Annotated in this window: 376 protein-coding genes, 7 tRNA genes and 1 riboswitch (1 of these 384 running past the window's edge); of the genes, 211 read left to right on the forward strand and 172 right to left on the reverse strand. The window is 56.7% G+C overall.

The features are described 5' to 3' along the window. Nucleotides 1-201: the final stretch of a Do family serine endopeptidase gene (locus tag ACR0EV_RS02805; RefSeq protein ID WP_480799004.1), read on the forward strand. It extends 1,236 nt beyond the left edge of the window; 201 of the gene's 1,437 nt are visible here — the last part of the coding sequence; its start codon lies beyond the left edge, outside the window; it ends in the stop codon at nucleotides 199-201. A gap of 218 nt (nucleotides 202-419) precedes the next feature. Here the strand turns inward: ACR0EV_RS02805 and ACR0EV_RS02810 are convergent, their stop codons facing one another. From ACR0EV_RS02810 to ACR0EV_RS02830, 5 genes are all read right to left on the reverse strand, one after another. Continuing rightward, entirely contained in the window at nucleotides 420-1,088 is a 669-nt protein-coding gene (locus ACR0EV_RS02810; protein ID WP_480798696.1) for a Crp/Fnr family transcriptional regulator, read from the reverse strand. Nucleotides 1,089-1,203: 115 nt separating this feature from the next. Then, a complete protein-coding gene (locus ACR0EV_RS02815; RefSeq protein ID WP_480798697.1) occupies nucleotides 1,204-1,809 on the reverse strand; it encodes an inner membrane-spanning protein YciB in 606 nt (201 codons plus the stop codon). A 16-nt stretch (nucleotides 1,810-1,825) separates the two neighbouring features. Continuing rightward, nucleotides 1,826-2,728 carry an EamA family transporter gene (locus ACR0EV_RS02820; protein WP_480798698.1) on the reverse strand — a complete coding sequence of 301 codons (903 nt, stop codon included), beginning with the start codon at nucleotides 2,726-2,728 and terminating at the stop codon, nucleotides 1,826-1,828. An 87-nt stretch (nucleotides 2,729-2,815) separates the two neighbouring features. Further along, entirely contained in the window at nucleotides 2,816-3,958 is a 1,143-nt protein-coding gene (ftsY, locus tag ACR0EV_RS02825; RefSeq protein ID WP_480798699.1) for a signal recognition particle-docking protein FtsY, read from the reverse strand. Between the two features lie 58 nt (nucleotides 3,959-4,016). Then, complete coding sequence (locus ACR0EV_RS02830; RefSeq protein WP_480798700.1) at nucleotides 4,017-4,655, reverse strand: lysoplasmalogenase; 639 nt, start codon at nucleotides 4,653-4,655, stop codon at nucleotides 4,017-4,019. A 140-nt stretch (nucleotides 4,656-4,795) separates the two neighbouring features. Here ACR0EV_RS02830 and ACR0EV_RS02835 point away from each other — a divergent pair, with 140 nt between their 5' ends. Next, nucleotides 4,796-5,191 (forward strand): hypothetical protein, encoded by a 396-nt coding sequence (locus ACR0EV_RS02835; RefSeq protein ID WP_480798701.1) that lies wholly within the window; start codon nucleotides 4,796-4,798, stop codon nucleotides 5,189-5,191. Nucleotides 5,192-5,260: 69 nt separating this feature from the next. On the opposite strand, the gene xseA is transcribed toward ACR0EV_RS02835, so the two are convergent. Then, entirely contained in the window at nucleotides 5,261-6,745 is a 1,485-nt protein-coding gene (gene xseA / locus ACR0EV_RS02840; RefSeq protein ID WP_480798702.1) for an exodeoxyribonuclease VII large subunit, read from the reverse strand. A 75-nt stretch (nucleotides 6,746-6,820) separates the two neighbouring features. Here xseA and purD point away from each other — a divergent pair, with 75 nt between their 5' ends. Then, nucleotides 6,821-8,089: a phosphoribosylamine--glycine ligase gene (purD, locus tag ACR0EV_RS02845; RefSeq protein WP_480798703.1), complete on the forward strand. Its 1,269-nt coding sequence runs from the start codon at nucleotides 6,821-6,823 to the stop codon at nucleotides 8,087-8,089. Nucleotides 8,090-8,162: 73 nt separating this feature from the next. Here the strand turns inward: purD and ACR0EV_RS02850 are convergent, their stop codons facing one another. Both ACR0EV_RS02850 and ACR0EV_RS02855 read right to left on the reverse strand, forming a co-directional pair. Continuing rightward, on the reverse strand, nucleotides 8,163-8,924 hold the full coding sequence (locus ACR0EV_RS02850) for an FG-GAP repeat domain-containing protein (RefSeq protein ID WP_480798704.1): 762 nt from the start codon (nucleotides 8,922-8,924) through the stop codon (nucleotides 8,163-8,165). Further along, the gene (locus ACR0EV_RS02855) at nucleotides 8,924-9,247 is read right to left on the reverse strand and encodes a 2Fe-2S iron-sulfur cluster-binding protein (RefSeq protein WP_170715918.1); all 324 of its coding nucleotides are present in this window, start codon (nucleotides 9,245-9,247) and stop codon (nucleotides 8,924-8,926) included. The genes ACR0EV_RS02850 and ACR0EV_RS02855 overlap by 1 nt, the downstream gene beginning before the upstream one ends. A gap of 126 nt (nucleotides 9,248-9,373) precedes the next feature. Between ACR0EV_RS02855 and ACR0EV_RS02860 the strand changes: the two genes are divergently transcribed. Together ACR0EV_RS02860 and ACR0EV_RS02865 are read left to right on the forward strand one after the other, a co-directional pair. Continuing rightward, entirely contained in the window at nucleotides 9,374-9,748 is a 375-nt protein-coding gene (locus ACR0EV_RS02860; RefSeq protein WP_480798705.1) for an OB-fold nucleic acid binding domain-containing protein, read from the forward strand. Between the two features lie 85 nt (nucleotides 9,749-9,833). Next, nucleotides 9,834-10,862: a VOC family protein gene (locus tag ACR0EV_RS02865; RefSeq protein ID WP_480798706.1), complete on the forward strand. Its 1,029-nt coding sequence runs from the start codon at nucleotides 9,834-9,836 to the stop codon at nucleotides 10,860-10,862. 817 nt (nucleotides 10,863-11,679) lie between these two features. On the opposite strand, the gene ACR0EV_RS02870 is transcribed toward ACR0EV_RS02865, so the two are convergent. Then, nucleotides 11,680-12,369, reverse strand: coding sequence for a glutathione S-transferase N-terminal domain-containing protein (locus ACR0EV_RS02870; RefSeq protein WP_480798707.1), 690 nt, complete (start codon nucleotides 12,367-12,369; stop codon nucleotides 11,680-11,682). Between the two features lie 23 nt (nucleotides 12,370-12,392). Beyond that, nucleotides 12,393-13,328: an alpha/beta hydrolase gene (locus tag ACR0EV_RS02875; RefSeq protein WP_480798708.1), complete on the reverse strand. Its 936-nt coding sequence runs from the start codon at nucleotides 13,326-13,328 to the stop codon at nucleotides 12,393-12,395. A 137-nt stretch (nucleotides 13,329-13,465) separates the two neighbouring features. Then, nucleotides 13,466-13,543: riboswitch (SAM riboswitch) on the forward strand. Nucleotides 13,544-13,604: 61 nt separating this feature from the next. Here ACR0EV_RS02875 and metZ point away from each other — a divergent pair. Beyond that, nucleotides 13,605-14,795 carry an O-succinylhomoserine sulfhydrylase gene (gene metZ, locus ACR0EV_RS02880; RefSeq protein ID WP_480799005.1) on the forward strand — a complete coding sequence of 397 codons (1,191 nt, stop codon included), beginning with the start codon at nucleotides 13,605-13,607 and terminating at the stop codon, nucleotides 14,793-14,795. Between the two features lie 255 nt (nucleotides 14,796-15,050). Beyond that, nucleotides 15,051-16,154, forward strand: a complete 1,104-nt coding sequence (folE2, locus tag ACR0EV_RS02885; protein ID WP_480798709.1) for a GTP cyclohydrolase FolE2 — start codon at nucleotides 15,051-15,053, stop codon at nucleotides 16,152-16,154. Between the two features lie 340 nt (nucleotides 16,155-16,494). Here folE2 and ACR0EV_RS02890 read toward each other — a convergent pair whose 3' ends face one another. Then, the gene (locus tag ACR0EV_RS02890; RefSeq protein WP_480798710.1) at nucleotides 16,495-17,268 is read right to left on the reverse strand and encodes a hypothetical protein; all 774 of its coding nucleotides are present in this window, start codon (nucleotides 17,266-17,268) and stop codon (nucleotides 16,495-16,497) included. Between ACR0EV_RS02890 and ACR0EV_RS02895 the strand changes: the two genes are divergently transcribed. Then, on the forward strand, nucleotides 17,267-18,715 hold the full coding sequence (locus ACR0EV_RS02895; RefSeq protein ID WP_480798711.1) for a TrkH family potassium uptake protein: 1,449 nt from the start codon (nucleotides 17,267-17,269) through the stop codon (nucleotides 18,713-18,715). The genes ACR0EV_RS02890 and ACR0EV_RS02895 overlap by 2 nt on opposite strands. Beyond that, complete coding sequence (locus tag ACR0EV_RS02900) at nucleotides 18,715-20,289, forward strand: thiamine pyrophosphate-binding protein (RefSeq protein ID WP_480798712.1); 1,575 nt, start codon at nucleotides 18,715-18,717, stop codon at nucleotides 20,287-20,289. Before ACR0EV_RS02895 ends, ACR0EV_RS02900 begins: the two co-directional genes overlap by 1 nt. A gap of 52 nt (nucleotides 20,290-20,341) precedes the next feature. On the opposite strand, the gene ACR0EV_RS02905 is transcribed toward ACR0EV_RS02900, so the two are convergent. Beyond that, nucleotides 20,342-22,072: a serine protease gene (locus ACR0EV_RS02905; RefSeq protein ID WP_480798713.1), complete on the reverse strand. Its 1,731-nt coding sequence runs from the start codon at nucleotides 22,070-22,072 to the stop codon at nucleotides 20,342-20,344. Nucleotides 22,073-22,278: 206 nt separating this feature from the next. On the opposite strand from ACR0EV_RS02905, the gene ACR0EV_RS02910 reads away from it, so the two are divergent. After that, entirely contained in the window at nucleotides 22,279-23,208 is a 930-nt protein-coding gene (locus ACR0EV_RS02910) for a glycine--tRNA ligase subunit alpha (RefSeq protein WP_480798714.1), read from the forward strand. A gap of 8 nt (nucleotides 23,209-23,216) precedes the next feature. Here ACR0EV_RS02910 and ACR0EV_RS02915 read toward each other — a convergent pair whose 3' ends face one another. Further along, nucleotides 23,217-23,849 carry a MarC family protein gene (locus ACR0EV_RS02915; protein WP_480798715.1) on the reverse strand — a complete coding sequence of 211 codons (633 nt, stop codon included), beginning with the start codon at nucleotides 23,847-23,849 and terminating at the stop codon, nucleotides 23,217-23,219. 91 nt (nucleotides 23,850-23,940) lie between these two features. Here ACR0EV_RS02915 and ACR0EV_RS02920 point away from each other — a divergent pair, with 91 nt between their 5' ends. The 9 genes from ACR0EV_RS02920 to glmM all read left to right on the forward strand — a co-directional run bounded on the left by ACR0EV_RS02920 (nucleotide 23,941) and on the right by glmM (nucleotide 36,217). Next, nucleotides 23,941-24,465 carry a DUF6446 family protein gene (locus ACR0EV_RS02920; protein ID WP_480798716.1) on the forward strand — a complete coding sequence of 175 codons (525 nt, stop codon included), beginning with the start codon at nucleotides 23,941-23,943 and terminating at the stop codon, nucleotides 24,463-24,465. Between the two features lie 10 nt (nucleotides 24,466-24,475). Then, nucleotides 24,476-25,684, forward strand: a complete 1,209-nt coding sequence (gene gltS / locus ACR0EV_RS02925; protein ID WP_480798717.1) for a sodium/glutamate symporter — start codon at nucleotides 24,476-24,478, stop codon at nucleotides 25,682-25,684. Nucleotides 25,685-25,693: 9 nt separating this feature from the next. Next, entirely contained in the window at nucleotides 25,694-27,919 is a 2,226-nt protein-coding gene (gene glyS, locus ACR0EV_RS02930) for a glycine--tRNA ligase subunit beta (RefSeq protein WP_480798718.1), read from the forward strand. A gap of 90 nt (nucleotides 27,920-28,009) precedes the next feature. Beyond that, entirely contained in the window at nucleotides 28,010-30,550 is a 2,541-nt protein-coding gene (locus tag ACR0EV_RS02935) for a putative PEP-binding protein (protein ID WP_480798719.1), read from the forward strand. Nucleotides 30,551-30,737: 187 nt separating this feature from the next. After that, on the forward strand, nucleotides 30,738-31,376 hold the full coding sequence (locus ACR0EV_RS02940) for a cell wall hydrolase (RefSeq protein ID WP_480798720.1): 639 nt from the start codon (nucleotides 30,738-30,740) through the stop codon (nucleotides 31,374-31,376). Between the two features lie 73 nt (nucleotides 31,377-31,449). Further along, entirely contained in the window at nucleotides 31,450-32,823 is a 1,374-nt protein-coding gene (locus ACR0EV_RS02945) for a multicopper oxidase family protein (protein ID WP_480798721.1), read from the forward strand. A gap of 101 nt (nucleotides 32,824-32,924) precedes the next feature. After that, entirely contained in the window at nucleotides 32,925-33,845 is a 921-nt protein-coding gene (locus tag ACR0EV_RS02950; RefSeq protein WP_480798722.1) for a dihydroneopterin aldolase, read from the forward strand. Then, nucleotides 33,842-34,840, forward strand: a complete 999-nt coding sequence (folP, locus tag ACR0EV_RS02955) for a dihydropteroate synthase (RefSeq protein ID WP_480798723.1) — start codon at nucleotides 33,842-33,844, stop codon at nucleotides 34,838-34,840. Before ACR0EV_RS02950 ends, folP begins: the two co-directional genes overlap by 4 nt. A gap of 33 nt (nucleotides 34,841-34,873) precedes the next feature. Further along, complete coding sequence (glmM, locus tag ACR0EV_RS02960) at nucleotides 34,874-36,217, forward strand: phosphoglucosamine mutase (protein ID WP_480798724.1); 1,344 nt, start codon at nucleotides 34,874-34,876, stop codon at nucleotides 36,215-36,217. Here glmM and ACR0EV_RS02965 read toward each other — a convergent pair. Together ACR0EV_RS02965 and ilvC are read right to left on the reverse strand one after the other, a co-directional pair. Further along, the gene (locus ACR0EV_RS02965) at nucleotides 36,214-37,116 is read right to left on the reverse strand and encodes a DMT family transporter (RefSeq protein ID WP_480798725.1); all 903 of its coding nucleotides are present in this window, start codon (nucleotides 37,114-37,116) and stop codon (nucleotides 36,214-36,216) included. The two genes, glmM and ACR0EV_RS02965, sit on opposite strands and share 4 nt — an antisense overlap. Before the next feature lie 136 nt (nucleotides 37,117-37,252). After that, nucleotides 37,253-38,275: a ketol-acid reductoisomerase gene (gene ilvC, locus ACR0EV_RS02970; protein WP_039534886.1), complete on the reverse strand. Its 1,023-nt coding sequence runs from the start codon at nucleotides 38,273-38,275 to the stop codon at nucleotides 37,253-37,255. Between the two features lie 131 nt (nucleotides 38,276-38,406). Between ilvC and ACR0EV_RS02975 the strand changes: the two genes are divergently transcribed. Both ACR0EV_RS02975 and ACR0EV_RS02980 read left to right on the forward strand, forming a co-directional pair. Continuing rightward, the gene (locus ACR0EV_RS02975; protein WP_480798726.1) at nucleotides 38,407-38,862 is read left to right on the forward strand and encodes an Lrp/AsnC family transcriptional regulator; all 456 of its coding nucleotides are present in this window, start codon (nucleotides 38,407-38,409) and stop codon (nucleotides 38,860-38,862) included. Then, nucleotides 38,859-39,317 (forward strand): Lrp/AsnC family transcriptional regulator, encoded by a 459-nt coding sequence (locus ACR0EV_RS02980; protein WP_480798727.1) that lies wholly within the window; start codon nucleotides 38,859-38,861, stop codon nucleotides 39,315-39,317. Before ACR0EV_RS02975 ends, ACR0EV_RS02980 begins: the two co-directional genes overlap by 4 nt. A gap of 6 nt (nucleotides 39,318-39,323) precedes the next feature. On the opposite strand, the gene ACR0EV_RS02985 is transcribed toward ACR0EV_RS02980, so the two are convergent. Continuing rightward, nucleotides 39,324-40,025, reverse strand: coding sequence for a GntR family transcriptional regulator (locus ACR0EV_RS02985; protein WP_480798728.1), 702 nt, complete (start codon nucleotides 40,023-40,025; stop codon nucleotides 39,324-39,326). Nucleotides 40,026-40,259: 234 nt separating this feature from the next. Here ACR0EV_RS02985 and ACR0EV_RS02990 point away from each other — a divergent pair, with 234 nt between their 5' ends. Continuing rightward, a complete protein-coding gene (locus tag ACR0EV_RS02990; RefSeq protein ID WP_480798729.1) occupies nucleotides 40,260-41,387 on the forward strand; it encodes an aminotransferase class V-fold PLP-dependent enzyme in 1,128 nt (375 codons plus the stop codon). 12 nt (nucleotides 41,388-41,399) lie between these two features. Here ACR0EV_RS02990 and ACR0EV_RS02995 read toward each other — a convergent pair whose 3' ends face one another. The 3 genes from ACR0EV_RS02995 to ACR0EV_RS03005 all read right to left on the reverse strand — a co-directional run bounded on the left by ACR0EV_RS02995 (nucleotide 41,400) and on the right by ACR0EV_RS03005 (nucleotide 43,649). Then, a complete protein-coding gene (locus ACR0EV_RS02995) occupies nucleotides 41,400-42,596 on the reverse strand; it encodes a UbiH/UbiF family hydroxylase (RefSeq protein ID WP_480798730.1) in 1,197 nt (398 codons plus the stop codon). A 74-nt stretch (nucleotides 42,597-42,670) separates the two neighbouring features. Next, complete coding sequence (locus tag ACR0EV_RS03000) at nucleotides 42,671-42,919, reverse strand: hypothetical protein (RefSeq protein ID WP_480798731.1); 249 nt, start codon at nucleotides 42,917-42,919, stop codon at nucleotides 42,671-42,673. A gap of 85 nt (nucleotides 42,920-43,004) precedes the next feature. Beyond that, a complete protein-coding gene (locus ACR0EV_RS03005; protein ID WP_480798732.1) occupies nucleotides 43,005-43,649 on the reverse strand; it encodes a pyrimidine 5'-nucleotidase in 645 nt (214 codons plus the stop codon). A 100-nt stretch (nucleotides 43,650-43,749) separates the two neighbouring features. On the opposite strand from ACR0EV_RS03005, the gene ACR0EV_RS03010 reads away from it, so the two are divergent. Then, nucleotides 43,750-44,397, forward strand: a complete 648-nt coding sequence (locus tag ACR0EV_RS03010) for a GntR family transcriptional regulator (RefSeq protein ID WP_171089400.1) — start codon at nucleotides 43,750-43,752, stop codon at nucleotides 44,395-44,397. Between the two features lie 3 nt (nucleotides 44,398-44,400). Here the strand turns inward: ACR0EV_RS03010 and ACR0EV_RS03015 are convergent, their stop codons facing one another. Next, nucleotides 44,401-46,278 carry a glycosyltransferase gene (locus tag ACR0EV_RS03015; protein ID WP_480798733.1) on the reverse strand — a complete coding sequence of 626 codons (1,878 nt, stop codon included), beginning with the start codon at nucleotides 46,276-46,278 and terminating at the stop codon, nucleotides 44,401-44,403. Between the two features lie 82 nt (nucleotides 46,279-46,360). Further along, the gene (gene carA / locus ACR0EV_RS03020) at nucleotides 46,361-47,527 is read right to left on the reverse strand and encodes a glutamine-hydrolyzing carbamoyl-phosphate synthase small subunit (RefSeq protein ID WP_480798734.1); all 1,167 of its coding nucleotides are present in this window, start codon (nucleotides 47,525-47,527) and stop codon (nucleotides 46,361-46,363) included. A 183-nt stretch (nucleotides 47,528-47,710) separates the two neighbouring features. Between carA and ACR0EV_RS03025 the strand changes: the two genes are divergently transcribed. After that, a complete protein-coding gene (locus tag ACR0EV_RS03025) occupies nucleotides 47,711-48,196 on the forward strand; it encodes a GatB/YqeY domain-containing protein (RefSeq protein ID WP_480798735.1) in 486 nt (161 codons plus the stop codon). 21 nt (nucleotides 48,197-48,217) lie between these two features. Here the strand turns inward: ACR0EV_RS03025 and ACR0EV_RS03030 are convergent, their stop codons facing one another. From ACR0EV_RS03030 to ctaD, 3 genes are all read right to left on the reverse strand, one after another. Further along, nucleotides 48,218-48,709 (reverse strand): DUF2244 domain-containing protein, encoded by a 492-nt coding sequence (locus ACR0EV_RS03030; protein WP_480798736.1) that lies wholly within the window; start codon nucleotides 48,707-48,709, stop codon nucleotides 48,218-48,220. A gap of 44 nt (nucleotides 48,710-48,753) precedes the next feature. Beyond that, the gene (locus tag ACR0EV_RS03035) at nucleotides 48,754-49,353 is read right to left on the reverse strand and encodes a DsbA family protein (protein ID WP_480798737.1); all 600 of its coding nucleotides are present in this window, start codon (nucleotides 49,351-49,353) and stop codon (nucleotides 48,754-48,756) included. Nucleotides 49,354-49,475: 122 nt separating this feature from the next. Further along, on the reverse strand, nucleotides 49,476-51,134 hold the full coding sequence (gene ctaD, locus ACR0EV_RS03040) for a cytochrome c oxidase subunit I (protein ID WP_171089416.1): 1,659 nt from the start codon (nucleotides 51,132-51,134) through the stop codon (nucleotides 49,476-49,478). Nucleotides 51,135-51,440: 306 nt separating this feature from the next. On the opposite strand from ctaD, the gene ACR0EV_RS03045 reads away from it, so the two are divergent. Continuing rightward, entirely contained in the window at nucleotides 51,441-51,857 is a 417-nt protein-coding gene (locus ACR0EV_RS03045) for an HIT family protein (RefSeq protein ID WP_480798738.1), read from the forward strand. Between the two features lie 392 nt (nucleotides 51,858-52,249). Here ACR0EV_RS03045 and lipB read toward each other — a convergent pair whose 3' ends face one another. Continuing rightward, a complete protein-coding gene (gene lipB / locus ACR0EV_RS03050) occupies nucleotides 52,250-52,906 on the reverse strand; it encodes a lipoyl(octanoyl) transferase LipB (RefSeq protein ID WP_480798739.1) in 657 nt (218 codons plus the stop codon). Between the two features lie 39 nt (nucleotides 52,907-52,945). After that, entirely contained in the window at nucleotides 52,946-53,605 is a 660-nt protein-coding gene (locus ACR0EV_RS03055; RefSeq protein WP_480798740.1) for a DsbA family oxidoreductase, read from the reverse strand. A 141-nt stretch (nucleotides 53,606-53,746) separates the two neighbouring features. On the opposite strand from ACR0EV_RS03055, the gene ACR0EV_RS03060 reads away from it, so the two are divergent. From ACR0EV_RS03060 to ACR0EV_RS03080, 5 genes are all read left to right on the forward strand, one after another. After that, nucleotides 53,747-53,833 (forward strand) — tRNA-Leu (locus tag ACR0EV_RS03060). A 222-nt stretch (nucleotides 53,834-54,055) separates the two neighbouring features. After that, the gene (locus tag ACR0EV_RS03065) at nucleotides 54,056-55,930 is read left to right on the forward strand and encodes a glycosyltransferase family 2 protein (RefSeq protein WP_480798741.1); all 1,875 of its coding nucleotides are present in this window, start codon (nucleotides 54,056-54,058) and stop codon (nucleotides 55,928-55,930) included. 108 nt (nucleotides 55,931-56,038) lie between these two features. After that, nucleotides 56,039-56,710, forward strand: a complete 672-nt coding sequence (locus ACR0EV_RS03070; protein WP_480798742.1) for a class I SAM-dependent methyltransferase — start codon at nucleotides 56,039-56,041, stop codon at nucleotides 56,708-56,710. 22 nt (nucleotides 56,711-56,732) lie between these two features. Further along, nucleotides 56,733-57,785, forward strand: coding sequence for a glycosyltransferase family 2 protein (locus tag ACR0EV_RS03075; protein WP_480798743.1), 1,053 nt, complete (start codon nucleotides 56,733-56,735; stop codon nucleotides 57,783-57,785). Between the two features lie 26 nt (nucleotides 57,786-57,811). Next, entirely contained in the window at nucleotides 57,812-59,713 is a 1,902-nt protein-coding gene (locus ACR0EV_RS03080; protein WP_480798744.1) for an ATP-grasp fold amidoligase family protein, read from the forward strand. Between the two features lie 44 nt (nucleotides 59,714-59,757). On the opposite strand, the gene ACR0EV_RS03085 is transcribed toward ACR0EV_RS03080, so the two are convergent. Beyond that, on the reverse strand, nucleotides 59,758-60,060 hold the full coding sequence (locus ACR0EV_RS03085; protein ID WP_480798745.1) for a DUF6476 family protein: 303 nt from the start codon (nucleotides 60,058-60,060) through the stop codon (nucleotides 59,758-59,760). Between ACR0EV_RS03085 and ACR0EV_RS03090 the strand changes: the two genes are divergently transcribed. Beyond that, nucleotides 60,059-61,096 carry an RluA family pseudouridine synthase gene (locus tag ACR0EV_RS03090; RefSeq protein ID WP_480798746.1) on the forward strand — a complete coding sequence of 346 codons (1,038 nt, stop codon included), beginning with the start codon at nucleotides 60,059-60,061 and terminating at the stop codon, nucleotides 61,094-61,096. The two genes, ACR0EV_RS03085 and ACR0EV_RS03090, sit on opposite strands and share 2 nt — an antisense overlap. A gap of 142 nt (nucleotides 61,097-61,238) precedes the next feature. Further along, complete coding sequence (gene rpoH / locus ACR0EV_RS03095; RefSeq protein WP_171089435.1) at nucleotides 61,239-62,135, forward strand: RNA polymerase sigma factor RpoH; 897 nt, start codon at nucleotides 61,239-61,241, stop codon at nucleotides 62,133-62,135. A gap of 45 nt (nucleotides 62,136-62,180) precedes the next feature. On the opposite strand, the gene ACR0EV_RS03100 is transcribed toward rpoH, so the two are convergent. After that, entirely contained in the window at nucleotides 62,181-63,269 is a 1,089-nt protein-coding gene (locus ACR0EV_RS03100) for a fasciclin domain-containing protein (protein ID WP_480798747.1), read from the reverse strand. Nucleotides 63,270-63,521: 252 nt separating this feature from the next. Here ACR0EV_RS03100 and ACR0EV_RS03105 point away from each other — a divergent pair, with 252 nt between their 5' ends. From ACR0EV_RS03105 to ACR0EV_RS03115, 3 genes are read left to right on the forward strand one after another with little or no spacing between them, the layout of a single operon-like run. Continuing rightward, nucleotides 63,522-64,496: a Gfo/Idh/MocA family protein gene (locus tag ACR0EV_RS03105; protein ID WP_480798748.1), complete on the forward strand. Its 975-nt coding sequence runs from the start codon at nucleotides 63,522-63,524 to the stop codon at nucleotides 64,494-64,496. Between the two features lie 58 nt (nucleotides 64,497-64,554). Next, entirely contained in the window at nucleotides 64,555-64,824 is a 270-nt protein-coding gene (locus tag ACR0EV_RS03110; RefSeq protein WP_480798749.1) for a DksA/TraR family C4-type zinc finger protein, read from the forward strand. A 13-nt stretch (nucleotides 64,825-64,837) separates the two neighbouring features. Next, a complete protein-coding gene (locus ACR0EV_RS03115) occupies nucleotides 64,838-65,716 on the forward strand; it encodes a DMT family transporter (RefSeq protein WP_480798750.1) in 879 nt (292 codons plus the stop codon). A gap of 10 nt (nucleotides 65,717-65,726) precedes the next feature. Here the strand turns inward: ACR0EV_RS03115 and ACR0EV_RS03120 are convergent, their stop codons facing one another. The 4 genes from ACR0EV_RS03120 to ACR0EV_RS03135 all read right to left on the reverse strand — a co-directional run bounded on the left by ACR0EV_RS03120 (nucleotide 65,727) and on the right by ACR0EV_RS03135 (nucleotide 69,377). Continuing rightward, nucleotides 65,727-66,209 carry a GNAT family N-acetyltransferase gene (locus ACR0EV_RS03120; RefSeq protein ID WP_480798751.1) on the reverse strand — a complete coding sequence of 161 codons (483 nt, stop codon included), beginning with the start codon at nucleotides 66,207-66,209 and terminating at the stop codon, nucleotides 65,727-65,729. Then, nucleotides 66,206-68,026, reverse strand: coding sequence for a M3 family oligoendopeptidase (locus ACR0EV_RS03125; protein WP_480798752.1), 1,821 nt, complete (start codon nucleotides 68,024-68,026; stop codon nucleotides 66,206-66,208). The genes ACR0EV_RS03120 and ACR0EV_RS03125 overlap by 4 nt, the downstream gene beginning before the upstream one ends. A gap of 110 nt (nucleotides 68,027-68,136) precedes the next feature. Continuing rightward, nucleotides 68,137-69,087 carry an alpha/beta fold hydrolase gene (locus ACR0EV_RS03130; protein ID WP_480798753.1) on the reverse strand — a complete coding sequence of 317 codons (951 nt, stop codon included), beginning with the start codon at nucleotides 69,085-69,087 and terminating at the stop codon, nucleotides 68,137-68,139. Beyond that, nucleotides 69,087-69,377: an SCP2 sterol-binding domain-containing protein gene (locus ACR0EV_RS03135; RefSeq protein ID WP_171089449.1), complete on the reverse strand. Its 291-nt coding sequence runs from the start codon at nucleotides 69,375-69,377 to the stop codon at nucleotides 69,087-69,089. The genes ACR0EV_RS03130 and ACR0EV_RS03135 overlap by 1 nt, the downstream gene beginning before the upstream one ends. A 30-nt stretch (nucleotides 69,378-69,407) precedes the next feature. On the opposite strand from ACR0EV_RS03135, the gene ACR0EV_RS03140 reads away from it, so the two are divergent. From ACR0EV_RS03140 to ACR0EV_RS03165, 6 genes are all read left to right on the forward strand, one after another. Further along, nucleotides 69,408-70,016 (forward strand): tetratricopeptide repeat protein, encoded by a 609-nt coding sequence (locus ACR0EV_RS03140; RefSeq protein ID WP_480798754.1) that lies wholly within the window; start codon nucleotides 69,408-69,410, stop codon nucleotides 70,014-70,016. 18 nt (nucleotides 70,017-70,034) lie between these two features. Further along, a complete protein-coding gene (locus ACR0EV_RS03145) occupies nucleotides 70,035-72,851 on the forward strand; it encodes a helicase-related protein (RefSeq protein WP_480798755.1) in 2,817 nt (938 codons plus the stop codon). A 6-nt stretch (nucleotides 72,852-72,857) separates the two neighbouring features. Further along, nucleotides 72,858-73,223, forward strand: a complete 366-nt coding sequence (locus ACR0EV_RS03150; protein WP_480798756.1) for an RNA-binding S4 domain-containing protein — start codon at nucleotides 72,858-72,860, stop codon at nucleotides 73,221-73,223. Nucleotides 73,224-73,289: 66 nt separating this feature from the next. Further along, nucleotides 73,290-73,628, forward strand: coding sequence for a ferredoxin FdxA (gene fdxA / locus ACR0EV_RS03155; protein ID WP_170503422.1), 339 nt, complete (start codon nucleotides 73,290-73,292; stop codon nucleotides 73,626-73,628). A gap of 283 nt (nucleotides 73,629-73,911) precedes the next feature. After that, a complete protein-coding gene (locus ACR0EV_RS03160; RefSeq protein ID WP_171089457.1) occupies nucleotides 73,912-74,421 on the forward strand; it encodes a CarD family transcriptional regulator in 510 nt (169 codons plus the stop codon). A 114-nt stretch (nucleotides 74,422-74,535) separates the two neighbouring features. Further along, nucleotides 74,536-75,297: an ion channel gene (locus tag ACR0EV_RS03165; protein WP_171089459.1), complete on the forward strand. Its 762-nt coding sequence runs from the start codon at nucleotides 74,536-74,538 to the stop codon at nucleotides 75,295-75,297. Here the strand turns inward: ACR0EV_RS03165 and cobS are convergent. Further along, a complete protein-coding gene (gene cobS, locus ACR0EV_RS03170; RefSeq protein WP_480798757.1) occupies nucleotides 75,294-76,058 on the reverse strand; it encodes an adenosylcobinamide-GDP ribazoletransferase in 765 nt (254 codons plus the stop codon). The two genes, ACR0EV_RS03165 and cobS, sit on opposite strands and share 4 nt — an antisense overlap. 78 nt (nucleotides 76,059-76,136) lie before the next feature. Here cobS and cobT point away from each other — a divergent pair, with 78 nt between their 5' ends. After that, the gene (gene cobT, locus ACR0EV_RS03175) at nucleotides 76,137-77,147 is read left to right on the forward strand and encodes a nicotinate-nucleotide--dimethylbenzimidazole phosphoribosyltransferase (RefSeq protein WP_480798758.1); all 1,011 of its coding nucleotides are present in this window, start codon (nucleotides 76,137-76,139) and stop codon (nucleotides 77,145-77,147) included. 30 nt (nucleotides 77,148-77,177) lie between these two features. Here the strand turns inward: cobT and ACR0EV_RS03180 are convergent, their stop codons facing one another. Both ACR0EV_RS03180 and ACR0EV_RS03185 read right to left on the reverse strand, forming a co-directional pair. Then, entirely contained in the window at nucleotides 77,178-79,058 is a 1,881-nt protein-coding gene (locus ACR0EV_RS03180; protein WP_480798759.1) for a monovalent cation:proton antiporter-2 (CPA2) family protein, read from the reverse strand. Nucleotides 79,059-79,078: 20 nt separating this feature from the next. Then, complete coding sequence (locus ACR0EV_RS03185) at nucleotides 79,079-79,534, reverse strand: Lrp/AsnC ligand binding domain-containing protein (RefSeq protein WP_171091132.1); 456 nt, start codon at nucleotides 79,532-79,534, stop codon at nucleotides 79,079-79,081. A 147-nt stretch (nucleotides 79,535-79,681) separates the two neighbouring features. Between ACR0EV_RS03185 and hppD the strand changes: the two genes are divergently transcribed. Continuing rightward, entirely contained in the window at nucleotides 79,682-80,779 is a 1,098-nt protein-coding gene (gene hppD, locus ACR0EV_RS03190) for a 4-hydroxyphenylpyruvate dioxygenase (RefSeq protein WP_480798760.1), read from the forward strand. Between the two features lie 55 nt (nucleotides 80,780-80,834). Here hppD and ACR0EV_RS03195 read toward each other — a convergent pair whose 3' ends face one another. After that, nucleotides 80,835-82,841, reverse strand: a complete 2,007-nt coding sequence (locus ACR0EV_RS03195) for a hypothetical protein (protein ID WP_480798761.1) — start codon at nucleotides 82,839-82,841, stop codon at nucleotides 80,835-80,837. Between the two features lie 200 nt (nucleotides 82,842-83,041). On the opposite strand from ACR0EV_RS03195, the gene ACR0EV_RS03200 reads away from it, so the two are divergent. Beyond that, entirely contained in the window at nucleotides 83,042-83,746 is a 705-nt protein-coding gene (locus ACR0EV_RS03200; RefSeq protein ID WP_480798762.1) for an SIMPL domain-containing protein, read from the forward strand. A gap of 2 nt (nucleotides 83,747-83,748) precedes the next feature. Here the strand turns inward: ACR0EV_RS03200 and ACR0EV_RS03205 are convergent, their stop codons facing one another. From ACR0EV_RS03205 to ACR0EV_RS03215, 3 genes are all read right to left on the reverse strand, one after another. After that, nucleotides 83,749-84,459, reverse strand: coding sequence for a GNAT family N-acetyltransferase (locus ACR0EV_RS03205; RefSeq protein ID WP_480798763.1), 711 nt, complete (start codon nucleotides 84,457-84,459; stop codon nucleotides 83,749-83,751). 2 nt (nucleotides 84,460-84,461) lie between these two features. Continuing rightward, a complete protein-coding gene (locus tag ACR0EV_RS03210) occupies nucleotides 84,462-85,754 on the reverse strand; it encodes an O-acetylhomoserine aminocarboxypropyltransferase/cysteine synthase family protein (protein ID WP_480798764.1) in 1,293 nt (430 codons plus the stop codon). A gap of 72 nt (nucleotides 85,755-85,826) precedes the next feature. Further along, a complete protein-coding gene (locus ACR0EV_RS03215; RefSeq protein WP_480798765.1) occupies nucleotides 85,827-86,822 on the reverse strand; it encodes a hypothetical protein in 996 nt (331 codons plus the stop codon). Nucleotides 86,823-86,965: 143 nt separating this feature from the next. On the opposite strand from ACR0EV_RS03215, the gene ACR0EV_RS03220 reads away from it, so the two are divergent. The 4 genes from ACR0EV_RS03220 to preA all read left to right on the forward strand — a co-directional run bounded on the left by ACR0EV_RS03220 (nucleotide 86,966) and on the right by preA (nucleotide 91,295). Continuing rightward, nucleotides 86,966-87,598, forward strand: a complete 633-nt coding sequence (locus tag ACR0EV_RS03220; RefSeq protein ID WP_480798766.1) for a cupin domain-containing protein — start codon at nucleotides 86,966-86,968, stop codon at nucleotides 87,596-87,598. Between the two features lie 156 nt (nucleotides 87,599-87,754). Then, a complete protein-coding gene (locus tag ACR0EV_RS03225; protein ID WP_480798767.1) occupies nucleotides 87,755-89,089 on the forward strand; it encodes an NAD(P)-dependent oxidoreductase in 1,335 nt (444 codons plus the stop codon). A 46-nt stretch (nucleotides 89,090-89,135) separates the two neighbouring features. Further along, nucleotides 89,136-89,972: a methyltransferase domain-containing protein gene (locus tag ACR0EV_RS03230; protein ID WP_480798768.1), complete on the forward strand. Its 837-nt coding sequence runs from the start codon at nucleotides 89,136-89,138 to the stop codon at nucleotides 89,970-89,972. A gap of 18 nt (nucleotides 89,973-89,990) precedes the next feature. After that, a complete protein-coding gene (gene preA, locus ACR0EV_RS03235; protein WP_480798769.1) occupies nucleotides 89,991-91,295 on the forward strand; it encodes an NAD-dependent dihydropyrimidine dehydrogenase subunit PreA in 1,305 nt (434 codons plus the stop codon). 48 nt (nucleotides 91,296-91,343) lie between these two features. On the opposite strand, the gene ACR0EV_RS03240 is transcribed toward preA, so the two are convergent. Continuing rightward, nucleotides 91,344-91,952 (reverse strand): TetR family transcriptional regulator C-terminal domain-containing protein, encoded by a 609-nt coding sequence (locus tag ACR0EV_RS03240; protein ID WP_480798770.1) that lies wholly within the window; start codon nucleotides 91,950-91,952, stop codon nucleotides 91,344-91,346. A gap of 171 nt (nucleotides 91,953-92,123) precedes the next feature. Here ACR0EV_RS03240 and ACR0EV_RS03245 point away from each other — a divergent pair, with 171 nt between their 5' ends. The 10 genes from ACR0EV_RS03245 (at nucleotide 92,124) to ACR0EV_RS03290 (ending at nucleotide 101,457) form a co-directional block, all read left to right on the forward strand. Continuing rightward, nucleotides 92,124-93,374: a Zn-dependent hydrolase gene (locus tag ACR0EV_RS03245; protein WP_480798771.1), complete on the forward strand. Its 1,251-nt coding sequence runs from the start codon at nucleotides 92,124-92,126 to the stop codon at nucleotides 93,372-93,374. 92 nt (nucleotides 93,375-93,466) lie between these two features. Beyond that, complete coding sequence (gene hydA, locus ACR0EV_RS03250; protein WP_480798772.1) at nucleotides 93,467-94,921, forward strand: dihydropyrimidinase; 1,455 nt, start codon at nucleotides 93,467-93,469, stop codon at nucleotides 94,919-94,921. A gap of 55 nt (nucleotides 94,922-94,976) precedes the next feature. Then, entirely contained in the window at nucleotides 94,977-95,774 is a 798-nt protein-coding gene (locus ACR0EV_RS03255; RefSeq protein ID WP_480798773.1) for an ABC transporter ATP-binding protein, read from the forward strand. After that, the gene (locus ACR0EV_RS03260) at nucleotides 95,764-96,207 is read left to right on the forward strand and encodes a GNAT family N-acetyltransferase (protein WP_480798774.1); all 444 of its coding nucleotides are present in this window, start codon (nucleotides 95,764-95,766) and stop codon (nucleotides 96,205-96,207) included. Before ACR0EV_RS03255 ends, ACR0EV_RS03260 begins: the two co-directional genes overlap by 11 nt. Next, nucleotides 96,204-97,136 (forward strand): ABC transporter permease, encoded by a 933-nt coding sequence (locus ACR0EV_RS03265; RefSeq protein ID WP_480798775.1) that lies wholly within the window; start codon nucleotides 96,204-96,206, stop codon nucleotides 97,134-97,136. The genes ACR0EV_RS03260 and ACR0EV_RS03265 overlap by 4 nt, the downstream gene beginning before the upstream one ends. Continuing rightward, a complete protein-coding gene (locus ACR0EV_RS03270) occupies nucleotides 97,133-97,978 on the forward strand; it encodes an ABC transporter permease (protein ID WP_480798776.1) in 846 nt (281 codons plus the stop codon). The genes ACR0EV_RS03265 and ACR0EV_RS03270 overlap by 4 nt, the downstream gene beginning before the upstream one ends. Before the next feature lie 54 nt (nucleotides 97,979-98,032). Continuing rightward, complete coding sequence (locus ACR0EV_RS03275) at nucleotides 98,033-99,022, forward strand: ABC transporter substrate-binding protein (protein WP_171182799.1); 990 nt, start codon at nucleotides 98,033-98,035, stop codon at nucleotides 99,020-99,022. Between the two features lie 157 nt (nucleotides 99,023-99,179). Further along, on the forward strand, nucleotides 99,180-99,893 hold the full coding sequence (locus tag ACR0EV_RS03280; protein WP_171182801.1) for an ABC transporter permease: 714 nt from the start codon (nucleotides 99,180-99,182) through the stop codon (nucleotides 99,891-99,893). Further along, nucleotides 99,886-100,620: an ATP-binding cassette domain-containing protein gene (locus ACR0EV_RS03285; protein ID WP_480798777.1), complete on the forward strand. Its 735-nt coding sequence runs from the start codon at nucleotides 99,886-99,888 to the stop codon at nucleotides 100,618-100,620. The genes ACR0EV_RS03280 and ACR0EV_RS03285 overlap by 8 nt, the downstream gene beginning before the upstream one ends. Nucleotides 100,621-100,641: 21 nt before the next feature. Further along, nucleotides 100,642-101,457 (forward strand): ABC transporter substrate-binding protein, encoded by an 816-nt coding sequence (locus ACR0EV_RS03290; protein ID WP_480798778.1) that lies wholly within the window; start codon nucleotides 100,642-100,644, stop codon nucleotides 101,455-101,457. 64 nt (nucleotides 101,458-101,521) lie between these two features. Here ACR0EV_RS03290 and ACR0EV_RS03295 read toward each other — a convergent pair whose 3' ends face one another. The 10 genes from ACR0EV_RS03295 to ACR0EV_RS03340 form a co-directional block, all read right to left on the reverse strand. Next, nucleotides 101,522-102,394 (reverse strand): substrate-binding domain-containing protein, encoded by an 873-nt coding sequence (locus ACR0EV_RS03295; RefSeq protein WP_480798779.1) that lies wholly within the window; start codon nucleotides 102,392-102,394, stop codon nucleotides 101,522-101,524. Next, nucleotides 102,395-102,520 carry a hypothetical protein gene (locus ACR0EV_RS03300; RefSeq protein WP_256367925.1) on the reverse strand — a complete coding sequence of 42 codons (126 nt, stop codon included), beginning with the start codon at nucleotides 102,518-102,520 and terminating at the stop codon, nucleotides 102,395-102,397. It lies immediately after the preceding gene. A 13-nt stretch (nucleotides 102,521-102,533) separates the two neighbouring features. Then, nucleotides 102,534-103,796, reverse strand: a complete 1,263-nt coding sequence (locus ACR0EV_RS03305) for a c-type cytochrome (protein WP_480798780.1) — start codon at nucleotides 103,794-103,796, stop codon at nucleotides 102,534-102,536. Next, nucleotides 103,797-105,005, reverse strand: coding sequence for a formate dehydrogenase subunit gamma (locus ACR0EV_RS03310; RefSeq protein ID WP_171089506.1), 1,209 nt, complete (start codon nucleotides 105,003-105,005; stop codon nucleotides 103,797-103,799). Nucleotides 105,006-105,080: 75 nt separating this feature from the next. Beyond that, nucleotides 105,081-105,677: a formate dehydrogenase FDH3 subunit beta gene (gene fdh3B, locus ACR0EV_RS03315; RefSeq protein ID WP_039530246.1), complete on the reverse strand. Its 597-nt coding sequence runs from the start codon at nucleotides 105,675-105,677 to the stop codon at nucleotides 105,081-105,083. A gap of 16 nt (nucleotides 105,678-105,693) precedes the next feature. Further along, the gene (locus ACR0EV_RS03320; RefSeq protein ID WP_480798781.1) at nucleotides 105,694-108,588 is read right to left on the reverse strand and encodes a formate dehydrogenase subunit alpha; all 2,895 of its coding nucleotides are present in this window, start codon (nucleotides 108,586-108,588) and stop codon (nucleotides 105,694-105,696) included. A 133-nt stretch (nucleotides 108,589-108,721) separates the two neighbouring features. Further along, nucleotides 108,722-108,910, reverse strand: a complete 189-nt coding sequence (locus ACR0EV_RS03325; RefSeq protein WP_170376587.1) for a ubiquinol-cytochrome c reductase iron-sulfur subunit N-terminal domain-containing protein — start codon at nucleotides 108,908-108,910, stop codon at nucleotides 108,722-108,724. A gap of 58 nt (nucleotides 108,911-108,968) precedes the next feature. Beyond that, nucleotides 108,969-109,580, reverse strand: a complete 612-nt coding sequence (locus tag ACR0EV_RS03330) for a TorD/DmsD family molecular chaperone (RefSeq protein ID WP_480798782.1) — start codon at nucleotides 109,578-109,580, stop codon at nucleotides 108,969-108,971. A gap of 3 nt (nucleotides 109,581-109,583) precedes the next feature. After that, nucleotides 109,584-110,180 (reverse strand): DUF3306 domain-containing protein, encoded by a 597-nt coding sequence (locus ACR0EV_RS03335; protein WP_480798783.1) that lies wholly within the window; start codon nucleotides 110,178-110,180, stop codon nucleotides 109,584-109,586. Beyond that, nucleotides 110,177-110,731 carry a DUF3305 domain-containing protein gene (locus tag ACR0EV_RS03340; protein ID WP_480798784.1) on the reverse strand — a complete coding sequence of 185 codons (555 nt, stop codon included), beginning with the start codon at nucleotides 110,729-110,731 and terminating at the stop codon, nucleotides 110,177-110,179. The genes ACR0EV_RS03335 and ACR0EV_RS03340 overlap by 4 nt, the downstream gene beginning before the upstream one ends. A 263-nt stretch (nucleotides 110,732-110,994) precedes the next feature. Here ACR0EV_RS03340 and ACR0EV_RS03345 point away from each other — a divergent pair, with 263 nt between their 5' ends. Beyond that, nucleotides 110,995-112,947, forward strand: a complete 1,953-nt coding sequence (locus ACR0EV_RS03345; RefSeq protein ID WP_480798785.1) for a 4Fe-4S binding protein — start codon at nucleotides 110,995-110,997, stop codon at nucleotides 112,945-112,947. Here the strand turns inward: ACR0EV_RS03345 and ACR0EV_RS03350 are convergent. Next, complete coding sequence (locus ACR0EV_RS03350; protein WP_480798786.1) at nucleotides 112,941-113,669, reverse strand: hypothetical protein; 729 nt, start codon at nucleotides 113,667-113,669, stop codon at nucleotides 112,941-112,943. The genes ACR0EV_RS03345 and ACR0EV_RS03350 overlap by 7 nt on opposite strands. On the opposite strand from ACR0EV_RS03350, the gene ACR0EV_RS03355 reads away from it, so the two are divergent. The 4 genes from ACR0EV_RS03355 to ACR0EV_RS03370 are packed head-to-tail and all read left to right on the forward strand — an operon-like array spanning nucleotide 113,668 to nucleotide 116,034. After that, nucleotides 113,668-113,805 carry a hypothetical protein gene (locus ACR0EV_RS03355; RefSeq protein WP_480798787.1) on the forward strand — a complete coding sequence of 46 codons (138 nt, stop codon included), beginning with the start codon at nucleotides 113,668-113,670 and terminating at the stop codon, nucleotides 113,803-113,805. The two genes, ACR0EV_RS03350 and ACR0EV_RS03355, sit on opposite strands and share 2 nt — an antisense overlap. Then, a complete protein-coding gene (locus tag ACR0EV_RS03360; RefSeq protein ID WP_480798788.1) occupies nucleotides 113,802-114,863 on the forward strand; it encodes an Mrp/NBP35 family ATP-binding protein in 1,062 nt (353 codons plus the stop codon). The genes ACR0EV_RS03355 and ACR0EV_RS03360 overlap by 4 nt, the downstream gene beginning before the upstream one ends. Then, entirely contained in the window at nucleotides 114,860-115,552 is a 693-nt protein-coding gene (locus ACR0EV_RS03365) for a biotin/lipoate--protein ligase family protein (protein ID WP_480798789.1), read from the forward strand. The genes ACR0EV_RS03360 and ACR0EV_RS03365 overlap by 4 nt, the downstream gene beginning before the upstream one ends. 2 nt (nucleotides 115,553-115,554) lie before the next feature. Further along, nucleotides 115,555-116,034, forward strand: coding sequence for a DUF6505 family protein (locus ACR0EV_RS03370; protein ID WP_480799006.1), 480 nt, complete (start codon nucleotides 115,555-115,557; stop codon nucleotides 116,032-116,034). Here the strand turns inward: ACR0EV_RS03370 and ACR0EV_RS03375 are convergent. The 8 genes from ACR0EV_RS03375 to acs form a co-directional block, all read right to left on the reverse strand. Next, nucleotides 116,031-116,531, reverse strand: a complete 501-nt coding sequence (locus ACR0EV_RS03375; RefSeq protein ID WP_480798790.1) for a flavin reductase family protein — start codon at nucleotides 116,529-116,531, stop codon at nucleotides 116,031-116,033. The two genes, ACR0EV_RS03370 and ACR0EV_RS03375, sit on opposite strands and share 4 nt — an antisense overlap. An 88-nt stretch (nucleotides 116,532-116,619) precedes the next feature. Then, entirely contained in the window at nucleotides 116,620-118,032 is a 1,413-nt protein-coding gene (locus ACR0EV_RS03380; RefSeq protein WP_480798791.1) for a 3'-5' exonuclease, read from the reverse strand. A 2-nt stretch (nucleotides 118,033-118,034) separates the two neighbouring features. Further along, the gene (locus ACR0EV_RS03385; protein WP_171234094.1) at nucleotides 118,035-118,553 is read right to left on the reverse strand and encodes a hypothetical protein; all 519 of its coding nucleotides are present in this window, start codon (nucleotides 118,551-118,553) and stop codon (nucleotides 118,035-118,037) included. Nucleotides 118,554-118,577: 24 nt separating this feature from the next. After that, entirely contained in the window at nucleotides 118,578-120,401 is a 1,824-nt protein-coding gene (locus tag ACR0EV_RS03390) for a putative nucleotidyltransferase substrate binding domain-containing protein (RefSeq protein ID WP_480798792.1), read from the reverse strand. A gap of 108 nt (nucleotides 120,402-120,509) precedes the next feature. Then, complete coding sequence (locus ACR0EV_RS03395; RefSeq protein WP_171089537.1) at nucleotides 120,510-122,294, reverse strand: sodium:solute symporter family protein; 1,785 nt, start codon at nucleotides 122,292-122,294, stop codon at nucleotides 120,510-120,512. A gap of 15 nt (nucleotides 122,295-122,309) precedes the next feature. Further along, complete coding sequence (locus tag ACR0EV_RS03400; RefSeq protein ID WP_171174533.1) at nucleotides 122,310-122,594, reverse strand: DUF4212 domain-containing protein; 285 nt, start codon at nucleotides 122,592-122,594, stop codon at nucleotides 122,310-122,312. A gap of 179 nt (nucleotides 122,595-122,773) precedes the next feature. Beyond that, nucleotides 122,774-123,457, reverse strand: coding sequence for an adenylate kinase (locus tag ACR0EV_RS03405; RefSeq protein ID WP_480798793.1), 684 nt, complete (start codon nucleotides 123,455-123,457; stop codon nucleotides 122,774-122,776). Between the two features lie 7 nt (nucleotides 123,458-123,464). Further along, nucleotides 123,465-125,429: an acetate--CoA ligase gene (gene acs, locus ACR0EV_RS03410; protein ID WP_480798794.1), complete on the reverse strand. Its 1,965-nt coding sequence runs from the start codon at nucleotides 125,427-125,429 to the stop codon at nucleotides 123,465-123,467. Nucleotides 125,430-125,835: 406 nt separating this feature from the next. Between acs and dctP the strand changes: the two genes are divergently transcribed. From dctP to ACR0EV_RS03425, 3 genes are all read left to right on the forward strand, one after another. Next, nucleotides 125,836-126,852, forward strand: coding sequence for a TRAP transporter substrate-binding protein DctP (gene dctP / locus ACR0EV_RS03415; RefSeq protein ID WP_475195930.1), 1,017 nt, complete (start codon nucleotides 125,836-125,838; stop codon nucleotides 126,850-126,852). A gap of 62 nt (nucleotides 126,853-126,914) precedes the next feature. Beyond that, nucleotides 126,915-127,544, forward strand: coding sequence for a TRAP transporter small permease (locus tag ACR0EV_RS03420; protein WP_480798795.1), 630 nt, complete (start codon nucleotides 126,915-126,917; stop codon nucleotides 127,542-127,544). 3 nt (nucleotides 127,545-127,547) lie between these two features. Next, nucleotides 127,548-128,951: a TRAP transporter large permease gene (locus tag ACR0EV_RS03425; RefSeq protein ID WP_480798796.1), complete on the forward strand. Its 1,404-nt coding sequence runs from the start codon at nucleotides 127,548-127,550 to the stop codon at nucleotides 128,949-128,951. Between the two features lie 137 nt (nucleotides 128,952-129,088). Here ACR0EV_RS03425 and ACR0EV_RS03430 read toward each other — a convergent pair whose 3' ends face one another. Together ACR0EV_RS03430 and rocF are read right to left on the reverse strand one after the other, a co-directional pair. After that, a complete protein-coding gene (locus ACR0EV_RS03430; protein WP_480798797.1) occupies nucleotides 129,089-130,132 on the reverse strand; it encodes an ornithine cyclodeaminase in 1,044 nt (347 codons plus the stop codon). Then, nucleotides 130,132-131,052: an arginase gene (gene rocF, locus ACR0EV_RS03435; RefSeq protein WP_480798798.1), complete on the reverse strand. Its 921-nt coding sequence runs from the start codon at nucleotides 131,050-131,052 to the stop codon at nucleotides 130,132-130,134. Before rocF ends, ACR0EV_RS03430 begins: the two co-directional genes overlap by 1 nt. Before the next feature lie 86 nt (nucleotides 131,053-131,138). Between rocF and ACR0EV_RS03440 the strand changes: the two genes are divergently transcribed. Continuing rightward, the gene (locus ACR0EV_RS03440) at nucleotides 131,139-131,567 is read left to right on the forward strand and encodes an Lrp/AsnC family transcriptional regulator (protein ID WP_171089554.1); all 429 of its coding nucleotides are present in this window, start codon (nucleotides 131,139-131,141) and stop codon (nucleotides 131,565-131,567) included. A 100-nt stretch (nucleotides 131,568-131,667) separates the two neighbouring features. Next, a complete protein-coding gene (mprF, locus tag ACR0EV_RS03445; RefSeq protein WP_480798799.1) occupies nucleotides 131,668-134,277 on the forward strand; it encodes a bifunctional lysylphosphatidylglycerol flippase/synthetase MprF in 2,610 nt (869 codons plus the stop codon). A gap of 2 nt (nucleotides 134,278-134,279) precedes the next feature. Here mprF and ACR0EV_RS03450 read toward each other — a convergent pair whose 3' ends face one another. The 4 genes from ACR0EV_RS03450 to ACR0EV_RS03465 all read right to left on the reverse strand — a co-directional run bounded on the left by ACR0EV_RS03450 (nucleotide 134,280) and on the right by ACR0EV_RS03465 (nucleotide 138,339). Beyond that, nucleotides 134,280-135,830, reverse strand: coding sequence for an efflux transporter outer membrane subunit (locus ACR0EV_RS03450; protein WP_480798800.1), 1,551 nt, complete (start codon nucleotides 135,828-135,830; stop codon nucleotides 134,280-134,282). Between the two features lie 11 nt (nucleotides 135,831-135,841). Continuing rightward, complete coding sequence (locus ACR0EV_RS03455) at nucleotides 135,842-136,987, reverse strand: HlyD family secretion protein (RefSeq protein ID WP_480798801.1); 1,146 nt, start codon at nucleotides 136,985-136,987, stop codon at nucleotides 135,842-135,844. A 21-nt stretch (nucleotides 136,988-137,008) separates the two neighbouring features. Further along, nucleotides 137,009-137,371, reverse strand: a complete 363-nt coding sequence (locus ACR0EV_RS03460; protein WP_480798802.1) for a DUF3302 domain-containing protein — start codon at nucleotides 137,369-137,371, stop codon at nucleotides 137,009-137,011. A gap of 206 nt (nucleotides 137,372-137,577) precedes the next feature. Continuing rightward, nucleotides 137,578-138,339 (reverse strand): DeoR/GlpR family DNA-binding transcription regulator, encoded by a 762-nt coding sequence (locus ACR0EV_RS03465; protein WP_480798803.1) that lies wholly within the window; start codon nucleotides 138,337-138,339, stop codon nucleotides 137,578-137,580. A 179-nt stretch (nucleotides 138,340-138,518) separates the two neighbouring features. On the opposite strand from ACR0EV_RS03465, the gene glpD reads away from it, so the two are divergent. Beyond that, a complete protein-coding gene (gene glpD / locus ACR0EV_RS03470; protein ID WP_480798804.1) occupies nucleotides 138,519-140,096 on the forward strand; it encodes a glycerol-3-phosphate dehydrogenase in 1,578 nt (525 codons plus the stop codon). A 197-nt stretch (nucleotides 140,097-140,293) separates the two neighbouring features. Next, complete coding sequence (locus ACR0EV_RS03475) at nucleotides 140,294-140,839, forward strand: DUF2087 domain-containing protein (protein WP_480798805.1); 546 nt, start codon at nucleotides 140,294-140,296, stop codon at nucleotides 140,837-140,839. A 36-nt stretch (nucleotides 140,840-140,875) separates the two neighbouring features. Here the strand turns inward: ACR0EV_RS03475 and ACR0EV_RS03480 are convergent, their stop codons facing one another. The 3 genes from ACR0EV_RS03480 to ACR0EV_RS03490 form a co-directional block, all read right to left on the reverse strand. Then, a complete protein-coding gene (locus ACR0EV_RS03480; RefSeq protein WP_480798806.1) occupies nucleotides 140,876-144,013 on the reverse strand; it encodes an efflux RND transporter permease subunit in 3,138 nt (1,045 codons plus the stop codon). Nucleotides 144,014-144,016: 3 nt separating this feature from the next. Next, nucleotides 144,017-145,174, reverse strand: coding sequence for an efflux RND transporter periplasmic adaptor subunit (locus ACR0EV_RS03485; RefSeq protein WP_480798807.1), 1,158 nt, complete (start codon nucleotides 145,172-145,174; stop codon nucleotides 144,017-144,019). A 248-nt stretch (nucleotides 145,175-145,422) separates the two neighbouring features. Further along, the gene (locus ACR0EV_RS03490) at nucleotides 145,423-147,255 is read right to left on the reverse strand and encodes a methionine--tRNA ligase (RefSeq protein ID WP_480798808.1); all 1,833 of its coding nucleotides are present in this window, start codon (nucleotides 147,253-147,255) and stop codon (nucleotides 145,423-145,425) included. A 216-nt stretch (nucleotides 147,256-147,471) separates the two neighbouring features. Here ACR0EV_RS03490 and ACR0EV_RS03495 point away from each other — a divergent pair, with 216 nt between their 5' ends. Together ACR0EV_RS03495 and ACR0EV_RS03500 are read left to right on the forward strand one after the other, a co-directional pair. Continuing rightward, on the forward strand, nucleotides 147,472-148,227 hold the full coding sequence (locus tag ACR0EV_RS03495) for an OB-fold-containig protein (protein ID WP_480798809.1): 756 nt from the start codon (nucleotides 147,472-147,474) through the stop codon (nucleotides 148,225-148,227). Nucleotides 148,228-148,261: 34 nt separating this feature from the next. Continuing rightward, nucleotides 148,262-149,935, forward strand: a complete 1,674-nt coding sequence (locus tag ACR0EV_RS03500) for a flotillin family protein (RefSeq protein WP_480798810.1) — start codon at nucleotides 148,262-148,264, stop codon at nucleotides 149,933-149,935. Nucleotides 149,936-149,978: 43 nt separating this feature from the next. On the opposite strand, the gene ACR0EV_RS03505 is transcribed toward ACR0EV_RS03500, so the two are convergent. The 7 genes from ACR0EV_RS03505 to ACR0EV_RS03535 all read right to left on the reverse strand — a co-directional run bounded on the left by ACR0EV_RS03505 (nucleotide 149,979) and on the right by ACR0EV_RS03535 (nucleotide 156,101). Continuing rightward, entirely contained in the window at nucleotides 149,979-151,199 is a 1,221-nt protein-coding gene (locus tag ACR0EV_RS03505) for an MFS transporter (protein ID WP_480798811.1), read from the reverse strand. A gap of 80 nt (nucleotides 151,200-151,279) precedes the next feature. Further along, nucleotides 151,280-151,876: a YceI family protein gene (locus ACR0EV_RS03510; protein WP_480798812.1), complete on the reverse strand. Its 597-nt coding sequence runs from the start codon at nucleotides 151,874-151,876 to the stop codon at nucleotides 151,280-151,282. A gap of 61 nt (nucleotides 151,877-151,937) precedes the next feature. Continuing rightward, nucleotides 151,938-152,558 carry an ImuA family protein gene (locus ACR0EV_RS03515; protein ID WP_480798813.1) on the reverse strand — a complete coding sequence of 207 codons (621 nt, stop codon included), beginning with the start codon at nucleotides 152,556-152,558 and terminating at the stop codon, nucleotides 151,938-151,940. A gap of 59 nt (nucleotides 152,559-152,617) precedes the next feature. Next, a complete protein-coding gene (locus tag ACR0EV_RS03520; protein ID WP_171182865.1) occupies nucleotides 152,618-153,199 on the reverse strand; it encodes a retropepsin-like aspartic protease family protein in 582 nt (193 codons plus the stop codon). A gap of 42 nt (nucleotides 153,200-153,241) precedes the next feature. After that, entirely contained in the window at nucleotides 153,242-153,862 is a 621-nt protein-coding gene (locus ACR0EV_RS03525) for a MarC family protein (RefSeq protein ID WP_171089588.1), read from the reverse strand. Continuing rightward, nucleotides 153,859-154,251, reverse strand: a complete 393-nt coding sequence (locus ACR0EV_RS03530; RefSeq protein ID WP_171668082.1) for an ACT domain-containing protein — start codon at nucleotides 154,249-154,251, stop codon at nucleotides 153,859-153,861. Before ACR0EV_RS03530 ends, ACR0EV_RS03525 begins: the two co-directional genes overlap by 4 nt. After that, nucleotides 154,248-156,101, reverse strand: coding sequence for an ABC-F family ATP-binding cassette domain-containing protein (locus ACR0EV_RS03535; protein WP_480798814.1), 1,854 nt, complete (start codon nucleotides 156,099-156,101; stop codon nucleotides 154,248-154,250). Before ACR0EV_RS03535 ends, ACR0EV_RS03530 begins: the two co-directional genes overlap by 4 nt. Before the next feature lie 107 nt (nucleotides 156,102-156,208). Between ACR0EV_RS03535 and ACR0EV_RS03540 the strand changes: the two genes are divergently transcribed. Further along, on the forward strand, nucleotides 156,209-157,411 hold the full coding sequence (locus tag ACR0EV_RS03540) for a multidrug effflux MFS transporter (protein WP_480798815.1): 1,203 nt from the start codon (nucleotides 156,209-156,211) through the stop codon (nucleotides 157,409-157,411). 115 nt (nucleotides 157,412-157,526) lie between these two features. Further along, nucleotides 157,527-157,949 carry a nucleoside-diphosphate kinase gene (gene ndk, locus ACR0EV_RS03545; RefSeq protein ID WP_068334875.1) on the forward strand — a complete coding sequence of 141 codons (423 nt, stop codon included), beginning with the start codon at nucleotides 157,527-157,529 and terminating at the stop codon, nucleotides 157,947-157,949. Nucleotides 157,950-158,003: 54 nt separating this feature from the next. Here the strand turns inward: ndk and ACR0EV_RS03550 are convergent, their stop codons facing one another. Then, entirely contained in the window at nucleotides 158,004-158,351 is a 348-nt protein-coding gene (locus ACR0EV_RS03550) for a TfoX/Sxy family protein (protein WP_480798816.1), read from the reverse strand. A 122-nt stretch (nucleotides 158,352-158,473) separates the two neighbouring features. Here ACR0EV_RS03550 and ACR0EV_RS03555 point away from each other — a divergent pair, with 122 nt between their 5' ends. From ACR0EV_RS03555 to ACR0EV_RS03565, 3 genes are read left to right on the forward strand one after another with little or no spacing between them, the layout of a single operon-like run. Beyond that, on the forward strand, nucleotides 158,474-160,039 hold the full coding sequence (locus tag ACR0EV_RS03555; protein WP_480798817.1) for a CHAD domain-containing protein: 1,566 nt from the start codon (nucleotides 158,474-158,476) through the stop codon (nucleotides 160,037-160,039). A 3-nt stretch (nucleotides 160,040-160,042) separates the two neighbouring features. Then, nucleotides 160,043-160,798: a ParA family protein gene (locus tag ACR0EV_RS03560; protein ID WP_480798818.1), complete on the forward strand. Its 756-nt coding sequence runs from the start codon at nucleotides 160,043-160,045 to the stop codon at nucleotides 160,796-160,798. Further along, the gene (locus tag ACR0EV_RS03565; RefSeq protein WP_480798819.1) at nucleotides 160,795-161,262 is read left to right on the forward strand and encodes a CYTH domain-containing protein; all 468 of its coding nucleotides are present in this window, start codon (nucleotides 160,795-160,797) and stop codon (nucleotides 161,260-161,262) included. Before ACR0EV_RS03560 ends, ACR0EV_RS03565 begins: the two co-directional genes overlap by 4 nt. Here ACR0EV_RS03565 and ACR0EV_RS03570 read toward each other — a convergent pair. The 5 genes from ACR0EV_RS03570 to ACR0EV_RS03590 all read right to left on the reverse strand — a co-directional run bounded on the left by ACR0EV_RS03570 (nucleotide 161,259) and on the right by ACR0EV_RS03590 (nucleotide 168,715). Continuing rightward, nucleotides 161,259-162,629 carry a sensor histidine kinase gene (locus ACR0EV_RS03570; protein ID WP_480798820.1) on the reverse strand — a complete coding sequence of 457 codons (1,371 nt, stop codon included), beginning with the start codon at nucleotides 162,627-162,629 and terminating at the stop codon, nucleotides 161,259-161,261. The two genes, ACR0EV_RS03565 and ACR0EV_RS03570, sit on opposite strands and share 4 nt — an antisense overlap. Continuing rightward, entirely contained in the window at nucleotides 162,622-163,302 is a 681-nt protein-coding gene (locus tag ACR0EV_RS03575; protein ID WP_480798821.1) for a response regulator transcription factor, read from the reverse strand. The genes ACR0EV_RS03570 and ACR0EV_RS03575 overlap by 8 nt, the downstream gene beginning before the upstream one ends. 179 nt (nucleotides 163,303-163,481) lie before the next feature. Beyond that, nucleotides 163,482-164,918 (reverse strand): DegQ family serine endoprotease, encoded by a 1,437-nt coding sequence (locus ACR0EV_RS03580; protein ID WP_480798822.1) that lies wholly within the window; start codon nucleotides 164,916-164,918, stop codon nucleotides 163,482-163,484. Between the two features lie 745 nt (nucleotides 164,919-165,663). Continuing rightward, entirely contained in the window at nucleotides 165,664-166,266 is a 603-nt protein-coding gene (locus tag ACR0EV_RS03585) for a nucleotidyltransferase family protein (protein ID WP_480798823.1), read from the reverse strand. A gap of 31 nt (nucleotides 166,267-166,297) precedes the next feature. After that, nucleotides 166,298-168,715 (reverse strand): GcvT family protein, encoded by a 2,418-nt coding sequence (locus tag ACR0EV_RS03590; RefSeq protein WP_480798824.1) that lies wholly within the window; start codon nucleotides 168,713-168,715, stop codon nucleotides 166,298-166,300. A 192-nt stretch (nucleotides 168,716-168,907) separates the two neighbouring features. Here ACR0EV_RS03590 and ACR0EV_RS03595 point away from each other — a divergent pair, with 192 nt between their 5' ends. Then, the gene (locus ACR0EV_RS03595) at nucleotides 168,908-170,476 is read left to right on the forward strand and encodes an ABC transporter substrate-binding protein (RefSeq protein ID WP_480798825.1); all 1,569 of its coding nucleotides are present in this window, start codon (nucleotides 168,908-168,910) and stop codon (nucleotides 170,474-170,476) included. 52 nt (nucleotides 170,477-170,528) lie between these two features. Here the strand turns inward: ACR0EV_RS03595 and ACR0EV_RS03600 are convergent, their stop codons facing one another. The 4 genes from ACR0EV_RS03600 to ACR0EV_RS03615 all read right to left on the reverse strand — a co-directional run bounded on the left by ACR0EV_RS03600 (nucleotide 170,529) and on the right by ACR0EV_RS03615 (nucleotide 174,517). Further along, entirely contained in the window at nucleotides 170,529-171,836 is a 1,308-nt protein-coding gene (locus tag ACR0EV_RS03600; RefSeq protein WP_480798826.1) for an HlyC/CorC family transporter, read from the reverse strand. A gap of 68 nt (nucleotides 171,837-171,904) precedes the next feature. Beyond that, on the reverse strand, nucleotides 171,905-172,855 hold the full coding sequence (locus tag ACR0EV_RS03605; RefSeq protein ID WP_480798827.1) for a site-specific tyrosine recombinase XerD: 951 nt from the start codon (nucleotides 172,853-172,855) through the stop codon (nucleotides 171,905-171,907). Nucleotides 172,856-172,857: 2 nt separating this feature from the next. Next, a complete protein-coding gene (locus tag ACR0EV_RS03610; RefSeq protein WP_480798828.1) occupies nucleotides 172,858-174,378 on the reverse strand; it encodes a hypothetical protein in 1,521 nt (506 codons plus the stop codon). Beyond that, nucleotides 174,368-174,517 (reverse strand): hypothetical protein, encoded by a 150-nt coding sequence (locus tag ACR0EV_RS03615; RefSeq protein ID WP_171089619.1) that lies wholly within the window; start codon nucleotides 174,515-174,517, stop codon nucleotides 174,368-174,370. Before ACR0EV_RS03615 ends, ACR0EV_RS03610 begins: the two co-directional genes overlap by 11 nt. Before the next feature lie 79 nt (nucleotides 174,518-174,596). On the opposite strand from ACR0EV_RS03615, the gene ACR0EV_RS03620 reads away from it, so the two are divergent. Both ACR0EV_RS03620 and aroB read left to right on the forward strand, forming a co-directional pair. Then, entirely contained in the window at nucleotides 174,597-175,184 is a 588-nt protein-coding gene (locus ACR0EV_RS03620; protein ID WP_480798829.1) for a shikimate kinase, read from the forward strand. Then, entirely contained in the window at nucleotides 175,184-176,296 is a 1,113-nt protein-coding gene (gene aroB / locus ACR0EV_RS03625) for a 3-dehydroquinate synthase (protein WP_480798830.1), read from the forward strand. The genes ACR0EV_RS03620 and aroB overlap by 1 nt, the downstream gene beginning before the upstream one ends. A gap of 9 nt (nucleotides 176,297-176,305) precedes the next feature. Here aroB and ACR0EV_RS03630 read toward each other — a convergent pair whose 3' ends face one another. Further along, nucleotides 176,306-177,376 carry a site-2 protease family protein gene (locus ACR0EV_RS03630; protein ID WP_480798831.1) on the reverse strand — a complete coding sequence of 357 codons (1,071 nt, stop codon included), beginning with the start codon at nucleotides 177,374-177,376 and terminating at the stop codon, nucleotides 176,306-176,308. 18 nt (nucleotides 177,377-177,394) lie between these two features. Further along, nucleotides 177,395-177,883, reverse strand: coding sequence for a single-stranded DNA-binding protein (ssb, locus tag ACR0EV_RS03635; protein ID WP_171174437.1), 489 nt, complete (start codon nucleotides 177,881-177,883; stop codon nucleotides 177,395-177,397). Between the two features lie 203 nt (nucleotides 177,884-178,086). Between ssb and ACR0EV_RS03640 the strand changes: the two genes are divergently transcribed. The 3 genes from ACR0EV_RS03640 (at nucleotide 178,087) to ACR0EV_RS03650 (ending at nucleotide 180,840) form a co-directional block, all read left to right on the forward strand. Next, a complete protein-coding gene (locus ACR0EV_RS03640; protein WP_480798832.1) occupies nucleotides 178,087-178,665 on the forward strand; it encodes a lytic transglycosylase domain-containing protein in 579 nt (192 codons plus the stop codon). Nucleotides 178,666-178,761: 96 nt separating this feature from the next. Continuing rightward, nucleotides 178,762-179,724, forward strand: a complete 963-nt coding sequence (locus ACR0EV_RS03645) for a LuxR C-terminal-related transcriptional regulator (RefSeq protein ID WP_480798833.1) — start codon at nucleotides 178,762-178,764, stop codon at nucleotides 179,722-179,724. Nucleotides 179,725-179,853: 129 nt separating this feature from the next. Then, on the forward strand, nucleotides 179,854-180,840 hold the full coding sequence (locus ACR0EV_RS03650; protein WP_480798834.1) for an MBL fold metallo-hydrolase: 987 nt from the start codon (nucleotides 179,854-179,856) through the stop codon (nucleotides 180,838-180,840). 121 nt (nucleotides 180,841-180,961) lie between these two features. Here the strand turns inward: ACR0EV_RS03650 and ACR0EV_RS03655 are convergent, their stop codons facing one another. The 5 genes from ACR0EV_RS03655 to miaA form a co-directional block, all read right to left on the reverse strand. Next, nucleotides 180,962-183,049: a dipeptide ABC transporter ATP-binding protein gene (locus tag ACR0EV_RS03655; RefSeq protein WP_480798835.1), complete on the reverse strand. Its 2,088-nt coding sequence runs from the start codon at nucleotides 183,047-183,049 to the stop codon at nucleotides 180,962-180,964. A 91-nt stretch (nucleotides 183,050-183,140) separates the two neighbouring features. After that, nucleotides 183,141-184,604 carry an ABC transporter permease gene (locus ACR0EV_RS03660; RefSeq protein ID WP_480798836.1) on the reverse strand — a complete coding sequence of 488 codons (1,464 nt, stop codon included), beginning with the start codon at nucleotides 184,602-184,604 and terminating at the stop codon, nucleotides 183,141-183,143. A gap of 13 nt (nucleotides 184,605-184,617) precedes the next feature. Continuing rightward, a complete protein-coding gene (locus tag ACR0EV_RS03665) occupies nucleotides 184,618-185,664 on the reverse strand; it encodes an ABC transporter permease (RefSeq protein WP_480798837.1) in 1,047 nt (348 codons plus the stop codon). 134 nt (nucleotides 185,665-185,798) lie between these two features. Further along, nucleotides 185,799-187,469, reverse strand: a complete 1,671-nt coding sequence (locus ACR0EV_RS03670) for an ABC transporter substrate-binding protein (protein ID WP_480798838.1) — start codon at nucleotides 187,467-187,469, stop codon at nucleotides 185,799-185,801. 342 nt (nucleotides 187,470-187,811) lie between these two features. Beyond that, nucleotides 187,812-188,705 carry a tRNA (adenosine(37)-N6)-dimethylallyltransferase MiaA gene (miaA, locus tag ACR0EV_RS03675; protein ID WP_480798839.1) on the reverse strand — a complete coding sequence of 298 codons (894 nt, stop codon included), beginning with the start codon at nucleotides 188,703-188,705 and terminating at the stop codon, nucleotides 187,812-187,814. Nucleotides 188,706-188,802: 97 nt separating this feature from the next. On the opposite strand from miaA, the gene pyrH reads away from it, so the two are divergent. From pyrH to ACR0EV_RS03730, 11 genes are all read left to right on the forward strand, one after another. Continuing rightward, a complete protein-coding gene (pyrH, locus tag ACR0EV_RS03680; RefSeq protein WP_480798840.1) occupies nucleotides 188,803-189,555 on the forward strand; it encodes a UMP kinase in 753 nt (250 codons plus the stop codon). A 250-nt stretch (nucleotides 189,556-189,805) separates the two neighbouring features. Next, complete coding sequence (locus ACR0EV_RS03685; protein ID WP_480798841.1) at nucleotides 189,806-191,032, forward strand: aminotransferase class V-fold PLP-dependent enzyme; 1,227 nt, start codon at nucleotides 189,806-189,808, stop codon at nucleotides 191,030-191,032. A gap of 48 nt (nucleotides 191,033-191,080) precedes the next feature. Then, on the forward strand, nucleotides 191,081-192,505 hold the full coding sequence (locus ACR0EV_RS03690; protein WP_480798842.1) for a cryptochrome/photolyase family protein: 1,425 nt from the start codon (nucleotides 191,081-191,083) through the stop codon (nucleotides 192,503-192,505). 69 nt (nucleotides 192,506-192,574) lie between these two features. After that, complete coding sequence (locus ACR0EV_RS03695) at nucleotides 192,575-193,783, forward strand: class I SAM-dependent methyltransferase (protein ID WP_480798843.1); 1,209 nt, start codon at nucleotides 192,575-192,577, stop codon at nucleotides 193,781-193,783. A 15-nt stretch (nucleotides 193,784-193,798) separates the two neighbouring features. Further along, entirely contained in the window at nucleotides 193,799-194,239 is a 441-nt protein-coding gene (locus tag ACR0EV_RS03700) for a TrgA family protein (protein WP_480798844.1), read from the forward strand. A 36-nt stretch (nucleotides 194,240-194,275) separates the two neighbouring features. Then, a complete protein-coding gene (locus tag ACR0EV_RS03705; protein ID WP_480799007.1) occupies nucleotides 194,276-195,382 on the forward strand; it encodes an NUDIX domain-containing protein in 1,107 nt (368 codons plus the stop codon). 68 nt (nucleotides 195,383-195,450) lie between these two features. Continuing rightward, nucleotides 195,451-196,485 carry a cysteine synthase A gene (locus ACR0EV_RS03710; RefSeq protein ID WP_480798845.1) on the forward strand — a complete coding sequence of 345 codons (1,035 nt, stop codon included), beginning with the start codon at nucleotides 195,451-195,453 and terminating at the stop codon, nucleotides 196,483-196,485. After that, nucleotides 196,485-198,920: a DUF3772 domain-containing protein gene (locus ACR0EV_RS03715; RefSeq protein ID WP_480798846.1), complete on the forward strand. Its 2,436-nt coding sequence runs from the start codon at nucleotides 196,485-196,487 to the stop codon at nucleotides 198,918-198,920. The genes ACR0EV_RS03710 and ACR0EV_RS03715 overlap by 1 nt, the downstream gene beginning before the upstream one ends. 146 nt (nucleotides 198,921-199,066) lie before the next feature. Then, nucleotides 199,067-199,156 (forward strand) — tRNA-Ser (locus tag ACR0EV_RS03720). 307 nt (nucleotides 199,157-199,463) lie between these two features. After that, nucleotides 199,464-199,832 carry a group I truncated hemoglobin gene (locus ACR0EV_RS03725; RefSeq protein WP_480798847.1) on the forward strand — a complete coding sequence of 123 codons (369 nt, stop codon included), beginning with the start codon at nucleotides 199,464-199,466 and terminating at the stop codon, nucleotides 199,830-199,832. Beyond that, the gene (locus ACR0EV_RS03730) at nucleotides 199,829-200,887 is read left to right on the forward strand and encodes an adenylate/guanylate cyclase domain-containing protein (RefSeq protein ID WP_480798848.1); all 1,059 of its coding nucleotides are present in this window, start codon (nucleotides 199,829-199,831) and stop codon (nucleotides 200,885-200,887) included. Before ACR0EV_RS03725 ends, ACR0EV_RS03730 begins: the two co-directional genes overlap by 4 nt. 6 nt (nucleotides 200,888-200,893) lie before the next feature. Here ACR0EV_RS03730 and ACR0EV_RS03735 read toward each other — a convergent pair whose 3' ends face one another. The 9 genes from ACR0EV_RS03735 to guaA all read right to left on the reverse strand — a co-directional run bounded on the left by ACR0EV_RS03735 (nucleotide 200,894) and on the right by guaA (nucleotide 210,310). After that, entirely contained in the window at nucleotides 200,894-201,508 is a 615-nt protein-coding gene (locus ACR0EV_RS03735) for a TetR/AcrR family transcriptional regulator (RefSeq protein ID WP_171089665.1), read from the reverse strand. A 104-nt stretch (nucleotides 201,509-201,612) separates the two neighbouring features. Then, complete coding sequence (gene ppk2, locus ACR0EV_RS03740; RefSeq protein ID WP_480798849.1) at nucleotides 201,613-202,482, reverse strand: polyphosphate kinase 2; 870 nt, start codon at nucleotides 202,480-202,482, stop codon at nucleotides 201,613-201,615. Nucleotides 202,483-202,531: 49 nt separating this feature from the next. Further along, nucleotides 202,532-203,485 (reverse strand): alpha/beta fold hydrolase, encoded by a 954-nt coding sequence (locus ACR0EV_RS03745; RefSeq protein ID WP_480798850.1) that lies wholly within the window; start codon nucleotides 203,483-203,485, stop codon nucleotides 202,532-202,534. Then, nucleotides 203,475-204,392: a homoserine O-acetyltransferase MetA gene (gene metA / locus ACR0EV_RS03750; RefSeq protein ID WP_480798851.1), complete on the reverse strand. Its 918-nt coding sequence runs from the start codon at nucleotides 204,390-204,392 to the stop codon at nucleotides 203,475-203,477. The genes ACR0EV_RS03745 and metA overlap by 11 nt, the downstream gene beginning before the upstream one ends. 36 nt (nucleotides 204,393-204,428) lie before the next feature. Continuing rightward, nucleotides 204,429-205,301, reverse strand: a complete 873-nt coding sequence (locus tag ACR0EV_RS03755) for an ATPase (RefSeq protein ID WP_480798852.1) — start codon at nucleotides 205,299-205,301, stop codon at nucleotides 204,429-204,431. Nucleotides 205,302-205,349: 48 nt separating this feature from the next. After that, the gene (locus tag ACR0EV_RS03760) at nucleotides 205,350-206,246 is read right to left on the reverse strand and encodes a DMT family transporter (protein WP_480798853.1); all 897 of its coding nucleotides are present in this window, start codon (nucleotides 206,244-206,246) and stop codon (nucleotides 205,350-205,352) included. Nucleotides 206,247-206,346: 100 nt separating this feature from the next. Further along, nucleotides 206,347-207,510 (reverse strand): OmpP1/FadL family transporter, encoded by a 1,164-nt coding sequence (locus tag ACR0EV_RS03765; protein WP_480798854.1) that lies wholly within the window; start codon nucleotides 207,508-207,510, stop codon nucleotides 206,347-206,349. A gap of 127 nt (nucleotides 207,511-207,637) precedes the next feature. Beyond that, the gene (locus tag ACR0EV_RS03770) at nucleotides 207,638-208,543 is read right to left on the reverse strand and encodes a DMT family transporter (protein WP_480798855.1); all 906 of its coding nucleotides are present in this window, start codon (nucleotides 208,541-208,543) and stop codon (nucleotides 207,638-207,640) included. Nucleotides 208,544-208,750: 207 nt separating this feature from the next. Beyond that, a complete protein-coding gene (guaA, locus tag ACR0EV_RS03775; protein WP_480798856.1) occupies nucleotides 208,751-210,310 on the reverse strand; it encodes a glutamine-hydrolyzing GMP synthase in 1,560 nt (519 codons plus the stop codon). Nucleotides 210,311-210,469: 159 nt separating this feature from the next. On the opposite strand from guaA, the gene ACR0EV_RS03780 reads away from it, so the two are divergent. Beyond that, nucleotides 210,470-211,165, forward strand: a complete 696-nt coding sequence (locus tag ACR0EV_RS03780; RefSeq protein WP_480798857.1) for an MgtC/SapB family protein — start codon at nucleotides 210,470-210,472, stop codon at nucleotides 211,163-211,165. Nucleotides 211,166-211,302: 137 nt separating this feature from the next. Next, entirely contained in the window at nucleotides 211,303-212,847 is a 1,545-nt protein-coding gene (locus ACR0EV_RS03785; protein WP_480798858.1) for a trimethylamine methyltransferase family protein, read from the forward strand. Here ACR0EV_RS03785 and ACR0EV_RS03790 read toward each other — a convergent pair whose 3' ends face one another. Continuing rightward, complete coding sequence (locus ACR0EV_RS03790; protein WP_480798859.1) at nucleotides 212,848-213,147, reverse strand: DUF6477 family protein; 300 nt, start codon at nucleotides 213,145-213,147, stop codon at nucleotides 212,848-212,850. A gap of 240 nt (nucleotides 213,148-213,387) precedes the next feature. Between ACR0EV_RS03790 and ACR0EV_RS03795 the strand changes: the two genes are divergently transcribed. Beyond that, the gene (locus ACR0EV_RS03795; RefSeq protein WP_480799008.1) at nucleotides 213,388-214,470 is read left to right on the forward strand and encodes a DUF6456 domain-containing protein; all 1,083 of its coding nucleotides are present in this window, start codon (nucleotides 213,388-213,390) and stop codon (nucleotides 214,468-214,470) included. Nucleotides 214,471-214,525: 55 nt separating this feature from the next. On the opposite strand, the gene ACR0EV_RS03800 is transcribed toward ACR0EV_RS03795, so the two are convergent. After that, complete coding sequence (locus tag ACR0EV_RS03800) at nucleotides 214,526-215,074, reverse strand: redoxin family protein (protein WP_480798860.1); 549 nt, start codon at nucleotides 215,072-215,074, stop codon at nucleotides 214,526-214,528. Nucleotides 215,075-215,333: 259 nt separating this feature from the next. On the opposite strand from ACR0EV_RS03800, the gene lipA reads away from it, so the two are divergent. Continuing rightward, nucleotides 215,334-216,284, forward strand: coding sequence for a lipoyl synthase (lipA, locus tag ACR0EV_RS03805; RefSeq protein ID WP_480798861.1), 951 nt, complete (start codon nucleotides 215,334-215,336; stop codon nucleotides 216,282-216,284). Then, the gene (locus tag ACR0EV_RS03810; RefSeq protein WP_480798862.1) at nucleotides 216,281-217,423 is read left to right on the forward strand and encodes an amidohydrolase; all 1,143 of its coding nucleotides are present in this window, start codon (nucleotides 216,281-216,283) and stop codon (nucleotides 217,421-217,423) included. The genes lipA and ACR0EV_RS03810 overlap by 4 nt, the downstream gene beginning before the upstream one ends. A 21-nt stretch (nucleotides 217,424-217,444) precedes the next feature. Here ACR0EV_RS03810 and hpt read toward each other — a convergent pair whose 3' ends face one another. Beyond that, nucleotides 217,445-217,987 carry a hypoxanthine phosphoribosyltransferase gene (hpt, locus tag ACR0EV_RS03815; protein ID WP_480798863.1) on the reverse strand — a complete coding sequence of 181 codons (543 nt, stop codon included), beginning with the start codon at nucleotides 217,985-217,987 and terminating at the stop codon, nucleotides 217,445-217,447. Nucleotides 217,988-218,059: 72 nt separating this feature from the next. Here hpt and ACR0EV_RS03820 point away from each other — a divergent pair, with 72 nt between their 5' ends. Then, entirely contained in the window at nucleotides 218,060-218,506 is a 447-nt protein-coding gene (locus tag ACR0EV_RS03820) for a type II toxin-antitoxin system RatA family toxin (protein WP_171183625.1), read from the forward strand. Nucleotides 218,507-218,543: 37 nt separating this feature from the next. Further along, nucleotides 218,544-219,836, forward strand: a complete 1,293-nt coding sequence (locus ACR0EV_RS03825) for an MmgE/PrpD family protein (RefSeq protein WP_480798864.1) — start codon at nucleotides 218,544-218,546, stop codon at nucleotides 219,834-219,836. On the opposite strand, the gene pyrC is transcribed toward ACR0EV_RS03825, so the two are convergent. After that, nucleotides 219,833-220,870, reverse strand: coding sequence for a dihydroorotase (pyrC, locus tag ACR0EV_RS03830; RefSeq protein ID WP_480798865.1), 1,038 nt, complete (start codon nucleotides 220,868-220,870; stop codon nucleotides 219,833-219,835). The two genes, ACR0EV_RS03825 and pyrC, sit on opposite strands and share 4 nt — an antisense overlap. Nucleotides 220,871-221,031: 161 nt before the next feature. Between pyrC and ACR0EV_RS03835 the strand changes: the two genes are divergently transcribed. Both ACR0EV_RS03835 and ACR0EV_RS03840 read left to right on the forward strand, forming a co-directional pair. Further along, the gene (locus ACR0EV_RS03835) at nucleotides 221,032-221,940 is read left to right on the forward strand and encodes an AAA family ATPase (protein ID WP_480798866.1); all 909 of its coding nucleotides are present in this window, start codon (nucleotides 221,032-221,034) and stop codon (nucleotides 221,938-221,940) included. A 58-nt stretch (nucleotides 221,941-221,998) separates the two neighbouring features. Then, nucleotides 221,999-223,258, forward strand: coding sequence for a vWA domain-containing protein (locus tag ACR0EV_RS03840; RefSeq protein ID WP_480798867.1), 1,260 nt, complete (start codon nucleotides 221,999-222,001; stop codon nucleotides 223,256-223,258). Between the two features lie 4 nt (nucleotides 223,259-223,262). Here ACR0EV_RS03840 and ACR0EV_RS03845 read toward each other — a convergent pair whose 3' ends face one another. Beyond that, nucleotides 223,263-223,763, reverse strand: coding sequence for a hypothetical protein (locus ACR0EV_RS03845; RefSeq protein WP_480798868.1), 501 nt, complete (start codon nucleotides 223,761-223,763; stop codon nucleotides 223,263-223,265). 228 nt (nucleotides 223,764-223,991) lie between these two features. On the opposite strand from ACR0EV_RS03845, the gene ACR0EV_RS03850 reads away from it, so the two are divergent. Continuing rightward, entirely contained in the window at nucleotides 223,992-224,960 is a 969-nt protein-coding gene (locus tag ACR0EV_RS03850; protein ID WP_480798869.1) for an XdhC family protein, read from the forward strand. Continuing rightward, nucleotides 224,957-225,958: a molybdopterin-binding protein gene (locus ACR0EV_RS03855; RefSeq protein WP_480798870.1), complete on the forward strand. Its 1,002-nt coding sequence runs from the start codon at nucleotides 224,957-224,959 to the stop codon at nucleotides 225,956-225,958. The genes ACR0EV_RS03850 and ACR0EV_RS03855 overlap by 4 nt, the downstream gene beginning before the upstream one ends. Before the next feature lie 37 nt (nucleotides 225,959-225,995). Here ACR0EV_RS03855 and ACR0EV_RS03860 read toward each other — a convergent pair whose 3' ends face one another. Next, nucleotides 225,996-226,880 carry a MurR/RpiR family transcriptional regulator gene (locus tag ACR0EV_RS03860; RefSeq protein WP_480798871.1) on the reverse strand — a complete coding sequence of 295 codons (885 nt, stop codon included), beginning with the start codon at nucleotides 226,878-226,880 and terminating at the stop codon, nucleotides 225,996-225,998. 103 nt (nucleotides 226,881-226,983) lie between these two features. Between ACR0EV_RS03860 and ACR0EV_RS03865 the strand changes: the two genes are divergently transcribed. Both ACR0EV_RS03865 and ACR0EV_RS03870 read left to right on the forward strand, forming a co-directional pair. Continuing rightward, nucleotides 226,984-227,757 (forward strand): beta-keto acid cleavage family enzyme, encoded by a 774-nt coding sequence (locus tag ACR0EV_RS03865; RefSeq protein WP_480798872.1) that lies wholly within the window; start codon nucleotides 226,984-226,986, stop codon nucleotides 227,755-227,757. Further along, a complete protein-coding gene (locus ACR0EV_RS03870) occupies nucleotides 227,754-229,070 on the forward strand; it encodes an aspartate aminotransferase family protein (protein WP_480798873.1) in 1,317 nt (438 codons plus the stop codon). Before ACR0EV_RS03865 ends, ACR0EV_RS03870 begins: the two co-directional genes overlap by 4 nt. Before the next feature lie 68 nt (nucleotides 229,071-229,138). On the opposite strand, the gene infC is transcribed toward ACR0EV_RS03870, so the two are convergent. From infC to cobA, 7 genes are all read right to left on the reverse strand, one after another. After that, entirely contained in the window at nucleotides 229,139-229,729 is a 591-nt protein-coding gene (gene infC, locus ACR0EV_RS03875) for a translation initiation factor IF-3 (RefSeq protein WP_480656813.1), read from the reverse strand. 115 nt (nucleotides 229,730-229,844) lie between these two features. Next, the gene (locus ACR0EV_RS03880; RefSeq protein WP_480798874.1) at nucleotides 229,845-230,678 is read right to left on the reverse strand and encodes a ferredoxin--NADP reductase; all 834 of its coding nucleotides are present in this window, start codon (nucleotides 230,676-230,678) and stop codon (nucleotides 229,845-229,847) included. A 106-nt stretch (nucleotides 230,679-230,784) separates the two neighbouring features. After that, nucleotides 230,785-231,192 (reverse strand): DUF934 domain-containing protein, encoded by a 408-nt coding sequence (locus tag ACR0EV_RS03885; protein WP_480798875.1) that lies wholly within the window; start codon nucleotides 231,190-231,192, stop codon nucleotides 230,785-230,787. Beyond that, complete coding sequence (locus ACR0EV_RS03890) at nucleotides 231,189-231,950, reverse strand: phosphoadenylyl-sulfate reductase (protein WP_480798876.1); 762 nt, start codon at nucleotides 231,948-231,950, stop codon at nucleotides 231,189-231,191. The genes ACR0EV_RS03885 and ACR0EV_RS03890 overlap by 4 nt, the downstream gene beginning before the upstream one ends. Continuing rightward, the gene (locus tag ACR0EV_RS03895) at nucleotides 231,940-233,604 is read right to left on the reverse strand and encodes a nitrite/sulfite reductase (RefSeq protein WP_480798877.1); all 1,665 of its coding nucleotides are present in this window, start codon (nucleotides 233,602-233,604) and stop codon (nucleotides 231,940-231,942) included. Before ACR0EV_RS03895 ends, ACR0EV_RS03890 begins: the two co-directional genes overlap by 11 nt. 66 nt (nucleotides 233,605-233,670) lie before the next feature. Next, nucleotides 233,671-233,985, reverse strand: coding sequence for a DUF2849 domain-containing protein (locus ACR0EV_RS03900; protein WP_171089731.1), 315 nt, complete (start codon nucleotides 233,983-233,985; stop codon nucleotides 233,671-233,673). After that, a complete protein-coding gene (gene cobA / locus ACR0EV_RS03905; RefSeq protein ID WP_480798878.1) occupies nucleotides 233,985-234,761 on the reverse strand; it encodes a uroporphyrinogen-III C-methyltransferase in 777 nt (258 codons plus the stop codon). Before cobA ends, ACR0EV_RS03900 begins: the two co-directional genes overlap by 1 nt. A gap of 144 nt (nucleotides 234,762-234,905) precedes the next feature. Between cobA and ACR0EV_RS03910 the strand changes: the two genes are divergently transcribed. Then, nucleotides 234,906-235,388, forward strand: coding sequence for an Lrp/AsnC family transcriptional regulator (locus tag ACR0EV_RS03910; protein WP_480798879.1), 483 nt, complete (start codon nucleotides 234,906-234,908; stop codon nucleotides 235,386-235,388). A gap of 34 nt (nucleotides 235,389-235,422) precedes the next feature. Here ACR0EV_RS03910 and ACR0EV_RS03915 read toward each other — a convergent pair whose 3' ends face one another. Then, a complete protein-coding gene (locus ACR0EV_RS03915; protein WP_480798880.1) occupies nucleotides 235,423-236,604 on the reverse strand; it encodes a cytochrome P450 in 1,182 nt (393 codons plus the stop codon). On the opposite strand from ACR0EV_RS03915, the gene ACR0EV_RS03920 reads away from it, so the two are divergent. The 7 genes from ACR0EV_RS03920 to ACR0EV_RS03950 all read left to right on the forward strand — a co-directional run bounded on the left by ACR0EV_RS03920 (nucleotide 236,603) and on the right by ACR0EV_RS03950 (nucleotide 244,049). Next, a complete protein-coding gene (locus tag ACR0EV_RS03920) occupies nucleotides 236,603-238,384 on the forward strand; it encodes a sensor histidine kinase (RefSeq protein ID WP_480798881.1) in 1,782 nt (593 codons plus the stop codon). The two genes, ACR0EV_RS03915 and ACR0EV_RS03920, sit on opposite strands and share 2 nt — an antisense overlap. Next, complete coding sequence (locus tag ACR0EV_RS03925; protein ID WP_480798882.1) at nucleotides 238,381-239,610, forward strand: sigma-54-dependent transcriptional regulator; 1,230 nt, start codon at nucleotides 238,381-238,383, stop codon at nucleotides 239,608-239,610. Before ACR0EV_RS03920 ends, ACR0EV_RS03925 begins: the two co-directional genes overlap by 4 nt. 292 nt (nucleotides 239,611-239,902) lie before the next feature. Continuing rightward, on the forward strand, nucleotides 239,903-240,904 hold the full coding sequence (locus ACR0EV_RS03930; protein ID WP_475195493.1) for a DctP family TRAP transporter solute-binding subunit: 1,002 nt from the start codon (nucleotides 239,903-239,905) through the stop codon (nucleotides 240,902-240,904). Between the two features lie 116 nt (nucleotides 240,905-241,020). Further along, nucleotides 241,021-241,698 (forward strand): TRAP transporter small permease, encoded by a 678-nt coding sequence (locus ACR0EV_RS03935; protein ID WP_171089745.1) that lies wholly within the window; start codon nucleotides 241,021-241,023, stop codon nucleotides 241,696-241,698. Next, nucleotides 241,698-243,074: a TRAP transporter large permease gene (locus tag ACR0EV_RS03940; RefSeq protein WP_480798883.1), complete on the forward strand. Its 1,377-nt coding sequence runs from the start codon at nucleotides 241,698-241,700 to the stop codon at nucleotides 243,072-243,074. The genes ACR0EV_RS03935 and ACR0EV_RS03940 overlap by 1 nt, the downstream gene beginning before the upstream one ends. 151 nt (nucleotides 243,075-243,225) lie before the next feature. Then, nucleotides 243,226-243,537, forward strand: coding sequence for a DMT family transporter (locus tag ACR0EV_RS03945; RefSeq protein WP_171668136.1), 312 nt, complete (start codon nucleotides 243,226-243,228; stop codon nucleotides 243,535-243,537). Nucleotides 243,538-243,602: 65 nt separating this feature from the next. After that, complete coding sequence (locus ACR0EV_RS03950) at nucleotides 243,603-244,049, forward strand: nucleoside deaminase (RefSeq protein WP_171089751.1); 447 nt, start codon at nucleotides 243,603-243,605, stop codon at nucleotides 244,047-244,049. 9 nt (nucleotides 244,050-244,058) lie between these two features. Here ACR0EV_RS03950 and tpiA read toward each other — a convergent pair whose 3' ends face one another. Beyond that, the gene (gene tpiA / locus ACR0EV_RS03955; protein WP_171089753.1) at nucleotides 244,059-244,808 is read right to left on the reverse strand and encodes a triose-phosphate isomerase; all 750 of its coding nucleotides are present in this window, start codon (nucleotides 244,806-244,808) and stop codon (nucleotides 244,059-244,061) included. 110 nt (nucleotides 244,809-244,918) lie between these two features. Beyond that, nucleotides 244,919-245,284: a HesB/IscA family protein gene (locus ACR0EV_RS03960; protein ID WP_171089755.1), complete on the reverse strand. Its 366-nt coding sequence runs from the start codon at nucleotides 245,282-245,284 to the stop codon at nucleotides 244,919-244,921. Between the two features lie 216 nt (nucleotides 245,285-245,500). On the opposite strand from ACR0EV_RS03960, the gene ACR0EV_RS03965 reads away from it, so the two are divergent. Beyond that, a complete protein-coding gene (locus ACR0EV_RS03965; RefSeq protein ID WP_480798884.1) occupies nucleotides 245,501-245,842 on the forward strand; it encodes a hypothetical protein in 342 nt (113 codons plus the stop codon). 40 nt (nucleotides 245,843-245,882) lie between these two features. Here the strand turns inward: ACR0EV_RS03965 and ACR0EV_RS03970 are convergent, their stop codons facing one another. From ACR0EV_RS03970 to ACR0EV_RS03980, 3 genes are all read right to left on the reverse strand, one after another. After that, the gene (locus tag ACR0EV_RS03970) at nucleotides 245,883-246,245 is read right to left on the reverse strand and encodes an SUF system Fe-S cluster assembly protein (protein ID WP_171089759.1); all 363 of its coding nucleotides are present in this window, start codon (nucleotides 246,243-246,245) and stop codon (nucleotides 245,883-245,885) included. A 94-nt stretch (nucleotides 246,246-246,339) separates the two neighbouring features. Continuing rightward, complete coding sequence (locus tag ACR0EV_RS03975) at nucleotides 246,340-246,618, reverse strand: NfeD family protein (protein ID WP_480798885.1); 279 nt, start codon at nucleotides 246,616-246,618, stop codon at nucleotides 246,340-246,342. Then, a complete protein-coding gene (locus ACR0EV_RS03980; RefSeq protein WP_480798886.1) occupies nucleotides 246,618-247,508 on the reverse strand; it encodes an SPFH domain-containing protein in 891 nt (296 codons plus the stop codon). Before ACR0EV_RS03980 ends, ACR0EV_RS03975 begins: the two co-directional genes overlap by 1 nt. Before the next feature lie 175 nt (nucleotides 247,509-247,683). Between ACR0EV_RS03980 and ACR0EV_RS03985 the strand changes: the two genes are divergently transcribed. The 3 genes from ACR0EV_RS03985 (at nucleotide 247,684) to lon (ending at nucleotide 252,411) form a co-directional block, all read left to right on the forward strand. Then, nucleotides 247,684-248,595, forward strand: a complete 912-nt coding sequence (locus ACR0EV_RS03985; protein WP_480798887.1) for a nucleoside hydrolase — start codon at nucleotides 247,684-247,686, stop codon at nucleotides 248,593-248,595. 63 nt (nucleotides 248,596-248,658) lie between these two features. Further along, nucleotides 248,659-249,789, forward strand: coding sequence for a tRNA guanosine(34) transglycosylase Tgt (gene tgt / locus ACR0EV_RS03990; protein WP_480798888.1), 1,131 nt, complete (start codon nucleotides 248,659-248,661; stop codon nucleotides 249,787-249,789). Between the two features lie 213 nt (nucleotides 249,790-250,002). After that, nucleotides 250,003-252,411, forward strand: a complete 2,409-nt coding sequence (gene lon, locus ACR0EV_RS03995; RefSeq protein ID WP_480798889.1) for an endopeptidase La — start codon at nucleotides 250,003-250,005, stop codon at nucleotides 252,409-252,411. Between the two features lie 49 nt (nucleotides 252,412-252,460). Here lon and ACR0EV_RS04000 read toward each other — a convergent pair whose 3' ends face one another. Both ACR0EV_RS04000 and ACR0EV_RS04005 read right to left on the reverse strand, forming a co-directional pair. Continuing rightward, nucleotides 252,461-254,047: an APC family permease gene (locus ACR0EV_RS04000; protein ID WP_480798890.1), complete on the reverse strand. Its 1,587-nt coding sequence runs from the start codon at nucleotides 254,045-254,047 to the stop codon at nucleotides 252,461-252,463. Nucleotides 254,048-254,158: 111 nt separating this feature from the next. Further along, nucleotides 254,159-254,233 (reverse strand) — tRNA-Val (locus tag ACR0EV_RS04005). Nucleotides 254,234-254,413: 180 nt separating this feature from the next. On the opposite strand from ACR0EV_RS04005, the gene ACR0EV_RS04010 reads away from it, so the two are divergent. The 3 genes from ACR0EV_RS04010 (at nucleotide 254,414) to uvrA (ending at nucleotide 257,648) form a co-directional block, all read left to right on the forward strand. Further along, a tRNA-Asp gene (locus ACR0EV_RS04010) sits at nucleotides 254,414-254,490 on the forward strand. Between the two features lie 45 nt (nucleotides 254,491-254,535). Continuing rightward, nucleotides 254,536-254,612, forward strand: a tRNA-Asp gene (locus ACR0EV_RS04015). 177 nt (nucleotides 254,613-254,789) lie between these two features. Then, a complete protein-coding gene (uvrA, locus tag ACR0EV_RS04020) occupies nucleotides 254,790-257,648 on the forward strand; it encodes an excinuclease ABC subunit UvrA (RefSeq protein ID WP_480798891.1) in 2,859 nt (952 codons plus the stop codon). Nucleotides 257,649-257,664: 16 nt separating this feature from the next. Here uvrA and ACR0EV_RS04025 read toward each other — a convergent pair whose 3' ends face one another. The 5 genes from ACR0EV_RS04025 to ACR0EV_RS04045 all read right to left on the reverse strand — a co-directional run bounded on the left by ACR0EV_RS04025 (nucleotide 257,665) and on the right by ACR0EV_RS04045 (nucleotide 262,379). After that, nucleotides 257,665-257,988 (reverse strand): hypothetical protein, encoded by a 324-nt coding sequence (locus tag ACR0EV_RS04025; RefSeq protein WP_480798892.1) that lies wholly within the window; start codon nucleotides 257,986-257,988, stop codon nucleotides 257,665-257,667. Nucleotides 257,989-258,094: 106 nt separating this feature from the next. After that, nucleotides 258,095-258,967 carry a 3-hydroxyisobutyrate dehydrogenase gene (gene mmsB, locus ACR0EV_RS04030; protein ID WP_480799009.1) on the reverse strand — a complete coding sequence of 291 codons (873 nt, stop codon included), beginning with the start codon at nucleotides 258,965-258,967 and terminating at the stop codon, nucleotides 258,095-258,097. Nucleotides 258,968-258,970: 3 nt separating this feature from the next. Beyond that, nucleotides 258,971-260,011, reverse strand: a complete 1,041-nt coding sequence (locus tag ACR0EV_RS04035) for an enoyl-CoA hydratase/isomerase family protein (RefSeq protein ID WP_480798893.1) — start codon at nucleotides 260,009-260,011, stop codon at nucleotides 258,971-258,973. Nucleotides 260,012-260,018: 7 nt separating this feature from the next. Beyond that, a complete protein-coding gene (locus ACR0EV_RS04040) occupies nucleotides 260,019-261,161 on the reverse strand; it encodes an acyl-CoA dehydrogenase family protein (RefSeq protein WP_480798894.1) in 1,143 nt (380 codons plus the stop codon). A gap of 102 nt (nucleotides 261,162-261,263) precedes the next feature. Continuing rightward, nucleotides 261,264-262,379, reverse strand: a complete 1,116-nt coding sequence (locus tag ACR0EV_RS04045; RefSeq protein WP_480798895.1) for a carboxylate-amine ligase — start codon at nucleotides 262,377-262,379, stop codon at nucleotides 261,264-261,266. 137 nt (nucleotides 262,380-262,516) lie between these two features. On the opposite strand from ACR0EV_RS04045, the gene ACR0EV_RS04050 reads away from it, so the two are divergent. Next, complete coding sequence (locus ACR0EV_RS04050) at nucleotides 262,517-263,368, forward strand: class I SAM-dependent methyltransferase (RefSeq protein WP_480798896.1); 852 nt, start codon at nucleotides 262,517-262,519, stop codon at nucleotides 263,366-263,368. Between the two features lie 71 nt (nucleotides 263,369-263,439). Then, nucleotides 263,440-263,916 (forward strand): fasciclin domain-containing protein, encoded by a 477-nt coding sequence (locus ACR0EV_RS04055; RefSeq protein ID WP_171105223.1) that lies wholly within the window; start codon nucleotides 263,440-263,442, stop codon nucleotides 263,914-263,916. Between the two features lie 66 nt (nucleotides 263,917-263,982). Here ACR0EV_RS04055 and ACR0EV_RS04060 read toward each other — a convergent pair whose 3' ends face one another. Beyond that, complete coding sequence (locus tag ACR0EV_RS04060) at nucleotides 263,983-264,567, reverse strand: L,D-transpeptidase (RefSeq protein WP_480799010.1); 585 nt, start codon at nucleotides 264,565-264,567, stop codon at nucleotides 263,983-263,985. A gap of 205 nt (nucleotides 264,568-264,772) precedes the next feature. Continuing rightward, nucleotides 264,773-266,272 carry a CoA-acylating methylmalonate-semialdehyde dehydrogenase gene (locus ACR0EV_RS04065; RefSeq protein ID WP_480798897.1) on the reverse strand — a complete coding sequence of 500 codons (1,500 nt, stop codon included), beginning with the start codon at nucleotides 266,270-266,272 and terminating at the stop codon, nucleotides 264,773-264,775. 104 nt (nucleotides 266,273-266,376) lie between these two features. On the opposite strand from ACR0EV_RS04065, the gene ACR0EV_RS04070 reads away from it, so the two are divergent. The 3 genes from ACR0EV_RS04070 (at nucleotide 266,377) to coaD (ending at nucleotide 268,355) form a co-directional block, all read left to right on the forward strand. After that, nucleotides 266,377-267,279, forward strand: coding sequence for a LysR family transcriptional regulator (locus ACR0EV_RS04070; protein WP_480798898.1), 903 nt, complete (start codon nucleotides 266,377-266,379; stop codon nucleotides 267,277-267,279). 61 nt (nucleotides 267,280-267,340) lie between these two features. Next, complete coding sequence (locus ACR0EV_RS04075; protein WP_171089793.1) at nucleotides 267,341-267,778, forward strand: CBS domain-containing protein; 438 nt, start codon at nucleotides 267,341-267,343, stop codon at nucleotides 267,776-267,778. An 85-nt stretch (nucleotides 267,779-267,863) separates the two neighbouring features. Continuing rightward, complete coding sequence (gene coaD, locus ACR0EV_RS04080) at nucleotides 267,864-268,355, forward strand: pantetheine-phosphate adenylyltransferase (protein WP_171089795.1); 492 nt, start codon at nucleotides 267,864-267,866, stop codon at nucleotides 268,353-268,355. On the opposite strand, the gene gap (ACR0EV_RS04085) is transcribed toward coaD, so the two are convergent. From gap (ACR0EV_RS04085) to gap (ACR0EV_RS04095), 3 genes are all read right to left on the reverse strand, one after another. Beyond that, the gene (gene gap / locus ACR0EV_RS04085) at nucleotides 268,347-269,351 is read right to left on the reverse strand and encodes a type I glyceraldehyde-3-phosphate dehydrogenase (RefSeq protein ID WP_480798899.1); all 1,005 of its coding nucleotides are present in this window, start codon (nucleotides 269,349-269,351) and stop codon (nucleotides 268,347-268,349) included. The two genes, coaD and gap (ACR0EV_RS04085), sit on opposite strands and share 9 nt — an antisense overlap. 82 nt (nucleotides 269,352-269,433) lie before the next feature. Beyond that, on the reverse strand, nucleotides 269,434-269,577 hold the full coding sequence (locus tag ACR0EV_RS04090) for a hypothetical protein (RefSeq protein WP_171089800.1): 144 nt from the start codon (nucleotides 269,575-269,577) through the stop codon (nucleotides 269,434-269,436). 71 nt (nucleotides 269,578-269,648) lie between these two features. After that, the gene (gap, locus tag ACR0EV_RS04095; protein WP_480798900.1) at nucleotides 269,649-270,650 is read right to left on the reverse strand and encodes a type I glyceraldehyde-3-phosphate dehydrogenase; all 1,002 of its coding nucleotides are present in this window, start codon (nucleotides 270,648-270,650) and stop codon (nucleotides 269,649-269,651) included. Nucleotides 270,651-270,831: 181 nt separating this feature from the next. Between gap (ACR0EV_RS04095) and ACR0EV_RS04100 the strand changes: the two genes are divergently transcribed. Together ACR0EV_RS04100 and ACR0EV_RS04105 are read left to right on the forward strand one after the other, a co-directional pair. Beyond that, nucleotides 270,832-271,803 (forward strand): DUF808 domain-containing protein, encoded by a 972-nt coding sequence (locus tag ACR0EV_RS04100; RefSeq protein ID WP_480798901.1) that lies wholly within the window; start codon nucleotides 270,832-270,834, stop codon nucleotides 271,801-271,803. Between the two features lie 89 nt (nucleotides 271,804-271,892). Further along, nucleotides 271,893-272,693 carry a thioesterase family protein gene (locus ACR0EV_RS04105; protein WP_480798902.1) on the forward strand — a complete coding sequence of 267 codons (801 nt, stop codon included), beginning with the start codon at nucleotides 271,893-271,895 and terminating at the stop codon, nucleotides 272,691-272,693. Between the two features lie 49 nt (nucleotides 272,694-272,742). Here ACR0EV_RS04105 and tkt read toward each other — a convergent pair whose 3' ends face one another. Then, entirely contained in the window at nucleotides 272,743-274,764 is a 2,022-nt protein-coding gene (gene tkt / locus ACR0EV_RS04110) for a transketolase (RefSeq protein ID WP_480798903.1), read from the reverse strand. A 236-nt stretch (nucleotides 274,765-275,000) separates the two neighbouring features. Here tkt and ACR0EV_RS04115 point away from each other — a divergent pair, with 236 nt between their 5' ends. Genes ACR0EV_RS04115 through ACR0EV_RS04125 form a run of 3 tightly spaced genes read left to right on the forward strand, consistent with a single transcriptional unit; the run spans nucleotide 275,001 to nucleotide 276,594 of the window. Continuing rightward, nucleotides 275,001-275,855: a hypothetical protein gene (locus tag ACR0EV_RS04115; RefSeq protein WP_480798904.1), complete on the forward strand. Its 855-nt coding sequence runs from the start codon at nucleotides 275,001-275,003 to the stop codon at nucleotides 275,853-275,855. Then, complete coding sequence (locus tag ACR0EV_RS04120; protein WP_480798905.1) at nucleotides 275,855-276,247, forward strand: cell division protein ZapA; 393 nt, start codon at nucleotides 275,855-275,857, stop codon at nucleotides 276,245-276,247. The genes ACR0EV_RS04115 and ACR0EV_RS04120 overlap by 1 nt, the downstream gene beginning before the upstream one ends. Then, on the forward strand, nucleotides 276,247-276,594 hold the full coding sequence (locus ACR0EV_RS04125) for an MliC family protein (protein ID WP_480798906.1): 348 nt from the start codon (nucleotides 276,247-276,249) through the stop codon (nucleotides 276,592-276,594). Before ACR0EV_RS04120 ends, ACR0EV_RS04125 begins: the two co-directional genes overlap by 1 nt. 6 nt (nucleotides 276,595-276,600) lie before the next feature. Here the strand turns inward: ACR0EV_RS04125 and grxD are convergent, their stop codons facing one another. The 5 genes from grxD to ACR0EV_RS04150 form a co-directional block, all read right to left on the reverse strand. Next, complete coding sequence (gene grxD / locus ACR0EV_RS04130; protein WP_171089818.1) at nucleotides 276,601-276,963, reverse strand: Grx4 family monothiol glutaredoxin; 363 nt, start codon at nucleotides 276,961-276,963, stop codon at nucleotides 276,601-276,603. A gap of 249 nt (nucleotides 276,964-277,212) precedes the next feature. Then, entirely contained in the window at nucleotides 277,213-277,449 is a 237-nt protein-coding gene (locus tag ACR0EV_RS04135; protein ID WP_039530494.1) for a BolA/IbaG family iron-sulfur metabolism protein, read from the reverse strand. A 144-nt stretch (nucleotides 277,450-277,593) separates the two neighbouring features. Next, nucleotides 277,594-279,753: a phosphoribosylformylglycinamidine synthase subunit PurL gene (purL, locus tag ACR0EV_RS04140; protein ID WP_480798907.1), complete on the reverse strand. Its 2,160-nt coding sequence runs from the start codon at nucleotides 279,751-279,753 to the stop codon at nucleotides 277,594-277,596. 179 nt (nucleotides 279,754-279,932) lie between these two features. Beyond that, nucleotides 279,933-282,188 (reverse strand): mechanosensitive ion channel family protein, encoded by a 2,256-nt coding sequence (locus ACR0EV_RS04145; protein ID WP_480798908.1) that lies wholly within the window; start codon nucleotides 282,186-282,188, stop codon nucleotides 279,933-279,935. 282 nt (nucleotides 282,189-282,470) lie between these two features. Continuing rightward, entirely contained in the window at nucleotides 282,471-283,379 is a 909-nt protein-coding gene (locus ACR0EV_RS04150) for a LysR family transcriptional regulator (RefSeq protein ID WP_480798909.1), read from the reverse strand. Between the two features lie 169 nt (nucleotides 283,380-283,548). Between ACR0EV_RS04150 and ACR0EV_RS04155 the strand changes: the two genes are divergently transcribed. The 10 genes from ACR0EV_RS04155 to ACR0EV_RS04200 all read left to right on the forward strand — a co-directional run bounded on the left by ACR0EV_RS04155 (nucleotide 283,549) and on the right by ACR0EV_RS04200 (nucleotide 294,994). Next, entirely contained in the window at nucleotides 283,549-286,968 is a 3,420-nt protein-coding gene (locus tag ACR0EV_RS04155; RefSeq protein ID WP_480798910.1) for an indolepyruvate ferredoxin oxidoreductase family protein, read from the forward strand. A 78-nt stretch (nucleotides 286,969-287,046) separates the two neighbouring features. Further along, the gene (locus ACR0EV_RS04160) at nucleotides 287,047-287,925 is read left to right on the forward strand and encodes a lysophospholipid acyltransferase family protein (RefSeq protein ID WP_480798911.1); all 879 of its coding nucleotides are present in this window, start codon (nucleotides 287,047-287,049) and stop codon (nucleotides 287,923-287,925) included. 8 nt (nucleotides 287,926-287,933) lie between these two features. Then, nucleotides 287,934-288,743, forward strand: a complete 810-nt coding sequence (locus ACR0EV_RS04165; protein WP_480798912.1) for a glutamate racemase — start codon at nucleotides 287,934-287,936, stop codon at nucleotides 288,741-288,743. 94 nt (nucleotides 288,744-288,837) lie between these two features. After that, nucleotides 288,838-289,866 carry an N-acetyl-gamma-glutamyl-phosphate reductase gene (gene argC, locus ACR0EV_RS04170; RefSeq protein WP_480798913.1) on the forward strand — a complete coding sequence of 343 codons (1,029 nt, stop codon included), beginning with the start codon at nucleotides 288,838-288,840 and terminating at the stop codon, nucleotides 289,864-289,866. A gap of 7 nt (nucleotides 289,867-289,873) precedes the next feature. Continuing rightward, nucleotides 289,874-290,320, forward strand: a complete 447-nt coding sequence (gene ccmE, locus ACR0EV_RS04175; RefSeq protein WP_171089834.1) for a cytochrome c maturation protein CcmE — start codon at nucleotides 289,874-289,876, stop codon at nucleotides 290,318-290,320. A 149-nt stretch (nucleotides 290,321-290,469) separates the two neighbouring features. Continuing rightward, nucleotides 290,470-291,081 carry a holin-associated N-acetylmuramidase gene (locus tag ACR0EV_RS04180; RefSeq protein WP_480798914.1) on the forward strand — a complete coding sequence of 204 codons (612 nt, stop codon included), beginning with the start codon at nucleotides 290,470-290,472 and terminating at the stop codon, nucleotides 291,079-291,081. Next, entirely contained in the window at nucleotides 291,072-291,650 is a 579-nt protein-coding gene (locus tag ACR0EV_RS04185; protein ID WP_480798915.1) for a holin family protein, read from the forward strand. Before ACR0EV_RS04180 ends, ACR0EV_RS04185 begins: the two co-directional genes overlap by 10 nt. A 75-nt stretch (nucleotides 291,651-291,725) precedes the next feature. After that, on the forward strand, nucleotides 291,726-293,690 hold the full coding sequence (locus ACR0EV_RS04190; RefSeq protein ID WP_480798916.1) for a heme lyase CcmF/NrfE family subunit: 1,965 nt from the start codon (nucleotides 291,726-291,728) through the stop codon (nucleotides 293,688-293,690). After that, nucleotides 293,687-294,142, forward strand: coding sequence for a cytochrome c-type biogenesis protein (locus tag ACR0EV_RS04195; protein ID WP_480798917.1), 456 nt, complete (start codon nucleotides 293,687-293,689; stop codon nucleotides 294,140-294,142). The genes ACR0EV_RS04190 and ACR0EV_RS04195 overlap by 4 nt, the downstream gene beginning before the upstream one ends. Nucleotides 294,143-294,217: 75 nt before the next feature. Then, nucleotides 294,218-294,994 (forward strand): enoyl-CoA hydratase-related protein, encoded by a 777-nt coding sequence (locus tag ACR0EV_RS04200; protein WP_480798918.1) that lies wholly within the window; start codon nucleotides 294,218-294,220, stop codon nucleotides 294,992-294,994. Between the two features lie 10 nt (nucleotides 294,995-295,004). Here ACR0EV_RS04200 and bmt read toward each other — a convergent pair whose 3' ends face one another. Beyond that, entirely contained in the window at nucleotides 295,005-296,018 is a 1,014-nt protein-coding gene (bmt, locus tag ACR0EV_RS04205; protein ID WP_480798919.1) for a betaine--homocysteine S-methyltransferase, read from the reverse strand. A gap of 121 nt (nucleotides 296,019-296,139) precedes the next feature. Continuing rightward, complete coding sequence (locus ACR0EV_RS04210; protein ID WP_480798920.1) at nucleotides 296,140-296,457, reverse strand: DUF1476 domain-containing protein; 318 nt, start codon at nucleotides 296,455-296,457, stop codon at nucleotides 296,140-296,142. Between the two features lie 187 nt (nucleotides 296,458-296,644). On the opposite strand from ACR0EV_RS04210, the gene purC reads away from it, so the two are divergent. The 7 genes from purC (at nucleotide 296,645) to ACR0EV_RS04245 (ending at nucleotide 306,159) form a co-directional block, all read left to right on the forward strand. After that, on the forward strand, nucleotides 296,645-297,400 hold the full coding sequence (gene purC, locus ACR0EV_RS04215) for a phosphoribosylaminoimidazolesuccinocarboxamide synthase (RefSeq protein ID WP_171089849.1): 756 nt from the start codon (nucleotides 296,645-296,647) through the stop codon (nucleotides 297,398-297,400). 236 nt (nucleotides 297,401-297,636) lie between these two features. After that, on the forward strand, nucleotides 297,637-297,867 hold the full coding sequence (gene purS / locus ACR0EV_RS04220) for a phosphoribosylformylglycinamidine synthase subunit PurS (RefSeq protein ID WP_117872765.1): 231 nt from the start codon (nucleotides 297,637-297,639) through the stop codon (nucleotides 297,865-297,867). Nucleotides 297,868-297,871: 4 nt separating this feature from the next. After that, a complete protein-coding gene (locus ACR0EV_RS04225; RefSeq protein WP_480798921.1) occupies nucleotides 297,872-298,915 on the forward strand; it encodes a zinc-dependent alcohol dehydrogenase family protein in 1,044 nt (347 codons plus the stop codon). Between the two features lie 11 nt (nucleotides 298,916-298,926). Further along, a complete protein-coding gene (gene purQ / locus ACR0EV_RS04230; protein ID WP_480798922.1) occupies nucleotides 298,927-299,595 on the forward strand; it encodes a phosphoribosylformylglycinamidine synthase subunit PurQ in 669 nt (222 codons plus the stop codon). A 69-nt stretch (nucleotides 299,596-299,664) separates the two neighbouring features. Beyond that, entirely contained in the window at nucleotides 299,665-301,410 is a 1,746-nt protein-coding gene (locus ACR0EV_RS04235) for a sensor histidine kinase (protein ID WP_480798923.1), read from the forward strand. Nucleotides 301,411-301,422: 12 nt separating this feature from the next. Then, nucleotides 301,423-302,757 carry a sigma-54-dependent transcriptional regulator gene (locus tag ACR0EV_RS04240; RefSeq protein WP_050603452.1) on the forward strand — a complete coding sequence of 445 codons (1,335 nt, stop codon included), beginning with the start codon at nucleotides 301,423-301,425 and terminating at the stop codon, nucleotides 302,755-302,757. A gap of 498 nt (nucleotides 302,758-303,255) precedes the next feature. Continuing rightward, entirely contained in the window at nucleotides 303,256-306,159 is a 2,904-nt protein-coding gene (locus tag ACR0EV_RS04245; RefSeq protein WP_480798924.1) for an Rne/Rng family ribonuclease, read from the forward strand. A 43-nt stretch (nucleotides 306,160-306,202) separates the two neighbouring features. On the opposite strand, the gene ACR0EV_RS04250 is transcribed toward ACR0EV_RS04245, so the two are convergent. After that, on the reverse strand, nucleotides 306,203-306,436 hold the full coding sequence (locus tag ACR0EV_RS04250) for a sulfurtransferase TusA family protein (RefSeq protein WP_480799011.1): 234 nt from the start codon (nucleotides 306,434-306,436) through the stop codon (nucleotides 306,203-306,205). Nucleotides 306,437-306,542: 106 nt separating this feature from the next. On the opposite strand from ACR0EV_RS04250, the gene ACR0EV_RS04255 reads away from it, so the two are divergent. The 4 genes from ACR0EV_RS04255 to ACR0EV_RS04270 all read left to right on the forward strand — a co-directional run bounded on the left by ACR0EV_RS04255 (nucleotide 306,543) and on the right by ACR0EV_RS04270 (nucleotide 310,873). Further along, nucleotides 306,543-307,295: a cytochrome c biogenesis CcdA family protein gene (locus ACR0EV_RS04255; protein WP_171089861.1), complete on the forward strand. Its 753-nt coding sequence runs from the start codon at nucleotides 306,543-306,545 to the stop codon at nucleotides 307,293-307,295. 62 nt (nucleotides 307,296-307,357) lie between these two features. Then, nucleotides 307,358-308,572 (forward strand): hypothetical protein, encoded by a 1,215-nt coding sequence (locus tag ACR0EV_RS04260; protein ID WP_480798925.1) that lies wholly within the window; start codon nucleotides 307,358-307,360, stop codon nucleotides 308,570-308,572. Further along, on the forward strand, nucleotides 308,569-309,918 hold the full coding sequence (locus tag ACR0EV_RS04265) for a cytochrome P450 (RefSeq protein ID WP_480798926.1): 1,350 nt from the start codon (nucleotides 308,569-308,571) through the stop codon (nucleotides 309,916-309,918). The genes ACR0EV_RS04260 and ACR0EV_RS04265 overlap by 4 nt, the downstream gene beginning before the upstream one ends. A gap of 73 nt (nucleotides 309,919-309,991) precedes the next feature. After that, nucleotides 309,992-310,873 (forward strand): fructose bisphosphate aldolase, encoded by an 882-nt coding sequence (locus tag ACR0EV_RS04270; RefSeq protein ID WP_480798927.1) that lies wholly within the window; start codon nucleotides 309,992-309,994, stop codon nucleotides 310,871-310,873. Between the two features lie 161 nt (nucleotides 310,874-311,034). On the opposite strand, the gene ACR0EV_RS04275 is transcribed toward ACR0EV_RS04270, so the two are convergent. Next, the gene (locus ACR0EV_RS04275) at nucleotides 311,035-311,382 is read right to left on the reverse strand and encodes a hypothetical protein (RefSeq protein WP_480798928.1); all 348 of its coding nucleotides are present in this window, start codon (nucleotides 311,380-311,382) and stop codon (nucleotides 311,035-311,037) included. A gap of 397 nt (nucleotides 311,383-311,779) precedes the next feature. Between ACR0EV_RS04275 and ACR0EV_RS04280 the strand changes: the two genes are divergently transcribed. The 3 genes from ACR0EV_RS04280 (at nucleotide 311,780) to ACR0EV_RS04290 (ending at nucleotide 316,166) form a co-directional block, all read left to right on the forward strand. Beyond that, complete coding sequence (locus ACR0EV_RS04280; RefSeq protein ID WP_171089876.1) at nucleotides 311,780-312,748, forward strand: TAXI family TRAP transporter solute-binding subunit; 969 nt, start codon at nucleotides 311,780-311,782, stop codon at nucleotides 312,746-312,748. A 98-nt stretch (nucleotides 312,749-312,846) separates the two neighbouring features. Next, nucleotides 312,847-315,738: a TRAP transporter permease gene (locus ACR0EV_RS04285; protein ID WP_480798929.1), complete on the forward strand. Its 2,892-nt coding sequence runs from the start codon at nucleotides 312,847-312,849 to the stop codon at nucleotides 315,736-315,738. After that, nucleotides 315,735-316,166, forward strand: a complete 432-nt coding sequence (locus tag ACR0EV_RS04290; protein ID WP_480798930.1) for a universal stress protein — start codon at nucleotides 315,735-315,737, stop codon at nucleotides 316,164-316,166. Before ACR0EV_RS04285 ends, ACR0EV_RS04290 begins: the two co-directional genes overlap by 4 nt. A 23-nt stretch (nucleotides 316,167-316,189) precedes the next feature. On the opposite strand, the gene ACR0EV_RS04295 is transcribed toward ACR0EV_RS04290, so the two are convergent. From ACR0EV_RS04295 to ACR0EV_RS04305, 3 genes are read right to left on the reverse strand one after another with little or no spacing between them, the layout of a single operon-like run. Further along, nucleotides 316,190-317,230, reverse strand: a complete 1,041-nt coding sequence (locus tag ACR0EV_RS04295; RefSeq protein WP_480798931.1) for a lipocalin-like domain-containing protein — start codon at nucleotides 317,228-317,230, stop codon at nucleotides 316,190-316,192. After that, the gene (locus ACR0EV_RS04300) at nucleotides 317,220-319,634 is read right to left on the reverse strand and encodes an FtsX-like permease family protein (protein ID WP_480798932.1); all 2,415 of its coding nucleotides are present in this window, start codon (nucleotides 319,632-319,634) and stop codon (nucleotides 317,220-317,222) included. Before ACR0EV_RS04300 ends, ACR0EV_RS04295 begins: the two co-directional genes overlap by 11 nt. Further along, nucleotides 319,631-320,278, reverse strand: a complete 648-nt coding sequence (locus tag ACR0EV_RS04305) for an ABC transporter ATP-binding protein (RefSeq protein ID WP_480798933.1) — start codon at nucleotides 320,276-320,278, stop codon at nucleotides 319,631-319,633. Before ACR0EV_RS04305 ends, ACR0EV_RS04300 begins: the two co-directional genes overlap by 4 nt. A 176-nt stretch (nucleotides 320,279-320,454) precedes the next feature. On the opposite strand from ACR0EV_RS04305, the gene ACR0EV_RS04310 reads away from it, so the two are divergent. Beyond that, nucleotides 320,455-320,889, forward strand: a complete 435-nt coding sequence (locus ACR0EV_RS04310) for an ion channel (RefSeq protein WP_171089889.1) — start codon at nucleotides 320,455-320,457, stop codon at nucleotides 320,887-320,889. On the opposite strand, the gene cls is transcribed toward ACR0EV_RS04310, so the two are convergent. From cls to ACR0EV_RS04325, 3 genes are all read right to left on the reverse strand, one after another. Then, entirely contained in the window at nucleotides 320,886-322,298 is a 1,413-nt protein-coding gene (cls, locus tag ACR0EV_RS04315; RefSeq protein WP_480798934.1) for a cardiolipin synthase, read from the reverse strand. The two genes, ACR0EV_RS04310 and cls, sit on opposite strands and share 4 nt — an antisense overlap. A gap of 22 nt (nucleotides 322,299-322,320) precedes the next feature. Further along, complete coding sequence (locus ACR0EV_RS04320; RefSeq protein ID WP_480798935.1) at nucleotides 322,321-323,295, reverse strand: HAD family hydrolase; 975 nt, start codon at nucleotides 323,293-323,295, stop codon at nucleotides 322,321-322,323. Nucleotides 323,296-323,361: 66 nt separating this feature from the next. Next, nucleotides 323,362-324,972: an arylsulfatase gene (locus tag ACR0EV_RS04325; protein ID WP_480798936.1), complete on the reverse strand. Its 1,611-nt coding sequence runs from the start codon at nucleotides 324,970-324,972 to the stop codon at nucleotides 323,362-323,364. A gap of 209 nt (nucleotides 324,973-325,181) precedes the next feature. On the opposite strand from ACR0EV_RS04325, the gene ACR0EV_RS04330 reads away from it, so the two are divergent. Then, the gene (locus ACR0EV_RS04330; RefSeq protein ID WP_480798937.1) at nucleotides 325,182-325,850 is read left to right on the forward strand and encodes a Crp/Fnr family transcriptional regulator; all 669 of its coding nucleotides are present in this window, start codon (nucleotides 325,182-325,184) and stop codon (nucleotides 325,848-325,850) included. A 13-nt stretch (nucleotides 325,851-325,863) separates the two neighbouring features. Here the strand turns inward: ACR0EV_RS04330 and ACR0EV_RS04335 are convergent, their stop codons facing one another. Together ACR0EV_RS04335 and ACR0EV_RS04340 are read right to left on the reverse strand one after the other, a co-directional pair. Then, nucleotides 325,864-326,973, reverse strand: coding sequence for an acetoin utilization protein AcuC (locus tag ACR0EV_RS04335; protein ID WP_480798938.1), 1,110 nt, complete (start codon nucleotides 326,971-326,973; stop codon nucleotides 325,864-325,866). 3 nt (nucleotides 326,974-326,976) lie between these two features. Then, complete coding sequence (locus ACR0EV_RS04340; RefSeq protein WP_480798939.1) at nucleotides 326,977-328,062, reverse strand: AI-2E family transporter; 1,086 nt, start codon at nucleotides 328,060-328,062, stop codon at nucleotides 326,977-326,979. 170 nt (nucleotides 328,063-328,232) lie between these two features. Here ACR0EV_RS04340 and ACR0EV_RS04345 point away from each other — a divergent pair, with 170 nt between their 5' ends. From ACR0EV_RS04345 to ACR0EV_RS04355, 3 genes are all read left to right on the forward strand, one after another. Then, complete coding sequence (locus tag ACR0EV_RS04345; protein WP_480798940.1) at nucleotides 328,233-329,099, forward strand: YihY/virulence factor BrkB family protein; 867 nt, start codon at nucleotides 328,233-328,235, stop codon at nucleotides 329,097-329,099. Continuing rightward, the gene (locus ACR0EV_RS04350; RefSeq protein ID WP_480798941.1) at nucleotides 329,096-330,991 is read left to right on the forward strand and encodes a multiheme c-type cytochrome; all 1,896 of its coding nucleotides are present in this window, start codon (nucleotides 329,096-329,098) and stop codon (nucleotides 330,989-330,991) included. The genes ACR0EV_RS04345 and ACR0EV_RS04350 overlap by 4 nt, the downstream gene beginning before the upstream one ends. Before the next feature lie 87 nt (nucleotides 330,992-331,078). Beyond that, nucleotides 331,079-331,270: a hypothetical protein gene (locus ACR0EV_RS04355; protein WP_480798942.1), complete on the forward strand. Its 192-nt coding sequence runs from the start codon at nucleotides 331,079-331,081 to the stop codon at nucleotides 331,268-331,270. Here the strand turns inward: ACR0EV_RS04355 and ACR0EV_RS04360 are convergent. Both ACR0EV_RS04360 and ACR0EV_RS04365 read right to left on the reverse strand, forming a co-directional pair. After that, complete coding sequence (locus tag ACR0EV_RS04360) at nucleotides 331,267-331,989, reverse strand: RlmE family RNA methyltransferase (RefSeq protein WP_480798943.1); 723 nt, start codon at nucleotides 331,987-331,989, stop codon at nucleotides 331,267-331,269. The two genes, ACR0EV_RS04355 and ACR0EV_RS04360, sit on opposite strands and share 4 nt — an antisense overlap. Then, the gene (locus ACR0EV_RS04365; RefSeq protein ID WP_171183104.1) at nucleotides 331,989-333,101 is read right to left on the reverse strand and encodes a Ppx/GppA phosphatase family protein; all 1,113 of its coding nucleotides are present in this window, start codon (nucleotides 333,099-333,101) and stop codon (nucleotides 331,989-331,991) included. The genes ACR0EV_RS04360 and ACR0EV_RS04365 overlap by 1 nt, the downstream gene beginning before the upstream one ends. Nucleotides 333,102-333,282: 181 nt before the next feature. Here ACR0EV_RS04365 and ACR0EV_RS04370 point away from each other — a divergent pair, with 181 nt between their 5' ends. The 6 genes from ACR0EV_RS04370 (at nucleotide 333,283) to ACR0EV_RS04395 (ending at nucleotide 338,830) form a co-directional block, all read left to right on the forward strand. Next, on the forward strand, nucleotides 333,283-335,169 hold the full coding sequence (locus ACR0EV_RS04370) for a PhoX family protein (protein WP_480798944.1): 1,887 nt from the start codon (nucleotides 333,283-333,285) through the stop codon (nucleotides 335,167-335,169). Nucleotides 335,170-335,417: 248 nt separating this feature from the next. Then, nucleotides 335,418-335,714 carry a virulence factor gene (locus ACR0EV_RS04375; RefSeq protein WP_480798945.1) on the forward strand — a complete coding sequence of 99 codons (297 nt, stop codon included), beginning with the start codon at nucleotides 335,418-335,420 and terminating at the stop codon, nucleotides 335,712-335,714. A 25-nt stretch (nucleotides 335,715-335,739) separates the two neighbouring features. After that, on the forward strand, nucleotides 335,740-336,666 hold the full coding sequence (locus ACR0EV_RS04380; protein WP_480798946.1) for a methylenetetrahydrofolate reductase: 927 nt from the start codon (nucleotides 335,740-335,742) through the stop codon (nucleotides 336,664-336,666). A gap of 9 nt (nucleotides 336,667-336,675) precedes the next feature. Then, nucleotides 336,676-337,737: a methyltetrahydrofolate cobalamin methyltransferase gene (locus tag ACR0EV_RS04385; protein WP_171089932.1), complete on the forward strand. Its 1,062-nt coding sequence runs from the start codon at nucleotides 336,676-336,678 to the stop codon at nucleotides 337,735-337,737. A gap of 121 nt (nucleotides 337,738-337,858) precedes the next feature. Further along, nucleotides 337,859-338,686 carry a polyphosphate kinase 2 family protein gene (locus ACR0EV_RS04390; protein ID WP_480798947.1) on the forward strand — a complete coding sequence of 276 codons (828 nt, stop codon included), beginning with the start codon at nucleotides 337,859-337,861 and terminating at the stop codon, nucleotides 338,684-338,686. 70 nt (nucleotides 338,687-338,756) lie between these two features. Then, nucleotides 338,757-338,830, forward strand: a tRNA-Gly gene (locus tag ACR0EV_RS04395). A 28-nt stretch (nucleotides 338,831-338,858) separates the two neighbouring features. Here the strand turns inward: ACR0EV_RS04395 and ACR0EV_RS04400 are convergent. Continuing rightward, nucleotides 338,859-339,881 (reverse strand): LacI family DNA-binding transcriptional regulator, encoded by a 1,023-nt coding sequence (locus ACR0EV_RS04400; protein WP_480798948.1) that lies wholly within the window; start codon nucleotides 339,879-339,881, stop codon nucleotides 338,859-338,861. 136 nt (nucleotides 339,882-340,017) lie between these two features. Between ACR0EV_RS04400 and ACR0EV_RS04405 the strand changes: the two genes are divergently transcribed. The 8 genes from ACR0EV_RS04405 to ACR0EV_RS04440 all read left to right on the forward strand — a co-directional run bounded on the left by ACR0EV_RS04405 (nucleotide 340,018) and on the right by ACR0EV_RS04440 (nucleotide 346,824). After that, the gene (locus ACR0EV_RS04405) at nucleotides 340,018-340,203 is read left to right on the forward strand and encodes a hypothetical protein (RefSeq protein WP_050602530.1); all 186 of its coding nucleotides are present in this window, start codon (nucleotides 340,018-340,020) and stop codon (nucleotides 340,201-340,203) included. Nucleotides 340,204-340,226: 23 nt separating this feature from the next. Beyond that, nucleotides 340,227-341,372, forward strand: coding sequence for a TRAP transporter substrate-binding protein (locus tag ACR0EV_RS04410; protein WP_171183142.1), 1,146 nt, complete (start codon nucleotides 340,227-340,229; stop codon nucleotides 341,370-341,372). A 111-nt stretch (nucleotides 341,373-341,483) separates the two neighbouring features. Next, a complete protein-coding gene (locus ACR0EV_RS04415) occupies nucleotides 341,484-341,996 on the forward strand; it encodes a TRAP transporter small permease (RefSeq protein ID WP_171089940.1) in 513 nt (170 codons plus the stop codon). Between the two features lie 11 nt (nucleotides 341,997-342,007). After that, nucleotides 342,008-343,336: a TRAP transporter large permease gene (locus ACR0EV_RS04420; RefSeq protein WP_480798949.1), complete on the forward strand. Its 1,329-nt coding sequence runs from the start codon at nucleotides 342,008-342,010 to the stop codon at nucleotides 343,334-343,336. 12 nt (nucleotides 343,337-343,348) lie between these two features. Beyond that, nucleotides 343,349-344,656: a histidinol dehydrogenase gene (gene hisD / locus ACR0EV_RS04425; protein WP_480798950.1), complete on the forward strand. Its 1,308-nt coding sequence runs from the start codon at nucleotides 343,349-343,351 to the stop codon at nucleotides 344,654-344,656. Next, nucleotides 344,649-345,410, forward strand: a complete 762-nt coding sequence (locus ACR0EV_RS04430) for an SDR family NAD(P)-dependent oxidoreductase (RefSeq protein ID WP_480798951.1) — start codon at nucleotides 344,649-344,651, stop codon at nucleotides 345,408-345,410. Before hisD ends, ACR0EV_RS04430 begins: the two co-directional genes overlap by 8 nt. Next, entirely contained in the window at nucleotides 345,407-346,387 is a 981-nt protein-coding gene (locus ACR0EV_RS04435; protein ID WP_480798952.1) for a zinc-dependent alcohol dehydrogenase, read from the forward strand. The genes ACR0EV_RS04430 and ACR0EV_RS04435 overlap by 4 nt, the downstream gene beginning before the upstream one ends. A gap of 23 nt (nucleotides 346,388-346,410) precedes the next feature. Further along, nucleotides 346,411-346,824: a universal stress protein gene (locus ACR0EV_RS04440; protein WP_480798953.1), complete on the forward strand. Its 414-nt coding sequence runs from the start codon at nucleotides 346,411-346,413 to the stop codon at nucleotides 346,822-346,824. Nucleotides 346,825-346,905: 81 nt separating this feature from the next. Here ACR0EV_RS04440 and ACR0EV_RS04445 read toward each other — a convergent pair whose 3' ends face one another. Further along, nucleotides 346,906-348,954, reverse strand: coding sequence for an ASKHA domain-containing protein (locus ACR0EV_RS04445; protein ID WP_480799012.1), 2,049 nt, complete (start codon nucleotides 348,952-348,954; stop codon nucleotides 346,906-346,908). A 206-nt stretch (nucleotides 348,955-349,160) separates the two neighbouring features. Between ACR0EV_RS04445 and guaB the strand changes: the two genes are divergently transcribed. The 3 genes from guaB to ACR0EV_RS04460 all read left to right on the forward strand — a co-directional run bounded on the left by guaB (nucleotide 349,161) and on the right by ACR0EV_RS04460 (nucleotide 354,243). Further along, the gene (guaB, locus tag ACR0EV_RS04450; protein ID WP_171183152.1) at nucleotides 349,161-350,609 is read left to right on the forward strand and encodes an IMP dehydrogenase; all 1,449 of its coding nucleotides are present in this window, start codon (nucleotides 349,161-349,163) and stop codon (nucleotides 350,607-350,609) included. Between the two features lie 74 nt (nucleotides 350,610-350,683). Then, nucleotides 350,684-351,841, forward strand: a complete 1,158-nt coding sequence (locus ACR0EV_RS04455) for an RsmB/NOP family class I SAM-dependent RNA methyltransferase (protein WP_480798954.1) — start codon at nucleotides 350,684-350,686, stop codon at nucleotides 351,839-351,841. A 110-nt stretch (nucleotides 351,842-351,951) separates the two neighbouring features. After that, on the forward strand, nucleotides 351,952-354,243 hold the full coding sequence (locus ACR0EV_RS04460) for an ATP-binding protein (RefSeq protein ID WP_480798955.1): 2,292 nt from the start codon (nucleotides 351,952-351,954) through the stop codon (nucleotides 354,241-354,243). Here ACR0EV_RS04460 and ACR0EV_RS04465 read toward each other — a convergent pair whose 3' ends face one another. Next, nucleotides 354,244-354,837, reverse strand: a complete 594-nt coding sequence (locus ACR0EV_RS04465; RefSeq protein WP_480798956.1) for a sulfotransferase family protein — start codon at nucleotides 354,835-354,837, stop codon at nucleotides 354,244-354,246. Nucleotides 354,838-355,029: 192 nt separating this feature from the next. On the opposite strand from ACR0EV_RS04465, the gene recA reads away from it, so the two are divergent. From recA to ACR0EV_RS04485, 4 genes are all read left to right on the forward strand, one after another. Next, a complete protein-coding gene (recA, locus tag ACR0EV_RS04470) occupies nucleotides 355,030-356,097 on the forward strand; it encodes a recombinase RecA (protein WP_480798957.1) in 1,068 nt (355 codons plus the stop codon). 177 nt (nucleotides 356,098-356,274) lie between these two features. Beyond that, complete coding sequence (gene alaS, locus ACR0EV_RS04475) at nucleotides 356,275-358,947, forward strand: alanine--tRNA ligase (RefSeq protein WP_480798958.1); 2,673 nt, start codon at nucleotides 356,275-356,277, stop codon at nucleotides 358,945-358,947. A gap of 1 nt (nucleotide 358,948) precedes the next feature. Next, nucleotides 358,949-359,236 carry a DUF1330 domain-containing protein gene (locus tag ACR0EV_RS04480; RefSeq protein WP_480798959.1) on the forward strand — a complete coding sequence of 96 codons (288 nt, stop codon included), beginning with the start codon at nucleotides 358,949-358,951 and terminating at the stop codon, nucleotides 359,234-359,236. Nucleotides 359,237-359,511: 275 nt separating this feature from the next. Continuing rightward, nucleotides 359,512-360,195, forward strand: a complete 684-nt coding sequence (locus ACR0EV_RS04485) for a transglutaminase-like cysteine peptidase (RefSeq protein WP_480798960.1) — start codon at nucleotides 359,512-359,514, stop codon at nucleotides 360,193-360,195. A gap of 162 nt (nucleotides 360,196-360,357) precedes the next feature. Here the strand turns inward: ACR0EV_RS04485 and ACR0EV_RS04490 are convergent, their stop codons facing one another. From ACR0EV_RS04490 to ACR0EV_RS04500, 3 genes are all read right to left on the reverse strand, one after another. Then, the gene (locus ACR0EV_RS04490) at nucleotides 360,358-360,978 is read right to left on the reverse strand and encodes a hypothetical protein (protein ID WP_480798961.1); all 621 of its coding nucleotides are present in this window, start codon (nucleotides 360,976-360,978) and stop codon (nucleotides 360,358-360,360) included. A gap of 300 nt (nucleotides 360,979-361,278) precedes the next feature. Further along, nucleotides 361,279-363,096 (reverse strand): translational GTPase TypA, encoded by a 1,818-nt coding sequence (gene typA, locus ACR0EV_RS04495; RefSeq protein ID WP_480798962.1) that lies wholly within the window; start codon nucleotides 363,094-363,096, stop codon nucleotides 361,279-361,281. A gap of 76 nt (nucleotides 363,097-363,172) precedes the next feature. After that, complete coding sequence (locus ACR0EV_RS04500) at nucleotides 363,173-363,508, reverse strand: DMT family transporter (RefSeq protein WP_480798963.1); 336 nt, start codon at nucleotides 363,506-363,508, stop codon at nucleotides 363,173-363,175. A 175-nt stretch (nucleotides 363,509-363,683) separates the two neighbouring features. Here ACR0EV_RS04500 and ACR0EV_RS04505 point away from each other — a divergent pair, with 175 nt between their 5' ends. After that, nucleotides 363,684-363,818 carry a hypothetical protein gene (locus tag ACR0EV_RS04505; protein ID WP_480798964.1) on the forward strand — a complete coding sequence of 45 codons (135 nt, stop codon included), beginning with the start codon at nucleotides 363,684-363,686 and terminating at the stop codon, nucleotides 363,816-363,818. A gap of 52 nt (nucleotides 363,819-363,870) precedes the next feature. On the opposite strand, the gene ACR0EV_RS04510 is transcribed toward ACR0EV_RS04505, so the two are convergent. Genes ACR0EV_RS04510 through ACR0EV_RS04520 form a run of 3 tightly spaced genes read right to left on the reverse strand, consistent with a single transcriptional unit; the run spans nucleotide 363,871 to nucleotide 365,935 of the window. Next, complete coding sequence (locus ACR0EV_RS04510; protein WP_480798965.1) at nucleotides 363,871-365,040, reverse strand: HD domain-containing protein; 1,170 nt, start codon at nucleotides 365,038-365,040, stop codon at nucleotides 363,871-363,873. After that, nucleotides 365,037-365,282, reverse strand: a complete 246-nt coding sequence (locus tag ACR0EV_RS04515; RefSeq protein WP_171089973.1) for a hypothetical protein — start codon at nucleotides 365,280-365,282, stop codon at nucleotides 365,037-365,039. The genes ACR0EV_RS04510 and ACR0EV_RS04515 overlap by 4 nt, the downstream gene beginning before the upstream one ends. Then, nucleotides 365,282-365,935 carry an alpha/beta hydrolase gene (locus ACR0EV_RS04520; RefSeq protein WP_170324952.1) on the reverse strand — a complete coding sequence of 218 codons (654 nt, stop codon included), beginning with the start codon at nucleotides 365,933-365,935 and terminating at the stop codon, nucleotides 365,282-365,284. Before ACR0EV_RS04520 ends, ACR0EV_RS04515 begins: the two co-directional genes overlap by 1 nt. A gap of 179 nt (nucleotides 365,936-366,114) precedes the next feature. Between ACR0EV_RS04520 and iscR the strand changes: the two genes are divergently transcribed. From iscR to ACR0EV_RS04575, 11 genes are all read left to right on the forward strand, one after another. Further along, nucleotides 366,115-366,573, forward strand: coding sequence for a Fe-S cluster assembly transcriptional regulator IscR (gene iscR, locus ACR0EV_RS04525; RefSeq protein ID WP_171089975.1), 459 nt, complete (start codon nucleotides 366,115-366,117; stop codon nucleotides 366,571-366,573). A gap of 51 nt (nucleotides 366,574-366,624) precedes the next feature. Next, nucleotides 366,625-367,668: a cysteine desulfurase family protein gene (locus ACR0EV_RS04530; RefSeq protein ID WP_480798966.1), complete on the forward strand. Its 1,044-nt coding sequence runs from the start codon at nucleotides 366,625-366,627 to the stop codon at nucleotides 367,666-367,668. An 18-nt stretch (nucleotides 367,669-367,686) separates the two neighbouring features. Then, nucleotides 367,687-369,207, forward strand: a complete 1,521-nt coding sequence (gene sufB / locus ACR0EV_RS04535) for a Fe-S cluster assembly protein SufB (protein WP_171089979.1) — start codon at nucleotides 367,687-367,689, stop codon at nucleotides 369,205-369,207. Beyond that, nucleotides 369,207-369,410, forward strand: a complete 204-nt coding sequence (locus tag ACR0EV_RS04540; RefSeq protein WP_480798967.1) for a hypothetical protein — start codon at nucleotides 369,207-369,209, stop codon at nucleotides 369,408-369,410. The genes sufB and ACR0EV_RS04540 overlap by 1 nt, the downstream gene beginning before the upstream one ends. Before the next feature lie 49 nt (nucleotides 369,411-369,459). After that, nucleotides 369,460-370,215 carry a Fe-S cluster assembly ATPase SufC gene (gene sufC, locus ACR0EV_RS04545; RefSeq protein WP_480798968.1) on the forward strand — a complete coding sequence of 252 codons (756 nt, stop codon included), beginning with the start codon at nucleotides 369,460-369,462 and terminating at the stop codon, nucleotides 370,213-370,215. Continuing rightward, nucleotides 370,215-371,495 (forward strand): Fe-S cluster assembly protein SufD, encoded by a 1,281-nt coding sequence (sufD, locus tag ACR0EV_RS04550; RefSeq protein WP_480798969.1) that lies wholly within the window; start codon nucleotides 370,215-370,217, stop codon nucleotides 371,493-371,495. The genes sufC and sufD overlap by 1 nt, the downstream gene beginning before the upstream one ends. Next, nucleotides 371,495-371,980, forward strand: a complete 486-nt coding sequence (locus ACR0EV_RS04555; RefSeq protein WP_171089983.1) for a YIP1 family protein — start codon at nucleotides 371,495-371,497, stop codon at nucleotides 371,978-371,980. Before sufD ends, ACR0EV_RS04555 begins: the two co-directional genes overlap by 1 nt. Beyond that, nucleotides 371,977-372,543, forward strand: a complete 567-nt coding sequence (locus ACR0EV_RS04560) for a YIP1 family protein (protein WP_480798970.1) — start codon at nucleotides 371,977-371,979, stop codon at nucleotides 372,541-372,543. The genes ACR0EV_RS04555 and ACR0EV_RS04560 overlap by 4 nt, the downstream gene beginning before the upstream one ends. Nucleotides 372,544-372,554: 11 nt before the next feature. After that, the gene (locus ACR0EV_RS04565; protein WP_480798971.1) at nucleotides 372,555-373,775 is read left to right on the forward strand and encodes a cysteine desulfurase; all 1,221 of its coding nucleotides are present in this window, start codon (nucleotides 372,555-372,557) and stop codon (nucleotides 373,773-373,775) included. A gap of 77 nt (nucleotides 373,776-373,852) precedes the next feature. Next, nucleotides 373,853-373,929 (forward strand) — tRNA-Arg (locus ACR0EV_RS04570). Nucleotides 373,930-374,145: 216 nt separating this feature from the next. Then, nucleotides 374,146-375,177, forward strand: coding sequence for a hypothetical protein (locus tag ACR0EV_RS04575; RefSeq protein ID WP_480798972.1), 1,032 nt, complete (start codon nucleotides 374,146-374,148; stop codon nucleotides 375,175-375,177). Nucleotides 375,178-375,422: 245 nt separating this feature from the next. Here the strand turns inward: ACR0EV_RS04575 and mepK are convergent, their stop codons facing one another. Then, on the reverse strand, nucleotides 375,423-375,992 hold the full coding sequence (gene mepK / locus ACR0EV_RS04580; protein ID WP_480798973.1) for a peptidoglycan L,D-endopeptidase MepK: 570 nt from the start codon (nucleotides 375,990-375,992) through the stop codon (nucleotides 375,423-375,425). Between the two features lie 355 nt (nucleotides 375,993-376,347). On the opposite strand from mepK, the gene ACR0EV_RS04585 reads away from it, so the two are divergent. From ACR0EV_RS04585 to ACR0EV_RS04600, 4 genes are read left to right on the forward strand one after another with little or no spacing between them, the layout of a single operon-like run. Further along, nucleotides 376,348-377,955, forward strand: a complete 1,608-nt coding sequence (locus tag ACR0EV_RS04585) for a L,D-transpeptidase family protein (protein WP_480798974.1) — start codon at nucleotides 376,348-376,350, stop codon at nucleotides 377,953-377,955. 34 nt (nucleotides 377,956-377,989) lie between these two features. Further along, on the forward strand, nucleotides 377,990-379,081 hold the full coding sequence (gene lpxD / locus ACR0EV_RS04590) for a UDP-3-O-(3-hydroxymyristoyl)glucosamine N-acyltransferase (protein ID WP_480798975.1): 1,092 nt from the start codon (nucleotides 377,990-377,992) through the stop codon (nucleotides 379,079-379,081). Between the two features lie 32 nt (nucleotides 379,082-379,113). Then, nucleotides 379,114-379,371, forward strand: coding sequence for an acyl carrier protein (locus ACR0EV_RS04595; RefSeq protein WP_480798976.1), 258 nt, complete (start codon nucleotides 379,114-379,116; stop codon nucleotides 379,369-379,371). Nucleotides 379,372-379,380: 9 nt separating this feature from the next. Continuing rightward, a complete protein-coding gene (locus ACR0EV_RS04600) occupies nucleotides 379,381-380,589 on the forward strand; it encodes a beta-ketoacyl-[acyl-carrier-protein] synthase family protein (RefSeq protein WP_480798977.1) in 1,209 nt (402 codons plus the stop codon). Nucleotides 380,590-380,651: 62 nt separating this feature from the next. Here the strand turns inward: ACR0EV_RS04600 and ACR0EV_RS04605 are convergent, their stop codons facing one another. Further along, complete coding sequence (locus tag ACR0EV_RS04605; RefSeq protein ID WP_480798978.1) at nucleotides 380,652-381,260, reverse strand: invasion associated locus B family protein; 609 nt, start codon at nucleotides 381,258-381,260, stop codon at nucleotides 380,652-380,654. 447 nt (nucleotides 381,261-381,707) lie between these two features. Between ACR0EV_RS04605 and ACR0EV_RS04610 the strand changes: the two genes are divergently transcribed. After that, nucleotides 381,708-383,255 (forward strand): helicase HerA-like domain-containing protein, encoded by a 1,548-nt coding sequence (locus ACR0EV_RS04610; protein ID WP_480798979.1) that lies wholly within the window; start codon nucleotides 381,708-381,710, stop codon nucleotides 383,253-383,255. Nucleotides 383,256-383,288: 33 nt separating this feature from the next. On the opposite strand, the gene ACR0EV_RS04615 is transcribed toward ACR0EV_RS04610, so the two are convergent. The 7 genes from ACR0EV_RS04615 to ACR0EV_RS04645 form a co-directional block, all read right to left on the reverse strand. Then, entirely contained in the window at nucleotides 383,289-383,543 is a 255-nt protein-coding gene (locus ACR0EV_RS04615) for a hypothetical protein (protein ID WP_480798980.1), read from the reverse strand. Nucleotides 383,544-383,724: 181 nt separating this feature from the next. After that, complete coding sequence (locus ACR0EV_RS04620; protein ID WP_480798981.1) at nucleotides 383,725-385,038, reverse strand: branched-chain amino acid ABC transporter permease; 1,314 nt, start codon at nucleotides 385,036-385,038, stop codon at nucleotides 383,725-383,727. Then, on the reverse strand, nucleotides 385,035-386,045 hold the full coding sequence (locus ACR0EV_RS04625) for a branched-chain amino acid ABC transporter permease (protein WP_171668223.1): 1,011 nt from the start codon (nucleotides 386,043-386,045) through the stop codon (nucleotides 385,035-385,037). The genes ACR0EV_RS04620 and ACR0EV_RS04625 overlap by 4 nt, the downstream gene beginning before the upstream one ends. Then, entirely contained in the window at nucleotides 386,045-386,506 is a 462-nt protein-coding gene (locus ACR0EV_RS04630; RefSeq protein WP_480798982.1) for a hypothetical protein, read from the reverse strand. Before ACR0EV_RS04630 ends, ACR0EV_RS04625 begins: the two co-directional genes overlap by 1 nt. Nucleotides 386,507-386,508: 2 nt before the next feature. Beyond that, a complete protein-coding gene (locus ACR0EV_RS04635) occupies nucleotides 386,509-387,342 on the reverse strand; it encodes an ABC transporter ATP-binding protein (protein ID WP_480798983.1) in 834 nt (277 codons plus the stop codon). Next, on the reverse strand, nucleotides 387,339-388,127 hold the full coding sequence (locus tag ACR0EV_RS04640; RefSeq protein ID WP_171174031.1) for an ABC transporter ATP-binding protein: 789 nt from the start codon (nucleotides 388,125-388,127) through the stop codon (nucleotides 387,339-387,341). The genes ACR0EV_RS04635 and ACR0EV_RS04640 overlap by 4 nt, the downstream gene beginning before the upstream one ends. A 106-nt stretch (nucleotides 388,128-388,233) precedes the next feature. Beyond that, complete coding sequence (locus tag ACR0EV_RS04645) at nucleotides 388,234-389,415, reverse strand: ABC transporter substrate-binding protein (RefSeq protein WP_480798984.1); 1,182 nt, start codon at nucleotides 389,413-389,415, stop codon at nucleotides 388,234-388,236. A 155-nt stretch (nucleotides 389,416-389,570) separates the two neighbouring features. Between ACR0EV_RS04645 and ACR0EV_RS04650 the strand changes: the two genes are divergently transcribed. Continuing rightward, complete coding sequence (locus tag ACR0EV_RS04650; RefSeq protein ID WP_480798985.1) at nucleotides 389,571-390,662, forward strand: PQQ-dependent sugar dehydrogenase; 1,092 nt, start codon at nucleotides 389,571-389,573, stop codon at nucleotides 390,660-390,662. A gap of 2 nt (nucleotides 390,663-390,664) precedes the next feature. Here the strand turns inward: ACR0EV_RS04650 and ACR0EV_RS04655 are convergent, their stop codons facing one another. Further along, complete coding sequence (locus tag ACR0EV_RS04655) at nucleotides 390,665-391,669, reverse strand: GlxA family transcriptional regulator (protein WP_480798986.1); 1,005 nt, start codon at nucleotides 391,667-391,669, stop codon at nucleotides 390,665-390,667. Between the two features lie 169 nt (nucleotides 391,670-391,838). Between ACR0EV_RS04655 and ACR0EV_RS04660 the strand changes: the two genes are divergently transcribed. Next, nucleotides 391,839-393,209 (forward strand): class II 3-deoxy-7-phosphoheptulonate synthase, encoded by a 1,371-nt coding sequence (locus tag ACR0EV_RS04660; RefSeq protein ID WP_480798987.1) that lies wholly within the window; start codon nucleotides 391,839-391,841, stop codon nucleotides 393,207-393,209. A gap of 61 nt (nucleotides 393,210-393,270) precedes the next feature. Here the strand turns inward: ACR0EV_RS04660 and ACR0EV_RS04665 are convergent, their stop codons facing one another. Beyond that, complete coding sequence (locus ACR0EV_RS04665; RefSeq protein ID WP_480798988.1) at nucleotides 393,271-393,945, reverse strand: PAS domain-containing protein; 675 nt, start codon at nucleotides 393,943-393,945, stop codon at nucleotides 393,271-393,273. Nucleotides 393,946-394,188: 243 nt separating this feature from the next. Here ACR0EV_RS04665 and ACR0EV_RS04670 point away from each other — a divergent pair, with 243 nt between their 5' ends. The 10 genes from ACR0EV_RS04670 (at nucleotide 394,189) to phoB (ending at nucleotide 403,701) form a co-directional block, all read left to right on the forward strand. Beyond that, nucleotides 394,189-395,079, forward strand: coding sequence for a YicC/YloC family endoribonuclease (locus tag ACR0EV_RS04670; protein ID WP_480798989.1), 891 nt, complete (start codon nucleotides 394,189-394,191; stop codon nucleotides 395,077-395,079). Nucleotides 395,080-395,096: 17 nt separating this feature from the next. After that, entirely contained in the window at nucleotides 395,097-395,738 is a 642-nt protein-coding gene (gmk, locus tag ACR0EV_RS04675) for a guanylate kinase (RefSeq protein ID WP_480798990.1), read from the forward strand. Continuing rightward, on the forward strand, nucleotides 395,735-396,259 hold the full coding sequence (locus ACR0EV_RS04680) for a gamma carbonic anhydrase family protein (protein ID WP_171183206.1): 525 nt from the start codon (nucleotides 395,735-395,737) through the stop codon (nucleotides 396,257-396,259). The genes gmk and ACR0EV_RS04680 overlap by 4 nt, the downstream gene beginning before the upstream one ends. Before the next feature lie 28 nt (nucleotides 396,260-396,287). Beyond that, nucleotides 396,288-397,334, forward strand: coding sequence for a sensor histidine kinase (locus ACR0EV_RS04685; RefSeq protein WP_480798991.1), 1,047 nt, complete (start codon nucleotides 396,288-396,290; stop codon nucleotides 397,332-397,334). 193 nt (nucleotides 397,335-397,527) lie between these two features. Beyond that, complete coding sequence (locus ACR0EV_RS04690; RefSeq protein ID WP_480798992.1) at nucleotides 397,528-398,568, forward strand: substrate-binding domain-containing protein; 1,041 nt, start codon at nucleotides 397,528-397,530, stop codon at nucleotides 398,566-398,568. 93 nt (nucleotides 398,569-398,661) lie between these two features. After that, nucleotides 398,662-400,134: a phosphate ABC transporter permease subunit PstC gene (pstC, locus tag ACR0EV_RS04695; protein ID WP_480798993.1), complete on the forward strand. Its 1,473-nt coding sequence runs from the start codon at nucleotides 398,662-398,664 to the stop codon at nucleotides 400,132-400,134. Further along, complete coding sequence (pstA, locus tag ACR0EV_RS04700) at nucleotides 400,131-401,462, forward strand: phosphate ABC transporter permease PstA (RefSeq protein ID WP_480798994.1); 1,332 nt, start codon at nucleotides 400,131-400,133, stop codon at nucleotides 401,460-401,462. Before pstC ends, pstA begins: the two co-directional genes overlap by 4 nt. Before the next feature lie 12 nt (nucleotides 401,463-401,474). Beyond that, a complete protein-coding gene (pstB, locus tag ACR0EV_RS04705) occupies nucleotides 401,475-402,272 on the forward strand; it encodes a phosphate ABC transporter ATP-binding protein PstB (RefSeq protein ID WP_171090042.1) in 798 nt (265 codons plus the stop codon). A 25-nt stretch (nucleotides 402,273-402,297) separates the two neighbouring features. Then, on the forward strand, nucleotides 402,298-402,999 hold the full coding sequence (gene phoU / locus ACR0EV_RS04710; RefSeq protein ID WP_480799013.1) for a phosphate signaling complex protein PhoU: 702 nt from the start codon (nucleotides 402,298-402,300) through the stop codon (nucleotides 402,997-402,999). Nucleotides 403,000-403,011: 12 nt separating this feature from the next. After that, entirely contained in the window at nucleotides 403,012-403,701 is a 690-nt protein-coding gene (gene phoB / locus ACR0EV_RS04715) for a phosphate regulon transcriptional regulator PhoB (RefSeq protein ID WP_171090046.1), read from the forward strand. The last annotated feature ends 216 nt before the right edge of the window (nucleotides 403,702-403,917 follow it).

The raw sequence follows: 403,917 nt of genomic DNA on the forward strand, positions 1-403,917 counted from the left end.
GTCGATCAGGCGTCCGAAGCTTATGCCAAAGGGTTGCGGGCCGGTGATCTGATCACCGAAGCGGGACAGCAAAAGGTAGAGACCATCGGTGATCTGGAAGAGCGAATGGAAGAATCGCGCGAAGCCGGCAGGAAATCCCTGCTGCTCTTGGTGCGCAGGGGCGGAGATCCACGATTTGTGGCGCTAAGCCTGGAAGAATAAACCAAAGAGGCCGGGACAATATCCCGGCCTTTTCTTTGCTTGACTGATTAAGGGGCAGGGTATTTGCAAAAAATGAGCCATACGCAGAAATTGCGTATGGCTCAGATACAGGGAGAGGTCAGTGGACAGATATCGGGGATGATTCTCTGACCTCCTACGGTAACAAGTCCACCTTAGGTTATGTTTGGAAACAGGTCTGTGAAGCAGGTCACACCTGTTCAGATCAGGTCGGACTCTGCAAGTTCCCGCAAGGCTGTGAAGTCCTGGATCAGCAATCCCCCGCGGGACGCTTCCACGACGTTGTCTCTTTTCCAGCCCGAGATTGTCTTGGACACAGCTTCGCGCGTCGCCCCGACAAATTCAGCCAGTTCGCTTTGCGATAGCGTAATGCGCTCGGACGGGTTGTCCTGTAAACCTGACAGGTGTAGCAGCCTTCGCGCCAGACGAATGGGCATGGGCAAAAAGACCTGCTCGTTCAACTGAGATCCCATGTACCGCATCCGCAATCCGGCCAGCCGGATTAAATCCTCTGCAAGATCAGGGTGGTGTCGGATCTGTTTCAAGACGTCATTGCGGCGCACACGCAGAACGCGCGAGGCTTCGGCAGCAGCTATGGTGGCGGTGCGTGGGCCATTGTCAAACAGGGCGATTTCGCCAAAGACCTCGCCGGGTCGCATCAGGGTCAGGGTCAGCTTGCGTCCGCTCATGGCCAGAAAGGACACTTCCAGCGTTCCGTCCAATATGGCGTAAAGCGCGTCGCCCTCGTCGCCTTGTTCAAAAAGTGTTTCGCCTTGGGTCAGGGAAATTTCGGTCGCTTGAGCCGAAAGCATTTCTCTGAGCCCGTCGGAGGCTTCGGACAGGAAGCCGCTGTTGGGAAAGGCCGTCATGTATGCACCGATCTTGGGCAAGGTGAGTGTGTGGGTGGTGATACAACTTCACATAGCTCGGCGCATTATCCAAGAATTTTGTTTGTTTTGGCAGACCTGGCTAACGCAACGGGACTTATTTCTGTTCCGGATCCTCCATGTAGCGCTGCAACATGCTGAATTGCAGCATCAAAAAGGCCATCAGCGCTATGGGAAAGCCAAAGGTCTCGATCTTGACCCACATGTCCGTCGACATTGTGCGCCAGACAAATTCGTTGGCGGCGGCCAGAATAGCAAAACAGGCGCACAAGCGGCGTGTCAGGATCATCCAGCCTTCGTGTTTCATCGGAAGCAGCTCTTCCAGAACATAGGCCAGGTAAGATTTCTTCTGCATCAGGCCAATGCCCAGGATCAAAGCAAACAGACCATAGACCAGCGTGGTTTTCATCTTGAAGAACCGCTCGTCATTGAACCAGGCGGTGAGGCCACCGAAGAAAAGGACCATGAAAGCAGTGAATATCTGCATTCGGCTGAGTTTTCCGGTCAGATACCACAGTATACCCATCGCGCCGAGCATCAGCGGAACAAAAATGATCGTTGCAACGATAAAGCCGGAATACTCGATGCCACCGATCAGAAAACTGTCGTCACGCAAACGCAGGTAGATGAAGAAGAAGGCCAAAGGGGGCCCAAGTTCCAGCACCTGTTTCAAAAACGGGTTGATGTCTTTTTTGGCTGTCATCTGTACGTCCTGCTGTTTACCCGCCCATTTCAACGATTACAGCGCCGAGTGCAATCAATGCCATAAGGGCAATGCGTCGGGGCCCTACAGTTTCCTTTAGCACAAGCCAACCGATGAGGGCCGCAAAGACCGTTGAGGTTTCGCGAAGAACGGCGGCCTCACCCACTTTGTCCAATCGGGTTGCCATCATAATCGCGCCAAATGACAGAGGTGCAATAATCCCACCAGCCAGACCGCGCAGCATGAGGGGGCCGACAGCAGGGCGGTTGATCATGGCGCGCCACCTGAGGAAAGAGTAGATCGGCATGGCAGCGCCATCGATCATGAAAAACCAGGCTAGAAATGTAAAAGGGTCGGCAGTGGCGCGGATGCCGTAGGCGTCATAGGTGGTGTACAGGGCCACAAAAAGGCCCGTGATGATCGCCAGAGTGAGCGCGATGCCCAGAGTGTCCCGATTGGTTTCCAGATACCGAAAATTATACGCAGCCAACCCGAAGATACCAGCCAGAAGGGTCGCAACGCCCAACCATTGAACGGCAGAAAAGGTTTCTCCGAATAGAAGATAAGCCCCGATCACTGTAAAAAGTGGCCCAGTTCCGCGCACAACCGGATAGACCACTGTGTAGGAGCCCTTGGTATATGCCATCGCCTGAAGCGTCTTGTACGCGATGTGAATCAGCCAGACGAGCGCGAAGATCGGCCACATATGCGGTTCGGGCCAGGGCACAACAAAAAGGGCGAAAGGTGCGGCCATGAGGCAGTAACTGGCATCAATGGCCCCACGAGACAGCCACGGATCATGGCGCCCCTTTTGCAGAGCCCCAAACACGGCATGAAGAAAAGCCGCCATCAGGGCCAACCCGAGAGCAAGTTGGTGGCCCGCTTCCGTCCCTTCCAATGAGATCAGCCAGTTGCTCAAAGATGCCAACCTTTTGCTGGGCGGTGAGGCTGGGGGTTTTCCACCCCCAGACCCCCGAAGGTATTTTTAGCCAGATGAAGGGGCGGATCAGCCTTTGTCGAGACCGGTCAGGGCGGCGGCAAACTCTTCGGGATCGAAGGGGGCGAGGTCGTCGATCTGTTCGCCCACACCAATGGCGTGGATGGGCAGGCCGAATTTGTCCGCCAAAGCGACCAGAACGCCGCCTTTTGCTGTACCGTCCAGTTTGGTCATGACAAGACCCGAGACGTCTGCCAGCTTGCGGAACGTCTCTACCTGGCTCAAGGCGTTCTGTCCTGTGGTGGCGTCGAGGACCAGCAAAGTGTTGTGCGGGGCCGTGTCGTCGACTTTGCGGATGACGCGGACGATCTTGGCCAGCTCTTCCATCAGGTCGGCACGGTTTTGCAAACGGCCAGCGGTGTCGATCATCAGCAGATCGGCGCCCTCTGCCTGCGCGCGAGTCAGGGCATCAAAGGCAAGGCTGGCAGGGTCCGAGCCTTCCGGCGCGGTCAGCACCGGAACCCCGGCGCGGTCGCCCCAGACTTGCAATTGTTCAACGGCCGCGGCGCGGAACGTGTCACCGGCGGCAATGACAACTTTCTTGCCTGCCTCTTTGAACTGGCTTGCGAGTTTGCCGATTGTGGTGGTCTTGCCCGAGCCGTTGACCCCGACGACCAGCACCACTTGCGGGCGTTTGGGATAGATGGGCAGAGGTTTGGCCACGGGCTCCATCACGCGGGCGACCTCTTGCGCCAATAGTTGCTTGATTTCCCGGGTTGAGAGTTTGCGGCCAAAGCGCCCCTCGGCCATGTTCGAGGTGACGCGCAAGGCTGTGTCGACGCCCATGTCAGAGGCAATCAGAAGCTCTTCGAGCTGCTCCAGCATGTCATCATCCAAGGTGCGGCGCATCTCCGTAGTGCCACCGCCGCGATTGAACAGGCGGTTCAAGATACCCTTCGATTCAGGGACTTCGGGAGGAGGAGCGGCCGGAGTTGGATCGGCGGGGACAGGGGCGGGCGGTTCAGCCGGTTGCGGTGCCGGGGCAGGATCTGGGATTTCCGGGACCGGTTGCGGTTCGGGCTGTGGTTCGGGGATCACCGGGTCAGGCGCGGCCGTTTCCTCGCCGCCATCTTCGACGATGGCTTCCAGCCCCTCTTCCAGACGAGAGGAGGATTTGAACAGCTTGTCCTTTAGCTTTGAGAAAAACGCCATGTAGTGTCTCCGCAGGTGTTCCCTTCACCTAATGCGGATTTGCGGCAGTTGCAAAGGGTCACGCGAACGCAAGGACAAAGCCAAGCTGTGCGCCCCAGTAAAGAGGCCAGACCAGATAGGGCGTTGCCTTGAGGGCCGGGTGGTTCGGTGGAAGCAGAAACTTTTCGGTCGCAAGAACCAGATCGGACGCGATGAAGGCGATGGCGGCAGGAAAGGCCCAGCGCAAAGCACCCGCATCCGGTAGTGCTAGAACAGTGATACCCATTCCAAGGATGATGGGGATATAGGCCAACACAGGCCCTTTCAGATCACCAGCGCGGGGCGTAAGAACCGTTGCCATGATGATACCCAGAATGACCAGAGACCACACCGTTGCAGGTGCGTTCCAGATCAGATCAGCGTTACTGGTCGGATAAGTCAGGAACAGCACGATATAGGCCAGATGTCCGCCGGCAAAGGCGGCGATGCCTGCCATGAACGTGGCATCCGTTTCGCGCGACAACAATGCGTCGCCTGTCGCACATAAGGCAAGCGCAACAACAAGTAACCATGGCCCGCCTTGCACAAGGGCTGCGACGGCCAAAGCGGCAACCGAGGTGGTCTTGAATACCGTGCGCAAGGCTGAGGCCGGGCGCGCTGTCATGGGCAGATAGACAAGGGCGCAGCCAAGTGCGATCAAGAATAGTAAGTTGGTCATGGATGCTCCCGGCTGTTCGCAACCGATCTCAGCGGGTGCAGGGTTTGAAATCAACCGCTTACGTAAAGTTAAGTTTCGTGTGAGGTCCCTTGTTAAAACGGTGATTGGCGTCGACGTTAAGCTTCTGGCAGAGTGCGCGTATGCTTAGGTATTGGATGATTCTCGCAAGTTTTGCCGCGCAGACCGTTTCGGCCCAGACGCCATTATCTGGCTCGGAGTTCGACAGATACACGCAAGGTAAAACCCTGTTCTACGGGTTCGAGGGGCAAGTTTACGGGGTCGAACGGTATTTACCGAACCGGCGTGTGATCTGGTCTTTTCTGGATGGCAATTGCAAAGAAGGTGTCTGGTATCAGCGGGACGAGCAGATCTGCTTTGTCTATGAAGACAGGCTTGACCCTCAATGCTGGGTTTTTACGCAATCCGGCGGCGGCCTGGTTGCGCAGTTCGAAGGCAACCCAGAGGCGACTGAGCTTTATGAGGCCGAAGAACTAGGCGAGGAAATGGTGTGTTACGGGCCAGAGGTTGGCGTGTGATCAGGGTAAGCGGACTACTTTCAGCCGTTAAATTCGATGATGTTGTAAGCCCAAAATGGTCGGTCTCCCTTAGAACAGTGATCCCTGATCAGGGGCGTCCGGTTTGGGTTTCTTGGGCGTCGGTTTTGCGGCTGCGCCAGTGCTGAGAATGCCATCGGCGAACTCGATCTCAAGTGCCGCATGTTTGGCCGCCTGGGCTTTGGTTGTGATCACGCCACCCTCCGCGCGGACGACCGCATATCCCCGTTCTAAAGTGGCTTTGTAACTGAGCGTTTCGCGCAAGCGGTCGGTGGCCTCAAGTTTTTGCTGAAGGCGTTCAAGCCGCGTGGTCTGAGCGGTGTTTATTCGATCACCCAGACGGGCAAGGCTCTGCCGCTGCTGGTCGATCTCGCGTTCAATAGGTCGCAGGGACAGGCGCGAAGACAGGTTGCGCAGCGATTCCCGGCGCGTCGTTACTAAACTACGCAAGGTCGAGGGGCGCAGATGGGCGGACAGTTCGACGACTTGCAGACGGCGGTTTTGTACGCCATGGGTCAAGGCGGGTGTCAGGCGATCTGCAATCAAATCAAGGCGTTGGCGTGGGGTGTTCAACAAGCTGTCCGGGCGCGGCAAAGCGCGGGACAGATCGCGCAGCCTTTGCGTTCGGCGTTGAACTGCATCCGTTGCCGCACGGGACAACCGCGCACCTTGCTCTCCGGTCCAGGCAAGCAGCTCCATTCGGACGGGCACGGCAAGCTCTGCTGCGGCAGTTGGCGTGGGCGCGCGGCGATCCGAGACAAAGTCGATCAGCGTTGTGTCGGTTTCATGCCCGACGGCTGAAATCAGAGGAATATCCGAAGCAGCGGCGGCGCGGGCGACGACCTCTTCGTTAAAGCCCCAGAGATCCTCAATGGACCCGCCGCCACGCGCCACGATGATCAGGTCGGGGCGGGGCAAGGCTCCGCCCGGCGTCAATTGATTGAACCCTTCGACAGCGCGGGCCACTTCGGGCGCACAGTTCGCACCTTGAACGGCTACGGGCCAGATCAGCACCTTGCGCGGAAACCGATCCCTTAGTCGGTGAAGAATATCGCGGATCACGGCACCCGAAGGCGATGTCACCACACCAATGATCTGCGGTAGGTAGGGCAGCGGTTTCTTGCGCTCAGGCGCAAATAGACCCTCGGCCTCAAGCTGTTTCTTGCGCTTTTCCAACAAGGCCATCAGCGCGCCTTGACCGGCGACGGACACCTTATCGACATTCAGATTATATTTCGATTGCGCCCCAAACGCGGTCAGGCGGCCTGTGACGACAACCTCCAACCCTTCTTCCGGCACAACGGACAGGCCGGAAATCTGCCCTTTCCAAGTGGTACAGGCCAGAACGTTCCGGTCATCCTTAATGTCATAGTACAAATGCCCCGAACGCGCTTTGAATACGCGCCCGACCTCGCCCCGCACACGGATTCGCCCGAAGGAGCCTTCGAGCGCCCGTTTCACCTCTCCTGAGATCTCAGAAACGGTGTATTCGGGGGTATTTTGGCCCGGAATCGGGTCATCAAGCAGATCGGACATTTCAGCGCCTTGTTTCGAATGCCGGGCCAGCTTAGAACGCCGCGCAGGCAAGGCCAAGCAGATCGGAGAGCATTCATGAACATCCTCATTCTCGGCAGCGGCGGGCGCGAACACAGCCTCGCCTGGGCGGTGTTGCAAAACCCAAAATGCGACCGTCTGATCGTGGCTCCGGGCAATGCCGGAATCGCTCAGATCGCGGATTGTGCCGCGCTGGATATCGAGAATGGCGGGGCCGTTGTCAGCTTTGCCGAAGAAAACGCGATTGATTTCGTGATTGTTGGGCCCGAGGCACCTTTGGCGGCTGGCGTGGCTGATCGCTTGCGCGAGGCCGGAGTTCTGGTTTTTGGTCCCTCCGCCGAGGCGGCGAAGCTGGAAGCGTCGAAAAGCTTCACCAAGGAAATCTGCGACGCGGCCAACGCGCCCACAGCAGCGTATGCCCGGTTCACCGAAGCTGATCCTGCCAAGGCCTATATCCGCGAGCAAGGCGCGCCGATTGTGGTTAAGGCTGACGGTCTGGCCGCGGGCAAAGGCGTGATCGTTGCGATGGATGAAGAGACTGCGTTGGACGCGATTGACGACATGTTCGGTGGCGTTTTTGGCGGTGCCGGCGCGGAAGTTGTCATTGAAGAATTCATGGACGGCGAGGAAGCCTCGCTTTTTGTTCTGTGTGATGGTGAGGACATTCTCTCAGTCGGGACAGCTCAGGACCACAAACGGGTTGGCGAGGGCGATACCGGATTGAACACGGGCGGCATGGGCGCGTATTCTCCGGCACCGGTGTTGAGCGAAGAGGTGGAGGCGCGCGCGATGGAAGAGATTGTGCGTCCGACCATTGCCGAGATGCAGCGCCGGGGTACGCCGTTTCAAGGTGTCCTTTACGCTGGGTTGATGATCAAGGACGGTCAGCCGCGCCTGGTGGAATACAATGTGCGTTTTGGCGATCCTGAATGTCAGGTGCTGATGATGCGCCTTGGTGCGCAGGCGATGGATTTGATGCATGCCGCTGCTGAGGGGCGGCTGGGCGAAATGCGAGTGAACTGGGCGGATGATCACGCGATGACGGTTGTGATGGCGGCTAAGGGCTATCCAGGTTCCTATGAAAAGGGTTCAGTCATCAAGGGGTTGAACGCGTTGCCCGAGGATAGCAGCAACATGGTGTTTCATGCGGGGACCAAGGCTGTTGAGGGTCAGGTGCAGGCTGCCGGCGGACGTGTTTTGAACGTCACCGCACGTGGGGAAACGCTGCAAGAGGCGCGGGACCGGGCGTATCAGATGGTTGATGGGGTGGAATGGCCCGAAGGATTTTACCGGCACGATATCGGGTGGCGTGCTTTGGATGGTTGATCGGGCAGGGGGCTTTGCCCCCTCGGCCTGCGGCCTCACCCCCAAGGTATTTTTAGCCAGATGAAGAGGCGGATCAGCAGTTCAAGGCTTGGGCGAGGCTGTTGGGGCCTTTGAATGGGCCGAGATCGGTTTTGGTCCAGTCATTGTTGTAGGAAACGCTGACGATCCGTGACCAGTCGGCGCTGGCTACGATCAGCTCTGGGCGGTCGCCGCAGGTGCGCAGGCCGCCTGAGATAAAATCCTCACCGATCTTGTGGTTGGTCAGACCGGGTATCGAAGCGATCTCGGCCAGGGTGTTGTCTTTGTAGCGCCAGACGCGCAGTGTTTTGGCAAGGTGCGGGCGGTCGATATAGGCGATTTCGATATGGCCGTCACCGTCCAGGTCGGCTGCGCCAATTGGGGCGAGCCAGCGAAAGCGGGTGCCGATATGAGGTGTGGCGGCGATTTTAGTGCCGCTTGCATTGTATATGGCAAGCTGTGCGCCTTGTTGATCCTGAGATTCGACGACAATCGCTTCGAGAGTTTCGTCTGCATCAATATCGATAAGCCGTGGCGCGAGATCTTCGAAGACGCGATCCAGTGGCAGGCGAACAGTTACGGTTTTTGGATTTGATTGGGCACTTTGAACATTTAGTTCCAATGCACCGTATTCAACGTTGTCGCCTAAAACCCCATGCGCATAGCGTGTGGTGGGTTCTGTAAATTTGGCCGCTTTAATTTGATCTGCGGCAATTGCTGTGCCCAAGGCCGATCCCCAAAGGCACAGTGCTGTCAGCGCGCCGCGTACCCGGCCGTTCCAAAGGCGAGCGGGCAGGCGCGGCGCTGCGGAAAGCATCAGATCTGCTTTTCAGGCATCTGTACGACCAGACCGTCCAGCGCGTCGGTGACCTTGATCTGGCAGGTCAGGCGCGAGCGGGCCGGGTCGGGCTCATAGGCAAAGTCCAGCATGTCTTCTTCCATGTCATCTTTGCCCGGGATCTTTTCGACCCAGTCGGGGTGGACATAGACATGGCAGGTCGAGCAGGCGCAGGCGCCGCCGCAGTCGGCCTCGATGCCGGGAATGTTGTTGTCACGGGCCCCTTCCATGACGGTCAGTCCGTTGGCGACCTCGACAGTGTGTTCGGTACCGCCGTGCTCGACATAGGTGATCTTTGCCATTGCGTGCGTCTTCCTTTTACGATGTTCGAATCTTCCTTAGTGAAGGCATTTAGGTCTTTCCAGCCTCATTTGCGACTCATCGCGCCGTGTCTGGACTTTCCTTGTGTTTGTTCTATCTTTGTTCTCATGCTTGTTGCTCCTGTTCGCACTGTTACGCCAAACCAGGGCTGGCCACGCCCGCCATCCTGTTTGCCGTCAAACCAATTGACGGCACCGCCCGAGGGTGCGCGGGTGGCCGTGGCCGGGCTTGTGATCCTGCGGCAGAGGCCGGGGACAGCCAAGGGGGTGATCTTTCTGACGCTTGAGGATGAGACCGGGATCGTGAATGTGGTGGTATGGCGCAAGATCTACGAGCAATTCCGCCGCGCGGTGATTTCAGGGCGTTTGCTGAAGGTGACGGGCCGGATGCAGCGGGCGCATTCGGTGACTCATGTGATCGCGGAAGAGATCGAAGATATCTCGGGTATGTTGGATGTGCTGGTGCGGGGGGAAGGGCATTAAAGCAATCTGTGTATAGTGCGGCCTCTGGACAGGGCGCTGCCCCGGTCATAGCTCGGATAGGTATTGAAACGAGTAAGAGGGCGCGATGGCAAACGGACATTTTCTGTGGACGGACCTGTCCACCTACGACATGCGCACAGCCAGAGCGGACTATGCCGAATTATTCACTTGGTCATTTGGCAAAGAACATGCCTATGACTTTGCCACCATCGGCGGTCAGGAGGTTGCGGCAATCTTCCCGATGCCGGATCGTTTGGCGAAAATGAACATGCCGTCATTTTGGATGTCGTACATCCATGTCGATGATCTGGACGCGAAGGTCGAACAAGCTCGGGCACACGAGGGGGTAATCATCGAAGTTGAGCCCCAGCCCTTCAGTGAAGCGGCCCGTATCGCGTTGGTTCGGGATCCATCCGGCGCGGGCTTCACGATGTACGAAGGACCTGACATCCAGACCGGAGCGACGGGCGCTGGTAAGGTCATAGGCCGCTTTCACCACGTTCCTGACATAGCGCTGATCGCGCCATTCTATGCGGACCTGTTCGGGTGGCACTTTGAGAAAAGCTCGGCAAGCCCATGGCCGCGTTATGATATACGCCATCCCGACGAAACAATTGTTGCCTGGGCCGAAGAGGTGCCCGAGGAGATTCGTGGAAAGTTTCGTTATTGGATGCCGTGTTTTGGCGTCAAATCGGTCGGCGATACCCTACGGCAAATCGAGGCGCGGTCTGGGAAGCACCACAATGACCTGCCGGAGGGCCGCGTATTGGTATCAGACCGGCAAGGGGCTCATTTCATGATACAGGCCGTGGGTCCAAACGGTGGGGTGGTTGACGAAAGCTCGGATACAAGCGCCAAAAGCACATCAGTTGGAGTGGCCTGGAAGTCGCTAATCGCGTTGGTTTGCGTATGGCTTGCCGTGATCATGGACTTACAGGTGTTTTGGGGCGTGCTGTTCCTGATCTGGACATGGTTGGCATTAAGATCCGGGCGCGCCGATTTTGTTGAGCCGATTGATCGGGCGACTCGACCTTTGATATTCTGGCTTATCACCGGAACGTGGATAGTACTGAGCTCTTGGGTGATCATTGCGTCGGTTTTCGGTGGCTGGTGATCATGTGTGAAGGAAACTAAGCGTCAGATGCAAATCAGACGTTTTTTCAGCCGCTTGGTGTCCGGTTCTGCCTTTGCATAGACGGCGCCAAAGACATGTTTGCGCCTGCCAATAATGAGCAAAAGGCGCTTTTCCGCCAATCTGGCAACTGTTGGTCGACTCTCCGACATGGGTTGGGTATTTGCCCATGTCTCTTTGCGTCAGCCGAGGCCCGGGATGGACTTGGTTGCGCATCACTCAACGTCTTCTCAGAGTCATTCGGGATGCCAAACGTCACACAATACGGGCCCTTCGAAAAAAACGTCGTTCAGGATGAAGATAAAATATCCGACCGTCTTGCAGAGCTATCAGACCTCAGTCGGTCAAAAGGGTATGTACATGCCGCAAGAATGATTGAGGAAGCTCAGAAAGCTTACGCTTTCGAGAGCCGACATCTTGCAGCCGCCGAAGCGTATCGTTCCGAGTTACTGAACCTAACCGGTTTCGAGACGCCGCGGTCGCCGGAAACCTCGGATTTGAAGCAACGAGGGGTTCCGAATTTTCGGTCGAGGCGGTCCAGAAAATCGGAAAGCTTCCGTTCCGATGTTGCCCAGCGATCAGTTGAACCGCAGGGGCAAAGAGCTTTTGTCCTGACAGCCGGGATGCGTGTTGAAAGCAGGAAGGTTACAGCACTGCGTGGTCAGCAATGGACAGGCAAACCGATGCGCTTTCCTGCAGAGCCAGAATTCAAGTTTCGCTGACGCATTGCGCCGCGGCCAGAGGGTTTGCGCCAAACAACAAACATCACCAAGAGATCATGCGCTTGCTATGATTGAGGTTATCGTTTGAACAAAACCCCTTGCGACTGCTTGTCCCTGTGATCCCCACGCAATTCGGCGTGTAATGCGCGACCGGCTTGAACGCCAGGGCGGGCGCTGACCGTTTCAAGCCAACGGGCGAAATGCGGGGTATTGTCCAGTACATGCTGCTGACCTTCCCACAGGCTGGCCCAACCCCAGATCGACATATCTGCGATGGAGTAGAAATCGCCTGCAACGTATTCGTTGTTGGCCAGTCTGCGATCCAGCACGCCGTAAAGGCGGGCGACCTCGGTGCGATAGCGGTCCTTTGCATAAGGCAGGTCCTGTGGCGGATCCAGTTGGGGGGCGTATTTCAAAAAGTGATGCGCCTGACCGGCCATGGGTCCGACGCCGCCCATCTGCCACATCAGCCATTCTTCGACCGCAATCCGGTCACGCTCGGTCTTGCCATAGAACCGCCCGGTCTTGCGGGCCAGATACATCAGGATCGCACCGCTTTCGAACACGGAAACGGGTGCACCATCAGGGCCATCGGGATCAACGATGGCAGGCATCCGGTTGTTGGGGGCGATCTTCAGGAACTCGGGGTCGAACTGATCTCCCTTGCCGATATTGATCAGGTGAGTCCTGTAGGGTAACTCCATCTCTTCCAGGGCGATGGACACTTTCCAACCGTTAGGCGTGGGCCAGAAATACAGATCGATCATGGTCTCTCCTCAGGTTGAAGAGATCATGAGGCTTTCTGGGCAAACGGCAAGAGGGCTTGCGGCCGTGGCAAGGCAAAAAGTCGTGACCATCGACGATGTGGTCGTAGTGGGACACCGCGGCGCAACACGGGCAGGCTCAGTTTGTTTGGGTCTCGTAGCAAAGCATTATATACCCTCAGAATGCCGGGTCGGGTGTAGCTGGACCAATGGCAAATGCAGCTTTCCGGTGCAGTGATAGGAGAGATTAGCTTGGACAGATGATCCAGCGTTGCCAGGCAATCGATTTGCAAGGTGACTGCGTTCGCTGCCTGAAGCCCGTTTCCGATACTGCGATCTCCTTTACTGGGTGGCTGGATCAACAACTCGTACAACGCGTCGAAAAGGTCGTTTTCGCGGCTGATGATGTTGATGAACTCGGCGCGCTGACCCGCAGCACTCGCAAGTGCCTGAATAGCCCGGCTTTGGTATGCTGCACCTGTCATTGAGATGATCCGGCTAAATGCTCCGGGTTCAACGTGATGCAGTGCCTCCAGGACCAGTTCCGTGCCCATTGAGTGGCCCAGGAAATGGATCGGGCGGGATGGGTTCAGGCGGTGCAATTCAGTTATAACCTCGGCCAGCACGCGCCCGGACTCTACGGCACGGCGATGGGCTCGCCAAAGGGGCCCACTTGCGTCCCATCCGAAAGCAATGGCCAAACCCTCGTCTGTGAACCCGGCCCCAAAACCCAATTGCTGCGGCCAGCTTGGGCTATACTTGGGCATGACCCTTGGCTGTAAAGACAATATATGTCGGTGTGGGCAGGCGTTTACATCGTCGGGGCGGTACTTGTAACCGTGCGTCATGACAATGATTGGACCGTCCGTATCGCTGATTTGCCGCAGGGCCTCTGTAACGGGGCGGGCGCTGCTGTGTAGATGAGCGTGGCCGTCTATTGCGTTGATCCTGATAACTGGCATTCACTGCGCCTCACACAAGATGTTGTGGTGCTGCTCTCTCATGGCACTATGACGTTTCGGTGAATGCATGGTTACAGAACCGTGACGATGCACCTGCCGGGGTTGACGAATTTGCAAGTGCGGCGTAAGGGCAACATCACAGACCACGTGGCGATTTGTTACCGGATTGCGGGCCACGTTAAACAACACCGCTAAAAGGTCAGGATGAAAGACCCCTTTCGCTTGGCCGCGTCTGGGGTTTTTTGTTTGCCTCTGCCCGAGGCTGAAAGGATTGAGATGAGCGAGAACTGGAACAAACGCACCCAAGCCGTCCACAGTGGCATCCGCCGCAGCCAATACAACGAAGTGAGCGAGGCGATTTTCCTGACGCAGGGCTTCGTTTACGAAAACGCAGAACAGGCCGAAGCCCGGTTTCTGGAATGCGGACCTGACGAGTTCATCTATGCCCGCTATGGCAACCCGACAGTGTCCATGTTCGAACAGCGTATCGCAGCGTTGGAAGGGGCCGAAGACGCCTTTGCAACGGCATCGGGTATGGCCGCTGTCAACGGTGCGTTGACCTCGATGCTGAAGGCAGGCGATCACATCGTCTCCGCCAAAGCCTTGTTTGGATCCTGTTTGTATATCGTCGAAAACATCCTGACCCGTTTTGGTGTGGATGTAACCTTTGTTGACGGTACTGATCTTGAGCAATGGAAGGCTGCAATCCGGCCCGACACCAAAGCGGTGTTCTTCGAATCCATGTCGAACCCGACGCTGGAAGTGATCGATATCGCGTCTGTGGCAGAACTGGCTCATGCTGTTGGTGCCCTGGTTGTGGTGGACAACGTGTTCTCGACCCCGGTGTTTTCACGCGCGATCGAGCAGGGTGCAGATGTTGTAATCTATTCGGCGACCAAGCACATTGACGGCCAAGGCCGCGCGCTGGGCGGTGTGATCATCGGCACGCGGGACTTCATCCGCGGAACGGTCGAGCCTTACCTGAAGCATACCGGCGGCGCGCTGAGCCCGTTCAACGCCTGGGTTATGCTGAAAGGTCTGGAAACCATGGCTCTGCGGGTCAATGCGCAGGCTGAAAGCGCGCAAAAGATCGCAGAAGCAATGGAAGGGCACCCGGCGCTTGAGCGTACTTTGTATCCCGGCCTGAAAACCCACGCGCAGAACGCGCTGGTGCAGACGCAGCTTGGCGGCAAGGGTGGTACAGTTTTTTCTCTGGACATCAAAGGCGGCAAGGATGCGGCCTTTGCGTTCCTGAATGCGATGACGATCCCGGTGATTTCCAACAATCTGGGCGATGCCAAATCCATCGCAACGCACCCGGCCACGACAACGCACCAACGTCTGAGCGATGCTCAGAAGGACGAGTTGGGTATCACACCCGGCCTCATTCGTTTCTCTGTTGGTCTGGAAGACGCTGATGACCTGCTGTCCGATATCCGGCAGGCTTTGGAGGCCTCGCAAAAATAACCTGCCGCGTCCCGGGCGTCTCTACCTTGCCGGGGCGTGACTTAACGTCAGACTACGGCGTGATTATGTGTCCATACGGATCGCCTTTTGCGCTGTTTCCTGCTGATTGCACCAGCAAAAGGCGCAAATCGTTGCGAATTGACGGTTTTGCGCCGCTTTTTTCGATCCGGACTGCTATTGCCCACGTATCGGGGTAGACTGGAAAATGAACATCAGTCGTATATAGTCCGACGATCAATCGAGGAACCGCAGCCGATGAACGTTCACCCGCGCGACATTGATGAAACTCCGGATCGGGAAAAGGCCGTCGAGGCCCTTAAGGTTCTCCGGCAATGGGCTCAATCGGCGTCTGCATCCGAGATCAGCCAATTGGACCCGGCTGTGGCCAGACTGGTGCCAGGGTTGACGTCGGTGAATTACCCGTCTCTTTCTCGCGAGTATCCTGAGGATTTTGCTGTCGATGCCGCGTATCGCGCGTCACTGCCAGATTTGCAGAATGGCCCGTCCAGCCTGATCCGTGGGGCCAAGCAGCAAATCCAGCATGTGGGCATTTCGAACTTCCGCCTGCCGATCCGTTTCCATCGGAAAGAGGGCGATGATCTGACGCTTGAGACGTCTATCACAGGTACCGTCAGTCTGGAGGCCGAGAAAAAGGGCATCAACATGTCCCGGATCATGCGGTCGTTTTACAAACATGCAGAACGTACGTTCAGCTTCGAGGTCATGGAAGCGGCGCTTGATGACTACATGACAGATCTGGACAGTTTCGATGCCCGGATTCAGATGCGGTTTTCTTACCCGGACAAGGTAAAGAGCCTGCGCTCGGGTCTTGAGGGCTATCAGTATTACGACATTGCCCTGGAACTGGTCGAGCAAAACGGTGTGCGCCAAAAGATCATGCATCTGGACTATGTTTATTCGTCGACTTGCCCCTGCTCCCTTGAACTGAGCGAACATGCGCGCTCTGTGCGCGGGCAGCTTGCGACGCCACACTCCCAGCGGTCAGTCGCGCGCATTTCTGTTGTGGTGGATTGTGATGCGGATTGTTTGTGGTTCGAAGATCTGATCGCGCTGTGCCGTCGTGCTGTACCGACCGAGACGCAGGTCATGGTCAAACGTGAGGACGAACAGGCTTTTGCCGAGCTGAACGCAGCAAACCCCATTTTTGTCGAAGACGCTGCACGCCTGTTCTGTGCGGAACTGTTGGCGGATCACCACGTGGGCGATTTCCGCGTTTTAGCCAGCCATCAAGAAAGCTTGCACAGCCATGACGCTGTATCGATTCTGACAGAGGGCCCGACCTTTGAGGCTCCCAGCTTGGACCCCAGATTGTTCACAACATTGTTTCATGTCGGGTAAGAACCCCCGCGTAAACGTCTAGAATTTAATCAGAGATTGCGAAGGTCAGCGCCCTTTCGCCGCAATGCAGCAAAAATGCTGCATTTGCTTGGTGATTCCTGTATGTTTGTGTCGAATGCAGCAGCCGCGTGCCTGCCAACGGATTGGTGTGCGGCCCCGAAAGGAAGCCGAGACGTGAGACGCCTTGGACTGCAAGACCTCAACTACCGCCCGATCCATCGGCGCGGGCAGGGCACCTTACCCCAAAAACTCGGGCTGCATCGTTTTTACAGGAGAAAGATGTAATGAATCCGATTACCCAACCGTTGGAGCTTCAGGCTGCGGCGTTTCGATTGGCGGGCTATGCCATGGTCAACCAAATGAAGATCATGCAAATTGTGGCTCGTTCAGCGTTCGAATTGCCGATGGCACCTGTACAAGCACTGCATGCGGCCGCATCAGCCCCGGCACCGGTTGCTGAGAAGCCAGTCAGAAAACCGATAATCAAGGCCAAACCTGCTGCCTCGCATGTGAAAAAACCGGCGGCCAAGAAAGCCACGGTTGCGAAAAAACCGGTGAAGAAAGGTGTTGCGGCTGCGCCCAAACCAAAACCGGTTGAGTTTTCTGCCAAGCCGCGCGCTGCTGCTGTGGCGAAGGTTGAGCCAGCTGTAAAAGCCAAGCCCGCGCCGAAACCAGCCCCGCAAGCCAAAACGGCAGTAAAACCAGCCGCACCCGTTGCCAAGCCCGCAAAACCGGTGACACGAAAGGCGGCCCCTGCCGCGTCTTCTACCGTCAAAGCAGCTCCGGCGAATAAGTCTCCCGCCCAGGCCGCCGCCCCTGCAACAAAGACCAAGACACCTGCAGCCCAGCCCAAAACGACTACACCGCTGGAAAAAGCTGTGTCGACTCGCGCGAAACCAGCGCCCCGCACACGCAAGGTGGCTTCTCCTAAACCTGCGCCGTCTGCGACCCAGTCAAAGCCAGCGGCGACAGCAGAGCAGCCCAAACCGCAGGCGCGCAGAACCCGTGCGCCGTCCAAACCTCCGGCGATGCCCGGGGCAGGTACGAAATCCGACGCGTAACCCGGATCATCTGCTTGACACGGTCGGGTTGGCGCGCCAACGCTGCGCGTCATGATGGATCTTCGCCCGGTCGGATATGTGATTGGCTTGCTGGTCGCCATTCTTGGGGCGACCATGCTGTTTCCTATGCTCGCCGACATGATCGAGGGGCGGGGGGAATGGCATGTGTTCCTGGAAAGCGCGATCATTACGATGCTGACCGGGTCAGTCCTTGCGATGAGCTGCTCCAACGGCGTGGGCGAGGGGCTGACCATCCGGCAGACCTTCTTGCTGACAACCGGCGTTTGGGTTGCCTTGCCCATATTTGGTGCAATTCCGTTTCTGTTTGGTGAAACGGAACTGCGCTTTGTCGATGCCTATTTCGAGGCCATGTCCGGGCTTACGACAACAGGCTCAACTGTCATAACCGGGCTGGACTCGCTGCCACAGGGGCTTTTGCTGTGGCGCGGTATTCTGCAGTGGTTGGGCGGCATCGGTATCATCGTGGTCGCGATGGTGTTCCTGCCGGAATTGCGGGTGGGTGGTATGCAAATCTTCCGCTCGGAAGGGTTCGAAACCATGGGGAAAATCCTTCCGCGCGCGCAAGAGATCGCAGGTCAGATTTCCCTGATCTACGTGTTCCTGACTGTGGTGTGTGCGCTGGTCTACGCCGCGTTCGGGATGAGCTTTTTTGATGCGACTGTTCATTCGATGACCACCATCGCGACGGGTGGGTTTGCCAATTATGACGCGTCATTTGCGACATTCTCGGGTCCGGTGGAATATGCGGCTGCGGTGTTCATGATCCTGGCGGCTCTACCCTTCGTGCGGTATGTCCAGCTTGCCAATGGTTACACTTCCTCATTGTGGGAGGACAGCCAGATCCGCGCCTTTATCGCGACCGTTCTGGTGTTGGTCGTGATCATGACTGTCTTTCTCACATCAGTCTTCCCGCATCATTGGGAACAAGCTTTCCGCGAATCCTTGTTCAACATCACCTCGATCATCTCGGGCACCGGGTACGCCAGTGTCGATTACATGGGGTGGGGCAGCTTTCCGGTCATGTTGTTCTTCTTGATCGGGCTGATTGGCGGCTGCGCTGGATCCACTGCATGTTCGATCAAGATCTTCCGATATCAACTGCTGCTGGCGTCGATCAAAACTCAGATCAAGCGGATCCGGTCCCCGCATGGTGTTTTTGTACCGCTTTATGACGGACGACCCGTAGGGCGCGATGTCCTGACCTCGGTCATGAGCTTTTTCATGTTCTTCGTTCTGTCGATGGGCGTGTTGTCTTGGGCACTGGCGCTGACGGGGCTGGACTTCATCACGTCCGTGTCCGGGGCAGCAACCGCATTGGCTAATGTCGGCCCCGGTCTGGGCAGCCAGATTGGGCCCGCAGGCAATTTCGCGGGCCTCAATGATACGGCCAAGTGGCTGCTGACAATCGGAATGCTGGTTGGGCGGCTCGAACTTCTGGCCGTTTACGCGATCTTCACCGTTCAATTCTGGAGAAACTGATGAAAAGACCCCTTGGCGCGCAAATTTCGCATATGCTCAAGGATCGTGGCGTGGATGTGATCTTTGGCATTCCGGGCGTCCATAATCAGGAAATGTATCGCGGTATCGAAGAGGCGGGCATTACCCATGTTTTAGCGCGGCATGAGCAAGGGGCAGGGTTCATGGCAGATGGCTACGCGCGCGCCACGGGCCAGCCGGGTGTTGCCTATGTCATCACCGGGCCCGGTTTGTGCAACATCATGACGCCGATTGGTCAGGCCTACAGCGATTCCGTCCCAATGCTGGTGTTGTCCTCCTGTCTTGATGAAACGCAGGCAATGCGTGGTCAGTTGCATCAGATGAACGATCAGCGTGCCGCCGCCGGGACGGTTGCAGATTGGTCGGCACAAGCCGATTCCGCCGCAGCAGCCTATGGGCTGGTGGAACGTGCTTTTGAAGAGTTCGAGCTATCGCGACCACGGCCCAAACACATTCAGGTGCCAATTGCGCAGTTGGAGGCGGACGCTGAACCCGCGCCATTTCCAAATCAGGCAGCGCTGCGCACCAAGGCTTTGCCGCCTGATGTGTCATCCGTTGTTTCGATGCTGAATCTTTCAAACAGGCCTCTGTTCATTCTCGGCGGGGGCTGCAAGTCCAACGATTGGCGGCAGATTCTGACGCAGCTGGGGGCAGCATGTTTCACCACATATGCTGGGCGTGGGATGCCGGGCGCGAACTACCCGCTGGATTTCGGATCCATGCTGCCGCGCCCTGGAAGCGCCGAAATCATAGCCTCGGCAGACCTGGTGATTGCTGTTGGCGCTGAGCTGGGCGAAGTTGATTTGTGGCGGCATGAGCTTGGACACAAAGCGACACTGATCCGTGTGGATCTGGACCCCGAAGTACTGTCTGATCGCCACCGGGCTGCAATCAAGCTTCAAACAGACACCCAAAGCTTTGCCCGCGCTTTGTGGCACGCGACTGCTGACATGAAACCCGCGACTGGATGGTCGACCGAGGAGGTCGCCTTTGCGCGAGCCCGCTGGCACGCCGAGGTAGATGCCGAGCGGCCCGGAATTGTGCCGGTTGCGGACGCGCTGCGCGAAGCCATGCCAGCAGATACAATGATCTATTCGGACATGACGCAGTTCGCCTATGTCGCGAAAGAGGTTTGGGAAATGGCCTATCCGCATCACTGGCATCACCCTACGGGGTTCGGCACTCTTGGCTATGGGTTACCTGCCGGAATTGGTGGCGCAGTGGCGCGACGTGGAAAGCCAACAGCAGTTATCGCCGGTGATTATGGGTTTCATTACACGATGCAGGAACTGGGTGTTGCGGTTGAGTTGGGTTTGTCCTTGCCGATCATCCTGTGGGACAATGGTAAGCTGAAAGAGATTGAAGACAGCATGGTGCGCAGCCAGATCGCACCGAATGCCGTGGTTGCCCGAAACCCGGATTTCTGCAAATTGGCCGAGGCTTTCGGAGCCTTGTCGGCGGCACCTTCGACATTGGCAGAAATGCAGAGCGTTACCCGCGCCGCCTTCGACGCACCGGTCCCGACACTTATCCATGTGACGCCAGACATTCTGTAAAAAAAGCGCCGCGTGGGTGCGCGGCGCTTTAGAGTTTTAAGGTGGATGCGGTTTATTCCCAGCAGTGCACCAGAACCGTCATGCCAGTTGCTCGACGGCTCAATTCATTGGGCGAAATCTGTGTCGTTTCCTCGCCCGACAGACCGGACACGCCAGCCTGAGCCAGAATTTCTGTCAGCCGCTCTCCTGTGGCTGCCAGACTGACAGACGCGGGCAGACTGCGTCCTTCAGATGCGGGCGCCAGCAACATGCCCACCACATTACCGCTGTCATTAAACACCGGACCACCGGCATCACCGGGCAGCGCGCTCAGCGCCAGACGTTTGACACCTGCTTCACCGTTCAAGCCGCGGACATCGGCAACTTGCCCAAATGTCAGCGTTGGTGCGCCCAATGCGCCCTGATAAGAGAAGCCTGAAACCGCGATGTCGGATTGAAGGCGCGGCAAAGCCGGGCTGAATGCAGCCACGCTCATGGGCGCCAACGCTTTGGCCGGGCGCAGAACCGCAACGCCTACTTCGTCATCTGCCACGGCAAGCTGCACCTCTTGATCGCCATCCAGAGTGATACGGGCGCAATTTTCAACAGCTTCCGAAACCGTCAGAACGGTTCCCTTGTCATCGGCAAAGAAACCCGAGCGCGACAGGCGGGGCTTGCGGACCTGAAGGCCGGAGACAAGGTCAATGCTCTGCTCTGCGTTTGAACCAGCTGTGGCATCAAGCACCGTGTCGGTGGTGTCAAAACTGGACGCCATAGCCGCCAAAACCCGCATACGGCGTGCTTCATCCCCTTCGGGCCACACCAGGGTAAACCCCTTGATCTTACCATCGGTCAGACGTGCCTGTGTGAATGACACTACGCCATTGCCGCGTCCTTCAAGGGTGAAGCGATCTCCGCGCAGTTCACGCGAACCATTCAGGGGAACAATCTCCAGCGACTGCATCACCTCATACAGGGCACGCAGCGTGCGCTTGTCGCCGTCCTGGCTGATCAACAGCACCTTGGCGTTCAAATCGGATGCGCTGTTGAAATGGGCAAAGGGGGCCTCGTACCGGTCAAAGCTGACAGCACCCAGCGGCAGGTCCATTGTGATCCCGGCCGCGTCATCGCTGTGCCGGGCCATGCCGACACTTGTCAGCGGCGCGTTATAGTCGTCCATCAGGGCTTTGCGTTGTGCCGTGGTCAGAACGCCGGTTGCTTCAAATCCGTTAAAGCGCTGCCAATCGCCCATCGAGCGGCGCGTTCCCTGACCAAAGGCCCCGTCAATGGTCGAGTTATAGAACCCCGCCGCCTGCAACGCCGTTTGCAGGTTTCTGCGTTCCTGCGCGGTCAGCAGACGTTCGGATTGCAAGGCTTGTGCCCGAGTTTCATCCGCGTTCTGAGAGGGCGCGATTGTCAACGCGTTTTCGGCCTGAGCAACCGGTGCCGCGACGGTGCCACGATTCAGCACGTTTGCCCCAACGGGCCAGAACTGTTGCCCCAACCCACTGGAAAAGGCGATGAAGCTGTCGCGGGGTATTTGACCCTCGGACCGATAGACCCGCAGCACTTGTTGCGCATCCGAGCGCGCATATGGGCCGACCACAATCGCATACCAGCCACCGTTTAATCTGAAACCGTTCACGTCAGGCAACGTATTCGCATAAGCCTGCGCCCGTTCCTGCGCCTCTTGCAGCGTTGGCTGTGCTTCGATCTGAACCCAGACGCCCGGGTCTTGCTGAGCGGATGCGGCGCGCAGGCCGACCACAAGAAATAAAAGAATTGCTGAAAATACGCGTGTCATTGTCTGCCCGTGTTCTGCGGTGTTTGAGCTTTGGCGCAGATTACGCGATTTCCAATGCTAAATACCATGCCGCTGATAAGGGGAATTTGCGGTGTGGCCGCGCAGATACAGCCATGGAGCAAAGCCCCGTTGACGCCATTCGGCCCCTTGCATAGGAAGGGCCAAACCGACCGGAACCGGGCGCGAAAGCGCCAAGAGGGAATGCCATGACCGAACCGAACAGCGCACCGCGTTCATTTCAGGAGATTATCCTGCGGCTTCAGACCTATTGGGCCTCGAAAGGCTGCGCGATTTTGCAGCCCTATGACATGGAGGTCGGGGCAGGGACATTCCATCCTGCGACCACTCTGCGGGCGTTGGGATCCAAAGCATGGGCCGCGGCTTATGTTCAGCCGTCGCGCCGCCCGACGGATGGGCGCTATGGCGAAAACCCAAACCGTTTGCAGCATTACTATCAGTATCAGGTGCTGATCAAACCCAGCCCGCCCGATCTGCAGGAGCTTTATCTGGGCAGCCTCGAGGCCATCGGCATCGATATGGAGCTTCATGACATCCGGTTTGTCGAGGATGACTGGGAAAGCCCCACCCTGGGCGCTTGGGGGCTGGGTTGGGAAGTCTGGTGTGATGGCATGGAAGTCAGCCAGTTCACCTATTTCCAACAGGTCGGTGGGCATGATTGCGCGCCTGTCTCGGGCGAGCTGACCTATGGTTTGGAACGTCTGGCGATGTATGTGCTGGGTGTCGACCATGTGATGGACATGCCATTCAATGACCCGCAATCCCCCAGCCCGCTGACATACGGCGACATCTTCAAGCAAACTGAAGAGGAATACGCCCGCTGGAACTTTGACGTCGCCAATACCGAGGTTTTGCTGCGCCATTTCGAAGAGGCCGAGGCCGAATGCGCCGCAATTCTGGCGCAAGAGCACGATGATCCTAAAACCGGCAAGCGCATTGTCATGGCGCACCCGGCTTATGATCAATGCATCAAAGCCAGCCACATCTTTAACTTGCTGGATGCGCGCGGGGTGATTTCGGTGACTGAAAGACAAGCTTACATTGGCCGGGTGCGGGCGCTGGCAAAGCAATGCGCGGATGCGTTTGTTCAGACCGAGGCGGCCGGGTTCCAAGCCTGATGGGCCAATCAGGCCAGCCCCGGCAGCAGAGCTTTGAGGCCATCCGCGATCATACTGATCGCGATGGCCGACAAGATCATACCCATAAAGCGGCTCATGATCACACGCGCGTTGCCCGACAGACGTTCGGCCAGCCAAGCTGCATTCCAGAAGGTGATCAGCAAAAGGGCAACGACACCCAAGAAAACGCCAGCGAACACAATTGCTTCAAAGGGCTTTTTCACGTGATGCGCGTACAGGATCAAAGTCGTAATTGTTCCGGGGCCGACAAGAATGGGAAAGGCCAGAGGGTAAAAGGCGACGGTTTCAGCTGTGTGGTATTCTTGTTTCTCGTCTTCGGTTCCGTGATGCGACGTACTCTCGTTGCCGTTGAGCATGTTGAAACCGATCATCAGAACGACCAGACCGCCGGCGACCCGCAAGTGATCAACCGTTATGCCAAACAAGCCAAGCGCCTGACTGCCGATGGCAGCAAACGCTCCACCCAGGATCAGGCAGTAGAGGGATGTTTTGATCGCAACATTGCGCTGATCAGAGGCGGACAGGTTCTGCGTGACGCTCAGAAATACCGGCAGGTTTGTCACCGGATTCATGATGGCAAAAAGTGCGCCAAAAAATCCAACGGCAAGGGTGGTATCCATACTGTTCGCCTCGGGTCGTTCTGTTCTGCGCTGAAATGTGGCCTATTTCTGAAAGACTTGAAAGTCCTTGCATGAAGGGAAGCATCGAAAGATGACTGGTAAAATTCTGGCGATCATTCTGCTTTTGTCCGCAGCCCTTGCAGGCGCTGGCATGTATTACTTGCAGGTCTACGGGTATTATTACGATGTCGAGCCCAATCCGGGTGAGGACGTTGTCTTGCTGGCTGACGCAGCGCAGCCCCCAGTCGTTATTCCTTATTCTTCGTTTCAGGCCATAGACGCAGACAGCTCTCCGATCCGATACCGCGCCTGTTTTGAAACCGATGTCGCGCTGGAGGAGTTGCAGGCCACTTATCTGCCAGCAGAAGAGGCAACACCACTGACCGCACCGGGCTGGTTTGACTGTTATGATGCGGTGGGCCTGGCTGACGACCTGAAATCCGGCAAGGCCCAGGCCTTTATTGGCCAGAAAAATGTGCATTACGGCGTTGATCGCATCGTGGCTGTCACCCAAGACGGCAAAGGCTTTATCTGGCACGTTCTGAACAATTGTGGCGAAAAGGCCTATGACGGTACGGTGGTCGGAGAGGAGTGCCCCCCGCGCCCCGAGAACTGAGGAACTTGCCTTGGCCGACGCAGTAACAATCCCGGATTTCATCACGGCGACCTTGGGCTTTGCTGTTTATCTGCTGGGCGCGCAGATCAACAGCAAGGTCGCGATGCTGCGGCAATTCAATATTCCTGAGCCCGTCACAGGTGGGCTTCTGGCATCGCTTGTCGTTCTGGCCCTGTATCTGGTGTTCAACCTTGAACTGTCCTTCGAACTGAACACCCGCGATTCCCTGCTGGTTCTGTTTTTTGCCGGGATCGGCCTGAATGCGCGGTTTTCTGATTTGATTGCGGGCGGTAAGCCTTTACTTATTCTACTGATTTTGACACTCGTGACGATCATTGCGCAGAACGTGATCGGAGCGGCAGGCGCGTCGTTGTTTGGCTATCCTGCGCAAGCCGGCGTTCTGTTCGGATCTGCTGCCCTGATCGGCGGGCACGGGACCGCGATTGCATGGGCGCCAGAGGTTGCAACGGCAACCGGTTTGGACGGCGCGACCGAACTGGGCGTTGCTGTTGCCACGTTGGGCCTTGTTCTGGCGGCTTTGGTCGGTGGTCCAATTGCGCGCCTGTTGGTTGAATCGCGCGATCTGACACCTGATCGACCTGATGAGGAGCACACTGTCGGGCTGCCCGACGATGAGCCAAAGCTTTCGGGCATCGACCATATCTCGATCATGCGTGTTCTGCTGCATCTGAATCTTGCGGTCATTTTTGGCTATGTTCTGGGCGAGGCTATTGCCGCTGCTGGGCTGAAACTGCCCTTATTCGTGCCCTGCCTATTGATGGGCATCGTGATTTCCAACCTGAGAACGGCCTTGGTGCCGTTCGCTCCACCTGTTGCACGGACGCCCTCGCTGGCCTTGATCTCGGAATTTGCGTTGGGTGCGTTTCTGGCGATGTCCCTGATGAGTCTTCAGCTTTGGACAATTGCCGAATTGGGGATGGCGATAGCGGTGATCATGTCGGCACAGACGCTTTTCACAGTGGCGTTTGTGATCTGGGTGCTGTTTCCGCTTATGGGTTCAAACTACCGCGCGGCGGTGCTGGCTGCGGGTTTTGGGGGCTTTGCCTTGGGGGCCACACCCACCGCTATTGCAAATATGACCGCCGTGACCAAGCGATATGGTCCATCGCCTATTGCCTTTATTGTGCTCCCCCTTGTATCCGCCTTCTTTGTGGATATCGCAAATGCCATCGTCATTCAGACGATCGTCAATTTCTAAGGACCAACAATGCCTGACCTGCTGATCGAACTGTTTTCCGAGGAGATCCCCGCGCGCATGCAGACCCGCGCCGGTGAGGACCTGAAAAAGCGGATCACCGATGGTTTGGTCGAGGCCGGTCTGACCTATGCCGGGGCCGCCGCCCTGACCACGCCGCGCCGCCTGACGCTGGCGGTCGAAGGGCTGCTGGCGGAAAGCCCCACAATTCGTGAAGAGCGCAAAGGTCCCAAGGTCGGCGCGCCAGACAAAGCCATCGAAGGGTTCCTGCGTGGCGCTGGCCTGACCCGCGACCAGCTGGAAGAGCGCGACACACCCAAAGGTGCGGTATACTTTGCCACCGTCGAAAAGGCAGGGCGCCCGGCGGCTGATATTGTGGCTGAGGTGCTGGAAGCCGCCATCCGCAACTTCCCCTGGCCCAAATCCATGCGGTGGGGCAGTGGTGCCATGCGTTGGGTTCGTCCGTTGCATTCTATCCTGTGCATCCTGAATGATGAGGCAGGCGCGCAGGTCGTGCCGCTTGAGGTCGAGGGCATAGCGTCCGGGGACACGACCGCTGGCCACCGCTTCATGGCGCCGAACCGGTTTTCGGTATCGTCGTTTGAAGATTACGCTGCCCAATTGAAACGCGCATTTGTCGTGCTGTCGCCCGACGAGCGGGCCGAGCATATCTGGAACGACGCCCAGAACATGGCCTTTGCCGCCGGTCTGGAAGTGGTGGAAGACAAGGGCCTTCTGGCAGAAGTCGCCGGGCTGGTCGAATGGCCCGTGGTGCTGATGGGGCAGATCGACGAGGAATTCCTCGAATTGCCGCCCGAGGTGCTGCAAACCTCAATGAAGGAACACCAGAAGTTCTTTTCCGTAAAGAACCCCAAAACGGGCCGGATCGAACGGTTCATCACCGTGGCCAACCGCGAAACCGCTGACAATGGTGCGACCATTCTGGCGGGGAACCAGAAGGTGCTGTCGGCCCGCCTGGCCGATGCCAAATTCTTCTGGGAGAATGACCTGCGTGTCGCAAAATCGGACATCGCCCAATGGACCCGCGCGCTGGAGAATGTGACCTTCCACAACAAGCTGGGCACCCAGGCCGAGCGCATCGACCGTATCGCCGCGCTGGCCCGCGAACTGGCCGCTGTGACTGGTGCGGATGCGGATCAGGCCGAGAAAGCCGCGCGACTGGCCAAGGCGGATCTGAGTTCCGAGATGGTTTATGAGTTCCCTGAACTTCAGGGTCTCATGGGGCGCTACTATATCGAAGCAGCAGGCGAGGACGCCGCCGTGGCCGCCGTGGCGCAAGACCACTACTCGCCGCTGGGGCCGTCGGATGACGTGCCGACCGCACCGCTTTCGGTGACCGTGGCGCTGGCCGACAAGCTGGACACGCTGACCGGGTTCTGGGCGATTGATGAGAAGCCGACCGGGTCGAAAGACCCGTTTGCCCTGCGCCGCGCGGCGCTGGGTGTTGTCCGGTTGGTTTTGGATAACGATTTGAGAGTTGGCCTAACCTCTCGAACGATTGAGCGTCATTTGCTCGCTACTCTTATCGCAGTCAAAGGCAGCGAAGTGCGCGCGAAAGGCGATGCTATCGGTCAAAGTGGGATAGCAGAATACCTATCCAAAGATCAGTTAAAGGAACTGGTTTACGCCGTCGTAGACAGCGATGGGACGTCAAATGAAGAACAGCTTTTGGCTCGACTGGACAAAGACAAGCTAAATCTCCTCTCCTTCTTCCACGACCGCCTCAAGGTCTTCCTCCGGGACGAGGGTATCCGCCACGACATCATCGACGCCTGCATCGCGATGGACGGCAATGACGACCTCAACCTGCTGGTCAAACGCGCTCGTGCTCTGAACGCTGTGATCGCGACCGAGGATGGCGAGAACCTTGTGCAGGGCTTCAAGCGTGCCAACAACATCCTGACGCAGGCCGAAGAGAAGGACGGCGTCGAATACTCCTACGGTGCGGATGTGAAATTCGCCGAGACAGACAGCGAAAAGGCGCTGTTTGCGGCCTTGGATCAGGCGCAGGCGCAGATTGATCCGGCGCTCAAGGCTGAAGATTTCCCGACCGCTATGGCCGCCATGGCAAGCTTGCGCGGGCCGGTGGATGCGTTCTTTGAGGATGTGCAGGTCAACACCGACAATGACATCCTGCGCCGCAACCGCCTGAACCTGCTCAGCCAGATCCGTCAGGTCTGTTCCAGCGTGGCTGATCTGACCAAGATTGAGGGTTAAATCTCTGGGCGCGCGGCAAATGCGCGCCCAGAACGCCCTTGCGCGAAAGGCGCAAGCGCTTATGCTGCACACAAACCAAAAGGTGCTGCAGTGCAGAATAATCCGCATACCACGCTCATAACCTCCAACGCGCCGGTCACGGCCCACACCCATGGTGGGCGGGCCAAGTGCCTGCAACGGCTGGTCCGTCTTGAATTGCCGGTGCCGCGAACGGTCGCGCTGTCTTTTGACTCTGTGCACCAGATTGCCGAAGGCGAGATCCCGAACCTGGTCGCCATCCTCGAACAGTTTGACCCGGCAACATTGCTATGTGTTCGGCCCAGTTCCGAGGACCCGGATTGGGGCGGACCCGGCGCAGTTCTGAACATCGGCATGAACGACGCGCGTTATGTGGACCTGTCGGAAAATATGGGGGCCGAAGCGGCGGCAGCGCTGTATCTGAGATTTGTGCAAAGCTATGCAATCCACGTGGCACGCCTGGATCCTGATGTGTTTGACGACATCGAACTGGACGGAAGCGAGGGCCTGCGCCTTTCGTTGCGGGCCTATGAAGATGAAACCGACGAAGCCTTTCCGCAAGATCGCGGAGAGCAGTTGATCGGTGTTTTGCGTTCGATGGCACGCGCATGGGATGGAACCTCGGCGCGTTTGTTGCGGCAGGCCAAGGGGGCACCGGCGGATGCCGGGCTGGGGCTGGTCATTCAGGAAATGATCCCCGGTGTCGGGCAGGGCGAATGTGGCTCAGGTGTTTTGCAACTGGTCGATTCCACAACCGGGATGCAGCAGATCACCGGTCGTTATCTGAGCCAAAGTCAGGGCCGGGATGCATTGGGCGAAGATGTTGCCGCGCTGTTTCTGGAAAAAGACCCGCGCGGCCCTTCGCTTGAGGAAGTTGCGCCCGAAGCCTTTGTTGAACTCAAGGAACAAGCCGCGTTGATGCGCGCAAAACTGCGCGAAGAAATGCAGGTCGAATTCGTTATTCAGAACGGTGACGTGCACATCCTGGATGGCGTGCGGGTTCAGCGCAGCGCCCGTGCGGCTATGCGGATCGCAGTGCGTCTGGCCGAGGACGGGATAATCCCACCGCAAGAAGCGGTCATGCGTATGGACCCCCATGCGTTGAACGAATTGCTGCACCGTCAGGTGCACCCAGATGCCAGGCGTGATGTGCTGACGACGGCCATTGGGGCCAGCCCCGGTGCTTCGACCGGCAAGATCGTGTTCACTTCGGCTGAGGCGCAGGCAAGTGCTGCGCGTGGAGAAGCCTGTGTTCTGGTGCGTCGCGAAACCTCGCCCGAGGACGTGCGTGGAATGCACGCGGCTGTGGCGGTTCTGACGGAAAAAGGCGGAATGACCAGCCACGCAGCGGTGATCGGGCGCGGACTTGGGTTGCCCTGTATCGTCGGTGCGTCTGACATTCGGTTTCAGACCAAGAAGAAGATGCTGACAGCACCGGATGGTCGCGTCTTTAAAACCGGCGATGTTCTGACCATCGATGGCAGCTCGGGCCAGGTTCTGGCGGGGCAGCCTGCAATGCTCGAGGCTGCGCTGGACGACTGTTTTCAGACGCTGATGGCCTGGGCCGATGCAGAGCGTGACATTGATATTCGTGCCAATGCTGACACACCCGCCGATGCGCAGACTGCCCGGAACTTCGAAGCGCAGGGTATTGGTCTGTGCCGCACTGAGCATATGTTTTTTGATCCCGGCCGTCTGATCGTTATGCGCGAAATGATCTTTGCGCAAACCTCGTCCGGTCGCGCCGCGGTGCTGGAACGACTGTTGCCGATGCAACGCGAAGATTTCGTGCAACTCTTCCGGATCATGGAAGGTAAGCCGGTCTGTATTCGTTTGTTCGACCCACCGCTGCACGAATTTCTGCCCACGACCCGCAGCGGGCAAAGAGAATTGGCCGAAGCACTTGATTTGCCTGTCTCGGATGTTGAACGCCGGGTGGCTGCGATGAGCGAGTATAACCCGATGCTGGGTCTGCGCGGGGTGCGTTTGGGCGTAACCGTGCCTGAAATCTACGACATGCAGGCGCGTGCGATTTTCGAAGCCACGTTGGAGGCTCGCAAGAACGGTGCAGCGGTTGTGCCCGAGGTCATGATTCCTTTGGTGTCAGCAAAGCGCGAGGTTGAGCTGGTCAAATCCCGCATCGACTCGGTCGCAGCGGCCGTCGCATCCGAACAGGGGCAGGATTTCGACTATCGGCTGGGGGTGATGGTTGAAACCCCGCGTGCATGTTTGCGGGCAGAAGAGATCGCCCCGCAAACGGCATTTATGAGTTTTGGTACAAATGACCTGACCCAGATGACTTATGGCCTGTCGCGGGATGATGCCGGTCGTTTCATGTCAGCCTATGTGCGGCAGGGTGTCTTCGGTGAGGACCCGTTTCATGTCCTTGACCCGGACGGGGTGGGGGAATTGCTGAAGCTGGGGGCAGAACGCGGACGCACTGCAAAACCGGACGTGACCTTGTCTGTGTGTGGCGAACATGGCGGAAACCCCGAATCAATCGCGATTTGTCGTGATCTGGGGTTTGACTACGTGTCGTGCTCTCCGTTCCGGGTTCCGGTCGCTCGGCTGGCTGCCGCTCAACTGGCGATTTCGTCCAGACTTGGGGGTTGACAGAGCACGATATCCCAAGGATTAGTGGGTTATCTGATCACTCGTGTGCGAATTAATTTTTCGCGACGGGCGGATTTTCACTTGCTTTTTCCGAAAGACTGGACCTTTGCGCTCGATTGCGCTAGATGCCTCGTCGCGCCCGCCGGGGGAGGGTATGGCGCGAGAAGTGCCTGTGCGAGGTTATCTGATGCTACGTTATATACTGGCTGCTGCCACTTTGGCGGCAACCATGCTGCCAAGTGCGTCCTTCGCCGAGAGGGAAGCAACTGAAACCGCAAAGCAAGAGCTTGTGGCCCGTAACGAATTGCCGGGTCAGAGCTTTCGTGACTACTTCAAGTTGTTCCAGCCGCGTAAAGCCGCGCCTGTCGAAGTGAGCTATTCCAAGGATTGGCTTGACCAGCAACCGAAAGCAACTGGTGACGAGAACTGGAAGTGCCTGTCTGAGGCACTGTACTTCGAAGCACGTGGCGAAAGTGTGCGCGGACAGTTCGCTGTGGCCGAAGTTATTTTGAACCGGGTCAAAAGCAGCCGCTTTCCGGATTCACTTTGCGGCGTGATCCGTCAAGGTACGGGTAAAAAATACCAGTGCCAGTTCACATACACATGCGATGGCCGCAAGGAAGTCATCCATGAAAAGAAAGCCTATGAGCGCGTTTCGAAAGTGGCCCGTGCGGCGATTGACGGTATAGCCAAAGAGTTGACGGAAGGGGCGACCCATTATCACACCACTGCGGTGCGTCCGTCCTGGTCGCGCGTCTACAAGCAGACTGCCCGGATTGGTGTGCATATCTTCTATCGCCACAACTATCGGACAGCGAGCAACTGATTGACGCACCTGCGCTGGAAGCTTGATGGCGCGGGGAAAGTTGCAGTCTATATTACGGGCCAGGAGGCCCGTAATGCTTTTTACACGAAGACACATTCTGAAAACGGCTGCTGCAGCCGCGATGCTGCCGTTAGCGGCACGGGCCGCTTTCCCTTCGCTCGAAGCGCGCGAAGCCCGGCAACGTGTTGCGCCCGACGGTTTTCCTGACACGACAGTGTGGAGTTTCGATGGCTCTGTTCCCGGAACCACCATAAGGGTCGGGCAGGGCACGCGTGTTCAGCGCAAGCTAGTGAATCGGCTTCCCCAACCGACCTCGGTTCATTGGCACGGAATCCGCATAGAAAACGCCATGGATGGCGTCCCCGGTCTGACGCAAGATGTGGTCGAAAAGGGAAACTCTTTTGACTACGACTTCGTCGCCCCTGATGCAGGGACGTATTGGTATCATGCGCATAACAGGTCAATGGAACAGGTTGCGCGGGGCCTTTACGGGCCGCTGATCGTGGAAGAGGCACAAACGCCAGATGTCGATCAGGACCTGATTCTGATGCTGGATGATTGGCGGTTAGACCCGGAAACGGCGCAGATAACTGACGATTTCGACAACGGCCATGACCTGAGCCACGCTGGTCGGCTCGGCAATATCGTCACCGTAAACGGGTCGTTTGATCCAGCGTTTTCTTTGAAAAGGCATGAACGTCTTCGACTGCGATTGATCAATGCCTCTAACGCCCGGATCTATGATCTGGATCTCGACGGTCTTTCAGGTTGGATCGTTGCCTTGGATGGGATGCCGCTGGAAACTCCGCTGGAACTGACAGGATCGTTCCCACTGGCACCTGCACAACGTGCGGATCTGTTTGTCGACGTCGTCACCGAGGGCGATACCGCAAGTCTCGTCAGTGTTGAACGGGATGGTGCCTTTGGTCTGGCACGTTTCGACGTTACAGGCGATGCCGCAAAGGTACAAAGGCAGAGCATGTCAGCATTACCGCCTAATCCTTTGCCGGAAATCAAGAATATTGAAGATGCACCTTTGCATAGAATGGTTTTGCAGGGTGGCGCGATGCGATGGTTGGAAAGCGCGCGGCTCGGCGAAACCGAGTTGTCTGGCCGTGAGCTGGCACAGTTGGGTAAATTCTGGGCGTTGAACGGTCGCGCAGAACGCCCCAACGATCCATTTTTGGATGCCGCAGTCGGCAGTCTGCATCGGGTTGAGTTCTTGAATGAAACAGCCTTTCCGCACGCGATGCATTTGCATGGGCATCACTTCCGCTTGGTTCTGGATGACGGTTCCCTTGGCCCATGGCGTGACACCGTTCTGGTGGGGCGGGGGCAGACTCGCCAGATTGCGTTGGTTGCGGACAATCCGGGCAACTGGCTGTTGCATTGCCATATGCTGGGACATGCCGCATCCGGGATGATGAGTTGGTTTAGGGTCGCCTGACGCCGCAATCGGCGGTTGGAATGGCGCTTGTATGAGTGCTATAGGCGCGGGCAAAGCCTATAGTAGGCAATCTTTGCAACGAGCCCGAAAAGACCTGACCCATGAGTTCTGAAATCCGCCTGGCATTCGCACACCCCTCTGAGAGGTCCGAGGCGACCTCTCCCCGAGGACCGCTGGATCGCATTTCGCTGCGCGATCACATCGTTGAAGTCGAAATCGGTGCCTTTCAGGCCGAACGGGGCACAACCCAACGGATTTGCTTTAACATCGTGGTCGAGGTGCGCCCGCTCACCGCCGATATTGACGACGACGTGGACCGCATTCTGTCCTATGACCGCGTCACCGAAGCAATAGCCTTTGAATTAGCGGCAGAACGTTTGAACCTGCTTGAGACGCTGGCGGAACGTGTGGCGGAACGCATTTTGCTTGAGCCTCAGGCCGTAAGGGTCTTTGTTCGCATAGAAAAACTGGATCGCGGTCCGGGGGCTTTGGGCGTCGAAATCGTGCGCGGGAAGGACTCGGTCCATCATGAAGTGGTCGAAGAGGAACGCCCCCATCCGCGCCTTGTGTACCTGTCGAACGAAGCCATTTCTTCGGACAATCTAACCGGTTGGATCGACCAGTTGGAGAACCGCCAGCGCCCGTTGATCCTGTGCGTCGGGGCGTCGGACCTGGCCGCGCCGCAAACCGGCCACGCGATGACGCAGCGACGTATCGATTTGCTGGCCATTGAACAGAATGCATGGGTTCTGGCGGCACGAGATCACCGCTGCGTGGTGGTTTCGACCCGGACGGAACTGGATTGGGCGATGAAGAACGGACAGATTTGCGTCTGGGCCCCGTCCAAGATTGTATTGGATGCGGTTGACGGTCCTTCTGCTGCGCCATCAGATGCTGTGGCCCTTGCGGCCTGGTTCGCAGCGACCTTTGAAGCCAGTGAGATGATGGTGATCGGCGGCGCATTGCCGAAAGAACCCAAAACGCCATTGCGCGCAGTTGCCGTGGATCAGGCCCAGCTGTGAGCATCTATTTCAGACCTCTGGTTCAGCATGGCCCTATATGTCCTACAGGTGCCGAGCCGTTGGCGGATCAACCGCTTTGGTTCACCCATGTTGAAGCCTTGCGGCGCGGGGCGGACCCTGAGGTTATTGCAGTGTCCGAGGTTCCGTCTGACCATCTGGGCCGTTTGACCCAAGCGCGGGCAGACATTGCGGGTCTGGACATGCAGGTGCCGCATGTCATGGGCATTCTGAATACCACGCCTGACAGTTTCTCGGATGGGGGTGTCCACAGCTCGGCTGAGACTGCCCGTGCGGCAGCCGCTGAAATGGTCGCTCATGGGGCTTCCATTCTGGATATTGGTGGGGAATCTACGCGCCCCGGCGCTGATTTTGTGCCAGATGACATAGAAATCGCCCGCACCCGTCCTGTGATTGAGGCGATCCGGGCGGAAACGAATGCTCTGATTTCGATCGACACTCGCAAGGCCACTGTGGCCAAAGCTGCCTGCAATGCCGGGGCCGGGTTGGTGAACGATGTTTCAGGCTTTACCTTTGATCCCGATCTGGCACCGTTTTGTGCAGCGCAGGGCGCCCCGGTTTGTGTCATGCACATGCAGGGCGACCCGGCCACGATGCAGGACAATCCGCAATACAACAACGTCTTGCTGGATGTTTATGACTTTCTGGAGAACCAGATTGCACTTCTAGAGGGCCTTGGCCTCAGCCGTGATCTGATCATTGTTGATCCCGGGATTGGCTTCGGCAAGACTGAGGATCACAATCTGACCCTCCTGCGCAATCTCAGCCTGTTTCACGGTTTGGGCTGCCCGATCCTGCTGGGTGTGTCGCGCAAAGGGTTCATCGGCTCTATTGGGAAAGAGCCATGCAAAACGGCGCGCGCACCGGGATCAATTGCCGTGGCTCTGGCTGGATTGTCTCAGGGTGTGCAAATCATTCGCGTTCATGACGTGGCTGAAACCGCTCAGGCCTTGCGCCTATGGGCCGCTGTCCGGTAATCCGGTTTCACGACAAATCACGGAGTGACATTTATGCGCAAGCTGTTCGGAACCGACGGAGTGCGGGGCACCGCCAACACGCATCCGATGACGGCGGAAATGGCCTTGCGCATCGGGGCTGCGGTCGGGCGTTACTTTCGTCGTGACACGACAGGTGTGCACCGGGTTGTCATTGGTAAAGATACACGTCTGTCCGGTTATATGCTGGAAAATGCGCTGACCGCGGGCTTGACCTCGACGGGTATGAACGTTCTGCTGTTGGGCCCCGTACCAACGCCTGCCGTTGGTCTTATGACGCGGTCCATGCGCGCCGATCTTGGGGTTATGATCTCGGCCAGTCACAACCCGGCTGAAGACAACGGCATCAAATTTTTCGGGCCCGATGGTTACAAACTGTCGGATCAGGCCGAGATCGAGATTGAAAGGCTGATCGACGAAGGAGTCCAGCCCGCTCAGGCACAAAATATCGGCCGCGCGCGACGCGTCGACGATGCACGGTTCCGCTATGGTGAGCGTGTGAAATCGTCCTTGCCGCGTGACGTGAGTCTGGATGGTTTAAAAGTGGTCATCGATTGCGCAAACGGCGCGGCCCACCGCACTGCGCCTGAGGTTTTGTGGGAACTGGGCGCTGATGTCATTCCGGTCGGCGTTTCGCCCAACGGGAAGAATATCAACCTCAACTGTGGATCAACAAAACCGCAATTGGCCGCAGAAACGGTTGTGGCCCACGGTGCAGACGTTGGCATTTGTCTGGATGGCGATGCGGACCGGGTGGTTGTGGTTGACGAAACCGGTCAGGTGGCCGACGGCGATCAGCTTATGGCGTTGCTTGCGACGGCATGGAAGAGGTCGGATCAGTTGAAGGGCGATGCTCTGGTGGCGACGGTAATGTCCAATTTGGGGCTAGAACGCCATCTGTCAGGGCAAGGGTTGCGTCTGGAGCGCACAGCTGTTGGCGACCGCTATGTGGTCGAGCGGATGCGGGAAGGTGGGTTCAACTTGGGTGGTGAACAATCCGGCCATATCGTGATGAGCGACTATGCCACCACTGGTGATGGGCTTATGGCGGGTCTGCATTTTCTGGCGGAAATGGTCTTGTCGGGGCGCAAGGCGTCCGATCTTTCGAAACAGTTCGAAACGGTGCCGCAGTTGCTGAAAAACGTGCGTTACAACAGCGGGCAAACTCCGCTGGAGGTTCAAAGCGTTCAGGCCGCCATCGCGGATGCCGAAGCGCGGCTGAACGGGCAGGGCCGGTTGCTGATCCGCAAATCCGGGACCGAACCGTTGATCCGCGTCATGGCCGAGTGCGAAGACGATGGGTTGCTGACCCAAGTTGTAGACAGCATCGTGGCTGAGGTTGAAGCTGCCGCTGGCTAGTGTCCGAACAAAACCTTGCGCAGGCTGAACCATTGGCTGATTGCCATGCCAGTCAGGATAAGGCCAAGGGCGATGTAAAAGCGCAGGGGCAGGGCCTCGGACAGGATCCATGCGCCGAACACCATCGACCAAATCGGTACTTGATAATTCACCAATGTCAGGAAAACCGATCCGGCGCTGCGGGTGATCGAAACGCGCAAAAGGGTGGCAAAAGCGGTTGGGACCAGTCCCAACACAATCAAGGCGATTGTCGGGCGTGGTCCTTGCCACGTCGGCAGGCCTTCGGTGAGCAGCATGATGGGTAAAAGAATCACGGCCCCGACCACCAGTGTCAAAGCCGCCAGGACCACGGGATCGACCGGGGGGCAGCGCCGGGTCATCACAGAAGAACTGGCGTAGCACAGTGCCGCAGTAATACAGGCCAATTGTGCCAACGGTTCCGCCCCTTGACCCAATTTTGCAAGGCCAGGACCGATCAAGACCAATGCACCTGAGAACCCAAGGCACACCCCCAGAAAACGACGCAGGTTCAGCGGTTCATCCGAGAAGAAATGCGCAAGCGGCAGCACCATCAGTGGAATGGCTGCCATGGACAGCCCAGCAAAAGCCGAGGGTACAAATTGCTGTCCCCAACTCAGCAACATGAATGGAACGGCTGTGGACAGGACACCGATCAGCACAATTGAAGTGCTAAGCGCTGGTGTCAGAACCGGCAACTTGCGACCGGTCGCCCACATCAAAAGCAGCAGGGTCACAGCGCCCAGCGTCGTCCGAGAGGTCGCAACTGTGATCGGGCCGTAGCCTTCAAGCGCCATGGCAACGACCATAAATGTCGCGCCCCAGATGAGGCCCAGCGTGAAAACGCCGCTCCAGTCCTGTTTTGTAGGCTGTGGCACCATTGGTCTGTCCTGCCGGGGGCTGTGCGAAACCGAGAAAAAGGTTAATCTGACCGGGTGTTTATGAGCCGCGCCGCTTTTTTGTGCAAACGAAAAAGGGCGACCACCGGGGCCGCCCTTATGCTGACAGAGGTCAGACTTAGTTCTTTTCTTTGTCGACCATTTTGCCGGCCGAAATCCACGGCATCATGCCGCGCAGTTTCGCACCGGTTTCTTCGATCATGTGTTCGTCATTGGCGCGGCGCGACGCTTTTATGGTCGGCTGGCCCACGGCGTTTTCCAGCATGAAGTCGCGAACGAATTTACCCTGCTGGATGTCGTTCAGAACCTCTTTCATGCGGGCTTTGGTTTCGTCGTATTTCAGGATACGCGGACCGGTGACATACTGGCCGTATTCGGCAGTGTTCGAGATCGAGTAATCCATGTTGGCGATGCCGCCTTCGTAGATCAGGTCAACGATCAGCTTCACTTCGTGCAGACACTCGAAATAGGCCATTTCCGGCGCGTAACCGGCCTCGACCAGCGTTTCAAAGCCGCAACGGATCAGTTCGACCAGACCGCCGCACAGAACCGCCTGCTCGCCGAACAGGTCGGTTTCGCATTCTTCACGGAAGTTGGTTTCGATGATGCCCGAGCGACCGCCGCCAATGGCCGAGCAGTAGGACAGACCGATTTCCAGCGCTTTGCCGGTTGCGTCATTGTCAACGGCGACCAGGCAGGGCACGCCGCCGCCTTTGGTGTATTCGCCACGTACGGTGTGACCGGGGCCTTTGGGCGCCATCATGATGACGTCGACACCTTCTTTCGGCTCGATCAGGCCGAAATGGACGTTCAGGCCGTGAGCGAATGCAATTGCAGCGCCCGGCTTGATATTGTCGTGGACGTATTTCTTGTAGGTTTCAGCCTGTAGCTCGTCGGGCATGGTGAACATGATGACGTCACACCAGGCCGCTGCTTCGGCGATGCCCATAACTTCCAGACCTTCAGCTTCGGCTTTCTTGGCCGAAGGCGAGCCTTCGCGCAGGGCGATGACGAGGTTCTTAGCGCCCGAGTCGCGCAGGTTGAGCGCGTGGGCGTGACCTTGCGAGCCATAGCCCAGGATGGCCACTTTTTTGTCTTTGATCAGGTTGATATCGCAATCGCGATCGTAATAGACGCGCATTTCGCCGGTCCTTTCAGGTTAGATTGCGGCGGTTTTACATGCCTAATCGTATATTGGCGATAGCGATGGACTTGAGTATTTGCGAAAAAGGTGAAGAATAATTCGCGAAGAGCGAGAAAAGTAAAAAAATCATGCTTGATGACATTGATCGGCGCATCCTGCGCCATTTTCAGGCCGCGCCAAGCCTGACAACAGCGGAATTGGCTGATCTGTGCCGGATCAGCGCTGGTGTCTGTTGGCGACGGATCGAAAAGATGCAGGCGGCCGGGATTATCGAAGGGCAAGAGGCCGTGATTGACTGGACCGCCATGGGTTATGCCGTTGAGGTGTCGCTTCGGATCACGCTGGACAAGACACAGGCGCGGGCCTTTGACGAGTTTACCGAGGCCGCGCGCGAAGTGGCCGAAGTGGTCGAGATTCAGACCTTTCTGGGGCGTGTGGATGTACGCCTTTCGGTTATTGCCAAGGACATGAGCCACTACCAACAGCTGTATCGCGACCGGATTCTGACCTTGCCCCATATCGCCGACATCGAAGCGCTGATGCATATCGCGCGGGTCAAACGGGATGAGGTGCTCCCGGTATGATCGAGTTGGATGAAATTGACCGCCGCTTGCTCCGTGCTCTGCAGCAGGACGCGACACAAAGTGCGGGTGCGTTAGGGCGCAGGTTTGGATTGTCGCAACCCGCCACCTGGCGGCGTATTCGCCGGTTAGAAGAAGCAGGGATCATCAAGGGGCGGCGTTTGCGTCTGAACGCCGAGGCACTGGGGTTTGGGGTAACAGTTTTTCTGGGTGTGAAACTCGGGCGAAAAGGTCAGATCAGTCTTGAGGATTTTGAACGCGCCGTAAGTGCCATTCCCGAGGTGCAGACAGTCGAGCATGTTCTGGGCTTATATGACTATCGTCTGCGTGTCGTCGCACGGGACCTATCTGATTTCGAACGCGTGTTGCGGCGCCGGATCATGACCTTGCCCGGCGCAGGGGATGTTGAGGCAAACGTTTTGCTGAGCGAAGAACGTCTGCCTGGACCGCTTGGTTGATAAGCTTCAGTATTTCGTACGGATGCAGTATCCAGGATGGTGCGTCATGCGTGCGAAAGTCAGAGGCTTATCTTCTTTCCATGTAGTACGTTCCATCTGAATCATGGAGGTGCCCGTTGTGGTGCCCATAAACTCTGCTAGCTTTGCATCGGCTGAGATTGCGCAAAATGCGATTTCGGCCTCGGTGAATGGCGCTGCGTTTAGCAGCCATTCGTGGGGTCCGTGCTCGCTCAGGTCTGCGGTTTCCACATCCGGCACAGCGTCGATATTGATCCAGCGCTCTTCCAACTGAAACGGTCGGTTGTCCGCGTAATGCATACAAATGACATGCAGAACACGCATGTCATTAGGCATATCCAATTGCGAAGACAGCCAGCCGGGGCTTTCCACAAGGTTTCGCTCGACCAGAGCATACCGATAGGTTGCGTTTTGGCTTTCAACCATTTGACGGGCCAGAGAAAACTCAAGCTTGGCATGTTTGCTGGGTTCTTTCTTGACCCGCGTTCCGCTTTTGCGCTTTCGCTCAACAAAACCCTGTTCGGCCAATTCCCTCAAGGCGCGATTGACAGTGGCACGTGCGCAATTGAACTCTTCTGCCAATTGCGTTTCGGTTGGTAAAAGCGATCCTTGTGGCCAGACGCGGCTTTCAATACGCCGTTTAACTTCGTCTCGAACGGACTGGAAGCTTATCCGCTTTTGTATAGTCACGGGTAGAATTATCCCTTCAAGTATAAAGTGTGTGCATCTGTTCAGAAGCAAGCAGAAGTGTAAAGGGGAAGGTGACACTACTTGGCGTCATTTATGGGTGTTTCAGCATGATCTGGCGCAGCATTTGCAAATTTATGCTGCATGCCGTTGCGTCACTTTTTTTGTCGCGAAAGTGCTTTACGGAGACAGGCAAAGAGATCAGGTTCTCGAAAACGTTTTTGGAAAGGATGAGGAATGCCAGCGCTATTGGATACCGTTGACCCGAACGGGCTTGAAGAGTTTTCGGTGGTGTTCACCGATCGTTCGCTGAACCACATGTCGCAGAAATTCCAACTGGTCATGCGCGACATTTCGGGCATGTTGAAAGATGTGTATAACGCTGAAGGCGTCGCGGTCATTCCGGGCGGTGGCACCTATGCCATGGAGGCCGTCGCCCGTCAGTTTGCGCGGGGGGCGGATGTTTTGGTGGTTCGGAACGGGTGGTTCTCGTACCGGTGGAGCCAGATCATCGAAAGCGGATCCCTGACGCAAAGCGCTACAGTTATGAAGGCCCGTCAGACGGGCAATTCCAGCCCGTCGCCCTTTGCACCGGCCCCCATTGAAGAGGTCGTTGAAGCCATTCGGTCGCAAAAACCGGGCGTCGTGTTTGCTCCGCATGTTGAAACATCGGCGGGTGTGATTTTGCCCGACGATTATGTGACCGCTTTGGCAGATGCCGCGCATGAGGTTGGTGCGCTGATGGTGTTGGATTGTATCGCATCAGGCTGCGCCTGGGTGGATATGAAGGCGACAGGCGTCGATGTTCTGATTTCTGCCCCGCAGAAAGGGTGGAGCGCATCGCCTTGTGCGGGTCTCGTCATGTTGTCCAAACGGGCCGAAGCTCGTTTACAGGAAACAGACTCCGACAGTTTTGCGGTGGATTTGAAAAAGTGGCGTCAGATCATGCAGGCGTATGAAAATGGCGGTCATGCTTATCACGCAACGATGCCGACCGACGCGTTGTTGGCCTTCCGCGATACCATGGCAGAGACCAAAGATTACGGGTTCGAGAAACTGCGTGAGGCGCAATGGGCACTGGGTGACGGTGTGCGGTCCATGTTGAAGGACAAAGGCATCGTTTCAGTAGCTGCAGATGGTTTTGGCGCGCCCGGCGTTGTCGTCAGCTATACTTCGGACCCCGACATTCAGAACGGCAAGAAATTTGCTGCGCTTGGAATGCAGATTGCCGCTGGCGTGCCCCTGCAATGTGATGAGCCCGAAGGGTTCAGCACCTTCCGTCTGGGTCTGTTCGGGCTGGACAAGCTCTACGATGTGGATGGCACCATCGCGCGTCTGAAACGTGTATTGGATCAGGTTCTGTAGACCTACCGGGCCTTAGCGAACGCCAAGGCCCATCTGCATCAATGTCTTGCGTACGGGCGGCAGGGAATAGAGCGCGCTCAACCCCATGGCCCGTGCATCGCGCAACGGGCGCGCCTCGATCATCGAGGCGCGGTTCAACAGGTCGATGCCCTTGACGCGCATTTCGACCTCGGTATGGCGGGCCTTGTGATAAGCATCCAGCATCTGAGCATCGCCCAAGCCCTCGGTGCGGGCCTGTGCCAGATCCAGCAGGCAGCGCAGATCACCCAAAGACATGTTCAACCCCTGAGCGCCAATCGGCGGCACCACATGCGCCGCCTCAGCCATCAAGGCGATGCGTTCACCAGCCAGCCGTTCGGCAGACTGACTGATGATCGGCCAGATCGTCCGACGCGACGCCAGCTTCAAAGGGCCGAACAATCCGCAGGACCGCTCGGTCATTGCGGCTTCAAAGGCTTCAGGTTCCAGGTTCAGAAGGTCGATGGCCTTCGGACCACGCTCCATCCAGACAATGGCTGAGGATGGCTGTCCCTGCCAATCGGGTAAGGGGACCAGCGTGAACGGCCCACCGGATCTGTGAATTTCAGTCGAGACGTTCTCGTGTGGAATGGGGTGGGTCACTGCAAAAGCCAGCGCTTTTTGCCCGTACCGTGTTGTCTGAACCGATATTCCTGCGGCTTCGCGCATGGGTGAATTGCGGCCATCGGCTGCGAGAACCAGTTTACACCGGACGCGACTGCCATCGCTCAGCCCAACGCGGGCTTCGGCTGTCCGGGTGAACAGGCTGGTTGTAGCTGTGCCGGGGCGGAAATCGACATTGGGAAGGTCTGCCAGTCGCGCCACCATTTCCCGGCGCAGAAGCCAGTTGGGCAGGTTCCAGCCAAAGGGATGATCGGAAATGTCGGCGGCATTGAAATCGCGCACAACGCGCGGTTCGGGCACGTCTCCGCCTGCGTCTACGATACGCATGATTTGCAAAGGCGCTGCGTGGGCGTCCAGACGCGCCCAAAGCCCGCACTGTTCCAGCAATCCGTGCGCGGGCTGCAGAAAGGCAGTGGTGCGGAGGTCCGATCCGTCCACATCCCGCTCAGTGATCGGAGGGGTCGGGTCCACGCAGACCACGTCAAACCCTGCGGCTCCAAATGCCGCCGCTGCGGTCAGGCCGGCGATGCCACCGCCGGAAATCAGGATGTCACAGCTGTCAGTCATGGCGCCTCTCATTGGTTTGGGCAGAACCTAGTTCGGTTCCACACCAAGCGCCAAGTGACATCCTGTCCCGTGTCTCAGCCCCGTGAAATCAGAATGAGAATCAGGAACATCACCGGCACCATCATCAGGGCAGGAATGAAGAGACCGGGCAGGCCGAACAACATGATGGAACAGCCCCACATGCTGAATATCGCACCGGCGGTGTAATACAGATCTTCGGCCTTGCCATTGACCGCATCGCGGGCCAGCCACCCGAATACAGGGATTGCAAAGAAAAGGCGCTGCCAAATCGGCAGGCGGCCGGTCATCTCGATCGCGGTCATTGAGGTCTCCATCTGTTCGTCGCTGATGTGCATATAGGGACGAGGATGCAGGTGCAGAATGTGCGGATCGTCGCAGTGTGACAGCCTATCGCAGGCGGGCCAGAAACGCCGTCAAATCGTCTGTGTAATGGTGGATGTGATCGGCGTCATGTGGGTCGGGCGCCACGTGCACAGTACGCATTCCCATCTCGTGCGGAGCCGCCAGATTGCGCGGATCATCCTCGAACATGGCGGCTTCTTCAGCACGAATCCCATCCTGCGCAAAGATCGCCTCGAAGGCCGCTTTTTCGGGTTTCGGCCGATATCCTGCATGTTCCACGCCATAGATTGCATCGAACAGTCCGGAAAGTCCGCGTGCCTCAAGCACCCGTTCCGCGTAAGGAGCGCTGCCGTTGGTATAGACGATACGCCGCCCGGGCAGGGCGCGTATGTGGTCGGCCAACGCCGCATCCGGGTCCATATGGCTCATGTCTACCTGATGAACGGCGTGCAGATACGGGTCCGGGTCCAGATCATGTTCGGCCATCAATCCGGCAAGGGTGGTGCCGTATTCGCGCCAGTAATGTGCCCGTAAACGGTCCGCTTCGGCCTGATCCACACCTATGGCCCGCATGACATAATCCGTCATCAGCACCTCGATCTGATCGAACAGACGCATGTGTGGCGGGTATAGGGTGTTGTCCAGATCGAACACCCATTGAGTGACATGAGAAAAAGCCGGTTTGACCATAAGCTGGGTGTAGGGCGCGGGCGCGATGTTTTCAATGCTCTACTTGATCGTTCCCCCTTTGGACGGATAGACAGGTCCGAACGAGGAGATAATGAACCCCATGAGCCAAACCCGATCCCCAACCAAGGATGCCTATAGCCTGATACTCGAAGCTATTGATGTGGGTGTCTATAAACCCGGTGATCGTCTGGTGGAAAGCGAGCTGGCCGAACGGTTCGGGGTGTCACGCACGCCGATCCGCGAAGCGTTGCAGCGGCTCGAGACACAGTCTTTGCTGGAACGGGACGGGCGGTCGCTGATCGTGGCGTCGCTGGACCACAACCAGATGGCAGAGCTTTATATCGTACGTCGGGAACTGGAGGGGTTGGCTGCGAGCCTTGCGGCCAAACACGCGACCGAAGAAGAGATCAAAGTTCTGCAAGAGATGGTTATCGAAGATGACAAGCTGGTTGATGACCCATCAGCCTTGTCGCGTGCGAACCGACGCTTCCACGAACAGATTCATCTGGCATCTCATAACCGCTATCTGGTGCAGCAACTTGATCTTGTGCACCGGACAATGGCTCTGATGGCAACGACCTCACTGGCGGTGCAGGGGCGTGGCGAGATCGCCCAAAGTGAGCATAAAGGTATTGTCGAAGCCATAGCCGCAAGGGACGAAGAGGCAGCCGCGCGGGCACTGAAGGATCATATCTCGATCGCGTTCATGACGCGTCTGAAGCAGGACGCAAGCCTGCGCGACAAGTAATTATCACGCGGGCGGCTGATCTTCGCTGGCCTGCCCGTGTTGGGTTTTGTCCCAGAAATATGGGTTCGTCACCAGTTCCCATAAGGCTTTGTAAGCGGCAATGACTCCTAACGGATAGTAAAGGGCCATGGTTGGTACCCAAGGCAACAAAAACCGCCTCTTGCGCGCCAGGACGGCAAGACATCCAACGCAAAAACTCAGCGCTTCAGTTGTCAAAAACAAAAATACAAGTGCCGTAGCTACCTGTTGTGGAACAACTTGCGCCATTGGATTGACCAAACCCAGCGTCGACAGCCAGAACAGCCACAACACAGGGGCCAGTAAGAATTGCCCCAACGTGCCCAGAAAAAACGCCTGAAACCCTAAGAACTGCGCGGCACCCAGATCGCGCAGAAGCTTCTGTGGGGATCGCATGTGCACAAGATACGTCACCATGAAACCCTTGAGCCAGCGCGAACGTTGTTTCACCCAAGGCCAGGCGCGAAAATTTGCTTCTTCATAAGTCGTGGTGTCCACCAGTTCTGTTCGGTACCCGGCCCGGCAAAGCCGCACGCCAAGATCGGCATCCTCAGTCACGTTATGGGCATCCCAGCCACCCAATTCCAACAGCTTGTCTCGACGGAAAAAAAAGGTGGTCCCACCCAGCGGGACGACAAGCCCCAAGCGCGCAATGCCCGGCAGGATGACGCGAAACCAACTGTTGTATTCGATCGTGAAGCAGCGTGCGCGCCAGTTTGTACGCGGGTTGTAGTAATCGAGGCTGCCCTGAAGACACACGACTTGCGGTGCGGACTGCGTGAAATGCGCGACCACCCGTTCGATCTGATCCGGTTGTGGCGCGTCTTCGGCATCCCAGACACCCACATAGTCGCCTCGGCAAAAGTCTAAGGCATAATTCATGGCACGCGGTTTGGTGGTCAGCCCGCCCAATTCGGGTACCTCGACGATCCGCACCCAACTGGGAAGATCCACTTGCGCCAGAGTTGCGCGTGTGACTTCGTCTTTTTCTTCCAGAACCAAGATGACGTCCATAAGCGCCTTGGGGTAGGTCAGTCGTTTCAGCCGTTGAACAAGCGCATCGGCAATCTCTCGTTCCTTGTACAGTGGGACCATGATGGAGACGCATGGCTGTCGTAGCGGGATGGCTGCACGCGAAGCTTCAGGTTTTTTTTGAAAAGAATGGCTCAGATAGGCCAAAGCCCCAGCGACGCGAAGAACAGTGAACAGAATCAAGGTTCCTACGGCCGCGGTGAGCAGAACCGCCAACGCAAACAGCGGGAAAGTTGCGAACAATACAGCAATACCAAGCGCTGCCAGGCTTGGCGCAACGCGCGAGCCGACCGTCCAGTTGCGGCAACTTTGTTCGGCGTCGACCCGTGTCTCAGCAGCTTCGGCCAATGGGCGCGAAAACTGCTCAGCTATTTTTCGGTCGATCTGATCAGAGGCGGCCAGAACCGGGATGATCGTATAGTCGCAATCCTGCATGTCGTGTGTGACAAGTGGAAACCGATCCGGGCGCGCAGTCGCAACTAGCAGAAGTGGGCCAACGCGCATCCACGGAATAACGTTGTGGTTCAACCAAAAACCTACCGGTTTCAAGTCGCTCAGCCCCGGCATGGGCGGGATCTGTTCCAAGTCCGCAATCTGCCAACCGGACTGAACGGACAAGGCGTGCAGGACGTCTTGTCGGGTGGCAAACCCTTCACCCACCAAAATTTCGCCCAAAGGCGCGTTTTGCTGGGATTGCAAATGCAAGGCGTGGTCAAGTTCCGACTGTGTCAGAGTTCCGCCTTCTACCAGACAGGTGCCCAGCGGTTTTCGAAATCCGGGGGCTGGGATTGGAGACGCGGTTGTGAAATTTTGGAGATTAAGTTCAACCATAAAAAGAACCCTGGCACAGTTACCCGTGCTCAGGGTTGTTCAATCAAGGTTAACGTGCCGTTAACACTGAAAAGTTTGAGCGCTATGCGCTTTGCTTTTTCTTTTCCATGGCGTCGGCGAAGCGCTCAAACAGATAGAAACTGTCCTGAGGTCCGGGGGACGCTTCCGGGTGATACTGCACCGAATATACAGGCCGGTCGGTCATGCGGATTCCACAGTTCGAACCGTCAAACAAAGACCGGTGGGTCTCTACAACGCCGTCTGGCAGGGACTGAGCATCAACTGCAAAGCCGTGGTTCATCGATGTGATCTCAACTTTGCCGGTGTCCAGATCCTTGACCGGGTGGTTTGCGCCGTGGTGGCCGTGGTTCATCTTGACCGTCTGGCCGCCCAAGGCCAGCGCTAGCATCTGGTGGCCAAGGCAGATACCGAAAACAGGCAGATCTGTGGTGTCCAGAATCTCTTTGATCATCGGAACAGCGTATTCCCCGGTCGCCGCTGGGTCGCCGGGACCGTTCGATAAAAACACACCATCTGGTTGATGGGCCAGCACTTCGGCCGCAGTGGCCGTTGCAGGCAGCACCGTAACATCGCATCCCGCCGACGCAAGGCAGCGCAGAATGTTGCGTTTCGCGCCGTAGTCGACGGCCACAACCTTGTGCGCAGGGGCTTCCTGCCGCTTGTACCCGTCAGGCCAAGCCCAACGCATTTCATCCCAGCGATAGCTTTGTGCACAGGTTACGTCTTTGGCCAGGTCCATGCCCTCCAGACCGGCAAATCCACGAGCGGCTGCCACCAGCGCTTCTATGTCAAAGTTGCCTTCGGGGTCATGAGCCAGAGCGACATGCGGCGCGCCTTGCTGGCGGATGGCACGCGTCAGGCGACGGGTATCGACGCCGCCGATGGCGATGCGACCGCGACGGGCCAGCCAGCCTTTAAGCTCTTCGGCCGAACGCCAGTTCGAAGGCTCGGTCGGGTCCCATTTGACGACCATTCCTGCAGCAACCGGATCATTGGTTTCGTCATCTTCAGGGTTCACGCCGACATTGCCGATATGCGGGAAGGTGAATGTCACGATCTGACCGGCATAAGACGGGTCGGTCATGATTTCCTGATACCCGGTCATGGCTGTGTTAAAGCACAACTCGGCCACTGTTTGTCCGGTGGCACCAAAGCCTATGCCGTAAAACAATGTCCCATCGGCCAATGCCAGACATGCGGTGGGCTTGGACGGGGCGTTCTGGGCCATGGCGCGACTCTCCTGCAAGGTAAACCGGCGCATACCTAAGGGGGTTGGGCGCTTGGGTCAAGTCTGTTCAAATTTTTGGCTATTGTTGTTTTTCAATGACTTAGGGGTATTCACTCCCTGTTGTGTCAGGCTTTTTGTTTAGATATGGTCGGGGTTCCGTTGTCATGGGGATGGACAAACCAAATGGACATGCGATCACGGGTGAATGCCGCCCTGAAGCAAGCAATGAAGGACAAAGCAGCCGAGCGTCTGTCGACGTTGCGGTTGATCAACGCGGCCATCAAGGACCGCGATATCGCGGCGCGCGCCTTGGACAACGAAGAGGTCAAGGGCTGCGGCGATGTTGAGGTGCTTGAAATCCTTGGTAAAATGACCAAGCAACGCAAAGAAAGCGCGCGTGCCTATGAAGAAGGCGGTCGTTTGGATCTGGCCGAACGCGAGATGCAGGAAGTTGCGGTCATCGAGGAATTTCTGCCCAAGCAGCTGGATGATGACGAGGTGTCAAAGGCGATTCAGACTGCGATCACCGCAACCGGGGCCGGCTCCATCCGAGACATGGGCAAGGTCATGGGCGAGTTGAAAACTCGTTACACCGGACAGATGGATTTTGGCAAAGTTGGCCCGATGGTCAAAGATCACCTTTGCGCGGCATCAAACGGCAACTGCTAAGACAACAAAATGAACGATGACCTACTGCGCGACCGGTTCGCGCAGTCTTGTGTTCAGTTCGTCATAAAGTGTTATCCGTTCTTCTTCAGATAAGAAGGCCCCGATCTCGACCTCGCGCCCATCACCGATAAGGGTGACATAATGGGGGACGGGTCCACCTTTCTCGTGCATTTCCGGCCTTGCCCAAAAGCGATTGCAAGACCATTCCTGTTGGTCTTTGCCTGGAGTGTAATGGACCAGATGCGCTTGTGTGTCAGACAGCGTAAGAACCTCGAAAACACTGCGTGCGCGATAGTTGGTCTGAATGGCCAACCAAAGGCCAAACACCGTGATCAGAAGAAAGGGCAACAGCCCCCACAGAACCACGGACCCCAGCATGGCCAGCAATGGGATCAGGCCAAACAGGAACACCGAAAGTATAGTGATCATCGCACCGCGCGGAGGCAGTGAGTTGTGCGGCCACAGGCGCAGCTCTTGTTCCGTTTCGGATGTCTGATTCCATGTATACGGCATATCGCGAACATAGCGCAGGGCGTTCTTGTGTCGATGGCTTTTGATCAGATGACGTGCCCGACACGCGCCCAGGAAAGGGCATCGTCCAATCGGTCATCTCCCCAGAATACTTCTTGCCGGACAACAAAGCTCGGAGCGCCAAAAACGCCCAGTTTTTCGGCCGTTTCCGTTTCAGCCTCAAGCGCTGCAATAACTTCAGCGCTGCGGGCTCGTCCTAGCGCCAGACGCGGGTCTTGCTGGCAGCGCAACAAGGCCTCAGACAAGGCACCTTCGCTTCCGGCTTCGATACCTTCCTCGAACCAGATGCGATACAAGGCCTGGGTAAAGGATTTGCCCCATCCTTCTTTCATTCCCAGCACAGCAAGTTGGTTGGCCAAAGCCAGGTCAGAGACCGGGTAAGGCGCGGGCAGTTTGGCATGAATGTGGTACTTGGCGCAGCGCCGTTCTATATCGCGCCACATATAGGCTGATTTCACGGGCTTACCTGCAAAGGGAATGTTCTGCTGGGCCGACATGACCGTGCGCACATTGAAGGGTCGCCAGTTTACAGTGGCGTCGTGTTCGGCGCACCACTCATCCAGACGCATCACTGTCAGGAAGCTGTAAGTGCTGCCGATGGAATACCAAAAGTCGATTTCAGGCATAGACGACCCTCCGGCTGTCATGCCTGCATATGATACCCGATTTTGCAGCAATTGGCGAACGTTAGGCACGCAAAAAGAAAAACCCCGCCACTTGGGCGGGGTTTCTTTGGATCATGTTGGGATCAGTGCGCGTGGCCCTTGTCCCAGTCTTCCTGCTTGGGCAGCTGCTCGAACGTGTGTTCGGGCGGCGGCGAAGGCAGGGTCCATTCCAGTGTGTCGGCGTATTCGTTCCACGGGTTCGGACGCGTCTCTTTCGCGCCACGGAACAGGGCATAGAAGACGATGCCAAAGAACAGCAGGAACGAGGCGAATGAGATGAACGCACCAATCGACGATACGAAGTTCCACTGGGCGAATGCCTCGGGGTAGTCGATGTAGCGGCGCGGCATGCCTTGACGGCCCAGGAAGTGCTGCGGGAAGAAGGTCAGGTTGGCGCCAATGAAGAACATCCAGAAGTGAACCTTACCCCAGAACTCGGAATACTGACGGCCTGTCATCTTCGAGAAGTAGAAGTATACGCCAGCGAAGATCGCAAAGACCGCACCCAAGCTCATCACATAGTGGAAGTGTGCCACCACGTAGTACGTGTCGTGATAGGCACGGTCGACACCAGCCTGCGACAGAACCACACCGGTCACACCACCAACGGTGAACAGGAACAGGAAGCCGAAGGCAAACAGCATCGGAGTTTTGAACTCGATGGAACCGCCCCACATGGTCGCAATCCACGAGAAGACCTTAACACCTGTGGGAACCGCAATGACCATCGTGGCCAGCATGAAGTAGGCCTGCTGACGCAGCGACATGCCAACGGTGTACATGTGGTGTGCCCACACGACGAAGCCCAGAACACCAATCGCGATGATCGCCCAGACCATTGGCAGGTAGCCGAAGATCGGCTTGCGCGCGAAGGTCGCGATCACGTGGCTGATGATGCCAAAGCCGGGCAGGATCACGATGTACACTTCCGGGTGGCCGAAGAACCACAGGATGTGCTGATACAGGATCGGATCGCCACCACCGGCCGGGTCAAAGAAGGTGAAACCAAAGTTGCGGTCCATCAGCAGCATGGTGATCGCGCCCGCCAGAACCGGCAGCGAAAGCAGAATCAGCCACGAGGTAACGAAGATCGACCAGCTGAACAGCGGCACCTTGAACAGGGTCATGCCCGGGGCACGCATGTTCAGGAAGGTGGTGATCATGTTGATCGCGCCGAGGATCGAGGAGGCGCCCGATACGTGCACGGCGAAGATCGCAAGGTCCATGGACATGCCGCCCTCGGTCGTGGACAGCGGCGGATACAAAACCCAGCCAACGCCCGAACCAAGCTGGTCGTTACCACCGGGGCTGAGCAGCGAGGCCACACCCAGCGACGTACCGGCGACATAAAGCCAGAAGGACAGGTTATTCATCCGTGGGAACGCCATATCCGGCGCGCCAATCTGCAACGGCATGAAATAGTTGCCAAATCCGCCGAACAAGGCGGGAATGACCACGAAGAACATCATCAGAACACCGTGATAGGTGATCATAACGTTCCAAAGATGCCCGTTGGGGGTACATGGGTCGGCCATGAAGCCTTCCAGACACATGTACTGAACGCCCGGGTGCATCAGCTCGAGCCGCATGTAAACGGTCATCGCCACCGAGATCAGACCGGCCAGGGCCGAAACGATCAGGTACAAAATCCCGATGTCCTTGTGGTTGGTCGACATGAACCAGCGCTGGAAAAAGCTGCGCTCGTCTTCATGGTCGTGACCATGAATGGCTGCGTCTGCCATTATAGGTGCCTCCTGTTGCAACTACACCGCGCAGCCAGACCTCTCCGGCGCGCGGGATTCCTGCTGGTTTTAGAATGCGAAGAGGGCACCTTCAATGGCCGAGTTTGATCTGGATCAAGATTAATTGTCGCGGGCAGGGGGCTGCCGCGCGATTTTCAGGCCTCGAACGGCATCTATCTGGGGATACTCGCCCGGTTTTCAAGCCATACGCACCGGGTTGAAACAGGCGCTTGGCAGATATCCGCCTTGACCGTCATGAACTGGCGTCTCAGAACTACGCCAACACCAGCAATCCGGAGACTGAATATGGCTGACTACGATCCAGACAACATCTTTGCCAAAATCCTGCGCAACGAAATCCCCTCGACCCGCGTGTATGAGGATGACGAGACTCTGGCGTTTATGGACATCATGCCGCGATCCGATGGTCATTTGCTTGTGATTCCGAAAACCCCTTGTCGCAATGTACTGGATGCCACGCCCGAACAACTGGCGGCCGTGATGAATACCGTTCAGAAAATGGCGCAGGCCGCCAAGGCGGCATTTGATGCGGATGGTGTGACGATCCAACAGTTCAATGAAGTGGCAGGTGGGCAAGAGGTCTTCCACCTTCATTTTCACGTTCTGCCGCGTCACGAAGGCGTGTCGATGCGCCTGCCGGGCAACATGGGCGATTTCGATCAGATCGCGCAGCACGCTGAGAAGATCAAAGCTGCTTTATAAAGCTGGGCTTCAGTTTTACGCCCGCGCCGGATTTTTTGACCAACACTCCATTATGGGGCGCGGAAGCCAGTCGTCTATCATGTAAGGGAAAGAGAATTGCCGTTCCGATTTGGGGTCGGAACGGCAGACTCGTAACCAAACACTTCTCGGATTTCGAGGGCGAGCCCTGGATCACCGGTTAACATACCACTCACTCTTGATTGGCAGTTTCATACTACTCGTTAACGCGCCCTTTGTATCTAAAAGAGTTAAATATTAGCTAAAGAAACTGATAAAGCCGGAGCATTGAGGGTTAATTGCGTAAGGCTTCGGAAACAGAGCCATTCGCCTGAGCGTATTGTTTTGATACCTGCGCGCTAACACCGATTCGCTTCGCAGCTCGACGGGTTTGTTCACAGTTCTTTCGGGCCAAAGACTTCTGTAAATGTCTTCTCCAGCGCCGCATCAAGATCGGCCATAGTCACAGGAAGTCCCAGGTCGACCAGAGAGGTCACGCCATACTCAGTTATGCCACACGGCACGATGCCAGAGAAATGCTCCAGATCCGGTTCCACGTTGACCGAGATGCCGTGAAAACTGACCCATTTGCGCAGGCGCAGGCCTATGGCGGCGATCTTGTCTTCCGCAGGCTTGCCGGTCACTGTCAGCGGCTTGTCATCGCGGCGGACCCAAACACCAACGCGCCCGTCGCGAATCTCGCCGTGTACATTGAATTCAGCCAGCGCCGAGATCACCCAGGTCTCCAACTGCTTCACAAACTGGCGCACATCGCGTCCACGCTTGTTGAGATCAAGCATGACATAGGCCACACGCTGACCGGGTCCGTGATACGTGTATTCGCCGCCGCGCTTGCTTTCATAAACCGGAAACCGGTCAGGTTCGGTCAGATCCTCGATCTTGGCTGAGGTGCCTGCGGTATAAAGGGGTGGATGCTCCAGCAGCCAAACGCATTCTTCAGCGTCGCCACGCGCGATCTTGGCGACGCGGGTCTCCATGAAGGCCACGGCGTCGTCATAGCTGGTCAGACCATCGGTGATTTTCCATTCCATGCCGGCCTCATATCCGCCCATAGCGGTCAGGGGAAGGGGTCAGGCGGCCTCGGACAGGCATCGTTGCAAGACTTGCGCATAGGTTTCGGTCCCTTGCGCCCCAGTCAGCAGGTATTTTCCGCAAAACACCATGGACGGTACGCCGGAAATACCCCGGCTGGTCCAGAATTGCTGTTTCTCGCGAACGGGGCCCGTGTGTTGGCCACTCTCAAGCGCTTGCCGTGCAGCTTCAGCATCAAGCCCGACTGATCGAACGGCATCCAGCAAGACTTCAGTGTCCGAGACGTCCTTCTGCTGGGCAAAATACGCATCAAACAGGGCAAGCTTCAGCGGGTGTTGTCGACCTTGCCCTTCCGCCCAATCCAGCAACTGATGTGCGTCAAAAGTATTCACCATCCGGCTGTCGTCGCTGAAGTTGAAAGTAAACCCCAGCTCTGCGCCAATCGAAGTGAGCCTGTCCCGCGCTTGCTGGCTTTGTTCAGCGGTGGTTCCGTATTTCTCCATGATATGCTCGCGCAGATTTTGACCTTCGGGCGGCATGTTCGGGTTCAACTCGAACGGATGCCAACGCAACCGGGCCAAAACACCCTGTTGCTGCAAGGCCGTGTCCAATTGCTTGAAACCAACAATGCACCAAGGGCACACGACGTCAGAAACAATGTCGATCTGAACAATCGGGAGGTTCTCGGATGAGGTCATTTGCGGTTCCTGTCAGATCGGATGCGTTGTGATCAACCTGCTAAATAAGTCCTTCGCAGAGTAATTTAAACCAGAGCGTTTTTGCCTCTTCACATCGCACGCGCCAACGTCTATACGCCGCTCTACCAAGTCACTGGCAGTGCGGTCGTGGCGGAATTGGTAGACGCGCAGCGTTGAGGTCGCTGTGGGGTAACTCCCGTGGAAGTTCGAGTCTTCTCGACCGCACCAAATCATACCTTAATCCTCCGGCACGCTCATTTTCGCAAGCTGCTAGGCACGTGCGCTTCGGACACGGTTATGATGTCTGAAAGGGCAACAAGCTGCTGCCCACTTGCATTGCCAATCCACGGCCCGTAACACAGCCCTGTTCAGGGATGCGAGCTATGCCCTTTCTGGGATGCGCATTTCCTGCACCTCTGAATGCCGGGGCCATGATTGCGGGATGCGTTGATGAGACTAGTCATATCCACGATGAAAGATGAAGGCCCTTTCATTCTTGAGTGGATTGCCTATTACCAATCGATCGGTTTCACGCATTTCATCGTTAACTCGAACGACTGCTCGGATGGCACGGATGCGATCCTCAAACGGTGTGAAGAGCTTGGTTTTCTGGCGCATATCGACAATCCGGGACCGTGGAAACACGGGCCGCAAGCTTCGGCTTATGCCAACGCAATGAAGCATCCCTGGTCGTCCGAGGCCGAGTGGATTCTGGTGTGTGATGTCGATGAATTCTTCGATATTCGCGTCGGCGAAGGCACGCTGGATGACCTTTTCCGAACGTTGCCACACGCAGATGGTTTTGCGGCGCTTTGGCAGATGTTTGGGCACAACGGGATTGTCGAGTTCGAAGACAAATTCGTTATTGAGCAGTTCACGCGAGCAGGTGAGATGGGCATGGTCATGCCGCAGAATTTGCGCGCGTTCAAATCTCTGATCCGCAACAATGGCTCTTATCGTTTGGTCAACACGCATCGACCGCGCGGTCCGATCAAGGGTAAAGTTGAAAACTTCGCTTGGGTCGATGGTGACGGCGATCCGCTGCCACCTGCAATGCGTCGGCGTGGCTGGGCGTTTACAACAACTGGTGCGGCCTTTGGGACTTCATTGTTTCGTATGAACCACTATGCCGTCAGGTCCATTGAAAGCTATCTGATGAAGCGGCTTCGCGGGGATGTGAACACAACGGCGTTTCATCCAAAGATGGAAGCGACCGGGCAGGCCTATTGGCATATGCATTGCTTCAATGATGTCGAAGAACGGTCAGTCCTGTCCAAGTTGGACCGTTTGCGTCACGCGCATAAACGCCTGTGTCAGGATGAAGTCTTGCGCAACCTTCACAAACAGGCCGTTGAGTTTCATAAGTCCCGGATAGCCACAGTTCGCCAAACCGACGCCGCCAAGAGCTTTATTCGGAGGTATCAGAATTTTCGCAGTGGCCAGAACTTGAAAGCCTTGGATTTGGGGGTTCTGGAAGAAGCCAACACTTCGTTCGATGTGGAAGTGTACAAAGACCCCGAAGTCAGTTTTGCGCAGGTCGCGAAATGGAACCGGATCGGGCAAATGGCGATAATCTCGAACAATAAGACGCTGAATTACCCGTGGTTTGTTCGGCTTGATGCCCTGGACACGCCTATGGACTGTAAACAGGCAAAGGCGGAACACGACAAGATCACTGACCCGAAACAGGTCGATCTGCCGTTTGATCCCAGAGACCCCAGTTTTTTGCCGCAAACACCTAAGGAAGTTGAAAGAACGGCAAAGCAGCGCAAGAAATTCCTGAAGTCGATCAGCGGAAAGAAATCCTGGGTCCTGATCGGGCAGGTTGAACCAGAAATCGTCCAGGAAATACTGGATTTGGGGACTGTTGCGCAATTGACTGTAATTGCGCCTTGGGGCTTGTCTTGGAACGGGTTTGCCTGCCCGGACACGACCCAAGATGAGGGCGCGCAGGCGCTTGACCGCGCGTTCTATGCGTTTCTCGAGTATTTCCGCGAGCCCATTCTGTCGGGAAAGTTGCGTGTGTACAGGGCGATGCCTGCCTTGATGTTGAAACTGTTCAAAGATCAAAGCATTGGCGTCGTCGTCATTCGTGGCGTTCGCGCCGAACGCGTTATGCTTCAATTGCTGAGACGGATCGACAGGGTGCTTGCGCCGGGCGGCAGCATCGCCTTCACGTCTTACAGGCGTGGCAAAGGTTCTTATTCGGGTATGTCTGCTGCGATAAACAGGTTCCTGGCGGGCAATGCCGGGTCCTATAGAATAACCAGCTTAGAGCCACCGTGGCTTGGGATCGACAAATTGCCACCGCTTGACAAAGAATAACCCAAGCTTCTGGCTCTTGGGCTGTTGGCGTGGTAGCGATCTTGAAAAGAATAATGCGGGTCGGGTGCCATATGCTTGCGCCTGCTTCGAAAACAGAACGAGGTTGAGATGGCAAACGAACCCCAGATCATTGGTGCTGCGCCCGGGCGTAAGGAAAAGCCGCAGGCCGACAAGGCAACCAAGCGCAAGAACACCAAAGATGCAATCCGCCGCACGTTTCTGTCGCGGCTCCCAAAAGGCGGTGTCGCCGTTGAGATTGGTGTATGGCAAGGAGAGTTCTCGCCGACCATTCTCAAACTGATTGAACCCAGTCAGCTGTTTCTTATCGATCCTTGGAAACACATCGGGGAAGAGACGCACACAACTGCTTTTGTCGGTCGGACCGAAGATGAAAAGATGGAGGCCATCTTTCAGAAAGTGGTCAAGTCGTTCGAAAAAGAGATTGAAGAGGGCAAGGTCGGTATCATTCGGGATTTCTCGGTGCCTGCGCTTGAACTTTTTGATGACGAAAGCATCTCGTTTGCCTATGTCGATGGCGACCATTCTTATGAAGGCGTGACTGCCGATCTGGCGGCACTGTTTCCCAAGATCAAGCCTGGCGGGATCATGGCCTTTGATGACTACCACCGTCGTGGCTGGTGGGGTGATGGCGTGATCCGGGCGGTGAATGAGTTTCTTGGCAAGCACCCACGCGCGTTGCGTATCCGGGCAATTGCCGGTGCTCAGATTGCCATAGAAAAGATTGTTCCGCAGGATGACAGCAAAGGGCGGGCCAGTTAAGCGGCGAGATTGAGTGGCAGCTATGGTTAAGCCTGAAAAAATCCTCATTACCGCGATGAAAAACGAGGGGCCCTATATTCTGGAATGGGTCGCCCATCACAAGGTTTTGGGGTTCGAACGGATTATTGTCTATACAAATGACTGTACGGACGGCACAAACCAGATACTTCGTCGCTTGCAGGACTTGGGACATGTCGAGTTTCACAAAAACCGCGTTGGAACAGGTGGGATTCACCGATCCGCTCTCAGACAGGCGCGTCGCCTACCGGTCGTGAAAGAAGCCAAGTGGATCTACGTGGGCGATGCGGACGAGTTTCTGAACATTCACGTCGGCAATAACAAGCTGGACGACCTGATCGAAGCGACACCGGGTGTCGATGTCATCTCGATCCCATGGAAGATTTTTTCCAACAGCGGTCGGCATGTGATGCGTGATGCGCCTGTGACGCAGCAGTTCTTCGACGGCGAGTTGGACTATGAACAGGGCGGGGCAGGGCGTCGTTTTGTGAAATCCATGTTCCGGCAAGGTGAAGTTTATTTGCGCTATGGCCTTCACAACCCACATCCCCGGGCCGAGTATCAGGCGGCGGTTTTCCGTTCCGTGCCAGGAGGGCATGCGAAGGAGCCCGCGCCTTTTGGCAACCACGTCTCGCCACCCTTTGGCTTTGAAATCGCGCAAATAAACCACTATGCGGTTCGGTCTACACAGGCTTACCTGGCCAAACGCAGCAGGGGCAGGGCAAACCATTCATCTCAGACACTTGGTACGGACTACTGGGATCGCTGGAACCGCGGCGGTGCAACGGATGAGACAATCCTGCGATACAAGGATGAGGTTGACGCGGTGTTGGAGGAGTTTCGAGCAGATGACCGGCTCAAACGATTGCACAGAAAGTCCTTCCGCTGGCACAAGTCGCTGATCAACGATCTTCTGAAACAGCCGGATTATAACGAACTGTACCAGAAACTGCTGGCCAAACCAGCGGTGGAGTTTGTCAAAAAAGACCGCATTGTGCGGGAGCGTCTTTCGGCTGAACCCACCCCTGCGTCCGGCGAGCAGCGGCCAGAGTCCTAACAGATCACCCCTCGGAGAAAAAAACTATGGCTGCGGATCGCTCTCTTCCGACGATTGGGATGCTCTGGATGGAAGGCCGTCTGAGTTTTCTGGAACAAATGTGCATGTTGTCCTTTATCGAACAGGGTCACAGGCTGGTTTTGTTTCACTATGGACAAGTCGAAAACGTGCCGTCTGGCGTTGAGTTGGTATCGGCCAACGAAGTGCATGAGCCGCAACAGTTCATCATGAACAACCAGTTCAAAACGCCGGTTCCGCAATCTGACATCTTCAGATTGCAGTTGATGAAGAAGACGGATTTCCTTTGGTGTGATACGGATGTGGTGGCGCTTTCTCCGATCCCAAGGGCAGATCATATCTTTGGTTACTTCAACAGGGACACGATCTGTAATGCCGTGATGCGGCTGCCCTCTGACAGTCCGGCACTGGACGCGTATGTTGAGTACAGCAATGATCCTTACCCGATCCGTCCCTGGGTCGAAGGCGATGAACGGGCAGAGCTTGAGCGGATGAAGCGCGCCGGCGAGTTGCCGCATGCTTCGGATCAGGAGCACAGCGTTTACGGACCGGGTGTCATGACATGGTATCTGCGCCAACATGACGAACTGAAACATGCCAGTCCAATCTCGGTGTTTTATCCGTTGCCGTTCCGTCAGGCCGGGCAAGCCAACGATATTCACGTCCGAGAGTTCAGAGAGACATACATCAAGGACGACACTCTCGCGGTGCACCTGTGGGGGCGCCGGATGCGCTGGTGGATCGCCAACGGAATCAAACGGCATTCTTTCCTGGACAGACGTTTGCGGAACCTGGGCATCCGAGCAAGTGATGCGCCCCTTCCGCGCCATGGCAGAAAGGGGCCCAAACCGATCGAATTTCCGGCCGACCTTCCTGCGTTGCGGCCAACAACAGACGACATCCAAAAAGCCACAGGCGGCGCAATGTCTACGGCCCTGCTGTCAGACAGGGAAGACTATCTGAAAGTCGCGCAGGCAGAGCTGGACAGGATCCAGGCTAACAATCTCTATGGCGTGAACAATCCGCCCCCTCCGGGCCGTTTGCGTGGCTGGGATCACTACGGCAGTGAGGCCGCGCGGCTGAATGCACTTGCCTTGTCGCTGTTCAACTATGCCGAAAGCCACCGTCGTCTGCCTGATCTCCTTGCACCGAAAACCTTTTCGGAAAAGCTGTTGATAATGAAGTTGTTCGGCGCTGTTCCGGACGCGGTTGTCGCAGAACAAGACAAAGCTTTGGAACATGTGCCGGACCGTCTGACTGTGCCAAGGTGTGTATGGCGCTCACACTCACCGACCCTTCCCGAGGCGCTTTCTGGTGAGCCTGGAGGATACAGCCTGAAAGGCTCGGCCAGCGTAACGCACAGAATTGGTGTGTCGCTTCCGCTAGACGACGCTGAGCGCGACGCGGCAGACAATCAGATGGCCGCGTGGCACAAAACCAAAACGCCGGAAGGGTTCTGGACCGGGGACTGGTGGCGCGTTACCCGGCAGCCCAGCTATTGTCTTGAGGAAGACCTGACAGCCGGTGAACCAACAGTCACCGACTGGCAGTTCTGGGTGATCGCAGGCTGTGTTCATTTGGTACAGGTTGACCGTGACCGGGGGCGCGGACGCATTCAGATGCTGCACGACCGAGACTATACATTCCTTTCAGAAGAGTTGTTTTTCCCCACCAGTTCGGACTCAGAGCCGCGGCCCGCGCAATTCGACGAGATGGTCCGGATCGCAGAAACTCTGGCGCAGGACGTCGAATTTGCCAGAGTAGATTTGAGCTTGGTGGGGGAAAGGATCTGCCTGCGCGAGGTCACTCTGTCCCCGATTGCTGGAAAACAGAAGATACGTTCAGATGCACTGGATGAGCGGTTGGGCGCGGTTTGGGTCGGTACGTCTTTGTTCCCAAACGAAAATTAGTCTGCACGCCAGAACTGGTGTGCGGGCGAGGTGTTCGCCCTTGCTTACTCGACCGCAATTTCCTGACGCAGCTTACCGGTTGTTTTGTCAAAGATCAGAACACGGTTGTCATCCGTGACAACCGCGTACCAGTTGGAACCGATGGTCAGCGCCTGGGCCTTTGCACCGCCTGGTAACTCGATCTGATCCGGAAGGGTGGGGGTACGGTCCGATAGGCGGATGACAATCAGGGCGAATGTCACTAGAACCCCGCCAATCATCACCGCGGTCAACAACATGACCATCCGCCGCAGCAATCGCAGCTGCGGTGTTTCCTGCGGTTCTTGGGGTTCGGAAGGGACAGTCATGGGCACCCGCCAGATTGAGTTTCAGATCGCGGCTGATCCGCCGTCACGCCTTGATAAGGCGCTTTCAAGGGATGTGCCAGATGGTGAAAACCTGTCGCGCACCCGGCTCGCGCGCCTGATCGAAGAGGGTGCGGTTCAGATCGACGGGCGCGAGGCGCGTGACCCCAAGGCAAAAGTCGCGGAAGGGGCACAAATTACCATAATCGTGGCCGAGGCCGAGGACAGCCATATCGGCCCCGAAGACATCCCGCTTGAGGTCGTCTTTGAAGATGCGGATGTGATCGTGGTGAACAAACCCGCAGGCATGGTCGTGCATCCCGCGCCGGGTTCGCCCAGCGGTACATTGGTAAACGCGTTGCTGCACCATTGCGGGGATGATCTGTCAGGTGTTGGTGGGGTCAAGCGCCCGGGCATCGTGCATCGTATCGACAAGGAAACCAGTGGTCTTCTGGTGGTTGCCAAATCGGATGCAGCGCATCACGGTCTGGCTGCGCAGTTTGCCGATCACAGCGTCGAGCGGTATTACCGCGCTGTGTGTTACGGGGTGCCGGACGCCAACGATCCACGTTTGCGCGGTGTCAAAGGGGTCAGTTTCGAGCCCGGCAACATCATGCGTGTGACCACGCAGCTTGCGCGGCACAAGACCGACCGTCAGAGGCAGGCCGTTCTGTTCCATGGGGGTCGCCACGCAGTAACGCGTGCCCGGGTTGTCGAAAGCTATGGAACACCTGCGGGGCTGGCCTTGATCGAATGCTGGCTGGAAACCGGGCGCACCCATCAAATCCGGGTCCATTTGGCCCATGCAGGGCATGGGCTGGTCGGAGACCCGGTTTACGGCGGCAAGCGCAAGCTGTCTGCCAAGGCGTTTTCAGTTTCGGCCGCCGAATCTGTCCGCGATTTCCCGCGTCAGGCCCTTCATGCTGCGGTTTTGGGGTTCGAACATCCCGTGACGGGCGACAACCTTCGGTTCGAAGCCGACCTTCCGCAGGACATGGAAACCCTGATTGCAGGCCTGCGCACACCCCTGTCACAATAAGCAAAGTCCCGTGAGAAAGAGTTTCTTATCTTCCCTTAACAGAAGATTAATTTCAGACTGATAACAGCACCTCTTGAATAGGCAGGGTTCCTTACCCATATCCTATGTTAAAGACTTAAACATTTGTCGGAGGGACATCATAATGGCAAATTACGCAAATCTCCCCGCACCGACGCCCGAGGGCGGCCTGAATCGCTATATGCAGGAAATTCGCAAGTTTCCTCTGCTTGAGCCGGAAGAAGAATACATGCTGGCCAAGCGCTGGGTCGAAGAGCAGGACACTGAAGCCGCACATAAGATGGTGACATCTCACCTGCGCCTGGCGGCCAAAATCGCCATGGGCTATCGCGGCTACGGACTGCCACAGGCCGAAGTTATTTCCGAGGCGAATGTCGGCCTGATGCAGGCGGTGAAGCGGTTTGATCCTGAAAAAGGCTTCCGTCTTGCGACCTATGCCATGTGGTGGATCCGCGCCTCGATTCAGGAATATATCCTGCGGTCGTGGTCATTGGTGAAGCTGGGTACAACCTCGGCTCAGAAAAAGCTGTTCTTCAACCTGCGCAAGGCCAAGGCCCGTATCGGCGCGTTGGAGGAAGGCGACCTGCGTCCTGAAAACGTCAAGCAGATCGCCAATGATCTGGGCGTGACCGAAGAAGAAGTCATCAGCATGAACCGCCGTATGTCCGGTGGGGATGCCTCGCTGAACGCGACCGTGGGGTCCGAAGGCGAAGGCACGATGCAATGGCAAGATTGGCTGGAAGATGAAGATGCCGATCAGGCGGGCGACTATGAGGCGCGCGATGAACTGGAAGCACGCCGCGAGTTGCTGACTGCTGCTCTGGATGTGCTGAACGATCGGGAAAAGGACATTCTGACTCAGCGCCGCTTGATGGATCAGCCTGTGACTCTGGAAGAGCTGAGCACGCAGTACAACGTCAGCCGCGAACGTATCCGTCAGATCGAGGTGCGGGCGTTTGAGAAGCTGCAAAAGAAGATGCGGGATCTTGCCCGTGAAAAAGGCATGCTGGCGACCAGCTGACAGTAACACCAGCCCGCGATTTCTGCGGGCTGGTCTTTTTTTGATTCACACGAAAACAAAGTCGTCTTCGGACAGTTGCCCGGGACGAACCCCTGTAAGAACGATGGTGTCGCCGTCGTCTAATTCAATTGTTGTTCGGAAGAAACCGCCCGAGATATCGTCTTCGATGTCTTCAAAGCTGGTAATCCCTTCATATCCGGACAGATCAATCGTGTCTCTGCCAGCGCGAAAATCGACAATCCAGTCGTCTCCATCACCGTTTTCGATCACGAACGTATCTCTGCCGCGCCCGCCGAACAGGATGTCATTACCGGCGCCTCCGTCAATCAAGTCAGCACCGCGACCACCGTAAATACTGTCGTTACCATCGTCGCCGCGCAAAATATCCTTGCCGCGACCTCCGAATATGATGTCGTTCCCGTCGCCACCCAAGGCTACGTCATTTCCGGAACCGGCATTGATGATGTCGCGACCTCCGCCACCATGGATGAAATCCTGTCCTCTTCCCGTGAAGATGAACTCATCAGTGTCGTCGCCAATTACGAAGTCTGTGTTTTCCTGACCCAAGATGCTTGAAACTGATACTGGCAAAAGAACACCGTCCAACACGTGGATGATCCCATTTGATGCGTCCACGTCAAAAGCCACGAGGTTTGGATCAGCGATGGCCTCATCCGCGTCACCCAGACTCGGTGGGTTAGATTCGAGGTTCAGTTCAAGCGATGAGCCAAGCAGAGTTTCAATCTCAGCGCCGCTGCCAAGTGATACAACTGCATCTTTGGTGAATTCACCATCAACCACGTGATAAAGAAGGATATCGGTCAACAGAGGTATCGGGTCTCCGCCACCCAGAAGCGTGAGTGCTTTGATCACAAAGCTCAGTGAGCCGGCCTCGTCAGAGCCCGTGTAGCCAAGGGCTTGGGCCAAAGCAATGAAGGCCGAGTCTTTTGGCGCGAAAACAGTCAAATCAACCTCGGAGCTATCCAATGTGCTGGCGAGGCCTGCTGCGATAACGGCTTCACGCAAAATGTCGAAATCGTCTGAGTTGTCGTCAAAAGTTCCTGGTTCGCCACTGTTCAAGACGATTCCGGTTATGGTTTGCTGATCCTCGGTCGTCGTCTGCATATCCATCATTTTTGGTTCACTCCCACCCAATTGGTTGCTTCTGATCACAGAAAGCGCTGAGCATTTTATGCCGCACACCTGTTGATAAAGTTGCTACGAGGGAGACAGCGAAACGGATCAAGAAAATTGAATGAGTAGCGGCCGCTCACCATGTATGTTACGGGAAAGGCGGATTTAATTTCGGCAAGTGATGCAAGGCTCAAGTCGCCGGTGCGCGAAGTAAGCGGGCGGTGTGACGCCAACACCAAAGGAAATAAGCTGATGGAACAACCTGTTCAGTTTGGCGTATTGGGGGCCGCGAAATTCGCGCGTGAGCATATGGCTCCGGCAATACACGCGGCCAATGGTGCTCGTTTGGCTGCGTTGGCAACATCTGACGCAGCGAAGGCAGACCCATTTCTGTCCTTTTGCCCGGACCTCAGCGTATTGAACAGCTACGAGGTTTTGTTGTCAGATCCTGGCATCGACGCGGTTTACATCCCTTTGCCGAACCACATGCATGTCGAGTGGAGCCTTAGGGCAATGGACGCCGGAAAACACGTACTGTGCGAAAAACCCATGACCATGAAGGCCGCTGAGTTTGACCAACTGATCGCCAAGCGCGACCAGACCGGGGTGCTTGCGGCCGAAGCCTATATGATCGTGCATCATCCCCAGTGGCAGCTGGCACGTGATCTGATCGCGGATGGTGCCATCGGGAATTTGGTGCATGTGACCGGCGCGTTCAGTTTTGACAATCGGGCGGACACGGGGAACATCCGCAACCGGGCCGAAACGGGCGGCGGCGGATTGCGGGACATTGGTGTCTACGTCATCGGTGGCGCGCGCTTTGCCACTGGAGCAGAGCCCATAGCAGTACAATCTGCGATCCGTTGGCAGAACGACATAGACACCTTTACCGAAATCCGTGCCCAATTCCCTGGCTTTACCTATTCGGCTTACGTGTCCATCCGAATGCACCCACATCAGGAAATGGTGTTTCATGGCGAGGGCGGTCTGATCCGTCTGACAACGCCTTTCAATGCGCGTGTGTTTGGCGAGGCACGGGTAGAGCTGCACCGCCCGGGTCTGGAAGTTCAAGTCACCAGGTTCCCAGGTGCAAACCATTACAAGCTACAGGTGGAAGCGTTCTGCCGGTCGATCCGGGACGGTGCGGATTATCCCTGCCCACTAGAGTTTTCGCGCGGCACGCAAGAGGTGATTGACCGTGTATTTGAAGACGCGGTGTCGCTGTAACTTGCTCAGAGGCTAGCGGCTCGGCTATCCTGTCGTTCCATGTTGCAGGAGGAATCCCATGGCCGGTGGCTGGGCACGCGACGGAGCGGTAAGCGAACAGATCGAAGCTTCGATTTCGGACGAGCTGGCGCGAATGCAAGCGCAGAAGCGCCCCGTTGGCGAAAGCCTGACCCATTGCGCGGAGTGCGAAGAGCCGATTCCTGAAAAGCGACGCGCTGCGCTGCCGGGCGTGAAACTTTGCCTTGATTGCCAACAAGAGCGGGACGGAGCGTTTAAAGCACGAGGCGGAATGAACCGCCGGGGTTCTAAAGACAGCCAGCTAAAGTGAGTGGGGCTCAGTGATGCTCGGCACCAAACTGATGCAAAACGGTCTGGTCCTGGGGTTTCTGGCGGCGTTCCTTTGGGGCACGCACAGTGTCATCGTGCGCTATCTCACAAGTGATCTGGGCGGATTGCAGATAGCTGTCACACGCCTGTTTATCGCCGCTCTGGCGATTTATTGCATGTTGCAGGTGATGCGAGTTTCTGTGTCGATTCAACTGGGCGATTGGAATTTCCGTCTGGCGGTACTGGCGACTGTGGTCAACTATATCCTGTTCCATATCGGCCTCGAGCACACAGGCGCGGCAAATGCGATGGTGCTCGAAAATACCGCGCCGTTCTTTGTTCTGGTATTCCTTTATTTCTTTGCAGATACGAAGGTGACGCGCATAGACGTCGTGGCAACAGCACTCGCAATTTTTGGCGTTTTCTTAACTGTTTACCGGGATTTTCAGGGTGGCGGCGAACCTTTGTTCGGCGATCTTCTGGAAATCGGTGCGGGCCTCAGCTGGGCCGTGTTTCTAGTTTCCAGCAGCCGCGCAATGCGCAGTTCGAAAACGACGGGAGAGAGGTTGAATTTCCTGTTCGGTATTTTCCTTTGCTCAGGCGTACTGCTGATACCGATGGCCGCCTTTTCATTGCAAATACCAACGGCCAACGACGTTTTGTTTTTGATCTTGTTAGGCGTTCTGCCAACCGCGTTGGCCTACTACCTATGGTACGAGGCCGCCGCGCGGGTTTCGACATTGACTGCGACGTTGCTTTTTGCAGCTTCGGTCGTGTTTACTTTTGTCAATTCGGCCTTGTTTTTGGGTGCGACAATCACGCCGCTCGCCATCGTGGGGGCGGCGCTGATCGTAGGGGCTATCTTTCTGACATCAATGAAGAAAGCGGAATAGGTGTTCGTCGCTACACTGCCGTTGCTGATAAGGGCAGGGACATTATGTATTGGGGCCCGGCCTCGCCATGAGGCCAGATATCTCCTGTCTCTTCGAAACCAGCGCGACGATACACAGAGACGGCAACGGGATTTTCGAGGTTTACGGTCAAAAACAAAGCGTTCGCCTTCGGATACAACTTAGGCAGGTATGTCCTCAACTCGCGCATGGCCGCGGTTCCATGCCCTTGGCCCTGAACGCTATGGTCGAGGATAACAGCCCTTAATCCAAGATCGGTTTGAGAGGCAAAAGGATAGTCTTGCCAGTAAAAGCGATCGATTTTGAACAGGCCCACAGGGCGTTGGTACAGCGTTATTTGATGGAGATCGAACCGTTCGGCAGGCTCGGCCAAAGCTTCTTCTACAGTACCCGCGAACTTAAGCTGATCGGGCCGCAGCTTGATACCCGCGACCCGGTCTGCCTCATTGCGGTTCAAAGGTTGAAGTGCAATCACCCCTCCATCGCTTCCAGCTCATCAATAAAGCCTGAGATCATCGACAGGCCTTTGTCCCAGAATTTCGGATCGCTGGCGTCAAGGCCGAACGGGGCCAGAAGCTCTTTGTGATGTTTGGACCCACCGGCGCGCAACATTTCGAAATACTTGTCTTCGAAGCCGTCTGCGCCGCTTTCGTAAACCGAATACAGCGCGTTCACGAGGCCATCGCCGAAGGCATAGGCATAAACGTAGAAGGGTGAATGGACGAAATGCGGGATATAGGCCCAGAACGTCTCGTAGCCTTCCATGAATTCAAACGCGGGGCCGAGGCTTTCGGCCTGAACGCTCATCCACAGGGCGTTGATATCATCCGGGGTCAGTTCGCCTTCGCGACGGGCCGCATGCAGCTTGCATTCGAAGTCGTAGAAGGCGATCTGGCGGACCACTGTGTTGATCATGTCCTCGACCTTACCGGCCAGCAGGACTTTGCGTTGCTCTTGGGTTTCGGCTTGTTCCAGCATTTTGCGGAAGGTCAGCATTTCGCCAAAGACAGACGCTGTTTCAGCAAGTGTCAGCGGGGTCGAGGACAGCATCTCACCCTGATCGGCGGCCAGCACCTGATGCACGCCGTGGCCCAGTTCATGCGCCAGGGTCATCACGTCGCGCGGTTTGCCCAGATAATTGAGCATCACATAGGGGTGGACATCAGTAACAGTCGGGTGGGCAAAAGCACCCGGCGCTTTGCCGGGTTTCACCGCCGCATCGATCCAGCCCTTTGAGAAGAAGGGCGATGCGATCTCTCCCATGCGTGGATCGAAGGCATTGTATGCGTCCATCACGGTCTTTTCGGCTTCGTCCCAATTGACAACGCGCGTGTCTTCCATGGGCAGCGGAGCGTTACGGTCCCAGACCTGCATCACGTCCAGACCAAGCCATTTGCGCTTTAGCTCGTAATACCGGTGGCTCAGCTTGGGGTAGGCGGCCACAACTGCCTCGCGCAGCGCCTCGACCACTTCGGGCTCAACATCGTTCGACAGGTGACGCCCGGTTTGGGCGCTGGGCATGTTACGCCAGCGGTCGACAATTTCCTTTTCCTTGGCCTGTGTGTTGTGAACACGGGCAAAGGTCTTGATGTTGTCCTGAAACACCGATGCCAGTTCCCGCGCAGCTGCTTCACGCTTGGCGCGGTCCTGCTCGGTCAACAGGTTCAGGGTGCCTTCGATGTTCAGCTCTTCGCCATTAACGTTGAAGGTCAGTCCGGCGATGGTTTCATCAAACAAACGTTCCCACGCATCGCCGACAACGCCCAAGTCGTGCAGGAACTTTTCCAGCTCATCGGACAGTTGATAGGGCTTCATCGCACGGATTCGGCGGAAAACGGGCTCATAACGAGCCAGATCGGCATTGGCGTCGAAATGCGCCTTGAGCACATCGTCGTCGATACGGTTGAGTTCCAGCGTGAAAAACACAAGCGGCGTCGTGAAGATCGTGATTTTTTCCTGCATGTCCGACAGGAATTTTGCACGCTCGGCATCCGTGGTCAGTTGGTAATAGCGCAGGCCGGCAAAGGACATGATGCGGCCGGCAATGGAATTGATCTTTTCGTTGCGCAACACACAGGCCAGCAGGTCGTCTGAGTCCAGATCGGCCAGTTTGCCTTCGTAGTCTGCGGCAAAGGCGGCGCATTCGCCTTCAAGCCAGTCCAAATCGCGCTCAAGCTCGGGTGCGTCTTCCGAGCCGTAGAGATCGCTCAGATCCCATTCCGGTAGGTCACCAAGGTTGTCGGCACCGCCCATTGCGTTTGCGTCTCGGACAGGAAAGGGAAGGTCGCGCATGGATCACCTTTTGTAGATAGCTTTTGCAAACATCTAGGGCTGGCGCGCGCGGATCACAAGCGGCCAGTCCAACAAGATGCCTGACAGAAGCAGGGTTTTCAGATCGCAGCTTAGCTGGTTCGATTTGACAGAAAATGCTCTGCCAGCTGATCCAGAACCGGCCCGCGTACATCAGGGGCCTCCATCAGCACTTCGTGTTCGCCGTCCGGGATTTCTACGAGTGTGCCGTTTGGCCAGTTCTTCATGCGCTCGCGTATGGCCTTGCGGTCGACGATCTGTTCGTGGCTGCCAAGGAAGGTCAGCCCAGGTGTGTCGGGTGCGGGCTGCTCCATCAGCCAGGCGCACTCGTCCAGCGACTCGCGCAACCAAAGGTTCGAGGGCGCTCCAAGCGCCAGTTCAGGATGGGCCTTCAGCTGATCCTGCATCATCCGAAACATCGCCGGATCGCGGGTCAGCATATTGCCTTCGAAAGGTTGCGACAGAACATAGCTTTCCAGCGTTGTGGTCGGAGGCGTTTTTTCGCCAAGGCCAAGCGCTGTGCCCCAATAGGCCGTTACGCGGCTGAGGGGTTTCATAACCGGGGTAAAGAAAATACCCCACATCGGACCGGTGAAGGCACAGGCGGCAAAGCACTTTTGCTCAATCACGGCGCGCAACCCAATGGCACCTCCCATTGAGTGCCCGATCACGTACCAGGGCTTTGGCAGATCCAGCACTCGGGCAAGATCAAGCGTGGCCTGAACGTCGCGCTGATAATCCGTAAATTGATCGACATGTCCGACACGAGGGTCGTCCAGCAAGCGATCTGCCAGGCCCTGACCCCGCCAATCAACGGCAAGCATGGCAAAACCGCGTTGGATGAACGCGGCAGCGGTGCTTCCGTATTTTTCGATGTATTCGGTTCGACCGGGAAACATCAGCACGGTGCCCTGCGCGTCGCCCTCGGGCAGCCAGTGGCCAACACGGATTCGAATCTGGTCCGAGGTCATTACCCAGTGGGCGTTCCCACCGGCGGGACCGCCGGCCACGTCTTCAAAGAAAGGGGCCGGCGTCAATTCCATCAGGCCAACACCGAGGCAAGCTTCATCGCAACACCCATGTCGCCGTCAATGGTCAGTTTGCCGGACATGAACGCACCGGTGGGGTTCAGTTCACCACTGAGGATTTGTTCGAACGTGTCGGCGTCGGCGCTCATGGTGACATCAGCGTCATCGTCGCTGACACGGGCACCGTCAGAATCCAGAACGATTGCGCCCAGATCGGCGATTGCAAACTTGGCCGAAGCATCAAACGCGCCGCCTTCCAATTTTTCATTCAGCGCGGCTGCTGCCTTTTCAAGAATCTCGCTCATGCTTTTCCTCATTTTGTTAGTGCGCCGTGAATGGACATCCCCGGTCGCAACGCTACACTGACTATTGTTATGAGCATTGCAATCCACAATCTCAAAGGTACCGTTGCGGCACTTGCCGTTCTAGTCACGTTTTCCACCAGTTGCCTAGCGCAACAGGCGGATTTGCGCGATGAAGACGCGCTGCTGCAGCAACTTGCCCAATCGACACCCGAACAGGCAATGGCCCTGGACAGGCAGTTGCAAGCCTTGTGGGCGCAATCCGGCTCAGCTTCGGCAGACTTGCTGTTGGAACGGGGCCGTGAAGCGCTTGAAGACGGTGACATCGACGCCGCACTGGATCACCTGACAGCGTTGACAGATCACGCGCCCGACTTCGCAGAAGGCTGGCATGTACGCGCCTCGGCGTTTTTTGGGATCGAACGGTTTGGCATGGCAGCCGCCGACCTTGAACACGTACTGACCCTCAACCCCAACCACTACGAAGCGATTTATGGGCTGGGTTTGATCTTTGAAATCGTTGGAGAGCCTGAGAAAGCGTATGATGCTTATTCGCGGGCCTTGGCTATACATCCCCACCACGAAGAAGTAACCAATGCAGTGAATCGACTGAAGCCTCAGGTTGAAGGCGCAGCGCTGTAAGGTCCGGGGCAGGGGGCAATGGTGAGCGGGTCATCCCGAGTAGTGGCCGTATTGGGCCCGACAAACACAGGCAAAACCCATTACGCAATCGAACGGATGCTGGGGTACCGCACCGGCGTGATTGGCCTGCCGCTGCGGCTGTTGGCGCGCGAGGTCTATGACAAGATTGTCGCCATTCGCGGCCCATCGGTTGTGGCCTTGGTCACGGGTGAAGAGCGCATCGTGCCACCGCGCACCCAATATTGGGTTTGCACGGTCGAGGCGATGCCAGAAGGCATGGGGGCAGATTTTGTTGCGATCGACGAAATCCAACTCTGTGCCGATCCCGAACGCGGCCATGTCTTTACCGACCGTCTGCTGCGGTCCCGTGGCACGAATGAGACGCTTTTCCTAGGCTCCGACACCATGCGCGGCCCCATCGCGGCGCTGGTTCCCGAGGCACAGTTCGTAAGACGCGAACGGATGTCTCAACTGGTTTATTCCGGGTCCAAGAAAATCAGCCGGATGCCCACGCGCAGCGCCATCGTCGGATTTTCGGTCGACAGTGTTTATGCCATTGCCGAGTTGCTGCGGCGTCAAAAGGGCGGGGCAGCCGTTGTCATGGGCGCGCTCAGCCCGCGTACGAGAAATGCCCAAGTCGACCTCTATCAGAATGGTGAGGTCGACTATCTGGTGGCCACCGACGCCATCGGGATGGGGCTGAACCTGGATGTGAACCACGTCGCGTTTTCATCCCTCACCAAATTTGACGGCCGCCGGATGCGCCCGCTTGCCCCGAACGAACTGGCGCAGATTGCGGGCCGGGCTGGTCGCGGGATGTCTGATGGCACCTTTGGCGTGACGGGCGAGGCTCCGCCGCTGGATGAAGGCGTGGCGCAGGCCATCATGGACAGCCGCTTTACGCCGATGAAAAAGCTGAACTGGCGGAATGCCGCCTTGCGTTTCGGCTCCATCGACGCACTGATCACTTCGCTTGAGGTCAGCCCAAATGACGAGCATCTGACCAAAGCACGCCCTGCGGACGACCTGAATGCGCTGAAATCCTTGTCACAAGTGACCGAGGTCGTTGCCCGCGCCAGCGACCCGCAATCCATCCGTTTATTGTGGGACGTGTGCCGAATCCCCGATTTTCGCGGCATCAGCCACGCAGAACACGCCAGCTTGCTCGAGGTGATCTACGGCCACCTGCACGAGCGCGGATCGATCCCGGATGACTTCATGGCGCGACAGATCCGTCGGATCGACCAGACCCATGGGGACATAGATGCGCTGTCCAAAAGGTTGGCATATATTCGCACTTGGACATATGTTGCGCAACGAAACGGCTGGGTGCGTGACGAATCGCATTGGCGTGATGAGACGCGCATTGTAGAAGACAGACTGTCAGATGCCTTACATGAGCGTCTGACTCAAAGATTTGTGGACCGGCGTACATCTGTTTTGCTGCGCCGGCTCAAACAGAAGGAGGCCCTTTTGGCCGAAGTAAATGACAAGGGTGAAGTGACCGTCGAAGGCGAATTCGTCGGTCGTTTGGAAGGGTTCCGGTTTACCCCGGACAAAAGCGCGCAAGGAACCGAGGCGAAAGCTTTGAAATCGGCTTCCCTGCAAGCACTCGCGCCGCAATTCCATCTGCGTGCCGATCGCTTCTATAATGCGCCCGATACCGAAATTGATTTCACGGATCAGGGTGGCCTGATGTGGGGCGAACACGCCGTCGGCAAACTTGTCGCCGGGGCAGAGCCTCTCAAGCCGATGGTCGAGGTTTTTGTGGATGAAGCGGCAGGGCCGGATGTAGAACAGAAAGTGCAGCGCCGGTTGCAGCACTTCATCGACCGCAAAGTCGCTGCGCTGTTCGAGCCGCTGCTCAACCTGTCGCGCGACGAGGAACTGACTGGCCTGGCAAAAGGGTTCGCGTTCCGCATGGTCGAAGCGCTGGGCGTTCTGCCGCGCGCGCAGGTCGCGCAAGAGGTCAAGGATCTGGATCAGGACGCGCGTGGTGCCCTGCGCAAGCATGGCATCCGGTTTGGCCAGTTCACGATCTTCATGCCGCTGCTGCTGAAACCCGCACCTACGCGTCTGCGACTGGTGCTGTGGGCGTTGTCCAGCGGTTTGCAGGAATTCCCCGAAGCGCCGCCTCCGGGTCTGGTCACTGTGCCCGTCGCCAAGGACGCGCCGCAGGGCTATGACACCATGTGCGGTTACCGTGATGCGGGTGAGCGTTCGATCCGGATCGACATGCTGGAACGTCTGGCCGACATGCTGCGTGCTGAAGACAGCCGGGGAGGGTTCGAAGCCAAGCCGGATATGCTTTCGATCACCGGCATGACGCTTGAGCAATTCGCGGACCTGATGCAGGGCCTTGGCTACAAGGCCGAGCGTGGCGAACGTGAAAAGGTCAAACCGATCCCGGTGGAGCAGCCAGCCTCAGAAGCGTCTGATCAAGCTGCCCCCGAAGAATCCGCCGCGCCAGAGGCCGCACAGGAAGAGGTCGTCGCACCCGCCGAGGTGCCAGCCGAGACTACGGCAAGCACCGAGGCGGCAGCCGAGGCACCAGCGCCTGATGCCGCACCGGATGAGCCTGAGGCCGAAGTTTTCTATACTTTCACTTGGGGTCGCCAACGCCAGCAAAACCGTGGCCCGCGCCGCGAGCAGGGGCAGGGCAAAGGAAAACCACGCGGTAAACCTCAGGACGGTCGCGGCAAGCCGCATGGCAAGAAGGGTGGCAAACCTCAGGGCGCCAAGTCCTTCTCGTCACGGCCTCCGAAAAAGGAAAAAGCCATTGATCCCGATAACCCGTTCGCTGCGGCGCTTATGGGTTTGAAGGACGGCAACTGATGTAAGATGGCCGAGGCCAAACTGCGGATCGACAAGTGGTTGTGGCAGGCGCGGTTCTTCAAGACCCGCAGCCTTGCCGCCAAGCAGGTCAGCAGCGGCCATGTCAGATTGAACGGAAATCGGGTGCTGAAGCCGGCGCAGGCTGTAGGCCCCGGTGATGTTCTAACCTTTCCGCAAGGGCGAATAGTGCGTGTCGTGCGTATCGAAAAACTCGGGGATCGCCGGGGTCCGGCCCCCGAGGCGCAAACGCTGTATTTCGATATGACGGAAAAGCAGGACGCATCACCCAAGAATCCGGGTTTTGAGGGAAAAGGTCGTCCGACCAAGAAAGATCGGCGCGCTCTTGATCTTTCTCGCACAGAAGATCGCTGATCCCATCTTGAAGAGTAGGCCAGACTGAATTAGCTAGTCGCACAAACCGCAAACGGGAATCCGCTCATGACCTATGTTGTCACCGAAAACTGTATCGCCTGCAAATACACCGACTGTGTCGAAGTGTGCCCGGTGGACTGTTTCTACGAAGGTGAAAACGCTTTGGTCATTCATCCGGACGAATGCATCGACTGTGGCGTTTGCGAACCGGAATGCCCGGCCGACGCAATCCGCCCCGATACTGAGCCGGGAATGGAACAGTGGGTCGAGTTCAATCGCAAGTTCTCGGAACAGTGGCCGGTGATTGTGACCAAGAAAGACCCGCTTCCTGAGGCTGAAGAGCGCGACGGTGAAGAGGGTAAAATGGAGAAGTATTTCTCTGAGGCCCCCGGCGAAGGCGGTTAAGCGATTCGCTGCTAAAGCCTAGCGTCTGACACGAAGTTCACGAAGTAACCTGTTGAAGGTGCGTGTAATTCCAAAAATTCCCGTAGGGTAAACTTTCGGGTGTCATATTTTTGTGGTATACTCGCTTCCTGTATGATGACCGAGATTGGGATGCACTCCGAAAGTATGCTCACTTTGGAGTTCTGAATTTGTGACAGAAACGCCGCCTGACGGGGCTGAGACAGTCCCCGCATGTGGTGCTTTTGTTGTCTGTGTCCCGGTCCGCAAGCAAGGAAAAAACTGAATGACAAAGTCGAAAAAGCTTGAGTTCCGCCCAAACGACTATGTTGTCTATCCCGCCCATGGCGTGGGTCAGATCATCTCGATCGAGGAGCAGGAAGTTGCGGGCTTTTCGCTCGAACTGTTTGTCATCTCATTTGAGAAAGACAAAATGACATTGCGCGTGCCGACCAACAAAGCAACCGAATCCGGTTTGCGGTCGCTGAGCTCGCCCGATGTTATCAGTCAGGCGATGAAGACACTGAAGGGCAAGGCCAAGGTCAAACGCGCCATGTGGTCCCGCCGTGCCCAGGAATATGAACAGAAAATCAACTCGGGCGATCTGATCTCGATTGCTGAAGTTGTCCGCGACTTGCATCGCACCGACGATCAGCGCGAGCAGAGCTATTCCGAGCGTCAGCTTTATGAAGCCGCGCTAGAGCGTCTGACCCGAGAGGTCGCAGCCGTGTCCGGTGCTGGCGAAGTTTCGGCCGCGAAGCAGGTGGACGAAGTCCTGACCTCGCGCGCAGCTTGATCGTGCCAAAGAACTGCCTGAGGCCGCTCCAATCGGGGCGGCCTTTTTCGTGGCTTGGTGATTTGTGCAACTGCCGTTAATTTCACTTTAGATGCAGCACGATACAGGGCGGATATGAAGCAAACGGTGAAATACCTGTATATCGGGCATGACCCGATTTCGGTCTGGTTTCGCTACGGCCTGATCCTGTTCGACATTGTGTCGATCATCTTCTTCGTCGCCACCGCTCATTTTCCTCACGGGCCGGGTGTCACGGTCGCAAGCCTGCTGATTGGCTTTCTGATTTTGCTGGATTTCTCAGCGCGGCTTTGGATCGCCAAGGACCGTTGGAAGTTGTTGCGCCAGATATACACGCTGGCGGATATCGTTGTTATCGTATCCCTGGTGCTTGATCCGTTCCTGACGGGCAACCTTGCGTTTTTGCGGATCTTGCGCGCCTTGCGGTTGATCCATTCCTACCACTTGCTGCGGGACTTACGACGCGACAGCAATTTCTTCCGCACCCACGAAGACGCGGTGATCGCTGCCATTAACCTCATGGTTTTTGTCTTTGCAACTTCGACCGCCGTTCTGGTGTTTTTTATTCCCGCAGATTCGCAAACGCCCTATATCGACGCGCTCTATTTCACCATGGCGACTCTGACGACCACCGGGTTTGGCGATATCACCTTGCCCACGCCAGGCGGTAAGCTGTTTTCGGTCTTCATCATGGTGGTGGGCGTAGCTCTCTTTGTCCGGCTGGCTCAAGCAATCTTCATGCCTCAGAAAGTCCGTCACAAATGCCCAAGCTGCGGTTTGTTCCGGCATGATCCTGATGCCGTGCATTGCAAGCACTGTGGTGCCACTTTGCGGATCGAAACCGGAGGTGCGTCTTAAATCAAAGCGACGCAGGTCAGCAGAAAGGTAATTTCGGAGACCAATTGAGTGGCACCCAAAATGTCACCTGTCTGACCACCTATCTTTGCCTTGGCGATAAGGGCTGTGATTGCTGTGCTGGCTGCTGCAAATACCACAGCAATGACAGCGCCTGCGCCCAGAAAGAGAAGGGCGAGTGCTGCGGCCAACCCCAGGGCTGCTAAGACGGATGTCACTCCGGGCGTGCCGACTGAACGGCTCAGGCCAGACTTGCGCGCTTGTGGTAATCCGGTCATCACCACAGGCATCAACGCCCGAGATACGATGCAGGCGGACAGGATCGCCCCAAACGCTCCGGCGGTCAGCAAGGCAGAGATGGCCGAGATCCGAACCAGTTGAGACAGGATCAAGGCAAGTACGCCGTAAGTCCCGATATGGCTGTCCTTCATGATCTCCAGACGCCGTTCGCGGGTAAATCCACCCCAGAGGCCATCGAACATGTCGGCAAGGCCGTCCTCGTGCATAGCGCCGGTTGTGGCGATCAGTGCGGCCATCAGCAGACCGGCAGACGCCATGACAGGCAGCCCCAATGCAAGCGCGCTCCACCCCACAAGGCAGGCAAGCCCTCCGACGATCAGACCCACAAAGGGAAAAGCCCAGACCGACTGAGCTTGCCGTGAGAAAACCGGATCAGGCAAACGCGGCACGGGCAGGCGGGTGAGAAGCACCAGCGCCAGCGGAATATCCATCAGGGAAAAGAGTTTCGTGTCGTTTTTATGCACGCCCGTGCCTTTCGGGGTCTTGTTGGATTCAGTGCTTCGGTTAAACACACAGGACCACTCTGATGCAATGAGGCTTTCATGCTGCCTGAACTGAATGATTTGAACGCGTTCCGCGCTGCACTGTCGGCGGCTCCGGGCCCGGATGCCGCTGCGGCGCAAGGCGCGAGCGAGCGTAACGGACACCTGACCAAACCCCCCGGTGCACTTGGCCGGCTTGAGGACTTGGCGATCTGGTATGCGGGATGGCGCGGGGATGCGCGTCCGCAGATATCAGCCCCGCAGGTCATCGTCTTTGCCGGAAACCACGGTGTCACCGCGCAGGGCGTATCGGCCTTCCCGCCGGAAGTCACCGTGCAGATGGTTATGAACTTTGAACATGGCGGCGCGGCGATCAATCAACTGGCCAAGGCGGCGGGCGCAACAATGAATGTGCACGCGTTGGATCTGGACAAGCCGACAGCGGATTTCACGCAAGCTCCGGCAATGAGTGAAGATGAATTGCTGAGCGCCTTGCGCACCGGCTGGCAGGCCGTTGATCCGCAGGCCGATCTGCTGGTTGTGGGTGAGATGGGTATCGGCAACACAACCCCGGCTGCGGCCATCGCCTGCGCGCTGTTTGGCGGGGATGCAGAGGATTGGACCGGTCGCGGGACCGGCGTGGATGACGCAGGTCTAGCCAACAAAACCCGCGTTGTGGCTGAGGGTGTGGCGAAACATTCCTCAGAGGACGGCCTTGAGGTTCTGCGCTGCCTGGGAGGGCGCGAGATCGCCGCGATGGCCGGGGCGATTGCCGCCGCGCGCGTGCTGCGCATTCCGGTTATTCTGGACGGTTTCATTTGTACTGCTGCCGCAGCTTGCCTTTGGAAACTGTCAGACAACGCATTGGATCATGCGATTGCAGGGCACCAAAGCGCGGAAGCGGCGCATGGGGCCGTATTGTCAAAGCTTGGCAAGGACCCGTTGCTGAGCCTTGGTCTGCGTCTGGGCGAAGGCTCTGGCGGGGCGCTGGCGATCAATATTCTCAAAAGTGCTGTGGCGTGCCATTCTGGTATGGCAACATTCGCCGAAGCGGGCGTATCCGACGGCTAAGGTCTTGCCTGACCCAGGGTTTGATCTGGGTCAGGCAGATTTCTTTGCGTGCTCTTCCGCCAATTCAAGCAATGCGGTTTCCAGATCTTTTTCCAGCTTCTGAGCGCGCTCGATGTACTTCTTGTTCTCGGCTGTTGGCATTCCGGGAACCCAGAGCTCGGCCAGATCACGGACTGACGTCCGGTCGTGGTGATAAAAGGTCTGTTCGGCCTGCGCGGCCTCGTATTCACTCAGCCCAATATTCTCCAGAACATAACGCCCTGCGCGAAGCGAGCTGTCGAACAGTTCGCGGACAATGTCGTTGGCCCCCGCCTGATACAGCTCGTACACGTGGGTCCGGTCGCGGGCTCGGGCGATAATGTGCAGGTCGGGGCGCTGCCGTCTGGCATACCCAACCAGCCGCGTCACTTGCTTGTGGTCGTCCATTGCCGCCACAAGAACCGACGCTTTTTCCAACCCTGCAGCGCGTAGCAATTCGGGGCGCGTTGGGTCGCCCAAAAAGCCTTTAACCCCAAACCTGCGCATCAATTGAACGGTTTCAATGTCGTGGTCCAGAACCACTGTTTTGAAACCGCTGGCGCGTACCAGCCGGTTCACGATCTGACCAAACCGTCCGATGCCCGCAATGATTACAGGGCCTTTCTCGTCAATTTCATCGGGTTCGGGTTCTTTGGCGGTGTCGCCTATTTTCCGGGACAGAAGATCATAGATGATAAACAGAAGGGGGGTGATCAGCATGGTCAGCGCAATGATCATCAGCAGTTTCTGTGACAGATCGGGCGGTATGACGTTCTGTTGCGTGGAAAACGCCAGCAGTACAAATCCAAATTCACCGGCCTGCGCCAGCCCAAGCGTGAACAGCCAATGGTCGCGCCCTCGCAGTTTAAAGGCTTTGCCGACCAGAAACAGGATGATCCCTTTTGCAAGGATCACAAGAAGTGCCAAGCCAATCAGGTCCAGCGGGTCATTGAAGAAATAGCCAACGTCGATCCCGGCCCCTACCGTGATAAAGAACAGCCCAAGGAACAGCCCTTTGAACGGTTCAAGGTCGCTTTCCATTTCATGGCGAAACTCTGAGCTGGCCAGCACGACACCCGCCAAAAACGCGCCCAGAGCGGGGGACAGTCCAACAAGCGTCATCAGGAAAGAAATACCGACGACAATCATAAGCGCAAGAGCGGTGTACATCTCGCGCAGGCGCGTCGCGTGGATAAACCGAAAGAGTGGGCGGGTGAGATAGACACCTGCCAGAATAACGAAGGCAATTGCGCCGATTGTGACCAGAGTAACGGCCCAACCCGGCAAACCTTCGACCAGAGAGAGGCTGTGATGGCCCGCAGCATGCAGGTCACCTGCACCCCGATCAATCGATCCGTCAGCTTCGATATGAGGCATCGCGGGCAAAGCCAGTAGCGGCAATAGCGCCAGGATCGGAATGACTGCGATGTCTTGTGTCAAAAGCACCGAAAACGTGGCTCGCCCACCATTTGTCTGCATAAGCCCCTTTTCTGACAGGGTCTGAAGGACGATCGCAGTTGATGACAGCGAAAGGGTCAATCCGACCGCCAATGCGACGGACCACGGGTGGTTTGCGTACATGGCCACTGCAGCAATTGCGGCCGTTGATAGCAAAACCTGAAGGCCGCCCAGGCCCAACAACCGATCACGCATGTCCCAAAGGGCACGAGGTTCCAGCTCCAGCCCGATCAGGAACAACATCATCACAACGCCAAACTCGGCGACGTGTTGAAGGTTCTCTGTCTCAGCACCGACCAACCCAAGGACCGGCCCTATGATAATCCCGGCGGCCAAATAGCCCAGTACCGATCCCAGCCCCAACCTTGCGGACAAGGGTACTGCGATTACAGCCGCAGCCAGATAGATCGAAGCCTGATATAGAAAATCGTCCATTTGTCTCCTCGTGAGCCCGTTCAGGTGGGCAGGGGGGCGTCGCGTTTCAGTTGGTCCATGACTATCTGGCTTTGGACACGGGCAACAGCAGGATGCGGCAGGATGACCTGATGGAGCAAGCTGTTGAGGGCGGAAAGATCGTCGCAATAGACATGCAGCAGGTAATCTGCCTCTCCTGTCATCGTCCATGCGCTTGTAATCTCGGGGCGGGTATCGACCATGCGGGCAAAGCTTTGGGATTGTTCGGGGCCATGTGTACCCAGATGAACCTGAACAAATCCTTGTACCTGCAACCCAAGTTTCAGGGGATCGAGCCGGGCGGCATAGCCGGTGATATAGCCTTCAGCCTCAAGCCGTTGTCGGCGTCGCCCTGCCTGGCTGGGTGAAAGGTTCAGCATCTCACCAAGTTGATGCGCGGTCAGATGCGCGTCCTTTTGCAGGGCAGATAGAAGACGTTTGTCAGTAGCATCCAGCACGTGCGGAAGAATCCCGGAATCTTTGCAATTCATGCGCGTTTTGCGCGCCTACTCTAAGTTTACACGAAAACAATGCGCAGAAACAGCGTTTGAAAAGTCATATTTTTGAATCAGCAATAAATTTCCTGTCTTCAAAGGAGACGCGCCATGGGTCCTTTCCCGCACAACGCCCCGAAATCAGTGATCAGTGAAGAAAACCCCGCCGGGACCGACGGGTTTGAATTTGTTGAATTTGCTCATCCCGAACCGCAGGAACTGCGCGATCTGTTTGCCAAGATGGGGTTCGATCTGGTGGCCCGGCACAAGGACAAGCCGCTGGTCGAACTCTGGCAGCAAGGGGATGTCACCTATATCCTGAATGCCGATCCTGACAGCTTTGCGGATAAGTTCGTCGCCGAGCACGGCCCATGCGCCCCCGCGATGGGGTGGCGTGTTGTCGATGCGCAGAAAGCGTATGAACACGCTGTGTCGAAAGGGGCCGAACCTTATGATGCAGATGACAAAACGCTGGACGTTCCTGCGATTAAAGGCATAGGCGGGTCGCTGATCTATTTCATCGATCAGTATTACGATACATCGCCTTACAATCAGGAGTTCGAGTGGATCAAGGAATCCAAGCCGCGTGGCGAAGGGTTCTACTACCTCGATCACCTGACCCACAATGTCTACAAGGGTAACATGGACAAGTGGTTCAAGTTCTACGGTGACTTGTTCAATTTCCGTGAAATTCGTTTCTTCGACATTCAGGGCAAGTTCACAGGTCTGTTCAGCCGCGCATTGACGTCGCCCTGTGGTCGTATCCGGATTCCGATCAACGAAGACCGGGGTGAGACTGGGCAGATCGTGTCGTACCTCAAGAAGTACAAGGGCGAAGGGATTCAACATATCGCTGTGGGCAGCGAGGATATCTATGCCTCAACCGACGCCATTGCTGAGAATGGTTTGAAATTCATGCCCGGCCCGAACCGCGCCTATTACGAGATGTCGAAAGATCGCGTAACCGATCATGACGAGCCATTGGATCACATGATGAAGCACGGCATTCTGATCGATGGTGAGGGTGTCGTGGACGGTGGCGAAACACGCATTCTGCTTCAGATCTTCTCAAAAACCGTGATCGGCCCGATCTTCTTTGAATTCATCCAGCGCAAAGGGGATGACGGTTTTGGTGAGGGCAATTTCCAGGCCCTGTTCGAATCTATCGAACGCGAGCAGATCGAAAGCGGCGAAATCTCTGCTGCCTGATACATCCAAAGTAGACGCGCCGGGGGATGACCTCCGGCGTCTTTTCCTAAAGCGATTAGCTACGCGGCATTGAAAGCGTCACGTTGCGGCCCTTTTTCTGATAGCGCAGTTCGCTGTCACTGATGGCGATGACTTTGCCGCCGTCAATGCGATCCCCGACTTTCAGTTTCTTGTAACGACCGCTGGGTAGGCGCACCAAGGCGCGACGATTGGCAGGCGTGCCATAGACCCCGATCAGGTTCAGCTTACGCAGATTGATGGCGTTGTCGATTGTCGCCTGTCGGGCCACCGACGCGGTTGACGGAATCTTGGGTGCAACGGCCTTGGGCTGAAATGATCCCGCGTCGTCAGAGTTCTCAGCCAGGGCCGCTGTTGATGCCAGGGTGGACGGTTTCGCAACCGTCGGTCTTGCAATTACCAGTCCAGCCGGTCGCGCTTTGGGGCGGGGGACGCGCATAATGTCCAACTCGGCGACAGGGACTTCGACCTCTTCTGGGGCTTCCAGGCCTGCAGGGCGCGCTTTCGGTCTCTTGCCTGCCAACTCCTCCAACGATTGGCCGCCAAGCTGCTGACGTTCAAACGTCTCTTCAAGATTGTCCGGGCGCGGTCTGGGGCGTAGCCCCGCCAGCCTTTGATCGGCCTCTTCAACAACAGGTTCTTCCTCGAACCGAAGAGGAGCTTGCGGTGGCACCTTGGATGGACGACCCAAATAGACTGTGATGCCTTCGGGGTTCAAAGCACCGTCAGACGTCGCGACAACAAGGCCCCGATCATTCAGATCGAACCGCGTGCTTGCAGCACTTGGCAATCCCTCTTGGCTGAACGGCGCGTCCGTGTCGAAGCTTGATGCAGGCGGTAATGCCACAGCATCATTGGACAGATCAGATTTGTCGATTGACGTCAGATACAGGTCTTCCGGCTCAACAACTTCAGGTTCTTGCGGGGGTGCGGGAGGCGTTACGTCAACTCCTGTTTCCGCAAGGATCTCCTTTGGAGCTTCCGGGTCCTGAGCAATCGGCTCAACCGGTGTTGGCGCGACTTTGAGCGCCTCAAGGATTGCCGCATCCGTGGGCGATAGCTCGGGCTGCTCTTGGGCCTCGTCAACTTGTGGCTCCGGGGACGGGCTTTGTTGGGGATCGACGACTGCTACCTCGGGCGTCGTATCAACGACGGGCTCCGGCTCCGATACAGCCGACTCAACTGGGTTTGGCTGAGCCTGTTCGGTCTGTTCCTCGGCCTGCTCTAAAGCCGGTTCGGCGAGGGTGCTCTGCTCGGGCTCAATTGTCGCAACCTCGGGCAACGGATCAGTAGGGGCCTCGGTCTGCGGCTCTGATACGTCCGGAGCAATCGGATTCAGCGCGGCTTGCTCCGGCGATTCAGAGGGGCCAGAGGCCAGCCACACGCCAAATACCCCACCAAGCAAAACCACAGCGGCAAAAGCTGGAATTGCAAAGCGCCTTGAGGCGAGTTGAGCCTTGGAAAGTGCGACCGGCGATACGTCCGGCGCGCGGAACGTATCCGGTGCCGCTGTACCCGCTATAGCATGAGCGGGCAGGTCAGGAGCGTCATCCTCTTGGGGCGGAGCCGTTTCAATAATCTCCGAGGGTTGAGTCGCAACTAACGGCTCAGGTTGATCGGGTTGCTCTGCAAAAACAGGTTCTCGCGGGAAAGCGCTTGCATCTTCTTCCGTGGTGAACACTGTCGGCACAAAACCATGACCCACGGCGAAGGTCCGCGCTTCGGCCAATGTTTCTTTGGCGACGGCAGCGACATGGGTTGTGCTGCCGATGGTTTGGCTGTCGTAGCTGAGGTCGGACAGAGCGTACGGGGTCGCATCGGCCAGCGCCGCCTCAATCCGCGCTGTCAGGTCTGCAGCAGGCAGGTCTTCTGTTTCGACGTCCAGAAAGCGCACCTGATCAGGTGGCAGTACGATCTTGCAGCTCAGGTCATTTTCCAGCGCAAATGCTTTTTCCCGCAATGCTTGCATTTGCTCGGGCAAATCCTGCGCGTCCAATGGAATCGTGCCGACAGCATACCAATCGCCCTCCGATTGGTGGTGCAAGAAAATTCCGGTTGTAGAAAAAGACAGCGCAAAGGCGGGTTTCATAATCCGGAGGAACCATAATTGTCAGCGTCAATGCAAACGACTTTGTGTTCGCAGACCGACAATAAAGCAGGAACCCGCCGAGGGAAAGAAAAAGGCTGGGTCTGCTCTTGCATGGCAATGGGGCGACAACCCATCTTGAGACAGAGTAAATTGGAGTGATAACCTTGAAGACAATCGTTTTTCTGGCTGCGATGATGGCAGCAACGGCCGCAGGCGCAGCCCATGCGGAAGAACGTCGCATTACCGTGGACGCCACCGGAATGGTGCAAGTTGCGCCTGACATCGCGACGATCACGCTGGGTGTAACCAACGAAAACGCTGAGGCCGGAGCGGCTATGCAGGCGACGTCGGAGGCGGTTGCCAAAGTCCTGGCGCGGTTGTCCGATATGGGCATTGAAGACCGGGATGTTCAGACCCGTGATTTGTCACTGTCACCGGTTTGGTCGGGGCGACACGGGCAGAACGGTGAAAAGCCCGAGATCACAGGATTCACCGCATCGAACCGTGTGTTTGTACGTGTCCGCGATCTGACACAGTTGGGAACGATCATGGATGCGGTTATTCAGGATGGTGCCAATGACTTTGGCGGGCTGAGCTTTAGCGTGCAGGATTCGAAACCGCTTGAGGCGCAGGCCCGTGCGCAAGCTGTCGGAGAAGCCATCGCCAAGGCCGAACAATTGGCGCAGGCGGCCGGTGTTACGCTTGGCCCGGTCCAGACAATCTCGGAACGTGTTGCCGGTGTCCGCCCGATGGCCGAAATGCGCGCCGTGAGCATGGCTGATGCGGGCGGGGTTCCGGTCGCGGGCGGAGAGGTTTCAGTTTCAGTCAGCGTCTCGATGGAATTCGAGATTTCGGACTAAGATCATGCTTTTGCTCGGGCCATCAGTGGTTTGCGTTGTTGGCCCGCTGCATCGAAATTGTCCGGCGAAAGCCAGGTTTCGAACGCATCCCGAATGCGCGGCCATTCGGTATCAATGATTGAATACCACGCAGTGTCACGGTTGCGCCGTTTGTAGTGAGTCGCCTGTCGAAACACACCTTCAAAGGTGAAGCCCAGCCGCTCTGCCGCGCTGCACGATGGTGCATTCAGCGCATCGCATTTCCATTCATAGCGGCGATAGCCCAATTCGTCGAACACGCGTTTCATCATCAGATACATGACTTCGGTGGATTGCGGCTTGCGCTGCAACAGGGGCGAGAAATGGATGTGCCCGACTTCGATCGAGCCGGCAGCGGGCTCGATCCTCAGGTATGAGGCCATGCCGATCGGTACGTCATTGCCGTCCAGTACAGTATGGAACATCGGATCCGCGTCCATACAAGTTGCGCGGGCCCAATCTTCGAACGCAGGCTCGTTGTCGAACGGGCCGTAGGGCAGATACGTCCAGTTGCGACCATCCCTGTCATTGGCAAACGCTCGGAAAAGTCCGGGCGCGTGCCTGTTCACGTCCAAAGGCACGACTGAACAATACCGACCCTCCATCGGAGTATAGGGCGGAGTCGGGCGCGGAAAGTCACCCGTCACCGGCCGACCAATGGGTTGGCCCAGGTCGTTTGTGTCGTGCCCAGCCATGGTCAGGCGCTGGCCTTGGCCAAGGCCTGATCCAGATCGGCGATCAAATCGTTTGCGTCTTCGATCCCGATGGACACGCGCACAACACCCGGTCCTGCACCTGCGGCTTCTTGTTGTTCTGGGGTCAACTGCCGGTGGGTGGTCGAGGCCGAGTGGATGATCAGCGAGCGTGCATCGCCCAGATTGGCCACGTGACTGAAGATTTCCAGCGCGTTGACCAGTTTGATGCAGGCGTCATAGCCACCTTTGACGGCAAAGGTGAACAGCGCACCGGCACCGCGTTTGTATTGCGACTTGACCCGGTCGTGATAGGGCGACGACGGCAGACCCGCATAGGTCACGTAATCCACGCGGTCATCCGCTTCCAGCCAGGCCGCGATCTTCTGTGCGTTCTCAACGTGACGCTCCATCCGCAGCGACAGGGTTTCGATCCCCATCAGCGTATAATGCGCGGCTTGCGGGTTCATGGTCATTCCCAAATCACGCAGACCGATGGCGATGCCGTGGAAGGTGAAGGCCAGCGGGCCGAAAGTCTCGTGGAATTTCAAGCCGTGATAGGCGGGCTCGGGTTCGCTGAGCGAGGGGAACTTGTCATTTGCTGACCAGTCGAATTTACCGGAATCCACGATGCAGCCGCCGGTGACTGTACCGTTGCCTGTCAGATACTTGGTGGTCGAGTGCACAACCAGCGTCGCACCGTGTTCAATGGGGCGGCACAGATACGGGGTGGCCGAAGTGTTGTCGACGATCAGCGGAATACCCGCTGCATCAGCAACGTCCGCCAAGGCACGGATATCAGTGACATAACCGCCTGGGTTGGCAATGGATTCACAGAACACAGCACGGGTGTTTTCGTCGATTGCGTCCTTCACCGCGTCCATATCGTCGGTATCGACAAACTTGGCCGACCAGCCAAAGCGTTTGATGGTCTGGCTGAATTGCGTGACCGTTCCACCGTACAAACGGTTCGAGGCGACGACATTGCAGCCCGGTCCCATTAAGGGGAACAGCGCCATGATCTGCGCCGCGTGACCGGACGAACAGCAAACAGCGCCAACGCCGCCTTCAAGCGTCGCGACACGTTCCTGTAGAACGGCGACGGTTGGGTTGGTCAGGCGAGAATAGATGAAGCCCACTTCTTGCAGATTGAACAGGGCCGCCGCGTGATCAGCATCGCGGAACACATAAGCTGTGGTCTGATAGATGGGTGTCTGGCGCGCTCCGGTCGCCGGGTCGGGGCGGGCGCCCGCGTGAATCTGCAACGTGTCAAAACCGTAGGTAGGGCCGTCAGACATCCTGAAAATCTCCTGTTGGAATTTGTCTTGCCGAATCTGTAGGCCATTGCAGGCCAGCGCACAACGATCCTGTCAGCGCAGCCAAAGCCCTTTGCTTTTGATCGTGTTTCGAATGGCCTGTTCGCGCCGCGGCAGGTTGTTCTGATCAAACAAGGCACGGATTTTTGCGCCTTTACCCTGCAGGACCAGCTTTTTCAGCGGATCATATTGCTTGAGCACCTTTTTGACCTTGTTCGGTGCCACAACGGTTTCCAGAACGTCGACCACATGGCTGCTTTCACGGGCGTAGAGCAGCGGGAACAGGCGGTAGTGACAACTGACAGAGCCGTCGAGCAAACCATCGGGCAGCGCGTCCCGACCTCCTCCCAACGAATGTATCACAAGCGGAAGAGCGGCTTGATCCAGCCATGGATCTAGGTTCTGGCCGGTCAGTTCGGGAATATGCGCGTCTCGGATCGTTCTGGCATAATCCAGATAGCGTTCGCCAAAAACCCTGGGGCATTTGTAAAAGAAATAGCCCGCGTTGAAATACAGATACCGGCGCCAGTAATCATGCGGTTGGCTGGTATCCAGCGAGCTTTCGAAATCCAGCCCGAACCGCTGGTACAACGCGCGCCATATGCCATCAAAACCAGGGCCGTAGAGCGTAGGCTTTGGCCATGTCCCCTCAACCTTCAGCGACGCGCCGGGGCGGTCGAAATCAAAAGGTACGCGTGCGATGTCCCCGGTGATCAGTGTGTCGGTGTCAAAGAACACAAACGGCTCGCCCTCTGGCAATGCCAGCAGAGCCTCGATCTTGTTGCCGTAGGGATAGCTTTCACCAAAGACATGCGAGTCGAAAGGTAGGATTTCGACGTTCAGTTGTTGCAACGCCTTCAGAACATCTTCGTCCTGAATGCTGGGGTTTTGATTCCAACGTGGTCCCGGGTTGGGCGTGGCGACAAACAGCCTGCCTTCAAATTGCGGTGAGCTGTGACGCAACGATGCGGCAAACAATAGGGCCTCGTATTGCAGGCGATTGTTTTGCCCGACGACGGCGATGTTAAATTTCTGTGGATTTGCCTGCATCTGCGCCTGTTCCCGATAGGTGCGCGACCCCGCACCCTTCGTCCCGGAGTACAACACGTGGCCCAAGCCGTCAAAAGCCGAAAATTTGCAATTCCAGCATAAGATCCCATTTCTATCACGGTCGTTAGATGAAAGGGGTGAACATGCGGATCAACGCGGATTTCACGAAACGGGTTGCGGTTCATTTCGACGAAACAGACTGGGTTGCGTCCCCCGCCGCCGGGGTCGAGCGGAAAATGCTGGATCGCATCGGCGACGAGGTTGCCCGCGCCACAACAATTGTCCGCTTTGCACCCGGCAGTGCGTTTTCTGCACATACGCATGATGGTGGAGAGGAGTATCTGGTTCTTGACGGTGTATTCCAGGATGAAACAGGGGATTTTCCTGTTGGAAGCTACGTGCGCAACCCGCCAACGTCGTCTCATACCCCGTCGGCAGCCGAAGGGGCGACCATACTGGTCAAGCTCCACCAGTTCGACCCACAAGACCGGACAGAGGTGCACAAGTCTGTAAATGGTGAGGCTGATCTGCATTTGTTCAAAGACGATCATGAAGACGTTTGCGTGCAAAGCTGGGCTGCCGGGGACAAGATCGAACTGGATGCAGGCGAGGGGATGGAGGTTTTTGTCATCGCCGGTGGCTTTTCCGAGGGCGGCGAAAACTTTGCCAAATGGGACTGGTTGCGCCTGCCGCCAGGTACCCGCACGCAAGCGATTGCAGGGCCAGATGGCGCACGGGTTTGGACCAAGTCCGGCCATCTTGGCGGAATGATCTGAGGGTCTTCGCCTTAAAATTATGCAAAACCACAGAAAACCGGGTCTTTTGGCCCGGTTTTTCAATTTTTTGACCATTTGATAAATTTTACCAATTGATAAAATATTTTTTTGTGGCAAGCTGAGGTCATAACAAACATATCTACAGGGAGTAGAGTGATGGCACAGGGCCAGATGGCACCCGGCATCGTTGCTGGGCGGCTTTCCAGCGATGAGCTGACCTCGAATTTCACCGATCTGCATCCGCCACTGGCCCCGCATGAGGCCGCCGTTGCCGCAGACCGTTGCTATTTCTGCTATGACGCACCATGCGTGACCGCGTGTCCGACGGATATCGATATTCCGTTGTTCATACGCCAGATTCAGGCGGGACAGCCACAATCGGCAGGGCGGACCATTCTGGAACAGAATATTCTGGGCGGCATGTGCGCTCGGGTCTGTCCGACCGAAACCCTCTGCGAAGAAGCCTGTGTGCGCGAAGCTGCAGAAGGCAAGCCGGTTGAGATCGGACGCCTGCAGCGTTTTGCGACCGATGACATCATGGCCTCTGGCGCGCACCCGTTCGAAAGGGCGGCGCCTACGGGCAAGACTGTCGCTGTTGTTGGGGCAGGACCTGCCGGTTTGGCCTGCGCGCACCGTCTGGCCATGTTAGGCCATGACGTCGTGATCCATGAAAGCAAGCCCAAGCCGGGCGGCCTGAACGAATATGGGATCGCCGCTTACAAATCGACCAACGATTTTGCACAGGCCGAGGTAGACTGGCTGCTGAAAATCGGCGGGATCGCGATCGAAACCGGATCGGTGCTGGGTGACAGTATCTCGCTGGATGGTCTGCTTGAGAATTATGACGCCGTATTCCTGTCCATCGGCCTGGCTGGGGTGAACGCCCTGCGCGCTGGGGGTGTCGACAAGGATGGCGTGCGTGCTGCTGTTGATTTCATCTCGGACGTGCGGCAGGCAGACGATCTTGCAAACCTGCCCGTTGGTCGCAACGTCGTCGTCATTGGTGGCGGCATGACGGCTGTGGACGCTGCTGTGAAGTCCAAGTTGCTGGGCGCGGAACACGTTACAATTGCCTACCGCCGCGGCCGCGGCGCCATGGGGGCAAGCCGCTATGAACAGGATTTGGCTGCCTCGCACGGCGTTCGGATCCTGACCAACGTTCAACCGGTGGCCGTGCATGGAAACGGAACTGCTGCCGAGATCGAACTGGAATATACCTCCAGCAAGAACGGTCAGCTTACAGGCACCGGAGAGACGATCCGCCTGCCAGCTGATCAGGTGCTCAAAGCCATCGGTCAGACGCTGGACGGCGCACCCGAAGGGCTGACGCTGGACGGCAACAAGATTGCTGTCAGTGGGGCCGGGCGCACCTCAATGTCGGGTGTCTGGGCTGGTGGAGACTGTGCGGCAGGTGGCGAAGACCTGACCGTAACCGCAGTAGCCGAAGGCCGGGATGCGGCGATGGACATCCACGCAACGCTCGTTTCGTGATAGGGTGGGGTATTCACCCCATTCCTTTCGCTGCTGAGGTATTCTCATGTCCCAGATCGAACAAGCTGTTGCTCAACACTACACCACCGGTGCCCTGACCGAACGCGTCCGCGCGGCGCTAGAAGCCAGCGGCATTGACCCGGATGCAGCCACTGTTGCTGATCTGAAGGCAGGGGACGAGTTCCACACGGGCGGCGTTTTGGCGACCGATAACCTGTTTGCGCAACTCGCGCCGACCCATGCAACCCGTGTTCTGGATGTGGGATGCGGTATAGGTGGCACCTCGCGTTATATCGTGGATCGTTATGACTCGATGGTAACCGGGGTCGATCTGACGCCTGAATTTGTGGAAACGGCCACCGCGTTGAGCGATCTGGTCGGGCATTCCGAGAAGGTCAGTTTTCATGTGGGCAGTGCACTGGACATGCCTGTGCCAGATGCGGGATTTGACCTTGCTGTCATGATGCATGTGGGCATGAACATCGAGGATAAAGCCGGACTGTTTGCGGAAGTGTCGCGGGCGCTGGCCACGGGCGGAACCTTTGCTCTGTTCGATGTCATGGGCGGAGACGTGGATGAGCCTCTGGCATTTCCGCTTCCATGGTCCACGTTGCCAGAGACGTCCTTCGTTCACGCACCGGATGTGTACAAAGATGCCGCGGCAGCGGTGGGGCTGGAGCTTGAGACTGAAACGGACCGCACCGATTTTGCGATTCAGTTCTTCGAGGATGTCTTTGCCAAGATAGCTGAAAGCGGCCCCGCGCCACTGGGGATTCACCTGATGATGGGCGAGACGGCGCCCGAGAAATTCCAAAACTACGTCACAAACCTAAAGGCCGGGCGCATTCGCCCGACCGAAATGATATTCAAGAAATCCGGCTGAGCCGGGAAGGGAGAAGCCATGGCCGATCTGACGACTAACTTTCTGGGCATTTCCAGCCCCAATCCCTATTGGCTGGCCTCTGCGCCGCCCACTGACAAAGAATACAACGTCCGCCGCGCCTTCGAGGCCGGATGGGGCGGTGTGGTTTGGAAAACGCTGGGGTCCGAGGGCCCTCCGGTCGTGAACGTGAACGGCCCGCGCTACGGCGCGATTTACGGCGCGGATCGGCGGTTGCTTGGCCTGAACAACATCGAGTTGATCACGGACCGGCCATTGGAGGTGAACCTCGAGGAAATGGCGCGGGTCAAGGCCGATTACCCGGATCGCGCCCTGATCGCTTCGATCATGGTGCCGTGTGAGGAGGAGGCGTGGAAGGCCATCCTGCCGCGCGTTGCCGAAACCGGCGCGGATGGGATCGAACTAAACTTTGGTTGCCCGCACGGGATGAGCGAGCGCGGTATGGGCTCGGCCGTTGGGCAGGTGCCGGAATACATCGAAATGGTGACGCGGTGGTGTAAGCAGTACTACGACCGCCCGGTCATAGTGAAACTGACGCCCAACATCACCGATATCCGCAAACCTGCAGCTGCGGCAAAGAACGGCGGCGCGGATGCGGTGTCGCTGATCAACACGATCAACTCGATCACTAGCGTCAATCTGGACACGTTCAGCCCCGAACCCTCAATCGACGGCAAGGGCAGCCATGGTGGTTATTGTGGTCCCGCAGTGAAACCGATTGCCCTGTCGATGGTGTCCGAGATCGCACGGGCCGAGGCAACGCATGGTCTGCCGATTTCCGGTATTGGCGGCGTCACCACATGGCGCGACGCGGCCGAGTTCATCTCATTGGGTTGTGGCACGGTGCAGGTTTGCACCGCTGCAATGACCTATGGCTTCAAGATCATCGACGAACTGACCGCCGGTCTGTCCGAATGGATGGATGAAAAAGGATACAGCAGCATCGACGAAGTAATCGGTCGTGCCGTACCCAACGTCACCGACTGGCAGTATCTGAACCTGAACTACATCGCCAAGGCTAAGATCGATCAGGATCAGTGCATCAAATGTGGCCGCTGCTATGCGGCGTGTGAAGACACCAGCCACCAGGCGATCTCGATGTCGGACGACCGCGTGTTCGAAGTGATCGATGAAGAATGCGTGGCGTGCAACCTGTGCGTCGACGTGTGCCCGGTTGAAGACTGTATCTCGATGGTGCCGATGGCACCGGGTGAGGTCGATCCGCGCACAGGTAAAGAGGTGCAGCCGACCTATGCCAACTGGACGACGCATCCGAACAATCCGATGGCCAAGGCCGCCGAATGAACCAAGGATTGAAGATCATCAAGGGGCCGTTTTTGCGGCCCCTTTTTTTCAAGGGGTCAGAAGCTTTCGGTACAAGGTGTCCACAAAGGGGTCGGCCCCTTCAAACGGATCCTCTTCGCCCAAAATGGCACGCACCTGGACGTCGAAATCGGCGTAATGCTGCGTCAGCGCCCAGATCGAAAACATCAAGTGATAGGGGTGCACCCGCGCGATTTTGCCCTGATCCATCCAGCGTGTCAGGATCAAGGTTTTTTCGTCGACCAGTTCCTTGAGATCCTTGGACAACGCCTCGTGGATACGTGGCGCGCCCTGTACCAGTTCATTGGCAAAAAGACGGCTTTCGCGTGGTAACTCCTGACTCATTTGCAACTTGCGCCGAATGTAGGCCAGGATTTCCTCCATCGGATCGCCGTCCTCGTCCAGATCGTGCAAGGGGGCCAGCCAGGTTTCCAGAAGGCCGGACAGCAGTTCGGTGTGAATCGCCTCTTTCGACGGGAAATAGTACAGCAGGTTTGGTTTGCTCAGTCCGGCCTCGGCGGCAATCTGATCTACGGTCGCTCCGCGAAACCCGTGGGCTGAAAACACGTTCAGGGCGGCCTCGAGGATCGCAGCACGGTTCTTTTTCTGAATGCGAGTCGGTGCGCGGTCTTTCGGCATGTTTTCAGCGTGTCTCTTTTTTCGACTATAGGCGCGGAATTCAGTGAAAATTCAAGCTGTGCCGCGCAATTTCTTGACTGATCTCGAACCCGTGATAGCGTGAGTTTGACCAGATGGTCAAATCAAGACACCAAAAGCGAGCCAAATCGCAAGCAAACAGGGAAGATGAACATGGCAGCTCCGGCGCAGAATCTCAGGATCAATGGCGACAGGTTGTGGGACAGCCTGATGGAGATGGCCAAGATCGGGCCTGGTGTTGCCGGTGGCAACAACCGCCAAACTCTGACCGACGAAGACGCAGAAGGCCGTGCCCTGTTCCAGAAATGGTGCGAAGAAGCGGGCTGTTCCATGGGTTTGGATCAGATGGGCAACATGTTTGCACACCGCGAAGGGACGGACCCAGACGCGCTGCCGGTCTATGTCGGTTCGCATCTGGATACGCAGCCGACCGGCGGGAAGTATGACGGTGTCTTGGGTGTTTTGGGAGGGCTGGAGATCATCCGGACCCTCAATGATCTTGGGATCAAAACGAAACATCCCATTGTGGCGACCAACTGGACCAATGAAGAAGGCACGCGATACGCACCCGCAATGCTGTCGTCAGGGGTGTTTGCGGGAATGCACACGCAGGATTGGGCGTATGAGCGCGAGGATGCCGAGGGCAAGAAGTTCGGAGATGAACTGAACCGCATCGGCTGGCGCGGCGATGAAGAAGTCGGCGCGCGGAATATGCACGCCTTTTTTGAACTGCATATCGAACAGGGCCCGATACTGGAGGCTGAAGGTAAGGATATTGGCGTTGTCACACACGGGCAGGGGCTGAGCTGGACCCAGATCACCGTGACCGGCAAGGATGCCCATACCGGTTCAACCCCGATGCCGATGCGTAAGAACGCTGGTCTAGCAATGGCACGCATTCTTGAAAAAGTGGACGAGATCGCCTGGTCACATGCACCTCACGCGGTAGGAGCGGCTGGTCATATCGATGTGTATCCGAACTCACGCAATGTGGTTCCGGGCAAGGTGGTGTTCACGGTCGATTTCCGCTCGCCTGAGTTGGATGTGATCACGGACATGGAAAACCGTCTGCGGGTGGCGGCCGAAGACATTGTGGAAGACATGGGCTTGCAGATCGAATTCGAAAAAGTCGGTGGGTTCGATCCGGTGAAATTCGATGATAGTTGTGTGTCCGCCGTACGCAACGCGGCCGAGCGGTTGGGGTATTCGCATACGGATATCATTTCGGGCGCGGGGCATGACGCCTGTTGGATCAACCGTGTGGCACCAACTGCGATGATCATGTGCCCATGTGTGGATGGTTTGAGCCACAATGAGGCTGAAGAGATCAGCAAGGACTGGGCGGCAGCCGGGGCGGATGTCCTGTTGCACGCGGTCGTCGAGACGGCTGAGATCGTGGAATAGGGGGCTCTGCCCCCGTCGCCCGATGGGCGACTCCCCCGAGGTATTTTTGGCCAGATGAAGCAAGCGGCGCAGACCGCATCAGGGAGTTTGAAATGAGCACTGTTATCAAGAACGGAACCGTCGTCACTGCGGATTTGTCGTACAAAGCGGACGTGCTGGTCGAAGGTGGTGTGATCACCGAGATTGGGATGGATCTGAAGGGTGACAAAGAGTTGGACGCCACCGGCTGCTATGTGATGCCGGGCGGAATCGACCCGCATACTCACTTGGAGATGCCCTTTATGGGCACCTATTCCAGCGACGATTTCGAAAGCGGCACCCGCGCGGCTTTGGCCGGTGGCACCACAATGGTGGTGGATTTTGCGTTACCCAACCCGGGTGAAAGCCTGCTGGATGCGTTGAAGCGCTGGGACAACAAATCGACGCGGGCCAATTGTGACTATTCGTTCCACATGGCGGTCACCTGGTGGGGCGAGCAGGTGTTCGACGACATCAAAACTGTCATCGAGACGCGGGGCATCAATACGTTCAAGCACTTCATGGCCTACAAAGGCGCGCTGATGGTGAATGATGATGAGCTGTTTGCGTCATTCAAGCGTCTGGCCGAACTGGGTGGAACCGCAATGGTCCATGCCGAAAACGGCGACGTCGTGGCCGAGTTGAGCGCCAAGCTGTTGGCTGAAGGCAATACCGGGCCAGAGGCGCACGCCTATTCCCGTCCGCCGCAGGTTGAGGGTGAGGCGACGAACCGGGCCATCATGATTGCTGATATGGCAGGCGTTCCGCTGTATGTGGTGCACACGTCTTGCGAAGAGGCGCATGAAGCCATTCGTCGCGCCAAGATGCAGGGCAAGCGAGTGTGGGGTGAGCCCTTGATCCAGCACCTGACCCTGGATGAAAGCGAGTATTTCCACCACGATTGGGAGCATGCGGCGCGGCGGGTCATGAGCCCTCCGTTCCGGAACAAGCAGCATCAGGACAGCCTGTGGAACGGTTTGCAATCTGGAACGCTGAGCGTTGTGGCGACGGACCATTGTGCGTTTACGACTGAGCAAAAGCGCTATGGCGTTGGGGATTTCACCAAGATTCCGAACGGGACCGGAGGGTTGGAAGACCGAATGCCCATGCTGTGGACCTATGGTGTGAATACGGGGCGACTGACGCCGAACGAATTTGTCGCTGTCACATCAACAAACATCGCCAAGATATTGAATTGCTACCCTAAAAAGGGTGCGGTTCTGGTCGGCGCTGATGCTGATCTGGTGGTTTGGGATCCAAACAAAGCCAAGGTAATCTCGGCTGAGACGCAGCAGTCATCGATCGACTACAACGTTTTTGAGGGCAAAGAAGTGCGCGGGTTGCCGCGGTTCACGCTGACCCGTGGTGCGGTCGCGGTGCATGATGGTGAGATCAGAACTCAGGAAGGGCACGGAAAGTTCGTGCCGCGCGAGGCCAATACGCATGTGCACAAGGCGCTGAGCACCTGGAAAGAACTGACCGCGCCGAGACCGGTTGAACGGACGGGTATCCCGGCAACCGGGGTTTGATCAGTTTGGGCTGCTGCGCAGGCAGCCCTGACACCACTCTTTTCAAGGCAATAGAATGAATACTGCAAGCACGACCCAGCCCGTCATCGAGGCAAGGCAGCTGGACCTGACGTTCCAGACCAACGATGGGCCCGTTCACGCACTGAAGGACGTGAACCTGACAATCGACAAGGGTGATTTTGTCAGCTTCATCGGACCTTCTGGTTGCGGCAAAACTACATTTCTACGCTGTATCGCTGCGTTGGAAACCCCGACAGGTGGAACGCTGACGGTGAACGGGATGACCCCGGATGAGGCGCGACGGAACCGGGCCTATGGGTATGTGTTTCAAGCGGCGGGTCTGTATCCTTGGCGGACCATTGCAAAGAACATCAAGCTGCCGCTTGAGATCATGGGGTATTCGGCTGCTGAGCAGGCAGAGCAGGTTAAGAACGTCCTGAAACTGGTTGATCTTGAAGGGTTTGGCGGCAAGTTCCCCTGGCAACTATCAGGCGGCATGCAGCAGCGGGCCAGCATTGCACGGGCCCTTGCCTTCGATGCTGATATCCTGCTGATGGATGAACCCTTTGGCGCCTTGGACGAAATCGTACGCGATCACCTGAACGAACAGCTTCTGGCGCTTTGGGCGCGGACCGAGAAGACGATTGGGTTTGTGACCCATTCGATCCCTGAAGCCGTATACCTGAGCACCAAAATCGTGGTGATGAGCCCAAGGCCCGGCCGGATCACCGATGTGATTGACAGCCCGCTGCCCAAGGAACGGCCATTGGACATTCGGGATACGCCGGAGTTCATAGAAGTTGCCCACCGTGTACGCGATGGCTTGAGAGCAGGGCATTCTTATGAAGACTGAAGTGAACGCAGATCAAATCCGGCGCGCTGTGCCTGATGACGTGACAGCCTGCGCCACGGTCGTCCACAACTGGGCAAGGCAAACGGATTGGATGCCCGAAGAACTGTCTGTGGAAGAACTCTCGACCATGATCGGTGATGCGTTCGACAGCCGTGAGATCTGGGTCGCTGGTGATCCGGTCGACTGCTACATGTCGGTTGATCCCGCGCTCAATAAAATCGGAGCGTTGTATTGTGGCCGGACGGGACAAGGCATTGGCAAGCGCTTTGTCGACAAAGCAAAAGAGGGCAGAGATTTTCTCTGGCTGACAACGCACAGACCCAACATCGCTGCACAACGCTTTTATCGCCGCGAAGGGTTTGAGGTAACTGCCGAAGAGCCCCCTGTGCCTCCGGATACCCTGCCTGTCTTTCGGATGGAGTGGCGCGCATGAAGCAGTTCTTATCTGTCATGACTGTGTTGATTGCCATCGCCGTGCTTTGGTACCTGGCGGTTGCGCCGATGAACATCCGTGTCTCGCTAGATCAGGCTGAACGCGCCGGAGAAACGGTAACGCCCGAAACATCGCGGGATCGTCAGCAGGTGTCCGTCTGGGTTCTGATGGCGCAAAACCCGTCGCAAATCCACCGCGGCTATGATCTGGATCGCCCACGTTTGCCGACGCCTGTGCAGGTGGGGCAGGAGTTGTGGAAAACAACCGGCGAGATGGTGATGAAAGGCCGGGCGATGTCGAAACGGTCCTTGATCTACCACGGCTGGATTACACTTCAATCCACGCTTTGGGGTTTTGTTCTGGGAACAGCTGTTGGCATTCTGGGGGCCGTGGCTATCGTTTACTCTCGTGTGGTGGATATGAGCTTGATGCCCTGGGCAATCATCAGTCAGACCGTGCCAATCGTGGCGCTGGCCCCCATGATCATTGTGCTAAGCTCGCAGTTGGGGATCGAAGGGCGTGGGGTGCCGAAGGCGATTATCTCGGCTTATCTGTGCTATTTCCCAGTGCTGGTTGGGATGGTCAAAGGCCTACGGTCTCCGGCTGTATCGCAGCTCGATCTGCTCAAGACCTACAACGCGACCGGGCTGCAGGCGTTTCTGAAGCTGCGCCTGCCGTCTTCGGTGCCGTACCTCTTTACCTCGCTGAAGGTCGGCATAGCAGCAGCATTGGTTGGAACAATTGTGGGTGAGCTGCCAACAGGCGCGATCTCGGGGCTGGGAGCCCGGATACTGATCGGGGATCAGTTTGGCACACCACTGGCCATTTGGGCGGCGTTGTTTGCGGCGGCCATTCTGGCGGGCATCTTGGTGACTTTGCTGGATGTTCTTCAAAGGGTCACCCTTAAACGCATGGGGATGACCGCATGAGCTGGCTTGTCTTTGCACTGATTTTCTGGGCCGGCGCATGGGCGTTGAATGCTTGGTTAGCGCGTTCGATCTATCGCGACTCCAAAGGTGTGCGCGTCTTTGTGCCCGTATTGTTTGGTGTAACGCTGCTGATCTTGTGGGAAGGGGCAGTACGTGGCCTGAATGTCTCGCCTGTCATCCTTCCGCCGCCTTCGATGGTCGCGCAAACCTTTGCGAATTCGACGGATATTCTGTGGCAGGACTTCAAGCAGACCGTGTTCAAAGGTGCCTTTACCGGTTTTGCCATCGGCAGTGCTGCCGCGTTCCTGACTGCCGTCTTGATTGACCGATCCGTCTTCTTGACCCGGGGGTTGTTGCCCATCGGCAATTTTGTGGCTGCATTGCCCATCGTGGGCATCGCCCCCATTTTGGTCAGCTGGTTCGGGTTCGATTGGCAATCCAAGGCGGCAGTTGTCGTTGTGATGGTATTCTTCCCGATCCTTGTGAACACCGTGCAGGGCCTGCGCGAAGCAGATGCCATGCAGCGCGACCTGATGCGCACCTATGCGGCCAGCTACACTCAAACACTTATCAAACTGCGCCTGCCAGCTGCGATGCCATTTATCTTCAACGGCCTCAAGATCGCCACGACGCTGGCGCTCATCGGGGCTATCGTGGCCGAGTATTTCGGATCGCCTACACGCGGTATGGGGTTCAGAATCTCGACCGGCGTGGGCAGCTTGTCGATTGACCTCGTCTGGGCAGAAATCGCGGTGGCGGCATTGGCCGGAACCGTGTTCTATTCCATCGTGGCAGGGCTCGAAAAGGTGGTAACCTTCTGGCACCCTTCCCAACGCGGATAACAAAATTCAACAGACCCCGAAAACGGGGCAAACACGCAACTAGGAGACTTGAAGATGAAAAAGCTACTCAGCGGGGCGGTTGCCGCCTTTAGCCTGACCGCCAGCGCAGCGCTGGCCGCCGATGAGGTGACCTTGCAACTCAAATGGGTCACGCAGGCGCAGTTCGCAGGCTACTATGTGGCGAAGGACAAGGGGTTTTATGAGGAAGAGGGTCTGGACGTGACCATCCTTCCGGGTGGTCCTGACATCGCGCCTACTCAGGTGATCGCCGGCGGTGGGGCCGATGTCACAGTCGAGTGGATGCCTGCCGCGCTGGCCGCGCGCGAAAAGGGCCTGCCGCTGGTCAATATTGCCCAACCGTTCAAAAGCTCGGGGATGATGCTGACCTGCTGGAAAGATGCCGGGATCGCTTCGCCCGAAGATCTGAAGAACCGCACGCTGGGTGTTTGGTTTTTTGGCAATGAATTCCCGTTCATGAGCTGGATGAGCAGCTTGGGCATCGATACCGGCGGCAAAAGCGAGAACGGTGTAGAGGTCCTGAAACAGGGCTTCAACGTCGACCCGCTGCTACAGCGTCAGGCCGATTGCATCAGCACCATGACCTATAACGAATACTGGCAGGTGATTGACGCTGGCGTCAGCCCGGATGAGCTGGTGACGTTCAAATACGAAGATCAGGGCGTCGCGACACTGGAAGATGGTCTGTATGTTCTGGAAGAAAACCTGGGCGATGCAGCTTTTGTGGACAAGATGGAACGGTTTGTTCGCGCTTCGATGAAGGGTTGGAAATACGCCGAGGAAAACCCGGATGAAGCGGCCGATATTGTTTTGGAAAACGACGCCACCGGCGCGCAGACCGAAGAACATCAGCAGCGTATGATGGGTGAAATCGCGAAACTGACGGCGGGATCGAATGGCGCGCTGGACCCGGCGGATTTCGAACGCACCGTCAATACACTGCTGGCGGGCGGATCGGATCCGGTCATTACCAAACAACCTGACGGTGCCTGGACGCATCAGATTACCGACGCAGCGCTGAACTAACGCAAGTCGTCAGCTCAAGGCTTTCAGCGCGGCCCCAATTGGGGCCGCGTTTCTCATTTCAGATGCCGGATTTGTGTCTGTACTCGATGGAAAAACAGAGTAGTATTTACCTGTAAATGAACGCATTTCATACGAAATGCACGCTTTCGGGAATAAAATGCAGGGATTTGCATCAGAATTCAGCTCAGCCATCGCTCTGATCTTTCAAGGAGACTCAGAGCTTTGGGCAATTGTGCTTCTGTCCCTGAAAGTTTCCATGTTTGCGGTGCTGATTTCAGCGCTGATTGGTATGCCGGTTGGGGCCGCTTTGGCCGTGGCCCGGTTTCCCGGGCGGCGGGTTCTGATCGTTTTGATGAATGCTCTGATGGGGTTTCCGCCGGTGGTCGTGGGGTTGCTGGTTTACCTTATGCTGTCGCGCTCAGGGCCTCTGGGCGTTCTGGAACTGTTGTATACGCCAACTGCTATGATCATCGCTCAGGTGGTTCTGGTTACCCCGATCGTTGCGGCCTTGACCCGACAGGTGATCGAGATGCTGGCTGAGGAGTATTCCGAGCAGCTTCGATCCCTTGGTGTGTCACGGCTGGCATCTGTTCCTGTTTTGTTGTGGGATGCGCGATTGGCTTTGGTCACAGCTTTGCTGGCTGGATTTGGACGCGCCATTGCCGAAGTGGGGGCGGTGATCATCGTCGGTGGCAACATCAATCATGTGACGCGCGTGATGACAACGACCATCGCGCTGGAAACCTCGAAAGGAAATCTGGCACTTGCGTTGGCGTTGGGCGCGATCCTGATCGGGATTGCTGTGGCCGTGAATGCAATGGTCAGCGCTGTTAGCCTGCGAGCCGAGCAGGAGGGGTTACGCCATGCGTGATGTCATCTGCGAAATAGTGAACCGCATTGAGGTTGAAGACCTTCAGATCCGCAACAAGGGCCGCGCGTTGCTGGATGTGCCTTCGTTGGTTCTGGATGGCCCGGGCCCAACCCTTATACTTGGCCCAAACGGTGCGGGCAAAAGCCTTTTGCTGCGCTGTCTGCATGGTCTGATCGCGCCCGACCATGGGCGTGTGGTGCAGGATGGACAACCGCTGAGCGCTGCACAAAAGGCGCGTCAGGCTATGGTGTTCCAGCACCCGGTTTTGCTGCGCCGTTCTGTCTCTGGCAATCTGGACTTTGTTCTAAAACGTCAGGGTCTGGGGCGGGCGGTCCGAAAGGCCCGTATCGCTGAGTTGCTGGTTGAAGGTGGGCTTGACGGCAAGGCGCGTCAGCCTGCGCGGTCGTTGTCGGGTGGCGAGGCACAAAGGCTTGCGGTCCTGCGTGCGCTGGCGCTGGAGCCAGACACGCTGTTTCTGGACGAGCCCACCAGCGCGCTTGACCCGGCTGCAACGCAGATGATCGAACGGATGGTGCTACGCGCCTCGGCGCGGGGGGTGCGGATCGTGATGGTGACACATGACATCGGGCAGGCGCGACGGTTGGCATCGGATGTGGTCATGATGCAGGGCGGGCATGTGGTAGAGCATGGCGCTGCAAAACAGGTGTTGGACTCACCGGAAAGCGACGCATCGCGCCGCTATCTGGCCGGCGGGTTGGTTACTTAAAAAGAAAAATCGGAGAAAATGATGTTCCGGGCAGTTATACGGGCAGCAGCAGTGGCTCTTGGCTTAACGGCGGGGTCGGTTTCGGCGGAAACACCGTTCATAGTGGTGCAATCGACGACCTCGACACAAAACTCTGGACTGCTGGAGCATATTTTACCGTGGTTCGAAGCCGAATCCGGCATAGACGTGCGTGTCGTCGCGGTGGGAACAGGTCAGGCTATTCGCAATGCGATCAACGGGGACGGAGACGTGCTGCTGGTCCATTCCAAGCCGGCGGAAGAGAAGTTTGTTGCCGATGGCTGGGGCGTTGAACGCAAAGACCTGATGTACAACGATTTTGTTCTGGTTGGCCCGAATTCTGATCCGGCCGGAATTCGTGGCGGCACGGATATTCTGGCTGCTCTGACTGAGATCGCAGAGGTTGAAGCGCCCTTCGTATCGCGTGGAGACGACAGCGGAACGCATAAGGCTGAGATGGGCCACTGGTCGGATGCTGGCGTTGATCCTACGGGCGCCTCGGGAACGTGGTATCGCGAAACCGGCTCGGGCATGGGCGCAACCTTAAGCGTGGCCAGCGGAATGGACGCCTATACGCTGACAGACCGGGCCACGTGGTTGTCCTTTGGCAACCGAGGCAATCTTGAAGTATTGGTGGAGGGCGATCCGCGCCTGTTCAATCAATACGGTGTTATCCTTGTGAACCCGGAAAAGCACCAACATGTGCGGGCGGCATCCGGTCAACGCTTTATCGACTGGTTGACGGGTCCGGACGGGCAAGAGGCGATCGCGTCCTTCAGGCTGGAGGGACAGCAGGTGTTTTTCCCCAATGCCCAATAAGTTGGCCTGCGGCCAACCCCTGCGGGGCGAGTATTTCTGAAAAGATGAAGCGGTGAGCTGGGGATCAACCGCTGGCTCCATTGTGGTGGATCGTACCGAGGCCCGACAGGTTATAACCGCCAAATTCGCGGGCCCGTTGTGTGAAATGATCCGAGCGCAGCAGCGTCATCAGTTTTTGCATCGGCGGATCGAAAAACGATCTGCGCCAGATTGCCAGATCCAGCCGCTCGGAATGGGTGGGGGCAAAGCCAAGGTTGTACAGCCCGGCCAAGGCACCCAGTCCAAAGCCAGCCTCGGCCTTTTGATCGTGCAGCGCTATGGCAAGTTCTTCTTCGGTGCGGGCGCAACCGGGGAAAACGTCCAAGTCTTCGCGATTTAGCCCATGTGCCTCAAGTTGCGCCTCAAACAGGCGCTGGCTGGCTGCACTGTCCTGACGCAGGATGACGCGTCTGGATCTGAGGTCTTGGAACGATTTGATGTCCGATATGCCCGGAGCAAGCAGTAATCCCCGTTCTCGCCGTGCGATTTCAAACAGGATCACCGGGGCTTCACCCAATGCGTCGCGCAGGGATTTGATGTTGAACCCATCGTCTTCGTGGATGTGCAATACCGCGGCTTGCGCGCTGCGCTCGCTCAGCCGTGTCAAACCGTCGAAAGAACCATCATAGTACGTTGCCAGCCCCGATCCGCTTTCACGCAATGCCCAGTCCAGCAAAGGATCATGGCTGCCTGCAACAATCGGGGGCAGGGGCGGTTCAGCCACCTGCGGACCGGACCGCGAGGCGTTGAGCCAGGCGATGATTTCGGTCCTTGGGAACAGCAGCTTGCCCATGGCGCGCACGCAGGGCACCTCGCCCGAAGAGGCAAGATCATAGGCTTTCCGCTCGCCAATGCGCAGCAGATCGGCCAGTTCTCGGGTGGTCAGGTATTGAGACATTCAGTCGAGGCGCACCGCTGGACCCGACGTGGTATCAGCAGCACTGAACCCGAACCGATCCAGTGTGGACGGGGCTGCGACTGTAATCACGACCATCGCGGCAACTGCGGCAAAAAAGGCTTTCATAGTCTCCTCCGGTTCAGTTCTGGTCGTCCGTCGCGCGGCGCAGAAAGGCGATCAGGTCGTCCCGATCCTGCTGTTCTGCAATTCGTTGCATCGGCATCTTCGATCCCGGAATGTAATGATCCGGCCCCTCATCGAAAAGGGCATTTATTGTCTGTTCATTCCAAACAATATCAGAGTCTTGCAGCGTATCCGAGTATAAATATTCGGGCATGGTCCCGGCGCGTCGCCCAAAGATACCGTGCAGCGTCGGCCCAGCTCGGCGTTCGCTGTCGGGTGTTAGGCTATGGCAGATCGAGCATTTGCGGGCGAATTGGCGCTCTCCGTTTTCCATTTCGTCGGGATCTTTCAGAAAACTAGGCTCGGACGAGGCCATTTGCTGTTGATCCGACAGGTCACCCACGGGCCAGCTGTACATGGCCGCGTCTATGCCACCGGCGTGGATGTTCTGACCATCATCCGAAAATGACAGCGCCCAGACCGGTCCACGCAGCGTTGCGCGAAAATCCTGCGTGATGCGCCATTCGGTAGTGTCGATCATCATGATATAGCCTTCACCGTCGCCGACAGCCAAAAGGCTTCTGTCCGGGCTGAGTGCAAGGGCCAGGATCGGGCGGCGATCCAGAGTAAAGTCGCGTTCTTCACCGGTTGTCAGATCGAGGATTCGCGTCACCCCGTCCACCGCGCCATAGGCGATCCAGTTGTCCTGCGCATTAAAGATCAATTCGTTGATGCCAAAGCCGTGTTCAACCAGCCGGTCCGTTTCTTCGCCGGTTGCGACATCCCACACGCGTAAGGACCCATCGACGCCAGCAGAAAAAAGCTGTGACCCATCCGGTGAAAAAGTGACCGCATTCACGCCGCTGCCCGTGGGGCCGAACAACTCGGGTGTACTGCCATCAATGGGCCAAATACCGATTGTGCCGTCCCAACTGGCCGTTGCGACATGCGTTTTGGACGCGGCTACGGAAACGATCTTGCCTCTGTGCTGACCGACAATCTCTCCGCCCGGCCAACGGCGCAGGGTAAAATCATCTCCGGCGGAATAGATGGCTGTACCGTTGAACACGACCGCGTTCACGGCGGCTTCGTGTCCTTCTAGCCATTGGGGTGTCTGGTCCGACCATAGCCCGACAGAATTGTCGAAACTGGCTGTTGCGATCCGACCGTCTGGCGCGGTGGCAATTCCCATGATCGGCCCGCCATGGCCTTTGAGCGTGAAGAACTCCGCCCATGCGGGCAGGGGGGTCAACGCACAGGCAAGGATCAGCCAGCGCATCTATTCGGCGGGTGAGGCCGCTGCCTTGCCAGCCTCTTTTTCCTGCACCTCTTCCAGCCACAACGAGTGGTGTTCGCGCGCCCATTGTTCTTCGACTTCGCCCGAACCCATGGCGTCAAACGCGCCCTCCATCCCGACTGAGCCGAGGTAGATATGCGCGATAATGATGGCGATGAAGACATAAGCGACCATCACGTGCCAGACTTGGGCATATTGCATCTCTTCCTGAGGCGACATTTGCACGGGCAGGTTCAGACCAAGCGCTTGTGGAATGCCGGTGGCATTGGCAACCGAGAAGGTCTTGGCGAACATCGGCAATTCAAACGGAAACAACAGCGAAAGGCCGGACAGGCTGATCGAGACGCCCAGCAATATGCAGGCCCAAAAGATGATCTTTTGCCCTGCGTTGAACTTCTTGGCGGGCGGGTGGCTGTTTTTGCTGAACAAGCCTCCTCCGGCTGCCAGCCATTTCAGGTCGGTGCGGTTGGGGATGTTATGGGCAATCCAGTTCACCGTGATGATGATCAGCCCCAACATGAAGGCCCATGCCAGATTGTTGTGCAGCCATTTGCAGCCTTGCGCGATGGTTGCGAAACCCTCCTTGCCGAAAATCGGGATCAGGAAGTCGCGGCCATAGAGCGTCAGCAGGCCGGTAATTGCGAGAACGATGAAAGACCCGGCGAACAGCCAATGACCGAAGCGTTCAAAACTGGTGAAGCGCAGGACGGTACGGCCGGTCTTTTCTCCGTCGATGCGAATCTTGCCTCGGATCAGGAAAAACAGAACGATGATGGCCAGCATTCCTGCGATGATGTAACCGCCATATTCGCGTAACGGCCCTGTGCGGAATTCCCACCACCACATGCCGCCATCTTGGATCAGTACACTGTCAGCAGGTCCGCGCGAGGATACGGTCACGTCGGCCGAGCCAAAGCGCAACGCGCGATACACGTCACTGTCCGACGATACGCCGCTGGGTCCAAACTGGCCCAGCAGACCTTCGACATTGCCCTGGCCGGTGTTTTCCGAGCGAAAACTGTTATCGACTTTCTCTCCACGCTGACGCGCGAGAATATCCTCAAGCGTGGTCGCACCACCGGTCGAGGCGCGTTCATTCGTGGTGGCGGGTGCCTCAGCCTCGTTGGTTTGCGCGACGGTGGCCTGTGCCAGCCCAATGGTGAACAGCAATGCGATGAGTAAGCGGAACATCTGAACCTCGGTCAAAATCCCTGATCAGGCGACCCACGGATGCGGGTCGCCTGTTTGGTTCATGAAAATGCGGTCTTAGCCGTCTTTCTGGTCGTAGGCGGTGCCCCAACCCCACGCGCCCGAGCCGAACCCACGCGCAACGACGCGCTCGCGGTAGATGGCCGAGACCACGTCGCCGTCACCGGCGAGCAGGGCCTTGGTGGAACACATCTCGGCGCAGATGGGCAGTTTGCCCTCGGCGATCCGGTTGCGACCATATTTGGCGAACTCTGCGGTCGAGTGCGTTTCCTCGGGGCCGCCGGCGCAGAAGGTACATTTGTCCATCTTGCCGCGCGATCCGAAGTTGCCCGCCTGCGGGTATTGCGGCGCGCCGAACGGGCACGCGTAGAAGCAATAACCACAGCCAATGCACAGGTCCTTGGAGTGCAGGACGACCCCTTCTTCGTTCTGGTAGAAGCAGTCGACCGGGCACACCGCCATGCAGGGCGCATCCGAACAATGCATACAGGCCACCGAAATCGAGCGTTCACCCGGGTCACCGTCATTGATCGTCACCACCCTGCGGCGGTTCACGCCCCACGGCACCTCGTGTTCGTTCTTACACGCGGTGACGCAGGCATTGCACTCGATGCAGCGTTCGGCGTCGCAGAGAAACTTTGCTCTTGCTGCCATGTTCTCTTCTCCTCCCTTACGCTGACCAGATTTTGCAGAGAGTCGCTTTGGTCTCTTGCATCTGGGTCACGGAATCATAGCCATAGGTCTGGGCGGTGTTGGTACTTTCACCCAGCACATAGGGATCGGCGCCTTTCGGGTATTTCTCCCTCAGGTCTTCACCCTGGAAATGGCCACCAAAGTGGAACGGCATGAAGGCCACGCCGGCACCGACCCTGTTGGTCAGCATCGCCATCACCTTGACCTTGCCACCCTCAGGACCTTCGACCCAGACCTGTGATCCGTCACGAATACCAAGGTTGTTGGCATCGCGCGGATTGATCTCGACGAACATGTCCTGCTGAAGCTCGGCCAGCCACGGGTTGGACCGTGTCTCATCGCCGCCGCCTTCATATTCGACTAGACGACCTGACGTGAGGATTATCGGGTAATCCTTTGAAAAGTCGTTCTTTTGGATCGAAGCATAAAGGGTGGGTAGGCGATATGCTTGCCGGTCTTCGTAGGTCGGATAGTCCTCCACCAAATCGCGCCGGTTGGTATAGAGCGGCTCGCGGTGCAGTGGGATCGGATCCGGGAAGGTCCAGACAACCGCGCGGGCTTTGGCGTTCCCGAAGGGCGCACAGCCATGCTCGATCGCGACCCGCTGGATGCCGCCGGACAGGTCGGTTTTCCAGTTGGTCTCTGGTCCTGCAACGGCGTCGATGGCCGCGCGTTCCTCAGCCGTCAGATCACCGTCCCAGCCAAGATCCATCAGCATTTGCATCGTGAATTCAGGGTATCCATCCTGAATTTCCGATCCAACGCTATAGACCCCTTCGGCCAGCAGGTTATCGCCATCGCGTTCCACGCCAAAGCGCGCGCGGAAGGTCAGGCCACCCTCGGCCACCGGTTTGGACATGTCATAGAGGTTTGGTGTTCCCGTATGACCCATCTCCGGTGTACCCCAGCACGGCCAGGGCAGACCGTAGTATTCGCCGTCGTTGGGTCCACCAATGGCTTGCAGCGTGGTTCTGTCGAACGTGTGCTGGTTGGCCATATGGCTTTTCAGACGCTCTGGCGATTGACCGGTATATCCAATGGTCCAGAGACCCGCGTTGAACTCACGTGTGATGCTTTCAACATTGGGGGTTTCCGGGTCGTCCATCTCGATATTGCGGAACAGGCGATCCGCCCAGCCGAACTTGTTGGCGAACTTGGCCATGATGACCTCGTCCGGCAGGCTTTCGAACAGCGGTTCTACCACCTTGTCGCGCCATTGCAGCGACCGGTTCGAGGCCGTGACCGAGCCACGGGTTTCGAACTGCGTACAGGCAGGCAACAGGTAGACGCCATCGGTACGGTCATGCAGCACGGCCGAGACTGTGGGATACGGGTCGATCACGACCAGCATGTCCAGCTTCTCCATCGCCGTCTTCATTTCCGTCATCCGGGTCTGAGAGTTGGGCGCGTGGCCCCACAGAACCATGGCGCGGACATTGTTGTCCTGATCCATGTTGGCCGGGTCTTCCAGAACACCGTCGATCCAGCGGGAGACCGGGATGCCGCGCTCATTCTGAAGCGGTTTATCCTTGCCTTCCTTGTCTTTGATCGTGGCGAACTGGCCTGCCAGCCAATCGGGATCTTCACCCCAGACACGGGCCCAGTGACCCCAGGCACCTTTCGACAGGCCGTAATAGCCGGGCAGGGTGTGGGATAGAACACCAAGGTCCGTTGCGCCCTGCACGTTGTCATGGCCACGGAAGATGTTGGTGCCACCGCCCGATGTGCCCATGTTGCCCAAAGCAAGCTGGAGCACGCAGTAGGCGCGTGTGTTGTTGTTGCCGTTGGTGTGCTGCGTACCACCCATACACCAGATCACGGTGCCGGGGCGGTTGTTAACCATGGTCCGGGCAACGCGCTTGAGCTGCGAGCCGGGCACGCCGGTTACACGCTCGGTCTCTTCCGGGTTCCAGTTGGCAACTTCGGTACGAATCTGGTCCATCCCCCAGACACGGGTGCGGATGAACTCTTTGTCCTCCCAACCGTTGTCGAAGATGTGCCACAGGATACCCCAGATCAGCGCAACGTCTGTGCCGGGACGGAACCGCACATATTCATCCGCATGCGCCGCGGTGCGCGTAAAGCGCGGGTCGCAGACGATCAGCGGGGCGTTGTTCTGCTCTTTCGCGCGCAGAACGTGCAGCAGCGAGACGGGGTGCGCCTCGGCCGGGTTGCCGCCGATGATGAAGATGGCCCGAGAGTTATGGATGTCGTTATACGAATTGGTCATGGCGCCGTAGCCCCATGTGTTCGCAACACCCGCAACAGTGGTTGAGTGGCAGATGCGGGCCTGATGGTCCACGTTGTTCGTGCCCCAGTAGGCAGCGAACTTGCGGAACAGATAGGCCTGTTCGTTATTGTGCTTGGCGGATCCCAGCCAGTACACGCTGTCCGGCCCGGATTCCTGACGGATGTTCATCATGCCGTCGCCGATCTCGTTGATCGCCTCTTCCCAGCTGATGCGCTTCCACTCGCCGCCTTCCTTTTTCATCGGATATTTCAGGCGACGTTCGCCATGGGCGTGCTCGCGGACCGAGGCCCCCTTGGCGCAGTGCGCACCCAGGTTGAACGGGCTGTCCCAGCCGGGTTCTTGCCCGACCCAGACACCGTTCTGAACTTCGGCCACGACAGTACAGCCGACTGAACAGTGGGTGCATACGGATTTGATGTTTTCAACGGCGGTGTTTGCCGCTGTTTGGGCGCTGGCTGGCGTCACGGTTCCACCCGTAGCGCTGATCGCGGCAAGGCCGCCGATCGTCAGGCCCGAGCCACGCAGGAATGCGCGGCGATCGACGGTTTTCTCGCCGACCTGGGACAGGATACTTGTCCGCTGGGGGCGTCTCGCAACCCCGTTGGTCTTTTTCCTAAGCATTTCTTTCCTCCCTTGCTGGCCATGAGGATCACGGCTGGCTTGGTAACTGCGAAACCGACGTCAGGGCCAATCGCAACCGTCAGTCGGGTAAGTGACATCGTCCGGCTGGTGCGCCGGGCGCAGTCGAGGCGGCTTAGAAGCGCGCGCTTTCCAGATAGGCGCGGGTATGCGCTGTATCTTGCATGCGGGTCTCGTCCGTGGGCAGCTCGGCTGCTTCGGCTTGACCGCTCAGGCTGGCGGCGGCGACGGCAGCAGGCGCTGCGGTTCCGGCCAGTTTCAGGAAGTCGCGGCGGGTTGCGCCTTCTTCCTTGGTCTTGCTCATGGGCTTCTCCTCTCCCATTTGCGATTTAGCGCTCATTCAGGCGCTGGCGAGTGGCGGGTTATGCCGCCGTCATTCGGAAGGCCTCGCGTTCGATTTCCATGAACACCCGACCGGCGGTGCCGACCGAGGCATAGAGAACCGACGCTTCGGCGGCTTCCAAATCCGAATAGAAATGTGCGGCCCAGGGGCCGATATGTTTGTTCCAGAACGTTTTTTGGTCTTCGAGTGTGGCGGGTGAGCCAAAGCGGCCGACGATCATGCCTGCCATCATCTCCATCAGTGAAGCGATGTTGTCTTCGGGCTCGAATACATTCTGCGCCCGTGTGATCCCACGTACAGCCATGTCATTGCGCAATTGCGCCAAAGGTTTTTCGTTCAGGAACCCGGTCAGGTAGAAGCTGCCGTAGGGCAGCAGCTCACCACGCCCCAGTCCGATGAACAACGCATTGAACTCACGTTCGGCGGCGGTCGGTTTGGTGACTTTGGCGACACGTGCCATAGCTTGAATGGCTTGGCCCAGGTCGGTGTCATCTCCGCTAAGGCCCGCCATCTGGTCCAAAAGCAACTGATCCGGCGGACCCGCCAAAAGCAGGCCCAGAAAATTGTAGAAATCCGCGCGCAGCCGATCCTCGGCTGAGATATCCATGTTTTGCGCGTTACTTGCGGTCATTCGTTATCCTTCGAATTCAAATCTCATGCGGCGAGGGGCCGGGGGCATTTCGATTTCGTCCTCAATTTCGGGTTCTGCTTCTAACTCAGCCACCACCACCTCGTGGTCAGAGGGAGTGTCATTTGGGGCAGGCGCGTCTGTCGCCGGATCAGCGGTAGGCTCATCTTCCACGGCGATCTCATCCTCAAGGGGGGCTTCAGCCGCCGCCAGCGCTTCGACATGGGCCAGCATACCTTTGCCAACCTGATACGCGGTCTGGAGGTTCTCTATCACACAGGCCGCGTCTGTGTAGTCTTCACCATAATCGACCAGCCCGTCGACGTTGGCTAAAACAGGGTTTAGTCGCCACAAGCGCCGCAAGGCACGGCGGCGCAGTCGGTCTGGTACAGCTTTGGCCATGAAACCCGATACGTCGTCTCCCGGTTGCAACGTATCGGGGTCCGGCAGATCAAACTCGGCCAACAGCTCAGCATCGCTTTTTTCCTCAAGCTCCGCGTGTTGTGCGGCGATGGCCAGTTCTTCAGCCGCGATGACTTCAGCCTCGGCTTCAGCCTGTACGGCCGCCTTGCGTCGGGACCAGAAGTCGCGGGCCTGGGTCATTGCACAACCCTCCGCGGTGCGCGGTAGACATCAGAGGTTTGCCTGATACGTGGGTCGCCTTTGCCGTCCTCTACCAGATCGGTACGCTTTTTGTCCCGCCGACGCTTGATGAACACCTCGTCTTTATGATGCTGAAGGGTGAAATCCCGCACCCAAGCAATCAAGCCTTCGGTCATGGGGATTTTCTCGACAATTTCCTCGCCGGTATCGGCATAGTCCTGCCCTTCGAACGGTGAGGCAGTTATGAGAACCGCGTTCAAGGGAACGTCGCCCTTTAATTCGTCGCGCAACACCAGATAGAGAGAGGGCAGACCGTCAGACAGGTTCACCATGTAGGCTTCGGTCTCATCCGCCCAAAGGGTCAGGGGCAGGGTGGCTGCATGGTATTCAACCGCATCGCCTTCACGACGCAATTCCTGCCAATCAGCAGGGCCGGCGCCGGGCAATACGGCGACTGCACGCCAATTCCAACGGGCCCAACGCGTGACCCCGGGCGTTTTGCGTACGATGACGCCAACCGGCATTTCGATCTGGCTTGCGGCCTCGGCCACTGGCTCCTCCCCGAAAGGCGCTCCCCTGCCTTTACATGAACACTATGGTACACAATTTGTGTGTGTGCCAAGCCTGCGCCCTAAGACTTTGGTCGTAGGTTTGGGTCGCAACTGCGTGATTGAGGCCAAAAACACTTTTGTTTCCTTTGATTTTAGGTCCGAATGCAGGCTGGTAAACGGTTCGCGACAAGGGGTTGAAGTTGCCGTGCCCTGCGTACAGCCTAAGCTTCATGGGATCAGGAGAGCATCCTGCGGGAGGAAAAATGGGCACCAAAATACTGCTATGCGACTGCGCTGGAACTCAGGTTTTGGATCCCGACCGGATCGAAAGCGCCTGTGGTGTCAGCTGTTCCAAGATACACACGGCGCTTTGCACAACCCAATTGCAATCCGCTGTCGACTTGATGCAGGAGGGAGAGACCGTGATCGCCTGCCTGCAGGAACAAGAGGTCTTCCAGTCTCTGGCAGAAGATCTGAATTTTGAAATGCCCGGCTTCTTTGACCTGCGCGACCGTGCGGGCTGGTCCGATCAGGGTGCAGATGCAACGCCCAAAATGGCTGCATTGGCCGCTGAGGCGATGTTACCGCAACCCGTGACGCCCAGCGTTGATGTCATAAGCGAAGGGACTTGTTTCATCATTGGTCCCGGTGCTGTGAGTTTTGATGTGGCTGAAAGGTTGGCCGGAACCTTGGCCGTGACTGTCTTGGCGACAGATCAGGCAGAGCCAATGTCGCGCGCGTTTGATGTGATACGTGGGCAGGTGAAATCAGTATCCGGGGCGCTGGGCGGTTTTTCACTTCGTCTGGATGCATTGCAGCAGGTTGAACCAGGTGGGCGAGGCGCTTTCAACTGGACTGAACCGAAAGATGGGGCGCAATCCACGTGTGACATTATCCTGGACCTTTCGGGTGGCACGCCGTTTGTACAGGCCCCGGCCAAGCGTGAAGGGTACCTGCGAGCCGATCCAAAAGACGCGGTGGCTGTCGAACGTTTGGCCTTTGAGGCCGCGCAGCTTGTCGGGACATTCGAAAAACCCTTGTACGTGCGGTTGGAAGAAACCCTCTGCGCCCATTCACGGGCGGAACAGGTGGGCTGTTCAAACTGTCTGGATGTCTGCCCAACCGGTGCAATAACCCCGGCGGGTGAACATGTGAGCATAGACCCGATGGTTTGCGCCGGTTGTGGCGCATGCGCCGCCTTGTGCCCTTCGACGGCTATTACCTACGAGGATCCGACCGTGTCGGCGCTGCTGTCTCGGATGCACATCCTGGCGCGCACCTATCGCCGTGCGGGTGGGGCCGCGCCCCGGTTGCTTGTCCATGATGCGCATGGGGCCGAGATGATCCGGCTGGCAGCGCGTTTTGGACGTGGATTGCCTTCGGATGTTATCCCGCTGGAATTAAATGTAATATCAGGTTTTGGTCACGCCGAGATGCTCGCTGCATTGGCGCATGGATTTGCCCGTGTCGACGTGTTGCTTGCACCGACGACAGAGCGTGACGCATTGGACCGTGAGATTGCGTTGGCACATGCCATTGCCGGGCCCGATGGAATTGGTCTGATTGATGAGGCTGATCCGGACGCCATGTCTGATCTGCTCTATGGCCAAGACGTGCCGCAGCCTTTGGCTGATCCGGTACTTCCGTTGGGCAACCGGCGGCAGATCGCACGATTGGCCGCGCAGGCGCTAAATCCGCAGGCCGAAGCTCCATTGCCTCTGCCCGATAACGCGCCTTACGGGGCAGTGGCGGTCGACACGGACAGTTGCACCCTGTGCCTCAGTTGTGTGTCGCTCTGTCCGTCGGGGGCTTTGATCGACAACCCGGACAAACCGCAACTCAACTTCCAGCAAGATGCCTGCCTACAATGTGGGATGTGCAAGACGATCTGCCCTGAGGAAGCGATCACTCTGGTCCCTCAACTGGATCTGAGCGATGCGGCTCTGTCCCAGCAGGTGCTCAACGAAGAAGAACCGTTTGCCTGTGTCGAATGCGGCGCCTTGTTTGGGGTGAAATCTACGGTCGAGCGGATCATGGAAAAGCTTTCTGGTACACACCCGATGTTTGCCAGTTCGGATCAGGCGCGGATGATCCAGATGTGTGACAATTGCAGGGTGAAAGTGCAGTTCCAACAGCAGGACAATCCGTTCCAGTCAAAGCCCAAGCCACGGGTTGTCACGACCGACGACTATTACTCAGACAGAAAGGATCATTGAAGCTGCAGCGGAGCCCCCAAATCTGCGGCTTTCATCCGCGAGACAAACGCAAGGATTGCGTCCAGATCGCCCAAGGTCATCTCAACGGGATGGATCGGAGAGGGGCGCTCGGGGTCAAAAGGCGGCGTTAGCCCGTCAATCTGTGTGAACGCGGGGTGGGGGTTGAGCGCAAAAAACGCCTCAAACCGTTCAGACCAATCCGGCATTGCGCGCAAGACGGCAAAGGAGGGGGTCGAACCCAGCCCGTTCATTCGGTTCTTGGGTCCAATCACATGACACCGTCCGCAATGGGTCATCGACAGTTCTTCGCCCAGCACGGTGTCGCCTTCGACGGCTTCGTCTGCCTGAGTGACCTGTAGATCGAAGTCGACGGTAAAGGCACCTCCTTGAGAGGGCGCAAAACTCTCGACGGTGCGTTTGCCGATATCCGAGAGCAGCCAGTCGCGAAACCGGGCCTGACGCTTTTCGTCTTCAATGCTCAGGTGATACACCACCCCGTCACGGGCAAAGACGGGATCACCCGGCGGTGCGGAATTAAGCATCATTACACCCGCATCGTCCGCAATAACGCGTATCCCGGTCTTGAGAGAGAAGCGAGGAAGAATATGTTGCAACAGACCCGAGTCTTTCACCTCGGCCGGGGCCGCAAGGCCAATCGCCTCCTGAGACAAGGAGGGGGTGGCAGAGAACGTCAGGCTCAGGCACAAGAGGACAAAGCGCATGGCTCAGCCTAACGGGGCGGGGCGCGGTGCGTCAAATAAACTGAAAAAGACGGAGACACATGCAATGAGCGGCGACCAGACAATGGTGATACGCACGGCCCTGTCAGTAGGGCATATCGAAGGAAACAAGGCATGAGTGTTCGTGACGCGGTTCTGGCGAACCTGAAAGAGATCACCGACCCGGTATCCGGGCAGGATATTGTCAGCGCAGGTATCGTGCGCGCGCTGAACGTTGAAGGCGACACAGTGCGCTTTGTGCTTGAGATCGACCCGAAGCACGCTGAAAAGATGGAGCCTGTGCGGGCGACGGCAGAGAAAGCCGCGCAGATGGTTGACGGTGTGGCCAATGTATCGGCGATGATGACCGCGCATTCCGACAAGGCACCGCCGGATCTGAAACCGAAACCCAAACCATCGCAGACCGGGCCGCAGGCCGTTCCCGGTGTAGACAGGATCATTGCCGTTGCTTCGGGCAAAGGCGGCGTCGGCAAGTCCACTGTCTCGGCGAACCTCGCCTGTGCGTTGGCGGCTGAAGGACGGCGCGTAGGTCTGCTGGACGCGGATGTTTACGGCCCCTCACAGCCCCGGATGCTGGGTGTGTCCGGTCGCCCGGCCAGCCCTGATGGCAAGACCATCCTGCCGCTGCGCAATCATGGCGTGACCATGATGTCCATGGGGCTGATGACAAACGAAGGTCAGGCCGTGGTGTGGCGGGGTCCGATGTTGATGGGTGCGCTGCAACAGATGATGGGACAGGTGCAGTGGGGCGCGTTGGACGTTTTGATCGTCGACCTTCCGCCCGGCACCGGGGATGTGCAGTTGACGCTGAGCCAGAAGTTCCAGGTGGACGGTGCCATAGTGGTATCGACCCCGCAGGACGTGGCCCTTATCGACGCCCGCAAGGGGATCGATATGTTCAACCAACTCAAAACCCCGATCGTGGGCATGATCGAAAACATGTCGACCCATATCTGCTCCAACTGTGGGCACGAAGAGCATGTGTTTGGTCATGGCGGTGTTGCGTCCGAGGCGGAATCGCTGGGTGTACCGCTGCTGGGTGAAATCCCGCTGCATCTGGACATCCGCGTGGCCGCTGACGGAGGCGCGCCCATCGTGGTCAGCAAACCCGACAGTCCGCAGGCCGAATCGTTCCGCAAAATCGCACGCGACCTGATCTCAAACGGTTTCGCATGACCCTGCCGGTCTTTCCCCCTTTGTTGACGGGTCACCCGGTTCAGGGTGGGGAAGACCCGTTCGACCGCGCGCAGGCTATGGCCGCGCTGGGGTGCGATGCAGGAACCGTCGTTTACAACATTCAGGCCGACCGCCTGCGTGTTGCCATCGTCTTTGCGCCTGAAGTGCCGCTTCAGGACGCAATGGCGATGTTGCCGCTGTGTGCTGTGGGATTTCAGAATGCGCTGGGCGCTCTGGCCCCGCCAGAGGTTGCCGTGCATCTGGGTTGGGACGGTTTGATTTGCGTGAACGGTGCGAAATGCGGGATGTTCCGGGTTGCTGCGTCGAGCACATCGTCCGATCAGGAGCCTGACTGGCTGATCGTTGGTTGGGAGTTGGCGCTGTTGCAAACCAGCGAAGCACCGGGCGCAACACCGGATGTCACCGCGCTTTATGAAGAGGGGTGTGCTGATGTTTCCGCAACCCAGTTGGTAGAAAGCTGGTCGCGTCATACGTTGACTTGGCTGAACCGCTGGCAGGAAGATGGCAACGCACCGCTGCATGCCGAATGGATGGGCTTGCTGCGCGGTGTCGGTGCTCCACTTGACGATGGCGGAGTTTTTCTGGGCACTGACGAGCGGTTTGGAATGCTGATCCGGGATGGGTCTGATACACGCCTGCGTCCCCTGACCGACATTTTGGAGAACTGATGATGAAACTGGCCCGCGCTATCCATTTCGACGAAAGCGATATGAACGTGTTTCATTCTCCGGCGCGAACCGGGGAATGGTGTGTGTCAGGCGGGTTCGAGTTTTCAAACTGGAGCGACGCCGATCTTGAGGGCAAGGCACGGCAGGCTTTCGCAAATGGCTGGTTGGGTCTGGAAACCTTCGGTCGTGTGACGTTTATAGCGGTGACGCAGATCGAACCAGCGGAGAAAGATCAGATCACCCGCTACCTGGCCGAACACTTCGTGCAATTCTACGGCGCGCCTTCGGTCGAGGCGGCAATGGGCGTCGCACAATCCGAAGTCGATCACATGTCTGACCTGTGCCAAGACCATGCCGCCAATACGCTGCTGACTGTGGCCCGTGAGTTGAGCGAATCTGGTGTGCACGAGAGCTATCGTGTCATCACGCCCCAAGATGCCCAGCTCGAGGCGCTGGCCGTGCATGGATCTCTGGATGACTAGATCAGATCGACAAATCCGCCGAACTGGCCGCGTTTGAAGATCAAGCCTTTGCCGGTGCGGTACATAACCTGCTCCACTTGACCGACAATAATCAAATGATCGCCAGCGTCGTGCCGCGCGTGCAGACGGCAATCAAACCGCGCCAAACACTGGGCCAGTTGCGGGCGCCCGGTCTCGTCCTCGTTCCAATCTGCATGTGAGAAGTCCGTACCGTCACGCGCAAATCGCAGCGCCTGCTCTTGTTGATCCTGTGCCATCACATGAATCGAATAGTGTTCGCAGTTGCTGAAAGCGTCGAAACGGAACGATTCCTTGGCCAGACACCACAACACCAGCGGTGGGTCCAAAGAGACCGAAGCAAAAGAATTCACGGTGATCGCGCGCGGTCCACCTTCGGTTTGCGTGGTGATCACGGTGACGCCGGTGCCAAAGCATCCCAATGCCTCGCGAAATGCGGGGCTTTGATCCGGGGTCGGTATGAAAGTTTTTTCCGTCATTGCGCGCGTCTTCCTTGGCCGCGCATCAGGTGCCACGCGTGGCTCGGATTGTCCATGAAAAGCTGACTGTTGCTTGCAATTTAAACTGTCAGTTCAGGTCTTCCAGCAAACGCCCGTGTTTTCGGGTTTCGATTATGACTTCGCCAAAGGTGGTCAGGCCACGCGCCTGTAGGATCGGCAGCATCTTGATCAGTGCTTCAGCTGTAGCTACCGCATCGCCAAGCGCCGTGTGACGCAGGGCTTCCGGAATGGTGATTTCCAACCGTTCGCAGAGTGCATCCAGCGTGTGCGTGTCGCTGGCACCAAACAGCACGGCAGACAGTAGAACGGTGTCGAGGATCGGGTGATCCCACTCAACTTCCATGCGCTGAGCGTGGCGTCGCAGAAAAGCCATGTCAAAAGGTGCGTTATGCGCCACGATCACAGCGTCGCGGGCGAACTGATGAAATACGCGCCCGGCCTCAGTGATGTCTGGAGCACCCTGAACCATACGGTCACTGACTTTGTGCACCTTGGTTGATGCAGGTGGTATCGGAATGCCCGGATTGACCAGCATGTCCAGGTGCTCGCCCTGAACTATCCTGCCGTTCAGTACGCGCACCGCGCCGATCTGTACGATTTCATCCTTGTGCGGCAACAGCCCGGTTGTCTCGGTATCGAAGACCACGAAACACAGGTCAGACAATGTGCGGTTTTCGAACGCATCGTCCCCAGGTGTGTCGAGAAGTTCGAAATCGTAAACCAGCGGGCGCGCCTCGTCAGGTGACATTTGGGCGGCGCTGTCTTCGAAGACCAACATATAACCGGGCGCGTCCCCAAGAGGTTTCATCCGGGCGGAGTAGGTCTGACGACCATCCACACTGGATAGGGTGCAATAAACGTCCTTGCCGGTTTTGCACAGTTTGGCATAGGCATCCGTGAGGCCCGTGGTTTCGAGGTATTCAAAAAGAGATGCATTCAGACGCGGATGTGCGATTTGGGCTAAAACCTCGGCAGCCTGACCGTCATACAGCACAATCTGGTGTTTTGGGCTGGCCAGCAACATCGCGACCGGAATCTCGGTCAACAGGGCGGTAAGGCGTTGTTTCTCAGCCGCCAGATGCGCGGTTTCAGAGGCTACGGCTTCGGCAGTGCGCATCGCATTTGACGCCACCTGTTCCGCCAGTCCCGCTGCTGCCGGGGCCAGATCGCCAAGATAGCGCGCCGCTTGCATGTCCAGATCCGTGCTGACCCCGGCATGCGCGCGTGCCCGCAATTGAGCCGAAAGGCGTTCGATCGGCTTGGCAACATTGTCGTCGAACAACAGCCATACGCCAGCAATCAAAGCCAACAATCCAAACGCGATAAGGATTTCTGCAAAGATGAAGTCGCTCAAAAGCCCGGGATTGTCCGCTCGGGCATAGGTGATCCAAAGGGCGACTGCGCTGATCGCGATCCCTCCGAGTGCCAGAAGGCAAAAAAACAGAAAAATCCTGAGCCGCAGGCTCAATTTGGTGAGCATGATCAGACCCCGCAGGTGGTCTCGATAATTGGATCGTTGGCTTCGGCTGAAATCCAGTCCGCGTTAATCAAACGCCCGTCATCAGCGAATTCCGCACCGTCTGCTAGATTGGCACGGCTATTTTCAACACAGTTGACGGCCACCGGCACTTTTGAAACTGGAGCCCAACGGCCAAAGAAATATAGGTCGACAAGTCTTTGATCTGGAACGTTTTCATTGCTGCGAACCGATATCGTATCAATGGCGGCAAAACGATCTACGAAGGGTACCGCGTATGTCCAGGGGCGATAGAAAGCACGGCTTTCGACCTCTTGCACGATGGCCATTTCATCCGGCAGTTGATCGCGGGTGCGGTCGTACCAGGAATATTCGCTTGCAATGGTCATGCCGATCATGCCCAGACCTGCCGCAACCGGGGTGGTCCATTTCGGCAAGCGCCCACCGGTCAGCTTGTTCAGCACAAGCACGACGCCCGCAAATGCGAAGCCCGCAAAGATAGTGCCGATCAATTCCAGAAACATGTGGTCTCTCCGTTCTTGGGGGTCTTAGCCCAGCATACCCTTACCGTGACCAACCGCCGACTGCATTGTTTTTACCACAACAAACGCATCGCGTAGATGACTTCGCTCAAAGTCCGAGAGTTCGGACGGCGGCAGATAATTGTCGGGTTTTTCGCCTGATTTGACCAGCCGAACCTGATGTTCCAGCCGGGTTTCAGCGATCAGGTCGTAAGCGTCCAGCAGATCCCGAGCGCCAGACGGGCTAAGGACACCGCTGGCCTCGGCCGCTTTCAGGCGGGCCCGTGTGTTGGCTTCGGTCAACTCGCCCTGCAATGCGTAAATCCGTGCCAGATCAACGATCGGGACGACCCCGTTGTGTTTAAGGTCCAACGTGTTGCGATGTTCGCCCGAGCGGATCGTGGCAAATCCGCGTAACAGCCCCAGCGGAGGCGTATGTTTCAGCGAGTTCGAAATCATATGCGCGACGAAAATGGAATTTGCGTTTGCTGCCGCCAACGTGTCCGCCTGCAGGTCCGAGAACAACTCAAACGCCCCTCCAATGGGGCGCAGGTCGAACATGACCGACGCCAGCATTTGCGCTTCGGGGCTTGGCTTGGCGATCCAGCCCTTGAAATAGTCGCGCCAGACGCGCACCGGCTGACACCAACGCGGATTGGTCGCCATCATGTCGCCGGGACAGTAGAAATACCCGCAAACGTCCAACCCGTCCGAGACGAATTTGGCCAGTTGGGTGAAATAGGCCATGTCTGCGTCGGTCACGCTGTCATCCAGCATCAGACAATTGTCCTGATCCGATACGCCCGTTTGTTCCTGCCGGCCTTGAGACCCACAAGCAAGCCACAGGTAGCGCACCGGTGCCGGGCCGAGCTTCGCTTCGGCGAGTGCCAGCAGGCGGCGCGTGACCGTATCCGCGATATCGGTGATCAGGCGGGTGACAATTTCGTGCCGGTTTCCGCCAGCAACCAGTTGTACAAGAAGCTGCGGGATCTCTTCGGTCACGCGGGCCATTTCTTCGGCGGTGTCAGCCTGCGCGATACGGCGTACCAACTCTGCCGAGTTCACCGCCTGATAGTGGGTCAGATCGGTCTGGGTCACGATCCCAACCAGCCGACCACCTTCGGAAATCGGGATATGGCCAATGCCGCGCTCCATCATGATGTGCAGCACATCCGACCCGATATCGCTGGGCGACAGGGTCACAGGATTTCGCGTCATGATTTCGGAAATGGGCGTAGAGGCGGGCAGGCCGTCTGCAACGTACTTGCCCGAGATATCCCGCAGGGTCGCAATGCCCTGCAAGCTGTCTCCGTCCGTGATGCAGAGCGACGAGATATGTTTGTCACGCATGATCCGCGCGGCATCCTGAACCGACGTGTCAGCGGGGCAGGTAGCCGGATTATGTGCCATCAGCACGTCAATCGAACTGGTGGCCAGGCTTTGCGGACCACTGCGGTCGCCACGTGTGCGATCAAAGAACTTTGCCACCACATCATGGTTGTCGATCAAACTCCGCACAAGATCCGGTGGCAGAACCATCAGGACCGACGGTGTATGCGCGCGGGCTTTGGTGGCGGCCTTGCCGTCTTTCAGAAGACCCCTCTCGCCGAAGGAGTTGCGCAATCCAAGGTGAGAAACGATAGCACCGTTCTCATCGGTAATTTCAACCTGCCCTTCATAGATCACGAACACCCCGGGCAACTTGTGGCCCAACTCATAGACCGAGGCGTCTTCCTCAACTTCCCAGACCTCGATCTGTTTGACGATCTGATCCAGGGCGTCGGCAGGCAACGCGTCATAGGGGTGAACGGATTTCAGAAACCGGGCAATTTCATCATGGGACAGGGGCATGGTTTGTCTCCGGTGTTCTGGTTAAAAAATCCCGCCCAGTGGTGTGCCGGGCGGGAACAGTGGATCGAAAGACGCGGTCGAAGGCAAGAACCAACGACCGCATCAAGCTCATTTGTTCTGAGCTGCGCCCGCACCACGGGGAATGCGTACGCTTTCGACCAGATCCTTGATCTCCTGCGGAGTCTCTTTGGTCATGCCTGCAACAACGTAGGCAGTCGCAAAGTTGATCATCGCACCGATTGCGCCGAACGAGGTCGACTTGATCGGACCCAGCAGCGGGTCAGCATCGGTGAACGAGTTGGTGCCCGGAATGAACAACCAGCCCTTATGCAGGAAGATGTAGACCAGGGTCACAACCAGACCAGCCAGCATACCTGCAACCGCGCCGGTGTTGTTGATGCGGGTCGAGAAGATCCCCATCATCAGCGCCGGGAAGATCGAGGCTGCCGCCAGACCGAATGCCAGGGCCACGGTTTGCGCCGCAAATCCGGGTGGGTTCAGACCCAGGTAGGTTGCGACAACGATGGCTACGGCCATTGCGATACGTGCAGCCAGCAGTTCACCCTTTTCAGAGATTTGCGGGTTGATCGCACCTTTGACAAGGTCGTGGGACACAGCCGACGAGATCGCCAGCAACAGGCCCGCAGCGGTTGACAGAGCAGCCGCAAGACCACCTGCCGCGACCAGACCGATCACCCAACCCGGCAGGTTGGCGATTTCGGGGTTGGCCAGAACCAGGATGTCACGGTTGAACTTGGTCAGCTCGTTTCCAACCCAGCCCTTTTCTTCCGCGATTGCGGTCATGGCTTCGGACTTGTCGTTGTAGTACTGGATCTTGCCGTCGCCGTTCTTGTCTTCCCAATCCAGAAGACCGGTTTTCTGCCAGGTTTTCATCCAGTCATAGCGCGGATCGGTGTCGATTTCCTCGACCGAGACAGCGCCACCGTCGATGCCACCATTGGGCCACATCATGTCGGTGATGTTCAGACGCGCCATTGCGCCAACCGCAGGGGCGGTCAGGTACAGCAGGGCGATGAAGACTAGAGTCCAGCCAGCCGACCAACGTGCGTCAGACACTTTCGGCACGGTGAAGAAGCGCATGATCACGTGCGGCAGACCGGCGGTACCGATCATCAGCGACAGCGTGAACAGAACCATGTTCAGCGTGTTCGAATGGTGTGCTGTGTACTCGTTGAAGCCCAGCTCGGTCACGATTGCGTCCAGCTTGGTCAGCAGGGGCTCACCGCTGGCGGTGTCACCAAACAGACCCAGAGCAGGGATCGGCGTGCCGGTCAGCTGCAGCGAGATGAAGATCGCCGGGATGGTGTAGGCTGTGATCAGCACGCAGTACTGAGCAACCTGGGTGTAGGTAACACCTTTCATCCCGCCAAACACCGCATATGCGAAGACCACACAAGCACCGATCAGCAGACCGGATGTGTTGGATACCTCCAGGAAGCGGCCAAAGGCCACGCCCACACCGGTCATCTGACCGATCACGTAAGTCACCGAAGCAACGATCAGACAGATCACCGCAACAACACGCGCGGTCTGGCTGTAGAAACGATCACCGATGAATTCCGAGACGGTGTATTTGCCGAACTTACGCAGGTAAGGCGCAAGCAGCAGAGCCAGCAGCACGTAACCACCGGTCCAACCCATCAGGAAGGTCGAGTTGTCATAGCCGGTAAAGGCAATCAGGCCCGCCATCGAGATGAACGAGGCCGCCGACATCCAGTCCGCCGCTGTCGCCATACCGTTGGTGACCGGGTGAACGCCGCGACCGGCGGCGTAGAATTCTGATGTGGACCCCGCGCGGGCCCAGATCGCGATGCCGATGTATAGCGCGAATGATGCGCCAACAAACAGCAGGTTGATGGTAAACTGATCCATTGTCCCCGCTCTCCCTTATTCTTCGTCTACGCCGAATTCGGCGTCTAGCTTGTTCATGCGCCAGGCGTAGTTGAAGATCAGCACCAGAAAGACCAGGATCGATCCCTGTTGTGCGAACCAAAAGCCCAGATCGGTTCCGCCGACGGCGATCCCCGACAGCAACGGACGCAGCAGAATGCCGAATCCAAACGACACCAGCGCCCAGATCGCGAGGCTGATGTAAATGAGGCGCAGGTTTGCTTGCCAATAGCCCTTATCGGCTTCGGACGCCTGCGCGGAGTTTGTTGAATGATCCGCCATTGCGGGTTCCTCCTTCGCTTCCTCGTTGGGCGGCCCGTGCCCAAATCCTCCAGTAACGCGGACCGCTTCTCGATGTTACCAAACGCCCCGTGACGCCCGGCAAAACTTCTCTGTTCCGCCAAGGCGGTTCATTGAAGTATTCCTTTAAGGATCAAGGCCTTGCGGCCAATCTCCTCCCCTTACTTCATCGCGCCGCTGACGATATCCTCCAGGTCGCGGGCGATGTCTTCAATCTTGCCCATGGCATTGGTGCGTTGCAGCACGCCATGGCTTTCGTAATAGGTGATCAGCGGCGCGGTCTGTGCGTGATAGGCTGCCAACCGTGACGCCACGGTTTCGGCATTGTCATCCGCGCGACGCTTGAATTCAGTGTGACCACATTTGTCGCATTTGCCGTCTTCCGCAGGCTTCTTGAACGTGTCGTGATAGCCTTCGCCGCAGCCGGCGCAGGTGTAGCGACCCGAGATGCGGATCACCATTTCGGCGTCTTCGACCTCAAGACTGATCGCGGCGTTGATCTTCTGATTGTTCGACGCGAGCAGTTCGTCCAGCGCTTCGGCCTGAACCGTTGTGCGCGGAAAGCCGTCCAGAATAACGCCCTTGGCGCAATCTGGCTGGGCCATGCGGTCACGCAGGATGGCGATGACGATGTCGTCACTGACCAGATCGCCTGCTTCCATGACGGCTTTGGCGGCAAGACCTGCTTCAGTTCCGGCCGCAACGGCCTCGCGCAGCAGGTCGCCGGTGCTGAGCTGAACCAGCCCGAACTTTTCTTCCAGCATTCGCGCCTGTGTGCCCTTCCCGGCGCCCGGAGGGCCGAGAAGGATCAGAACGGCGGGTGTGGTGATCGTGGCAGCGTCCATCACATCCTCACTTGTTTGCGCGGTTTTCGATCAGGTCTTCGACAACCGACGGATCGGCCAGCGTCGACGTGTCACCCAAGCTGCCAAAGTCATTCTCGGCAATCTTGCGCAGGATACGGCGCATGATCTTGCCCGAGCGGGTCTTGGGCAGGCCAGGGGCCCACTGGATCACATCCGGCGAAGCAATCGGGCCGATCTCGGTCCGGACCCATGTGCGCAGCTCTTTCAACAGCTCGTCCGAAGGCTCGCGGTCATTCATCAAGGTGACGTAGCAATAGATGCCTTGTCCTTTGATTTCATGTGGATAGCCCACAACAGCAGCCTCAGCGACAGCGGCATGCGCCACCAGAGCGCTTTCTACTTCGGCCGTGCCCATACGGTGGCCGGACACGTTGATCACGTCATCCACGCGGCCTGTGATCCAGTAATCGCCATCTTCATCACGGCGACAACCGTCACCTGTGAAGTAGTAGCCTTTGTAATCCGAGAAATAGGTCTTCTCGAACCGCTCATGATCACCCCAGACGGTGCGCATCTGACCGGGCCAGCTGTCTTTGATGCACAGAACACCTTCGACGCCGTTGCCTTCGATCTCAACACCCGACTGCGGGTCCAGCACCACCGGTTCAATGCCAAAGAACGGTTTCATGGCCGAACCCGGCTTCATGGCGTGAGCACCGGGCAGGGGGGTCATCAAGTGACCTCCGGTTTCGGTTTGCCACCATGTATCCACGATTGGGCATTTACCCTTGCCGACAACATCGTTGTACCAGTTCCAGGCTTCGGGGTTGATCGGTTCACCCACGGTACCCAGTGTGCGCAGATCGCTGAGGTCACATTTTTCGACAAACTCGTTGCCCTGACCCATCAGGGCACGGATCGCCGTTGGTGCGGTGTAAAACTGATTGACCTTGTGCTTTTCACAAACCTGCCAGAAGCGCGAGGCATCCGGGAAGGTCGGAACGCCTTCGAACATCACCGTAGTCGCACCGTTGGCCAGCGGGCCATAGACGATATAGCTGTGGCCCGTGACCCAACCTACGTCCGCCGTGCACCAGTATACATCGCCTTCGTGGTAATCGAAGGTGATCTCATGCGTCATTGAGGCATAGACCAGATAGCCGCCAGTGGTGTGCACAACGCCTTTGGGCTGTCCGGTAGAACCGGAAGTATAAAGAATGAACAGGGGATCTTCGGCGTTCATCTCGGCGGGTGCGCAGTAGTCGTCCGCCTCAAGCGCCATTTCATTGTAGTCGTAATCGCGCCCGTCGATCCATGTGGTCTGACCACCGGTTCGCTTGACCACCAGGCACTTCACCGAGTCTTTGCAGTGCAGCAGCGCTGCGTCAGCGTTCGACTTCAATGGCGTCTTGCGTCCACCGCGTGGCGCTTCGTCGGCAGTGATAACGACTTTGGCGTCGCACCCGTTGACCCGGGCGGCCAGAGCATCGGGCGAGAAGCCTGCGAATACGATTGAATGAATGGCCCCGATCCGCGCGCATGCCAGCATGGCATAGGCGGCTTCGGGGATCATCGGCAGATAGATGACAACACGGTCGCCCTTCCGAACTCCCAGCGATTCCAGGATATTGGCCATCCGGCAGGTGCGGCGGTGCAGTTCAGCGTAGGTGATATGCTGCGCCGGATCGTTTGGATCGTCCGGCTCCCAGATGATCGCGGTTTGGTCGCCACGGGTCTTTAGGTGACGGTCCAGACAGTTGGCCGAGACGTTCAGTGTGCCATCGGCGTACCAGTTGATCTTGACCGAACCGAAGTCGTAGTTGACGTCCTTTACCGTTGAGAAGGGTTTGATCCAGTCGACGCGCTTGCCTTGCTCGCCCCAGAACGTGTCTGGGTCACTGATCGAGGCTGCGTACATGTCGGCATATTTTGCGGCATCGACATGCGCACGGGCGACGGTTTCTGCGGATGGCGGATATGTCTTGGCATCTGCCTGGGCAGCGGTAGTCATCGTTGAGGCTCCTCCCTCTGGACTGGATTACGTTGGGACGATCTTGCCCGATTGTTTAGCAAAGTCGATCCCGTTCCTCCCCAATCGAAGTATTACCGGGATCAGAAAATAAATAAATAAATTGCCGTAATCTTTGGATTTGTTTGTAAAGAAATTTTTATGAATTTTTCATATTTGTAAATATACGGGCGGATGTTTGTAAAAATACATATGAAACAGGGTGTTGCTTGTAACAACTACTTTCGGTTGTTTTACGCTGATACACCGAAGTCCGACCTTGCCTGTTGCAATTCTCAACGTCCGCACAGAGCACATACGCAATCCTCAGGGTTGGCACATCTGAATGTTGGCGCTAGCTTCTTTTGCAAGCGTTTCGGGAAGAGGCGCGTCAAAGGGAGAGAAAATCATGAATAAGATGTTGAGCGGTGCCGCCGTTGCCGCCCTGAGCTTTGCGTTTGTTAGCGAAGCTGCCGCGACCGAGTGGAACGCTTCTGTCTGGGGCAAGCGCCGCGCGTTCACTGAACATGTCGAAAAGCTCGCGGAACTGGTCAATGAGAAGACCGGCGGGGACTTCACGATCAACGTCAGCTACGGAGGCTTGTCCAAGCCACGTGAAAATCTGGACGGCATCGAAATCGGGGCGTTCGAGATGGCTCAGTTCTGCGCTGGCTATCACCGCGACAAAAACCGGGCGATCACTGTGCTGGAACTGCCGTTCCTTGGTGTGAACAACCTTGAAGAAGAGGTCGCCGTCAGCCACGCGGTGTACGACCATCCAGCAGTAAAGGATGAGATGGCGCAGTGGAATGCCCGCATAATTATGACTTCACCTATGCCCCAGTATAATATCGTGGGCACGGGCGAACCTCGTGATCAGTTGGCGGAATTTGATGGAATGCGGGTTCGTGCAACCGGTGGTTTGGGTCAGGCCTTTGAGGCTGTGGGCGGTGTGCCGACTTCGGTTCCCGCGACCGAAGCCTTCAACGCGATGGAATCGGGTGTTGTGGACACGGTGGCCTTCGCCCAACACGCGCATCTGTCTTTCGGTACCATCAATGAGGCCGATTGGTGGACGGCCAACCTGAACCCCGGCACGGTGAACTGTCCTGTGGTTGTGAATATAGACGCCTACGAAGCGCTGCCTGCCGAGCATCGCGAAGCGCTGGACAGCTCGATTGACGAGGCGATCGATCACTACCTGGCAAACTACGGCGGTCTGCTTGAACAGTGGGACAGCGTCCTTGAGGAAAAGGGCGTGCAGAAGGTCATGATCGACGACGCCGTGATCGAAGAGTTCCGCACCAAAGCCGCAGATCCGATCCGCGAGAAATGGATTGCAGATATGTCGGATCAGGGGCTGCCGGCTCAGGATCTGTATGATCTGGTTCAATCCACACTGCAGCAGCAGCGCGGCGGTAACTGATCCTTTGGGCCGGGTGCCCCGTCGGGTGCCCGGTCTCTCTCAAATAACAAGGAACGACCGGAATGGCAGGACAGGCCACGGTGCTGGAAGACGGAAGCCGTCTGAGCCAGCTGGACCGGCATTTGTTGAAGCTCGAGCGCTTTCTTGCATTGATCAGCGGTCTGGCGGTTTTTGGCCTGATGGTACTGGCCGTGGTTTCCGTCAGCGGGCGCAACGCAATGAACGCGCCGTTGCCCGGTTATGTCGACTGGATCGAACAGGCGATGCCTTTGATTGCTTTTCTGGGCATCTCATTTGTGCAGCGCGACGGCGGGCATATCCGCATGGATATTGTCATCTCGCGGCTTAACGGCCGGGCCTTGTGGCTGTTCGAGCTGATCTCGGTGCTCCTGATCCTCGTTCTAATGCTTGCTTTGGTGTGGGGCAGCTGGTCCCATTTCGACAGATCCTTTGACTTTGGTGCGCCGCTCTGGAGCCGGGACAGTTCCATCGACATCGGTATTCCCCTATGGCCTGCCAAGCTGCTGGCACCCGTCGCCTTTTCAGTGCTGTGCGCGCGGCTGGTGCTTCAGGTGTGGGGCTATGGGCGTGCATTTGTGCTGGGGCTCGAGACCCCTGTGGCGGTGCCGCTCCTTCAGGACGCTGCGGCCCAAGCGGCGGCAGAGGCCGAGCAGTTCGAAGGGCAGGACTAGAGCATGGACACGATTGATATTGGCCTGTGGGTCACAGGTGGTCTGCTCGTTCTGGTCGTTGCCGGTATGCGCGTGGCCTTTGCAGCCGGGCTTGCAGGTTTAGTTGGGTTGGTTTGGATTTTCTGGGCCAAATTTGGATATGACCCGGACCGCTTTGGCAAAGCTTTAACGGTTGCGGTCAAGACCGCGGGGCAGGTACCGCATTCCAAGGTCGCAGCCCATACACTCAGCCTGATCCCGACCTTCATCCTGATTGGCTATCTTGCCTACTACGCGGGTCTGACGCGCGCCTTGTTCGAAGCTGCCAAACGCTGGGTGGCCTGGGTTCCGGGCGGGCTTGCCGTGTCTACGATTTTTGCAACGGCAGGTTTTGCCGCTGTGTCCGGGGCGTCAGTCGCTACGTCGGCCGTTTTTGCCCGCATCGCAATCCCTGAGATGTTGAAAGTGGGCTACAACAAACGCTTTGCAGCGGGTGTTGTCGCTGCGGGTGGCACACTGGCCTCTCTCATCCCGCCCTCGGCCATATTGGTGATCTACGCCATCATAGTCGAGCAGGACGTGGGCAAGCTGCTGTTGGCCGGGTTCATCCCGGGTGCGTTTTCCGCAATCATCTATGGTATGCTGATTGTCGGGATTGCAGTGATCTTCAAAACCGTCGGCCCGCCTGTCACAGGCTTTACCTGGAAAGAGCGCTTCGCAGCATTACCCGGTGCTATTCCGATTGTGGCTGTGATCCTGATTATCATCTGCTTTGTTTACAACCCGTTCGGAGACAAAGCCTGGGGCACGCCCACAGAAGGTGGCGCGATCGGGGCCTTCATTGTGTTCTGTTTCGCCCTGTTTCACGGAATGCGCTGGAAGGAATTCAAATCCGCGCTTTTGGAAACTGCCAAACTGACGGCGATGATCTTTTCGATCATCTGGGGTGTTTTGATCTACGTGCGGTTTCTGGGCTTCGCAGATCTTCCCGGCGCGTTTTCTGATTGGATCACCGGGCTTGAGATGTCGCCGATGATGATCCTGATCTGCATCCTTCTGGCCTATGCAGTACTGGGCATGTTCATGGACGCGATTGGGATGCTGCTGCTTACATTGCCCGTCGTCTATCCAGCGGTCATGGCCCTGAACGGAGGTGAAACTGTGAGCGCAGCCGAGAGCGCCTTTGGCATGTCTGGCCCGATGTGCGCCATCTGGTTTGGTATTTTGGTGGTCAAGATGGCCGAGTTCTGCCTGATCACGCCGCCCATTGGGCTGAACTGCTTTGTTGTGGCCGGGGTGCGGCCGGACCTGAGCGTTCAGGACGTGTTCAAAGGCGTGACACCGTTCTTCATCGCCGATGCGATGACCATCGCAATGCTTGTGGCATTCCCGGGGATTGTGCTCTATCTGCCGTCGCTTGCGGGTTAGCAGGGAAGCGAGGCTCTGCCTCGCGCTCCGAGGTATTTATGGCCAGATGAAGCAAGGGATCCAATCTTCATCTGGCTGAAAATACCTCGGGGGAGGCGCGCGCAGCGCGGCGGGGGCAGAGCCCCCATGACCGTGCCTTACCCGGCGCGCATCAGCATTCCGAACAGATCGCGCGGATCATCGGGATCGGCCAGCATATCCAACGGCTCGAAGAAATGTGTGCCTTCAATCACTTGTTTCACATAGCGCAGGGCTGAGAAATCTTCGATCGCGAAACCTACGCTGTCGAACAAAGTAATCTGACGATCATCGACGCGCCCTTTGGCGGCACCGGTGATGACCTGCCACATCTCGGTAACCGGGTGATCCGCGTCCAGCGCCTGAATTTCACCCTCGATCCTGGTCTGCTCGGGATATTCGACAAAAATATCTGAGCGAAGCAGGATGTCGCGATGCAGTTCTGTTTTGCCCGGACAGTCGCCACCGATTGCGTTGATGTGAACACCGGGACCAACCATGTTATCGGTCAGAATCGTCGCGTATTTCTTGTCCGCGGTGCAGGTGGTGATGATCTGGGCGCCCTCGATGGCTTCTTCCGGCGTCGTGCAGGGAGCAACAGTCAAACCCTTGCCCTGCAGGTTTTTCGCACATTTTGCGGTTGCGTTTAGGTCAGTGTCGTAAAGCCGGACGGTACTGATCCCGCACATGGCTTTGAAGGCCAGACACTGGAATTCAGACTGTGCGCCATTGCCGATCATGGCCATCGTAGTAGCGTTTGCCGGGGCAAGATAGCGCCCCACCAGCGCCGATGTTGCGGCTGTGCGCAGGGCGGTCAGCAGCGTCATTTCGGTCAGCAGTGTTGGATAGCCAGTATAGACATCCGCCAACAGGCCAAAGGCCGTGACTGTTTGCAAACCTTCTGAGGTATTCTTGGGATGGCCATTCACGTATTTGAAGCCGTAAGCCTCACCATCTGAAGTTGGCATCAACTCGATCACACCATGCGGTGAATGCGCCGGAATACGTGGGGTTTTGTCAAAACTCTCCCATCGTTTGAAATCGGCTTCGATCTGTGCGGCGATCTGCGTGATCATCTGCTCGACGCCGATGTGATGAACCAATCGCATCATGTTGTCGACGGATACAAACGGCACGAGGGCTTTGTCAGAAGGTTGGGTCATCAGAAACTCCGGGTGGGGCGATCAAAGATGCGGCGGCCCATAAGCGAGGCGGCCAGATCGACCATTAGTTTTGCGGTGCGACCGCGTTCATCCAGAAACGGGTTCAATTCAACAAGATCCAAGGAGCTGACCAGCCCGCTTTCATGCAGCAATTCCATCGCCAAATGAGCTTCGCGCTCGGTCGCCCCGCCAGGAACCGTAGTGCCAACGGCAGGCGCTATGGCTGGATCGAGGAAGTCAACATCCAGCGACACATGCAGCAAGGCATTTTCGGCGCGCACGCGGTCGAGAAAGGCCAACAGAGGTGCCTTTATCCCATGCTCATCAATACTGCGCATGTCGGCCAGCATGGCGTGGTCCTGCTCGAGCGCTGAACGTTCAGCTGGATCGACAGAGCGAAGGCCAATCATTCCAACGCGGTCCGTTGGGACCGTGGCAGACAGGGGCGGGAAGGCATCAAAACCCGGTCTGCCCGTAAAATAAGCCACAGGCGTTCCGTGCAGGTTGCCGCTGCCTGTGCTGTCTGGTGTGTGAAAGTCGCTGTGAGCGTCCAACCACAGCACAAACAAAGGCCGTTCGACCTGCGCCGCATATGCGGCCATCCCGGCGACGGTGCCCATGGACAATGCATGATCGCCGCCCATGAAAATAGGCACGCCCTGACGAGCGGCAGCCTGCGCCGCCGCGCTGAGAGCGCTGGTCCAGCCCACACATTCGGGCAAAGAAAAGAGGTGAGGGTGGTCGGTCAAGCCTGTCTCTTCCGGGGTCACGTCACCCTGGTCCTGAACGGAATGGCCAAGATCGGTCAAAGCCTCTTGCAGCCCGGCCACACGATAAGCGTCGGGACCCATCCGGCATCCTTGACGGCGTTTTCCGGCGTCCATGGGGACGCCCACCAAAATAATAGTTTTCATGTCCATATGCTCATTTAGGCTGGCAGAGTGTCTTGCGTGAAGGCAGCAAAATGCTCAAAATGGGTCAAGAAAGTCCTTAATGAGAAAATAATATGGACGATTTGGATAATCGATTGCTCAATGCGTTGCAACGTGACGCGCGTGCCAGCCTGTCTGAGCTGTCAGAAACGCTGGGCGTGACGCGCACAACGGTGCGCAGCAGGTTGCAACGGCTGAAGCAGTCCGGTGAAATTGTTGGCTTCACCGTTCTGACCCGAAGGGATTTGGCGCAAAGCCCGGTGCGTGGATTGATGATGCTGGAGATTGAAGGGCGCGGGACAGAGCGTGTCATGGCGCGGATAGCGGCGCTGCGGCAAGTTACGGCGGTGCATTCAACAAATGGCAGTTGGGATTTGATCGCCGAGATCTCTGCCGAAACCCTGGCCGAACTAGATGAAGTTCTGTTTCAAATCCGCCGCTTCGACGGCATCACACGATCCGAGACGAATCTGTTGCTGTCCACGCGAAAGGGGCGGCTCTAGTGCTTTGAGATCAAAACAATTTGTGCCAGAGTTTCTGGGCAAAAGATATCAAAGCAATCGCTAGGTCGATTGGATTTGCTAACAGGCAGGGACGTACAGCATGACCACTTCGCAGAAAACTGACGAACCGCTGGCCGTGCAATGGGCGGAACGAATTACAGCAATTCTTGAAAAACCCTGGCTGCGCATCGCGATACCCATTGTCATAACCGGTATCGCCCTGACCGTTTTGCACGAGTTGTCGGCGCATGTGAAATGGTCTGATGTACAAGGCGATATCGCGGCGACGTCCTGGAAACTGATGTTCATTGCGCTGTGCTGGACGGCGTTCAGTTTCTTGTCCTTGTCACTTTATGATGTGTTTGCCGTGCAAAGCGTAGCTGAGGGCGAAGTGCCCTTGCCGGTGGCCGGAATGGCTGGGGCGAGTGGTTACGCCGTATCAAATTGCTTGGGTTTTTCTTACATAACCGGCACTGCGATCCGTTATCGGATCTATGCGTCGCTTGGTCTGGATCTGGGGCGCGTGGCCGGGGTGATTGCGACCTCGTGGGTCGCGTTCTGGATGGGGTTGGTTTTAATTCTGGGTCTACTGTTGACCTTTCATCCTGATGGAATTTCCAAGGTGGTGCCGGTCAGCACAACGGTGGAAACCGCCATAGGGCTGAGTTTGCTGGGGGCGCTGGTTTTCGTCTTCATTTGGTTGTCCAGCGGTGGCAGACGGTTTTCATTGGCAGGTGTGGGATTCAACTTGCCGGGCGGAAAACTCGCTAGTCTTTTGACGCTGGCGGCGATCGGTGATCTGTTTGGCGCGTCTATGGTGCTGTATGTCCTGATGCCGGATGATCTGGGCGTTGGCTACCCGTATTTCTTCACGATTTACATCGCGGCCATTGCTGTGGGCATCCTCAGCCATGCACCGGGTGGGATCGGTGTGTTCGAGGCAACGCTGATCGCTGGGCTGGGCGCGTCAGGACGGTCGGATGTTATTGCAGCGTTGTTGCTGTACCGGGTGACTTACACTTTCATTCCGTTTGCAGTGGCCAGCCTGTCGATTGCTGTGGCGTCGGCACTGACACAACGCCACCGGATCAGCGGGGCTGCAACCTGGGTGTACCGCGCGATCCGACCAATGGTGCCGATTGTTGCGGCCGGTGTCGCAGCGGTGGCCGGTGTGATCCTGCTGGTGTCAGGAGCGCTGCCTGCAGGGTCACAGAACCTTGGTGTTTTAAAAGATGTTCTGCCGCTGTCCTTTGTCGAGGCCTCGCATCTGGTAGGCAGCGCCATTGGTGTTCTGCTTTTACTGGTTTCGCGCGGCTTGTTCCGCAAGCTCTACCGTGCGTGGGTGGTGGCGATGTTGTTGATGGCGGCGGGCTTCTTCGCCTCGCTTGCCAAGGGTTTGGACACGCACGAAGCGGTGTCGATGTTGGGAACAATAGGTGTTTTGGCCCTGTTCCGTGGAGCGTTTTACAGGGTCAGCGGCGCTTCGATTTTCCGCCTGAACATCCCATGGCTGATCAGTGTTGTTGTGTTGCTGGCGGTCATTTTCTGGATAGGGCTGTTCGCGTATTCCCACGTGGAATACCAAAACGCTTTGTGGTGGGAGTTTGCCTGGAATGGCGACGCTTCGAGGTTCTTACGCTCGAGTCTTGTTGTGGCTGTGATAGTGGGCATTGTGGCCGTGAACTCTCTGTTCGGACGCGAAATTCCAATACCACAACGCACCGAAATCCCCGAGGTTGTCGAACGGTTGGTGATGGAGAGCGAGGATACCGAGTCCCAGATTTCGCTGACAGGCGACAAGCAATTCCTGATCTCACCGGATGAAACGGCCTTCATTGCTTATGCTGATACAGGCAACGCGGTGATCTCAAAAGGAGAGCCAGTAGGGGATGAGGTCGCAGGCCGCCAATTGATTTGGCAGCTTCGGGAAATGGCGGATCGTGAAGGAAAGCTGTGTGCGTTCTATAGTGTTTCGACCAAGTATTTGCCGACCTTCCTGGATCTGGGTCTATCGATCCTGAAAATAGGCGAGGTAGCGCGGGTGCCGTTGCAAGATTTCTCGCTGGACGGAAAGTCGCGCAAACGGTTCCGGCAAGCCAAGAACAGGGCCGAGCGGGAAGGCTATGTGTTCGAGATTATCCCAAAGGAAAAACTGGCACCGGTTTTGCCAGAATTGCGCGAAATTTCAGATCATTGGCTGGAGCAAAAGGCCGGTGCCGAAAAAGGATTTGCGCTTGGTGGATTTGACGATCAGTACCTGTCTTATTTCGACCATGCGGTATTGCGCGATGGAAACACAGGCAAGATCAAGGCCTTTGCCAACCTGTTTCAGGGCGGCAACAAATCCGAGCTGTCGCTGGACCTGATGCGCTATGAGCCGGACAGCCCCAGCTTTGTGATGGACGCGCTGTTTGCCGAGATGATGGTTTGGGGTTCGGAACAGGGCTTTCACTGGTTCTCGCTGGGGGCTGCGCCGTTTTCGGGCATCGAAAACCGGCAACATGCCTCGCTTTGGAACCGGATAGGCGGGTTCGTCTATGAGCATGGCGAACAGTTTTATCATTTCGAGGGCTTACGCAGCTTCAAGCAGAAGTTCGACCCGGAATGGAGCCCGAATTATCTGGCCAGCCCCGGCGGGTTGGCCGCGCCGCGTATCTTGTATGAGGTCAACATCCTGATCTCGGGCGGGCTGCGCGGGCTGACAAAGTAGGATCAGTTCAGGCTGGCACCGGTTGGGGTTTTCTGCAGCAGATCGCCCCAATCGGTACGATAGGCCATTTCGGCCAACACGGTCTCGGGCAGAAACTCCTGATTTTGACGGATTTGCCAACCGCCGCCCAACCCTTTGTAAACCGCGACCAGATTGCTGGACACTTGCTGACGCGCTTCGATCAGATTGGCTTGTGAGCGCAGAAGAGCGGTTTGCGTGTTCAGGATACGCGAATAGCTGGCAATGCCGTCCGTGTATTGGCTGACCGCAATCTCAGCCGCCTTGCGCGAGGCGTCGACGCTTTGCTGATAGAACCCAACCTGTTTACGTGCCTGAGCATAAGCGACCATGGCGCTTTCAACCTCGGAATACGCGGTCAGAACGGTATTCTGGTAATTGGCGATCAGCGCTTGATAGGCGGCATCTTGTGCGCGGACATTGTTCTTGATGCGGCCATAGTTCAGCACGTTCCAGACGACGCCAGCGCTGGCGAGACCTGTGGTGCTGTTGCCGCTGAACAGGTCGCGCCCGCCCGAAGCCTGTAGGCCAATCGAGCCGGACAGCACGAATTGCGGATACAGATCCGCCATCGCGATACCAACTTGCGCGGATTGCGTTGCTGCAGCCAGCTCCGCGGCCCGCACATCCGGGCGGCGGCGCAGAAGTTCGGCGGGTACACCCACAGCCACATTTGTCCGCGCGGACGGGATGCGGCCCGAGTTCCCCAACAGGCTGGTCATCCGGGACGGCGTGACACCCAGCAGCACGGCCAGGGCATTCTTGGTTTGTTGCAAGTCACTTTCCAACTCGGGCACCAAGGCTTTGGTGTTGTTGAGCAGGGCGGTGGACTCCTGCACGTCCAATTCGGTGGTGACACCGTTATTGAAACGCAACTGGGTCAGATCTGCAGATTCCTGCTGCAACTTGATGTTATCGCGGGCGACCGCCAAAGATTCCTGTAACGCGCGGATATTGACGTACAAAGCAGCCACATCCCCGGTCAGTGTCACCAAAGCGTCGTCGTAGTTGGCCACCTGAAGTGCCAGATTAGACCGCGCGGCTTGCACCCCGCGCCGCTGTGCGCCCCAGACGTCCAGCTCCCACTGGGCATCGAAGCCGACTTGCGAGGTCGAAAATTCCGTATCCAGCGGAATGATGCGGTTGATATCGGCAATGGGTCCAAGATTGTCGCTGATCTGCCGTCGTTGCAACGACCCGCCAATGGCCTGCGATTGCGGATAAAGTTCGCCGAACGCGATGCCCAACTGCGCACGGGCCTGCAACACACGCGCACCGGCGACTTGAAGGGTCAGGTTTTGCGCATAAGCTTCGGCAATCAGCCTGTTGAGAGTCGGGTCATTGAACGTCTCCCACCATTTCACCACGGGTGCGCTGCGCGATGTCAGGCCGCTTTGGCCGGTGCTGGGGTTGTTGACCTCGATCCATTGCTTCACGACCGGAGAGTTCGGGCGCACGAAATCCGGCCCCACGGGCGCGCAGGCCGCGAGGGTTGCGGCGCAAATGGCAGTTCCTAGCAACCGGCGGAGTGTCATGTTACGCATCCTCAGATATCCAGCGGTCGGATGAAGTTGGCAAAGGAATAGAGGCGAATGTTGATACGCCTCAGGAACTCAAAGCTTTTTCCCTGGCCGGTATAGATCGCAACGGCGGCATGGCCGCCCGCTGGGAAAGTGTGCCCCTCGGGTAAATCGACATTGATCTGCACCGCAATTCGACCTGGCAGCTTGGGCAATTCGAAGCCGGGCAGACGTCCCGAAGGAAGGTATTGCCCCTGCCGGGTCGCCCACCAGATTGCCTCGACCTTGCCGGTCAGAATTTCACCGGGATAAAGATCTAGTGCTACCTCAACCTCTTGACCCGGCTCGACAAATTTGAGGTTCTGTTGACGGAAGGTGGCTAGGATATAGGGGTTGTCCTCGGTTACGAAACTGGCAATCGCGCCCAGGCGGACGTCACCGACAACCAGGCCGGGACGCGCCTGTTGCGAGACGATCATCCCGTTTTCAGGTGCGTAGATGGTGGTGTTTTCCAGAAAATACTCAGCCTCGGAAAGTTGCGCCTGCGCTTGGAGAATGCCGGTGTTCACACCGTCAATCTGCGACTCCAGCGCCAGCTGAGCCTTGTTCAAATTGGCCTCGGCCTGTTTTACGCCGGCTTGATCTTCGGCCACTTGTTCGTTCCAACGGTCCAGCTCGTCCTGCCGTGCGCCACCGGCCGGGACCAGGTTTTCATACCGGGCCTGTTCGGTTATTGCATAGGCCAGTTGGGCATTCGCCCGCTCAACAGCTTCGGTTTTGGCGATGACATCCTGTTCCAGAATTTTGGCGTTTTGCTCGGCCGCGACCAGTTGCGCCTTGGCATTGTCGACTGCCAGAGAAAACACAGTGTCATCGAAGCGATAAAGCGGGTCACCCTTGGTCACTTGAGTGTTCGGCTCAACCAGTACCTCGGTCAAAATCGTGGGCTGCGTCAGTTTGGGCACGATCTGTATCGTTGAACGCACTACATGGCTGTCTGCCGAAAAGGGCTGAAAGAAGCGCAAAGCCACAAGAAAGATCAGCAGCAGGTGTGCACCCACCCAGAACGAGACGATGCCCCAGGCAATGTTGAATTTCAGCAATTCCAGCTTGAAGAAAATGAGCCAGACAAAAATGATGTAAAAAAGAGTGATGCCAAGGGCGACGAACATGGGTCTTGCTTTCCTTCGGCCTTAGCCTTGCTGGGTGTCGTCTGTGTCCAGACGATCCTGATATTCCGGCTTTACCTCACCGCCCAGACGTTTGATTTCATCGCGAATGGCGTCTTTCTCTTCGTCCGGACCACGGCGCATGTCGACGGTGACACCATCGTGGAACGCCCACATAAAGGCGTGGACCCAGGGCACGACAGCCAGAAACCCCATCCATCCCATAATCTTGACGGCTTCGGCGTGGGGATGATTGCGTTTGATCGCGATCCGTCCCGGAAGTCCCATGAGGAACAAAAACACCGCCATCACCGCCGCAAGCAGCAGGATCAATGCTACAAATGTCAGGTAGTCGTAATAGCCCAAAGGCTGGCCCAATAGTCCCATGTTGCCTCCTGCCGGGGTGCGGGTCCCGCTGGTTGTTTTCTGGGGGTTGGTCGGCGCGTTTTGTCACCGGGCTTGGCAAAAATAACCTAACTCGGGTGTATCACCGCCCAGGTTCCCCATCCCTGCAATGATCACTTTGAGGCGATACTGTCAGGCCATTACTCGTCTGGCAAGAACAGGCAGGAAAAAGACACGGATAAATTACGTCAATCGGCAATGTGCAGCGCCGTTTTCCAGTCTGCGCATTTTTGACCTAGCTCGTCGGGCAGGTGCTTATCTGTATAGAAACTGTCGATCTCGCTGAGCGAGGCAATCCGAGCCGGAGCAGAGCGTTGGAATTTTGATTGATCAGCGACCAAACAGGTGCGACGCGCCTGAGCGATAATGGTTTGGCTGACCTGAACCTCCTGAAAATCGAAATCCAGCAGATCGCCATCGCTATCCAGGGCCGAGCATCCAATAATGGCCAGATCGAATTTGAATTGCCGGATCGTCGACACAGTCAAGTTTCCGATCAACCCGCCGTCAGCCCGTCGAAGCACGCCACTGGCCATCACGATTTCGCAGTCCGGGTTTTCAATCAGGATGCTGGCGACGTTCAAATTGTTCGTCACAACCATCAGGTTCTTGTGGTTCAGCAATTGCCGGGCCACAGCCTCGGTTGAGGTGCCGATATTCATGAAGATCGACGCCCCATCCGGAATATCTTCGGCGCAGGCTTTCGCGATGCGGGTTTTAGCATCTGCATTCAGGGCACGGCGGTCTTCATAACCGATATTAGAGACACCAGACCGCAAGACCGCGCCGCCGTGGACTCGGTCAAGCTTGCCCGCATCCGCAAGTTCCGTCAGATCGCGCCGGATCGTTTGTACGGTAACGCCAAATCGTTCGGCCAGCCCCTCAACCGTGACGCGCCCCTCAGAGCTGGCGATATCCAGAATATCGGATTGGCGAAAGGAAAGAGACATGGGGTGGGTCCAAGGTAATGCGCCCTTTCGTTTTTGTTCTTTTAGGTGAATTTGGCAAGAAGCGCTGCGAGATTTTCATACCAGCGTTGCAAAAAGAAAATAAACGAACATAAACGTTGACCATACGAAGAACATTCTGGCTAATGCGCCTGATCATGCCTGGCGGGGAATCATTGGACATGCAGTCGACAAACGACCAGATCAACGACCTTTTCATCATTGGCGGTGGCATCAATGGCTGCGGTATTGCCCGAGACGCCGCTGGGCGGGGCCTTTCAGTGGCGCTGGCGGAAATGAACGATCTGGCATCGGCCACATCTTCGGCCTCGACCAAACTATTTCACGGCGGGTTGCGGTATCTGGAATATTTTGAAATCCGTCTGGTGCGCGAAGCGCTGATCGAGCGCGAAACTCTACTGCGGGCCATGCCGCATATCAGCTGGCCGATGCGCTTTGTGTTGCCATATCACAAAGATATGCGGTTTGACTCCGAGACGCCAACATCGCGCTTGCTCAGCACAGTGATGCCGTGGATGCGGGGGCGGCGTCCGGCATGGCTGATCCGGTTGGGTTTGTTCCTGTACGACAATCTGGGCGGGCGCAAAATTCTGCCCGGAACCACGTCTCTGAACTTGCGCTCGACGCCGGAAGGGGAGCCTCTGCAGGATAAGTTCGAGACAGCCTATGAGTATTCAGATTGTTGGATCGAGGATTCCCGGCTGGTGGTTCTGAACGCGCGGGATGCTGAGGCGCGTGGTGCACAGATCATGGTGCGGACCGAGGTGATCTCGGCCGAACGGGTGGGCGATATGTGGGAAGTGACAGTACGGGATCGCGACAGCGACCAGACCCGTGTGGTAAAGGCGAAAATGCTGATCAACGCGGGCGGTCCGTGGGTTGGCGACATCATCCAGACGAAAATCCGCGTGAACTCGCGCGAGGGTGTTCGGTTGGTACGTGGCAGCCACATCGTGACACCCAAATTGTACGATCACGACAAGTGTTACTTCTTTCAGGGCGAAGATGGCCGCATCATCTTTGCCATTCCATATGAGCAGGATTTCACCCTGATCGGCACCACCGATCAGGATCATTCGGACCCGTCCACCAAGCCGGTTTGTACCGAGGCTGAGCAGGAGTATCTCTGCGCCTTCGCGTCGAAATACTTCAAACGCACTGTCACTCGTGATGATGTTGTATGGACCTATTCCGGTGTGCGCCCGCTGTACGACGATGGGGCCAGCAGCGCCACTGCGGCGACGCGGGATTATACGCTGAAGGTCGATGCGCAGGGTGGGGCGCCCGTCTTAAACGTGTTCGGCGGCAAGATTACCACCTACCGCAGGCTTGCTGAAAGCGCGCTGGAGAGGGTGGCCGAGTTCTTTCCGGACCTGCCCGGTCCCTGGACAGCAGGTGTCGCTTTGCCCGGAGGCGACTTTCCAGTAGATGCCGTCGACACCCTGAAAAGCGACCTTCTGGCAGAATTCTCGTTCCTTACCGCAGCCTGGGCCGCACGCTTGATCCGCGCATACGGCACTGAGGCGCGTGATGTTCTGGGCGGTGCAAAACAGGCCGCTGATCTGGGCGAAGACTTTGGCGCAACCTTGACCGCGCAGGAGGTCGCTTGGCTGATGGACAAGGAATATGCGCGCACCGCTGATGACATTGTCTGGCGGCGCAACAAGCTGGGTCTTCGTCTGAACAAGGATCAGATCGCGCGGATCGATGATTGGATGGCCGAGCGCCGCGCCGCGTGACAGAGGTTGCAAGCCTCTTGGCGGTGGACTCCTGTTGTGTTAGCCCTTGGAGACGGTCGGCAGACACCGAGGCGCCGCTGCTCTGGTTCAGAGTGCTAAACCTGCCTGTGAGACATGATTGACATTGCAACACGCAGGGCGTTGCGTCGTCAGGTCAGCGGCCAACGAATGCGCAGAACGCCCGATGTGGATGTGTGATGAGCAAAACGCCAGTCCCCTTACATCTTGATGATCTGACCCCGTTCGTTCGGACCTTGTCCAACCAACTGGGAGACGCCAGTCCCTCGCACCTGACGCTGATGAACATGGTTGCGCGCGCAGCCGGGTTTCAGAATGTGCAACATATGCGGGCCGACAGTGCGGCCAGCCGCAGGCTGCAGAATCGGTCGGATCCACCGGCACCCAATGCTCGGTTGGTTGAACGCACGCTTCATCTGTTCGACACAGAGGGCAGGTTGAGGCAGTGGCCTTCGAAGCGTTCGGTGCAAACCCTTTCGCTTTGGGCGCTCTGGGCTGCTGTACCGTCAGGCAGGACATTGCATGAGGCTCAGGTTAACGCGTGCCTCAATGCAGAGCATTGTTTTGACGATCCGGCAACTTTGCGCCGTACGATGATTTCCTGCGGGTTGCTGACGCGGCGCAAGGACGGATCAGAGTATCGCAGGGTTGAACAAGAACCACCCGTCGATGCCAAACAGGTGATCCACGATATCGCCAGACGACGGCGTGAAAGATCGCAGTAAGAAAAAAGCCCCGCGGTTGCTGCGGGGCTTTTTGGATCATGCGGCGGTCTCGGACGGGCCGGGATCGTTCTTGCTGCCTTTCAACCATTCTCGCGTGCTCTGCATCAACGCGTAGAGCACTGGCACCACGATGACACCGATCACGGTTGCAGCCAGCATACCGCCAAACACGGCAACACCAATCGCCTTCTGACTTGCGGCACCCGCGCCGTTTGCAGCCAACAGGGGAACAACACCCAACAGAAAAGACAAGGCTGTCATCATCACGGCGCGGAACCGCTGGAAAGCAGCCTCTGCTGCGGCATCTTTGATCGACAAACCTTTGGCGCGTTGCTCCATCGCAAATTCAACGATCAGAATACCGTTTTTCGATGCCAGCCCCACAAGCATGATCATCCCGATCTGCGTGTAGAGGTTGATGTCGCTGCCCACAATCGCCACGGCTGCCACGGCCCCGAACAGGGCCACAACAACAGAAAGAAGGATCGAAACAGGCATCGACCAGCTTTCGTATTGCCCGACCAGGAACAGGTATCCAAACAAGATCGCAAGCCCAAGGATGATGATCACCAAACTGCCCGAGGCCAGCTGTTGCTGCGCCGTGCCGGTCCATTCGAACGCATAGCCGGGGGGCAGGGCGGTTGCGGATTCTTCCGTCATCACCGTGATGGCGTCACCACTTGACAGACCCGGCGCTGGCACTGCCGTCACCGTGGCCGAGCGGAACAGGTTGTGGCGTTTGAGCAGAACCGGACCAAGCACGTTTTCCACATCAATCAGCGTACCCAGCGGAACCATATCGCCTTTTTGCGACCGGACATACAGGTTGGCAATGTCTTCGACATTGTCCCGATAGGAACCATCTGCCTGAATCATCACGCGATAAACGCGACCAAACAGGTTGAAGTCGTTGACATAGTAGGACCCCAACTGTGCCTGCATCGTTTGGAAAACCTCGGCCACCGAAACATCCAGAGTCTTGGCTTTTTCTCGATCAAGATCGACAAAAAGCTGTGGAACGTTGGCGCGGAACGTCGTGTAGGCCTGCGCAATCTCGGGCCGCTGGTTCGCAGCGTAAACGAATGACCCCACGGCTGAGGCCAGATCCTGTGGTGAGCCACCACCCGTTTGCTGCACTTCCATCTCGACGCCAGCCGACATGCCCAAACCTTGAATGGGCGGGGGATTGAAGGCCACGATCGAGGCCGCGGATTCGGCGTTGGCGATCGCAAGGACCTTGGCCAGGATTGCATCGGCGCTCAGGTCTTCTTCCTGACGCTCCGCCCAGTTATCGAGGTTCACAAATATCGCGGCACCGTTGGTGGTTGTGCCGTTCAAAAGCGAGAACCCGTTGACCAGAACTGTGCTGGCGACTCCGGGGATTTCTCGTATCTGATCGTCCAGACGCGCCGTCACGGTTTCAGTCCGTTCTAGAGTCGCGGCGTCAGGCAGTTGAACGTCAACAAAGAGATAGCCGTTGTCTTCAAGCGGGATGAACCCGGCCGATGTGTTCGACATGATCGTGCCGGTGCCCAGACCCAGACCGACTACGATGGCCAGCGCGATGGCAGGAAACACCAGCAGCTTACGCACAATGGCGACATAGCCGTTTCGCATCGTACCGATAAACCCTTCGAACACCGCCAGCAGCCCTTTGGGCGGGCCTGAACGTTCCCGCAGAACCAGACCGCACAGGGCAGGCGATAGCGTCAGCGCGTTGATGGATGAAATCACAACTGCGGTCGAAATGGTGACAGCAAACTGCGAATACAGTCGCCCCGAGATGCCCGGCATGAAGGTAACAGGCACAAACACGGCCAGCAGAACCAGCGTGGTTGCAATGACCGGGCCGGTGATTTGGCCCATCGCCTTGCGGGTTGCTTCGGCGGGGGGCAGCCCTTCGTCTGCGATGATACGTTCAACGTTCTCGACCACAACGATAGCGTCATCCACCACAATACCGATGGCCAGGACCAGCGCGAACAGCGAAATCGTGTTCAGCGACATGCCAAAGGCCAGAAGGAATGCAAATGTCCCGATCAGCGACACGGGGATGGCGACCGCAGGGATGACCGTCGCACGCCAACTGCCAAGGAAAATAAACACAACCGAGATCACAAGGATGAATGTCAGGATCAGAGTCGAGACGACGTCGTTCAGGGATGCCTCGACAAAGTCGGTGGTGTTGAACGGCACTTCATATTCCACGTCTGTCGGGAACGCGCGGGACAAGCGTTCCAACTCTGCCTGCACGCGCTCGGACACCGCCAACGCGTTTGCACCGGGTGCTTGGTAGATGCCAATCACCGTGGCCGGAACTGCCTGAAAAAAGCCTGAGGCCGAATAGAACTGCGCCCCAAGCTCCGTCCGGGCGATGTCCTTGACGCGCACGATAGCGCCGTCAGCTCCGGTACGGATGACAATGTCCGCGAATTCATCCGCCGACGTCAGGCGACCCTTGGACTTGATTGTATATTGAAACGTTTGCCCTTCAGGGACCGGAGGAGAGCCGATTGAGCCCGCAGACACTTCGATGTTTTGCTCACGGATCGCGTTGATGACGTCACCTGGTGTGATGGACAGGGCTGCCATCTTGTCCGGGTCCATCCAGATCCGCATGGCGTATTCAAGGTTGGTCAGGACGTCCGCCTTACCCACGCCCTGCACACGCGCCAGCGCGTCACGCAGGTTGATTGAGGCATAGTTTGACAAAAATACGCTGTCATAGGTGCCATTGGGCGAGGTCAGCGTGACCAGCATCAGCATGTTGGTCGAGGATTTCTGCGTGACCACACCCGAAGACGTCACCTCGGTTGGCAACGAAGACATGGCCTGCGCAACGCGGTTCTGAACGTTCACCGAAGCGATATCAGGGTCAGTGCCGACCTCGAAAGTGACGTTCAGCGAGTAAGATCCGTTGTCCGAAGACGTGGACGTCATGTAGATCATGTCGTCCACACCGTTGACCTGCGCTTCGATTGGTGCAGCGACGGTATTTTCAACGGTTTCGGCGTTGGCGCCGGTGTAGGTGGTTGTAACGCTGACGACCGGTGGCGTAATATCGGGGAACTGCGCGACAGGCAGAACCATATAGCCGATGCCGCCCATGATGGTCAGCACCAACGAAATGACAAGCGCCAGCTTTGGCCGGCTGATGAACAGGGCTGAGAACATCAGTTATTCTCCCGGCTGCTCAGAGGCCACGACCGCGTCAACGGCCACGCCGGGGCGGACCCGCTGCAGGCCCTCGACAATCACACTTTCGCCTTCACGCAAACCGTCGGTCACGATGATCGCGGTGCCAACCGTGTCGCCGGTGGTGATGTAGCGTTGCTCGACCATCTGTTGGTCGTTGACCACCAGAACAAATTCACCCCGCTGATCGCGTTGCAGCGCGGCCTGAGGCACCAGTACCTGCAAGGTGGGTTCCAGCGCTTCGATCTGAACGTTCACAAAGGCACCATCCAGGATCAGACGATCGGTATTGTCGAATTGCGCCCGGACGGTGATAGCGCCTGTTAACGGATCGATGCGGTTGTCGACAAACACGATCCGGCCAACCTCATCCAATTCGGTGCCATTGGGCAGAATGACATGCACATTGGGGCTCTGCGAGCTTTCCGCCAATGAAGCGGAACTTTCGCCGTAGGTTTGCAAAACCGATGTAAACAGCTTTTCGTTCAGCGAAAAGTTCACGTAGATCGGCGTTTCACTCACGATATTGACCAGCGGTGGGTTAGTTGGCCCCACAACGTCACCCACGCTGGTGGTGATGCTGCCGATACGCCCATCGAACGGCGCGTGGATTTGCGTATAGCTCAGGTCCAGTTCAGCCTGCTGGATCGCTGCGTTTGCGGCTTTGACTTCGGCCTCAGCCACCAGTTCGTTGGCGCGGGCAATGTCGCGTTCCGATTCTGGTGTGGCGTCGCGCTTATACAGCTCTTCTTTCCGGGCCAGATCGACCTTGGCCAGTTCCAGATTTGCCTCGGCCCGGTTCAGATCGGCCTTGCGGGCTTCAAGCGTGGCCTCATACAGATCGGGCTCAATCGTGAACAGAAGATCACCTTCCTTGACGGTTGCGCCGTCCTCGACCTCGCGGCTGTTGAGAAACCCATTCACACGGGCGACAATGTCGACGTTGTTGATCGCTTCGGCGCGGCCGATAAAGGTGGCTTCGTCGGTAATCTCTTCAGTGTAAGCTGCCGAAATCGACACTTTCGGAGGCGCGCTTTCTTCCTGGGCGGCGAGTGGAGACGCCAATCCCACAGACAACAGCACAAACGCTGCGGCCAATGGCCTGCTGGTCCGGGTGGAAGAAAAAAGTGCTGGGGACATGGCGAAAGCCTCGTGCGTGACGGTAAGAAATAATGCCGGGCGCACCGCGTAGGAGGCCCGAGTCGGAAGAGCTTAATGTCAGGATGACTTTTTTGCGGTAGTTTCTCAAGCGCGATGAATCCGGAACCGGCCAGAGTCAGCGCAGAATATTTCAGCGCTTTGGCTGGTTTAGAAGTTTGCTTTGCTTTTACCGGAAAGAAAAACGGGGGCCATATAAGCCCCCGAAGATTGATTGCATTGAAAGAGGGTCAGGTGCGTGTGCCTGCAAATTTTTCCTGCCAGTCTTCGCGTTGTTCATCTGTGATTTTCGCGAATAGAACATCCGGTACAGTAAATGCGTGACCAGCGGGCAGGGCGTCCAATGCCGCGGCCACGTCTTCGGGCCAGCCCGTGTCCAGTGTGTTCATGGCGCTAAGCATACGGGCCGCGGTGTCAGGTACGAACGGTGCGCTGAGCACAGCGTAAAGACGGATCAGGTTCAAACCCAGACGCACCTGAGCGGCGGCCTGTTCAGGATTTTCCTTGAAGGTCGACCATGGGGCCGCTGCTTGAAGGTATTCATTGCCCGCCACCCAGATCGCCCGTAGCTCCTGCGCGGATTTGCGAACTTCCATCGCTTCCATATGGCCTTCATAGGCGCGGACGCGGCGAGTCAACTCGTCGATCAGGGCGTTTTCGCGTTCCCCGTAGCTGCCGCCCTCAGGCACAGCTTCGCCAAACTTCGAGCGGCAGAACTTGGTTATCCGGCTGACAAAGTTACCTAAAACATCGGCAAGGTCCTTGTTCACCGATTGCTGGAAGTTTTCCCAAGTGAACTCACTGTCGCTGCTTTCAGGCGCATGGCTCAGCAGCCACCAGCGCCAATAATCGGCGGGCAGGATCTCAAGCGCCTGATCCATGAACACACCGCGCCCCTGGCTGGTCGAGAACTGGCCGCCATCATAGTTCAGGTAGTTGAAAGACTTGATATAATCGACCAGCTTCCAGCGCTCGGACGATCCGGTGTCTTCATTGTGCGAATTTGTGCCCAGGATGGTGGCTGGGAAGGACAGGGTGTGGAAGGGCACGTTGTCTTTGCCCATGAATTGCACATAGCGTACGTCATCCGCGCCCTTGTCGGTGCGCCACCAGCGCTCCCAATCGGCATCGGTTCTGCCGCCGGCATCCGCCCATTCCTTGGCGCAGGCGATGTATTCGATGGGTGCATCGAACCAGACATAGAAGACCTTGCCTTCCATGCCGGGCCAGTCCTGATCTCCTTTTTTGACCGGAACACCCCAGTCCAAGTCGCGGGTGATGCCCCGGTCTTGAAGACCGTCGCCATCGTGCAGCCACTTCTTGGCAATCGAGGTTGTTAGAGTTGGCCAATATGGGTTCTCTTTAAATCCCGAAAGATCTTCGGTCTTAGTCAACCCTTCGTTATCTCCTCCCAAAAACTCATTTCTAAATTTGGGTGGAATTTTGGTATCGATCCACGCGTCCAACTGGTCTTTCATCGCTGACTGGCGCAGATACAGATGCTTGGTCTCGCGCACCTCAAGATCGGTCGAGCCGGAAATGGCAGAGCGCGGGTTGATCAGATCGGTCGGGTCCAACTGCTTGGTGCAGTTCTCGCATTGATCGCCACGCGCGCGGTCGTACCCACAATTGGGGCAGGTGCCTTCGATGTAACGGTCGGGAAGGAAACGGCCATCTGCGTTGGAATAGACCTGTTTCTCACTAACTTCGCGGATCAGTCCGGCGTCATCCAGTTTTCCCGCAAAATGCTGGGTCAGGCGCTTGTTTTGTTCGCTGGACGAGCGGCCAAAGTGATCGAAGCTGAGGCCAAACCGGTTGGCGATATCGGCCTGAACCGCATACATATCTGCGCAATATTCGGCCACGGGCTTGCCCGCCTTGGCCGCCGCCAGTTCCGCTGGCGTGCCGTGTTCATCCGTGGCGCACAGGAACATGACCTCATTCCCACGGCCACGCTGGTAGCGTGCATACAGGTCGGCAGGCAATTGCGAGCCGATCAGATTGCCGAGGTGCTTGATCCCGTTGATGTAAGGGATCGCCGAGGTGATGAGAATCCGAGCCATTTTGCGTGTCCACGTAACTGTCTGCGCGCTCGTCTACCTTATGTAACCCGCCAGCAAAAGGCCGGGTTTTGCATCGTTACCCTGAAATGCCACGATCCCACCAAAAAACGGCCCATCCTTGGAATACAGATTGCAGCCCGAAGGACGCAGACACTACCCATAGGTTGAAAACAGAATCACAACCTCTTGTAATTTAACAATCGTAAACCATATTAAATGTATACAAAAGTATACAATAACGAGGGCACATTGCTGATGTTCGACTTCCTGCTTGAGGGTGCATTCGTGCCCTTTACCATGGCGCTTGCGCTGCTGTTTGGCCTGCTGGCCCTGGAGCTGATCGCTTTGGTGCTGGGTGGAAGCCTGCTGGCAGGTGAAGGCGAAGTCGATCTGGATGCTTTAGACGTCCCGGATCTGGATGTCGCGGATTTCGATCTCGACATCGATGCCGACATAGATTTGGGCGAATTCGAACTGGCCGAGATTGAGACGGACGTTCCTGATGCTGTTGCTGCCGGGCCGATGGCTTGGTTGGGGATTGGCAAGGTGCCATTCATGATCTGGCTTGTTGTGTTGCTGGCAGGGTTTGGTCTGTCGGGCATCGGCCTGCAATTGGCGCTGCGCGATTTGTTGGGCTTTGACCTGCCTAGCTGGATGGCCGCAATCCCAGCAGGTGCGTTTGGCCTGTGGTTCGCACGTGGCTTTGGCGCGGTCTTTGCCCGCCTGTTGCCCAAGACCGAGACCGAGGCGATGTCCGAACGGATGCTAGCCCGCCGCCGCGGCGTGATCTCACAAGGAACGGCGTCTCGCGGACGCCCCGCCGAGGTGCGCGTTATGGACCGGTTCGGAAACACGCATCACCTGCGCGCCGAGCCGCTGCAAGACAAAGACATCCTTGAGCAAGGCACCGACGTTCTGGTGCTGCGTGACAGACGGCGGGACCGGTTCGTTCTGGTCGGCTTGTCGGACTAACCAAATTACCAACTCTTAAATCGGAGGATTTTGCATGGAAGTTTCATTCCTGGCCATTACGGTCGTCACCATTCTGGCCGTCCTGTTATTCATCGGCCTTGTACTTGGCCGCCTTTATAAACGCGCGACCCGCGAAGTGAGCCTGGTGAAAACCGGGGCGGGCGGTAAAAAAGTCATCATGGATGGCGGTGTGGTCATTGTGCCGTTGCTGCATGAGGTCAGCCCCGTGAACATGAAAACCCTGCGCCTTGAAGTGCAGCGCAGCGGTGAAGCCGCGCTGATCACTCAGGACCGCATGCGCGTGGATGTGGGCGTTGAGTTTTACGTCTCGGTCATGGCGACAGAAGAGGGCATTGCCCGCGCCGCGCAGACACTGGGCTCGCGCACATTCGACGTCGAACAGCTGCGCGAGATGATCGAAGGCAAACTGATCGACGGCCTGCGTGCCGTGGCCGCCCAGATGACCATGGACGGACTGCACGAAAACCGCGCTGACTTTGTGCAAGAGGTGCAGAACGCAGTGTCCGAGGACCTGTTGAAGAACGGTCTGTCGCTCGAATCCGTCTCTCTCACCGCGCTTGACCAGACACCGTTCGAAGCGCTGGACGAGAACAACGCCTTTAACGCTGTGGGTATGCGCAAGCTGGCCGAGGTGATTGCAGCCTCGAAAAAAGAACGCGCGCAGATTGATGCGGATGCCGAGGTTGAAGTACGTCGTGCCGCGATGGAGGCCGAGCGTCAGAAACTGCTGATCGAGCAGGACGAGGCGCAAGCGCGGATCGAGCAGACCCAGAAGGTCGAAACCCTGCGCGTCGCGCAAGAGGCCGAGATTGCGGCGCGGACCGAAGACTCAGTACGCGAAACCGAACGTGCCCGGATCGCCCGTGAAGAAGCCATCCGCGGGGCCGAGATCGAACGCGAGCGCAAGATCCGTGACGCTGAGATTGCGAAAGAACGTGAGATCGAAGTCGCGGAACAGGAGCGTCAGATCATCATCGCGCAGAAATCGGAAGAAGAAAGCCGCGCACGTGCATCTGCTGACCTTGCCCGGGCCGAGGCGACAAAGGCGACCGAGGCCGTCGTGACCGCCCGTGAAGTGGCCGAAGCTGAACGCCAGAAGCAGATCGTATTGATCGAAGCGACGCGTGAAGCCGAACGTCAGGCGACTGCGATCCGTCTGGCCGCGCAAGCCGAGAAAGAGGCTGCCGCCGACCGTGCCGAAGCGCGTCGTGAAGAAGCTCAGGCGGAAGCGGATGCGCTGAACATTCGCGCCGAGGCCAAGAAGAACGACATGCTGGCCGAAGCGGAAGGTAAGCGCGCGATTGTTGAGGCCGACAATGCCTTGTCCGCCGCGCAGATCCGGATGAAGGTTGATATGGCGCGGATCGAGACGATGCCGTCAATCATCTCGGAAATGGTGAAACCGGCCGAGAAGATCGACTCGATCAAGATCCATCAGGTCGGTGGCATCGGTGCCGGTGCATCAGGCGGTGGAGCGGCCAACAGCGACAAGCCGGTGGTCAATCAGGCGTTGGACTCGATCATGGGCATGGCTGTGCAGATGCCCGCGCTCAAGAAGCTGGGCGAAGAGCTCGGGCTGTCGATGGAAAACGGTGTCGGCGGTGTGGTGAACGGCGCGCTAGAGGCGACGCCAGAACCCGCAGACACGGTCGAGATCGTCGAGGAAGAGACGTCGCCGACTCAGTAAAAACGAACAAAGAACAAATGGGCCGGGAATTTCCCGGCCCTTTTTACTCTTCCCGAGAGCGTTTCAAAAGGCGCCCGACGGTAAAGGATGTGCGCGGAGCGTAGACGTAGTTCGTCCGCTCTTCCGGCGTTGGGCGAGAGCGCATCCGCGCAAGACCAAAAATGATCAACCCCAGATGTCCTGTGGCCACAAAGGCAAACAAAGCGCCGGGGCCGAACTGTTCGATCAGTGTCGAAGAAATATAGGGCGATGCAATTGCGCCCAAGGCGTACCAGAACATCAAGGCCGCAGACAGTTCGACCCGTTCTTCACTGGTGGCAAAGTCATTCGCGTGGGCCGAAGACAGCGAAAAGATCGGAAAGGTCGTTAGGCCAAAGAACCCGGCGGCCAGCATCACCCCAAGTGTCCCGGTCCCGCTGGCGGCCATCGTGAACCCGCAACTCAGTACAGCAGCGGCAGACAACCATATCAGAACCCAGCGTCGGTCATATTTGTCGGCAAGCCAGCCCAATGGATACTGTGCCAGTGCCCCGCCCAATACAAACGAAGCAAGGAAGAACGCAATCTGGTCCACGCCCAGCCCGACTTCTTGCCCGTAGACCGGACCAACCATGCGGAAGGACGCAGAACTGAGCGCCGAGACGATCACGCCGGCCACAGCCAGTGGGGAACAGGCCCATGCAAGCTTGGGCCGCAGCCGCTGTGTGTTCGGTGTCTGCGGTTGGCTGGCACGTGTCAGGGTCAGGGGCAGTAGCGAAGCACAACACAGGATCGCCAACAAGTTGTAGGACACGTAAGAGGCAGGCGGCAGCACCGCGATCATCAACTGTGCGCCCAGCGAGGCACCCAGATCCACGAGCCGATAGGTTCCCATGGCCCGGCCGCGCGTTTCATTGGTTACCTTGGCGTTCAGCCACGCCTCGATCACCGTGTAGCATCCCGCGATACAGGTGCCCGAAGCGATCCTGAGAACCGCCCAGATGTAGGGATTGTCTGTCAGGGTGTGACCGATCAATCCCATCGCGCCCAAGGCGGTGCAGACCGCGAAAGCACGAGAGTGGCCGACACTGCCCATCAGGCGCGGCGCCCACCAGCACCCGACAAAAAAGCCGATAAAATGGGCTGAACCCAGCAGACCGATCTGCTCGGTTGTAAACTCCAGCGTGATGCCGGAAATAGCATCGAGCGGACCAACCCCGCCCGTCGACAGCTGCAACAGAATGGCCGAAAGAAAAAGGGCGGCAAAGGAAATGATCGTGCGCATAGTGATCTCAGATTGGCGTCGTTGCCGCACAATGCGCGCATCTATTCGACTTTATCGAGTCGTTTTTTGCGCTTTGTTAATTAACGCGCACGGCTGATCTCGGCATGGATGTCCAGAACGACGGTGTCGCGAACCAGATCAGGATAGCCTGACGCGCCAAAGTCATGCCGGTTGAGGGCCCCGGTCAGGCCGATGGACAATGTGTTCAGATCGTCTGCCGCTGTGCCTGCCTGCCGATATAGATTGGCGTTCAGCGTGATCGGCCGCGTTACGCCTCTAACCGTCAGGTCCCCCGTAATGCGGGCCCCGTCCGAGATGCGCCCCTGTGCGCCAAGCTCAATTTTCGTTGAGACAAACCGGATTGTTGGGTGCTGCTTGGCATCCAGTACACTGGGGCTGAGCATGGGCATTCGGGCAAAAGGCAACCGTGTTCTGGCCTTGCTGACATCCAGCACAACCGAGACTTGACTGTTCTGCAGTTGGCGCGTGTCGATGTGAACATCGGCGGATCGGATTGGCATGGATCCCGACTGCATCACACCCGACAGGTTAAAGCTGAAGCCGACCCTGGTGTCGCTTGTCGATAGAACGTAAGGGCTGAGCGTCGCGTGCGACGGTCGGGCAAGGGGCAGGGCCGCCAGTCCGGCAAGGAAAGTGCGTCGGGTCAATACTCTCATGCCCGAAGGCTAGGGCGTGCGCTTTGACGGGCCAATCAAACATTGCGTGATCGTGGCTTTTTCAGACCGGGGCTTCTTTGGTCGCGACGCGCGTCAGGTGCAGGCCGGACCGGGCGGCGGTCATAGTGGCCTGCCATGTGACCGGGGGCAGGGCACGGGCGCGGCGGCGGGTCAGGGTCCAGCGCCGGGCCTCGCCCTGATGGGCCGCAGCCATATGCCAGCGCGTCTCGACCCCTTGCGCGCCACCGTCACCGGGGGTCAGCAGCAGGCCAAGCGGAGCCCGCCCCATCGTGCCGCCCTGTTCGGCGGCCAGATGCATCCGGCGTACCGGTGTCAGACCCGGCGCGCCTGGCAGGTCGCCGATGATCAACGGGATCGCCCCGCTGCGCAGCGCTTCTTCCATGCACCACAACAGATCTTCGGCGCGGGTGGGGCGGACAAAGATGAACCGGGCCGGATCGGCAAAGGGCATCATCCCGTCCGGGTTCAGCTGACCAGGCTCCCACGCGGGCGAGATCCACAGCACGGGCCCCTGCGCCTGACTGGCCAGCCACATGGCAAAGCTGCGCCGGGCAGGGCCACATGCCTCGTGCACGCGGCCCAGTTGCAGGGTGATTTGACTATGTAGGGTCAACCCCGGAGCAGCACGCGCGGGTTTTTGATCAAGAAGATGAGCAGCCATGCAGGCAGGCTAACATGTTCTTACTTTGTTCTCAATGATCGAATGCAGCCCTGAAAAGGTCAGCGCGACAGGATCATGCGCCCGTTTGCGAATTGGATGTTGGAAAATCGATGCAGGTAATCCATCCCCAGCAAGGACTTGTGCAGCTCACCTTCATTGACCCAGGCAGATACGTTTTGATCGGTGATGGGGCCAACGGTCAGGGTTTCAAGCCGGACCGGGGCGGTGCGCACCTCGCCATTGGCGGTCAGGGCGCGCCCAAAGTAATTCAGTTGATCCGGGTCGATACCTGCACGTTTCGCGTCCTGTGCGCTTAGGACAATTTGGCTGGCACCGGTGTCGACAAGAAAGTTGATTGGCTCACCATTGACCAAAACGGGCAGATAATAGTGGCCGTCATAGGCACGCGGCACCTCAATCGTTTCGCCAGTAACGGTCATCTGCGGAGCAGGGCTAACAGTTGAACGGATATCTTCCCAAAGACCAATAATCGCGATGACGCCGACAAAAATGAACACCCAGGCCATTACCTGTTGCAACGTCTTGTTCAGGGACTGGCGATTGTACGAGATGAACCAGAACACCAGCACTGTGCCAAGTATGACCAGATACACCAGTTGTCCAAAGCTGCCGCCATCCATGTGGTTCACCCCACCAAAGTTACGTGCTGTTTATATGGGGGTCTAAGATGCAAAACCAAAGGCCTTTAGGCCATCCAGAATGAACTGCACCGACAAAGCCGCCAGCAGCATACCCAGCAACCGGGTCAGCACATTCAACCCGGTTTTGCCCAGAATACGTGCGATCAGACCGCCTGACAGGAAGAAGATCAAAACGACGGCCATTACGGCCAGCATCACCAGGATTGCCTCGGCGATGCCCAGAAACCCCGGGTGCTGACCGGCCAAAAGGATGATCGTCGCAATCGACCCGGGCCCCGCCACCAAGGGAATGGCCAAAGGAAAAACAGACGGATCCGGGTGTTCTTCTTCTTCGGCCCGATCCTCGCGCCGTTTGGTGCGCCGTTCGAACAGCATGTCCAGCGCGGTCAGGAACAGCAGCGCACCGCCTGCAACCTTGAACGCCTCCATCGAGATGCCGACAAAGCCCAGAACCGCCTCACCAAAGGCTGCAAAGGCGATCAGGATGCCCGAGGCCACAGCACAGGTGCGATAGGCCGTCATGCGACGGGTCCGGGCATCCATACCCTGCGTCATCGCGACAAAAATCGGAGTTGTGCCAAACGGATCGATGACCACGAACAAGGTCGTGAACGCGGTGATGAAGAAAGCAAGGTCGATCATCCCGCAGCCTCCTGTTGCAGGTCTTTCAAAACAGCCAAAGCCTTTTCAGCCAAGGTGCTGGGAACGTACACGTGGTCATGGTGATACCCGGCAACCATGTTTGCCGGAATGTTGTTTTCCGCAAGGGCGGTCGAAACGGCAGCGGTCAGGCCCACCCCCTCAAGCGACGAATGAACCTGCAGTGTGATGCAGCGCATGGGCACCGCGTCTTCCGGTGCGGCGCCAACGGGGATGATCAGCGACAGACCTTCGGCTTCAATACAGCTTGCCCGTGTGCCTTCGGGCCAGGCTTTTTCTTGTGGCCAGACAACAAACGCAAATTCGCCCGGCTGAAGCACGGGGCGCATGCCTGCGATCATGGCCTTGGTTTCAACGACGGGCTTCATCATGCAACGTTTTCTGCCTGTTCCAGCCGTTCTGCCGCAGCAACCCATAGTGCTTCGGCCTTTTGCATCGCCTCGGTGACTTCCGCGAATTTGCGGTTCCAGGTTTCCAGATCGTTGATCTTGTCGTCTTCATACAAAGCCGGGTCCGACAGTTTGGCCGAAAGCTTGTCATGCATATCCGTCAGCTTCTCGATCCGATCCTCGCATTTGCGCAAATCGGCCCGCAAGGCCAGCATGGCCTCGCGCGAGGGGCGTTTGGGCTTGCTGACTTGCGGCTTTTCTTTGACAGGTTTGTCCCGCGCCAATAACAGAGATCGGTACGCTTCAAGGTCGCCGTCGAAGGGCTTGACCGTCCCGTCCGAGACCAACCAAAGCCGGTCCGCAACAAGGCTTAGAAGGTGCATGTCGTGGCTGACCAAAACGACCGCACCGGAGTATGCGGTCAACGCCTCGACCAGTGCTTCACGACTTTCAATATCAAGGTGGTTGGTCGGTTCATCCAGGATCAGCATATGCGGCGCATCAATCGTGGCGATCAGCAGCGACAGGCGCGCTTTCTGACCGCCGGACAGACGACCAACCTCGGTTTCGACCTGATCCGCGTTCAGTCCAAATCCAGCCAGCCGAGAGCGCCACTTGCCCGGCGCTTCGTCAGGACGCAGACGGCGCAGGTGGTCCAATGGCGTTTCGTCCACATAAAGCTCATCCACTTGATGCTGTGCGAAATAGCCGATGCGCAGCTTGTTGGAACGGCTCATCTTGCCCGCCATCAGGGGCAGGCGGTCGGACAAAAGCTTGGACAAGGTTGATTTGCCCTGACCGTTCTTACCCAACAGGGCAATCCGGTCATCCTGGTCAATCCGCAGGTTCAGGCGGCGCAGAACCTCAGTCTCGCCATAGCCGGTCACACCACCTTCGATCTGGATGATCGGCGGCGACAGTTCTTCTGGCTCGGGGAAGGAAAACGCGCGCAGGGCGGCCTCTTGCGGGGTTGAGACCAGTTGAATGCGCTCGATCATCTTCAGGCGGGATTGGGCCTGAACGGCCTTGGACGCCTTATAGCGGAAGCGATCGACGAAGCTTTGCAAATGCGCGATGCGTGCCTTCGCCTTGGCGTTCTCGGATTCCGCCTGCGCCAGACGTTCAGCGCGCCGTTCGGCGAATTTGTCATAAGGCACCGCGTAATAGGTCAGCTTGCGGTCTTCCAAATGCAGGATCGAGCCGACGGCACGGTTCAACAACCCTCGGTCGTGGCTGATTATGATCACCGTGTGCGGATATTTGGCCAAATAGCTTTCCAGCCACAACGCGCCTTCAAGGTCCAGATAGTTGGTTGGTTCGTCCAGCAACAGCAGATCAGGCTGCGAGAACAACACCGCTGCCAAAGCGACACGCATCCGCCAGCCGCCCGAAAAATCCGAACAGGGCTTTAGCTGGTCTTCATCGTCAAAACCCAAGCCTTTGAGGATCGAGGCAGCGCGCGCCTCGGCGGACCAGGCGTCGATATCGGCCAAGCGGGTCTGGATGTCGGCAATGCGGGCGGGGTCTTCGGCGCTGTCGGCTTCGGCCATTAAAGCGCTGCGTTCCGTGTCAGCGGCAAGAACCGTGTTGATCAGCGAGACATCGGACGAGGGCACTTCTTGAGCGACACCGCCGATCCGCGCGCGTTTGGGGACCGCGATATTGCCCGATTCCAGCGCCAGTTCCCCCCGGATCAGGCGGAAGAGGGTGGTCTTTCCGGTGCCATTACGGCCCACAAGGCCAACCTTGTGCCCGTCTGGAATGGTTGCGCTTGCGCCGTCAAATAAAGGACGGCCTTCAACGGCATAGGTGATGTCTTCGATCCGTAGCATGGGCCGCTCTTAGCAGAGGCGTGATGCCGCCGCCAGCGGCTTGGCATGTTCAAGTCTCATGCAATGTGTTAGCGCTGTGTCGTTTGCTTTTCTGAACGGTTTTTCCCATGCGCGCGGCCCAAACGCCCCCTCATCTGATCACGCTGATCTTTGCCACTGCGTTGTCGGTGCTGTCGCTGAACATGTTCCTGCCGTCGCTGGCCCACATGAGCGAAGATTTCGGCGTGGATTACGGCCTGATGAACCTATCGGTTGCCGGTTATCTGGCGGTTTCAGCCGTGCTGCAACTGATCATGGGGCCGCTGTCTGATCGCTTCGGACGCAGGCCGATCCTGTTGATGAGCATGACGATCTTCGTCGTCGCCTCAATCGGTTGCACACTGGCCGAGTCGATCTGGGTGTTCCTGGGTTTCCGGCTTTTGCAGGCTGCGGTGGTGGCCGGGTCGGTTCTGTCCAGCGCATCGATCAGAGACCGGTACCCACCAAACGAGGCGGCCAGCAAACTGGGGTATGTGGCGATGGCCATGGCTTTGGCACCGATGCTTGGGCCGATGCTGGGCGGCGGGCTGGATATGCTCTTTGGCTGGCGCTCGGGGTTTGTGCTTTACACTATGCTGGGGGCAGGGCTGTTGGTTTTGCTGTGGTTTGACATGGGCGAGACCAACATGAACCGCTCGTCCACCTTTTCAGCCCAACTGCGCGAATACCCGGATCTGTTTCGCGCCCGCAGGTTCTGGGGTTACGCCCTGTGCGCGTCGTTTTCGATTGGCGGGTTCTACAGCTTCATCACCGGCGCGCCACTGGTCGCCGCCGCTTGGTTCGATCTGAGCCCTGCGATGTTGGGCCTTGGCATAGGGATTATTACCGGCGGGTTCATGGTGGGTAACTTCGTCACTGGCCGGATCGCCGCGCGGACACGTCTGACCACGATGATCCTGATCGGACGGATTGTGGCCTCGACCGGGCCATTCCTCGGATTGCTGCTGTTTCTCGCTGGCCTTGGGTCGGTCTGGGTGTTCTTCGGCTCGGCCATATGTGTGGGATTCGGCAACGGGCTGACCAACGCCAATGCCTCGGCAGGGGTGATGTCCGTGCGCCCCAGGCTGGCAGGCAGCGCGGCAGGGTTGTCTGGCGCGATGGTGGTGGCGCTTGGGGCTGTCCTGACCTCGATGACGGGTGCGTTTGTCAGCCCCGAAAACGGGCCGTTTCTGGTTCTGGGCATGATGTGGGCATGCAGCTTTGCCGGGTTGCTTGCGGTGCTGTATGTCCGTCGTCTCGACCGGATCGACCCGTTGCCCGACACATTCTGAACGCCAAAGCGGCGAACGGGCCATCATAACACTTTTCATAAGCCAAAGACCGTGATACGCGGCGCGCGATGGATTTCGGCGCGGGCCCCGCGTCACATTGTAAGGAGAGGCCGACATGGCACTGGAACGCACATTCTCGATCATTAAACCCGATGCAACCCGCCGCAACTTGACTGGCAAAATCAATGCCAAGTTCGAAGAGGCCGGCCTGCGCATCGTCGCGCAAAAGCGCATCCACATGACCAAAGAGCAAGCCGGCAAGTTCTACGAAGTGCACGCCGAGCGTCCGTTCTATGACGAACTGTGCGAATTCATGTCGTCGGCTCCGGTTGTTGTTCAGGTTCTGGAAGGTGAAGGCGCCATTGCAAAGAACCGCGAAGTCATGGGCGCAACCAATCCTGCAGACGCAGCACCCGGCACCATCCGTGCCGAGTTTGCCGAGTCGGTTGGTGAAAACTCGGTCCACGGTTCGGACGCACCTGAAACCGCAGCCGTTGAGATCGCGTACTTCTTCTCGGGCATCGAACTGGTCGGCTAAGCCACCGCTTCTACCGAAGTATTGGGCCGCTCCAACTGGGGCGGCCTTTTTTGTTCAGACCTGCTTTAGATCTTTGGGTGCAACGCGCACGCCAATGGCATCCAGATCGGCGATCATCTGGTTTTCGGGCGCGGCGCTATTGCCCGCCTTTATCGCGTCAAAGCGCTGACGCAGGGCTTTCTTTTCTTCGCCTTTGCAGTCGTTCCACGGACGGCCCTGCAACCCCATCACAAGAACGTAGTAGCCGATAAAATGGGCCCTGGTCCCGGCGCGCAATAGACGGGCATAAGCCTCGTCCGGCCCTAGCTCTCGCAACTCTTCCGCCGAATGAATCCCTGCACGGGCGCAGGCTTGTTCGAAAGCCGGGCCAAGGTTTCGGATCGATGAAACAGGGTCGCTCATGCGTTCGTTTTACGTTCATCCCGCTGCCCTGTCACCCGAGGATTACGTTTGGTCAAAACGGAATGTCTTGATGTTTTCCCAAGCTTGCGTTTGCATGAGGCGAGGCTTTCGCGGAGGGTCGGGTGTTTGAACACACAAAGACCAAAGAAGGATCGATTGAAGGGGGAGTGAACGTGCCGTCTGAAGACCTGTTCTTTCTCTCCTCGATGATGGACACGAAAGCTATTGAGGCCTCTTTGCTGGGCTTAACTTTGGTGATTGAGCCAAAAGGTACAAGCAAGCCTTTTTCGATTTTGGATTGCCATGACCAGACCCAGCGCGCAGCAGGTCGAGTGCTGATCGAAAGCGGCGGGGCACTGCACTTGCTGCAAAAAGACCAGCGCCCGTTGTCCCAGAGCGGCTTTGGTAAAGGGCGGTTCGTTCATGACCTGCCTGACGGTGAAGTGCGGGCGGCGATGCACGATTTTCCAAAGCTCCGGGCCCTGATGCAGATTGGGGTCGGTAAGCTGGAAGAGAGCACTCTTGTTGTGCTGGACGAACTGCAAAAGACGCAGGTCAGAGGGGTGATCTGGTCTATGACGTCGGCCTCGGGGCAGGCTACGGTCGTTCGATTGCATGGGTTGCGCGGTTATGAACGCACCTATCAAAAGGTCTGCTCTTCAATCGTTGAATTGCCGGGCTGCGCACAGGACGTTGAAGCGCTCTATGCAGGTCTGTTTTCGGGCTTGGTGACCTACCGGGCCAAGCCCGAGATCAAACTTGGAAAAACCGAACCCTCGCTCGAAGTGGCGACAGATATTATACACACCCATCTGAAGGTTGCCCGGCAAAACGAAGAGGGCATAGTCGCCGATATTGATACAGAGTTTCTGCACGATTACCGTGTGTCATTACGTAAGATCCGGTCTGTAGTCAGCTTGTTCAAAGGGGTGTTTTCCGAAGACCAGACCGAAGAACTGAAACGCGTTTTTTCGAACCTTATGGCGCCAACCGGGCGGCTGCGAGATCTGGATGTATACCTTTTGGAAAAAGATATGTACTTCAGCCTCATACCAGCCAACCTTCATGTGGGACTGCAGGCGATGTTTGAGCAGTTTCAGAAAGAGCGCAAACAGGAACTGTCGCGCTTGTCTCGCAGATTGCGCAGTCGTGACTACAGCGCGTCGATGGATCGTCTGATCGAAAGGTTCGATGGCACCGTCCATCTGCAACCGGGACCAAACGCCGATCGGGGCGCTTATGACTATGCCTGTACGCTGATCTGGAAACGCTATCGCAAGGTGTGCAAAATCGCGCGAAGCATCACCGATGACACTCCGGATGAGACGGTCCATGACCTGCGTATTGATTGCAAGAAACTGCGTTATTTGATGGAGTTCTTTGCCCCGCTCTTTGACGCGAAGGCATTCAAAACGATACTCAAGCCTTTAAAAAAGCTGCAAGATAACTTGGGTCTGTTTAATGACTATTCGGTGCAGCAAGAGGCTCTGCTGACATTTGTCTCGCAGCAAAGCAACGCGCAGGGTCGTGTGGATTCACAGATTGGTCTGGCTGTAGGAGGGTTGATTGCCGTGCTGGATCAACGTCAAAAGTTCGAGCGCAGCCGTGTCATCACCAGTTTCCAGCATTTTGACAGCCCTGAAACCCAGCATCTGTTCCGCAGATTATTTCACCATAATGAGGAGTGAGGGATGAAGATCATTGCCTGCTACAGCAACAAGGGCGGTGTCGGTAAAACCGCAACCTCGGTGAACCTCGCATTTGCGTATGCGCAGGCAGGGAAACAGGTTCTGCTGTGTGATCTCGATCCTCAAGGCGCGTCGGGCTTCTACTTTCGCGTGAAACCATCAAAGAAACTGACGGACGCGCGGTTTTTCGAAGATGTAGAACGGTTTACCAAGGCAATCCGGGCCAGCGACTTTGAAGGTTTGGACGTGCTGCCTGCAAACCTGACTTTCCGCGATTTCGATGTGTTCCTGTCCCGGATGCGTAACAAACGCTCGCGCCTGAAAAAGGCACTGGTTTCGGCCGGCAGTGACTATGACGTGATCATCCTGGATTGCCCGCCAAACTTTTCGACCCTGTCAGAGAACATCTTCAAGGCGGCTGATGTAATCGTTGTGCCGGTTATTCCCACAACTCTTTCTGAACGCACGTTCGACCAGTTGGTAAGCTTTTTTGACGAACACAAGCTGCGCAAGAAAAAGCTGAGGGCGTTCTTTTCGATGGTCCAGCAGCGGAAGGTTCTGCATCAGGAAACGATGCTGTCGATGCGCAAGCTGTATCCTAAACGGTTTTTACAAACGACGGTGCCATTTGCGGCGGACATAGAAAAAATGGGTCAGCACCGTGCCCCGGTCAGCACCTATGCGGGGCGCAGCGTGGCTTGCGCATCCTATCAGGCGCTGTTCGACGAATTGGAAAACGGAGTAGTTTCGGCCAAATGAGTAAAGAAATCGAACGCAAGTTTCTGGTTGCAGACTTGCCGGACCTGAGCAATGCGCAGAAAGCGGTTGTGCGACAGGGCTATCTAACGGCGCCTGACGACTCGACAGAATTGCGGTTGAGGCAAAAGAACGATGCGTTTTACCTGACCCTGAAAGGCGGCGGTGGGCTGGTCCGTGTTGAACGTGAAGCACAGATTACGGAAGCACAGTTTGAAACCTTCTGGCCTGAAACCGAAGGTCGCCGCGTCGAGAAAGAGCGCTTCACCGGACACTTGACGGGTGGGCTCAGGTTTGAGCTGGATATTTTTTCAGGCGATCTGGCGTCGTTACGGCTGGTTGAAGTCGAGTTCAATTCTGTAGAAGACGCCGAGGCTTTTGTGCCGCCGGTATGGTTCGGAGCGGATGTAACGGAAGACAAACGCTATAAAAACAAGACAATGGCGACAAACGGTATCCCGGCTTAGGGCTTCTGCGCCAGAAAGATCGTTGTTTTCAGACCGGGGTCACAGTTTTCGGCTGCAAATTTCCCGCCATGCATATGCGAAATCGCTGCGACCAATGCCAGACCCAGCCCGGCATTGCGTTCCGTCCTCGCGGGGTCAAGAGTTACAAAAGGCAATTGCAGGCGATCCAGTTCTTCGGGTGGGACGCCCGGGCCCTGGTCACGAACATGCAGACAGGCAAACCCGTTCGTGGCATCCATCGACACTGTGATGGTCGACTCCTCAGGCGCATACCGCATAGCATTTTCCAGCAGGTTGGACAGGGCTTGCGATAGAAGCGGGCGGTGCCCTTCGATCGGGGGGGCAGAGCCACTGATTTCTAGTGTAATACCCTGATCAGCTGCGACAGGGTCATAAAGTTCCACAACATCCCCGACGAGGTGTTGTAAATCGATGGTTTCGAACTGTTCGCGCCCAAGCCCCGCTTCGGCACGTGAAATCTCGGTCAGTTGCGCCAACACACGCAGCACGTGGTCTATTTCTGCTGTTGCACGGGCGATATCGACTTCGCGCTCCAGATCGGTTTTTCCCGGTTCTGACAGGGCCTCGACACGCTGACGCAAACGCGAGAGCGGAGATCGCAGGTCGTGCGCAATGGAATTCGACGTGGTGCGCAGGTTGCTGATCAGTTCTTCGATCCGATCCAGCATGTTGTTCAACGTTCCCGAAACTTGGTCAAATTCGTCGCCGGTTCCACGCATGGGCATTCTTTTGGACAAATCACCTGACACAATGTTTTCGGCCGTGCTGGCAATGTCCGAAAGACGCGCAAAGACCAGACGCGTAAACAGCCAGCCGGTAATCACGCTCAGCACAAAGGCGATCCCCAGTGCCAATGCGACCGACCTGAACAGGACGCGATCAAACTGCTGGCGTGTGGCGGCATCGCGCCCAACCAGCAGACGTTCCCCGCCTGGCAGGCGGATTGAGGCGGCCGACACCGGGACAAGCTGGTCATTGTCGGCGCGACGAAGCTCCAGATCGACCCAACCGCTGCCTGCGGCAACATTCACTGGCCAGGATTTCAGGTTCCCGACCAGCTTGACGCCCATCCGATCCGTCAAAAGGTAAAGCGCGTCTCGTTCAAAAGCGCTTGGAAGCCGCCTCTCAATTGCCGTGATCAACCCAAGCAGACCACGCCTTTCATATTCATCCGCCAGACCCGTCAGTTCAGCTGAAACGACCGAGCGTGTCTCAGATTCGATGCTTCGGTTTGCGGTGACGTAGACCAAAGCCAACACCGACGCAGTCAGGAAGGTGCTGAGAAACATACTGGTCGCGACCAGTCGCGTACGAGAATTGTTAAGTGAAAGTCGCAGGTTATCCATCAGACATCATGTAGCCCGCACCGCGAACGGTTTCAATCAACGGGGCGTCGCCGCCTTCATCCAATTGCCTCCGCAGTTTCGAGATATGGACGTCGACAACGTTGGTGTTTGGATCGAAGTGATAGTCCCAAACGCCTTCAAGCAGCATGGTGCGCGACACCACGCGGTTCTTGCGACGCAGAAAAAATTCAAGGATCTGAAACTCGCGGGGGGTGAGCGTAATCTCATGCCCGTCTCGGGTGACTTTTCGGGTCAACAGATCCATCTCAAGGTCTTTGCAGGTGAGCGTTGGCGTTTCCTCGGATTCCTGCGGACGTCGCAGCAGAGCTTCGATCCGGGCGTGCAATTCCTGAAAGGAAAAAGGTTTAACCAAATAGTCGTCCGCGCCCGAGCGCAGGCCCTTGACCCGTTCGTCTACGGCGCTCATGGCTGTCAGCATCAGGACGGGTGTTTTTAAACCGGCCGCGCGAAGAGATTTGATCAAGGACAGCCCATCCAAGCCTGGCAACATCCGGTCCAGCACTATGGCGTCGAACCCTCCATCTGTGGCGTGATACAACCCTTCACGGCCATCTTCTGCGGTTTCAACCACATAGCCTTCTTCGCCGAAGCCTTTGGCGATAAAGTCCCTGGTGTCAGCGTCATCTTCCACGATCAACAGACGGCGGCTCATGGTCGGGCTCCTTTCTATCGGGATTTAAACACAATTTTCAGGTGATGCACATTGAATTCGGGGGATCTTGCCGGGTGCTGGGCATGCACCCGGCAAGCCCGGCGGATAGTGGACAACTCTGTTCCGCCGGGTGAGGCGCGCGCCGAAAATCCCCATCAAGCGGCGCGCGCGTGTTCAAATCAGGCCAGTTCCACCGCGACGAAGATCTGGCTGCCACCGCGATTGATCAGCACCAGGGCCGGATCGGTTTTTTCGCTATCCAGTGCGGCCTTCAACGCGTCAGGTGTGAACGTGTCCTGGTTGCCCAGTTTGACGATCACGTCACCGCGCTGCAGACCGGCCTTTGCGGCGGGGCTGTCCGGTTTCAGATCTGTGACCACAACGCCTTCGACGGTCTCGGCGACACCTGTCTCGGCGCGCACCGTTTCGGTCAGCGGGGCGACTGTGACGCCCAGCGTGGTGCCTGCAACCTCAGCTTCGACCGGCGTGTCGGCCTGCGCAGACGCTGCCTGGTGTTGACCAACGGTCAAGGTCAGCGTTTCCTCTTTGCCGTCACGCAACACTGTCAAAGTGCTGTCAGTACCAACTTTGGTTGTGCCGACCAGAATGGGCAGATCACTGCTCGAGTCGACGGCTTCATCATTGAAGGACAGGATCACATCACCCTGTTTCAGAACGCCATCCGCCGGGCTGTCGGCAACCACATCAGACACCAGTGCACCGGATGACGCATCGATCCCCAGGGCGGCCGCGAGTTGCGGGCTGATATTCTGGATCGAAACACCCAGCCATCCGCGGCTGACTTGGCCATCATCCCGCAAATCGGTGGTGATGTGTTCGACGATATTCGACGTCACGGCAAAGCCCAGGCCCACCGATCCACCGCTGGGTGAATAAATGGCTGAATTCACACCGATAACTTCGCCATCCATGTTGAACAGGGGACCACCTGAATTGCCTTTGTTGATTGCTGCGTCCGTCTGAATGAACTCTGCGTAGGGGCCTTCCGAGATGTTGCGTCCCTTTGCCGAGACGATACCGGTGGTCACTGTTGAGCTCAGACCAAACGGATTTCCGATGGCTACAACGTCTTCGCCGACGCGGATGACATCGCTGTCGCCCAGTTCAACGGCCTGAAGCGCGGTATCTGCATCGATTTTCAACACAGCGATATCGGTCAGTGGGTCCGTTCCGATCACTTCGGCCTCAAAGGTGCGGTCATCGTTCAGCCGAACGGTCACGGTTGAAGCATTGTCCACGACATGGTGATTGGTAACAATGTATCCCGCTTCATCCAAAACAAAGCCCGAGCCCAAACCCTGTGCTGGGCCTTGCTGGGGGGCGTTGAAGCCTTCGGGCGCGCCGAAGCGCTTGAAGAATTCACCAAACGGATGCCCGTCGAAGTCAAAGTTTTGCCCGGGTGTTGCGCCGGGTACGATCTCTTGTTCCGCGATGATGGTCACGACCGAAGGTGAAACGGTTTCGACCAGATCTGCCAGCGCCTCGTCCGCCATGGATGGAATGGCAGTTGTTGCCAGCATGGCTGCGCCCAAGGCACCAATGCCCATCCAGTTGGAGGTCCGGGGAAGTAATAGCGATGATTTGCGGATGCTCATTTCTGTCTCCTGTATGTGTCGCGCAGGTGCGACTGCGCGTTGAGACAAGAGATGCGACAGCAGGATTGGTCTTTCCTTAGGGATATGTGAAGAAATCTTAATTTTGCCACAAACCCAGTGTTCTGTGACGGCCGACGTCAATACGGGATTCGCTGAAATTGCCGGGTCGTCGGCACGCGAATCGGAGGATTGTTGCTGAAATTGACGTCAAACTTTCAAAAGCATTGAATTATTTTTGTTTTGTTGACAATGATCTGTCGACAGGATGGGGAAAAATGCAGCTCCCTCAATGGTTGTGCTCAGGTAGGCGTTTAGCTGGACTTGACGAAAAAACTTTGACGTGAGCGAGGTGTAAGCACGAATAAGTTTGTGCATAACCTCGAATCGTTATCGTGTTTACAATTGTGCGATCCCTCATAGGTTGATTGGTGTATGGGGCGTTGTTGCTCAAAAACCATTCAAAGTTGAGCTAAGTTAACCATACCTGCCAATTTTACGTTGTTTCGCGTGATCAGATCAGTGAGGATGATCTTGCCCAAGTGAGGGGGAGCCAAAAGCGCTAGGGGGCGCTGCTGGTTCACTCAGTCACCGAGAGTTTTAGCGGCGTGTTAACGAGGGGGTCTTGTTTAGGTTTGGCTGCTATTTAGCCGGATTGTCTTGAAGGCGATCTGACCAGGCTTTTGGGATTGAGAAAAGTGGTAGTCCTGTATTGGGCACCGGCCCGGTCTTCAAGACCGGGCCGTGTTTATTTCGGAGTCCGATTTTTTCGCCAGGCGTGCCAGTCATCGGGTGTATCCAAGTCCAGCAAAGCGTTCCTGTTCGGCAAGCGGTGCAGATGCACTTTGTCTTGATTTGTCCGCACCACCTGCTGGGCACCTTTATCGCCCTGCAAACGTGAAAGTTGATCAAAAAGGCTTCGGTCAAAGATCACCGGATGACCGGGTTTGCCGTCCGCAGTGGCGCCGCGCCAGATAAGGTAGTCTGGGTGGGTTTTACATGCGTTCACGACCGCAGCCAGATCGGCACCAGACAGGTCTGGCAGATCGGCCAACAGCACCATCACTGCCGGAGCGTCAGACGAAACCCGTCGCATCGCAGCACGCAAGCTTGCGTTCATACCTTCTGTTGCGTCCGGAACAGGTACTGTCTGAACATCCAAACCTGTCAGCGCGTCATATCTGGGGTGTGGTTTCGGGGGCAGGGCGGCAAGCACGGGGCCAACGGCCCGCGCGCTGCACGCTGATCGCGTCAATAAAGGGACACCGTCAATCATTTGCATCAACTTGTCCACGCCGCCCATGCGGCTGGATTGTCCGGCGGCCAGCAGGATGATGGGAATATCAGTCATGCCGTCACAATGCCGCCGGTCGACCGGAGTGTCATCCCCTCATGCGTGTGCCGTCGGGGTCAAACAAAGGCGTTGAAAGTACCTTTGCCTTTCGCATCTGCCCAAGAATTTCGATTTCGACCTCTAAGCCTTCGGATATGCGGTCAGAAGGTAAGAAGCCCATCGCAATGGATTTCTGTGCGAAGTGAGAGTACCCGCCCGATGTACAGAACCCGACCACTGCATCGTCCAGCCAGATCGGCTCATAAGCGTTCACATCTGCGTCGTCTGCATCAACTTCGAAGGCGACCAATGTGCGGGCGGTTCCGTCAGCACGTTCTGCCTCGGCAACGGCGCGGCCGATAAAGTCGCTGTTCTTGCGGAATGAGATAAAGCGGTCCAAACCGGTTTCCGCAGCGGTGTAGTCGGGCGAGAATTCCCGCATCCACGAGCCGAAAAATTTGTCCAGCCTCAGGCTCATCATCGCGCGCATCCCAAAGGGAACCATGCCATGCGTTTGCCCGGCTTCCCACAAGGTCCACCAGAGTTGCCGTTGGGCCATCGGATCGCAGTAGATCTCGTACCCAAGATCGCCAGTATAGCTGACCCGCTGAACGATGCACTCGGTCATGCCAACGGTCATGCGGCGGACATCAAGAAACCGGAAATCACTCAGGTCATCTCGGGTGCAGGCGGTCAGAACCTGCGTTGCCTTAGGACCAGCGATCTGAAACCCGTTTAAGCGGTCGCTGATGTTCTCGATGGAAACGCCATTTTGCGCATTTTGCAGGAACCAGCGCATGTGGAACGCCTGGCTGCCATAGGAGGCCGTCAACTGAAACTCGGTTTCGCTCAGGCAAGACACGGTGAAATCGCCGATCAGTTTCCCTTTGGGCGACAGCATCGGTGTCAGGGACAAGCGACCGGGTTTTGGCATACGTCCAGCCATGATCCGGTCCAGCCAATCCCGCGCCGCTGGTCCGGTGATCCGGTATTTGCCGAAGTTATGGACCTCGTTGATGCCAACGTTCTCACGCACGGCACGCACTTCGCGTCCCGTCGCTTCAAAGGCATCAGAGCGGCGGAATGAAGGCGTTTCGTAGCCCGGCTCATCCCCGTGGGCAAAGTAGTTGGCGACCTCGAGCCCGTATTGCTGTCCCCAGACTGCGCCCAGATCGCTGAAGATGTCGTACATCGGCGTTGTGCGGTTCGGTCGCGCGGCGGGCAGTTCCTCGTTCGGGTAGGCGACGCTGAAGCGTTTCTGATAGTTCTCTATGACTTTGGGGCGGGTATAGCCGGGGCTGATCCAATCGCCGAACCGGGCCACGTCCATGGCAAAAACGTCGCGCTCGGGCTCGCCCTCGATCATCCATTGCGCCAGTGTAAGGCCAACGCCGCCGCCCTGGCTGAATCCGGCCATTACGCCACAGGCCGACCAGTAATTTCGCATTCCGGGCACCGGCCCGACCAGCGGGTTGCCGTCGGGCGCAAAGGTGAAAGGCCCGTGTATTACAGACTTCACACCAGCTTCGGCGAGAACCGGGAAACGTTTGTAGGCAAACTCGATGCTGTCAGTGATTTTGTCATAGTCATCAGGCAGCAGTTCGTGGCCAAACTCCCACGGCGTGCCGTCCACGGCCCAGGGTTTGCAAGGCTGCTCGTAGAACCCGATGCAAAGCCCACGGCCTTCTTGTCGAAGATAGCTTTCGCCAGCCGGGTCCATCACATGAGGATGCTCGCCACCCGCATCAATGATCGCTTCGATCTGCGGGATCGAATCCGTGACCAGATATTGGTGTTCCATCGGGTGCAGAGGGAAGTAGACACCGGCCATCGCGCCCACTTCACGCGCCCATAGGCCGCCTGCGTTGACTACATGCTCGGAGTGAATGGTGCCCTTGTCGGTGACCACATCCCATGTTCCATCGGGACGTTGGTTGGTTTCGCGCACCATGCAATGTGTTTCGATTGTTGCCCCGCCCATGCGAGCGGCCTTGGCATAGGCATGAGTGGTGCCCGACGGATCCAGATGCCCGTCCAAAGGATCATAGAGCGCGCCAATGATGCCATCGGTGTTGGTGATAGGCGCGATCTTCTTGATCTCGTCTGGCCCGACGATTTCCGTCTCAAGCCCCATGAAACGGTGCTTGGCACGTTCTGCCAACAGCATGTCGAAGCGGTCCTGATTGTCGGCCAGCGTCACGCCACCCACATGGTGCAAGCCGCAGGACATGCCGGTGATCTCTTCCAGTTCCTTGTACAGACGGATGGTATAGCCCTGCAGCGCGGCCATGTTGGTGTCACCGTTCAGCGTGTGAAACCCGCCCGCCGCGTGCCAGGTCGACCCGCTGGTCAGTTCAGAGCGTTCCAGCAGCATCACATCGGACCAACCCAGTTTGGTCAGGTGATACAGAACGGAACAGCCGACGACACCGCCGCCGATGACCACCACGCGGGTTTGCAATTTCATAGGGACCTCCGATTGATTTCTGCCAGTGTGCTCAGCGCTTCTTGGGGCGCAATGCTAAATGCGACAAAACTTGTCGTGGAAGTCATTTGCTCGGCGCGATAGACGCGCCTGGGGTCGGTCACGCGCCTGTTACAGAATCAATCTAAGGGCCGCGCGACTGCACCTTCATGAGACACTCAGATAGGAAATGAAATGAGTAAATTCGATCTCAACCCCCAAGCGCTGAGCCGCCGGGAATTCATGGCGAAATCCGCGGCCCTGGGCCTGAGCGCAGCTGTGGCCAGCACGATCTGGGCCGAAGCGGGCCTGGCGGACACGCCTAAGAAAGGGGGACACTTTGTTCTGGGTTTGAAAGGGGGCGAAAGCACCAACACGCTGGATCCTGCCCTGTCGGCGTCGCATGTGACCGCCAAGGCGTTGCGAGCGTTTGGCAACACGCTGACCGTTGTCACTGCAGAGGGCGGCATTGCCCCGAGCATCGCAGAAAGCTGGGAAGCAACTGAGGATGGCAAGGTCTGGACCTTCCGTATCCGCAAAGGCGTAGAGTTCCACAACGGCAAAACCCTGACGCCAGAGGATGTTCAACTGACGTTGGCACGCCACTCGAACGAGGACGCTCAATCCGGTGCGCTGGGGATCATGCGCGGGATCGAAGATATTCGGGTCGATGGAGACAACGTAGTCATCACCCTGACCACTCCGAATGCTGATCTGCCTTATCTGATGTCAGATTATCACCTGATCATGCAGCCCGGTGGCGGCATGGAAAACCCGGCCGATGGCATCTCGACCGGCGCCTATAAGGTGGTCGCAGATGAACCGGGTGTGCGTTACGCGTTCGAAAAGTTCGCTAACCACTGGGATGAAAGCGTTGGCCACTACGACAGCCACGAGATTTTGGTTCTGAACGATGACACCGCGCGCTCAGCTGCTCTGCAGGCGGGTCAGGCGCACGCGATCAACGTCGTTCCGCCACGCACCGCCAAACTGTTTGGTCGCGCACCAGGCGTAACGCTCAACGCATCGTCGGGCCGTGGGCACTACATCTTTGTCATGCATTGCGACACCGCGCCTTTCGACAACAAGGACCTGCGTTTGGCGCTGAAATACGCCATCAACCGCGAGGAACTGGTGGACAAAGTGCTGCGCGGGTATGGCTCGGTTGGCAATGATATTCCAATCAACGAAGCCTATCCTCTGTTTGACGACTCGATGGAGCAGCGTGCGTTTGATCTGGCCAAAGCTGCCGAGCACTACAAGGCATCCGGGCATGACGGATCACCCATCGTGCTTCACGTCTCGGACGCGGCATTTGCTGGTGCGATCGACGCGGCGCAGCTGTTCCAGCTGTCAGCGCAAGAGGCGGGCATCCCGCTGGAAATCCAGCGTGAACCCGCAGATGGCTATTGGTCCGAAGTGTGGAACAACAAGCCGTTCTGCGCGTCTTATTGGGGCGGGCGCCCGGTACAAGACCAGATGTGGTCCGTCGGTTACCTGTCCACCGCAGACTGGAACGATACCCGCTTCAAGAACGAACAGTTCGACGCCCTGCTGTTGAAGGCGCGCGCCGAGTTGGACGAGAGCAAGCGTAAAGAAATCTACGGTCAGATGGCCCGGATCGTCTGGGAAGAAGGCGGTCTGATCAACCCGATGTTCAACCAGTTCATTGACGGGTATTCGGACAAGGTGACAGGTTGGTCCGCGCATGCGAACGGTGACCTGATGGATGGCTATGTCGCGAGCCGGACCTGGTTTGCCTAAGACTTTGACAACGACCGGTGCCCGGATTTCGGGCACCGGTTTCCGCCAAGGCTTAAAGCGGGCGCACTTTCAGTGCTGTGATGCGATTGCCTTCGCGAGCAGTGACTTCGAACCGGAATCCGTGGAATGAAAACACCTGACCCACGACCGGAATCATCTGTGCCTCGTGTATGACCAAACCCGCGAGGGTGTTGGCTTCTTCATCCGGCAGTGACCAATCCAGCGCGCGGTTTGCGTCACGGATTGTCATGGCACCTTCCACAAGGAACTGACCGTCTTCTGTACGGGTGACTGGCACCTCTTCCTCGATGTCAAATTCATCTGCGATTTCGCCCACGATCTCTTCCAGAATATCTTCCAGAGTAATCAGACCACGCAAAGATCCGTATTCGTCGACCACCAGCGCAAAATGGCTGTGCATCCGCAGGAATTCCCGCATCTGGTCGTCCAGAGTGGTGGTTTCCGGTACGAAATAGGGGGCATTGGCGACTTTACCGATATCAAAGCTGGCCAGACGGTCAGTGCCGCCATCGCTGCCACCGGCTTGCGCATACATAGCGCGGAACAGGTCTTTGGCGTGCACAACACCCACAATGTTTTCCGGCTCATCCCGGAAGACAGGAAGGCGCGTATGCGGGCTTTCCAGACATTGCTTCAAGATCGCTTCGGGCGCGGCGTCGGCATCAATCATTTCGATGTTCGAGCGGTGCAACATGATCTCTTCCACAGCTCGGTCACCCAGATCCAGCGCGCCCAGAATTCGGTCGCGGTCTTCTTTTTCGACCACGCCTTCGGAATGGCCCAGTTGCAGGGCCCCGGCGATTTCTTCGCGCACGGCCAGGATGTTGCTGTCGGGGTCGATCTGCACCCCAAACAGGCGCAAGACACCGCGCACCAGCAATCGCACAGCGGCAACGATGGGTGAGAACACAGTCACAACCACGCTGATGATTGGTGCGACCGCAGATGCGGCTTTTTCAGAGTTGGTGATGGCGTAGGTCTTCGGCAGCACTTCGGCAAAGATCAAAACCAGCAAGGTCATCACCAGCGTTGCCAAGGCCACGCCGCTTTCACCAAACAGTCGCGTGAAAAGTGCAGTCGCCAGCGAGGCCGCCAGAATGTTGACCAGGTTATTGCCCAGTAGAACCGATCCGATCAGACGCTCGTTGTCATCGGTGATCTCGAGCGCCTTCTTTGCCCCGCGTGATCCTTTGTCTGCCTGCGCCCTGAGTTTTCCGCGAGAAGAGGCCGTGAGCGCTGTTTCCGAGCCAGAAAAGAAGCCGGACAAGACGAGCAAAAGGAGGATAGCACCAGAGGTAAACCAGAAAGTGCTGTCGATCAGAGAAGGTGAGGGTTCCATCGGTCCTTGAGAGTTAGAGTTCTGCATCCGTTATGGGGATGCCACCCCGCCGGATCAAGGGCTTAGCCTTAGTCTTTCTTGGGGTCTTTGCTCAGCGGGTGATGTTGCAACACCAGTTCCGCCAGACGTTCGTCCAGAACATGGGTGTAAATCTCGGTTGTGGCGACGTCGGCATGCCCCAACAGGGTCTGGATCGAACGCAGATCAGCGCCATTGGCCAGAAGATGCGTGGCAAAGGCGTGTCGCAACGTGTGTGGCGTGACCTTTTCGGGTGAGACGCCACCGTGCACGGCCAGTTCCTTGACCAGAAGAAAGAACCTGTGACGCGTCAGATGGCCGGACTTTCCACGCGACGGGAACAGAAAGCGCGACCGTTGACCGCCTTTCTCAACGGTCTGCTCTTCGGCGTCGTCGCGCACGGTCAGCCAATCGGCCAATGCATCCCGCGCGGGTGGTGACAAGGGCACCATCCGTTCCTTACCACCTTTGCCCAGCACCAGCAGCATGCGCGGATCGCCGCGCGCTGAAGAGACGGGCAGGGACACAAGCTCGGTCACGCGCATGCCGGTGGCATATAACAGCTCCATCAGACATGTGTTGCGCACGCGGTCCGCCTGGGAGCGTCCGGTTTGACGCGCCGCTTCAAGCAGACGGTCCACCTCGGGCACATCCAGAGTTTTGGGAAGACGTTTCTGCCGCCCCGGACCTTTGATCTGAATGGCGGGGTTCACATCTCGCCAACCTTCCTCGAAGGCAAACCGATAGAGTTGCTTGATGGCCGAAAGTCGCCTTGCGCGGGTGGAACGGGACAAGCCCTGCGCATCGCAGTCGATCAGGTAAGCTTCGATTTGGTCCCGGTCGGCCTGTTCAAATCCCGTTGCTCGATGCTCCAACCACGCGGCAAGATCTTTCAGATCACGCCCATAAGCCAGCAACGTGTTTGTCGCCGCGCCAAGTTCAGCCGCCTGTGCTTGCAGGAAGGTTGAAATCCAAAGCTCGTTGGATGCCGGGCCGCTCATGGTCACTGCTCTTGAAGGATCAATAGTGTCAGGGCGGCGCGGCGGGCCGTATCCTCTAATCCCACCTTTCGGAAGGTTGCGATCGCACCGGTCAGATCCACCAGATTGCCGCGTGCGCCGTGGGCAAACAGTTGCATTGCTTCCAAAATGGCCTCACCCAGCTGACCGTTGGACAGCAGTGTGTCGATATCACTGGGTACGGGTGCAGACCATTCAAACCCTTGAGTGATGGCATCTGCCTTGGGTGAAGGCGATACGGCTCGGCCAGGATCGCCCTGAGCAAGCGCCGCCAGAAACAAAGTGTCGGTCGAACTGTCCGGTGTCGCAAGGGCCGCGCGTTCGTACATGTCCGACAACATCAGGATGCGCCATCGCAGGTTTTCAGTCGCGGGTACCGGTAAGGAAACCTGCGACAAGCGTTCTGCGAAAAGCTCTGCAAAGGGAACTTCAAGGCCCACACTGCGCATTTGTTGCCAAACAGCAGGCAGTGTCTTTCCAATGGCTTCCGCATTGCCCGTGTCCAACGCGCTTTCAAACCGCTGTACAGCCGAAACACGATCCCAGACAGCGCCGGATGCGGCAGGATCACGCTCGGTATAAAGGCCCAAAAGCTGATTTGGCGTCAAAGCGCCGATCCGCGTCAGCCGTTCTGCGGCTTCGATCTGGGCTTTCCAACCCGCAACGTCACGCAGATCTGCATTTGCAAATGCACGGGGCAACGGCGCAGATGGCAGGCGTTCTCCGATGGCCTCGAACAGGCGGAAATTCAGCGGATCGGGGGCCTCGGGCTGCGGCAGATATGCCGCGTCTTCGTAAAGCTCGGGGCTGAGAAACCGATCAAGAACCGCCAGTTCTTCTGATGGAAGAAGCTCTAGCGCATGCGCGGCTTCAAGGGTCAGCACTGCGGACACCCAGTCTCCGCGACGGGCTTTGCAGAAGATCTGCGCCGCATAGTCCCGCGACAGATGCGGTTCTGCAATAAGCGCAGTGCAACTGCGATCTTCATCGCCGGTCAGCAATGTCGCGTCAAACCAGCGTTGAAACCGTTCTTGCGTGTCCGTCGGCCCGGCCAGTTGCACAAGCGACTGCACCGGGTCTGCGGCACCCAGTTGCATCAGCCGATCCAGGCGGGCCAAAAGCAAAACCTCTTGGGCGTCTGACCCGGATGGCGCGCGTGTTTCTGACAAAAGCAACGTGAACAACAAGCGTTGCATGGCGGGGTTGTGACGAACCGGGGTCTTGGCAATCAACTCGGCCAGACGCTTGGGATCGCTGCTTTGCCAAAGATCAACCGGAAGGCCGGTGACAGAAGATGACACAAGTCCAAGCGGTCGCGACAAGGCTTCCAGCGAAGTGACTTCGATATCCGGCAACGCGCCGTTCTGCGTCACTGGCGGCTCCAACAGAACAGTTCCGGGCAGGTTTTCAGGAGGGTTTGTCAGCCATTCGATGGCCGACAAAGGGTCCTGTGCCTGCGCCGATCCTGCCAGAAAGATGGCGAAGAGCGCCAGTTTAGTTGACATCCAGTTCGACCGGTTCGCGGATTTCACTTTGAGGCGCCGAAAAATCCGCGCCGAAGAACGGCCCGACATAGGCATAAGCCACCAGCCCAATGAAACCCAGGCAAAGAACATATATCACGAATTTGATCAGACGGCCCATGGCCCCACGCTGCCTCAATTTTTGATTTTGGCCAAGTTATAACTGGCATTTTTCCCAAGATCACGTCATTCACGGTGAAATGAGCGAAATTAAGCAAAACACGCGCATCTCGGACGCACAGGGCAGATTTCATCTGCACAAAACCGTGGTTCTGGTGGGGATGATGGGGGCTGGCAAGACTGCTGTGGGCCGCGCATTGGCCGCGCGCCTTAGTGTTCCGTTTCTGGACAGCGACGCTGAGATCGAATCAGCGGCCAACATGACCATCCCGGAAATCTTCGAACGGGATGGCGAACCCTTTTTTCGCGAGAAGGAAACGCAGGTTATTAGACGCCTTCTGGAGGAAAAAAAGGGCATCCTGTCCACCGGAGGAGGGGCGTTTCTGCAACCTCAGAACCGTCTTGCCATCAGTCAGAAGGGTGCTTCGGTCTGGCTGCGGGCCGACCTGAACGTTTTGTGGAACCGGGTGCGCCACAAAGACACGCGCCCGTTGCTTCGAACAGCTGATCCCCATGCGACGCTAAAGGCTCTCTACGAAGCACGCGTGCCCGTGTATGCCGGAGCGGATTTGATCGCAGAGTCGGATGGCGAAACCTCGATCGAAAATATGGTGGACAGGGTTGTCGACGCATTGTTGGCGCGCCCCGATGTTTTGGAAGTGAAGTAATGCATCAAACAGTACACGTGGATCTGGGCGACCGTTCGTATGATGTTGAGATCGGGCCGGATCTTCTGGCGCGGGCAGGTGAGTGGATTTCCCCACTATTGCCGCGCCCCAAGGTCGCTGTCCTAACCGATGAAAACGTGGCTGACTTGCACCTGCATGCACTGCGAGCAGGGCTCAGCGCTGCCGGGATCGAGATGACCGCGCTGGCGTTGCCCGCTGGCGAGGCCACCAAAAGTTGGCCACATTTCGAACGCGCAGTTGAATGGTTGCTGGCTGAGAAAGTCGAACGCCGGGATGTGGTCGTGGCTTTGGGCGGCGGCGTGATTGGCGACCTTGCAGGTTTTGCGGCGGCTGTCCTGCGCCGCGGGGTCAGGTTTGTGCAGATTCCAACATCGCTGCTGGCGCAGGTCGACAGCTCGGTTGGGGGCAAAACCGGGATCAATGCGCCTCAGGGTAAAAACCTTATTGGGGCATTTCATCAACCCTCGCTGGTTCTGGCCGATACGTCAGTTCTTGGGACCATGACCCAGAGGGATTTTCTGTCGGGTTATGGCGAGGTCGTGAAATACGGTCTACTGGGTGACGCGGAATTCTTTGAATGGCTCGAACAAAGCGGCCCAAGCGTGTCCGCCGGAGACATGGCGGCGCGGGTGCGGGCTGTCACACGTTCTGTGCAGATGAAAGCCGATATTGTCGCGCGGGATGAAACCGAACAGGGCGATCGCGCTTTGCTGAATTTGGGGCATACGTTCTGCCACGCGCTTGAAGCGGCAACAGGCTATTCCGACCGGTTGCTGCATGGCGAAGGCGTCGCCATCGGCTGCGCGCTTGCGTTTGAACTGTCCTCGCGTCTTGGTTTGTGTTCGCAGGAAGACCCAAGCCGGGTGCGGGCGCATCTACGCGCCATGGGGATGAAAACAGATCTTGCCGATATTCCGGGCGATCTTCCAAGTGCCGACGCGCTGGTGGAACTGATGGGGCAGGACAAGAAGGTTGTGGATGGGCAATTGCGCTTTATCCTCGCGCGCGGCATCGGGCAGGCATTTGTCACGCCTGATGTACCGAAAAACGCCGTTCTGTCAGTCCTGTCAGATGCTTTGGCGACGGTGTGAAACAGGGTCCTAGCGGCCCTGAATCACCATGAGTTCACCGATGTTCTCACGGGTGATATAGCCCACCATGCGTCCGTCCTGCGTGACAACTGCGATGGCCGGTGCGCCTTTGTGCAAATGCGCCAACACGCCCTCGAGCCCTGTCGTCAGCGAAACCGAAGGGATATCGGCATCCATCACCGAAAGCGCCGCGGTTGATCTGGGTAGATCACTGGCAAGAGCTGTGAACAAACGGTTTCGGGTCACAAAGCCTAACAGCGTATGGTCGGCATCCAGAACTGGAAACTCGTGCTGTGTCGTATGAATGACGGCTTGTGCTGCCGTGCTGAGCGTGTCGCTTGGGGACAGAGCGTGAAATTCAGTGATCATGGCGTCCCGCGCCAAGACGCGGCGGGCGGCAGATCGCAAGGCGACATCCTGGCTTTCTGCGTTGGCGGCAATGAACACAAACACCGCGATCAAGACAAGAATGGGGTTCGCCGAGCTAAGCCCAAGAAATCCAAGCCCGACGGCGACGATTTGGCCAGCAATTGCTGCCACGCGGGTGGCTTTGACCCGGTCCATGCGCAAGCAGAGCAGGGCGCGGAACACTCGGCCCCCGTCCATGGGAAAGGCGGGGATCATATTGAACGCCGCCAGCAGCAGGTTGATATAGGCCAGCCTGTCCAACAACCCTGTGCCGGGCGCGTTTATTTGAGCAAAGGTTTCAAATGGTGTCCCCGCGCCAAGGGCAACAAGCACGATCCAGATGACGATATTCACTGCAGGACCCGCAAGCGCCACATAGACCTCTTGCATCGGTTTTTCCGGCATGCGTTCCAGTCGGGCTAACCCACCAATGGGCAGCAGAGTTATGTCAGGGGTTTTGATACCATAACGGCGTGCCATGAGAGCGTGGCCAAACTCATGCGCAACAACACAGGCAAACAGCGCAAGCACAAACACAAGGTTGTCGATGGCCGCTGGAATACCGCCCACGGAATAGGCCGCAAAGCCGACCCAGGCCAACAGCAGAAAGAAGGTGACATGGACCCTCAGTTCGGACCCGAGCAATCGGCCGAGAGAGAAGGACCATGTCATGTTGTATCTCCGTTTCGATTAGAACGGAATCTCGTCGTCGTCGATTCCGCCCGATGCAGGCGCTGGTGAGCTGGACGGGCCACCGTAAGGGTCGCCATAACCGCCGCCAGCTTGGCCGCCGCCATAACCACCACCGCTGCCGCCGCCACCTTCGCCGCGGCTGTCCAGCAGGGTCAATTCACCGCGATAGGGGCGCAGGACCACTTCGGTCGAATACCGGTCCTGACCGGACTGATCCTGCCATTTACGGGTCTCCAACTGACCTTCGATGTAGACCTTGCTGCCCTTGCGCAAATATTGCTCGGCAATGCGGGCCAAAGGCTCTGAGAAGATGGCGACCGAATGCCATTCCGTACGTTCGCGACGCTCGCCCGTGTTACGGTCTTTCCAGTTTTCCGAGGTGGCAATGCGCAGATTGCATACTTTGCCGCCGTTCTGGAACGACCGAACTTCGGGATCGCGGCCAAGATTGCCGACCAGAATGACCTTGTTGACTGAACCCGCCATGTAATTCCTCGTTCTGTTTTCGCCTATATGCGCCGAATCTGGCGCGCCTTGTTTCGTGAGACCCTATACGGCCTGCATCATGGTTGAAACATGTTGATACAACAGTGTCGAACAAGAGTCTTACTGTCTTCTTTACCAAGCTTTCATTTTTTGCGGGAATACCTATACTCCGACTGGTTTCTGATCGAGCAGGATTGGCATTGATGCGTTCTTGGGTTGCTGGGTTTTCTGTTGTCTGCCTTGTGCTGGCTGTTGCGCCTGTGCAGGCGCAAACGCTGTCCACCAAAAGCCGTAAGGATATTTTCCTGAAGCAATCCAAGGTGTTGGATTCGCGCGCGGCTACGCAGTATCGGGATTCTGAGCGTCTTAAGCCGAAAACGTCTCGTGCGCAGGTTAGCAAGCGATACACAGGAAAATACCGAGGGCAGTATCTGGATCTGGCGCGTCAAGCAGCCCGGTTGCACAACATTCCTGAAGATCTGTTTCTGCGCCTCGTGCAGCAGGAAAGTGGCTGGAACCCGCATGCGAAATCGCACAAAGGCGCGCTGGGACTGGCGCAGCTGATGCCGCAGACCGCCGAGCTTTTAGGGGTCAACCCACACGACCCTAAGCAAAACCTTGAAGGTGGGGCACGTTATTTGTCGTGGCAGTATCGCAAGTTCAAATCGTGGCCGTTGGCCCTGGCCGCTTATAACGCGGGTCCAAAAGCGGTCGAAAAGCATGGTGGCATACCGCCATACAAAGAAACCCAGAATTACGTGAAGGTCATCTGGGGCGGCTAGACACGATGCTGCGGCGCAGAAGGTGCGTTTCTTGATTCTCTGCATTCGGACCAACTAACCTGATCGGGTATCGCCCAGTCACAACTGAGGTCCGCCATGCCCACTGATCACCCGCAGATTCCCAAGGAAACGCTGGCCAACTGGCAACAATTGGTTGATCTGGTGGCAGAGTTGGCAGACGTGCCTGCAAGCCTGATCATGAAGACCGATGCGCCCAATCATGCGGTTCTGATTACATCGGACCATCCGGAAAACCCCTATCCGGTTGGGATGAGTTTTCAGTTGAATCCCAAGCTTTATTGCCAGGGCGTGCTTCAACGGGACGGAGAGCTGGTGGTCGAGGATGCTTCCTGTGACCCGGTTTGGGCCGACAACGAAGACCTGGAACATGGGATGACGTTCTACATCGGGCTGCCGTTGAAGTGGCCCGATGGATCGGTGTTTGGCACAATCTGCGTTCTTGACCGCAAACAAAACCGCAGGGCGTTGTTGTTTCGCGAAGGGTTGACCCAGTTTGCGCGCATGGTCGAGTCAGATTTGGCTTTGTTGCAAGAGGTTTACCTGCGCCGCGCGCTGGAAGAAAAGCTGAACGAAACGCTGGCGCATCTTGAAACCCGAGTCTCAGATCGTACCCGTGAGTTACAGGAAACAAACACCGCATTGCGGGTATTGCTGTCCAGTCTGGAGGATGATCGAAAGAGCCGCGATCTCGAGATCGTCGAACAGGTCCGTGGCCGGGTTTTGCCGTATCTTGAGAAAGTGCGCGCGCAACTTGCCGATGACGAGGCACAGAATGTCTATCTCGATCTGGCTGAAAAAAACCTGAGCGAGATTACGTCGTCTCTGTCAGACAAACTAACAGACGCCTTTGCAGTAATGACCCCGACCGAGATTGAGATTGCGCAGATGGTTATGTTTGGAAAAACAACCAAAGACATTGCCAAGGCCCTGTCCCGAGAGACGTCGACAATCGATTTTCATCGCAACAACATCCGCCGAAAGCTGGGTCTCGAAGGACGCGACCAGAACCTGCGAAGCCATCTGCTCTCGATTTCGTGAACATCGAATATGGGGAAAGCCCCCATATTTCACCCCTATTTTTTCGGTCTGAGCCAATATGCCCTGGCTTGTTACGCTCTGTCGTGAGGTGCGGACGAACTGCACACATCCAACAGAGAGGTACATCCCATGGATCGCAAGGATCTGAAGCCGACCATCATGAAAGGGTACAAGGATCACCTGGCACCGGGGCTTTCGCGCCGGTCGTTCTTCATGGCCGCGGGCGCTGCAGGTGTTGGCGCGACAGCTTCTGTTCTGGGGGCGAACCCTGCCCAAGCGCAATCACAGGCGTGGTTGCAGCCGGGGAACAACAACCATGTGATCGACCTGCAAGGGTCGACCGGGCAGGCCAGTACCGGGGCGGTTGGTATCGACTATTATGGCCATTGCGCTATCAAAATCACGTCACCAAACGGGGCGACCGCTCTGTTCGATCCCTGGCGCGATGATCCGTCGGGGGCGTGGGGTTTGTGGTTCCGTAACGAGTTCCCTCAGATCCCTGTGGATATCACTCTGTCGACCCACGCGCATTTCGATCATGACGCAATTGAACGGCCAAGTTCGACCATGGTGCTGGACCGGATGGTAGGCAATTTTGAATTCGCCGATGTCAAGATTACCGGTTTCGCAGACAAGCACGCCTGCGTCGCGCCAGGGTGGTATGATTGGACCAATGCGCTGGCCGAGTTCGGGGCAGAAGCCTGTCCGCCGAACAATGTGGGCCACATGGATATGGTGGTCTATCTGGTTGAAACTGGCGGAATTCGCACGCTGATCTGGGGCGACAACCGTCACAACCCGCCGCAGGAATTTTGGGATGCCATCGGACAGGTGGATGTTTTGACGCTACCGGTGGACGGTTCGGAACATATCCTCAGCTTTGAGCAGGGCAATGACATCGTGTCCAAGCTCAAGCCCAAGGTCATCATTCCTACCCATTACCTGAACGAAGTCACGTCTTACACACTGACCACGCTGCAATCGGCGGACGATTGGGTGAAGGGGCAGCAAAGCTATAAAATGCTCGAAAGCGCCAGCTTGCAGCTGGAGGCCGGTGACGTTGCTGGAATGAACCAAGAGTTCATGCATTTCGGGAACAATGTCATGACTGGCTGAGGAAGCACCGGGGGCTGCCACTCACGCATTACTCCCAAGCGCCGTCTGTCTCCCCACAAAACACGGCGCCAACAGAAAGGGCCGGTCAATGACCGGCCCTTTCTTAATCTGAACAGTGAGATTACTCTGCCGCGACTTTGATCACCGGTTCCATCCGCGCAAGGACGTCCTCGGACAGATGGCATTTCACCTGATGCCCATCTGCCAGGGTCTGTACCGGTGGTACATGAGATTCGCAGCGTCCATCCGGTACTTCGGACTTCCAGCGGCATCGTGTCTGGAACGGGCAACCCGGGGGCGGGTTCATGGCCGAAGGGATATCGCCTTCCAGAACGATATGCTGTTTCTCGATCGAGGTATCCGCAATGGGAACCGCGCTCAGCAGCGCTTCGGTATAGGGATGGTAGGGCGGGGCAAAAACCTGATCCGTTGTACCAAGCTCGACCACATGGCCCAGATACATCACCATAACCCTGTCACTGAGGTAACGAACAATGGACAGGTCGTGGCTGATGAACAGCAGCGTCGTTTTGTGCTCGCGCTGAATCTCCATCAACAGGTCGGTCACCGCAGCCTGCACCGACACATCCAAGGCCGAGACCGGCTCGTCCGCCACCACGATGCGGGCATCACCGGCAAAGGCTCGCGCAATGCCCACGCGCTGCTTCTGACCACCCGACAGCTGACGCGGCATGCGATCTGCAAAGGCGCGCGGTAGCTTCACCAGATCCAGAAGTTCCAGCATCCGCTTCTTGCGCTCGGCCTCGGAGTTTCCGACGCCAAAAATTTCCAACGCACGAATAATCTGACGCCCTACGGTCATCGACGGGTTTAGTGTGTCGAACGGGTTCTGGAACACCATCTGAACTTCGCCAACGGTCTTGGCATCCCGTTCCTCTATGGGCACCTGTTCGATATTGCGATTGTCCAGCAAAATTTGACCGTCCGTCGCGGTTTCAAGCCCCATCAGTACTTTGGCGAAGGTGGATTTACCGCAACCCGACTCGCCAACAATCGCAAGCGTTTCGGACTCATGAGCCTCAAAGCTCAGCGTCTCGTTGGCTTTCACGACCTTCGTTTCACCGCCACCAAACAGAGCATTTGCCGCAACCTCATAGTATTTCTTGAGGTTGTCCATCTTCAGGACGGTCCGGCCAATCTCACCTTTCTCTTTCTGTTCACCCACGGTTATGGGTGCGTTCCAGTCGATTTCCTGGAATTTCAGACAGCGCGTGTGGTGCCGGTCGTTTCCAGGCACAGCTTCCATGAGTATATCTTTGGCGTCGCAGCGCCCTTCTTCGAAATAGTCGCAGCGCGGCCCAAAGTTACAGCCCGGAGGCCGCTCATGGGGCAGGGGGAAGTTGCCCGGAATGGCCACCAGCGGGCGCGAGTTCTTGTCGGCACCTGGCAAGGGGATCGAGCGGAACAGCGCCTGCGTGTAGGGGTGCTGCATCTCGTCGAACACGTCCTTGATCGAACCGCGCTCGACCGCTTCACCTGAATACATCACGCACAGACGGTCACAGGTTTCCAGCACCAGCCCGAGGTTGTGCGAAATGAACAGCATCGATGTGCCGTACTTTTTGCCCAGATCCTTGACCAGTTCGACAACTGCGGCCTCGACGGTCACGTCCAACGCGGTTGTTGGCTCATCCAGGATCAGAAGTGCCGGTTTTGACATCAGCGCCATCGCGATCACGATCCGCTGCTGTTGACCACCTGAAAGCTGATGAGGGAAAGAATTCAGCATACGCTCCGGGTCAGGCAGACGCACGTCCGTCACCACTTCCAAAGCCCGCGAATAGGCTTCTTCTGCGCTTACGCCTTCGTGGATCATCGGCACTTCCATCAGCTGTTTGCCGATTTTCATCGCCGGATTCAGCGAGGCCATCGGTTCCTGATAGATCATCGCGATTTCATTGCCGCGAATGTCGCGCAATTCTTCCGCCGACATTTCCGCCAGATCCCGACCTTTGAACTTGATCGTACCACCAACTATCCGACCGTTCTTTCCAAGATCCTGCATGACACCCAGCGCCACGGTAGATTTACCGCACCCGGATTCGCCGACCAATCCCACAGCCTCGCCGGGCTGCACACTGACCGAGAAATCCATCACGGCGGGAATTTCCCGCAGGCGGGTAAAGAATGAAATTGACAGCTTGTCGATCTCCAGGATCGGGCCGTCATATTCCGCCATCTTGCTCATTTTGCTTACTCCTCACCAAATGCGGGGATCCCCTTCATCTGGCTAAAAATACCTCGGGGGTCCGGGGGCAGAGCCCCCGGCCTCGATCACATCAGTCCTTCAGACTTTCTTCGCGCAGACCGTCAGCCAGCAGGTTCAGACCAAGAACCAGCGACAGCAGGGCAAAGGCAGGCGGAAGGGCAGGGTGCAGGTAGATCGACAGAAGCTTGCGCCCCTCGTTGATCGTGGATCCCCAATCCGGGCTTTCAGGTGGAAGGCCCAGTCCGAAGAAACCCAAAGTTCCCAGAAGGATCGTTGTATACCCGATACGCAGACAGAAATCGACGATTAGTGGACCACGCGCGTTCGGCAAAATCTCCCACAGCATGATGTACCAAGGTCCTTCGCCACGGGTCTGCGCCGCCGCGACGTAATCACGGGTTTTGATGTCCAGCGCCAGACCACGCACGATACGGAAAACCGTGGGTGAGTTCACGAAAACCACCGAAACGAACACCACCAGAATACCGCCTGGAATGTCGAACAGATCCAGATAAGTGGGCAGGCCCCAAATGCTGTAGTCATCGGTATTGATCACATAGCCACCTGTCGAAATCAGCGACAGGTAAAGCCATATCGTGATACCCAGCACAGCGATCAGCAACGGCGTGCGGAATTTCGGTCGTGTGTAGAACCGAGAGTTCAGCAAGACCGCCAAAAACAGGATCGGGAAGATGAACAACACGGCCGCCATATAGTTCGGCACTCCGGTTGCAACGATCTCGGGCGTTACCAGAAGGTAGAACAACAGGATCACTGGGAAGGCCAGGATCAGGTTGGCCAGGAACGACAGCAACGTGTCCAAACGACCGCCATAGTAGCCTGCGGGCAGACCCAGCGTGATCCCGACCATGAAAGCAAACATGGTCGCCAGTGGCGCGATCTGCACCACGATCCAGGCACCTTTGACCATCCGGCTAAAGACGTCGCGGGCCAGGTTGTCGCCGCCCAGCAGGTACCAGGCATACTGCCCTTCTTCCAAATTTGGCAGAGGCGTACCGGGCACTTTGTTCTTCATGCCAGAAAGCTGCACCAGCGGGTCATGCGTTACGATCATATCCATCGCACCGAAGATGCCCGTAAACACCCAGAACATCACAAGACCGAAACCGATCATGCCGATGGGGCTGTCATAGAGTTTGCCATACAGTCCAAGACGCCGCTTAAAGGCGATGGACGACGCGAACATGATGATAAGCGCCACCCAGACGGGAAGAAACTGTTGCGACATCGCGCCGATGATGCCCGCACTGGTGCCCATGAAGATGCCCAGCAGCAGATAGGCAACCGACAACCCGACACAGGCCAGGAAGCTGTAGTGCAACGCTAGGTTAATCAGGCCACGAATGCCGCCGCTCGAACTGACAGATCCATCCGAATTTACGACAATCTGCTGCTCGGGCAGAAAGATACTGGCAACGATCCATACTACGATTGAAATAATCAGCGCAGCCAGCGCGATCATCAGCAGTGGGTTTAGGAAGGCGATAGAGCCGGTCCAGGTCAATGGTTCCATAATCTCACCCTCCTTAAGAAATGCGGATACGCGGGTTAAGGTAAACGTAGCCGATATCCGATATCAGCTGGGTGAACAGCACCACAAAAACCGACACGACAGAAATCGCCAGCAACAGCTGGATGTCATTGTTGCCTGCCGCCTGAACCAGTGCCCAGCCAAAGCCCTTGTAGTTGAAGAGGGTTTCGACGATCACGACACCATTCAGCAGCCACGGGAACTGCAGCATGATGACGGTGAATGGCGCGATCAGCGCATTGCGCAACGCGTGCTTCAAGACGATGTTGCCGAACGACACACCCTTGAGGCGCGCAGTTCGGATGTATTGCGCGGTCATCACCTCGGTCATCGAGGCGCGTGTCATGCGGGCGATATAACCCATCCCATAGAGCGAAATTGTCAGAACCGGCAGGAAAAAGTTCTCAAAGGTCGGGTTTTCCATTGCCGACGTCGCCGTGCCCTTGAACCATTTCAGGCCGACAGTCGAAGACGTGAAGATCGCGATGAAAATAACGCCGGATACATATTCCGGGGTAGCGGTCGTTATGATCGAGAAGGTCGACAGAGACCGATCCATGGCTGATCCTTCGCGCATCCCGGCCAGTACCCCGACCAACAAGGCGGAAGGCACCATCAGGACAAGAACCCAGAACATCAGGTAGCCTGTATTGCCGAGGCGCACGCCAACAATCTTACCCACCTCATCCTTGAAAACCGTGGAATACCCCCAGTCCCCTTGCAGGACGCCACAATACCGAGCGGTGTTCTCTTCGGTTGATCCGGGTCGCACACACGTGCCCAGGAACGTGCCATCGTCCAGGGTGTTGGTGAAGCCCGGCATCACACCCAGCCACTGGCCATATTTGATCAATGTGGGTTGAAGATAGCCGCGGTTTTCCAGCCAGGTCTCGACCTGCTCGTCGGACATCCGCTGGTTGCCTTGCGTTTTGGCAAGTTTTTCGAGGTTGGGATAAAGGTTGGTCAAAAAGAAGACCACGAAAGTAAGACACAATGCTGTAAGAAGCATCACGCCGAACCGTCGGAGGATAAAGAGTCCCATGTTGGCCCCTGTTGTTCGGGTGTTCCGCAGATCAGTGGACCATTTTCTGGCCTCGGACATCCGACCCCGTGTCGGCACGTCTGCGGCTGGAAAGGGGCGCCGGTCAGGCGCCCCTTGTGAGAAGCAGGCTGGCGTTAAGCGGCCCAACCCCACTTGTAGTGATGGTGTTCGAACGACACGTGCATGTCCGTACCCACCAGGCCGTCTTTCATGTGACGGTAAAGCGAGCGCCAATATGGCTGGATCGTCACACCTTCTTCCTGGATCAGAGCTTCACCCTTGGCGACCACCTCACGACGCTTGTCCGCGTCGGCAATGGCCAGAGCCTCTGTCAGGATCGAGTCGAACTCTTCATTAGCCCAGCCAAATTCGTTCCACGCTTCGCCTGAACGATAGGCCAGTGCCCAGATCTGCACGCCCAGCGGACGGTGGTTCCAGTTGGTCGAGCTGTACGGGTATTTTGCCCAGTCGTTCCAGAAGGTGTTACCCGGCAGAACGGTCCGCTTGACGTTGATGCCCGCATCACGCAGCTGCGCCGCTACGGCGTCTGTCGTGTTCCGGCGCCAGTCGTCGTCGATCGAGATCAACTCGTGCTCGAAATCGGCCATACCGGCCTCTTCCATGAGCTTGCGTGCACCTTCCGGATCCACTTTCTGCGGCGGCAGTTCAAAGTAATCCGGGTGGATCGGACCAACATGGTGGTTTTCAGCAGGCGAGCCGCGACCACCAAAGCCCAGTTCCAGGCAAACCGAATTGTCGACTGCCATTTGCAGTGCTTTACGCACACGTTTGTCAGCGTAGGGCTGTTTGCCGTCAACTTCCGCCAACTGGTTCGGGCGGATCACAATGGTGTTCATGGTCACAACTTCGGACTTCACGTAACCAAGCCCATCCATGACATCGATGAATTCGCCAACCGATTCATACAGCATGTCGACTTCATCTGATTCCAGAGCTGCCAGCCACGCTGACGGATCGGTGCCGTAGTCAATATATTCGATGCGATCCAGCGCCGGGCGACCAAACACTTCTTCGCCCCACCAGGTGTGGTTTTCGTTGCGAACCAATACAGCCTTCACACCGACTTCCAAAGACTCCATCAGGTACGGGCCGGTGCCGACATTGTTCAGCAGATCGGTTTCGCTGAACGAGCTGTGAATGATCGCTGCAGGATAGTCAGCCATACCGGCAATCAAAGAAATGTCGGATCTTGGCAGGTTCAACTTCACAGTCAGCGGATCGACAACTTCGATGGCGCCTTCGATGGCTTGGCCGGTCGACTCGTCAACCAACGTCGCAAAGCGTCCTGCCATCGAGTTTGTTTCCGAACTCTTGTCGCACCAGCCGGCGACGTTGCGGGCCACGTCGTCCGCAGTAAAGTCGTCGCCATTGTTCCACTTGATACCCGGGCGCACTTTCAGTGTGTAAACCGTTGCGTCCTCGTTGACTTCCCAGCCTTCCAGCAACATGCCGCGGAATGTACCGTCCGAGTTGTACTCGACCAGGTTTTCGATTGTCCCGCGCGACACGTTTGCGATCTGCGACCAGTCGTATGTACGCGGCTCTTTCAGCGCACGAACTTCCATCTGCACGCGCAGGGTGCCGCCTTCTTTCTTGGCATCTTCGCCTTCAGCGTGAACAGGAGCGGCAAGACCGATCATCCCGTAGGCAGCGGCTGCGGTAACGCCCAGACCAGTGGCACGGGTCAGGAACTCACGACGGCTGAGCTTGCCATCACGGTATTCCTGTGCGTGCATCTCGGCCGCCCAGTGCACCTTGTCATTGGTGGTTACGTCATTCGTCATAGATGTCTCCCTGTGACATTAGATTTTGTTGATTGATTATGCTTCTACGCGACTTGGTTGTTACCTGTCGCCAGATTAAAGGGTTCTGATTGTAGGTCTCTGTGCATCCCCATGACGGTATTCGGCACCAGAATTCAGGCTAGGTCAATGTTCGAATTCGTCATTGGGAGTACAAAAACGACATTCTCGCCAAGTTGAACACGTTGCTTCGCAACTGCAGCGAGCTTTGGGTTTATGCAGTGCCACTTCTATGAACAGCAAAGGGTCTGGTGAAAAAATGTTTAAAAACAGATTCTTATGTGGGGTCGATGGATCGAGGTTAGCAAGGCGCCAAGTTTAGTATCATTTTGAGGGGTCAATGTGATTCCATGCTTTCATACGAGCCCGAAACCAAGTGCGTTGTCGTTTAGCGAATTGCCGTGTCGCAATTGTTGCGCGATCGCGGGCTTGGTCGAGTGTCATCGAGCCGTTCAGATAAGCCCTGAGCTCTGGTACTCCGATTGCTTTGCAGGCTGGCAGGTTGGGGTCAAACCGGTCCTGCATCGCGTGCACTTCTTCAATGGCACCTTGCTCCAGCATCTGATCAAATCGGCGTTCAATTCGCGCCAAAAGCCAAGTCTTATCAACATCTAACACAATCGGCACTGTATCGCTTAGCCTCAAAACCGGCGGCGGAGTGTCGGACTGCCAGGACAGCAGGCTGCGTCCGGTAGCACGTTGCACTTCCCAGGCGCGCTGCACACGCGCCCTGTTTTGAATATCCAGACCGGCCAGCGTTTCATCGTCGACCCCGGAAATCAATTCTGGCAGTGAGATCTGGTCCGCCTCAGCCCGTATCTCTGCTGGGGTGGCAGGGATTTGCGCCATGCCTTCGGTCAGCGCGGTGAAATACAAACCGGTGCCGCCCACAATGATCGGACGCTGCGCACCGTTCAACAATGGCGTTACTTCTCGCAGCCAATGTCCGGTTGAATAGTCCTGATCGTATGCAATGTGACCATACAGGCGATGCGGGGCGCGGGCTTCTTCCTCTTCGGATGGGCGCGCCGAGACAACCCGCCAGCAGTCATACACCTGGCTTGCATCCGCGTTGACGATCACACCGCCAAACCGTTCGGCAATCTCAAGCGCCAGAGCGGATTTTCCGGATGCAGTTGGACCCGCAATCAGAACCGGTTTGTCATCGGGAATAGGCGGCAGGTGTTGAAAATACTGCGCTGTTGATTGCTGGGTCATGTGCGGTTGCCTCAATCCTCACCAACCGCATTGAACCTGCGGAGCTTTTGCTTCATTTTGCGCCGGAAATTAAACCCGTGCCAGCCCGGAGCGCAACATGAGCCTTTCCCCTTCGTTAGAAACCGCTGAAACCCCGAAAACAAAGTATAACAGGGTGATGCTGAAAATCTCGGGCGAGGCGTTGATGGGAGATCAGGGATTCGGTCTGCACCCGCCAACCGTTCAGCGCATTGCACAAGAGGTGAAGTCGGTTCACGATCTGGGCGTTGAGATCTGCATGGTCATTGGCGGCGGCAACATCTTCCGGGGTCTGAGCGGGTCGGCGCAAGGAATGGAGCGGACCACGGCTGACTATATGGGTATGTTGGCGACGGTGATGAACGCACTGGGAATGCAGTCGGCACTGGAAGAGATCGGGGTGTTCACGCGTGTGATCTCGGCCATTCGTATGGATGAAGTGTGTGAACCCTATATTCGCCGCCGCGCGGTGCGGCACCTAGAGAAAAAGCGGGTTTGCATTTTCGCTGCCGGTACTGGCAACCCGTATTTCACTACGGACACTGCAGCCACACTGCGCGCCAATGAAATGGCGTGCGAGGCCATCTTTATGGGTAAGAACGGTGTTGATGGGGTTTATGACAAAGACCCCAAACAACATGCCGACGCCGTGCGGTATGACACCGTGACCTATGATGATGTTCTGGCCAAGCGGCTGCGCGTTATGGATGCCTCGGCCATCGCGCTGGCGCGCGACAACAATCTGCCGCTGATCGTCTTTGGCCTTGATGAACCCGGCGGGTTCCGCGGAATTCTGGCGGGCGAGGGGACGTACACCAAAGTTCAGGGTTAAAACGGACGCTGAACCGCGTACAAAAGCCCCGGGGCTGTGCCGGGGTTTTCTTTTGTGCTGCGCCTTGACGGTCATGGACGCGACTGTCTAAGTGTCCGTGCTCTTTTTACGAAAGAGCTGCCCCGTAGTTCGCCACTTTGACCTGCGACTACAGGCTGGGCTGGAAGACCTGCCGTGATTTCTGAGACGCCCGGAAACATGTGCGGGTATCTCATTGATCAAAATGCAAAATAAAAAGGAGCAATGAGGCATGAGCTCTCTGGACATTGATTTCGTGCGGGCGCAGTTCCCGGCTTTTTCCGAACCCAGCTTGCAAGGGCAGGCGTTCTTTGAAAACGCAGGTGGGTCATACACGTGTAAACCGGTGATCGACAGGCTGACGCGGTTTTACACCCAGCGCAAAGTCCAACCCTATGCGCCTTACGAGGCAAGCCGTTTGGGTGGTGCGGAAATGGACGAGGCCCGCGTCCGCATGGCTGCAATTCTGGGCGTCGACACGGACGAGCTGAGCTTTGGACCTTCGACAACGCAAAACACCTATGTTCTGGCGCAGGCGTTCCGGCAATGGATGAAGCCAGGCGAAGCTATTGTCGTAACAAATCAGGATCACGAGGCTAACTCTGGTCCTTGGCGGCGTTTGGCCGAGGCAGGGATCGAGATAAGAGAATGGCAGATTGATCCTGAAACCGGCTCGCTGAACCCTCAGGACTTAGAGAACATGCTGGACGAAAAGGTACGTTTGGTTTGTTTCCCGCATTGTTCAAACGTTGTGGGAGAGATCAATCCAGTGACGGAAATCACCGCCATTGCGCATGCCGCCGGTGCATTTGTATGTGTGGACGGCGTATCTTACGCCCCGCATGGTTTCCCGAATGTTGGTGATCTGGGGCCGGATATCTATTTGTTTTCCGCCTACAAAACCTATGGTCCGCATCAGGGCTGTATGGTCATCCGCCGCACTTTAGGAGAGTTGCTGCCCAATCAGGCGCATTATTTCAACGGTGATGTTCTGTATAAGCGCTTTACCCCGGCAGGTCCGGATCATGCGCAGATCGCGGCCAGTGCAGGCATGGCGGATTATGTTGAACAGTTAAATGCACATCATGGTGGGCCAGACAGTGGCGCGGCCGCGCAAGGCGAATTCGTGCATAATCTGATGCGCATGCGCGAAGTGTCTTTGCTGCAACCAGTGTTGAATGCGGTCAAGGATCGCAACGCAGTCCGCCTGATCGGAACATCCGATGCGACCCGGCGCGCACCGACAGTTGCGTTGTCCCTGAACCGACCTGCGGGCCCGGTTGCCGAGGAACTCTCCCAATACGGTGTCATGGCGAGCGGTGGCGATTTTTATGCCGTACGTGCGTTGCAGGCTATGGGGGTCGAGCCAGAGCAGGGTGTGTTGCGGGTGAGCTTCACGCATTACACCTCGCAACAGGAAATTGATCAGCTTTTAGATGCACTTGAACGCGTTTTGTGATCCACTTTCCCTGAGCCTTCGTAATACGAAGAAAAGCTCAGGGCGGACATGAAAGACGCGCACACTCCGATTATTATGTGGTTCCGACGGGATTTGCGCCTGTCGGACCATCCAGCCTTAGCCGCAGCGGCTGAAAGCGGTCGCCCGGTTGTTCCGGTCTTTATTCACGATGACCTTGTCGAATACTTGGGAGCTGCGCCAAAGTGGCGATTGGGGTTGGGGTTGGAGGCGTTCTCCAAATCCCTAGACGGTCTCGGCAGCCGATTGATCCTGCGGCGCGGCGACGCGCTGGCCCAGTTGCAAGCACTGATCGAAGAGACGGGCGCTGGCGCCGTTTATTGGTCTCGATCCTATGATCCTGCGTCGATCGCGCGGGACAAGAAGATCAAGTCGGTTTTGACGGAACAAGGTGTCACGGCAAAGTCTTTTGCCGGGCATTTGCTGTTTGAACCCTGGACTGTAGCGACCAAAACCGGCCAGCCGTTTCGCGTTTACACGCCCATGTGGCGCGCCGTTCAAGGGCGGGATGTACCTGCGCCTGACGCCTCTGTGACGGGATTGCTTGTTCCTGCAAAATGGCCATCAACTGAAGAACTGCACATATGGCAGTTGGATCGTGCCATGAACAGAGGCGCGTCGATCGTACGCCCCTATGTGCACCCCGGCGAGCAAGCTGCCCACGAACATCTAAATGTGTTTTTGGACCGTGTAGCGCAGTATTCGAAACACCGCGATCGTCTGGATATGGACGGAACATCCAATCTGTCGGAGTATCTCTCGTTAGGCGAGATAGGCCCGCGTACAGTCTGGCATCGGGTTCAGCAGGCCGCATTGATGGGCGTATCAGGCACTGATGCCTTCCTGCGCCAGCTTGTTTGGCGCGAGTTTGCCTATCACCTGATGTATCACACGCCACAGTTGGTCACGGGCAACTGGAAGCCGGAATGGGACAGTTTTCCGTGGAACACGGATCCGGACCACCCCGAATTTGTTGCCTGGACGCAGGCAAGAACCGGTGTCCCCGTGGTCGATGCAGGCTTGCGGCAAATGTATGTCACGGGCCGAATGCACAACCGAACCCGGATGATTGTAGCCAGTTACCTGACCAAGCACTTGATGACACACTGGAAAATCGGGATGCAGTGGTTCGATGACTGCCTGATCGATTGGGACCCGGCCTGCAACGCAATGGGATGGCAGTGGGTAGCGGGCTCGGGCCCTGACGCGGCACCGTTCTTTCGTATTTTCAACCCGCAGACGCAGGCCGAGAAATTCGACCCAGATGGAACTTATCTGAAGCGCTGGATCGCTGAGGGCGAAAAAAGCCCGAGCGAAACGGCCCTTTCGTATTTTGACGCTGTTCCGCTGTCTTGGGATCTGCGCCCAGGCGCAGATTATCCCACACCGATTGTTGCTTTGACCGAGGGACGAACCCGTGCGCTGAGCGCATATGAAAGCCGAAAATCCCACTAAGGAATTGAAAACTTGCCAGAAACAGAATCGCGGCCTAGCCTTACATCAATACCGCAGAGGGGAGAGCGGATGATCCTGACGACAACCGACGGGCAGAAGGATCTGCCCAGATATTTCGCGCAAGTCTTCAAGATGCTGACCAATATGGAACAGGGGCGTCTGGATATCACGTTGCCAGATGGTCGAACATTTCGCGCCGAAGGCACCAAGCCGGGGCCGGTTGCTCAGGTCGATGTACATGACGATGACGTTTTTGCGCGTTTGATCCGCGAAGGTGAGCTGGGCTTTTCTGACGCCTATCTTGATGGTCATTGGAGCACGCCCGACCTGCGATCCTTCATGGATGTCGTGCATTTGGGCTCTGAAACCGTATATGACGGGTTTACGGGGAAATTCCTGGTACAAGCCTATGAACGGCTGAGATTTTGGCTGCACCGCAACAACCGGGCGCAGGCAAAGAAAAACATCTCGTACCACTACGATCTGGGCAATGACTTCTACGGCCTGTGGCTGGACGAAACGATGACCTATTCCAGTGCGATCTTTGAAACAGGTCAGGAAAGCTTGGAAAAAGCACAAACCGCGAAATATGCCAGCCTTGTGGATGAGATGGGCGCGAAGCCGGGCGATCACATACTGGAAATCGGCTGCGGTTGGGGTGGATTTGCGGAATACGCCGCCAAGGAACGTGGCCTGCGCGTAACATGTTTGACGATCAGTCAAGAGCAGTTCAAGTATGCCAAGGAACGTATTGAAAAAGCAGGGTTATCAGATCTTGTTGAGTTCAAATTACAGGACTATCGCGACGAACAGGGTTTGTATGACGGCATCGCGTCAATCGAGATGTTCGAGGCTGTCGGCCAGAAGTACTGGCCAGTATACTTCGAAACAGTACGAGAGCGACTGAAACCGGGTGCGCAAGCGACTTTGCAGATTATCACAGTGGGTGATCATCGCTGGGACTACTACAAGAATGGCGTTGATTTCATTCAAAAATACATCTTTCCGGGTGGAATGCTTCCGTCGCCTTCGATTTTGCGGCAACAGATCGACCAGGCTGGGTTGAGCGTGGTGAAATCCAAAGAATTCGGTAAAAGCTATGACCTGACGCTGCGCCGTTGGTACGAGACGTTCAACGATAAGTGGGACCAAATTGCTGACATGGGCTTTGATGAGCGTTTTCGCCGCATGTGGAATTATTATTTGACCGCATGTGGCGCGGCCTTTGACACAAGCAATTGTGATGTGACACAGATCACCATAGCAAAACAAAGTTAATGAACGGACTGTCACATGCCCACAGCCTCGCGTCTTGTCGCCGCTCTTTGCCTTGTCGTGCTGGCTTTCATTGTCTCGGGGATGATCATCGATAATGGTGAAGAGGGTAAGGACTATGGGTACTTTACCTATGTGAACATGGCGCTTGGCGCGGCTTGTGGCTGGACAATCATGGGTAAGCGCGCCGGGCGAGGTTGGACTGCGGGTATCAACAATGGCCTGACGGGGGTCGCGTCGCTGGTTTTCTGGGCCTTGTTCGTGCAGGGCTGTTACGAAATGTTCCGCCTTGCTATGCGCAACCGCTATGGCGGTCCGTTTGAAGCGATCCTGGCTATTTTCAAGATCGGGATCGACTACGGCAAGCTGCTGATCACGCCTGAAATTCTGATTGCATTTGCTATCGGGGCGGTTGTTGCCGGTTTGGCCACCGAACAGGCCCACCGCCAATGGCGTTAATGCAGTCCATTGTCTGAGAGTTTGAGATTGTCTGATTTGTTTTTCTATGGAACGTTGCGGCATTTGCCGCTTCTTGAACGTGTCCTGGGCCGTGCTTTACACGAGATTTCAGTTCAACCGGCGGTTTTACCCGATCATGCCGTTTGGGCTGTTCACGGGCAGGATTTTCCCATGATCCAGACGTCACAGGGCAACAGTGCCCAGGGCGTTTTTGTTCGCGATCTGTCGTCCGAAGACCTGGATCGTTTGGCTTTTTACGAAGGCGCGTTTGATTACGACCTGACACCTGTAACGGTAATTCTGCAAGACGGGACCAAGAAGGAAGCAAGGGTCTTCTTCCCAGCGCCGTGCAGTTGGAAGCCGGACGGGCCTTGGTCTTTGCACGGGTGGGCGGAGCGATTGGGTGAGATCACGGCGCTGGCTGCGGAAGAAGAGATGGCATATTTCGGACGGGTAGAGCCTCAGGATATGGCTGGAAGTATTCGTGCTATCCAAACCCGGGCATGGGCCAAGGTTCTTGCTGGCAAACGGCGCACGGGCGACCCGAGGGATACAAGCAAGGATGTCATCGTGCATCGCCACCATCGCGCGTATGTGAACTATTTCGGTATGGAGGAAGTGGACCTTCAGCACCGCCAGCATGATGGAACCATGGGGCCCGTGTTGCACAGGGGCAGCCTGATGCAAGGCAGTGCGGTGTCTGTTCTGCCATACGATCCCGTGCGCGACGCTGTACTTGTTGTCGAACAATTCAGACCACCAGCGTTTTTGATCAACGACCCTGAACCTTGGCTGTGGGAGGCCGTGGCCGGGATGATAGACCCTGGCGAAGAGCCGGAACAAGCAGCCCATCGTGAAGCGATGGAGGAAGCCGGAGTAACGTTCGACCGGCTTGAATACGCAGGTGGGGCGTATTCTTCGAGCGGGTCATCAACCGGGTTCATGTATCTGTATGTCGGTTTGGGTGATTTGACCCATACCACCACAACAGGCGGTCTTGATACCGAAGGCGAAGATATTCGCAGTCAGATCCTGCCGTTTGATACGTTCATAGAGATGACGGACCGTCATGTTTTCAAAGACGTACAACTTGTGGCTCTGGCCTATTGGCTGGCGCGCCACCGGGACAGGCTGCGGGCATGACTATCACGCTTGTGGTCGCGGCGGCGCGGCTGTAAATCTTCTCTGATACCAAACGACAAGAGGGCGCCATGCGCATTGCACGAGACCTTGCCGACGCAGTCGGGAAAACACCACTGATCCGGTTGAAGCGCATCAGTGAAGAAACCGGTTGTGAGATCCTCGGGAAGGCCGAGTTCATGAATCCCGGCCAGTCCGTCAAGGACCGTGCGGCGCTGTATATCATCCGTGATGCGGTGGCCCGAGGTGAGTTGAAGCCCGGCGGCACTATTGTCGAGGGAACGGCCGGCAACACCGGCATTGGTCTGGCTCTGGTGGGCGCATCCATGGGTTTCAAGACGGTGATCGTGATTCCGGAAACCCAGTCGGAAGAGAAGAAAGACATGTTGCGCTTGGCGGGTGCGCAATTGGTTCAGGTTCCGGCCGCGCCCTATCGCAACCCCAACAACTTCGTGCATTATTCGCGTCGTCTGGCCGAGCAACTGGCAAAGACCGAACCCAATGGCGCGATTTGGGCAAACCAGTTCGACAATGTTGCCAACCGTCAGGCGCATGTGGAAACAACCGGCCCTGAAATCTGGGAGCAAACAGACTGTAAGGTCGATGGGTTTGTCTGCGCCGTAGGCTCTGGCGGAACTCTGGCCGGCGTGGCCGACGCGTTGCAGCCCAAGGGTGTTAAAATCGGCTTGGTCGACCCGATGGGGGCAGGTCTTTATTCATACTACACCACTGGTGAAATCGCGATGGAAGGCAGCTCGATTGCCGAAGGCATCGGTCAGGTCCGCATCACCAAGAACCTTGAAGGGTTTCAACCGGACTACTCGTATCAGATGACCGATAACGAAGCGCTGCCTTATATCTTCGATTTGCTGCGCGAGGAAGGTCTGGTGATGGGCGGTTCGACCGCGATCAACATGGCCGGAGCAGTGCGTTTGGCGAAGGATCTTGGGCCGGGTCACACCATCGTTACCATCCTGTGTGACTACGGCACCCGCTATCAGTCCAAACTGTTCAACCCTGAATTCCTGCGCGAGAAGGAACTGCCGGTACCGGATTGGATGACCGAGGCCCCCCGAAGCATTCCGGGCGTGTTCGAGGACGTATGATGCTGGCGCAGGTCCGCCTGTTTCTTACCCTGATCTTTCTGTGCCTTGTTGGGTTCGCCGGCAGCGCGGATGCGCAACTGAGCAACCGACAAAGCGAGTATTATCAGGGATGGCTGAAAACGGCGGACCGTGCAGAAGATGTGATCGAGGCGAACCGTGCCTCGAACGCAGCTTTGGAAAATCTTCGATCAGAAATAAGCACTTACCGAGAGGACTTCAATAGGGCACGCAATGCGAATACGGATCGCATTCAAACTCTGGAAGGTCAGATCAAAGCCTTAGGCCCCAAGCCCGAAGGGGACGCGACTGAGCCAGAAGACATTGCAATGTTGCGGGCGCATCTGGAAAAACAGCTAAACAGCTTGCGCGTGCCGCGGATCATTTCTGAGGAGGCATATAGCCGTGCCAACGGACTGATCAGTGAAATTGATCGGATCATTCGAGACCGGCAAAAGAAAGAACTTCTGGAGCGCGGTCCTTCGCCTGTCAATCCGATCTATTGGCGTCCGGCTTGGGTGGATCTGACAGAAGCGGCGCGATCTCTTTATAATGAGACAATTAAAAATCTGAGCACAGATGTCGTGCGAGAAAGAATCCGTGAACGGGGCTTGGGTATCGCTCTGTTGGTTGCCGCATCCGTGATCTTGCTTACGTTTGGCCGATCCTGGTCCGAAAAGGCGGGTGAATTCCTTCGCACACTTGGCGGTTCCGGAACGGGCGTATGGACCTTTGTTGTTTCGCTGTTTCGCATAATTCTGCCCTGGCTCGGGGTTTGGGCGATCGTTGAGGCAATCACCATGACCGGTGTGTTGGGCCTGCGCGGGACTTTTTTGCTGGAAAACGTGCCTTATTGGGCGGCGCTCATCTTTTTCTATGACTGGATCGGACGTCAGATTTATCTGATGGGAGCCGCGCAGGGTTTTAAACGTCTTTCTGCCAACAAAATCAGAGAGTTGCGCCTCTATCTTGATCTATTGGCGATCATGTTGATCCTGAACGAGATGGCGATCCTGTTTGAGCAGATCGAAAACATTTCGGACGCGACCCGCGCAGTGGTTAGTTTCCCGGTTGTCGTAGTCACAGCGTTGCTGCTGTTGCGTGTGCGTCATATCCGGCTGAACGAAATTCAACAGGATGAGCCAGACCCGAACGCAACCACACGGGGTGCGGGCTTTAGCCAGTTGGTTGAATTGTTGCGTCGCGGTTTGTTTCTACTGGGTATCGCAACGCCCGTTCTGGCCTTATTTGGCTATACGAACGCGGCCGAAGCTATCGTTTTCCCAGCGGTAAAGACCCTGATCCTGATCGCAGCTTTGGTCATCATTCAAAGGTTTCTGTCCGGGGTTTATGGTTGGGTTACCGGGCAGGGTGATGCTGCTCGGGATTCTTTGTTTTCGGTCCTGCTGGGTTTCGTTCTTGCGATTTTGGCCTTGCCGATTTTGGCCATCTATTGGGGCGCGCGTGAGACAGACTTGTTAGAGGTATGGACCCAGATACTGCAGGGTTTCAACATCGGTGGTGTCACGATTTCGCCCACCAATTTCCTGACATTCGTTGCCGTTTTTGCCATTGGGTACACAATAACGCGCCTGTTGCAGAGCGGCCTTCGCAATTCGCTTTTGCCGAAAACCAAAATCGATCCTGGTGGTCAGAACGCAATCGTGGCCGGGTCCGGCTATGTCGGGATCACGATTGCTGCGTTGATAGCGATTATGGTGGCCGGATTTGATCTGTCTTCGTTGGCCATCGTCGCAGGCGCCTTGTCTGTTGGGATCGGTTTTGGGCTGCAAACCATCGTGTCGAACTTTGTCTCGGGCATTATCCTTTTGGTCGAGCGTCCGATTTCGAAAGGCGACTGGATCGATGTGAACGGAATGATGGGCTATGTCCGTGACATTTCGGTGCGGTCGACGACGATCGAAACCTTCGACCGGACGGATGTGATCGTTCCAAACTCGGATCTGATCAGCGGCGTGGTGACCAATTATACCCGAGGCAACACAATTGGGCGTGTCATTGTGCCTGTTGGTGTCGCCTATGGCACCGATACGCGGCAGGTTGAAACCATTCTGGGTGAGATCGCCAATAATCATCCGATGGTTTTGGCAAACCCGGCGCCCAGTGTTGTGTTTCAGGGCTTTGGCGCGGATTCCCTGGATTTCGAGATCCGCGCAATCTTGCGTGATGTGAACTGGGTGCTGTCGGTGAAGTCCGACATGAACCACGAGATCAACCGCAGATTCTCGGACGCTGGAATCGAGATTCCGTTTGCTCAGCGCGACATCTGGTTGCGCAATCCCGAAGCTTTGCAGTCGGATGTCAAAGATCAGAAGGGCCCCGTCCAACCCATGGAAAGCAAACCCGAGGCCCCATCACAAAAGCCCGCTGACCTGACAGAGGCTGATTTGGATCCCGACGGTGGTGACGAGGTTTAAGGGCGTTATCCAACGTCCTTGATACGGTCTGAAATGGCCCGGTGAGAGCCGCACGGGGGCAGGGCAACTTATTTGGGGCATTCCCGATTTTTCGCCGCATTGGGGCCTTGCAAATCTAACGACATTGGTTCACATATCGCCGGCACGGAGAGGTGGCCGAGTGGTCGAAGGCGCACGCCTGGAAAGTGTGTAGGCGGGAAACCGTCTCCAGGGTTCGAATCCCTGTCTCTCCGCCACACCCTTACCAAAATTAACGGCAGTAGGGCCACTTGATGCTGGTCGAGTCGATTTACAGTTGGCAAACTTCGAAAGCTTCGTGACGAACGAATAGATGGGAGCGGTCATTAAATCCGGGCGCTTGCGTTTGCTAAATTTGCTGCATTGATCGTTTGAAGTTGTTCAAGCGCCAGAACCTGTGGTGTTCTGGTTTGCTTTCCCCGAAAGTTCTCCGTCGGTCGGATGAGGCAGATCATAAACGTTAACAAAAATATCAATTTGATATAGAGTTGTGGTGTTATTGATCAGTAACGCGCGGGTATTCGTGTGACACAGACACTTTATGAAAAGTATGGCGGCTTCAAAACAATCAGCCGCGTCGTGATGACCTTCTACGAGATGGCGTTGGAATCTGACGATATCGGCCACTATTTCGAAGACATTGATATGCCTCGACTGATTGATCATCAGACGAAGTTTGTGTCCTCGTTAATCGGAGGCCCTGCATCATTCAATGACGACAGAATTGAAGCGGTTCACCGGCATCTGAATATCTCGCACGATGAGTTTGACGTCATGGCGGAACTGTTCGGCGATGCGCTGAGCGCCCATGGTATGTCGGATGGGGATATTAAAACCGCGCTGGCCGCAATTGAGGGCAAGAGGTCCATCATAGTCGTCCGGACCGCGGCATGAGCATACTGGCAATCAATGAGCAACTGTTGCGCGCCATTGGTGTTGGTGTCGCCGTGGTGCGTGCCTCGGATCTGGAATTTGTGTTTCACAACGGGCCTTTCGCGGAATGGTTCGGTACCCCGGAAGAAGGGAATACGCTTGGCGATATTCTACCGGATCTCGACCCGAAAGAACTGGAGGATGTCAAACAGTCCGGCCTGAGGTACTCGGTCGAGCTTCAGATCAAACCCAAACGCCGGACACTTATTTTTGCTGTGACAGTGTCGTTGGCCAATGGGCTGTCGGAGCAGGTGCTGATTGTGGAATGCCAGAACATCACGCGTATTCGTGAATTGGAAAGCATGATCGACAGCTATTCCACTATGGTCGAGCGTAATACCCGAGAACTTGAGCGCGAAAAAGAAAGGGTTGAACGCCTGTTGCTGAACCTGATGCCACGGGCCGTCTATGAAGAATTCAAGACATTTGGCGTCGTCACACCTCAGCTGTATCAGCAGGTTTCGGTGGTGATGTTGGATTTTGTCGGGTTCACGGATTTTGCTGCCAAAACCGACCCAACCGTAACCCTGAGTGAACTGAACGATATCTTCACGGCGTTTGACCGTATTGTGGAACAATTTGGATGCGAGCGTATCAAAACAATAGGTGACGCATATCTGGCGGTGTCCGGCATGCCTGACCCAACCCCTGATCACGCCACGGCTGTTGCGCATTGTGCGGTGCGATTCCTTCGATATTTGGAACGCAGGAACGAAAGCCATCCGCACAAATGGCAGGCTAGGATCGGCTTGGGGATGGGTGCTGCAGTTGGATCGGTCGTTGGTATTCAAAAATATGTCTACGACGTTTTCGGCCCGGCTGTGAACATTGCCGCCCGATTACAGGTGTTTGCCAACCCGATGAACATTGTGGCCCCGGAAGAAATGAAATTTGCCCTGATTGACGAGTTTCAGGTCTCGGACCTTGGAACCGTCGACATCAAGGGAATGGGCGAGATGGACCTGATCAATGTGACGTCGGGTCTGAGTATGCCACAGGGCAGTCGGTTGCTCTGACCCGTTTCAGTCGTCTTGTGGAATAAGGCCCAGGCCGCGTAGGTAAATGCCAATCCCACTTTCCAGCAAATCCTCTGGCGGAAAAGGTGAGGTTGCGCCGGTGTTGCGGGCAAAAAGCTCAACAACACCATGGCTCATCGCCCAGATATGGGCACTGAACATCGATGCAGGCGGGCGCTTTTCTGGCGGAATGTGTTGGGACAGGTCCGCCGCCGCTTTTTCAAGAACCGACTTGGCGCGGTTGGCGGCTAAGGAAAGCTCGGTCGTGCGGTTCAGAGAGATCCCACTTTCGAACATCGCGATATAGTGGCCCGGGTTCTTGCGGGCAAAGGCCAAATAGGCCCGTCCTGTCGCCTCGAACGCTGCCAACGCTGATGGCTGCCCCTTGTCATAGGCATATTGCATCAGATCTGCGAACATCTCGAACCCTTGCCGCGCGGCCTCGGCAATCAGATCCTCGCGCCCTTGAAAATGGCGATAGACGGCGGCGGGTGTCACTCCGGCAGTTTTTGCGGCTTCGGACAGGGTGAAACCAGTTGGCCCTTTTTCTTCGATCAGGGACAACGCGGCTTCGACCAAAGCCTGTTTCAGGTTCCCGTGGTGATACCCGCGTTTCGTCATTCCGGCCTCAGCTGTCTTGATGCAGTGTTTGAAAACAACGAGATAGAGCAAACACGCAGAGCCGTCCAACCCTGTTCGACAAAACACTTCGGTGGAGTGCCGGGTTACGCATCCCAGACATCCGGGCCACCGCAAATCTTCGGATCAATCTTGCCGATGCTCTTTTTGTCTTTCTCATCATAGTCCAACGCGTGCAGGACTGTACGGATCGCTGCAAGGCGCGCCCGTTTCTTGTCGTCTGATCGCACGATCGTCCAGGGGCAGGCGTCGGTGTGCGATCTGGTCAGTGTTTCCGAGATCGATTCCGTGTACTCATCCCATTTATTCAGACCCGCCACATCGATGGGGCTTAACTTCCACTGTTTGAGCGGATCCGTCTCGCGCGCCAAAAAGCGGTTCAGCTGCTCAGCACGCCCGACATTGAGCCAGAATTTAAAGAGGTGGATCCCGTCATTGACCAAACCCATTTCCAGCGGCAGGACCTGACGGAAAAACCTCTCCCGCTCTTCTTGCGTACAAAAGCCGAAAACATTTTCGACAACACCCCGGTTGTACCAACTCCGGTCAAAGAAAACGATTTCACCAGCGGCGGGCAGGTGGGCGATATAGCGTTGAAAATACCATTGGCTGCGTTCCGCATCCGAAGGCTTGGCCAGCGCCACGTTGCGTGCCCCGCGCGGGTTCAGGTTTTCGCGGAACCGCTTGATGGTACCGCCTTTGCCGGCGGCATCACGACCTTCAAAGATGATCGCCACCCGATGGCCTGTTTCCTTCACCCAAGACTGCATCTTGACCAACTCGATCTGGAGAAGCTCCATCTGAGCATCATAGTCTTTGGTCTTCATCTTCTCGCGATACGGGTATGTGGCGTTTAGGATATCGCCTTTTCCCGATTTCTTGATCTCCTCCCGCACCGCCTTGGGGGCGTCTTTTTGATAATATCTTTCGATAGAACCTTTTTCGGACCGGGCCATATGTCACCTCGCGATAAAATCCATATCTTACTATGAATTAGAGGCCGGATTAACGCAAACCCGCACGCTGAGCCGCACGATCTACAGCGGCGGCGACCTCGGGGGCGGCGACCACCTGCGGCATGTGGCCAATGCCGGGCAAGTCGATCAGCTCGGCCCCTGGGATTTGGTCGATCAGGCGTTCGGAATGCCATTCAAGACCAACCGTGTCGTCGGCGGTTCCGTGAATGATTTCCGTTGGCACGGAAATCTCGCCATATCTGGGCTGCAGGCGGGTAATCTCATCCAGCAAGTTGGCGCGTTGCTTGGCATTTGCGTGCATTGATCCACGCCGGATCGTAAGGCCGGGGCCGAAGTGCTCCGCGTACCCCTCAGGCGCGGTCTGTGGCGCAAATACTTTGTCCAAAGCTTGCGTCACATACCAGTCGGGCACGAATGAGCTGATCAGGGGCAGGACCAGTGCATTACCAGCGGTAGTTGATGCCAGCCGGTTAAAACCATCCAAAGGTGTTTCCCACGGGATGGCCGCAGGCGCGATCAGAACCAAGGCCGAGATGTTGTCTGGCCGCGTGACCGCCCACGCAAGCGAAACCGACCCGCCATAGCTTTGACCTGCAACGATGGGTTTTTCGGCCCCCAGCTGTGCCGCTGCCCGTTGCAGGATGTCTGCCTGTTCGATGATGGTTTCGCCGTCGGGGTTGAAGCTTTGGGAATACCCCAAGCCGGGACGGTCAAACACGATAACTCGAAAGTTCTGCGCCAGAATGGGAGCCAGCGCGAATGTCATGTCACGGGTGTTCCCGCTGGAGCCATGAATCAGAACAACATCCGGGCCGTCGCCCATCACAACGGCATGTACGGCGATGCCATCAACATCAAGAATCTGACCTTCGGGTGGAAAGGCCGCTTCTGCCATCGCCTCATTCCTGACGCTGCGCCAAGCGGTCAGCACGGCCAGGCCCAGCACGATGAGGCCAAGGAATATGAACGCTTTAGTTGCCAATTTTGCTCATATCGAAAGGCGTGGATTGGTAGATTTCGTTGATCCAGTTGCCGTAAAGCAGGTGCGCATGGCTGCGCCACCGGTTCTGTGGCATTTGTGATGGATCATCGTCCGGGTAGTAATTGATCGGCACGTTGATTGGCGTGCCATTGGCAACGTCCCGGTCATATTCCTGCTTGAGCGTGTCGCTGTCATATTCGAAATGGTTGAAGATATAGAGCGCGCGGTGCTCGGGATCCTCGACCAAGCAGGGTCCTACATCGTCGCTGCCCAATAGAGTGTTCAAACCGGGTGCGCTGTCGATTTCACCCTGTTTCATCTCAGTCCATCGACTGACAGGGATCACGCAGTCGTCCGAAAAGCCACGTAAAAACGGCGAGGCCGGGTTTAGGTTCCGGTGACGAAAACAGCCAAAGGCCTTGGCGTCCAGCATGTGTTTACGCACGCCGTGGAAATGGTTGATCATCGCCATTCCGCCCCAGCAGACACCAAAGGTCGAATGAACATTCGTTTGTGTCCATTCGAAGACTTCGCTGATCTCGTCCCAATAGGTGACGTCACCAAATTCCAGATGCTCGATCGGCGCGCCCGTGATAATCAGGCCGTCGAATTTCTCGTCCTTGACCTCCTGGAAGGGGTGGTAGAACTCGGTCATGTGCTCGGCTGCAGTATTTTTAGTGCGGTGTTCCGTCATGCGGATCAGGGACAGGTCGATCTGCAAAGGGGTCGCGCCAATCAGACGCGCGAACTGATTTTCCGTCTGGATTTTCTTGGGCATCAGATTCAGCAATCCAATGCGCAGCGGGCGGATATCCTGACGCATCGCCTGATCTTCGTCCATGACCATGACGCCCTCTTTGGTCAGGACGTCAAAAGCAGGAAGATCAGATGGGATTTTGATAGGCATGTGTCAGGCTTCGAAGAGAGTAAGGAAAACTGCTAGTTAGGCGTTCTTGCGTTTGGTCTCAAGGGTGCGTTCGATCAACTCATCGAAATCACCGGCATCACGGATTTTGCCGATATCATCTGCTGCAATCGTCACGCCCCAGTTTTCGGCCATCGCCTCGTAACGGGGCTGACGGTGTGCCAGAGCCTTCGCATAGGTCCAGCGGACGAAATCGTCAGGGTCCACATCAGATTCTGCACACCCTTTTTGATCCAGATACTCCGCCCATGTGCGGGTCAGGAATTCTGCCTGATAAGACATTGGTTTGGGCGCTTTATCGAACCTGCGCACCAATTCGGCCGTGTGACCTTCATCCCCCTGCAACCAGATCATCAGAGTTTGGCGTGACAGTTCCGACAGGATCTGATCCTTGGGATCCTTGGGGTCGACCCATTCACAGATCGAACCACCCGTATCACAGATAAAGTGCGGGTATTGATACAAACGCTCGGCGCGGTCGATGAAATATTCGGTATCCAAAAGGGCGTGGATCTCGGCCAGGCGAAACTGTTCCTGCCTGCGGCGGTACTCTGGCATTTCCAACCCGCCAAGCGCCGGATTGCCCGGTTTGCCAAGGTAGGCGGCAACGGGAGTCAGGTTTTCAAACGAGATATTCGAGCCGATATAGATCGAGTCCGACAAGAGCAGGTCGCGCAGGAACGGAACCTTCATGGCTTCTGCCTTGGCATTGTCGGTGATGTATTCACCCATGTAACGCGTGCCGATCCGGTAATCGATCGAATAGTGGAACCAGTTCCCCGAATCCCTGAGGATATTCGAGACATACGTCTTGCCCAGGCCAGACATGCCAAAGAACAACACTTTCTTACGGCGTGCTGCGCGCCAGTCTTCGGCCGAGGAGTAGATCATTGTGCGCTGTCCCTTTTTTGCCTTTGCTAAATCGGGCAACGGGCGGCGTCAATCGCGACGACCAGAGCGATTGAGAACCAAAAGACCTGTAGCAAGAATAGCAAAGCCAAAATAGGCATTGGGCGACAGCGCTTCGCCGCGCAGTAACGCCCCCAGTACGATGGCGACAGGGGGAATCACCAGCGTCACCAACATCAGATTGCCGCTGCCAGCCATGGCCAGAACACGGTAGTACAACAGATACGCCCCGGCGGTTGCAACAATTGCGTAGTAGCCAATGGCCGCCCAGGTGATTGCTGGCAGCGCAAGACTTGGCAAACCATCGGTCAAAAGGGTCAGCGGCAGTACCAAGATGGTCGATCCGGTCAACATGCCTGCTGCGGCAACGATAGGGGGAAGGTCAGACAGCGCATATCGGGCCCATGCGGCCGCGAAAGCGTATGACACCGTCCCTGCCAGAACAGCAAGCTGGGCAGTGCTTTGCAGGCTGAACCCTGTGAAGTTTTGCACGCCGATGGCTATCGTGACACCGATGAAGCCCAAACAAACGCCAACCAGTCGGGATCTTGTCAGCTGCTCATCGCGAAAAAACAATGCTGCAACCAGAACCCCAAACACGGCAGTTGAGGCGTTCAGGATCGCGGTCAGGCCGGTGTCAATATAAAGCTGCCCCCAGGCCATCAGGCTGAACGGGATAACGTTGTTAAGAAGCCCCATGACCAGAAACGCACCCCAAACCCTTGGTGCGCGCGGTATTTCATGCCCCTGAGCCCAGACCACCAGCCAAAGCACTAGCATGGCCCAGAACGTGCGATGAAGCACAGACGTCATGACCGGAATGGTGTCCAACGCGATCCGGATCGAGACAAAAGACGCGCCCCAGATGATGCCAAGCAGCAAAAGCTCGGCCCAGGCGCGGGGCGAAAGATGTTTTTGTGCGTTCATGGCGTCACTGTCTCATTGGGAATGTGAAACTGCGACCCGGTTCTTGCGAAAAAGCCCCGCTGTTTCAGCGGGGCTTGGACATGTTCAGAGATGGCGGCGATCAGTTCAGAGCGTATGTGATCTGGAACCCAACACTCCAGGCGCTGTTGCCTGTGAATGTTGCGCGCGCTCCGGGGCCCGCGCCGTCTGCTGTTGCGTCGCCAATATCCGTATAGCGCACACCGCCCGAGATTTGGGCTTTTTCAAGTGAGTATGTGCCACCCAGACCAATGCTCCAGAACCCATCTGTCGGACCGAGGTTCGAAACCGGAGTACCTTGTGAAGATTCGTAGCCCAGAGTCACAGCACCAGAAAACTCTTCCGAGAACTGATAGCCCAAACCCAGCGAATAGGTGAAAGTGGCGTCGTCATAGTCAACCAAGTTGCTGGTCGGCGGATAGTTTGGTGGGTTGTAAACAAGCTGCGGCCAGTCAACCCAACGGATAGATCCGAACAGAAGGGTTTTAGGAGCAACACCTGTCTGGAAATCCAAGTTGATGGATTGAGGTGTCTCAATCTCGCTATTGGTGTTGAACGTCGCAACCGTTCCCGGTGGAATTGGGGGAATTGGCGGCGGGTTCAAAGATTCGGTCTGCGAAAGATCATGGCTGATCTTCGAGTTGTAGGTCAGTGCCACACGGGCCGCGATCTCGGGCTTTTCCCAGGCTACACCAACGACGTAGCCGAATGCTGTGTCGGCGCTCGTGTCTACGTTATAGCCCGCAGCAAGCGGTACGGTGACCGATGCCTTCACACGCTGGGCGCGAATGCCGCCGATTGCGCTGAAGCCACCATCGAACTTGTAGCGCAGCAACGCCGTGATGGCATCCGTGTCTGCCGTTGCCCGCAAAGTGTCTGTCCGACCAAACGGAACAGGGTTGATCGAAAGGGGATAGTTGCTTGCATACTCAATATCAGCGCCAAACGGCTGATCATACATGATCGCAAAATCAAGCTTTTCGGTCAGAGCTGCCTTGTAGCCCAGGTGCGGTGTGAAGAAGTCGTTCGCCACCTCGCCGGAGTCCTGAGGCTGGCCAATGTTTGGACCCGCCAATGCGGGCATCGTGCCGGTCACACTCGGATCAGTGTAGCCGAGCCGGAACTGAACCACCGAGCCTTCTTCGAAAATCAAATTGATCCCCTGACCACTTCGATCAAGACCACCTGCATGGGCTGTAGCGGCCCCAACGCACAGCGCGCAGGTTGTGAGTAATGTTCTTTTCATTCTGTCCTCCCTATGGGTCTCCTGCGGGTTTTTATGGCGACTGTTGTGAGTGAAAAAATCGCCTGCCCGTTGTATTCCGCACGATACTTTCTTTTTGGTTACTTTAAGGTCAACTGGTGACGGAGCGTTACTTGGTGCGACTCATGTTTGGAGTTGTTGCCAAATTGCTACGATTTTCGGACCAGATGTTTAAGAAGATGCCAGAGAAAATGACCCCGGCACCGATCAGAACCCAATGGTCGATGGGTTCGTGATATAGGATCATCCCGACTACTGCGATCGTGGGAAGACGGGCAAAGTCGAAAGGGATCACGACGGTGGCCGGGGCGATGGCCAGAGCATTGGTGATACAGAAATGCGCCAGCAATCCGGCCAAACCAACAAGAACCAGAAACGGAGCGGTGTTTGCGTTCGGTAGTGAGATCTGACCATCAAACCCAGCCGCTGCGGCACCCAAAACAGCCTGCATGGCTGTCAGCCAGAAGACAATGCATCCAATACTTGCAAACCGGGTAAGTTTCTTGGTGGTAATCGTTGTAAACGCGAAGAAAACAGCAGAAAGCGCTGCAGTAACAAGACCCGGGCTTAAGGGGGCAGAGCCGGGGCGAGTGACAATCAGAACGCCCGCAAACCCAATAAGCGCTGCGACTATCTTGAGAGGAGTCAGACGTTCTTTCAGAAACAAAGGGGACAACAGTATGACCCAGAGTGGCTGCGTAAACTCAAGAGCAAAGACCTGAGCCAATGGGGCGACCGCGACGGCGTAGAACCACAGATTCTGCCCGGTGAAATGCAGCGTGTTTCGTATCGCGTGCAGCCCCATGTGTTTCGTTGAAACCTGCGCCCAGTTCTGCGTGATTGTCAGGACAAGAGCCACAACAAGAAACCCGACGATGCTGCGATACATCATGATCTCGAACGTGTCGTGCGTAAGGCTTAACTCTCGTCCGGCTACAGCCATGGATGAAAACGAGGCGATGGCACCCGTCATCCATAGAGCAGCCTTAAAGACGTGACTTTGCCCGTGGCTCATTACTAACGCACCCAGAATTAGTCGCGAGGCCAAACATGCGATGGAGTGCAAAGCCAGGCATTAGAAAGACGATTAAAAGTGTTCAGCCAATCAAACGCCGAAGAATGAACGGATGCAAGAATGTATCAATGAATTTCCGCGGAAACGATTTGAACGCGCACATTAATCCGCGCGTTCAAGCTCTTATCTCAGTGCGGTGTTCGCCTATCATTCCCACTCAATCGTGCCCGGCGGTTTTGAGGTAATATCATAGGTGCAGCGGTTGATGCCCTTAACCTCGTTGATGATCCGCGTCGCGGTTTCGCCAAGGAACTCGTGGCTGAAGGGGTAATAATCCGCAGTCATTCCATCAACCGAAGTGACTGCCCGCAGCGCGCATGCATAGTCATAAGTACGGCCATCGCCCATGACGCCCACGGTGCGCACCGGCAAGATGGCGACAAACGCCTGCCAGATTTCATCATAAAGGCCGTGCTTACGAATCTGGTCGATATAGACGGCATCGGCTTCGCGCAGAATCTCCAGCTTTTCGCGGGTGATTTCACCGGGGCAGCGAATGGCCAGGCCCGGTCCGGGGAAGGGGTGGCGACCAATGAAGCTTTGCGGCAGCCCCAACTCGCGCCCCAAGGCGCGGACCTCGTCCTTGAACAGCTCGCGAAGCGGTTCGACCAGTTTCAAACCCATCTTTTCGGGCAGGCCACCCACATTGTGGTGCGACTTGATCGTCACGGACGGACCGCCCGAGAAGGACACCGACTCGATGACATCCGGATAGAGCGTGCCCTGAGCCAGGAACTCGGCCCCTTCGATGGTATCGGCATGTTTCTGGAACACGTCGATGAACAGCTTGCCGATGATCTTGCGCTTGGTTTCCGGATCGCTCTGACCTTCGAGTTCGCCCAAAAACAGCTCGGATTCGTCTGCATGGATCAACTGAATGTTGTAATTGTCGCGGAACATGCCCACGACTTCTTCGGCTTCGTTCTTTCGCAGCAGACCGTGATCGACAAAGACGCAGGTCAGCTGATCCCCGATCGCCTCGTGAATCAGAATCGCAGCAACCGAGCTGTCGACACCACCGGACAAACCACAGATGACCTTTTTGTCGCCGACCTGCTCGCGAATCTTGCGGATCATCTCTTCGCGATAGGCACCCATGGTCCAGTCGCCCTTGAAACCGGCCAGCTTGACGAAGTTTTCGTATAGCTTCGCGCCCTTGGGAGTGTGATGCACTTCGGGGTGGAACTGCACTGCATAGAAGTGGCGCGCAGGGTCCGCCGTGATCGCGTAAGGCGCGTTGGGCGAGGTGCCAAAGACCTCAAAGCCGGGTGCGATCTCACTGACGTGGTCGCCGTGGCTCATCCAGACCTGCTCATCCCCATCAGCGAACCAGCCATCCAGAATATCCAACGTGTTTCCGGGGGTGACAAAGGCCCGACCGAACTCGGCAGTGCCGTGACCACTTTCCACCTTGCCGCCCAGTTGATGCATCATCACCTGTTGGCCATAGCAGATGCCAAGAATTGGAACGCCGTAATCGAATATCTCTTGCGGAGCACGCGGCGAACCCTCGCGCGTCACGCTGTCAGGGCCACCTGAAAAAATCACGGCGCGGGGGGACATTTCCCGCACAAAATCCATCGTGACATTCTGGTAAGGGTGGATTTCACAATAAACATTCAGCTCACGCAGGCGGCGGGCAATAAGCTGCGTTACCTGGCTGCCGAAGTCGATGATCAGAAGGCGGTCGTGGGATGTCTGGGTCATGTCTGCGCCTTAGGGCAAGCCCGGTGATTTCGCAAGGGCGACGTCCAATTCCTTTGGATTTTCAGGCCTCGACAAAAACCCAATTGTAAAAGTTTTGTAACAAAAATATGACAATCAGAAAGGATCCAAGTCTGGATTCGTCTGGATAAGGATCATGAATTGCCGATTTCGATTGAAATTGCCGCGCTGAATCTGGCGCTTGCGTTGTTTTGCGGGGCACTAATCGGGTCCGAGCGGCAAGTCCGGCAGAGAATGGCCGGATTGCGGACAAATGCGCTTGTGGCCCTGAGTGCTGCCGCCTTTGTTGTGTTTTCTGCTCTGTTTCCGGACGAGGTCAGCCCAACCCGCGTGGCGGCACAGGTCGTGTCGGGCATTGGCTTTTTAGGGGCCGGAATCATTTTCCGCCACGGTTTCACAATCCACGGGCTGAACACGGCGGCAACCTTGTGGTGTTCCGCTGCTGTTGGAATGATGGCGGGGACGGGGGCTTGGCTGTTCGCATTAATGATGACTGGCTTCGTTATTTTTGTGAACCTTGGCCTTAGGCCCCTTGTGAAATGGCTCAAACGGACGACGCGCGCCGGGGTTCCGCTGACGCAGGAATTCAAGATTCTGCTGCAATGTAAGGAAGAGACGCAGGCCGATGCGCGTGTCGCGGTTCTCAAGGCGCTGGCCCAAAATGACATTCGCATCGTTGGGTTCGAGAAAGGGGACAGTGCTGACGGTTCGCAGACCATAGCGGTTCTTGTTTCGATGGAGGATCACCCCGAAGAGCTTCAACACAAGGTGGTTGCGCCGCTGATGCTGGAGCCGAGTATCGAAGGCATTGAGTGGGATAGTGTTTCAGAGGCCTGAAAAACTTTGAGGTGGTGTTTGCTGCTTGGCAGGGTGCCAATGTCGCTTTTCCCCCCAGAGCGCCGCAATCCCGATGCCCGCGTTCTGGTAAACCTGTATCACAAGCTCCAATCTAACCAACCAGACGGGATTTTCTCATGGCAGAGGCAAACACCCGACGCAGGGCAAGAGGTGGCGGTGGCGCCGCCCGCCGTGCCGAGCGTACCGCAGTCCGTATCGAGACCGCGAAATACATTGAACGGAACATTCCGAATTTCGAGATCCTCAATGATGAGGCGCTTGAAATCATCGAGAACAACGCGGAAACCGTGTTGGAAGAAATCGGCGTCAACTTCGTCGACAACCCCGCCGCGCTTGAACGCTGGCGCGACGCTGGTGCGGATATCGACGGAGAGCGTGTTCGCATCCCACGCGGTCTTGCGCGCGAGCTGATCAAAACCGCCCCCAGCGAGTTCACGCAGCACGCCCGCAACCCCGAGAAATCGGTGGTCATCGGTGGCCGCAACATGGTTCTGGCACCTGTTTATGGCCCTCCTTTTGTGCGTGATGCGCAAGGCGGCCGTCGCTATGCGACCATGGACGATTTCAATAAGTTCGTGAAACTGGCCTATATGTCCAAGTGGTTGCACCATTCGGGCGGTACGGTGTGTGAGCCGACGGACATTCCGGTGAACAAACGCCACCTGGACATGCTGAAGGCGCATATGACTTTGTCAGACAAGCCTTTCATGGGCTCGGTGACAGATCCCAGCCGCGCTCAGGACTCGGTCGAGATGTGCGAGATCCTGTTCGGTAAAGAGTTCGTGCAGGAAAATACGGTGATGACGTCGTTGACCAACATCAACTCGCCGATGACGTTCGACGATGTGATGATGGGCGCGCTGGAGGTTTATGCGCGCAACAACCAGGCCTGCATCATCTCGCCCTTTATCGTGGGCGGCGCGATGGCTCCGGTTTCTGTTGCAGGTACCCTGACGCAGGTTTTGGCTGAAGTTTTGGCTGGTGTGGCCTATAGCCAGATCATCCGCCCCGGCGCGCCAGCGATTTTTGGTGCATTCGTGACCTCGATCGACATGAATTCAGGCGCACCCACATTTGGCACCCCTGAAGCCGCACACATCACCTATGGTGCGGGTCAGTTGGCACGGCGCTTGAACTTGCCTTACCGGTCTGCAGGGTCCTTCTGTGGTTCAAAACTGCCTGACGCGCAGGCCGCGTACGAGACAGCAAACTCGCTGAACATGGGCCTGTTGTCCGGCGTAAACTTCATGCTGCATTCCTGCGGCTGGCTTGAGGGTGGCCTTGTCGCCGATTTCGAAAAGTTCGTCATGGATGCAGACCAGTTGGGTATTCTGCATTCATTGGCCAAGGGTGTCGCGTACGATGACAACGCGCAGGCCATGGACGCAATTCGCGAAGTGGGGCCGGGTGGCCACTATCTTGGCTGTGCGCACACGCAGGCAAACTTCAAGGAATCCTTCTGGAAGTCTGATCTGCTGGACTACAAACCCTACGAAACCTGGCAGGAAGAGGGCGCACGTGACACGCGCGCATTGGCGTCCGCGCGGGTCGAGCATTTGCTGGCAAACTACCAGCAGCCGCAGATGGATCCGGATACCGCCGCAGCGCTGGAAGCCTATATCGCCGAGAAAAAGGCTTCCATGCCGGATGCGTTCACCTGATCACTGAAAAGCTGAGGCGCGGTTGGCTTGATACAACTGCGCCTCACCCAACAGCGCGATAAGCAGATCCAGATGCCGCACTAGGGAATAGGCCGCATCTTCTTCTTTGCGCTGTTCGTTTACTTCCTTCTCCATCTCCATCAATCGCAGTAGGGCCTGTCCGGATCCGGGTAGCGACCCGTATCCCAGAATACGCTGCAAGTGCCTGTCCCGATTGTAATCTCTGGCCCCGAACTTGGCTGCCCGTGCAAGCATACGAGGGCGGCGAACGGTTGCGATCATCGTCATCAGGTCCTGCATATTTTGTCCCTTTTCCTTAAGATTTCCGGGATCACTTGTTGCACAACCTAAGCGGGTGTTGCCTTTGCATCAGTCTCGCCGAACGATGGTTTCACGACTGTTTATCTTTTTGAATCAAATCTGGTTTGTGCCTTGTGCGGTTAACGAACGAGTAACGAATGGACCTCTAGTTAGAATTGGTTAACCCGCATTCCGAGGGCGAAAAGTAGCAGTTTGTTTTGTCGACGAGGGCAAATAATGATGGAAAACAACATGGCTTTCACCATTCCGGCATGGGTTCCAGAGGGGGCGCAAAGATACCTTGCCCACACCGAAACCGGCCGTTCGATCCGCGATATAGCGCGATCAGCCGGATGCCATGCGTCAACCATCCTAAGACAAATTCGGCGTATCGAAATGCGTCGCGATGATCCTTTGGTTGATGCGGCCCTGCAATCGCTTGCTGAAACACACTTTTCTGTTTCAGAAGCAGGTAACAGATCTTTTGCTTCTCAAGATGAGGCTGCGGAAAAGCAGGAGTTTGAGCGCGAAGCTTTGCGCATTCTGCGCCGTCTGAGTGAAACCGGATCCGTGCTTGCCGTGGCTGAGGAAATGGATAAGGCCGTTGTGGTCCGGGACACGGGCAACAGCGGAGCAACCAGAACTGCGGTTGTCGATTGCAGTATTGCGCAGGCTTTGGCGCTCAAAGACTGGATTTCCTGCGACAACCCAGGTCGTATCTCGCGGTATCGGATCACGACTGCGGGACGAACGGCACTAAGCCACTTGATCGCGCAGGCAGAAAACCATGCGCGTGCCAGAGCAGAGCCTGGATTTGCCGAAGCCCAAAGCGAGTTTCAGACAAAGCCGGCGGGTGGACCTGCCCAAGGCGTCAGTCGCATTCGGTACAGCGCTGCGGAAAGTCCATTGACCGCTTTGGCACGCCGCCGCGATCGGGACGGAAAACCGTTTCTGGATGAAACACTCGTGAAGGCCGGAGAACGTTTGCGCGAAGACTTCGAACTAGCGCAAATCGGTCCGCAGGTTTCACAAAACTGGGATCGATTCCTGACGGCTGGGGCGCGCGGTGGGTACGACAGTGAAACGCATGGCGGCATGGGCTATTCCGATGCGCGGGATCGAGTGGCTCGGGCCATGTCGGAACTGGGTCCGGGGCTGAGCGACGTTGCTCTGCGTTGCTGTTGTTACCTCGAAGGGCTGGAACTGGCTGAAAAACGCATGGGGTGGTCTGCTCGGTCTGGCAAAATCGTTCTGCGCATCGCTTTGCAGCGGCTAAAGCGGCATTATCAGGAACAGGTAGAGCGCGATCGTATGATTGGTTAAGCGAAACAATAAAAGGCCCACTAATTGCGGGCCTTTTTTGATCTTGGGCTGTAGCTTAGGCCAGTTCCGGCTCGGCCGCTTTTTCCAGGTGCTCCATCAGGGTTTCTGGTGACGAAATCCCATAGGGATCTTCGGGGCAGTTGTCCATCAGGCCGGGCTCTTCGAACCACGCTTCGACGACGCCATCATTGACGATGGCGGCGTAGCGCCACGAACGCATGCCGAAACCCAGATTGTCTTTGTCAACCAGCATACCCATCTTGCGCGTGAACTCTGCCGAACCGTCAGGGATGACTTTGACGTTTTGCAAGCCTTGATCCTGCGCCCATTTGTTCATCACAAAGCTGTCGTTGACGGACATGCAGTAAATCTCGTCGATCCCCTTAGCTGTGAAATCGGCAAAGCCTTTCTCGAAACCCGGCAGTTGGTAGGTCGAGCAGGTTGGCGTGAACGCACCGGGCAGCGAGAACAGGATCACGCGCTTTCCAGAGAAGTAATCGGCGGTTGTCTTGTCTTCCCAGCGGAACGGGTTGGGGCCTTCAACAGCCGCGTCCCGGACACGTGTATGGAAGGTCACGTCGGGCAGTTTCGCTCCGGTTTTCATGCTCAAGCTCCTGTGAGTCAGATGTGATCTGCGCGGGACTTAAAACAGTTCTAAAATACCTTCAATCGAAGATGTGCTGCACCTGCGAAGTTTTTTCTTGCCTTTGCGCTTTGAAAACAAAAGGGAAAAATATAGTTTAGCCTTAAATCAGTTTATTTTCGGAAAATACGCGCATAGCGGCTATGCGTCGCTGGTGTAACAATGGCGACTTGTTTATGTTATAGGTACACAAAGTTGACCCAAAGTCAGGAAACCAGCCGTGCGAGATCTCAAGATCCCCGAACAACGCCATCCGGAAAAAGCGCATCGCCCGGATAACGCGCAACCCAAAAAGCCGAACTGGATCAGGGTCAAGGCACCGGGCGGCAAGGGCTACGCGGACACCCGCAAGATCATGCGTGACAATAATCTGGTGACGGTTTGTGAAGAAGCGGGTTGCCCCAATGTCGGCGAATGCTGGAGCCAGGGTCACGCCACCATGATGATCATGGGTGAGATCTGTACGCGCGGCTGTACCTTTTGCAACATTGCCACCGGGCGCCCTGACGAGTTGGATGCGTTTGAACCGGGTCGCGTGGCACATGCGGTTGAAAAGCTGGGCCTGAACCACGTTGTTATTACGTCGGTGGACCGCGATGACCTGAGTGACGGTGGAGCTGAGCATTTCGCGCAGACCATTCGCGCCGTGCGCCACCGTTCCCCAAAGACCACGATCGAGATCCTGACACCGGATTTTCTGAAATGTGAACCGGAAGTGCTGGAGGTTGTCGTTCAGGCGAAACCTGATGTGTTCAACCACAATCTGGAAACCGTTCCGGGTTTGTACCCCGAGGTCCGTCCCGGCGCGCGGTATTTTCACTCGCTGCGTTTGCTGCAACGTGTGAAAGAGCTGGACCCGTCGATCTTCACAAAATCCGGTATCATGGTTGGATTGGGCGAAGACGAACAACAAGTGCGTCAGGTCATGGATGACATGCGCGCCGCAGATATCGATTTTTTGACCATTGGTCAGTACCTGCAACCGACACCAAAGCACCACGGTGTGGATCGCTTCGTCACGCCGGAAGAGTTTGCCTCTTACGAAAAGGCGGCTTATGGAAAAGGTTTCCTGATGGTGTCGGCAACACCGTTGACCCGGTCGTCTTATCACGCGGGCGACGATTTCGCCCGTCTGAGGGCCGCGCGTCAAGAAAAGCTACAGCAAGCGTGACCCCGGATCTTGTCGCAAGGCTGACCCGCCTGCGCCGTGAATTGCACCAGAACCCGGAACTTTCGGGGCAGGAGGTGCAAACTGCGGCGCGTGTCGCTGATTTATTGCGCGAAGCCGGAGCTGATCGTGTTCTGACGGGCATCGGCGGACACGGTGTTGCCGGTATTTTCGAAAGCGGGCAACCGGGGCCAACTCTGGCCATTCGGTGCGAGTTGGATGGCCTTCCGATCCAGGAAGTATCTGATCTGCCGTATGTCTCGCAAACAGATGGCAAAGGGCATCTCTGCGGCCATGACGGCCATATGACTATGGTGCTGGGCGTTGCTGACGCTTTAGGTGGCAAACGCCCGAAATCCGGCCGTGTCGTTCTGATTTTTCAGCCCGCCGAAGAGACGGGGCATGGCGCGGTTGCGTTCCGGGCAGACCCCCAGTTTGCCGGGATCTCTCCGGATATAGTTTTGTCCTTGCACAATCTACCAGGGTTGAAACTTGGAACAGTCGAACTCTGTACTGGCCCTGCAAATTGTGCTTCGCGTGGTATGCAGATTGTTTTGACGGGTAAGACCTCGCACGCGGCGGCCCCACAGGATGGCGTTTCACCTGCGGGTGCCTTGGCCGAACTGATGCCAGCCTTGGCTGGTTTGGGGGCAGGCGGTCACTTGAACGATGACTACGCCTTAACCACCGTCACGCACGCCAATCTGGGCGAGCGTACTGTGGGTGTTGCCCCCGGACGGGCTGAATTGTGGGTGACGCTGCGCACAGTCTCGGACCGGCGGATGACGCGACTGATGACTGACGCCGAAGCGATGGTCCGTGAGACCGCGCAGGCCGAAGGGCTTTCGGTGGAGATTTCCTATGATGAGGTGTTCGAGTCTTGCGTCAATCATCTGGAAACCGTCTCAGTTCTAAAGCAAGCCTGTGCCGATCAGGGAATTGAATGCCGGTTGGTCGATCAGCCGCAGCGATTTTCCGAGGATTTTGGGCAGTTTGGCAAAAGCGCAAAAGCCGCCATGTTCTGGTTGGGATCAGGACGGGATCATCCCCAACTGCACAATCCGGACTACGATTTTCCTGATAAGTTGATACCTGTGGGCACGGGAATCTTCATCTCGTCCATTCGGCAGATTTTGGGATAAGACTCAGCTTTTAAACGCCGTTCAGCCTTCGGTGAACCGAACCTTTCCGATAAAGGGTAGGTTTCTGTTTCTTTGCGCGTAGTCGATGCCGTAACCGACCACAAATTCATCCGGAATTTCAAACCCGATCCAGTCTGACCGGAAATCCACCTCGCGACGGCTGGGTTTGTCGAGCAGGGCAATGGATTTCAGGCGTGCGGGTTTACGGCTTTGAAGCAGTTTTGTGACGTGATTCAGTGTGTGACCGGTATCCACGATATCTTCAACGACCAGCACATCACGTCCTTCAATTGCGCCGCGCAAGTCTTTGAGAATACGCACTTCCCGGCTGCTTTCCATAGCGTCACCGTAGGATGACGCCTCAAGGAAATCCACTTCGATGGGTAAATCCAGTTCGCGGACCAGATCGGCGATGAAAACGAAACTGCCGCGCAACAAGCCCACGACAACAAGCTTGTCGGTGTTGCCGAATTCTGCTGTGATCTCGCGACAGAGCTCTTCAATTCTGGCAGCGATGGCCTTGGCCGAGATCATCTCATCTATCACATATGCGCGGTCAGTCATCGCAGCCCCCTTGATCTTTGGCGCGCAACATACGACATGACGCGCCATTGTCACCTGCAAATACCGGACGCCATGCCTATCCATTCGGAAACCCGACACCTGCCATACACCGCCCAGCAGATGTATGATCTGGTGGCTGACGTGGCCAAGTATCCGCAGTTTCTTCCCTGGTGCGCTGCAGCTCGTATTCGCAAGACCTATGCTGTGGGCGAGGCGCAGGTGATGGAAGCTGATCTGGTCATCTCGTTCAAAGTATTCCGCGAGCGTTTTGGCAGCCGGGTAACGCTGTTTGCGGACCAGAAGAAGATCGATACCGAGTATCTGGATGGCCCCTTCAAATACATGAAGTCCGACTGGCAATTCGAGGATGCGCCTGATGGAGGCTGCAACATTTCCTTCCACGTGGATTTCGAGTTCAAGAACGCGATTCTGCAGGGGATCATTGGCGTCGTGTTCAACGAAGCCATGCAAAGGATTGTACGTGCGTTCGAGGCGCGCGCCCAAGAACTCTACGGCTAGGTCTTTACGCGGCAATTGCGCTCGCTAGACTGCGCCCATGACGGATTTCACTACATCATTGGCCGCGTTTGCGGCGGGACCGATTTCAACAACATCTCAGGCGCGGATTGTGACGTCTCTGTCCATGCTGGACTGGGTTGCGGTTGGTCGAGCGGGTGCGAACGAACCTGTCTCATCCATCATTCGCAAGATGGTTCTGGACGAGGGTGGCCAGGCACAGGCCCATCTATTTGGCGGAGGCGAAGCGCCATTGCGCGGAGCCGCGCTGGTGAATGGCACCGTGTCTCATGCGCTGGATTATGACGACACGCATTTTGCCCATATCGGGCATCCGTCTGTTGCCATCCTTCCGGCGGCACTTGCTGTGGCCGAGTGGGATGATCGTATTCTGGTCGATTTGCTCGAAGCCGCTTTGATTGGGATGGAAACCTCAATTCGCGTTGGCCTGTGGTTGGGTCGCGGCCACTACCAGGTTGGGTTTCATCAGACAGCCACGTCCGGCGCATTTGGGGCCGGCGTCGCCGCCGGGCGGTTGTTGGGCTTCGATGCGGGTCAGATGCGATCCGTTCTGGGTCTGACTGCCACCCGTGCAGCCGGGCTGAAGGCGCAGTTTGGCACGATGGGCAAACCTTATAACGCGGGCATTGCGGCGTCAGCCGGGATCGAAACAGCTTTGCTGGTTCAGCACTGTTTTCGAGCGAACGCAGACGCGCTGGAAGGGCCTTTTGGTTTTGGTGCAACCCATCAAGGCGCGTCGGATTTAAGCGCGCTGGACGGTTTAGGCGATGAATGGTTGTTCGAAAGCGTCAGTCACAAGTTTCATGCCTGTTGCCACGGCTTGCACGCCGCGCTCGAAGCAGCGCGGGAATTGGACATCGCCGAGCCTGAAGTGGCCGAGATCAAGATCAAAACCCATCCGCGCTGGATGAGTGTGTGCAATCAGCAGACACCTACAACTGGGTTAGGGGCTAAATTCTCATATCGCACGGTCATCGCGATGCAGGCCTTGGGATACGATACCGCCTTACCCGGCAGCTATACGGACAAGGTTTGCGCCGACCCACGCCTTAAGTCTTTGCGCGACCGTATCACGGTCGAAGCAGATGAAAGCATGTCAGAGACACAGGCGCATTTGGCCTTGCTGCGCCGCGACGGTATTCGTCGTGAGGCAACGCATGATCTGCTGACCCCAATGTCACTGTCTGACCGCGAGGATCGTGTACGTACCAAAGCCGCAAAGCTGATCGGAGCGGATGAGGCGGACGCGATCTGGTCGATGCTGCGCACCGGTGGCCGCGCCCGCGATCTGGCCGCCAAACTGGCGGGTTAGATCACGCGCCAGTGCAATGGAAAGCCAGCGTCGAAAACGGTAACGGGTCCATCTTTTGTGTCGATCTTGTCGGGGTATACGACCGGCTCGCCCTTGGTCAGCGTGATGGTGTCCTCGTTCACGGGCAGGCGATAGAACGCGGGCCCATTCAGCGAAACAAAGCCTTCCAGTTTGTCCAATGCGCCTTCGCGGTCGAACATCTCGGCCACCAGGGACATGGTGTTGGTCGCCGTAAAGCAACCAGCACAGCCACAGGCCATTTCCTTGTTGTCATCCGTATGCGGCGCGCTGTCGGTGCCAAGGAAATAGCGCGGATCGCCCGAGGTCGCGGCTTTCAGCAACTCCAACCGATGCTCTTCGCGTTTGGCGACGGGCAGGCAGTAATAATGCGGTTTGATCCCACCGACCAGAATATGGTTGCGGTTGATGATCAGGTGATGCGCGGTAATCGTCGCGCCCAGGTCTGCCTCATTGGCTTTGACATACTGAACACCGTCGCGGGTGGTGATATGCTCCATAACCACGCGCAGACCCGGAGTGGCCTTGCGGATCGGGTCCAGTACACGGTCGATGAACACGGCCTCACGGTCGAAAATGTCGATCTCAGCATCGGTGACTTCGCCATGCACACACAGGGGCAGCCCAATCTCGGCCATACGCTCCAGTACAGGACGAACGTTGTCAAAGTTCCGCACACCGGAATGGGAATTGGTCGTAGCCCCTGCGGGGTACAGCTTTACGGCCTTGACCAATCCGCTTGCGTGGGCATCCGCCAGATCGTCCGGGTCCGTATCCTCGGTCAGATACAGTGTCATCAGCGGCTCAAACGTCATACCGTCGGGCAGCGCGGCCATGATGCGGTCGCGATATGCTGCGGCGTGCGCACCGGTCACCACGGGTGGCACCAGATTGGGCATGATGATCGCACGGCCAAAATGGCGTGCAGTTTCGGGCAGAACGGCCTGCAGCATGGCGCCATCGCGCAGGTGCAGATGCCAGTCGTCGGGGCGGCGGATCGTGAGGGTATCGGTCATGGGCTTCCGCTAGCATAGCTGTTGAAAAAGACCAACCGCGACCGCACGCGTTGGTGAAAAAACTTGTCAACCAACCCGAACGTCGTAGCTGTGTCGCGGCACGAGGTCTTGACGCGCAGGTCGGTGCATGACCTGTTTGTCCGCTAAGGAGAGAGGGGTCCATGACGCAACCAAATTCAATTGATGCCGTACAGCAGATGTTGGGAGCCCAGGGCTATGTCTGCGGACGCGCCCTTGCGACTGTTGTTTTTCTGTCGTTGAAACTGGGCCGACCGCTGTTTCTGGAAGGTGAAGCGGGCGTTGGGAAAACCGAGATCGCCAAAGCGCTGGCCGCGGGGTTAAATCGTCGCCTGATCCGCCTGCAATGCTACGAAGGTCTGGATGCGTCCTCCGCCGTTTACGAATGGAACTTTCCCGCGCAGATGGTGGCGATCCGTACGGCTGAGGCGTCGGGCGGGGCGGACCGAAGCGCGCTTCAGGCGGAATTGTTCTCAGACGAATACCTGATCGAACGCCCCTTGTTGCAAGCGATGCGGCCTGATGAACATGGCGCGCCGGTTCTGCTGATCGACGAACTGGACCGCACCGATGAACCATTTGAAGCCTTCCTGCTGGAAGCTCTCAGCGATTTTCAGGTCACGATCCCGGAACTCGGCACCGTCAAAGCGCCCGAGCCGCCCGTTGTCATCGTAACGTCAAACCGGACGCGCGAGGTGCACGATGCGCTTAAACGACGCTGCTTGTACCATTGGGTCGACTATCCCGATTTCGAGCGCGAGATTGAAATCCTGCACGCCCGCGCACCCGAAGCGGCAGACGCGCTCAGCCGTGAGGTAGTCGCTTTTGTTCAACGGCTACGCACCGAGGACCTCTTCAAGAAACCCGGCGTGGCCGAGACCATTGACTGGGCCAAATGCCTGCTGGCGCTGGATGTGATGAACCTCAGCCCAGAGGTGATCGGAGACACACTGGGCGCAATCCTGAAATACCAGGATGACATCCAAAAACTGCAAGGGTCCGAGGCGAAACGCATTCTGGACGAGGCCAAAGCCACCCTCGAACCGGCCTGATGCTTCACCTTTTCCCAAATACTCCGGGGGTATGGGGGCTGAGCCCCCATGTGTGCTGATGGCAGAACAACTTCCTCTGGACATACCGGACAACCCGAAGCTGGCACAGAATATCACGCACTTCGCCCGTGCCCTCAGAAAGGCGGGTTTACCGATTGGCCCGGGGCGCGTGATTGATGCCATCAACGCTGTGCAGGCGGCAGGGTTTACTGAGAAACGAGACTTTTATTGGACGCTGCACGCCTGTTTCGTGAACCGCTCGGAACACCGCACGGTGTTTGCGCAAGTCTTCCGAATGTACTGGCGTGATCCGCGATACATGGAACATATGATGGCCATGATGCTGCCCGCCATTCGCGGCGTGCAGGAAGAGCGTAAAGCGGATGCGGGCGAAAAACGGGCGGCAGAGGCACTGTTGGACGGCGTCGAACGGGATATGCCTGAACCCGCCACACAAGATGAAGGTGAAACCGAAATCGAGATTGACGCCACTCAGACTGCGTCATCCGAGGAACGACTGCGCAATCTGGATTTTGAACAGATGAGCACGGCCGAAATTGCGCAAGCCAAACGCGTCTTGGCGCGGATGACACTGCCGGTCAAACCCATCGAGTCCCGCCGGGGACAGACCAGCCATCTTGGGCACCGTATCGACCGAGCCCGCACCTTGCGCGCAGCGATGCGGCAAGGCGGTGAACTGCGCGATATCTCAAGGCTACAGCCCAAACCGCGCTGGCCCAACCTTGTGGCGCTGTGTGATATTTCGGGATCGATGAGCCAATACAGCCGGATCATCCTGCATTTCCTGCATACGGTGTCGAACGCCAAGGGCGCGGGCTGGGCCAAAGTTCATGCCTTCACATTCGGTACCCGCCTGACCAACATCACCCGACACTTGCGTCAACGGGATGTGGATGCAGCGCTTGCCGCCGCCGGGGCCGAGGCGCAGGATTGGGAAGGTGGCACGCGCATTGGAGATTGCCTGCATCAATTCAACCGAGATTGGTCTCGCCGTGTCATGGGGCAGGGGGCGGTTGTCTTGCTTATTTCGGATGGGTTGGAGCGGGGCGAACCCAAGGTTCTGCAGAAAGAGATCGAGCGCCTGCACCTGTCTTCAAGACGTCTGATCTGGCTGAATCCGCTGTTGCGTTGGGACGGGTTCGCCCCAAAAGCGCAAGGCGTGGCGACAATGCTGCCGCATGTGGACAGTTTCCGAGCAGGGCATTCCATTGCCTCACTCGAAGACCTGGCCGCCGTGATTTCAGAACCCGACGACCAGGGTCAGAAAGCCCGGCTGATGGCCGCGCTTTCCGGTTAGTCGATTACGACAACTGCTCTTCATTGCACTTACGCGCCATTTCCATGGCTTTGTAAGTGCCGGTCAGATCAACAGTGAAGGCATATGCGGTCTCGGGGAACACGATCATGACCTTTTTCTTGGCCAGATCGTCTGCGAATTGAGGGTTGTCCGACAGAATGTAGCCGCCTGAATAGCCCTTGGTGATATTACCCTTCATACCAGTGGCCTCACCCAGGTAGATGTTGTCACCAATCAGGATGGCAACCTCTTGCGTCTCGCCCCGTTTGATATCGGTGTCGGCTTTGGTGAACACGCCGACATAACCGACGCTGCGATCTTCGGTCAGACCCATCTGTACGACGTTTTCCGCATCGTCAACGGCCTCGATCAGGCAGGATTTCCGTTCATTATCGATGAAGACTTTCCAGCCCTCGACCTCTCCGTAACGTTCGAATGTGTCAGCCCATGCCGCTGTCGAGGCCAAAAGACCTACTGCAGCACCCAGTGTCAAAAAACGTTTCAACTGCTTGTCTCCGATATAAAAAATTTGGATATGCGGTCCGGTAAAACACCGGTTGCATGTGCAAGCTAGAACCCTGACACCTAACAATCAATCCTATGATTTGTTGAATGTGGCTCAGGCTTTGAAAGCTCTGAAAAAGAACGGACATAGACCTTTTGGCAAGACAGCTGCGCTTTTCTTCGCGTCAAACCTGCCTATGTTGGAAACGGGTGACATCTGGAGGGTTTGATGGAGCGATTCGACAACGGCCCGGAAACGGCTTTGGACTGGCACCGCAGCGGGCGGGGCGCGGCCTTGGCCACAGTTGTCGAAACCTGGGGCAGCGCGCCACGACGCGTTGGGTCCCAACTGGTGATCGGCGGCGACGGGCGGATTGAAGGTTCTGTATCCGGTGGGTGTGTGGAAGGCGCGGTGATTGTCGAAGCGCTGGAAGCATTGGACGAAGGCGAAGCCCGGCTTTTGGAATTTGGCGTCAGTGACGAGGATGCGTTTGCCGTGGGGCTGGCCTGCGGTGGAACGATCCGAGTTCTCGTTGAACCCATTGGAAAGGTCCTGCCCGAGCCCATGCTGGCCGAACTGGTTGCAGCGCGCGCCGCGCGCGAGCCGGTGGCGTATGAGGTGAATACAAACACCGGACACAGGGCTTTGCGCCGCAACGTTTATGCGGAACGCCTGCGCATGGACCGGTCTGGCTTTGAAGAAGACGGTGAAACCTTTGTGGCGGTTCACAACCCGCCTTTACGTCTGATCGTTGTGGGGGCCGTTCATATCGCACAGGCTCTGGTGCCGATGGCCCGCATTGCGGGTTATGATCCGGCCATCATCGATCCGCGCGATGCTTTTGCATCCAGCGCGCGTTTTCCGGGGGAAACGATCCTGACTGATTGGCCGGACGAAGCGGTCGCCAAGCTTGGGCTGGACGCGCGCACCGCCATTGTCTTGCTGACCCATGACCCCAAGCTGGACGACCCGGCGTTGCAGGCGTCACTGGACGCCGGTGTTTTTTACATCGGCGCCTTGGGCTCGACGCGCACCCACGCCAAGCGCGTGGAACGCATGAAAAGCGCTGGGTTTACCGAGGAACAGATTTCCGGAATTCACGGCCCGATCGGGCTGGATATCGGTGCTGCGGGACCTGCGGAAATCGCTGTGGCCATTCTGGCTCAGATGACGGCGGTCTTGCGAGGCAAGGCATGAAGTTTGGCCCGGTTTCCGTAGCGCAGGCAGAAGGGGCGATTCTAGCGCATTCGGTGACGGCAGATGGACGAAAGCTGCGCAAAGGATTGGCGTTGGAGGCTGAACATGTCGCGCAGTTGGCTCAAGCTGGGCTGAGCGAAGTCATCGTCGCACAACTTGAGCCCGGTGATTGCCACGAAGACGAAGCCGCACATGCCTTGGCGGCGGCCCTTGCGCCTGACGCTGCCGCAGCCAACTTGCGCGTGACCGAGGCGTTTACAGGGCGGGTCAACCTTTTGGCGGATGGGCCGGGTGTGGCCATATTGGATATCGCCGCACTTGAGCGTTTCAATCAGGTCAATCCGATGATCACCGTGGCCACGGTTCCGCAGCATCAGCAGATGGGACCAGGTGGCATGGTGGCGACCATCAAGGTCATCTCTTATGCCGTGCCCGAGGAGGATGTCCAACGCGCGGTCGCGTTGGCGCAGGGCGCAATCCGTCTGGCGCGTCCGGTTCACCAAACAGCAGGGCTGATCGTGACGGACATTCCGGGTGGACCGTCGAACGAGAAGGGGATCGCAGCTATTCGGGGCCGGGTCGAGTTGCTGGACATGGAGTTGTGTGACGTTCAGATCGTTCCGCACCGGACCGATGCTCTGGCCAAAGCGGTCTCGCAAAGCGATGGCGAGGTGCTGATGATCCTGACAGGGTCTGCGACGTCGGACCCGGAAGATGTGGCGCCTTCGGCCGTGCGTCTGGCTGGCGGGCAGGTGGACCGCTTTGGAATGCCGGTGGATCCCGGGAACCTGTTGTTTTTGGGTGCATTGCAGGATCGCCCGGTCATTGGATTGCCGGGTTGTGCGCGCTCTCCGGCGTTGAACGGTGCCGATTGGGTTCTGTCCCGGATCGCGTGTGGGGTTGAGACCACCGGTGCAGATATTGCTGCCATGGGGGTTGGAGGACTGCTTAAGGAAATTCCAACCAGACCGCAGCCCCGTGCCAAACGCAAAACCTAACCGTGTCCCTGCGAGCGGACCGCGACGCAGCAAGATTTCATGGTTTCCTGAGTTTTGGTAAAACGCCGGGCCGCCAATAAGCCCCTGTATCTTCCCGTGCTTTTTGGTACTGTTCCACGCGGTCCCGGGCCTCTTTGCCGCTGGCCTCAAAAAGATGCCCGAGCAAACATTCCAACACGGCCATAGCGCCCGAGAAGCTTGAAAGTGGATGCAGAGTGCGGGTGCTGACGGGCAGCACCACATCCGGTTCGACCCCGGGCGCGATTATCTCACTATCAGACAGCAACACTATGCGCATGGACCGGTCGCGGGCAAATCGCATCGACTGGATCGTATCGGCGGAATAGGGATGGACGGTGATGGCGAACAGACAATCCCCAGCTGTGGCCTCGACCAAGTCGTCAATTGCTGAGCCCATGTGACGGGGCACCAGCTGCAATCCGGGATGGGCCATGCGGCCTGCGTAATGAAAGTAATATGCCAGCGCGTGGCTGGACCGGGTCGCGGTCACGTAACAGCGCCGCGCGGAAACCATGTGCCCAATGGCGTGTTGTGTCAGAAGCGGATCCATCAGTCGCAGGGATCGCGACACAACATTCATCTCGTTCTGAGCGAATTTGACCTGCGCCAGATGAAACGGGTCTTGCCCTGCCGGAGGCTCCAACCAGCCTTGCCCCAGCCGGTCTTCGCTGTCAGTTGTCAGGGCGCGGCGAAACGGTTGGCGAAATGCGTCGAAGCTGTCAAAGCCCATGCGCTGTGCAAGCCGCACCAACACGTTTGAACTGATGCCGATCCTGTCGGCGGTTTCGCGGATCGGGTTCAGTCCGAAGTCGCCAGGATGATCGACAACATACTTTGCCGCGACCTGCATTTGCGCAGGCATCTGGTCGATCTCGCGCCTTAACTGATCCGTGAGTGCCATCAGGGTAGGGGTCATGGCCAAAATAAAACATATGTTTTCTAAAGCGTAAATTGAAAACGAATTGAGTGGAGACTAGCTGCAACCTTGTAAGAGGAAAGAACAGATGAAACCCAATCCCGCTGACGACGACAACACCCCCTATATCCTGGTAGCGCCCAATGGCGCGCGGCGGACTGCAGCAGATCATCCTGCCCTTCCGGTCACGATAGATCAGATCGTCCAAACCGCACGGGCCTGCCATCTTGCCGGAGCACATGGGGTTCATGTTCATGTGCGGGGCGCGAATGGTCAACATTCGCTGGATGCTGGAACGTATCTGGAAATGATCGCCGAATTGCGCCGCATCGCGCCGGGGTTGGATGTTCAAATCACAACCGAAGCGGCAGGTGTCTTTGACGTTCCCGCGCAGCTTGCCTGCCTGGAACAGGTGCAACCGGACTGGGCGTCGATTTCTGTACGAGAGATTGCGCGCGACCCGGACCTTGCGTCGCGTGTCTATGCGCTCTGTGCCGATCAGGGAACGCGGGTGCAGCATATTCTGTACGATGCAGAAGACGCACGGCTTTTGGACCAGTGGCAACACGATGGCATTGTTCGTAAGGATCAGACGGATCGGTTGCTAGTTCTGGGACGCTATAGCGAAGGTCAGCAATCCGTACCGGCAGATCTGGATGCCTTCCCGGATTGTCAAAACCATTGGATGGTCTGCGCGTTTGGCGATCAGGAACACGCCTGTCTGGCCGAAGCAGCGCGGCGCGGGGGCGATGTGCGTGTCGGATTTGAAAACAGCCTGACGGGGCCGGATGGCACGCCGTGGGCGGATAATGCGGCTTCGGTCGCGGCTTTGGTTGAACTGCTTGGAAAGGCCAGGACATGAGTCACGTATTCCCACGCCACACCAAATCGGACCTGCCCGTCGCCGCAGGTGGGGACGGCTGCTATCTGATCGATGCGCAAGGCAAGCGCTACCTGGACTGCGGTGACGCGGCGGTGTCTTGTCTGGGGCATTCCAATCCTGCGGTGATCCGCGCCGTGCAGGATCAGGTGGAGCAGATCGCCTTTGCCCATAGCGGTTTCATGACCTCTGAACCGGCTGAGGCGCTGGCGGACCTGTTGATCCAGCACGCGCCGGGAGATTTGGACCGGGTTTATTTTGTATCGGGCGGGTCCGAGGCAACTGAGGCTGCAATCAAACTGGCGCGTCAGTATTTCCTTGAAATCGGTCAGCCCGAGCGCCGGCATGTCATCGCGCGCAAACAAAGTTACCACGGCAATACGCTGGGCGCTTTGTCAGCCGGGGGCAACGCATGGAGACGGGCTCAGTTCGCGCCTATGCTGATCGAGATGACGCACATCTCGGCCTGTTACGAATACGCCGAAAAACCCGAGGGCGAGAGCAGCTTTGACTATGGTCAGCGCGTTGCCAATGAGCTTGAGGCCGAAATCCTGCGTCTTGGGCCCGAGACCGTTATGGCGTTTATGGCAGAACCGGTGGTTGGCGCAACGCTTGGTGCAGTTCCTGCAGTTGAAGGGTATTTCAAACGTATCCGGGAAATCTGCGACCAATATGGCGTGCTGTTGACCCTGGATGAGGTGATGTGCGGCATGGGGCGAACAGGTCACCTGTTTGCATGCGATTATGACGGCATCGCGCCGGATATTCTATGCATCGCCAAAGGCTTAGGGGCTGGATATCAACCGATTGGAGCCATGCTGTGTACTGGCGTGATCTATGATGCAATTCGGGATGGGTCCGGGTTTTTCCAACATGGGCACACCTATATCGGTCACCCGGTTGCCACAGCTGCCGCGCTCGCGGTGGTCCGTGAGCTGACGGAACGGGATTTGCCAGCCCGCGCTGGGGTCATGGGAGACAAAGTGCAATCGGCCCTAGAGGCTGCGTTTGGTCAGCACCCGAATGTTGGCGATCTACGCGGGCGGGGCCTCTTCCGCGGGATCGAACTTGTGTCGGATCGGGACACCAAGGCTCCGTTCGATCCGTCCTTGGGCATCGCCGCAAAGGTGAAAAAGGCCGCAATGGCCGAAGGCTTGATCTGTTATCCGATGGCGGGAACGCGGGATGGCCGCAACGGTGATCATATTCTGCTGGCGCCGCCCTTTATTATCGAAGGCGCACAGATTGACGAACTTGTCGGCAAATTGGAACGGGCGTTGAGCGCAGTCATCTGACAGCAGCTGAAACGAAAAGGCTCTCACCAATTAAGCGAGAGCCTGTGATCTTGCAGCCTGTGTTCGGCCTATTTCTGCGGAAGCGGGCCGATCATCATGATCATCTGACGGCCTTCCATCTTCGGCATGTTTTCAACTTTGCCGATTTCTTTGATGTCCTCGGCCACACGCTCCAACAATTCGCGACCCAGGTTTTGGTGCGCCATTTCACGTCCGCGGAACCGTAGCGTGACTTTGACCTTGTCACCTTTCTCAAGAAATTTGACGACGTTCTTCATCTTGACGTCGTAGTCATGGGTGTCAGTGTTGGGTCGGAACTTGACCTCTTTCACCTCAATGACTTTTTGCTTCTTGCGGGCTTCGCTTTCGCGTTTTTGCTGTTCGTATTTGTATTTGCCGAAATCCATGATCTTGCAGACCGGCGGGTTCGCATTGGGCGAAATCTCGACAAGGTCAAGGCCGGCATCGGCCGCAAGTTGCATGGCTTTGGCGGGATGAACCACCCCGACGTTTTCACCTTCTGCACCAATCAGGCGAATTTCGGGGGCACGGATTCTGTCATTGACGCGCGGGCCGGTTTCACGTTGAGGCGGCGCGTTGTGAGGTCTGCGAGCTATGGGTTCATTCCTTTGATAATTGCAGAATTTCGAGCCCGGAATTTAAACCGGGCTGCGCCGCACTTCAAGCGGCATAAATACAGGATGATGTGAAAAAACTTGTTTTATCGGGCATTCTTCGCGTTCAGAGCCGGAAAGCCCCGAACGCAAATTGGAATTACCCGACAAAGGCTTTTTCGATCACGAATTCCTTCGGGTCGGAATTTGCGCCTTCGCGCAAGCCGAACCCTTCGAGGATTTCTTTGATATCCAGGTTGAAGGCCAACGATCCACATACCATCGCGCGGTCGGTTTCAGGCTTGATACCGCCTTCAATGCCCAGATCTTCAAACACGGTGCCGTCCTGAAGCAGGGTGGTGATGCGGCCCATCTTGGGGCTGTCTTCCCTGGTGGTGGTGGGGTAGTAGCGGATCTTATCCGCAAAGCCTTCGCCCATCAGCTCAGCCAGAAGTTCGTCCTGACGGATGTTTTCGATCAGCTGACGGCCGTATTCCAGTTCTGCCACTTCGCGGCAGGTGTGGGTGATGATGACCTCGTCATAGTCCTCATAGGTCTGCGGTTCACGCAGCAGCGACGCGAAGGGTGCAAAGCCTGTGCCGGTGGCAAAGAACCACAGGCGTTTGCCGGGCAACAGCGCATCGTGCACCAGGGTGCCGACGGGCTTGGGTCGCAGGATGATCTGATCGCCGGGCTTGATGTGTTGCAATTTCGAGGTCAACGGGCCGTTCTGAACCTTGATCGAATAGAACTCCAATTCTTCATCCCAGGACGGCGACGCAATCGAATAGGCGCGCAGCAACGGTTTGCCGTTGTCGCCCAAAAGGCCGATCATCACAAACTCGCCCGAACGGAAGCGCAGCGAGGCCGGGCGCGAGACCTTGAACGAGAACAGGCTGTCGGTCCAATGCTTCACCTCGGTGACAGTCTGGGCATCTGGCAGAACGGGGGCCTTTACGGCGGTTGCTTCAGTCACGGATTTCATCTCTGTCATCATTTCACTACCGGTCAGCTAAACCGACATCTCCGTTTAATCTTTGATCCAAGTCAGGAAAAGGGGACAGATTGCCCCCTTGCATCACAAGCTGGCGATAGCGGTATTAACCGCGCAAGCGGGCCTGATAGTTGTTGTCTTGCCAATTGGAACGCGCCAGCCACTGATCTTCGGGTTGACGGTCTGCAAGGGCGTGATCGATTTCCACCTCATCGAATCCGCTGCGGCGGGCCATGGCGTATTGGTCCGCCAGCACGTGGCCTTTGGCGCGCAGGCGGCCTTTATAGCCTTTTAGGCGCAGGACGCGCGCAATGGTAAAACCGCGCCCATCCGCAGAGGACGGGAAGTCCACGCGCACCATCTTGGCACTGCCCAAACGGTCAATCAGTTCATCCGGGTCGGTGTCCGAGGCGACGTCCAGCGCGACCACATCATTGGCGGCATCGTCCAGAGTGACAAAGCCGTCGGTCCAGTCATCGGGCGAAAAGCCCTCATCCGTTACGATTACGTTCATGTTTTCTCTCCGGCGCGCATCATCTTGCCATCGACAAAATGGATGCCGCATTCTTCCTTGTTCTGGTCGCGCCAGCGCCCGGCGCGGGGGTCTTCGCCCTCTTTGACAGGCGAGGTGCAGGGCGCACAGCCGATCGAAGGGTATCCTTTGGCCACCAGCGGGTGCCGGGGCAGATTGTTTTCGTCCATGTAGGTGCGCACGTCTTCGGGCGCCCAATGGGCCAGCGGGTTGACCTTGATCCGGCCCGTGCCGTCCTCGACCTCAAAAAAGTCAAGCGCGGCGCGCGTGCCCGACTGAAACCGTTTTCGCCCCGTGATCCAGCCGCAATAGCCCATCAAGGCCTTTTGCAGCGGGAAGGTCTTGCGCAGGTTGCAGCACGCATCCGTATCCCGCAGACGCAATGCGCCATAAGGGTCGTCACGCTGAACATCCTCATCATCTGCACGGATGATTTGGACGTTCTTCAGGCCCAGACGCTCGCTGACCTCCTGCTGATACTCCAGCGTTTCGGTGAATAGCATCTGCGTGTCCACGAACAGCACCGGGGTCATCTTGTCGACCACCGCTGCCATGTGCAGCAACACAACAGACTCGGCCCCAAAGCTTGAGACCAGAGCCAATTTGTCAATTTCCTCCAGCGCGCCGTGCATGACGTCATGCGCAGAATGGTGCCGGAACCGGGCGTTCAGCGCTTCGACCTTTTCTGTCAGTTCGCTGCGGTCTTTGCCCAGTTCCGTCTGGATCAGGTCAAGCGGCATTCGCCTGCGCCTCGGGGTAGAGGGCTGCTTTGAACGGAGCCATGCCAACACGACGGTATGTCTGAAGGAATTCCTCCTCGGCGCTCTCCCGCTGGTTCAGATAGGTGTCGACGATGCGCTCTACGGCGGGCACGATTTCATCATAGGCAAAACCCGGACCAGTGCGGTCGCCAACGGCCGCTGTCTCGGTGCCGTCACCGCCAAGAGTAATCTGGTAGTTTTCAACGCCCGCGCGATCCAGGCCCAGAATGCCGATATGGCCCACGTGGTGGTGACCACATGCGTTGATGCAGCCCGAGATCTTGATTTTCAGGTGACCAATGTCATGCTCCAGCTTCAGTTCATCAAAGCGGGTTGCGATCTGCTGCGCAACCGGGATCGAGCGTGCCGTGGCCAGCGCGCAGTAGTCCATGCCGGGGCAGGCGATGATATCGCTGATCAGGCCGATATTGGCGGTGGCCAACTCGTACTCCTTCAGCTTCGCGTGGATCGCGGGCAGGTCCGATTTGTGGACATGCGGCAGGATCACGTTCTGCTCATGGCTGATGCGCAGCTCGTCATAGGCGAACTCTTCGGCCAGATCCGCCATAACGCGCATCTGCTCGGCCGTTGCGTCGCCCGGTGTCGCGCCGTGCTTTTTGATCGAAATCGTGACAATCGCGTGGTCCGCGTTCTTGTGTGGCGCGATGTTGGTATCGACCCACGACCGGAAGACCGGATCGTTGGTGTAAGCCGACTCAAAGGACGCAACCGAGCCTGTTCGGAAGGCAGGCGCTGCAAAGTGCCCCTTGATCTCTTCCAGCAGGTTCATGTCTGCGCCTTTGAACTGCGGGCGGACCTGCAGGAAGCGTTCGTTCACTTTGGCGCGGATGGCGTCGATGCCGTGCTCATGCACAGTGATCTTGATACGCGCCTTGTATTTGTTGTCACGGCGGCCGATCTGGTTCCAAACCGAAACGGTGGCTTCGAGGTAAGCCAGCAGGTCGTCAAACGCGACAAATTCGGAAAGTTCCTTGCCGATCATTGGGGTCCGGCCCAGACCTCCGCCCACGATCACACGAGCACCCAGAACACCATCACGCTCGACCAGTTGAAGGCCAATGTCATGGGCCTTGATCACGGCGCGGTCGTTTTCGCTGCCGGTGATGGCGATCTTGAACTTACGCGGCATGAACTGGAATTCCGGGTGGTCTGTCGACCACTGGCGCAACAATTCTGCGTAAGGGCGCGGGTCAGCGATCTCATCCGCGGCGGCACCGGCAAAGTGGTCTGCTGTCACATTGCGGATGGTGTTCCCCGAGGTTTGAATCGCGTGCATGTTCACCTCGGCCAGCGCGTCCAGCATATCTGGCACATCTTTCAGCTTGGGCCAGTTGTACTGAATGTTCTGACGGGTGGTGAAATGGCCATAGCCCTTGTCCCACTTTTCGGCCAGCAAGGCCAATTGGCGCATCTGCGCGCTGGACAGGGTGCCATACGGGATGGCGACCCGCAGCATGTAAGCATGCAGCTGCAGATACAGGCCGTTCATCAGGCGCAGGGGTTTGAATTCGTCTTCGGTCAACGACCCGTCAATGCGGCGCTCGACCTGGGCGCGGAACTGTGCGTTGCGCTCTGCCAGAAACTCGTGGTCAAACTCGGAGTAGCGATACATGTCTAGCTGTCCTTGGTTGCAGCCCCGAACCTTGGGGCCATAGAAGGGGAGAGAGAGGGCCTTGGATCAGGCCCGGGGCTGCGAGGAAGATTCCTGTTTGCCGTGGGCATAGTTGGACGGACCAGTCCGGCGGAAGTCTTCCCGAAAATGAGTGGGCTCGGGGCCGTGTTCGCCAGCGACAGCGTCAGCCAGATAGGCACCCACAATCTTGTTGGCCTGGCGCGCGGCATCCAGCAGACGCACCTGAGCGTGAGCTTCGTCGGTGATCAATTCCGCATCGGAAAGATCGCGCGACCAGCGGTCATCTTCGGTTTGATAAATGACATCACCTTCCAGCAGATCATTTGCGGTGACGACTTTGGGGGTAAAAGCGCGGGCCATCAGGCAAGCTCCTTATTGAATTCGGTCACAGCCTGCGCCGCTTCGCGCGGGGCTAGGCCATAGAAAGTCAGGGCCGGGCCGTCCATTTCGGCGGCGGCCAAATCAGTCGGCAATTTGTCCAATGTGGTGGCCAGAATGCGTTGGTTCGGGCGCGAGGCGTTTTCGACCAGCGTGATCGGAGTGGCGCGGTCCGCGCCATGCATGATCAGGCGACCTTGGATGAAACGGGCCGATTTCTTCCCCATGTAAATCGCAGCAACCGATCCTGCGCGCGCCAGCGCGGCCCAGTCGTGATCGGCAAAGCCTTTCATGTCGTGCCCGGTCAGAAACCGCACGGAAGAGTTGCGGCCCCTACGGGTCAGGCTTTGCCCAATGGTTGCAACAGCCGCAGATGCAGCTGTAATGCCGGGGATGATCTGCCAGTCAATGCCGGCGGCCTCGACCGCTTCGATTTCTTCATCCAGACGACCAAACACGGTTGGGTCCCCTGACTTGAGGCGTACCACGCGCTTGCCCTTTTGGGCATAGTCCACCAGAAGCGCATCAATATCGCTTTGCTTCCAGGATGGACCAAACCCGGCTTTGCCGACATCAACCAGTTCTGCGGTTTGGCCGGCCAGATCCAGCACAGGTGCGCTGATCAGGCGGTCATGCAGAACGATATCAGCCTGCTCAAACGCGGTGAGCGCTTTGAGCGTCAGCAATTCGGGATCACCGGGACCGGCGCCGACAAAGTCGACATGTCCTTTGGATCTGATTGTGAGCATGTCCTGCATTGGATCGTCTCGGGTGGGGTTTGACTTGACCTCCAATATAGGAAATATTCCCACTAAAGCGCCATATGGGCGGTCAAATAAGAACATTTGTTCCATTTGTGTTGAGATTTGGAACGAAAACCTCGAATTGGAAGGAAAACTGGAATGTCGGTTCGAATAGACGAAACGGATCGGAAAATTCTGGCCGAGCTGCAACGTGATGCAGGTCAGTCTTTGGATGAAATAGCGGCCCGTGTAGGCAGTTCCAAGACCCCGGTTTGGAATCGTATCCGTAAGCTCAAAGGCGCTGGTATCATTGGTCAGCAAACAGTTTTGCTGGACGCCGAAGCGCTTGGATTCGAGGCAACATTCTTTGTCTTGATCCGTACGTCCGAGCACGAGGCCGAATGGCAACGCAAATTTCTGAAAGCGTTGCGTGATCACCCCGAAGTGCAAGAGGCACACAGGCTGGCTGGCGACATCGACTATATCCTCAAAGTCAGGGTCAAGAATGCCCGCGCCTACGACGTTTTCTATCAATCACTGATTTCAGAGGTGCGGGTGCACAACGTCACGGCGCTTTTGTCGATGGAAGAAATCAAATCCACCACAATGCTGCCGTTGAACGCATTGGTTGAAAAGGTATAGCGACGCGGGCGGTCAGAAAGTTGGAAACGCGCCTTCAGATTTGCACCAAAACCTGCTCCAAGCCATGAAAATGATAGCTGTCCGAATAAGTCGGGGGCGCGGCCAGTCGTAGATCTGGACAGGCATCGAACAGGATTGGAAGCGCGATGCGCATTTCCAACCGTGCCAAAGGCGCACCAACGCAGAAGTGGATTCCGCCACCAAAGCTGGTGATCACATCGATGGACCGCGTGGGGCGGAATGTATTTGGCTCTTGCCAGACGGCGGGGTCGCGGTTCGCGGCCCCCAGCAACAAAGCAACCTGATCGCCGCGTTTGAATCTATGCCCGAAGATCTCGACGTCCTCGTAGGCATAGCGCGTAAACATGTGCAAGGGCGGGTCATAACGCAGGATTTCTTCGATGGTTGAGTCAATCTTGTCTGGTCGTAAGACGCTTGGGTCTGTTTGCGTTTCCAGTAAGGTTTTGACCCCATTCCCCAAGGAGTGCACTGTTGCCTCGTGACCGGCATTCAACAGCAGAATACAGGTCGCGACCAACTCCTCTCGGGAAAGTTTCTCGCCTTCTTCTTCTGCAGCGATCAGTCGTGTAATCAGATCGTCACGCGGATCACGTCGCCTCTGGTCGATATAGTCTTCCAGAAACGTGGTGAATTCCTGCGCCGATTGTGCAGCCTTGTCTTCGGTGTCCCGCGTTCGATTGGCTTGGTACATTGCGACCATGTCGTGCGACCAGCGCAGCAAGTCCGGTGCCATTTCTTCGGGTACTCCCAGCAGACGACAGATCGTAATCACGGGGACCTGAGTGCAATAGGCATGCAAAAGGTCAAACGGCTCTTGTGGGAAGTCCCGGATCAGATCGTGACAAAGGGTTTCAATCGAAGGCTGCAATGCCGTAATCGCCCGCGACGTGAAGGCCCGCATGACCAACGCCCGCAGACGCGTGTGCCGTGGTGGCTCGGCTTCAAGCAGCGAATGTGCCTCGACCGACAGCCATGGGGCCAGATGCGCAGGGACTTGTGTGGCGTGCTCGGGCGGAACTTCGCGCCCGAACCGGCGATCCTTCAGCAAGGTGCGCACGGCCTCGCAGGATACAGCGGCAACCATGCCGTAATCAGTCCAATAGAACAGGTCTCCGGCTTGTCGGGCTGTGTCATAAAACGGATAGGGGTTCTGGACGAAACCCGGTTCTATCGGGGATTGTGAGAGCGACTTCATGCGACGCACACTTGCCACGCGGGGCGTTGAATGCAAGACCCTGTATATGCACAGGGTTTGGTTCATAGCCGGTTTTTTGCTTGCCGTCGGAGTACTGTCCGGATTCGTCTGGTCTTATGGCTACCGTCAGGCATTGTCTCAGCTGAGCGAAAAAGCCGAAGCAGACCTTGAACTGGCGGCCGACCGGCTGAGCACGCAAATGCAGGTGTATCAAGAACTTGCAGTGCTGATGGCGACCCATCCGATTCTGCAAGAATTAGATCAACAAGCCAACATACGACAAGCTCAGGCAATTTTGTTGGACGTTGCAGACAAGACGTCGGCAGTCAACATGATGTACCTGGACCAAAACGGGCAGGTCTTGGTTTCGGCGCAGCCGGTGTCTCAGCGAAATATGGCCGGACACCCCGCTTTCCGTCGTGCAATGCAGGGGGCCTTGGGCAGTGCGCATGAAGTGACGCCCGTAGGGGATGATCGTATCTACTCCTACGCAGCGCCTGCTTTTGGCCCTTTTGGCCAGATCAAAGGCGCACTGATGGTCGTTGCCGATGTTCAGGACGTCGAGCAGACGTGGCGCGGCAGTACCGAGGCGGTTTTCTTTGTCGATGCAGAAGGTGTTGTGTTCATCTCGAACAGGTCGGACCTGCTGTTTTGGTCTCGCCAGGAAGGAGAGGCAGGGCTTACACCGCCCAATGGCGCGATTGTTGATTTTGCATCAACACACGTCGGTGGGCACGAGCTGTGGCAATTGAACTGGGGGCGCTATCTTCCGCGCGACGCTTTGCACCTTACCCTCGAATTGCCGGTCATCGATATGACTGCCGAGGTATTGGTGGACGTGGCCCCAGCCCTGCAACTAGCGCGACTTCAGGCAGCAGCAGTCGCGGCAATCTGTTTGGCATTTGGTGCAATGCTTTTTCTTGCGATGGAACGGCGGCGGACGCTGGCCGAAGCCAATGCGGTTCTGGAAAGCCGAGTGGCCAAACGAACCCTCGATCTGACTATTGCAAACACCAGCTTGCAAAAGGAAGTCGCGGAACGACAGGAAGCCGAAGCGGCGCTGCGGCGGGCGCAGGCGGATTTGGTACAAGCGGGCAAACTCAGTGCACTGGGGCAGATGTCGGCAGGGATCAGCCACGAACTGAACCAGCCCCTGATGGCGATCAGACAGTTTGCGGATAATGGAACGGCTTTCGTGGAACGTGGAAAACCCGAGAAAGCGGCCGAGAACTTGGGCCGTATTTCTGAGATGGCTGCGCGCATGGCGCGGATCATCAAGAACCTGAGGGCCTTTGCCCGTAACGAAAGCGAACCGATGGGGCGCGTGGATTTGGTGCAGGTTCTGAATACGGCCGTTGAACTGACCGAAGCCAGGCTGAACACGGAAAACGTGGCCATGGATTGGCAACCGCCAAACGCGCCTGTTTACGCTTGGGGTGGTGAGGTAAGGCTTGTGCAGGTCTTTGTGAACCTGATCAACAACGCCGCAGATGCGATGAGCCAGCAGGATGAACGCCTTATTCAAATAGTGATCAATAATGGCGAGAGGCTTTCGGTCACTGTACGTGACATAGGCCCCGGCATCGAAAACACGGAAAAGCTGTTTGAGCCGTTCTACACCACCAAGGCCGTAGGCTCGTCCGAAGGTATGGGTCTGGGGCTTTCGATTTCTTACGGGCTTGTTCAGAGTTTCGGCGGAAACATTCGTGGAACCAACGCGCCCACGGGCGCGATGTTTACTGTAGAGTTGGAATACTATCGGGAAGACGAGGCGGCATGACCCGAAAAGTTCTTTTGGTTGATGATGACGCAGCCGTGCGCGAGGCTTTGGCACAAACGCTGGAGCTGGCGGATTTTCAGCCCACTACGGCAGGCTCTTTTGTCGCGGTTAAAGATCACATCCGAGCGGACTTTCCCGGTGTCATAATTTCGGACATCCGAATGCCGGGCCGGGACGGATTCCATCTCTTGAGCTATGCAAGAGAGGTCGATCCCGATCTTCCTGTCATTCTTCTGACTGGCGAAGGGGATGTTCCCATGGCCGTTGATGCAATGGGTAAGGGCGCGTTCGATTTTCTGGAAAAACCCTGTGCCGCGTCCGATCTGCTGGATGTGCTGGAGCGTGCGTTCGCAGCCCGGTCCGAGGTCATCGAGCAGAGGGCAATGAGATCCGAACTCGAACGCGGTGACCCGGCCGCACGATTGCTGTTTGGCCTGTCGCCCCAGGCAGAGGCGTTGCGCGAAAGGGTTCGCGCCGTTGCGCCCACACAGGCCGAAGTTCTGGTGACTGGCCCTCCTGGCAGTGGCATCTCAAAAGTAGCTGAGGTCGTGCACCTGATGTCGTCTGTGGGGCAGGGGCCGTTCGTGAAACGCCCGGCCTCGACGCTCAGCCCCGAAGATCTGGCCCGCAGTTGTGAGGATGCAGCGGGTGGGTCGCTGTTTCTTGACGAGGTTTCGGCCATGCCGCAGGCCACGCAATTTGCGGCGCTTGAACTGATCGAACAAGGGCCGGATGGTCGGATCATTGCTGGCACCACCGCTGATCTATCTGCCTTAAGTGCCGAAGGCCGTTTCAATGCCGATCTTTTCTATCGGCTGGACGTGATGCGCGTTCGGATTCCATCTTTGGCAGAGCGGCCTGATGATATTCCCGTTATCTTTCGTCACTACGTGGCGCAGGCAGCTGAGCAGGCAGGGATTCCGGTTCCCGAGATTTCTTCTGAACATCTGGCGGTGTTAATGGCCAGCGACTGGCCGGGGAATGCGCGGTCGCTCATGTCCGCCGCGATGCGCTTTGTTCTGGGGATGCCGGAAGAGGTCGCGCAGGCTACGGATCTGGGCCTCAGTGAACAAATGGCGCGTGTTGAACGATCACTGCTGATCGCGGCGCTGGGGCGGCACAATGGTAAGGCGTCAGAGGCAGCAAAGGCGCTGAAGCTTCCGCGAAAGACCTTTTATGACAAGTTGGCGCGTTACCAAATCCGACCAGAGGATTACCGGAGGTAATTCAGCCGACAAACGGAACCTCCACATTGATTCGCATGGATGATTCGAAAATTGTGCGGAAATCCGCACAAGTGGCATTTTCATGTGTGCGGATTTTCGCACGTTGAAGAAAAGGTGATTCTTGGCGTTGTGTTAGATTTGATGTAACGCAATGAAATTACGTGAATAAATACCTCCGTCTGACCGCCAGAGGGAAAAGTTGTGTGGTTGCGGCTGAGTCGCTTCACTGCACGCCATACGGCGCCAACCCGGCGCTGATCGCTTGTTTCTTGGAAGTCTGGGAGGAAAACAGATGAAGATTTTGACAACAGCCGCAACGGCTCTGGCGCTGACGGTCACCGCAACTGCGGGGATGGCGGCCTGTGACGACGGTGAGATTGTTGTGAAGTTCGCGCATGTGACGAACACCGATAAACACCCCAAAGGCATCGCGGCCTCGCTGCTGGAACAGCGCGTCAATGACGAGATGAACGGCGTGATGTGCATGGAGGTCTATCCGAACTCGACCCTTTACAACGATGACAAGGTGCTTGAGGCGATGCTGCAAGGCGACGTTCAACTGGCCGCGCCGTCCTTGTCAAAATTCGAGAAGTTCACCAAACAGTTCCGCCTGTTCGACCTGCCGTTCATGTTCAAAAACATCGATGCCGTAGACGCATTCCAGGCGTCGGCCGATGGCCAGGCGATGAAAGACAGCATGCAGCGCCGTGGTCTGCAGGGGCTGGCCTTCTGGCACAATGGCATGAAGCAGATGTCGGCCAACAAGCCGCTGGAAGATCCGTCAGACGCAAACGGCCTGAAATTCCGCGTACAGTCCTCGGACGTGTTGGTTGCACAGATGGAAGCGATCGGTGGCAGCCCACAGAAAATGGCGTTCTCTGAAGTTTACGGTGCGCTGCAGCAGGGTGTTGTGGACGGGCAGGAGAACACCTGGTCAAACATCTATGGCAAGAAGTTCTTCGAAGTTCAGGACGGCATCACCGAGACCAACCACGGTATCATCGACTATCTGGTTGTGACCTCGGTTGACTGGCTGGACAGCCTGGACCCGGAAGTGCGTGATCAGTTCACAACCATTCTGGCCGAAGTGACCGAGACCCGGAACAAAGAAGCCTTTGCAGTGAACGAAGCGGCCAAAGCCTCGATCACTGACGCGGGTGGTATCATTCGTGAACTGTCACCTGAACAGCGTCAGGCGTGGGTTGATGCAATGAAGCCTGTCTGGGATCAGTTCGCCGGTGACGTTGGTCAGGACAAGATCGACGCGGCACAAGCCATCAACGCCGGTTTCTAAACCGGATCGAGGCCACGCGTCCGGGGACTGGGGAGTATTCGACGCGTAGGCCGGGCGGGCTGACAAAGCCCGCCCACACACACTCTCTCATCATCAAAAAATGCGGGGACAGATAGATGTCTGGTGCGAAATCCGGCCAAGGCGGGCTGGTCGACCATATCGAAGAAACCCTGATTGCGTTGCTGTTGGGCCTTATGACGGTCGTAACCTTTGCCAACGTGATTGCGCGGTTTGTTTTCAACTCAAATATCTTGTGGGCGCTTGAGCTGACGGTGTTCACTTTTGGCTGGCTGGTGCTGCTGGGTGCGTCGTATGCGGTGAAGAAACATGCGCATTTGGGTGTGGATGCCATTCTGAACATGCTGTCGCCAGCACCACGGCGTATTCTTGCGCTGATTGCAGTGGGCTGCTGCCTGGTGTTTTCGTTGCTGATGCTGAAAGGGGCCTATGATTATTGGGCCGTCTTTGCCGATTTGCCGCCCACATCCGGGCGCTGGTTCCCGACCGGGTTCAATTTCGACGCCCGAAGCCAGAGTTTTTATGAGGTCGACGACATTCCGATGGTCGCGCCTTTGAGGTTCCTTGAGGACCTGATCAACTATGGCGAGTATTACGAAAAACTGCCTAAAGTTGTTCCCTACTTCATCCTGCCCCTATCGATGTTGCTGCTGGTCATCCGTTTTGCGCAGGTTGCCGTTCAAATCTGGCGTGGCGAGACAGATCGCCTTGTCGCCAGCCACGAAGTCGAGGACGAGATCGAAGAAGTCCGCGCTCAGCAAGGAGAGCATAACTGATGGACGTCATTCTTCTCTTCTCGATGGTCATCGGCCTGCTGCTGATCGGTGTTCCGATTGCGGTGGCGCTTGGCCTCAGCTCGACCCTTTTTCTACTGATCTATTCGGACAGTTCACTGGCGTCAGTCGCAGGAACTTTGTTTGAGGCGTTCGAGGGTCACTTTACCCTTCTAGCAATCCCGTTCTTCATTCTGGCCTCGTCTTTCATGACAACGGGCGGCGTGGCACGGCGTATCATCCGGTTCTCGATTGCCTGTGTCGGGCACTTGCCCGGTGGGCTGGCGATTGCGGGCGTGTTTGCCTGTATGCTGTTCGCTGCACTTTCAGGGTCGTCGCCGGCTACCGTTGTGGCCATCGGTTCTATTGTCATCGCCGGGATGCGGCAGGTGGGCTATTCCAAGGAATTTGCCGCAGGCGTGATCTGTAACGCAGGGACACTGGGTATTTTGATCCCACCATCCATCGTGATGGTTGTTTACGCCGCCGCAGTCGAGGTTTCGGTTGGGCGCATGTTCCTGGCGGGTGTCATTCCGGGACTTATGGCGGGTCTGATGCTGATGATCACCATTTACGTCATGGCGAAGGTCAAGAACCTGCCCAAAGGTGATTGGAAAGGTTGGGGAGAGGTCTTTACCTCGGCGCGCGAGGCCGGTTGGGGCCTGTTCCTGATCGTCATCATTCTGGGCGGTATCTACGGGGGTATCTTTACCCCGACTGAAGCCGCTGCTGTTGCCGCTGTCTACGCGTTCTTTATCGCCAGCTTTGTCTACAAAGACATGGGGCCGCTCAGCACAGAGGAAGGTCAATCGAACCTTTCATTGCTGAAGAAGCCATATGCGCTGGTGACGGCTTTCTTCCACCCGGACACGAAGCACACGCTGTTCGAGGCGGGCAAGCTGACGGTCACGCTGCTATTCGTCATTGCCAACGCGCTGATCCTGAAACACGTGCTGACGGATGAGCAGGTGCCCCAGCATATCGCAAGTGCCATGCTGTCAGCGGGTCTTGGGCCGGTCACTTTTCTGATCGTAGTCAACGTGATCTTGCTGATCGGCGGTCAATTCATGGAACCCTCGGGACTGCTGGTCATCGTGGCGCCGCTGGTGTTCCCGATCGCCATCGAGCTGGGCATCGATCCTATCCACCTGGGCATCATCATGGTGGTGAACATGGAGATAGGGATGATTACTCCTCCGGTCGGGCTGAACTTGTTCGTGACCTCTGGCGTGGCCGGGATGCCGATGATGAGCGTTGTTAAGGCAGCACTGCCGTTCCTGGCGGTCCTGTTCGTCTTCCTGATCATGGTGACGTACATACCGTGGATATCGACCTTCCTGCCCAACACCTTCATGGGGCCGGAAATCATCACAAACTAGCGGGCCTGACCCGTATCGCCGGGCGGTTGCGACTGCCCGGCCTTTTCATGCCTTGAAACACCCGTGCGGGTGCTTATCTAACGGACAGAGGACGACCTCCCCAACACGGGTAGATCATGCGGGACGACCCGCTTTGACAAGAGGTCATCTAATGGCATGGATCATGCTGCTTATTGCCGGAATTCTTGAAGTTGTCTGGGCGGGTGCGATGAAGCAATCCGCCGGGTTCACGCGGCTTTTGCCGACCGCGATTATGGGAGTGTCCATGATCGGGTCTTTCGGCCTGCTGGCGCTGGCGATGCGTGAACTGCCGCTGAGCACGGCCTATACGATTTGGGTTGGCATCGGCGCAGTGGGGGCTTTTGTGGTGGGGATTGCCCTGCTGGGCGAGGCGGTGACGCCGCTGCGGGTTCTGGCGGCGCTGCTGATCATTGCCGGAATTATTACCATGAAGCTGGCCTGATCCGTTGACGGTCGGGGCGTCATTGGGCAGGCTGCCGGTACACGCCCCAACCAAGGATCATCCCTATGTTGACCGAGACCGACAGCCGCCTGCTGCGCATCGCCTTTGATGAGGCGAAAGTCGGGTATGATGAGGGCGGCTGTCCCATCGGTTCGGTCCTGGCCCGTGGGGGCGAGGTTGTGGCGCGCGGACGGAATCAGAGAGTTCAGGGCGGTGATCCGATTGCCCATGGCGAGATGGACGCGTTACGCAAGGCCGGGCGGCAGAAAACCTATCGCGACACGGTGCTGTATACGTCGCTGTCGCCCTGCATGATGTGTTCGGGCACCATCGTTCAATTCGGTATTCCGCGCGTCGTGATCGGTGACACGCAGAACTTCGGAGGCAACGAAGACTTCCTGCGCGAGCGCGGGGTCGAAGTGGTTATAGCCAACGACCCCGACTGCATCGCGCTGATGCAACGATTTATCGAAGAAAAACCAGAGCTTTGGGCCGAAGATATTGCCGAATAGCGACCGGGGTCAGATGCTTTCCAGCGCCTGAATAATGCCCGAGAAATCCGTAGCCTTCAGACTGGCCCCACCGACCAAAGCGCCATCCACATTCGAGACCGCAAAGATATCGGCCGCATTGCTGGGTTTGACGGACCCGCCGTAAAGCAGTCGCACTGACCGGCCCACGCCTTCGCCAAAACGACGTTCCAGCCGGGCGCGCATGAAGTCGTGAACCTCGCCGATCTCTTCCAGGGTGGGAACCTTGCCAGTTCCAATCGCCCAGATCGGCTCGTATGCGACGATCAGGTTTTCACCTGTTGATTGATCCGGGATCGAGCCGGACATCTGACCGCCGATAATATCGAGCGTGTTGGCCGCCTCACGCTGTTCCAGACTTTCACCGACGCAAATGACCGCTTTTAGGCCCGCGTCCATCGCCGCGCGGGCTTTGGCGCGTACGTCCTCGTCATGCTCTCCGTGATCCACACGACGTTCTGAATGGCCCAGAATGACCGAAGTCGCACCGGCATCCAGCAGCATATCTGCGCTGATGTCGCCTGTATGCGCCCCGGAATGTTCCGCGTGACAATCCTGCCCACCAACAGTTATCGCCGAGCCAGCCACAGTATCGGTGGCGCGGCTGAGCAAGGTGGCGGGAGGGCAGATCAGAATATCGACCGACGCTTCGGGATGGCTTTGTGACAGCGTTTCAAGTTCACTCAGCGCCGCGCCGGTTCCGTTCATCTTCCAGTTTCCAGCCGCCAGCTTCCGCCGCATACCCGTATCTCCCTGATCATTCGATGATTTAAGGATGCGGATAGCATTGTCTGCGCAATCTTACAATTCCGCTTGCAGACCTGACAGGGACTGGTGCCTCGACCGATGATTTAGCTTTGCTGAGCGATGGTTTCGTCGAACTTGATCGATTCACCGCAGCCACAGGAATCAACAACATTCGGGTTTTTGAACTTGAACCCCGATTCCAACAGTGAGACTTCATAATCAATCTCGGTCCCAAACAGGAACATCTGGGCCATCGGTGCGATCATGACGCGCGCGCCGTCCTGTTCGACAACCTCGTCATGCGGATCTGCCTGATCCACATATTCCATGGTATATTCCATGCCTGCACAGCCGCCTTTCTTGACACCAATGCGCAGGCCAGCGTGACCGCCTGAATTCATCAAGCGGGTGATCTGCTCTGCGGCTTTAGGCGTCATGGTCACAGCCTGTTTGCCGGGGATGCCGAACATGTAAGTCTCCGTTGTCGCGCGTCCTACTCAATTTAGGGCTCAATGGTCGCAGGCTCAAGATCGACCGGGTTAAAGATTTACGCAAGAACGCTCATATTGCAGTTCAAGGTTGACGCCCTGCAACCTTGCATTGCGCCAGAAAGCGGGTTTAGCTGTGTCTGAACACGCAGATTGCAGTGTTGGGAGAGAACATTTTAGGATGGAAAGGACATTGTTATGAATAAGTTATTGAGCGCTTCTAAACCTGTTCTGCAAGGATCGATCTTTGCTCTGGCGGTTGCCGGTTTCACATCCGGGGATGCATCAGCCGCCACGGACGCTGAAAGGCATCCGGTCAACTGTGCAACAGCCGAGGGCGATCTGCGCGCGATTGAGGCGGAAAAGAAACATGCCGAAGACAAGCAATTGGAAAGCGTTGCCTCGCTGACTCCTGCAGGGGCTTTGCTGGGTCTGGTCACGGGAACCGAGCACAAACACTTGCAAATGCTGTCTGGCGACTATGTCAAAGCGCTGAGCGACCGGGCGGCAGAAATCAAAAAAACCTGCAATCTAAATTGATATGCATTCGGGCAAACAGGCAAAGCGTAGGGCTTTAGGTTTACATAAAGCCCAGTTCCAGTCGCGCTTCGTCTGACATCATCTCCATGCCCCAGGGCGGTTCCCAGGTCAGTTCAACGTCAACTTCTTTGACGCCCGCGACCGGTTCGATTGCTTCCATGATCCAGCCGGGCATGTCACCGGCGACGGGACAGCCGGGCGCGGTCAGGGTCATGATCACCTTAACGGCGTTATCCGCAGTAATATCAATCGTGTAGATCAAGCCGAGGTCATAGATGTTGACCGGGATTTCCGGGTCGTAGACTGTGCGGCACGCTTCGACCACGGCGTCGTACAGTGGGTGTTCAATTGTTGACGGCGCAATCAGCGGGGTGCCTTCAAACTGTTCGCTCGGGTGAGTCATCTTTGCCTCGGGTCAGTTGCCTGAGTGATTATATAGGGAATAGCCGCAACAGCGTCCAGTGGTGGCGTGGCGCTCAGATGAGCGCCACCGCGATTCAGTCATTGATATCGTGATTGAAGGTTTTGACCTGTCCATGGGGCAACGCAAAGAGTTTGCGCAAGACAAGCCATGCGATCAGCGACAGTACCGCGAAGACCAGCAGAAGGACAGGCAGGGACAGTGACAGGCCCGGAATGATCAGGATCAGACCCGTGATCGCTGCGCCGATGGCGAAGCCCAGAAAGATGAATCCGGGCAGAACGATTTCAAGGATACCCAGCGCAAGTGCGGCGGCGAGCCAGATCCACCAGGTCAGCCAGAAAGGGTCGGCCATCATCTTCCTCCTTTGAGCATTTTGAACGCATCTCCAAAAGCTTCCAAAGCGTTGGCTGGCACCACAATTGTCTGTTTTCCGGTGCCGTTGCCCAGTGCATTGAGGGCTTCAACCTGTTTCAACGCAACCTGATACTGGGCCGCTTCGATGCCGTTGTCCTGAATGGCCTTCGCTACAACGCCCGTGGCGTACGCTTCGGCCTCGGCCTGAATGCGACGGGCTTTGGCGGATTGTTCAGCCGCGTAAAGCTCGGCATCGGCCTGCAGCTCAACGGCGCGCTTCTGGCCTTCGGCTTCGGTCACTTGCGCGCGGCGGGCGCGTTCAGCGTTCAGCTGCTGTAGCATGGCGTCGCGGGTCGCCTGATCAAGGTTCACATCCAGAATCTCGGCCCGGGTGACTTCGATGCCCCAGTCATCTACTGCAGTTTCAACGCTTTCCTGGATGCGTGTGATCAACTGCGCGCGGTTAGACTGCACTTCGTCCAGATCCATCTTGCCGATCTCTGCCCGTACGATACCGGCAACGGTGGTAGCAATCGCGCCGTCCACATCACGAATGCGGTAAACTGTCTTTTCCGGCTCGAGAATACGGTAGAAGACCGAGGTATCAATCTGCACCAAGACGTTGTCTTTGGTGATTGCGTCTTGTGTCGCATTGGGTAACTGGCGTTCGAGGATCGAAATCTTGTGCCGTGCAACATCCAGAAACGGAACGATAAAGTTGATACCGGGGCCAAGCACCGAATGAAGACGGCCAAACCGTTCAACTACAAACTTCTCGGATTGCGGCACGATCTTGATGCCCTTGAGAATAACGACAATCACCAGCACAGCGGCCAGCAGGTAAATGATGTTTGACGAAATCAACCCAATAATTTGATCTTCGGTCATTCTGTCCTCTTATTTTTGTGTACTATGGTATACATGTGGGGATTGAGTCGCCCGATTTCAACTCTGGTATGAGTGGATTGGAGCGGTATGCAAATGCCTGAAAACGTGAATGTTGTATGGAAAGTTGCCTCTGTGACCGCTTTGCATCCCACCGCGTTTGCGATATCGGGCGGGGATGAAACTGATTATCGATACAGATCCCGGCATCGACGATGCCATGGCCATTGCCTACGCGGCTGCCGCGCCTGAAATCAACCTGATCGGACTAACGACCGTTTTCGGCAATACGTATGTCCATCAATCCAGCCGCAACGCACGGTTCTTGTTGCATAAACTTGGGTTGAACCTGCCTGTGGCCCAAGGTGCTGCGGTTCCTTTGGGAGCTGACACACATGCCCCATCCGAGCATGTTCATGGGCCCGAAGGTTTTGGAGACATGACCGAAATCCCCGATATCGGACAGAACCACGCGCTGCCAGCAGCCGAGTTTCTGGTTGAAATGGCCCGAGCCCACAAGGGCGAACTGGTGGTCTGCGCCGTAGGTCCCTTGACCAATATTGCCAACGCGATGCGTCTGGACCCGGAATTTGCAGACAACTTGCGCGAACTGGTGATCATGGGGGGCGCAGTTTATTGTCCGGGTAACGTCACCCATCACGCCGAAGCCAATATCTATCACGACGCTCTTGCCGCTGCAGAGGTCTTTTCCGCGCCGCCAAACACTGTTCTGGTCGGATTGGATGTGACGTTGAAGACGCTTTACGAAACAGCGGATTTTGAAGCGCTGGCGCAAAACTCACTCGGTATGGGGGCGTTTCTGCGCGACATCTCCAGATTCTATCTGAAGTTTTACAAAGAGATCGGTGGGTTGGAAGGCTGCGGCCTGCACGATTCCACAGCGGTGATTGCGTGTTCCCATCAATCCATGTTCGACATGGTTGAAACCGGGCTGCGTGTTGTCACCGAAGGCGATCAAATGGGCGCGACGCAACCTGATCCTGAACGTCCCGCGATCCGGGTGTGTCGCGATGTGGACGGGGCAGGGGTTGTACGTCTGTTCACCGACCGCGTGACCTCGTTGCCCTGACGGGTTGCAAAGACGGAACGGATCGGGCAAAGCCTGCCCGGTTCGGCGATCCGAGGCGATGATATGACGCAGAAATTCTCATTTGAGCTTAAGGCAACAGACGGCAAAGCGCGTACAGGTGTGATCAGCACGCCGCGCGGAGAGGTGCGGACGCCGGCCTTTATGCCTGTGGGCACAGCCGCGACGGTCAAAGCAATGATGCCCGAAAGTGTGCGTGCCACCGGGGCGGATATTCTGCTGGGCAACACCTATCACCTGATGCTGCGTCCAACAGCGGAACGGATTGATCGTTTGGGCGGGTTGCACAAGTTCATGAACTGGGACCGCCCCATTCTGACCGACTCAGGCGGGTTTCAGGTCATGTCCTTGGCCGGGCTGCGCAAACTGACCGAGAAGGGCGTGACCTTCAAATCTCATATCGATGGGTCAAAGCATGAGCTGACGCCCGAGCGGTCAATGGAGATTCAGCGCTTGTTGGGCTCGGACATTGTGATGTGTTTTGACGAATGCCCCGCGCTGCCCGCCGACCGGGAACGCATCGCCGAGTCTATGCGGTTGTCGATGCGTTGGGCCGAACGGTCGCGTGACGCGTTCGGGGATCGTCCGGGGCATGCGCTGTTTGGCATCATGCAAGGTGGGTTAGAACAGGACCTGCGTGAAGAAAGCGCCGAAGCACTTAAATCCATTGGGTTCGAAGGCTACGCAGTAGGCGGGTTGGCAGTGGGTGAGGGGCAGGAGGCCATGTTTGGCTGCCTCGAATTCGCCCCCGATTTTCTGCCTGAAGACAAACCGCGTTACCTGATGGGTGTCGGCAAGCCCGATGATATCGTTGGCGCCGTCGCGCGTGGGATCGACATGATGGACTGCGTGTTGCCATCGCGTTCCGGCCGCACGGGGCAAGTGTTCACACGTCGCGGTGTGGTCAACATCAAAAACGCCCGCCATGCGGATGACCCGCGTCCGCTGGATGAAAACTGCACATGTCCCGCCTGTTCGAACTACTCGCGCGCCTATTTGCACCATGTGTTTCGCGCCAACGAGATGATCTCGGGCATGTTGCTGACCTGGCACAACCTGCATTACTTCCAAGAGATCATGCAGGGCATGCGCGATGCGATTGCTGCCGGTACTTTCGACGCCTGGCAAGCCGAGTTCCACGCACAGCGCGCGCAGGGCGATATTGAGCCGCTTTGACAGTCAACTGCGAGCACGTTGGCGAAATTTCCGTGGATATGTTTACGCGGTGCCTTGCAGTCCGCAAAACCTCGGTTCATGCTGAGACACGATACACGGCGGTAAGGTTGAAAAAGGGTGATTAGGCCCCACCTTTATCGTCCAAGACAGGAGACGGCCAAATGTTGCCTCGATGAGGGACAAGTGCCGTCTTGCCAACGATAAGGATAGAGCATGCAAGAGCCTCTGAATTCCTCATACCCCGTCCTGCCGCTGCGCGACATTGTGGTGTTCCCGCATATGATCGTGCCTCTTTTTGTAGGCCGCGATAAATCGGTCCGCGCGCTGGAAGAGGTGATGCAGGATGACAAGCAAATTCTTTTGTCCAGCCAGATCGATCCCGGTGTCGATGATCCCGAAATAGACGGTATCTATCGCTCGGGCGTTTTGGCCAATGTGCTGCAACTGCTGAAATTGCCCGATGGCACCGTGAAGGTGCTGGTCGAAGGGCAGGCACGTGTGCATATTACCGAGTTTCTTGAAAACGAACAGTTTTTCGAAGCTCGCGCCGAATATTTGACCGAAATTCCCGGTGATGTAACAACAACCGAAGCCCTGCTGCGCACTGTCGCGGATGAGTTCGAGCGCTATGCCAAAGTGCGCAAGAACATCCCCGAAGAGGCGCTGGCGGCCGTGGGTGAAACCACCGAGCCTGCCAAGTTGGCTGACCTTGTGTCAGGTCATCTGGGCATTGAAGTGGAGCAAAAGCAGGAACTGCTGGAAACCCTCAGCGTCAGCGAGCGGCTTGAGAAGGTCTATGGCCTGATGCAGGGCGAAATGTCGGTTCTGCAGGTCGAGAAAAAGATCAAAACCCGTGTCAAATCTCAGATGGAGAAGACGCAGCGCGAGTATTATCTGAATGAGCAGATGAAGGCCATTCAGAAGGAACTTGGCGACGGTGAAGACGGCAGCAACGAAGTTGCCGAGCTGGAAGAGAAAATCGCCGAGACCAAGCTGTCAAAAGAGGCGCGCGAAAAGGCCGAGGGCGAGCTGAAGAAGCTGCGCAACATGAGCCCGATGTCGGCTGAGGCCACCGTTGTGCGCAACTATCTGGATTGGATCCTGTCATTACCGTGGGGCACCAAATCCCGCGTCAAAAAGGATCTGGGCCGCGCGCAGGACATTCTGGATGCCGATCACTATGGGCTGGAGAAGGTCAAAGAGCGGATTGTCGAGTATCTCGCGGTTCAGCAGCGTTCGAAAAAGCTGAAGGGCCCGATCCTGTGTCTTGTTGGTCCTCCGGGCGTGGGTAAGACCTCGTTGGGTAAGTCAGTTGCCAAAGCCACGGGGCGCGAGTTCATTCGCATCTCGCTGGGTGGTGTGCGCGACGAATCCGAGATTCGGGGTCACCGTCGGACTTATATCGGCTCGATGCCGGGCAAGATCATCCAGGCGCTGAAAAAGGCAAAAACCACGAACCCGCTGATCTTGTTGGACGAAATCGACAAGATGGGGCAGGATTTCCGTGGTGATCCGGCTTCGGCGATGTTGGAAGTGCTCGATCCTGAGCAGAACAACACGTTCATGGATCACTATTTGGAGGTCGAATATGACCTGTCCAACGTGATGTTCCTGACCACGTCGAACAGCTACAACATGCCTGGGCCTTTGCTGGACCGGATGGAGATCATCCCGCTGGCCGGTTACACCGAAGAGGAAAAGAGCGAGATCGCGAAACAGCACCTGATCAGTAAGCAGGTCAAAAACCATGGTCTGAAGGCCAAGGAATTTGAACTGACCGATGAAGCGCTGCAAAAGATCATCCGCACCTACACCCGTGAGGCGGGCGTTCGGAACCTTGAACGTGAAATCGCCAAAGTGGCGCGGAAATCGCTGACAAAGATCATCAAGAAAGAGGCGGAAACTGTTGAAGTTACGCCGGAAAATCTGGATGAGTTCTTGGGTGTGCCAAAGTTCCGCTATGGGCTGGCCGAGCAGGATGATCAGATCGGTGTTGTAACAGGTTTGGCCTGGACCTCGGTTGGCGGCGATCTGCTGCATATTGAAGCGCTGAAACTGCCGGGCAAAGGGCGGATGAAAACCACCGGTAAGCTGGGCGATGTGATGAAAGAGTCCATCGATGCGGCTTCGTCATATGTGCGGTCCATCTCACCCAAGATCGGGGTGAAGCCGCCACAGTTCGATAAGATCGACATCCACGTGCACGTGCCGGATGGTGCCACGCCCAAGGATGGTCCGTCGGCTGGTCTTGCCATGGTGACGTCGATTGTTTCGGTGCTAACCGGCATCCCAGTGCGGAAAGACATCGCCATGACCGGTGAGGTTTCGCTGCGCGGCAACGCAATGCCGATTGGTGGTTTGAAAGAAAAACTGCTGGCCGCGCTGCGTGGTGGGATAAAGACGGTTCTGATCCCGGAAGAGAACGAAAAGGATCTGGCGGATATCCCGGACAATGTGAAGGAAGGGTTGGAGATCATCCCTGTCAAGCATGTCTCGGAAGTTCTCGAGCAGGCGCTGGTGCGTAAGCCCGAGCCGATCGATTGGGATGAAGCGGCTGAAGAAGCTGCAGCTGCGGCCGCTGCTTCGACCAAACCTGCGGATGCATCTGCCACGGCGCACTAGGCTGCGCGCACAAAAACGGAAAGAGGCAGAGCGTTGCTCTGCCTTTTTTTTACAGCCCGATGACAGGTTGCTTTGGATCAAGTATTTCTTCTTCCGCAATGTATTCCATGAATTTTTCGTCCGACAGCGCCGAGCGTATGGCCAGTGCGAAGATGATCGCGGAAAACACCACACACAGAAGAATATCCCACCCAAACGGGATCTGTTTCAAAGCCCCTGTGCCGAATTGCCCCAAGAATGAGATCAACCCAAGCCCGGCAAAATAGGGCATCAGCCAAACGGCCTCGGTCAGGTCCATTTCATCCAGACGCCCTCGGAACCGGATAAGCAGTAGAATTTTTCCGACGATCAGCGCGATACCGAGACGCCAAACGGTGTCCCATCCGCTCCAATACACAATCAGTGTTGCAATGGCGAAGGCGGTCAGCGCGACCAGACGCACCGCTGGAATGCGGATCGAACGGGGTTGATTTGGAAGCAGATCCCTTAAGCAAACGACGGCGATTGGGCCAACCGCAAATGACAAAACAATGGCGGCTCCGTTCAGGGCGATGACGGTGGTAAAGGGAACGGTCAACAAGAACAGCGTCCCGATCAGAAAATTCAATGCCAAAGCCCAGACCGGAACCCCAAACGAAGACAGGTTTTGCAGACGTTTTGGCAGAAAACCGTTTTGGGACAGGGCAAGGGCAATCCGGGCATTCGAGCCGGTTGCGACCAGACCGTTGCCAAAGGGGCCAACAACGGAACCGACATTTAACAGGCTGATGAACCAGACCAATCCGACCGACATGATCACGGCGTCCAAAGGACCTTCGCCACCAAAACTCAACTGGGCCCAACCATTGGTGAGTTGTGATGGATCCAGCGCGCCGATGAAGGCCACTTGGAGGCCAAGATAAATTGCGGCGCACAGGATGATCGATAAGACGAGGGCTGCCGGGATCGCAAATTTCGGGTTTCGCACTTCGCCCGCCATATCAACAACATGGCGGAAGCCTATGAACGAGAAAATGACGCCTCCGGTCGAAACGGCCGCCATGATTCCCTGCAACCCATAAGGGGCAAAGCCGTCTGGTTGTGTGAAGTTGTCAGCGTTGAACCGGCTGGCCACCAGCAATGCAGACAGGATCACCGGAATAGCTATTTTAGCCCAGGTCAGCGCCGCGTTGACCTGTGTGAAGAACTTGACGCCAAGCGCGTTGACCGCAACGAAAAGCAGCATGAAGACAAGGGCGACGAAAATTCCCGCGCCCGTCAGGTCGCCGGTATCGGCAGCGTGCAGCCAAGGGGCGTAAGGGGCCAGATACTTTAGCATCGCCTCTACTTCGATGGGGGCAGTGGTGTTATACCCGATCCATGCCGTCCACCCCATGGCCATCGAAACGATATTGCCGTGCGAAAACTGCGGGACCCGTGCAATTCCGCCGGGAATAGGCAGCATTGCTGAGATCTCTGCGAACGTGATCGCCAAAATGAACATCGCAGCCGCACCGATCAGCCAGGAGAGGATGGCCGCAGGCCCGGCGTGCTGAACCGCCAGAAGGGGACCGAACAACCAGCCCGAACCGATGATTCCTCCAACCGAAATGAAGGTCAGTCCGATCAGGCCAATGTCCCGCTTAAGCTCTGCCATGATGACCTCTGACGTTGATGTCGGCACAAGGTTTGGCCGATACAGCACGATAGTCATCGAGGCCGCGCGCTGGCAAGTCTTTCAATTTCAAGCGTAATCTGAGAATGGCAATGGTGGGTGATAAGAGATTTGAACTCCTGACATCTTCGATGTGAACGAAGCGCTCTACCACTGAGCTAATCACCCATGGGACGCGTTGATATCTGTCCTGCAGTTCGGCTGCAAGTGGATTTGGCTTTGTTCTGCGCGCAAAAAACGGCGGGCAAACAAAAATCTGGATTCTGATAAAAAACTTCAAAAGGCCGCTTGACGCTGCCCGAGCGTAGCCATAATACACCCCAACGTTCAGCAGTGAACGTGCAGCGGGCGGTTGTAGCTCAGTTGGTTAGAGTACCGGCCTGTCACGCCGGGGGTCGCGGGTTCGAGCCCCGTCAACCGCGCCATCGCTGCACTCCTTGGTCCAGGGTAAAGGCCACGAAAATAGATGCGCGGTTGTAGCTCAGTTGGTTAGAGTACCGGCCTGTCACGCCGGGGGTCGCGGGTTCGAGCCCCGTCAACCGCGCCATTTTCCTCTCATTCTAAATCGATTGGCCAAAAACAATGCATCGGCTATTCGGATTAAGCATCCGCGGTTTGATTTGGTCGGCGAAAACCTGTATGTTCACTAAATGTTCTAACTTTTTTGTTGGAGACTCAGGCAAGCTCGCCTATCTCTAGACCACTTATTTGTTGGGGGCCGGAAATGGCTGAGCTGAAGAATATCGAGGTGCGCGGTGCGCGCGAGCATAACCTCAAAGGCATTGATGTTGATATCCCTCGGGATCAGCTGGTGGTGATCACGGGATTGTCTGGTTCGGGCAAGTCCTCGCTGGCGTTTGATACCATCTATGCCGAAGGGCAGCGGCGCTATGTGGAAAGCCTGTCTGCCTATGCGCGTCAATTCCTCGATATGATGGAAAAACCCGATGTGGATCACATCAGCGGCCTAAGTCCGGCGATTTCCATCGAACAGAAAACGACCTCTAAAAACCCGCGTTCGACAGTCGGGACGGTCACGGAAATCTATGACTATCTGCGCCTGTTGTTCGCTCGTGCCGGAACACCCTATAGCCCCGCGACCGGACAGCCGATCGAGGCGCAGCAGGTACAGGACATGGTCGACCGGATCATGACCATGGAGGAGGGCACGCGAGGTTATCTGCTGGCCCCCATCGTGCGCGATCGCAAGGGTGAGTACAAAAAAGAGTTCCTGGAGCTGCGCAAGCAAGGGTTCCAGCGCGTCAAGGTCGATGGTGAGTTCTATGAACTGGATGAACCACCGACGCTGGACAAAAAGTTCCGCCACGACATCGATGTGGTGGTGGATCGACTTGTTGTCCGAGAGGGTATGGAGACCCGCTTGGCCGACAGCCTGCGCACAGCCCTGGATCTGGCAGACGGTATTGCGATTCTGGAGACTGCTCCGCGTGAGGGTGATCCGGAGCGGATCACCTTTAGCGAAAACTTTGCTTGTCCGGTCAGCGGTTTCACCATCCCCGAAATCGAACCACGTCTATTTTCCTTCAACGCGCCATTTGGGGCTTGCCCTGATTGCGATGGGTTGGGGGTCGAGTTGTTCTTTGATGAGCGTCTCGTTGTGCCGGATCAATCGTTGAAACTCTATGACGGGGCATTGGCGCCATGGCGCAAGGGCAAGTCGCCGTATTTCCTGCAAACCATAGAAGCCATCGCACGGCACTACGAATTCGACAAGAACACACCATGGAAAGACCTGCCCAAGAACGTGCAGCAGGTGTTCCTGCGCGGCTCGGGCGATGAAGAGATCCAGTTCCGTTATGACGAAGGTGGACGCGTTTATCAGGTGACGCGCAGTTTCGAAGGCGTGATCCCGAATATGGAGCGCCGCTATCGTGAAACGGACAGCGCCTGGATTCGTGAGGAGTTCGAACGTTATCAGAACAACCGTCCATGCGGCACGTGTGAGGGGTATCGCCTGCGGCCCGAGGCACTGGCGGTCAAGATCGCGGGTCTGCATGTTGGACAAGTGGTGCAGATGTCAATCCGGGAAGCTCTGGCCTGGATCGAGGATGCGCCGAACCATCTGAGCGCGCAGAAGAATGAAATCGCGCGCGCCATTCTAAAAGAGATTCGCGAACGACTTGGGTTTTTGAATAACGTTGGTTTGGAATATCTTACGCTGTCACGTTCAAGTGGAACGCTGTCTGGTGGTGAAAGCCAGCGTATTCGTTTGGCCAGCCAAATAGGCTCGGGTCTGACTGGGGTTCTTTATGTGTTGGACGAGCCGTCAATTGGTCTTCACCAGCGCGACAATGACCGGTTGTTAGGGACACTCAAGAACCTTCGGGATCAGGGCAACACAGTGATTGTTGTCGAACATGATGAGGAGGCCATCCGCGAGGCCGACTATGTGTTCGACATTGGCCCCGGAGCGGGCGTTCACGGGGGGCAGGTCGTCAGTCATGGTACACCTGCGGACATCACGGGTGATGCGGCCTCGATCACCGGGCAATATCTGGCGGGGACGCGGGAAATCTCGGTTCCGGTTGAACGGCGCGCGGGCAAAAAGCAGAAAGTTACTGTGGTGAAAGCCACGGGCAACAACCTCAAGAATGTCACGGCCGAGTTTCCTTTGGGCAAGTTTGTGTGTGTCACTGGGGTGTCTGGTGGCGGCAAGTCTACGCTGACCATTGAGACACTGTTCAAAACCGCATCGATGCGCCTGAATGGTGCGCGACAAACTCCAGCGCCGTGTGAGACGATCAAGGGGCTTGAGCATCTGGACAAGGTCATCGACATTGATCAGCGGCCGATTGGACGGACTCCGCGTTCGAATCCAGCCACTTACACCGGGGCCTTCACACCGATCCGCGACTGGTTCGCCGGACTGCCCGAGGCGAAGGCGCGGGGGTACAAGCCCGGTCGCTTCAGCTTTAACGTGAAGGGTGGCCGGTGCGAGGCGTGTCAGGGTGACGGTGTCATCAAGATCGAAATGCACTTTCTGCCCGACGTTTATGTCACCTGCGAGACCTGCAAAGGCGCGCGCTACAACCGCGAGACGCTTGAGATCAAGTTCAAGGGCAAGTCCATCGCGGATGTGCTTGATATGACTGTGGAAGATGCACAGGAGTTCTTTAAGGCCGTGCCATCTATCCGCGACAAGATGGATGCTTTGGCCCGCGTTGGGCTGGGCTATATCAAGGTTGGGCAACAGGCCACCACGCTGTCTGGTGGCGAAGCACAACGCGTGAAGCTGTCCAAGGAACTGTCGAAACGTTCAACCGGGCGGACGCTTTACATCCTGGATGAACCGACCACGGGTCTGCATTTCGAAGACGTGCGTAAACTGTTGGAAGTGCTGCACGAACTGGTCGATCAGGGGAACACGGTTGTGGTTATCGAGCACAATCTGGACGTGGTGAAAACTGCGGATCATATCATCGACATTGGTCCCGAGGGTGGCGATGGCGGTGGTGAGATTGTTGCCGTTGGCACACCCGAAGAGGTCGCCACGGTCGAACGCAGTCATACCGGGCGCTACCTGAAATCGATGTTGGACAACGCGCGCGTCGCGGCAGAATAACCGCTGACCTGCCAGCTTAGTTCAGAATATCGGCAACTGCACCGATCAGGTTCAGGACTTTGCGCGTATCGGGATCGACCCGGTACACATAGTCGCCCGCGCGGATGTAGGAATAGTTCCGGTTCAGCCCATAACGGTACGGATTGTCGATCCAACGATAATCGTTTCGGATGAAATCACCGTTCCGATAGATCTTTTTTGCTTGTCCCGGCGGCACGCAAGGAACAGATTTCTTGGCCAAACCCGGTGGGCAATGCCCGTTTTTGTTTTTGGCTACGGCCGTAACGGGTGCAAGCGCCATTGCCGCAAGCATTGCAGTTGTTACCAGGTATTTTGTCATGCCGCTTTCCTTTGCGAACAGGCTAAAGGCGCCTTGGAACATGACTGGGTAGATGGCCCCTTGCCTATTGTCTGTCAAATGGTTGGGCAAGAGGCCGCCGAACTACCTATTCGCGCCCTCGTTTTTCGAAGCGTGGAAGCATCGCGCTGAAATCGCGGCCCAATCCGTCTTCATTTTCGACAAACTGCTCGTATAGGGCAGTCGCGACCTGACCCATCGGCGTATCCGCATCAGCGCTGTCTGCGGCTTGCTGGCTGAGCCGCAGGTCTTTCAGCATCAGCTCGGCCGCAAACCCAGGCGTGTAGTTATTGTCGGCAGGGCTTTGCGGGCCAACGCCGGGGGCAGGGCAATAGGCATTCATCGTCCAGCTAAAGCCTGACGACGTGCTGACCACGTCGAACATCTTTTGTCGGTCCAGTCCCAGTTTGTCCGCCAGCGCAAAAGCCTCGCATGTAGCGATCATGGTGACGCCAAGGATCATGTTGTTGCAGATTTTGGCAGCTTGTCCGGCCCCGGCTTCGCCGCAGTGAACCGCTTTTTGCCCCATGATCTCGAACAAGGGGGCCGCTTTTGCGAATGCGTCTTCCGATCCGCCGGCCATGAACGTCAGCGTACCTGCCGCCGCACCGCCGATACCGCCTGACACGGGTGCGTCCACGGACAGAAGCCCCGAACCAATGGCCTGATCGGCAACCGCACGCGCGCTGTCGACATCAACGGTCGAGCAGTCGATCAGCACAGACCCTTTCGACATGGCAGGAATGACCTGATCCGCGACGGCCCGTAAAATAGCACCGTTTGGCAGCATGGTGATGACCGCATCCGATTCTGCAACCGCATCAGACGCCGTTTCGGCACGGGAAACACCCTCTACAGTGACGCCTGCGGTATCAAACCCCAGAACCTGATGCCCGGCCTTTGCCAGATTGGCCGCCATGGGCGCGCCCATATTTCCCAGCCCAATAAAACCGATCTGCATCATTTAGTCCTCCTCAAAAGTCAGGGTATCCGCGCCCAGCGGTTGCAGCATTTTCGAGACGGCCGTCAAAGGGACGTTCATATCGGGAAACTGCCAGTTCGGGCTGCGGTCTTTATCGATGATTTGCGCGCGAATACCTTCCAGAAAGTCACCGTGTTCCATCGACCGGTGGGTGAAACGGTATTCCAACTCCAGGGCACGTCGTATGGACAAAGCGGGGCCGCGCAGACGGTGCAGCATTTCAACCGTACAGGCCGTGGAAAGAGGGGCGTTTTTTCCCAGCGTCGACAGGGTTTTCTGTGAAAACTCGTGGTCGCTGTTGCGCAGGCTCGTCACGATGTCGCTTAGTGTTTCGCCCGAGAAATGCTGATCAATGTCGGACTGCAACCCGGCCAGTTCTCCGGCGGGTGGGGTTTCTGCGTGTTGCGAGATCAGGTCGGCGTTACCGGAAGCTTCCAGCATCTCAATCAGATCGGACCAGTGCGATTGAGGGATATAGTTGTCCGCGAACCCTGCCAGAATCGCATCCGCAGGCCCCATTCGGAACCCAGTTGTTCCCAGAAACTCGCCCAATCGACCGGGGGCGAGCGCCAGCATCAGCGAGCCGCCCACATCCGGCACCAGGCCAATCGAGCATTCGGGCATCGCAATTTTGGAGCTTTCCCCGACAACGCGATGGCTACCGTGGCACCCAATGCCCACACCGCCGCCCATGGTAAAGCCCTGAAGAAAGCTGATGACCGGCTTGGGGTATTCAAAGATCATCGCATTCAGGCGGTATTCGTCGCGCCAGAATGTCTGTCCGTAGGAATAGTCGCCCTTGGTGCCGGTATCATAAAGCTCGGCGATGTCACCGCCCGCGCAGAAGGCTTTTGCCCCTTCGGCGTCCAGAATGATCAGGTCAACGGCATCGTCTTCGCGCCAGTTGCGCATCGCCGTGTCGATGGCCATGCACATCTCGTAACTCAATGCGTTCAAAGCATGTGGGCGGGTCAGGGTGATGCGTCCGGCACGGCCTGTGGTGCGGATTTCGATGTCTGACATAGGGGCCTCAGCGGTTGGCGAGCATCTGGCGCGATACGATCACGCGCATGATCTCATTCGTGCCTTCCAGTATCTGATGCACGCGAAGATCGCGCACAAGCTTTTCGATGCCGTAATCGGCAAGATAGCCATAACCACCATGCAGTTGTAGGCACTGATCCACCACTTTCGACCCGGCTTCGGTCACGAATTTCTTGGCCATGGCACAGAATTTCGTGGCATCGGGCGCGCTATTGTCCAGTTTCCACGCGGCTTGGCGCAGGAAAGTACGTGCCGCTTGCAATTCAATCTCCATATCCGCCAGGCGGAACTGAAGGGCCTGAAACTGATCAATGGATTGCCCAAACGCTTTGCGTTCGGACATGTATTGCAACGTCATATCCAACCCAGCCTGAGCGGCACCAAGCGAACAGGCCGCGATGTTCAGTCGCCCGCCGTCGAGGCCCATCATGGCATACTTGAATCCGTCGCCTTCGGTGCCGACTAGGTTGCCAGCCGGGATTTTGCAATCATCGAACTGCACCTGCGCGGTGGGCTGACTTTTCCAGCCCATTTTCTCTTCCAGTGCTCCAAAGCTGAGACCGGGAGTTCCGTCTTCGACATAAACGGTGGAAATACCTTTGGGGCCATCTTGGCCTGTACGCACCATGCAGACATAGGCGTCGGAGTATCCTCCGCCCGAGATGAATGCCTTGGTGCCGTTCAGCGTGTAGCCTTCGTTCGTGCGTTCAGCGCGGGTCTTCAAGGCCGCCGCGTCCGAGCCGGAACCGGGCTCGGTCAGGCAATAGCTCAGAACTGTATTGAGGCTTAGAACATCGGGCATGATACGTGCCTTGAGGTCATCATCCGCGAAATTGTCCAACATCTTGGCGCACATGTTGTGGATCGACAGGAACGCTGCGACCGAAGGGCAGGCCATCGACAACGCCTCGAAAACCAAGGTGGCATCCAGGCGGGTCAGGTTCGAACCGCCGCTATCCTCGGATACATACAAAGCCCCAAAACCAAGCTCGCCGATTTGTGGCCACAAGGTTTTGGGAATGGTGCCATCGGATTCCCATTGCCGCGCAAAGGGTGCAATGTTTTCCTGCCCAAACGCATATGCCATGTCGAAAATGGCTGTCTGTTCCTCGCTGAGTGCGAAATCCATGGCGTTCCCTCCCGTCGGCAATGAATTGAACGGTTGTTTATTTCCGAATTCTTACAGAAATTTTGCAGGCTCAACAATGGCTCGCGAAGAGGTTAGAGCAGCCTAGAGATCCGCGTGAAATTCCTCGATCAGGTGACGCACGACGGCTTGTCCGGGATCGTCTCCGCGCGCGACGGCCTCGGCGTGAACGCGGCGTTGACGGGTGGCTGAGGTACCGTTTTCAGCGATCTGCCGTAGACGCGCCAGTTCGGTCATCGTGCCAAGCGCTTCGGTGTCTTCTGCCAACAAACCCATCAGATCGCCGATCAGTTCGGACATCGGTTTGACCGAGCGGTCGCCAAAATCAATCAACCCTTCGCCCACGCCATAGCGTTGTGCACGCCAACGGTTTTCTCCAATGAGGAAGCGGTCATATTGTCGCCAACGCAGGTTGCGGTCCTTCAGTCGACACAACATTCGGGTCAACGCCTGAACCAGTGCAGCCAGGGACAGCGTGTGTTCCAGTCGGGGCTGAACGTCCATAATCCGCGTTTCAAGCGTGGGGAAACGATGCGACGGGCGCAGGTCCCACCAGATTTTGGTCGTATCCTCGATCACGCCCAGATCCACGAGAATACCCGTGGTGCGCTCATATTCACTCCAACTGCCGAAGATTGGGGGAAGACCGGTGCGGGGCAGGTTGTCGAACACGGTCAGGCGATAAGAGGACAGGCCGGTATCTTCGCCATTCCAAAAGGGGGACGATGTGGACAGCGCCAGAAGATGCGGCAGAAAGTAGGACAGCTGCGGCATCAGATCGGCACGCAGGGTAGGGTCTTCGACCCCCACATGCACATGCATACCGCAGATCAACATGCGACGCGCCACGCCCCCTAACGCGTGTTGCAGCGCGTCATACCGTTCCTTACGGGTGTGATGTTGATCCTTCCAGTTGGCAAACGGATGACAGGATACAGCGATGGGGGACAGATTGTAGTCAGCAGCCCGTTTCGACACGCAAGATCTCAGGCGTTTGAGGTCTTCCCGCGCCGAGGCGATTGTCGTGTGCGGGCGCGTTCCGACTTCAATCTGACATTGCAGGAACTCGGGACTGACTTGACCTTCGAAATCGTTTTGACAGGCCTCCATAAGCGCTTCGGGCGCTTCGGACAATTGCAGGCTGTCGCGATCCACCAGAAGATATTCTTCTTCAATGCCCAGTGTGAATTCCTGCTGCATGGCGACCCCTTTGTCTGTCGTGCGATCCAGTGAATACGGAAATTTGCTTTTTGCCAAGGGTTTGCCCGGCTTGTCCTTGCACTGGCACTGGCGGCAATTGTAAGGAACGGATCAGCACAGACCGTGGAGCCATCGCCGTGAAACCCAGAAAATTCCCAAAGATTAACGCCGCTCTGGACGAGTTGGGGGTGAGGCTGATCGACAAGGTTACCGAACAGGATGAACGCGCGCGGCTTGAGGCTTTTGAAGCCGCAGGAGGGCTGACACGCCCAGCCTATGCGTTATCTCCGGGCATGGAAGGTTTCGATATCGCGCAACTGGTGGCGGAATATGACCGTCACAAGGCGGATTTGCAGGCTTTAAAAGACCCGGCGCGCAATCAGACAGGCTATCGCACAGGCAACGGCTATTACGACAGCCCGGATGCAGATGCCTTGTATCTGATGATCCGCCGCTTTCAGCCCAAGCGCGTGATCGAGGTGGGGTGCGGGAACTCAACTCGTGTGACCCGGCAAGCGATTATTGACGGCGGGTTGAACACAAAAATCACTGCCATTGACCCATACCCACGTGCCGACATTGCCCATGTCGTGGACCACTTCGAGCAAAAACGTCTTGAAGAGGTCGACCCGTCGATTTTTGCCGAACTTGAAGCCGGGGATATTCTGTTCATCGATTCAAGCCACGTTGTGCGGATGAGCAACGACGTCGCCCATCTGTTCTGCCGCATCATTCCGGAGCTGAAACCCGGTGTGGTCATTCATGTGCACGATGTTTTTTTGCCCTACGAATATCCAAAACGGTTCTTCTATGATTGCCCGGGCTGGGGAGAGCAGTATGTGCTACACGCGTTGCTACAATCTGGTGCGTATTCAATGCTTTGGCCGGGATATTACCTTCAACAGGATCGCCCGGATGCCGTTGCCGCTTTGCCGTTTCTGGCTGAGGGACGCGCGCAGAGCATCTGGGTGCAACTCAAAGAAAAATGATCGCAGAGTGATCCGCTGCGGCAAAAGGTCCGTACCCCTTTCCATAACACGCTGGAGAGGAGAAGACAGCTATGTTCCGTCGCACATTCATGGGCGCAGCCGCCGCACTTGCATTTGCCATGCCGCTTAAGGCGCAGGCCGCTGACATCGTCGACACTGCCGTTGCTGCAGGTTCGTTTAACACCCTGGTCGCTGCCGTTCAGGCCGCTGGTCTGGTTGACACGTTGAAAGGCGATGGCCCGTTCACCGTTTTTGCCCCAACTGACGAGGCGTTCGCAGCTCTGCCCGAGGGTACGGTGGAATCCCTGCTGTTGCCCGAGAACAAGGACCAGCTTGTATCGATCCTGACCTATCATGTTGTTCCGGCCAAGGTTATGTCTGGCGACATTGCTGGCAAGCGCGCCAAAGTCTTGACCGTTCAGGGCGACCGGCTGAGCGTTAACGCAAAGAACGGCGTTAAGGTGAATGATGCCAAGGTTGTGCAGGCCGATATTGAGGCAAGCAACGGCGTGATTCACGTGGTCGACGCAGTTATTCTGCCGGAATAAGCCACGGTTCAAAAACAACAAAGCCCCGGCGATTGACCGGGGCTTTTGCTTTTTGAGATTAGCAAATCAGACCAGACGCACCTGTGTCCCAATCTGAACCAGTGGATACAATTCTTCCACGTGCTGATTGTAGAGTCCGATACATCCAGACGAACTCTGACGGCCAATCTTGCGCGTGTCGTGGGTTCCGTGGACCAGATAAGCTGGCCAGCCCAGATACATAGCGCGGGTGCCCAATGGATTGCCAGGGTCACCACCTTCCATCCGTACAGGCAACGATGGATCGCGCTCACGCATGGATGCCGTTGGTGTCCAGCTTGGGAATTCGGTTTTGCGTACGACTTTTGTGTAACCGCGTTTGGTGAGCTCTTCACTCATCGGGACCGAACTTGGGTAAAGCTTGTAAGTTCCGTCCGGGCTCCAGTAATGCACAGCGCGGCTGGTGATATCGGCCAGCAGGCAGCCCACGCCAAGCTCATCAAAGTGATCCTGCCAGTTCTGTTGCGAGAATGAAGACACGTTGCGGCGCACCGGCAATTGCGTGCTGATGGCATCTTCCGTTTCCGGGAAAGCATCTGTGCTTTGCGCCCGAACAAGGGCAGGGGTTGCCAGTAAAGATGCAGCGCCCAACAAGGCGGAACGACGGGTCATACGAGAATGGGACAAGGCTGCCTCCGATAATTTTACTGCTCGGTACACACTTGTCGGACAAAATATTTGTCTTGGAGGCATTTTTCCAGTGGGCCATGTCTGAATTTCTTGTGAAGGCGAGGCCGCAGACAGGTTTATCGGCGAAAAGATGCAAAAAACCCGGCCCAAATTCGGGCCGGGCATGGAATTTCAATGGACGTTCAGATCAGTCCATGGCTTTGAAGTTGAACTCGCCACCTTCCTTGATGCCCGACGGCCACCGGGACGTGACGGTCTTGGTGCGGGTATAGAACTTAAAGCTGTCAGGGCCGTGCTGATTCAAGTCACCAAACATCGATTTCTTCCAGCCGCCAAAGGTGTGATAGGCCAGCGGAACCGGGATCGGCACGTTGATGCCGACCATGCCGATATTGATCCGGCTTGCAAAATCACGCGCGGTGTCACCGTCACGGGTGAAGATCGCGGTGCCGTTGCCATATTCATGGTCCATCGCCAATTTCAGCGCTTCTTCATAAGAACCGGCACGCACAGTGGACAGGACCGGGCCAAAGATTTCCTGTTTGTAGATGTCCATGTCCGGGGTGACATGGTCGAACAAATGCGGGCCGACAAAGAAGCCGTCTTCGTAACCCTGCAGGCTGAAATCGCGGTTGTCGACTACCAGCTTTGCGCCTTGCTCTACGCCCGAGTTGATCAGGCCCAGGATACGTTCTTTGGCGGCTCCGGTGACAACCGGGCCCATGTCCACGTCATCACCAGCGGTATAAGGGCCAACTTTCAGCTTTTCGACGCGCGGGATCAGCTTTTCGATCAGCTTGTCAGCGGTTTCTTCGCCAACGGGAACTGCCACGGATACAGCCATGCAGCGTTCGCCTGCCGCGCCAAATCCGGCACCGACCAGCGCGTCGGCCGCCTGATCCAAGTCAGCGTCGGGCATGACGATCATGTGGTTCTTGGCGCCGCCAAAACACTGGGCGCGTTTGCCGTTTGCGGTTGCGCGGCTGTAGATATATTGCGCAATCGGCGTCGAACCCACAAAGCTTACGCCTTGGATGATTTCGCTGTCGAGAATCGTATCAACGGCTTCTTTGTCGCCGTTCACGACCTGGAACACACCCTTGGGCAGACCGGCTTCGACGAAGAGTTCTGCCAGCATCAGCGGAACCGACGGGTCACGTTCGGACGGCTTCAGAACCACAGCGTTGCCACAGGCAAGCGCCGGGCCTACGTGCCACAGCGGCATCATGGCTGGGAAGTTGAAAGGCATGATTGATCCGACAACGCCCAGAGGCTGACGCATCGAGTACATGTCGATACCGGGGCCGGCGCTGTCAGTGAATTCACCTTTCAGCATCTGCGGAGCGCCGATGCAGTACTCAATCACTTCCAGACCACGCTGCAAGTCACCCTTGGCATCGGGGATGGTTTTACCATGTTCGCGGCTCAGGACCTCGGCCAGCTTGTCCATGTCGCGGTTCATCAGGCCAACCATGGCCATCATGACTCGCGCGCGCTTTTGCGGGTTGGTCGCGCCCCATGCGGGCTGGGCAGCGGCTGCGGCTTCAATGGCCGCGGTGGTTTCTGCCGCGCTGGCCATTGGACATTTGTACTGAACTTCGCCGGTCGCTGGGTTGTACACGTCGTCGAAACGACCGGATGTTCCGGCAACCATTTCGCCGTTCAAAAAATGGGTCAGGTCTTGCATCAAGAGCTCCTCCGATAGGTTTGCGCGCAGAATAGACTTGCAGAAATCCCGCGAACAGAGGCAATGTCCCAAAAGAGTTTTGCAAAAATGCAAAAGGTTTGTGGATGACTCCGAACTGGGACGATATGCGGATCTTTTTGGCCGTGGCACGGGAAGAAAGTCTGTCTTCTGCTGGCCGCATACTGAAGATTGATCCCGCCACTGTAGGGCGTCGCGTGGCCCGTCTGGAATCCACGTTGGAGTCCACTTTGTTCACCAAATCGCAGCAGGGTTATGTCCTGACGTCGGCAGGGCAACGTCTTTTGGAACATGGGCTGCACGCCGAAGAGGCGATGCGCGCAGCTGCCGGGGCGGTGGCCGGGTCAACGAAATCGCTGAGCGGCCAGATCAGGATCGGCGCGCCGGATGGCAGCGCGAATTACCTGTTGCCGCAGGTTTGCGCGAAAATCAGCGATGCGAACCCTGATCTGGACATTCAGATACTTGCGCTACCCCGGGTGATTAACCTGTCTCGACGCGAGGCTGATATGGCCGTGACAGTGAGCGCGCCAACAGCCGGCCAGTTGAGGGTGAAAAAGATCAGCGACTACAAACTGCACATGGTTGCGACGGACGACTATCTTCAAAAGCATGGTCCGATTCAATCTGTTGCGGATCTGAAAGGGCACAGGTTGATCGGTTACATCCCCGACATGATCTTTGACCGAGAGCTGGATTACCTGAATGACATAGGCATTGACCGTGTCGCGCTTGCATCGAACTCGGTCTCGGTCCAATTGCGACAGGTCACGCTGGGAACCGGGGTTTGTGTGGCTCATGATTTCACGCTGCCGTTTCACTCCGATCTGCGGAAAATCCTGACGGATCAAGTGAGTTTGACGCGCAGTTTCTATCTTGTTCGGCATGAAGGAGATCAGCGCAACGAACGGTTGAACCGCTTTGCTGATGCCCTGACACGCGGCATTCGCGAGGAAGTGCTTCGTTTGGAAGCAGAGGCCGACGCTTGACAGGTCGCCACAATCGCGCAACGCTTTGGAATAAGTGTCATTATTTCCGGAGGTATTCTTCATGCTTGTACAGGCCATCCTGAAGTCCAAGGCTACAGACGGCGTTGTGACGGTTGCGCCAACGGCGACGGTCTCGGAGGCCTCGAAGATTCTTGCGGAGAAGCGGATCGGGACGGTTATCATTTCCGAAGACGGCGGTGAAACCGCGTCCGGCATCCTGTCTGAACGTGACATCGTCCGGGAACTGGCGGCCAGTGGCAGTGGCTGCCTGAACCAGCCAGTACAGTCCTACATGACGCAAGATCTTGTCACGACGACCCGTCAAGCGACGGTGGAAGACATCATGTCCCGCATGACCGAAGGACGGTTCCGTCATATGCCGGTGGTGGAAGATGGCAAGCTGGTCGGCATTGTCACACTCGGCGATGTCGTGAAGGCACAGCTGGCAGAACTGGCCATGGAAAAAGATGCTTTGGAAGGCATGATAATGGGGCACTGACAGCAAGGGTTGCTTCAGCAATCACTTGCACCTGCAGCAAAGTTATGTTTGCTTGCGCAGAAATTTTGTTGCGCAGGAGGGCGCGATGCGGGTTGGATTATATCCTGGAACCTTTGATCCCATCACAATGGGCCACATCGACATCATTCGTCGGGCGGCAGCTTTGGTCGACAAACTGGTGATTGGTGTTGCCATCAACCGGGATAAAGGGCCTTTATTCTCGTTGGAAGAGCGTGTGGCCATGATTGAAGCCGAATGTGCTCAGCTCTCTGAACAGACTGGGACCGAGATTGTCGCCCATCCATTTGAAAACCTGCTGATCGATTGTGCGCGGGATGTTGGTGCGCAGATCATTGTGCGTGGATTGCGCGCTGTTGCCGACTTTGAGTATGAATTTCAGATGGTTGGAATGAACCGTGCATTGGACGATTCAATCGAGACCGTCTTTTTGATGGCAGAAGCGCGCCATCAGGCAATTGCCTCGAAACTGGTCAAGGAAATCGCCCGGTTGAACGGGGACGTGTCGAAATTCGTCACGCCCCGCGTCAACACCGCGCTGAAAGAACGGTTAGGCTAGGGCGCCCATCGCGGCGGCTGTGTCCAGCATCCGGTTCGAGAAGCCCCATTCATTGTCGTACCAGGCCAATACGCGAACAAGTGTGCCATCGGTGACTTTGGTTTCGGCCAGCGACACGGTCGAGCTGTGCGGGTCGTGGTTGAAATCAATGGAAACCAAGGGACGGCTTTCTGCCGCCAACACGCCGGGAATTTTGGCAGCGGCATCGACAAAAAGCTGATTCACTTCCTCTTCGGTGGTTGGTCGGGAAACCTCGGCCACCAGATCAACGACCGAAACGTTCGGGGTCGGGACACGGATCGCCTGACCCGTCAGTTTGCCTTGAAGCCGCGGCAGAACCAGACCAACAGCAGCAGCCGCACCGGTTGTGGTGGGGATCATCGACAACGCAGCGGCGCGTGACAGGTAAGGATCTTTTCCGACCAAGTCATGTACGGGCTGGCTGGCCGTATAGGCGTGGACAGTGGTCATATTACCGTGCTTGATGCCAAGTCCGGCATCCAAGGCCGACGCAACCGGAGACAGGCAGTTGGTGGTGCAGGATGCGTTCGACACGACCAAGTCTTCGGCGGTCAGTTCGTGATCGTTTACACCAAACACAACGGTCTTGACGTTGCCGCCGCCGCGGGCCGGAGCCGAGATCAGAACCTTTTTCGAGCCGTTCTTGAAGTGACGTTCAGCAGCTTCTCGGGTGCGGAACACACCTGTGCATTCCAGAACGACATCAATATCCGACCATGGCAGGTCTTCGGGGTTGCGTTCGCTGGTCAGACGGATCGGACCACGACCCACATCCAAACCTGCATCGCTGAGTGTAACCGGGTTGGCGTAGCGACCATGCACACTGTCGAACTCGAACAAATGCGCGTTCATGTCCGGCTTTCCTAAATCGTTGATCGCCACAATCTCAACGTCTGTGCGGCCGCTTTCCATAACTGCGCGCAGAACCCCGCGCCCAATCCGTCCAAATCCGTTGATCGCAAGTTTCAGGGTCATGGTCTGCTCCGTCGAAATTTCTCTGTCAGATTAGTTAGCGCTAACAACTCCAGATCAACGAAAGAGTCAAGAAAAACCTCGGTCAGCGCCAGAAAGCAAGCCAGTCCAGAAATTCGTAGAGCTTTTTGGCAAGGAACAGCAGGTGGTCGCCGCTATACAGCGTCATGTCCAACATCACGCCCCCAAGCAGAAGGATGCCGAGCCAGATGGCGATTTGATTGGTCATGGCCGTTCCGAACAAAAATGCCCGCCCAGATAACCTGAGCGGGCATTAAGGTACAAGCGAAGTCCGAAGGGTCAGTTAAGACGGCCCATCGCAACGGCCACGTCGGCCATACGAACCGAGAAGCCCCATTCGTTGTCATACCAGGCCAGAACACGGACCAGGCGATTGTCGACAACACGGGTCTGATCCGGCGCGAAGATCGAGCTTTCTTCGGTGTGGTTGAAATCGGTCGAGACAAGCGGTGCAGGTTCAAAACCCAGTACGCGCTGCATCGGGCCTTTGGCGGCTTCTTCGACGATAGCGTTGACTTCCTCGACGGTCACATCGCGCGCGGCACGGAAGGTCAGATCCACAGCCGATACATTCGGGGTAGGGACGCGGATCGCGGACCCGTCCAGACGGCCTTTCAGGTTTGGCAGAACTTCGCCCAACGCCTTGGCGGCTCCGGTCGAGGTCGGGATCATCGACATAGCTGCGGCGCGGGCGCGGTAAAGGTCGCTGTGGCGGCGGTCCAAGGTTGGCTGATCGCCAGTATAGGCGTGGATCGTGGTCATGATGCCGTTTTCAATGCCGACACCTTCGTCCAGAACCTTGGCCAGCGGCGCCAGGCAGTTGGTGGTGCAGGAGCCATTCGAAACCATGTTGTCGTTTGCGGTCAGCGTGTTGTGGTTCACGCCAAAGACGATGGTCTTGTCGACATTCTTGCCAGGGGCAGACAGCAGAACCTTACCAGCGCCACGCTCAAGGTGGGTTTTGGCCTTGGTGCCGTCGTTGAACTTGCCGGTGCATTCCAGAACGACGTCGCAGCCTTCCCAGTCCAGTTCGTTCATGTCGTAGGTCGAGAACATTTGCATCGGACCGCGGCCCAGATCCATGGTGTTGCCTTCGATGGAAACATCACGCGGGAAACGGCCGTGGATACTGTCGTATTTCAGCAGATGTGCCGAGGTTTCCAACGGGCCGGTGGCGTTGACTTTGATCACTTCGATGTCGTTGCGCCCCGAAGCGGCGATGTGCGACAGGGTGCAGCGGCCAATGCGGCCAAAACCATTGATACCGACCTTGATGGTCATGTGACGTCTCCAGATGCGCTTGCTTTGTGGGCCATATAGCGGCGAAATGGGAATCTCAAAAGGGCAAAAACGGCATATTTTTAAGGTGTTAGCGCAAACCTGCGCCGATTGCGCTAACGCTTGCGCTAGCTGAGAGATCAGGTAGGGTCCGGGTGCGGCAGGTGACAGGAAAGGACACGCGATGAGCGGACTGTTGGCCCTTTTGGATGATGTGGCGGGAATTGCCAAAGTGGCGGCGGCCTCGGTCGACGACGTAGTTGCCGCGGCTGGTAAGGCCGGGGCCAAGACTGCCGGGGTGATCATCGACGACGCTGCGGTAACACCGAAGTATGTTCAGGGGTTTGCGCCTGCTCGTGAGTTGCCGATCATCTGGCGTATTGCGCGAGGGTCGATTTTCAACAAGATCATACTGTTGCTGCCGGTGGCTCTGTTGCTTGCCAATTTCGCGCCGTGGCTGATCACCCCGCTACTCATGATTGGTGGGTCTTACCTTTGTTTCGAGGGGGCCGAGAAGATATTTCACGTCCTGTTCCCCCATGGCAGCCACGCCATCGAACAAGACATGGACGTTCGTGACCCCGGTCATCTGGAAGAACAAAAGGTAAAAGGCGCGATCAAGACGGACTTTATCCTGTCAGCTGAGATCATGACCATTGCTTTGGCAGCTATCGAAGCGCCGAACTTGTGGATGCAGGCCGCGACGCTGGCTGTAGTCGGGATCGGGGTAACGGTCGCCGTTTATGGGTCCGTCGCGCTGATCGTGAAAATGGACGATGTGGGGCTTTATCTGGCGCAGAACGCGCCGACACCTATCGGTCGCGGTCTGGGCCGAGGGTTGGTCAAGGCAATGCCCGGCGTGATGAAAACTCTGTCTATTGTAGGAACTGCGGCCATGCTGTGGGTGGGGGGATCGATCGTCATCCACGGGATGGAGGTTCTGGGCTTTGGCTGGCTGGGTCATCACATCCACGATTGGGCATATGCCATTGGACATTCCGTCTCTGAACAGTGGGTGGGCGCGGTTGAATGGATTTCCAAGGCCACAATGGATGGCGTTTTCGGCCTGGCATGGGGATTGGTTTTGATCCCGCTTGCGACCAAGGTCATCGGCCCAGCAATTGGTATGTTCTCTGGTTCTGAAGAGAAGCACTAAAACTGTGCTGAGAAGTGACGTTAGGTTGCAATGGCGACATACCGCCAAAAGGCTAGTGTCGCCAAAGCTACAACAGAATTGGTTTCCTCATGTCCGCTTATTCATTGGTCGACGTTCTTGAGGCTCGAGAGGCAATTGATAACCGGTTGAGGTTCCCGGTCCCGGCGAACTGGATGCAGGGCCGCACGACTTTTGGTGGGTTTTCGTCTGCGCTGATGCTGGCCACCATCTTTGAACGGCACGACGCGTTACCTCCGTTGCGATCTGCATTGATCAATTTCACTGCCCCTATCGGCACCCCACCAGTGATTGGCACCGAAATTCTGCGACAGGGCCGTAACGTGACGATCATCAACGTTCGGGCCGAAATCGAAGGAAAGGTCGCGGCGCTGGGAACGTTTTCGTTTGGTGTTCCTCAGGATAGCCACGTCGCGTTTGATCATCCCGCGCAACCAGCCCCGAAACCCGAAGAAACCGAACCCTATTTCCCGCCAGGTTTACCCCGACCACCCATTCCGTTTCTTGAGAATTTCGACGTCAGGCTTGTTGACGGTGCTTTGCCGTTTTCAGGAGCAGAGAAAGGCTACCTGCGCCTTTGGGCGCGTCACAAAGATCCGCGGATTTGGAGCCGGATGGAAGGTTTGATCTCGGTTGCGGATCTGCCGCCGCCTGCGATCTATCCGACCCTCAAGAAACCCGGCCCAAATTCTTCGATGAACTGGATTTTCAATGTGTTGTCAGAAGAAATTGAGACGCGAGAAGGGTGGTTCCTGTTGGAACATCAACTGACAGCTGGGCATGATGGCTACAGCTCGCAAGTCATGCGTGTGTGGAATACTGACGGTGATCTGATTGTGGACGGGATGCAGTCAGTAATTATTTTCGTCTAACAAAAAAGCCTCGGCAAAAACCGGGGCTTTCTTAACTGATGCGTAGGGATTAACCCAGCAGTTCTTTGACCTTGGCTACGGTCGCCTCTGCGGTGATGCCGAAATGCTTGTAAAGCTCGCCAGCCGGGGCTGACGCACCAAAGCTCGACATGCCGATGAAGCCGGCCTTGGCTTCGCGGCCACGCTCGCCCAACAACCAACGGTCCCAGCCACCTGCGCGAACAGCGGCTTCGATGCCGACGCGCACGGGGCCAGCGGGCAGAACGCGCTTGCGATAGGCTTCGTCCTGCTGCGCGAACAGCTCCATACAGGGCATCGAAACGACGCGGGTACCGATGCCTTCGGCCTCAAGCATCGCTTTGGCTTCCATGGCCAGCGACACTTCGGACCCGGTGGCGATCAGGATGGCCTGACGCTTACCTTCGGCTTCGGCCAAGACATACGCACCTTGTGCAACCAGGTTCTTGGTCTTGTGCTGGGTGCGCACTGTCGGCACACCCTGGCGGGTCAGCGACAGAACCGAGGGGCTGTCCTTGAAGGTCAGCGCAAGTTCCCACGCCTCGGCTGTTTCAACCGTGTCAGCGGGGCGGAATACATAAGTGTTCGGCGTTGCACGCGAGATGGCCAGATGTTCTACCGGCTGGTGGGTCGGGCCGTCTTCTCCCAGACCGATCGAGTCGTGGGTCATCACGAACACCGACGGGATTTTCATCAAGGCCGCCAAACGCATGGACGGGCGGGCATAGTCGGTGAAGGCCATGAATGTACCGCCATAGGGGCGGATGCCACCATGCAGCGCCATACCGTTCATTGCAGCGGCCATGCCGTGTTCACGGATACCGTAATGGATGTAACGACCCTTGCGGTTTTCCGGCAGGAACACACCCATATCGGCCGATTTGGTATTGTTCGAGCCGGTCAGGTCGGCCGAGCCGCCAACGGTTTCGGTCATGATCGGGTTCACGACGTTCAGAACTTTTTCAGACGAAGCGCGGGTGGCCAGCTTTGGTTGATCTTCCGAAACTTGCTTTTTGAAGGAACGAATGGCACCAGCCAGTTTCTTTGGGGCTTCAAACGCGTAAGCACGATTGAACTCGGCCTGCTTGCGTTCAGAAAGTTGCGCGAAACGCTCTTCCCAGGCTGCTCGTTCTGCAGCACCACGTGCGCCAATGGCTTCCCATGCGGATTTTACGTTTGCAGGCACCTCGAATGCGTCATGAGGCCAGTCATAGGCTTCTTTGGCTGCTTTCAACTGATCCTGATCGGTCAGCGCGCCGTGGCCTTTTGACGTATCCTGTGCTGCATGACCCAGCGCGATGTGGCTTTCACATGCGATCATGGTTGGCTTGCTGGATTTCTTCGCGTCGATAATGGCCGCATCAATGGCTTTGGGATCGTGGCCGTCAATCTCGATCACATGCCAGCCCGAGGCCGCGAAGCGGCGTACCTGATCGGTGCGGTCAGCAATATCGACGGTTCCGTCGATGGTGATGTTGTTGTTGTCCCAGAAGACGATCAGTTTGCTCAGTTCGTGACGACCGGCCAGAGTGATGGCTTCTTGGCTTACACCTTCCATCAGGCAACCGTCGCCTGCGATGACGTAGGTATAATGATCAACAACCTTCTTGCCGTAATGCGCGCGCTGGATTTCTTCGGCCATGGCAAAGCCCACAGCGTTCGAAATGCCCTGACCCAGCGGGCCGGTGGTGGTCTCGATCCCGTCAACAAGGAAGTTTTCCGGGTGGCCTGCCGTTTTTGCGCCCAACTGACGGAAGTTCTTGATCTCTTCCAGTGTCACGTCTGCGTGGCCGGTGAGATACAGCAGAGAGTAAACCAGCATCGAGCCGTGACCAGCTGACAGGATGAACCGGTCGCGGTCGGGCCAGCTTGGGTTTGATGCATCGAATTTCAGGTGCTTTTCGAACAATACGGTCGCAACATCCGCCATGCCCATGGGCATACCGGAATGGCCGGAATTGGCAGCCGCGACGGCGTCAAGGGTCAGGGTGCGGATGGCCGCAGCTTTGTCCCAGTGTTCGGGGTTGGCATTGCGCAGCGCAGTCAGGTCCACGGGCGTTGTTCCTTTGGGTTTGAAGCAGATTGCGCGCTCAATACCACTCAATACCCAAAGTGCAAGCGGAACCGGGGTAAATCGGGGTGGGATGCATGAAGAGCGGGGCTCAAGTCGTTGAAAGCAAACAGTGGGTATTTTCTGTCGCATTCCGCTAGACTGTCAGAAGGCGGGATTCGGTTTTGATTCGGATCGCATCGAAACAGAATGAACCTTGATAAAGAGGTGACAGGGGCATGAGCCAGATAGAAGACTTACAGCACCGCATTATTGCTGCGATGGACCGCATTGGCGCGGGTGTCGATGCATTGGGCGCTGCACCCCGGGATACTGCACCGGACGAAGGGCTTCAAACTGCACTTGAGGACGAACGCGTCGCCAACGCGCAGCTTCAGGAACGATTGAAATCCCTGAAACAGCAGCATGAACAGCAAGTTGATGGCTTACGCTCTGATCTTGAGGAACTACGCGCGGCCCCGTCTGGCAGCGCTGAAGCCGACGCACTGCGCGCCGAGCTGGAGGAAGCCCGTGCCAAGATCACTTCGGTTGAAGCGGCACGTGCCGAGCTGGCCGAAGCCAAGGCAGCGCTGGACAACAGCACTGAGCTGGACGCATTGAAAGCCGAAAACGATAAAATGCGGGCAGAGTTGGACGCGCTGGAAGATCCTGAGCCGCTAAAGGCAGAACTGGAACAGCTGCGCGGAATGATGGATCAGGCCAAGGCGGTTGAGGCGGAAAACAACCGCCTAAAGGCCGAATTGGAAGATACCGTACGTGTCGATGACCTGAGTGCTGAACTGGAAATGCTGCGTGCTGAACGTGCCAGTCATGGGGCAGCAATGTCTCGTCTGGATGACGATCTGCAGCGCATGCGCAAAGCAAATGAACAATTGCGAAACGCCGTTGACGAATTGCGTGCAGCGGCCACTGAGGGTTTGACAGACGCGGAACTCTTGAACCGCGCTACAGTCGCCGAATTGGAGGCCACGCGCGCGGCGCAAGCCTCGGACGCGGCCGAAGCGCAGGCAGTTCTGGCGCGACTGGAACCTCTGCTGTCGCAGGCGAAACTTGTAGAAGGTGAGGTAGAGTAATGCCTGAAGTGACCATAAATATCGGCGGTCGCGGCTTTGACGTCTCGTGCCGGGACGGTGAAGAGCCTTTTCTGCACTCCGCAGCAAAGATGCTGGATGACGAGGCGCAGGTTTTGTCGGATCAGATCGGCAGAATGCCCGAATCCCGGATGCTTCTGATGGCGGGTCTCATGCTGGCTGACAAAACAGCGGCGACAGAAGACAAGGTGAAATCGCTTGAGGCGAAACTGGCCGAGGCTGAATCTGAACTTCAGGGTCTCAGGAATGCTCCGCCACCAGAACCCGAACGGGTCGAAGTGGCGGTGGTTCCGCCCTCTGTCACGGATACACTGGCGGAGCTGGCCGCACGGGCAGAAGCCCTTGCGGCAGTTGTCGAGGAGAAGAAATCCTAATGACTTTGTTGCGAAACGCCCTGTTCGCCGCTGTGCTGGCCCTTCCTGCCACATCTGCGATGGCAGAGATTGACATATTGTCCGTTACATTCACCTGCGACAACGGCATTCCTTTGCCGGTGACGTACTTCAACGCGCCAGATGGTTCAGGCGCGGCGGCAACACTGGTAGATAATACTCTGGTCGCCATGCGCCAGGTGGAAAGCGGATCAGGCATCCGGTACGAATCCACCGGCGACGAGGGAACTTATATCCTGCGTTCTAAAGGCTGGAACGCGTCGATCAGCTATTTGGCGGCAGGTGCCGCCAATGAGCAAACGATCTATCAGGACTGTTCCAGCCGGTAAGTTGGTTTAAGCGTTGGCTTCACGAATTTTGTCGGCTGCATCTTTGTTGTAGCCGACACCGTTTTCGTCAAACAGCGTATCCAGCTCACCCGACAAGGTCATTTCGGTGATGATATCGCAACCGCCGACGAATTCGCCTTTGACGTAAAGCTGCGGTACAGTCGGCCAGTCCGAATAGTCCTTGATACCCTGACGGATTTCTTCGTCGGCCAGAACATTCACGTCGGCATAGTCTACACCCATATAGTTCAGCACGCCCGCCACGCGGGATGAGAAGCCGCACTGGGGCATCTCTTTAGTGCCTTTCATATACAGCACCACGTCATTGGCTTTAACGGTTTCGTCGATCTGGGTTTTCACATCGGTCATTTCGCGTTTCCTTTGCTCTTCGGCATCATAGCTTTGGCGTAGTCTTGTGGGTCTTTGGGAATATGTGTCTGCGCCGAGCCAATTGCACCGTCATGTGATGAATAAAATGACTGGAGAAGGTGCTTTCCACGTCCAGGCGACGATCCTCGGTTTGTATTGCGTCCAGTCTTTGAATGGTTCAACGCTATCAGCGCGATGAGCACGACAAAGACGGAAACCGCAATCAAAATAACGATCGCGTGCTCCATATCACTCCGGCACTTTGGTGGTCAGCGCCAGCGCGTGCAGTTCTCCATCCGGGCCGTCCATTTTGCCTTTCAGGGCTGCGTAAACAGCGCGCTGCTGTTGCACGCGGTTCTTACCGCGAAAGCTTTCATCCACGACCATGGCGGACATGTGCACGCCATCGCTGCCGCCAACCTGAATTTCCGCGTTGGGAAAGCTCTCGCGCAGCAGGGTTTCAATTTCGTGGGCGCTCATCGGCATGTAGGTTACTCCTGAAAGTCTTTCCCAAGATGTAGAGCGATGGGGCGGGGCGTGCAAGATGGCACGTGTCGACAAACTCGGCAAATCCTACGCGCGGTTAGACGCATAGGATTTCCGTATTTGTGACGAGCTGAAGCCTGTATTCTAGGCCACAGCTGCCGCAAAGCTGGTACGGAAGGTGTCTGTCAGCTCGGCAAGCGGAGCCTCGGAGCCGCCGATCTTCACGCTATCACCGGTGAAGCGCCCAACCGAGACCAGCGGAACACCGGCCTGGCCTGCAGCAATCATCAGTGCCTCGGCCTGGTCGAAGTTGCAGGCGACCAGATAACGCGCCTGATCCTCGCCAAACAGGAATTCGGTCGGGGCCTCGTCGAGGTGAACACCAACGCCAGCCGCTTCGGCCAATTCAAAGGCGGCAAGTGCAAGACCTCCATCGCCAAGATCGGTGCAGGCTTTGATCATTTCGCGGTTGGCGCGAATGAAGTCTCCGTTGCGCTTTTCGGCGTTAAGATCGACATGCGGCGCGTCGCCGTCTTCACGGTTGAACACTTCGGCAAGCAAGGCAGATTGACCCAGATGGCCTTTGGTTTCACCAATGATCAGCGCGACGTGGCCTTCGCGAACCTCGTTACCGATGATTTCGTCCGAATGGGATAACAGGCCAACCGCACCGATGGTCGGGGTGGGCAGGATCGCCTGACCGTCGGTCTCGTTATACAGCGAGACGTTGCCCGAAACGATGGGCATGTCCAACGCACCGACGGCGGCACCGATGCCCTGAATGGCGCCTACGAACTGACCCATAATCTCGGGCTTTTCGGGGTTGCCGAAGTTCAGGTTGTCTGTGGTGGCCAGTGGCTTGGCCCCGACTGCTGTCAGGTTGCGATAGGCTTCGGCCACTGCTTGTTTGCCACCCTCAACCGGGTTCGCGCGCACATAGCGTGGGGTCACGTCACTGGTGAAGGCCAGCACCTTGTCGGTGCCATGGACCCGCACCATGCCTGCGCCCAAACCCGGTGTGCGAGCGCTGTCCGCCATCACCATGGTGTCGTATTGCTCGTACACCCACTGCTTGCCCGCGTAATTGGGCGAAGAGAGCAGGGCGCGCAGCCCGTCGATCGGATCGATCTGAGGCACTTCGACCAGGTCTTCGGCCTCGGGCGTCGGTTCCCACGGACGGTCATATTCCGGCGCGGTCGAGGACAGTTTGGACAGAACCAGATCGGCTTTGACCTCTCCATTGTGCATGATCAGGAAGCGGTCTTCGGCGATGGTCTCACCGACGATTGCAAAGTCCAGATCCCATTTCTCGAACACAGCGCGAGCCTCGGCTTCAAGTTCGGGCTTGAGAACCATCAGCATACGTTCCTGGGATTCCGACAGCATCATCTCATAGGCTGTCATATTCTCTTCTCGCTGAGGCACGTTTTCCAGATCAAGACGTACGCCTAGGCCACCCTTGTCGCCCATTTCAACAGCAGAGCAGGTCAGGCCCGCCGCACCCATGTCCTGGATCGAGATCACAGCACCGGTCTGCATCAGCTCGAGCGTCGCTTCCATCAGGCGTTTTTCGGTGAAGGGGTCGCCGACCTGAACGGTGGGGCGTTTTTCTTCGATGGTGTCGTCGAATTCGGCAGACGCCATGGTCGCACCGCCGACGCCGTCACGACCTGTTTTTGCGCCCAGATAAACGACGGGCATACCTACGCCGGACGCGGCCGAGTAGAAAATCTTGTCGCTGTCGGCTAGACCTGCCGCGAATGCGTTCACCAGACAGTTGCCGTTATAGGCAGGGTGGAAACGAACCTCTCCACCAACACAAGGTACGCCAAAGCAGTTGCCATAACCGCCAATGCCTTCGACCACGCCATTCACCAGTTGTCGGGTTTTGTGATGGCCGGGCTCGCCGAAGGACAGAGCATTCATGGACGCGATGGGACGCGCGCCCATGGTGAACACGTCGCGCAGGATGCCTCCCACACCGGTCGCGGCACCTTGGTAGGGTTCGATGTAAGAGGGGTGGTTATGGCTTTCCATTTTGAAGACCACGGCCTGACCATCGCCGATATCGACCACACCAGCGTTTTCACCCGGACCACAGATGACTTGAGGGCCAGACGTGGGCAGGGTACGCAGCCATTTCTTGGATGACTTGTAGGAACAGTGTTCGTTCCACATGGCCGAGAAGATACCCAGTTCGGTAAAGGTCGGTTCACGCCCAATGATCTCGAGGATCATGTCGTATTCCTCGGGCTTGAGCCCATGTGCAGCAATCAGATCGGGTGTGATGGCGGGCTCTTGCATCTTCTGTCCTGTGTCCAAGTGGGCCGAGATTGCGCGCCTTTTAGGGCAAGCGCGCGCGTGTGGAAAGGGTCAAGACGGCGCAGGGTGCGTCTTTCAAAGAAAAACGGAACCGACGGTTGGGCCGGTTCCGTAATAGGCGCTCAATTGTATGCGCAAATCGCAGGCGTAAACCGCGCGGGTTACGCTGAACCTTGATCCTTGTTGAGTTCGGCTGCCGCGGCGGCACCAACTGCCGTCTTCTGTTCCGGTGTCAGGTTCTCGGTTTCGTCAAGGCCAGGGATTGCTACACGCACCTCGCGGCGCGCAAAGTCGATGCCGTTTTCCTTGAAGGCGGCCTTGACGCGGTTGAAGATCTCCTTGCGCAGGGTGAACTGCTTGCCGGGCTTGGCCATGAACTTGCCGCGGATGATCATGCCGACATCGTCAAAGTCGAAGACACCCTGGGACTTGAAGGGCTGAAGGAAACCATCCTTGTGAGTTTCGTCTTCCATCATCTCGGCACCGATCTTCTTGAAGATCTTCTTGACCTTGTTGGGGTCAGTGTCGAACGGCACGGTGAATTTCAGCTTCATGATCACCCAGTCGCGGCTGAAATTGGTCAGTTTCTGAATCTCACCGTAGGGAATGGTGTGCACAGGACCGCGGTGGTGGCGCAGTTGCATAGACCTGATCGAGATTTTCTCGACCGTGCCCATCGTGCCTCCAACATCCACATATTCACCCACGCGGAAGGCGTCGTCGATCAGGAAGAAAATGCCGCCCACGATGTCTGCGACCAGTTTCTGCGCGCCAAAACCGATGGCCAGACCCAGAACACCGGCACCGGCCAGCAGTGGCGTGATGTTGATGCCCAACGCGCCCAAAGCCAAAAGGCCAAAGATGACCGCAATGGTGATCTGAGCGGTGATCCGCAGCAGCGGCAGCACCGTTGCCAGACGTGATCCGCCAGCACCGCCGCCTTCGCCGCCAGCTTCTTCATCCAGCTCCTCTGCCGCTGTTTGTTCGCGAGCCAAACGCCTGTTGATGTAGAGCGACACGAACTCGTTCAGAATATAGCCGATGGCGATGATCAGCAGGAACTCAATCACCGCGCCACCCACTTCAGCGCTGACCCCAGCCGAGGCGACATTGCGTAGATCCAGTTGCCAAGCCCTTGCAATCATGAAGACCACAAACAGGCCAGCAACAACGCGCCCGATGCGGATATAGCTGCGCTTGGCAGATTTGTAGGCCCGTTCAGCCAGCGGCCCTTCGCCGGACATCGGAGGTTGCAGGTGACGCACCAACCCACGGATCAGCGTGTCGAGCGCGGGGGCGATCAGCAACCAGAACATCGTTGCGAAATGCGCACCGCCGACAAGCAGTCTGAGCGTTGCGGGATTCCGCTGGGCAACCAGAAATTCGACCAGCAGCCAGATGACCACCGAAACCCCAATTGCGAAGTAGGGGTAATACCGGGCCACTTCCTCGTCGAACTTGGTGTAATCGGGGTCTGTTCCCAGCATCATCTGTGACAACCCTTCGCGAGCTGTCCAGGCGATCCAACCGATATAGATATGTATAGCGGCGTTGAGCCAGAACCCGATCCGTGTTTCGTCACCCGAAACGCCGTTCAGCGCGTTGAAGCGCAGGATGAACAACGTAAAGCCAATCAGAACCAAAAGTCCGATCAGGTTACGGTGAAGGTATTTGGCCCAATGGTCGTTGATATTGACCAAGCGATACTGCGGCTTCTGCGGGGCCAGCACGAACCGGGAAACCGCAGCACCCAAGCGCGGAACCCAGATCAGATAAAAGACGAACGGTGCAGCATAAGTGACCTGTTCGGGTGTCAGAAGACCGCGACCAACTGCGCGTACGACCACATAAAAAACGATCAACCCGGCAATTTCGCGGCAAAAGCGGCTGAAAAGATAGCGCGCGGCGCCCCAAAGATCCGCTTCGTCCGCCACCTCGGTCGCATTGTGCCAACGGCGTGTTAACAGGCCAAACAGCTTTTCTGCGATGTAGCCAACCACCAGGACCGAAAGAATAAGCCCTAACAGAGTAAAAACCCCAGTTGTTCCAAATGTACCAGAAAAATTGCTGAACGCAGTTATCTGGGCTGTGACGATATTCGGCATCGTCGTCATAACATGCGTCCAGGATGAAACCATTTCGGCCCAGATTTCGTTGAGCTCGGTCAGAGGATCTTCCTGCGCTTCTTTTTCTTCGGCCTGTTTCTTGGCAACGGCATCCAAGCGTTCGAGTAGGATGGCGCGCACCTGATCGTCAGACATGCGTGCGACCAGGTCGTCCACTTGTTCAGGGGTCAGATTTTCCGGAATAGAAACTGAGGACGCCGTACCGGACGAGGCGGTGTCCTGTGCAAAAGCTGGTAAAGAAAGAAAGAAAATGGAAACCAGCGCCAAACAGAGGCGGAGTGGATTAAGCATTGCTTTGTTGCCCTCGATCACGAGATTTTTGGTTGTTTTTCGGGATCATATGAAAAACTGCGCCGGTTTCCCAGAAGATTTCGCCTTAAGAAACATCGAAATCGCGAGGGCGCGAAAAAAAAGGCCGAGCTATAAGCTCGGCCGTAGTCCAACAGGGAGGTATGAAGATGATGAGCGTTTCAGCATCACCGCCTTCGAGTGCTCATTTAGGGGTCAGTTTGTGAACGTTCAAGGAATTTAACTCTGTAAAGACCTCATGCCCGATATGCTATGGGTGCATAGCTAGAGTTTTCCCATCTGTTTCAGTTGTTTGCGCTGTGCAATGATCTCATCCTGAACAAAATCCCGGAACGCGCCAACGCGTTTTGAATGTCTGAGTTCTTCGGGATAGGCCAGATAAACAGGAACATCAGCGGTTTCGATGTCAGACAAGACAGGGACAAGATGCGGAAAATCCTGGGTCACATAGTCCGGCAGAACGCCAATGCCCAAATTGTGCAGAACCCCTTGCAGCACGCCGAAATAGTTGTTCACCGTCAGTAATGAGCCGGGATTATACGTCATCAGGTGACGTACCATAGCGGCACTTGCCCCGACCTGCGGTGCCGCAGGGGTTTGGCAAATCAAGCGGTGATCTTTGATTTCCTCAAGCGATTTCAGCATTCCGCCATGGGTCTCAATATAATCCTGAGTCGCGTACAACATCATTTGAACTGTCATCAGGCGCTTGCGAACCAGATCGGCCTGGCTGGGCTCTTTCATTCGAATGGCGACATCTGCCTCGCGCATGGGCAGGTCCAGAACCCTCTCTTCCAGCATCAGATCGATATTGAGGTCGGGATATTCCTCGTACAATTTTGGCAGGCGCGGGGCCAGCCAGAGTGTGCCGAAACCAAAGGTCGTTGTGACACGCAGGACGCCAAACACTTCTTCTTCACTGTCCCGAATGCGCGCGGCAGCCGCGTCAAGGCGTTTTGACATGGCAGAGGTGGCATCGAACAGCAATTCACCCTGTTCGGTGAGAATCAGCCCCCGTGCATGACGGTGGAAAAGGGTCGCATCCAGCGATTCTTCCAGGGCGCGGATCTGTCGGCTCACGGCAGATTGAGACAGGTTGAGCTTGTCACCCGCATGGGTGAGGCTGCCTGCATCGGCTACCGCGTGAAATATTCTAAGCTTGTCCCAATCCATCGCCGCAACTTTCGTTATCCATTTGAACGCCTATATGAAAGAGGTGACAAGTTCTACATTCAAAGGGCGAAATCGTTACTTATCAGTGGATAAATCCTATACAGGTCAGAAATTATGACCTAAAATGCACCGAAATAAAGCACACTGATCTGACGAGGGGAGACGTCTGATGAGTCAGCCACAGATAACGTTAAATGACCGGTTTGATCTTGAGAAAAACCCCGTTCTGTTGAACGGAACTCAGGCGCTTGTCCGGCTGATGCTGATGCAAAAAGCCAGAGACCGACACGCAGGTCTCAATACTGCTGGGTTAGTCACCGGGTATCGGGGGTCACCCCTTGGCGCTGTTGATCAGCAAATGATGCGGGCACAAAAACCGCTGGCCGAAAACGATGTGACGTTTCAGTTCGGTTTAAACGAAGATCTCGCCGCGACCGCCCTGTGGGGCAGTCAGCAAGCAGGGTTGCGGGGCGACGGCAAGTTCGACGGGGTTTTTGGGCTTTGGTACGGTAAAGGGCCGGGGGTTGATCGGTCTGGTGACGTCATGCGCCATGCGAACATGGCAGGTACGGCCAAACATGGCGGTGTCCTTATGGCCATGGGCGATGATCATACCGGCGAAAGCTCGACCGTTCTGCACCAGTCAGAATGGTCTTTGGTCGATATGTATATGCCGATTGTCAGCCCTGCCGGGGTTCAGGAAATCCTCGATTACGGTATTTACGGCTTTGCTCTTAGTCGTTTTGCTGGTGTCTGGGTTGGCTTGAAAACGATGAAAGACACGATCGAGGTGACTTCGGTCGTGGATGGCAGCCCTGACCGTATGCAGGTTGTTCTGCCCGAGTTCGACATGCCGGACGGTGGGTTGAATATTCGTTTGGGCGACACCCCGCATCTGCAGGAAACGCGCGTCATCGACTACAAGAGGTTCGCGGCCGAAACGTTTTCCCATGCCAATAAGCTCGACAAGCGGATGTGGGGCAAACCCGGTGCCAAGATCGGATTCGTCGCAGCAGGTAAAAATTGGTTGGATCTGACTCACGCTTTGTCGCTTCTCAATATCGACGAGTCCGAAGCAGAGCGGTTGGGGATCACCACCTACAAAGTAGGGCAAACATTCCCTCTGGATATGGCCGGGTTCCATGACTGGGCCGAAGGGCTGGACTTGATTGTGATCGTCGAGGAAAAGCGCAAGCTGATCGAAGTTCAGGTCAAAGAGGCCATCTTTGACGACCGGCGGGGTCGCAGGGTTTATGGCTGGTACAAAGGTGGGGCCGGGACGCTGCACCGGGAAGAACTATTCCCGACACGCGGCGCGTTGGATCCGATCATGATCGCCGAAAAACTGGGTGAAATCCTGATCGAAGAAGGGCGCGAAACTGAAGGCATCAACGCCGGACTTGCATCGTTGTCCGAAGCACGCCGGGCCGACAACGCGCAGGAAATCGCGACGCGGCTTCCGTATTTCTGTTCGGGCTGTCCTCATAACAGCTCAACGAAGGTGCCCGATGGTAGCCGCGCTTATGCCGGTATCGGCTGTCACTACATGGTTCAATGGATGGACCGTGAGACGACAGGTTTCACCCAAATGGGCGGTGAAGGCGCGAACTGGATTGGTGAGGCACCGTTTTCGACCACCAAACATGTGTTCCAAAACCTGGGCGACGGCACTTATAACCATTCGGGCGTTCAGGCGATCCGGGCGGCGTTGTCGGCAGGAACGAACATCACCTTCAAAATCCTGTTCAACGACGCGGTCGCCATGACCGGTGGGCAGGACAATGAAGGCGACCTGACCGCCGAACGGATCGTTGCCGAGGTCAAGGCGATGGGCGTCCGTGAGGTCGCGCTGGTCTATGACGAAAAAGAAGACGTAAACTTCAAGGCTCTGCCCGCCAGCGTTCAGACATATGAGCGAGTGGATCTTATGCAAGTGCAGGAGAAATTCCGCGAGATCGAAGGTGTTTCGGTCATTGTCTACGTTCAGACCTGCGCGGCCGAAAAACGTCGCCGCCGTAAGCGGGGTACATTCCCGGACCCGGACAAGCGCGTGTTCATCAACACTGATGTCTGTGAAGGCTGTGGTGATTGTGGAGTGCAGTCGAACTGCGTGTCGATTGTTCCGAAACAGACCGAATTGGGCCGCAAGCGCGCCATTGATCAGTCAAGCTGCAACAAGGACTTTTCTTGCCTGAACGGCTTTTGCCCCTCGTTCGTGACGCTTGAGGGCGCGAATATCCGCAAAGAGGCAACGACCGAGATCGACTTGCCGGACCTGCCGATGCCCGAGCTACCCGCGATCAAGGGAACGCATAACGTGGTCATCACGGGTGTTGGTGGAACCGGTGTCGTCACTCTTGGAGCGATCCTTGCTCAGGCGGCGCAGATCGATGGCAAAGGCGCGGGCATGATGGAAATGGCGGGCCTAGCGCAGAAAGGTGGCGCAGTTCATATCCACTGCCGTTTGGCCAATCGTCCCGAAGATATCAGTGCCATTCGCGTTGCCACCGGTGAAGCCCATGCGCTGATCGGCGGCGATTTGGTGGTGTCCGCCGGGGCGAAGACTTTGGGCCTGACACGCACCGGACGTACCGGCGCAGTCGTAAACAGCCATGAAACGGTTACGGGCGATTTCACACGCAATACAGAGTTTCGCATTCCAGCCGATCAGTTGGAACTGGCCTTGCAGGCGCGACTGAAAGAAGATGTCTCGCTTTTTGACGCGACCGATCTGGCGCGTGCGGTGATGGGGGATTCGATCTATTCCAACATGATGATCTTTGGGGCGACATGGCAGCGCGGATTGTTGCCGGTCAGCCACCAGGCGATCTTTGACGCCATCGAGTTGAACGGAACGGCGGTCGAACGAAACAAGCGTGCGTTTGATATCGGTCGTTGGGCGGTGCTGCATCCAGAAGAGGTTCAGTCCATTCTGTCGCCAACCGTGGCCGAGATGCCAAAGACGCTGGACCAGATCATCGCGTTCCGTGCGCAGCACCTGACCGAATACCAAAGCGCCCGGCTGGCAAAACGGTATCGTAAGTTGGTCGACAGCGTTGAGGATGCCGAGGTGCGCGAAGCGGTGGCAAAGGGCTATCACAAGCTTTTGTCGTACAAGGATGAATACGAGGTTGCTCGCCTTCTGCTGACAAGTCGGGAAAAGGCAGCCGCCGAGTTTGATGGCGATTTCAAGATGACCTTCCATTTGGCACCGCCGATTTTCGGAGGGTCGGGCAGCAATGGAAGGCCTAAGAAGCGCGCATTCAGCGAATCTGTCATGGGTCCATTGAAGCTGCTGACCAAGTTGAAGGCGCTGCGCGGCACGCCGTTCGATATTTTCGGGTATTCGTCCGAACGCAAGATGGAGCGTGCTTTGATCCGGCAGTACGAAAAAGACATGCGCGAAGTGCTGCCTTTGGTGTCGCAGGACACGCGTGATGCGATCTCTGCCTTGGCTCGACTGCCGCTGGATATCCGTGGTTTCGGACCTGTTTTGCAGGAAAACGAGGCCAAAGCAGCCAAGCGGCGCGAGGAGTTGCTGGCATCGATCCGAAGCGGTGGGCCCGAGTTGAAGGCTGCGGCGGAGTAACTCGTCACAACCTTGTCACGATGGCTAGGCAAAATTGTTACTTGCACTTATTTTGCAGGCAACAAACCGGAGACCCAAATGCCTTCTCGTCGTCATGCTGTACGTGACATCTCTTATGCCCATTCCGCCGAAACCAAAGGCGGGCGAATGGTTATCAAGCTTATGGAGAATACGACGGGCCGTATGCGCCTGATCAAACGCGCGGATGGATACGAGAAAGACGTTGCCAACGGGCGCGACTTTTGGGCCGTTATGGTCGAACGCTATGGGCTGACGTTGGATGTAGTAGGGGGATCGCTTGCAAACATTCCGACAGATGGCCCCCTGATCCTGATTGCCAATCACCCCTATGGCATTCTGGACGGCCTTATGATGGGGCACATTCTGTCTGAGACACGCGGTGATTTCCGTATTCTGGCCCATCGAGTGTTCCGCAAGGCAGAAGATCTGAACCGTATCATTCTGCCCATTTCGTTTGATGAAACCAAAGAAGCGATGAAGCTGAATTTGGAGACACGCAAAACGGCTCTCAACTATCTGGGCGAGGGCGGGGCGATTGGCATTTTCCCCGGAGGCACGGTCAGCACCGGCGTCAAGCCGTTTGCACATCCGATGGATCCGGGTTGGCGTGGCTTTACTGCTCGCATGGTGGCAAAATCCAATGCCACCGTGGTGCCGGTTTTCTTTGATGGGCACACGTCGCGGCTGTTCCAGATCGCCAGCCATTTGCACAACACGCTTCGTATGGGCCTGCTGATCAAAGAATTCAAAAAACGGGTCGATACCCCAGTAAAAGTGGTGATCGGAGAGCCTATCGGGCGCGACGTTCTGAACCCATTGGGTAAGGAAACGCGCAAGATGATGGATTTCCTACGCAAAGCCACGTATGAGCTGTCTCCAGAGCCGTTGGAGTCATATGACTACGGCTATGAATTTGAGGAACGGCATCGCGCCTGAAGGGGCAAATGGCAGTAGGTATCTTTGATTCCGGTTTGGGCGGTCTGACCGTCCTGAACGCCGCGCAGCAACGGCTGTCCGACGTGGATTTCCTGTATTTTGCGGACAGTGCACATGCACCTTACGGTGTACGTGATGCCGAGGATATCTATCAGCTGACCCGCAAAGCCGTGCACGAGTTGTGGGATCGCGGGTGCAATCTGGTGATTCTGGCATGCAACACCGCAAGCGCTGCCGCTCTGCGCCGGATGCAGGAAGAAGGCGTGCCCGAGGGCAAGCGGGTGCTGGGCGTTTTTGTTCCGTTGATCGAAGCGCTGACCGAGCGGCAATGGGGTGACAATTCTCCGCCGCGCGAAGTGGCCGTGAAGCATGTGGCCTTGTTCGCCACGCCTGCCACTGTGTCCAGCCGGGCCTTTCAGCGGGAACTGGCATTCCGCGCAATCGGTGTGGATGTCGAGGCGCAGGCCTGCGGTGGCGTGGTCGATGCCATTGAAGATGGCGACATGATCCTGGCTGAAGCCTTGGTACGCAGCCATGTGGATGCTTTGAAACGAAAAATGCCCGAGCCGCAGGCCGCGATTCTGGGCTGCACACACTACCCATTGATGGCCGAAACCTTTCAGGCCGCCTTGGGATCAGATGTTCAGGTCTTCAGCCAAGGGGATCTGGTGGCCGAAAGCCTGGCCGATTATCTGCAACGCCACCCCAATATGTTGGGCGATGGCGCAGGTGGCTATCTGACGACCGGCAAGCCGGGTTTTGTCAGTGATCGGGCAACGCAATTCCTCCGACGACAAATCTCGTTCGAGGCGGCCTGATTTAGGTCAAGGACGCACTTACCCGAATTTTCTAATTCAAAGACCGTCACATCGGCGGTCGTGATATGTGACACACGTAAAGAAGAGGTCTGACATGACCCATAAAATCGCAATTCTGGGCGCTTCTGGTTACACCGGAGCTGAACTGGTGCGGCTGATCGCCGAGCACCCGAACATGGACATTGTTGCTTTGGCCGCCGAACGGAAGGCCGGGATGAGCATGGCGCAGGTTTTTCCGCATCTGCGCCACATGGACTTGCCGGATCTGTGCAAGATTTCCGAGATCGATTTCTCGAATGTCGATCTGTGTTTCTGCGCTTTGCCGCACAAAACTAGCCAAGAGGTGATCCGGGACCTGCCGAAAGACCTGAAGATCATTGATTTGTCAGCGGATTTCCGGTTGCAGGACCCGGATGAGTATGAGAAGTGGTACGGCAACCCGCACAGTGCTTTGGAACAGCAAGAAGAAGCTGTTTATGGTCTGACCGAGTTCTATCGGGATGAAATCAGGTCGGCACGTTTGGTCGCCGGTACAGGTTGCAATGCGGCGACAGGGCAGTATGTACTGCGTCCTCTGATCTCGGCTGGCGTCATTGATCTGGACGATATTGTGCTGGACCTGAAATGCGCCGTGTCGGGCGCAGGCCGGTCGCTGAAGGAAAACCTGCTGCACGCAGAGCTCAGCGAAGGTGCCAATGCTTACGCAGTCGGTGGCACGCACCGGCACCTGGGTGAGTTTGATCAGGAATTCTCGAAGCTTGCAGGTCGTACTGTACATGTACAGTTCACGCCGCATTTGATTCCGGCAAACCGGGGCATTCTGGCGACGACTTATGTGAAAGGGGATCCGCTGAGCGTCTATGAAACGCTTGCAAAGACATATGCGGATGAGCCCTTTATCGAGATGCTGCCGATGGGAGAAGCGCCCTCGACCCATCACGTAAGAGGGTCAAACTTCTGCCATATCGGTGTTGTCGCAGACAGGATCGAACGTCGCGCAATCGTGATTGCAGCGCTGGATAACCTGACAAAAGGTAGCAGTGGCCAAGCCTTGCAGAACGCCAACCTGATGTTAGGTGAGGATGAAACTCTGGGCCTGATGATGGCCCCTCTATTCCCGTGAGGACGGTATGAAAACGCTCAAGAAACGTCGTCGAGTCCAAGTCATTCTGGTAGCTGTCGTTGCCTTGGTGGCATCGACGGCGTTGATTGGGTGGGCCTTGCAGGATGGCATCAATTTCTTCCGTTCCCCTAGCGAGGTGATTGCCGAGCCGCCTAAACCGACCGAGGTGTTCCGCATCGGCGGGCTAGTGGAAGAAGGCTCGATCATTCGCGGGCAGGGTGAAACCGTGCATTTTGTGGTCACAGATGGGGGCGAGAGTGTCCCGGTCTCGTTCACAGGTGTACTGCCGGATCTGTTTACCGAGAACCAGGGTATGGTTGGCACTGGAAGCTACGTGAACGGCGTGTTTGAAGCGACTGAAATCCTTGCCAAACATGATGAAACCTACATGCCGAAAGAGGTTATGGATGCGCTGAAAGAGCAAGGCGTTTATAAAGAAGCAGAGGGAAGCTGAACGTAGCTGCGCTGCGTGCCTCTGACAGAGGTATTATTGAACAGAAGAAGCGGGGCGTTGCGCGCAATTGGCGGGCAGCGCCCTTTGCGATTAGCGCGTTTTAAAACGTTTGAAGGACCGTTGCTCTGATCAACGAGTTGGGGAAGACGATGCAAACGGTTCGACAGATCGCGAAAGAGATCGTGGCGCGGGAAGGCGGGTTTGTGGATGATCCGGACGATCCGGGTGGCGCCACAAAATATGGTGTGACCATTCACACCATGCGGCGGTTGGGATTGGATTTAACCGGTGATGGAGTGGTTGACTTACGTGATGTTCAGGTTTTGACCCGGCGGCAAGCGGTCGAGATTTTCATACGTCACTACTTTGAGAAACCAGGCATCTCGCGGCTGCCCGATCTGCTGCACGCTTCGGTCTTTGACATGTATGTGAACGCCGGGGCACAGGCGATAAAGATCCTGCAGCGGCTGTTGCGAGACATGGGATTCAACGTGGTGGTGGATGGCGTAATTGGTGCCAAGACCGCAGCAGCTTGTGAAAAAGCAGCGCAGCCGGACCCAATTGCTTTGCGGGATGCCTATGGGGTCGCGCGGCGGAACTACTATTTTCGCCTAGCTGATCGGCGACCGGCCTCGAGGAAATATGCGCGCAGCCGGTCGGGGGGCAAAGGTGGCTGGATCAAACGCGCAGAAGAGTTTTTGTCAGAGCGATACCATCTTTCTGACGCCGAGTTTCAGGGAAGGGTTGCGGCATGGGGTTGATCTCGGGTGTTTTGGCGCTGTTGTTTGGGAATGGGCGGAACGCGGTTCGGGAAACCGTTGAGCTTTATCGTGAGAACACCGAAGCAAGCGCGCAGAGAGGGGCCGAGGCGCAAGCGCAGGCCATGTTGCAGTTTGGTGGTGAGTTTCAAGCCACGAAAAAAGGATCGTTTGACCGTTTCATGGATGCGGTCAACCGATTGCCGCGTCCGGCTTTGGCCTTGGGAACACTGGGGTTGTTTGTGGCCGCCATGGTGGATCCGTTGTGGTTTGCTGCAAGAATGCAAGGCATGGCCTTGGTGCCAGAGCCCATGTGGTGGTTGTTGGGAGTCATCGTGTCCTTCTATTTTGGGGCGAGGCATCAGTTGAAAACGCAAGAGTTTCAGAAAGATATCAGTGCGACCATGCTGCGATTGCCTGCCGTCCTGAACAATCTCGAGCAGTTGCGCGAACTGCGCAGCGATAGCCCGGGCGCTGCGGATCCCGGCTGGGATTCCGCTTTGACGCAGGACATTACGCGCCCCGATGCCAACCCGGCGTTGGAAGATTGGCGCAAGCATCGCAGGGCGTGACCCGCGACACTATGTGCCCTCGTACTTGACGAAAGTTATTGGCCCCCGGATTGGCCCCGGAGTATATTCCGGGGCATGATTACAGAACTCGGTCACTTCGCCCTTATCCTCGCCTTCTTTGTTGCGATCGTGCAAAGCGTGGTGCCCCTGATCGGGGCTTCGAAACGTTGGGCCGGTTGGATGGCATTTGCCGAGCCTTCGGCCATCGTTCAGTTCCTGCTGACAGCGTTTTCCTTTGGCGCGTTGATCTGGGCGTTTGTCGTGTCGGACTTTTCCCTGAGGATCGTGGTCGAAAACAGCCACTCGGCCAAGCCGATGATCTACAAGATCAGTGGCACATGGGGGAACCATGAAGGATCCATGTTGCTGTGGGTGTTGATTGTCACCTTGTTCGGCGCGTTGGCCGCGTTTTTTGGAGGTGGGTTGCCACCGACGCTCAAGGCGCGCGTGCTGGCGGTGCAATCGTCAATAGCGGTCGCGTTTTTTGCCTTCATCCTGTTCACGTCGAACCCGTTCGACCGCCTCGCAATCGCACCGTTTGACGGGCGCGACCTGAATCCGTTGTTGCAAGACCCCGGTTTGGCCTTCCATCCGCCATTTCTGTATCTTGGATATGTAGGGCTTAGCATGGCGTTCAGCTTTGCCATTGCAGCCCTGATCGAAGGGCGTGTCGATGCAGCATGGGGGCGTTGGGTACGGCCCTGGACATTGGCGGCCTGGGTCTTTTTGACCATTGGTATCGCGCTGGGGTCGTGGTGGGCTTATTACGAATTGGGCTGGGGCGGGTTCTGGTTCTGGGATCCGGTCGAGAATGCGTCGTTCATGCCCTGGCTTCTTGCGGCCGCTTTGCTGCACTCTGCCATCGTTGTGGAGAAGCGCGAGGCGCTGAAAAGCTGGACTATTCTGCTGGCGATTATTGCGTTCGGATTTTCACTGATCGGTACCTTCATTGTGCGCTCGGGTCTTCTGACTTCGGTTCATGCCTTTGCCACAGATCCGGAACGCGGCGTGTTTATCCTGATGATCCTGGTGTTTTTCATTGGTGGAGCGCTGACCTTGTTTGCTGCGCGTGCCCAAGCGATGGAGGCTAAGGGCGTCTTTGGCATGGTCAGCCGCGAAAGCGCTTTGGTGGCGAACAATGTTCTGTTGGCCGTCAGCTGCTTCGTTGTCTTCGTGGGCACCATGTGGCCAATGGTGGCCGAGATGATGTTCGACCGGAAACTTTCGGTAGGAGCACCTTTCTTCAACGCCGCATTCTCTCCGTTCATGGTGCTACTCGGGCTGATCCTTCCGATCGGGTCGATGCTGCCTTGGAAACGTGGGAGGATTGGAAGGACGGCTTGGTCTCTGCGCTATGCCTTTGGGCTGGCGCTGGCGATTGCTCTGCTGGTTTGGGCCATTCAGACCGGACGCAGCGCGTTGGGGCCGGTGGGTCTGTTCCTCGGGGCATGGATTACTTTTGGTGCCGCCATCGATTTGTGGAGCCGCACAGGCCGCAACGGCAGCCTTAAACGCCTGTTCCGCCTGCCGGGTGCAGATTGGGGTAAAGCGGTCGCGCATACGGGTCTGGGCGTCACTATCTTTGCCGTGGCTGGCCTGACCGCTTGGGAGGCCGAAGATATCCGCGTCGCGCAACCCAATCAGCCCTTTGAGGTGGGGCAGTTTACGCTGACCCTGCAAGATGTGCGGCTGGTGGAAGGGCCGAACTATTTCTCGACCACGGCAGATGTTCTGGTTGAAAAGAATGGACTCCCGATTGGGACACTTCACCCAGAAAAGCGGGACTATCCGGTTGCCCGCATGCCCACGACCGAGGCCGCGATTGATTATCGCTTCCTGGGCGACCTTTACGTTGTGATCGGTGATCAACAGGCAGATGGGGGCTGGGTCATGCGCACTTATATCAAGCCGTTCGCGAACTGGATCTGGGCCGGCTGCATCCTGATGTCGCTTGGCGGCATCCTCAGCCTGTGTGACAGACGTTTCCGGGTGGCTGCAGGGGCGCGAAAAACCCCGGTTGGCGGAGTACCCGCAGAATGAAACGCCTTGTACTGATCCTGATGATGCTGGCGACACCCGTGTTTTCGGTGCAGCCGGATGAGGTTCTGGATGATCCGGTGCTAGAACAACGGGCTCGCGACCTCAGCACCGGATTGCGGTGCCTTGTTTGTCGGAACGAAAGCATCGACGAAAGCAACGCTGATCTTGCGCGTGATTTGCGTTTGTTGCTGCGGGAACGTCTGGTTGCAGGTGATACCGACGAAGAGGCCATCGCGTTTATCGTTGACCGCTATGGCGAATACGTTTTGCTGAAGCCAACCACCAGCGGTTCGAACCTGTTCCTTTGGCTCGCTGGCCCTATCATGCTGTTGATCGCGGCCGGGGTCGGACTGAACTTTCTGCGCAACCGAGCCAAAGCTCATGCGTCAGTTGAAAGCGCGGCGCTGAGTGAAGACGAAAAGGAGCGTCTGCGCCGAATTCTTGAAGACTGACGTTTGGTTCTGCCTTTACCTTCTTGTTTGGGCCAGTAAGTGTTCGAAAACGCTTGGCGCGACGGGAGGGTTTTCATGAATTACGAAACAGTTGTTCTGGACATTACGGACGGTCTGGCAGTTCTGACCTTAAACAGACCTGACAAAATGAACGCTCTGACAACTCAGATGCGCGCTGAAATTACCCATGCAATGAAAGACGCGGCAACCCGAGCCCGGTGCATCGTGATCACCGGCGCTGGTCCCGCTTTTTGTTCCGGGCAGGATCTGGGCGATGCGTCCTCAACCGGCAAGATCGATCTGGAGCGGTCTTTGCGCGACGAATACGAACCAATGCTGGAAACGATCCACAGCTGTCCGGTTCCCACAATTGCGGCTGTAAACGGTGCTGCGGCTGGGGCAGGGGCGAACCTGGCCCTTTGCGCGGATGTTGTGATCGCAACTGAAAGCGCCTATTTCCTGCAAGCCTTTGCGCGGATCGGTTTGTTGCCGGATGCCGGAGGTACCTGGTTCATGCCGCGCCAGATGGGGCTGGCCAAGGCGATGGGTGCGGCGTTGTTCGCCGACAAGATCAGCGCGCAACAAGCGAATGACTGGGGCTTGATCTGGGAATCTGTGCCCGATGATAATTTCGTCGCGCATTGGCGTAAACGGGCAGAATACCTAGCCAATGGTCCGACGGCAGCCTACGGAGCAATCAAGCAGGCCATTCGTGGAACGTATGAAAACACACTGCCTCAGCAGCTTGCGACCGAGGCGCATCTGCAGGGCGAATGTGGCCGCTCGCGCGATTTCGCCGAAGGTGTGGTGGCTTTCATGGGAAAACGCCCTCCGAAATTCGAAGGGCGTTGATTAATTCACTTCAGGCGCGGCGGCGGCGGCGGGTGCGGCGTTCAGGGACAGCCTCGTCGCCCGTTCCATCAGAGGCCGATGTAAACGGACCCAGCGCATCAGTGATCTGATCCAAAGTCGGGCGTTCGCCGCGCGAGGTGGTATCCAAAGCTTCACGCATCTTGCGCAGGTGATCCGGCATTGTTCCGCAGCAGCCGCCAATGATTGTCGCGCCAGCGTCGCGTGCCATAGCTGCATATTGGCCCATAAGCTCGGGGGTGCCGTCGTAGTGGATGTGACCATCCACGTATTTCGGAATGCCCGCGTTACCCTTGGAGATCAGGGGACGCTCTGTCCCTTGTGCGGCAAAGCCCAGAATTGTGCGCAGAATGTCTGATGCGCCGGTTCCACAGTTTGCGCCAAAGGCGATGGGCGGGTTGGGCAGTGTTTCAACCATTTGCGCCAGATCGGCCGAGGTCACACCCATCATGGTGCGCCCGGCGGTATCAAAGCTCATCGTGCCACACCACGGCATATCAGCCAGTGCAAATGCTTCGGCTGCGGCGCGGAACTCTTCAGGGGCGCTGATGGTTTCTACCCACAGAACATCAACTCCGCCTTCTTTCAACGCTGCTGCTTGTTCGTGGAACATTTCCACCGCCTCGGAATGCGTCAGGCTGCCGACCGGTTCCATAATTTCACCGGTTGGTCCAACAGATCCTGCAACCACGACGGGACGTCCGGCCTTGTCTGCCACCTCGCGTCCGAGTTCAGCGCCGGTACGGTTTAACTCACCCACACGATTCTGAGCGTCGTGCAGCTTGAGCCGTGCGGACGTGCCGCCAAAGGTGTTGGTCAGAAACAGGTCACTGCCTGCATCCACCGAACCCTGATACAGCGCCCGGATCTTGTCGGGGGCCTCCACGTTCCAAAGTTCAGGTGCGTCGCCAGACTGCAGGCCCATGTTGAACAGATTTGTCCCGGTTGCACCATCGGCCAAAATGGCATCTTTGGTGTCCAGAAGCTTGCTCAGCGCGTTTGTCATTGGGTTATTCCAGGAAAAGGCGCAAATCGCCGTTAAAAATAGAGACGCCCCATGTCACATGACCGGGGCGTCAAATCAAATTCATAAAACTCATGAAGATCATGAGCTTTGTAAGAAAACCTTAATCGGCCTCGCTCATGATCTGAGCTTTGGCTTCGGGCAGAATCTCGGCCATCTTGGCGCGGATTTCTTCGGCCGACGACAAATCACCCAGATCACCGGCGACCTTACGTACAACGTCTTCGTGCCCGGCTTCTTCGAAGTCGGCGACTACAACGGTCTTGGCATACTCTTCGGCTTCTGCGCCGGATTTGCCCAGCTTTTCTGCCGCCCACAGGCCCAGCAGCTTGTTGCAGCGGGCCTGCGCCTTGAACTGCATTTCTTCATCATGGGCAAACTTGGCTTCAAATGCGTTTTCGCGTTCATCGAACGTGGTCATTGGGTGAGGACCTCTTGGGTTACATCTTCTTTCCTGATGATATGACCATACGAGGTCCCGGGCGCAAGGTATTTGCGCTGCGTCAAAGCCTCTCGGGTACACGAACTTGCGGGAAAAGAGTGCTTGCACTATGAGGACGCCAACGAGAGGGGACTCATTCCCTCTGCTCAGACTGGAAAGGTCGCTTATGGCGCGTCGCAAGAAAATCTACGAAGGCAAGGCCAAGATTTTGTATGAAGGCCCCGAACCGGGCACGATCGTGCAGTATTTCAAGGATGACGCCACAGCATTCAACGCTGAAAAGAAGGACGTGATTGACGGCAAAGGTGTGCTGAACAATCGCCTGTCCGAATTTTTCATGAACGGCTTGACCCAGATCGGTATTCCGAACCACTTTATTCGCCGCCTGAACATGCGCGAACAACTGGTGCGCAATTGCGAAATCGTTCCGTTGGAAGTGATCGTTCGAAACTATGCCGCCGGATCGATGTCTAAACGTCTGGGCATAGCAGAAGGGACACAGCTGCCGCGCCCGATCGTTGAATATTGCTACAAAGACGATGCGTTGGGTGATCCTCTGGTCACCGAAGAACATATCGCCGCCTTTGGCTGGGCCAGCCAGCAGGATATGGACGATATCCTCAGCCTTGCGCTGCGCGTGAACGATTTCATGAGCGGTGTGATGCTTGCGGTTGGTATTCGCCTTGTGGACTTCAAGATCGAAATCGGACGCATTTTCGAAGGAGACTATCAGCGTTTGATCGTGGCTGATGAAATCAGCCCGGACAGCTGCCGCCTTTGGGATATCGAAACCGGCCAGAAATTGGACAAAGACGTGTTCCGTCGTGATCTGGGCAATCTGACCGATGCGTATTCAGAGGTTGCGCGCCGTTTGGGTGTGCTGCCGAATACCAATGTCACCAAGCCGACACTGATCAACTGATCCGTTCAGGGTACATTAGTTTCAACTAAGTTGCGCCGCGGCAAAAACCGTGGCGCATTTTGGTTTTTGCGTGTGCGGCAGGTTCATCTTTTGATCATCAACCGAAAGAGTCGCTTTGCGTGATGACAACTGCGGCAAACTGCTTGGGAAACAGGGTTGTCGAAAACGGTCAGGCACGCTATCCCCCGCGCAACGAAATGGGCCATGGATAGCGGCCCGAAGGTGGAGTTGCCAAAATGAAAGCACGGGTTCATGTGATGCTCAAGAACGGGGTGCTGGACCCGCAGGGCGAAGCAGTTCGGCACGCATTGGGCGCAATGGGCTTTGATCAGGTCGAAGGCGTCCGTCAGGGCAAAGTGATTGATCTGGAACTGGCCGATGGCGCGACCGAGGCAGATGTGACCGAAATGTGCGAAAAGCTGTTGGCCAACACCGTCATCGAACGCTACGAGATCGAATTGGTCTGATCCTATGCGGGCCGCGCGTCTGATCACCTATCGCCAACCGCTTGAGGTTGCGACCGTGCCCGATCCCGAACCCGCCGCAGATGGTGTTGTGGTTCGGGTGTTGGCGTGCGGTGTGTGCCGATCCGATTGGCATGCATGGACAGGCGCGGACCCAGACGTAATCCTTCCGATGACACCCGGTCATGAATATTGTGGTGAGGTTGTCGCGGTCGGTTCTCGGGTCACCCGCTGGCGGGTGGGCGACAAGGTTATCGCGCCGTTCATTCTGGCTTGCGGACATTGCGCAGACTGTGCGCAGGGGCATCAGACAATCTGCAACGACCAGATTGTTCCAGGGTTTACCTGCGATGGTGCTTTTGCGGAATATATCGCTGTGGCCCATGCGGATGCGAACCTTACAACATTGCCCGACAGCATTGCGCCCGAAGTTGCTGCAGCCTTGGGGTGTCGCGTGACAACGGCCTGGCAGGCTTTGGTCGGACGGGCGCAGGTTCAGGGTGGAGAGTGGATCGCTGTCTTTGGCGGCGGCGGCGTTGGGATTTCCACGCTGCTTTTGGGCAAGGCGCTTGGCGCGCGGGTTGTCGTTGTCGATATTGCAGACGACAAGCTGAACTATGCACAGTCTTTGGGCGCAGATGCGGTTGTCAATGCTGCTACATCTGACGCGCCGCAGGCCGTGAAAGACCTCACCGGCGGTGGCGCGCATGTTGCGATTGAGGCTTTGGGCATCGAAGTCACAACCGTATCTGCGATGCGGTCCCTGCGCAAAATGGGGCGCATGGTGCAGATCGGCATGCCAGCCGGGGATCACACGCAGATGGCTTTGCCAATGGACGTACTTTATTCTGGCCAGCTTTCTGTTTTCGGAACGCGGGGCATGCCAAGCTGGCGCTACCCGTCTTTGTTGTCGCTGATCGCAGGGGGCGGGATTGACCTGAGCCCGTTGGTCACGCGCAAAATAACTCTCAACCAGGTGAGTGCTGAGCTTGCCGCCTTTGACCATCCAACCCCTCCGGGCGTTGCGGTGGTTACAGATTTTGTCTCGTAGGAGGGCCCGCCATGCGCGCAGCCGTAATCGTATTCCCCGGATCCAACTGTGACCGAGACCTCGCCGTCGCCTTTGAGCAGGCCGGTTTCAAGGTTGATATGGTCTGGCACAAAGACGCAGCGCTGCCCGAAGGTGTGGATATCGTGGGCGTACCAGGTGGCTTTTCCTACGGCGACTATCTGCGCTGCGGCGCCATCGCTGCAAAATCGCCGATTTGCAAAGCCGTGGTCGCTCATACAGAGCGTGGCGGCTATGCCGTGGGTATCTGCAACGGGTTTCAGGTTCTGACCGAAACTGGGATTTTGCCGGGCGCATTGCTGCGCAATGCCGGGCTGAAATACATCTGCAAAACAGTGGGCTTGAAGGTTGAAACAAGCGATAGCGTGTTTACCGCAGGTTACAATGCAGGCGACGTGATCGGCATCCCAATCGCGCACCATGACGGCAACTACTTCGCGGATGACGAAACACTTGCGGCCCTGAAGGATCAGGATCGCATCGCGTTCACCTATTCCGAGAATCCCAATGGCTCGGTCGGCGACATCGCTGGCATCCTGTCCGAAAACCGCCGTGTCTTGGGGATGATGCCTCACCCCGAACGTGCGGCAGATGAAGGGCATGGTGGCACCGACGGAGTGGCGCTGTTCCGCGCATTGTCAGGCGTGTTTGAATCAGCGTGACTTGAGGTCACGCGCGCCCGCGCGTAACGTCTGGCCATGAACTCGGACGTGCGATCAGCTTGGTCAAATATGTTGAAACCGCTTCGCGGTGCTCCGCTGGGCTGGCGATTGCGCGTCGCTGTTCTTATTCTGCTGCTCGCAACTATTACGACGGTCTGGATCACCAACAGCCTGTTGACCGACAGGTTCACAGAATCCACGCGAAACCGGGCCGAGCTGCGACTGGCCCTGTATTCCGGCAATCTGCTGAGCGAATTGCGCCGCAACTCGATCGTGCCACAGTTGCTGGCACGAGACCCGACGCTCATTTCGGCGCTGCAATCCAGTGACTATACATTGTCGACCCAGCGCCTGATTTCCTTCGTTGAAGAAATTGGCGCGGCCTCGCTGATGCTTTTGGACAGTGATGGTCGAACCGTTGCCGCAACGGATCGGAACAAGCTGGGCGAAGGGCACAGAAATACAGCTTATTATGTGGATGCCATCCGGTCCAATGCCACGATCTTTTCGGTCATTCCCAAGGAATCCGGCGGATACAGCTTTGTCTATTCCCGGCGACTGGAAAACGGGTCGGAAATTCTGGGGGTCATTGTTGTTGAGGTCGATCTGCAGAAATTCGAGCGCGCGTGGGCCGGTATCTCGGACGCAGTGATGGTCACTGACAGCACCGGTACGATCATCCTGTCCACCGAGCCCCGCTGGCGTGGGCTGGAAGAAAGCACGGCGATGCTGCGCCAGCCGCCGCAGGGTGCAATTCAACGCGCCATTCGGGCCACGACCGATTGGACGGCTTTGCCGCCGGATGCCTACCTGCAAGGCGAGGCTGTGATGCGCATGGAAACACGCATCCCGTTTCGGGGTTGGCAAATGACGTCGTTCACAACCTTTGCTTCGATCCGGGAAAAGGTGAACAGCGTGCTTGCGCTGGAAATCATGGGCTTTGCGATTCTTCTGGCGTTGACGTTTTATGCGCTTAGCCGTCGGGCGACCCTTCGTATGGCCCTGTTTCAGCGCGAGTCGGCAGAGCTTCGCGCATTGAACGCACGGCTACAGCGGGAAATTGCTGAGCGGGAACGGGTTGAAAAGACGCTGGATTTGGCGGAACAGACGCTTGCACAAAGCTCAAAATTGGCCGCCCTGGGCGAGATGTCGGCAGCGGTCAGTCACGAACTCAATCAACCTCTGGCTGCAATGAAAACATATCTCGCCGGGGCACGTCTGTTGTTGCGGCGCAACCGGCCGGAGGAGGCGCTTGCCAGCTTTGGACGCATCGACGGTCTGATCGAGCGGATGGGGGCGATCACTCGGCAGCTCAAGTCCTATGCACGTAAGGGTGCGGATGCGTTTTCACCAGTAAATCTTGGCGAAGCGTTGGCCTCGGCCTTGTCCATGATGGAGCCTCAACTGCGTCAGCGTCATGTGAAGATCACACAGATCCTGCCTGAAGAACCTGTCATGGTGATGGGGGACCGGATGCGGATCGAGCAGGTGATGGTCAACCTCTTGCGAAACGCTCTGGACGCCACCAAATCAGTAGCAGAGCCGGATGTGGAAATCATCCTGGCGGCGGGCGACATGGCGGTTCTGACCGTGCGTGACAACGGGCACGGTATTGAGGATATCGAGAACCTGTTCGAGCCGTTCTACACCACCAAACAGCCCGGTGACGGGGTTGGACTGGGGCTTGCCATCTCGTCAGGGATCGTGAACGACCATGGGGGACGGCTGACTGCGCGCAACGGCCAATATGGTGGCGCGGTGTTTGAAATGCAGTTGCCAGCACTTGGAAGCGACGGCCTTGAGGCCGCGGAATAACGAGGAATGACTATGGCACAAGCCATGAAAATTGCCATTGTGGATGACGAACAGGACATGCGCCAGTCGATCAGCCAGTGGCTTGCTTTGTCCGGATACGACACTGAAACCTTTGCCAGCGCAGAAGATGCCTTGAAGGTTCTGGGGCCGGACTATCCGGGGATCGTGATATCTGACATCAAGATGCCGGGGATGGATGGCATTCAGCTTTTGAAAAAGCTGATGGGGGCCGACAGTACCCTGCCCGTGATCATGATCACGGGGCATGGCGACGTTCCGATGGCGGTTGAGGCGATGCGCGTCGGTGCGTTCGATTTCCTTGAAAAGCCGTTTAACCCTGATCGAATGTCCGAACTGGCCAAACGCGCCAGCAATGCGCGCCGTCTGACATTGGACAACCGGGCGCTAAGGCGTGAGCTGTCGGGTGGCACTCAGATCATGAACAAGCTGATCGGTGCCAGCCCGGTCATGGAGCGGCTGCGTGAGGATATCTTGGATCTCGGGCAAGCCGACGGCCATGTTCTGATCGACGGAGAGACCGGGACAGGCAAAACCCTTGTTGCACACGCGCTCCACGCGGTTGGCAGTCGCGCTGGCAAGAAGTTTGTTCTGGTGTCCTGCGCCGCGTTGGAGGAAGACGCGCTGGCCAAGCGCCTGTTTGGCCCGATGATGCCCGAGGATGCGCAGCTACCTGCCATCGAAGAAGCCCGCGGCGGGACGCTGGTTTTGGAAGACGTAGAAGCGCTGAGCGACACCTTGCAGGCTAAATTGCTGAGCGTGATGAACGAGCAGGGCACCCCTGCTGAAACCCGGATCGTAGCGATTTCGAACCTGCAGGAAGCGGGAAAGACATCCGAAGACGTTTTGCGCCCGGACCTGTTCTACCGATTGGCGGCTTTGCGGATCACCATGCCGCCGCTGCGTCAGAGGGGCGAGGATATCCTGACCTTGTTCACGCGCCTCAGTGAGCAATTTGCCGAAGAATATGGTTGTGATGCACCACAGGTCAGCGCGCAGGAGGCTGCGCAATTGTTGCAGGCCCCGTGGCCGGGCAACGTGCGTCAACTGATCAATATTGCCGAGCGAGCGGTTCTGCAATCGCGCCGTGGGTCTGGGACGATTGCATCCTTACTTATGTCGGATCACGAAGAGATGCAGCCGGTGATGACCACTGAAGGCAAGCCGCTGAAAGAATATGTCGAAGCATTCGAGCGGATGCTCATCGACAACACAATGCGCCGCCATAAGGGGTCGATCGCGTCGGTTATGGACGAATTGTGCCTGCCGCGCCGGACGCTGAACGAGAAAATGGCGAAATACGGGCTTCAGCGGTCGGACTATCTTTAACCTTTAGGAATGGGGGCTCTGCCCCCGTCGCCATTGGCGACTCCCCCGAGGTATTTGGGGCCAGATGAAGAGATCCCGCGCTGTGTCTGCGGTCTCGATGCAGTTTGCCCATTGTCTTTTCCACAGGACTGCTTTTATTGTGTCCGAACGGGCCGGGCCTTTTTTTGCGCCCTTAAGCCCCGAATCTTTGAGTTTCGCTGCTTTGCTGCACGTAATTTTCGCTGCGAAGCAGACCGATTGTGCCCCGATTGGGGGCAGTGGAGTACCTGAGCCCGATGCGTTGGGTGAAAGGAATAAATGGGCGGGCTGCAGAGACTGCGCCTGTCGGAGAAGAACCGCGATGACGCGCGCGCAACGATTGAGAGACCGGGCAGGGGGCCAAAGCGCCAGACCCTACCGCGCGCCGTCTGAAATCGCCCTGACAAGACACCTCCCCAAAAGCGCCTGTCCGCCTGGACAGGTCAGGACAACGCGTTTGGCGCGGTGCACCAAGGAAACATGGCTAAGAAAATGCTTATCGATGCCACCCACGCGGAGGAAACCCGCGTCGTGGTGGTCGACGGAAACAAGGTCGAGGAGTTCGATTTTGAATCCGAAAACAAACGCCAGCTTGCTGGCAACATCTACCTTGCAAAAGTAACTCGGGTTGAGCCGTCGCTGCAGGCGGCGTTTGTCGATTATGGTGGGAACCGTCACGGTTTCCTGGCCTTTTCGGAAATTCACCCCGACTACTATCAGATTCCAGTCGCCGACCGTGAAGCGTTGATGGAGGAAGAGCGCGCTTACGCCGAGGCGATGAAAGCGCGTGACGAAGCCGAAGAAGCCAAGCCCAAAAAGCGTCGGTCCCGGTCGCGTTCCAAGGCGGCAGATGTGAAGTCGGACGATCCGGTTGAAACAATGGAGGTTTCAACCGAGCCAACCGGTATGGAAACCATCGATCTGGCCGAAAGCGAAGATGCGGATGTAGAGGTGCCCGAAGGAACCTCTCCTATGGAGATGGTTGCTGAAACACCGGTAGAAGAACCAGAAGACAGCGATGCGACTTCGGCAGAAACTGTTTCTGATTATGCGGCAGAAGCGGCAGAAGAAGAGAATTCTGACGTGGCAGACGCGTCTGACTCGCCCGAAGAAGCGGGTGATGATGCAGGTGAAGTCAGTGAAGACGCTGGTGAGGCCTCAAGCGATGAGACAGAAGTAAGCGCAGAAGCTGATAGCGCATCGGCGGATGAGGCGGAGACAGAGGCGGTTGCTTCTGAGGATGTTGAGACCTCGGTTGAAGCTGCTGCGGCTGCTGACGGCGATCAGGGTGCGGAAGACGAGGATGCTGAAGGCAAGAGCGCCGATGCCTCTTCGAAAGACGACTCGATTGAATCTGTGGCTGACGAAGATGACAGTGAAGACATCCGTCCACCACGCAAACCGCGCCCGCGTCGTTACAAGATCCAGGAAGTCATCAAGGTTCGCCAGGTCCTGCTGGTGCAGGTGGTCAAGGAAGAGCGCGGTAACAAGGGTGCTGCACTGACAACCTACCTGTCGTTGGCCGGTCGCTATTGTGTATTGATGCCGAACACCGCGCGCGGTGGCGGTATCAGCCGCAAAATCACCAACGCTGCCGACCGCAAGAAACTGAAAGAAATCGCCGCGGACATTGATGTGCCGACCGGGGCGGGTCTGATCATCCGCACAGCGGGTGCCAAACGCACCAAGTCCGAGATCAAGCGTGACTATGAATATCTGCAGCGTTTGTGGGAACAGATTCGCGCACTGACGTTGGAGTCGATTGCGCCAGCGAAGATCTATGAAGAAGGCGACCTGATCAAACGGTCGATCCGCGATCTTTACAATCGAGACATTGATGAGGTTCTGGTTGAAGGCGAAGGCGGTTATCGTATCGCCAAGGACTTCATGAAAATGATCATGCCGTCCCACGCCAAGAACGTGAAACGGTACGAAGACGCGCTGCCATTGTTCGCGCGCTATCAGGTGGAAAGCTATCTGGCGGGTATGTTCAACCCGACGGTTCAGCTGAAATCTGGTGGCTACATTGTGATCGGTGTGACCGAGGCTCTGGTCGCCATCGATGTGAACTCGGGGCGCGCGACCAAAGAAGGCTCGATCGAGGAAACGGCGCTTAAGACCAACCTTGAAGCGGCTGAAGAGGTAGCGCGCCAACTGCGTCTGCGGGATTTGGCCGGTCTGATCGTCATCGATTTCATCGATATGGACGAGCGCAAAAACAATGCGGCAGTTGAAAAGCGTCTGAAAGATAAGCTCAAGACTGACCGCGCGCGCATTCAAGTTGGCCGGATTTCCGGCTTTGGCTTGTTGGAGATGAGCCGACAGCGACTGCGCCCCGGAATGATCGAGGCCACGACGCAGCCATGTCCGGCCTGTCATGGGACCGGTCTGATCCGCTCGGACGACAACATGGCACTGTCGATTCTGCGTCAGATCGAAGAGGAGGGCACCCGCCGTCGTTCGCGTGAAGTTTTGGTGCGCTGCCCGGTCAGCATTGCCAACTTCTTGATGAACCAAAAGCGTGAGCACATCGCTCAGATCGAGGCGCGGTATGGCCTGTCTGTGCGGATCGAAGGCGACATCCACTTGGTGAGCCCTGATTTCTCGATGGAGAAATTTAAAACCGCCAGCCGGATCGTGCCTGAAGCCACTGCGCCTGTCGTTTCTGTGGATGCGTCACTGATGGATATGGTGGATTCTTCTGACGAGGAAGAGGTCGAGGACGAAACCACCCCGACCGAAGATGATGCCAAGCCCAAGCGCAAACGTCGTCGGCGGCGGCGCAAGAAGGGTGGGGGCAATGGTGATGCCGCAGAGCAATCCAACGAAAGTGCCGAAGCTGAGACTCAGGAGAATGCCGCCGATGAAGAAGGTGCGGCTGACGTCGTAGAAGCAGAAGCGGCAGAGGAAGAAAAGCCTGCCAAGCCCAAGCGCAAACGTGCTCCGCGTCGCCGGAAGAAGGACGTAGCGGCCGAGGAAACGGTTGAACAGGCTGAAGCAACTGAAAGTGTTGAAGCTGAGACCGTAGCTGAGGCGCCTGTGGCCGAGGACGCTGCAGAAAACCCGGAGGCCGAGGTGCCTGATGTGGCTCAGGAACAAGGCGAAACTGTTGAGGTGGAAGCTGAAATTGTTGAGGTCGCATCAGAGGAACTGGTGAGCACCGAGGAGGCCAGTGTCGAGGACGCGCCAGCCGAAGAAACGTCTGGTGTTGTGGAAGAACTTGCGGCGCAAGCGGTTGAAGAGGTTACTGCTGAAGATGTTGCGCCCGCTGAAGAAGCCCATGTAGAAGAGACGCCCGAGCCTGTGCTGGAAACAGTCGCGGAAGAACCGGAACCAGGCCCCGCCAAGCCAAAGCGGCGCGGGTGGTGGTCGCTGGGTAAGTAATGAAAAGGCGGGCTGAGAGGCCCGCCTTTTTTCTAAAGGTATTTTAGACGGCTTTTTGGATCAGATAGACCTGATGCACCCCGTCAAGTTCCTGAGACAGCAGCGTATGTCCGGCCTCGGAGCAAAAATGTGGAACATCGACGATGGCCGCGGGATCATCGGCCAGCACACGCAGTACGGCCCCAGCCGGCAAGGATTTGAGCCGTTTGCGGGCTTTGAGGACGGGCAGAGGACACAAAAGCCCAAGGGCGTCCAAAGTATCTGTAATCTCGGTCATGCATTTCGGGATAGGACCAAGTTGAAATATTGTCCAGATTCCAACCACGAGGATGTGACTGAATGGCCCCGTGACGGATCGCCATTCATCACTTATGTGCAGAGACATGTTCGGAATTGAAATCATAGACGCGGGCCTGTTGCCCGCCATGTTTGTCGCGCTGTTGGGTGGCTTGATCAGTTTTCTGTCACCATGCGTGCTGCCCATCGTACCGCCTTATCTGGCGTATATGAGCGGCGTCACAATCAACGAGATGCAGGACGAGGCCCGTGCGCGGCGCAAGGCAACGATGTCGGCATTATTCTTTGTAATGGGTCTGTCGACCGTTTTTCTTCTTCTGGGCTTTACCGCGTCTGCCTTTGGGGCGTTTGTTCTTCAGAATCAGGTGCTTTTCGCCAAGCTTTCGGGCGCTGTGGTGATCGTGTTTGGCCTTCACTTCCTGAACGTATTCCGCATCCCGTTTCTGGACCGCGAAGCGCGGATCGATACCGGTGATTCTGGTGGCTCGGTTTTTGGGGCGTATATTCTGGGTTTGGCGTTTGCCTTTGGCTGGACGCCCTGCATTGGGCCTCAGTTGGGTGCGATCCTTTCGCTGGCGGCGAATGAGGCATCAGTGGCGCGTGGTACGGTATTGCTGGGCGTCTATGCGGCGGGGCTGGGTATTCCATTCCTGCTGGCGGCGATGTTCCTGAACCGCTCGATGACCGTCATGAACCGCATCAAGCCTTACATGGGTACGATCGAAAAGGTCATGGGCGGCTTGCTTTTGTTCGTAGGCATCATGCTGATCACTGGCCTGTTCACGCGGTTCAGCTGGTGGTTGCTGGAAACTTTCCCGGCCTTGGCGAATTTCGGATGAGCCGCTGACCCCCTTACCTTGACCTCAAGCCTGCGTTAACCTGCACGGCAGAAGGTAAGGGCATGAGCAGTCAAACAAATCAGCCTCAGGTGCGCAAACGTCGGGTGTTTTACATTCCCGGTTATGATCCGTTTCCGCCCAGACGATACCGGGAGTTGTATCGGTCTGAGTCACAGGCCCAGGCCGAGATTTCCGGCTATGAGATTTCCGTGTCAGCCAAGCCGCGAGCTGACGTCTTTGGCTGGCATGTCACATCGCTTCAGGATGGTGAACGGGTGCACACGGATGTCGATGTGCTGGTCTGGTCGGACATCGTGCGGGACAGCATGACGGGATCGATCCTGTCTACCTATCTGCAACTGGCGCGAACCGCTTGGACCTACATCTCAACGGGTACTCTGCGTCGGTTGATGGGGCTGAGAAAGGGGCCGGTGATTGCTGCACTGTATCCGGTAGGCATGCTGCTTTCGCAATTGCTGGTCGCGCTGCTGGTTGCGTGGGCGACGGCGAAACTGCTTGTCCCAATGGTTGGGCTGTGGGCTTTGGTTCCGGCGGGTGTCCTGGCTTATGCGGTGTTGCGTTGGTTTCGCACAATCGACAACCGACTGTTTGCCTATTACCTGATGCATGACTACGCATATTCCGCGCAGCTGAAGGGGGAAACCCCGCCGCCATTGCAGGCGCGGCTGGACACATTCCAAGACCTGATCAAAGACGCTTTGACTGAAGAGGTGGACGAGGTTTTGGTGATCGGTCACAGCTCGGGCGCGCATCTGGGTGTGTCGGTGCTGGCCGATTTGATCCGCGATTGGGATCTGTGTGACCAAGGACCGGTTTTGTCGTTTCTGACTTTGGGGCAGGTGGTTCCGATGGTGTCGTTCCTGCCAAACGCGCACCGTTTACGCGCGGATTTACAGTTTCTATCCAAGCAACCCACTGCGGCATGGGTCGATTTTACCGCCCCCGGCGATGGATGCGCCTTTGCGCTATGCGACCCGGTTGCGGTCAGCGGTGTGGGCAGCCCTGATAAGAAATGGCCTCTGGTTTTGTCGGCAGCGTTTACTCAAACGCTGTCACCTGAGCGCTGGAAGGCGGATCGCTGGCGGTTCTTCAAGCTGCATTTTCAGTATCTCTGCGCCTTTGACCGTCCCGGTGCATACGATTATTTTCGGATCACCGCGGGCCCTCAAACTTTGGCTGCACGATTTGCCGAGCGCGCGCCTTCACCGTCACGTATTGATCAGCCCGTTTCAAAATACACTACGGTTCACGCATGATCCCGCCAAAACCAAAGCCACGCCCAGACAAAGTTTCGCTGTGGCAGTATCTGAGACTGTTTCGGAAAGACCTGCTATCGGCACAGCCTCAGCGGCTCTATCGCGCGTGGATGGCTGAATTTCGAACACCTTTCTTCAGGTCTTACATGATTAATCAGCCGGAACTGGTTGATCTGGTTTTGAAAAAGAGGTCCGAAGACTTCCCAAAATCCAACCGGGTCAGCGAAGGTTTGCGGCCGCTTTTAGGTGAGTCTGTATTTCTGACAAACGGTGAAGCATGGAAGCGACAGCGCCGTATCATTGATCCAGCGTTCGAAGGCGGGCGGTTGAAAGACACGTTTCCGGCGATGCGAGATGCCTCACAAGCCTGCGCGGATCGGCTTCGCTCCAGTGTTGGAACCGAGGTTGAAGTAGAGGAAATCACCAGCCATGTCGCCGCAGATGTCATTTTCAGAACACTGTTTTCGGTACCTATCGAACATGAAATCGCAGCCGAAGTATTCCAAAAGTTCCGCGCCTATCAAAGGCGGCAACCGCTTTTAAACCTTGCGGCTTTTTTGCCTCTGCCGCGTTGGGTTCCTCGTCTACATGCCGGCGACACGCGGCGGAATGCGCATGATATCAGGCGTTTGATCCAGAAACTTACAGCGGATCGCGCGGCGGCCATTGCCGATGGAACGGCACCAAACGATCTGGCCACGAAAATCATGACAACTCCTGACCCTGCCACGGGGAAGTGTTTTGAAACCGACGAAATGATAGACCAGGTCGCGATCTTCTTTCTGGCGGGCCATGAGACCAGCGCCTCGGCCTTGGCCTGGACGCTGTATCTGCTGGCGCTTTATCCCGACTGGCAAGAGAAAGTCGCGGAAGAGGCACGAGCACATCAGGAACCGTCCTTTGCGACCATGTCCGGGCTTAAAGTCACCCGAGATGTGTTTCGCGAGGCGTTGCGACTTTATCCTCCGGTGCCAATGATGGTGCGGGAAACGCAATGTCCTGAACAGTTTCGCGATCGAGAGGTTCCAAAACGTGCACAAATTGTCATCAGCCCATGGCACCTGCATCGGCAAGAACGGCTTTGGGACAATCCGGACGGGTTCGATCCCGCAAGATGGGCTACAGAGAATGGTAAAGCATGTCAGCGCAATGCCTACATTCCGTTCTCTGCCGGACCAAGAGTGTGTACGGGCGCTGGGTTCGCGATGGTTGAGGGGCCTTTGATCCTGTCGATACTGCTGCGTAAATTCAAATTCGAAACAATCCCCGGAAATACGCCGGTTCCGGTGGCGCATCTGACCGTTCGGTCCAAGGACGGGATATGGTTGAGGTTGGTTGAGCGCTAACAAACTACCATCGTCCATCACCGTGCTGTATGCGAGGAATGAAATCGGAATCATTCTTGAACGGGAAAGCATTATGTCCAAAGCAGAACAGCGCGCACAGATGTCCAACGGAGCAGGCTTTATCGCCGCACTGGATCAAAGCGGCGGATCGACCCCCAAGGCGCTGGCGCTGTATGGGGTGGACGCGTCGGATTACACCTCGGAAGAAGAGATGTTTGGCGAAATCCAGAACATGCGCGCGCGGATCATTCTGGCGGACGACTTCACCAAGGATAAAGTGATCGGTGCGATCCTGTTCGAACGCACGCTGGGTGAAGAAATCGACGGCCGCAAGGTTGCGGATTACCTATGGTCGGTTAAAGGCATCGTTCCGTTCCTGAAAATCGACAAGGGTCTGGAAGAGACCGCCAATGGCGTCCAGATGATGAAACCGATCCCGGGTCTGGCCGATACCCTGGCCAAGGCAGAGGGTGTGTTTGGCACCAAGGAACGTTCGGTGATTCATGAAGCCAACGCGGAAGGCATCGCTGCTGTTGTGGCGCAGCAATTCGATGTGGCCCGCGAGGTTGTTGCCGCAGGGATGGTTCCGATTGTCGAGCCCGAGGTCAACATCAACTCGGAAACCAAGGCCGAGGCGGAAGACATCCTGAAGGCTGAAATCCTGAAAAACCTGGATCAGTTGGCCGAGGGGCAGGACATCATGCTGAAACTGACGATCCCGAGCGCGGCAAACCTTTATGATGAAGTGGCCGATCACCCGCGCGTGGTACGCGTGGTTGCTTTGTCAGGTGGGTATTCGACCGAACAGGCATGCGATCTTCTGGGCCAGAACGGCAAGATGATCGCGTCTTTCTCGCGTGCACTGACCGAAGGTTTGTCGAAACAGCAGTCTGATGCAGAGTTCAACGCAGCCTTGGGCGGCAACATCGATAAGATCTTTGAAGCGTCGGCTTAAGTCGCTGATAAAATGAAAGAAGCGGCGTAAACACGCCGCTTCTTTTTTCCGACCGCTCGGCTCAAACCCGGTGTTAGACTTCAAACAATCCGGAAAACTGAGCGTTGAGTTTTAGAGTCGATATAGCGCCATTTGGCGGAAGCTGTCCCGTGGCGGGGCCCTCAGGATGCTGGACACGTGCCCCGGTCAAATCTTTGGTCGGCGCCTTTAACCATCATGTCGTATTTCAGGCTGTCGTAGTTCACGACAAACGTGACGACCTGTCCGTCCTGCATCAGCAAAAACGTCATTGATTCTCCGACAGGATAAATTGCGGCTTCGCCTTCAAGGTCGCCTGTGGAAAGATAGCCTTTGTCCGAACCGCCTGACCGTTTCAAAGTTACGTTGCTGCCGTCCACATCTGATACACATTCAACTGAAAAATCATCTTGTTTCAGAGCGTTATTTGCCAAAACAGGGGTTGCTGCCGCAGCCGCAACCGCGAGCACGCAGAGGTATTTCTTTGCCATTTTGAAGTCCAAAGTTGGGGGTTTTCTGTTCGCTGGGTCCGGCAAAATGGGCAATCATTACAACCGAACCTGACGAGCAGGTGCCTTCCATTTGCGCCAGGAATGAGGCGTATGTTTGAACTTTAAGTGTCGTTGGAAATACCGGGTCAGCGCGCAATGCGCTGATGGGGAAACTTCGCGATTCAAGCTCATATATGCGGTTTGAAGGGATCAGTTTGGGCGGCGGCCTTGACAATCCGCGTCTCTGAATGAAACCTCGCAAGGGTTGGGAGAAATTGGAAAATTCAAAGAGTTGTACCTGTTGCGGGACGAGCCGGATTGTATTATCGGCACGCTTCCCTGAGCAGGTCGACCCATTTGGGTTCCAACTGCCAGATAAAAAATTGGGAGTTAACACATGAAAAACAGCAGCAAACTGAGCCTTGGCGCGTTTGTGACGGCGGCCATGATGGCACCAGCCGCATATGCGGAAGAGTTCATCACAATCGGCACCGGTGGCGTGACCGGCGTGTACTACCCGACGGGGGGCGCGATCTGCCGTCTGGTGAACAAAGGCCGCAAAGAACATGGTGTACGCTGCTCGGTCGAATCGACCGGTGGTTCGGTCTACAACATCAACACCATTCGCGAAGGCGAGCTGGAATTTGGTGTGGCGCAGTCCGACTGGCAGTATCATGCCTATAATGGCACCTCGAAGTTCGAAGAGGCTGGCCCGTTCGAAAACCTGCGCGCGGTCTTCTCGGTTCATCCAGAGCCATTCACCGTCGTGGCCCGTGCAGATTCCGGCATCACCAACTTTGAAGACCTGAAAGGCAAGCGCGTCAACATCGGCAACCCCGGTTCCGGTCAGCGTGGCACCATGGAAGTTCTGCTTGGTGAAATGGGCTGGACCACGGGCGATTTCGAACTGGCGACCGAATTGAAGGCGGCTGAGCAATCGGCGGCGCTGTGCGACAACCAGATCGATGCGATGGTTTACACCGTCGGTCACCCTTCGGGTTCGATTCAAGAAGCCACCACCGCATGTGACTCGGTTCTGGTGAATGTCAGCGGCGAAGCCGTGGACAAGCTGGTCAACGACAACTCGTTCTACCGCACCGCAACCATTCCCGGTGGCATGTACCGTGGATCTGATGGCGACACGTCGACCTTTGGTGTGGGTGCAACCTTCGTGACGTCGGCGGACGTATCGGAAGATGCGGTCTATGCAGTTGTCAGCTCGGTCTTCGAGAACTTCGATGACTTCAAAAAGCTGCACCCTGCATTTGCCAACCTGAAGCCCGAAGAGATGATCGCGGACGGCCTGTCGGCACCGCTGCATCCGGGTGCTGAAAAGTACTACAAAGAAAAAGGCTGGATTCAGTAAGCCAGACCTGATGCAGGGCGCCCACGGGTGCCCTGCACACAACCCGTGTTAAACGGGGTTCCAAAAGGCCGAAAAAGGCCGTGACGGGGAGACATTGCATGAGTTCCGACACACAATCCAATCGCCCGCTATCCGAAGAAGAGCTTCAGGACCTCGTTGCGTCTTCCGACGCTGGTGGGCGTAATCCAGTCGGCAACGTCGGGATTTTTTTGGCCGTCGTGGCCGCGATCTGGTCGATTTTTCAGGTTGTTTTGGCCTCGCCAATTTCGAACTATGTTCTGCCCGGTAGCGTTGTGAACAATGCCCGACAATTTCACCTTGCATTTGCAATGTTCTTGGCTTTTGCGGCCTATCCAGCCTTTCGCACCGATCGGTCCCAGAACGCCAATCTGAAGATCTGGGCGATTGTGATCAGCGTGTTTCTGGCCTGCTGGGCGGCTTTTGCGTTCTACATTGCACCACCCAGTAGCAGCATTCAGCTGCCCGGAACCCTAGGGAGCATCCCGATCCCGTCCATGATCTCGGATCTGCAACTTGAGTTATTGGAGCAGACCCAGCCGTCTTTGTTCTTTCTCATGCAGAATGCGATGGAGATTAACGTTGGGATCGGCCTTGCCGGATTCTTTCTATTCTTTTGGATCTACGGCGCATCACCCAAGAACTATGTGCCAATTCCCGACTGGATCATGGGGATTGTCGGGACGTTCGTCGCGCTTTACGGCTATTTCTTCTATGACAAGATCGTCAATGCGGGTGGTTTGGCGGATGATACCGATAAACTGGTCGCACTGGTCGGTCTGATCCTGCTTTTCGAAGCCGCGCGCCGCGCGCTTGGCCCTGCCATGGCGATCATCGCGACGATCTTCCTTGCCTATGTGTTCTTCGGCTCATCCGAGTGGGTGCCCGAAGTGATCCGTTGGAAAGGCGCGAGCCTGAAAAAGGCCATGAGCCATATGTGGATCACGTCAGAAGGTGTGTTTGGCATTGCTCTTGGCGTTTCCACGAAATTCGTCTTCCTGTTCGTTTTGTTCGGGGCGTTGCTCGATAAAGCGGGGGCAGGGAACTATTTCATCAAGATGGCCTTTGGCGCGCTTGGGCACCTGCGCGGTGGTCCGGCCAAGGCAGCGGTTGTGGGCTCGGCGGCGACCGGCCTGATCTCCGGTTCCTCGATTGCGAACGTTGTGACCACCGGCACCTTCACCATTCCGCTGATGAAACGCGTGGGTTTTTCCAGCGAACAAGCTGGCTCGGTCGAGGTTGCGTCTTCGGTGAATGGCCAGATCATGCCACCGGTTATGGGCGCTGCGGCCTTCCTGATGGTGGAATATGTAGGCATCTCATATGTCGAGGTCATTACCCACGCCTTCCTGCCTGCCGCGATTTCCTACATCGCGTTGGTCTATATAGTCCATCTTGAAGCGGTTAAGCGGAACATGCCGACCCTTGGCGACCGGGATGTGCATTTGGCGCGGACCGTTGTTGGGATGTTGTCTTTCTTCGTGGTGTTTGCCGGTCTGTGCTATAGCTCGCAATTCCCGGTGGATGCGGTGACAAGTTGGGCACCTTCGGCGGCGGGATTGATCCTCAGCCTGATTGTCTGCGCGATCTATGTCGTGCTGCTTTATCTGGCCGCTCAGGTGCCGGATCTTGAGCCCGACGATCCAAACGCCAAAGAGGTCACGTTGCCGGTCATCGCCGACATCTATAAGGCGGGTCTGCACTATCTGCTGCCGATCATCGTGCTGGTCTACTTCCTTATGATCGAACAGAAATCTCCGGGTTTGTCAGCTTTCTGGGCAACCGCGTTACTGTTCGTGATCCTGCTGACGCAAAAACCGCTCAAGGCGGTCTTCCGCGGCGAAAGCGATGTGTACAACCGCTTTATCGACGGTGTGGCCGACCTGTGGCAGGGCCTGATCGACGGCGCGCGGAACATGATCGGGATCGCTTTGGCCACAGCCACGGCGGGCGTGATCGTGGGTACGGTGACGCTGACCGGTGTAGGACAGGTGATGGCCGATCTGGTCGAGTTCCTCTCGGGTGGCAACCTGATCCTGATGCTGATCATGGTCGGTATCCTCAGCCTGATCCTGGGCATGGGCCTGCCGACCACGGCGAACTATATCGTCGTCAGCTCGTTGATGGCTGGTGTGGTTGTCGAACTGGGCGCGCAAAGCGGGCTGATCGTGCCGCTGATCGCTGTCCACCTGTTTGTCTTTTACTTCGGTATTATGGCGGATGTGACGCCGCCTGTGGGTCTGGCCAGCTTCGCCGCAGCCGCCGTTTCCGGTGGTGACGCGATCAAGACCGGTTTTACTGCGTTCTTCTACAGTCTGCGCACCGTGGCGTTGCCGTTTGTGTTTATCTTCAACACCGATTTGTTGTTGATTGATGTGACATGGGTCGAAGGCATAATCGTCGCCATTTTCGCCACCATAGCCATTCTGGTCTTCACTGCGGGTACAATGGGGTACTTCCTGACCCACAGCAGGATCTATGAAAGCATCGCGCTGATCTTTGTGGCCTTTGCCTTATTCAGGCCGGACTTCTTCATGGACCGCATTTCGCCTCCGTTCCAGATGGTTGAGCCTGCAGCGTTCGAAGAGACAATCGGTCAGGTTCCACCTGGCACTGAAATGCGGCTTGTGGTGTCCGGGCCTGACTTCGATACGCTTGAAATGACCGATACGACTGTGGTGGCCACGGTGGGTTCGGAAGACGGTGGCGCAGCGCGGGTCGAGGCGCTGGGGCTGATCCTGATCCCTGAAGACGGCGTTGTTAAACTTGACGAGCCGTTCCCGGGAACGCCGCTGTCAGGGGATTTGGATATCTTCGATTATTACGGAGATGAGGCCGTGCGTCTGACTTCGGTCAGCCTGCCGTCCAGCCAGCCACCCAAGCAGTTGGTCTATATCCCTGCGATGATCCTTCTGGGCCTCATCGCGCTTCTGCAACGCGGCCGGGCCGCCAGACGAGAGGTGCTTGCATGACACGTTCGGTTCTGTGCGCCATTGATATCAGCAATGGTGAGATTGATGTGCCTGTATTGCAAAAGGCGGCCGCGCTGGCGGACCTGGAAGGGGCGCAGTTGGATGTTGTGACCGTGCTGCCGGATTTTGGTGAGAGTTGGGTGTCGGGGTTCTTTCAGCCCGACTTCCACGACAAAGCACTTGAAGAGGCGCAGGCCACCCTGACATCGCTGTGTGTAAAAGCACTGGGCGCAGAGAGAAATGAGAGTATCCGCCATGTTGTGGCGACAGGAACGGCCTATCAGGAAATCCTGAAAACAGCTGAAGGCGCCGGGTCCGATCTGATCGTAATCGGTGCGCATAAGCCGGATTTCAAGGATTACCTGCTGGGTCCCAACGCATCACGCGTTGTGCGGCATTCTTCGGTTTCTGTTTACGTCGTGCGCTGATCAGGCTCCCACGCGTTAAGGGATTAATACCCTGTCATCTCAAGGTACCCGATGCCTTCATGGCTTCCGGTTACGGTGACAGGGCCTTCCCAATACTCAAACCGGGTTCCCATCCATGCTTCGGGTGTGATGGCCGAAACGTCAACTTCCACATCCCGATCCGGCAACGCAATGCGCCAATGCGTGGGAACCTCGCGCCCCGCGACTTGATCCGTGCGCAACGGCGTCAGCTGGACGGTCCCGTTGGGGATAGCCTCGGTACTGCCGTCGGCATTTATCCAAGTGGCCGAGGTGAAGTCGCCGCGCCCCCCACGCAATCGAAAAGCCATCATCTTGTCGCCGCCCTCGAAGCTGAGCGAAAACCAATCCCATCCGCTTTGATCCGCAGCAAGCGGCTGCGATGACCACTCTCGGTCCAGCCAACCCTGGCCAGTGACGCGTACATCTCCGTCTGGCAGACGAAGAACGCCTTCAACCGCATAAAAAGGCTGCGAGTAGTAATAGCTAGCCTGACCATCCGCAGATTTGACCGAATACCCTGAATCGCCGTGAAACACCAATGGTCCCTGAGCGGTCAGCGACAGATCATAGCTGAAATCCTCTCCGTTGGCCGTCAGGGTCAGGGTGTCGAAATCGGGACCGGCCATACGCCATTCGTCAATCCAAGCCTCAAAGGGTTCAGCGGTTACGCCCGCCTGACCAATCCCGCCACGTGAAAGACGTTCAGCGAAGTAATGTGAGTCGGGCGTTGTTGTCGCTGCATGGCCCATCCAGATTTGCGGGCTTTGCCAACCGTCCGTTTCAAAAGGTTTCAGTGCAGATCGGAACAGGGTCCACTGAACACCATAGTCGCGCCCATCCTCACCCTTGAGGTTGGCCGTCAGATACCACCATTCGATACGGTAAGCCGGATGGGGGCCATGATCTTTGGGGAAATCGAACACATACCCTTCTTCGGGAACATCAAAGCCCTCGGCTGATCCGCCCAAGCCTGCATATCCCTGTGCCCACAGTGGAAGTGGGAAAATGATGATCAGGCAAAGCAATAGAGTTTTAACGTTCATTGGCGAACACTCTCAGCAAGTTGGCAGGGGGCAGGCGCAGCATCCGCGACGCGGGCAGGGCGGCTGCGATTATGGCCGCCAGAAGCGTCAACAGAAACAACCACAGCCAGTCCCACGGAAAGACGAACATGGGAAGTCGCCAACCAAAGGCCTGTACGTTGATCACTGCTAGCAGAACCCAGGCCAGGATCAGTCCCAGCGGCAATGCAAGGACAGCCGTCAATGCAGCCAGCAATACGCTGCGCAAAAGCTCCAGCCGTGCCAGTTGCACCCGGTTCAGGCCCAGCGCCCAGACAGGGGCGATTTGCGGCAGGCGTTGTGTCCACAGCGTTAACAGGCTGGTCAGGATGGCGAATCCCGCCACGCCAAGGGTCAGAACGTTCAGCGCCGATGTCACAACAAAGGTTTTCTCAAAGATCGCCAGTGATTGCGCCTTCATGGCCGCTTGCTGAACCACAGACCGCGGCGGCAGGTCAAATTGGGCGCGCAGGGTTTGTGCCATCGTAGTCGCGTCTTCCGGTGGCAAGCGGATACCAAACCTCCGCATCTCGGCCCCTGGTACGATACGATCCAATTGCGCCATTGAAACGATGGCTTGACCCGTTGGATTGCCATAGTCGGAATAGACCCCTGCGATCGGTAAAACGTGATCCGGGGAAAGTTGCAGCTGGGCACCGGGCCACAAGGACGCGCGTCGCGCCAGTTGTTCGTTGATAAGCACCGCGTCTCCGGCCATCACATCATCCCAAACGGATGGGGTTGAGGCAATCAACGGCCAGTGTTGCCGGTACACAGGGTCATCCACCACACCGTACAGGAACAATGGGCCCGTTTCATGGGGCAGTTCCACGCTGCGGATCGGCAAAATGGCATCGACTTGCGGGCTCAGCCACGTGGTCATCTCGTTCGCCTGATCTTCGTCATGCGCAGTCACGTACAGCTCGGCCGTCAGCCGTTGATCCAGCCAACCGACAAAGGTTAACCTGAAGCTGGAAACCATTGTTCCCACGCCGATATTTGCCGCCAAGGCCAGTAACAGGGCCATCAGGGCCAAAGACAGGCCAGGCAATTGCGCCCGTAGGTCCGCCCAGACCCATTGCGCAACGGGACCGCGCGCCGTACGCGCCAGTACAAACAGAGCCATGGCCAGAAGCGATGGCAACAACAAGGCCGCACCTGTCAGCAATCCGGCCAATAAGGTGAAACCGGCAACAAGCCCTCCAATGCTGACATAGGCCAGCGATCCTCCGACAATCAGGATCAGACCTATTGCTCCGGCGACGTGGCGCGCGCGGGAATTGCTCTGCCACGCTTGCACGCCCGGTCCTTCGAGCAAAGGCATGTTGGACAAGCGCCACAACGCGTGACCGCTGGCCAGCAGGGTTCCGAATACTGCCATGGCGATCCCAGCGACAACCCACTGAGGTTGCAGCGTCAGTTGTCCGGTCACAGGCGCGCCATAGAGCCCCCGCAAGGTTGCGGCGACATCAGGCAGCAACGCTCCGGCCAGAAAGAAGCCCAACAGCAATCCAAGACTGCCTCCGATCAGGGCCAACAGGGTTAATTCGGTCAATACCAGCCAAACCAGCCGACGCATGGACACACCCAGTGCACGCAAGGTGCGGATCATGCTGCGTCGCTGGGCAAAGGCCAGACCAACGGTGCCATTAACGATGAACAGCCCAACGGCAAAGGACAGCAGTCCAAACGCCGACAAGTTCAAATGAAAGCTGTCGGTCAATTGCGCGGTATCGACTTGCGCTGAGGGGCTGATGCGGTCCAGTTCAGGTGCGACCTGACTAAGAGGGGGCAGGTCGCGCGGTTGGTTCGGCAGCACGACAAGGCGCGAGATGACGCCTGATTGGTTCAACAGGCCCTCGGCCACGCCGATGTCAGTCAGAATCACGTCCGAAGGCAGGGCCGATGTGGTCAGAATGGGGGGCAGGCTGTCTTGACCACGCAGCAGCACCTCTAGTTCGGGGGATACAAGAACACGACCCGGAAAGGTCAACATGTCCACAGGCTCAGGCGGAGCTGCGCTCTGTTCTGCTTCAGTCACAGCAGGCAGGGCCGGGTAGGCAACCATATCCACGCCCATCAGGCGCAAGGTTCGCCCGCCGATGCGGTATGGGCCATCCAGAACCGCTGCAACCTGCCAGCCAGCACGGCGCAGGTCGACATAGCGAGAGATTGAAATCGGTCCCGACGGGTCACGCAGCTCGTCAAACTGGCCGATGGCCAGTTGAGCATTGGCACGCGCATAGCTGGCGCGTGCTTCGGCGTTGATGGCTTGTACCGCCGACCACAAACCGGTGGCCAAAGCGATGCCGATCAGCAAGGTCGCTAACTGCAATCGATGCACCCGCCAATGGGACATCAGGGCCTGAATGACGGACCATGTCATTGAATCCGCCCGCCGCTCAGCGTGACTTGACGGTCCAGTCGCGCGGCGATTTGTTGGGAATGGGTCACCAGAAGCAGTGCCGCTTTGGTATCAGCGACAAGAGACAACATCAGGTCCAGTACAGTTGCGCTGGCGGTTTCGTCCAGATTGCCTGTCGGTTCATCAGCCAGCAGCAGCTTGGGACGCGCGGCCATGGCCCGCCCGATGGCAACCCTTTGTTGCTGACCGCCCGACAGGTTCTCGGGGTAGCGGTCCAGCAAGTCAGACAGGCCCAGTCGTTCCGCCAGATGGCTGTTCCACGCCGTATCTTCGACACCGGCAAGACGCGCATGAAAGGACAGGTTTTGCGCGACCGTCAGGGACGGGATCAAATTGAATTGTTGAAACACCAGCGACACATGGTTCCGGCGCAGCGCTGCCCGTCCTGCATCATCCAGCGTGGACAGACGTGTTTCCCCCAATGTGATCTCGCCGCCGTCAAAGCTGTCCAGGGCTGCGGCAAGGTTCAGCAAGGTGCTTTTGCCACTGCCGCTTTCGCCCGTCAGCGCAAGGGTTTGTCCCTGATCCAGAACCAGAGATACATCGCGCAGCACCGGACGCCCGCCGGGATAGGATTTCTGCACCTTGTCTACGGTCAACACCATGGCTCGCCCCGCTTTTGTTCCGCAAGATGTGCAACAGTTTTTATCCATGTCCAGTCCAGACCGACCACCGGAGCGTTTCGCCGCAGGTGCAAATGACGTCTGGTGGTCTTGTGCGCAACCGCAGCACAGTCCATTCTGTGCGGACGCGTTTCCTTTGCAAATCAGGATGACATTACATGACCTTGTTGCACCAGATCATGTGGGGCAGTACTTTTTTGGGCCTTTGCTTTTTGGTCGAGATTATTCTGTTGACCTGGTGCACTTTGGTCCTTCTCAAGCTCGAGCCGAAGTTGACGGTGAAAAGCAACTTCATGGCTGTTGCCATTCCGATTGCGGTTGCCTTGGTTTTCATTGTTGCAACACACACAATACAGGTCTGGCTTTGGGCCATTGTGTGGGTGTTGCTGGATGTACTTCCGACCTGGAACTCGGCCGTTTATTTCTCGCTCGTGACGTTCACGACACTGGGTTATGGCGACATCGTTCTGGGTGAGGCGCTGCGTATCTTTGGGTCTTTTGCATCGGTTGCGGGTCTTTTGACCTTTGGCTTGTCCACCGCCTATATGGTGGCGCTTATGACACGCGTGTTAAACGACAGGTTCTTTTCCTAAAGGATCGGAGCGAACAACCGCGCCAGAGGAGCACCAAAGCGAATATATGCCGGCTGCTGTGCGAGGGTGCGCGTCAGCTCGTAACTGTTTTCAAAATCTGCATGCAGCATCTCGGCGACCCGGGTCGCAGCTTGGGTATCGAAAAACAACGCCATAGCCTCGAAATTCAGCCGGAAAGAGCGATTGTCCAGATTGGTTGTGCCAACCGCCGCCAGCGCATCATCGACCACAAAAGCCTTTTGATGCATGAAACCGTCGGTGTAGCGAAAGATTCGCGCGCCGCAGTCGCCGGCTTCGTCAAAATAGGCAAATGCGGCAAGCCAGGGCAGGCGGTGGTCGATCATATCGGGCACCAGAATGCGCACGTCCACCCCGCGCATTGCCGCGTGTTGCAGAGCGGTCATCACGTCGATATCCGGCACAAAATAAGGCGAAGCGATCCAGAGCCGTTCTTTAGCCGCAGCGATGGCGGCAAAGAACAACATCGCACCGGTTTCCGTTTCATCGCCGGGACCGGTGGCAACCAACAAGGCGTTCATGTCTTGCTCGGATTCAGAGCCCGCCCAATCCAACTCGTCGATCAGATCTTCGTCCCGGGCCCAGTGCCAGTCTTCGGTGAAAATCAGCTGCAATTGGCGCACGATATGGCCGGTCATCTTCAGATGCGTGTCGCGCCAATGACCGAAATGCTTGTCCTGCCCCAGATATTCCACGCCAACATTGTGACCGCCTATGAACCCGGTTTCCCCGTCGATGACCACGGTTTTGCGGTGGTTTCGATAGTTGAGTTGAAATCGGAAATTGGGCCCGCGCTGATCCCGCGGATTGGCCACGTCAATCCCGGCCTCCTGAAGTGCCTCAAGATAGTCAGAGGGAAGGCCGTAACTGCCCACCGCGTCGGCCATGAAACGGACACGCACCCCTCGCTTAGCCGCAGCAATCAGCTTTTCCTGCAGCTGCAGGCCCAACGCGTCAGCGCGCACGATGTAGAATTGTATCAGTATATAGCTTTTGGCTGCATCGATGGCGTCGAAGATTGCGTCAAATGTGGCCTGCCCATCAATCAGTAACTCGGCCCCGTTCCCGCGTGAGACCGGCAAATGCGCCAAAACTTCGAACGGTCTCGGGTTGATCGACATGCGTGAGGGATCAGGTTTTGAAAAGTCGGCGAAGGTTTTGATGCCCTCGACAACGCGTTCGCTTTCCTGACGTGCGATGCGGTATCCGCGAAAGCGATGGTGGCCCAGAAAAAGATAGGCGGGCACAGCGAAAAAGGGGGCCGAGACCAAAAACACAACCCAGCCAACGGCCCCTTGTGGGGTCCGCGCTGTCTGGGCCGCGCGAACCACGAACACCGCTGCCGTTGCATAGAGGGCAAAAACGACGGCAGAAACTAGCAATGTCCACATAAGGTTAAGGCTCCGGGATGGGTCAGTTCGCCCCAGTGTAGACCCGAGACCAATCCTGCGCCATATCCACAATGACCCAACCCATTTCCGGGCCTTTGTCCAGTCCGTCAGCCAGCTTTCCTATGGCGCTTTCGCGGTCATAGGCCCATTCACGGTCTGCATCCGTATGATGGATCAGCACGCCCAATCTGGGACCGTCACCGGCGGTGACCCATTGCATCATCGCAAAGTCCCCGTCCGAGTTTCCGCCGGCCAGAATCGGGCGCTTGCCGATTGTACGTTCGATGTTGATGGGTTTGCCTTCTTTGTCATCGATGAACGCGATACCCGGCGCCTTGATGATCGTCGGCGAGCCATCAATCACCTCATAGCTGGTGTTGCCATAGGTTCCCAAAACCTGATTGGGCGGAATGCCATAGGCTTCCTCGGCGAAGACACGCATGAAATGCAGACCACCGCCCGAGACAATGTACGTGGTGAACCCTTCATCCCGCAAATAACGCAAAAGTTCGACCATCGGCTGATAGGTCATCTGGTCGTAAGGAAGATCGGTATCGGGATGACGCTCTGTCGCCAACCAATCGGCCACAGCAGTCTGGAACTCTGCAACGCTGTCACCGGAATGCGTGGTGTTCACGACTTCAATCAACGCGTCATGGCCGCCCTCTAAAACCGTTGCCAGATCTCCTTTGGCGGCGGCTTCCAGTACGGGTGTTGTCAGGATCGACGGATCTTGCTCTGCCATTTCTGCAAGGCGGTCCATGGCAAAGATGAACTGGAAATAAACGGGCTGTTCCGCCCAAAGCGTTCCATCGTTGTCGAAGACAGCTATTCGGTCCGATGGGGTAACATAGTTGGGGCTGTTTTGGCGGGTCACGCCGTCAACAAAGGCGACAATCTGATCTTTGGCATGACTGTTGGTCCAACTGGGTAGCGGATCAGCACAAGCAAGGTGCGTGGTCAGGGCAAGCGCAGCGGCAAGAATTAGGGGCTTCATTGCAATCCTCTGAAATAAGGGAGGGCCGCCGCTTTGTCGGCGACCCTTGAGTTTACGACACCAAAATCAGTTGTTTGTCGGTGTACTTAGCTTGTTCATCACCTGATCAAGGCTGAAGCTTGCCGCCTTCTGACGCGGCGGGAACTCCTGGAAGGTGCTCAAAAAAGCTCCTACGTATTGTTGCGCGGGCACCAGGAAGTAAACGCGGTCAATCATCCAGTCGTAATAAGTATTGGACGTGCGATAACCGCGCTCGTAAGGGTCACGGCGCAGGTTGACGATAATCGGAACGCGCAATTCGGTGAATGGCTCCATCCAGGCTCGCAACGTGGCCCATGCCTTCTGCTCGAGGAAGATCAGCTTCCAATCATCAAAGCGCAGCGCCGTCAGATCGCCATCGTCCGAGAAATAGAAGATCTCGCGACGCGGGCTTTCCGTGGTTTCACCCGTCAGCAGCGGTAGGATGTTGTAACCATCCAGATGCACCTTGTAGTCACGGCCCATCGCGGGGGACGAATAACCGGCTTTCAGCTTCTCTTTGATTTCAGGATCGCCGGCAACGGCCAGATAGGTTGGCAACCAGTCCATATGATGCACGATCTCGTTGTTCACGGAACCAGCTTCGATCTGGCCGGGCCAACGCACCATCGAGGGTACACGCCAGCCACCTTCCCAGTTGGTGTTCTTCTCACCCCAGAACGGGGTCGAAGCTGCATCCGGCCAGGTGTTGTAGTGGGGCCCGTTGTCGGTCGAGTAATGCACGATGGTGTTTTCAGCGATGCCCAACTCATCCAGCAGGTCAAGCAGCTGACCCACATGCATGTCATGTTCGATCATGCCAGCGGTGTATTCGTCTGCGGGACCTCCGTAGATCTCATTGGCCTGCTGGCGCATCTCGTCTTTGACATGCGTGCGGAAGTGCATCCGCGTGCCGTTCCACCAGACGTAGAAGGGTGTGCCGTTTGCATTGGCTTCTCGAATGAACTCGACGGCAGCTTCCAGCGTTTCCTCATCCACCGTTTCCATACGCTTACGGGTCAGAGGACCAGTGTCTTCAATCGGGCCGCCAGCGGTCGAGCGAATGACACCGCGCGGGCCATACGCCTCGCGGAAGGTCCGGCCGTCGGGCAGGATCGCGTCACCGGGATAGTCTTCATGCTCGGGTTCTTCTTCGGCGTTCAGGTGGTAGAGATTGCCAAAAAACTTATCAAAACCATGGTTTGTCGGAAGATGTTCATCCCGATCACCCAGGTGGTTTTTACCAAACTGACCCGTCACATAACCGTGGTCTTTCAACAGCCCGGCGATGGTTGGGTCTTCGACTTGCATCCCTTCTTTGGCACCGGGCAGACCCACTTTGGACAAGCCGGTGCGGAACACGGACTGTCCCATGATGTAAGACGAGCGACCGGCGGTGCAGGATTGCTCGCCATAATAGTCGGTGAAGATCATGCCTTCTTTGGCAACGCGGTCGATGTTGGGCGTGCGGTATCCCATCAGACCCATGGTGTAGGCCGAGATGTTGGACTGACCAATGTCATCGCCCCAGATCACAAGGATATTGGGTTTCTGATCCTGCGCCCAAGCTGGGATGGCCAGTGCCAACGCGACAGATGCTACAGCAAACTTGCGCAGTCCTTTGCGCCATGAGTCTGTTAGGGGACGGGGTGGTGACATGATATGCTCCTGATCTGAACGAGCCAAAGGGCTCGGAGAACCACAGAAAAAGCCGACGATCAAAACTGCATGAAGATCGCGGCGGTAAATTATTGATTCCCATCTGAAATGCGCGGTCGGGTGAGGAATCAAACACTGCTAGCTTAAGTCAGAATTAGCGCTATAAACTCATCATATGATAATATTAGATATTTCTTATGTGAGGCCGGATGAATATTTCGAAGCTTTTACAAGGCACAGGATGGTTCAGGGAACGTTCGGCCGCATTTCAGGCCGACTTGGCATCGTGCGGTATCCTGAAAAACATCGAAGCCGGAGAGACGCTGTATCACTACGGAGATCCCGCAAACGGCATTTATGTGGTCCTGAGCGGTGGCGTACAAATCACCGCACCGGCGGATGATGGGCAAGAGTTTGTCTTGCACCGCGAAGGTGCGGGGTTTTGGATCGGTGACTTGGCTTTGTTTGCAGGAGCCCTGCGGTTGGTTAGTGTGATTGCCACACAGGCGACAAAAACGATTTTTTTCCCGAATGCACGGATCATGCGACTGGTGCAGAACAATCCGGATTATATCCGCGATTTCTATGCTCTGACGCATGACAACATGCAGACCGCCCTTAGGATCATGGCCAATCTGGCGGTCACGGGCACCGAAAAACGTTTGGTTTTGCGCTTGCTCCATCTGGATGAGGGCACCGCGAAGAACGGAGATTGGATTGACGTGTCACAGGACGAGTTGGCCGCGATGATTGCAGTGTCGCAACCTACGTTGCACAGAAACTTGCACCATTTGGCGGATTTAGGCCTGATCGAGCTTGGCTATGGCCGTGTGCGGTTGCTGGATCGGCGTGCCTTGATTGCCAGCTGCCAGACCTGACGTGATCCGCCCGCTATGAAATTCGCGCCGACAGATAGTTCAAATCCTTTTTCAGCTCTGGCCTGATTGCACCCAAATTCGGTGTGTCTTTCAGAGTTTCGATCCAGTGACGCGGTGGGTTCTTCCCGGCAGAACGTGACCACTCAAGTGACCCTAAAATAGACTGGGCGTCCGAATCTAGGATTTCCGGGATCTCGCATCCGTTCAGTGCCGCCCAGACGCCAGTCCATAGACGTCCGACCGACCACGGGTTGTAGCCGCCGCCACCCAGAACAAGGCATCTGGGCGCCATGTCACGCAAGCTTGCCACCGCGTGCCAATGCGCATTGTTTGAAAGGGTCAGGCGGGACAAAGGGTCCTCGGCCACAGCGTCTGCGCCGCATTGCAGGACGATGGCTTGGGGCTTGAAGGCTTCAGCGGCGGGAAGGATCAATTGGTCAAGAATTGCATTGAACTCATCATCATTCGTGTTCCGGGCGACCGGTAGGTTAAAAGCGGCTCCACCGGCATCATCCTCCAACGCGCCGGTAAAGGGCCATCGCCGGGCTTCGTGCACTGAAATCATGCGCAGTTTTGTTGAGCCGTGAAACGCAACCTCGACCCCGTCACAGTGATGGGCATCAATGTCGATATAGACCACACGGTCAAGGCCTGCATTCAACAGGGTCTGGATCGCCAGGACCGGATCATTGAGATAACAAAACCCGTTGGCCCGATCGGCCAGCCCATGATGTGTTCCGCCAGCTGGGTTGAAAACGATGCCGCCGTCGCGGATGAGTTCTGCTGCCAACATGGACCCGCCCGCCGCCGTGGCAGGGCGTCGGTACATTTCGGGGAAAACAGGGTTTGACAAAGTGCCCAGCGCGTAGCGCTCGCGCGTTTCGTCCGACACGTTCTGTTCTTGTTCCGCCTTTTGCAAAGCGGCAATGTAGTCCGGAGTATGATACGTTTCTAACGCGGAGGGTTTGGCGCATGGGCTGACGCGATAGTTTTCGGGCGTCAACCAGCCCAGAGCGCGGCACAGGTCAATAACCGTTGAAACCCGTGGAATGGCCAGCGGGTGCTTCGAGCCGTAAGTCGAGTTTCGGTAAATTTCCGATCCGATGAAAACGGGGTTCTGCATGGCTTAGCGGGCAGGGGCCTGACGATCATCTTCGCCCAATCTGCCGTCTAAGGACATCATGATAGCAACCGGGCGCAGCGCAGGAATATGGCTGAAGACAATCAGGATACACACCGTCATCGGAACACTCAGGAATGCGCCAATAAGGCCCCAAACAGTTGTCCAGAAGGTTAGGGCCAGAATAACCAGAAATGTCGACATGTTCAGCGAGCGCCCCAGCATGGCGGGGTCCAGAAAATTGCCGATCAGAAACTGCAGCGTCCCGCAGCCAAAAACAATGACCAGAAACGGACCGATGGTCTCAAACTGAACCAACGCGATCATGGCAGGAAAGACAACGGCGATGATCGACCCTATGGAAGGGATGAAGTTCAGCGCAAAGGTCAAAACCGCCCATGTTTCCGCGTATTCCAGTCCCAAAGCTCGAAACACAGAATAACTGATGCCTGCGGTAATCAGGCTGATTAGCGTTTTAACTCCAACATAGCGCTGCAAACTGACCGAGATTGCATCCAGCATTGTTGAAAATTCAGCTCCGGTCTTAGGGTCTCCGGCGGCGAGTTGTATCTTTTTGCGAAAGGCAAGACGTTCAGCCATCAGAAAAGCGACATAGAGGCTGATGAGAAAGAACTGGTTCAGCAATGATGTGGCGCTGCCCAGAAGCAGGCGACCGATGAAACTCATGTCGATATTGACCAGATTGTCCCGAATGAACCTGGTTACGTCATTTCCCACCAGTCCGGTGATGCGTTCCACCGCGCCGTCAAACTGGTTTTCATACGTGCTGATCGACCTCGCAAACTGCGTGGCCTGGCTGCCAAGGATGTACATGATCATGAACAAACCGGCTAAAACAACAGTGACGCCGGCAATATTGGCCAGCCAAACCGGTGCGCGTGTCAATGCCGATACCCGGTCACTCAGCGCGAGGATCAGAACGTTGATAAGAAGCGCCATGGCCAGCGGAATCAAAAAGGTTGCCCCAGCATAGAGGCCCACAACAATCAGAGTCGCGACAATACATGTGTCGCGCACCACTGACAGGCGCAACCTGGGTCGAACATCGGTGTCATTTAGATCCGGGGTCATTTGCCCTCCTGTATGTTCGACGAAGCCTGAGCTGCCGTGGTACTGTGCTGAATAATCCTGCACGCGCAGTAGGTCGGATGCAATGCGTTGACCGACGCGATTGACCGCATTTTTCGATTTGATACCGATGACGGGTTCTGTGTTTTTTTCCGGTGGGTTAGGGTTAAAGGATGACCAAACCTGCGAATCCTCTGTTCGGCCGACTGGTTCGGGCCCTGTGGCTGGCGCTGCGCCGGTTCGGCAGCAAAAATGGACCCGTCATGAGCAGCCATGTCGCCATGTCGTTGATGTTGGCACTCTTTCCATTCGTGCTGTTCACCGTTGCTTTGGCCGGTTCGCTTTCGCAGGGCTATGTGACCAATGAGTTGATCGAGTTGATCTTCGGCGCGTGGCCCAAGGATGTTGCCGATCCAATTGTGGCTGAACTTCGCGCGGTTCTGGCCGAATCGGGCACTGGTGTCATCACTTTGGGTGGTCTTCTGGCAATCTACTTTGCGTCGAATGGCGTGGCTGCGGTGCGCGCGGCCATGAATCAGGCCTACCACGATCAGGACAGCTGGCCGTTTTGGAAAACCCGGCTGCTGTGTCTGGTTTTGGTTATTTTAGGTGGGGCAGCTATTCTGGTCATCGCCACGGTAGAAGTGATTTTGCCGGTCTACACCAATCTTGTGGCCGAACACACGGACGTACCTGTGACACAATGGCTGTCGGTCGATCGCCTGCGCTGGACATTCACTGTGGGGGTGCCAGCGGGCACGGTCCTTCTGGCCCATCTCATCTTGCCGACCCGTCGCCATAAGCTTTCGCAAATCCTGCCCGGCGTGGTGCTGACTTTGGCTTTATGGACGGCAGGTGGGTGGGCGTTTTCGATCTACATCAGCCAATTCGCCACCTACAGTGCTACGTATGCGGGGCTGGCTGGTGCTATGGCGGCTTTGATCTTTTTGTATCTGTGTTCGGCTATGCTGATCTTAGGCGCAGAGTATAACGGCGCTTTGATGGACCTGAACAACGCAACAGACGGGGAGAAGGCATGAGGACCTTTGTTCTTGCTTTCTGCCTGCTGCTGGCAGGAGGGGCTAAGGCCCAAGATTATGTTGGCTCGGATCAATGTATTGACTGCCACCAGCAAGAAGCTGAAGCCTGGGCAAACTCACACCATGCGCTGGCCTGGACAAACGTGGAAGATGGCGCGCTGGTCGCAGATTTTGAGGGTACCCGATTTGAACTTGATGGGATGACAGTCGAGTTCGGAAAAGACGCAGACAGTTATACGGCCCGCGTCACCGAAAAGGACGGCGTAACAACAGATTACGACGTGCATTCTGTCGTCGGGATCGAGCCGTTGCAGCAATACCTGTTTGAAACTGAACCGGGGCGTTTGCAGAGCTTTGACGTGGTCTGGGATACCGAACGCAAGGAGTGGTATCACCTCTATCCCGATCAGGATTTGCCACCGGATGACGGATTGCATTGGACGGGCCCATACAAGAATTGGAACAGCCGCTGTGCCGAATGCCATGCAACTGGGTTCGAAAAGAATTATTCTGCTGACACAAGATCTTATGCGTCACAACAGGTTGAAATTGGCGTCGGGTGCGAAGCCTGTCACGGTCCGGGATCCGCGCATATCGATTGGGTGAACGGGCAGGGCATTTCCGACAATCTTGGACCAGCAGGATTTCTGATGAACTGGGGCAAGGGACGAACCGAGGCGGCAATTCAGCAATGTGCCGGGTGCCATTCCCGGCGCGAGGCGCATGGCGATGGCAACCCTATGCCCGGCACGCCCTATCACGACGCCTATAATCTGGCGCTGTTGAGACCCGGATCATACCACCCGGACGGACAGATATTGGATGAGGTGTATGTCTACGGTTCGTTCCTGCAATCGAAGATGTATGCGCAAGGCGTCGGTTGCATGAACTGTCATGAACCCCACAGCGCTGAGCTGAAAGCGGAAGGAAACGGGGTTTGCACGCAGTGTCATTCCCCGGCAGGGAACGCGGACTTTCCGACGCTTACAGCAAAAGAATACGATACGCCCGCACATCATCATCATCCTGAAAACAGTGACGGCGCGCAGTGCAAAAGCTGCCATATGATCGAAAGGGTTTATATGGGCGTCGATGGTCGCCGCGATCACAGCTTCCGCATTCCACGGCCTGACCTGGGGCTGGGCGTCGATGCCTGCACCGATTGTCATGAAGATCGGGATCAGGACTGGGCGGCCAATCAGATCGAAGGGTGGTTCCCGGACGCCGCTCATCGGGGCCCGCATTTTGGGACGGTTTTCAAGGCTGCGGCTGAAGGGGGGTTGGACACGCCCGAAGGTTTGCTGGCCGTTGCTATGGATCCATCCCAGGCCGGAATCGTGCGTGCGACAGCGGCTTACTTGCTGCAACCCTTCGCTTCCCCGGATTTGGCCAAGGCGACGGCGTCATTGCTGCAAAACGATGATCCTCTGATCCGCGCCAATGCCGTAGCCTTGCAACGTCAGGCCAGCCCGGTCGAGCAGGTACAGCGATTGGAACCTTTGCTGTCAGACCCATTGCGGAATGTGCGTATTGCTGCTGCGAAAGAGTTCCTGACGATACCACCGCAAGCTCTTTCACCTCAGCAACAATCGCTGGCCGGGCAGGGTATGTCAGAGTGGCAGCAGGCGATTGCGAACCGATTGGATTTCCCGGAAACCCATCTGGTTCTGGGGGGCATGGCTTTGACGCTGCGCAATGCGCCTGCCGCAGAGCAGGCGTTTCGCGAAGTCGTAACTTTGGACCCCCAAAGGGGCGAAGCGTGGCCCATGTTGGTGCAACTGGCGCATATCAATCGTGGTCCCGACGCCGCGCGCGCCGTGCTGCGTGAGGCGCTGGACTTGTTGCCTAACGACCCGAATCTGCGGCAGTTGTCGCAACAGCTTGATCCCTGATCCGGCACATCCCCGCCCGAATTGCTCCATTTTCACGGCAAGATTTCACGTTACGGACGGGATGAGTGCGCTGTTCAGAGGTGAAATATGTCCAAAAATGCGAAATCGCCACCAACTGTGGGTGTCAGCTCGGTTTCCCTTGCGCAACGTATAGAAGAGCTGCGCGGGCGCGCACCGGTATACGTTTCACATGGGGAAGCGTTGATGTTGCAGGGCATGGCAAACGCCTCTTTCCGTGCGCAATGCCTGACCGAAGATCGTATTCGCCTGGAGGATTAATCTCCGCCGCGAAACCCTGTTGCCACAACAAATTTTTCGGAACTGTCCGAGCGTGAAGCAGGCGGTTTCACGTTGGCGACTTTCTGGAATTTCTGCTTCAACAGCTTTTGCAAATCGCCCTCGGCGCCTCCTGCCAGAACCTTGGCTACGAAGGTGCCACCTTCTTCCAACACATCAAACGCAAAGTAAGCCGCCGTTTCGCACAGGGCCATGATGCGCAAATGGTCCGTCTGTTTGTGACCCGAAGACGCAGCGGCCATGTCTGACATCACAACGTCGGCTTTACCGCCAAGCCATTCTTTGACCTTTACGTCGGCGTCGTCTTCCATGAAATCCAGAACATGGGCGGTTGCACCAGCAACCGGTTCGACCTCTTGCAGGTCGACGCCCAAAACGGTCCCGATCCGTTTGCCGCTTTTCTCGCCCAGCGCGTTTACGCGTTTGACCGCGACTTGCAGCCAGCCTCCGGGTGCACAGCCCAAATCCACGACGCGCGCACCCGGTACGAGAAACCTGAATTTATCGTCCAGTTCCAGTATCTTAAAAGCCGCGCGCCCGCGAAACCCTTCGGCCTGAGCGCGTTTGACATACGGATCGTTCAACTGTCGTTCAAGCCACCGGGTCGAGCTGAGCTTGCGCCCGCGCGCGGTTTTAACCTTGACCTTCAGGTCGCGCTGCCCGCGGCCCGAGTTGTTTTTACCAGTCGGTGTCTTCGCCATCAGAACGGTCCGTCTTCCAATACTCCGTCCGCGCTCATCTGTGCATAAAGCAGGCCCTCGCGCAGCCCACGATCCGCCACGGAAAGGCGATCAGTGGGCCAACAGCGTAGCAATGCCTGCAAAATGGCCGAGCCGGACATGATCAGGGCCTGCCTGTCGTCCCCAATCCGAGGATCCCTGCGCCGCCCGTGAGGGCCGAGTTCTAAATACCCGCGTATGACTTTGTCAATCTGATCGCTGGTCATGCGCAGACCATCCACTTTGGTCCGGTCATAGCGCTTGAGTCCCAGATGCGAGGCCGCAACGGTTGTCACCGTGCCGCTGGTGCCGACGATCTGGAACCCTTCGCGGGTTTGTTCGTCCTTGTACGGTGCGAAATCTGCCAGGTTTTCCTCAAAAAACCAGCTCATAAGAGCGAAGCGGGCTGCATCATCTTCCACGTCGTGGAATTGGTCGCGCAAGGTGGCAACCCCCAAAGGAACACTGATCCAATCCACGACTTTTGCCGCCGGAAAAGGGCTGTCGGCGGTGTGAAACCCGTTGTGCAAGCGCATGATTGCAGCCGGGCGATCACGACGCGGCACCGATGAAATGTCGATCCATACAAGTTCGGTCGAACCGCCACCGATGTCGACGACCAATAGTTGTTCGGTCTTGGTTGAGACCAGCGGCGCGCAGGAGATCACCGCTAGACGTGCTTCTTCCTCGGGCTGGATAATTTCCAATGTAAGCCCGGTCTCGCGCTTTACCTGTCGAATGAACTCACGTGAATTCTTGGCACGACGACATGCTTCGGTCGCAATCAAACGCATCCGCTTGACCTTGTTGCGTTTCAGCTTTTGCTGACAGATCCGCAGAGCTTGCACGGTACGCGACATAGACGCCCGCGACAGCCGTCCGGTGCGTTCCAGACCCGAGCCCAGCTGCACGGATTTGGAGAAGCTGTCGACCACATGGAACCCGCTCCCCTTGGGTTGGGCAATCAACATGCGGCAGCTATTTGTTCCCAGATCCAGTGCTGCATAGAGTGCATCCGGATCGGGTCTTGCCGGCGCGGGGCTTTCAACCGCCTTCGGGAACGCGCCCGCACCTTTGGGACGCTTGGGCGCCATTCGTCACGCCCTCCGATTTTCGAGTTAATTTGACCCTAGGCGGGGGATCGCCGACGCGCAAGCAAATTCAATTTTGAATTTAACGTGAGTGTCACACAGCGTTCATACTGAAATGCGATCCCCACGCGGGATCCCCGGTACGGGATTCTCTACCAGCTTTCAGCCAGATACGGAGATTGCCATGAAAGACGAACACACCCTTTCTTTCGATGAATATGATGAGGTCGTAAACCCACGTCCTGAAGAATGTGAATTTGACCGGGTGGTCGAGCGCGCCTTGTCACGTCGCGGATTCCTGGGCGGTGTTCTTGCTATGGGCAGTTTCACAGCCGTTGGCGGCGCGCTGATTCCTTCGGGCGCGCGTGCGGCAGCTGACCGGTTCTCGTTCGAGGCGATCCCTGTATCCACTGCTGACGACGTGATTGTACCTCCGGGCTACAAGGCCGAGGTGATGGTACGCTGGGGCGACCCGCTGTGGTCTGACGCGCCCGAGTTTGATCACGCGACCCGCGGCACTGCTGCCAGCCAGGAGCGCGCATTTGGCGACAACACCGACGGTCAGGACGTGTTCTTCCATGACGGTCACGTGCTGCTGGTCGTTAACAACGAATATACCAACCGTGACATCCTTTGGGGCAACAATCCCGATGCCAAGGCGGCCTCGGACGACGATGTTGCCAAGGGTATGATGGCGCATGGTGTGACTGTGGTCGAGATTGCCAACACGGATGGCACATGGGGCATCGTCAAGGACAGCCCGTATAACCGTCGTATCACGCCGCAGACCGATATGACGATCACCGGGCCTGCGGCTGCTCATGATCTGATGAAAACCGCAGCGGACCCGACAGGCACCACCTCGAAAGGGACCTGGAACAACTGCGGCAACGGTATGACCCCATGGGGCACTTATCTGGCCTGTGAAGAAAACTTTAACGGCTACTTCTCGGCAGAAGACGAAAACCACGAGGTCAGTGCCGAACTCAAGCGCTATGGCGTCTCGTCGAAAGATTGGGGGTATGGCTGGGCCAAGATCGATGATCGGTTCGACGTGTCGAAAAACCCCAACGAACCAAACCGCGCCGGTTATGTGGTCGAGATCGACCCGACCGATCCAACCTCGACCCCGCGCAAGCTGACCGCCCTGGGCCGTTTCAAGCACGAAAACGCGGAAGCTGTAGTGAACAATGACGGTCGTGTTGTTGTGTACATGGGCGACGATGAACGTGGCGAATTCCTGTATCGCTTTGTTTCAGATGGGGTTTACGCCGCTGGCGTTGACACCAACGCTCTGCTGGAAAACGGCACCTTGTCTGTTGCCAAGTTCAATGACGACGGCACAGGTGAATGGCTGGATCTGACGCCCGAGACGACCGGTTTGGCTTCGCAGGCTGAAATCAGCATCCACACCCGTCAGGCCGGTTCTGCCGTAGGTGCGACAACCATGGACCGCCCGGAGTGGGTTGCTGCCAACCCGAATGTGGCCGAGGTTTACTGCTGCCTGACCAACAACAAGAACCGGGGCGTGAAGCCGAATGCCGGTGGTGATGACACCTCGGTCAACGGTCCGAACCCGCGTGAGGCCAACAACTACGGCCAGATCGTGCGCTGGCGTCCTGAAGGTGGCGATCATACCGCCTCGGGCTTTGCTTGGGATCTGTATGTGCTGGCGGGCAACCCCAACGTGCATCAGGATGCTTACGGTGGGTCTGACAACGTTAATGCAGACAACATGTTCAACTCGCCCGATGGTCTGAAGTTCGATAGCAATGGCCTGCTGTGGATCCAGACCGACGGCAACTATGGCAACGAAGGCGACTTCGAAGGGCAGGGCAACAACCAGATGCTGGCGGGTGACCCGGTTACCGGTGAAATCCGCCGTTTCCTTGTTGGCCCGAATGAGTGTGAGATCACCGGCCTCAGCTGGTCACCGGATCGCCGCACCATGTTCGTGGGCATCCAGCACCCGGGTGAGGATGGCAACAGCCACTGGCCCGAAGGCGGTGATGCAGTGCCGCGTTCGGCGATCATCGCGGTGACTCGCGAAGATGGTGGCCTGGTCGGCTAAACCGTATTGACCCTGTGAAATAGTGCCCCGGGCGGATATCTCCGCCCGGGGTTTTTTCGTTTTATGCAGCGCTTTCATAGTGACGTTGAGAATTATGATATGCGTGTTTGCCGTTTGTTTGTGTAAAAGCGCCCTTGGCTAGCATTGGCAAAAAGGTCGCTGGAAAAGCGCCGTGTGTCGAAAACCGACCGACCAAAGCTAAGTTTGAAGTTTAGAACCGGCCCATCGGGTTAGGAGGAATCACAGCAATGCCTGACGTCACAATCGTGTACTGGCGCGACATTCCCGCTCAGGTCATCGTCGGCAAAGGCCGTCGTGGCGCAAAGCGGCAGTTGGAAGAACGGTTCGAGCAAGCCATCGACCGGGCTGCCATGAAGGTGAACGCCAAGGACAGTGATGCCTACCTGGCCGAATGGCGCAAAGCCGAACCCTTCGCAGTAGACGGTGATCCAGCCGAGATTGCCGAGACTGAGGCGGCGCGTCTGGAAACGGAATACGATCAGGACCGCATCAAAGCGCTGATCGCCAATGACGGTTGGGCGTAAGCCCAGATTTTTATGGGAGGCCAAAATGGCTTTGCTGAACTTCAAAAAACGTGATGCGGTCGAAACCGGCCCTGTGAACCCAACCGTCGAAGCCTTTTTGCAAGGCTATTCGATCGAGGTTATGCCGCGTACCGCCGAAAAGGTCGACGATTTCCGCGCGCTGCTGCCTGAAGGCACGCGCGTCTATATCGCTCATATTGAGGGCACCCCGATTGAAGACATGGTCAAGACCGCCAAGCGCATCGCGGCCGAAGGCTATCCGGTGATGCCGCACTTCCCGGCGCGGATCATTAAGGATGCCGCGACGCTGGAGAACTGGATTTCCATGTATCAGGGCGAAGCGGGTGTTGATCAGGCGTTGCTGCTGGCCGGTGGCGTTGCCAACCCGCATGGTGATTTCGACAGCTCGATGCAACTGATGGAAACAGGCCTGTTTGACAAGGCGGGCTTCAAGCGTCTGCATGTGGCTGGTCACCCGGAAGGCAACAAGGACATCGACCCCGATGGCTCGACCAAGAATGTGGACGACGCGCTGCGTTGGAAGCAAAAGTTCTCGGAAACCACCGACGCGGAAATGGCGTTGGCGACACAGTTTGCCTTTGACGCCAAACCGATCATCGCATGGGCCGACAGCCTGAAAGAAGCGGGTATCGACCTGCCGATCCATATCGGTATCGCGGGTCCGGCCAAGCTGCAAACGCTGATCAAGTTCGCCATCGCCTGCGGCGTTGGCCCGTCTCTGAAAGTTCTGCAGAAACGCGCCATGGACGTGTCCAAGCTGTTGCTGCCGTACGAGCCGACCGACGTTATCACCGAACTGGCCGAGCACAAAGCGGCCAACCCGGATTTCAACATCACCAATGTGCACTTCTTCCCGCTGGGTGGAATCAAGACCAACGCCAACTGGGCGATCAATAACGGCGGCGCTTCGGCAAAGCCTGTAAACTCCTAAGGAACGGACATGACCCGTACAGTCGTAGAATCAAAAACAAAAACCGCCGTTCTGGGCTTTGACGAACCGTTCTGTGTGATCGGTGAGCGGATCAACCCGACAGGCCGCAAGAAACTGGCGGCCGAACTGGAAGCGGGCGATTTCTCGACCGTTGAGAAAGACGCGCTGGCGCAGGTGATGGCTGGTGCAACCGTTCTGGATATCAACGCGGGCGTTGTCTACAACTCGAACCCCAACCCAAACGAGACCGAGCCGCCGCTGATGCGCAAGATCGTCGAACTGGTGCAGGGTCTGGTTGAAGTGCCGCTGTGCATCGACTCGTCGGTTCCGGGTGCCCTTGAAGCCGGTCTTGAGGCCGCAGAAGGCCGTCCGCTGCTGAACTCGGTCACCGGCGAAGAAGAACGTCTGGAACTGGTTCTGCCGCTGGTCAAAAAGTACAACGTACCGGTTGTGGCGATCTCGAACGATGACACGGGTATCTCGGAAGACCCCGATGTCCGTTTCGACGTTGCCAAGAAAATCGTTGAGCGTGCCGCTGACTTCGGCATCCCGGCACATGACATCGTCGTAGACCCGCTGGTCATGCCGATTGGCGCGATGGCGACGGCCGGTCAGCAGGTATTCGCTCTGGTCCGCCGTTTGCGCGAAGAGCTCGGCGTGAACACCACTTGCGGCGCGTCCAACATTTCGTTCGGTTTGCCAAACCGTCACGGCATCAACAACGCCTTCCTGCCGATGGCGATGGGCGCTGGCATGACCTCGGCCATCATGAACCCGGTCGCGTTGCCGGTGACACAGAAAAAGATCGCCGAGAAGAAAGAAGCCGTGGCCGCAGCTGGCATCATTCTGCCTGAAGGCATGGATGACGAAGCATTTGTACAGATGTTTGGTCTGGGATCGACCAAGCCGCGCGCTGGTAAAGAGATGGAGGCCATTCGTGCCGCCAATCTGCTGACCAACAACGACCCGCATGGCGGCGAGTGGATCCGGTTCAACAAAGCCCCGGACGAAGCCGGCGCCGCAGGTGCGGCCGGTGGTCGTCGCGGTGGTGGTCGTCGCCGTCGCGCCTGATCAAACCTAAGCTGACACCAAAGGCCGGGCCCTGTGCCCGGCCTTTTTGACTCTGATCAATGTCGAATACGCAGAAGGTTTCACAATAGCCGGATCATTCGCACAAAGATCAGGTGGCAACATGAGTAAACATCATCCCCCGAAACTCTCGGATGCAGACCTGACTAAACGTCTCAACAAGAAGGATTATTTCGATCAGCTGATCGATTTACAAGCCAAGCTTTCCAGAATTCAACAAGCTTATCTTTTTCATGGCCTTAAGGGCGTTTTGGTCTTTGAAGGGTGGGATGCAGCAGGAAAAGGGGGAACCATTCGCCGGATCAGCCAAGCGCTGGACCCGCGCAGTTTCAAGGTGTGGCCCATTGGTGCGCCCAGAAACTACTACCTCAACCGGCACTACCTTTTGCGGTTTTGGGAACGTTTGCCGCCTGCCGGCGCGATCTCGGCTTTTGACCGCAGTTGGTACGGTCGGGTTCTGGTTGAGCGGATTGAAAAGCTGACGCCGGAAGAACGCTGGCGCGCTGCCTATCGGGAAATCAACGATTTTGAGCGGATGCTTGCGGATGACGGCACGCGGATCGTCAAACTGTTCTTTCATATCTCGCAGGACGAACAGATGCGCCGGTTTACCGAGCGGCTGACAAACCCTTTGAAGCGCTGGAAGCTGACTTATGAAGACTTTCGAAACCGCGAGAAATGGGATGTGGCCGAGGTCGCTGTTGACGAAATGCTGGCGCGCACCTCGACCGAGTTGGCCCCTTGGCACGTCATCCCTGCGAACAACAAGAAACATGCGCGAATCAAGGCGATGCAAGCCATTGTTGATGCGTTTTCTGATGGCGTTGACCTGAACCCGCAGCACTTGGACAAACGGACGCTGGAAGCCGCAGGAGAAGCGCTGGACGTCGACCAATCGTTGATCGATAGCCTGCGCGCTCGGACCGAGTGATAATTTAAGCCTGATCTGTCCCGCGCTGGGTTGAACCTCTGTCCGCACTGGTGGTATCTCAAAGGGCGCGGCGGGTATGATGTAATGGTAGCCTGTCAGCTTCCCAAGCTGAACGCGCGGGTTCGATTCCCGCTACCCGCTCCAAAACTCCAGAAAAATCATTGACCAGCGCTTATCCTGTTGCCGCCCGTAAAGACTCACGGCAAATCAATCTTGTAGACAGTTCCACAGAGCGACCGGGAGCGTTTGTTTCGATCATGTGAATCAATTCCAGAGCCGCTTTTTGACCCATCTCGCGATGAGGGACGTGAACTGTCGTAAGGGCGGGGGAAACGATACGGGCCAATTCGATGTCGTCAAACCCCGTGATCGAGACATCGTCAGGTACGCGCAGCCCCATCTCTTGGGCTTGTCGCATGGCCCCAACGGCCAGAACGTCGTTACCACAAAGAACCGCTGTGGGTGCCTGAGCGTGTGACATGAGATCCCTGAAAGCCTCGGCCCCATTTTCGATTTCATACGTGGTCTCCGCAAGGATCAGATCATTTGAAGCCAGCCCATTTTCAACCATCGCATCCCGAATCCCCTCAATTCTCAGCCGTGCGCGATCGTTGCCTTTGCTGATGCCTGAAATCGTTGCAAGGCGAGTATGACCCAGTGCAATGACCTGCTGAGCCAGAGTTTTCATGGCTTGCCGGTTGTCGAATCCGACGGATGGCGTCCGGTTGGTCGGACTGAACGACCAGGCAACCAAAGCTGGTACCTTTTGTCGTTCAAGATAATCATAAATTTGATCATCGCGATCATGGCCGATCAGCAAAAGCGCGTCAGCGCCACGGGCCACAAGGGTTCGGATCTGTTCTTGTTCGACTTCGGGTTTGTACGCAGAGCTGGATACCAACAGCGTGTATCCGCGTTTGTGAATTTCTTCCTGAAAAGCTTGTAACCCGCGCGCAAAAATGGCGTTTTCCATCGTCGGAATGATTGCTCCGATCGTAAAAGACCGTTTCGCCGCCATCACGCGCGCAGCAAAGTTCGGAGTATATCCCAAAGCGTCAACCGCAGATAAAACACGCCTCCGCGTCGCTTCGACGACCTGCTGCGGATTGTTCAGACACCGCGATACGGTGGCAGTTGAAACACCCGCAGCCTTGGCAACGTCATCCAGCGTCGGTGCGGATCGATGTTTTGACATTTTCAAACTCATAATTCCGTTTGCCCTAAGTTATGCGTTTTTGGGGGGCGATGAAAGTATAGATGTAAGCGCTTGCATTTATAATGTAAGCGCTTACAAATAGAAATAAGAGCCGATTCTATAGGGAGTCCTAGAAATGTTTGTTGCCGCATCTGCCGTCGTTTTTGCGATCTACTTCGCCAACGTCGCCTTGGGTGCCTACGCGAACAGTGCGTTTCTTGGGGACGTAGGAGAGATGTTGGTTCTGTTCGCGGCGTCGATCTTGTTCGTTGTCGCAATTCTGAAAAAGGAGGCTGACCGCGACGCAACAGACGGCAGCTGAATTTTTGCTTGGGAGGGCAATTCATGAACAACGACAAGACCGAACTGGCGTCAGCCGAACGCCGCAATTTCCTAAAGCTGAGCGCAAGCGGTGCGTTCACGGCTGCTTTGGTCGCCGGGGCAGGTGGGGTGCTTTGGTCGTCTGAGGCCGCAGCGCAGACCGCCAAGGAAGAAAGCGAGCGGGAAAAGGCAGCTGATCATGTGATGACCATCGCGACGGCCTATGTTTTGGGTGCATCGCGCAGCTATCCGATCATGCAGCTGGACCTTAAAGAAAACATCCAGAACGCCACCAATGGTAAAGTCTATGTCAAACTGGCTCCGGGTGGGCAGCTGGGTGCCGGTGGATCCCTTGTGCAGAAAGTGCAGGGCGGTACCATTCAGGCGGCGCAGCATTCGCTGTCAAACTTCGCACCTTTTGCGTCGACCGTTGATCTGATCAACATGCCGTATCTGTGCGGTTCGAACCAGCGTTTCACCAACCTTGTCCATTCGGACACGTGGAAGAACGAGGTTCATCCCAAGGTCGAGGCCGCGGGCTTCAAGGCACTTTTCTATGTGAACATCGATCCCCGTGTTGTTGCGGTTCGTCAGGGGGGCAATGCAGTCATCACGCCGGGCGATATGAGTGGCATCAAGTTCCGTGTTCCCGGCTCGAAAATGCTTCAGCAGTATTATCGCATGGTTGGCGCCAACCCAACGCCTGTTGCCTGGGGTGAGACACCTTCGGCCATCAAACAAGGTGTTGCTGATGCGCTTGATCCTTCGGTTGGGGCGCTGTTTGTCTTTGGCTTCAAGGATATCCTGAGCCATGTGACGTTCACTCAGGCAGTGCCAGACAGTCAGGTCTATTCCTGTAACCTTGAATGGTTCAACTCGATGCCCGCAGATGTTCAGGAAGGCATCATGTGGGGGTCCGAAATGACCGCGCATCAGAATCTGTCCAAGGTTCCGTCAGCACGGGCTTATGCCATGGCCGAGCTGAACAAGGCAGGTGTCCAATTCCACTCGCTCAGCGAAGATCAACTGGCCGAATGGCAGGATGCGGGCGGCTATCAGAACGCCGATTGGGATCCATTCAAGACCGAACTGGCCGGCTCGATGGAAAACTTCGAGAAACTGGTCGAAGCTGCGGGAACGCAGGGCAAATACTACGTTCACGACGCATAATGCCCAAACCGTGGACGCCAAATTGGCGTCCACAACCTTGTCGCACAGTCCGACTGCAACACTCCTGCCGTTCCGGGCAAGGGGATCGCTGTCCTATCGCCGGGGGATATGATGACCGTTCTTCAAAACATTGACCGAAACGCAGAGCGCTGGTTGTTGCTGGTTTTCTACGTGATGCTGGTGATTACCATGGCGATCGAAGTGCTGCGACGCGAGATCTTTGCCTACTCGTCGATTTGGGGCGAAGAGATCGTGCGGTATTCCTTCATTTATCTCGCCTGGATCGGGGCGGCCGCAGCGGTCAAGGAACGTGCGCATATCCGAATTGACGTCATCATGCATTACCTTGGACCGCGCCCCAAGGCGTTGCTTTATATCTTCGGCGATCTGGTGATGTTCGTCGTGGCTGTGATCGCGCTTTATTGGTCTTACGAGGCGGTTCATGTCTCGGCCAAGTTCGGCTCGGTGACAGATGGCCTGCGGGTTTCCAAAGTCTGGTTCCTGATGGCTGTACCCACCGGATTTGCGCTGATGATCTGGCGGCTGATCCAATCCCTGATGCGTGATCTGAAATGTCTGCGAGACGGCACCCCCGTCTTCGAAGGCGACAAGCTGTTTGACTGAGGAGAAATTGAATGCTTTGGAATTCCCTCAATCAAACAGTTGAACTCGGCTGGGATTTCTATGTCCCGGTGATCCTGTTCGTTGCTTTGATCGCCATGGCAGTGCCCGTTTGGGCCGCCATTGGGTCGGCAGCGATTGTGATGCTGATCATGTCCGGCGACCTGCCGCTGAGTTTGGTGGGCGAAAGCCTTTTCACCGGTATCGATGCCTTTGCGCTGACCGCTGTGCCCCTGTTCATTCTGACCGGTGACGTCCTGGTCCGCACTGGGCTATCGCGCAAGTTTCTCGACGTGGCCGAGGCGCTGACTTGCTTTGCTAAGGGCGGGTTCGGCTCGGCCACCGTGCTGGTCTGCGGCATGTTCGCGGCGATCTCGGGCTCGGACGCGGCAGGTGCTGCTGCCGTGGGCCGGATGACCATCAACCGTCTGGTCGAAAGCGGGTATCCGCGCCCTTATGCCTGTGCGCTGGTGGCCGCCGGGGCCTGTACCGGCATCCTGATCCCGCCGTCGATTGCTTACATCATTATCGGACTTGTTCTGGGCATTTCCGCCTCGACCCTGTTTCTGGCCGCTTTGATCCCGGGACTGGCTATTCTGGTTTCGATCCTGATCACCAACATCATCATGAACCGCCTTTATGCCTACGAAGGCGGCGGAATGATGACTATGGGTGAGTGGTTGTCCAACTTGGGCAAGGCGCTCAAATCCGGATGGTACGCTTTTATCGTTCCCGGCATCATCTTTTACGGCATCTTCTCGGGCCGGCTGACGCCGACCGAGGCCGGTGCGACCGCCGTTGTTGTCACCATCATCATGGGCTTCATCCTGCGCACGCTGACGCTGGCCGATTTCCCGTCGATGCTGGTCAGCTCGGCCAAGGTAAACGGTGTCATCCTGCCCATCATCGCTTTTTCTGCACCGCTCGCCGAGGCGCTGGCGATCATGGGCGTGCCCCAGGGCTTTGTGACCTCGGTCACGTCGATGACGGATGATCCTTATCTGCTGATCCTGTTAATGATCGGCATTCTGATCGCTGCGGGTTGCGTCATGGAAACGACACCAAACATCGTGATCCTGGCACCGATCCTGAAACCGCTGGCAGACAACATTGGAATGAACGAGATCCAGTTCTGCATCATGATGATCACTGCTTTGGGTGTTGGTTTCATCACGCCACCGTTAGGTCTGAACCTGTTCGTTGTATCTGGCATTACCGGCGAGTCGATTCTGAAGATTGCCGCCCGGGCCGTGCCTTTCGTATTGACCATGCTGATTGTGGTGCTCTTGATCGCCTACGTACCAGCGGTTTCGACCACTTTGCTTCCTGAAATCTACCAATAGGACCTTTTGAACATGCCCCGTGACTATCTGAAAAAGGCAACGCTGACGGCGCAGTCTCATGCGACCGAGGTGCATGATACGGTCAAGACAATCCTGTCTGATATCGAGGCAGGAGGTGACGCCAAGGCCCTGGAATACGCCGCCAAGTTCGACAAGTTCGAAGGCAATGTCCTGATGACTCAGGACGAGATCGACGCGGCCATTGCACTGGTGCCCGAGAAGCTGAAGGCCGACATTCGCTTTGCCCATGACAATGTGCGTCGCTTTGCCGAAACGCAAAAGGCCACCGTGTCGGACGTTCAAACCGAGATTGTGCCCGGTGTTGTGGCAGGACAAAAGGCCATCCCGGTCGATGCGGCAGGGTGCTATGTGCCGGGTGGACGCTACAGCCATATCGCCAGTGCGATCATGACTGTCACCACTGCCAAGGTTGCCGGATGCCGCCACATCACAGCGTGCTCTCCGCCTCGTCCGGGCGAAGGGGTTGCGCCTGCGATTGTCTATGCGGCCCACATCTGCGGCGCGGACAGTATTCTGGCGATGGGCGGTGTGCAGGGCGTCGCGGCGATGACCTATGGCCTGTTTGGCTTGCCGCGTGCAAACATTCTAGTGGGGCCGGGTAACCAGTTCGTGGCCGAGGCTAAGCGCATTCTCTACGGCAAGGTTGGCATCGACATGATTGCGGGACCAACTGACTCCCTGATCCTCGCCGATAGCAGCGCCGACGCACATGTGGTCGCCACAGACTTGGTCAGTCAGGCCGAACACGGGTATAACTCTCCGGTTTGGCTGGTGACGGATGATCGTGCTTTGGCTCAGAAAGTCATGGACCTGGTACCGCAGCTGATCGACGATTTGCCCGAATTGAACAAAGAAAACGCCGCAGCCGCGTGGAGGGACTATGCTGAGGTCATCGTCTGCGATAATCGCGAAGACATGGCTGCGTGTTCCGATGAATACGCCCCCGAACACCTGACCGTGCAGGCCGAGGATCTGGATTGGTGGCTGGACCGACTTACCTGTTATGGTTCGCTGTTTTTGGGTGAGGAAACCACCGTATCCTATGGTGACAAAGCCACTGGAACCAATCATGTTCTGCCGACCTCTGGCGCGGCCAGCTATACCGGTGGCCTGAGTGTCCACAAATATATGAAAATCGTGACGTGGCAGCGCGCTACGCGGGAGGGGTCCAAGCCCATCGCCGTTGCAACCGCGCGGATTTCGCGGTTGGAAGGGATGGAAGGGCATGCACGCGCCGCAGATGTGCGTTTGGCCAAGTATTTCCCGGACGAGCAGTTCGATCTGACCGCTGATGGATGACCCGCGCGCTTTGTTTGACCTGACGGGCAGGGTGGCTTGTGTCACCGGCGCAAGCTCGGGGCTGGGGCGGCAAGTGGTACGCGCGCTTGCAGCCGCAGGCGCGCAGGTTGTTGGCGTGGCGCGGCGCCAGGATGCGTTGGCGCAGATGCAAGCCGAGATTGGATCTCGGTCCGCTTCAGTGGAAGCCGATGTTGCTGATCGTGACGGAATTGATCGCGTGGCGGAAGCCGTCAGCGCCAAGTTCGGCACGCCCGACATTCTGGTTCATGCGGCTGGATTAAACACGCGTGAGGTCGCCGATGATGTGACACCAGAAGGGTGGGACGCCACGCTGGCGGTAAACCTCAGCGCACCGTTTTTCCTAAGCCAGGCCATGGTGCCCGCGATGAAAGAAAAGGGTTGGGGGCGCATCGTCAATTTTGCTTCGCTGCAAACAACCCGCGCGTTTCCCGGCGGTATCGCCTATGGCGCAACGAAAGCGGGGATCGGGCAATTGACCCGTGCCATGGCGGAAGCCTGGTCGCCCTTTGGCATCACCGCCAACGCAATTGGACCGGGGTTCTTTCCCACGGAACTGACGCAGGCTGTTTTCGATGACCCTGAGCGTGCCAGGCGGAACGCAGCGCAAACCTGCATCGGGCGCAATGGTCGGATGCAGGACATCGACGGACCGATTCTTTTCCTGTGTTCACAGGCCTCGGACTATGTGACCGGGCAGATATTGATGGTGGATGGGGGGTTCACAGCCAAATGAAAGCACTGGTTTACAAAGGTGTAGAGCAGATGGAATTCGGCGATGTCCCAAACGCCGTGCCTGACGCATCTGAACATCTGATCCGGATTGAAGCCGTAGGCATCTGTGGATCGGACATGCACGCGTATCTTGGCCATGATGCGCGGCGACCAGCCCCTTTGATACTTGGACATGAGGCCGCCGGGGTGATTGTCGAAGGTCTTCGCGCAGGGGATCGCGTGACCATCAACCCTTTGGTCACATGCGGAAAATGTGCAGCGTGCGAGGCAGGCCGTGAAAACCTGTGCCCGGATCGTCAGATCATTTCCATGCCACCACGCGAAGGGGCCTTTGCGCAATTTGTCTCGATGCCGGACAGAAATCTGGTTGTCGTACCGGATCATGTCTCGTTCGCCAAAGCTGCTTTGGCCGAACCACTGGCCGTCAGTTGGCACGCGGCGCGGCTGGCGCTGGAAGCGTTACACCCGGCCATGCACCGCCGTGCTCTGGTGATTGGTGGAGGTGCGATTGGGTTGGCTGCTGCATTGGCCCTACGTGCGATGGGGGTCGAAGATGTGACCGTCTCGGAACCCAATGCGTTGCGGCGGGCTTATCTGCAGCAGGTTGAAGACTTCAAAATCGCGGACGCTGCGATTGGAAGCTTTCCGCTTGTTATTGACGCTGTGGGATATGCGGCAACACGATCCGTCGCATCAGCCGTCGCAGATCCCGGCGGCGTGATTGCGCATGTCGGTCTTGGCGAAGACACCGGCGGTCTGGACGTGCGCCGCATGACGTTGCATGAAATCACCTTCATCGGCACATACACCTATACGGCTCAGGATTTCCGCGAAACGGCAGAAGCGATCTTTGACGGGCGGCTTGGTGCTTTGGACTGGGCCGAGGAACGCGCCCTGGCTGATGGAGCGCAGGCATTTCGCGATATCCGCTCTGGTGCTGTGGCCGCTCCCAAGATTATCCTGAGACCCTGGGCATAGTCCCGCCAGATTTGGAGGCCTCGATGTATAAAAAAGTTCTTGTCCCTATGGCATTGGATCACGGCATATCGCAGCACACGCTGGAAGTTGCGCGTGCATTGTCGGAAAACGGGTCCGACATTATCGCGCTGCACGTATATGAAATGCCCCAGGGATCTGTCAGTGCCTATCTGGATAAATCCGTTGTCGCAGAAGGTTTTGAGCGTGCGCGGCTGAAATTGCTTGAAAAAGTCGAGGGGCTTGAAGGGGTAAAGTCTGAAATCGTCAAAGGCCACACGGCCCGAACGATCATTGATTATGCCACAAGCAACGGCGTGGATTGTATCGTCATCGGCTCTCACCAACCGGGGTTGAGCGACTATTTCCTAGGATCGACAGCTTCGCGCGTTGTTCGCCACGCGCCGTGCGCAGTGCATGTGCACCGCGGGCTCACTTAGTTTCTGGCATTGACGGCCATTGAACTTGGAAGTTCTGCGAGGAACGACCGGCAACCAAGTGCCGGTCGTTCCAATGTATGATTATCCGCGACGCCGACGGCGACGACCACCACCGGCTTCGGCGTCGGCACCGCCGGTGTTGAAGCTTGGGTGGGGCAACGTGACAACCTGCGACAGTTCCGGGAATGGATCAGTTTTGTGTGGAATCGCGTTGGCCGCGACGAAGTGATCCTGGAACTTTGGTTCGATAGCGGTTTCAATTTTCGTGATCTCACGTACGACGCGTTCAATCTCGGTCCGTGCTGCGATATTGCACAGTGCAATACGTGCGCCTGTACCAGCGGCGTTACCCGCGCTGGAGACTTTCTCAAGCGGCGCATCCGGTATCATGCCTAGTACCATTGCGTGTTTGGTTGAGATATGCGCCCCAAACGCGCCGGCCAAAACCACACGGTCCACGCGTTCGACATCCATCTCATCCATCAGCAAGCGAGCACCGGCATAAAGCGCTGATTTGGCCAGTTGGATTGCGCGAATGTCGCCTTGAGTAACGGTGATGCGCGGACCACCTTCGGCGCTGGCATCGTGGATCAGATAGGCGTTGGTGCGGCCTTCGGGCACGCTGCGTGCCGTGCCGGTCTGCTCGGCTGAGCCAATCAGTCCGCTTTCATCCAGCAAGCCGGCGATACGCATTTCAGCAACGGCCTCGATGATGCCGGAACCGCAGATGCCAGTGATGCCTGTGGTTGCGATATCGAGGTCAAATCCGTCCTCATCCGACCATTTCTCGGACCCGATCACGCGGAAACGAGGCTCTTTGGTAACAGGGTCGATCTCGATCCGCTCGATCGCGCCGGGGGCCGCGCGCTGGCCGGAACTGATCTGAGCGCCTTCAAACGCAGGTCCGGTTGGCGAAGAACAGGCCAGAACGCGGCTGGTGTTACCCAACAGGATTTCCGCATTGGTGCCGACGTCCACGATCAACACCAGATCTTCGGATTTGCCGGGTTCCTCCGACAGCGCCACGGCGGCGCAGTCCGCTCCTACGTGGCCTGCGATACACGGCAGGATATAGATCTGTGCGCGTGGGTTCATGGTCGTCAGATCCATCTCGCGCGCGGGCAGGGACATGCTTTCCGATGTGGCCAGCGCAAAAGGCGCTTGCCCCAGCTCAACCGGATCCAGACCCAACAACAGGTGATGCATGACCGGGTTACAGACAAACACGGTCTCCACGATCAGAGAGGCGTCGATCTTGGCCTCTTGGGCAATTGAGGTGGTCAGGTCGTTGATCGCCTCGCGCACGGCCTTGGTCATTTCCTGATCGCCGCCGGGGTTCATCATCGAATATGAAACGCGGCTCATTAGATCTTCGCCAAACCGGATCTGCGGGTTCATCAGACCCGAGGAAGCCTTGACCTCACCCGTTTCCAGATCGGTCAGATGAGCGGCGATAGTGGTCGAGCCGAGGTCGATCGCCAAGCCATAAAGCCCGCCTTCATGCAGGCCCGGCCAGATTTCGACAATTCTGGCAACGCTGTCGTTGTGGCCCTTATGAACGGCCACCGTGGCCTCCCATTTGCCCTTGCGCAGAACCGGCTGCAGCTTGGACAAAAGCGACAGATCGGCTGTGACAGCTTCGATCTTCCACTGCTCGCGCAGGGCACGTTCCAGACGCTCAAGATCGCCGGTGGGTGAGTGCATGTCGGGTTCTTCGACGACCACGAAGTACAGGCGGGTGGCCGGGTCCATGGTGATGGCGCGGGCCGCGGCCGCCTTACGCACGACCTGACGGTGCACCTGGCTTTCGGGTGGGACATCGATCACGACGTCCCCTTGTACGGACGCCTGACATCCCAGACGGCGGCCCGGTTTCAAACCACGCTTGTCATCATAGCGCTGTTCAACTGCGTTCCATTCGCTCAGCGCGTCTTCGGATACGGTGACGCCGTGCTTAGGAAACTCGCCATAGCTGGGTGTGATCTGGCATTTGGAGCAGATTCCACGCCCGCCGCAGACCGAATCCAGATCGACGCCCAACTGACGGGCCGCAGTTAGAATCGGAGTTCCAACGGGGAAGTGTCCGCGTTTACCAGAGGGCGTAAAGACGACAAGTGGGTCGGTGGTCATCAGAGACATACCTTTTCATATTCGCGCGTATTGGGCGCAAGATATGATGTTGAGCGCAAAGGGAAAGGGCTATCAGCGGCACGATTTGCTCAGCTTGCGGCGTTTTCTGCGCCGCCGTAGCCCAGAGTTGCTTTGGGGGGCTTTCCCTTTGGTTCAATCCATGCGATAGGGTCGCCGTCAAACGGGCTTTTGCATGGGGTTTTCAGATGCAGATTCGTGAGGCACTCACCTTTGACGACGTTCTTCTGGTTCCGGGCGCATCTTCTGTGCTTCCGGCGACAGCAGATACCACCACACGCGTAACGCGTGAAATCACCATGAACATTCCGCTGCTGAGCTCGGCCATGGACACCGTGACAGAGGCGCGTATGGCGATTGCAATGGCTCAAGCCGGTGGCATCGGGGTCATTCACAAGAACCTTTCGGTCGAAGAGCAAGCCCGCGAAGTGCGCCGGGTCAAGCGGTTTGAATCGGGTATCGTTTACAACCCGGTCACGTTGCGCGCAGATCAGACGCTGGCAGATGCACAGGCCCTGGTAGAACGCTACAACTTCACTGGTTTCCCCGTCGTGGATGCGGAAGGCCGTGTTGTGGGTATCGTGACCAACCGGGATATGCGCTTTGCCACTTCGGACGATACTCCGATCAAGGCGATGATGACGGCTGACAATCTGGCCATGCTGCAAGAACCCGCAGACCTGGAAGAAGCCAAAAGCCTGATGCGGGCTCGACGCATCGAAAAGCTGCTTGTGGTTGACGCTCAAGGGAAACTGACCGGTCTTTTAACACTGAAAGACACCGAACAGGCCGTCTTGAACCCTACAGCTTGCAAGGATCGGCTGGGCCGTCTGCGCGTAGCTGCCGCCACATCGGTCGGGGACGCAGGGTTTGAGCGCTCGGAACAACTGGTGGACTCCGGTGTGGATATCATCGTGGTCGACACTGCACATGGCCATTCGCAGGGCGTGTTGGACGCGGTAAAGCGCGTTAAGACGCTATCCAATGAAGTTCAGATCATCGCAGGAAACGTTGCCACGGGCGAAGCGACCAAAGCACTGATCGATGCGGGGGCTGACGCGATCAAGGTGGGCATTGGCCCGGGGTCGATCTGCACGACGCGCATGGTGGCGGGTGTCGGCGTACCGCAGCTAACAGCGATCAGCGATTGTTCGGCAGCGGCCGGCGACGTGCCAGTCATCGCGGATGGTGGCATCAAATTCTCGGGCGATTTTGCCAAGGCGATTGCGGCAGGGGCATCCTGCGCCATGGTCGGTTCGATGATCGCGGGCACCGATGAAAGCCCGGGCGAAGTGATCCTGTATCAGGGTCGTTCATTCAAATCATATCGCGGGATGGGCAGTCTGGGTGCCATGGCGCGTGGATCGGCGGACCGGTATTTCCAGAAGGACGCAGCCAATGACAAGCTGGTGCCTGAAGGTATCGAAGGGCAGGTACCTTACAAAGGCTCCGCCAGTGCTGTGATCCACCAGCTTGTGGGCGGTCTGCGTGCCGCAATGGGCTATACTGGCTGCGCAACCGTTGAAGAAATGCGCAAGAATTGCAGCTTTGTTAAAATCACCGGTGCCGGTCTGAAGGAAAGCCACGTGCATGATGTTCAGATTACGCGCGAAAGCCCCAATTACCGGGTGATGTGATCTGTTGACCTGTTGCGTGCGACGCCCAGAAACGGGCGCCGTTTTGCGTTCACCCACACCCTAGGGAGGTCGACATGACCCCGGCAGCTCGTGTTCAGGCCGCGATTGAAATCTTGGACGAGATTTTGACCGGAGCGCCCGTTGAAAAGGCGTTGACCGGATGGGCACGTCGCAGTCGCTTTGCAGGATCAAAGGATCGCGCAGCGGTGCGGGATCATGTGTTTGATGCACTGCGCTGCCAGCGATCCTTTGCAGCGCTTGGGGGCAGCCACACCGGGCGCGGTTTGATGATTGGTGCAACGCGGTCTCAGGGTAGGGACACAGCAGCCATATTCTCCGGCGACAGACATGCGCCTGATCCCGTGCAGCCGTCAGAGACCGCACGGGCCTTTCGGTCAGACGCCGAACGACTTGATATTCCCGAATGGCTTTGGCCCCGGTTTTCGGCTTCGTTGGGAACTGTGACTCAGGTCGTGGCCGAGGCGCTTCAGTCTCGTGCTCCGGTGCATTTAAGGGTAAATATGCTCAAGGCTGATGCGGCGTCTGCGATAGCAGCACTGCAGGCCGATGGTGTTACTGCGCAACCGCACGCGTTTTGCGCGACAGCGTTGGAAGTGACCGAGGGCGCACGCAAGATTGCGCGGGGCCGCGCCTATCAGGACGGGTTGGTCGAATTGCAGGACGCTGCCAGTCAGGCGGTTGTTGCGGCGCTAGAGCTTCAGCCGGGCATGCGTGTCCTTGATTACTGCGCAGGGGGCGGTGGAAAATCGCTGGCCTTGGCTGCGTTTAAAGGTGTTGAAGTCTTTGCCCATGACGTGAATACAGGCCGGATGCGGGATCTTCCTGCGCGCGCAGAACGTGCCGGGGCCCGCGTGAAGATTCTGACCACAAAGGAACTAGACGGAGCAGAGCCCTTTGACATCGTGCTTGCGGATGCTCCGTGTTCCGGCAGCGGGTCGTGGCGGCGCGCACCTGCGGGAAAGTGGGCTTTGACCGAAGAGCGCTTGCAAGATCTCACGCAAATCCAATTCGGAATTTTACAGAATACGACCGCTTTAGTTCGAACGGGCGGTGTTTTCGCCTACGCGACCTGCTCGGTTCTGACTGACGAGAACGGCGCGATCGTTGATTCCTTTTTGGCGCGAAACCCGGAATGGGCCGAAACCTTCCGCAAATCATGGCAAGTCGCACACGGATCAGACGGGTTTTTCACGGCACACTTGACGAGATAAGGCTCGGAAAAATAACAACCTAGGGTAGATGATTTCCCGCTCTTTTTCGTTAAGCGGGCATTAACCATTTTAGATGTTACTTCCGACACCTTTTTGTGCGTGAGCCGTTTATGTCTGACACTGCAGTTTCTGTACGCGATCTATCTTACACCCAACTGCCTTCAGCGACGCGAGTAGGATCTCTGCTGAGCTTGGCTCTTTTGATCGCCTTAGCGCCAATCACAGGTCTGTTGCCGCCGGAGTGGAGTTCTGGCCTTACAGTAGCAGGTGTTTCCCTCTTGTTTGCAGTGCTTTGCGTCACAGTCAAAGGGCAAATGGCTATCCGGTCCGCTCAGCGCCGTACGGCCCTGATGGCAGCTTTTGCAGAACTAGAGGATGCTCCATTTCTGGTTGCCAACAGGTTTGGCGATATTCTGGTCGCTAACACACACGCACAAAAGCGGTTTGGGGCAGAAACTGGAAAATCTCTCAGCTTATGCTTGCGGTCGACATTTTCGAATCCTCAGGCTGTTCTTCTTAGGTTGCAATCCCAAGCCCAATCACGCGGCCGTGCCTATGATGAGTTTCCCAACAGCGCGAGCATGCTGTCCCTCAGCGTGTCTCGGTTGAACACCGAGTTGTATTGCTGGCGCTTTGAAGAGGGCGAAGGGGCAAGCCGAAGAGAGTTGGCCATCCCGGTTCTTTCTGTTGGGCATAAAGGCGAAATCCAGCATGCCAATTCCGCTGCCGAAAAGATGCTTGGTCCTGACCTGAAACGTGTTCAGGACGTCTTTTATGACGGCGCTCCGGTGATAGGGGCCACAAATTTGGTGAATGCCCGTGACGGTCTGGTCTCAGCCGCCGTCGCAGATTTGTCGACTTCGGGGTCGAAACAGCACTTGGGCCTGATCCCAGTCAGCATGTCTACAACACAACGTGCAGGCGCGTCTTTCGAGGATCTTCCGGTTCCAGTCCTGAACCTTTCCTCAGACGGCACTATCCTCGACACGAACAGGCTGGCGATAAAGCTGTTGGGGAAAGACAGCCTTAAGGGAAGCTGTATCGATGACATCATGCGAGGGCTGCGGGTTCCGCTTCGGGATTGGCTTGCGGCTGTAGCGTCGGAAGAGGATGTGCCTAAGTCAGAGTTTCTGCAACTCAGCCGAGACGACAAAGAGATTTTTGTACAAGTCACTTTGAGCAAAGTTGTCATCGACGGAAAGGCGGGTCTGATTGCAGTCCTGAACGACGCGACCGAGTTGAAAACGCTGGAGGCGCAATTTGTTCAGGGTCAGAAAATGCAAGCGGTGGGGCAATTGGCCGGAGGCGTTGCGCATGATTTCAACAATCTGCTAACGGCGATTTCCGGTCACTGCGATTTGTTACTGCTGCGGCACGATCAGAACGATCCGGACTATGGGGATCTTGTTCAGATCAACCAAAACGCCAATCGTGCCGCGGCCCTGGTCAGTCAGCTTTTGGCGTTCTCGCGAAAACAAACGCTCAGACCCGAAGTTTTGGATCTGCGTGATACGATTTCGGACCTTATTCACCTGCTAAACCGTTTGGTCGGTGAAAAGGTGCAATTGACGCTGAGCCATGACCCGGTTCTCAAACCGGTGCGGGCAGATAAACGTCAACTGGAGCAGGTCCTGATGAACCTAGTCGTCAACGCCCGTGATGCCATGCCCGAAGGCGGAGAGATTCGTATTGAAACCGAAGTTCTGCGACTGTCCCGACCGCTCAGCCGAGATCGGGCGACAGTGCAACCCGGAGAATACGTCACGGTCAAGGTGGTGGACAGCGGGACAGGTATTCCTGCGGACAAGCTGCAAAAGGTTTTTGAGCCGTTTTATACAACAAAACGAACAGGTGAGGGTACTGGACTTGGACTTTCGACCGTCTATGGCATTGTGAAACAAACAGGCGGCTTCATCTTCGTCGACAGTGTTGTCGGACGCGGTTCAGAGTTCACGGTCTTTCTGCCGGTGTGCGCGACTGATGAAAAAACCGAGATCACAACCCCGGCAAAACCTGACGCGCAAAGTGCACGGCAAGGCGAAGGGGTGGTGCTGCTGGTCGAAGACGAGGCACCGGTTCGCGCCTTTGCCACTCGCGCGCTGCGATTGAAGGGTTATACCGTTCTCGAAGCGGATTCGGCCGAAGAGGCGCTGAAACTTCTTGAGGACGCGTCATTAAACGTAGATGTCTTTGTAACCGATGTGGTTATGCCGGGTATGGACGGGCCCACCTGGGTCCGCAAAGCGCGGGAAACGCGCCCGGACGCGCGCGTTGTGTTTGTATCAGGATATACCGAGGGCGCATTCGGCGAGTCCGGACCGGGTATTTCAAACTCAACTTTCTTGCCCAAACCCTTCTCGCTCAATCAGTTGACCGAGGCTGTCTTTCAGCAAATGAACTGATCAAAGCGCTTCGTTATGAATGGCAAACTCCGCTGCATGCGTATTGCGGAATTGGTGTTCAGTACCCGGCGAAAGGCTCAGGTCTCCAGCAGGCGAAACGTTCTCACGCGGCAAGTCGATGTCCATGCTCAGCCGCGTTTGCAAGAAGTCTAAGATTCCAGTCTGGTTTTCATACTTGAAGATATGTGTCGCTCCGCGCCCATTGCTTCGGGTTCGGAAAAACTGACTTTGACTTCCAACATCGGCAAAATCTGGACGTGGGTTTTGCATATAGGCTTGAACAAACCTGTCAAAACTGATGTCGCGTGTGGAATGGGGGTGGCCGATCAGGTCTGCGCGACTGCGAAACCTGTACCAACTGCCCAGCCAGTCGATGGGTTCGCGTACAACAGCCATGATTTCCATTTCTGTGTCGTACATTTTCAAAAACATATTTTGAAAAAATCGATCAAACCGGCGCACCGGCGCGTGTTTCAGTTCAGGAGGATGTGTCACCACAAGATCAGCTCGGTCACGCAAGGCGGCATGATAAGCCGTGCTTCCTGTCTTGGGAACGGCAAGAAAAGCCAGACGTTCTTCAAAGAAAACAAGCATATATCGCGTTCCGCTGTATCCTGGTTATTTGGGCAGATTGTCGTAAACGACTCTTTAACACAATTGCAGAAGAGTGAGTTTTGTAAGTTTTAGTTGAAATGTTCTCTTTTTGGTCCCATAAGGAACAAGAGGCGAACAAAGCAGCGATTGCCGCCCGATCAAGGGTGTGACAAAAGGGAAGGCGACAGGACAATGGCGGATCTTCTGACAATGAGCGACAAGAAAAACGCAGACAAGCAAAAGGCGCTCGACAGCGCACTGGCCCAGATCGAACGGCAATTCGGTAAAGGCTCGATCATGAAGCTGGGCGAAGGTGCCAAGCAGGATATCGAAGCAAGCTCAACCGGCTCGCTGGGTTTGGACATCGCGCTGGGAATCGGCGGCCTGCCGATGGGGCGGATTGTTGAAATCTATGGCCCGGAAAGTTCGGGTAAGACAACGCTGACATTGCATTGCATCGCAGAACAGCAAAAGCGTGGCGGTGTTTGCGCCTTTGTGGATGCGGAACACGCATTGGACCCGCAATATGCCCGCAAACTGGGTGTTGACCTCGATGAGCTGCTGATTTCACAGCCGGACACTGGTGAACAGGCTCTGGAAATCACCGATACGCTGGTGCGGTCGGGTGCGGTCAACATGGTCGTGGTCGACTCGGTGGCGGCGCTGACACCGAAATCCGAGCTTGAAGGCGACATGGGCGACAGTAATGTTGGCGTTCAGGCCCGTCTGATGAGCCAAGCGATGCGGAAACTGACAGGTTCGATCAGCCGTTCGAACTGTATGGTGATCTTCATCAACCAGATCCGGATGAAAATCGGTGTGATGTTCGGCAGCCCGGAAACCACCACTGGTGGTAACGCGCTGAAATTCTATAGCTCTGTGCGTCTGGACATCCGCCGCATCGGCGCGATCAAGGATCGGGACGAGGTTGTCGGCAACCAGACACGTGTCAAGGTCGTGAAGAACAAGGTGGCGCCACCGTTTAAGCAGGTCGAATTCGACATCATGTATGGCGAAGGTATCAGCAAGATGGGTGAATTGCTGGATCTGGGTGTCAAAGCTGGCGTGGTCGAGAAATCGGGGTCGTGGTTCAGCTATGGCGATGAGCGGATCGGGCAGGGGCGTGAGAACGCCAAGCAATATTTGCGTGACAACAGCCGGATCGCCCTGGACATTGAAGACAAGATCCGCGCTGCGCATGGTCTGGATTTCGATATGCCACCGGGTGCTGTCGAGGATGATGATATCCTCGAAGCGTGACGGTCACGCATTAGGAAGCCGGAAGTCTGGCCATTTCCAAACGAAATAGTGAAAATGCGAAACAAGGCGGTCCATCGGGCCGCCTTGCTGCATTCTGGCACACCTCTGCTGTGGACACTTTTCTGACAGGGGGATAAACCTGCGGTGACCAAGATTTATGTGCGCCGAGAGAGCCCTATGCCAACCCTGAACGATATCCGATCGACCTTTCTGAACTACTTTGAAAAACAGGGGCATGAGGTTGTGGCATCCAGCCCGCTGGTGCCGCGTAACGACCCAACTCTGATGTTCGTGAACTCCGGGATGGTCCAGTTCAAGAACCTGTTCACCGGTCTGGAAACCCGCGACTATACACGCGCCACGACGGCACAGAAATGTGTGCGGGCCGGTGGCAAACATAACGACCTCGACAATGTGGGCTATACCGCGCGTCACCACACGTTTTTCGAGATGTTGGGCAACTTTTCCTTCGGGGATTACTTCAAGCATGACGCAATTCCGTTCGCTTGGAACCTGATCACCAAGGAATTCGGGATAGACAAGAACCGCCTGCTGACCACGGTCTATCACACCGATGACGAGGCGTTTGAGATCTGGAAAAAGGTTGGCGTGCCTGAGGATCGCATTATCCGGATCGCCACCAACGACAATTTTTGGCAGATGGGCCCAACCGGTCCCTGCGGACCGTGCACAGAGATATTCTATGACCATGGCGATCACATTTGGGGGGGACCTCCGGGATCGGCCGAAGAAGATGGCGACCGTTTTATCGAAATCTGGAACGTCGTCTTCATGCAGAACGAACAGTTCGAAGATGGCTCGATGGTCGAGCTGGATATGCAGTCGATCGACACTGGCATGGGTCTGGAACGGATCGGCGCGTTGCTGCAGGGCAGCCATGACAACTATGACACTGACCTGTTCAAAACCCTGATCGAGGCGTCTGCAGATGCAACCGGTGTGGATCCCTATGGTGATCAGAACGTGCATCATCGCGTGATTGCTGACCACCTGCGTTCCACCTCGTTCCTGATTGCAGATGGGGTCATGCCCAGCAATGATGGTCGCGGTTATGTTCTGCGCCGGATCATGCGCCGCGCCATGCGCCATGCGCACCTGTTGGGGGCGAAAGACCCTGTCATGCATCGCCTTGTGCCTTCGTTGGTGCAGTTGATGGGGGGGCATTACTCGGAACTGACGCAAGCCCAGCCCTTGATCGAAGAGACACTTTTGCTTGAGGAAACCAAGTTCAAGCAAACTCTGGATCGCGGATTGAAGCTGTTGGATGACGAGGTTGCAGGACTGGCCGAAGGCGCGCCTTTACCAGGGGCAGCGGCCTTCAAACTCTATGACACCTATGGTTTCCCATTGGACCTGACGCAGGATGCGCTGCGCGAGAAAGGTCGTGCCGTCGATACCGACGGGTTTGATTCCGCAATGGCCGAACAGAAAGCCAAGGCGCGGGCCGCCTGGGCCGGGTCTGGCGAAGCTGCGGATCAGGCGGTGTGGTTTGACGTGCTGGACTCAGCCGGTGCGACGGATTTCCTTGGGTATGAGACAGAGAAGGCCGAAGCGCAGGTTGCCGCGCTGGTCGTAGATGGCGCTTTGGTCGACACTATTGAAGCAGGCGGCAGCGGATGGGTTGTCGTGAACCAGACCCCGTTTTATGGCGAGGCTGGTGGTCAGATTGGCGATACGGGTGACCTGCGCCGAGTCGAAGACCGCGATGACCTTAGCCGGGTGGAGGACACCCGGAAATTCGCCGACGGTAAAGTCTATGCACATAAGGTAACGGTCGAAAACGGTAAGCTGTCCAAAGGAGACGCGGTCGAGCTTGAAGTGGATCACGCCCGCCGTACTGCCATTCGCGCCAACCATTCGGCAACGCACCTTCTGCACGAAGCACTTCGGGAAGCGTTGGGGGATCATGTGGCGCAGCGTGGCTCGCTGAATGCGGCGGATCGTCTGCGGTTTGATTTCAGCCATTCCAAAGCGCTGAGCCTTGAGGAAATCCAAAAGGTCGAGCGCGAGGTGAACAGCTTCATTCGCCAGAACTCAACCGTTGAAACCCGGATCATGACGCCTGACGATGCGCGCGAGCTTGGGGCTCAGGCTTTGTTTGGCGAAAAATACGGCGACGAAGTTCGCGTCGTCTCGATGGGAAAGGCACCAACCGGCAAGGGGCAGGATGGCGAAACCTGGTCGATCGAACTGTGTGGCGGCACTCATGTGCGCCAGACGGGGGATATCGGCACGTTTGTGGTGCTGGGTGACAGCGCAAGCAGCGCCGGTGTGCGCCGGATCGAAGCGCTGACCGGGGATGAAGCGAACCGTTACCTTTCGGCCCAGGATCACCGGCTTGCTCAGGTGGCACTGGAACTGAAAGCGCAACCGGACGATGTTGTTGCTCGGGTAAAAAGCTTGCTGGATGAGCGCAAATCGCTGCAAAACGAAGTCGCTCAGCTGCGTCGCGATTTGGCAATGGCGGGTGGCGCCGGGCAGGGTGGCGGAACCGAAGCGCGGGAAGTCAACGGCGTTAAGTTCCTGGCGCAAGCCCTGAGCGGTGTGTCGGGTAAAGACCTTCCAGCGCTGATCGACGAACATAAAGCCCGTCTTGGAACAGGTGCCGTACTGCTCATCGCTGACACGGGTGGAAAGGCTGCGGTTGCGGCCGGTGTGACCGAGGACCTGACCGGAACCGTTTCGGCAGTGGATCTGGTCAAAGCGGCGGTGGTTGAGCTGGGTGGCAAGGGCGGCGGCGGCCGGCCTGATATGGCTCAAGGTGGCGGCAAAGACGCTTCGAACGCAGATGCTGCGATCAAAGCCGCAGAGCAGGTATTGGGAGGATAAGATGGCTGCACTCTGGATTGCACATGTCACGGTCACGGACGCCGAGGCCTATGGGAAGTACGCTGAGCTGGCCGGACCAGCCATAGCCAAACATGGCGGTGAATTCATCGCTCGGGCCGCGCGATATGTTCAGTTGGAAGGTAAAGAGCGCCCGCGCAATGTGGTTGCTCGGTTCCCGTCGTTAGAATCAGCAGTCGAATGCTACAATTCTGATGAGTATCAGCAGGCGTTGAATCACGCCCGCAATGCCAGCGAAAGAGAGTTGGTCGTGGTCGAAATCACCAAATAAGTGTAGACCCATAGGCCGCTAGGCTGATTTCAGCTTACACATGACGCGCGCATTAGAAAAACAGCCCGCATTTGCGGGCTGTCTTCATTTTTACAAATTTTCAATCGTTTACGACCATATCTTTATGTTTATTCACTGATGGTTTCGTAAAAATGTGGCGGTCCTTTCTCAATTCCTGCTCGAAATTGTCAAATTAAGGAACGAATTTTCGCCCTTTTTCATTTGCACGGTCTCAGTGATTGCGACTGAGGGTCGTTCGAGGATACGTTCCAGAAGTGGAATATGGTCCTTTGGTATCGGCAGTCGTTCGGACGATACTGTTTTGGGGAATGGGCATGACATCATTGATCAAATCGACCAACCACCGGTTTGCACGGGCAATGTCCTCTGCTGCATTTGCTGTTGGTCTTAGTGCTATGTTCCTGGCAACGCCTTTTGGGGCGACAGAATCCCAGGCCTCTGAAGGTCGCTTTATTCCCGCCGTTGCGTCCTCACCTCCACCGACCGGGGCAAGAAACCTTTGCAGCCAGTATCGTTGGGCATGTACAGCGAAACGATCTGCGGCACTGTCCAGCCAGTCTGAAATGCAGATTGTGCAGCAAGTAAACCGGCGCGTGAACGCCTCGACCCGAGAGGTCACTGATCAATCACAGTACAAAACAAGAGAACTTTGGGCGCTTCCAACGAACAGAGGCGGTGATTGCGAGGACTTTGCGTTGCTCAAGAAGCGGGACCTGATCCACGCAGGAGTAGACCCAAATCGTTTATTGATCGCTACGGTTCTTGATGCCCAGCGCAATTCTCATGCTGTTCTGGTTTATAGATCGCATCAAGGCGACTTGGTTTTGGACAACCAAACCAACAGAATCAAACCATGGTCAAAGACAAAATACCTGTTCCTCAGAATGCAGGATCCAAGCCAACCGCAAAGATGGGTTGGTGTCTACGGTAAGAGTTAGAGCTTACTTTGAAGGAACCGATTTAGAAATCGGTCGGCCTTAGACACCAAATTCTTTGGTATATTTGGTATTAACTGATCCAAACCCGTTGATCAAAAACCTCACGTTAGAAAGGTCGCCGAGCGTGTCGGCGACCTTTGCATATGTTATGTTACGTCCGTTTTACCGAAGGCCAATTCCGTCGCCTGGATAATCATAGTCAGGATCATGGGGTTCGGGATCGTCCTGCGGATCCGGGTCGCCCTGTGGATCGGGATCGCCCTGTGGGTCAGGGTCACCTTGCGGGTCGGGATCACCTTGTGGGTCAGGATCATTTTGTGGACCAGGATCGCCTTGCGGACCGGGGTCACCTTGTGGACCAGGATCGCCTTGTGGGCCAGGATCGCCTTGTGGGCCGTCATTGTCCGGTGTGTTGCCGAATCCACCACCACCGCCGCCGCCACCGCCGGTAACACCGTTATTGGTTTCGTCTGCTGGACCATCGCCCGCGCGCGTATCTGTAGACCCGACCGATGCTGTGGGAAGGTCAGTTAGCAGATCAGCAAGCGGTGAACACTCAGCACCCAACCGAGCAACAATTTCATCAAAATCAGCACGGCGCTGGATATATCGCAGCATTCCAGTCGTGACGGCATCACAGTCGCACAAAAGCGACGGCGACCCTGCGGACTGTCGAGCTGTTTTTACAGTACACGTTCCGCCTGCAAACGCGTCGCTGGCAGGCAAAACAAAGAAAGCTGTTACGGCAAAAAAGACTGGTAACTTAAGGGAACGAAAAACCATCATTAACTCCTCGGAACTCGGTACCTTTCATGTGCATCCCTATGCACCATTTTAACTGTTATGTGAGTGAACGACGTCACACTTCGGGCACATTTACACCTTTAGATCGACTTAATCGCAAGATGTGCGCGGGGCGAGTGAGTGAAAATTAATGCAAATTAAAGTAGAAAAGCCTATCTTTTCAAGAAAAAGCCGGGCGTTTGGCCCGGCCTTTCAAAAATCGTTTTTTGATCCATTGGAAGCAAAAATGCCACAGTTATGCCATTGTTTCCCGTTGGATCAACCACAAGCGCAGGTTGTTCAAGCCGACTTGGCCATCCGCTTGCGTTCGTGCGGGTCCAGGTAACGTTTACGCAGACGGATTGCGTTGGGCGTCACTTCAACCAGTTCGTCGTCGTCGATGTAGGCAATTGCCTCTTCCAGCGAAAACTGAACGTGCGGCGTTAGTCGAACCGCATCGTCTGAACCACTTGCACGCACGTTGGTCAGTTTCTTGCCTTTCAGCGGATTGACCTCCAGATCATTGTCGCGCGAATGCTCTCCGATCACCATGCCCTGATAGACATCGGTCTGCGGACCAACAAACATGCGGCCGCGCTCTTCAAGGTTCCACAACGCATAAGCAACGGCCTGTCCGTTCTCCATCGAGATCAGAACGCCTGCGCGACGGCCGGGGATCTGGCCTTTATGAGGCGCCCAATCGTGGAACACGCGGTTCAGAACCCCAGTGCCACGTGTATCGGTCAAAAACTCACCGTGATAACCGATCAGACCGCGCGAAGGGACGTGGGCGATGATCCGGGTCTTTCCCGCACCAGCCGGTCGCATTTCGACTAGTTCGCCTTTGCGGGCACCGGTAATCTTTTCGATTACGGCGCCAGAATATTCGTCATCCACGTCGATGGTGACTTCTTCCACGGGCTCCAGCCGTTGACCGTTTTCCTCGCGGAACAGAACCTGTGGTCGGGAGATGCTGAGCTCGAAACCCTCGCGGCGCATGTTCTCGATCAGAACACCCATCTGCAATTCGCCACGGCCCGCAACTTCGAACGCTTCGCCGCCAGGCGTGTCGGTGATCCGGATTGCAACGTTCGACTCGGCTTCTTTCATCAGCCGGTCACGAATGACGCGGGATTGAACCTTTTTACCGTCGCGACCCGCCAGAGGGGAATCGTTGATGCCGAAGGTCACCGTGATTGTCGGCGGATCGATGGGTTGCGCGGGCAGGGCTTCTTCAACCTGTGGGGAAACCAACGAGTCCGCAACCGTGGCCTTGCTCATACCTGCAATGGTTACGATGTCCCCGGCTTCGGCGATATCAATGGGTTGTTGGGCCAGGCCACGGAACGCCAGGATTTTGGACGCTCTGAAGTTTTCGATCAGCGTGCCATCACGGCTGAGCGCTTTCAGGCTATCGCCTGCCTTCAGTGTGCCGCTTTCAACCCGACCCGTCAGAATTCGACCGATAAACGGATCGCTGCCAAGCGTGGTGGCCAGCATCCGGAACGGCTCTTCCTTGTGCTCGGTCTGCTTGGGGGCAGGGACGTGATCAACGATCAGATCGAACAGGGCACTCAGGTCCTTGCGAGGGCCGTCCAGCTCCATGTCCGCCCATCCAGAACGGCCCGAGGCGTACATGGCAGGGAAATCCAGCTGATCATCATCAGCCCCAAGGTTCGCGAAAAGGTCGAAACACTCATCCAGCGCACGATCCGGTTCGGCATCTGGTTTGTCGACCTTGTTCAATACCACGATCGGGCGCAGGCCCAGTGCCAGCGCTTTGGAGGTCACAAACTTGGTCTGCGGCATCGGGCCTTCAGCGGCGTCGACCAGCAAGACAACGCCGTCAACCATGCTGAGGATCCGCTCAACCTCGCCACCGAAGTCGGCGTGGCCGGGGGTGTCGACGATGTTGATGCGGGTATCTTTCCATTCGACCGAGGTGGCTTTGGCCAGAATGGTAATGCCGCGTTCACGTTCCAGATCATTGCTGTCCATGGCACGTTCCGCCACAGCTTGGTTTTCCCGGAACGCACCGGATTGTTTAAGCAGCTCATCCACCAGGGTCGTTTTACCGTGGTCCACGTGAGCGATGATTGCGATATTGCGCAGGTCCATGAGAGGTCAGCCTTTGAACGGGAAGTTGCCGCGCGCATAACGCGGCGCGGCAAAATATACCAGCCCTAACCGTGGATCAGTGGCCGGCAGTCTTCGAAAACAGGTGAATGATCAGAATTCCAGCCAGAATCATGGTCAGTCCAAGCACCGCCGGCCAGTCCAGCTTTTGACCAAACACCAGAAACCCGATGAGCGCGATCAGAAAGATTCCCAGCCCGGACCAGATTGCATAGACGATGCCCACAGGCATGGTCTTGAGGGTCAGCGCCAGAAGATAAAAGGCGACCCCGTACCCCAAGACAACAAGGACGGAGGGCCAAAACCGGGTGAATTGCTGGCTGGCCTGCAATGCGGTTGTGCCGATGGTTTCCGCCATCACGGCGAGCAACAGAAACAGATAGGCTTGAGGCATTATGGTCTCTCGCAGAGCTATAAGGTTTGAGCGCCTTGAACACGGAACACGCGCCACAAGCAAGGCAAGTCTCAAATTAAAATTTCCGTAAGGTCAGGTATACCTGACTATTCCCGAGTTTGAATAAGTGTAAGGTTTGGCTCATATTTTATGATTTGTTAATGAGTATTGTTCGATGACGACATTCGCAAAGTCGGTCATTTTAGTTTCTGGTCTGATTGTGGCAGTTGGGTGGCTTGCCGACGGGGGGTCCGTCGAAAAAGAGGCAGCCATTGTGGTTCAACAGTTCGATGGTAGTCGTGTGTTTTAAAGCCACTCGGAACTTGAAAGGGAAAAAGGAGCCTTTGGGCTCCTTTTTTCTGTTATGCGTCTAGTGGTGCAGCTTCGTGGCTTTGAAAAAATCTGACGAGCTTGGGGCGCAGCCAATTCCAAAGATCTGGTGCCCCATTTCGGATTGCCGGTCCAACACGCGCTTCGAGTTGAGCAAAAGACACATTGTATTCGCTCCAAGAGCCGCCGCCGTTTTCCAGGTTGGCAATTGGCGTCTGAAACCGGTCGACTGATTTTGCAAATTGAGCGTCTGCGCTCTTGCAAGCTTCGAATTCCCGCCACAAGTCCGTGAAAAATTTCTGCTGCGCGTCCGGCAACAGGCCAAACAACCGCTGAGCTGCCGCTTGTTCTTTTGCCTCCTGCTCGGCGTGATTGACCTGTCCGTGAATAGGGTGATCTCCGGCATCGATTTCGACGATGTCGTGCAGAAGAAGCATCTGAAGGACGCGATCCACATGAACTTCGGAATGTGCGTGTTCTGACAATACCCAAGCGTAGAGCATTATATGCCAGGAATGCTCTGCCGAGTTTTCTAACCGATCCGAAGCCATAAGGCGCGACGCGCGTATCACCGATTTCAGCTGATCTGCCTCGGTCAAAAAGTCGAGCCGCCTTGTAAAGGCATTGTCCTGAGGCTCTGACCCTGTCAGGAGGTCATTTGCATGACGGTAGGCCAGTGGAAAGACCTGTGAAAGATAGGCCGCACGGCCACTGTCCAGATTAGCGCGGGCAATATCCACATGGTCTGGCCTGGGATCAGACGCGCACAGTACCTGAAACAACGGTTGGCAGCGATCCAGAACCTTCGCGAACCGTGCATCTGGTGTCTGGTCTGCCTCGAACTCTTGCCATAAGGACAAAAAGACTTGCGCCTGATCATCCGGCAGCAGCCCAAACAGCTCTGACGCTGCAGTTTGCTCTGCCTCCGCCAGCTTTTCCCAGTCGGTTTCCACATGGATTGGGTGGTCGCCTACGACGATCTCAACCAAATCATGCAACAGTAACATACGGATAACCCGATCGATCGACACGTCTGGCTCGGCCAACGGGGCCATCACCATGGCCCACAATGCCAGATGCCAGCTGTGTTCGGCAGAGTTTTCGGGTCGGGATTGGTCGAGCAGGACGTTTGCACGCTCGACCGTTTTTAGCATGTCGGCCCGTTTCAGAAACTCGATCTGGGCCGACAAACGATCACTCATTGCTTTTCTATCGCTTTTTGTTTGGAGCGGTGTGCCGCCAGACGTCTGATGACAAACTGTCTGGCCTTGCGTTCGGCCAGGCGGACGCGGATTTCGGTCAGAAATGCCTCTTCCAAAGACTGCGACGCCGCCCCCAGCACTTCGCCGACTTCTACAAAGAAACGGTCTTCCCCGGTTTCGTCCATAACCTTCATCGTATCTTCGGCCAGTTTGGCCGCAAGAGTTGTGATGGTGTCGGACATCAGCGGGTGTTCTCGGTCAGGCGGCGTTTCACGTAGTCGCTGACGTCTGTGATCAGCGTGTCCATGTGGCGATCCTGGAAGAAGTGATCTGCACCTTCAACCTCGTTGTGAGTGATCGTGATGCCTTTTTGCTCGTGCAGTTTGTTCACCAGCGACGTTGTATCTGCCGGAGGGGCCACACGGTCAGCCGAGCCGTTGATGATCAGGCCGGATGAAGGGCAGGGCGCCAGGAATGAAAAATCGTACATATTGGCTGGTGGCGACACGCTGATGAACCCGGTGATTTCAGGCCGGCGCATCAGCAACTGCATTCCGATCCATGCCCCAAACGAAAACCCTGCGACCCAGCAGTGTTTCGAGTTGTTGTTCATCGACTGCAGATAATCCAGCGCAGAGGCAGCATCGCTTAGCTCACCTACGCCCTGATCATACTCTCCCTGACTGCGGCCCACACCGCGGAAGTTAAAGCGCAACACGGTGAAGCCCATGTTGTAAAAGGCATAGTGCAGGTTATAGACCACCTTGTTGTTCATGGTCCCGCCAAATTGAGGATGCGGGTGAAGCACGATTGCGATCGGTGCGTCTTTTTCCTTTTGCGGGTGGTAGCGGCCTTCCAGGCGGCCTTCGGGTCCGGGAAAAATCACCTCGGGCATGTGTGCTTTGGTCCTGTCTTTTTCGTACGGGTGCCGGGATATACTTGACGATAATCGTCGGACACCTTAGAACGGTTCTAATTACATTTCACCGCGCATCAGCGCTGTCAGTCGGAGATACGCACTGGCAGCGTCGGCGTCAATGATTTCGCGCAATTCCTGCAAAGAGGGGGCAAAAGATGAAGCTGTCGACCAAAGGGCGATACGCGATGGTTGCCTTGGCGGATATTGCGTTGCAGCCAAGCGACCGGCTTGTGACCCTTGGAGAAATCTCAGAACGCCAGGATGTATCGCTGCCTTATCTGGAACAGCTTTTTGTGAAACTGCGCCGGGCCGAGCTGGTTTCTTCGGTACGCGGGCCGGGCGGCGGGTACCGACTGGCGCGGCCTGCGTCGGAAATCCGTGTGGTCGAGATCCTTGCCGCCGTGGATGAAACGGTTGATGCGTTGCAAAAAGGGGCCGGAGCCTCTGGCGCATCTTCGGGCAGCCGCGCGCAATCCCTTACCAACCGCCTTTGGGAAAGCCTGAGCGCCCATGTCTATGTGTTTTTGCATCAGACGCGCCTGTCTGACGTGATCAAGAACGACCTTGCCCCATGCCCCGCCGTGCCGAGCCTGTTCTCGGTGGTGGACGAGTAATCCGGTGAGGCGACACAGGCATATGAAATTTGTTGGCGAAAAGATGCATCCATGAATCGTGTTTATCTGGATCATAATGCGACGACGCCTCTGCGCCCCGAAGCACGAGATGCGATGATCGCTGCGATGGATGTCTGCGGAAATCCGTCTTCTGTTCACGCCGAAGGCCGCGCCGCAAAGGCACTTGTCGAACGGGCACGGGCACAGGTTTCTGCGGCTTTTGGTGCAGATGGGGCAGATATCGTTTTCACCTCGGGCTCGACGGAGGGCGCAGCATTAACTTTGGCTGGGCGTCACCTGCATGGTGCTGCGGTTGAACATGATGCCGTAAGGGCTTGGATCAAAGAAGACCTCTCCGTTTCAGAAACTGGCGAAGTGTCGGTCGCGGCACCCGAAACCTCGACCCTTCAACTGGCAAATTCTGAGACCGGAGTCGTTCAGACATTACCGCCAGGATTGGCTGTGACAGATGCCACGCAGGCCTTTGGGAAGCTGCCGATTGCGTTCAACTGGATGTGTGCCCAGATGGCTCTGGTGTCGGCGCATAAACTGGGCGGCCCCAAGGGTGTGGGCGCGGTTGTTATGAAGCGCGGAACTGACCTGCCAGCTCAGATCAAGGGTGGTGGTCAGGAAATGGGTCGCCGGTCTGGAACGGAAAATGTCATTGGAATCGCGGGGTTCGGCGCCGCAGCTGAAGCTGCAGCACGTGACCTGGCCAGTGGCGTTTGGGAGCAGGTTGAAGAATTTAGAAATATTCTAGAAAACGCTCTTGAGGCTGCTGTAAAATCACCTATTTTTGTCGGGAAAGGGCGGCAACGCCTGCCCAACACCCTGTGTTTTGCCGCCCCCGGCTGGAAAGGTGAAACCCAGGTCATGCAGATGGATCTGTCGGGTTTTGCGGTCAGTGCGGGCTCTGCCTGTTCCAGCGGCAAGGTTCGTGCCAGCGCGGTGCTCACCGCAATGGGATACGACGAGGTGACAGCCAGCAGCGCAATCCGCGTTTCGCTGGGCCCTCGGACAACGAAAGAAGATGTGCTGCGTTTCGCCGAAACGTGGCTTGAGAAAGAGAAAAAGCATCGCGCGCGGGCCGCGTGATTTGACGGAGGGTAAGTTATGGCCGCTTTGGACCAGACCCAGGTGAAAGAGGGTGTCGATCAGGAAACCGTGGATGCGGTACGCGAGGTCGGAACCTACAAATACGGCTGGGATACCGACATCGAGATGGAGTACGCGCCAAAAGGTGTGAATCCGGATATCGTCCGTCTGATTTCGGATAAGAATGATGAGCCGGAATGGATGACCGAATGGCGTCTGGCCGCATTTGAACGCTGGACCAAGATGGAAGAGCCGAAATGGGCGATGGTCAACTATCCTGAGATCGACTTTCAGGACCAGTATTACTATGCGCGTCCGAAGTCGATGGAAGAAAAGCCAAAGTCGCTTGATGAGGTCGATCCCAAGTTGCTTGCTACCTACGAGAAGCTGGGTATCCCTCTGAAAGAACAGATGATTCTGGCCGGTGTCGAAGGCGCTGAAGATGCGCCAGCCGAAGGCCGCAAGGTTGCTGTAGACGCGGTTTTTGACTCTGTATCAGTCGGTACAACCTTTCAGGCCGAGCTGAAGAAAGCCGGAGTGATTTTCTGCTCGATCTCAGAAGCGATCAAAGAGCATCCCGAACTGGTCAAGAAATACCTTGGCACTGTTGTTCCTGTTTCGGACAACTTCTATGCGACGCTAAATTCGGCCGTCTTCTCGGACGGGTCGTTTGTGTACATCCCGCCGGGTGTTCGTTGCCCGATGGAGCTGAGTACCTATTTCCGTATCAACGCGGAAAACACCGGCCAGTTTGAACGCACCCTGATCATCGCAGACAAGGGCTCGTACGTTTCTTATCTGGAAGGCTGCACCGCGCCTCAGCGTGACACCGCACAATTGCACGCGGCTGTTGTCGAGATCATCGTCGAAGAAGATGCCGAGGTGAAATACTCGACCGTTCAGAACTGGTTCCCCGGGGATGAGAACGGCAAGGGCGGCATCTATAACTTCGTTACCAAACGCGCCGATTGCCGGGGCGACCGGTCCAAGGTGATGTGGACCCAGGTGGAAACTGGCTCGGCTGTGACCTGGAAATACCCGTCTTGCATCCTGCGCGGCAACGAAAGCCAGGGCGAGTTCTATTCGATCGCGATTGCCAACAACTATCAGCAGGCCGACACCGGCACCAAGATGGTTCATCTGGGCAAGAACACCAAATCGCGCATCGTGTCCAAAGGCATCAGCGCAGGTAAGGCGCAGAACACCTATCGTGGTCTGGTCTCGATGCACCCGAAAGCCAAAGACAGCCGGAACTACACCCAGTGTGACAGCTTGTTGATCGGAGACAAATGCGGCGCGCATACGGTTCCGTATATCGAGGTCAAGAACAACTCATCCCGTGTCGAGCACGAGGCGACGACGTCGAAAGTGGATGACGATCAACTGTTCTACTGCCGTCAACGCGGCATGGACGAAGAAGAGGCCGTGGCGCTGGTCGTTAACGGGTTCTGCAAGGACGTGCTTCAGGCGCTGCCGATGGAATTTGCCATGGAAGCGCAGCAGTTGGTGGCAATCTCGCTGGAAGGTTCTGTTGGTTGATGACGCGCGCGCCTCGCACCCGCATCCATAAAGGTGATGTGGTGACCTGGATTGGGTACATCTTTCCGGTTCTGGGAGGGTTGCTGGGCGTCGCCTACGTCAACATCAATCATATGGAGTTCATCAACCCGGTATGGGCGGTGGGCGGAGGGGCGATCCTGGGTTGGATTGCCGCGCGTCTGATCCGCAGAATACTGGGCTAGGAAATAGACGGGGCCGCGGTGCCCCTTGCGATACGCAAAAGGACAAAACATGCTGGAAATCAAGAACCTGCACGTGCAGCTTGAAGAAGAAGACAAGCAAATTCTCAAAGGTGTGGACCTGACGGTCGAAGCCGGCAAGGTACATGCGATTATGGGCCCGAACGGGTCGGGTAAATCGACGCTCAGCTATGTTCTGTCCGGTCGTGATGGCTATGAAGTCACCGAGGGTTCGGCCACGCTGGACGGTGCAGACCTTTTGGAGATGGAGCCGGAAGAGCGTGCCGCAGCAGGTGTGTTCCTGGCGTTTCAATACCCCGTTGAGATTCCCGGCGTTGGTAACATGACTTTCCTGCGAACTGCGGTGAATGCACAGCGCAAGGCGCGCGGAGAAGAAGAACTGTCGGCAGCCGACTTCCTGAAAGAGGTACGCGCCAAGGCGAAAACCCTGAAAATCGACGCTGACATGCTGAAGCGCCCGGTCAACGTAGGCTTCTCGGGTGGTGAGAAAAAACGCAACGAGATCCTGCAGATGGCCATGCTGGAACCCAAGATGTGCATCATGGACGAGACCGACTCGGGCCTGGACGTGGACGCGATGAAGCTGGTGGCCGAAGGTGTGAACGCCCTGCGCGACGAAGGCCGTGGATTTCTGGTGATCACGCACTACCAGCGCTTGCTGGACCACATCAAACCGGACGTTGTGCACATCATGGCTGATGGCCGTATCGTCAAAACCGGTGGCCCGGATCTGGCGCTTGAAGTTGAAAACAACGGTTATGCCGACATTCTTGCCGAGGTGAACTGATGGCCTTGCCCGAAGTCAAACAATCCGCAACCGAGGCACGGCTGTCTGCGCTGACCATGCCAGACGCCGGCTGTACCCGTGCCGCCCGCGAAGACGCTTTGGCGCGTGTGCTGGAAATGGGTCTGCCGGGGCGCCGCGACGAATACTGGAAATACACTCAGCCCGACACACTTGTCGCGCCCGACGCGATCCCCGCTGCAGTGTTTGCCGATGATGAGCCGCTGGTTTTCAGTGAATTTGATCGTCTCAACATCGTCTTCGTAGACGGCGTGTTCAGCGCCGAAGAGTCGGACGATCTGTCGATGGAAGGTGTGAGCATCGACCGTCTCGAAGACATTTGCTGCAAAGACATCCATTGGGCCAAAGACCTGTATGGCGTTTTGGAAGCCCGCGGTCAGTCTCCGGTTCAGCGTCCGTTGGCGGCACTGAACACAGCTTTTGCGTCGGATGGTGTTGCCATTCATGTGACAGGCAAACCGTCTAAGCCAATTAACCTGATCTACCGCCATGCGTCGCCAACGTCAGACGCGATCCTGCATCATGTGGTTCGTGTGGAAAGTGAGGCCGAGGCCACCATTCTGGAAACCGGTCCGGCAGCCTCGCGCTTTAACAAGTGCATGGAGATCGATATTGCGGACAACGGTACGCTGCATCACGTGCGCGCGCAGGGCAGGGACCATGAACGTCGCGCCGCGACCCATATGTTCACGCGTCTGGGGAAAGAGTCGGTGTATAAGTCGTTCACGCTGACGGTAAATGGCGTTCTGACCCGTAACGAACAGGTCGTTGAACTGACAGGTGATGACGCGGTGGCCCATGTGGCCGGTGCCTGCGTTGGAGATGGTGATTTCCATCATGACGACACGGTCTTCATCACGCATGACGCTGTGAACTGCGAAAGCCGTCAGGTGTTCAAAAAGGTTCTGCGCAACGGAGCAACCGGTGTGTTTCAGGGCAAAATCCTTGTAAAGGAAGGCGCCCAGAAAACCGACGGCTACCAGATAAGCCAATCGCTGCTTCTGGACGACGACAGCCAGTTCCTTGCCAAGCCCGAGCTTGAGATTTACGCCGATGATGTGGCGTGCTCGCATGGCTCGACTTCGGGCGCGATTGACGAGACTGCGCTGTTCTACCTGCGATCACGCGGAGTTCCGACCAAGGACGCCACCAATATGCTGACGCTTGCATTCCTGGCGGAAGCGGTGGACGAAATCGAAGACAGCGCGTTGGCAGAAGCGATTGTCAGCCGTCTGGAGGGGTGGCTCGCCCGCCGCAGCTGATGGCTCTTTCGTCAGATATATTGGCAACTTACCGGGGGCCGGGGCGTGTTGTGCGTCGGCTTCTGGATTTGGGGCCACGAGAAGACCGAGCGCTGGTATTTGTGATGGGCTTTTGCATCGTCGCGTTCATTGCGCAGATGCCCGGCCTCGCGCGTCAGGCGCATCTGGAAGGTGTTGAGCTGAACATGTTACTGGGCGGTGCGCTGCTGGGTACCGTGTTCATTTTGCCGTTGTTTTTTTACACGCTGGCTTTGGTTTCGCACTGGGCCGCGCGATTGGTTGGCGGCAAGGGCTCTGCCTATGGGGCAAGGCTGGCCTTGTTCTGGGCCCTGCTATCGTCCGCACCACTGGTTTTGCTGAATGGTCTGGTGGCCGGATTCATCGGACCCGGACCTGCTTTGTCAATTGTGGGCATCCTCTGGGTTGCTGTTTTTGTGTGGTTCTGGTTATCCGGTCTCAGACAAGTGCAAAGGTCGGCTGAATGACTATTCCACAATTGGGTCCACTGGTGCTTTTGACGCTCAAGAAACCTGCCGAGGCGGCCCGTCAGATATTAGCTCTGAATCTAGGGCGGGAAGCGGTCTGGCTGAGCTTTTTTCTGGTGGTGGTCTTCAACTGTCTGATTCAACTCAGCACGGACCTGATCTTCACTGTTCCAGAGGCACCGCAAAACGCTGAAGCAGAGAGTATTCCTTTCATCCTTATCCGATCCGCCGGCGCGATGTTGTTGAGCGTTGTTGCTTTTCTTTTGGTCGGACGTGTTTTAGGGGGTCGCGCAACGCTTTCCGGCTTGTTGATCCTGATGATCTGGCTGAGCTTTTTGCAAAGCGGCGCGTTGCTGGCCATGGTCCTTTCCAGCGTGGCTTTACCTGCTCTGACGCTGCTCTTGCTGCTGGCGACATTGGGGTGGAGCCTTTTTATTACGCTGCATTTTCTGAACGAGGCGCATCAGTTCGACTCGCTCGGTAAGGCATTTGCCGTAATTTTGTTGGCGGCAATTGCCGCCTTACCCATTGTTCTGATGTTCAACCCAACCGGACCCGTCTAGGAAATAAGCCTATGTACGATGTACAGAAAATCCGCTCTGACTTTCCGATCCTGTCGCGTCAGGTCAATGGCAAGCCTTTGACCTATCTGGACAATGGTGCCTCGGCTCAGAAACCTCAGGTCGTTATCGACGCTGTGACGCGTGCTTATGCCGAGGAATACTCGAACGTCCATCGCGGTCTGCACTACCTGTCCAACCTAGCGACCGAGAAATACGAGTCCGTGCGTGGCACCATCGCGCGCTTTCTAGGTGCTTCGAATGAGGACGAGATCGTCCTGAATTCGGGCACGACCGAAGGGATCAACCTTGTCGCTTACGGCTGGGCAATGCCGCGGCTTGAGGCCGGGGACGAGATCGTTCTGAGCGTCATGGAGCATCACGCCAATATCGTACCCTGGCATTTTTTGCGTGAACGGCAGGGCGTTGTTCTGAAATGGGTGGATGTCGACGCAGACGGGGGTTTGGACCCACAGGCTGTAATTGATGCAATCGGTCCAAAGACCAAGCTGGTTGCCGTAACCCAGTGTTCGAACGTTTTGGGTACAGTTGTCGACGTCAAAGCGATCACCGACGGCGCCCACGCCAAAGGAGTTCCGGTTCTGGTGGACGGAAGCCAAGGCGCAGTCCATATGCCGGTGAACGTTGAAGAGATCGGCTGTGATTTCTACGCGATCACGGGTCACAAGCTGTATGGCCCCTCCGGGTCAGGCGCGATGTACATTAAATCCGAACGTATGGCCGAAATGCGCCCCTTTATTGGCGGCGGCGACATGATCAAAGAGGTCAGCAAGGATCAGGTCATATACAACGATCCACCAATGAAGTTCGAAGCTGGTACGCCAGGTATCGTTCAGACCATAGGTTTGGGCGTGGCCTTGGACTACATGATGGATCTGGGAATGGCGAACATTGCGTCTCATGAATCCAGCCTGCGCGACTATGCCATGCAACGGCTGACCGGATTGAATTGGCTGCAGGTGCAGGGCACGCGCCCGGACAAAGCCGCCATCTTTAGCTTTACGCTGGATGGGGCCGGTCATGCGCATGACGTCTCGACTATCCTGGACAAAAAAGGCGTAGCCGTCCGAGCGGGTCATCACTGTGCCGGACCATTGATGGACCATCTGGGCGTGACCGCAACCTGCCGGGCCAGCTTTGGTCTTTATAACACCACGGAAGAGGTCGACATTCTGATCGATGCCCTTGAATTGGCGCATGATCTTTTTGCCTGACTTTGATTTGAAACTGGGTGAGACAGGCACGATTTCCAGTTGCACCCAAACCGGATCAAGGTTAGCTAACGACCAACGCACCTGTAGCTCAGCTGGATAGAGCGCTGCCCTCCGAAGGCAGAGGCCAGAGGTTCGAATCCTCTCAGGTGCGCCAGATAACCCCCGAGTATTTAAAGGAACGCCTGATGAGATTCGTCATATCTGCCGGCGAATTGCTCCACGATCCAATCCCCTGACTTGTTATCAATCGCTTGAGCTTTTGTTTCTTTCCAACAATTGCGTTGTTCAATAAGCGAGAAGAGATATAGAGGTGTCTGAACCTTCAGCCTGACGCGGCAATTCAGACCCAATCATCAAACGAAAATTTGTGATGTCAAAAGAGATCATCCTCCACATCGGAACGCACAAAACCGGAAGCTCATCACTGCAAGCTTGGGCGATGGACAACCTGGAAGAACTGGCGGCCCATGGTGTGTATTACCCTAAGGCGGGGCGAAACCCTGAAGGAAATCATAGTGCATTGCCATGGTCGCTTTCCGGGGATGCTCGAGCGGAAAGCTCGGTGTGGGAAGACTTTCTGAACGAAATAGAAAACACCGACCACAACCGCCTCCTCGTTGTCGGAGAGGAATTCAGCTTTCTCAAATCCGAAGATGTCCGACTTGCGAAAGAAACACTTAAGAACCACCGCGTCAGAATTACACTGAGTCTCAGACCTCAATTCGACGCAATTCGGTCCCAATACGATGAATGGCTTAGGCAGTTTTTGACCAACGACAGCTTCTCCACTTTCTGGAGATTTCTGGCAAAGAAAGATGAGTGGTTCGACTATACCGAAATCGTCAAAAGATGGAGTTCGTTTTTCGGCTCGGAAAACATGACGGTTTTTTCCTTTAACGAAAGCAAAACGCAGGAGTTTGGGCTGATCTCGACTATGGTCGATTTTCTTCAGGTCCCGATCGAGAGTTTCACGACAAAAACCGGAAAAAACGCTTCAGACTGCGCCGAGCTCGTTCAAATTTGGCGATACCTTCTAACGAAGTTGCAGGTTGCGACCGGTGAGAGGTTAGGCGTGGATGAATTTCTAACTGATGCAGATCGAATTCGAAACTGTTTCAAACTTCAACAAGTCTACGGACCCATGGTTTTGCAAGCTCGGGACAAATACTTGGCAGAATTTTCAGAGCGGTCAAAGTTTATTGGTTACGATGCGAATGAATTTCTTGAGGTGCAAGAAGTCTTCAAGGACCGGAATGAAGAATTGTTTTCGATACTCGGTAAAGACCTTTGGGATCTAACTTCGGAACTGAAAGAAGCGTCGACATCTTGCCACCTGTCGGCCGACATGCTGAAAACAGCAGACGGTGTGTTCGATCAATACATGTCGCAGATCGGGCGGTGAGCTTGTTTGATTGATCGAAAGTAGATGAAATGGTCTACAACGATGAATGAGAACTCGGGCGCCGGCGCAGCCCACGAGTGAATTTTGTAAGGGGGCAATGCCCTCGCGCTAACAACCTCCAAAGCTGGCCGTTTCTACGCGATTTGACATTTTATTTGTTCTGGCAACATTTCCAGGGCGATCTCTGCATGAGAGAAGCTTTCGTTGAGCCAGTATATCTTACGTCTAAGTAAGGTGGTCCAGCTTTAACCGCGCCAAGAGCGGACAACGCCGCAATCCATGTGGACGAAGTTAGAACCGTAGTACTGACCGACGCCACCTGCACGGCAAGACATAGCAGCCTTAGCCATCTGTGAAACCGAACGAGACGCGAGGCGCAGGTCTGCGGCCTGACCCTCCATATGAAGCGACTTTCGAGCGACACGACGGGAGCGGGCGCGCAGCATTGCATTGGTCTGGGGAGAGCGATAACCGGACAGAAGCATATAGGGTTCGTTCACATCCAGAAGGTTGTGTGATGCCGCCATGATATCAATCGTGCGCAAATCGATGGATTTAACCTGATCTGTGCGCCAATCGCGCATGAAATGGTTCACTTCTTTGACAGCGTCCTTGATATACTTACCATCAACCCAATAGATCATGTCCAGCCGTTCGCCAGTGCGACCGGAATACATACGAATGCGACGGATATCACCGCCACCTCGCAAAAAGCCTGCTGCGTTGGAAAATGTGGGGGCTGCCGCGACTGCGGTAGCTGCAAATGCACCCAATAGGGCACGCCGGGTCAAGCCCGAGGAACTGCTCTTGGTCATTTTTGGTTCGTCCCGTACTGTTCCTGCCTGCACACGATGTTACGCGCGCGGTATTAATTTTTTCCCATCCCAGATGCGGATTTTATGACACAATCGGAATCGGCGGCCAAGAAGTGTTTCGGATTCACCTTTTCAAGGGGGAATTTTCGGCAGTTTTTTGCGCAAATGACACAGTGCCACTTAGAATTTATGCAACTGTGCGGTTTTTACCAACCGGCCGATGCAAACACGCATCAGACATCATTAGAAGCGATTTGGTAAGGGATTTGTGAATAGACAAGCGTTCGTAGGCAAATCCATAGTTGCTTGACGCACATATCCTCAGTTCAATCTTTTGAGTATTCAAGGCCCCATAATGCTTTCTGTTTTCCGCACCAGTACCAGTATCCTTGTCACCGCGTGTTTTGCAGCAACCGCCGGATTGGCGAATACGACGTCAGACTCCGCGTCGACTACGGCCTTTCAAATGGCGATTGCGGAACATACGTCTCAGGCATCTACAATTGCCGAGTTTTACCGGACGAATGGATTTGCACCGATTTGGGTAGGTGAAACCCCTGAGCACACGCAACGCAGGGCCGCGTTGATTGAAGCATTGTCCAAGGCACATCTACACGGTTTGCCTCAGGCAGATGCAACCGTTTCGGCATTGATCGACAAGATGGAACAGGCCCGGTCTGTTCGTGACCTCGGCGCGATTGAGGCCGAGCTAAGCCGGGTGTATGTGGAATACGCTGATGCACTGTATTCCGGCACCGTTGAACCTGGGCGCGTAGACGACGGTTTGGTACGGGGAGTGGAGCGTCGTAGCGCTGCCGAGCATTTGTCAAGGCTGGCGGAGCAAGGCGCGCAATATCTGGAACAACTGCCGCCTCAAACACGTCAGTACCGCGCGCTTATGAAACAAAAGCTGCAGCTGCAAGTCTTGGTGGATCAAGGTGGTTGGGGGGCAACGGTACCGGTCGCGAAACTGGAATATGGTGACACTGGTGCGAATGTCGTCAAACTGCGCAATCGTCTTGTGGCGATGGGGTACATGAAGCCGTCGGCCAGCCCGTCTTTTGACGATGCGCTGCTGGCTGGCGTTCAGGCGTTTCAAACAGCGCACGGGCTGGAGCCTGACGGTGTTGCAGGCCAGGGCACAATTACCGAGTTGAACCGCCCGGCCTCTGACCGACTAAAAGCAGTCTACGTCGCGCTTGAAAGAGAACGCTGGCTGCCGCGCGAGCGTGGCGCGCGCCATATCCTGGTGAATCAGGCCGATTTTTCGGCCAAGATCGTTGATGACGGACAGGTCACATTTGAAACCCGTGCGGTAATTGGAAAAAACACGCATGATCGCCGCAGCCCCGAATTTTCGGATGTGATGGAGCATATGGTGATCAACCCGAGCTGGTATGTTCCACGCTCGATCATCACCAAGGAATATTTGCCGAAACTGCAATCCAATCCTAATGCGGTAGGTCACATACAGATCACTGACCGCAGCGGTCGTCAGGTCAATCGCGGGGCTGTGGATTTCACTCAGTTCACGGCGCGAAACTTTCCGTTTGCGATGCGCCAGCCCCCCAGCAAAAGCAATGCGCTGGGTTTGGTGAAGTTCATGTTCCCCAACAAGTACAACATCTATCTGCATGATACTCCACAGAAAAGCCTGTTCTCGCGTGAGGTGCGGGCGTTCTCGCACGGGTGTATTCGTTTGGCGCAACCCTTCGAATTCGCCTATGCGTTGCTTGCGAAACAAGAGGAAGACCCCAAGGCCTTTTTTCATCGCGTCCTCAAAACTGGCAAAGAAACCAAAGTTGAATTGGATCAACATGTGCCGGTGCACCTGATCTATCGCACGGCCTATATAGGACCGAAGGGCGAAGTGCAGTATCGTCGCGATGTCTATAATCGCGATGCCAAGATTTGGGACGCACTACAAAAGGCAGGGGTGGCCCTGCCGGACGTTCAGGGGTAAGCACGGGTCAAATCCTGCCAAAAGGAAGCCCGTCATGCAGTTCACCGTTCAACAAATCGCCGACGCTCTGAGCGCTGAGTGTCAGGGTGACACCGGCCTAACGATTGTGGGAGCTGCCGAACCCGGTGACGCAGGTCCAACAGATCTGGCGATGGCGATGTCTCCGAAATATGCCGAGGCACTGTCCGGTGGAGAAGCGCGCGCAGCGGTTCTTTGGGAAGGGGCCGATTGGCAAGCCTTGGGTCTGCGCGCGGCCATCTTTGTTTCGCGGCCTCGCATGGCCATGGCAGGGATTACTTCGATGCTGGATCGCGGGCAGGGGGTCGAGCCGGGCATTCACCCGTCGGCCGTCATTGATCCAACGGCAGAGATTGGCGCTGACGTCTCAATTGGACCTCTAACAGTTGTTGGTGCACGCGCAAGGATTGGGGAAGGTTCCGAAATCGGTGCGCATTGCACGATAGGCATCGATGCCACGCTAGGAAAGGGTGCGTTGCTACGCGAAATGGTCAGCATCGGTGCTCGGGCGCAGATCGGAGACCGTTTCATTGCACAACCTGGTGCTCGGATCGGAGGCGATGGGTTCAGCTTTGTCACCCCCGAAGTCTCGGGCGCTGAGAATGCGCGTAAAACCATGGGTGATCAAGGTGAGGCCAAAGCACAAAGCTGGCTTCGCATCCACTCTTTGGGCGCGGTTGAGATTGGCAATGACGTCGAGGTCGGATCCAACTGTACCATCGACAACGGCACGATCCGCAACACCCGGATCGGTGACGGCTCGAAACTGGATAATCTTGTGCATGTGGGGCACAACACGCGTGTGGGTCGCGATTGCCTCTTGTGTGGTCAGACCGGCGTGTCGGGATCGGTCGAGATCGGCAATAACGTTGTTCTGGGTGGTCAGACCGGCGTTGTTGATAACATCTTTATTGGTGACGGCGTCATTTCTGGTGGGGGTACAAAAATTCTGTCCAACGTTCCGGCCGGTCGCGTCATAATGGGCTATCCGGGCATCAAGATGGAAACACATACTGACATCTACAAAGCGCAACGCCGTTTACCGCGCATGGCCCGCGACGTTGAGGCACTCAAAAAGGCTGTTTTCAAACAGTCCCCGAGTGATTAAATCATCCTCAGAACGAAAGTCAGGGGATCGACATGAGCATCAGCGACCGCGTCATCGCAATCATTGCAGAGCAGGCCGTGCTGGAGCCGTCTGACGTCACGCCCGAAAGCACGCTGGAGGACTTGGGTATCGACAGCCTGGGTTTAGTTGAAAGCATCTTTGCGATCGAGGAAGAGTTCGACATTTCGGTTCCGTTCAATGCGAACGAGCCAGAAGCCAATGACTTCGATATCTCGAATGTGGCCGCGATCACCGCCGGGATCGAACAGCTTGTGTCGGAAAAGGTCTGACCTGCTCTCATGAAACGTGTTGTCATTACCGGCGCAGGTACGATCAACTCACTGGGCCATTCGGTTCCTGACACTCTGGAAGCCATGCGCGAAGGGCGTTGTGGCATCTCGGAACTGGAATTTCGTGATGTCGAACGATTGGCCATCAAGATCGGCGGTCAGGTTCGAGGATTTGAGGCGGAAGGACGGTTTAATCGCCAGCAGATGTCTCTGTATGACCGGTTTACCCAATTCACTCTGACGGCTGCCAAAGAGGCTATAGAACAGTCGGGCATCGAGTTTCACGGTGAATTGGCGGCCAGATCAGGTGTCGTGCTTGGAACCGCCGGTGGCGGTGTTTCGACTTGGGATGACAATTATCGTTCGGTTTATGAAGACGGAAAGAACCGTGTGCACCCGTTTGTTGTTCCCAAACTGATGAACAATGCTGCGGCCAGCCATGTGTCGATGGAGCATAACCTCAAAGGGCCCAGCTTTACCGTCTCGACGGCCTGCGCGTCGTCTAACCACGCCATGGCGCAGGCCTTTCAGATGGTGCGCAGCGGCGCCGCCCCGGCGATGATTACCGGCGGGTCCGAATCCATGTTGTGTTTCGGCGGGATCAAAGCGTGGGAAGGCCTGCGTGTGATGTCCAAAGACGCTTGCCGCCCGTTCAGCGCAAACCGCAATGGAATGGTTCAGGGCGAAGGCGCAGGCGTATTTGTGTTCGAAGAATACGAACATGCGCGCGCGCGGGGGGCTGAGATTCTGTGTGAAGTTGTCGGCTTTGCGATGTCGTCGGATGCAGCCGACATTGTTATGCCCAGCAAACAGGGGGCGGCCAGGGCCATGGCTGGTGCTTTGACCGATGCCAGGTTAAACGCCAGCGATGTGTGCTATATTAACGCGCATGGCACGGGCACAGCGGCCAATGACAAAACCGAATGCGCAGCAGTTGCGGATGTGTTTGGACCGCATGCAGACGATCTGATGATTTCGTCTACAAAGTCCATGCACGGCCACTTGATCGGTGGTACCGGAGCTGTGGAACTTTTGGCTTGCATCATGGCTCTGCGGGACGGGGTAATTGCTCCGACCATCGGATATGAAGAGCCGGACCCGGAATGTGCGCTGGATGTGGTGCCGAACGTCGCCCGTGAAGCGAAAGTTGACGTTGCCCTGAGCAATGCGTTTGCATTTGGCGGGCTGAATGCCGTTTTGGCGCTGAAGCGGGTTTAGAAGAACGCACGCTCAAATTGAAAAGGCCGCCACTGATTGGGCGGCCTTTATTTTATGTGCAATCAGTTTTGCAAGACGTCCAACTTATCGTAGCCACTGGTGAAGCCAGCCAGTGACATGTCAAGTTGCAGCAATTGATTAGGAGCCAGGATCGACACCAGCGAAATTGTCGCCTTACTGCCCGCCTTCATCGCGTCAATGTCGCCTTGGGTAAAGCCCAACTGCGCAACACAGCCAACCGGGTTGCAGTGATGATAGTTGTATCTTTTGCTTGGTGCGCCGTCGATGGACACGGCAATCTGCGCCTGAAGCAGGGTCTCCAGTGGCACGATAAGGCTGGCGCCAGCCACAGCCGCCGCACCTTCGGGCAGTTTGTTGATCGAGATTTCTGCAACCGGCTGGCCCTCGGCGCCGGATAGAATTTGACGCAACAGGCAAGGATCATCGCCTTCTTCGGTCTTCAAGCACGTGATATTCCAGTCACCGCTTGCTTCCTTGACGTATTGCTCACCAACACGGGGGCCGGTTTCACCCAGATCCAATTCCTGTGTCGCCTGGGTTTGGGGTACCTCGGTCTGCGCTTGGGTTTCGTCAGTTGTTTCTTGGGCAAAAGCCGCGCTGCTTATAAAGGCTGCTGCCAGTACATTCGCGGAGAGAAGTTTCTTGATCATGAATGCCTCGGTTTGATGATTGAGCTTTTTGCCTCGTTTAGCATTCTTCCGAACCGGTGTCAGGCACTAACAGAGCAGCCTTTAGGAACGTGAACAGATTCTTGCCTGAAGCCTGGAAAGAGGCCCTTCCACATATAGAAAAAGGGAGCCGATCTAGCAGCTCCCTTCCTCAAAAGGTTCTCCCCGTCGGACTGGCCGACTTATTTATGCGCAAACCCTACGAGAGCGGCGCAGGTGGGTCAACAGCTATCCTGCATTTTTAATCTGGTCATCAGTAAGTTCACATGTATCGGTACGAACAAAAATGCCGTGCCCGAAGGCACGGCCAGTCGACAGGGAGGAAGTCTACCCCACGAGATCAAAACCACCGCGAGGCAAAATGACTATCGCAGTCAAAGGTTAACTTTGTATGCTGGTCACGGATCGGTGAGCTATAAGGCAGTGTTAATGGGCAAGACTATTTTTTTGGGCGGCGGTGGTGAAGGCTATGGCACACCGCAAGAATTGGCGTTGAACTTTGCAAATCGCCATGGGTTGATCGCGGGTGCGACAGGAACGGGAAAAACCGTAACGCTGCAAATACTTGCCGAAGGGTTTTCGGAGGCTGGTGTCCCGGTGTTTCTGTCAGATGTAAAAGGAGACCTGTCCGGTCTGGCCGTGGCTGGCAGCGCGTCGCACAAACTGCATCAGGCCTTTATGGAACGCGCTGAACGCATCGGGTTTTCTGATTTCAACTACGCTGCTTGCCCGGTGACTTTTTGGGATCTGTTTGGTGAACAGGGTCACCCGGTGCGTACGACGGTCACAGAGATGGGGCCGCTTCTGTTATCCCGCCTACTAGAGCTCAGCGAAGCGCAGGAAGGTATACTGAACATCGCCTTCCGGGTGGCAGATGAAGAAGGAATGCCGCTGCTGGATCTGAAGGATCTACAGGCGTTGCTGGTCTGGATCGGAGAAAACCGAACTCAGCTGTCCCTGCGCTACGGCAACGTATCGACGTCTTCAATAGGTGCAATTCAAAGACGCTTGCTGGTGTTGGAAAATCAGGGTGGCACCAAACTGTTTGGCGAACCGGCGCTGGATCTGGGTGATCTGATGCGGACCGATGAGAGCGGGCAGGGGATGGTGAATATTCTCGCCTCCGACAAATTGATGGCTTCACCCCGCCTGTATGCAACCTTCTTGCTTTGGCTTCTAAGCGAGCTGTTCGAGGAATTGCCTGAAGTCGGGGACCCGGATAAACCCAAGCTGGTGTTCTTTTTTGACGAAGCGCATCTGCTGTTTGACGACGCTCCAAAGGTCTTGGTGGACAAGGTCGAACAAGTGGCGCGACTGATCCGATCGAAAGGTGTCGGGGTCTATTTCATCACGCAAAACCCGGCGGATATCCCCGAAGACATTCTGGGCCAACTGGGCAATCGCGTCCAACATGCCTTGCGGGCTTTCACCGCGCGGGACCGCAAGAACCTGCGCATGGCTGCTGAAACGTACCGAGAGAACCCGGCTTTCGACACCGAAGCCGCGATCCGAGAAGTCGGTGTGGGTGAGGCAGTGACCTCGATGCTGCAAAAGAAAGGGGTTCCCGGCATTGTCGAACGCACCTTAATTCGTCCGCCCGGGTCTCAGCTGGGGCCGATTTCTGGTGCAGACCGCAAAGCGATTTTGGCGGCGTCTCCGATGGCAGGAAAATATGACAAAGGTGTAGACCGAAAATCTGCCTTTGAGATTCTGCAAGCGCGGGCCGATGCGGCCGCAAAAGCTGCGGAGCAAGCGGAACTGGATGATGTGCTTGAAGCACAATCGCCAATGGAACGCGAGTTTTCTGCGGCTCGCAGATATTCTGGCAGTCGGGTCGGGCGATCTTCTTCACGTGTGCAGCGCAGAAAGGACACCTTTGCGACGGCAATGACAGATGCTGTGATCAAAGAACTGAAGGGAACAACCGGACGCCGCATTGTGCGCGGTATTCTGGGCGGTTTGTTCAAAAACAGGTAAAGGGCGTGGCGCCCGATACGGGCGCCGACGCCGTCACTTTAACCGGCGCTGACCTTCCTGGCGGCAGTAGGCATCGGCCTGTGGGACAGACATTTTGGTTGCAGGGAAATCGATGGCACGATCCCATGTGACCCGGTCCTGGCGATACAACTGACAGGTCACAACGCCCTGGGGTGTCTGCACCTTGACAGGTGTCGTCTCAAGATCCTCTGGTCGGGGAATACAGGCGGCTGTTGTAACGGCAACAACCGAAAGCAGGAAAACAGTTCCGAAGCGTGGTGCTTTCATTTTTTACTCTTATCAACACGTTTGAATGATCTTTTCAGATCGGCTTGGGCGGGTGTGAGTGCCAGCAACAGACCGCAAAAGTAAAACGCTGCGGTAGGTCCGTTTATTAAATAAACCTTTGAAAATCAAGAAACCGCACCCCCATGAAGGCGCGGTTTCACGAATTGGTTATCGTTTGATCCTATTTCTCGGGTATCAGACCCCTTGGGCTAAATCTGAGAACAATCAACAGAATAAGACCCATTGTGAACAGGCGCATATGGGCCGCGCTTTCGATCAGATGCGCTTTCAGCCAACTGCCGTCCGGCATACCCGATGTGATCAGGTTCATCAGCCACAGGCCAATTGGTTCCACCTGAACCCACAGGAACCAGATCAGAAATGCCCCAAGAACAGCCCCGAAATTGTTCCCCGAGCCGCCAACGATTACCATCACCCAGACCAGAAAGGTAAAACGTAGGGGCTGGTAGGCGCTTGGTGTCAGCTGACCGTCCAGCGTGGTCATCATAGCCCCTGCGATCCCGCAGATGGCCGACCCCAGGACAAAGATCTGCAAGTGGCGGCGGGTCACGTCCTTGCCCATCGCCTCGGCCGCGACCTCATTGTCGCGGATCGCGCGCATCATACGGCCCCAAGGGCTTTTCAATGCCATCTGGGCCATCCACAACAGCGCCAGCAGGACGATCAGGAACAGCAGCGAATAACCAAGTTTGACCGAAAGAGTAGAGGCCGTGACCGGATCAAGCCCGAACCATTCCGCGCGCGCCAGAAACGCCGGATCTTGTTGCAGTTCAACTTCGTAACCGACAACAGGGGACGGGCGCGGAATGCCGTAGACATTTTTAACGCCCCGGGCCAGCCAGTCTTCGTTCTTCATGACGGCGATGATGATCTCGGCAATACCCAGCGTGGCAATCGCCAGATAATCCGACCGCAGACCCAAAGCCGTTTTACCGATCAGCCAGGCAGCGCCCGCCGCAAGCAATCCACCGGCGGGCCAGGCCAGCAGAACCGGAAGGTTCAGACCGCCGATATTACCTGCAATTGCTGGATCGATGGCTTCAACAGCAGCAACATTAGGGTCGAACACAGCGCGGTAAATGAAGAACCCAACAACCAGAACTGCGATGATGGTCAGGGTCTGTGCCCGACCTTTCGGCATCTTGGTTGCCACCAGAACAGCAGCCACAACGGTCGCGGCCCCCAACAGCAAGGACAATACAATCCCGTAGCCGCCAGCACTCCAGGCCCCTGGGGTGGGCGGTGTTGATACCAGAACCACGGCCAGACCGCCGAGCGCGACAAAGCCCATCACACCCACATTAAACAGGCCCGCAAAGCCCCATTGCAGGTTGACCCCAATCGCCATGATGGCCGAGATCAGCCCCATGTTCAGGATCAGGATTGCAGTGTTCCAGCTTTGGGTGAAACCCGTCAGCAGGATCAGCCCGGCGACAACAGCAAAAAGCAGCGTGTTTTTGACAGACTCGGTCATACCGCTTTCCCCTTGAACAGGCCCGTGGGCTTAAACAGAAGCACGATCAGCAGGATCACGAAGCTGACGGCGAATTTGTAGTCGGTGGACAGGAACTGGACCAAGCCTGAGGGTTCCAGACTTTCTGGAGCCAGATAGGTCAGCACCTTTTTCCACGCATAGGTTATGGTCACCTCGGAAAACGCGATGATGAACCCGCCTGCGATGGCACCCAGCGGATTGCCAAGCCCGCCCACAATGGCCGACGCAAAGATAGGCAGCAGAAGCTGGAAATAGACGAAGGGCTTAAAGCTCTTGTCGAGACCGTAAAGAACCCCAGCCGTGGTCGCCAGTGCGGCGACGATGATCCATGTGATCATCACCACACGCTCGGGGTTGATGCCGGACAGCAGCGCTAGATCTTCATTATCCGAATAAGCACGCATGGACTTGCCGGTGCGGGTTTTGTTGAGGAACCAGAACAGCAACGCTACGGCGACAACGGCCACGATCACGGTGATGCCCTGAGAGGTTTTGATCGCCAATCCCTCGCGCAATCCGGTCAGTGCCTTGAAATCGCGCGCCGAGATAATGAACCGTGCACCGTCCGAGAACCTCTGGTCATCAGGCCCGATGATAAAGCGCACGATGCCGTTCATGATGAACATCACGCCCATCGAGACGATCACGAGGATCACCGGTTTGGCCTTTTGTTCCCGGTAGAACCTGTAAACCAGCCGGTCAGTGATCAGCACCAGAACGATACAGCCCAGTATGGCAAAGGGCAGGGCGAGCAGAGCAGTTGGCAGCGGGCCGAAACTGACCCCGGCGGCTTGTAAGCCCCACGTGACCAGAACAGCAATCATTGCGCCAAAAGCCATCGTATCGCCGTGGGCAAAGTTCGAAAACCGCAAGATGCCGTAGATCAGTGTCACCCCCAAAGCCCCCAGCGCCAACTGGCTGCCATAGGCGATTGCGGGAACAAGGACGAAGTTGGAGAGCGCCACAAGGGCGTTGAGGAAGTCCATTATTTGTTTTCACACCCCTGAAACTCTATGAGAAATTCGGAGAGACTGGTATTTTTGAAGTTCCGCTCGATCCATTCGTATCCGCGTGGAACGTAGGCTAGAAACAGCACGCCGCTTTCGAGTTCGAACTCGTCACCGCCTCGAAAGTCGACTGCGTGATCATCGGGTACTGATGTCGAAAAGTCGTGGTTGGGTTTCCCGTGAAAGCCTTCGTCGAGCAGCTGGATTTTTGTATAGTAGCCATTCTCGGCGGGCGAATGACCCAAATAGGCACCTTCATTGCCATCATGTCTGACCAAGAGAAACTGAAGCGCGCGCGCCATACTTTTACATTCACCGTCGATTTCGCATACCGAAACGCTTCGACAGTCCAGCGTGAGTGCATAGTCAATTGCTTCTTCGAATGCGAATACAGGGCTGGCTGTAACGGTAGCGAGTGCAATTGGGTAAATTGATCGCATCCTCACCCCCCCAAGAAACTCTTACGAACCTCGGGATCGGCCAGCAGTTCTTTGCCCGTGCCGCTATACGCATTCCGCCCCTGAACCAGCACATATCCCTTGTCCGCGATCTCCAGCGCCTGGCGGGCGTTCTGTTCGACCATCAGGATCGGCAATCCGGTGCGGGAAACCTCGATGATCCGATCAAACAGCTCATCCATCACAATGGGAGAGACACCGGCAGTGGGTTCGTCCAGCATCAGAACCTTGGGCTGAGTCATCAGCGCGCGGCCTACGGCGACCTGTTGGCGTTGACCGCCTGACAGCTCTCCAGCGGCCTGATTGCGCTTGTCGCGCAGGATTGGGAAAAGGTCATAGACCTGCTCCATCGTCTCGGTGATGTCGTCACGGCGGATGAAGGCCCCCATTTCAAGGTTCTCTTCCACCGTCATGGACGTGAAGATGTTCGAGGTCTGTGGCACAAAGCCCATGCCTTTGATCACGCGGTCTTGCGGTGACAGCTTGGTGATGTCTTCGCCATCCAGCCGAACCGACCCGGCACGCACGTCCAGCATGCCGAACACGGCTTTCATCGCCGTGGACTTGCCCGCGCCGTTGGGGCCAACGATCACCGCGATCTCACCCTTGTCGACCGCAATGGTGCAGTCATGCAGGATGTCCGGCCCCTTGCCATAGCCGCCGGTCATCGTGTCGCCAATCAGGAAGGGGCCGCCGCCACCAACGTATTGCGCTTCACCACTTTTGGGATGCGCAGGCGTCATCGTGCCAACACCGTGCGTGTTGGTGATCGAGGCGTCCTTGTTCCCTTTATCGTCCTGGTAAGGATTGTCGCTCACGCGCCTGCCTCCAGCTTGTCTTTGTTCTTCAGGCCGGTGCCCAGATAAGCCTCGATCACGTGCTCATTTGCCTTGATCTCGTCCAGAGTGCCCTCGGCCAGAACCTTTCCCTCGGCCATACAGATGACCGGGTCACAGATTTTGCCGATGAAATCCATGTCGTGCTCGATAACCACGAAGGTGTAGCCGCGTTCCTTGTTCAGGCGCAGGATGGTGTCGGCGATGGTCATCAGCAGGGTGCGGTTCACGCCTGCGCCAACCTCGTCCAGAAACACGATCTTGGCGTCGACCATCATGGTGCGGCCAAGTTCCAGCAGCTTTTTCTGCCCGCCCGAGACCTGACCTGCCTTGTGGTCGGCCAGGTGTTCGATGGTCAGAAACTCTAGCACCTCATCGGCCTTGGCCCGCAGCGCGCGTTCTTCATCCGCGATGCGCTTGCGGCCAAACCAGGTGTTCCACAGCGATTCACCCGATTGCGCACCGGGCACCATCATCAGGTTTTCACGGCAGCTCATCGAGGAAAATTCGTGCGCGATCTGGAAGGTGCGCAGCAATCCCTTGTGAAACAGCTCATGCGGGGGCAGGCCGGTGATATCCTCACCATCCATGAACACCTTGCCGCTGGTCGGTGGCAGAACGCCCGCGATCACATTGAACAGAGTGGTTTTTCCTGCACCGTTCGGCCCGATCAGGCCGGTGATCGACCCTTTTTGGATTTCCAGCGATGCCCCGTCCACCGCGTGAAATCCGCCGAAATGCTTGTGCACGTCTTCGACGACGATCATGTTATCCCCTTGCCTTTGCCTCGCGTCGCGAGGTGCAGCCTTTTGTCATTGAAACAGCCCGGACACAAGGCCCGGGCTGCTTGTTTTTATGGTATTTTACGTTTGATCAACGGAAGTTTACGGTCTTGTTTTCGCCGTCGGTCACTTCGATCTCGCGATAGGAACCGGCGCTTTCACCGGGGCCGATCAGCTCAACGCCAGACGCGCCGACATAGTCGATGTCCTGACCGTTGGCCAAAAGCTCCAGCCCCTTGGCCAGTTCACCCGGATAAATCTTTTCACCTGGTTCGTTTGCCACTTCCATGACCTTGCTTGCGTAGTCGGCCGGATTGGTCGAGCCCGCAGCCTGCATGGCGAACATGAACAGCGCAGCAGCGTCATAGGATTCCGGCGAATACGGCGAAGAGCCGTCAAAACCGGCAGCTTCGGCCAAGGCAAAGTACTTTTCGGCACCTTCACCACCGGACCCGGCGATCTGACCAAACGAGCCGTTCAGATCAGGGCCGACATTTGCAGGCAGCGAGTCACCGATCATGCCGCCGGGCAGACCAAACGTGTCAAACGCACCGCTGTCCAGCGAGGATTGGATGATGCCCAGACCACCCTGGTCGAGGTAGCCAGCAACAACAAGAATGTCGCCACCAGCAGAGGCCAGCGCGCCGACTTCAGCAGAATAGTCTGCCTTGCCGTCTTCATGCGCGGCCACGATGGTCACTTCGCCTCCGGCGGCCTCGAACGACGCCTGAATCGCGTCTGCCAGACCTTTGCCGTAGTCGTTGTTGGTGTAGGTCAGGGCAATCGAATTGATGCCGCGATCCTTGAGAATGTCAGCCATCACCTGACCTTCACGTGCATCCGACGGAGCGGTGCGGAAGAACAGACCATTGTCTTCCATGGTCGACAGGCCCGGAGATGTCGCCGACGGCGAGATCATGACCATGCCATTCGGAATGGCCACGTTCTGCAGGATCGCACCAGTTACACCCGAGCAATCGCCGCCAATGATACCGGCTACACCATCCGCGATCATGCGTTCACCGTTCGAGGTGGAAAGGCCGTTATCGATACAACCCGTGTCGGCACGCATACCGGTGACGGTAGCGCCATCCATGAACTTGCCTGACTCGTTGACTTCGGCGATTGCCATTTCGGCGCCGGACCCCATTGCCGGAGCGAGCGATTCAATCGGGCCGGTAAAGCCAATCAGAATACCCAGTTTCACATCGTCTGCCATGGCCGCGCCGGCCAGAAGTGCAGTTGCTGCAGTTGCAGTAAGCAGCTTTTTCATACGGTTACTCCCTGTTATGAACAACTTTGTTCTGGCCCTGACCCTAGGCAAGCTGCCCGGAAAAGAAAAGTCCTAACGCAAACGTGTTTTTGCTGATCGGGAAACTAACTGTTTTGCTAGAAATTCTTCTGTGGCCGTTACCGAAAGGGACCAGCATGCTTCGCGTCTTCATGATTCTGTTTCTCTCGTTCAACGCTATTTCAGCCGCGGCACAGACCCTGCCGACTTCCGCCGGGAACATTGAAGTGGCTAAAATGGTTGGTGGGCTGGATACGCCGTGGGCGGTGGGCATCCTGCCGGACGGGACGTTCCTGGTAACCGAGCGGGACGGCGATATGCTGTTTGTTCAGAATGGCGAGGTCAACAAAGTGCGCGGCGTTCCCAAAGTTGCGGCCGCCGGGCAGGGCGGTTTGCTGGACGTGACGATACCCCGCGATTTCGCGCAAAGTCGTGAGGTCTTTCTGACTTTCTCTAAACCTCAAAACCAAGGGGCTGGAACTGCGGTCGCAGTGGCTCGCTTGTCCGAAAACGGAAAACGCCTGACAAATGTGCGCGTGATCTACGAGGCCACGCCCGGCGGATCAGGCGGGCGGCATTTTGGCAGCCGCGTTGTTGAGGCACGAGACGGAACGTTGTTTGTCACGATCGGTGATCGTGGACAGCCAGACAGCGCGCAGGACAGGTCCACTCCGATGGGTTCGGTCATTCGGATCAATCGGAATGGGTCCATCCCAGCGGACAACCCATTCGTCGGGCAATCGAACCTCAAACCCGAAATCTGGTCTTTTGGGCATCGCAACCCTCAGGGGGCCGCGCTGGACGCGCGGGGGCGGCTATGGATTTCGGAACATGGTGCCCGTGGAGGGGATGAAGTCAACCAACCGCGCGCAGGTCTAAACTATGGGTGGCCCGTCATTTCCTACGGCACACATTATTCCGGTAAGAAGATTGGCGAGGGCACCGCGAAAGCTGGATTGGAACAGCCAGAACTGTTTTGGGACCCATCCATCGCACCCTCTGGTCTGCTGGTCTATTCCGGTAAACTCTGGCCACAGTGGAAGGGTGACATTTTTGTTGGGTCGTTGAAGTTTGACTATATCGCCCGACTTGCAGGCGATCCGCTTCGCGAAGTCGAGCAGATCAAGGGCCCCGAGACCGAGCGTGTGCGCGACGTTGTCGAGGCCCCTGACGGATCGATCTGGTTCATTTCGGTTGGGCAGGGTGCCGTGTACCGAATGGCACCATAGGGTCAAACAGACAACCGACCGCTTTGCGCACCACGCTCACGGTAGGGGGTGGTATTGTAGTGCGCCCGGTAACACTTTGAGAAATGGCTGGGCGAGGCAAACCCGCAGGCAAGTGCCACGTTGATCACACTCATATCCGTCTGCATCAAAAGGTTCCGCGCTTTGTGCAGTCGAAGCTCCATATAATAGCGCTTTGGCGAACGGCTAAGGTAACGGCGGAAAAGACGCTCCAGCTGTCTGGTCGACATTCCGACATCCTTGGCCAGAATCGAAGGTGAAATCGGTTCTTCGATATTCTTTTCCATCATCAGGATAACCTGGCTGAGTTTGGGATGGCGCACACCAATCCGGGTCGGTGTCGAAAGGCGCTGCGTGTCCTGATCCGTCCGGATCGACGAATAGATCATCTGGTCCGCCACCGCATTTGCCAAATCTTCCCCAAAATCATCCGCAATCAGTTTCAGCATCAAATCGATCGAAGATGTTCCGCCCGCCGTTGTCATGCGGCTACCGTCAATCTGGAACACCGATTTCGTCAGCTCGACTTCGTCAAACTCTTCGACAAAGCTGTCCGAGTTTTCCCAATGAATCGTTGCCTTCTTGTTGTCGAGCAAACCGGCTTTGGCCAGCGTGTAGGCTGCAGTGCATAAGCCGCCGATTCGCAGCCCTCGGCGCGCTTCGCGCCGAAGCCAGTTCAGAACGCGTTTGGTGGTTGCTGTCTGAACGTCTACGCCGCCGCAGATCAGTACCACATCATCGCGTTGCAGTTCTTCCAGATCCGTATCCAGCTTGAACTCGGTTCCGGCAGAGCATGTCACGCTGTCACCGCCTTCGCCCGACAGTGTCCAAGTATACAATTCCTGGTTCGCCATACGGTTTGCGATCCGCAAACTATCAAGGGCCGAGGCAAAAGACAGCAACGAGAACTTGTCCAGAAGAACAAAAACATAATGGCGCGGGATGGCCTCAGCGTCTTCCACTGTGACTGCCTGGCGTTGCACTTGCATGGCGGGTTGTCCTTACTTCGGCGCTGAATACGACCGTATCCAGCGACATATTTAGAATTCACCATGATCAAAGCTTGTTTGCGCCGTCAAGAGGCGCAAATGGGATATGGTCACTCTTCAAAGCTTTTTGTATAGAGGCCACCTGAACACTTCAGCGGAGATCAAAGCTATGACCGAATGGCAAAAAACGAACTGGCGCAACAAGCCCCGGGTTCAAATGCCAGACTATACCGACGCGGCCGCTCTGGCCAAAGTCGAGGCCCAGCTTTCACAGTATCCCCCGCTGGTCTTTGCCGGTGAGGCGCGGCGTCTCAAACAACATCTGGGTGCCGCCGGTCGCGGCGAGGCCTTCCTGCTGCAAGGCGGGGATTGTGCTGAAAGCTTTGAACAATTCAGCGCGGACGCGATCCGTGACACCTTTAAGGTGATGCTGCAGATGGCAATGGTTCTGACCTACGGTGCAAAAGTGCCGGTGGTCAAAGTCGGCCGTATGGCGGGGCAGTTTGCCAAGCCGCGCAGTGCACCAACCGAGGTGGTGGATGGTGTGGAACTGCCCAGCTATCGTGGTGATATCATCAACGAGTTGGCCTTCACGCCCGAAGCGCGGATTCCGAATCCTCAGAAGATGCTGCAGGCCTACACCCAGGCCGCGGCCACTCTGAACCTGTTGCGGGCCTTCTCGACCGGTGGTTTCGCGGACATGAGCATGGTTCATTCTTGGACCCTTGGGTTCACCGATGAACAGGATGTCCAGAAATATTCCGAGATCGCGGATCGTATTCAGGACACCATCGATTTCATGGAAGCGGCCGGGATCACGGCGGACACCACGCATGAGTTTTCGACTGTCGAATTCTACACCAGTCACGAAGGGCTGCTGCTTGAGTACGAAGAAGCACTGACGCGTCTGGATTCGACATCGGGCAACTGGTTGGCAGGGTCTGGCCACATGATCTGGATCGGCGACCGCACGCGTCAGCCGGACGGTGCTCATGTGGAATTCTGCCGTGGCGTTCTGAACCCAATCGGTCTGAAGTGTGGCCCGACAACGACTGCCGAAGACCTCAAAGTTCTGATGTCCAAACTGAACCCCGAAAACGAAGAGGGTCGCCTGACCCTGATCGCGCGCTTTGGTGCGGGTAAAGCAGGTGAGCACCTGCCGCGTCTGGTCAAGGCCGTGAAGGAAGAAGGGGCCAAGGTCACCTGGGTCTGCGATCCGATGCACGGCAACACGATCAAATCGGCAACGGGTTACAAAACCCGTCCGTTCGATTCTGTTCTGCGTGAGGTGCGTGACTTCTTTGGCGTGCATCAGGCCGAAGGCACCGTCCCCGGTGGCGTACATTTCGAGATGACCGGTCTGGACGTGACCGAATGCACCGGAGGCGTGCGCGCCGTGACCGAAGAGGATCTTTCGGATCGCTACCACACCGCGTGCGATCCGCGTCTGAACGCGTCGCAGTCGCTGGAACTGGCTTTCCTTGTGGCTGAAGAGCTGACAAACCTACGCCGCAACGGCAGCAAACGCGCTGCAAGCTAAACGGTTGTAAATCAATTGAAGCAGCGGGTCTCTGGCCCGCTGTTTTTCGTTTTGGGAAACGTTAATCGTCGCGTGAAACAACCAATCGCAAGTGATTGGCAGGGCGTTTGAATTCGCCTTCGTCTTCCGCGAACCCTTGAACAGGTTGTGGTGCAGCCGGACTTGGGGCCTGAATATCAGCAACCGGCTTGACCCGCGTGTCCGAGATTGAGAACCGTCTAGGTGTTTTACCAATGGTCCCGTCAGCGACCATGACACCTAAGACGCGACTGACATCGCCAAGATCACTTTTCAACGGCAAAAAGATCATCCGGGCCTGCATCCGTGCGCGACCCATTATTCCGCCCGAGATCAATCCCAACTCTGCAACAGAGGGCGCAGCGAACACCTGTTCAAGCACATCCTTAACCCCGGCGCGATCGTCGGGCTGAAAGAACGCGGTCAAAGGCATGCCCCGCACCTCCATACCTGCGAGCGCGTTCAAATGGCTTCCGGCCAGACGAAACCGGGCAAGACCGGGTGCGATACGCTCCAGTACAAACGTGTATTCCAGGATGTTTTCCAAACCGCGCGGATCGATCTGAGAGCGCATGGGAACGCTGTCACCGCTCAGCAACGCGGTCCAATACGCCTCGGCCTGGCGGATCGGCGAAAGGCTGCGCCCATTGTCAAAGCGATCCATTGAGACGATCTTTCCAAATTCTGACCCGGAACCAATCCCGAAAAAGGTTTTCATCTTCTTACCCTTACGCCAAAGGCCGCCATTTTCCTAAAATGCAACACATCGGGAGCATCCGCGGCCTGCAACCCATTGCTTTGGGCAGTTTGACTCAGGTTAATTCAATTTTGGAGCAATTCTTTAACGAATGGTTAACCCGCACCAAACAATTGCCAAGTCAGCAAATACTTGCTCTGCACCGGCCTATAGCATTAGGTGCAGCAGATGTTTGAGGTTGCAGAACCGCAAGAAAGGGCAGGAATGATCAGATCCATGACCGGGTTTGCCTCGGGAAAGGGGCAGCACGGGCCACATAGCTGGACGTGGGAACTGCGCAGCGTCAACGGCAAGGGCCTTGATATGCGCCTGCGCGTGCCGGATTGGTTGACGGGTTTAGAAGCCGCGCTGCGGGCAAAACTGTCCAAATCCCTCAGCCGCGGGAATGTCACTCTGTCGGTGCGTCTAAGCCGCGAGGATTCGGCCCCGGAGCTGGCCCTGAATGAAACCGCCATGAACGCCGCACTGACCGCGCTAGAGCAAACAGAGCAGATGGCGTCGTCGCGCGGAATTTCTTTGGCGCCGACGCGGGCATCAGACCTGTTGGCCTTAAAGGGGATGCTGGATGCAGGTTCGGACGCAGATGATCCAGGCCCATTGGTTGCACATCTTACTGCTGAATTTGACAAGCTCGTAAGCGCCTTCCTCGACATGCGCCGAGCTGAAGGCGACGCATTGACTACTGTCCTGAACACACAACTGGATCAGGTCGCGACGCTGACTGCGAAGGCGGCTGAGTTGGCGGAAAAGCGCAAGGACAAGATGGCAGAAGCCCTACGGGAAAATCTGGCACGGGTTCTGGGCAATTCTCAGGGCGCTGACCCCGAGCGCGTAGCACAAGAACTCGCCATGATCGCTGTCAAAGCTGATATCACAGAAGAGATCGATCGCCTGACGGCGCATGTTGCCGCCGCGCGCGACTTGTTGGGGCAGAACGGTGCCGTCGGCCGCAAACTGGATTTCCTAATGCAGGAGTTCAACCGTGAGGCCAATACACTGTGTTCAAAGGCCCAAAGCTCGGACCTGACGGCGGTTGGGCTTGAGCTTAAGGCGGTAATAGATCAAATGCGCGAGCAGGTGCAGAACGTAGAATGAGTATGGGAACAACTGACATGGCGGATCGCCGCGGCCTTTTAATCATCCTGTCATCTCCGTCCGGGGCGGGCAAATCCACATTGGCCAAACGGCTGATGGCCTGGGATACGGATCTGGAGTTTTCGATTTCGGCCACGACCCGCGCACCACGCCCTGGTGAAGAACATGGGCGCGAGTATTTCTTTTTGTCAGAGGACGAGTTCAAGCAACAGGTGGCAGAAGGGCAGATGCTGGAGCACGCCCATGTCTTCGGAAACTTCTATGGCTCACCGGCTGACCCCGTGCGCAATTCGATCAACACTGGCAAGGACGTTCTGTTCGACGTGGATTGGCAAGGTGAGGTGCAGATCAGAAACTCTGACCTCGGCAAACATGCCCTGTCGATCTTTATTCTGCCACCGTCGATCCCCGAACTGCGTCGCCGTCTTGAGACCCGCGGTCAGGACAGCGACGATGTGATTGGCAAGCGGATGCTCAAAAGCTGGGATGAGATCAGCCACTGGGGCTACTACGACTATGTCCTGATCAATGACGATCTTGAGGCGACCGAAGAAAAGCTGAAGACCATTGTCAGCGCCGAGCGGATGCGCCGTATCCAGCAACCAAAGCTGCAACAGCATGTGCGCAAATTGCAAAATGAGTTCGAGGGCCTGTCATGACCATCTACGCCTTGGGAGATCACACGCCGGAAATTCACGAGGACACATGGGTCGCGCCTGATGCCAACCTGATCGGCAAAGTTGTGCTGGAACAGGGGGCCTCGGTTTGGTTTGGCTGCACGATCCGCGCCGATCACGAGGAAATCCGTGTCGGCGCAGGCAGCAATGTTCAGGAAAACTGCGTCATGCATATCGATGCGGGCTTTCCTTTGACCATCGGTGCAAATTGCACAATCGGGCACAAGGTGATGCTGCATGGTTGCACCATTGGCGACAACTCTCTGATCGGCATGGGCGCAATTGTTCTGAACGGCGCCAAAATCGGGCGGAATTGCCTGATTGGGGCAGGGGCCCTGATCACCGAGGGCAAGGAAATTCCAGATAATTCGTTGGTCATGGGTGCGCCGGGCAAAGTCGTGCGTCAGTTGGACGAGGCGGCGGCGCAGCGTATCACCCTTAGTGCTTTGCATTATCAGGAAAACATGCGCAAGTTTCGCAAAACTTTAAAACCCGTCTCGTAAGGCGTCCGGGCCAATTGAGATGTAAGTCATGTCCACCAATCTGTTAGACGAATTTGTCCGAGCTATTCCGATGCCTGCGCTGATGGTGGATCAGACAGAACGGATCATTGCCGCCAACACCGATGCAACGACCCTGCTTGGTCAAAATATTGTCGGACGGCATTTCGCCACGATCCTGCGGCAACCACAGGTTTTGGAAGCTATTGAACAAAGCCTCCTGTCTAAAGGCACAAAAAAAACACGACACCTGTCCAATGACGGTGCGCAGGACACGACATTCGAGGTTGAGTGCCGTTATATGAACGGGATTGGGGCCGTGTCTGGTGGTGCCATCCTGACCACGTTTCAGGACATCACCCATCTGGAACACGCCAGCCAAATGCGTCGGGATTTCGTGGCCAATGTCAGTCACGAACTGCGTACTCCACTAACTGCGTTGATGGGTTTCATCGAAACCCTGCGCGGACCGGCGCGTGATGACCCCGGCGCACGCGACAGGTTTCTCCAGATCATGACAGATGAAGCGAACCGGATGAATCGTTTGGTCGGCGATCTATTGTCCCTCAACCGGGTCGAAAGCGAAGAACGCGTGCGACCCAGTGAGCAACTGGAACTTACCGGACTGTTACAGTCCATTCTGAATTCGGTTCGTCCGCTTGCCGAGGATGCATCCGTAAACCTGACGCTTGAGGCTCAGGACGGTCCGGTTTCAGTGACCGGTGACAGCGACCAGCTGCGTCAGGTTTTCACCAACCTGATCGAGAACGGCATAAAATATGGCGGCAGCGGCGGAAATGTTCTGGTTCGCGTTCTGTCTATGGACCGGGACACAGCGATGCGGGGCCCGTCGGTGCGCGTACAGGTCATTGACCGGGGCCCCGGTATTGATCCGATTCACTTGCCCCGACTGACCGAGCGATTCTATCGCGCGGACAGCCACAGATCCCGACAGTTGGGTGGAACCGGACTTGGGCTTGCCATCGTCAAACATATCGTCAATCGCCACCGGGGACGACTGCGTGTTGAAAGCGAGTTGGGTAAAGGCGCTGTTTTTACGGTGATTTTGCCACGGTGACACCTTATTGGGTTGGGTTGCGCGCAGCTTTGGTTCGCAAAGACGGGTCACTTTACGACAAGTAAAGCGCCACAAAACGCCGGTTGTCATAAAACCGTTACACACTTGTCACAAAAGGCTTACGCACGCGGCCTAGGGGTTCGCGCAGGATCATCATGGGGGTGATCAAACATACCTTTTCAGGGAGACTGAAATGTCCTTTGTCAAACTGTCGGCTTCTGCGCTGGCGATTGCTGCCGTCTCGGCAACCACTGCTGCTGCCCGTGACAACGTACAGGTTGCCGGTTCGTCGACCGTTCTGCCTTATGCTTCGATCGTTGCTGAACTGTTCGGTGAAAACACCGACTTCCCGACCCCGGTTGTAGAATCCGGTGGCTCTTCGGCCGGTCTGAAGCGTTTCTGTGAGGGTGTTGGCGAAAACACCATCGACGTTGCAAACGCATCGCGTGCCATCCGCGAAAAAGAAATCAAAGCCTGTGCTGAAAACGGCGTGACCGACATCATGGAAGTCCGCATCGGCTATGACGGCATCGTATTTGCCAGCCAGCAATCCGGCCCCGCCTTCACCGCGTTCGAGCCTGCTGACATCTACAACGCCATCGGTTCGAAAGTCATGAAAGACGGCGCGCTGGTCGACAACAGCTTCAACAGCTGGGCCGAATTCAACGCCGATCTGCCGGATGTTGAAATCGCGATGTTCATCCCGGGCACCAAGCACGGCACTCGTGAAGTGTTCGAAGACAAGGTTCTGCTGGAAGGCTGCGAAGCCACCGGCGCCATGGAAGCCATGGTTGCAGGCGGCATGAGCGAAGATGACGCAGAAGACGCGTGCCTGGACGTCCGTACCGATGGTAAGTCGGTCGACATCGACGGCGACTACACCGAAACTCTGGCACGTATCGACACCAACCCCAACGGCATCGGCGTGTTTGGTCTGGCGTTCTACGAGAACAACACCGACAAGCTGAAAGTGGCCACCATGGGCGGTATCGCACCGTCGACCGAGACCATCGCCTCGGGTGAATACCCTGTGTCGCGCCCGCTGTTCTTCTACGTCAAGAAAGCACATATCGGCGTGATCCCCGGCCTGAAAGAATACGCACAGTTCTTTACAGCTGACGAAATTGCAGGCGGTTCCGGCCCGCTGGCCAACTATGGCCTGGTTGCAGATCCTGAGCTGGCCAAGACCCAGGATGCGATCGCAAACGAAGTCACCATGGGTTCGGGCAGCTAATCCCGCCTTTGGCTTGAATGACCGGGGGCGGCAGCTTATGCCGCCCCCAACTGTGTTTTCCGAAATTCCCAGCCAAGACCTTACGGGGGTGTCATGCCGATACTTTGGCTCTTTCTGATCGTGCTTGCGATCGCCGCAGTCGGTTATGTGTCAGGACGCGCACGCGCCTTGCAAAGCGCAGGCGGAGACAGCAGGAACCTGCACTCGCTGCCAACTTACTACGGCGCAAATGTAGCCCTTAAAGCGATTGTACCCGCCTTCGGTCTGCTGATCATTTGGCTGTTGGCCCAGCCACTTTATGTGTCTTCTCAGGTTTCCGAGATGATCCCGGAGACTTCCGTCAAAGAAGGCTCGTCGCTGAGCCTTGTTATGGCTGAGGTTCGCCGCACGGCGGACGGGCTGAACAACGCTGTGGCCGCTGGTTTGCTTTCAGAAGATCAGGCCCGCAACGCACGCGCGGATGTAACCGACGTGACGCAGCGCCTGAAAGATGCCGGGCAGGTTGTGACGTCCGAGATCACTCAACCAGTTCTGCGAGCTGCACAAAGCTATCGCACAATGAACTCCACCGGTTACGCGATCATGACGGGTGCGGTCATTCTGGTCGCTCTGATCGGTGCCGCGATCAGCTGGTTTCAAACACATTCCGACTACCGTGCCCGCAACGTGGTCGAGCATGGGGTCCGCTTTCTGCTTTTGGCCGCGGCCTCTATCGCAATTCTAACGACTATCGGAATCGTTCTGTCGCTGGTTTTCAACACGTGGGAGTTCTTCAAGCTCTATCCCGCGTCTGACTTCTTCTTTGGGACAACCTGGGCGCCCAGCTTCTCGGGCCGTGGTGGCGCGTCGGATCTGGGGATCATCCCTCTGCTGTGGGGCACGTTCTATATCTCGCTGGTGGCTTTGCTGGTGGCTGTGCCTATCGGATTGTTTGCCGCGATTTACCTCAGCGAATACGCCTCATCCCGCGTGCGCTCTGTCGCCAAGCCGCTGCTTGAGGTTCTGGCCGGGATCCCGACCATCGTTTACGGTCTGTTTGCCCTGTTGACCGTCGGTCCGCTTTTGCTTGACGTGTTCGGCGACAACGGTTTGGGCTGGATGAAGGCTGGTACAGCCGTGATGACCGCCGGTGTTGTCATGGGCATCATGCTGATCCCATTCGTTTCGTCTCTGTCTGACGACATCATCAACGCGGTACCTCAGGCGATGCGCGACGGGTCTTACGGCTTGGGTGCAACGCAATCGGAAACCATCCGCCAGGTTGTTCTGCCAGCCGCATTGCCCGGTATCGTGGGTGCGATCCTGCTGGCAGCATCGCGGGCGATTGGTGAAACCATGATTGTGGTTTTGGGGGCAGGGGCCGCCGCCCGGCTCAGCCTCAATCCTTTTGAAGCGATGACAACCGTCACCGCCAAAATCGTCAGCCAGTTGACCGGCGACGCAGACTTCGCCTCACCCGAGGCGCTTGTCGCCTTTGCCCTTGGCATGACCCTTTTCATCCTCACGCTGGGGCTCAACGTTTTTGCCCTCTACATCGTGCGTAAGTATCGGGAGCAGTACGAATGACCGACGCAAGCATGGACAGCCCGAACACGAGCGGCCACGCAACTTCGTTGATGGCCACGGATGCGCGGACAAAGAAGCGTGCGAATGCAGAGAAGCGCTTCCGTGCCTATGGGATCGTCGCAATCGCGACCGGGCTTTTCTTTCTGATCGTTCTGTTCGCTTCGATCCTGTCGCAGGGCATCCCGGCCTTTCAGCGCACCGTTGTGAGCGTCGAGTTCACCCTGTCGCCGGCACAACGCGACGAAGCGGAAGGCACTCTGTTCAAGACCAAAGCCTATTCTGATCTCTTTATTGCTGAGCTAAACGAACAACTGGCTGCCAGTGGCATCTCTGTCGAGTTCGATGAGGCCGCAATCGAGCGTCTTTTGGGTAAAGTCGGTGGCACGATCCGCACCTTTTATGCAGACAACCCAGACAAACTGGGGGAGCCGGTGCAGTTCGATCTGGCAGCCTCAAGCCGGGTTGACGGATACTTCAAGGGCCGCGTTTCGCGCGACACCTTGCAGGACAGCCGCTTCCTGCAACTGAGCGACCTGGATCTGGTCGATGCGCTGAAAGAGGCGGGTATCATCAAACAGGCATTCAATTGGCCCTTCATTACGGGTGCAGACTCGGGCGTGGACAACCCCGGAGGGGCGGGCATCGGTGCCTCGGTTGTTGGTTCGTTCTTCATGATGCTGGTGGTGTTGGCACTGTCATTGCCCATCGGTGTTGCGGCTTCGATTTACCTTGAGGAATTCGCACCGCAGAACCGGTTTACGGACCTGATTGAAGTGAACATCTCGAACCTCGCCGCTGTTCCGTCGATCGTTTTTGGTATTCTGGGTCTGGCCGTGTTCATCCAGTTCATGCATCTGCCGCAATCGGCCCCTTTGGTCGGTGGCCTTGTACTGACACTAATGACTTTGCCGACGATCATCATCTCGACCCGCGCTTCGCTGAAGGCGGTTCCGCCATCGATCCGTGACGCGGCGTTGGGGGTAGGGGCCTCAAAAATGCAGGCCGTGTTCCATCATGTCCTACCACTTGCCGCACCGGGTATTCTGACCGGCACAATCATTGGTCTGGCTCAAGCGTTGGGTGAGACCGCACCGTTGCTTCTGATCGGCATGGTGGGCTTTGTGGCGCGCGGATATCCCGATGGCTTCGTCGCTGGCTTTACCGAGCCGAACTCGGCCATGCCTGCGCAGATCTACACCTGGGCCGCGCGCGCCGATGTTGGGTTCTACGAGAAAGCCTGGGGCGGCATTATCATCCTTTTGATGTTCCTGCTGACCATGAATATCATCGCAATCATCCTGCGCCGCCGCTTTGAACGCCGCTGGTAAGAGGGGGCAATAATGAACGACATGACACGAGTGGAGAGAGCCGTGGACTCCAAAGACATCAAGATCAACGCCAAGAAGGTTCAGGTCTATTACGGCGACACCCACGCCATCAAAGACGTAGACGTCGCGATTGAAGACAAGACCGTGACCGCCTTTATCGGCCCGTCGGGCTGTGGCAAATCCACGTTTCTGCGCTGTCTGAACCGGATGAACGACACCATCGACATCTGCCGTGTCGAAGGCGATATCCTGCTGGATGGCGAAGACATCTATGACAAGCGCGTTGACCCGGTTCAGCTGCGCGCCAAGGTGGGCATGGTGTTCCAAAAGCCGAACCCGTTCCCAAAATCGATCTACGATAACGTGGCTTATGGCCCTCGCATTCACGGCCTTGCAAAGAACAAGGCAGAACTGGATGAAATCGTTGAAAAATCCCTGCGTCGCGGCGCGATCTGGGATGAGGTCAAGGACCGCCTGGACGCGCCTGGCACAGGCCTGTCGGGAGGGCAACAACAGCGCCTTTGCATTGCCCGTGCCGTTGCAACTGAACCGGAAGTTCTGCTGATGGACGAGCCGTGCTCAGCTCTGGACCCGATTGCAACCGCGCAAGTTGAAGAACTGATTGACGAACTGCGCTCGCGCTATTCGGTGGTGATTGTGACCCACTCGATGCAGCAGGCCGCACGTGTCAGCCAGAAAACTGCCTTCTTCCATCTGGGAAATCTGGTCGAGTTCGGGGAAACCGGCCAGATCTTCACCAACCCCGTAGATCCGCGCACGGAAAGCTACATCACCGGCCGCATCGGCTGAGCACAGGTATTCAGAAATGTCCGATTTGAGCGAACAACATATTGCATCCGTATTCGATCGCGATCTCGAGGCGATTCAAGCGCATATCATGAAGATGGGCGGCCTTGTCGAAGCCGCCATCATGAGCGCCGCGCGCTCGTTAGAGACCCGCGATGTGGAACTGGCGCAGCAAGTGCGGCAAGGCGACAAAGCCATCGATGCGCTGGAAGATGTCATCGACGAAGAAACCGCGCGCCTGATCGCACTGCGTGCGCCCACAGCCAGCGATTTGCGGTTGGTTCTGTCTGTCCTGAAAGTTTCGGGCAACCTCGAGCGGATCGGTGATTATGCCAAGAACATCGCCAAACGCACCACGGTTCTGGTCGATGCGGGCGAGATCAACGGAAGTGCCGCAGCCCTGCGCCGCATGGCGCGCGAAGTCGAGCGTATGCTGCGCGATGCGTTGGATGCCTATATTCAACGCGATGCAGAACTGGCGACTGATGTCATCAATCGCGATGAAGATGTCGACCAGATGTATAATGGGCTGTTCCGTGAGTTCCTGACCTTTATGGCCGAGGATCCACGCAACATCTCGTCCTGCATGCACCTGCATTTCATCGCCAAGAACATCGAGCGCATGGGTGATCACGTCACTTCGATTGCCGAGCAGGTGGTCTATCTGGTCACCGGGGAACGCCCAACCGAGGCACGCCCCAAGGCCGACACAACGTCGCAAACCGTGTAGGAGACGACCGAAATGTCCGCTGATCAACCGACAGTTCTGGTGGTTGAGGATGAACTGGCCCAACGCGAAGTACTGGCCTACAACCTCGAAGCAGAAGGGTTTCGTGTCTCGAAAGCGGCAAGCGGCGATGAAGCCATGTTGCTGGTGGATGAAGATTGCCCCGATATCATCGTGCTGGATTGGATGATGCCGAACCTAAGCGGCATCGAAGTCTGCCGCCGCCTTAAAAGCCGGCCCGAAACGCGTTCAATTCCAATCATCATGCTGTCGGCGCGTACTGAGGAAGTCGACAAGGTGCGTGGTCTGGAAACCGGTGCGGATGACTATGTGGTCAAACCATATTCTGTTGTCGAATTGATGGCGCGCGTTCGAACACAGCTTCGCCGGGTTCGTCCGGCCACAGTTGGCATTCGGCTGGAGTTCGATGATATCGTTCTGGATTCTGAGACGCATAAAGTGAGCCGCGACAGCAAACCTTTGAAACTCGGTCCGACCGAGTTCCGGCTGCTCAGCACCTTCATGGAAAAGCCGGGCAGGGTCTGGAGCCGTGAGCAACTTCTGGATCGTGTCTGGGGGCGCGACATTTACGTCGATACAAGAACGGTTGATGTTCACATTGGACGTTTGCGCAAAGCCTTGACGCAACACGGTGGAGAAGATCCTGTCCGTACAGTACGCGGCGCAGGGTATGCACTGGGCTAAAGTTGGGGCAGAACTGAAGTTTTCCGGATTATAGTTATCCAAAGCAAGTCGTATGAATTTACGACGTGCAATGTGTTTTATCGCTAGAAACCAGTTAGTTGAAACACTCACTTGTGGCTCTTCAGTGGTAACTCAAGGGTCGTTGCGACGGTTTCCGCTATCTCAGTTTCATGAGTTCATCTCTGAATGCCTCGGTTGGAGTTTGCCATCCGAGGC

Source organism: Ruegeria sp. CF8 (assembly GCF_056537285.1).

Excerpts from the sequence above, each read along its gene's own strand:
- ACR0EV_RS04335 (WP_480798938.1), bottom strand. The coding sequence starts at position 326,973 with ATGCAGAACCCCGTTTTCATCGGATCGGAAATTTACCGAAACTCGACT.
- ACR0EV_RS03290 (WP_480798778.1), top strand. The coding sequence starts at position 100,642 with ATGTTCCGGGCAGTTATACGGGCAGCAGCAGTGGCTCTTGGCTTAACG.
- ACR0EV_RS04540 (WP_480798967.1), top strand. The coding sequence starts at position 369,207 with ATGACGCGCGCGCCTCGCACCCGCATCCATAAAGGTGATGTGGTGACC.
- ACR0EV_RS04660 (WP_480798987.1), top strand. The coding sequence starts at position 391,839 with ATGACCGAATGGCAAAAAACGAACTGGCGCAACAAGCCCCGGGTTCAA.
- ppk2 (WP_480798849.1), bottom strand. The coding sequence starts at position 202,482 with ATGGCCCGGTCCGAAAAAGGTTCTATCGAAAGATATTATCAAAAAGAC.
- ACR0EV_RS04260 (WP_480798925.1), top strand. The coding sequence starts at position 307,358 with ATGAGCAGTCAAACAAATCAGCCTCAGGTGCGCAAACGTCGGGTGTTT.
- ACR0EV_RS04145 (WP_480798908.1), bottom strand. The coding sequence starts at position 282,188 with ATGCTTAATCCACTCCGCCTCTGTTTGGCGCTGGTTTCCATTTTCTTT.
- ACR0EV_RS03385 (WP_171234094.1), bottom strand. The coding sequence starts at position 118,553 with ATGTTTCTGGAATTGATCGGCACTATCTTTGCGGGCTTCGCATTTGCG.
- typA (WP_480798962.1), bottom strand. The coding sequence starts at position 363,096 with ATGGACCTGCGCAATATCGCAATCATCGCTCACGTGGACCACGGTAAA.
- ACR0EV_RS03025 (WP_480798735.1), top strand. The coding sequence starts at position 47,711 with ATGGACATGCGATCACGGGTGAATGCCGCCCTGAAGCAAGCAATGAAG.
- ACR0EV_RS02890 (WP_480798710.1), bottom strand. The coding sequence starts at position 17,268 with ATGACGCGCAGCGTTGGCGCGCCAACCCGACCGTGTCAAGCAGATGAT.
- glpD (WP_480798804.1), top strand. The coding sequence starts at position 138,519 with ATGCAGTCGACAAACGACCAGATCAACGACCTTTTCATCATTGGCGGT.
- guaB (WP_171183152.1), top strand. The coding sequence starts at position 349,161 with ATGCAGATTCGTGAGGCACTCACCTTTGACGACGTTCTTCTGGTTCCG.
- ACR0EV_RS04585 (WP_480798974.1), top strand. The coding sequence starts at position 376,348 with ATGCTTTCTGTTTTCCGCACCAGTACCAGTATCCTTGTCACCGCGTGT.
- ACR0EV_RS04440 (WP_480798953.1), top strand. The coding sequence starts at position 346,411 with ATGTATAAAAAAGTTCTTGTCCCTATGGCATTGGATCACGGCATATCG.
- ACR0EV_RS03310 (WP_171089506.1), bottom strand. The coding sequence starts at position 105,005 with ATGTTCCGCTTACTCATCGCATTGCTGTTCACCATTGGGCTGGCACAG.
- ACR0EV_RS03065 (WP_480798741.1), top strand. The coding sequence starts at position 54,056 with ATGAGACTAGTCATATCCACGATGAAAGATGAAGGCCCTTTCATTCTT.
- ACR0EV_RS03260 (WP_480798774.1), top strand. The coding sequence starts at position 95,764 with ATGAAGACTGAAGTGAACGCAGATCAAATCCGGCGCGCTGTGCCTGAT.
- ACR0EV_RS04105 (WP_480798902.1), top strand. The coding sequence starts at position 271,893 with ATGTCCGCTTATTCATTGGTCGACGTTCTTGAGGCTCGAGAGGCAATT.
- ACR0EV_RS02875 (WP_480798708.1), bottom strand. The coding sequence starts at position 13,328 with ATGCCAGTTATCAGGATCAACGCAATAGACGGCCACGCTCATCTACAC.
- ACR0EV_RS03090 (WP_480798746.1), top strand. The coding sequence starts at position 60,059 with ATGGGCACCCGCCAGATTGAGTTTCAGATCGCGGCTGATCCGCCGTCA.
- ACR0EV_RS03685 (WP_480798841.1), top strand. The coding sequence starts at position 189,806 with ATGAGCTCTCTGGACATTGATTTCGTGCGGGCGCAGTTCCCGGCTTTT.
- ACR0EV_RS03785 (WP_480798858.1), top strand. The coding sequence starts at position 211,303 with ATGGCAGAGGCAAACACCCGACGCAGGGCAAGAGGTGGCGGTGGCGCC.
- ACR0EV_RS03950 (WP_171089751.1), top strand. The coding sequence starts at position 243,603 with ATGTTGACCGAGACCGACAGCCGCCTGCTGCGCATCGCCTTTGATGAG.
- ACR0EV_RS03070 (WP_480798742.1), top strand. The coding sequence starts at position 56,039 with ATGGCAAACGAACCCCAGATCATTGGTGCTGCGCCCGGGCGTAAGGAA.
- ACR0EV_RS03365 (WP_480798789.1), top strand. The coding sequence starts at position 114,860 with ATGACCCTGCCGGTCTTTCCCCCTTTGTTGACGGGTCACCCGGTTCAG.
- ACR0EV_RS03510 (WP_480798812.1), bottom strand. The coding sequence starts at position 151,876 with ATGAGAGTATTGACCCGACGCACTTTCCTTGCCGGACTGGCGGCCCTG.
- aroB (WP_480798830.1), top strand. The coding sequence starts at position 175,184 with ATGCATCAAACAGTACACGTGGATCTGGGCGACCGTTCGTATGATGTT.
- ACR0EV_RS02950 (WP_480798722.1), top strand. The coding sequence starts at position 32,925 with ATGAGTTCTGAAATCCGCCTGGCATTCGCACACCCCTCTGAGAGGTCC.
- hisD (WP_480798950.1), top strand. The coding sequence starts at position 343,349 with ATGCCCCGTGACTATCTGAAAAAGGCAACGCTGACGGCGCAGTCTCAT.
- alaS (WP_480798958.1), top strand. The coding sequence starts at position 356,275 with ATGCCAACCCTGAACGATATCCGATCGACCTTTCTGAACTACTTTGAA.
- ACR0EV_RS03010 (WP_171089400.1), top strand. The coding sequence starts at position 43,750 with ATGAGCCAAACCCGATCCCCAACCAAGGATGCCTATAGCCTGATACTC.
- ACR0EV_RS03455 (WP_480798801.1), bottom strand. The coding sequence starts at position 136,987 with ATGTTCGTCGCCCTTGGCATCACTCTTTTTTACATCATTTTTGTCTGG.
- rpoH (WP_171089435.1), top strand. The coding sequence starts at position 61,239 with ATGGCAAATTACGCAAATCTCCCCGCACCGACGCCCGAGGGCGGCCTG.
- ACR0EV_RS03915 (WP_480798880.1), bottom strand. The coding sequence starts at position 236,604 with ATGAAGTCGCTCTCACAATCCCCGATAGAACCGGGTTTCGTCCAGAAC.
- sufD (WP_480798969.1), top strand. The coding sequence starts at position 370,215 with ATGGCCTTGCCCGAAGTCAAACAATCCGCAACCGAGGCACGGCTGTCT.
- pstB (WP_171090042.1), top strand. The coding sequence starts at position 401,475 with ATGAACGACATGACACGAGTGGAGAGAGCCGTGGACTCCAAAGACATC.
- metA (WP_480798851.1), bottom strand. The coding sequence starts at position 204,392 with ATGCCTATCAAAATCCCATCTGATCTTCCTGCTTTTGACGTCCTGACC.
- ACR0EV_RS04275 (WP_480798928.1), bottom strand. The coding sequence starts at position 311,382 with ATGGCAAAGAAATACCTCTGCGTGCTCGCGGTTGCGGCTGCGGCAGCA.
- ACR0EV_RS03230 (WP_480798768.1), top strand. The coding sequence starts at position 89,136 with ATGTCCCAGATCGAACAAGCTGTTGCTCAACACTACACCACCGGTGCC.
- ACR0EV_RS04405 (WP_050602530.1), top strand. The coding sequence starts at position 340,018 with ATGTTTGTTGCCGCATCTGCCGTCGTTTTTGCGATCTACTTCGCCAAC.
- ACR0EV_RS04255 (WP_171089861.1), top strand. The coding sequence starts at position 306,543 with ATGTTCGGAATTGAAATCATAGACGCGGGCCTGTTGCCCGCCATGTTT.
- ACR0EV_RS04380 (WP_480798946.1), top strand. The coding sequence starts at position 335,740 with ATGGCTTTGCTGAACTTCAAAAAACGTGATGCGGTCGAAACCGGCCCT.
- ACR0EV_RS04305 (WP_480798933.1), bottom strand. The coding sequence starts at position 320,278 with ATGGTGTTGACCGTAGACAAGGTGCAGAAATCCTATCCCGGCGGGCGT.
- phoB (WP_171090046.1), top strand. The coding sequence starts at position 403,012 with ATGTCCGCTGATCAACCGACAGTTCTGGTGGTTGAGGATGAACTGGCC.
- ACR0EV_RS03570 (WP_480798820.1), bottom strand. The coding sequence starts at position 162,629 with ATGGATAACCTGCGACTTTCACTTAACAATTCTCGTACGCGACTGGTC.
- ACR0EV_RS04300 (WP_480798932.1), bottom strand. The coding sequence starts at position 319,634 with ATGACATGGTCCGTCATTCAGGCCCTGATGTCCCATTGGCGGGTGCAT.
- ACR0EV_RS04060 (WP_480799010.1), bottom strand. The coding sequence starts at position 264,567 with ATGACCCGTCGTTCCGCCTTGTTGGGCGCTGCATCTTTACTGGCAACC.
- ACR0EV_RS03645 (WP_480798833.1), top strand. The coding sequence starts at position 178,762 with ATGCCCACTGATCACCCGCAGATTCCCAAGGAAACGCTGGCCAACTGG.
- ACR0EV_RS03975 (WP_480798885.1), bottom strand. The coding sequence starts at position 246,618 with ATGGCCGACCCTTTCTGGCTGACCTGGTGGATCTGGCTCGCCGCCGCA.
- ACR0EV_RS04330 (WP_480798937.1), top strand. The coding sequence starts at position 325,182 with ATGAATATTTCGAAGCTTTTACAAGGCACAGGATGGTTCAGGGAACGT.
- ACR0EV_RS03580 (WP_480798822.1), bottom strand. The coding sequence starts at position 164,918 with ATGAGCATCCGCAAATCATCGCTATTACTTCCCCGGACCTCCAACTGG.
- ACR0EV_RS04180 (WP_480798914.1), top strand. The coding sequence starts at position 290,470 with ATGCAAACGGTTCGACAGATCGCGAAAGAGATCGTGGCGCGGGAAGGC.
- ACR0EV_RS03525 (WP_171089588.1), bottom strand. The coding sequence starts at position 153,862 with ATGATCGACCTTGCTTTCTTCATCACCGCGTTCACGACCTTGTTCGTG.
- ACR0EV_RS04035 (WP_480798893.1), bottom strand. The coding sequence starts at position 260,011 with ATGTCAGACATCGAAATCCGCACCACAGGCCGTGCCGGACGCATCACC.
- ACR0EV_RS03490 (WP_480798808.1), bottom strand. The coding sequence starts at position 147,255 with ATGGCTCGGATTCTCATCACCTCGGCGATCCCTTACATCAACGGGATC.
- ACR0EV_RS04350 (WP_480798941.1), top strand. The coding sequence starts at position 329,096 with ATGAGGACCTTTGTTCTTGCTTTCTGCCTGCTGCTGGCAGGAGGGGCT.
- ACR0EV_RS04045 (WP_480798895.1), bottom strand. The coding sequence starts at position 262,379 with ATGCAGCAGGAATTCACACTGGGCATTGAAGAAGAATATCTTCTGGTG.
- ACR0EV_RS04320 (WP_480798935.1), bottom strand. The coding sequence starts at position 323,295 with ATGAAGCCCCTAATTCTTGCCGCTGCGCTTGCCCTGACCACGCACCTT.
- ACR0EV_RS03540 (WP_480798815.1), top strand. The coding sequence starts at position 156,209 with ATGCGCGCGGCCCAAACGCCCCCTCATCTGATCACGCTGATCTTTGCC.
- ACR0EV_RS02945 (WP_480798721.1), top strand. The coding sequence starts at position 31,450 with ATGCTTTTTACACGAAGACACATTCTGAAAACGGCTGCTGCAGCCGCG.
- ACR0EV_RS04290 (WP_480798930.1), top strand. The coding sequence starts at position 315,735 with ATGACACGTTCGGTTCTGTGCGCCATTGATATCAGCAATGGTGAGATT.
- ACR0EV_RS04150 (WP_480798909.1), bottom strand. The coding sequence starts at position 283,379 with ATGGATTGGGACAAGCTTAGAATATTTCACGCGGTAGCCGATGCAGGC.
- ACR0EV_RS03670 (WP_480798838.1), bottom strand. The coding sequence starts at position 187,469 with ATGACGAATGACGTAACCACCAATGACAAGGTGCACTGGGCGGCCGAG.
- ACR0EV_RS03985 (WP_480798887.1), top strand. The coding sequence starts at position 247,684 with ATGAAACTGATTATCGATACAGATCCCGGCATCGACGATGCCATGGCC.
- ACR0EV_RS02915 (WP_480798715.1), bottom strand. The coding sequence starts at position 23,849 with ATGGATACCACCCTTGCCGTTGGATTTTTTGGCGCACTTTTTGCCATC.
- ACR0EV_RS04245 (WP_480798924.1), top strand. The coding sequence starts at position 303,256 with ATGGCTAAGAAAATGCTTATCGATGCCACCCACGCGGAGGAAACCCGC.
- ACR0EV_RS03650 (WP_480798834.1), top strand. The coding sequence starts at position 179,854 with ATGGATCGCAAGGATCTGAAGCCGACCATCATGAAAGGGTACAAGGAT.
- ACR0EV_RS03335 (WP_480798783.1), bottom strand. The coding sequence starts at position 110,180 with ATGACCCAGGCCCGCGACTTCTGGTCCCGACGCAAGGCGGCCGTACAG.
- glyS (WP_480798718.1), top strand. The coding sequence starts at position 25,694 with ATGCCTGACCTGCTGATCGAACTGTTTTCCGAGGAGATCCCCGCGCGC.
- ACR0EV_RS04235 (WP_480798923.1), top strand. The coding sequence starts at position 299,665 with ATGTTGAAACCGCTTCGCGGTGCTCCGCTGGGCTGGCGATTGCGCGTC.
- ACR0EV_RS04025 (WP_480798892.1), bottom strand. The coding sequence starts at position 257,988 with ATGACAAAATACCTGGTAACAACTGCAATGCTTGCGGCAATGGCGCTT.
- ACR0EV_RS03280 (WP_171182801.1), top strand. The coding sequence starts at position 99,180 with ATGCAGGGATTTGCATCAGAATTCAGCTCAGCCATCGCTCTGATCTTT.
- purC (WP_171089849.1), top strand. The coding sequence starts at position 296,645 with ATGGCGCGTCGCAAGAAAATCTACGAAGGCAAGGCCAAGATTTTGTAT.
- ACR0EV_RS03800 (WP_480798860.1), bottom strand. The coding sequence starts at position 215,074 with ATGAAAACCGGAGCGAAACTGCCCGACGTGACCTTCCATACACGTGTC.
- ACR0EV_RS03465 (WP_480798803.1), bottom strand. The coding sequence starts at position 138,339 with ATGTCTCTTTCCTTTCGCCAATCCGATATTCTGGATATCGCCAGCTCT.
- ACR0EV_RS02940 (WP_480798720.1), top strand. The coding sequence starts at position 30,738 with ATGCTACGTTATATACTGGCTGCTGCCACTTTGGCGGCAACCATGCTG.
- ACR0EV_RS03105 (WP_480798748.1), top strand. The coding sequence starts at position 63,522 with ATGGAACAACCTGTTCAGTTTGGCGTATTGGGGGCCGCGAAATTCGCG.
- ACR0EV_RS03910 (WP_480798879.1), top strand. The coding sequence starts at position 234,906 with ATGTCGGTTCGAATAGACGAAACGGATCGGAAAATTCTGGCCGAGCTG.
- ACR0EV_RS04530 (WP_480798966.1), top strand. The coding sequence starts at position 366,625 with ATGAATCGTGTTTATCTGGATCATAATGCGACGACGCCTCTGCGCCCC.
- ACR0EV_RS04125 (WP_480798906.1), top strand. The coding sequence starts at position 276,247 with ATGACTTTGTTGCGAAACGCCCTGTTCGCCGCTGTGCTGGCCCTTCCT.
- ACR0EV_RS03600 (WP_480798826.1), bottom strand. The coding sequence starts at position 171,836 with ATGGAACCCTCACCTTCTCTGATCGACAGCACTTTCTGGTTTACCTCT.
- guaA (WP_480798856.1), bottom strand. The coding sequence starts at position 210,310 with ATGACCCAGACATCCCACGACCGCCTTCTGATCATCGACTTCGGCAGC.
- ACR0EV_RS03560 (WP_480798818.1), top strand. The coding sequence starts at position 160,043 with ATGAAGATCATTGCCTGCTACAGCAACAAGGGCGGTGTCGGTAAAACC.
- ACR0EV_RS04360 (WP_480798943.1), bottom strand. The coding sequence starts at position 331,989 with ATGGCGAAGACACCGACTGGTAAAAACAACTCGGGCCGCGGGCAGCGC.
- ACR0EV_RS04250 (WP_480799011.1), bottom strand. The coding sequence starts at position 306,436 with ATGACCGAGATTACAGATACTTTGGACGCCCTTGGGCTTTTGTGTCCT.
- ACR0EV_RS03480 (WP_480798806.1), bottom strand. The coding sequence starts at position 144,013 with ATGTTCTCAGCCCTGTTCATCAGCCGGCCAAAGCTGGCGCTTGTCATT.
- glmM (WP_480798724.1), top strand. The coding sequence starts at position 34,874 with ATGCGCAAGCTGTTCGGAACCGACGGAGTGCGGGGCACCGCCAACACG.
- ACR0EV_RS03880 (WP_480798874.1), bottom strand. The coding sequence starts at position 230,678 with ATGACAGAGATGAAATCCGTGACTGAAGCAACCGCCGTAAAGGCCCCC.
- ACR0EV_RS03305 (WP_480798780.1), bottom strand. The coding sequence starts at position 103,796 with ATGCGCTGGCTGATCCTTGCCTGTGCGTTGACCCCCCTGCCCGCATGG.
- ACR0EV_RS03930 (WP_475195493.1), top strand. The coding sequence starts at position 239,903 with ATGAAGATTTTGACAACAGCCGCAACGGCTCTGGCGCTGACGGTCACC.
- ACR0EV_RS03325 (WP_170376587.1), bottom strand. The coding sequence starts at position 108,910 with ATGAGCAAGACCAAGGAAGAAGGCGCAACCCGCCGCGACTTCCTGAAA.
- ACR0EV_RS03475 (WP_480798805.1), top strand. The coding sequence starts at position 140,294 with ATGAGCAAAACGCCAGTCCCCTTACATCTTGATGATCTGACCCCGTTC.
- ACR0EV_RS02905 (WP_480798713.1), bottom strand. The coding sequence starts at position 22,072 with ATGACACGCGTATTTTCAGCAATTCTTTTATTTCTTGTGGTCGGCCTG.
- ACR0EV_RS03640 (WP_480798832.1), top strand. The coding sequence starts at position 178,087 with ATGCGTTCTTGGGTTGCTGGGTTTTCTGTTGTCTGCCTTGTGCTGGCT.
- ACR0EV_RS04090 (WP_171089800.1), bottom strand. The coding sequence starts at position 269,577 with ATGACCAATCAAATCGCCATCTGGCTCGGCATCCTTCTGCTTGGGGGC.
- ftsY (WP_480798699.1), bottom strand. The coding sequence starts at position 3,958 with ATGGCGTTTTTCTCAAAGCTAAAGGACAAGCTGTTCAAATCCTCCTCT.
- ACR0EV_RS04075 (WP_171089793.1), top strand. The coding sequence starts at position 267,341 with ATGCTTGTACAGGCCATCCTGAAGTCCAAGGCTACAGACGGCGTTGTG.
- fdxA (WP_170503422.1), top strand. The coding sequence starts at position 73,290 with ATGACCTATGTTGTCACCGAAAACTGTATCGCCTGCAAATACACCGAC.
- ACR0EV_RS03395 (WP_171089537.1), bottom strand. The coding sequence starts at position 122,294 with ATGGATCAGTTTACCATCAACCTGCTGTTTGTTGGCGCATCATTCGCG.
- ACR0EV_RS03275 (WP_171182799.1), top strand. The coding sequence starts at position 98,033 with ATGAAAAAGCTACTCAGCGGGGCGGTTGCCGCCTTTAGCCTGACCGCC.
- tgt (WP_480798888.1), top strand. The coding sequence starts at position 248,659 with ATGACGCAGAAATTCTCATTTGAGCTTAAGGCAACAGACGGCAAAGCG.
- ACR0EV_RS03205 (WP_480798763.1), bottom strand. The coding sequence starts at position 84,459 with ATGGCTGGGCACGACACAAACGACCTGGGCCAACCCATTGGTCGGCCG.
- ACR0EV_RS02995 (WP_480798730.1), bottom strand. The coding sequence starts at position 42,596 with ATGACTGACAGCTGTGACATCCTGATTTCCGGCGGTGGCATCGCCGGC.
- mmsB (WP_480799009.1), bottom strand. The coding sequence starts at position 258,967 with ATGCAGATCGGTTTTATTGGGCTGGGAAATATGGGCGCGCCCATGGCG.
- ACR0EV_RS02830 (WP_480798700.1), bottom strand. The coding sequence starts at position 4,655 with ATGACCAACTTACTATTCTTGATCGCACTTGGCTGCGCCCTTGTCTAT.
- ACR0EV_RS03370 (WP_480799006.1), top strand. The coding sequence starts at position 115,555 with ATGAAACTGGCCCGCGCTATCCATTTCGACGAAAGCGATATGAACGTG.
- ACR0EV_RS03300 (WP_256367925.1), bottom strand. The coding sequence starts at position 102,520 with ATGAAAGCCTTTTTTGCCGCAGTTGCCGCGATGGTCGTGATTACAGTC.
- ACR0EV_RS03535 (WP_480798814.1), bottom strand. The coding sequence starts at position 156,101 with ATGCTACGGATCGAAGACATCACCTATGCCGTTGAAGGCCGTCCTTTA.
- folE2 (WP_480798709.1), top strand. The coding sequence starts at position 15,051 with ATGAACGTTCACCCGCGCGACATTGATGAAACTCCGGATCGGGAAAAG.
- ACR0EV_RS03320 (WP_480798781.1), bottom strand. The coding sequence starts at position 108,588 with ATGCTTAGGAAAAAGACCAACGGGGTTGCGAGACGCCCCCAGCGGACA.
- ACR0EV_RS04690 (WP_480798992.1), top strand. The coding sequence starts at position 397,528 with ATGTCCTTTGTCAAACTGTCGGCTTCTGCGCTGGCGATTGCTGCCGTC.
- ACR0EV_RS04390 (WP_480798947.1), top strand. The coding sequence starts at position 337,859 with ATGAGTAAACATCATCCCCCGAAACTCTCGGATGCAGACCTGACTAAA.
- coaD (WP_171089795.1), top strand. The coding sequence starts at position 267,864 with ATGCGGGTTGGATTATATCCTGGAACCTTTGATCCCATCACAATGGGC.
- ACR0EV_RS03935 (WP_171089745.1), top strand. The coding sequence starts at position 241,021 with ATGTCTGGTGCGAAATCCGGCCAAGGCGGGCTGGTCGACCATATCGAA.
- ACR0EV_RS04355 (WP_480798942.1), top strand. The coding sequence starts at position 331,079 with ATGTCCAAAAATGCGAAATCGCCACCAACTGTGGGTGTCAGCTCGGTT.
- ACR0EV_RS02910 (WP_480798714.1), top strand. The coding sequence starts at position 22,279 with ATGACCGAACCGAACAGCGCACCGCGTTCATTTCAGGAGATTATCCTG.
- ACR0EV_RS03630 (WP_480798831.1), bottom strand. The coding sequence starts at position 177,376 with ATGACATGGTCCTTCTCTCTCGGCCGATTGCTCGGGTCCGAACTGAGG.
- ACR0EV_RS03820 (WP_171183625.1), top strand. The coding sequence starts at position 218,060 with ATGCCTATCCATTCGGAAACCCGACACCTGCCATACACCGCCCAGCAG.
- ACR0EV_RS03615 (WP_171089619.1), bottom strand. The coding sequence starts at position 174,517 with ATGGGCCGTCTGATCAAATTCGTGATATATGTTCTTTGCCTGGGTTTC.
- ACR0EV_RS03825 (WP_480798864.1), top strand. The coding sequence starts at position 218,544 with ATGACGGATTTCACTACATCATTGGCCGCGTTTGCGGCGGGACCGATT.
- ACR0EV_RS03610 (WP_480798828.1), bottom strand. The coding sequence starts at position 174,378 with ATGTCAACTAAACTGGCGCTCTTCGCCATCTTTCTGGCAGGATCGGCG.
- ndk (WP_068334875.1), top strand. The coding sequence starts at position 157,527 with ATGGCACTGGAACGCACATTCTCGATCATTAAACCCGATGCAACCCGC.
- ACR0EV_RS03130 (WP_480798753.1), bottom strand. The coding sequence starts at position 69,087 with ATGGAATTGACGCCGGCCCCTTTCTTTGAAGACGTGGCCGGCGGTCCC.
- ACR0EV_RS04520 (WP_170324952.1), bottom strand. The coding sequence starts at position 365,935 with ATGCCCGAGGTGATTTTTCCCGGACCCGAAGGCCGCCTGGAAGGCCGC.
- ACR0EV_RS02855 (WP_170715918.1), bottom strand. The coding sequence starts at position 9,247 with ATGGCAAAGATCACCTATGTCGAGCACGGCGGTACCGAACACACTGTC.
- ACR0EV_RS04070 (WP_480798898.1), top strand. The coding sequence starts at position 266,377 with ATGACTCCGAACTGGGACGATATGCGGATCTTTTTGGCCGTGGCACGG.
- ACR0EV_RS03285 (WP_480798777.1), top strand. The coding sequence starts at position 99,886 with ATGCGTGATGTCATCTGCGAAATAGTGAACCGCATTGAGGTTGAAGAC.
- ACR0EV_RS03900 (WP_171089731.1), bottom strand. The coding sequence starts at position 233,985 with ATGGCCCGCGCTTTTACCCCCAAAGTCGTCACCGCAAATGATCTGCTG.
- cobA (WP_480798878.1), bottom strand. The coding sequence starts at position 234,761 with ATGCAGGACATGCTCACAATCAGATCCAAAGGACATGTCGACTTTGTC.
- ACR0EV_RS03150 (WP_480798756.1), top strand. The coding sequence starts at position 72,858 with ATGGCCGAGGCCAAACTGCGGATCGACAAGTGGTTGTGGCAGGCGCGG.
- ACR0EV_RS03735 (WP_171089665.1), bottom strand. The coding sequence starts at position 201,508 with ATGACGAAACGCGGGTATCACCACGGGAACCTGAAACAGGCTTTGGTC.
- ACR0EV_RS03400 (WP_171174533.1), bottom strand. The coding sequence starts at position 122,594 with ATGGCGGATCATTCAACAAACTCCGCGCAGGCGTCCGAAGCCGATAAG.
- ACR0EV_RS03295 (WP_480798779.1), bottom strand. The coding sequence starts at position 102,394 with ATGTCTCAATACCTGACCACCCGAGAACTGGCCGATCTGCTGCGCATT.
- ACR0EV_RS04640 (WP_171174031.1), bottom strand. The coding sequence starts at position 388,127 with ATGATCGTCGTCGAAGACGTGCACAAGCATTTCGGCGGATTTCACGCG.
- ACR0EV_RS03270 (WP_480798776.1), top strand. The coding sequence starts at position 97,133 with ATGAGCTGGCTTGTCTTTGCACTGATTTTCTGGGCCGGCGCATGGGCG.
- ACR0EV_RS04685 (WP_480798991.1), top strand. The coding sequence starts at position 396,288 with ATGTCCACCAATCTGTTAGACGAATTTGTCCGAGCTATTCCGATGCCT.
- ACR0EV_RS03940 (WP_480798883.1), top strand. The coding sequence starts at position 241,698 with ATGGACGTCATTCTTCTCTTCTCGATGGTCATCGGCCTGCTGCTGATC.
- ACR0EV_RS03885 (WP_480798875.1), bottom strand. The coding sequence starts at position 231,192 with ATGAACGTAATCGTAACGGATGAGGGCTTTTCGCCCGATGACTGGACC.
- ACR0EV_RS04460 (WP_480798955.1), top strand. The coding sequence starts at position 351,952 with ATGTCTGACACTGCAGTTTCTGTACGCGATCTATCTTACACCCAACTG.
- ACR0EV_RS03085 (WP_480798745.1), bottom strand. The coding sequence starts at position 60,060 with ATGACTGTCCCTTCCGAACCCCAAGAACCGCAGGAAACACCGCAGCTG.
- ACR0EV_RS02850 (WP_480798704.1), bottom strand. The coding sequence starts at position 8,924 with ATGCTTTCCGCAGCGCCGCGCCTGCCCGCTCGCCTTTGGAACGGCCGG.
- ACR0EV_RS04210 (WP_480798920.1), bottom strand. The coding sequence starts at position 296,457 with ATGACCACGTTCGATGAACGCGAAAACGCATTTGAAGCCAAGTTTGCC.
- ACR0EV_RS04345 (WP_480798940.1), top strand. The coding sequence starts at position 328,233 with ATGACCAAACCTGCGAATCCTCTGTTCGGCCGACTGGTTCGGGCCCTG.
- ACR0EV_RS03405 (WP_480798793.1), bottom strand. The coding sequence starts at position 123,457 with ATGGACGCTGCCACGATCACCACACCCGCCGTTCTGATCCTTCTCGGC.
- ACR0EV_RS04225 (WP_480798921.1), top strand. The coding sequence starts at position 297,872 with ATGCGGGCCGCGCGTCTGATCACCTATCGCCAACCGCTTGAGGTTGCG.
- ssb (WP_171174437.1), bottom strand. The coding sequence starts at position 177,883 with ATGGCGGGTTCAGTCAACAAGGTCATTCTGGTCGGCAATCTTGGCCGC.
- ACR0EV_RS04515 (WP_171089973.1), bottom strand. The coding sequence starts at position 365,282 with ATGTCCGACACCATCACAACTCTTGCGGCCAAACTGGCCGAAGATACG.
- mepK (WP_480798973.1), bottom strand. The coding sequence starts at position 375,992 with ATGACCAAGAGCAGTTCCTCGGGCTTGACCCGGCGTGCCCTATTGGGT.
- ACR0EV_RS04610 (WP_480798979.1), top strand. The coding sequence starts at position 381,708 with ATGGGCAAGACTATTTTTTTGGGCGGCGGTGGTGAAGGCTATGGCACA.
- ACR0EV_RS04655 (WP_480798986.1), bottom strand. The coding sequence starts at position 391,669 with ATGCAAGTGCAACGCCAGGCAGTCACAGTGGAAGACGCTGAGGCCATC.
- ACR0EV_RS04650 (WP_480798985.1), top strand. The coding sequence starts at position 389,571 with ATGCTTCGCGTCTTCATGATTCTGTTTCTCTCGTTCAACGCTATTTCA.
- ACR0EV_RS04510 (WP_480798965.1), bottom strand. The coding sequence starts at position 365,040 with ATGAGTGATCGTTTGTCGGCCCAGATCGAGTTTCTGAAACGGGCCGAC.
- ACR0EV_RS03165 (WP_171089459.1), top strand. The coding sequence starts at position 74,536 with ATGAAGCAAACGGTGAAATACCTGTATATCGGGCATGACCCGATTTCG.
- preA (WP_480798769.1), top strand. The coding sequence starts at position 89,991 with ATGGCCGATCTGACGACTAACTTTCTGGGCATTTCCAGCCCCAATCCC.
- ACR0EV_RS04645 (WP_480798984.1), bottom strand. The coding sequence starts at position 389,415 with ATGAAAAAGCTGCTTACTGCAACTGCAGCAACTGCACTTCTGGCCGGC.
- ACR0EV_RS04605 (WP_480798978.1), bottom strand. The coding sequence starts at position 381,260 with ATGATCAAGAAACTTCTCTCCGCGAATGTACTGGCAGCAGCCTTTATA.
- ACR0EV_RS03840 (WP_480798867.1), top strand. The coding sequence starts at position 221,999 with ATGGCAGAACAACTTCCTCTGGACATACCGGACAACCCGAAGCTGGCA.
- ACR0EV_RS04435 (WP_480798952.1), top strand. The coding sequence starts at position 345,407 with ATGAAAGCACTGGTTTACAAAGGTGTAGAGCAGATGGAATTCGGCGAT.
- ACR0EV_RS04065 (WP_480798897.1), bottom strand. The coding sequence starts at position 266,272 with ATGCAAGACCTGACCCATTTTTTGAACGGCGAAATGGTTGCCGGAACA.
- ACR0EV_RS03375 (WP_480798790.1), bottom strand. The coding sequence starts at position 116,531 with ATGACGGAAAAAACTTTCATACCGACCCCGGATCAAAGCCCCGCATTT.
- ACR0EV_RS03140 (WP_480798754.1), top strand. The coding sequence starts at position 69,408 with ATGGACATCCCCGGTCGCAACGCTACACTGACTATTGTTATGAGCATT.
- ACR0EV_RS04310 (WP_171089889.1), top strand. The coding sequence starts at position 320,455 with ATGACCTTGTTGCACCAGATCATGTGGGGCAGTACTTTTTTGGGCCTT.
- pyrC (WP_480798865.1), bottom strand. The coding sequence starts at position 220,870 with ATGACCGATACCCTCACGATCCGCCGCCCCGACGACTGGCATCTGCAC.
- ACR0EV_RS03080 (WP_480798744.1), top strand. The coding sequence starts at position 57,812 with ATGGCTGCGGATCGCTCTCTTCCGACGATTGGGATGCTCTGGATGGAA.
- cls (WP_480798934.1), bottom strand. The coding sequence starts at position 322,298 with ATGTGGACATTGCTAGTTTCTGCCGTCGTTTTTGCCCTCTATGCAACG.
- ACR0EV_RS02870 (WP_480798707.1), bottom strand. The coding sequence starts at position 12,369 with ATGATCGATCTGTATTTCTGGCCCACGCCTAACGGTTGGAAAGTGTCC.
- ACR0EV_RS03135 (WP_171089449.1), bottom strand. The coding sequence starts at position 69,377 with ATGAGCGAGATTCTTGAAAAGGCAGCAGCCGCGCTGAATGAAAAATTG.
- ACR0EV_RS03970 (WP_171089759.1), bottom strand. The coding sequence starts at position 246,245 with ATGACTCACCCGAGCGAACAGTTTGAAGGCACCCCGCTGATTGCGCCG.
- ACR0EV_RS03100 (WP_480798747.1), bottom strand. The coding sequence starts at position 63,269 with ATGATGGATATGCAGACGACGACCGAGGATCAGCAAACCATAACCGGA.
- hpt (WP_480798863.1), bottom strand. The coding sequence starts at position 217,987 with ATGACTGACCGCGCATATGTGATAGATGAGATGATCTCGGCCAAGGCC.
- metZ (WP_480799005.1), top strand. The coding sequence starts at position 13,605 with ATGAGCGAGAACTGGAACAAACGCACCCAAGCCGTCCACAGTGGCATC.
- ACR0EV_RS03965 (WP_480798884.1), top strand. The coding sequence starts at position 245,501 with ATGAATAAGTTATTGAGCGCTTCTAAACCTGTTCTGCAAGGATCGATC.
- ACR0EV_RS04430 (WP_480798951.1), top strand. The coding sequence starts at position 344,649 with ATGGATGACCCGCGCGCTTTGTTTGACCTGACGGGCAGGGTGGCTTGT.
- ACR0EV_RS02980 (WP_480798727.1), top strand. The coding sequence starts at position 38,859 with ATGATCGAGTTGGATGAAATTGACCGCCGCTTGCTCCGTGCTCTGCAG.
- cobT (WP_480798758.1), top strand. The coding sequence starts at position 76,137 with ATGCTGCCTGAACTGAATGATTTGAACGCGTTCCGCGCTGCACTGTCG.
- ccmE (WP_171089834.1), top strand. The coding sequence starts at position 289,874 with ATGAAAACGCTCAAGAAACGTCGTCGAGTCCAAGTCATTCTGGTAGCT.
- ACR0EV_RS03575 (WP_480798821.1), bottom strand. The coding sequence starts at position 163,302 with ATGAGCCGCCGTCTGTTGATCGTGGAAGATGACGCTGACACCAGGGAC.
- ACR0EV_RS03360 (WP_480798788.1), top strand. The coding sequence starts at position 113,802 with ATGAGTGTTCGTGACGCGGTTCTGGCGAACCTGAAAGAGATCACCGAC.
- ACR0EV_RS03770 (WP_480798855.1), bottom strand. The coding sequence starts at position 208,543 with ATGAGCCACGGGCAAAGTCACGTCTTTAAGGCTGCTCTATGGATGACG.
- ACR0EV_RS04285 (WP_480798929.1), top strand. The coding sequence starts at position 312,847 with ATGAGTTCCGACACACAATCCAATCGCCCGCTATCCGAAGAAGAGCTT.
- ACR0EV_RS03125 (WP_480798752.1), bottom strand. The coding sequence starts at position 68,026 with ATGCGCGACCTTCCCTTTCCTGTCCGAGACGCAAACGCAATGGGCGGT.
- recA (WP_480798957.1), top strand. The coding sequence starts at position 355,030 with ATGGCGGATCTTCTGACAATGAGCGACAAGAAAAACGCAGACAAGCAA.
- ACR0EV_RS04190 (WP_480798916.1), top strand. The coding sequence starts at position 291,726 with ATGATTACAGAACTCGGTCACTTCGCCCTTATCCTCGCCTTCTTTGTT.
- ACR0EV_RS03860 (WP_480798871.1), bottom strand. The coding sequence starts at position 226,880 with ATGGCACTCACGGATCAGTTAAGGCGCGAGATCGACCAGATGCCTGCG.
- ACR0EV_RS03890 (WP_480798876.1), bottom strand. The coding sequence starts at position 231,950 with ATGCCGCTTGACCTGATCCAGACGGAACTGGGCAAAGACCGCAGCGAA.
- ACR0EV_RS04040 (WP_480798894.1), bottom strand. The coding sequence starts at position 261,161 with ATGGATTTCGCACTCAGCGAGGAACAGACAGCCATTTTCGACATGGCA.
- ACR0EV_RS03055 (WP_480798740.1), bottom strand. The coding sequence starts at position 53,605 with ATGACCTCATCCGAGAACCTCCCGATTGTTCAGATCGACATTGTTTCT.
- ACR0EV_RS03715 (WP_480798846.1), top strand. The coding sequence starts at position 196,485 with ATGCTGGCGCAGGTCCGCCTGTTTCTTACCCTGATCTTTCTGTGCCTT.
- ACR0EV_RS03595 (WP_480798825.1), top strand. The coding sequence starts at position 168,908 with ATGAGTAAATTCGATCTCAACCCCCAAGCGCTGAGCCGCCGGGAATTC.
- bmt (WP_480798919.1), bottom strand. The coding sequence starts at position 296,018 with ATGACAAACGCGCTGAGCAAGCTTCTGGACACCAAAGATGCCATTTTG.
- ACR0EV_RS03345 (WP_480798785.1), top strand. The coding sequence starts at position 110,995 with ATGGGCACCAAAATACTGCTATGCGACTGCGCTGGAACTCAGGTTTTG.
- ACR0EV_RS03605 (WP_480798827.1), bottom strand. The coding sequence starts at position 172,855 with ATGAGCGGCCCGGCATCCAACGAGCTTTGGATTTCAACCTTCCTGCAA.
- ACR0EV_RS03245 (WP_480798771.1), top strand. The coding sequence starts at position 92,124 with ATGGCAGCTCCGGCGCAGAATCTCAGGATCAATGGCGACAGGTTGTGG.
- ACR0EV_RS04575 (WP_480798972.1), top strand. The coding sequence starts at position 374,146 with ATGTCAAAAGAGATCATCCTCCACATCGGAACGCACAAAACCGGAAGC.
- argC (WP_480798913.1), top strand. The coding sequence starts at position 288,838 with ATGACCCATAAAATCGCAATTCTGGGCGCTTCTGGTTACACCGGAGCT.
- ACR0EV_RS03380 (WP_480798791.1), bottom strand. The coding sequence starts at position 118,032 with ATGCTCACCAAATTGAGCCTGCGGCTCAGGATTTTTCTGTTTTTTTGC.
- acs (WP_480798794.1), bottom strand. The coding sequence starts at position 125,429 with ATGACTACCGCTGCCCAGGCAGATGCCAAGACATATCCGCCATCCGCA.
- ACR0EV_RS03865 (WP_480798872.1), top strand. The coding sequence starts at position 226,984 with ATGAAACCCAATCCCGCTGACGACGACAACACCCCCTATATCCTGGTA.
- ACR0EV_RS04155 (WP_480798910.1), top strand. The coding sequence starts at position 283,549 with ATGAGTCAGCCACAGATAACGTTAAATGACCGGTTTGATCTTGAGAAA.
- lipB (WP_480798739.1), bottom strand. The coding sequence starts at position 52,906 with ATGGAATGGAAAATCACCGATGGTCTGACCAGCTATGACGACGCCGTG.
- ACR0EV_RS03530 (WP_171668082.1), bottom strand. The coding sequence starts at position 154,251 with ATGATGAAGCCCGTCGTTGAAACCAAGGCCATGATCGCAGGCATGCGC.
- xseA (WP_480798702.1), bottom strand. The coding sequence starts at position 6,745 with ATGTCCGATCTGCTTGATGACCCGATTCCGGGCCAAAATACCCCCGAA.
- ACR0EV_RS03225 (WP_480798767.1), top strand. The coding sequence starts at position 87,755 with ATGGCACAGGGCCAGATGGCACCCGGCATCGTTGCTGGGCGGCTTTCC.
- ACR0EV_RS03265 (WP_480798775.1), top strand. The coding sequence starts at position 96,204 with ATGAAGCAGTTCTTATCTGTCATGACTGTGTTGATTGCCATCGCCGTG.
- ACR0EV_RS04100 (WP_480798901.1), top strand. The coding sequence starts at position 270,832 with ATGAGCGGACTGTTGGCCCTTTTGGATGATGTGGCGGGAATTGCCAAA.
- ACR0EV_RS03505 (WP_480798811.1), bottom strand. The coding sequence starts at position 151,199 with ATGCGCACGATCATTTCCTTTGCCGCCCTTTTTCTTTCGGCCATTCTG.
- tpiA (WP_171089753.1), bottom strand. The coding sequence starts at position 244,808 with ATGCGGCGGAAGCTGGCGGCTGGAAACTGGAAGATGAACGGAACCGGC.
- fdh3B (WP_039530246.1), bottom strand. The coding sequence starts at position 105,677 with ATGGCAGCAAGAGCAAAGTTTCTCTGCGACGCCGAACGCTGCATCGAG.
- ACR0EV_RS04135 (WP_039530494.1), bottom strand. The coding sequence starts at position 277,449 with ATGCCGATGAGCGCCCACGAAATTGAAACCCTGCTGCGCGAGAGCTTT.
- ACR0EV_RS04160 (WP_480798911.1), top strand. The coding sequence starts at position 287,047 with ATGCCTTCTCGTCGTCATGCTGTACGTGACATCTCTTATGCCCATTCC.
- ACR0EV_RS04385 (WP_171089932.1), top strand. The coding sequence starts at position 336,676 with ATGACCCGTACAGTCGTAGAATCAAAAACAAAAACCGCCGTTCTGGGC.
- ACR0EV_RS04115 (WP_480798904.1), top strand. The coding sequence starts at position 275,001 with ATGAGCCAGATAGAAGACTTACAGCACCGCATTATTGCTGCGATGGAC.
- mprF (WP_480798799.1), top strand. The coding sequence starts at position 131,668 with ATGACCACTTCGCAGAAAACTGACGAACCGCTGGCCGTGCAATGGGCG.
- ACR0EV_RS04505 (WP_480798964.1), top strand. The coding sequence starts at position 363,684 with ATGACGACATTCGCAAAGTCGGTCATTTTAGTTTCTGGTCTGATTGTG.
- ACR0EV_RS03695 (WP_480798843.1), top strand. The coding sequence starts at position 192,575 with ATGATCCTGACGACAACCGACGGGCAGAAGGATCTGCCCAGATATTTC.
- ACR0EV_RS03015 (WP_480798733.1), bottom strand. The coding sequence starts at position 46,278 with ATGGTTGAACTTAATCTCCAAAATTTCACAACCGCGTCTCCAATCCCA.
- ACR0EV_RS04325 (WP_480798936.1), bottom strand. The coding sequence starts at position 324,972 with ATGTCACCACCCCGTCCCCTAACAGACTCATGGCGCAAAGGACTGCGC.
- gap (WP_480798900.1), bottom strand. The coding sequence starts at position 270,650 with ATGACCATCAAGGTCGGTATCAATGGTTTTGGCCGCATTGGCCGCTGC.
- ACR0EV_RS03420 (WP_480798795.1), top strand. The coding sequence starts at position 126,915 with ATGGCAGGACAGGCCACGGTGCTGGAAGACGGAAGCCGTCTGAGCCAG.
- pstA (WP_480798994.1), top strand. The coding sequence starts at position 400,131 with ATGACCGACGCAAGCATGGACAGCCCGAACACGAGCGGCCACGCAACT.
- ACR0EV_RS03895 (WP_480798877.1), bottom strand. The coding sequence starts at position 233,604 with ATGTATCGCTACTCCGAGTTTGACCACGAGTTTCTGGCAGAGCGCAAC.
- ACR0EV_RS03700 (WP_480798844.1), top strand. The coding sequence starts at position 193,799 with ATGCCCACAGCCTCGCGTCTTGTCGCCGCTCTTTGCCTTGTCGTGCTG.
- ACR0EV_RS03000 (WP_480798731.1), bottom strand. The coding sequence starts at position 42,919 with ATGACCGCGATCGAGATGACCGGCCGCCTGCCGATTTGGCAGCGCCTT.
- ACR0EV_RS04400 (WP_480798948.1), bottom strand. The coding sequence starts at position 339,881 with ATGTCAAAACATCGATCCGCACCGACGCTGGATGACGTTGCCAAGGCT.
- ACR0EV_RS04200 (WP_480798918.1), top strand. The coding sequence starts at position 294,218 with ATGAATTACGAAACAGTTGTTCTGGACATTACGGACGGTCTGGCAGTT.
- ACR0EV_RS03765 (WP_480798854.1), bottom strand. The coding sequence starts at position 207,510 with ATGAAAAGAACATTACTCACAACCTGCGCGCTGTGCGTTGGGGCCGCT.
- hppD (WP_480798760.1), top strand. The coding sequence starts at position 79,682 with ATGGGTCCTTTCCCGCACAACGCCCCGAAATCAGTGATCAGTGAAGAA.
- ACR0EV_RS04680 (WP_171183206.1), top strand. The coding sequence starts at position 395,735 with ATGACCATCTACGCCTTGGGAGATCACACGCCGGAAATTCACGAGGAC.
- gap (WP_480798899.1), bottom strand. The coding sequence starts at position 269,351 with ATGACCCTGAAACTTGCGATCAACGGATTTGGACGGATTGGGCGCGGG.
- ACR0EV_RS03180 (WP_480798759.1), bottom strand. The coding sequence starts at position 79,058 with ATGGACGATTTTCTATATCAGGCTTCGATCTATCTGGCTGCGGCTGTA.
- ACR0EV_RS04120 (WP_480798905.1), top strand. The coding sequence starts at position 275,855 with ATGCCTGAAGTGACCATAAATATCGGCGGTCGCGGCTTTGACGTCTCG.
- ACR0EV_RS04565 (WP_480798971.1), top strand. The coding sequence starts at position 372,555 with ATGTACGATGTACAGAAAATCCGCTCTGACTTTCCGATCCTGTCGCGT.
- pstC (WP_480798993.1), top strand. The coding sequence starts at position 398,662 with ATGCCGATACTTTGGCTCTTTCTGATCGTGCTTGCGATCGCCGCAGTC.
- ACR0EV_RS03255 (WP_480798773.1), top strand. The coding sequence starts at position 94,977 with ATGAATACTGCAAGCACGACCCAGCCCGTCATCGAGGCAAGGCAGCTG.
- ACR0EV_RS04365 (WP_171183104.1), bottom strand. The coding sequence starts at position 333,101 with ATGGCGCCCAAGCGTCCCAAAGGTGCGGGCGCGTTCCCGAAGGCGGTT.
- ACR0EV_RS03855 (WP_480798870.1), top strand. The coding sequence starts at position 224,957 with ATGAAGTTTGGCCCGGTTTCCGTAGCGCAGGCAGAAGGGGCGATTCTA.
- ACR0EV_RS03620 (WP_480798829.1), top strand. The coding sequence starts at position 174,597 with ATGAGCGAAATTAAGCAAAACACGCGCATCTCGGACGCACAGGGCAGA.
- gmk (WP_480798990.1), top strand. The coding sequence starts at position 395,097 with ATGGCGGATCGCCGCGGCCTTTTAATCATCCTGTCATCTCCGTCCGGG.
- ACR0EV_RS04375 (WP_480798945.1), top strand. The coding sequence starts at position 335,418 with ATGCCTGACGTCACAATCGTGTACTGGCGCGACATTCCCGCTCAGGTC.
- ACR0EV_RS04165 (WP_480798912.1), top strand. The coding sequence starts at position 287,934 with ATGGCAGTAGGTATCTTTGATTCCGGTTTGGGCGGTCTGACCGTCCTG.
- ACR0EV_RS04420 (WP_480798949.1), top strand. The coding sequence starts at position 342,008 with ATGCTTTGGAATTCCCTCAATCAAACAGTTGAACTCGGCTGGGATTTC.
- ACR0EV_RS04500 (WP_480798963.1), bottom strand. The coding sequence starts at position 363,508 with ATGCCTCAAGCCTATCTGTTTCTGTTGCTCGCCGTGATGGCGGAAACC.
- ACR0EV_RS04185 (WP_480798915.1), top strand. The coding sequence starts at position 291,072 with ATGGGGTTGATCTCGGGTGTTTTGGCGCTGTTGTTTGGGAATGGGCGG.
- ACR0EV_RS03520 (WP_171182865.1), bottom strand. The coding sequence starts at position 153,199 with ATGGATGGCGGCAGCTTTGGACAACTGGTGTATCTGGTCATACTTGGC.
- ACR0EV_RS03655 (WP_480798835.1), bottom strand. The coding sequence starts at position 183,049 with ATGAGCAAGATGGCGGAATATGACGGCCCGATCCTGGAGATCGACAAG.
- ACR0EV_RS02975 (WP_480798726.1), top strand. The coding sequence starts at position 38,407 with ATGCTTGATGACATTGATCGGCGCATCCTGCGCCATTTTCAGGCCGCG.
- purL (WP_480798907.1), bottom strand. The coding sequence starts at position 279,753 with ATGCAAGAGCCCGCCATCACACCCGATCTGATTGCTGCACATGGGCTC.
- lon (WP_480798889.1), top strand. The coding sequence starts at position 250,003 with ATGCAAGAGCCTCTGAATTCCTCATACCCCGTCCTGCCGCTGCGCGAC.
- hydA (WP_480798772.1), top strand. The coding sequence starts at position 93,467 with ATGAGCACTGTTATCAAGAACGGAACCGTCGTCACTGCGGATTTGTCG.
- ACR0EV_RS02865 (WP_480798706.1), top strand. The coding sequence starts at position 9,834 with ATGGCAAACGGACATTTTCTGTGGACGGACCTGTCCACCTACGACATG.
- ACR0EV_RS04455 (WP_480798954.1), top strand. The coding sequence starts at position 350,684 with ATGACCCCGGCAGCTCGTGTTCAGGCCGCGATTGAAATCTTGGACGAG.
- ACR0EV_RS03710 (WP_480798845.1), top strand. The coding sequence starts at position 195,451 with ATGCGCATTGCACGAGACCTTGCCGACGCAGTCGGGAAAACACCACTG.
- ilvC (WP_039534886.1), bottom strand. The coding sequence starts at position 38,275 with ATGCGCGTCTATTACGATCGCGATTGCGATATCAACCTGATCAAAGAC.
- ACR0EV_RS03045 (WP_480798738.1), top strand. The coding sequence starts at position 51,441 with ATGGCTGACTACGATCCAGACAACATCTTTGCCAAAATCCTGCGCAAC.
- ACR0EV_RS03450 (WP_480798800.1), bottom strand. The coding sequence starts at position 135,830 with ATGACACTCCGCCGGTTGCTAGGAACTGCCATTTGCGCCGCAACCCTC.
- ACR0EV_RS03075 (WP_480798743.1), top strand. The coding sequence starts at position 56,733 with ATGGTTAAGCCTGAAAAAATCCTCATTACCGCGATGAAAAACGAGGGG.
- ACR0EV_RS03585 (WP_480798823.1), bottom strand. The coding sequence starts at position 166,266 with ATGACTGATATTCCCATCATCCTGCTGGCCGCCGGACAATCCAGCCGC.
- ACR0EV_RS03460 (WP_480798802.1), bottom strand. The coding sequence starts at position 137,371 with ATGGGACTATTGGGCCAGCCTTTGGGCTATTACGACTACCTGACATTT.
- ACR0EV_RS04480 (WP_480798959.1), top strand. The coding sequence starts at position 358,949 with ATGGCTGCACTCTGGATTGCACATGTCACGGTCACGGACGCCGAGGCC.
- sufB (WP_171089979.1), top strand. The coding sequence starts at position 367,687 with ATGGCCGCTTTGGACCAGACCCAGGTGAAAGAGGGTGTCGATCAGGAA.
- ACR0EV_RS04620 (WP_480798981.1), bottom strand. The coding sequence starts at position 385,038 with ATGACCGAGTCTGTCAAAAACACGCTGCTTTTTGCTGTTGTCGCCGGG.
- ACR0EV_RS03005 (WP_480798732.1), bottom strand. The coding sequence starts at position 43,649 with ATGGTCAAACCGGCTTTTTCTCATGTCACTCAATGGGTGTTCGATCTG.
- ACR0EV_RS02965 (WP_480798725.1), bottom strand. The coding sequence starts at position 37,116 with ATGGTGCCACAGCCTACAAAACAGGACTGGAGCGGCGTTTTCACGCTG.
- ACR0EV_RS03220 (WP_480798766.1), top strand. The coding sequence starts at position 86,966 with ATGCGGATCAACGCGGATTTCACGAAACGGGTTGCGGTTCATTTCGAC.
- ACR0EV_RS03550 (WP_480798816.1), bottom strand. The coding sequence starts at position 158,351 with ATGAGCGACCCTGTTTCATCGATCCGAAACCTTGGCCCGGCTTTCGAA.
- ACR0EV_RS04280 (WP_171089876.1), top strand. The coding sequence starts at position 311,780 with ATGAAAAACAGCAGCAAACTGAGCCTTGGCGCGTTTGTGACGGCGGCC.
- sufC (WP_480798968.1), top strand. The coding sequence starts at position 369,460 with ATGCTGGAAATCAAGAACCTGCACGTGCAGCTTGAAGAAGAAGACAAG.
- ACR0EV_RS04000 (WP_480798890.1), bottom strand. The coding sequence starts at position 254,047 with ATGGCAGAGCTTAAGCGGGACATTGGCCTGATCGGACTGACCTTCATT.
- iscR (WP_171089975.1), top strand. The coding sequence starts at position 366,115 with ATGAAGCTGTCGACCAAAGGGCGATACGCGATGGTTGCCTTGGCGGAT.
- ACR0EV_RS04595 (WP_480798976.1), top strand. The coding sequence starts at position 379,114 with ATGAGCATCAGCGACCGCGTCATCGCAATCATTGCAGAGCAGGCCGTG.
- ACR0EV_RS04340 (WP_480798939.1), bottom strand. The coding sequence starts at position 328,062 with ATGACCCCGGATCTAAATGACACCGATGTTCGACCCAGGTTGCGCCTG.
- ACR0EV_RS04625 (WP_171668223.1), bottom strand. The coding sequence starts at position 386,045 with ATGGACTTCCTCAACGCCCTTGTGGCGCTCTCCAACTTCGTCCTTGTT.
- ACR0EV_RS03960 (WP_171089755.1), bottom strand. The coding sequence starts at position 245,284 with ATGTTCGGCATCCCCGGCAAACAGGCTGTGACCATGACGCCTAAAGCC.
- ACR0EV_RS04465 (WP_480798956.1), bottom strand. The coding sequence starts at position 354,837 with ATGCTTGTTTTCTTTGAAGAACGTCTGGCTTTTCTTGCCGTTCCCAAG.
- ACR0EV_RS03515 (WP_480798813.1), bottom strand. The coding sequence starts at position 152,558 with ATGGCTGCTCATCTTCTTGATCAAAAACCCGCGCGTGCTGCTCCGGGG.
- ACR0EV_RS04630 (WP_480798982.1), bottom strand. The coding sequence starts at position 386,506 with ATGCGATCAATTTACCCAATTGCACTCGCTACCGTTACAGCCAGCCCT.
- ACR0EV_RS02815 (WP_480798697.1), bottom strand. The coding sequence starts at position 1,809 with ATGACAGCCAAAAAAGACATCAACCCGTTTTTGAAACAGGTGCTGGAA.
- ACR0EV_RS03755 (WP_480798852.1), bottom strand. The coding sequence starts at position 205,301 with ATGATCTACTCCTCGGCCGAAGACTGGCGCGCAGCACGCCGTAAGAAA.
- ACR0EV_RS03925 (WP_480798882.1), top strand. The coding sequence starts at position 238,381 with ATGACCCGAAAAGTTCTTTTGGTTGATGATGACGCAGCCGTGCGCGAG.
- ACR0EV_RS03565 (WP_480798819.1), top strand. The coding sequence starts at position 160,795 with ATGAGTAAAGAAATCGAACGCAAGTTTCTGGTTGCAGACTTGCCGGAC.
- ACR0EV_RS03350 (WP_480798786.1), bottom strand. The coding sequence starts at position 113,669 with ATGCGCTTTGTCCTCTTGTGCCTGAGCCTGACGTTCTCTGCCACCCCC.
- uvrA (WP_480798891.1), top strand. The coding sequence starts at position 254,790 with ATGGCTGAGCTGAAGAATATCGAGGTGCGCGGTGCGCGCGAGCATAAC.
- ACR0EV_RS03730 (WP_480798848.1), top strand. The coding sequence starts at position 199,829 with ATGAGCATACTGGCAATCAATGAGCAACTGTTGCGCGCCATTGGTGTT.
- ACR0EV_RS02900 (WP_480798712.1), top strand. The coding sequence starts at position 18,715 with ATGAAAAGACCCCTTGGCGCGCAAATTTCGCATATGCTCAAGGATCGT.
- dctP (WP_475195930.1), top strand. The coding sequence starts at position 125,836 with ATGAATAAGATGTTGAGCGGTGCCGCCGTTGCCGCCCTGAGCTTTGCG.
- ACR0EV_RS04265 (WP_480798926.1), top strand. The coding sequence starts at position 308,569 with ATGATCCCGCCAAAACCAAAGCCACGCCCAGACAAAGTTTCGCTGTGG.
- ACR0EV_RS04490 (WP_480798961.1), bottom strand. The coding sequence starts at position 360,978 with ATGGTTTTTCGTTCCCTTAAGTTACCAGTCTTTTTTGCCGTAACAGCT.
- ACR0EV_RS04295 (WP_480798931.1), bottom strand. The coding sequence starts at position 317,230 with ATGAACGTTAAAACTCTATTGCTTTGCCTGATCATCATTTTCCCACTT.
- carA (WP_480798734.1), bottom strand. The coding sequence starts at position 47,527 with ATGGCCCAGAACGCCCCGTCCAAGCCCACCGCATGTCTGGCATTGGCC.
- ACR0EV_RS04240 (WP_050603452.1), top strand. The coding sequence starts at position 301,423 with ATGGCACAAGCCATGAAAATTGCCATTGTGGATGACGAACAGGACATG.
- ACR0EV_RS03210 (WP_480798764.1), bottom strand. The coding sequence starts at position 85,754 with ATGTCTGACGGCCCTACCTACGGTTTTGACACGTTGCAGATTCACGCG.
- ACR0EV_RS04600 (WP_480798977.1), top strand. The coding sequence starts at position 379,381 with ATGAAACGTGTTGTCATTACCGGCGCAGGTACGATCAACTCACTGGGC.
- ACR0EV_RS03500 (WP_480798810.1), top strand. The coding sequence starts at position 148,262 with ATGGAAGTTTCATTCCTGGCCATTACGGTCGTCACCATTCTGGCCGTC.
- ACR0EV_RS04555 (WP_171089983.1), top strand. The coding sequence starts at position 371,495 with ATGGCTCTTTCGTCAGATATATTGGCAACTTACCGGGGGCCGGGGCGT.
- ACR0EV_RS03870 (WP_480798873.1), top strand. The coding sequence starts at position 227,754 with ATGAGTCACGTATTCCCACGCCACACCAAATCGGACCTGCCCGTCGCC.
- purS (WP_117872765.1), top strand. The coding sequence starts at position 297,637 with ATGAAAGCACGGGTTCATGTGATGCTCAAGAACGGGGTGCTGGACCCG.
- ACR0EV_RS03690 (WP_480798842.1), top strand. The coding sequence starts at position 191,081 with ATGAAAGACGCGCACACTCCGATTATTATGTGGTTCCGACGGGATTTG.
- ACR0EV_RS02990 (WP_480798729.1), top strand. The coding sequence starts at position 40,260 with ATGCCAGCGCTATTGGATACCGTTGACCCGAACGGGCTTGAAGAGTTT.
- ctaD (WP_171089416.1), bottom strand. The coding sequence starts at position 51,134 with ATGGCAGACGCAGCCATTCATGGTCACGACCATGAAGACGAGCGCAGC.
- ACR0EV_RS03145 (WP_480798755.1), top strand. The coding sequence starts at position 70,035 with ATGGTGAGCGGGTCATCCCGAGTAGTGGCCGTATTGGGCCCGACAAAC.
- ACR0EV_RS03665 (WP_480798837.1), bottom strand. The coding sequence starts at position 185,664 with ATGGGACTCTTTATCCTCCGACGGTTCGGCGTGATGCTTCTTACAGCA.
- ACR0EV_RS03485 (WP_480798807.1), bottom strand. The coding sequence starts at position 145,174 with ATGTCCCCAGCACTTTTTTCTTCCACCCGGACCAGCAGGCCATTGGCC.
- ACR0EV_RS04410 (WP_171183142.1), top strand. The coding sequence starts at position 340,227 with ATGAACAACGACAAGACCGAACTGGCGTCAGCCGAACGCCGCAATTTC.
- ACR0EV_RS03760 (WP_480798853.1), bottom strand. The coding sequence starts at position 206,246 with ATGAACGCACAAAAACATCTTTCGCCCCGCGCCTGGGCCGAGCTTTTG.
- ACR0EV_RS03440 (WP_171089554.1), top strand. The coding sequence starts at position 131,139 with ATGGACGATTTGGATAATCGATTGCTCAATGCGTTGCAACGTGACGCG.
- ACR0EV_RS04370 (WP_480798944.1), top strand. The coding sequence starts at position 333,283 with ATGAAAGACGAACACACCCTTTCTTTCGATGAATATGATGAGGTCGTA.
- ACR0EV_RS03390 (WP_480798792.1), bottom strand. The coding sequence starts at position 120,401 with ATGCCCCTGTCCCATGATGAAATTGCCCGGTTTCTGAAATCCGTTCAC.
- ACR0EV_RS03835 (WP_480798866.1), top strand. The coding sequence starts at position 221,032 with ATGACGCAACCAAATTCAATTGATGCCGTACAGCAGATGTTGGGAGCC.
- purQ (WP_480798922.1), top strand. The coding sequence starts at position 298,927 with ATGCGCGCAGCCGTAATCGTATTCCCCGGATCCAACTGTGACCGAGAC.
- pyrH (WP_480798840.1), top strand. The coding sequence starts at position 188,803 with ATGAGCCTTTCCCCTTCGTTAGAAACCGCTGAAACCCCGAAAACAAAG.
- ACR0EV_RS04195 (WP_480798917.1), top strand. The coding sequence starts at position 293,687 with ATGAAACGCCTTGTACTGATCCTGATGATGCTGGCGACACCCGTGTTT.
- ACR0EV_RS03240 (WP_480798770.1), bottom strand. The coding sequence starts at position 91,952 with ATGCCGAAAGACCGCGCACCGACTCGCATTCAGAAAAAGAACCGTGCT.
- ACR0EV_RS04560 (WP_480798970.1), top strand. The coding sequence starts at position 371,977 with ATGACTATTCCACAATTGGGTCCACTGGTGCTTTTGACGCTCAAGAAA.
- ACR0EV_RS04055 (WP_171105223.1), top strand. The coding sequence starts at position 263,440 with ATGTTCCGTCGCACATTCATGGGCGCAGCCGCCGCACTTGCATTTGCC.
- ACR0EV_RS03790 (WP_480798859.1), bottom strand. The coding sequence starts at position 213,147 with ATGCAGGACCTGATGACGATGATCGCAACCGTTCGCCGCCCTCGTATG.
- ACR0EV_RS03330 (WP_480798782.1), bottom strand. The coding sequence starts at position 109,580 with ATGACCGCAAGTAACGCGCAAAACATGGATATCTCAGCCGAGGATCGG.
- ACR0EV_RS04665 (WP_480798988.1), bottom strand. The coding sequence starts at position 393,945 with ATGAAAACCTTTTTCGGGATTGGTTCCGGGTCAGAATTTGGAAAGATC.
- ACR0EV_RS04615 (WP_480798980.1), bottom strand. The coding sequence starts at position 383,543 with ATGAAAGCACCACGCTTCGGAACTGTTTTCCTGCTTTCGGTTGTTGCC.
- ACR0EV_RS03660 (WP_480798836.1), bottom strand. The coding sequence starts at position 184,604 with ATGGAACCATTGACCTGGACCGGCTCTATCGCCTTCCTAAACCCACTG.
- ACR0EV_RS02920 (WP_480798716.1), top strand. The coding sequence starts at position 23,941 with ATGACTGGTAAAATTCTGGCGATCATTCTGCTTTTGTCCGCAGCCCTT.
- ACR0EV_RS04445 (WP_480799012.1), bottom strand. The coding sequence starts at position 348,954 with ATGACCACCGACCCACTTGTCGTCTTTACGCCCTCTGGTAAACGCGGA.
- ACR0EV_RS03110 (WP_480798749.1), top strand. The coding sequence starts at position 64,555 with ATGGCCGGTGGCTGGGCACGCGACGGAGCGGTAAGCGAACAGATCGAA.
- ACR0EV_RS03425 (WP_480798796.1), top strand. The coding sequence starts at position 127,548 with ATGGACACGATTGATATTGGCCTGTGGGTCACAGGTGGTCTGCTCGTT.
- ACR0EV_RS03495 (WP_480798809.1), top strand. The coding sequence starts at position 147,472 with ATGTATACAAAAGTATACAATAACGAGGGCACATTGCTGATGTTCGAC.
- ACR0EV_RS03920 (WP_480798881.1), top strand. The coding sequence starts at position 236,603 with ATGCGACGCACACTTGCCACGCGGGGCGTTGAATGCAAGACCCTGTAT.
- ACR0EV_RS03160 (WP_171089457.1), top strand. The coding sequence starts at position 73,912 with ATGACAAAGTCGAAAAAGCTTGAGTTCCGCCCAAACGACTATGTTGTC.
- grxD (WP_171089818.1), bottom strand. The coding sequence starts at position 276,963 with ATGACCGATGTGAAAACCCAGATCGACGAAACCGTTAAAGCCAATGAC.
- ACR0EV_RS03980 (WP_480798886.1), bottom strand. The coding sequence starts at position 247,508 with ATGACCGAAGATCAAATTATTGGGTTGATTTCGTCAAACATCATTTAC.
- ACR0EV_RS03430 (WP_480798797.1), bottom strand. The coding sequence starts at position 130,132 with ATGACCCAACCTTCTGACAAAGCCCTCGTGCCGTTTGTATCCGTCGAC.
- ACR0EV_RS04270 (WP_480798927.1), top strand. The coding sequence starts at position 309,992 with ATGTCCAAAGCAGAACAGCGCGCACAGATGTCCAACGGAGCAGGCTTT.
- ACR0EV_RS02810 (WP_480798696.1), bottom strand. The coding sequence starts at position 1,088 with ATGACGGCCTTTCCCAACAGCGGCTTCCTGTCCGAAGCCTCCGACGGG.
- ACR0EV_RS03850 (WP_480798869.1), top strand. The coding sequence starts at position 223,992 with ATGGAGCGATTCGACAACGGCCCGGAAACGGCTTTGGACTGGCACCGC.
- rocF (WP_480798798.1), bottom strand. The coding sequence starts at position 131,052 with ATGGACATGAAAACTATTATTTTGGTGGGCGTCCCCATGGACGCCGGA.
- ACR0EV_RS03035 (WP_480798737.1), bottom strand. The coding sequence starts at position 49,353 with ATGCCTGAAATCGACTTTTGGTATTCCATCGGCAGCACTTACAGCTTC.
- ACR0EV_RS02835 (WP_480798701.1), top strand. The coding sequence starts at position 4,796 with ATGCTTAGGTATTGGATGATTCTCGCAAGTTTTGCCGCGCAGACCGTT.
- ACR0EV_RS03795 (WP_480799008.1), top strand. The coding sequence starts at position 213,388 with ATGGAAAACAACATGGCTTTCACCATTCCGGCATGGGTTCCAGAGGGG.
- ACR0EV_RS03030 (WP_480798736.1), bottom strand. The coding sequence starts at position 48,709 with ATGCCGTATACATGGAATCAGACATCCGAAACGGAACAAGAGCTGCGC.
- ACR0EV_RS04415 (WP_171089940.1), top strand. The coding sequence starts at position 341,484 with ATGACCGTTCTTCAAAACATTGACCGAAACGCAGAGCGCTGGTTGTTG.
- ACR0EV_RS03115 (WP_480798750.1), top strand. The coding sequence starts at position 64,838 with ATGCTCGGCACCAAACTGATGCAAAACGGTCTGGTCCTGGGGTTTCTG.
- miaA (WP_480798839.1), bottom strand. The coding sequence starts at position 188,705 with ATGACCCAGCAATCAACAGCGCAGTATTTTCAACACCTGCCGCCTATT.
- ACR0EV_RS03945 (WP_171668136.1), top strand. The coding sequence starts at position 243,226 with ATGGCATGGATCATGCTGCTTATTGCCGGAATTCTTGAAGTTGTCTGG.
- lpxD (WP_480798975.1), top strand. The coding sequence starts at position 377,990 with ATGCAGTTCACCGTTCAACAAATCGCCGACGCTCTGAGCGCTGAGTGT.
- ACR0EV_RS04670 (WP_480798989.1), top strand. The coding sequence starts at position 394,189 with ATGATCAGATCCATGACCGGGTTTGCCTCGGGAAAGGGGCAGCACGGG.
- ACR0EV_RS03355 (WP_480798787.1), top strand. The coding sequence starts at position 113,668 with ATGGCTCAGCCTAACGGGGCGGGGCGCGGTGCGTCAAATAAACTGAAA.
- ACR0EV_RS03590 (WP_480798824.1), bottom strand. The coding sequence starts at position 168,715 with ATGAAATTGCAAACCCGCGTGGTGGTCATCGGCGGCGGTGTCGTCGGC.
- ACR0EV_RS02895 (WP_480798711.1), top strand. The coding sequence starts at position 17,267 with ATGATGGATCTTCGCCCGGTCGGATATGTGATTGGCTTGCTGGTCGCC.
- ACR0EV_RS03215 (WP_480798765.1), bottom strand. The coding sequence starts at position 86,822 with ATGCAGGCAAATCCACAGAAATTTAACATCGCCGTCGTCGGGCAAAAC.
- purD (WP_480798703.1), top strand. The coding sequence starts at position 6,821 with ATGAACATCCTCATTCTCGGCAGCGGCGGGCGCGAACACAGCCTCGCC.
- ACR0EV_RS02860 (WP_480798705.1), top strand. The coding sequence starts at position 9,374 with ATGCTTGTTGCTCCTGTTCGCACTGTTACGCCAAACCAGGGCTGGCCA.